This is a genomic window from Dongia rigui (genome assembly GCF_034044635.1).
Classification (GTDB): domain Bacteria; phylum Pseudomonadota; class Alphaproteobacteria; order Dongiales; family Dongiaceae; genus Dongia; species Dongia rigui.
The window spans coordinates 230687-680830 of record NZ_JAXCLX010000002.1; the positions used below are offsets into that span (position 1 = coordinate 230687).

435 protein-coding genes, 4 tRNA genes, 1 pseudogene and 5 riboswitches (1 of these 445 running past the window's edge) are annotated in these 450144 nt (G+C 62.3%); of the genes and pseudogenes, 225 read left to right on the forward strand and 215 right to left on the reverse strand.

The genetic code is table 11. The features are described 5' to 3' along the window. The 3 genes from SMD31_RS12560 to SMD31_RS12570 all read left to right on the forward strand — a co-directional run. On the forward strand, positions 1–674 hold the 3' portion of the coding sequence (locus SMD31_RS12560) for a PspA/IM30 family protein (protein ID WP_320501242.1). Its footprint begins 478 nt before the window's first position; only the last 674 of its 1152 coding nucleotides appear in the window; its start codon lies off the left edge, out of view; it ends in the stop codon at positions 672–674. Between the two features lie 34 nt (positions 675–708). Next, positions 709–1422, forward strand: coding sequence for an OB-fold-containig protein (locus tag SMD31_RS12565; RefSeq protein WP_320501243.1), 714 nt, complete (start codon positions 709–711; stop codon positions 1420–1422). A gap of 74 nt (positions 1423–1496) precedes the next feature. Continuing rightward, positions 1497–3218, forward strand: a complete 1722-nt coding sequence (locus tag SMD31_RS12570; protein ID WP_320501244.1) for a flotillin family protein — start codon at positions 1497–1499, stop codon at positions 3216–3218. Positions 3219–3252: 34 nt separating this feature from the next. On the opposite strand, the gene SMD31_RS12575 is transcribed toward SMD31_RS12570, so the two are convergent. From SMD31_RS12575 to SMD31_RS12590, 4 genes are all read right to left on the reverse strand, one after another. Continuing rightward, a complete protein-coding gene (locus SMD31_RS12575) occupies positions 3253–3879 on the reverse strand; it encodes a DUF2889 domain-containing protein (RefSeq protein ID WP_320501245.1) in 627 nt (208 codons plus the stop codon). Beyond that, positions 3872–5197: an HlyC/CorC family transporter gene (locus tag SMD31_RS12580; protein WP_320501246.1), complete on the reverse strand. Its 1326-nt coding sequence runs from the start codon at positions 5195–5197 to the stop codon at positions 3872–3874. Before SMD31_RS12580 ends, SMD31_RS12575 begins: the two co-directional genes overlap by 8 nt. Positions 5198–5259: 62 nt before the next feature. Continuing rightward, positions 5260–6405: a 3-dehydroquinate synthase gene (aroB, locus tag SMD31_RS12585; protein WP_320501247.1), complete on the reverse strand. Its 1146-nt coding sequence runs from the start codon at positions 6403–6405 to the stop codon at positions 5260–5262. Continuing rightward, positions 6402–7067: a shikimate kinase gene (locus tag SMD31_RS12590; RefSeq protein WP_320501248.1), complete on the reverse strand. Its 666-nt coding sequence runs from the start codon at positions 7065–7067 to the stop codon at positions 6402–6404. Before SMD31_RS12590 ends, aroB begins: the two co-directional genes overlap by 4 nt. A 238-nt stretch (positions 7068–7305) precedes the next feature. On the opposite strand from SMD31_RS12590, the gene SMD31_RS12595 reads away from it, so the two are divergent. The 10 genes from SMD31_RS12595 (at position 7306) to SMD31_RS12640 (ending at position 14846) form a co-directional block, all read left to right on the forward strand. Then, complete coding sequence (locus SMD31_RS12595) at positions 7306–7449, forward strand: hypothetical protein (RefSeq protein ID WP_320501249.1); 144 nt, start codon at positions 7306–7308, stop codon at positions 7447–7449. After that, positions 7427–9262 (forward strand): hypothetical protein, encoded by a 1836-nt coding sequence (locus SMD31_RS12600; protein WP_320501250.1) that lies wholly within the window; start codon positions 7427–7429, stop codon positions 9260–9262. Before SMD31_RS12595 ends, SMD31_RS12600 begins: the two co-directional genes overlap by 23 nt. After that, positions 9259–10188, forward strand: coding sequence for a site-specific tyrosine recombinase XerD (xerD, locus tag SMD31_RS12605; RefSeq protein ID WP_320501251.1), 930 nt, complete (start codon positions 9259–9261; stop codon positions 10186–10188). Before SMD31_RS12600 ends, xerD begins: the two co-directional genes overlap by 4 nt. Before the next feature lie 118 nt (positions 10189–10306). Continuing rightward, the gene (locus tag SMD31_RS12610) at positions 10307–11287 is read left to right on the forward strand and encodes an HpcH/HpaI aldolase/citrate lyase family protein (protein WP_320501252.1); all 981 of its coding nucleotides are present in this window, start codon (positions 10307–10309) and stop codon (positions 11285–11287) included. Positions 11288–11318: 31 nt separating this feature from the next. Then, positions 11319–12278: an acetyl-CoA carboxylase carboxyltransferase subunit alpha gene (locus SMD31_RS12615; protein ID WP_320501253.1), complete on the forward strand. Its 960-nt coding sequence runs from the start codon at positions 11319–11321 to the stop codon at positions 12276–12278. After that, complete coding sequence (locus SMD31_RS12620; protein WP_320501254.1) at positions 12271–12639, forward strand: EF-hand domain-containing protein; 369 nt, start codon at positions 12271–12273, stop codon at positions 12637–12639. Before SMD31_RS12615 ends, SMD31_RS12620 begins: the two co-directional genes overlap by 8 nt. A gap of 115 nt (positions 12640–12754) precedes the next feature. Beyond that, positions 12755–13384, forward strand: a complete 630-nt coding sequence (locus tag SMD31_RS12625) for an EF-hand domain-containing protein (protein ID WP_320501255.1) — start codon at positions 12755–12757, stop codon at positions 13382–13384. Positions 13385–13516: 132 nt separating this feature from the next. Beyond that, positions 13517–14122 carry an RNA polymerase sigma factor gene (locus tag SMD31_RS12630; RefSeq protein ID WP_320501256.1) on the forward strand — a complete coding sequence of 202 codons (606 nt, stop codon included), beginning with the start codon at positions 13517–13519 and terminating at the stop codon, positions 14120–14122. Further along, positions 14119–14403 carry a hypothetical protein gene (locus SMD31_RS12635; protein WP_320501257.1) on the forward strand — a complete coding sequence of 95 codons (285 nt, stop codon included), beginning with the start codon at positions 14119–14121 and terminating at the stop codon, positions 14401–14403. Before SMD31_RS12630 ends, SMD31_RS12635 begins: the two co-directional genes overlap by 4 nt. Further along, on the forward strand, positions 14403–14846 hold the full coding sequence (locus tag SMD31_RS12640) for a periplasmic heavy metal sensor (RefSeq protein ID WP_320501258.1): 444 nt from the start codon (positions 14403–14405) through the stop codon (positions 14844–14846). The genes SMD31_RS12635 and SMD31_RS12640 overlap by 1 nt, the downstream gene beginning before the upstream one ends. Positions 14847–14865: 19 nt before the next feature. Here SMD31_RS12640 and SMD31_RS12645 read toward each other — a convergent pair whose 3' ends face one another. Continuing rightward, positions 14866–18360, reverse strand: coding sequence for an indolepyruvate ferredoxin oxidoreductase family protein (locus SMD31_RS12645; protein ID WP_320501259.1), 3495 nt, complete (start codon positions 18358–18360; stop codon positions 14866–14868). 208 nt (positions 18361–18568) lie between these two features. Between SMD31_RS12645 and SMD31_RS12650 the strand changes: the two genes are divergently transcribed. From SMD31_RS12650 to SMD31_RS12660, 3 genes are read left to right on the forward strand one after another with little or no spacing between them, the layout of a single operon-like run. Beyond that, entirely contained in the window at positions 18569–19243 is a 675-nt protein-coding gene (locus tag SMD31_RS12650) for a DUF1345 domain-containing protein (RefSeq protein ID WP_320501260.1), read from the forward strand. Positions 19244–19252: 9 nt separating this feature from the next. After that, entirely contained in the window at positions 19253–20716 is a 1464-nt protein-coding gene (locus SMD31_RS12655) for a phenylacetate--CoA ligase family protein (RefSeq protein ID WP_320501261.1), read from the forward strand. A gap of 8 nt (positions 20717–20724) precedes the next feature. Beyond that, positions 20725–21444: a hypothetical protein gene (locus SMD31_RS12660; RefSeq protein ID WP_320501262.1), complete on the forward strand. Its 720-nt coding sequence runs from the start codon at positions 20725–20727 to the stop codon at positions 21442–21444. On the opposite strand, the gene SMD31_RS12665 is transcribed toward SMD31_RS12660, so the two are convergent. Beyond that, positions 21441–23231 carry an AMP-dependent synthetase/ligase gene (locus SMD31_RS12665; RefSeq protein WP_320501263.1) on the reverse strand — a complete coding sequence of 597 codons (1791 nt, stop codon included), beginning with the start codon at positions 23229–23231 and terminating at the stop codon, positions 21441–21443. The genes SMD31_RS12660 and SMD31_RS12665 overlap by 4 nt on opposite strands. A 118-nt stretch (positions 23232–23349) precedes the next feature. On the opposite strand from SMD31_RS12665, the gene SMD31_RS12670 reads away from it, so the two are divergent. The 3 genes from SMD31_RS12670 to SMD31_RS12680 all read left to right on the forward strand — a co-directional run bounded on the left by SMD31_RS12670 (position 23350) and on the right by SMD31_RS12680 (position 27565). Next, a complete protein-coding gene (locus SMD31_RS12670) occupies positions 23350–25152 on the forward strand; it encodes a M3 family oligoendopeptidase (RefSeq protein ID WP_320501264.1) in 1803 nt (600 codons plus the stop codon). Beyond that, entirely contained in the window at positions 25149–25910 is a 762-nt protein-coding gene (locus SMD31_RS12675; protein ID WP_320501265.1) for a hypothetical protein, read from the forward strand. Before SMD31_RS12670 ends, SMD31_RS12675 begins: the two co-directional genes overlap by 4 nt. A gap of 62 nt (positions 25911–25972) precedes the next feature. Beyond that, entirely contained in the window at positions 25973–27565 is a 1593-nt protein-coding gene (locus tag SMD31_RS12680) for a zinc-binding metallopeptidase family protein (RefSeq protein ID WP_320501266.1), read from the forward strand. 27 nt (positions 27566–27592) lie between these two features. Here the strand turns inward: SMD31_RS12680 and SMD31_RS12685 are convergent, their stop codons facing one another. From SMD31_RS12685 to SMD31_RS12695, 3 genes are all read right to left on the reverse strand, one after another. Next, on the reverse strand, positions 27593–28492 hold the full coding sequence (locus tag SMD31_RS12685) for a homocysteine S-methyltransferase family protein (RefSeq protein ID WP_320501267.1): 900 nt from the start codon (positions 28490–28492) through the stop codon (positions 27593–27595). A 71-nt stretch (positions 28493–28563) separates the two neighbouring features. Then, complete coding sequence (locus SMD31_RS12690) at positions 28564–30555, reverse strand: amidase (RefSeq protein WP_320501268.1); 1992 nt, start codon at positions 30553–30555, stop codon at positions 28564–28566. Between the two features lie 109 nt (positions 30556–30664). Continuing rightward, a tRNA-Gly gene (locus SMD31_RS12695) sits at positions 30665–30738 on the reverse strand. 187 nt (positions 30739–30925) lie between these two features. On the opposite strand from SMD31_RS12695, the gene SMD31_RS12700 reads away from it, so the two are divergent. From SMD31_RS12700 to SMD31_RS12740, 9 genes are all read left to right on the forward strand, one after another. After that, on the forward strand, positions 30926–32125 hold the full coding sequence (locus tag SMD31_RS12700; RefSeq protein ID WP_320501269.1) for an ABC transporter substrate-binding protein: 1200 nt from the start codon (positions 30926–30928) through the stop codon (positions 32123–32125). A gap of 6 nt (positions 32126–32131) precedes the next feature. Next, positions 32132–33832 carry an ABC transporter permease gene (locus SMD31_RS12705; RefSeq protein ID WP_320501270.1) on the forward strand — a complete coding sequence of 567 codons (1701 nt, stop codon included), beginning with the start codon at positions 32132–32134 and terminating at the stop codon, positions 33830–33832. Between the two features lie 2 nt (positions 33833–33834). Then, positions 33835–34467: an ATP-binding cassette domain-containing protein gene (locus SMD31_RS12710; RefSeq protein WP_320501271.1), complete on the forward strand. Its 633-nt coding sequence runs from the start codon at positions 33835–33837 to the stop codon at positions 34465–34467. Between the two features lie 308 nt (positions 34468–34775). Further along, a complete protein-coding gene (locus SMD31_RS12715) occupies positions 34776–35612 on the forward strand; it encodes an OmpA family protein (protein ID WP_320501272.1) in 837 nt (278 codons plus the stop codon). A gap of 242 nt (positions 35613–35854) precedes the next feature. Continuing rightward, complete coding sequence (gene apaG / locus SMD31_RS12720; RefSeq protein WP_320501273.1) at positions 35855–36247, forward strand: Co2+/Mg2+ efflux protein ApaG; 393 nt, start codon at positions 35855–35857, stop codon at positions 36245–36247. A gap of 88 nt (positions 36248–36335) precedes the next feature. Beyond that, positions 36336–36926: a GTP cyclohydrolase I FolE gene (folE, locus tag SMD31_RS12725; protein ID WP_320501274.1), complete on the forward strand. Its 591-nt coding sequence runs from the start codon at positions 36336–36338 to the stop codon at positions 36924–36926. A gap of 13 nt (positions 36927–36939) precedes the next feature. Beyond that, entirely contained in the window at positions 36940–38097 is a 1158-nt protein-coding gene (argE, locus tag SMD31_RS12730; protein ID WP_320501275.1) for an acetylornithine deacetylase, read from the forward strand. Between the two features lie 7 nt (positions 38098–38104). Further along, positions 38105–38980 (forward strand): DUF4743 domain-containing protein, encoded by an 876-nt coding sequence (locus SMD31_RS12735; protein ID WP_320501276.1) that lies wholly within the window; start codon positions 38105–38107, stop codon positions 38978–38980. Next, on the forward strand, positions 38977–39828 hold the full coding sequence (locus tag SMD31_RS12740) for a DUF4743 domain-containing protein (RefSeq protein ID WP_320501277.1): 852 nt from the start codon (positions 38977–38979) through the stop codon (positions 39826–39828). Before SMD31_RS12735 ends, SMD31_RS12740 begins: the two co-directional genes overlap by 4 nt. A gap of 67 nt (positions 39829–39895) precedes the next feature. On the opposite strand, the gene SMD31_RS12745 is transcribed toward SMD31_RS12740, so the two are convergent. From SMD31_RS12745 to SMD31_RS12755, 3 genes are all read right to left on the reverse strand, one after another. Beyond that, on the reverse strand, positions 39896–40594 hold the full coding sequence (locus SMD31_RS12745; RefSeq protein WP_320501278.1) for a TerC family protein: 699 nt from the start codon (positions 40592–40594) through the stop codon (positions 39896–39898). 40 nt (positions 40595–40634) lie between these two features. Further along, a complete protein-coding gene (gene gluQRS / locus SMD31_RS12750; RefSeq protein ID WP_320501279.1) occupies positions 40635–41483 on the reverse strand; it encodes a tRNA glutamyl-Q(34) synthetase GluQRS in 849 nt (282 codons plus the stop codon). An 82-nt stretch (positions 41484–41565) separates the two neighbouring features. Beyond that, positions 41566–42117, reverse strand: coding sequence for a hypothetical protein (locus tag SMD31_RS12755; RefSeq protein WP_320501280.1), 552 nt, complete (start codon positions 42115–42117; stop codon positions 41566–41568). A 131-nt stretch (positions 42118–42248) separates the two neighbouring features. Between SMD31_RS12755 and SMD31_RS12760 the strand changes: the two genes are divergently transcribed. The 3 genes from SMD31_RS12760 to panC all read left to right on the forward strand — a co-directional run bounded on the left by SMD31_RS12760 (position 42249) and on the right by panC (position 44590). Then, the gene (locus SMD31_RS12760; RefSeq protein ID WP_320501281.1) at positions 42249–42695 is read left to right on the forward strand and encodes an ion channel; all 447 of its coding nucleotides are present in this window, start codon (positions 42249–42251) and stop codon (positions 42693–42695) included. Between the two features lie 170 nt (positions 42696–42865). Beyond that, on the forward strand, positions 42866–43717 hold the full coding sequence (gene panB / locus SMD31_RS12765) for a 3-methyl-2-oxobutanoate hydroxymethyltransferase (protein WP_320501282.1): 852 nt from the start codon (positions 42866–42868) through the stop codon (positions 43715–43717). 24 nt (positions 43718–43741) lie between these two features. Then, the gene (panC, locus tag SMD31_RS12770; protein WP_320501283.1) at positions 43742–44590 is read left to right on the forward strand and encodes a pantoate--beta-alanine ligase; all 849 of its coding nucleotides are present in this window, start codon (positions 43742–43744) and stop codon (positions 44588–44590) included. Here the strand turns inward: panC and gpt are convergent. Then, the gene (gene gpt / locus SMD31_RS12775; protein WP_320501284.1) at positions 44587–45066 is read right to left on the reverse strand and encodes a xanthine phosphoribosyltransferase; all 480 of its coding nucleotides are present in this window, start codon (positions 45064–45066) and stop codon (positions 44587–44589) included. The genes panC and gpt overlap by 4 nt on opposite strands. Positions 45067–45401: 335 nt before the next feature. On the opposite strand from gpt, the gene SMD31_RS12780 reads away from it, so the two are divergent. Further along, positions 45402–47330 (forward strand): potassium transporter Kup, encoded by a 1929-nt coding sequence (locus tag SMD31_RS12780; RefSeq protein WP_320501285.1) that lies wholly within the window; start codon positions 45402–45404, stop codon positions 47328–47330. A gap of 9 nt (positions 47331–47339) precedes the next feature. After that, a complete protein-coding gene (locus SMD31_RS12785) occupies positions 47340–47699 on the forward strand; it encodes an MmcQ/YjbR family DNA-binding protein (protein ID WP_320501286.1) in 360 nt (119 codons plus the stop codon). Here the strand turns inward: SMD31_RS12785 and SMD31_RS12790 are convergent. From SMD31_RS12790 to SMD31_RS12800, 3 genes are all read right to left on the reverse strand, one after another. Beyond that, positions 47696–48457 carry a DUF3750 domain-containing protein gene (locus tag SMD31_RS12790; protein ID WP_320501287.1) on the reverse strand — a complete coding sequence of 254 codons (762 nt, stop codon included), beginning with the start codon at positions 48455–48457 and terminating at the stop codon, positions 47696–47698. The two genes, SMD31_RS12785 and SMD31_RS12790, sit on opposite strands and share 4 nt — an antisense overlap. Next, positions 48458–48874 carry a DUF4864 domain-containing protein gene (locus tag SMD31_RS12795; protein ID WP_320501288.1) on the reverse strand — a complete coding sequence of 139 codons (417 nt, stop codon included), beginning with the start codon at positions 48872–48874 and terminating at the stop codon, positions 48458–48460. Positions 48875–49009: 135 nt separating this feature from the next. Next, positions 49010–50068 carry a hypothetical protein gene (locus SMD31_RS12800; protein ID WP_320501289.1) on the reverse strand — a complete coding sequence of 353 codons (1059 nt, stop codon included), beginning with the start codon at positions 50066–50068 and terminating at the stop codon, positions 49010–49012. A 453-nt stretch (positions 50069–50521) separates the two neighbouring features. On the opposite strand from SMD31_RS12800, the gene SMD31_RS12805 reads away from it, so the two are divergent. From SMD31_RS12805 to SMD31_RS12825, 5 genes are all read left to right on the forward strand, one after another. Continuing rightward, a tRNA-Arg gene (locus tag SMD31_RS12805) sits at positions 50522–50598 on the forward strand. Positions 50599–50737: 139 nt separating this feature from the next. Next, the gene (locus SMD31_RS12810) at positions 50738–51658 is read left to right on the forward strand and encodes a hypothetical protein (protein ID WP_320501290.1); all 921 of its coding nucleotides are present in this window, start codon (positions 50738–50740) and stop codon (positions 51656–51658) included. 448 nt (positions 51659–52106) lie between these two features. Beyond that, positions 52107–52337: a hypothetical protein gene (locus tag SMD31_RS12815; protein ID WP_320501291.1), complete on the forward strand. Its 231-nt coding sequence runs from the start codon at positions 52107–52109 to the stop codon at positions 52335–52337. Positions 52338–52518: 181 nt separating this feature from the next. Beyond that, positions 52519–52806: a hypothetical protein gene (locus tag SMD31_RS12820; protein ID WP_320501292.1), complete on the forward strand. Its 288-nt coding sequence runs from the start codon at positions 52519–52521 to the stop codon at positions 52804–52806. Between the two features lie 283 nt (positions 52807–53089). Then, positions 53090–54124, forward strand: a complete 1035-nt coding sequence (locus tag SMD31_RS12825) for a beta family protein (RefSeq protein WP_320501293.1) — start codon at positions 53090–53092, stop codon at positions 54122–54124. On the opposite strand, the gene SMD31_RS12830 is transcribed toward SMD31_RS12825, so the two are convergent. The 16 genes from SMD31_RS12830 to SMD31_RS12905 form a co-directional block, all read right to left on the reverse strand. Further along, positions 54059–54679, reverse strand: a complete 621-nt coding sequence (locus tag SMD31_RS12830; protein WP_320501294.1) for a sce7726 family protein — start codon at positions 54677–54679, stop codon at positions 54059–54061. The genes SMD31_RS12825 and SMD31_RS12830 overlap by 66 nt on opposite strands. A 749-nt stretch (positions 54680–55428) precedes the next feature. Then, the gene (locus tag SMD31_RS12835) at positions 55429–55653 is read right to left on the reverse strand and encodes a hypothetical protein (protein WP_320501295.1); all 225 of its coding nucleotides are present in this window, start codon (positions 55651–55653) and stop codon (positions 55429–55431) included. A 275-nt stretch (positions 55654–55928) separates the two neighbouring features. Then, positions 55929–56396, reverse strand: coding sequence for a helix-turn-helix domain-containing protein (locus tag SMD31_RS12840; protein WP_407652129.1), 468 nt, complete (start codon positions 56394–56396; stop codon positions 55929–55931). 230 nt (positions 56397–56626) lie between these two features. Further along, positions 56627–58243, reverse strand: coding sequence for a vanadium-dependent haloperoxidase (locus SMD31_RS12845; protein WP_320501296.1), 1617 nt, complete (start codon positions 58241–58243; stop codon positions 56627–56629). Positions 58244–58476: 233 nt separating this feature from the next. Beyond that, the gene (locus SMD31_RS12850; protein ID WP_320501297.1) at positions 58477–58971 is read right to left on the reverse strand and encodes a terminase small subunit; all 495 of its coding nucleotides are present in this window, start codon (positions 58969–58971) and stop codon (positions 58477–58479) included. Between the two features lie 207 nt (positions 58972–59178). Next, entirely contained in the window at positions 59179–59940 is a 762-nt protein-coding gene (locus SMD31_RS12855; protein WP_320501298.1) for a hypothetical protein, read from the reverse strand. A gap of 20 nt (positions 59941–59960) precedes the next feature. After that, positions 59961–60158 (reverse strand): hypothetical protein, encoded by a 198-nt coding sequence (locus tag SMD31_RS12860; protein WP_320501299.1) that lies wholly within the window; start codon positions 60156–60158, stop codon positions 59961–59963. 13 nt (positions 60159–60171) lie between these two features. Next, on the reverse strand, positions 60172–60336 hold the full coding sequence (locus SMD31_RS12865) for a hypothetical protein (protein WP_320501300.1): 165 nt from the start codon (positions 60334–60336) through the stop codon (positions 60172–60174). Then, entirely contained in the window at positions 60329–61093 is a 765-nt protein-coding gene (locus tag SMD31_RS12870; protein ID WP_320501301.1) for a hypothetical protein, read from the reverse strand. The genes SMD31_RS12865 and SMD31_RS12870 overlap by 8 nt, the downstream gene beginning before the upstream one ends. A gap of 214 nt (positions 61094–61307) precedes the next feature. Beyond that, positions 61308–61994, reverse strand: a complete 687-nt coding sequence (locus SMD31_RS12875; protein ID WP_320501302.1) for a hypothetical protein — start codon at positions 61992–61994, stop codon at positions 61308–61310. A 432-nt stretch (positions 61995–62426) separates the two neighbouring features. Next, positions 62427–64409, reverse strand: a complete 1983-nt coding sequence (locus SMD31_RS12880; RefSeq protein WP_320501303.1) for a bifunctional DNA primase/polymerase — start codon at positions 64407–64409, stop codon at positions 62427–62429. Continuing rightward, positions 64409–64855, reverse strand: a complete 447-nt coding sequence (locus tag SMD31_RS12885; protein ID WP_320501304.1) for a hypothetical protein — start codon at positions 64853–64855, stop codon at positions 64409–64411. The genes SMD31_RS12880 and SMD31_RS12885 overlap by 1 nt, the downstream gene beginning before the upstream one ends. Beyond that, entirely contained in the window at positions 64852–65043 is a 192-nt protein-coding gene (locus tag SMD31_RS12890) for a helix-turn-helix transcriptional regulator (RefSeq protein ID WP_320501305.1), read from the reverse strand. The genes SMD31_RS12885 and SMD31_RS12890 overlap by 4 nt, the downstream gene beginning before the upstream one ends. Before the next feature lie 268 nt (positions 65044–65311). After that, on the reverse strand, positions 65312–66667 hold the full coding sequence (locus SMD31_RS12895; protein WP_320501306.1) for a tyrosine-type recombinase/integrase: 1356 nt from the start codon (positions 66665–66667) through the stop codon (positions 65312–65314). 345 nt (positions 66668–67012) lie between these two features. Beyond that, a complete protein-coding gene (locus SMD31_RS12900) occupies positions 67013–69154 on the reverse strand; it encodes a methyl-accepting chemotaxis protein (RefSeq protein ID WP_320501307.1) in 2142 nt (713 codons plus the stop codon). Positions 69155–69338: 184 nt separating this feature from the next. Next, positions 69339–69875: a carboxymuconolactone decarboxylase family protein gene (locus SMD31_RS12905; RefSeq protein WP_320501308.1), complete on the reverse strand. Its 537-nt coding sequence runs from the start codon at positions 69873–69875 to the stop codon at positions 69339–69341. 117 nt (positions 69876–69992) lie between these two features. Between SMD31_RS12905 and SMD31_RS12910 the strand changes: the two genes are divergently transcribed. Continuing rightward, positions 69993–70943: an AraC family transcriptional regulator gene (locus tag SMD31_RS12910; protein ID WP_320501309.1), complete on the forward strand. Its 951-nt coding sequence runs from the start codon at positions 69993–69995 to the stop codon at positions 70941–70943. Between the two features lie 225 nt (positions 70944–71168). Next, the gene (locus SMD31_RS12915) at positions 71169–73193 is read left to right on the forward strand and encodes a YgiQ family radical SAM protein (RefSeq protein WP_320501845.1); all 2025 of its coding nucleotides are present in this window, start codon (positions 71169–71171) and stop codon (positions 73191–73193) included. Here the strand turns inward: SMD31_RS12915 and SMD31_RS12920 are convergent. The 3 genes from SMD31_RS12920 to SMD31_RS12930 all read right to left on the reverse strand — a co-directional run bounded on the left by SMD31_RS12920 (position 73159) and on the right by SMD31_RS12930 (position 74889). After that, positions 73159–73329 carry a hypothetical protein gene (locus tag SMD31_RS12920; protein ID WP_320501310.1) on the reverse strand — a complete coding sequence of 57 codons (171 nt, stop codon included), beginning with the start codon at positions 73327–73329 and terminating at the stop codon, positions 73159–73161. The two genes, SMD31_RS12915 and SMD31_RS12920, sit on opposite strands and share 35 nt — an antisense overlap. Before the next feature lie 194 nt (positions 73330–73523). After that, positions 73524–73907 (reverse strand): PRC-barrel domain-containing protein, encoded by a 384-nt coding sequence (locus SMD31_RS12925; RefSeq protein WP_320501311.1) that lies wholly within the window; start codon positions 73905–73907, stop codon positions 73524–73526. Positions 73908–74001: 94 nt separating this feature from the next. Further along, positions 74002–74889, reverse strand: a complete 888-nt coding sequence (locus SMD31_RS12930; RefSeq protein WP_320501312.1) for a LysR family transcriptional regulator — start codon at positions 74887–74889, stop codon at positions 74002–74004. Between the two features lie 104 nt (positions 74890–74993). On the opposite strand from SMD31_RS12930, the gene SMD31_RS12935 reads away from it, so the two are divergent. The 3 genes from SMD31_RS12935 to SMD31_RS12945 are packed head-to-tail and all read left to right on the forward strand — an operon-like array spanning position 74994 to position 79805. Then, entirely contained in the window at positions 74994–78569 is a 3576-nt protein-coding gene (locus SMD31_RS12935) for an ABC transporter ATP-binding protein (RefSeq protein ID WP_320501313.1), read from the forward strand. Positions 78570–78587: 18 nt separating this feature from the next. Next, positions 78588–79004, forward strand: coding sequence for an META domain-containing protein (locus SMD31_RS12940; RefSeq protein WP_320501314.1), 417 nt, complete (start codon positions 78588–78590; stop codon positions 79002–79004). A gap of 54 nt (positions 79005–79058) precedes the next feature. Continuing rightward, complete coding sequence (locus SMD31_RS12945) at positions 79059–79805, forward strand: cobalt-precorrin-6A reductase (RefSeq protein WP_320501315.1); 747 nt, start codon at positions 79059–79061, stop codon at positions 79803–79805. Here the strand turns inward: SMD31_RS12945 and cobJ are convergent. Genes cobJ through cobG form a run of 4 tightly spaced genes read right to left on the reverse strand, consistent with a single transcriptional unit; the run spans position 79802 to position 84163 of the window. Next, the gene (gene cobJ, locus SMD31_RS12950) at positions 79802–81505 is read right to left on the reverse strand and encodes a precorrin-3B C(17)-methyltransferase (protein ID WP_320501316.1); all 1704 of its coding nucleotides are present in this window, start codon (positions 81503–81505) and stop codon (positions 79802–79804) included. The genes SMD31_RS12945 and cobJ overlap by 4 nt on opposite strands. Then, a complete protein-coding gene (locus SMD31_RS12955; RefSeq protein WP_320501317.1) occupies positions 81493–82224 on the reverse strand; it encodes a precorrin-2 C(20)-methyltransferase in 732 nt (243 codons plus the stop codon). The genes cobJ and SMD31_RS12955 overlap by 13 nt, the downstream gene beginning before the upstream one ends. After that, a complete protein-coding gene (locus SMD31_RS12960; protein WP_320501318.1) occupies positions 82221–82847 on the reverse strand; it encodes a precorrin-8X methylmutase in 627 nt (208 codons plus the stop codon). The genes SMD31_RS12955 and SMD31_RS12960 overlap by 4 nt, the downstream gene beginning before the upstream one ends. Next, positions 82844–84163, reverse strand: coding sequence for a precorrin-3B synthase (gene cobG / locus SMD31_RS12965; protein ID WP_320501319.1), 1320 nt, complete (start codon positions 84161–84163; stop codon positions 82844–82846). The genes SMD31_RS12960 and cobG overlap by 4 nt, the downstream gene beginning before the upstream one ends. A 91-nt stretch (positions 84164–84254) precedes the next feature. Further along, positions 84255–84464, reverse strand: a riboswitch (cobalamin riboswitch). Between the two features lie 129 nt (positions 84465–84593). Here cobG and cbiE point away from each other — a divergent pair. The 3 genes from cbiE to SMD31_RS12980 all read left to right on the forward strand — a co-directional run bounded on the left by cbiE (position 84594) and on the right by SMD31_RS12980 (position 88577). Continuing rightward, positions 84594–85805, forward strand: a complete 1212-nt coding sequence (gene cbiE, locus SMD31_RS12970; protein ID WP_320501320.1) for a precorrin-6y C5,15-methyltransferase (decarboxylating) subunit CbiE — start codon at positions 84594–84596, stop codon at positions 85803–85805. A 128-nt stretch (positions 85806–85933) separates the two neighbouring features. Next, the gene (gene metF / locus SMD31_RS12975) at positions 85934–86866 is read left to right on the forward strand and encodes a methylenetetrahydrofolate reductase [NAD(P)H] (protein ID WP_320501321.1); all 933 of its coding nucleotides are present in this window, start codon (positions 85934–85936) and stop codon (positions 86864–86866) included. Between the two features lie 76 nt (positions 86867–86942). Then, positions 86943–88577 carry an amidohydrolase gene (locus SMD31_RS12980; RefSeq protein WP_320501322.1) on the forward strand — a complete coding sequence of 545 codons (1635 nt, stop codon included), beginning with the start codon at positions 86943–86945 and terminating at the stop codon, positions 88575–88577. A 126-nt stretch (positions 88578–88703) separates the two neighbouring features. Here SMD31_RS12980 and speB read toward each other — a convergent pair whose 3' ends face one another. Further along, the gene (gene speB, locus SMD31_RS12985; RefSeq protein ID WP_320501323.1) at positions 88704–89663 is read right to left on the reverse strand and encodes an agmatinase; all 960 of its coding nucleotides are present in this window, start codon (positions 89661–89663) and stop codon (positions 88704–88706) included. Positions 89664–89914: 251 nt separating this feature from the next. Here speB and SMD31_RS12990 point away from each other — a divergent pair, with 251 nt between their 5' ends. Further along, entirely contained in the window at positions 89915–90265 is a 351-nt protein-coding gene (locus tag SMD31_RS12990; RefSeq protein ID WP_320501324.1) for a PilZ domain-containing protein, read from the forward strand. 81 nt (positions 90266–90346) lie between these two features. Here the strand turns inward: SMD31_RS12990 and SMD31_RS12995 are convergent, their stop codons facing one another. The 3 genes from SMD31_RS12995 to SMD31_RS13005 all read right to left on the reverse strand — a co-directional run bounded on the left by SMD31_RS12995 (position 90347) and on the right by SMD31_RS13005 (position 93378). Further along, positions 90347–90646, reverse strand: a complete 300-nt coding sequence (locus SMD31_RS12995; protein ID WP_320501325.1) for a PilZ domain-containing protein — start codon at positions 90644–90646, stop codon at positions 90347–90349. A gap of 213 nt (positions 90647–90859) precedes the next feature. Beyond that, complete coding sequence (locus SMD31_RS13000; RefSeq protein WP_320501326.1) at positions 90860–91990, reverse strand: NAD(P)/FAD-dependent oxidoreductase; 1131 nt, start codon at positions 91988–91990, stop codon at positions 90860–90862. Then, positions 91987–93378 (reverse strand): MATE family efflux transporter, encoded by a 1392-nt coding sequence (locus SMD31_RS13005; protein WP_320501327.1) that lies wholly within the window; start codon positions 93376–93378, stop codon positions 91987–91989. The genes SMD31_RS13000 and SMD31_RS13005 overlap by 4 nt, the downstream gene beginning before the upstream one ends. Positions 93379–93473: 95 nt before the next feature. Between SMD31_RS13005 and SMD31_RS13010 the strand changes: the two genes are divergently transcribed. From SMD31_RS13010 to glcF, 5 genes are all read left to right on the forward strand, one after another. Next, entirely contained in the window at positions 93474–94427 is a 954-nt protein-coding gene (locus SMD31_RS13010; RefSeq protein ID WP_320501328.1) for a class I SAM-dependent methyltransferase, read from the forward strand. A gap of 122 nt (positions 94428–94549) precedes the next feature. Then, entirely contained in the window at positions 94550–94675 is a 126-nt protein-coding gene (ykgO, locus tag SMD31_RS13015; RefSeq protein WP_133612612.1) for a type B 50S ribosomal protein L36, read from the forward strand. A 143-nt stretch (positions 94676–94818) separates the two neighbouring features. Then, complete coding sequence (locus SMD31_RS13020) at positions 94819–96306, forward strand: FAD-linked oxidase C-terminal domain-containing protein (RefSeq protein ID WP_320501329.1); 1488 nt, start codon at positions 94819–94821, stop codon at positions 96304–96306. After that, on the forward strand, positions 96307–97449 hold the full coding sequence (locus SMD31_RS13025; protein WP_320501330.1) for an FAD-binding protein: 1143 nt from the start codon (positions 96307–96309) through the stop codon (positions 97447–97449). A 5-nt stretch (positions 97450–97454) separates the two neighbouring features. Beyond that, a complete protein-coding gene (gene glcF, locus SMD31_RS13030) occupies positions 97455–98756 on the forward strand; it encodes a glycolate oxidase subunit GlcF (RefSeq protein ID WP_320501331.1) in 1302 nt (433 codons plus the stop codon). Positions 98757–98767: 11 nt separating this feature from the next. Here glcF and SMD31_RS13035 read toward each other — a convergent pair whose 3' ends face one another. Beyond that, on the reverse strand, positions 98768–99931 hold the full coding sequence (locus tag SMD31_RS13035; RefSeq protein ID WP_320501332.1) for a helix-turn-helix transcriptional regulator: 1164 nt from the start codon (positions 99929–99931) through the stop codon (positions 98768–98770). A 270-nt stretch (positions 99932–100201) separates the two neighbouring features. Here SMD31_RS13035 and ahpC point away from each other — a divergent pair, with 270 nt between their 5' ends. The 4 genes from ahpC to SMD31_RS13055 all read left to right on the forward strand — a co-directional run bounded on the left by ahpC (position 100202) and on the right by SMD31_RS13055 (position 103748). Beyond that, entirely contained in the window at positions 100202–100765 is a 564-nt protein-coding gene (ahpC, locus tag SMD31_RS13040) for an alkyl hydroperoxide reductase subunit C (protein WP_320501333.1), read from the forward strand. Positions 100766–100929: 164 nt separating this feature from the next. Next, complete coding sequence (gene ahpF, locus SMD31_RS13045) at positions 100930–102513, forward strand: alkyl hydroperoxide reductase subunit F (RefSeq protein ID WP_320501334.1); 1584 nt, start codon at positions 100930–100932, stop codon at positions 102511–102513. A gap of 129 nt (positions 102514–102642) precedes the next feature. Beyond that, the gene (locus tag SMD31_RS13050; protein ID WP_320501335.1) at positions 102643–103203 is read left to right on the forward strand and encodes a helix-turn-helix domain-containing protein; all 561 of its coding nucleotides are present in this window, start codon (positions 102643–102645) and stop codon (positions 103201–103203) included. Between the two features lie 2 nt (positions 103204–103205). After that, complete coding sequence (locus SMD31_RS13055; protein ID WP_320501336.1) at positions 103206–103748, forward strand: GNAT family N-acetyltransferase; 543 nt, start codon at positions 103206–103208, stop codon at positions 103746–103748. Between the two features lie 12 nt (positions 103749–103760). On the opposite strand, the gene SMD31_RS13060 is transcribed toward SMD31_RS13055, so the two are convergent. Further along, positions 103761–104846 (reverse strand): M14 family metallopeptidase, encoded by a 1086-nt coding sequence (locus SMD31_RS13060; protein ID WP_320501337.1) that lies wholly within the window; start codon positions 104844–104846, stop codon positions 103761–103763. Between the two features lie 59 nt (positions 104847–104905). Here SMD31_RS13060 and SMD31_RS13065 point away from each other — a divergent pair, with 59 nt between their 5' ends. The 4 genes from SMD31_RS13065 (at position 104906) to SMD31_RS13080 (ending at position 109472) form a co-directional block, all read left to right on the forward strand. Then, positions 104906–105622 carry a hypothetical protein gene (locus SMD31_RS13065; RefSeq protein ID WP_320501338.1) on the forward strand — a complete coding sequence of 239 codons (717 nt, stop codon included), beginning with the start codon at positions 104906–104908 and terminating at the stop codon, positions 105620–105622. A 64-nt stretch (positions 105623–105686) separates the two neighbouring features. Further along, positions 105687–106247: a tetratricopeptide repeat protein gene (locus SMD31_RS13070; RefSeq protein ID WP_320501339.1), complete on the forward strand. Its 561-nt coding sequence runs from the start codon at positions 105687–105689 to the stop codon at positions 106245–106247. Continuing rightward, positions 106237–106941, forward strand: a complete 705-nt coding sequence (locus tag SMD31_RS13075) for a hypothetical protein (RefSeq protein ID WP_320501340.1) — start codon at positions 106237–106239, stop codon at positions 106939–106941. The genes SMD31_RS13070 and SMD31_RS13075 overlap by 11 nt, the downstream gene beginning before the upstream one ends. Before the next feature lie 152 nt (positions 106942–107093). Then, positions 107094–109472 carry a DUF1989 domain-containing protein gene (locus SMD31_RS13080; RefSeq protein ID WP_320501341.1) on the forward strand — a complete coding sequence of 793 codons (2379 nt, stop codon included), beginning with the start codon at positions 107094–107096 and terminating at the stop codon, positions 109470–109472. Between the two features lie 158 nt (positions 109473–109630). Here the strand turns inward: SMD31_RS13080 and SMD31_RS13085 are convergent, their stop codons facing one another. The 4 genes from SMD31_RS13085 to SMD31_RS13100 form a co-directional block, all read right to left on the reverse strand. Then, on the reverse strand, positions 109631–110368 hold the full coding sequence (locus tag SMD31_RS13085) for a methyl-accepting chemotaxis protein (protein WP_320501342.1): 738 nt from the start codon (positions 110366–110368) through the stop codon (positions 109631–109633). Positions 110369–110550: 182 nt separating this feature from the next. Then, the gene (locus tag SMD31_RS13090) at positions 110551–111894 is read right to left on the reverse strand and encodes an NAD(P)/FAD-dependent oxidoreductase (protein ID WP_320501343.1); all 1344 of its coding nucleotides are present in this window, start codon (positions 111892–111894) and stop codon (positions 110551–110553) included. 188 nt (positions 111895–112082) lie between these two features. Then, positions 112083–112919, reverse strand: a complete 837-nt coding sequence (locus tag SMD31_RS13095; RefSeq protein WP_320501344.1) for a phytanoyl-CoA dioxygenase family protein — start codon at positions 112917–112919, stop codon at positions 112083–112085. A gap of 61 nt (positions 112920–112980) precedes the next feature. After that, complete coding sequence (locus SMD31_RS13100) at positions 112981–114669, reverse strand: APC family permease (protein WP_320501345.1); 1689 nt, start codon at positions 114667–114669, stop codon at positions 112981–112983. A 508-nt stretch (positions 114670–115177) separates the two neighbouring features. On the opposite strand from SMD31_RS13100, the gene SMD31_RS13105 reads away from it, so the two are divergent. Continuing rightward, the gene (locus tag SMD31_RS13105) at positions 115178–115780 is read left to right on the forward strand and encodes a hypothetical protein (RefSeq protein ID WP_320501346.1); all 603 of its coding nucleotides are present in this window, start codon (positions 115178–115180) and stop codon (positions 115778–115780) included. A 112-nt stretch (positions 115781–115892) separates the two neighbouring features. Here SMD31_RS13105 and SMD31_RS13110 read toward each other — a convergent pair whose 3' ends face one another. The 5 genes from SMD31_RS13110 to SMD31_RS13130 are packed head-to-tail and all read right to left on the reverse strand — an operon-like array spanning position 115893 to position 121061. Then, positions 115893–116297 carry a hypothetical protein gene (locus tag SMD31_RS13110; RefSeq protein WP_320501347.1) on the reverse strand — a complete coding sequence of 135 codons (405 nt, stop codon included), beginning with the start codon at positions 116295–116297 and terminating at the stop codon, positions 115893–115895. A 10-nt stretch (positions 116298–116307) separates the two neighbouring features. Then, positions 116308–117690, reverse strand: coding sequence for an FMN-binding glutamate synthase family protein (locus SMD31_RS13115; protein ID WP_320501348.1), 1383 nt, complete (start codon positions 117688–117690; stop codon positions 116308–116310). A gap of 50 nt (positions 117691–117740) precedes the next feature. Beyond that, positions 117741–118577 carry a GltB/FmdC/FwdC-like GXGXG domain-containing protein gene (locus tag SMD31_RS13120; RefSeq protein WP_320501349.1) on the reverse strand — a complete coding sequence of 279 codons (837 nt, stop codon included), beginning with the start codon at positions 118575–118577 and terminating at the stop codon, positions 117741–117743. Between the two features lie 28 nt (positions 118578–118605). Next, complete coding sequence (locus SMD31_RS13125) at positions 118606–119541, reverse strand: class II glutamine amidotransferase domain-containing protein (RefSeq protein ID WP_320501350.1); 936 nt, start codon at positions 119539–119541, stop codon at positions 118606–118608. A gap of 53 nt (positions 119542–119594) precedes the next feature. Continuing rightward, positions 119595–121061, reverse strand: coding sequence for a glutamine synthetase family protein (locus tag SMD31_RS13130; RefSeq protein WP_320501351.1), 1467 nt, complete (start codon positions 121059–121061; stop codon positions 119595–119597). A 328-nt stretch (positions 121062–121389) separates the two neighbouring features. On the opposite strand from SMD31_RS13130, the gene SMD31_RS13135 reads away from it, so the two are divergent. Beyond that, the gene (locus tag SMD31_RS13135) at positions 121390–122148 is read left to right on the forward strand and encodes a FadR/GntR family transcriptional regulator (RefSeq protein WP_320501352.1); all 759 of its coding nucleotides are present in this window, start codon (positions 121390–121392) and stop codon (positions 122146–122148) included. 102 nt (positions 122149–122250) lie between these two features. On the opposite strand, the gene SMD31_RS13140 is transcribed toward SMD31_RS13135, so the two are convergent. Beyond that, positions 122251–123591, reverse strand: a complete 1341-nt coding sequence (locus SMD31_RS13140) for an NAD(P)/FAD-dependent oxidoreductase (protein ID WP_320501353.1) — start codon at positions 123589–123591, stop codon at positions 122251–122253. Between the two features lie 145 nt (positions 123592–123736). On the opposite strand from SMD31_RS13140, the gene SMD31_RS13145 reads away from it, so the two are divergent. After that, positions 123737–124096: a hypothetical protein gene (locus SMD31_RS13145; RefSeq protein WP_320501354.1), complete on the forward strand. Its 360-nt coding sequence runs from the start codon at positions 123737–123739 to the stop codon at positions 124094–124096. On the opposite strand, the gene SMD31_RS13150 is transcribed toward SMD31_RS13145, so the two are convergent. From SMD31_RS13150 to SMD31_RS13170, 5 genes are all read right to left on the reverse strand, one after another. Then, on the reverse strand, positions 124037–125644 hold the full coding sequence (locus SMD31_RS13150) for an alkaline phosphatase D family protein (protein WP_320501355.1): 1608 nt from the start codon (positions 125642–125644) through the stop codon (positions 124037–124039). The genes SMD31_RS13145 and SMD31_RS13150 overlap by 60 nt on opposite strands. A gap of 94 nt (positions 125645–125738) precedes the next feature. Next, the gene (locus tag SMD31_RS13155; protein WP_320501356.1) at positions 125739–129053 is read right to left on the reverse strand and encodes a bifunctional diguanylate cyclase/phosphodiesterase; all 3315 of its coding nucleotides are present in this window, start codon (positions 129051–129053) and stop codon (positions 125739–125741) included. A gap of 85 nt (positions 129054–129138) precedes the next feature. Beyond that, positions 129139–130104 (reverse strand): GlxA family transcriptional regulator, encoded by a 966-nt coding sequence (locus tag SMD31_RS13160; protein WP_320501357.1) that lies wholly within the window; start codon positions 130102–130104, stop codon positions 129139–129141. Between the two features lie 10 nt (positions 130105–130114). Next, a complete protein-coding gene (locus SMD31_RS13165) occupies positions 130115–130642 on the reverse strand; it encodes a glycine cleavage system protein R (protein ID WP_320501358.1) in 528 nt (175 codons plus the stop codon). A 19-nt stretch (positions 130643–130661) separates the two neighbouring features. Beyond that, the gene (locus SMD31_RS13170) at positions 130662–131852 is read right to left on the reverse strand and encodes an NAD(P)/FAD-dependent oxidoreductase (protein ID WP_320501359.1); all 1191 of its coding nucleotides are present in this window, start codon (positions 131850–131852) and stop codon (positions 130662–130664) included. Between the two features lie 201 nt (positions 131853–132053). Here SMD31_RS13170 and SMD31_RS13175 point away from each other — a divergent pair, with 201 nt between their 5' ends. Further along, a complete protein-coding gene (locus SMD31_RS13175) occupies positions 132054–132551 on the forward strand; it encodes a GreA/GreB family elongation factor (protein WP_320501360.1) in 498 nt (165 codons plus the stop codon). Between the two features lie 114 nt (positions 132552–132665). Beyond that, positions 132666–133805 (forward strand): acyltransferase family protein, encoded by a 1140-nt coding sequence (locus SMD31_RS13180; protein ID WP_320501361.1) that lies wholly within the window; start codon positions 132666–132668, stop codon positions 133803–133805. Positions 133806–133927: 122 nt separating this feature from the next. On the opposite strand, the gene SMD31_RS13185 is transcribed toward SMD31_RS13180, so the two are convergent. Together SMD31_RS13185 and SMD31_RS13190 are read right to left on the reverse strand one after the other, a co-directional pair. After that, positions 133928–134341, reverse strand: a complete 414-nt coding sequence (locus SMD31_RS13185) for a cold-shock protein (protein WP_320501362.1) — start codon at positions 134339–134341, stop codon at positions 133928–133930. A 180-nt stretch (positions 134342–134521) separates the two neighbouring features. Then, a complete protein-coding gene (locus SMD31_RS13190; protein WP_320501363.1) occupies positions 134522–135475 on the reverse strand; it encodes a fatty acid desaturase family protein in 954 nt (317 codons plus the stop codon). Between the two features lie 82 nt (positions 135476–135557). Between SMD31_RS13190 and SMD31_RS13195 the strand changes: the two genes are divergently transcribed. The 4 genes from SMD31_RS13195 to SMD31_RS13210 all read left to right on the forward strand — a co-directional run bounded on the left by SMD31_RS13195 (position 135558) and on the right by SMD31_RS13210 (position 140317). Next, entirely contained in the window at positions 135558–135932 is a 375-nt protein-coding gene (locus SMD31_RS13195) for a hypothetical protein (RefSeq protein ID WP_320501364.1), read from the forward strand. A gap of 109 nt (positions 135933–136041) precedes the next feature. Further along, entirely contained in the window at positions 136042–136857 is an 816-nt protein-coding gene (locus tag SMD31_RS13200) for an alpha/beta hydrolase (protein ID WP_320501365.1), read from the forward strand. A gap of 227 nt (positions 136858–137084) precedes the next feature. Continuing rightward, entirely contained in the window at positions 137085–139463 is a 2379-nt protein-coding gene (locus SMD31_RS13205; RefSeq protein WP_320501366.1) for an adenosylcobalamin-dependent ribonucleoside-diphosphate reductase, read from the forward strand. 5 nt (positions 139464–139468) lie between these two features. Then, entirely contained in the window at positions 139469–140317 is an 849-nt protein-coding gene (locus SMD31_RS13210) for a DUF2927 domain-containing protein (protein ID WP_320501367.1), read from the forward strand. A gap of 548 nt (positions 140318–140865) precedes the next feature. Here the strand turns inward: SMD31_RS13210 and SMD31_RS13215 are convergent. From SMD31_RS13215 to SMD31_RS13235, 5 genes are all read right to left on the reverse strand, one after another. Continuing rightward, entirely contained in the window at positions 140866–141651 is a 786-nt protein-coding gene (locus SMD31_RS13215) for an ABC transporter permease (protein ID WP_320501368.1), read from the reverse strand. After that, the gene (locus tag SMD31_RS13220; protein WP_320501369.1) at positions 141648–142445 is read right to left on the reverse strand and encodes an ABC transporter permease; all 798 of its coding nucleotides are present in this window, start codon (positions 142443–142445) and stop codon (positions 141648–141650) included. Before SMD31_RS13220 ends, SMD31_RS13215 begins: the two co-directional genes overlap by 4 nt. Beyond that, the gene (locus tag SMD31_RS13225) at positions 142442–143431 is read right to left on the reverse strand and encodes an ABC transporter ATP-binding protein (protein WP_320501370.1); all 990 of its coding nucleotides are present in this window, start codon (positions 143429–143431) and stop codon (positions 142442–142444) included. Before SMD31_RS13225 ends, SMD31_RS13220 begins: the two co-directional genes overlap by 4 nt. Before the next feature lie 82 nt (positions 143432–143513). Next, positions 143514–144554: a serine hydrolase domain-containing protein gene (locus SMD31_RS13230; RefSeq protein ID WP_320501371.1), complete on the reverse strand. Its 1041-nt coding sequence runs from the start codon at positions 144552–144554 to the stop codon at positions 143514–143516. Between the two features lie 5 nt (positions 144555–144559). Continuing rightward, on the reverse strand, positions 144560–145396 hold the full coding sequence (locus SMD31_RS13235; protein ID WP_320501372.1) for an AraC family transcriptional regulator: 837 nt from the start codon (positions 145394–145396) through the stop codon (positions 144560–144562). A 147-nt stretch (positions 145397–145543) separates the two neighbouring features. Between SMD31_RS13235 and SMD31_RS13240 the strand changes: the two genes are divergently transcribed. Then, positions 145544–146023 (forward strand): DUF1203 domain-containing protein, encoded by a 480-nt coding sequence (locus SMD31_RS13240; RefSeq protein WP_320501373.1) that lies wholly within the window; start codon positions 145544–145546, stop codon positions 146021–146023. A gap of 4 nt (positions 146024–146027) precedes the next feature. Here SMD31_RS13240 and SMD31_RS13245 read toward each other — a convergent pair whose 3' ends face one another. Both SMD31_RS13245 and pdxR (SMD31_RS13250) read right to left on the reverse strand, forming a co-directional pair. Beyond that, positions 146028–146873 (reverse strand): C13 family peptidase, encoded by an 846-nt coding sequence (locus tag SMD31_RS13245; RefSeq protein ID WP_320501374.1) that lies wholly within the window; start codon positions 146871–146873, stop codon positions 146028–146030. Positions 146874–146894: 21 nt separating this feature from the next. Further along, on the reverse strand, positions 146895–148397 hold the full coding sequence (gene pdxR, locus SMD31_RS13250) for a MocR-like pyridoxine biosynthesis transcription factor PdxR (protein WP_320501375.1): 1503 nt from the start codon (positions 148395–148397) through the stop codon (positions 146895–146897). Between the two features lie 113 nt (positions 148398–148510). On the opposite strand from pdxR (SMD31_RS13250), the gene SMD31_RS13255 reads away from it, so the two are divergent. Both SMD31_RS13255 and SMD31_RS13260 read left to right on the forward strand, forming a co-directional pair. Next, positions 148511–149248 carry a pyridoxamine 5'-phosphate oxidase family protein gene (locus tag SMD31_RS13255; RefSeq protein WP_320501376.1) on the forward strand — a complete coding sequence of 246 codons (738 nt, stop codon included), beginning with the start codon at positions 148511–148513 and terminating at the stop codon, positions 149246–149248. A gap of 18 nt (positions 149249–149266) precedes the next feature. After that, on the forward strand, positions 149267–149716 hold the full coding sequence (locus SMD31_RS13260) for a GNAT family N-acetyltransferase (protein ID WP_320501377.1): 450 nt from the start codon (positions 149267–149269) through the stop codon (positions 149714–149716). Here the strand turns inward: SMD31_RS13260 and SMD31_RS13265 are convergent, their stop codons facing one another. The 3 genes from SMD31_RS13265 to xseA form a co-directional block, all read right to left on the reverse strand. Continuing rightward, the gene (locus SMD31_RS13265) at positions 149717–150916 is read right to left on the reverse strand and encodes an EAL domain-containing protein (RefSeq protein WP_320501378.1); all 1200 of its coding nucleotides are present in this window, start codon (positions 150914–150916) and stop codon (positions 149717–149719) included. Between the two features lie 74 nt (positions 150917–150990). Further along, positions 150991–151797 (reverse strand): M23 family metallopeptidase, encoded by an 807-nt coding sequence (locus tag SMD31_RS13270; protein ID WP_320501379.1) that lies wholly within the window; start codon positions 151795–151797, stop codon positions 150991–150993. Then, positions 151794–153239 carry an exodeoxyribonuclease VII large subunit gene (gene xseA / locus SMD31_RS13275; RefSeq protein WP_320501380.1) on the reverse strand — a complete coding sequence of 482 codons (1446 nt, stop codon included), beginning with the start codon at positions 153237–153239 and terminating at the stop codon, positions 151794–151796. The genes SMD31_RS13270 and xseA overlap by 4 nt, the downstream gene beginning before the upstream one ends. Before the next feature lie 120 nt (positions 153240–153359). Between xseA and purD the strand changes: the two genes are divergently transcribed. Then, on the forward strand, positions 153360–154637 hold the full coding sequence (gene purD, locus SMD31_RS13280) for a phosphoribosylamine--glycine ligase (RefSeq protein ID WP_320501381.1): 1278 nt from the start codon (positions 153360–153362) through the stop codon (positions 154635–154637). Positions 154638–154649: 12 nt separating this feature from the next. Continuing rightward, positions 154650–155255, forward strand: coding sequence for a glutathione S-transferase N-terminal domain-containing protein (locus tag SMD31_RS13285; RefSeq protein WP_320501382.1), 606 nt, complete (start codon positions 154650–154652; stop codon positions 155253–155255). Between the two features lie 3 nt (positions 155256–155258). Here the strand turns inward: SMD31_RS13285 and SMD31_RS13290 are convergent, their stop codons facing one another. The 5 genes from SMD31_RS13290 to SMD31_RS13310 form a co-directional block, all read right to left on the reverse strand. Continuing rightward, entirely contained in the window at positions 155259–156479 is a 1221-nt protein-coding gene (locus SMD31_RS13290; protein WP_320501383.1) for an NAD(P)/FAD-dependent oxidoreductase, read from the reverse strand. A 67-nt stretch (positions 156480–156546) separates the two neighbouring features. Further along, positions 156547–157470, reverse strand: coding sequence for an aromatic amino acid exporter YddG (gene yddG, locus SMD31_RS13295; RefSeq protein ID WP_320501384.1), 924 nt, complete (start codon positions 157468–157470; stop codon positions 156547–156549). Positions 157471–157609: 139 nt separating this feature from the next. Continuing rightward, positions 157610–158101 (reverse strand): hypothetical protein, encoded by a 492-nt coding sequence (locus SMD31_RS13300; protein ID WP_320501385.1) that lies wholly within the window; start codon positions 158099–158101, stop codon positions 157610–157612. Between the two features lie 105 nt (positions 158102–158206). Then, complete coding sequence (gene phbB / locus SMD31_RS13305; RefSeq protein ID WP_320501386.1) at positions 158207–158929, reverse strand: acetoacetyl-CoA reductase; 723 nt, start codon at positions 158927–158929, stop codon at positions 158207–158209. 142 nt (positions 158930–159071) lie between these two features. After that, positions 159072–160259 carry an acetyl-CoA C-acetyltransferase gene (locus SMD31_RS13310; protein ID WP_320501387.1) on the reverse strand — a complete coding sequence of 396 codons (1188 nt, stop codon included), beginning with the start codon at positions 160257–160259 and terminating at the stop codon, positions 159072–159074. 316 nt (positions 160260–160575) lie between these two features. Here SMD31_RS13310 and SMD31_RS13315 point away from each other — a divergent pair, with 316 nt between their 5' ends. Next, positions 160576–161133 (forward strand): hypothetical protein, encoded by a 558-nt coding sequence (locus tag SMD31_RS13315; RefSeq protein ID WP_320501388.1) that lies wholly within the window; start codon positions 160576–160578, stop codon positions 161131–161133. A 99-nt stretch (positions 161134–161232) separates the two neighbouring features. Here the strand turns inward: SMD31_RS13315 and SMD31_RS13320 are convergent, their stop codons facing one another. From SMD31_RS13320 to SMD31_RS13340, 5 genes are all read right to left on the reverse strand, one after another. After that, a complete protein-coding gene (locus tag SMD31_RS13320) occupies positions 161233–161646 on the reverse strand; it encodes a hypothetical protein (RefSeq protein WP_320501389.1) in 414 nt (137 codons plus the stop codon). 144 nt (positions 161647–161790) lie between these two features. Continuing rightward, a complete protein-coding gene (locus SMD31_RS13325) occupies positions 161791–162822 on the reverse strand; it encodes an aldo/keto reductase (RefSeq protein ID WP_320501390.1) in 1032 nt (343 codons plus the stop codon). Between the two features lie 96 nt (positions 162823–162918). Beyond that, entirely contained in the window at positions 162919–164187 is a 1269-nt protein-coding gene (locus SMD31_RS13330) for a pentapeptide repeat-containing protein (RefSeq protein WP_320501391.1), read from the reverse strand. Positions 164188–164195: 8 nt separating this feature from the next. Then, complete coding sequence (locus SMD31_RS13335) at positions 164196–164519, reverse strand: hypothetical protein (RefSeq protein WP_320501392.1); 324 nt, start codon at positions 164517–164519, stop codon at positions 164196–164198. A gap of 162 nt (positions 164520–164681) precedes the next feature. Beyond that, positions 164682–165482, reverse strand: a complete 801-nt coding sequence (locus tag SMD31_RS13340; RefSeq protein ID WP_320501393.1) for an undecaprenyl-diphosphate phosphatase — start codon at positions 165480–165482, stop codon at positions 164682–164684. Positions 165483–165653: 171 nt separating this feature from the next. Between SMD31_RS13340 and SMD31_RS13345 the strand changes: the two genes are divergently transcribed. Next, positions 165654–165947, forward strand: a complete 294-nt coding sequence (locus SMD31_RS13345) for a hypothetical protein (RefSeq protein WP_320501394.1) — start codon at positions 165654–165656, stop codon at positions 165945–165947. A 60-nt stretch (positions 165948–166007) separates the two neighbouring features. Here the strand turns inward: SMD31_RS13345 and SMD31_RS13350 are convergent, their stop codons facing one another. Further along, positions 166008–167042 (reverse strand): alpha/beta fold hydrolase, encoded by a 1035-nt coding sequence (locus SMD31_RS13350; RefSeq protein WP_320501395.1) that lies wholly within the window; start codon positions 167040–167042, stop codon positions 166008–166010. Then, on the reverse strand, positions 167023–167589 hold the full coding sequence (locus tag SMD31_RS13355) for a hypothetical protein (protein ID WP_320501396.1): 567 nt from the start codon (positions 167587–167589) through the stop codon (positions 167023–167025). The genes SMD31_RS13350 and SMD31_RS13355 overlap by 20 nt, the downstream gene beginning before the upstream one ends. Positions 167590–167818: 229 nt before the next feature. On the opposite strand from SMD31_RS13355, the gene phaR reads away from it, so the two are divergent. The 5 genes from phaR to SMD31_RS13380 all read left to right on the forward strand — a co-directional run bounded on the left by phaR (position 167819) and on the right by SMD31_RS13380 (position 172192). After that, complete coding sequence (phaR, locus tag SMD31_RS13360; protein WP_407652132.1) at positions 167819–168466, forward strand: polyhydroxyalkanoate synthesis repressor PhaR; 648 nt, start codon at positions 167819–167821, stop codon at positions 168464–168466. Positions 168467–168596: 130 nt separating this feature from the next. Further along, positions 168597–169400 (forward strand): alpha/beta fold hydrolase, encoded by an 804-nt coding sequence (locus tag SMD31_RS13365; RefSeq protein ID WP_320501397.1) that lies wholly within the window; start codon positions 168597–168599, stop codon positions 169398–169400. A 15-nt stretch (positions 169401–169415) separates the two neighbouring features. Beyond that, on the forward strand, positions 169416–170303 hold the full coding sequence (locus SMD31_RS13370; RefSeq protein WP_320501398.1) for a DMT family transporter: 888 nt from the start codon (positions 169416–169418) through the stop codon (positions 170301–170303). Then, on the forward strand, positions 170300–170881 hold the full coding sequence (locus SMD31_RS13375; protein ID WP_320501399.1) for a gamma-glutamylcyclotransferase: 582 nt from the start codon (positions 170300–170302) through the stop codon (positions 170879–170881). The genes SMD31_RS13370 and SMD31_RS13375 overlap by 4 nt, the downstream gene beginning before the upstream one ends. A gap of 30 nt (positions 170882–170911) precedes the next feature. Beyond that, positions 170912–172192 carry an NAD(P)/FAD-dependent oxidoreductase gene (locus tag SMD31_RS13380; RefSeq protein WP_320501400.1) on the forward strand — a complete coding sequence of 427 codons (1281 nt, stop codon included), beginning with the start codon at positions 170912–170914 and terminating at the stop codon, positions 172190–172192. Positions 172193–172360: 168 nt separating this feature from the next. Here SMD31_RS13380 and SMD31_RS13385 read toward each other — a convergent pair whose 3' ends face one another. Beyond that, positions 172361–172684: a hypothetical protein gene (locus SMD31_RS13385; RefSeq protein WP_320501401.1), complete on the reverse strand. Its 324-nt coding sequence runs from the start codon at positions 172682–172684 to the stop codon at positions 172361–172363. A 67-nt stretch (positions 172685–172751) separates the two neighbouring features. Here SMD31_RS13385 and SMD31_RS13390 point away from each other — a divergent pair, with 67 nt between their 5' ends. From SMD31_RS13390 to SMD31_RS13400, 3 genes are all read left to right on the forward strand, one after another. Next, on the forward strand, positions 172752–174182 hold the full coding sequence (locus SMD31_RS13390) for an aldehyde dehydrogenase family protein (protein ID WP_320501402.1): 1431 nt from the start codon (positions 172752–172754) through the stop codon (positions 174180–174182). A gap of 244 nt (positions 174183–174426) precedes the next feature. Continuing rightward, complete coding sequence (locus SMD31_RS13395; protein ID WP_320501403.1) at positions 174427–175857, forward strand: aldehyde dehydrogenase family protein; 1431 nt, start codon at positions 174427–174429, stop codon at positions 175855–175857. 8 nt (positions 175858–175865) lie between these two features. Further along, positions 175866–176498: an FMN-binding negative transcriptional regulator gene (locus SMD31_RS13400; protein WP_320501404.1), complete on the forward strand. Its 633-nt coding sequence runs from the start codon at positions 175866–175868 to the stop codon at positions 176496–176498. Here SMD31_RS13400 and SMD31_RS13405 read toward each other — a convergent pair. Beyond that, complete coding sequence (locus tag SMD31_RS13405; RefSeq protein ID WP_320501405.1) at positions 176495–177379, reverse strand: DUF2167 domain-containing protein; 885 nt, start codon at positions 177377–177379, stop codon at positions 176495–176497. The genes SMD31_RS13400 and SMD31_RS13405 overlap by 4 nt on opposite strands. Positions 177380–177492: 113 nt before the next feature. On the opposite strand from SMD31_RS13405, the gene SMD31_RS13410 reads away from it, so the two are divergent. Continuing rightward, the gene (locus tag SMD31_RS13410) at positions 177493–178437 is read left to right on the forward strand and encodes a 2-dehydropantoate 2-reductase (protein ID WP_320501406.1); all 945 of its coding nucleotides are present in this window, start codon (positions 177493–177495) and stop codon (positions 178435–178437) included. Positions 178438–178518: 81 nt separating this feature from the next. On the opposite strand, the gene SMD31_RS13415 is transcribed toward SMD31_RS13410, so the two are convergent. Further along, positions 178519–178695 (reverse strand): hypothetical protein, encoded by a 177-nt coding sequence (locus tag SMD31_RS13415; RefSeq protein ID WP_320501407.1) that lies wholly within the window; start codon positions 178693–178695, stop codon positions 178519–178521. Between the two features lie 3 nt (positions 178696–178698). On the opposite strand from SMD31_RS13415, the gene SMD31_RS13420 reads away from it, so the two are divergent. Together SMD31_RS13420 and SMD31_RS13425 are read left to right on the forward strand one after the other, a co-directional pair. Further along, a complete protein-coding gene (locus SMD31_RS13420; protein ID WP_320501408.1) occupies positions 178699–179040 on the forward strand; it encodes a hypothetical protein in 342 nt (113 codons plus the stop codon). A gap of 218 nt (positions 179041–179258) precedes the next feature. Further along, positions 179259–180014 carry a COG4705 family protein gene (locus SMD31_RS13425; protein ID WP_320501409.1) on the forward strand — a complete coding sequence of 252 codons (756 nt, stop codon included), beginning with the start codon at positions 179259–179261 and terminating at the stop codon, positions 180012–180014. 179 nt (positions 180015–180193) lie between these two features. On the opposite strand, the gene SMD31_RS13430 is transcribed toward SMD31_RS13425, so the two are convergent. From SMD31_RS13430 to SMD31_RS13450, 5 genes are all read right to left on the reverse strand, one after another. Then, a complete protein-coding gene (locus SMD31_RS13430; RefSeq protein ID WP_320501410.1) occupies positions 180194–181375 on the reverse strand; it encodes an iron-containing alcohol dehydrogenase in 1182 nt (393 codons plus the stop codon). 261 nt (positions 181376–181636) lie between these two features. Continuing rightward, the gene (locus tag SMD31_RS13435; protein WP_320501411.1) at positions 181637–181855 is read right to left on the reverse strand and encodes a DUF6434 domain-containing protein; all 219 of its coding nucleotides are present in this window, start codon (positions 181853–181855) and stop codon (positions 181637–181639) included. Continuing rightward, positions 181852–182742, reverse strand: a complete 891-nt coding sequence (locus SMD31_RS13440) for a DMT family transporter (RefSeq protein WP_320501412.1) — start codon at positions 182740–182742, stop codon at positions 181852–181854. The genes SMD31_RS13435 and SMD31_RS13440 overlap by 4 nt, the downstream gene beginning before the upstream one ends. Next, entirely contained in the window at positions 182739–184259 is a 1521-nt protein-coding gene (locus SMD31_RS13445) for a hypothetical protein (RefSeq protein ID WP_320501413.1), read from the reverse strand. Before SMD31_RS13445 ends, SMD31_RS13440 begins: the two co-directional genes overlap by 4 nt. A gap of 138 nt (positions 184260–184397) precedes the next feature. After that, positions 184398–185405: a TauD/TfdA family dioxygenase gene (locus SMD31_RS13450; RefSeq protein ID WP_320501414.1), complete on the reverse strand. Its 1008-nt coding sequence runs from the start codon at positions 185403–185405 to the stop codon at positions 184398–184400. A gap of 135 nt (positions 185406–185540) precedes the next feature. Here SMD31_RS13450 and SMD31_RS13455 point away from each other — a divergent pair, with 135 nt between their 5' ends. Next, positions 185541–185930 carry a GFA family protein gene (locus SMD31_RS13455; protein ID WP_320501415.1) on the forward strand — a complete coding sequence of 130 codons (390 nt, stop codon included), beginning with the start codon at positions 185541–185543 and terminating at the stop codon, positions 185928–185930. On the opposite strand, the gene SMD31_RS13460 is transcribed toward SMD31_RS13455, so the two are convergent. Further along, positions 185844–186821: a LysR substrate-binding domain-containing protein gene (locus tag SMD31_RS13460; protein WP_320501416.1), complete on the reverse strand. Its 978-nt coding sequence runs from the start codon at positions 186819–186821 to the stop codon at positions 185844–185846. The genes SMD31_RS13455 and SMD31_RS13460 overlap by 87 nt on opposite strands. Positions 186822–186941: 120 nt before the next feature. Here SMD31_RS13460 and SMD31_RS13465 point away from each other — a divergent pair, with 120 nt between their 5' ends. Then, positions 186942–187580 (forward strand): FMN-dependent NADH-azoreductase, encoded by a 639-nt coding sequence (locus tag SMD31_RS13465; protein ID WP_320501417.1) that lies wholly within the window; start codon positions 186942–186944, stop codon positions 187578–187580. 98 nt (positions 187581–187678) lie between these two features. On the opposite strand, the gene SMD31_RS13470 is transcribed toward SMD31_RS13465, so the two are convergent. Continuing rightward, complete coding sequence (locus tag SMD31_RS13470; protein ID WP_320501418.1) at positions 187679–189721, reverse strand: oxidoreductase; 2043 nt, start codon at positions 189719–189721, stop codon at positions 187679–187681. 98 nt (positions 189722–189819) lie between these two features. Continuing rightward, entirely contained in the window at positions 189820–190302 is a 483-nt protein-coding gene (locus tag SMD31_RS13475; RefSeq protein WP_320501419.1) for an Lrp/AsnC family transcriptional regulator, read from the reverse strand. 125 nt (positions 190303–190427) lie between these two features. On the opposite strand from SMD31_RS13475, the gene SMD31_RS13480 reads away from it, so the two are divergent. Next, a complete protein-coding gene (locus tag SMD31_RS13480) occupies positions 190428–190703 on the forward strand; it encodes a DUF6356 family protein (RefSeq protein ID WP_320501420.1) in 276 nt (91 codons plus the stop codon). A 54-nt stretch (positions 190704–190757) separates the two neighbouring features. On the opposite strand, the gene SMD31_RS13485 is transcribed toward SMD31_RS13480, so the two are convergent. From SMD31_RS13485 to SMD31_RS13500, 4 genes are all read right to left on the reverse strand, one after another. Then, on the reverse strand, positions 190758–192425 hold the full coding sequence (locus SMD31_RS13485) for an acyl-CoA dehydrogenase family protein (RefSeq protein WP_320501421.1): 1668 nt from the start codon (positions 192423–192425) through the stop codon (positions 190758–190760). Then, a complete protein-coding gene (gene ccrA / locus SMD31_RS13490; RefSeq protein ID WP_320501422.1) occupies positions 192425–193747 on the reverse strand; it encodes a crotonyl-CoA carboxylase/reductase in 1323 nt (440 codons plus the stop codon). Before ccrA ends, SMD31_RS13485 begins: the two co-directional genes overlap by 1 nt. 384 nt (positions 193748–194131) lie before the next feature. Beyond that, entirely contained in the window at positions 194132–195211 is a 1080-nt protein-coding gene (locus SMD31_RS13495) for a M48 family metallopeptidase (RefSeq protein ID WP_320501423.1), read from the reverse strand. A gap of 154 nt (positions 195212–195365) precedes the next feature. Further along, positions 195366–196550 carry a YjgN family protein gene (locus SMD31_RS13500; RefSeq protein ID WP_320501424.1) on the reverse strand — a complete coding sequence of 395 codons (1185 nt, stop codon included), beginning with the start codon at positions 196548–196550 and terminating at the stop codon, positions 195366–195368. A 153-nt stretch (positions 196551–196703) separates the two neighbouring features. Beyond that, positions 196704–196778, forward strand: a riboswitch (SAM riboswitch). Between the two features lie 46 nt (positions 196779–196824). Between SMD31_RS13500 and metZ the strand changes: the two genes are divergently transcribed. From metZ to bluB, 4 genes are all read left to right on the forward strand, one after another. Continuing rightward, positions 196825–198045: an O-succinylhomoserine sulfhydrylase gene (metZ, locus tag SMD31_RS13505; protein WP_320501425.1), complete on the forward strand. Its 1221-nt coding sequence runs from the start codon at positions 196825–196827 to the stop codon at positions 198043–198045. A gap of 125 nt (positions 198046–198170) precedes the next feature. Then, positions 198171–198575: a GFA family protein gene (locus SMD31_RS13510; protein ID WP_320501426.1), complete on the forward strand. Its 405-nt coding sequence runs from the start codon at positions 198171–198173 to the stop codon at positions 198573–198575. A 101-nt stretch (positions 198576–198676) separates the two neighbouring features. Beyond that, a complete protein-coding gene (locus SMD31_RS13515; RefSeq protein ID WP_320501427.1) occupies positions 198677–200662 on the forward strand; it encodes a protein meaA in 1986 nt (661 codons plus the stop codon). Beyond that, positions 200659–201297, forward strand: coding sequence for a 5,6-dimethylbenzimidazole synthase (bluB, locus tag SMD31_RS13520; protein ID WP_320501428.1), 639 nt, complete (start codon positions 200659–200661; stop codon positions 201295–201297). The genes SMD31_RS13515 and bluB overlap by 4 nt, the downstream gene beginning before the upstream one ends. Here bluB and SMD31_RS13525 read toward each other — a convergent pair whose 3' ends face one another. From SMD31_RS13525 to SMD31_RS13565, 9 genes are all read right to left on the reverse strand, one after another. Beyond that, a complete protein-coding gene (locus SMD31_RS13525) occupies positions 201298–201990 on the reverse strand; it encodes a retropepsin-like aspartic protease family protein (protein ID WP_320501429.1) in 693 nt (230 codons plus the stop codon). It lies immediately after the preceding gene. A gap of 63 nt (positions 201991–202053) precedes the next feature. Then, the gene (locus SMD31_RS13530) at positions 202054–203778 is read right to left on the reverse strand and encodes a vWA domain-containing protein (RefSeq protein ID WP_320501430.1); all 1725 of its coding nucleotides are present in this window, start codon (positions 203776–203778) and stop codon (positions 202054–202056) included. Positions 203779–203889: 111 nt separating this feature from the next. After that, on the reverse strand, positions 203890–205317 hold the full coding sequence (locus tag SMD31_RS13535; RefSeq protein WP_320501431.1) for an FGGY family carbohydrate kinase: 1428 nt from the start codon (positions 205315–205317) through the stop codon (positions 203890–203892). Between the two features lie 13 nt (positions 205318–205330). Continuing rightward, positions 205331–206548, reverse strand: a complete 1218-nt coding sequence (locus SMD31_RS13540) for an NAD(P)/FAD-dependent oxidoreductase (protein ID WP_320501432.1) — start codon at positions 206546–206548, stop codon at positions 205331–205333. Next, positions 206545–207900: an NAD(P)/FAD-dependent oxidoreductase gene (locus SMD31_RS13545; RefSeq protein ID WP_320501433.1), complete on the reverse strand. Its 1356-nt coding sequence runs from the start codon at positions 207898–207900 to the stop codon at positions 206545–206547. The genes SMD31_RS13540 and SMD31_RS13545 overlap by 4 nt, the downstream gene beginning before the upstream one ends. A gap of 204 nt (positions 207901–208104) precedes the next feature. Beyond that, the gene (locus SMD31_RS13550; protein ID WP_320501434.1) at positions 208105–209496 is read right to left on the reverse strand and encodes an aldehyde dehydrogenase family protein; all 1392 of its coding nucleotides are present in this window, start codon (positions 209494–209496) and stop codon (positions 208105–208107) included. Positions 209497–209572: 76 nt separating this feature from the next. Beyond that, a complete protein-coding gene (locus SMD31_RS13555) occupies positions 209573–210946 on the reverse strand; it encodes a glutamine synthetase family protein (RefSeq protein ID WP_320501435.1) in 1374 nt (457 codons plus the stop codon). Positions 210947–211185: 239 nt separating this feature from the next. After that, positions 211186–211283, reverse strand: a riboswitch (glycine riboswitch). 109 nt (positions 211284–211392) lie between these two features. Next, on the reverse strand, positions 211393–212895 hold the full coding sequence (locus SMD31_RS13560; protein ID WP_320501436.1) for an amino acid permease: 1503 nt from the start codon (positions 212893–212895) through the stop codon (positions 211393–211395). Between the two features lie 370 nt (positions 212896–213265). After that, entirely contained in the window at positions 213266–214171 is a 906-nt protein-coding gene (locus tag SMD31_RS13565; RefSeq protein ID WP_320501437.1) for a LysR family transcriptional regulator, read from the reverse strand. 119 nt (positions 214172–214290) lie between these two features. Here SMD31_RS13565 and SMD31_RS13570 point away from each other — a divergent pair, with 119 nt between their 5' ends. The 7 genes from SMD31_RS13570 to SMD31_RS13600 all read left to right on the forward strand — a co-directional run bounded on the left by SMD31_RS13570 (position 214291) and on the right by SMD31_RS13600 (position 222177). Beyond that, entirely contained in the window at positions 214291–215757 is a 1467-nt protein-coding gene (locus tag SMD31_RS13570; protein ID WP_320501438.1) for a 4-hydroxyphenylacetate 3-hydroxylase family protein, read from the forward strand. Between the two features lie 4 nt (positions 215758–215761). Continuing rightward, positions 215762–216286: a RidA family protein gene (locus tag SMD31_RS13575; protein WP_407652134.1), complete on the forward strand. Its 525-nt coding sequence runs from the start codon at positions 215762–215764 to the stop codon at positions 216284–216286. A 13-nt stretch (positions 216287–216299) separates the two neighbouring features. Beyond that, positions 216300–216989: a DUF1028 domain-containing protein gene (locus tag SMD31_RS13580; RefSeq protein WP_320501439.1), complete on the forward strand. Its 690-nt coding sequence runs from the start codon at positions 216300–216302 to the stop codon at positions 216987–216989. Between the two features lie 163 nt (positions 216990–217152). After that, complete coding sequence (locus SMD31_RS13585) at positions 217153–219216, forward strand: molybdopterin oxidoreductase family protein (protein WP_320501440.1); 2064 nt, start codon at positions 217153–217155, stop codon at positions 219214–219216. A gap of 5 nt (positions 219217–219221) precedes the next feature. Then, the gene (locus SMD31_RS13590) at positions 219222–220052 is read left to right on the forward strand and encodes a division plane positioning ATPase MipZ (protein ID WP_320501441.1); all 831 of its coding nucleotides are present in this window, start codon (positions 219222–219224) and stop codon (positions 220050–220052) included. A gap of 160 nt (positions 220053–220212) precedes the next feature. Then, positions 220213–221097: a UTP--glucose-1-phosphate uridylyltransferase GalU gene (gene galU, locus SMD31_RS13595; protein WP_320501442.1), complete on the forward strand. Its 885-nt coding sequence runs from the start codon at positions 220213–220215 to the stop codon at positions 221095–221097. Between the two features lie 147 nt (positions 221098–221244). Then, entirely contained in the window at positions 221245–222177 is a 933-nt protein-coding gene (locus tag SMD31_RS13600; RefSeq protein WP_320501443.1) for an ArsR/SmtB family transcription factor, read from the forward strand. Here SMD31_RS13600 and SMD31_RS13605 read toward each other — a convergent pair whose 3' ends face one another. Beyond that, the gene (locus SMD31_RS13605; RefSeq protein WP_320501444.1) at positions 222178–224499 is read right to left on the reverse strand and encodes a patatin-like protein; all 2322 of its coding nucleotides are present in this window, start codon (positions 224497–224499) and stop codon (positions 222178–222180) included. A 206-nt stretch (positions 224500–224705) separates the two neighbouring features. On the opposite strand from SMD31_RS13605, the gene SMD31_RS13610 reads away from it, so the two are divergent. The 4 genes from SMD31_RS13610 to SMD31_RS13625 all read left to right on the forward strand — a co-directional run bounded on the left by SMD31_RS13610 (position 224706) and on the right by SMD31_RS13625 (position 228712). Beyond that, positions 224706–225725 carry a luciferase-like monooxygenase gene (locus SMD31_RS13610; RefSeq protein ID WP_320501445.1) on the forward strand — a complete coding sequence of 340 codons (1020 nt, stop codon included), beginning with the start codon at positions 224706–224708 and terminating at the stop codon, positions 225723–225725. Positions 225726–225787: 62 nt separating this feature from the next. Beyond that, on the forward strand, positions 225788–226477 hold the full coding sequence (locus tag SMD31_RS13615) for a fumarylacetoacetate hydrolase family protein (RefSeq protein ID WP_320501847.1): 690 nt from the start codon (positions 225788–225790) through the stop codon (positions 226475–226477). A gap of 11 nt (positions 226478–226488) precedes the next feature. Further along, positions 226489–228003: a threonine ammonia-lyase, biosynthetic gene (gene ilvA, locus SMD31_RS13620; protein ID WP_320501446.1), complete on the forward strand. Its 1515-nt coding sequence runs from the start codon at positions 226489–226491 to the stop codon at positions 228001–228003. A 160-nt stretch (positions 228004–228163) separates the two neighbouring features. Further along, complete coding sequence (locus SMD31_RS13625) at positions 228164–228712, forward strand: hemerythrin domain-containing protein (protein ID WP_320501447.1); 549 nt, start codon at positions 228164–228166, stop codon at positions 228710–228712. 92 nt (positions 228713–228804) lie between these two features. On the opposite strand, the gene SMD31_RS13630 is transcribed toward SMD31_RS13625, so the two are convergent. Continuing rightward, a complete protein-coding gene (locus tag SMD31_RS13630; protein ID WP_320501448.1) occupies positions 228805–230190 on the reverse strand; it encodes a D-alanyl-D-alanine carboxypeptidase in 1386 nt (461 codons plus the stop codon). 145 nt (positions 230191–230335) lie between these two features. Here SMD31_RS13630 and SMD31_RS13635 point away from each other — a divergent pair, with 145 nt between their 5' ends. The 5 genes from SMD31_RS13635 (at position 230336) to SMD31_RS13655 (ending at position 235356) form a co-directional block, all read left to right on the forward strand. Further along, entirely contained in the window at positions 230336–231094 is a 759-nt protein-coding gene (locus SMD31_RS13635) for a hypothetical protein (protein ID WP_320501449.1), read from the forward strand. A 136-nt stretch (positions 231095–231230) separates the two neighbouring features. Next, positions 231231–231620 (forward strand): ATP-dependent Clp protease adapter ClpS, encoded by a 390-nt coding sequence (gene clpS / locus SMD31_RS13640; protein ID WP_407652135.1) that lies wholly within the window; start codon positions 231231–231233, stop codon positions 231618–231620. 109 nt (positions 231621–231729) lie between these two features. Continuing rightward, complete coding sequence (clpA, locus tag SMD31_RS13645) at positions 231730–234036, forward strand: ATP-dependent Clp protease ATP-binding subunit ClpA (protein WP_320501450.1); 2307 nt, start codon at positions 231730–231732, stop codon at positions 234034–234036. Between the two features lie 106 nt (positions 234037–234142). Then, positions 234143–234766 carry a pyridoxamine 5'-phosphate oxidase family protein gene (locus SMD31_RS13650; protein WP_320501451.1) on the forward strand — a complete coding sequence of 208 codons (624 nt, stop codon included), beginning with the start codon at positions 234143–234145 and terminating at the stop codon, positions 234764–234766. A gap of 155 nt (positions 234767–234921) precedes the next feature. Further along, a complete protein-coding gene (locus tag SMD31_RS13655; RefSeq protein ID WP_320501452.1) occupies positions 234922–235356 on the forward strand; it encodes a hypothetical protein in 435 nt (144 codons plus the stop codon). Positions 235357–235407: 51 nt separating this feature from the next. Here SMD31_RS13655 and topA read toward each other — a convergent pair whose 3' ends face one another. The 7 genes from topA to SMD31_RS13690 all read right to left on the reverse strand — a co-directional run bounded on the left by topA (position 235408) and on the right by SMD31_RS13690 (position 244393). Then, a complete protein-coding gene (gene topA, locus SMD31_RS13660; RefSeq protein WP_320501453.1) occupies positions 235408–238170 on the reverse strand; it encodes a type I DNA topoisomerase in 2763 nt (920 codons plus the stop codon). 78 nt (positions 238171–238248) lie between these two features. Further along, positions 238249–239388, reverse strand: coding sequence for a DNA-processing protein DprA (dprA, locus tag SMD31_RS13665; RefSeq protein WP_320501454.1), 1140 nt, complete (start codon positions 239386–239388; stop codon positions 238249–238251). A gap of 65 nt (positions 239389–239453) precedes the next feature. Continuing rightward, entirely contained in the window at positions 239454–240068 is a 615-nt protein-coding gene (gene plsY / locus SMD31_RS13670; RefSeq protein WP_407652147.1) for a glycerol-3-phosphate 1-O-acyltransferase PlsY, read from the reverse strand. Further along, positions 240065–241402: a dihydroorotase gene (locus SMD31_RS13675; RefSeq protein ID WP_320501456.1), complete on the reverse strand. Its 1338-nt coding sequence runs from the start codon at positions 241400–241402 to the stop codon at positions 240065–240067. Before SMD31_RS13675 ends, plsY begins: the two co-directional genes overlap by 4 nt. Beyond that, positions 241399–242364 (reverse strand): aspartate carbamoyltransferase catalytic subunit, encoded by a 966-nt coding sequence (locus SMD31_RS13680; protein WP_320501457.1) that lies wholly within the window; start codon positions 242362–242364, stop codon positions 241399–241401. Before SMD31_RS13680 ends, SMD31_RS13675 begins: the two co-directional genes overlap by 4 nt. A gap of 92 nt (positions 242365–242456) precedes the next feature. Continuing rightward, positions 242457–243674, reverse strand: coding sequence for a CaiB/BaiF CoA transferase family protein (locus SMD31_RS13685; protein WP_320501458.1), 1218 nt, complete (start codon positions 243672–243674; stop codon positions 242457–242459). A gap of 89 nt (positions 243675–243763) precedes the next feature. Beyond that, a complete protein-coding gene (locus tag SMD31_RS13690) occupies positions 243764–244393 on the reverse strand; it encodes a helix-turn-helix transcriptional regulator (RefSeq protein ID WP_320501459.1) in 630 nt (209 codons plus the stop codon). Positions 244394–244467: 74 nt separating this feature from the next. On the opposite strand from SMD31_RS13690, the gene SMD31_RS13695 reads away from it, so the two are divergent. The 5 genes from SMD31_RS13695 to SMD31_RS13715 all read left to right on the forward strand — a co-directional run bounded on the left by SMD31_RS13695 (position 244468) and on the right by SMD31_RS13715 (position 250483). Next, positions 244468–245886, forward strand: coding sequence for an MFS transporter (locus SMD31_RS13695; protein ID WP_320501460.1), 1419 nt, complete (start codon positions 244468–244470; stop codon positions 245884–245886). 106 nt (positions 245887–245992) lie between these two features. Then, positions 245993–246526, forward strand: coding sequence for a flavin reductase family protein (locus tag SMD31_RS13700; RefSeq protein WP_320501461.1), 534 nt, complete (start codon positions 245993–245995; stop codon positions 246524–246526). A 40-nt stretch (positions 246527–246566) separates the two neighbouring features. Further along, complete coding sequence (locus SMD31_RS13705) at positions 246567–248630, forward strand: oxidoreductase (RefSeq protein ID WP_320501462.1); 2064 nt, start codon at positions 246567–246569, stop codon at positions 248628–248630. Continuing rightward, positions 248627–249088, forward strand: coding sequence for a Holliday junction resolvase RuvX (gene ruvX, locus SMD31_RS13710; RefSeq protein WP_320501463.1), 462 nt, complete (start codon positions 248627–248629; stop codon positions 249086–249088). Before SMD31_RS13705 ends, ruvX begins: the two co-directional genes overlap by 4 nt. Before the next feature lie 93 nt (positions 249089–249181). Beyond that, positions 249182–250483 (forward strand): esterase-like activity of phytase family protein, encoded by a 1302-nt coding sequence (locus tag SMD31_RS13715; RefSeq protein WP_320501464.1) that lies wholly within the window; start codon positions 249182–249184, stop codon positions 250481–250483. Positions 250484–250556: 73 nt separating this feature from the next. On the opposite strand, the gene SMD31_RS13720 is transcribed toward SMD31_RS13715, so the two are convergent. The 3 genes from SMD31_RS13720 to SMD31_RS13730 are packed head-to-tail and all read right to left on the reverse strand — an operon-like array spanning position 250557 to position 253455. Next, positions 250557–251927 (reverse strand): aspartate aminotransferase family protein, encoded by a 1371-nt coding sequence (locus SMD31_RS13720; RefSeq protein ID WP_320501465.1) that lies wholly within the window; start codon positions 251925–251927, stop codon positions 250557–250559. A 52-nt stretch (positions 251928–251979) separates the two neighbouring features. Beyond that, complete coding sequence (locus SMD31_RS13725; RefSeq protein ID WP_320501466.1) at positions 251980–252102, reverse strand: hypothetical protein; 123 nt, start codon at positions 252100–252102, stop codon at positions 251980–251982. A 3-nt stretch (positions 252103–252105) separates the two neighbouring features. Then, the gene (locus SMD31_RS13730) at positions 252106–253455 is read right to left on the reverse strand and encodes a glutamine synthetase family protein (protein ID WP_320501467.1); all 1350 of its coding nucleotides are present in this window, start codon (positions 253453–253455) and stop codon (positions 252106–252108) included. Between the two features lie 187 nt (positions 253456–253642). Between SMD31_RS13730 and SMD31_RS13735 the strand changes: the two genes are divergently transcribed. Continuing rightward, on the forward strand, positions 253643–254071 hold the full coding sequence (locus SMD31_RS13735; RefSeq protein ID WP_320501468.1) for a VOC family protein: 429 nt from the start codon (positions 253643–253645) through the stop codon (positions 254069–254071). A 75-nt stretch (positions 254072–254146) separates the two neighbouring features. Here the strand turns inward: SMD31_RS13735 and ald are convergent, their stop codons facing one another. Then, entirely contained in the window at positions 254147–255265 is a 1119-nt protein-coding gene (gene ald, locus SMD31_RS13740) for an alanine dehydrogenase (protein ID WP_320501469.1), read from the reverse strand. A 69-nt stretch (positions 255266–255334) separates the two neighbouring features. Further along, the gene (locus SMD31_RS13745) at positions 255335–256687 is read right to left on the reverse strand and encodes an aspartate aminotransferase family protein (protein ID WP_320501470.1); all 1353 of its coding nucleotides are present in this window, start codon (positions 256685–256687) and stop codon (positions 255335–255337) included. Positions 256688–256910: 223 nt separating this feature from the next. Here SMD31_RS13745 and SMD31_RS13750 point away from each other — a divergent pair, with 223 nt between their 5' ends. From SMD31_RS13750 to SMD31_RS13760, 3 genes are all read left to right on the forward strand, one after another. Next, positions 256911–257471: a cupin domain-containing protein gene (locus tag SMD31_RS13750; RefSeq protein ID WP_320501471.1), complete on the forward strand. Its 561-nt coding sequence runs from the start codon at positions 256911–256913 to the stop codon at positions 257469–257471. Between the two features lie 181 nt (positions 257472–257652). Further along, the gene (locus SMD31_RS13755) at positions 257653–258537 is read left to right on the forward strand and encodes a tetratricopeptide repeat protein (protein WP_320501472.1); all 885 of its coding nucleotides are present in this window, start codon (positions 257653–257655) and stop codon (positions 258535–258537) included. After that, positions 258525–259361: a tetratricopeptide repeat protein gene (locus SMD31_RS13760; RefSeq protein ID WP_320501473.1), complete on the forward strand. Its 837-nt coding sequence runs from the start codon at positions 258525–258527 to the stop codon at positions 259359–259361. The genes SMD31_RS13755 and SMD31_RS13760 overlap by 13 nt, the downstream gene beginning before the upstream one ends. Positions 259362–259371: 10 nt before the next feature. Here the strand turns inward: SMD31_RS13760 and SMD31_RS13765 are convergent, their stop codons facing one another. Then, positions 259372–260472, reverse strand: a complete 1101-nt coding sequence (locus SMD31_RS13765; protein ID WP_320501474.1) for a mandelate racemase/muconate lactonizing enzyme family protein — start codon at positions 260470–260472, stop codon at positions 259372–259374. 620 nt (positions 260473–261092) lie between these two features. On the opposite strand from SMD31_RS13765, the gene SMD31_RS13770 reads away from it, so the two are divergent. The 7 genes from SMD31_RS13770 to xsc all read left to right on the forward strand — a co-directional run bounded on the left by SMD31_RS13770 (position 261093) and on the right by xsc (position 270472). Further along, positions 261093–262259 carry an extracellular solute-binding protein gene (locus SMD31_RS13770; protein ID WP_320501475.1) on the forward strand — a complete coding sequence of 389 codons (1167 nt, stop codon included), beginning with the start codon at positions 261093–261095 and terminating at the stop codon, positions 262257–262259. A gap of 146 nt (positions 262260–262405) precedes the next feature. Further along, a complete protein-coding gene (locus SMD31_RS13775; RefSeq protein WP_320501476.1) occupies positions 262406–263491 on the forward strand; it encodes an ABC transporter ATP-binding protein in 1086 nt (361 codons plus the stop codon). Beyond that, positions 263484–264524, forward strand: a complete 1041-nt coding sequence (locus SMD31_RS13780; RefSeq protein ID WP_320501477.1) for an ABC transporter permease — start codon at positions 263484–263486, stop codon at positions 264522–264524. The genes SMD31_RS13775 and SMD31_RS13780 overlap by 8 nt, the downstream gene beginning before the upstream one ends. After that, positions 264521–265393: an ABC transporter permease gene (locus SMD31_RS13785; RefSeq protein WP_320501478.1), complete on the forward strand. Its 873-nt coding sequence runs from the start codon at positions 264521–264523 to the stop codon at positions 265391–265393. The genes SMD31_RS13780 and SMD31_RS13785 overlap by 4 nt, the downstream gene beginning before the upstream one ends. 3 nt (positions 265394–265396) lie before the next feature. Then, on the forward strand, positions 265397–267007 hold the full coding sequence (locus tag SMD31_RS13790; RefSeq protein WP_320501479.1) for a GMC family oxidoreductase: 1611 nt from the start codon (positions 265397–265399) through the stop codon (positions 267005–267007). A 116-nt stretch (positions 267008–267123) separates the two neighbouring features. Further along, positions 267124–268575 carry a MocR-like pyridoxine biosynthesis transcription factor PdxR gene (gene pdxR, locus SMD31_RS13795; protein ID WP_320501480.1) on the forward strand — a complete coding sequence of 484 codons (1452 nt, stop codon included), beginning with the start codon at positions 267124–267126 and terminating at the stop codon, positions 268573–268575. Positions 268576–268696: 121 nt separating this feature from the next. After that, entirely contained in the window at positions 268697–270472 is a 1776-nt protein-coding gene (gene xsc, locus SMD31_RS13800) for a sulfoacetaldehyde acetyltransferase (protein WP_320501481.1), read from the forward strand. Positions 270473–270526: 54 nt separating this feature from the next. Here xsc and SMD31_RS13805 read toward each other — a convergent pair whose 3' ends face one another. The 7 genes from SMD31_RS13805 to SMD31_RS13835 all read right to left on the reverse strand — a co-directional run bounded on the left by SMD31_RS13805 (position 270527) and on the right by SMD31_RS13835 (position 277189). Further along, on the reverse strand, positions 270527–271849 hold the full coding sequence (locus SMD31_RS13805) for an LLM class flavin-dependent oxidoreductase (protein ID WP_320501482.1): 1323 nt from the start codon (positions 271847–271849) through the stop codon (positions 270527–270529). Positions 271850–271854: 5 nt separating this feature from the next. Further along, positions 271855–272142, reverse strand: a complete 288-nt coding sequence (locus tag SMD31_RS13810; protein WP_320501483.1) for a hypothetical protein — start codon at positions 272140–272142, stop codon at positions 271855–271857. 16 nt (positions 272143–272158) lie between these two features. Next, positions 272159–273634, reverse strand: a complete 1476-nt coding sequence (locus tag SMD31_RS13815) for a sodium:solute symporter family transporter (RefSeq protein ID WP_320501484.1) — start codon at positions 273632–273634, stop codon at positions 272159–272161. A 163-nt stretch (positions 273635–273797) separates the two neighbouring features. Beyond that, positions 273798–274568 (reverse strand): sulfite exporter TauE/SafE family protein, encoded by a 771-nt coding sequence (locus SMD31_RS13820; protein WP_320501485.1) that lies wholly within the window; start codon positions 274566–274568, stop codon positions 273798–273800. 70 nt (positions 274569–274638) lie between these two features. Then, on the reverse strand, positions 274639–275934 hold the full coding sequence (locus tag SMD31_RS13825) for a S8 family serine peptidase (protein WP_320501486.1): 1296 nt from the start codon (positions 275932–275934) through the stop codon (positions 274639–274641). A 2-nt stretch (positions 275935–275936) separates the two neighbouring features. Continuing rightward, the gene (locus SMD31_RS13830; protein ID WP_320501487.1) at positions 275937–276617 is read right to left on the reverse strand and encodes a hypothetical protein; all 681 of its coding nucleotides are present in this window, start codon (positions 276615–276617) and stop codon (positions 275937–275939) included. After that, a complete protein-coding gene (locus tag SMD31_RS13835; protein ID WP_320501488.1) occupies positions 276614–277189 on the reverse strand; it encodes a sigma-70 family RNA polymerase sigma factor in 576 nt (191 codons plus the stop codon). The genes SMD31_RS13830 and SMD31_RS13835 overlap by 4 nt, the downstream gene beginning before the upstream one ends. 223 nt (positions 277190–277412) lie before the next feature. Here SMD31_RS13835 and corA point away from each other — a divergent pair, with 223 nt between their 5' ends. Further along, the gene (gene corA / locus SMD31_RS13840) at positions 277413–278384 is read left to right on the forward strand and encodes a magnesium/cobalt transporter CorA (RefSeq protein WP_320501489.1); all 972 of its coding nucleotides are present in this window, start codon (positions 277413–277415) and stop codon (positions 278382–278384) included. Here corA and SMD31_RS13845 read toward each other — a convergent pair. Then, a complete protein-coding gene (locus SMD31_RS13845; RefSeq protein ID WP_320501490.1) occupies positions 278379–279374 on the reverse strand; it encodes a sigma 54-interacting transcriptional regulator in 996 nt (331 codons plus the stop codon). The genes corA and SMD31_RS13845 overlap by 6 nt on opposite strands. 149 nt (positions 279375–279523) lie before the next feature. Here SMD31_RS13845 and SMD31_RS13850 point away from each other — a divergent pair, with 149 nt between their 5' ends. The 4 genes from SMD31_RS13850 to SMD31_RS13865 are packed head-to-tail and all read left to right on the forward strand — an operon-like array spanning position 279524 to position 281124. After that, positions 279524–279688, forward strand: a complete 165-nt coding sequence (locus tag SMD31_RS13850) for a hypothetical protein (protein ID WP_320501491.1) — start codon at positions 279524–279526, stop codon at positions 279686–279688. 48 nt (positions 279689–279736) lie between these two features. Then, positions 279737–280408 carry a phage shock protein PspA gene (pspA, locus tag SMD31_RS13855; protein ID WP_320501492.1) on the forward strand — a complete coding sequence of 224 codons (672 nt, stop codon included), beginning with the start codon at positions 279737–279739 and terminating at the stop codon, positions 280406–280408. Positions 280409–280465: 57 nt separating this feature from the next. Next, the gene (pspB, locus tag SMD31_RS13860; RefSeq protein WP_320501493.1) at positions 280466–280702 is read left to right on the forward strand and encodes an envelope stress response membrane protein PspB; all 237 of its coding nucleotides are present in this window, start codon (positions 280466–280468) and stop codon (positions 280700–280702) included. Then, the gene (locus SMD31_RS13865; protein ID WP_320501494.1) at positions 280699–281124 is read left to right on the forward strand and encodes a PspC domain-containing protein; all 426 of its coding nucleotides are present in this window, start codon (positions 280699–280701) and stop codon (positions 281122–281124) included. Before pspB ends, SMD31_RS13865 begins: the two co-directional genes overlap by 4 nt. 106 nt (positions 281125–281230) lie before the next feature. On the opposite strand, the gene SMD31_RS13870 is transcribed toward SMD31_RS13865, so the two are convergent. From SMD31_RS13870 to SMD31_RS13915, 10 genes are all read right to left on the reverse strand, one after another. Then, positions 281231–281566 carry a DUF1491 family protein gene (locus SMD31_RS13870; RefSeq protein WP_320501495.1) on the reverse strand — a complete coding sequence of 112 codons (336 nt, stop codon included), beginning with the start codon at positions 281564–281566 and terminating at the stop codon, positions 281231–281233. Beyond that, positions 281563–283251, reverse strand: coding sequence for a thiamine pyrophosphate-binding protein (locus tag SMD31_RS13875; protein WP_320501496.1), 1689 nt, complete (start codon positions 283249–283251; stop codon positions 281563–281565). Before SMD31_RS13875 ends, SMD31_RS13870 begins: the two co-directional genes overlap by 4 nt. Positions 283252–283338: 87 nt before the next feature. After that, on the reverse strand, positions 283339–284751 hold the full coding sequence (locus SMD31_RS13880; protein WP_320501497.1) for an amidase: 1413 nt from the start codon (positions 284749–284751) through the stop codon (positions 283339–283341). A 15-nt stretch (positions 284752–284766) separates the two neighbouring features. Then, on the reverse strand, positions 284767–285567 hold the full coding sequence (locus SMD31_RS13885; protein WP_320501498.1) for an ABC transporter permease subunit: 801 nt from the start codon (positions 285565–285567) through the stop codon (positions 284767–284769). Continuing rightward, entirely contained in the window at positions 285564–286394 is an 831-nt protein-coding gene (locus SMD31_RS13890; protein ID WP_320501499.1) for an ABC transporter permease subunit, read from the reverse strand. Before SMD31_RS13890 ends, SMD31_RS13885 begins: the two co-directional genes overlap by 4 nt. Beyond that, positions 286394–287488, reverse strand: a complete 1095-nt coding sequence (locus SMD31_RS13895) for an ABC transporter ATP-binding protein (RefSeq protein ID WP_320501500.1) — start codon at positions 287486–287488, stop codon at positions 286394–286396. The genes SMD31_RS13890 and SMD31_RS13895 overlap by 1 nt, the downstream gene beginning before the upstream one ends. A gap of 36 nt (positions 287489–287524) precedes the next feature. Further along, positions 287525–287872, reverse strand: a complete 348-nt coding sequence (locus tag SMD31_RS13900; protein ID WP_320501501.1) for a hypothetical protein — start codon at positions 287870–287872, stop codon at positions 287525–287527. A gap of 9 nt (positions 287873–287881) precedes the next feature. Next, the gene (locus SMD31_RS13905; protein WP_320501502.1) at positions 287882–288343 is read right to left on the reverse strand and encodes a GNAT family N-acetyltransferase; all 462 of its coding nucleotides are present in this window, start codon (positions 288341–288343) and stop codon (positions 287882–287884) included. Between the two features lie 10 nt (positions 288344–288353). Beyond that, the gene (locus SMD31_RS13910) at positions 288354–288839 is read right to left on the reverse strand and encodes a YajQ family cyclic di-GMP-binding protein (RefSeq protein ID WP_320501503.1); all 486 of its coding nucleotides are present in this window, start codon (positions 288837–288839) and stop codon (positions 288354–288356) included. A 42-nt stretch (positions 288840–288881) separates the two neighbouring features. Continuing rightward, the gene (locus tag SMD31_RS13915) at positions 288882–290213 is read right to left on the reverse strand and encodes an MATE family efflux transporter (RefSeq protein ID WP_320501504.1); all 1332 of its coding nucleotides are present in this window, start codon (positions 290211–290213) and stop codon (positions 288882–288884) included. 264 nt (positions 290214–290477) lie between these two features. On the opposite strand from SMD31_RS13915, the gene SMD31_RS13920 reads away from it, so the two are divergent. Further along, complete coding sequence (locus SMD31_RS13920) at positions 290478–292547, forward strand: putative bifunctional diguanylate cyclase/phosphodiesterase (protein WP_320501505.1); 2070 nt, start codon at positions 290478–290480, stop codon at positions 292545–292547. Between the two features lie 53 nt (positions 292548–292600). Here SMD31_RS13920 and SMD31_RS13925 read toward each other — a convergent pair whose 3' ends face one another. The 6 genes from SMD31_RS13925 to aguB form a co-directional block, all read right to left on the reverse strand. Next, on the reverse strand, positions 292601–293443 hold the full coding sequence (locus tag SMD31_RS13925) for an ABC transporter permease subunit (RefSeq protein ID WP_320501506.1): 843 nt from the start codon (positions 293441–293443) through the stop codon (positions 292601–292603). Continuing rightward, complete coding sequence (locus SMD31_RS13930) at positions 293440–294387, reverse strand: ABC transporter permease subunit (RefSeq protein WP_407652136.1); 948 nt, start codon at positions 294385–294387, stop codon at positions 293440–293442. Before SMD31_RS13930 ends, SMD31_RS13925 begins: the two co-directional genes overlap by 4 nt. Positions 294388–294396: 9 nt before the next feature. After that, positions 294397–295545 carry an ABC transporter ATP-binding protein gene (locus SMD31_RS13935; RefSeq protein ID WP_320501507.1) on the reverse strand — a complete coding sequence of 383 codons (1149 nt, stop codon included), beginning with the start codon at positions 295543–295545 and terminating at the stop codon, positions 294397–294399. A gap of 100 nt (positions 295546–295645) precedes the next feature. Further along, complete coding sequence (locus SMD31_RS13940) at positions 295646–296899, reverse strand: polyamine ABC transporter substrate-binding protein (RefSeq protein ID WP_320501508.1); 1254 nt, start codon at positions 296897–296899, stop codon at positions 295646–295648. Between the two features lie 282 nt (positions 296900–297181). After that, positions 297182–298414: a polyamine ABC transporter substrate-binding protein gene (locus SMD31_RS13945; RefSeq protein ID WP_320501509.1), complete on the reverse strand. Its 1233-nt coding sequence runs from the start codon at positions 298412–298414 to the stop codon at positions 297182–297184. Positions 298415–298589: 175 nt separating this feature from the next. After that, positions 298590–299468 (reverse strand): N-carbamoylputrescine amidase, encoded by an 879-nt coding sequence (aguB, locus tag SMD31_RS13950; protein WP_320501510.1) that lies wholly within the window; start codon positions 299466–299468, stop codon positions 298590–298592. Positions 299469–299777: 309 nt separating this feature from the next. Between aguB and SMD31_RS13955 the strand changes: the two genes are divergently transcribed. After that, on the forward strand, positions 299778–300878 hold the full coding sequence (locus SMD31_RS13955) for a TRAP transporter substrate-binding protein (protein WP_320501511.1): 1101 nt from the start codon (positions 299778–299780) through the stop codon (positions 300876–300878). A 161-nt stretch (positions 300879–301039) separates the two neighbouring features. Here the strand turns inward: SMD31_RS13955 and SMD31_RS13960 are convergent, their stop codons facing one another. The 10 genes from SMD31_RS13960 to SMD31_RS14005 form a co-directional block, all read right to left on the reverse strand. Then, positions 301040–302467 (reverse strand): TRAP transporter large permease, encoded by a 1428-nt coding sequence (locus SMD31_RS13960; RefSeq protein WP_320501512.1) that lies wholly within the window; start codon positions 302465–302467, stop codon positions 301040–301042. Continuing rightward, entirely contained in the window at positions 302464–303003 is a 540-nt protein-coding gene (locus SMD31_RS13965) for a TRAP transporter small permease subunit (RefSeq protein WP_320501513.1), read from the reverse strand. The genes SMD31_RS13960 and SMD31_RS13965 overlap by 4 nt, the downstream gene beginning before the upstream one ends. Before the next feature lie 181 nt (positions 303004–303184). Further along, a complete protein-coding gene (locus SMD31_RS13970; protein WP_320501514.1) occupies positions 303185–303811 on the reverse strand; it encodes a LysE family translocator in 627 nt (208 codons plus the stop codon). A gap of 100 nt (positions 303812–303911) precedes the next feature. Continuing rightward, positions 303912–305024: a TRAP transporter substrate-binding protein gene (locus SMD31_RS13975; RefSeq protein ID WP_320501515.1), complete on the reverse strand. Its 1113-nt coding sequence runs from the start codon at positions 305022–305024 to the stop codon at positions 303912–303914. A 155-nt stretch (positions 305025–305179) separates the two neighbouring features. Then, on the reverse strand, positions 305180–305908 hold the full coding sequence (locus SMD31_RS13980) for an arginyltransferase (protein ID WP_320501516.1): 729 nt from the start codon (positions 305906–305908) through the stop codon (positions 305180–305182). Positions 305909–305964: 56 nt separating this feature from the next. Continuing rightward, complete coding sequence (locus SMD31_RS13985; RefSeq protein WP_320501517.1) at positions 305965–306498, reverse strand: RDD family protein; 534 nt, start codon at positions 306496–306498, stop codon at positions 305965–305967. 87 nt (positions 306499–306585) lie between these two features. After that, a complete protein-coding gene (gene motB / locus SMD31_RS13990; RefSeq protein WP_320501518.1) occupies positions 306586–307599 on the reverse strand; it encodes a flagellar motor protein MotB in 1014 nt (337 codons plus the stop codon). A 37-nt stretch (positions 307600–307636) separates the two neighbouring features. Continuing rightward, the gene (gene motA / locus SMD31_RS13995; protein WP_320501519.1) at positions 307637–308497 is read right to left on the reverse strand and encodes a flagellar motor stator protein MotA; all 861 of its coding nucleotides are present in this window, start codon (positions 308495–308497) and stop codon (positions 307637–307639) included. A 113-nt stretch (positions 308498–308610) separates the two neighbouring features. Continuing rightward, on the reverse strand, positions 308611–310929 hold the full coding sequence (locus SMD31_RS14000; RefSeq protein ID WP_320501520.1) for a penicillin acylase family protein: 2319 nt from the start codon (positions 310927–310929) through the stop codon (positions 308611–308613). Between the two features lie 45 nt (positions 310930–310974). Continuing rightward, on the reverse strand, positions 310975–312147 hold the full coding sequence (locus SMD31_RS14005) for a CaiB/BaiF CoA transferase family protein (RefSeq protein WP_320501521.1): 1173 nt from the start codon (positions 312145–312147) through the stop codon (positions 310975–310977). A gap of 146 nt (positions 312148–312293) precedes the next feature. Between SMD31_RS14005 and SMD31_RS14010 the strand changes: the two genes are divergently transcribed. Genes SMD31_RS14010 through SMD31_RS14020 form a run of 3 tightly spaced genes read left to right on the forward strand, consistent with a single transcriptional unit; the run spans position 312294 to position 315258 of the window. Beyond that, entirely contained in the window at positions 312294–313445 is a 1152-nt protein-coding gene (locus tag SMD31_RS14010) for a type III PLP-dependent enzyme domain-containing protein (RefSeq protein ID WP_320501522.1), read from the forward strand. A 5-nt stretch (positions 313446–313450) separates the two neighbouring features. Further along, entirely contained in the window at positions 313451–314293 is an 843-nt protein-coding gene (locus tag SMD31_RS14015) for an alpha/beta fold hydrolase (protein ID WP_320501523.1), read from the forward strand. After that, positions 314275–315258, forward strand: a complete 984-nt coding sequence (locus SMD31_RS14020; protein WP_320501524.1) for a YheT family hydrolase — start codon at positions 314275–314277, stop codon at positions 315256–315258. Before SMD31_RS14015 ends, SMD31_RS14020 begins: the two co-directional genes overlap by 19 nt. Before the next feature lie 130 nt (positions 315259–315388). Here SMD31_RS14020 and hemB read toward each other — a convergent pair whose 3' ends face one another. From hemB to SMD31_RS14045, 5 genes are all read right to left on the reverse strand, one after another. Beyond that, a complete protein-coding gene (gene hemB / locus SMD31_RS14025) occupies positions 315389–316423 on the reverse strand; it encodes a porphobilinogen synthase (protein WP_320501525.1) in 1035 nt (344 codons plus the stop codon). Between the two features lie 87 nt (positions 316424–316510). Next, positions 316511–316729, reverse strand: coding sequence for a hypothetical protein (locus SMD31_RS14030; protein ID WP_320501526.1), 219 nt, complete (start codon positions 316727–316729; stop codon positions 316511–316513). Between the two features lie 18 nt (positions 316730–316747). Beyond that, positions 316748–316966 (reverse strand): hypothetical protein, encoded by a 219-nt coding sequence (locus SMD31_RS14035; RefSeq protein WP_320501527.1) that lies wholly within the window; start codon positions 316964–316966, stop codon positions 316748–316750. Positions 316967–317087: 121 nt separating this feature from the next. Continuing rightward, positions 317088–318401 (reverse strand): O-acetylhomoserine aminocarboxypropyltransferase/cysteine synthase family protein, encoded by a 1314-nt coding sequence (locus SMD31_RS14040; RefSeq protein WP_407652140.1) that lies wholly within the window; start codon positions 318399–318401, stop codon positions 317088–317090. A 24-nt stretch (positions 318402–318425) separates the two neighbouring features. Further along, positions 318426–318893: an OsmC family protein gene (locus SMD31_RS14045; protein ID WP_320501528.1), complete on the reverse strand. Its 468-nt coding sequence runs from the start codon at positions 318891–318893 to the stop codon at positions 318426–318428. Between the two features lie 176 nt (positions 318894–319069). Continuing rightward, positions 319070–319145, reverse strand: a riboswitch (SAM riboswitch). Positions 319146–319238: 93 nt separating this feature from the next. On the opposite strand from SMD31_RS14045, the gene SMD31_RS14050 reads away from it, so the two are divergent. Both SMD31_RS14050 and SMD31_RS14055 read left to right on the forward strand, forming a co-directional pair. Next, positions 319239–320264: an enoyl-CoA hydratase/isomerase family protein gene (locus SMD31_RS14050; protein WP_320501529.1), complete on the forward strand. Its 1026-nt coding sequence runs from the start codon at positions 319239–319241 to the stop codon at positions 320262–320264. A gap of 159 nt (positions 320265–320423) precedes the next feature. Next, positions 320424–320879, forward strand: coding sequence for a MarR family winged helix-turn-helix transcriptional regulator (locus tag SMD31_RS14055; RefSeq protein ID WP_320501530.1), 456 nt, complete (start codon positions 320424–320426; stop codon positions 320877–320879). 78 nt (positions 320880–320957) lie between these two features. Here the strand turns inward: SMD31_RS14055 and pseI are convergent, their stop codons facing one another. From pseI to SMD31_RS14075, 4 genes are all read right to left on the reverse strand, one after another. Then, complete coding sequence (gene pseI / locus SMD31_RS14060; protein ID WP_320501531.1) at positions 320958–322013, reverse strand: pseudaminic acid synthase; 1056 nt, start codon at positions 322011–322013, stop codon at positions 320958–320960. Beyond that, on the reverse strand, positions 322013–324268 hold the full coding sequence (gene pseG, locus SMD31_RS14065; protein ID WP_320501532.1) for a UDP-2,4-diacetamido-2,4,6-trideoxy-beta-L-altropyranose hydrolase: 2256 nt from the start codon (positions 324266–324268) through the stop codon (positions 322013–322015). Before pseG ends, pseI begins: the two co-directional genes overlap by 1 nt. Positions 324269–324286: 18 nt before the next feature. After that, positions 324287–325732 (reverse strand): surface carbohydrate biosynthesis protein, encoded by a 1446-nt coding sequence (locus tag SMD31_RS14070; RefSeq protein ID WP_320501533.1) that lies wholly within the window; start codon positions 325730–325732, stop codon positions 324287–324289. A 289-nt stretch (positions 325733–326021) separates the two neighbouring features. Beyond that, positions 326022–327218, reverse strand: a complete 1197-nt coding sequence (locus SMD31_RS14075; protein WP_320501534.1) for an acyl-CoA dehydrogenase — start codon at positions 327216–327218, stop codon at positions 326022–326024. Between the two features lie 176 nt (positions 327219–327394). On the opposite strand from SMD31_RS14075, the gene SMD31_RS14080 reads away from it, so the two are divergent. The 7 genes from SMD31_RS14080 to SMD31_RS14110 all read left to right on the forward strand — a co-directional run bounded on the left by SMD31_RS14080 (position 327395) and on the right by SMD31_RS14110 (position 333546). Next, a complete protein-coding gene (locus SMD31_RS14080) occupies positions 327395–327610 on the forward strand; it encodes a DUF6898 family protein (RefSeq protein ID WP_320501535.1) in 216 nt (71 codons plus the stop codon). A gap of 256 nt (positions 327611–327866) precedes the next feature. Beyond that, entirely contained in the window at positions 327867–328796 is a 930-nt protein-coding gene (locus SMD31_RS14085; protein WP_320501536.1) for an ABC transporter permease subunit, read from the forward strand. A gap of 4 nt (positions 328797–328800) precedes the next feature. Further along, positions 328801–330366, forward strand: a complete 1566-nt coding sequence (livM, locus tag SMD31_RS14090; protein ID WP_320501537.1) for a high-affinity branched-chain amino acid ABC transporter permease LivM — start codon at positions 328801–328803, stop codon at positions 330364–330366. Beyond that, on the forward strand, positions 330363–331187 hold the full coding sequence (locus SMD31_RS14095) for an ABC transporter ATP-binding protein (protein ID WP_320501538.1): 825 nt from the start codon (positions 330363–330365) through the stop codon (positions 331185–331187). Before livM ends, SMD31_RS14095 begins: the two co-directional genes overlap by 4 nt. A gap of 9 nt (positions 331188–331196) precedes the next feature. After that, positions 331197–331907: an ABC transporter ATP-binding protein gene (locus SMD31_RS14100; protein ID WP_320501539.1), complete on the forward strand. Its 711-nt coding sequence runs from the start codon at positions 331197–331199 to the stop codon at positions 331905–331907. Between the two features lies 1 nt (position 331908). After that, on the forward strand, positions 331909–332247 hold the full coding sequence (locus SMD31_RS14105; protein ID WP_320501540.1) for a DUF6867 family protein: 339 nt from the start codon (positions 331909–331911) through the stop codon (positions 332245–332247). Positions 332248–332412: 165 nt separating this feature from the next. Then, complete coding sequence (locus SMD31_RS14110) at positions 332413–333546, forward strand: branched-chain amino acid ABC transporter substrate-binding protein (RefSeq protein ID WP_320501541.1); 1134 nt, start codon at positions 332413–332415, stop codon at positions 333544–333546. 81 nt (positions 333547–333627) lie between these two features. On the opposite strand, the gene SMD31_RS14115 is transcribed toward SMD31_RS14110, so the two are convergent. Then, positions 333628–334701: an NAD(P)-dependent alcohol dehydrogenase gene (locus tag SMD31_RS14115; protein ID WP_320501542.1), complete on the reverse strand. Its 1074-nt coding sequence runs from the start codon at positions 334699–334701 to the stop codon at positions 333628–333630. A gap of 186 nt (positions 334702–334887) precedes the next feature. Here SMD31_RS14115 and SMD31_RS14120 point away from each other — a divergent pair, with 186 nt between their 5' ends. The 9 genes and pseudogenes from SMD31_RS14120 (at position 334888) to thiL (ending at position 342273) form a co-directional block, all read left to right on the forward strand. Beyond that, positions 334888–336087, forward strand: a complete 1200-nt coding sequence (locus SMD31_RS14120) for a branched-chain amino acid ABC transporter substrate-binding protein (RefSeq protein ID WP_320501543.1) — start codon at positions 334888–334890, stop codon at positions 336085–336087. A 140-nt stretch (positions 336088–336227) separates the two neighbouring features. After that, entirely contained in the window at positions 336228–336659 is a 432-nt protein-coding gene (rpiB, locus tag SMD31_RS14125; RefSeq protein ID WP_320501544.1) for a ribose 5-phosphate isomerase B, read from the forward strand. A 106-nt stretch (positions 336660–336765) separates the two neighbouring features. After that, positions 336766–338040: a serine hydroxymethyltransferase gene (gene glyA, locus SMD31_RS14130; protein ID WP_320501851.1), complete on the forward strand. Its 1275-nt coding sequence runs from the start codon at positions 336766–336768 to the stop codon at positions 338038–338040. A gap of 28 nt (positions 338041–338068) precedes the next feature. Next, complete coding sequence (nrdR, locus tag SMD31_RS14135) at positions 338069–338527, forward strand: transcriptional regulator NrdR (protein WP_320501545.1); 459 nt, start codon at positions 338069–338071, stop codon at positions 338525–338527. Then, positions 338511–339623 carry a bifunctional diaminohydroxyphosphoribosylaminopyrimidine deaminase/5-amino-6-(5-phosphoribosylamino)uracil reductase RibD gene (ribD, locus tag SMD31_RS14140; protein ID WP_407652141.1) on the forward strand — a complete coding sequence of 371 codons (1113 nt, stop codon included), beginning with the start codon at positions 338511–338513 and terminating at the stop codon, positions 339621–339623. Before nrdR ends, ribD begins: the two co-directional genes overlap by 17 nt. Positions 339624–339654: 31 nt before the next feature. Further along, entirely contained in the window at positions 339655–340248 is a 594-nt protein-coding gene (locus tag SMD31_RS14145) for a riboflavin synthase (protein ID WP_320501546.1), read from the forward strand. Between the two features lie 60 nt (positions 340249–340308). Beyond that, positions 340309–340755, forward strand: a pseudogene (locus tag SMD31_RS14150) (6,7-dimethyl-8-ribityllumazine synthase); the annotation flags it as partial. Between the two features lies 1 nt (position 340756). After that, positions 340757–341284 carry a transcription antitermination factor NusB gene (gene nusB, locus SMD31_RS14155; protein ID WP_320501547.1) on the forward strand — a complete coding sequence of 176 codons (528 nt, stop codon included), beginning with the start codon at positions 340757–340759 and terminating at the stop codon, positions 341282–341284. Between the two features lie 8 nt (positions 341285–341292). Further along, a complete protein-coding gene (gene thiL, locus SMD31_RS14160; protein ID WP_320501548.1) occupies positions 341293–342273 on the forward strand; it encodes a thiamine-phosphate kinase in 981 nt (326 codons plus the stop codon). 186 nt (positions 342274–342459) lie between these two features. Here thiL and SMD31_RS14165 read toward each other — a convergent pair whose 3' ends face one another. Continuing rightward, a complete protein-coding gene (locus SMD31_RS14165; protein ID WP_320501549.1) occupies positions 342460–343068 on the reverse strand; it encodes an HAD family hydrolase in 609 nt (202 codons plus the stop codon). A 112-nt stretch (positions 343069–343180) separates the two neighbouring features. Here SMD31_RS14165 and SMD31_RS14170 point away from each other — a divergent pair, with 112 nt between their 5' ends. The 6 genes from SMD31_RS14170 (at position 343181) to SMD31_RS14195 (ending at position 349664) form a co-directional block, all read left to right on the forward strand. Then, positions 343181–343624 (forward strand): hypothetical protein, encoded by a 444-nt coding sequence (locus SMD31_RS14170; RefSeq protein ID WP_320501550.1) that lies wholly within the window; start codon positions 343181–343183, stop codon positions 343622–343624. After that, positions 343621–344841, forward strand: a complete 1221-nt coding sequence (locus SMD31_RS14175; RefSeq protein WP_320501551.1) for an MFS transporter — start codon at positions 343621–343623, stop codon at positions 344839–344841. Before SMD31_RS14170 ends, SMD31_RS14175 begins: the two co-directional genes overlap by 4 nt. Positions 344842–345012: 171 nt before the next feature. Continuing rightward, positions 345013–345795: a methyltransferase domain-containing protein gene (locus tag SMD31_RS14180; RefSeq protein ID WP_320501552.1), complete on the forward strand. Its 783-nt coding sequence runs from the start codon at positions 345013–345015 to the stop codon at positions 345793–345795. Then, positions 345792–346268, forward strand: coding sequence for an HIT family protein (locus SMD31_RS14185; RefSeq protein WP_320501553.1), 477 nt, complete (start codon positions 345792–345794; stop codon positions 346266–346268). Before SMD31_RS14180 ends, SMD31_RS14185 begins: the two co-directional genes overlap by 4 nt. 287 nt (positions 346269–346555) lie before the next feature. Further along, positions 346556–348631: a sodium-translocating pyrophosphatase gene (locus SMD31_RS14190; RefSeq protein WP_320501554.1), complete on the forward strand. Its 2076-nt coding sequence runs from the start codon at positions 346556–346558 to the stop codon at positions 348629–348631. 163 nt (positions 348632–348794) lie between these two features. Next, positions 348795–349664 (forward strand): EamA family transporter, encoded by an 870-nt coding sequence (locus tag SMD31_RS14195; protein WP_320501555.1) that lies wholly within the window; start codon positions 348795–348797, stop codon positions 349662–349664. 18 nt (positions 349665–349682) lie between these two features. Here SMD31_RS14195 and SMD31_RS14200 read toward each other — a convergent pair whose 3' ends face one another. Next, positions 349683–350207: an outer membrane protein assembly factor BamE gene (locus SMD31_RS14200; protein ID WP_320501556.1), complete on the reverse strand. Its 525-nt coding sequence runs from the start codon at positions 350205–350207 to the stop codon at positions 349683–349685. A 187-nt stretch (positions 350208–350394) separates the two neighbouring features. On the opposite strand from SMD31_RS14200, the gene SMD31_RS14205 reads away from it, so the two are divergent. From SMD31_RS14205 to SMD31_RS14265, 13 genes are all read left to right on the forward strand, one after another. Then, positions 350395–350982, forward strand: a complete 588-nt coding sequence (locus tag SMD31_RS14205; protein WP_320501557.1) for a ubiquinol-cytochrome C chaperone family protein — start codon at positions 350395–350397, stop codon at positions 350980–350982. Between the two features lie 2 nt (positions 350983–350984). Beyond that, complete coding sequence (locus SMD31_RS14210) at positions 350985–351542, forward strand: YceD family protein (protein ID WP_320501558.1); 558 nt, start codon at positions 350985–350987, stop codon at positions 351540–351542. Between the two features lie 141 nt (positions 351543–351683). Continuing rightward, positions 351684–351878: a 50S ribosomal protein L32 gene (gene rpmF / locus SMD31_RS14215; RefSeq protein WP_320501559.1), complete on the forward strand. Its 195-nt coding sequence runs from the start codon at positions 351684–351686 to the stop codon at positions 351876–351878. 40 nt (positions 351879–351918) lie between these two features. Beyond that, entirely contained in the window at positions 351919–352971 is a 1053-nt protein-coding gene (gene plsX / locus SMD31_RS14220) for a phosphate acyltransferase PlsX (protein ID WP_320501560.1), read from the forward strand. Positions 352972–353057: 86 nt separating this feature from the next. Beyond that, positions 353058–354032: a beta-ketoacyl-ACP synthase III gene (locus SMD31_RS14225; protein WP_320501561.1), complete on the forward strand. Its 975-nt coding sequence runs from the start codon at positions 353058–353060 to the stop codon at positions 354030–354032. 160 nt (positions 354033–354192) lie between these two features. Beyond that, complete coding sequence (locus SMD31_RS14230; RefSeq protein WP_320501562.1) at positions 354193–354501, forward strand: integration host factor subunit alpha; 309 nt, start codon at positions 354193–354195, stop codon at positions 354499–354501. Further along, the gene (locus SMD31_RS14235; protein WP_320501563.1) at positions 354498–355124 is read left to right on the forward strand and encodes a MerR family transcriptional regulator; all 627 of its coding nucleotides are present in this window, start codon (positions 354498–354500) and stop codon (positions 355122–355124) included. The genes SMD31_RS14230 and SMD31_RS14235 overlap by 4 nt, the downstream gene beginning before the upstream one ends. Positions 355125–355521: 397 nt before the next feature. Next, positions 355522–355598: transfer RNA gene (locus SMD31_RS14240), tRNA-Pro, on the forward strand. A 391-nt stretch (positions 355599–355989) separates the two neighbouring features. Beyond that, entirely contained in the window at positions 355990–356754 is a 765-nt protein-coding gene (locus tag SMD31_RS14245; RefSeq protein ID WP_320501564.1) for a DNA-processing protein DprA, read from the forward strand. After that, positions 356738–357424 carry a hypothetical protein gene (locus SMD31_RS14250; RefSeq protein WP_320501565.1) on the forward strand — a complete coding sequence of 229 codons (687 nt, stop codon included), beginning with the start codon at positions 356738–356740 and terminating at the stop codon, positions 357422–357424. The genes SMD31_RS14245 and SMD31_RS14250 overlap by 17 nt, the downstream gene beginning before the upstream one ends. A gap of 23 nt (positions 357425–357447) precedes the next feature. After that, a complete protein-coding gene (locus SMD31_RS14255) occupies positions 357448–358515 on the forward strand; it encodes a hypothetical protein (RefSeq protein ID WP_320501566.1) in 1068 nt (355 codons plus the stop codon). Then, positions 358512–358715, forward strand: a complete 204-nt coding sequence (locus SMD31_RS14260; RefSeq protein ID WP_320501567.1) for a hypothetical protein — start codon at positions 358512–358514, stop codon at positions 358713–358715. Before SMD31_RS14255 ends, SMD31_RS14260 begins: the two co-directional genes overlap by 4 nt. A gap of 21 nt (positions 358716–358736) precedes the next feature. After that, a complete protein-coding gene (locus tag SMD31_RS14265; protein ID WP_320501568.1) occupies positions 358737–359108 on the forward strand; it encodes a hypothetical protein in 372 nt (123 codons plus the stop codon). 16 nt (positions 359109–359124) lie between these two features. On the opposite strand, the gene SMD31_RS14270 is transcribed toward SMD31_RS14265, so the two are convergent. After that, positions 359125–359517, reverse strand: a complete 393-nt coding sequence (locus SMD31_RS14270; RefSeq protein WP_320501569.1) for a hypothetical protein — start codon at positions 359515–359517, stop codon at positions 359125–359127. Between the two features lie 176 nt (positions 359518–359693). Between SMD31_RS14270 and SMD31_RS14275 the strand changes: the two genes are divergently transcribed. The 3 genes from SMD31_RS14275 to SMD31_RS14285 all read left to right on the forward strand — a co-directional run bounded on the left by SMD31_RS14275 (position 359694) and on the right by SMD31_RS14285 (position 360827). Next, complete coding sequence (locus SMD31_RS14275) at positions 359694–359876, forward strand: hypothetical protein (protein ID WP_320501570.1); 183 nt, start codon at positions 359694–359696, stop codon at positions 359874–359876. 59 nt (positions 359877–359935) lie between these two features. Beyond that, positions 359936–360292 (forward strand): hypothetical protein, encoded by a 357-nt coding sequence (locus tag SMD31_RS14280; RefSeq protein WP_320501571.1) that lies wholly within the window; start codon positions 359936–359938, stop codon positions 360290–360292. Between the two features lie 88 nt (positions 360293–360380). After that, the gene (locus tag SMD31_RS14285) at positions 360381–360827 is read left to right on the forward strand and encodes a hypothetical protein (RefSeq protein WP_320501572.1); all 447 of its coding nucleotides are present in this window, start codon (positions 360381–360383) and stop codon (positions 360825–360827) included. 165 nt (positions 360828–360992) lie between these two features. On the opposite strand, the gene SMD31_RS14290 is transcribed toward SMD31_RS14285, so the two are convergent. The 9 genes from SMD31_RS14290 to SMD31_RS14330 form a co-directional block, all read right to left on the reverse strand. After that, on the reverse strand, positions 360993–361238 hold the full coding sequence (locus SMD31_RS14290) for a hypothetical protein (RefSeq protein ID WP_320501573.1): 246 nt from the start codon (positions 361236–361238) through the stop codon (positions 360993–360995). Then, complete coding sequence (locus SMD31_RS14295; protein ID WP_320501574.1) at positions 361235–361408, reverse strand: hypothetical protein; 174 nt, start codon at positions 361406–361408, stop codon at positions 361235–361237. The genes SMD31_RS14290 and SMD31_RS14295 overlap by 4 nt, the downstream gene beginning before the upstream one ends. A gap of 9 nt (positions 361409–361417) precedes the next feature. After that, a complete protein-coding gene (locus tag SMD31_RS14300; protein WP_320501575.1) occupies positions 361418–362527 on the reverse strand; it encodes a hypothetical protein in 1110 nt (369 codons plus the stop codon). Positions 362528–362606: 79 nt separating this feature from the next. Next, the gene (locus SMD31_RS14305; protein WP_320501576.1) at positions 362607–362870 is read right to left on the reverse strand and encodes a hypothetical protein; all 264 of its coding nucleotides are present in this window, start codon (positions 362868–362870) and stop codon (positions 362607–362609) included. Between the two features lie 47 nt (positions 362871–362917). Next, positions 362918–363265 carry a hypothetical protein gene (locus SMD31_RS14310; RefSeq protein ID WP_320501577.1) on the reverse strand — a complete coding sequence of 116 codons (348 nt, stop codon included), beginning with the start codon at positions 363263–363265 and terminating at the stop codon, positions 362918–362920. 562 nt (positions 363266–363827) lie between these two features. Beyond that, positions 363828–364199: a helix-turn-helix domain-containing protein gene (locus tag SMD31_RS14315; RefSeq protein WP_320501578.1), complete on the reverse strand. Its 372-nt coding sequence runs from the start codon at positions 364197–364199 to the stop codon at positions 363828–363830. Continuing rightward, positions 364199–364453, reverse strand: coding sequence for a helix-turn-helix transcriptional regulator (locus SMD31_RS14320; RefSeq protein ID WP_320501579.1), 255 nt, complete (start codon positions 364451–364453; stop codon positions 364199–364201). The genes SMD31_RS14315 and SMD31_RS14320 overlap by 1 nt, the downstream gene beginning before the upstream one ends. A gap of 89 nt (positions 364454–364542) precedes the next feature. Further along, positions 364543–365085, reverse strand: a complete 543-nt coding sequence (locus SMD31_RS14325; protein WP_320501580.1) for a hypothetical protein — start codon at positions 365083–365085, stop codon at positions 364543–364545. Positions 365086–365128: 43 nt separating this feature from the next. Further along, positions 365129–366379 (reverse strand): tyrosine-type recombinase/integrase, encoded by a 1251-nt coding sequence (locus tag SMD31_RS14330; RefSeq protein WP_320501581.1) that lies wholly within the window; start codon positions 366377–366379, stop codon positions 365129–365131. Positions 366380–366962: 583 nt separating this feature from the next. Between SMD31_RS14330 and SMD31_RS14335 the strand changes: the two genes are divergently transcribed. The 3 genes from SMD31_RS14335 to SMD31_RS14345 are packed head-to-tail and all read left to right on the forward strand — an operon-like array spanning position 366963 to position 368432. Beyond that, positions 366963–367391, forward strand: a complete 429-nt coding sequence (locus SMD31_RS14335) for a hypothetical protein (protein WP_320501582.1) — start codon at positions 366963–366965, stop codon at positions 367389–367391. After that, on the forward strand, positions 367378–367896 hold the full coding sequence (locus SMD31_RS14340; protein ID WP_320501583.1) for a helix-turn-helix transcriptional regulator: 519 nt from the start codon (positions 367378–367380) through the stop codon (positions 367894–367896). The genes SMD31_RS14335 and SMD31_RS14340 overlap by 14 nt, the downstream gene beginning before the upstream one ends. A 5-nt stretch (positions 367897–367901) precedes the next feature. Further along, on the forward strand, positions 367902–368432 hold the full coding sequence (locus SMD31_RS14345; RefSeq protein ID WP_320501584.1) for a DUF6941 family protein: 531 nt from the start codon (positions 367902–367904) through the stop codon (positions 368430–368432). A gap of 118 nt (positions 368433–368550) precedes the next feature. Here SMD31_RS14345 and SMD31_RS14350 read toward each other — a convergent pair whose 3' ends face one another. Next, positions 368551–368784 carry a hypothetical protein gene (locus SMD31_RS14350; protein ID WP_320501585.1) on the reverse strand — a complete coding sequence of 78 codons (234 nt, stop codon included), beginning with the start codon at positions 368782–368784 and terminating at the stop codon, positions 368551–368553. A 144-nt stretch (positions 368785–368928) separates the two neighbouring features. On the opposite strand from SMD31_RS14350, the gene SMD31_RS14355 reads away from it, so the two are divergent. Further along, a complete protein-coding gene (locus tag SMD31_RS14355) occupies positions 368929–369582 on the forward strand; it encodes a glutathione S-transferase family protein (RefSeq protein WP_320501586.1) in 654 nt (217 codons plus the stop codon). Between the two features lie 161 nt (positions 369583–369743). Further along, on the forward strand, positions 369744–371006 hold the full coding sequence (locus SMD31_RS14360) for a flavin-containing monooxygenase (RefSeq protein WP_320501587.1): 1263 nt from the start codon (positions 369744–369746) through the stop codon (positions 371004–371006). Between the two features lie 78 nt (positions 371007–371084). Here the strand turns inward: SMD31_RS14360 and SMD31_RS14365 are convergent, their stop codons facing one another. The 3 genes from SMD31_RS14365 to SMD31_RS14375 form a co-directional block, all read right to left on the reverse strand. Then, a complete protein-coding gene (locus SMD31_RS14365; protein ID WP_320501588.1) occupies positions 371085–371240 on the reverse strand; it encodes a hypothetical protein in 156 nt (51 codons plus the stop codon). Positions 371241–371352: 112 nt separating this feature from the next. Continuing rightward, a complete protein-coding gene (locus tag SMD31_RS14370) occupies positions 371353–371607 on the reverse strand; it encodes a hypothetical protein (RefSeq protein WP_320501589.1) in 255 nt (84 codons plus the stop codon). A gap of 378 nt (positions 371608–371985) precedes the next feature. Further along, a complete protein-coding gene (locus tag SMD31_RS14375; RefSeq protein ID WP_320501590.1) occupies positions 371986–372381 on the reverse strand; it encodes a YcgJ family protein in 396 nt (131 codons plus the stop codon). 185 nt (positions 372382–372566) lie between these two features. Here SMD31_RS14375 and SMD31_RS14380 point away from each other — a divergent pair, with 185 nt between their 5' ends. Both SMD31_RS14380 and SMD31_RS14385 read left to right on the forward strand, forming a co-directional pair. Further along, a complete protein-coding gene (locus SMD31_RS14380) occupies positions 372567–372980 on the forward strand; it encodes a cytochrome c (protein WP_320501591.1) in 414 nt (137 codons plus the stop codon). 298 nt (positions 372981–373278) lie between these two features. After that, entirely contained in the window at positions 373279–373623 is a 345-nt protein-coding gene (locus SMD31_RS14385; RefSeq protein ID WP_320501592.1) for a hypothetical protein, read from the forward strand. Positions 373624–373725: 102 nt separating this feature from the next. Here the strand turns inward: SMD31_RS14385 and SMD31_RS14390 are convergent, their stop codons facing one another. The 3 genes from SMD31_RS14390 to SMD31_RS14400 form a co-directional block, all read right to left on the reverse strand. Next, entirely contained in the window at positions 373726–374592 is an 867-nt protein-coding gene (locus tag SMD31_RS14390) for a FecR family protein (protein WP_320501593.1), read from the reverse strand. A gap of 242 nt (positions 374593–374834) precedes the next feature. Further along, complete coding sequence (parE, locus tag SMD31_RS14395; protein WP_320501594.1) at positions 374835–376820, reverse strand: DNA topoisomerase IV subunit B; 1986 nt, start codon at positions 376818–376820, stop codon at positions 374835–374837. Positions 376821–376940: 120 nt separating this feature from the next. Then, the gene (locus SMD31_RS14400; protein WP_320501595.1) at positions 376941–377591 is read right to left on the reverse strand and encodes a pentapeptide repeat-containing protein; all 651 of its coding nucleotides are present in this window, start codon (positions 377589–377591) and stop codon (positions 376941–376943) included. Positions 377592–377781: 190 nt separating this feature from the next. On the opposite strand from SMD31_RS14400, the gene pseC reads away from it, so the two are divergent. Both pseC and mscL read left to right on the forward strand, forming a co-directional pair. Continuing rightward, positions 377782–378990 carry a UDP-4-amino-4,6-dideoxy-N-acetyl-beta-L-altrosamine transaminase gene (pseC, locus tag SMD31_RS14405; RefSeq protein ID WP_320501596.1) on the forward strand — a complete coding sequence of 403 codons (1209 nt, stop codon included), beginning with the start codon at positions 377782–377784 and terminating at the stop codon, positions 378988–378990. 72 nt (positions 378991–379062) lie between these two features. Next, positions 379063–379476, forward strand: coding sequence for a large conductance mechanosensitive channel protein MscL (mscL, locus tag SMD31_RS14410; RefSeq protein ID WP_320501597.1), 414 nt, complete (start codon positions 379063–379065; stop codon positions 379474–379476). On the opposite strand, the gene SMD31_RS14415 is transcribed toward mscL, so the two are convergent. The 3 genes from SMD31_RS14415 to SMD31_RS14425 are packed head-to-tail and all read right to left on the reverse strand — an operon-like array spanning position 379477 to position 383444. After that, positions 379477–380640, reverse strand: coding sequence for an SGNH/GDSL hydrolase family protein (locus SMD31_RS14415; protein ID WP_320501598.1), 1164 nt, complete (start codon positions 380638–380640; stop codon positions 379477–379479). It lies immediately after the preceding gene. 13 nt (positions 380641–380653) lie between these two features. Further along, a complete protein-coding gene (locus SMD31_RS14420; RefSeq protein ID WP_320501599.1) occupies positions 380654–382147 on the reverse strand; it encodes an MBOAT family O-acyltransferase in 1494 nt (497 codons plus the stop codon). A gap of 40 nt (positions 382148–382187) precedes the next feature. Continuing rightward, entirely contained in the window at positions 382188–383444 is a 1257-nt protein-coding gene (locus SMD31_RS14425) for a hypothetical protein (RefSeq protein ID WP_320501600.1), read from the reverse strand. 119 nt (positions 383445–383563) lie between these two features. Between SMD31_RS14425 and SMD31_RS14430 the strand changes: the two genes are divergently transcribed. The 6 genes from SMD31_RS14430 (at position 383564) to SMD31_RS14455 (ending at position 388971) form a co-directional block, all read left to right on the forward strand. After that, entirely contained in the window at positions 383564–384565 is a 1002-nt protein-coding gene (locus tag SMD31_RS14430) for a 4-hydroxyproline epimerase (RefSeq protein WP_320501601.1), read from the forward strand. A 52-nt stretch (positions 384566–384617) separates the two neighbouring features. After that, positions 384618–385271, forward strand: coding sequence for a uracil phosphoribosyltransferase (gene upp, locus SMD31_RS14435; protein WP_320501602.1), 654 nt, complete (start codon positions 384618–384620; stop codon positions 385269–385271). Between the two features lie 11 nt (positions 385272–385282). Beyond that, positions 385283–386764: a glycerol kinase GlpK gene (gene glpK / locus SMD31_RS14440; RefSeq protein ID WP_320501603.1), complete on the forward strand. Its 1482-nt coding sequence runs from the start codon at positions 385283–385285 to the stop codon at positions 386762–386764. 127 nt (positions 386765–386891) lie between these two features. Next, on the forward strand, positions 386892–387443 hold the full coding sequence (locus SMD31_RS14445; RefSeq protein ID WP_320501604.1) for a hypothetical protein: 552 nt from the start codon (positions 386892–386894) through the stop codon (positions 387441–387443). A gap of 54 nt (positions 387444–387497) precedes the next feature. Next, positions 387498–388133, forward strand: a complete 636-nt coding sequence (locus SMD31_RS14450) for a hypothetical protein (RefSeq protein WP_320501605.1) — start codon at positions 387498–387500, stop codon at positions 388131–388133. A gap of 91 nt (positions 388134–388224) precedes the next feature. After that, positions 388225–388971, forward strand: a complete 747-nt coding sequence (locus tag SMD31_RS14455) for a hypothetical protein (protein WP_320501606.1) — start codon at positions 388225–388227, stop codon at positions 388969–388971. On the opposite strand, the gene trmFO is transcribed toward SMD31_RS14455, so the two are convergent. Next, on the reverse strand, positions 388968–390350 hold the full coding sequence (gene trmFO, locus SMD31_RS14460) for a methylenetetrahydrofolate--tRNA-(uracil(54)-C(5))-methyltransferase (FADH(2)-oxidizing) TrmFO (protein ID WP_320501607.1): 1383 nt from the start codon (positions 390348–390350) through the stop codon (positions 388968–388970). The genes SMD31_RS14455 and trmFO overlap by 4 nt on opposite strands. An 85-nt stretch (positions 390351–390435) precedes the next feature. Between trmFO and SMD31_RS14465 the strand changes: the two genes are divergently transcribed. Beyond that, the gene (locus tag SMD31_RS14465) at positions 390436–390825 is read left to right on the forward strand and encodes a RidA family protein (RefSeq protein WP_320501608.1); all 390 of its coding nucleotides are present in this window, start codon (positions 390436–390438) and stop codon (positions 390823–390825) included. Between the two features lie 60 nt (positions 390826–390885). Beyond that, a complete protein-coding gene (locus SMD31_RS14470) occupies positions 390886–391149 on the forward strand; it encodes a PilZ domain-containing protein (RefSeq protein ID WP_320501609.1) in 264 nt (87 codons plus the stop codon). 130 nt (positions 391150–391279) lie between these two features. Here SMD31_RS14470 and SMD31_RS14475 read toward each other — a convergent pair whose 3' ends face one another. Both SMD31_RS14475 and uvrA read right to left on the reverse strand, forming a co-directional pair. Continuing rightward, a complete protein-coding gene (locus tag SMD31_RS14475; protein ID WP_320501610.1) occupies positions 391280–391933 on the reverse strand; it encodes a glutathione S-transferase family protein in 654 nt (217 codons plus the stop codon). A 2-nt stretch (positions 391934–391935) separates the two neighbouring features. Next, entirely contained in the window at positions 391936–394809 is a 2874-nt protein-coding gene (gene uvrA / locus SMD31_RS14480; protein WP_320501611.1) for an excinuclease ABC subunit UvrA, read from the reverse strand. A 184-nt stretch (positions 394810–394993) separates the two neighbouring features. Here uvrA and SMD31_RS14485 point away from each other — a divergent pair, with 184 nt between their 5' ends. Together SMD31_RS14485 and SMD31_RS14490 are read left to right on the forward strand one after the other, a co-directional pair. Beyond that, positions 394994–395509: a single-stranded DNA-binding protein gene (locus tag SMD31_RS14485; protein WP_320501612.1), complete on the forward strand. Its 516-nt coding sequence runs from the start codon at positions 394994–394996 to the stop codon at positions 395507–395509. Positions 395510–395542: 33 nt separating this feature from the next. Next, positions 395543–395941 (forward strand): VOC family protein, encoded by a 399-nt coding sequence (locus SMD31_RS14490; protein WP_320501613.1) that lies wholly within the window; start codon positions 395543–395545, stop codon positions 395939–395941. A gap of 4 nt (positions 395942–395945) precedes the next feature. On the opposite strand, the gene SMD31_RS14495 is transcribed toward SMD31_RS14490, so the two are convergent. Further along, positions 395946–397064, reverse strand: coding sequence for an aromatic ring-hydroxylating oxygenase subunit alpha (locus SMD31_RS14495; protein WP_320501614.1), 1119 nt, complete (start codon positions 397062–397064; stop codon positions 395946–395948). A 120-nt stretch (positions 397065–397184) separates the two neighbouring features. On the opposite strand from SMD31_RS14495, the gene SMD31_RS14500 reads away from it, so the two are divergent. Continuing rightward, positions 397185–398054, forward strand: coding sequence for a LysR substrate-binding domain-containing protein (locus tag SMD31_RS14500; protein WP_320501615.1), 870 nt, complete (start codon positions 397185–397187; stop codon positions 398052–398054). 3 nt (positions 398055–398057) lie between these two features. Here SMD31_RS14500 and SMD31_RS14505 read toward each other — a convergent pair whose 3' ends face one another. The 7 genes from SMD31_RS14505 to SMD31_RS14535 all read right to left on the reverse strand — a co-directional run bounded on the left by SMD31_RS14505 (position 398058) and on the right by SMD31_RS14535 (position 405042). Continuing rightward, complete coding sequence (locus SMD31_RS14505; RefSeq protein ID WP_320501616.1) at positions 398058–398840, reverse strand: class I SAM-dependent methyltransferase; 783 nt, start codon at positions 398838–398840, stop codon at positions 398058–398060. Further along, positions 398837–399634 carry an ABC transporter ATP-binding protein gene (locus SMD31_RS14510; RefSeq protein WP_320501617.1) on the reverse strand — a complete coding sequence of 266 codons (798 nt, stop codon included), beginning with the start codon at positions 399632–399634 and terminating at the stop codon, positions 398837–398839. Before SMD31_RS14510 ends, SMD31_RS14505 begins: the two co-directional genes overlap by 4 nt. After that, positions 399631–400683, reverse strand: coding sequence for a FecCD family ABC transporter permease (locus SMD31_RS14515; protein ID WP_320501618.1), 1053 nt, complete (start codon positions 400681–400683; stop codon positions 399631–399633). The genes SMD31_RS14510 and SMD31_RS14515 overlap by 4 nt, the downstream gene beginning before the upstream one ends. Continuing rightward, positions 400680–401705: an ABC transporter substrate-binding protein gene (locus SMD31_RS14520; protein WP_320501619.1), complete on the reverse strand. Its 1026-nt coding sequence runs from the start codon at positions 401703–401705 to the stop codon at positions 400680–400682. The genes SMD31_RS14515 and SMD31_RS14520 overlap by 4 nt, the downstream gene beginning before the upstream one ends. 232 nt (positions 401706–401937) lie before the next feature. After that, positions 401938–402162: riboswitch (cobalamin riboswitch) on the reverse strand. An 18-nt stretch (positions 402163–402180) separates the two neighbouring features. After that, complete coding sequence (locus SMD31_RS14525; protein ID WP_320501620.1) at positions 402181–403392, reverse strand: TIGR03862 family flavoprotein; 1212 nt, start codon at positions 403390–403392, stop codon at positions 402181–402183. Further along, the gene (locus tag SMD31_RS14530) at positions 403389–404618 is read right to left on the reverse strand and encodes a GNAT family N-acetyltransferase (RefSeq protein ID WP_320501621.1); all 1230 of its coding nucleotides are present in this window, start codon (positions 404616–404618) and stop codon (positions 403389–403391) included. The genes SMD31_RS14525 and SMD31_RS14530 overlap by 4 nt, the downstream gene beginning before the upstream one ends. Beyond that, positions 404578–405042, reverse strand: coding sequence for a RidA family protein (locus SMD31_RS14535; RefSeq protein ID WP_320501622.1), 465 nt, complete (start codon positions 405040–405042; stop codon positions 404578–404580). Before SMD31_RS14535 ends, SMD31_RS14530 begins: the two co-directional genes overlap by 41 nt. Positions 405043–405195: 153 nt before the next feature. On the opposite strand from SMD31_RS14535, the gene SMD31_RS14540 reads away from it, so the two are divergent. From SMD31_RS14540 to SMD31_RS14550, 3 genes are read left to right on the forward strand one after another with little or no spacing between them, the layout of a single operon-like run. Continuing rightward, a complete protein-coding gene (locus SMD31_RS14540; protein ID WP_320501623.1) occupies positions 405196–406278 on the forward strand; it encodes a phosphotransferase in 1083 nt (360 codons plus the stop codon). A 14-nt stretch (positions 406279–406292) separates the two neighbouring features. After that, the gene (locus tag SMD31_RS14545) at positions 406293–407606 is read left to right on the forward strand and encodes an aspartate aminotransferase family protein (RefSeq protein WP_320501624.1); all 1314 of its coding nucleotides are present in this window, start codon (positions 406293–406295) and stop codon (positions 407604–407606) included. A gap of 1 nt (position 407607) precedes the next feature. Then, on the forward strand, positions 407608–408048 hold the full coding sequence (locus tag SMD31_RS14550) for a lipocalin-like domain-containing protein (protein WP_320501625.1): 441 nt from the start codon (positions 407608–407610) through the stop codon (positions 408046–408048). Positions 408049–408225: 177 nt separating this feature from the next. On the opposite strand, the gene SMD31_RS14555 is transcribed toward SMD31_RS14550, so the two are convergent. From SMD31_RS14555 to SMD31_RS14565, 3 genes are all read right to left on the reverse strand, one after another. After that, complete coding sequence (locus tag SMD31_RS14555) at positions 408226–411912, reverse strand: vitamin B12-dependent ribonucleotide reductase (RefSeq protein WP_320501626.1); 3687 nt, start codon at positions 411910–411912, stop codon at positions 408226–408228. A 290-nt stretch (positions 411913–412202) separates the two neighbouring features. Further along, positions 412203–413183: a DMT family transporter gene (locus SMD31_RS14560; RefSeq protein WP_320501627.1), complete on the reverse strand. Its 981-nt coding sequence runs from the start codon at positions 413181–413183 to the stop codon at positions 412203–412205. Between the two features lie 83 nt (positions 413184–413266). Further along, complete coding sequence (locus tag SMD31_RS14565) at positions 413267–414256, reverse strand: hypothetical protein (RefSeq protein WP_320501628.1); 990 nt, start codon at positions 414254–414256, stop codon at positions 413267–413269. 180 nt (positions 414257–414436) lie between these two features. Between SMD31_RS14565 and SMD31_RS14570 the strand changes: the two genes are divergently transcribed. The 5 genes from SMD31_RS14570 to SMD31_RS14590 all read left to right on the forward strand — a co-directional run bounded on the left by SMD31_RS14570 (position 414437) and on the right by SMD31_RS14590 (position 416656). Beyond that, positions 414437–414934 carry a GNAT family N-acetyltransferase gene (locus tag SMD31_RS14570; RefSeq protein ID WP_320501629.1) on the forward strand — a complete coding sequence of 166 codons (498 nt, stop codon included), beginning with the start codon at positions 414437–414439 and terminating at the stop codon, positions 414932–414934. 126 nt (positions 414935–415060) lie between these two features. Beyond that, positions 415061–415414 (forward strand): NADH:ubiquinone oxidoreductase subunit NDUFA12, encoded by a 354-nt coding sequence (locus SMD31_RS14575; protein ID WP_320501630.1) that lies wholly within the window; start codon positions 415061–415063, stop codon positions 415412–415414. Between the two features lie 53 nt (positions 415415–415467). Further along, positions 415468–415941 (forward strand): outer membrane lipid asymmetry maintenance protein MlaD, encoded by a 474-nt coding sequence (gene mlaD, locus SMD31_RS14580; protein ID WP_320501631.1) that lies wholly within the window; start codon positions 415468–415470, stop codon positions 415939–415941. Between the two features lie 17 nt (positions 415942–415958). Continuing rightward, positions 415959–416198 carry a hypothetical protein gene (locus SMD31_RS14585; RefSeq protein WP_320501632.1) on the forward strand — a complete coding sequence of 80 codons (240 nt, stop codon included), beginning with the start codon at positions 415959–415961 and terminating at the stop codon, positions 416196–416198. Further along, positions 416195–416656, forward strand: a complete 462-nt coding sequence (locus SMD31_RS14590) for a DUF2155 domain-containing protein (RefSeq protein WP_320501633.1) — start codon at positions 416195–416197, stop codon at positions 416654–416656. The genes SMD31_RS14585 and SMD31_RS14590 overlap by 4 nt, the downstream gene beginning before the upstream one ends. On the opposite strand, the gene aat is transcribed toward SMD31_RS14590, so the two are convergent. From aat to aroQ, 4 genes are all read right to left on the reverse strand, one after another. After that, positions 416596–417279, reverse strand: coding sequence for a leucyl/phenylalanyl-tRNA--protein transferase (gene aat / locus SMD31_RS14595; RefSeq protein ID WP_320501634.1), 684 nt, complete (start codon positions 417277–417279; stop codon positions 416596–416598). The genes SMD31_RS14590 and aat overlap by 61 nt on opposite strands. A 62-nt stretch (positions 417280–417341) precedes the next feature. Then, positions 417342–418676 carry an acetyl-CoA carboxylase biotin carboxylase subunit gene (gene accC, locus SMD31_RS14600; protein WP_320501635.1) on the reverse strand — a complete coding sequence of 445 codons (1335 nt, stop codon included), beginning with the start codon at positions 418674–418676 and terminating at the stop codon, positions 417342–417344. A gap of 19 nt (positions 418677–418695) precedes the next feature. After that, a complete protein-coding gene (accB, locus tag SMD31_RS14605; protein ID WP_320501636.1) occupies positions 418696–419139 on the reverse strand; it encodes an acetyl-CoA carboxylase biotin carboxyl carrier protein in 444 nt (147 codons plus the stop codon). Next, positions 419136–419597 (reverse strand): type II 3-dehydroquinate dehydratase, encoded by a 462-nt coding sequence (aroQ, locus tag SMD31_RS14610; protein WP_407652142.1) that lies wholly within the window; start codon positions 419595–419597, stop codon positions 419136–419138. Before aroQ ends, accB begins: the two co-directional genes overlap by 4 nt. Before the next feature lie 215 nt (positions 419598–419812). On the opposite strand from aroQ, the gene SMD31_RS14615 reads away from it, so the two are divergent. After that, positions 419813–421495 (forward strand): methyl-accepting chemotaxis protein, encoded by a 1683-nt coding sequence (locus SMD31_RS14615; protein WP_320501637.1) that lies wholly within the window; start codon positions 419813–419815, stop codon positions 421493–421495. Here SMD31_RS14615 and SMD31_RS14620 read toward each other — a convergent pair. From SMD31_RS14620 to SMD31_RS14630, 3 genes are all read right to left on the reverse strand, one after another. Then, positions 421458–423443: an MASE1 domain-containing protein gene (locus tag SMD31_RS14620; RefSeq protein WP_320501638.1), complete on the reverse strand. Its 1986-nt coding sequence runs from the start codon at positions 423441–423443 to the stop codon at positions 421458–421460. The two genes, SMD31_RS14615 and SMD31_RS14620, sit on opposite strands and share 38 nt — an antisense overlap. A 118-nt stretch (positions 423444–423561) precedes the next feature. After that, entirely contained in the window at positions 423562–424353 is a 792-nt protein-coding gene (locus tag SMD31_RS14625) for a DsbA family protein (protein ID WP_320501639.1), read from the reverse strand. 47 nt (positions 424354–424400) lie between these two features. Then, positions 424401–425789, reverse strand: coding sequence for a M48 family metalloprotease (locus SMD31_RS14630; protein WP_320501640.1), 1389 nt, complete (start codon positions 425787–425789; stop codon positions 424401–424403). A gap of 76 nt (positions 425790–425865) precedes the next feature. On the opposite strand from SMD31_RS14630, the gene SMD31_RS14635 reads away from it, so the two are divergent. After that, positions 425866–427482 (forward strand): gamma-glutamyltransferase, encoded by a 1617-nt coding sequence (locus SMD31_RS14635; RefSeq protein ID WP_320501641.1) that lies wholly within the window; start codon positions 425866–425868, stop codon positions 427480–427482. Beyond that, positions 427482–428627, forward strand: coding sequence for a pyridoxal phosphate-dependent aminotransferase (locus SMD31_RS14640; RefSeq protein ID WP_320501642.1), 1146 nt, complete (start codon positions 427482–427484; stop codon positions 428625–428627). The genes SMD31_RS14635 and SMD31_RS14640 overlap by 1 nt, the downstream gene beginning before the upstream one ends. Before the next feature lie 10 nt (positions 428628–428637). Here the strand turns inward: SMD31_RS14640 and tyrS are convergent, their stop codons facing one another. Continuing rightward, entirely contained in the window at positions 428638–429903 is a 1266-nt protein-coding gene (tyrS, locus tag SMD31_RS14645) for a tyrosine--tRNA ligase (protein WP_320501643.1), read from the reverse strand. A 253-nt stretch (positions 429904–430156) separates the two neighbouring features. On the opposite strand from tyrS, the gene SMD31_RS14650 reads away from it, so the two are divergent. Beyond that, on the forward strand, positions 430157–431248 hold the full coding sequence (locus tag SMD31_RS14650) for an anhydro-N-acetylmuramic acid kinase (RefSeq protein ID WP_320501644.1): 1092 nt from the start codon (positions 430157–430159) through the stop codon (positions 431246–431248). A gap of 111 nt (positions 431249–431359) precedes the next feature. Here the strand turns inward: SMD31_RS14650 and SMD31_RS14655 are convergent, their stop codons facing one another. Beyond that, positions 431360–432280: a TauD/TfdA dioxygenase family protein gene (locus SMD31_RS14655; RefSeq protein WP_320501645.1), complete on the reverse strand. Its 921-nt coding sequence runs from the start codon at positions 432278–432280 to the stop codon at positions 431360–431362. Between the two features lie 159 nt (positions 432281–432439). Between SMD31_RS14655 and SMD31_RS14660 the strand changes: the two genes are divergently transcribed. From SMD31_RS14660 to SMD31_RS14670, 3 genes are all read left to right on the forward strand, one after another. Then, complete coding sequence (locus tag SMD31_RS14660) at positions 432440–433192, forward strand: SDR family NAD(P)-dependent oxidoreductase (protein ID WP_320501646.1); 753 nt, start codon at positions 432440–432442, stop codon at positions 433190–433192. Positions 433193–433865: 673 nt separating this feature from the next. Beyond that, the gene (locus SMD31_RS14665) at positions 433866–434963 is read left to right on the forward strand and encodes a hypothetical protein (protein ID WP_320501647.1); all 1098 of its coding nucleotides are present in this window, start codon (positions 433866–433868) and stop codon (positions 434961–434963) included. Positions 434964–435090: 127 nt separating this feature from the next. Further along, positions 435091–435975, forward strand: coding sequence for a DMT family transporter (locus tag SMD31_RS14670; RefSeq protein ID WP_320501648.1), 885 nt, complete (start codon positions 435091–435093; stop codon positions 435973–435975). Between the two features lie 35 nt (positions 435976–436010). On the opposite strand, the gene SMD31_RS14675 is transcribed toward SMD31_RS14670, so the two are convergent. Both SMD31_RS14675 and SMD31_RS14680 read right to left on the reverse strand, forming a co-directional pair. Then, positions 436011–436490, reverse strand: coding sequence for a PAS domain-containing protein (locus SMD31_RS14675; RefSeq protein WP_320501649.1), 480 nt, complete (start codon positions 436488–436490; stop codon positions 436011–436013). Between the two features lie 623 nt (positions 436491–437113). After that, complete coding sequence (locus SMD31_RS14680) at positions 437114–437782, reverse strand: alpha/beta hydrolase (protein ID WP_320501650.1); 669 nt, start codon at positions 437780–437782, stop codon at positions 437114–437116. A 248-nt stretch (positions 437783–438030) separates the two neighbouring features. On the opposite strand from SMD31_RS14680, the gene epsC reads away from it, so the two are divergent. The 14 genes from epsC to SMD31_RS14750 all read left to right on the forward strand — a co-directional run bounded on the left by epsC (position 438031) and on the right by SMD31_RS14750 (position 448946). After that, the gene (epsC, locus tag SMD31_RS14685; RefSeq protein WP_320501651.1) at positions 438031–438798 is read left to right on the forward strand and encodes a serine O-acetyltransferase EpsC; all 768 of its coding nucleotides are present in this window, start codon (positions 438031–438033) and stop codon (positions 438796–438798) included. 21 nt (positions 438799–438819) lie between these two features. Continuing rightward, positions 438820–439326 carry an Rrf2 family transcriptional regulator gene (locus SMD31_RS14690; protein ID WP_320501652.1) on the forward strand — a complete coding sequence of 169 codons (507 nt, stop codon included), beginning with the start codon at positions 438820–438822 and terminating at the stop codon, positions 439324–439326. A gap of 12 nt (positions 439327–439338) precedes the next feature. Further along, on the forward strand, positions 439339–440484 hold the full coding sequence (locus SMD31_RS14695; RefSeq protein ID WP_320501653.1) for a cysteine desulfurase family protein: 1146 nt from the start codon (positions 439339–439341) through the stop codon (positions 440482–440484). 26 nt (positions 440485–440510) lie between these two features. Continuing rightward, positions 440511–441782 carry an IscS subfamily cysteine desulfurase gene (locus SMD31_RS14700; protein ID WP_320501654.1) on the forward strand — a complete coding sequence of 424 codons (1272 nt, stop codon included), beginning with the start codon at positions 440511–440513 and terminating at the stop codon, positions 441780–441782. Between the two features lie 36 nt (positions 441783–441818). After that, positions 441819–442217 (forward strand): Fe-S cluster assembly scaffold IscU, encoded by a 399-nt coding sequence (gene iscU, locus SMD31_RS14705; protein ID WP_456077535.1) that lies wholly within the window; start codon positions 441819–441821, stop codon positions 442215–442217. 104 nt (positions 442218–442321) lie between these two features. Further along, a complete protein-coding gene (locus SMD31_RS14710; RefSeq protein ID WP_320501855.1) occupies positions 442322–442642 on the forward strand; it encodes a HesB/IscA family protein in 321 nt (106 codons plus the stop codon). Between the two features lie 9 nt (positions 442643–442651). Then, a complete protein-coding gene (hscB, locus tag SMD31_RS14715) occupies positions 442652–443293 on the forward strand; it encodes a Fe-S protein assembly co-chaperone HscB (protein ID WP_320501655.1) in 642 nt (213 codons plus the stop codon). After that, complete coding sequence (hscA, locus tag SMD31_RS14720; protein WP_320501656.1) at positions 443293–445185, forward strand: Fe-S protein assembly chaperone HscA; 1893 nt, start codon at positions 443293–443295, stop codon at positions 445183–445185. Before hscB ends, hscA begins: the two co-directional genes overlap by 1 nt. Before the next feature lie 48 nt (positions 445186–445233). Beyond that, positions 445234–445566, forward strand: a complete 333-nt coding sequence (locus SMD31_RS14725; protein WP_320501657.1) for a ferredoxin family 2Fe-2S iron-sulfur cluster binding protein — start codon at positions 445234–445236, stop codon at positions 445564–445566. Between the two features lie 14 nt (positions 445567–445580). After that, positions 445581–445787, forward strand: coding sequence for a Fe-S cluster assembly protein IscX (gene iscX / locus SMD31_RS14730; protein ID WP_320501658.1), 207 nt, complete (start codon positions 445581–445583; stop codon positions 445785–445787). Between the two features lie 147 nt (positions 445788–445934). Continuing rightward, positions 445935–447248 (forward strand): alpha/beta hydrolase, encoded by a 1314-nt coding sequence (locus SMD31_RS14735; protein ID WP_320501659.1) that lies wholly within the window; start codon positions 445935–445937, stop codon positions 447246–447248. Positions 447249–447274: 26 nt separating this feature from the next. Next, positions 447275–448420 (forward strand): tRNA 2-thiouridine(34) synthase MnmA, encoded by a 1146-nt coding sequence (mnmA, locus tag SMD31_RS14740; RefSeq protein WP_320501660.1) that lies wholly within the window; start codon positions 447275–447277, stop codon positions 448418–448420. 35 nt (positions 448421–448455) lie between these two features. Continuing rightward, positions 448456–448761, forward strand: a complete 306-nt coding sequence (locus SMD31_RS14745; RefSeq protein WP_320501661.1) for an SCP2 sterol-binding domain-containing protein — start codon at positions 448456–448458, stop codon at positions 448759–448761. 110 nt (positions 448762–448871) lie between these two features. Next, positions 448872–448946: transfer RNA gene (locus SMD31_RS14750), tRNA-Met, on the forward strand. 288 nt (positions 448947–449234) lie between these two features. Here SMD31_RS14750 and SMD31_RS14755 read toward each other — a convergent pair. Then, positions 449235–449945: a helix-turn-helix domain-containing protein gene (locus tag SMD31_RS14755; RefSeq protein ID WP_320501662.1), complete on the reverse strand. Its 711-nt coding sequence runs from the start codon at positions 449943–449945 to the stop codon at positions 449235–449237. Positions 449946–450144 lie beyond the last annotated feature (199 nt).

Genomic DNA, 450144 nt, shown 5'->3' on the forward strand with positions numbered 1-450144 from the left:
CCTTGAAGGAGAAGACCATGGCAACGGAAAACGCTCTCAGCAGGATCGGCCGCGTGATCTCTGGCATGACGCATGCCGCCATCTCGGCCGCTGAGCAGAGCAACCCGCAGGCAGTGATGGAACAAGCGGTCCGCGAGATCGACTCGGCCGCTGACGAAGTTCGTGTCGAACTCGGCAAGGCTCTCGCCGAACAGCACCGGGTCGATGCCCGGCGCAAAGAACTGCTGCGCGAACGCGACGAACTCGACGAGAAGCTAAAGCTCGCTGTGGCACAAGGCCGGGACGATCTGGCCGAAAGCGGTATTGCGCGCCAACTCGATATCGAAGCGCAGGCGGCGGTGCTTGACCGCTTGCTCGATGATGTCGCCGACCGCATCGCTCAGCTCAATCAGTCCCTGGACGCCGTGAATGCCAGCCGCCGCGAGGCCGAGGAGCGCCTGAAGGAAATGCTGAAATCACAGCAGGCGACGGCGCATGAGACAGCCGCGTCGGCAGGCGGCAAGATCAGTGTTGCGCGCAAAGTCGAGCGGGCCGAGGCCGTCATCTCGCGCGTGAGCGGGGTCCCCGGCGGCCCCGCATATGAGCAGGCCAAGGCTATCGACGAACTCAATCGGCTCGCACGCCAGCAGGCGATCCAGGACCGTCTTGCTCAGTTGAAGTCACGCAAGAATTGACGTTGGGCCTCTCGGCCCGAAGAAAGGTGATGACGTGAACGACGGATCTGTTCTGGAGTTCATCTCCGGCGCTGGTACGCGGCCCTTTGCAATCGCCGGCATGATTCTGCTTGGCTTGCTGGCGATCGAGGTCATCAGCATGTTTATGGGCGTGTCGCTGTCGGCGAAGATCGATGCCATGTTCGATTTCGATGCGCCGGATGTGCCCGACCTCGATCACGGAGGTATCGCTGCCGGCGGCCTCGACGCCCATGGCATCGAAGGCGGCATGTTCGGGACGGCCTGGGACTGGCTCAATGCCGGCCGCGTGCCGCTGTTGGTCTGGATCATGGGCTGGCTCGGCACGTTTGCTGCCTTTGGCTATCTCGCCCAGGCTTTAGCTCATCTTGTCATCGGCTTTCTGCCGGCATGGATCGTAGCCTTTCCCGCCGCGGTTGCTGCGGTGCCGGTGACGCGCAACGTGAGCCGTTTTATCGGCTATGTCGTGCCGCGTGACGAAAGCTATGCCGTGACGGCGGATGATCTGGTCGGTCTGACGGGCGTCGTCGCTTTAGGCCCCGTCACAGCCGAGAATATTGGCCGCGTGACGGTGCGCGATGCGCACGGCAACAAGCATTTTCCCTGGGTGCGTTCGGCCGCGTCCGATGTCGAAATCGCCATCGGCGCGACCGTTTTGCTCACTGAGCGGCGCGGCACCGAATACATCGCCATTCCGGCGGATCCCAAGCTTGTCGCCGGAAAACGCTAGTCCACTTGCACAGTTTGATATGCCGTCGCCCAGTCTGATGGTCAGCTGTCGCGCAGCATAAGGAGGGAGCTGAAATGATTGATCTGGTGATTGCTGTTGCCTTGCCGGCTTTGATCGGCCTGGTCGCCATCCTGGCGATCGGCCTGGTGATTGCAAGGCTCTATGCACGCGCCGAAAAGGACCGATCCTATGTCCGCACGGGGCTTGGCGGGCAGAAGGTCGTGCTGGACGGTGGCTCCATCGTGCTGCCGGTCTTCCAGTCCATCCGCTGGGTCAATCTGCAGACATTGCGCCTCGACGTGCGGCGTGAAAATGCCGACGCCATGATCACCAAGGATCGCATGCGCGTCGACATTGGCGTCGAATTCTATGTCCGCGTAAAGCCGGACCAGCAGTCGATTGCGCTCGCGGCACAGACTTTGGGTGACCGCACCAACGATGCCGACGCCCTGCGTGAACTGGTCGAAGCAAAATTTGTCGACGCCCTTCGTTCAGTGGCGGCGACGATGGCGCTGGCCGACCTTCAGGAAAAGCGCGCCGACTTTGTGCGCCGCGTGCAGGAAACGGTGGCAAGCGATCTCGAGCTCAACGGTCTTGAACTCGAAAGTGCCTCGCTGACCAAGCTCGACCAGACGGACACCAAGTTCTTCAACCCGAACAACGCCTTCGACGCTGAAGGTCTGGCGGCGCTCACCAAGATCACCGAAGCCAAGCGCCAAGAGCGGAACCTTACCGTGCGCGCGGCCGAAGTGGCTATTGCGCAGCAGGATCTAGAGGCGCGCCAGAAGACCCTCGACATTGACCGGCAGAAGAAGGAGGCCGAGCTGTCGCAGGAGCGGGACATCGTCAATAAGACGGCCGAAACCCGTGCGGCGGCCGCGCTGAAAGAAGCCGAAGCGCAGCGGGCCGAAGCCGAAGCCCGCATCACGACCCAGCAGGCGGTGGCGTTGCGTGAAGCGGAAGCAAAGCAGGCGCAGGAGCAGGCGCGCATTTCGGCCGAGCTCGCCATCCAGCAGCGCAAGATCGAAGCCGACCGCACCGCAGAGACACTTGCCATCGGCAAGAAGCGGGATATCGAGCTCGCCGACCAGGAACGCGCGATTGCCGTTGCCGATCGCAGCCGCGCTGAATCCGACGCCCGCGCCGAAGCCGAAAAGGCGCGCGCACTGGCCATCGCGGCAGAAGAATCGGTGACGACGGCGCAGCAGGTGGCGATCGCGGAACGCGAACGCCAGATTGCCGTGCTGGCTGCCCGTCAGGCCGCAGAACAGGAAGCGACCAAGGTCACGGTTCAGGCCCAGGCTGAGCGCAATGCGGCAGATGATCGTGCCGAAGCCGTGCGCACGTCGGCAAAAGCGGACTCGGACGCGGCCCTCATCCGGGCCGAAGCCCAGGCCAAGACTTATGCCGTCGAGGCGGAAGGCCAGCGTGCTATCAACGAAGCGCGCAACGCCCTATCCGCGGCGATGGTCGAACTTGAGGTGATGCGCGAACGCTTGCGTATTATCCCGGTGGCAATTGCCGAGGCCGTGCGACCGCTTGAGAAAATCAGCGACGTGCGTATCGTCGACATGGGCGGCGGTCTGCCGGGCGGGCAGATTGCCGGCGAAAATGGCGGTGGCCGTATCGACAATTTGATGAGCCAACTGCTCGCCTACCGCGCCAATGCGCCGGTGATCGATCAGCTGCTTAAGGACGCCGGCTTCACGGAAGGCACCGACCTGGTAAACCGCCTCATGGTTGGTGCGCAGCCGGTCGCCAAAACGAATGGCAGCCAAGCGCCGGCGGCAGAGTAAGCTGACCACGCGATTTAATTGCCGGGCCGGCTTCTTAGTCGGCCCGGTCTCTTTCGCCATCAGCCGGCGGCTGATAGAACTGTGGCCAGTGGCTTCGCACGACGTCGCCGTCGCTGGCCAAGGCATGACAGGTGTCGATGAAGCCCGGCCTCTTGCCGGCTGTGGTATCCGCCGGCGGGCCGTCGCGCTTGGTAATGCCGGCATCGCGCTTGGCCTTTTCGCGATAGCCGTAGATCGTCTGGAACGCGACCGTTCCCATCGCACGCAGCATTTCAACGTGGTGCGTGCAGCCATGGGTGCCACTGAACTGGTTGCGCAAGGTGCGCGACCAACCCTTTGCCACCGTGGCCCCTTTGAGAGCGTGGAAGGCCGGCGTGATATGGCCGCAGATCTCGAAGGGCGAGGCCGCGGTGACCACGGCGATATCCTGGACCGTGAAATGGTCATCAAGCGTCAGGCGGATGATCATGTCATGCACCGCCTCACCGGGTGCGACCGTGCCGCGCCAGTCATTGGGGAAGGCGTAGTCCTTGGTATCGACCATGCGGCCTTCGATATCGAACAGCCCGTCGGCGCGGCGGAAACCACGAAAGTCATAGCGGCGGGTATGCAGCGGCTCGCGCGCCGAGGGCTGCGGCAGGGATTTCAGCGGTTCAGCCATGTGCCCGCGCTCCACTGCGCTTTCCATTTGCTCCCGGCGCGGCGACAGGGGTGGCATCTGCCGGGGGTGTCACCTTGATGCGCGTCAACTGATTGCGCTGTCGCTCCAGGATCTCGAAGCGGAAACCGTGAAAAGCGAAGACCTGGCCGGCAAAGGGAATCTGCTGCGCTTCGTGGAGCACCAAGCCGGCGACGGTCGATGCTTCCTCATCCGGCAAACGCCAGCCATATTCGCGGTTGAGGTCGCGCAGTGTCACCGTGCCGTCCATTTCCAGGCTGCCATCCGCTTGCGGTGTCACGCCAGCCACCGCCACATCATGCTCGTCGGAAATATCGCCGACGATCTCCTCCAGAATATCTTCCAGTGTCACGATGCCCATGAGGGCGCCGTATTCGTCGACCACCAGCGCGAAATGCTCGCGCCGCTCGCGGAAAGCCTCCAACTGAGCGAGGAGGTTGGTCTGGTCGGGAATGAACCAGGGTGCTGCCGCCAGGCCGACGATATCGAGGCCGTCGAGTTTCCAATGATTGGCCTGCACCGCGCGCAGCAACGCCTTGGCATGCAGCACGCCGATGATGTTGTCGGCCTCGCCGCGATAGAGCGGCAACCGGGTGTGCGGACTTTGCAGTACCTCGGCCACCAATTGCTCGATCGGCTGGTCGGCGTCGATCATGGTCATGTTGCGGCGATGCACCATGATGTCGGATACCGGCACGTCCTCGAGGTCGAGGATTGAATGCAGCATCTGCCCGGCTTCGCGGATCTCTTCATCGGCCCCGGCATGGAGTGCAATGGCGCCGCGCAGTTCTTCAATGCGCTCTTCGTTGCCCAGTTCGTTGACGACCTTGATGCCGAAGAGACGCAGCAGGCCGCTGCAGATCATCTGTGTGAGATTCGTGATCGGGCTGGTCGCCCGGACCAGAAACAGCACCAGCGGCGCCAAGGTCAGGGCTGAGCGATCCGGATGGTTGATGGTGAAGGTCTTGGGCAGTACCTCGCCGATCACGAAGATGACGATGGTGGCAACGATGCCGGCATAGACCGAGCCGGCGGTACCGAAGAAACCGACGAAGATATGGGCTGAAAGAATGGCGATGAAGCTGTTGACGCAGGCATTGCCGAGCAGGATCGTGCCGATGACCTGCTCCATCCGGCCATGCAACTGCTTGACCAGGATCGCGCGCTTGAAGCCTTGCTCCGCCAGATTGAGCATGCGCGCCTTCGATGCCGCGGTGATGGCCGTCTCGGATCCGGAGAAGAAGGCTGACCCCATGATCAGCAGGACCAGGACGCCCAGATTCAGCAGGACCAAATCCATCTTCGTCACCCAATCATCTGAGAATGTCCGGCCCGTCGGCGAAACCTGAAGGGCGTGGGTATCTAGGCGGCGATGGCCGTTTCCAGCACCGCTGTGACTTGCGCAAGATCGACATAGGCGGGATGAAAGGATTTGCCGATGCCGCGCGCCAGCACGAAGCCGATGCGCCCATCCTTCACCTTCTTGTCGCGGCCCATATGTTCGACCAGGCGTTCGGCCGACCAGAAACGCCCCTGGACGGCACCCGGTGCCGTCGGCAGGCCGACGCTGGCAAGGTGGCGCTGGACACGTGCCGCATCTTCGGCCGGGCAAAGGCCCAGTGTCACGGAAAGGTCGAAGGCCATCATCATGCCGATCGCCACACCCTCGCCATGCAGAAGCTCGTCGGAGAATCCGCATTCGGCTTCCAGCGCATGGCCAAAGGTATGACCGAGATTGAGGAGGGCGCGCGCCCCGCTTTCGCGTTCGTCGGCGCCCACAATACGCGCCTTGGCGCGGCAAGAGACGGCAATGGCGTGGCGCCGCGCCGCTTCGTCGCCCTCGACGACATCCATTCCGTTGGCTTCGAGCCAGGTGAAGAGGTCCGGTTCGTCGATGAGGCCGTATTTGGCGACTTCGGCATAGCCGGCCAGCAGTTCGCGCCGGGGCAGAGTGTCGAGGGTCGCCGTATCAGCCAGCACCAGACGCGGCTGATAGAAGGCACCGACAAGGTTCTTGCCATGGGGCGTGTTGATGCCGGTCTTGCCACCGACCGAGGAATCGACCTGGGCCAGCAAGGTCGTCGGCACCTGGATGAAATCGATGCCGCGCAGCGTGATGGCTGCCACGAACCCGGTAAGGTCACCGATGACGCCGCCACCCAGGGCAATCAGCGTCGTGCCACGCTCGATCTTCATGTCGAGCAGCAGGCCCGTCAGCCGTTCGACTTCAGCAAAGCTCTTGGTCGCTTCGCCGGCCGGCATGATGATGCTGTCGACCTTCACGCCGGCATGAGTCAGCGCATGCTCCAATGCCTCGAGATGCAGCTTTGCCACATTGGCATCGGTTATGATGATGACGTGTTTCTTGGCCAGGAGTGGCGGAATATAAGTACCGGCGGCGGCGATGAGGCCGCGTCCGATAAGAATGTCGTAGCTGCGCTCGCCTAGCTCGACACGCACCTTCTCCGGTTGCGACCGGTCGATTGAGCGCGAAACAGCCGCGGTCATGACGCGTTGCCCTTGGCCTTGGCGAAATGATCGTGCAGCGCTTCCATGACGCGGCCGAGCGTCACTTCCGGCGGCCCATCGGCGCTGTCGACGATGATGTCGGCCTGTTCGTAGAACGGGTGACGCAGCTCGATCAGTTCGGCGAGCTTGGCGCGCGGGTCGACATTCTGCAGCAGCGGCCGGTCGTTGCGGCGCGAGACGCGTTTCAGCAGCAGATCGAGATCGGCGCGGATCCAGATGGAGAGGCCGCGCTCCTTGACCAGGGCCCGCGTGCTGGGGTCGACGAAGGCCCCGCCGCCGGTCGCCAGAATATGGACCGGGTTGCCGAGCAGGCGCTGGATCACCCGGCGCTCGCCGTCGCGGAAGGCCTGTTCGCCATGACTGGCGAAGATGTCCGGGATCGAGCAACCGGCCGCCGCTTCGATCTCGCGGTCGGCATCGACGAAGGGCAGGCCGAGATGGCTGGAGAGGCGCTTGCCGATGCAGCTTTTACCGGCGCCCATCAGGCCCACCAGCACAATCGGCCGGTCGATCTGGGCAAGGACACTTTGGCCAAAGGCGCGGTCAAGGGCGTGGTCCGACGCATCGCGCGAACCGGCGCGCGTCGGCGCGGCGGGGGAGCTGGCGCCGTGACCGGCGGTATCTTGGGTTGTTTCGACCATTTCTCGTGGGTATCAGGCACTTAAGGGGGCCGTCAAGGCCGGGGGCAGGCAGACAAGGTTATCTAAGGGGCGGGGGCGTCACGCCGAGTTGATGCCCGTTCGAGCCAAATCATGGTTAGTATTTGAACTAGCATTCGAATCCGGCGCTATGGCATGGTGAGGTCATTCCCGACCGCTACCCGCCGAAACGTTCGGCCGTAATGTGACGGGTCATGGTTAAGCAATTGATTTTCCAGACATGAGCAAGCCACTAATCAGCATCATCGGTGTTGTCGTCGTGATCCTCGTCGGCGGTGTCATCTTCCTTGGCACTTATAAGCTGCCGGCGCCGACCCAGCAGGTCGAACTGCAGATCCCGAATGACCGGCTCTCCCTGCAATAAGCCGGGTCCCGCAGTCGTTTCGCGGCGACCCGCGGCATATATCCTGCTGACCGCTTTGGCGGTCATTCTGCCGCAGATTTCCTTTGTTCCAGAGGTTAGGGCCCTGTCGGGCGACCCGACCCCGCTTGGCGTGCCGACCACCCCGCCGCCCGGCGGTGGCGGGATCGAGGCAGCACCTCTGCCACCCGTGCAACCGGCACCACAGCCGCCCGCCGCGACGCCTTTGCCGGCGCCGGCGCAGCTTCCACCTGCCGAGCCCGGCCTGCCTTTGCCGGCCCCAGCGGCGACATCGGCGCCTGGGGCGGCACCCGCGCCACAGTTGGGTGATCTCGGCGCCGACCTGTGGCAGGGCTCCGAGGTTTCGCGCCTGATGGGCCTGGTGCCGAAATTGCCGGCACCGGTCAGCGTTCCGTCCTTGAGCGATCTGCAGCGCCGCTTGCTGATGACCGATGCGCCCAGTACCGGTGCTGCCGGCGGGGTCGATCCGTTGCTCCCCGTTCGTGCCGACAAGCTGCACCAGATGGGCTTCAACGACGCCGCCTTGGGCCTGGGGCAAGCGACGCCGATGACCGGCCCGATGGATCCGCAGGAAGCGGTCGAGAAAGCGTTGCTTGCCAATGATTCGAACGGCGCCTGCCAGCAGGTCGACGGCATCATGGCGCGTAACGAGGTGCCGAGCCTGTTCTTCCGCCGCGCCGTCATCTTCTGCCAGATCATGCGGGAACAGAACGATCCGGCGTCGCTCGGGCTCGATCTCCTACGCGAGCGCAACGAGAGCGATCAGGCGACCAAGGATTTCATTGCGCTTGCAGCCCTTGCCAATGGCGAGGCCAAGCGCGTGCCGAAGAATGTCGCGGCACCCGACCCGCTCAATGTCGCCCTGATGAAGACCGTGGGCATGCAGGCGCCCGCCGCCATCGGGACCCAGGTCGCGTTACCGATCGGGGCCGGCGGCAATGTGATGATCGCCCGCGACGCGACGCGGCCCTTGCCGGAACGGGTAGCGGCCGCCGAACAGGCCTTCAGAGTCGGGCTCATTCCGGCGCAGGAACTCAGTGATCTTTATTTGCAGATGCCCTCTGGGATCGCCGATCCGGCAACCGCCATCGGCATGACGGACAGTGTCGAATTGCGGGCGCAGCTCTATCAGGCCGCCTATCGGGGCGGCGCCCCGGCGCAGAAGGCGCGCGTCATCGATGCGGCGATGAAAAAGGCCCAGCAGCGCGGCGACTATCTGGCCCAGGCGCAGCTTTACGGGCCGATGGCGCAAGGCATCGCGCCGTCACGTGAATTGTCGTTCTTCGCCCCGCAGGCAGCCCGGCTGCTCTTTGTCACCGGTCAAGCCGACAAAGGTGGTTACTGGCTCAACACCGTGGCCGCCAATCCCGGCGCCTTCAGCCGGCCCGGTGAGAAGGAGGGGCTCGATCTCCTCGGCCGCATTGCTGGCCTGCCCGGCAGTGGCGATCCCGTCGGTGCCTGGGCCAAGGCTAGCGGTACTGCCAATCCCCGGGTCGATCTCCTCTATACGCTGATGGCCGGCCTCAACCAGCCGGTGGCGTCGAATGTGGTGGGCGGGTTCCAGGCGTCGCCGATCATTGCGCCGGGCTCGGCGGCGGCGGAACTGGTGGCGGCAGCTGCCGGCAAGCGCAAGGGCGAGACGATCACGCTGTCGCTGATCGCCATCGGCGGCGACAAGGCGATTGCGGCTGACCCCGCGACCCTGGGCAGCGCATTGCGCAGCCTGACCGATCTGGGATTGGAGGCGGATTCGCGCCGCATTGCCCGCGAAATCGCCGTCCTTGCCGGGCTGTGAGCGCCGATCCGGCCCTGGGTGCCTTCTTCGAGATGCTGGCGGCCGAACGCAATGCCGCCGCCAACACGCTGTCGGCCTATAAACGCGATCTTGACGATCTCAGTGCCTTCTTAAAGCGTGGTTTGGCCGAGGCGAGTTCCGGCGATCTGCGCCGATATCTCGGCTTTCTCGCGGACAATGATCTGAGCCCGCGGACCCAAGCGCGGCGCCTGTCGGCCTGCAAGCAGTTCTATCGCTTCCTGGTCGAGGATGGCCGTCGCAGTGACGATCCGACGGCGGCACTCGATGCGCCCAAGCTCGGCCGGCCGCTTCCCAAGCTGCTCTCCGAAGCGGAGATGACCGCGCTCATCAACGTCTGCACAGCGCTGGACGGCGCTGAAGGCGCACGGCTCCTCGCCATGATCGAGCTGCTCTATGCCACTGGCCTGCGCGTCAGCGAACTGGTGCGTATGCCGGTTTCCGTTGTGATGCGGGACCAGCCGTTCCTGACGGTCAAAGGCAAGGGGGGCAAGGAGCGCTTGGTGCCGCTCAACGGACCGGCGCGCGGCGCCCTTAACGCCTATCTGACGTTGCGCCCCGAGTTCATGAAGGGCATGCCGGGCTCACCCTTCCTGTTCCCGTCACGGGGCAAAGAGGGGCACCTCACGCGGCAGCGCTTCGGGCAGCTGCTGAAGGAAATCGCGCTCAAAGCCAATATCGACCCAGCGCGCGTATCGCCCCACGTCCTGCGGCACGCCTTTGCGACGCATCTCCTCGATCACGGTGCCGATCTGCGGTCGCTGCAGAAGATGCTGGGCCATGCCGACATCTCGACCACGCAGATCTATACCCATGTCCAGCAGGACCGGCTGAAGTCGCTGGTGGAAGCACACCATCCGCTCGCCAAATCTACATCCAGGAAGCGTGATATCGCTGTCAAAAAGTAATTTGGCCAAAGGATGCCGTTTCCGGCACAGGTATTGTGCAGCGCACAGGCGAGGATTGACAGCAGCCCGGACCCCGGGCCAATAACTCTCGCAAACCATCTGGGCAGGACGTGAAATCATGAGCTTCAAGATCGTTGAACAAGCCCCCGCGCGCCTCAACCGCAGCGAACTCGCCGTTCCTGGCTCGCAGCCGCAACTCTTTGAGAAGGCGGCCAAATCGGCAGCCGACGTGATCTTCCTCGATCTCGAGGACGCGGTGGCGCCGGACGACAAGGCCCAGGCCCGCAAGAACATCATCCAGGCGCTGCATGACATCGACTGGGGCACCAAGCAGATGTCGGTGCGCATCAACGGCCTCGATACCCATTACATGTACCGGGACGTCGTCGACGTGATCGAGCAGGGCGGCGAGCGCCTCGACCTCATCATGATCCCGAAGGTCGGCACGCCCGAAGACGTCTATGCTGTCGACATGCTGGTGACGCAATGCGAAGCGGCGGTCGGCCGCAAGAAGCGCATCGGCTTTGAGATGATCATCGAAACGGCGCTGGGCATGCAGAACGTGCACGCCATTTCGGCTGCCTCGAAGCGCAATGAGAGCCTGCATTTCGGCGTTGCCGACTATGCCGCCTCGACCAAGGCGAAGACGACCAATATCGGTGGTGCCAACCCGGCCTATTCGGTCCTCACCGACAAGGATTCGGGGGGCAACCGAGATGTCCACTGGGGCGATATGTGGCATTACGCCATCGCCCGCATGGTGGTGGCAGCCCGTGCCAACGGGTTGCGCCCGGTCGATGGCCCGTTCGGCGATTTTGGGGATGTGGACGGCTACAAGGCGGCCGGCGGTCGCGCCAACGTCTTGGGATGCGAGGGAAAATGGGCGATTCACCCCTCCCAGGTGGCGCTGGCCAACGAGCTTTTCAGCCCAGCCGAGGCCGAGGTGAAGAAGGCCGAACGCATCATGGAAGCCATGGCGCAGGCCCAGAAAGAGGGCAAGGGCGCCGTGTCACTGGACGGCCGATTGATCGATTTGGCTTCAATCCGGCAGGCTGAGGTGCTACTGGCGAAGGCACGACAGATTTCCGGCGCGAAATAACCATCCGCGCCGCTAGGAGAAGATTGCGAGAATGGCGACCTACCTCGAATTCGAGAAGCCGATTGCGGAGCTCGACGGCAAGATTGCCGAGCTGAAGCATGTGGCCACTGGTGGTGACATCAACATCGCCGAGGAGGTCGCCAAACTGCAGGGCAAGACCGAAAAGCTGCTGAAGCAGACCTATGCGAAACTCACCGCCTGGCAGAAGACGCTGGTGGCCCGGCATCCTGAGCGGCCGCATTTTTGCGACTATGTCGCGGCGCTGGTGACCGATTACGTGCCGCTCGCGGGCGACCGTGCCTTTGCCGATGACCGCGCCATCCAGGGCGGCCTCGGTCGCTTCCGCGGCCGCCCGGTCGTGATCATGGGGCATGAGAAGGGCAACGATACGCAGAGCCGTGTCCGCCACAATTTCGGCATGGCGAAGCCGGAAGGCTACCGCAAGGCGATCCGCCTCATGGAACTCGCCGAGCGGTTCGAGCTGCCGGTGGTGACGCTGGTCGACACGCCCGGTGCCTATCCGGGCGTCGAGGCGGAAGCGCGCGGCCAGGCGGAAGCGATCGCACGCTCGATCGAAACCTGCCTCAAGATCAAGGTGCCGCTCATTTCCGCCATCATCGGCGAGGGCGGTTCGGGCGGCGCCATTGCTTTGGCGGCCGCCAACCACATCATCATGCTGGAACATTCGGTTTATTCGGTGATTTCGCCGGAAGGCTGCGCGTCCATCCTGTGGCGCAGCGCCGAACAGGCGAAGGATGCGGCCGAAGCGTTGAAGTTGACGGCGGAAGATCTGAAGCAGCTCGGCGTCATCGACGAAATTGTCCCCGAGCCGCTGGGTGGTGCGCATCGTGCGCGCGGCGAGACGGCATCGCGCCTTGGCGACGCCATCGAGGCCGCGCTGGCGAAGTTCGACAACCAGTCGGGTGGCGATGTGCGCGCGCAGCGACGCCAGAAGTTCCTCGACATGGGCCGGCAGGGCCTGAATGCTTAAGCGCGCGCGGCGGACGGGCCGGATCGCTGTCGCCGGAATCCTTCTGTCAGTCGGCGTTGCGCAGGCGCAGGAAGATCCCTTCATGCCCGGTGTCATCGGTGCCGAGTCCGGTATGTCGGCGATCGATTTCGATTCCGCGCGGATGAGCTTCTTCAACGAGGCCGACACGAACGGCGATCTGCAATTGTCGCCCCAGGAAATGAGCGAGGCGATGGCCCATGGTGGCTCGCCTCTGTTCCAGGGTGTCGATATCGATGGCAACGGCTTGATCAGCCTCGATGAATATATGCAGAGCGGCAACGACCTGTTCGACCGCCTGGATGCCGATGGGGATGGAACCCTGACTTCCGGGGAAATGTAACGCCCCGTCTGTCCCTGGGGCCGTCCCTGGCCGGGCCCGCGCAGGGTCCGCCGCCTGGTGCCGTGTAACGTCATGAAGGGGCTGCAAGGCAGTCCGACATGACGGAGTAGCGGTAATGAAAAATTCCAATCGTCTCATGCTGTTGGGTGGTGTTCTCGGCTTGATGCTGGGTGCTGTGGCGCCGGCTTTGGCCGATTTCGGCCCGTGGCAAAAGGCGGATACCAACAAGGACGGTGCCATCGACCGCGCCGAGTTCGACGCCCAGGGCGCTGAACGGTTCAAGGCGATCGATGCCAATGGCGACGGTTTCGCCACCAGCGACGAAATGAAGGCATACCACGAAGCCCAGCGCGCCAAGTTCGAGGCGGGCAAGGGCGATATGGCGGCCAAGTTCCTGAAGCGCCTCGACAAGGACAATGACGGCAAGATCAGTGCCGCGGAATGGCCCAAGGACGGCCGCTTGAAGTTCGAGAAGGCCGATGCCAATGGCGACGGCTTCGTCACCAGCGAAGAAATGGCGCAGGCGCATAAGCCGCGTGATGGCGGCAAGGGTGACCCGGCCGATCGTCTTGCCAAGCTTGATACGGATAAGGACGGCAAGATCAGCGTCGCCGAATGGAACGTCATGGGCGAGAAGATGTTCGCGCGTCTGGACGACAACAAGGATGGCAAGATCTCGGCCGACGAGATGCCCAAGCATGATCGCATGAAGCACGGAGACGGCGAACCTGAGGCGCAGCCGTGATCTGACGGTCAGACCTGAAGGCAATCGGCTGAAGAGGCTGGCAAGATGCGGGATGGCATGGCCATAATCGCCACCGAACACGGCCCTGGTTCCCGGATAAGCGGAACCAGGGTCGTCACGGCGGGAGTTGCCTTGGTATCACCAACACGCGATCAGCAACCGGCCAGCGGTCGGCCGGCCAATGATGACGGTCCGCAGGCGGGCGATGAAGACGATCGCCTGCTGCAGGGCGTTGCAGAGGGCGACCGATCGGCCTTTGCGAAGCTGCGGGAGCGGCATCTAACCCGCGTCTTTTCGCTGGCGCTGCGCGTGACCGGTTCGCGGGCCGATGCCGAAGATGCGGCGCAGGAAGCCTTCACGCGGGCTTGGCGCAAGGCCAATAGCTGGCAAGCCGGCGAGGCGAAGTTTTCGACCTGGCTTTATCGCGTGACGATGAACCTGTGCATCGATGCGCGTCGCAAGCCGCGGGCAGAGCAGCTCGACCCGGCCCTGCCCTTGGCCGATCCCGGCCCTGGTGCCGAATCGCAGTTGATCGCGGCGCAACAGGAAGCGCGGGTAAGGGCCGCCATGGCCGCGTTGCCGGAGCGGCAACGTGAGGCGATGGTGCTGTGCTACACGCTGGGGCAGAGCAATGCCGAGGCCGCAGCAACGATGGAGATTTCGGTCAAGGCGTATGAATCGCTGCTGGTGCGGGCCAAGAAAGATATCCGCGCCAGACTGGAAGGAACGGAAACATGACGAAACACATGCGGGATGATGAGTTCGAGGCGCTGTTAGGACAGGCCCTTCGGATCGAAGCGGCACCGGCACATCTGGCGCAGCGGATCGACCGGACAACGGCGGGGCACGGTCTTTGGCTGACGGCGCTGCTGTCGCCGGCGCGCATGGCGGCCAGTGCTGCGATCCTGTCTTTGCTGATGGGATTTGCGATGGGCTGGGGCAATGCGGTCCCCAGCGACGACCAGGAACTGGATGTGGCGTCCGTGCTCTACGCCGCCAATGATGTTGGGGAATTCTGATGACCGTTTCGGGCGCAAAGGCAAAGTGGCTGTTGGCCGGATTGGTGGTTTCGGTCTGCCTCAACCTCTTTCTCCTGGCGGGCATGGTTGCAGGCCGCATGCACGGGCCGCTGGGCGGTCCCGAGGGCAAGGGCGGCATGGTGATGGCAACGGTGCCGCCAGAACTGAAGTCGATCATCCGTGACAAGCTGAAAGCGCGCGGCCCTGAGTTCCGTGAGGAAAAGGAAAAGATGCGCGACCTACGCCTGCGTGTGGCAGATGCCTTGGCGGCGGAGCCCTACGATCCCGCCAAGCTCGATGCCGCCTTGACCGAGCTTGAGCAATCGGCCGGCAAACTGCTGCATCATGCCCAGGAGGGTCTCGCCCAGATCGCCGCCGAACTGACGCCGGAACAGCGCAAGCAATGGGCCGAGGGCTGGCGCAGCTTGGGGCCGCGCCCCTAAGGAATCACTCGGCCAAGGATCACTCGGCGGCGCGCGGATGCGTGGCGGAACCCGCTGGCTCAGCCGCCTGAAATTTGGCCAGCAAGGCGGCACGCTGCGAAGCGACGCGGGCGATCGCCGCTTCCTTCACATGGCCAAAGCCGCGAATCTGCTCTGGCAGTGATGCGAGCGCTATCGCGGTTGTGAGATTGGCGGCAGTGAGTTTCGCGAGCAGGGCGTCCATCAGCTCTTCGTAATCCGCGATCATCTGCCGTTCGGCCCGGCGTTCCTCGCTGCGGCCGAAGATATCGAGTGCCGTGCCGCGCAAGCCTTTGAGTTTGGCCAGCAGACGGAAGGCCCAGATCATGCCCGGCCCGAATTCCTGCTTCTTCAGATGGCCGGTCACGGCATCGCGCTTGGCGATGAGCGGCGGCGCCAGATGGAAATGCAGCTTGAACTCACCCTCGAAGCGATCGGCGATGTCCGCGGCGAAGCGGCCATCGGTATAGAGCCGCGCCACTTCATACTCATCCTTATAGGCGAGAAGCTTCGCGTAGTTCCAAGCGACCGCCTTGGCGAGATCATCGCTGCCGAGGCGGATCTGCTGCTCGGCGGCGTGGACCCGCTCGACCAGTGCCTGGTAGCGATCGGCGAGGGCTGCATTCTGGTAGTCCGCAAGATGCCGGCGCCGATGCGCCACGAGACTGCCGAGCGTCTCGGGCAGGATTTCTTCGGCGCGGGCCGGCGCTACCGCCTTCTCGACGCCATCCATGTCGAGTGCTGCCTGGCGGCCCCAGGCGAAGGCCTGGCGATTGGCCTCGATCGCGACATTGTTGAGCTTGATCGCCTGGTCGATGGCCGTGGCGCTCACCGGAATGAGTCCACGCTGATAGGCAAGGCCCAGCATGAACAGATTGGTGGCGATGGAATCGCCCAACAGGGCGGTGGCAATGCGTGTCGCGTCGAGGAATTCAATGGCATCGTTGCCGACGGCTTTGATGAGGATCTGCTTCAAATCGCCGGCCGGGAAATCCCAGTCGGGATTGCGGGCAAAATCGCCGGTCGCGATCTCATGCGTGTTGATGAGCGCTTTGCTGCGGCCGACATCGAGTTTGGCCAGCGAATCGAACGAGGCCGATACGACAATGTCGCAGCCGAGCAGCAGATCGGCATTGCCGGCGGCGATGCGGGCGGAAAAGAGATCGCTAGGCTTCGCTGCCAAGCGCACATGGCTGAAGACCGCGCCGCCTTTTTGGGCAAGCCCCGCCATGTCCATGACCGAGCAACCCTTGCCTTCAAGATGCGCCGCCATGCCGAGGAGCGCGCCGATGGTCACGATGCCCGTGCCGCCGACACCCGTGACGATGATGTTGTAGGGGCGATCCAAATTGGGCAGGACCGGCTCGGGAAAGTTCGCGACATCGCGTTTCTTCGGGTGCGGTTGGCGCAGCCTGCCACCATGCACGGTGACGAAACTGGGGCAGAATCCGTTGGTGCAGGAAAAATCCTTGTTGCAGCCGGACTGGTCGATCTGACGCTTGCGGCCGAATGCGGTCTCGGCGGGAGCAATGGCGACGCAATTCGACACCTTGCCGCAATCGCCGCAGCCTTCGCAGACACGCTCGTTGATGAAGGCGCGCTTGGGCGGATCGACCATCAGCTTGCGCTTGCGCCGGCGACGCTTTTCGGCAGCACAGGTCTGATCGAAGATGAGGACCGTGACGCCTTTCATCTCCCGCAGGTCGCGCTGGATCTCATCCAGGCGGTCGCGGTGATCGATGCTGGTGCCGCTCGGGAAATGGCTGTCACCGCCATATTTTTCCGGCTCATCGCTGAGGATCGCGACATGGCCGACACCTTCGGCAGCGACTTGCTGTGCCACCATGGCGACCGAGAGTGGCCCATCCATCGGCTGGCCGCCGGTCATGGCGACGGCGTCGTTGAACAGGATCTTGAAGGTGATGTTGACCCCGGCGGCAACGGCGGCGCGGATGGCGAGGAGTCCGGAATGGTAATAGGTGCCGTCACCCATGTTCTGGAAGACATGCTCGGTCTTTGAGAACGGCGCGCGGCCGATCCAGGTGCCGCCTTCGCCGCCCATATGGGTGAAGGTCGCGGTGTTGCGGTCCATCCATTGCGACATGAAATGGCAGCCGATCCCGGCGAGCGCCGTACTGCCGTCCGGCACCTTGGTCGAACTGTTATGCGGGCAGCCGGCGCAGAAATAGGCAATGCGCTTGATGGGTGGGTTGAAGTTCTTGAGCGCCGCTTCCTTGGCATCGAGAAACTTCAGACGCTCCTCGATGCGCGGGCTGGTGACGTAGCGCTCGATTCTTTTGGCGATAACGCGGGCAATGCGTGCTGGGGTCAACTCGTCGGCGGAGGGGAGAATCCAGTCGCGGCCCTCGTCGAATTTGCCAATGACGCGCGGGCGCACATTCTCGTTCCAGTTATAGAGCTGTTCCTTGAGCTGGTTTTCGATGAGGGCGCGCTTTTCCTCGACCACCAGGATTTCGTCCAAGCCTTCGGCGAATTGTCGGATGCCGTCGCGCTCCAGCGGCCAGGTCATCCCGACCTTGTAGAGCGAAAGGCCGATCTCGCGCGCATAGTCTTCGTCGATGCCGAGGTCTTCGAGCGCCTGGCGCACGTCGAGATAGGATTTGCCGCAGGTGACAATGCCAAAGCGCCGCTTCGGCCCGTCGATGACGGCGTAATTCAGTTTGTTGGCGCGGGCGTAGGCGAGGGCGGCATAGAGCTTGTACTTGTGGAGGCGCATCTCCTGTTCCAGCGCCTGGGCCGTCGCAAACGGCGAGGCGGGCAGGCGGATGTTGAGACCACCTTCCGGCATGTCGAAATCGGTCGGAATGGTGACCTGGAAGCGCTCCGGATCGAGAGAGACGGAACCGGAGGTTTCGGCCGTGTCCGCCACGACCTTCATGGCGACCCAGCAGCCGGAATAGCGCGACATAGCCCAGCCATGGAGGCCGTAATCGAGAATCTCCTGCACCCCTGATGGATTGAGCACCGGAATGCCCGCATCCATGAAGGCATATTCGCTTTGATGCGCGGTGGTCGACGACTTGCAGGTATGGTCGTCACCGGCCAGCAGCAGCACGCCGCCATGCTTGGCGGAACCGGCGAGGTTGCCATGGCGCAGCACGTCGCCGCTGCGGTCGACGCCGGGGCCCTTCGCGTACCACATGGCGAAAACGCCCTGGTATTTGCTGTCGCCGAACAGATCCGTCTGCTGGCTGCCCCAGATGGCGGTCGCCGCCAGGTCTTCGTTGACGCCCGGCTGGAATTTGATGTTGTGCTTATCAAGGAAAGTCTGCGCCTGGATGAGCGCCAAGTCGATGCCCCCCAGCGGCGAGCCGCGATAGCCGGTGACATAGCAGGCGGTGTTGAGGCCGGCCCGCTCGTCACGCCGGCGCTGCATCATGGGGAGGCGGATCAGCGCCTGGAGACCGGTCAGGTAGACCCGCCCGGTGTCGACCTCATACTTGTCGTCAAGCGAAACGGCGGCGAGCTTGGTCACGGGCGGTGGCTCCGGGGCTGGCGGTTCCTGAATGAGGGCAACGTTCGACCGATTTGCCAAGCTTGTCCAGAGGCTTGGGAGGCGCTGAGACAGTTAGATCGATTTTGTCGCGTGCGTGGCTCGTGCTAGCTTGAAATTGCGCGCGGCGTAGGTCGTGGCGCATCAGAATTGTTGCTGCAGCGCGGCGAAGGGGAGCATGAGTTCGGGTATGAAGACGAAGCGGCGGCGCAGTTGGGGATCGCATGTGAAAGGGCGGCAGCGTTTGCTGGCCGGCGCCATCGCCTTTGCCGTCGCTTATCCGATTTTATCCAGTGCCGGCCTCGGCACCGCGCTGCCGCTCACCTTTGCCTGGGACATCGGCATCCTGGTCTATCTTCTCCTCTCTAGCCTGATGGTCTTTCGCTCGACGCGTGAGCAGATTGCGCACCGGGCGCGGGAACTGGACATCAGCCTGGGCGAGATCGTCCTGCTCTCACTGCTGGCCGGCGGCGCGAGCCTGTTGGCCGCTGTCCGCGTGCTGGTGCTGGCCAAGGATGTCGGCGGGCAGCTGGGGCCGCTCTATTTCACCACCGGCGCCGTGACCATCGTGCTGTCATGGTTTCTCGTGCATATGCTGTTCTCGATCCACTACGCGCATGAGTTCTACAACGAGGGCGAGAACGGGAAGCCCTTCGGCGGCCTCAATTTTCCGGGCGAAAAAGCGCCGGATTATCGCGATTTCATCTATTTCTCCGCCGTCATTGGCATGACTTGCCAGGTCTCCGATGTCACCATCGAGCGGCGCGAGCTGCGCCATCTGGTGACCGCGCATGGCATCATCAGCTTTTTCCTCAACACGGTGATCGTGGCGCTCAGCGTCGGCATCGCCGCCAGTCTCATCTAGGAAAGACGAATGGACTCACGCGATCATTTCTTGAAGACCTCGCTCGACGACCTGCTGCGCCCGGGCGAAAGCGGCGACGGATTTGCTGAAACCAGGCAGCTGCTCGCCCGGGTCGCGGCTGAGGTGCCGGCTTATGCCGAGATCTTGCGCGAACGCGGGATCGATCCGGCGGCGATCCGCCATCCGTCCGACTTTGCCGGCCTGCCGCTCCTCGACAAAGCGAACTATGTTCGCCGCTTCTCGCAGGACCAGGTGGTGTTCGGTGGCGACCGGGCGCGTTGCGACTTCTATGCCGTTTCCTCCGGCTCGACCGGCGAGCCGACCTTCTGGCCGCGCGCGGCTGCGGACGAATACCCAATTGCCGTCCGCTTCGAGCAGGTGTTCGGCGACATGTTCCAGGCGCATGAGAAACGGACGCTCGCCATCGTCTGCTTCGCCATGGGGACCTGGGTCGGTGGCATGTTCACGACCTTCTGCCTGCGTGGCGTGGCCGAGAAGGGTTACAAGCTCATGATCGCCACACCCGGCAATAAGCCGGACGAGATCATCCGCATCGTCGAGCGTCTGGGTGGCGATTTCGAGCAGACGGTGCTGCTGGGCTATCCGCCTTTCTTGAAGGAAGTCATCGATGCCGGCCGTGCCAAGGGGTTGGATTGGGGCCGCTACAAGCCGCGCCTCGTTCTGGCGGGCGAGGTCTTCAGCGAGACCTGGCGCGAGTTGATGGCGGAACGGGCCGGTGTCGAGGATATCCTCCATTTCGCGGCATCGCTTTACGGCACGGCCGATGCCGGCGTGCTGGCGCAGGAGACGCCGCTGTCCGTCGCCATCCGGCGCTTCCTCTCCAAGCACCCAGCACTGGCGCAAGAGATATTCGGCGACACGCGCCTGCCGACACTTTGCCAATACGACCCGACCAATCGCTATTTCGAAGTGGTGGATGGGACGTTGGCCTTCAGCGGCGACAATGGCGTGCCGCTCATCCGCTATCACATCGCCGACCGCGGCGGCATCGCCCGCTATGATGACATGCTGGCAAAGCTGCGCGGGGCGGGGTTTGATCCGGACACCCTGGGCCTCGGCGGCCACCGCCGCCAGCCTTTTGTCTGGGTCTTCGGCCGCGCCAATTTCACCATCTCCTATTTCGGCGCCAACATCTTCCCCGAGACGGTAAGCCTGGCGCTGGAGCAGCCAAGCGTGCGCGGCTTCGTCACCGGCAAGTTCGTGATGGAGGTGAAAGAAGGGCTTGGTGACAAGCCGGCCTTTGCCTTGGCGGTCGAACTGGCGCAGGGCGTAGCGGCAGCGGACACGATTTCCGATTGCGTCACTGAGACGGTGCTCAAGACCTTGCGCAAATTGAACAGCGAGTTTGCAAACTATGTGCCGGCCGATTTGCAGCGGCCGGTCGTCACGCTCTATCCGACCGGGCACCCGGACTACTTCCCGGTCGGCGTCAAGCATCGCTACAGCCGGTAGGGGCATCTATGACCGACACGCCACCGAAGGTGAAACTGCCGATCCGGTTGATACCCAATCGGCTTTCGGCGATCGGCGGCGCATTGGTTGTCCCGATTATCGGCGTCTTTGTGCTCTGGCGTTTCGGCAGTGACATGCTCGATATCTGGCGGGGGACCGATCTGCTGCATGCCTTTACAGCCAAGCCACTGCTCACCCTGTCGCTGGGGATCGGCGTCGGCGTCATGCTCTGGGCCGAGACGGTGACGATCCTGCGTGCGTTGCCGAACGGTCCGTTTTTCTATTTCGAATTGGGCCAGACCGGTGTCACGCTGCGACGGCTGTCGAAAATTCGCTCGGTCACGTGGGACAAGGTCGGCAGGATCGATCTTGTCGAGCGCATGCAGCGCAGCGGAAAGACCAAGCGCATGCACTGGTGGGTGCTGATCGAGCCCAATGGGACAGATGTGGCGACCGACCTCAACCAGCGCATTAAGCAGGCTCTGCTGGCCTATGACACAAATGATCTGGCGCCGGTGTTCAGCACCAGCCAGGTGGCGGCGAATGAAGTCCTGATGCTGCTTAAGCGTGTTCAGAAAGACGTGCAGGCGGGTGAAAGAGAGCTGTCGGCATATATCGCACCGGCCTTGCACGATGTTTCCGTGCCGATACGTCGCGCAACGACAAGGGCCGTCAGCCAGAATGCCGTTGCCAAGGCACGCAGATCGGGTGGCGTGATCGAACGCTAGCTGCGCTCGTATAGCTTCGCGATGTTCTGGCCCCACCGTTCACGGATCTTATGGCGCTTGATCTTGAGGCTTGGGGTCAGCATGCCGTTGTCGATGGTGAAGCCTTCTGGCAGCAGCGCATAGCGGCGGATCTTCTCGATCGGCGACAGGCTGGCGTTGACACGGTCGATGACAGGACCGAGTGCCTTGTGAAAGGCCGGATTGTCGGCGAGGGTCGTGAGGTCTGGCGGGGTGCCGTTCTTGATCGCCCAGTCGCGGGCAAAGTCCTCATCCGGTACGATCAGGGCAACAAGATGCGGGTGCTTGTCGCCATGCACCATGGCCTGGGCGATTTCCGGCTGCAGGACCAGGAAACCCTCGACACGCGCTGGCGAGACGTTGTCGCCGCCGGAGAGCACGATGATGTCCTTCTTACGATCGGTGATCTTCAAATAGCCATCGCCGTCAAACTCACCGATATCGCCGGTATGCAGCCAGCCATCGATCACCGCCTTGGCGGAGGAATCAGGATCCCGCCAATAGCCGTTCATCACGGCTTCGCCCTTGACCAGGATTTCGCCGTCATCGGCGATGCGGGCGGTGAGGCCGTCGAAGATCGGTCCCACCGTGTCGATCTTGATCTTGCTCGGCATGTTGGCGCTGATGACGGGAGAGGCCTCGGTCTGGCCGTATCCCTGCAGCAGCCGAACCCCCAGCGACAGGAAGAAGATGCCGATTTCGTAATTGAGTGCCGCCCCGCCGGACACAAAGGCTTTGAGGTGGCCGCCGAAGCGCTGGCCGACTTTCTTGCGCACGAGCACATCGCAGAGCTTGTTGAGCAGCCGCTCTGTGAGCGTGAGCGAGCCCGGCTGCTCATAGGCCTTGCGGCCGAGGCGATGTGCCAGCCAGAAGAGCTTCTGCCGCAGGGGCGGCGCCTTGTCCAAGCCGCGCAGGATCTTGGCATGCACCGCTTCATAAAGACGCGGCACGGCCGTCATGATGGTGGGGCGCGCCTCCGCCATGTTGTCGACCAGCCGCTCGATGCTCTCCGCATACCAGATCTCGGCGCCGATCGAGATCGGCAGGAACTGACCGGCGGTGTGCTCATAGGAGTGCGATAGCGGCAGGAAGGAAAGAAAGCGGTCATTGCCGAGGCCGACATCCAGCAACAGCCGATAGGCGCCCTTGATGTTGCACAGGATCGACCCGTGGCTGAGCATGACGCCCTTTGGCGTACCACCTGTGCCGGAGGTGTAGATGATGCAGCACGTGTCGCCGCGCTTCTGGTCGTCCAGGCGGCGCTGAAATTCGCCATCGTCCATTTGGTTTACCAGTGCATCCTGCCAGCTGAGCTGGCGAAAGGGCATCTGGGCCATCTTCTCCTGCGGGTCGATTGCGATCAGAAACTTCAGCTCCGGCGCCTGGAACGCCGCCGGCAGCAGGCGCGCCGCGATGGTGCCGCCCGAATAAATGACGCCCTTGGCCCCACTATGGGTCAGGATATGACGGTGGTCCTCGCTGGTGTTGGTCGCGAAAGCCGGCACCGTGATGGCGCCCGCTGCCATGATGGCAAGGTCGGCGATCAGCCATTCCGGACGGTTCTCGGCCACCAATGCGACGCGGTCGCCCGGTTCAACACCCTGGGCGATCAGGCCGGCAGCGAGCCTTTTGACCAGATCGGCGGTTTCGGACCAGCTGGCCGACCGCCACTCCCCGCCTTGCTTCTGATAGGTCAGCGGCTTGCTGCCCAGACTTGCCGCTTGCTCAAAAAACAGGCGCGTCAGGCTCGAAATACGGTCGTAATCCATGCGCTGAGGCGCTCCCCCAAATGACGCTAGGCGGCTGATCCGATAGGTGCTTGGCGCACCCGTTTGAATCCCCATATAAGGTGACCATGGCGCAATCAAGTTCAAGAGCGTGACAATTATGACTGCTGCACCTGCGAAGCCTGCTGAAAAATCGGACCTCGGCACCCTGCCGAACTGGAACCTGGGCGACCTCTATGCCTCGCCCGCCGATCCGACGATCGAGCGTGACCTGCAATCGCTGGCGGCCTTGTCGGGCGAGTTCAAGCGGCAGTTTGAAGGCAAGCTTTCCGCTCTTGGCGGTGCCGATCTGCTGAAGGCCCTGCTGGATTTCGAGAAAATGCAGGATCTGGCGGGTCGCGTCGGCTCCTATGCGCAGTTGGCTTATGCCGGCAACATGACCGACCCGGAGCTGTCGCGCTTTCAGCAGAACATATCCGAGCGGCTGAACAACATATCGGTCGAGACGTTGTTCTTCACGCTGGAGCTCAACAAGATCGACGATGCGGTACTGGCCAAGCAGCTCACCCATGGGCCGTTGCAACGCTATGCGCCCTGGCTCGATTCCGTCCGCGCCTTCCGCCCGCACCAACTGTCCGACGAAGCCGAACGGTTGCTGCATGAAAAGTCGATCTCCGGCCGGCAGGCCTGGAATCGCATGTTCGACGAGACGATGGCCGATCTGCGTTTCGACGTCGACGGCAAGAAACTCACCAGCAATGAAGTGCTGAACCTTCTTACCGACCGTGACGGCGCCAAGCGCAAGGCGGCGGCGATGGGACTTTCCAAGGGCCTCAAGGACAACCAACGCATCTTTGCGCTCGTCACCAATACCTTGGCCAAGGACAAGGAGATCGAGGACAAGTGGCGCCAATTCAAGCGCCCGGTCTCGTCGCGCAATCTCGCCAACCAAGTCGAGGACGAGGTGGTCGACGCGCTGGTGAAAGCGGTGAAGCAGAGCTACCCGAAGCTCAGCCACCGCTATTACAAGCTCAAGGCCAAGTGGATGGGGGTCGAGGCACTCGACTTCTGGGATCGCAATGCGCCGCTGCCACGCGACGACGACCGCCTCATTCCCTGGAACGAGGCGACGCAGAGCGTGCTCGACGCCTATCATGAATTCTCGCCGGAACTGGCGGAAGTGGGTAAACAGTTCTTCGACAAGAACTGGATCGATGCGCCGTCGCGGCCGGGCAAGGATCCGGGAGCATTTGCGCATCCGACGGTGCCGTCGGCGCACCCCTATCTGCTGCTGAACTATCACGGCCGCACACGCGACGTGATGACCTTGGCGCATGAGCTGGGCCACGGCGTGCATCAGGTGCTTGCCGGGCCGCAAGGAGCCCTCCTTGCGGACACGCCGCTCACTTTGGCTGAAACCGCATCGGTCTTTGGCGAGATGCTGACCTTCCAGTCCCTGTTGAAACGGGAAAGCGATCCGGCCAAGCGCCGCATCCTCCTCGCCGGCAAGGTGGAGGACATGCTCAACACGGTCGTGCGGCAGATCGCCATGCATAATTTCGAGACCGTGCTGCATGACGAGCGCCGGGCGGGCGAGGTGATGCCGGAGCGCATCGCCGAGATCTGGCTGGGAACGCAGCGCGAGGCTCTGGGTGCCGGCGTGAAATTGCCCAAGGACAGCGAGTATGGGGTCTATTGGTCCTACATCCCGCACTTCATCCATGTGCCGTTCTATGTCTATGCCTATGCCTTCGGCGACTGCCTGGTGAACTCGCTCTATGCCGTCTATCGCAATGCCAGCGGCGGCTTTGCCGAGAAGTATCTCGACATGCTGAAGGCGGGCGGCACCAAGCGACACAAGGAATTGCTGGCGCCGTTCGGTCTTGATGCTGCCGACCCGGCGTTCTGGTCCAAGGGCCTTGGTGTTGTTTCCGGCTTTATTGATGAGCTGGAGGCCATGTGAGCAAAGGGGCCTCGGTCCCGCGCGAGTTCGAGGATCTGCTGACACCAGCCGGCCGCCGCATCTTGAGCGGCCGGTCTGATGTTTGCGGCGCGCTGGCCGATCCCAGGCGGCGCTTCCTTGCCGTCGACGGGCTCATCTCGAAGGGCAAGGCCGAGGCATTGCGCCGCGTGCTGGAAGCCGAGCTTCTGCCGCTGCTGTCGCCGATGAGCGATCCCATCCCGCCGGAGACGATCTGGGAGATGGAGCATGACTATGAGGAGTGGCTGCCCAAGACCGTGCGCGTTCGCACCGCTTATCTGGAGCGCAAGCGCGATACCGCTTACCTGCGGGCGCAGGAATTGGGTGTGGTCGATCTCCTGAAATCGGAAAGTGCTGCGGCCTTCGCCGAGGCGGTCGTCGGGCGAAAGCTCGATCGCCGCAGCGGGCAACAGGTACTGTGTTATGGCCCGGGCGATTATGCCGGACCCCATAACGATCATCACCCAGAGAACAAACGCGCGGCGCAGGGTTATCTCGATATGCACCTGTCGCTCGCCTCGAAGGCGGTCGACCATCAATACCTGGTCTATGCCAAGGCCGGACATTTCACCGAGATGTTGCCCGTGCATGGCCTAGGATTTCTCACCATCTATCGGTTGCCGTTCTGGCATTACACCACGCCGTTGCAGGCCAAGGCCGGCAAAGAGGCCATTGCGCGCCGCTGGGTGTTGCTCGCGACTTATCTCTACGCGCCGGAAAAGGCCAAGAAATCGGCATAGATCGGCGCACAGCCCTGCGCTAGCATCCCGCCGCCTTTTCAAGAGTCGCGTGGGAGTTCATCATGAATGCCGTCGACAGCCGCAAGCAATTCGTCCTCGATTGGGTGGCGGATCACGCCAAGGAGCTGTCGGACTGGCACCAGATCATCTGGCACTTCGCCGAACCGGCTTTCCGCGAATACAAATCGTCGGCGTGGTATGTCGCGAAACTGCGCGAACTGGGTTTCGAGGTCGAGGCCGGCTCGGGCGGCATGCCGACGGCGTTCATGGCGACGTGGAAGAATGGCGCCGGCCCCACCATCGCCACTTACGTCGAATATGATGCCGTGCCGGGGAATTGCCAGGCCGCAAGCACGAAGCAAGAGCCGCGCAAGGGGCTTTCCAAATACGCGCCGGGCCATACCGACCCGCATTCCGCGTTGGGCATGAGTGCCTTTGCCGGCGCGCTCGCCACCAAGGCGGCGATGGAAAAGTTCGGCATCAAAGGCACACTCAAGGTCTTTGGTGAGCCGGCGGAAAAGGTGCGCGCCTCGAAGCCGATCCATGCGGCGAAGGGCTATTACGACGATCTCGATGCGGCGGTGTCGTTCCATCCCGCCTATATGCTACCCATGTGCAACACCACGATTTGGGATACGCATTGTGGGGTGGGTTACAACTACATCTATACCTTCACCTGCGATAATCCGCAGGACTGGATCGCCTCCGACAAGTATTCACCGATCCCGCAGAACCATCTGGCCGCCCGTGCCCCCGGTGCGAGCGACGCCTTGATCCATTTCTATTCGCTGAACGAGAGCCTGCGCCGTTCCATGCTGCCCTTCACGGGCCTCTGGAGCTTCAACGAGGCGATCCTCTGTGCGGGCCAGGCGACGGCTGACAACCTGACGCCGCAGATCGCGCAGATCGATTACATGCTGCGCACGGATTCGATCGAGCAGGCCGAGATCATCAGCAATGTGATGGACAACAATGCCGAGGCGGCTGCCAAGGCCACCTTCTGCCAATGGAAGAAGACCTGGGTCGCCAAGAGCCGGCCGGGCCTTGCCAATCATGTCATGTCGCAGGCGACCTATGACAATCTGGCAGCGGTGGGTGCGCCGCAATGGGGCAACGACGCCATCGTCGTTGCGCAGGAAATGCAACGCAATCTGGGCTTGGAGCCGATGGCAAAGCCGTTCCTGCCGGCCACCGAAAGCCTGATCGCGCCGCAGGAATGCGAGCGGCTGATGCGCAAGCAGATGCCGGAATGGCAGAAATATCTGACGTCGGACGATTACCCCGACTACACTTGGCATTGCCCAACAGTGCGCCTGATTATTGCGCGGCCGATGCTGTCGGCGCCCAAGGGCTACACCTATCCGGATTGGGTGGCGAACGCGCTGGGCGGCATTCCTGCAACAATCGATCCCATGGTGCAATGTGCCGGCAAGACCATCGGCGCCACGCTGCTCGACCTCTTCACCAAGCCCGATCTGCTGCGGGCGGCAAAGGATGAGTTTAACGAGCGTACGGGCGGTGGCGTGGGCGGCAGCGCCTGGATGGCGCCGCTCTTGCCCAAGGACTTCAAGGTGCCGCACCAATATCGCTGGCCGGAATACATCACCACCGCCCGCGGCGAGGAATGGACCATTCCCTACCGCGACGATGAGTGAGGTACGATGAGTCTCTAGGCCAGTCTGCTACCGCAACGCGGATCTCAGCGCCGCGATATGCTCCGGGCCGATGCCGCAGCAGCCGCCGATAATATCGGCGCCGCGCTTCTGCCAGTCGCGGGCAAAGGCTAGATAGCCCTTGGGGTCGAGATCGGCGCGAATGTCGTGAAGATTGCCGTTGGCTTCGGCATCTTCGGTCTGCGGCGGGAAGGCGTTGGCATAGCAGCCGACCTTGATGTCGGCGCCAAGTCGCTTCAGTTCCGTGCGCGCGACTTCGATGGCATTGCCCATGACTTCCGGCTGGCTGCAATTGAAGAGCAAGGTTGCGGCGCCGATTTCCTTGGCAAGCCGCGCTGCGTCGACGACGCTTTCGCCAGAGCGCAGTTTGGGATTGGCGGGATCGGGATGCTCGTCATGCAGTGTGAAGGAGAGCCAGAGCGGCTTGCTGTTGCCCTGCAACGCGATGGCCACCTCGCGCGCTTCCGCCAGCGCCGATTGGGTTTCGGCGAGCCAAAGATCGACATGGGGCGCGAGGCCGGCAATGAGTGGCTTCAACAGCGCCTGCGCTTGGGCGGGCTTGAAGAGGTCCGGCCGGTAGGAGCCAAAGAGCGGCGGCAGCGATCCGGCGACGCGCACCTTCTTTCCCGACTCGGTCACGGCCTGGCGCGCCAGCCGACCGGCAAGATCGGCCAGTTCCTGGCCGCGCGCGGCAAAGCGCTCTTCCCCGATATGGAAGGGGACGACGGCATAGGAATTGGTGGTGATGATTTCGGCGCCGGCGTCGATGAACGCCGCGTGCGCGCGGCGCACGAAATCCGGACCCTCGAACAAGGCGAGAGCAGACCATTCCGGCTGCTGGAAGGGTGCGCCCATGCGCTTGAGTTCACGGCCCATGCCGCCGTCGAGCAACATCACCTGGTTCGTCATTTCCGTCCTTCGATCCGCAAATGTTCAATCGGCCGGACCCTAATACGAGCGCGGGAGGGACGCAACCGGCCCTATTCGATGCCACCTGCCACGCAATAGCGCGCGGTCGGCAATTGATCTGCACCGCCGGCGATGGCGATGATAATCGAACCATAGGGGGCTCGCCATTCGCTGTGGGTGATGCGGTATTTTTCCGGCGATACCGGCAGACGGCAGGCGAAGGCCGTGCCGGTGCGCGTTGCCGTCACGGCGAGGCCATCGACAAAAAGGCGAAGATCCGCAGCATCCGTCTTGCCTTCGATGACAATTGTCCCATCCGTCAAATCGGCTTTGAGCGACAGAGCCGGAACATTTTGCGGACGCGTCCGCGGCGTGCCGGCAAGGCTGTCGGTCGGCAAGGCCGGTGTCCGCGGCGGTGCCTTGCGACGCTGCCCCGATTGCTCGAACGCATAGGCGTAGCGCAGCAGATTGGAATCGTCATAGGCCTTGCCGGCGAAGGTGAGGCCGACCGGCATGCCGGTGTCGGCCATGACGCCCATCGGCACGGTCACGGTCGGAATGCCGAGATGGCGGATGACGAGATTGCCATTGGCAACCCATGTCCCATTGCGCCAGGCGATGTCGTAGGAGGCCTGGTTTACGTCGGCATCGGCTGGGGCCACATCCGCCACCGCCGGGAAGACGACGCCGTCCAATCGTTCCGTATCCAGCCAGTTTTCGAGGTCGCTCTTGCGGGCGCGCTCCAAGCCGCGCAAGCCATCCCGCAAAGTGGCGATCTGCTCGAGCGGCAACAAACCTTTCTTGGCACGGCGCGGGTACTCGGCCAGGTCGGAAGCGAAATTCCGTTCAGCAAGACGACCGGGCAGGGCACCCTGGGGCAGGGGGAAGATCTTGGGGCCATCGACATCCGCAAGGCGGTGCAGGGCCGGGTCAGCGTTGGCTTCGAGGAAATCGTTCCAGGCGAACATGCTGACATCCCAGAACTCGTCCTGGATATAGGTCTTCGGCACCATGCCGCGCGCGGCCATTGCCTTGCCGTCAATCCCGTCGCGTTCATAGTTTGAGACGGCGGGGAAATCCACCTCGACAATCCCGGCACCCAGCGCTTCAAGATCGCGCCGGGCTTTCTCCCACAAGGCGATCACGCTGGGCCGCGTGGCGACCGGTTCCGGCAGATCGGCCTTGCCGTTGATATACATGCGCGGGATGCCGAAGCGCTTGCCCTTCAGCGCGCCGTGATCCGCGAGCGCGGGGTAGCATGCCGGCCGCACTGCCGAGCTTGCCGGCAGTGAAATCCAGGGCTGCACACGCCAGAAATCACCCCGGGGATCGGGATCGTCGGCGACGATGACGTCGAGCACTTCCAGCATATCGGCGACGGTACGGGTATGCGGCACGACCACATCCATGGTCGGCACCAGCGGCCAGTTGCCGCGCATGGAGATAACGCCGCGCGACGGTGTGTAGGCAACGAGTCCGTTGAGAGATGCCGGCGCGCGACCCGATGACCAGGTCTCTTCTCCCAGGCCGAAGGCTGCAAAGCTTGCTGCCGTTGCGGTGCCGGAGCCGTTGGAGGAGCCGGAGAAGAAGCAGGCCGTCAGATAGTCGCCGTTATAGGGGCTCTCGGCACGGCCGTAGACGCCGCGCTCCATGCCGCCATTGGCCATCGGCGGCATGTTGGTGAGGCCGATGAGCACGGCACCCGCCGCCCTCAGCCGCGCGATGGTGAAGGCATCTTCATTGGCAACCAGCCGCTCGAAGGCGGGCGAACCGGCGGCGACGGTGAGGCCCTTGACCTTGTAGCTGTCCTTGGCCGTATAGGGGATGCCGTCGAGCGGACCGATCGGGCGGCCCTGTGCCCGGCGCTGGTCGGATGCGAGCGCATCCTCAAACATCTGCGGATTGAAGACGGGGATGGCGTTGAGGCGGATCCCTTGCCGGTCGTAATGGGCGATGCGGTTCATATAGGCGGCCACCAGTTCGACGCTGGTGACCGTGCCAGCCTCAAGTGCGGCACGAATTTCGGCGATGCCGGCCTCGACCAGATGGAAGGACGATCCCATGATCCCAATTTCTCCCCAACAGACTTTTGCGGTCCCATATACCGCGTCCGGCATGGAGAAGCAGGCCCAGAATAGGTTGGGATCGACAATTCGAGGTCATAAGGGGAGTTGGAGCGGGTGAGGGGAATCGAACCCCCGTCGTAAGCTTGGGAAGCTTCTGCTCTACCATTGAGCTACACCCGCGCGGGCCATCGGCCGGCTCGGCCCGATTTATAGGGGATCACGCGGCCGGGTTCAAGGCGCCGAAAGCTGCAACATTTCCGCGGTCCCGGCGTATAGACTGACAGGGCAAGCATTGGGCGCCAACAACTGGGCGCCAATAATTGGGCGGGGACAGATGACGCGGCACTGGACACGGCGGGATGTGGTGGTGGCAGGTTTGGCGGCGGGTTTCGGGACGGCCGTCCTCCCCCTGGCAGCCCGCGCCGATGCCCCGCCCCGGGACTATGAATCAGCACTGGCCGCGGCACGTGGGCAGGTCGTCTATTTCAACGCCTGGGGTGGTGACCAGCGGATCAACGACTTCATTTCCTGGGTGGCGGGGGCGGTCTCGACTCGCTTTGGCGTCACGTTGCATCACGTGAAGCTCACCGACACGGCCGAGGCTGTGTCGCGTGTCCTTGCCGGCAAGATCGCCGGCGAGACGGATGGCGGCGGGGTCGATCTCATCTGGATCAACGGCGAGAACTTCGCCGCCATGAAGAAGCAGGGGCTGCTTTTTGGGCCGATGATCCAACTGCTGCCCAATATGAAATTCGTCGACCCCAAGACAAAGCCCACCGTTCTTTCCGACTTTACCGTGCCAACGGATGGGTATGAATCACCCTGGGGCATGGCGCAGCTGGTCTTTTTTTACGACAGCGCGCGGCTGACACAGCCGCCGCGATCGCCGGCGGCCTTGCTCGAATTCGCCACAGCCAATCCTGGCCGATTCACCTTTCCGGCGCCGCCTGATTTTGTCGGTTCGACGGTCTTGAAACAGTTCCTGCTGTCGTTGGCGCCAGATCGCCGGCCCTTCGACAGACTGTTGGACCCAGCGCTGTTCGACACGGCAACTACGCCGCTCTGGGACTATCTTGCTGCCTTGGCGCCGCATCTGTGGCGTGGTGGGAAAAGCTATCCGACCTCGACGACGGCTTTGCGCCAATTGTTGAACGACGGCGAAATCGACATCTCCATGGCCTTCAATCCGGGCGATGCATCCTCCGCCATCGCCCAAGGCCTGCTGCCGGAAACGGTGCGCAGCTTTGTCTTCGACGGCGGCATGATCGGCAACACGCATTTCGTCGCCGTGCCGTTCAACGCCAATGCCAAGGCGGGCGCATTGGTGGTGGCCGATTTCCTGCTGTCGCCCGAAGCGCAGTTGCGAAAGGAGGATCCCAATGTCTGGGGCGATCCGACCGTGCTGGACATGGCTCTGCTGCCGCCCGAGGCGCGCGCCGCTTTTGCCCAGCTGCCGCGGGGCATCGCCACGCTGTCGCCCCGGGAGCTGGGGCCGGTGCTGCCGGAACTCCATCCCAGCTGGATGGTGGCGATCGAGGCGCGCTGGACGCAACTCTATGGTCATTGAGGCCGCGTGAGAGCGCATCACCTCCATCTTCTCGCCGGTCGGTTGCCGCCGGCCATCGCCCTCATCCTGCTGGTGGGGTCGACCCTTATCGGCCTGGTCTTTCTTCTGGCGACCGGCTTCGGATTTCTGCCCGCGCTGGGCGGCCATGCGCTGTCGCTGGAGCCGTTCCGGATTCTCCTTGCCGACGCGCGCCTCGTCTCATCCTGCCTCGTGACGGTGCTTGCCGGCACGCTGGGGACATTGGCAGCCGTTGCCATGGCTTTTGCTTTGGCCGTCGCCGTCTGTCCGGAAGGCACTGCACCCGCCGGCTGGTCGCAGCGACTGGCGCTGGGTGTCCTGGGCGTGCCGCATGTCGCCATCGCCGTGGGGTTGGTCTTTGTGGTGGCGCCTTCCGGTTGGCTGATGCGCGCCTTGCAGACAATGATCGGGGCCTGGCCGCTGCCGCCGGATTGGCAGTTCTTGTCGAGCGAATCCGGCCTGACACTTGCCCTGGCTCTGTTCCTCAAGGAAACGCCCTTTCTCTTTTTCGCAATGTTGACCGGCCTGCGCCAGCTGCGGCCGGAGCGGCAAATCCTCGTCGCGCGGGCGCTCGGCTATGACGACACCATGGCTTGGGTAAAACTCATTCTGCCGCAACTCTATCCCTTGGTGCGCTTTCCCATACTCGCGGTCCTCGCCTACAGCCTCTCCGTCGTCGATATGTCGTTGATCCTGGGGCCGACCACGCCGGCGACCCTGCCGGTCCTCATCCTGACATGGGCCAACGATCCGGATCTCAACCAGCGTTTCGTCGCTGCGGCGGCCGGACTGGTGCAACTGGCGCTGGTCATCGGCGCCGTGCTGGCCTGGTGCCTCGGCGAACGGGTCGTGGCGCTGGGGCTGCGCCCTTGGCTCAGCGCCGGCGATCGACGTCTCTCTTCGCCTTGGGTGCTGCTCGGCCGGTGGCTGCGCAACCTTGCCGCCGGTCTTGGCGTGACGCTGGTCGTCCTTGCCATCGGCGGGTTGATGCTGTGGTCCTTGGCGCATGATTGGCGCTATCCGGCCTTGCTGCCGCCGTCACTTGACCTGGGGGCGTGGCGTCGCGGCCTTGGCGTCCTCTATGTTCCCCTTCTGGACAGCTTGGGCTTGGCGCTGTCGACGACGTTTCTGGCGATCGTTCTGGCGGTCGCCTGCCTGCAGCACGAACGACTTTTGCGCCTCGACATCGTCCGCTCGGCCGAGCGGTGGCTGTTCCTGCCGCTCCTCGTTCCGGAAATCTGCTTCCTGTTCGGCCTTCAGGTTCTGCTCCTGCTGGCCGGTTTCAACGGCACCTGGCTGGCGGTGTTGTGGATGCATGTCCTCTTTGTCTTTCCCTATGTCTTCCTGACCCTGAAGGAGCCTTGGCGGGCTTTCGATCGGCGATACGAAACAGTGGGCCTCGCGCTCGGTCGCTGCGGCTGGTCCGTGTTCTGGCGCATCAAACTGCCGATGCTGCGGGGGGCGATATCCTGGGCTTGCGCCATCGGTGGCACCGTCTCGCTGTCGCTTTATTTGCCGACGCTGCAGGGTGGCGAGGGGCGCATTGCCACCCTGGCGACAGAGGCCGTGGCACAGAGCGCCGGTGGCGACCGGCGGGTCATGGCCGTTTTCGGGCTGGTCCAGACGCTGACGGCTGGCCTCTTCTTTGCGATTGCGTCAGTTTCGGCACGGGGGCGACGTTGGCGGTAGGCATGAAAGGTCCATTGGCCTTGCGCAGCGTTACCCTGTTCAAGGACGGCGTGGCGCTGCTTGGCCCGATCGATTGTACGATCGCGGCCGGCCGGCCCGTCGTCCTGATGGGACCATCGGGCAGCGGCAAGTCGACCCTGCTCAATTTCATGATCGGCGCCTTGGCGCCGGTGTTTGGCGCGACGGGCGAAGTGTGGCTCGGCGACGTCGAGATCACGCAACTGCCGATTCAGCAGCGCCATCTAGGAATATTGTTCCAAGACGACCTCCTGTTTCCGCATCTGTCCGTCGCCGAGAACTTGGCGTTTGGCCTGCCGGCGGGCCTGTCGCGGTTGGAACGGGAGCAGCGGGTCGCCGCCGGGCTGGCCGAGGCGGAACTGACCGGTCTCGGGGCGCGCAATCCGGCCAGCCTGTCTGGCGGCGAACGGGCCCGCGCGGCGCTGATGCGCACGTTGCTGGCGGAACCCTGTGCCCTGTTGCTGGACGAGCCCTTTGCCAAGCTCGACATCGCCCTGCGGGGCCGTTTCCGCGCCTTGGTCTTCGAGCGGGCGGCTCGCCGCAACCTTCCCGTGCTGCTGGTCAGCCATGATCCGGCCGACGCCGAGGCGGCCGCCGGCCAGGTGATCGCCCTCTGAGGGGGACTCGGCGAGGCGGCAAAAGCTGCCCAGCGGGCGGCTCGGAAAAGGGCACAGAATCAAGAAAAATTGAGCGTTTGGGGGAACCAAAACCGATCTTCGGGCTTTTGACATCGCTGGGCCGTTTACCTATAGTGCCCCAGATGTCAGCATTCGGCTGGCTTCGCCGGGGGATATCACCACATTTGACCGGTTTTCGAACTCAGCCGAGTTATAAGGCATAAGCCGAAGTCGGGGATGTTGCGAAGCGTCTGTGGGCGACGCATCGGAACCTGGGGACGGCGCTGAACAAGAGCGAGGAGACAAAAATGAAAGCATTGCGACTTCTGGCGGTTTTGGGGGCAGTTGGATTTCTGGCGGCCTGCTCGACCGATCTCGACCGCATCCGTACGACTGAAGCGAGCGGCGGCACGCCGTTCACCCAGGCACTGACCAAGGAATATCGCGATCTGGCCGTATTCGAAGCCGACGAGATGTTCGACTGGCGTGATGCCGGCTACTACGCCCGCCGCGGCCTTGCTGCTGCCGGTGGCGAAGTTGTTCAGCCGGAAGATCCGGCCAACCGTGACCTGCCCGCTGATTCGCTCGGCGAAATCACCGACGTTCGTGGCCGCCTGCTGGCAGCCCTCGACGGCGGCGCTCGCGACAACAAGGCGGAACTCGCTGCCCGCGCTCAGGCCCGTTTCGATTGCTGGCTCGAGCAGCAGGAAGAGAACTTCCAGTACGACCATATCAGCGCCTGCAAGGATGAACTCCTCGCGGCTCTCGCTGAACTCGAAGCGGCTCCGGCTGCTGCCGAAGCTCCGGCCCCCGCGCCGAATGTCTACCTGGTGCTGTTCGACTTCGACAAGTCGAACATCAATGACGCGGCCCAGGCCGTCGTGAACCAGGTGGTTGCGGACTTCGCGGCCAACAAGTCGACGGCCATCTCGGTCACCGGTCACACCGACCGCTCTGGCTCGGATGCCTACAACGAGAAGCTCTCCGAGCGTCGCTCCGACGCAGTGCGTGAAGCACTGATCGCGGCTGGCGTCCCGGCAGAAGCGATCACGACCGCCTGGAAGGGTGAGTCGGAGAACGCGGTCCCGACCGCTGATGGTGTCAAGGAGCAGGCTAACCGCCGCGCCGAGATCATCGTTCAGTAATCGAGACCTAGACCGCTCGTTTGCGGAACGGCGCCGGGGCAACCCGGCGCCGTTTTCTTTTGCCGACACGCCCGCTCCGTTGATTTCGTCTGGCGGCGACTGTTTCTGTCCTGTCGACGCTTCAACCGGGTTGCCGCCATATAAGCCCAGTCATTCCAGGGTCTTGGCGCTGTTGGATTCGCTGGTGCTTCCGATCTAAACTGCCGGCAAGCCGCCCAAGCGGCAGCAGCAAGGCTTACCTCATGTATCAGCAGACCACCCGCAGCATCTCGGTCAGCGTCGAACCGACCTACCTCGATGATCAATCCTCGCCGGACGAGGCCCATTTCGTCTGGAAATACCATGTGCGCATCGAGAACAAGGGCGAGTTGACAGTTCAGCTGCGCAACCGCTATTGGCGCATTACGGACTCCCTTGGCCGCATTCAGGAAGTGCGCGGTGCCGGTGTCGTCGGCGAGCAGCCCGTGCTGCATCCCGGCGAGGCCTACGAATATACCAGCGGCACGCCGCTGAAGACCCCATCCGGAATCATGGTTGGCACGTATGAGATGGAGAGCGAGACGGGCGAGATGTTTGATATCGACATCCCGGCCTTTTCGCTCGACAGCCCGTATCAGCCAAAGCGCCTGAACTGATCTTCTCGCGCCCCCATGAACGCCATTCCTTGAAAGGACAACGGCCGTGTCCAAGGCCCTGACAAAATCCAAAACACCAGCAACCGGCTTGCCGAGTCAGGCAGAAGCCGAAGAAGCGGTGCGCACGCTGATCCGCTGGGCCGGCGACGACCCGACGCGCGAAGGCCTGATCGATACGCCGCGCCGTGTTGCCAAATCCTATCGCGAATTCTTCCGCGGCTACGAGCAGAACCCGACTGAGATCCTGTCGCGCACTTTTTCCGAAACCGATGGCTATGACGAAATGATCGTCCTCAAGGACATTCGTTTTGAGAGTCATTGCGAGCATCACATGGCGCCGATCATCGGCCGTGCCCATATCGCCTATCTGCCCAGGAAGCGCGTCGTCGGCATTTCCAAGCTGGCGCGTCTTCTCGAATGTTATGCCAAGCGCCTGCAGATCCAGGAAAAGCTGACGGCGCAGGTGGCCAACACGTTGAACGAGGAACTGCAGCCGCGCGGTGTGGCCGTGGTCATCGATGCCAGCCACCAATGCATGACGACGCGTGGCGTGCACAAGGCCGGCACCTCCATGGTGACCAGCCGCATGCTGGGTGCCTTCCGCAACGACCCGTCGACCCGGCGCGAATTCCTGGCCTTCATCGGCCTGCCATCGGCGACGATCGGCTCCAGTTCATGAGCTTGGTGGCAGCATGAACGACGCGTTTGTCGGCATTCTCGATCGGCTGATCGGCTTCGACACGGTTTCGGCGCGCTCGAACCTGTCGCTGATCCATTGGATCGGCGACTACCTGAAGCAGCATGGTGCAACGGTCGAAATCGTGCCGGCGCCGGATGGGCAGCCAAAGGCCAATCTCTGGGCGACCATCGGTCCGAAGAAGGATGGCGGTATCGTCCTTTCCGGACATACCGATGTGGTGCCGGTCGAGGGCCAGCCTTGGACCAGCGACCCGTTCAAGCTGATCGAGACCGACAAGCGTTTCATCGGGCGGGGCACCAGCGACATGAAGGGTTTCATTGCGCTGTGCCTCGCGCTGGTGCCGGACATGGCGGCCAAGCCGTTGCAGACGCCGCTTCACTTTGCCTTCTCATACGACGAAGAGTTGGGTTGTCTTGGCGCCCCCCATCTCCTCAAGGCGATCGGCGAGAAACTGCCGCAGCCGCGCATTGCGATCATCGGCGAGCCAACCGGCATGAAGCTCGGCGTGCGTCACAAGGGTGTCTATTCCTTCGAGACGCATGTCACCGGCAAGGACGGTCATTCCAGCCAACCGGAACGTGGCCTCAATGCCATTCTCCTCGCCGCAGAAGTGATGGGCGAAATGGCGCGCATCTATCGCGGCATCCAGGAGAATGGGCCATTCGATCGCAGCTTCGATCCGCCGCATTGCTCGTTCAACATCGGCAATGTCGATGGCGGCACGGCGGTCAATATCATTGCCCGCGAATGCCGCTTCTTGTGGGACTTCCGTGCCATTCCTGGTGGTCATCCGGACCAGATCCTGGTGCCGCTCAGGGCCTTCATCGAAAAGCGCCTCGGCGAGTTGCGCCAATCGCAGCCGCTGGCCGATATCGTCATCACGCCACGCGTTTCGGCGCCACCCCTGGTGGAAGAGCACGAATCTGCGGCCGAGGCGCTGCTGAAGCATCTGACCGGCGCCAACGACACGGTGAGCCTTCCTTACGCCACCGAAGCCGGGCAGTTCCAGCAGGCCGGCATGTCGGCCATCGTTTGCGGCCCGGGTCACATCGCCCAGGCGCATCAGCCGGACGAGTTCATCGACAAGGAACAGCTGGCGGCGGGCGATGCCTTCCTTCGGCGCCTGATTGATTGGGCGCGAGTGAATTGACCAAGCCATGAGTCTGCTGCGGCAATATCGGCGTTACGCGCCGCCGGATCTCCAGCGCTATTGCCGGTTCGTGGTTGCAGGACGCCATGTCGGTTGGGTGAAGCCTGTTCTGGCAAAAGAACTCGCTGGCCGCGCCGATGTCTTTCAAATGGCCGGTGCCGATCTGAAGATGCAGCCCGCCTTGGCGGACGCCGCGCAGCGCAGTACCGCGATGGCTTCCGTCCTTGAGGACCTGCGTGCTCAAGGGCGGATCCCGGGTTGGCGCAGCGAGCTCTATCCAGTCAACCAGTCATTCGGCGAGACGCCCCTGCTGGTGATGGAGCGTGCCGCGGCACCGCTTTTCGGTGTCGCCGCCTATGGCGTCAATCTCAATGGCTTCGTCGGCCGCGGCTGGGAAATGAAGATCTGGGTTGCGCGTCGCGCGCCGACCAAATCGGTCGATCCCAACATGCTGGATCTCGTGGTCGGTGGTGGCCAGCCCTTGGGCCTGACACCGGCCGAGAACCTGCTGAAGGAATGCCAGGAGGAGGCGGGCATCCCCGCCGCCATTGCCGAGCGGGCGCTGCCCGTCGGCATCGTCACCCTGCTGATCGAAGCTGGCGAGGGCCTGCGTGTCGGCCAGCAGTTCAACTTCGACCTCGAATTGCCGGAGAGCTTCACGCCGCAGAACCAGGATGGCGAAGTCGCCGGCTTCGAACTCGTGCCGGTCTCCGAACTGATCCATCGCCTGCGCTCGGCTGATGATTTCATGTACGATATCGCACTCGTCCTCATAGATTTCCTGATCCGCCACGGTTTCGTCGGGCCGGAGGAACGGGATTACCTGCCCCTCATCGCTGGTCTGCGGCGACCGATTCCTTTCGCCATGGAGCCTGTGGCATGAGCCTGCTCGATCGCATCGAGGCCTGCCACCGCCACGACATCTCCCGCTATCTGCCGTTCGGCGTCGGTGCGGCGCAGATCGGCCATATGCGGCGCGACATGGCGCAGGAATTGCGCCGCTTTCCCAGCGTCTTTCGCGTCGGCGCGTCCGACGTGCGGGTTGCCGAGCATCTCGATACGTTCGACTACCGCTCGGCGGCAATCGATTCAGTTATGCGCGAGTTGCGCCAGGAGGGTTTCATTCGCGGCTGGCGTGACGAGCTTTTCACCGTTGCCGCGCAATATGGCGCCGAGCCGCTGTTCGATCTCGAACGCGCCGGCGTGCCGCTGTTCGGCGTCAAGGCCTATGGCGTGCATCTCAACGGCTATGTGAAGCGCGATGGCGAGATCTGGCTGTGGGTCGGCAGGCGCGCGGCCGATCGGCCGATCGAGCCGGGCAAGCTCGATCATCTGGTGGCCGGTGGATTGCCGTCAGGTGTCAAGCCCTTCGACAACCTCATCAAGGAAGCTGCCGAGGAAGCGTCGATTCCCAAGGAACTGGCGCGCCGCGCCCGGCCTTGCGGTGCCTTGAGCTATCGCATGGAGCTTGACGGCTGCCTGCGCGACGACACGCTCTTCACCTATGATCTGGAATTGCCGGCCGATTTCGTGCCGAAGAACCATGATGGCGAGATCGCCGACTTCCGGCTGCTGCCATTGTCCGAGGTCGAGCGCCTGTTAGCCGAGACGAATGATTTCAAATTCAATGTCGGCCTGGTCATCATCGACTTCCTCATTCGCCACGGCTATCTGACACCTGAACGCCCGGATTACGTCCAACTGGCGATGGGACTGTCGCGCCGGCCCTGACCTCCTCAAAAAGAAAATGCCCGGCCGTGTGGCCGGGCATTGAGCATTTCAGGGATACGGTTCGTGCTTAGCCGCCATTGACCATGGGGGCCACTTCCGCCCAGCCGCGCCAGATCATTTCGGCGGCCACGTAGAAGATCACGGCAAGACCGATATAGGCGATCCAGTGATAGCGCTTCAGCAGCTTGGCGATGACCGAGGCGGCGAGGCCCATCAACGCGACCGACAGAATGAGGCCGAATACCAGGACGTTGGGGTGCTCATGGGCGGCGCCGGCAACGGCCAGGACGTTGTCGAGGGACATCGATACGTCGGCGATGACGATCTGCACGATGGCCTGGCGCATGGTCTTGGCCGGCGCCGAGCCGGGCAGGGCACCTTGACCTTCTTCCAGATCGGCTCTTTCGGCGGCACTCATCTTTTCACCGGCACGGAGCTTTGCCTTGCGGTTCTCGCGGCGCTGATGCTCAAGCTCACGCCAGAACTTCCAGCACACCCACAGCAGCAGGATGCCGCCGGCCAGTGTCAGGCCGATGATGGACAGCAGGTATGTCGTGCCCAGCGCGAAACAGATGCGCATGACCGTCGCAGCGGCGATACCGATCAGGATAACCTTGGTGCGCTGGTGCGAGGGCAGGCCGGCTGCGGCCATGCCGACGACGATCGCGTTGTCGCCGGCAAGCACTAGGTCGATGAGAATGACCTGACCGAAGGCGATCATTTCGGGGCCGGTCAGCAGGCTGATAAGGTATTGCGTGTCGAACATTCACATACTGCTTTGCTTGGGTGAAAATCTGGGGTGAAAACTAAGCACGAAAAATCGGATCGGCGTAACCGATCATGGTCCGCACCTCGGCAGCGCTCGTTCCACTGTCACGCATGGAGCGCAGGCTGGGCGCGCCGGCACGTTTGGCCAGGCGCTGCCCGGCCGCATCGGCGAGCAGGCGATGATGCGCATAGGCCGGAACCGGAAGCGCCAGCAGGGCTTGCAGCAGCCGATGGACATGGGTGGACGGCAGCAGGTCTTCGGCGCGCGTCACCAGCGTCACACCTTGCAGCGCGTCGTCGAGCGTGACGCAAAGATGGTAGGAGCAGGGCGTATCGCGCCGGGCCAGCACAACATCGCCCAGCACTTCCGGCTGTGCGGAAATCCTGCCGGCATGCTCGTCGGTGAAAGCGAGGTTGCCGGAAAGGACGCGCGCCTTGGCAACATCGAGGCGCAGGACAAAGGGCAGGCCGGCCGCCTGTTTCTCGGCGATGAGCGCTGGGTCGAGGTGACGACAAGTGCCGGGATAGACCGGCCCGTCCGGCCCCTGCGGGGCGCTCGTCGCGGCCGCGATATCCTTGCGGCTGCAAAAGCAGGGATAGATGACGCCCAGGGTCTGAAGCTTGTCGAGGGCCGCCTGGTAATCGGCAAAATGGTCGGATTGCCGCCGCACCTCGCCGTCCCAATCAAGGCCGAGCCAGGAGAGATCCTCAAGCAACGCCGCCTCGAATTCCGGTCGGCAGCGCGTCTGGTCGATGTCCTCGATGCGCAACAAAAACCTTCCCCCCACCGCTCGCGCCCTGGTCCAGCCGTCCAGCGCCGAGAAAGCGTGGCCGAGATGAAGATATCCGGTGGGGCTTGGCGCGAAGCGAGTGACTAGCGGCGGCATAAAGGCCATAGGTAAGCAGCAGACCTGCCTCGCGCAACCGCCCTGGCGCTTTTTGACCTTAAAAAATGAGGAAAAACGCCTGTCAGCCGTCGATTCCGGCCTTCAAGCCCTCGAACCAGGCCCGTCTGGCGCCGATTTCCGCGATTTCGAGGTCCAGCCAGGAGGGCAGGTGGCCGCCGTCGGTCGCGACCGGCTCATAGGCGCGCAAATCACGCAGCCGCCCGAGCTCCTTGTCGCAAGCTTCGATCATCAGATCGAGCTGCCCGCGCTGGTCCTCAGCGGAAAGACTGCCCAGAAAATGGACCTTAAAGGCGATGATCAGCTTGTTGACCTCGCCCATGGGGCCGCGGAGGCGGGTCGTCATCAGCCGGCGGAGTTCCGTGCGTCCGTCAGCCGTGAGCCGCATCATCTGCGATTCTGCCGGCGGCGTGGGGTCGATTGCCTCAATGAGGCCTTCGATCTTGAAGAGCTCGAGAGAAGGCCCCAGCAGCTCCAGGGAGGGGCCGGCGATGCGCCCCACAAAGTGCCGGATCTCGCGCGCGAGATCGGCATAGCTGCGCTCGCGCTGCCACAGCAGGCCAAGGGCGGCGAGGCGGATCGCTTCGGAGGGTATGAGGCTGTTGTCTTTGTACATTCAAGCTCGGTGGCAAATGGTCGCAAGTGGAGCCAGATTTGCCGGGGCTAAGCGTTCTCAACGCTTTGCTAAGTTCTGCTCCTTAGATATGAGGGTTTAACGCGTTTACTGGCGAAGCGGAAGCGGCTCGGATGTTCCTGGTAACTATCTTGTTCGGATCCGGATTGGTCCTCCTGGCCATCGGCATCCATTATGAAGTTCTGCGGCTGGTTGCCAGCTACCTGATGCCGCGCATGGAGATCGTGTCGCGTCGCGCGCATGTGATGGTCGGCGTCATCTCCTGCATGGCGGCGCATACGATCGAGATTTGGGGATTCGCCGCGGCCTATTGGCTGGTGCATTACACCGATCTCGAGCTGGGCTTTGCCGACGAACACCGACGTACCTTTGTGGATTATCTGAATTTCTCAGCTGAATCATATACTTCGCTGGGTTTTGGCGATGCCGAGATGCTGACCCCGGGCATGCGCCTGCTGGCCGGAATCGAGGCGCTGGCCGGCCTCGTCCTCATTGCCTGGAGTGCCTCCTTTACCTATTTCCTGATGACCCAGTATTGGGGCGGCCGAACCAGGGGTTAGCAGCTATGCGCCGGCGGAGACCCTATACGCGCCAAGCGTTTGACCCATGCCCCGATAGCGGTTGTGCGGTGCAGCAGTATCGGACAGAATGTCGCGCCTAAAACAGCGTAATGCGAACTGGCGACGGGGCTGACGGGCCACAACGTCGCCCGGCACGAGGGAGGCGAAAAATGAGCGTCCATGCCAGCGGCAGCAATGAAGGTGCGGTCCTGAAGCGCCTGTCGGTGCCGGAATTCGCCGCCCGCAAAGGCAAAGAGCCGCTCGTCTGCCTGACCGCCTACACAATGCCGATGGCGCAGCGCCTCGATTCCCATGTCGATTTGCTCATGGTGGGCGATTCGCTCGGCATGGTTCTCTATGGCTTTGAGACGACCTTGCCGGTGACGCTGGAGATGATGATCCAGCATGGCGCCGCTGTCGTGCGTGGCTCGAAGACATCGATGGTCGTCGTCGACATGCCTTTTGGCAGCTATCAGGAAAGCCCTGAACAGGCTTTTCGCTCGGCCGCCCGCATCATGAAGGAGACGGGCTGCCAGGCGGTGAAGCTCGAAGGCGGTCGTGAGATGGCCGATACGGTGGCGTTCCTCGCCAAGCGCGGCGTGCCGGTGATGGGCCATGTCGGCCTCACGCCGCAATCGGTGAACACGCTGGGCGGTTTCCGCGCCCGCGGCCGCGGTGACCAGGAAGCCGCCACCATCGTTGCCGACGCGGTGGCCGTTGCCGAAGCCGGTGCTTTCTCTGTCGTGCTCGAAGGCGTGATGGAGCAGATCGCGCAGGTCGTCACCGCGCGTGTTACCGTTCCGGTGATCGGCATCGGCGCTTCGGCTGCCTGCGACGGGCAGGTCCTGGTGGCGGAAGATATCCTTGGCCTCTTCAGTGCCTTCAAGCCGCGCTTCGTGAAGCGCTATGCCGAGCTTGGCAACGAGATCGAAGAGGCGGCGGAGCGTTATGCAAAGGACGTGCGCGCGCGTTCCTTCCCCGGCCCCGAGAACATCTTCGGCGCCATCAAGAAGCACGGCTGAACCGGCGGCTCTAAAACATCATCCATGACCATGCTGCCCATCGCCCGCCGCGTCGCCGATCTGCGCGCCCGCATCGCTGATATCCGCCGCACAGGCGGCACGATCGGCCTGGTGCCGACCATGGGCGCCTTGCATGAGGGGCATCTGACGCTGGTGCGTCGCGCCAAGGCAGAGAACAGCCATGCGATCGCAACGCTTTTCGTCAATCCAACCCAGTTCGGGCCGAATGAGGATCTCTCGGCTTATCCGCGCGACGAAGCCAGCGATGCCGCAAAGCTCACGGATGTCGGGTGCGATCTGCTCTTCGCACCCGATGTGACGGAAATGTACCCGGCCGGTTTCACGACATCGGTGACAGTCGGCGGCATCACCGCGCATCTCGACGGCGTGGCGCGGCCCGGCCATTTCGGTGGCGTTGCTACCATCGTCTCGAAACTGCTGCTGCAGAGCCTGCCGGACCGCGCCTATTTCGGCGAGAAGGACTTCCAGCAATTGCAGGTGATCCGGCGTTTGGCGCGCGATCTCGACATGCCTGTGGAAATTGTCGGCGTGCCGACCGTGCGCGAAGCAGACGGCCTCGCCATGTCGTCGCGCAATCGCTATTTGTCGCCAGCCGAGCGCGCACAAGCAGCGTTGCTGCCGCGGATCCTGGCCGAGACTGCCAAGCAGCTGGCCTCGGCTGCCGACGCGGCGCCCATTCTGGCTGAGGCCACGGCCAAGCTGCTTCAGGGCGGCTTCGCGCGCGTGGACTACGTAGCGCTATGTGATGAAACGACTCTTGCGCCGATCGAGCGCGCGCAAAGCGGCAGCCGCCTATTCGCCGCGGCCCATATCGGCCGCACGCGTCTCATCGACAACTGGCCGGTGGCTTAGCCGCGCTTCTGCTTGGCGATCGGCTGCGCGAATTGCAGTTCGATGTCCCAGGGGAAATAGATCCAGGTATCCTGCGACACTTCGGTGACGAAGGTGTCGACCAGGGGTCGGCCCGAGGGCTTGGCGTAGATCGTGGCAAAGTGCGCCTTGGGCAGCATATCGCGCACGACTCGCGCGGTACGGCCGGTATCGACCAGATCGTCGATGATGAGCCAGCCTTCGCCATCGCCGGGCACTTCCTTCAGCACCTTGATCTGGCCTTGCGCGTGATCGTCGGAATAGCTCTGCATGCAGACCGTGTCGATGAGGCGCACGTCGAGCTCGCGGGCAATGATGGCTGCCGGCACCAGGCCGCCGCGCGTCACCGCGACGATGCCGTTGAACGGCCCCTGCTCGATGAGGCGCCAAGCCAGCGCCTTGGCATTCCGGTGCAGTTCCTCCCAGGAAACGGGAAAGGTCTTTTGCGGATCGGACATCTATCTCTCACCCCTGGGTTGGCGCGCCGGAACGCATTGACCGGCTGATCGTTCTCATGCATTAGCCCAAGCCGTCCGGGGCGGCAATTCCCGGATCGACGGGCCGCCTCTAAGGCGGAGTCGTCCCCGAAGTCAAGGGGGAATATTGCAGTGCAAAAACCCTATTGCGCGAGGGGCGGGCCGATGACAGGATGCGCCGCTTTCACGGGCAGGACAGGCCCAGTTCAGCAAGGGATGGATAATCATCTTGTCTCCGCGCCGGCTGCCCGGAAGGGCGCCGCGGGTCAAAGCGGCCAACCAAGCTGGGGCCGGATGCAAGATGCCACCGACCATACGTGACCACATCAGCTCAGACACCAGATAGCCAGGGCGCGGCTGCGGCGCCGGCTAACGAACATGCACCGCATGGTGCGCTCGCCCCCTTGGCGATCGGCGCGCTTGGCGTCGTTTTTGGCGATATCGGCACTTCGCCGCTTTACACCTTCCGCGAAGCCTTTCATGGCGCCGGCGAGTTGATGGCGAATCCCACCCATGTGTTCGGGATCCTGTCGCTGATCTTCTGGACCGTGACGATCATCGTCAGCTTCAAATATGCCCTCTTGATCCTGCGGGCCGACAACCAGGGGCAGGGCGGCCTGCTGGCCCTCATCGGTCTTGCCATCCGGTCTGCCGCGAAGCCGGGCCGACGCGAGAAGTTCCTGGCGCTCGGCATCGTCGGTGCCGCCTTGTTCTATGGCGACGGCATGATCACGCCGGCCATCTCGATTCTCTCGGCGGTGGAAGGCCTCAAGATCGCGCAGCCGAATCTTGACCGGGACTGGATCGTCGCCATCACCATCATCATTGTGATCGGCCTCTTTGCGATTCAGAGCCGTGGTACGGGCGCGGTCGGCGCCTTTTTCGGCCCGATCATGATGATCTGGTTCACGACGCTGGGTGTGCTCGGCTTGCTGCAGATCGTCGGCCACCCCGAGATTCTGCTGGCGTTGTCGCCGCATTACGCTCTCTCGTTCCTGTTCCACAACATCGGCATCGCCTTCCCGGTCATGGGCGCCGTGCTGTTGGCGGTGACCGGTGCCGAGGCGCTCTATGCCGATCTCGGCCATTTCGGGCGCAAGCCCATCCAGGCTTCCTGGTTTGTCTTCGTGCTGCCGTGCCTGACGCTCAACTATTTCGGCCAGGGTGCCCTGGTGCTGGCGCATCCCGAGGCTGTCGCCAATCCCTTCTATCTCCTGGCGCCCGACTGGTTCCTCTATCCGCTGATCGGCCTCGCGACCGCCGCCACCATCATCGCCTCGCAGGCAGTCATCTCTGGTGCCTTCTCGCTGTCCTGGCAGGCGATGCGCATGGGTGTCTGCCCGCGTCTCCTCATCACGCACACCTCGGCCCATCATCAGGGCCAGATCTATGTACCGCAGATCAACTGGCTGCTGATGATCTGCGTGCTGCTGCTGGTGATCGGATTCAAATCGTCGAGTGGCCTTGCCAATGCCTATGGCATCGCCGTCACCGGCACGATGATCATCGACACCATCATCGCCTTCTTCGTCTTCCGCTCACTGTGGAAGTGGAGCGTGCAGCGGACGGTGATCGTGTGCGGCTTCATCCTGCTGGTCGAAGCCTCGCTGCTCGGCGCCAGCCTGCTCAAAGTTCTGGATGGCGGCTGGTTCCCGCTGCTTATCGGCGCCATTATCATCTTCATCCTGTCGACCTGGATGGATGGCCGCGGGCTGCTCGCCAAGCGCCATGGTGCCGGTTCGCTGACCGAGGAGGAATTTCTCGGTGCGTTGTCGGAGCGGCATCTTAGCCGCGTGCCGGGCACCGGCCTGTTCCTCACCGCGCAGATCGACCGCGTGCCCTTTGCGCTCCTCCACAACATGCGCCACAACCGCATCCTGCACGAGCGCGTGGTGATGACGACCCTCATCACCGAGGCGCGGCCTTTCGTGCCCGATGCCGAGCGCGTTCAGGTCAAGGAATTGGGCCGCGGTTTCTGGCGCATCATCGTGCGGTATGGTTTTGCCGACGAGCCGAACCTGCCGGCAGCCATGCGGATCGCCGCCAAATACGGCCTGGAACTGGATCCGGAGAGCGTCTCCTATTTCATCGGTCGCGAGCGCATTGTGCCGCGGGCGAAATCGGCAATGTCGGGCTGGCGCCGCTGGCTGTTCATCCTGCTGTCCGATACGGAAATCTCGGCCTCCGATTATTTCCGCATCCCGGTCGGGCGCATCATCGAGCTTGGCGCACGGACCGAGATCTAGTCAGCTGGCATGACGCGGGCCGAATTCGACAAGTTCTGCCGCGCGCTGCCGATGGCCACGAATGTCGTGCAATGGGGCGGTGCCTCGGTCTGGAAGGTCGGCGGCAAGATCTTCGCCGTCGCCAATAACTGGGGTCCGGGCGAGGGCGCGAAGTTCAGCTTCAAATGCAGCGACATGTCCTACGATCTGCTGCGCCAGCAGAAGGGCATCGTGCCGGCACCTTATCTCGCGCGGGCCAAGTGGGTGCAGGTCGATGCCGTGAAGGCGCTCCGCGACAAGGACCTTAAGGCCTATATCGAAACGGCCTATCGGCTGGTCGCGAAGAAACTCACCAAGGCGGTGAAGAAAGAACTCGGCCTGGATCTCTAATCGACGGCGAGTGCCGGCTGGCGCGCGACTTCCTCCGGAAAGCCGATGCGCCCCAGACCCGGCACACGCAAGGCCGGACGCAGGAAGTCGACACCCAGATTGAGGCCCAACACGTTGACCTCGATCCCTTCCTCAAGGCCCAGCGTCAGGCCGGCGACGCCCAACAACGATGCCTGCACGCCTGTGCCACTGGGCGCCAGGCCGACCGGCGCATCCCAGGCGCGGTAATCCTTGCCGATCGCATTGGCGGGGATGTCGAGCCGCAACTCCGGCACTTCGCGCGCGACATGGGCGAGGAACGTGTTGCTGTTGGGACCCGGCCAGCTGCGATACTGGTCCTTGAAGGGATAGCTGGCGACCGCCGCTTCGATACGGTCGATGAGTTGATCGGTGCCGGCGCCACGATACTCCGCCATGACACGCGGCTCGGCGCCGAACCAGTAACCGTCCGGCAGCGCATAGTTCACTTTCAGCGATTGTCCGCCGCCCCAGCCAACAACTTCATAGCGCGTATAGGCCTTGGCATTCGCACGCTTGACGATGATCCACGGATGCGTTGCCACATAGCCGCGCCAGTTGAAGGCACGCGCCGAATAGATCTGCACGATCGCGTCTGGCGTCTTGGCGGGATCCGGGGCGAGGCCTGAGGCATGGCGCGGTGCGTCGCGCCACGAACCGTCATAGGCCATGCCGCGGCCGATGCTGATGGCAAGGGGAACCAGGATGAGGGCAGCCAGCGACCAGAGGATCACGCGCATTCACACGCTTTCGTCCTGGGCCCGTTCCAGATAGCAGCCGCTGATGCGCCAGGAACCATCGGGCTGCCGCTCCATCATATAGTGGGCGATGTAGCCTCTGCCATCGGGGCCGACCACAAAAACCTGCTGCTCCGGGCCGGTGTCATGCTCGACCACGGCGCGAAACTCGACCGAGCGCGGCCGATAGACCGGGGCGTAGCCGCTCCGGACCATGTCCATGAACACGGCGGCACTGCCGAATTTGGCCTGCAGGTCCGGTGACGCGAAGCCGAAGGCGGTTGTGCCGTCGTCAGCTTTGAAGGCCGAAATCTGCCGGCTGATGATCTTCTGGAACTGTGCCTCGTCGGCAGCGCTCGTTTGCGCTCGGGCGAGCGGGGCCAAGCAGAGAAATACCAGGGCAAGAACGGCAAGGCGCATTGTGACCTCCTGGCGAGAGGGGTCATCGTATTACGCACCCGCTGCCGTTCTGGATCGAGCCACAAATGAAAACCGGCGCCCATTTCGGGGCGCCGGTTTCCGGTTCGTGGTTATGTGCAGAGGACGAAAGGCTTATCAGCGCACGTAAACGTGGACTTCGTTGACCTGCGCATTGGGGTCGGTCACCTGGGCGATGCCGACACGGTCGGGCGGCAGGCCCATATTGAGCAGCGACCGCGACACCTTGTTGGCATTGGTGCGGGCGATATCGCTGTTGAGGGCGACCTGGGCCGGCTGGCCCATGGCCGGGGCGACGCCCACGACATCAAAGGCGGCGTTGGGGCGCAGTTCCAGCGCCTTGGAGGTGGCCTGATAGAGCGCCTGCTCGTAATTCACATTGGCGCGGTCGAAGCGGATGACGACCAGCGGACGGCCCGTGCTCATGCCGGCCATCGGCGGCAAGGCGGGCTGTGCCGGCGGGGCGTAGGAACGCGCGGCAAGCGTGGTGCCATAGACCTGGCCGTTATTCACGCCGGCTGCCAGCGTGGTCAGGTTCGAACGCTCATTGGCGAGGAAGTTGGTCTGGCGCGAAACATCTTCCGACAGCTGGTTGAGCAGGCGGTCGATCGAAACCGTCGTCTGGTTGGTCTGGTCTTCGAGCGCCCGCAGCTGGCGATGGTCTTCATCGACCGCGCCCGAGACGGTGTAGGAGGCGCGGATCGAATCGAGCAGGTAGCTGGAGAAGGCGGCGTTGTTGGCAACGTCGTTCTGCAGCCGGTTCATCTGGTCGAGATCCGAGCCGATCTGGTCGAGCTGGTTCTGCGCCTGCTGCCAGGCCGAAGTCACCATCGGATTGCCCGGCGTGGTGCCCATCTGCAGCTTGCCTTGGATGGCGCCGACCGTCGTCTGGTATCCGGCGGCGTTGCGCTCGGCGCTGCCGCGCAGTTCCTGATGCTTCAGGGTCTGCTGCTGCACCGCCTGCTGCAAGCGGCTGAGGTCGCTGCGGATCTCGATGACCCGGGTACCGACCAGCGTGCCCGTCGGCTGACCCGTCGGCACCGAGGCGGTGTTGTGAACGTCTGCCCCGATCGGCGCGCCGGAAACCGACGGTGCCAGGGCATTGTTGAAGAATTCGCAGCCGCCCAACATAAGCGGTGCGGCGGCCACGGCCGCGAGCCAGACGTGTTTCTTCATGCTTGCCGAACCCCGAAAATCTGAGAGCGAAAACAAAGTCCCAAACCCCCTTTGGCTTCGCTCAACCCATTACCCAAAAACAGTTCTTCGCAGCTTTCAGGACAAGAATCAACAGCCCAAGTCGGGTTCGAGGCCCCCGGGCGTGCCGTCGTCGCCACAGGGTGGCCGGCGGGCCACAGATGATATCAGTGGCGATACCGGTGAGACGGGGCGTCGCACGCGTAAAGATTCGCTGGCCCGCCCTGTGGATAACCCAGGACCGAGCGCGTTCCAGTCGGAGTTTCCTTATTGAAAACAAGTGTATAGGGCGTGTGGCGCAATCCTTAAAATGGCCGCGCCAAATAGCTTGCAATGCTCATCGGCTTTGGCTAGTTTCCGCCACCGTTCGGGGGCCGAGACATCCAACTCGGCTGGTCGCCGCGCCAGCGCCGCGCCCAACCACCGCGAACCGACGCACCCATAGCTCAATTGGATAGAGCATCTGACTACGAATCAGAAGGTTGGAGGTTCGAGTCCTTCTGGGTGCGCCACTTTCCAAATCAATAACTTAGCTGACATTTTGGGCCAGGTTTTGGCCTGTGCGAATCGCGCCTAGGTAGCGGCCTAGGTAACGCACGATCTGGCGTTGTGGTATGCTGCCGCCGGACCGAGAAATTGGGGACGGGCCTTATGCCTTCAGATGTCTGCTACGTCTGCAAGCGCGCTGCACCGAGCGCTGCCCTCTCATTAACTGGCGACATTGAATATCACATTCAATGTGCCTATTGCGGAACCTACCGACTCCGGGACTCAGCCTTAAGCCGGCTGGACGGCGCGACGAACGCTGAACGCGGGCGCGTTGCGGAGTGGATTAGTTCTGCGCAAGGCAGCACCGTGGCGCCAGTGTTAGATGTGGGCACCCTAGACTATGCGCTGTCACGCCCTCGATTTCGATTTTCCGAGCAGCTGGAAAAGATGCTTGTATCTCTTGCCAAGCGAGAACCGCGGCTCGATTGGGTTGCGCTCAGAGGCGACAGACTCGGGGCTTTTCTTCAAACGATTGAGGATAGAGATGTGGACGCTGTGGCGCGCCACCTCGAGCAGCACGGCTGGATGAAGATTGATCCCAGCGGCGGGCGCGGCAAGCTCACTTCAGAAGGGCTGTTGCAGGGCGAGAAGCTGCTTGGTTCCGCTCCCGACAGCTCTCAGGTCTTTGTGGCAATGTGGTTCTCCGAGGAGATGGAACCGGCGTGGCTCAATGGATTGAAGAAAGGAATTGAGTTAGCGGGATATGTGCCGTTCCGCGTGAGCCAGCAGGAACACGTGAACAAGATCTGCGACGAAATCATTGCGCAAATCCGCCGGTCGAAGTTTATCGTAGCGGATTACACAGGGCATCGTGGCGGCGTTTACTATGAAGCTGGCTTTGCAAGTGGTCGCGGCCTGCAGGTCATTCCGACATGTCGCAAAGATGACATTGAAAAACTGCACTTCGACGTTCGGCAATACAATTGCATCGACTGGACCAGCCCTGAGGAGCTGGCGCAGAGATTGTCGGTACGCATATCTGCCGTGATGGGAGACGGTCCGCTTCGGAACCGGCGGACGTAACCCACTTCGCCGTGAAGCGGAACGCAGCCATCTTCTCTCGAGCCTAGTCGCACCCACTCTCAGAGCACCGATCGGTACGAGCATTCTGGCGATCTGGTGACTGGTATGTGCACGCCATCAAGTACCCGTTAGCGTCCTTATCAGTGGCAATGAGTTGCCAGCCCTGAGCATCTTTGGATTCACACAGTACATAGTAGTGCGGTGGAGCGTCGTCACCGCACGCGGTCAGTCCGGCCCAGAAGATGGTGATCGCGGCAGCGCGCAAGCTTCGAACTACGCGTCTCATACGTCGATCTCTCGCTGAATCAAAAAAAACGCAACGCGTTGCTAATGCAGCAACGGCGGCCATAAGTTGCACATAGGACGATAAACAAAATCCGCATTGCAGTCTAGCGCACCGCCCGCGCTCTCCCATAATCGCCGCGCCCAACAACCAAGGGAGCGAGCAATGACCAAGGGACCGAAGACTGTGAAGGTGGCGCTGCCGAGCGGCGGCCCGCTAAATCTGAGCGCCGATGTCGGCCGGCTGTTCATGATGCAGATTGAGATGTATTCGCGCGGCGGCGTGGACTCGGAATCGCTGGGCCAGAAGATCAACGAGCTACTGAACGAGCTGCCCGACAGGCAACTCAGCCTCGCGAACGCGATAGCGTCGTCACTCGTCCGCATAACAAAATGAAGGAAAATCAGAGCCAACTGTCTCGGTTGTCTCAATACGTTGCTAAAAGCGCAACGCATTTTCGCGATAACTAACTGAACTATAAACAAAAATTAGCCTCGCGTCTAGATTTGATGAGACGCCAGGCGCACCTTCATTTCATCGGCGCCCACGGTGGGGGCCATTGATCGGAGGATCACCGATGAAACGCTCTGAGATTGCCATTCCATCCGGCGGTAGCCGCGAATTGAGCCCCGACATTGGGCGGCTGTTCCTGCAGCAAATCGAGCTTTGGACCTTACGAGGTGACGACATTATTCGGAAGGGTCGCGAGGTCGACAGCACGTTCAAGAACATGCCGGCAAAGCAGCGCAGGCTCGCTCACGCGATCGCCCTATCCCTGGTGAACCTGCTGGATGCGGAGGCCCAACGTGTACGAACCGTCAAGACGGCGGCGAGCGCCGGCACAGCTGCGCCGGATCTCGCCTGAGATAGTCGACGTCTTCGCCGCCCACGTGGCTCTCTATACGCGCCGCAGCCCTGACAATGTTGCGGCGCTAGAGCGCGATCGAGATGAGAAGCTTTGCCGGCTTTCCGACAAGCAGCGCCAGATCGCGCGCGTCATCGCGTTGTCGCTGCTGAAGTTGTTGGATAGCTAAATTCCGCATTGCAACCAGCGCGAGGCGCGAAATGTGGCCCACACGTATTGCTATAGACATCTAAAAATCGCTATGGCAGCCTTCTAACAATCATTTGTTGGAGGGGGAAACAGCATGGCTTTCATCCACGATTATGTTCCTGTGTTGCGGTGGAAACGAGGCGAACGTGTTGGCATCAGTCACCTCACTGCGACATCTCGAGGGAGAGTCACACCTCTTTTTCAGCTGGCACCCGAAAGCTATGTTGGCAAGGAGAAAACCGCGAAGCGTGCCGCCGTTCCAGCGCCCGCCGCATTTGCAAATGAACTCAAGGCAGCCTGGGGCACCGCGTCCTTTTATCTCGACACCGCCAAACTCGGGTCCGCTGCTGCCGCGGAACTAACTGCAGTCGCGGCGGCCTGCAGCGCCAATTCAATGGAGATGATTCCGATCTCTTATCTTGATGCTCCGACGGCTTATCAGTCTGCCGTAGCTAAGGTTGCCGCCTCAGATGGGCGCGGCGTCGGCCTTAGGGTCGACTTCGCCCAATTCACAGACGCGAATAGGTGGGCGAAAGGCTGGCCTCACGCGCTGAGCGCGACAGATCTGATCTTGGACCTCGCTAGCAGCGTTCCTTCGGTAGTCAGCCTCGGCAACCTGGCCATAGAGGCTTTCAAGAAACTCCACCAGGGTGAAAAATGGCGGACGGTTACATTGATCGGCAGTAGCCTGCCCGAGAATTTCACTGGGTTCGCGAGCGGGACTCACGAGATCGAAAGAGTCGAGTGGAAGCTCTGGCGCAAATTGAACAAGGCATCACTGCCCTACCAGCTCGATTTCGGAGACTATGCCACTGTTGCAGTGACTCCCCCGCCGTCAGGGATTCGGTGGGGCTTCCCGATCAATGTGAAATACACATTGGGCGATCACTTCCTCGTCTGCCGTGGAGTAAACACCTCAGGCTTGGGTGGCGTTGATATGGACGTTCAGCTCATTGATCACGCACGCACAATCACCAAGTACCCGAACCGCACTCCGCTAGCTGACTGCTGGGCTGATGCCAATATCGATGAGATTGCGGCGAAAAAGAAGCAGCCGGGAAACCTAGAATCTTGGGTGCAGTTTGGCGTCAATCGGCATGTTTCCCTGGTCCGGGATAGTTTGCCCTAGCCAATTTTGGCGGCGCTTCAGCGCCGCCCGCACATAGTCTAAAAGCTGAGACAGTGGAATCGTGTCCGCCAAGTGCTGATGAATTGCCTTGATTCTTTTGCTGCGCCAGCCGCTTGCGGAGCCAATCGTTTCCAAGACCGAAAGAGCCTCGTCTTTCCAGAGCAGCTGAGCGACCAAATACGGATCTTGGCCAGGATTGCGCCGCCCGCGCCGCTTTTGTCGGAGGTGCACGGCGCCGTCTTTCTCGCTGGCTAACAGCACGCCCCACCAGGCTGGCACGGAAGCGACTGCCTTTTCGGCATGCCGCTTCCCGACGACAAGCGACACTCGATCGAACACTCGGCTGTAGAGATCGGCCTGAAGCGGCAGACGGTCCAATGTGTCCCGATCACTCTTGAGCTCATAGCCGGATAGTTCGCCATTTATGACTGCGATGTCTATCCGCACGGAGCCAGACCACACTCCCATTTCTTGGACGATACTTGTGTCGGTGTCGCCGGAATGGAGATCACGGAGCATGGCAATAGTTGCCCGCCGCACGTCCGAGTCCCGCATTGGCTTTTCTCCCCCAGGAACGGGAAAATGATATCACTTACTTGCCGCGTTTCCTACACGACTGACGGTCACGTTGCAACGCGGCGAGCATTCAATTTGCCGATATGGGTGACTGTCCCATCACCCGCTCAGTCCGAAGCTCGGCCGACTGCTTCAGCATGTCCCGGTTAGCTATTAGCATGTAGGTCCGGGCCGATTCCCGCGGCTCGGTGATCGTCTTCCGCAGGCCCCAGCACAGGCGAATTCCGCGACGTCATCTCAGTCCCGGAAGTGCATTAACCGCTGCGGCTATAGCGGATTGAGCGGCGGGTGCAGCCCCGCCCGCCGCCGGCCGGTGTATCGGGCCAACCGCCTCAGAAGCGCTGCCGATTTGGTGAGGTCGGCAGCCACGGCCGAAAGCACTCTTGCCCGACCGCGTTTAGCCAGGGCCTTAGCGACCTCGTGAATGGTCAGGAAGAGCTCGGCCCGACGTGCACGATGTCGGCCCGGGCCTCGGTGGGTTTCAGTTTGTCTCTCATGACTTCTACCCCATTGACGCCGGCAAAGCGCCGGTGGCACCGCCGCATTGGCCGGCGGCGCTACAATCTGGGATTTCCCATTTGTCTCCGGCCGATGTGAACTCCGGGTATACTGACCTATTGAGTTCCCTTAATGTTCTCGTCTAGGGTCTCCCATGGAGCTGGGGAGGCGGTATGCCGGAAGTACGCGACAAGCACGGCGCGCCCAAGCTCTGGGGGACACTGCGCTGCCTAGTCCCTGGGTGTGGCGCTGAGCGCCTGATCGAGCCGGAACAGGCCGAGCGGCTTGCGCAGCGGCTCTCGGCGGGCATCGGGGTCCGCTACTATCTCTCGCGCCTCAAATGCCGAAAGTGCGGCTTCAGGAATGCGTCGATCGCCTTTCATCTGGCCTATGCCGGGAAACGGCCCTGGGACGATCGCCGCCGGCCTGGCGAGCCGCGGAAGCCGTTTGCGCATGAGGGTGGCGATCCTCAAACTGCCACACCCGACGAAGCGGCCCGGCACAAGGCAATCGGGGAACTTCCTGTGATTGTCAGAGGGAGCGGAAACCGACGGAAGACTAAGTGACTTAACGTCGGACCGCCCGACGCACGTGAACGGGAAAGGTTGAATCACTCACGTTCGTTGCCTTTGCCCTCGTCCAGTGTTTTGGCCGCCTCCCGGTTTCGATAGGTATTCCGCACCGCGCGGTCTCTGGCCGCTCGGTCCAACCTTTTAGGCGATCGTAGCGCCTACATAGCCACCGCTTTCACCAGCTCGCGAAGTTGTTTTCGAGTGGCGGCATCAATTTTATAGTAGGCCCTTACGAGTTCGAGCGTCTCGCGCCTAAACATTTCATCGGGCTCCGGTTCGATTTGCTTTAGCTCTGGCGCTTGCATCACCTGGGCGGGCGATTTGGATTTCACGTCGCCGGGAATTTCTTCGAAGAACCAAGAAAGAGGCACGTCAAGAACTCGGGCCAGGTCGAACAGCCGGCTGCTGCTGACGCGATTGGCGCCGCGCTCGTATTTCTGCACCTGCTGGAAAGTGAGCCCGATGGCCTCGCCCAAATCCGTTTGGCTCAACCCGAGCAAGGTTCTTCGTTGGCGGATCCGCTGACCAACGTGGATGTCAATCGGATTGAAGAAACCCTTGCTGGCCATCCGGCCGGAGGATTTGCGCGGTTTCTTGGCGGACTTCCCTTTCGGGGCCTTACCCATATGTGTTTGTCCCTATTTCTGTTTGTCCCTATTGATAACCTAGGGGCAGAACAGAATACATCGTCCTGGGAGAAAATGCCTGGCTCACAAGAGTTTAGCCATGCCGACATCAGATGCGGCGTGTCCCGGTGTCGCCCAGGAACTGAGCGCAGATCGGGCACACGCCGCATGCAAATCTCGTTTCGCCACGAACCAGTAGACGTTGAAACTTATCCCTCCGCCTCGTTAAGCTAATTTGCGACAGGCTGGAATGCGTGAGCAAAAACGTAATCTGCGATTTTATTGCCCTGCTCGATTCCTGCGTCAGCGTCGAACTGCCAATGAATCCCCAGCCAAATCCGACTGCGGCCATTCGCATATTCAGCATGGCTGAACGATACAAATGACTGCGGAAGTTTGGCTCGGGGCTCGGTCCCTCCGACAGGATAGTTCAATCCATTGTATTCGTCGGACACCAGTACGAACGGTGTCGCGTCGTCCCAAAAATGGCGCAGCATGCCAAATACCGTACCTCCGAAGACGGCATGGCCCGACGGGTACGCCGGAAACGGCGGCGTGAAATTAGGTCCGCGGGCGTTTGTCGCCGGAGCAGCAAGCGGTAGCCAATTTGGGTCTTGCTGAGTGTCTGGGTTGCCATCGCGGTCGGCAGCCCGGATCGCGGTAACAGGCCGCCATAGCTGATAATGGTATTTTGCTTCCCAAGCAGATATTGCCGCATCCGCCATTGCAGTGTTGACCAGAGCTAAGTACCTCGAAAAATCTGCGACATCCCCCATCCGTTGTTGCAAAGCAACGGTATCCGCGACTTGGTTGTATAGTCGGGGCGGGGCACAAAGCGCGGGTGTTCCATCGTAAGCCCAGAAATAACCCTCGAACGTCTGATAGTCTCGCCGATCTCCAGCAGCTTCGGCATTCTTTGCGCCAACTTTCGCCACCTCATTGAACGCCCGAGCGTAGTCTGCGCTGTCTAAGGCAGGAGGAGGCAGCGGGCGAAATTGACTCGCTGACTCGATAACAAATGGCCTCACTTTCGACCACTCGGCGCCTAATGCAACTGTGAGCTTGTTTTCCGGATCCGGATCAGGACTCCAAACGCCAGGGCACGGATTTGGAGATACATCGCACTGGTTGGGCACAAATCCTGAACCGTATGCCAGTTCTTTGCGGTCGGCACCGTCATTCAATCGTTTCTGGAGTATAGATTGCGCCGCATCCCTTCCGAGCTCCTCGCCGGCTTGGAGTTCCTTCTCCAACTTCTCCTTTAGCGTTGCATTACCTGCACCTGAGGGAGGCTTAGGCAAACGGGCAATGTAAACTGAGAACTGAGAGTCGAGCCGATCTTTCTGGTAGGGATACATTGCCAGAAGCGCGTCATGCGCCGCCTGGCCAATCGCCATCTCGAGAAAAACAGGAGAGGCTGCCAATGCTGGATCCGACTTTCTAAGTCCAGTGTAGCTCTCATATTTCTGATAAACAGAATTCACCGCCTCAAACATCGCGATGTGCACAATCGCCATTGCATAGCTTGAGCGATGGGGTCCGATCCGTTCGGCGAACCTACGGGGGTCGTCCCCGGATCCGGGCTCGACCGGCGTGTGATCAAGTGCAGTTGCTTCAAGAGCAATGTTACTCCAAAGCAACAGTCTCTCCAGTTTTGTTTCTGCGGCCCGCGGGGGCATGAAGCTCTCCAAGCTCAGCGATCGCTGTGTATTTTGCACTTCTAACAGCTTCGCAAATTCCGCTTGGTTCTCGGGGCTGAGCGCCGTCTGTGCGAATGCATCGCTCTGCATCGAACAGTACAAGCTGACTGCAATCCCCATAATGAGCCACGTCCATCGCCTGGCCATAAGTCGCTCCCCTTGAAAGAAGTGATCTCCACAGCTCAGAGAGTACCAAAATACCATTTCATCAACTAATGGATTCACACGTTAAGACAGATTAATTTATTAACTATTCGCCTAAAAGGGGAATACACAGTATGGGTTTTTCGGACAGAGGTGTTAGCCGGAGTGCGACTCCGTCTAGGCAGTTGCGACCCGTCCGGCGCGCCCAAACCGTATTGCCTGGCTCTTGTTTAGCGTCAGTCCTGAAACGGATTCACCCGCGCGCGCTTAGGCGCAAGCGAAATGGCTCTGGCCGGCTCCGCCGGCACGTCGATAACTGGAAGCGCTGGTCGTTGCACCCGCGCGCGAGCCGCCGCGAGCGCTTCGATAACGCTAACCTGGGTCATCTCGACCTTATCGATCATGAGCCCGCCCATCTTGGCGACGATCTCCTGACCCTTCATGACCGCGTTCATGTTCTTGTGTTGGCGCGCGAGTTCCATGTCCTCGAGAATGCTCTTAACGCGGTTCTCGCGCGTGATGGCCATACTGTCGCGCAGCACCTGCCGCCGCTTGTCGATCGCTGCCCTGATGCGCGTATTGTTGCGAATGAGCTTGTCGGCCGCGCGGCGCGCGTATTCTTTCGAATAACCAGCCTCGCGCGCAGCCTGCGAAGCATTCATGCCGCCAACGACAAGATCCACAAACTTGTCTTGCTGCGGCGTTAGATCACGGTCCTGGGGCGCCTTCATTCCAGCCCCGCCGGAATGAAATTGGCGTCAGCAATGGCGGCAAAGCTCGCCAGCTTCTTCTGTGCGTCGGTGGATTTGGGGGGGATGTGCGTCAAGTTCCAATGCTCATCACAGTAGGGTTTGCCCGCGCGCGTAGGACGCGAGCACCAGGCGACGGGCCGCGCCTGCGGGTCACCATGTATGTAAGCGCAGCCATTCAATCGCTGCCTACGTCGCCGGCTTCAAGTCGGCCGCGTATTCTGCATACTCGCCACCGGGCTTGAACTTGCTGCCGTCCCAACCTTCAGCCGGCGTCACCAGGGGCTTGTCTGGCGCATAGTCGGCAAAAATCGCCTGATCAGCCGGGATCGTCTGCCCCATGCCGGGGAGAAACCCTAGATGATGCAGCACCACGTGGCGCAGCACGCCGAAAGCACGGTCGACCATGCGGTCGAATTCCTTGTCGCTCATTGTGGGGCCGGCTGAAAGCGCGGTATCCCATGCCTTGCGGACCGCGCCGGCCAAGTCGCGAATATGGTTGTCCACACTCGCGAACGCCTGGACCGTCGTTCTGTGAGCGTTGCAGCGCTCGATCGCGGCTTGCTGATCGGCTTGAACTTGGCGCAACGCGCTTTGCCTCACCGCTTCACTGCGCTGCGCTTCGTCCGTCATTGCCGCTTCGAGGTCGCCCACTTCGGCCGCAAGGATCGTGAACTTTGCCAGGTATCGGGCCAAGCGCTCGAGGTGCGAGACTCCTTCCTTGGCCAGCACCGCGGCGGCTGCATCGCGTCCTGCAAGGGCGTCGGCGTTGGCTTTGCGCGCCGCCTCAATCTTCGCCGGCAGTTCGGCCTCTGCCTGCAGCAATGCGTCATAGATCGTGCCTGGCGATGCGTCGGCGGCTAGCCGCAAAAGGTCGACAAGGTGGCTTTGCGTTGCCGCGTCACTCAGGAGCGGAATTGCAGCAGTCTTAAGGTCTTGGAGTTTTGCCATGGTACGTTCCTTTCGTCGTGTCAGGCCGGCGCGTTGCTTGTGACGATCTTCGCCACGATGGCCTCGATCGCATTGATAACTTGCGGCTTACCGCGCCCGGCAACACCGTTCTTGATCCTGAATTCGAAATCAGCTGTCGGTGCGGATGACGCGCCTACGGTGACAGCGGCAGGGCTGAGGCCCTTGCCAAGGTTGATTGAGTAAAAAGTATCGGCCATGGGGTGCCCTTTCTCAGTTGGTTTCGGCGGTGCCGTTGACGAAAGCTTCGTATTCACTCGCCCGCTCGGTGATTTGCTTGGGCGTGTGGTCGAAGCGATTCACCAGCTTGAGACACTCAAGCCGGATTTCTTGCTCGGGGGTGAGCGTCGTGGGTCGTTTGTCGGTTGTTTCAGCCATGGGAAATGCCTTTCTTGGCCAGGAGTTGTTCAGCAGTGAGTGCTAGCGAGCTAATGACATGGGCGTTGCTGCCGGCGCCCGTGACCGAAAGCATGTCGATAACGCCGGGTGATTTGGCGTCGAGTTCACGGATCAACTGCGCCACGAGTTTGAGCTTTGCCGGCTTGGTGTCGCCCCACATGCGGTCCAGCATCGCTTCCTGCCGGTCGCTGTAGGCCTGGCGCTCGGCGTCGCTGGCGTCGCGCCAGGTGGCGAACGTCTTTTCGGCTTGGTGCAAGATGCTGTTGCCGATGCTCACGGGGATCTGCGCAGTTTGCAGCCATCCGCGCACCTGCTCCTGCCGTGCCTCCGCTTCCTGCAGTTCTTCCGGGGTGTCAGTGGGTAGGCCAAACAGGGGCACGCGGTATTCCGCTGGATTGATCGGCTCGTCCGTTTGGCTGTCCGCACCTTCCGGGTGCGCTTGCCGCGACAGGTCTTCCAGTTCCTTGTTGGCGGCCGGATCGCCAGCGAGGTATTTGGCGACCCACGCTGGATCCTGCTTCAATTGGGCGATGCGCTGTTGCGCTGCCTCGGAGCCGGTCGGTGCCTCATAGGACGTGCCGGGGTCGGCATAGGCCGTTTGGTGCAGCCGGTTGGACTCTGCGACCACGGCGGCATCACCGGCCAATAGCTTGGCGCCCCATGCCGGGTCTGATTTGTGAGCTTCAAGCGCGGCCAGGGCGTCAGCCTGGGTATTGGGTGCGATGTTTTCTGTCATGTCGTCATCCAATCTCAAAGGGTGGGGCGAACGTGTGCGCGAGATTTCGGCTCACGGGCGAGCCTCATAAAAAATTCTGGTCTAGCCCGCTCGAGGGGCCTACATCGCGTCGGCGATTGTCGGCCGGCTTGGGTGCCACCCGGGGCACCCCCCGGGGGTCGACGATCGACCCTCGAGGCCGGCCGATTGCCGATCACCGCTGCAGTCACCGGCATCAGCCTTTCGCTTTCCGAAGCTGCACCAGCTGGGCAGTTGCATCGGCCATTCGTTTGCTGAGCGTTGGCAGGTCCTTCATTTCCCATGGCCAGTTTGCAGCCCAACGCAGCCCGGCCTTGGTGAGGGCGTACCGCGCAGCGATTTCAAGCTCGGGCAGAATCAGAGACGTGCCCGTTCTCTCGGCGGTGTCCGGCCGATACGGCATTGCTGCCGCGACCTGCGTCGTTACGTCTTGCAGCTGGCTAAACTTCTCGGCCAGGGCGGCCGCAAGCTGCTCAATCTCAGAGGCGATGCCCTCCCGTTGCTTTGCCAGGGCTCCTGCGGCATCCCAGCGCCTGGCCCGTTCGGCAGCAGCTTGCGCGGCCGCTGTGACGGCCTCGCCGTCCTTGGCGGCGGCAATCGCGCTGGCAAGGGCGTCAACGCGCTCCTGGGCCTGTGCCAGGGCGCTGCGGGCCCGGTCGCGGGCTGATCCTGCCGCGGCCTCGTCAGGCGTAAGCTCGGCAGCCAGGTTTGCCGCTGTGAATTTGGTTTGGGCGGCATCGCGAGCCGTGACGGCTTCGGCGTGGCGCTGGTACAGCCGCTCGACGGGGGTTTGGCCACTCAGAATCTCGGCCGCGGTGCCGGCTGCGGCTTCGGCGATCTTGCCAGCGGTGGTGCCCAACAGGCGGGCGAGGGAATTTTTCATGGGGTGATGCCTTTCTTTTCATGTTCGCTACCTAACCAGCTACCTAGGAAATCGGGAGCAGCACGCGGCGGTGAATTAATCGGCGGAATTCTGCGGAAAAATCCGCGCTGAAATTTCTGATCAATTGTCAGGAGGTGAGCGGGGCGGGGTGTCTCGGCCCGGCGCAGCGATCGGCGGGCGCGGCGGCGCGTCACGCGTGCGAGCGATGCGCCCCCGGATACCTGCTGTATCGGCCAAGGGCTGTTTGATGAGTTTTGAAAAGCAGGGTCGTGGCGTAGCGGACATCCCCTATAGGGATGTGTCCGCTTTGTCCGCCCCGTATGACCGGCGGACATTTGCGGGCATGTCCGCCGTTTGTCCGCTTTGTCCGCTCCTGAATTCCCACGTGTTATCAAAGCGATAGCACTGGCGACGGTTTGTCCGCTGCAGGGCTTAACCGAGAACAAGCGCATGGTCGCCCTCGTCCTTGATCCAGCCCATGCGGACAAGCTCATTTGTCCGCCTTCTGAACTCCCTTTGGCCGCTTGATTCACGGCCCCGATAATTCCGGGAGACGAATTCAGCCCGCCACTCATGGACCGCAATCCGGGCCGGTTCGCCCGGTTCTGCCCTACCTAAAGTCAGGTTTTGGGCCGCTTCCAGTAGCTTCGCGGTACTGGTTCCGGCCTTGGGTGTCTCACGCTCAAATTCCCGGCCGCGGTCCGGGACGGTGACGGCAGACGTGACCGGGCGCCCTTTGGCATCGGTGCCGATTTCGACCGTCTCAATTTGGAAATGGAATTTTGCGCCCGTCTCACCGTCGCGTTGCTTCTCGATCGTGACGGCCGAATTCTTAATTTCCAGGGAGGTGTCGACGGCGCCCATAAGCGAGCTATGGCCGCGCGCGCCTTTGGATGCATCCTTGCCAAGATGATGGATTACCAGGACCGCGGCGCCGGTCTCACGCTTGATGCGACCTAAGCTGGCGATAACGGCGCCCATGTCTTCCGCGCTGTTTTCGGCGCCGCCGGCCATGATCTGGTTCAGGGTGTCGATCACAATCAAGCGCAGGGGGTGGCCGGTGCGCTCCGGCAATTCCAGGGCCGCCGTAATCAAGGCTGACACATCGTCGGCGCTGCTGCGCAGATTGGCGCCGTCCTCGATCGCCGCGAAAGGAATGTCAGTGCCGGCGAGCTCGTCAAATTGGCGCCGGGCCTCGAGGCGGTTGGCGAGCATGCCTTCCGCGCTGAAATAGAGCACCGAGCCCTGAAGGGTGTCCCGGCCATGCCATGGAATTCCGCGGGCGATGGCAAATGCCATTTCTACCGCGTTGAGTGTCTTGGCCTTGCCCGGCTCGGCAATGAAAACGACCAGGCCGCCGGCCGGCAACACCCCATCGATCACCCAAAGCATATCCAGCTTGGGGGCTATGTCGCCAAGTAGCCGCGCCTTGAAGCGCCGCTTGCCCGTGGTCGCATTGCCGGCGGCGGGCGCCTCGCTGGGGGCCGCCTTCTCAGGGGTCTCGATCTTGCTGAAGATGACCTCGGGGGCCGACGATCCCGGATCCTCGAAACCATATATAAAAGCGTGGTTGACCTTATCCTGCAGTTCCGCGGCGTCCCATGGCGGCGAACACCTAAGGTTCCATTCGGCCATAAGCAGATCAACGGTGTCGTCTTTCCCAACACCGAAATCTTTCATCCGCGCCGCCACCTTGAACGTGGTGAGGTCGCCACCTTGTCCTTCGACAGCCAACGGCGCGTGTGACCGTAGATAATCGGTTGCACGAGATAGAGCACGGGCTCGGTCGATGTTGGCAGGGGGCGCCGTTTCGGCGTCCGCGGCCTTGGTCTTGGCTTGGCCGCAGCGGGCAATGAGCCATTCGGGCGCAGGCGCCACGGGATCGGAAGATATGACCTTGTACGCCTTGCCGTCGATCACGGAACCACAGGCTACAACGTACCCACCATAGGACCGATGATCGACCCCGTCGCCCAAGCGTTCCACGCCTTGCCTGACAGGCTGGCCGACGCGGTAGAACAGATGGCGGCCACCTGTTGGCGTTTCTGTTACGAGCGTCCTGGGAAGCTCCAGGCCCTCGGCTTCCCATTGCGCGATCGTAGCGGAGCCGTTCTTACCATCCTTGTTATCTTCATCGACAACTAGGAGCGCATCAAATCCGCCATCCGCCCGCACGTCGCCAAATTTGCCGGTATAGATTCCAATGTTGTAGTCGGGGTTCTCCGCCCACCACGCCTTGATCTGGTCAGGATCACGGGTCGCCAGCTCCTTGAACTTCATTCCTTTAAGCGGCGTCTTCCCTGGCTTGCGGCCAAGGGGCCACGGCAGCAACGGAAAGACGTGAAATTCATTTTGCGCCAGCGTCTGGGCAAATTCGAGCTTGGGCAGCACCGCGCCCCCGGATGAATCCGCCATCAGCGGGCACCCGCCAACCGCTCAAACCAAAACTCGATATCGAGCCAGCTACCTTCAGGCAGCGGGTTCCAGGCGGCCCCTTTTCCGTACCAAAGGATGTTCCTTTCCGTCAGCTGTTGGGCGAGCTGTTTGAATTCGTCGCTTTCAAGCTGGTCCATGCTGAAGGCGCCGAGCTTGCCCGCGGCTTCGTCTTCCGCCATCTCGATAAGAGTCGGCGTTGCCGGCCGCATCGGTGCCCAGCCTTCCGACCAGAATTCGATATGTAAACGCAGGTCGCCGCGATCGATGCTTAGGCGTGCCCGATCGGGATTCTCCGGGCTCACCGTGCAGATGACGCCTGGGACGTTAACGGGATAGCCATGAGGTAGTGGGTCGAAAATGTCGACGACGAATCTCGCAACAGCCACTGTCGAAGCGCACTGATAGACGTCAGAGAGAGTCTTCATGCCGCACCTCGCTCAGCCTTGCGGGCTTCAAGCCAGGCGGCGATTTCGTCGGCATCCCATGCGACAGTGCGTTCGGCAATCCGAACACGTCGGGGAAAGCGGTTCGCCTTCTCAAGCCGCCAAAGTTGGGCGCGGGACAGACGAATGCCCAGAACTTTCAAATCAGCGGCGGCCAGCAACTTCGCCATAGCGGAGTCCTCCTGATGACAGGCGGACCAGCATTGGCGCGCCTGCGATTATCGGTGCGGGTTCATCAGTGCAAATCGGTGCATATCGGTTTCTTTCAGAGCAGCCATGGCCACGCGCGCAATGCCGGGCGGGTTCACTCCTACAGCGATTCAGGTTGAGCTACGTTTGCCCATCACGAACCGTGCGGTCGCATTCTACTAATTGGCGTGTCGCTACGCAATATGTTGCAAGGATTGCAACAGGTTACGAGTCATTTCGCTATGTAAATCAATGCGGCAGGGTCGCCGAATCGAATGTCGACGCTAGCGGAAGGGCGCTTTTAGCAGGCACACTTTCCAGTGTCGTTTTGATAGCCGTCGAAAGTCTCTCAAACGCGTCCCGCATTTCCGTCACGTATGCATGACGATCGTAAATGCCTTCGACGCCTGGGATCACATGACCCAAGCACCTTTCGCTTGTGAAACGGTCGACGCCAACGGCACGCATCATCGTCTTGGCGGTGCGCCGGCAGTCGTGCAGTGTCCAGCCGGGCAGGGGAGCGGCGCTCCTGTCGGCCTTTAGGCGGGCCCCTTGAATCAGATTGTCCAGGGTTGCTTTCTTCTGGCTGAACGCCTGGAAGTGGGTTTCGCCATCGGTCGAGAACACGTAAGGGCACTTGCCAATCCGTTTGTCGCGCTGGGCTTTGATGATGGCAGCCGCGGCCGAAGACAGGGGCATGACCAGCGGCTCACCGGTCTTGGCGCCGGTCTTGTGATCTTCCGCCGGGATCGTCCACAACGGCCCGCCGGCTGATTCTAGATCCAAGTCCTTCCATCGCATGGCGAAGACGTTGTTACGGCGCTGTGCGGTCAAGAGCAGCAGCTTGATGCCGGGCCCAAGCGCGAGAAGTTGGGGTTCATCTAGTTGGGTCCAGATCTGCCGAAGCTCATCCGCTTCCAAGACGCGCTTCCGTTCCGATCGGTGTCCGCTGGCCATGTCGCGCACGATCGGAGAATTGAACTCATCTTCGCGAGCTGCGTACCAGTTGAACAGCTTCCGCACGGCGGCAAGCACCCGGTCCGCCATGATGGCGCCATTGTTCTCGGTCACATCGTCGAGCAGGGCGACAACGTCGCTGCGCTTTATGTCGGCAATCGGTAGCTTGCCCCACTCGGGCGAGCAATAGACCCGGAAGATGCGACCGGTTTCTTTGAGGTGTCGTGGACCGATCTTCGCTTTGAGCGGGTATAGTCGTAGGAAGTCAGCCGACACGGTGTCAAAGGTCGCGGCACGCCGCTTGGCCGTGCGGCGGTTTACAGCGTCTGCCGTTTCTTTTGGATCTTCCCCCCGGTCGATAGCTTTACGGAGTTCCGCTGCGTGCGCCCGAGCGTCGCTCAAGCTCATCCCGCCTTCGTCCTTCGAGAGTGCCGCCCGCCCGATGGTGAAGCGCGCCGCCAACTTCCGGCCGCCGCGGGCAACCCGGGCTAGGTAGAACCAGGACGCCACGCCGTTGGAGGAGTAGCGCAGGCCAAAGCCGGGGTTAGTTTCGTCGAAGTAATCCACCTGGACCACGGCGCCGGTGGGCGAGGGGGCTGGCGCCTTAAGTGCGCGCAACTTGAGCGGAGCAAAGGACACACGGGGCATGTTGAGCCTCCAAGGTAGCGTCTAGGTAGCTTCTGGCTCGCAATCATATGCTACCTTCTGAAACTCCACGCAAGAGGTACTGCAGAGAAGTGCCGATAATAGGCCGTTTAATCGCTGTCGGATGAACTGACCCGCAACGCTATGAAACGATAACCACGCTGACTACGAATCAGAAGGTTGGAGGTTCGAGTCCTTCTGGGTGCGCCATTTTCCCTTTCCTAACAATTCGTTAGACGAGAATCGGCCGTAAATCCGACGGGCCGCCTCGTTCCGCTATTTTACGCAAAGAAAAAGCCCGCACTGGCCTTCGCCAAATGCGGGCTTTTTGCCGGGGTCGGGGGGGCCTTACCCAGCGCGGACTTTGGCGATGAAGCTGTCGACTTCATGGGCCAGGGCATGCGACTGGCGCGACAAGTCGCCGGCGGCACTCAGCACTTGCGAGGAGGCACTGCCTGCATCTTCCGAGGCGCGGCTGACGCCGGTGATGTTCCGGTTCACCTCGTCGGTGCCCCTTGCCGCCTGCTGCGCGTTGTTCGAGATCTCCTGCGTCGCTGCGGATTGCTCTTCGACCGCCGCGGCGATGCCGGACGAGATCTCGTCGATGCGGTTGATCGTGCCGCGGATCTGCGACATGGCGGCCGCGGCGGCTCGGGTCACATCCTGCATGCCGGAAATCTGGCCGGAGATTTCCTCGGTCGCTTTCGATGTCTGTGTCGCCAGGTTCTTCACTTCGGATGCCACGACCGCGAAGCCCTTGCCGGCATCGCCGGCGCGTGCCGCTTCAATGGTCGCGTTCAATGCCAGCAGGTTGGTCTGGCTGGCGATATCGTTGATGAGTTGCACGATGCCGCCGATCTTCTCGGCAGCGACAGCGAGGCTTTCGACCGTCTCACCGGTCTTGGCCACTTCATCGACCGCGACGCGGGTGATGTTGCTGCTCTCGGCCACTTGGCGGCTGATCTCGTTGATCGAGCTGGAGAGTTCTTCGGAAGCCGCGGCAACGGTGGTGACGTTCTGCGACGCCTCGGTTGCGGCGTTGGCCACGACATTGGCCTGGCGCGAGCTCTCCTCGGCCACGGCCGACATCGACTGCGCGTTCGACTCAAGCTGCGTCGCCGCACTCGACACCGTCTGCACGATGCCTTTGACGCTGGCTTCGAAACCGTCGGCCAGTTGCAGCATGGTGCGGCGGCGTTCCTCGGCGGCCTTCTTCTCGATCTCGGCCTGCGCCAGGCGCAGATGCTCGACCTCGATCAGCTTCTGGCGGAAGAACTCGACCGCTTTGGCCATGACACCCATCTCGTCGCCACGATCCGTCATCGGCACGGTCACCTCGGTGTTGCCGTGGGCGAGTTCATCGACCGCCCGCGTCAGCGCCGTCACCGGCCGGGCGGCGACGAAGCGCACCAGCACCATGATGACGATGGCGAGCAGCACCACCACGATCGCCGCGATGATCGAATTGACGAACACGACCTCGCGCACCGGCGCCATGATCTTGTCATCGGGCAGGTTGAGCATGACGGCCCAGGGCTTCTCGACCGCGCCGATCTTCAACGGCACGAAGACGCGGGTGACATCGGTTTGCAGCGAGTTCGACCAATCGGTGATGGAGAAACTCTCACCGGCCTGGGCGCGGGGCAGGGCGTCCTTGAAGCTCGGGCTCAGGGTCACGAATTGCTTGCCGAGGTTCTTGGGATCGATCGACGCCGCCATGATGCCGCCACTCGAAACGACGCCGATCGAACCGGTGCCATAGGGGCGGACCTTGAGGAGGTCCTGGTTCATCTGCTCCAGCGACATGTCGACGCCGATGACGCCGATTACCTTGCCGTCGACCTTCACCGGCGTGGCGAGGCTCACCAGCAACGTGTCCTTGCCGGCCAGCGCATAGATATAGGGTTCGAGGACGGTGTCCTCTCCCGTCTTGAACGGAATCTGGTAAAAATCGCCGCTGGCATCCTGCTTATCCAGCGACTTCATCGGATCGAGTTTGAACGTGCCGCTGTCGGGATAGGCATAGGGCACGTAGCGGCCGGTCTGGTCGGCGCCCTCGCTGCCGATTCCTGCCTGGTCGTTGCCGTCGAAGGCATCGGGCTGGAACCCGGCCCAGACACCGACGAGGTCGGGATTGGCCTTGAGTGCCGCGCGCAAGGCTGCGGTGAAGGACGCGCGGTTGAGCGCATTCTCACCGCGCATGCCAAGATAGGTATCGCGCAGGCTGTAGGCGATCTGATAGTTCGCGTTGAACATCGCCTGCATTTCGGCGGAACGCGCCGCAGCCATCTCCTGGCCTTGCGACATCGCAAGCGCGTTGACGATCGCGCCGCTGCGTTCCGACGACACCCAGGTCGATGCGACATAGCCGAGCGCCACGGCAAAGACGATCGGCAGCAGGATTTTCAGCGACAGCGGCAGGCGCGACGCGAGGCCCGGACGCGCAATTTTGTCATTCGAAAGCGCCGGCCGATTCGGATTCTCGTTCATGGAAGACAGCCCCAAGGTGGAAATAGGAAAGCCGTCTTCTAGAAGCCGCCGATGAACAATGTATTAATCCCTGACTGCTTTCACGAGATCTTCTCCGATGGTGTGTTTGCCCGGCATTTGAGGCGATTTGCGCGTGCTGCGAAATCGCCTCAACCTGCCAGACAGTGTGGTCATTGAGCGGCTGTCACGCGACGGCCGGAAAATCGATGGTCGTGTCGTTGATGCGGTTGAAGACGTTGGTGAACACGATGACCGCAATGGCCAGGCTGATCTCCACCAACTGCGCCTCGGTATAGCCCGCATCCAGGATGGCCTTGAACTCGGCCTCGCTGACCGTGCCGCTGGTGCGTACGAGCTTGCGCACGAAATGCGTCAGCGCATCGCGCTTGGCGTCACCGGTCGGTTCGCCGGCGCGGATCTGCTTCAAGGTTTCCGGCGGCAGGCCAACCATCTTGCCGATCTGGCTATGCGCGGCGACACAGTAATCGCAACCGCCGACCTGGCTGACCACGATCTTGATCGTCTCGCGGTCTCGGCTGCTGAGCGTGCCGGCCGACAATGCGCCATCGGCCTGCAGCATTGCCTTGAGGGCATTGGGTTCCAGGGCGCCGATGGCGGCATAAGCGTTGGGCACGCGGCCGGCCGCCTTTTTGATCTGGGCAAACAGGTCTGCCCTGGCGCCTGTGGCGGTGTCGGCAGAGGGGGTCTGAATACGGGACATGGGGCACTCCTTTGTTTGAGGTTTCGCGCTGTACGCATCCTCAATCTGGGGGTGCCGGGAGAGTTATTTAATGATATAAAATGCCAAAAATATGCTTAATCGTCTCAAGGTGGATAGATGGACTGGCTCAGCCGCCTCTTGGACCTCAATCCCGTGCAGGGGCGGCTGGATGTCCGCTGCGCCTTCGGGGCACCCTGGCGCGTCGACCATGCGCCGGCCGAGATGGGCGAGATCCAATACCATCTGATTGTTGCCGGCACCGCCACCTTGGACGACCCGGTGACGGGGACCAGCCAGTCCCTCGCCGCCGGTGACATTCTCATTCTGCCCGATGGCGGTGCCCATGTTCTGGGTGACGGCAGTGGCGCCGCGCCGCGCGCGATCCGCAGCCGTGTTGCGGGCGACTTGGTCATCAAGGAGAATGACGGCGGTGGTACACGTCTCGACATGTTGTGCGGCCGCTTCATCCTGGTCAACGCCCAAGATCGGCTGCTGCGCCCGTATCTGCCGCCGCGTCTGATCATCCGCAGTGCTGCGGTGGGCGGCAGTGTCACCGGCCGCCAGCTCCAAGCGCTGACTGCCTTGATGCGCGCCGAGGCTGACAGCGATCGGCTCGGCGCCCGCGCCATGCTCGATCTCCTCTCTGCAGCGCTTTTCACGCTGGCATTGCGCCTGGCCGGCGAAGGGACATCGGCCCCAACGGGCCTCCTGGCGCTGGCGGGCAATCCGCGCCTCCGACCGGCGGTGACGGCTCTTTTCAACCAGCCGGCGCGCGACTGGACCTTGCCGGAACTCGCCGCTCTTTGTCACATGTCCCGTGCCACCTTTGCACGCCACTTTCAGGACAGCTTCGGCCGCAGCGCCAGCGACCTGCTGACCGACATCCGCATGGCGCTGGCGGCCAATGCCTTGAAGGTCCCAGGCACCACCACTGCCGTCGCGGCCGAGACGGCGGGCTATCAATCCGAGGCCGCCTTCCAGCGCGTCTTCAAGCAACGCATGGGCCTGACGCCCGCGCAATGGCGCCGCATTGCGCTGTCAAAGGCACCTCCTGCCACTGGCGGCTGAGGCGTTTTCGCGGCCCCCTCCGGGCCGCGCTGCATGGCTTAAGTCGTTGACGCATCAAAGCTTTGGGTGCTATTTCGCGGCCAACTGCACGACATTGCCGGCGCGTGAGCCTTGCGGCTGTTGGATGCGGAGAGATTTTTCTTTATGAATGAAGCGCTTAAATCGCAGGCGCCCGCGGATTTCGTCCGTGGTGCCGCGCTGTTGGATGGCGTGTGTGGATTGATCATGGAAGCCGCGAAGCAACTCTTCTCGCACCGGAAATATTGGGCGCACCGTTTTGGCACGGCGCCCTTCCTGCCGATGTCGCGTGCCGAAATGGACGAGCTCGGCTGGGATTCCTGCGACGTCATCCTGGTGACGGGTGACGCCTATATCGACCACCCCAGCTTCGGCATGGCGGTGATCGGGCGCTTGCTCGAAGCCCAAGGTTTCCGTGTCGGCATCATCGCCCAGCCCGACTGGCAATCGGCCGAGCCGTTCAAGGTGCTGGGCAAGCCCAACATCTATTTCGGCATCACCGGCGGCAACATGGATTCCATGGTCAACCGCTACACCGCCGATCGGCGCCTGCGCCACAATGACAGCTACACGCCCAATGACGAAGGCGGCAAGCGGCCCGACCGCGCCGTGACCGTCTACGCGCATCGTTGCCGCGAGGCCTATAAGGACGTGCCGATCGTCCTGGGCGGCATCGAAAGCTCGCTGCGTCGCATCGCCCATTATGACTACTGGTCGGACAAGGTGCGCCGCTCGGTGCTGGTCGACGCGAAGGGCGATATCCTGCTCTATGGCAATGCCGAACGCGCCGTCGTCGAAGTGACACATCGCCTGGCCAAGGGCGACAAGCCGGGCGACCTCGACGACATCCGCGGCGTCGCCTTGATGAAGGACCGCGTGCCCGACGGCTGGACCGAAGCACCTGCCAACGATGTCGAGGCAGCCGATGAAGGTGCCCGCCAATTGAAGGGCAACACGGTCGTGCGCCTGCCTTCTTTCGAGCAGGTTGAGAAGGATTCGGAAGCCTATGCCCGCGCCTCGCGCGTGTTGCACCGGGAAAGCAATCCCGGCAATGCCCGCGCCCTCGTGCAGCGGCATGGCAATCGCGAATTGTGGGTGACGCCGCCGCCGATTCCGTTGACCACGCCGGAGATGGACGGTGTGTTCGAACTGCCCTATGCCCGCGCGCCGCATCCCGTCTATGGCGATGCGAAGATCGCCGCCTGGGACATGATCCGCTTCTCGGTCACGATCATGCGCGGCTGCTTTGGCGGCTGTTCGTTCTGCTCGATCACCGAGCATGAGGGCCGCATCATCCAGAACCGCTCGGAAGGCTCGATCCTCAAGGAGATCGAGAACATCCGCGACAAGACCAAGGGCTTCACCGGCATCATCTCCGATATCGGCGGGCCGACGGCGAACATGTACCGGATGGCGTGCAAGGACAAGAACACGGAATCGAAATGCCGCCTGCCGTCCTGCGTCTACCCCGAGATCTGCCCCAATCTCAACACCAGCCACGACTCGCTCATTCAGCTTTACAAAAAGTCGCGCGATCTGCCGGGCATCAAGAAGGTGATGGTGGCCTCCGGCGTGCGCTATGATCTCGCCGTCGAGAGCCCGGCCTATATCAAGGAACTGGTCGCTCACCATGTCGGCGGCTATCTGAAGATTGCGCCGGAGCACACCGAAGAAGGCCCGCTTTCCAAGATGATGAAGCCGGGCATCGGCACCTATGACAAGTTCAAGGCGCTGTTCGACAAGGCCGCCAAGGAAGCCAAGAAAGAATACTTCCTCATTCCCTATTTCATCGCCGCCCATCCGGGGACGACGGATGAGGACATGATGAACCTGGCGCTGTGGCTGAAGCGCAACAAGTACCGTGCCGACCAGGTGCAGACCTTCCTGCCGTCACCGATGGCATTGGCCACGGCCATGTACCATTCAGGTCTCAACCCGCTGCGGCCGATCCGGCGCGGTGCCTCGGAAAAGGTCGAGACGATCAAGGGGCTGAAGCAGCGGCGCCTCCATAAGGCGTTCCTGCGTTACCACGATGCCGAGAATTGGCCGCTGCTGCGCGAGGCGCTGAAGAACATGGGCCGCGCCGACCTCATCGGGCCGGGCAAGCATCATTTGGTACCAAATTGGCAGCCCGCGGGTACCGGTCTTGGTGGTGGGGAAGGGAAGCGTCTGGGCCGCAAGCATGGCACGCAGACGTTTACGACGAAGGGCGTCCTCGGTCGTCGCCGCTGAGCTGTTTCAGCAGTGCTTGCCATTCCGCCGGCAGCGGCTCGTTTTCAAGCTTGGCGAATTGGCTTTCAACCTGGCGCGCGAACCAGCGCTCGCCGGCCGGTTTCTCCGGATCGTTGACGTTGATGCGATAAATCATGCGCTGTGCTCTATATCGCCCAATGGGTTCCGAGCAGGAAAAGCGCATAGGCGGATGCTGCTGCACTTGCCACGTAGTAGCCAATCGTCTGCATCATGTCCGCCCCTCCACATCCCGAAAATTGCTTCCTGATCTCTATAGCTATTTTCCTGCTGCCCACACGTTGGCTGACGCAAGACAGCCGACACCCATCGCTACTGCGGATAGCCTGGCGATCTGACGTCACTGTCGGTGCCTCGCCACCACGCCGCGTCGGCTTGAAGATCGGGACCGACCGGCGTCTTGCGGAGCACCTCGGCATCGATATCGACCAAGTAGCCGCCAAGGTCGACGTCATAGCGAAGAGCATTCCAGGGCAGCGCCCGACGCTCCGTGCCGATTCCCAGAAAACCACCGAATGTCACCACAGCAAAGGCGACATTGCCGGAGTGCTTGTCGATCATGAGGCTCTCGACGACGCCAAGGCTATCGCCGCGACCGTTATAGATATCGGTGCCTTGGACCTTGTCGGCGGAGATCAAGCTGCCCGTCTCGCGCTTCTTCAAGGTTTCCTGGCGATTGTCCATCTGGGGCTGCATCTGTAACTCCGCGCGTGACATTGGATACTGCCCCAACAGGCGATAGCCCGCGTTTGTTCCACGCTGGCAATATTCGGAGAAAATGTCTGGCGCATCACCGGCGGCCGGCCAGAGCGCCCTTTTGTTCCTGGAACAGGGTTACCAACTGATCCATGACGGCGCGGATGCGCGGCAGCGTCCGCAGGTCTCGGTGCACCAGCAGCCATTGGTCCGCGCCGACATCCGGCAGCAAGCCCCCCAGGCGTTGCAGCCCCGTTTCGTGATCGGCCAAGTAGCAAGGCAAGACGGCCAACCCGGCGCCGGCGATGACCGCATTGCGCAGGACCAGCCAATCGTTGACCCGAATGCGCGGGCGGCCACCTTCCAGCAACTGTCGCGTCCAGGCCTGGCCAGGCATGTAGGCATGGTCGTCGTCGAAGCCGATCCAGGTCTGCTTGCGGAGATTCTCCGGTTTGAGGTTGGGCATCTTCGTGCCGGCCCGGGCATAGATCGCGTAAGCCGCGTGGCCGAGTTTGCGGGTGACGATGCTGGCAAGATCCGGCACCTGCTCGCGGATCAACAAATCCGCCTCGCGCCGCGACAGGTTGGCCAGCGTGTGGCTCGCCGACAGTTCGAACTCGATGCACTGCAAGTTCTCCCGCAGGCGCGGCAGGTGGGCGGCGATGAAACCGGTCATGGCCTCGCCCGCAGAGATGCGCACGACGCCCTTGGCAAGATCGCTGAGGCCGGCGCTGCGCCGCTCGATCGCCTCTGCTGCTTCCTGCATTCGCCGCGTATCCGCCAGCAGATGCTCGCCCGCCGGCGTCAGCACAAAGCGGTCGGGCAGGCGGTCGAACAGACGTGCCTTCACCGATTCTTCCAGCGCCTTGACCCGCCGGGCAATGGTGGGATGGCTGACATGCAGCTTCTTGGCAGCCGAGGTCAGTTGTCCTTCTTCGGCCAGCGTCAGGAATACCCTGAGGTCGTTCCAGTCTTCGATCATCGCGGCGAACCCTGAACAAAATTGTACGACTGGTGATCCAAATTGTCGAATGGCGAACGACATTGTTCAGCATATTCTTGGCCCCGGCAAGTACGAGGGTGGTCATGCATATCGAGAAAAGACTCTGGGTATTCACGCAAGGCGTGCGCGGGCGCATTGCCTGGGCGACCGTGCTGGGTCTGGTCGCCGTCGGGTTCGGTGTGGCGCGGCTGGCGCTGCTTGGCTGGCTGATCGGTATGCTCTTCGCCGGCGTCGATGTCACGGGCCTCCTTTATCCCATCCTTGGGATTGCCGTTGTCATGGTGCTGCGCGGCGTGTTCGACTACTGGCGCATCATGGTGGCCCATGAGACGGCCGGTGCCGTGCAGAAGCGCCTGCGCCGCACCCTCTATGACCGAATCGCGGCCATGGGTCCTGGCCGTGTCCTGCAACAACGCTCCGGCGCATTGACACTTTCGTTGATCGACGGCGTCGAGCAGTTGGAGACCTATTTCGGCCAGTTCCTGCCGCAATTCCTCATCGCCCTGCTGACGCCGCTTTTGATCTTCGTCATCATCGCCTTCATCGATCTTCCCGTCGCCACGGTGATGCTGGCCTTTGGCCTTATCGCCCTCGTTGCGCCGGGCCTGTGGCACCGCTTCGATGTGCGCCGGTCGGCAGAGCGCCAGGTTTCCTATGAATCCTTTGCGGCGGAGTTCCTCGATTCCATCCAGGGCCTCGCCACGCTGAAGGCGTTCGGCCAAAGCAAGGCCCGCGCCGACAAGCTTGAACGTGAGGCCGACACCCTCTTTCGCCGCACCATGTGGGTACTGGCCACCAACGTGCTTTCGCGCGGTATCACCGACAGCGCCATCGCCTGTGGCGCCGCGGCGGCACTGGCGCTCAGTGCCTACCGCGTTGAAGAAGGCGCCCTGTCGTTGACGGCGCTGCTGGTCATATTGATGTTGGGCGTGGAGATCTATCGCCCGATGCGGGATCTGCGCTCCGTGTTGCATCAGGGCATGGTCGGGATGTCGGCAGCCCAAGGCATCTACAAGATTCTCGATGCCAAGCCCGATGTGATCGATGCGGTGTCGCCCACCAAGGCAACGCTGCGGCCGGAACTGCGCTTCGACAACGTGACCTTCCGCTATCCGGGCACAAAGCGCATCGTGCATGAGGGCCTCAGCTTTACCGTGCGGCCCGGCGAGCGGATCGGCCTGGTCGGCACGTCTGGTGGCGGCAAGTCCTCGATCGTCCGCCTGCTGCTTCGCTTCTACGATCCGGAGCGCGGGACCATCGCGCTGGGTGGCCATGATCTGCGCCACCTCACCTTCGCGCAGATACGGGGCATGATCGCGGTGGTGAACCAGGACACCTTCCTCTTTCACGGCACCGTTGCTGACAATCTGCGTATGGGAAAGGCTGCCGCCAGCCAGGCCGAAATCGAGACCGCCGCCAGGGCAGCGAATATTCACGATTTCATCGCGTCTTTGCCGCAGGGCTACGATACGCTGATTGGCGAGAAGGGCATCAAGCTCTCGGGCGGCCAGCGCCAGCGCGTCGCGATCGCCCGGGCCCTCCTGCGGGACGCGCCGATCCTGGTGCTCGACGAAGCACTTTCCGCCGTCGATGCCGAGAACGAGGCGACAATTCAGGCGGCACTCGACAAGCTGATGCAGGGCCGCACCACGCTCGTCCTCGCGCATCGCCTCTCCAGTGTCATCGGTTGCGACCGTATCCTGGTGCTTGACCAGGGACGAGTGGCGGAGGAGGGGGATCACGCGAGCCTTCTGCATCGCGGCGGCATCTATGCGCGGCTGATGGCCGAACAGGTGCAGGAAGCGACCGAGCCGCTTGATATCGATCTCGCCCCCGCGCAGACGATTGAAGCCACGGCTGCCGGTACGCCGGTCAAGCTCGTGACCGAAGGCATTCTGAAGGCCGAGGGTCTTACCTGGTTTCAGGTCATCGCCAATCTGATGCGCGTCATCATGCCGTGGAAAGGGCGCCTTGCCGTCACCTTTGTCTTTGGGGTACTGCGTGTCCTGGCCTTCATCGGCATCGGCGTGCTCTCCGCACTCGCCGTGGCGGCGCTCAAGAATGGCGGGGATTATGCACCTTATCTTTGGTGCCTTGCCGCACTCGCCCCGCTCTCAGGGGCGTTGCATTGGCTGGAATCCTGGATTGCTCATGACATGGCCTTCCGCCTGCTGGCCAAGATGCGCCTCGACATCTTCCGGAAACTCGATGCATTGGCACCCGCCTACCTGACGCGCCGCCGCACCGGCGATCTGATGGCGCTCGTGACCAATGACATCGAGCTCATCGAATATTTCTTTGCCCACACCGTGGCGCCGGCCTTCGTCGCCGTTCTTGTGCCGGCCGTCGTGCTGATCGCGCTCGGCGATGCCAGTCCTTGGCTTGCCCTGGCGCTCCTGCCGTTTCTCGCTGCCGTCGCCATGGCGCCCTTCTTTGGGCGTCATCGCTCCGACCGGCTGGCTTCGGAGGCGCGCGAGGCGGCTGGTGAGCTCGGCGCCTTCGCCATCGACAGCGTGCAGGGATTGGGCGAAATCGTCGCCTTCCAGCAGGAGGACATCCGTGGCCGACAACTCGACCGACTGTCCGACCGGCACATCCGCCTGCGCCTTCCCTTCTTCAAGGACCTCACCTTCCAGCAATCGCTGCTGGAAGTGCTGACCGGCCTTGGCGGTCTGGCGATCGTGGTGGTGGGTGGCGTCCTGGCACAGCAGGGCCGTGTCGATGCCGCTGCCTTGCCGCTGTTCTCGTTGCTCGCCATGGCGGCCTTCCTGCCGGTCTCCGAAATCGCGCAGATCGGCCGGCAACTGGCCGATACGCTGGGGGCGACGCGACGCATCTATGCGTTGATGAACGAACCGGTGCCGGTGACCGACGGTTCTGGCGTTCCCCGCAATACCCACACGCCCAAGGCAGGGCTGGTGCTGGAGAATGTCGTTTTCACCTATCCCGGCCAGGCACGTCCTGCCCTCGACGACGTCAGCATCGCCATTCCGGCCGGCAAGACCGTGGCGCTGGTCGGCACGTCGGGTGCCGGCAAGACGACGACGGCGCAGTTGCTGATGCGCTTCTGGGATCCCGATCAAGGCATCATCCGCCTCAATGGGGCGGACCTTCGCGCCTACAAGCTCGATGACCTGCGGGCCGAGATGGCACTGGTGGCGCAGGACACCTATCTCTTCAACGAATCGCTGCGCAACAATGTACTCATCGCGCGTCCTGAGGCGAGCGAGACGGAACTCGTTGCTGCCATCGAACATGCCTCGCTCACAGATCTGGTGGCGGCTCTCCCCGAGGGCCTCGATGCGCCGGTCGGCGAACGGGGCACCAGCCTGTCGGGCGGCCAGCGCCAACGCGTCGCCATCGCCCGGGCGTTTCTCAAGGACGCGCCGATCCTCATCCTCGACGAGGCAACCTCGCATCTCGATGCCGCCAACGAACAGGCCGTCCGGCGCGCGCTCGATCTGCTGCAATCCTCGCGCACCACCATCGTCATCGCCCATCGGCTCTCGACTGTGCGCAATGCCGATCTTATCATGGTGCTCGATGCGGGCCGCGTCGCCGAAATCGGTTCGCCGGCGGAACTGTTGGCGCGCGGCGGCCTCTATGCCAGGCTGGTCTCGCGCCAATTGACTGCCGGCAGGGCGCCGGCCGCGCAGTGATGTGAAACGGAGGCCGCCATGACGATCCGCGCAATTCTCGCTTCGGCCTTGATGGCGCCAAGCCTGATGCTGGCTGCTTGTGCCGGCGGCGCGTCGTCCGAAACGCAGATCATGGGGGTCACCTGGGTCGCCGACGAAATTGGCGGCACGCCGGTTCTGCCTGACAGCGAGGTAACGCTGACATTCAACCCGGACGGCCGCTCCGGTGGCAAGGGTGGCTGCAACACCTATGGCGCCGGATATCAGCGCAACGGCAACGCCTTGACCTTCGAGCAGGCGATGTCGACGCAGATGTTCTGCGCACCGGATGCGCTGATGGCCCAGGAGCATGCCTATCTCAATCTATTGCCGCAGGTCACAGGGTTCGAGCGCAGCGGCGACAAGCTGACGTTGAACACGCCCGCCAAATCCATCCTGTTTCACGCCAAACCGTAACGGCCGCCTTGCCAGCGGCCCGAACTCCCGGCATGGTCCGGCCGGGAGAGCGAGATGAGCGGTGCGGACAGGATTCTGATTTTGGGCGGCACGGGGGAGGGCATCGCTCTCGCTTCGGCTCTCACATCGCTGCCCGGCCGCCGCGTTATATCTTCGCTCGCCGGCCGCGTCGCCAACCCCAAATTGCCGCCGGGTGAGGTGCGTATCGGCGGCTTCGGCGGTGTCGAAGGTCTCGCCGCTTATCTGCGCGAGAACAAGATCCGCGCCGTGATCGATGCAACCCATCCCTTTGCGCGCCGCATGGGTTGGAATGCGGCGGCCGCGTCGCAGACCACAAACACGCCGTTGCTTCGCTTTGAACGGCCCGCCTGGATGCCCCAGCCAGGCGATCATTGGATCGACGTGGCTGATTGGGACGAGGCGGTCAATGTTTTGCGCGGCAAGGCGCGCCGGGTGTTCCTCGCCTTGGGCCGGCAGGAGTTGGCGCCCTTCACCGCTCTCAAGGATATCGCCTTCGTCATTCGCGCGGTCGACGCGCCGGATGCCGATCTCGCCTTTGCCGATGCCGAGATCGTGCTGGCACGCGGCCCCTTCAAGCTGGCGGACGAGCGGGTGCTGCTGCAGTCGCGCGGCATCGATCATTTGGTGTGCAAGAACAGCGGCGGCGATGCGACCGATGCCAAGCTGCAGGCCGCCCGCGAACTTGGCGTCACCGTCATCATGCAACGCCGCCCGCCACGGCCCGATGTGCCCAAGGTCAGCGACGTCCAGGCCGCTGTCGATTGGGTGAGATCCCTTTAAGCCGGCTTCGTCCCGTACCAGCGCGGGGTATAGACCCAGGCGCTGCCATCGGGCTTTGCGATGGCCCGCGTCATGGATGAGCCCACAATGACGACCGTGCGGCTGTCTACCATCTCCGTGGTGAGTTCGCCCAGCGTGGTATGACCGATCTTTTCGTCCGGCCGGCCGACATCGCGCCCCAGCACGACCAGCGTCTCAGGCGCCCGGTACTGGCGCAACAGATCCAATGCCTCGCCCAATTGCCAGGGCCGCGCCTTGGAAATGGGATTGTAGAGGGCCATGGCAAAGTCACCCTCCGCGGCATGGCGGAGGCGATCGAGAATTGTCGCCCAGGGTTTCAGATTGTCAGAAAGCGAGATGACGCAGAAATCATGGCCGAGCGGTGCGCCGATCTTTGCCGCCGCCGCCATCGCCGCCGAGACACCGGGCAGGATAGCAAGGTCGACGCCGTGCCATTCCGGCTTGTCCGTATCGTCCAGGGCTTCCAGCACGGCGGCAGCCATCGCAAAGACGCCAGGATCGCCTGAGGAGACGATCACGACCGAGCGCCCGCTCGCTGCCAGTTCGAAGCCATGGCGCGCGCGGGCCAGTTCCTCGCGGTTGTCGCTCCCGTGCACGATCTGGTCGGGGCGCAAGGGGCCGGCCATCTTCACATAGGTCTCGTAGCCCAGGATGTCCTGGGCCTGGTCAATCTCGCGCCGCACGGCCGGCACCATCATTGCCGCCGCGCCCGGGCCGAGGCCGACAACGGCCAAGCGCCCGCGCTTGCGCCCGATGGGTGTCACTTCTGCCGGTGTCTCGGCGACGCCAATCGCCAGTTGCTCAATGGTCACGGACAAGGCGGGTGAGGGAACGGCGGCCAGCACCAGTTCCTCGGCCGAGCGCGCCGCGACGAAGCGCACGGGCAGGCCCAGCGCAGCTGCCGCAGTGGCGACATGCGGATCGGCAAAATCATCCTCGCGCGCCAGCAGCAGCGCCAGGGAATGAATCGATAACTGCGTCTGTGCCAAAGCCCGGCGGATCACATCCGCGAGGTCCGGTTGCGGCCGACCGATGCCGATAACGATGCTGCGCGGATGAAACAGCAACTCATTCTCGCCCGGCGCCACGTCCTGATGCGTGATCCGTGCGGTGAGCGTGCCGTCATCGGCGATGGGCAGGTTAGCATCGGCGAACCAGGGCGCCTCGCCTTCCACCCGCATCTTGGCCCCCGCCAGCAGATCGGCAATGAAGGTCTTGCCCGCCGCAGGGTTGCGCAGCACATAACCGTCGGGTGGGTTGATGAGACAGGTGCCGAAGCGGATCTCGCCGGTCGTGGTGATCGCCGGCACGGTACCCAGGGCCGCGCCGATTTCACGCGCCAGCACATTGACGCCGCTCAGGCCCCCCAGCAGCGGTACGACAGCACTGCCGTCTTCAGCCACAGCGAGAACCGGCGGTTCCGCGCGCTTGTTCTGCAACAAGGGACTGAGCGAGCGGATGACGATGCCGGCAGCGCACAGGGCGATGATCGGCCGTCCCGCCTCGTATAGTCCGCGCAAGGTCTCGCCGAATTCTTCGAACGGAATGTCGGCGCCCTCGACGCGGGATTTAAGGCCATAAACTTCCGCGCCGGGCAACGCCGCCTGGATGCGCCGCGCGGTGGGCAGCGAGCGCGCACCCAGGATCAAAATAGCCGGCGCATCGTTCACGACTGCCATTTCTTGCCCGGCACCAGCACGATGGAGAAATAAGGGGCGCTTTTGGGATCGACCTCGGCCAACGGCACGATCTTCTGGTTGCCCATGGTGGCGCGTTCGACATAAAGCGCGCGGTCGCCGAGCCCCAGATCCATCACGACCTTGCGCACCTTTTCGAAATTGGTGCCGAGCTTCATGATGGCCGCCGCTTCGAGATCAGAGAGGCGCCGCTTCAGCTCTTCCTCCGGCAGCACGCCGGACAGGATGCCGAGGTTCTGGTTGCGATAGACCAGGGGGGCACCCAGCACAGATGCGGCAGCCAGCACCGAGCACACACCGGGCACGACTTCCGTCTCGTAGCGGGTCGCCAACCGGTCGTGGATATACATGAACGAGCCGTAGAAGAACGGATCGCCTTCGCAGATGACAGCCACGTCGCGCCCGGCATCGAGATGCGCTGCGACCTGCTCCGCCGACTGGTCATAGAAATCGCTGACCAGCGTCTCGTAGCTGAGATGCGCCGGCAGCTTTTCCGTCGTCACCGGATAGATCAGCGCCATGGTCTGCTGTTCCGGCTTCAGGAAGGTCTCGACGATGGTAAGAGCGTTGCCTTTCTTCCCCTTGGCAGCGAGATAGGCGACGACGGGTGCCTGCTGCAACAGACGCAGAGCCTTGATCGTCATCAATTCCGGATCGCCCGGGCCGACGCCCAGACCATACAAACGTCCCTTGGCCATCATTCGCGCTCCGTTGCCAAGGCGTTGACCGCAGCTGCCGCCATGGCGCTGCCGCCACGCCGCCCGCGAATGATGACGAAGGGCACGCCGCGGCTGTTTTCGGCCAGCATCTCTTTCGATTCCGCGGCGCCCACGAAGCCGACGGGAAACCCTAAGATCAGCGCTGGTTTCGGTGCGCCTTCGTCCAGCATTTCGAGAAGGCGGAACAGCACGGTCGGTGCATTGCCGATGGCAACGACGGCGCCGCCCATCCTGTCGCGCCAGAATTCAAGTGCAGCGGCCGAGCGCGTGTTGCCGAGGTCTTGCGCCATCTGCGGCACGCGCGGATCGTTCAAGGTGCAGATCACCTCGTTATCGGCGGGGAGGCGCGATCGCGTGACACCATCCGCCACCATGCGGCAATCGGCGAGGATCGGCGCGCCGTCGGCGAGGGCCTTGCGCCCGGCATCACCAGCACCGGTGGAGAAGCGCAAATCCGGCACGACATCGACCATGCCGGAGGCATGTGCCACGCGCACGGCGAGTTTTTCGAGATCGGCCGGAATGCCGGCAAGATCGGCTTCCCGGCGAATGATGGAAAAGGATTGGCGATAGATTTCCTGCCCATCGCGCTCGTAATTGATCATGCCTTCTCTCTTTGCATCAGCAGCCTGGCTGCCTGTTCGATAGTGACGTCATGGCCCAGAAGCTCGCCCAAACCCGTCTTTGCCGTGTCGCCCACCGGCGCGTCGGATTGGGCAAAGACATCGTAATGGCCAGGCCGCAACCCCAACAGGGTGTAGGGGGCGGGGCGGGGTGCGGCGCAGGATTTGGCACAGCCGGTGAGGTGGATGCCAAAGACAGGCTGTCCCCAACCATCGATCTCGTTGGCGAGGTGCCGCGCATCGGCCTTGGTGTCAGCGAGGCCGGACTTGCAGCCGGCACTGCCGGCACAGGTCAACGTCGCCGCCAGCGTGCGGTCGGGCCGCGTGATGAAGTCCAGCTCTTCCAGGGCAGCGACGGCCTCTTCCAGCGCGTCTTCTGTCATGGAGGGCAGCATCACGCTCTGCCAGGGGGTGAGGCGGATCTCGCTGCCGGAAAATCGGTGAGCGAGGTCGGCAAGGCCCAGCATCATCTCCTGGCCGAGGCGACCCAGAAGTGGCACGGCGCCCAGGATGAACCGCCCATCCGCTTGGCGCCTGGCGCCGATGTGGCCTTGCGGCATCGCTGCCGCGCGCTGCCAAGCGTCTGCGGGCGTCACCCGGCAAGTTAGGCGCGCGGCGAGGTCTGCCGGTGTTTCATCCACCAGCAAATGCCGCATGCGGGTGATCTTGTCACCCTTGGCGTTGAGCTGGCCGATCTTCGCCGTGAAGTGATCGAGCAACGTGAACAACGCAGCCTCGGCATCGCCGCTCGCAACCGCTCCGGCGGTGCGCTCGCCCGGCACCCCGGCAAAGCCGAAGGCAAAGCGCCCGTCCGCCATCGCCGACAGCCAGATATCGTTGGGGTGCTGCAGCATGGCGATTTCTTCGCCGCCATCGATCTGGATCGAAAATTTGGGTGACAGCACGTGATAGTGCGTCTCGTTCTCCAAACGCGCGAGCACCCGGCGCGCGAGATCGCTGACATCGAAAATGGCATTGGGGTCGAGACCAATGAAAGGGCTCACCATCACATTGCGCACATCGTCGGCGCCGCTGCTCTTGGGCGCCAATCCGGCATCGACCAAGCCGGCGATCAGCGCGTCATCGGCGCCGTCATGGACGCCACGGATCTGCACATTGGCACGGTTGGTGACTTCGATTTCCGGCAATCCATGAGCCGCGGCAAGCTTCGCCAGCGCCCGCATCTGCGCAGCGTTCAGCCGGCCGAACGGCAGCTTGATGCGACAGATGCCGCCATCTTGCGAGGGCACGATGCGGTAAAGGCCCGGACAGGCGAAACGGCGATCACTCTGGATCAAATCGGCACCGGCAAAAACCGTTGCGGCGAATGGGTACGGACCAAGTCTGATCCCACCACAGCATCGATACGCCCCGACCGATGCATCCAACCACAACCCCGTGTTACCGGCAGGTTTCCTGGCTTCGCGGGTCAGGGCCGTCGTCGCAGCCTTCCCGGACCCCTTGGGGCCAGTGGCTCGTTGCAACAGGCTCGCCGCGTACAGTTGCGGGGGCAGCCACGGCTGGTTCCGGTCCATTTGGGCCATCGCCTCCCGTGTTCCCTTTTATGCCCCGAAGGGCACCGGTAACGGCCCCGTTCTATAGGAGCGTGGGACCCCGCGAAAGCGGATTCTCCCGTGGTTTGGCGTCGCGGGCACGCTTGCTCATCCCTTGCCGATGTCCTATTGGAAGCCGGGAAGCAGCCTTTTTTCCAACGAGATAGACGCGAAGATGGCAACCTGGCTCACCGTCATCGGTATCGGCGAAGACGGCCTCGATGGCCTCGGCGCGGCCGCGCGCGCGGCCTTGAGTGACGCTGCCATCGTGTTTGGTGGCAACCGGCATCTCGGCATGCTGCCGGACAGCTTCAAGGCCGAACGCCGTCCCTGGCCGAGCCCGTTTTCGGACGCTTTCGACGCGGTTCTGGCACTGCGCGGGCAGAAGGTCGCCATTCTCGCCAGCGGCGATCCGATGTTTTACGGCATGGGGGCGAGCCTCAGCCGACAACTCTCGGCTGATGAGATGCGGGTGATCTCAGCCCCGTCCTCCGTCTCGCTCGCGGCGGCGCGCATGGGCTGGGCCCTGCAAGATGTGTGTGTCGTCACCATTCATGGCCGGCCGATCCATCACGTCAATCGGGCCCTCCATGATGGCGCGCGTCTGATCGTGCTGAGCGAGGACGGCTTTTCCGCACAGGCGGTTGCGGCATTGCTGACCGCGCGCGGCTTCGGGCCCAGCCGCATCACGGTCTTCGAACACCTTGGCGGACCGAAGGAAAAGCGTATCGACGGCATCGCCGAGAGCTGGCGGGCAGGGGAGAACGCGGCGCTCAATCTGCTGGCGATCGACTGCAGGGCGGGGCCCCAGGCGCAAGCCTTTCCGGCCCTCGCCGGCCTGCCTGACGAGGCGTTCCAGAATGACGGCCAACTCACCAAGCGCGACGTGCGCGCCGTAACCTTGGCGCGTCTTGCGCCGCTGCCTGGTGAACTGCTGTGGGATGTCGGTGCCGGCTGTGGCTCGATCTCGATCGAATGGATGCGCAGCCACCCCAGCTGCCGTGCCATCGCGATCGAAGAAAACGATGGCCGCCAGCAATTCATCCGCGCCAATGCCGATCATCTCGGCGTACCCAACCTCGACCTCGTCGCTGGGGCGGCGCCGGCAGCACTCGCGGGACTTGCCCAACCAGACGCCATTTTCATCGGCGGCGGCGTGACCGAGCCAGGTGTCATCGAGGCCTGCTGGGCGGCCCTCAAACCCGGGGGGCGCCTCGTCGCCAATGCCGTGACGGTGCAAAGCGAGGTTCTGCTGATCTCCTGGCAGGAGAAGATCGGCGGCGAGCTCACCCGGATCGCCGTCTCCCAGGCCAAGCCGCTCGGCGGCTTCGATGCCTGGCGCGCGGCTTTGCCGGTCACCATTTTCTGCGCGTTTAAGCCTAACTAGCTGACAAATAACGGATTGTCGGCCAGAACAATACGTTCGTACAAATAACATAAAGATATACTTATATCTCGTTTCTGTTATCCTGTGCGGCATTGCGCCTCACCCAACCCGCGAGGGCCCGGATGAACATGATCGAGGAACCGCTGCCCCAGCCGTCGCCCATCGGCGGCACCCGGACGGAACGCTCCGGCCGCGCGCTCAATCTTGCCGTCAGCTTCGAATTCTTCCCGCCGCGCCAGGCCGAGGCTGTGCCCGCCTTCTGGGCAGCGGCTGATGATCTGGCGGCGCTCGCCCCGCGCTTCGTCTCAGTCACTTATGGTGCCGGCGGGTCGACCCGCGACCAGACCCGTGATCTGGTGCGCAGCATCCAGGCTCGCTGCGGCGTGGCGGCGGCCGCCCACCTCACCTGCGTCGGCGGCAGCCGTGCCGAGATCGACGCCATTGCCGACGCCTATTGGCAGGCAGGCATCCACCGTCTCGTGGCCTTGCGCGGTGATCCGGCGGGTGGCATCGGGGCGTGTTACCAGCCGACAGCCGATGGTTACGCTTACGCCGACAGCCTGGTCGCGGGCCTTGCGCGCCTGCATCCCTTCGACATCAGCGTCGCCGCCTACCCCGAGACGCATCCGCAGGCCAAGGACGCCCAGGCCGATCTCGACCATTTGAAGCGGAAGATCGATGCCGGTGCCACGCGCGCCATCACCCAGTTCTTTTTCGACAATGATTGCTTCAAGCGCTTCCAGGATCGCGCGGCGCGCGCCGGTATCAATGTGCCGATCGTGCCGGGCATCCTGCCCATCCGCAATTTCCAGAAAGTGGCGGCGATGGCCGAAGGCTGCGGGACCCACGTGCCAGCCGATCTTCGCGCGCGCTTCGATGCTGTGGCCGAGGACGCAAGCGGGTGCCGGCAATTGGCTTTTGAGACAGCGCTGAAGCAATGCGAGGGCCTGCGTCGCGCCGGCGTCGACCATTTCCACTTCTACACGCTGAACCAGGCCGATCTTGCGCGCGATATCTGCGCCGAACTCGGGCTCGTCTCACCGCTCGAAGGATACCGCTGAAGCGGGATGGACTTGGCCCTCCCAACCTGATTTCATCCAGCCTTCCAATACAAATGAAAAAGAAGGCAGGCAGGCGATGGCTGGCTCACCCGATCTCGTAATCCTCAACGGCAAGATCCGCACCATGGATCCCTTGCAGCCCCAGGTCGAAGCCTTGGCGGCCAAGGACGGGCGCATCGTCGCCATCGGCCGCAATGACGAGATCAAGGCGCTGGCCAATGGCGCACGAAGGGTCGATGCCGGTGGGCGCCTCGTTCTGCCTGGTTTCCAGGACACGCACATTCATCTGCAGGACAGCGGCACCGGGTTTTCCAGCAGCGTCAATCTCGAGGGCGCCAAGACGGTCGAGGAATTGCAGCAGCGCCTGCGTGAGTTCTCGCAAAAGACCAATGACCTCTGGGTCAAGGGCACCGGCTGGTATACCGGGATCTTCGGCGCGCAGAATCTCAATCGCCAGGTGCTCGATGCTGCCGTGCCGGACCGCCCGGTCTTCATCTTCGCGGCCGACGGCCACAACGCAGCTGTCAACACCAAGGCCTGCGAGATCATGGGCCTCGACAAGAGTGTTGCCGATCCCTCTGGTGGTGCCTTCGTGCGCGAGGACGACGGCACCCCGACCGGCCTCATCTATGAAGACGCGATCGATTGGATCCGCGCCCGCATGCCCAAGACCAATCTCGACGTCTATGCGAAGGGCGTGCAATACGGACAGAAGCTCTGCAACACCCACGGCATCACCGGCGTGCTCGATGCCATGGTGTGGGAGCGGCATATGAAGGTCTATAAGGCGCTGGACGAAGCGGGTGAGCTCAGCGTGCGCTTGACCGCCACGGCAAAGGTGTTCCCCACGGAAACCGTGAAGGATGCGCTGGGCCGGGTCGAGGCGCTGCGCCGCGACTATCGCACCGCAAATACGGCCGTGCATTCGGCCAAGTTCTTCCTCGACGGCGTGGTCGAGAACCGCACCGCGGCGATGATCGAAGATTACTCCGACGCCACCGGCGGCAATGCGCCAATCATGTTCGACGAGACGTTGCTCGAGCAGCTTTTCATCGCCTTCGATGCGGCGCGGTTCCAGCTCCATGTCCATGTCATCGGCGACCGGGCGACCCGTGTGGCCCTTGACTGCATCGAAGCGGCACGGAAAGCGAATGGGGCCTGGCCGAGCCTGCATCAACTGGCCCATGTCCAGCTCATCCACCCCAACGATATCCCGCGCCTGCGTGACTTGAAGGTTGTCACCAACATGCAGCCGCTCTGGGCGCGCTGCGAGCCGTCGGTGACCGAGATGGCGCTTCCCTTCGTCGGCAAGGAGCGCGGCCGCTGGATGTATCCCTGGCGCACTATCGTCGACAGCGGCGCCCCTTACGCCGTCAGCAGCGATTGGGGCGTGTCGACATTGAACCCGTTTCCGATCATGCAGACGGCAGTGACGCGCCAGCCGGCGCATGTCGCCAAGGACTTCCCGATCTTCGAGGCGCAAGAGCGCATGACGGTGGAGCAGGTGGTGCGCGGCTACACCACGCTTGCGGCGGCCGCTGCCTGGCGCGCCGACGAGACCGGCTCACTGACGCCCGGCAAATATGCCGACGCCATCATCCTCGATCGGGATATTTTCGAGATCGATCCTTACGAAATCGGCGACACGCAGGTCGACCTCACCTTGCTCGGCGGCAGGGAAGTGCATCGCTCGGAAGGGTTTGCTGGGTAGCGGAACCGCCATTGTTGTCATGGCCCGCTTTAGGCGGGCCATCCACGAGTTAGTTGGCGGCACGAAGAAAGAAACTCGTGGATCCCCCGCCTTCGCGGGGGATGACAATGAGAGCGTTGACGAACCCTACCTCCGGCTATCGATCCGCTCCGCCAGCAGGCACAGGATCTCATACATCAGGGTCGCGGCGACCAATGCGGTGTTGCCGGTGGGGTCGAAGGGCGGGGCCACTTCGACGACATCGGCGCCGACATAATCGAGATTGCGCAAACCGCGCAGCAGCTTTTGTGCCTCGAGTGTCGTGATGCCGCCGATTTCCGGCGTGCCCGTGCCGGGCGTATAGATCGGGTCCAAGCCGTCCACATCGAAGCTTAAATAGACCGGGCCATCGCCCACGACGCGGCGCGCTTCCTGGATCACGGCATCGACGCCGATCTCGGCGAACTCCTCCATGAACACGACGCGCATGCCGCTCTTTTGCGAGAAGTCCCAGCCATCGGCCGTCGTCTGCGCACCGCGGATGCCGATCTGGATGACGCGCTTGGGGTCCAGCAAGCCTTCCTCGGTGGCATTCCGGAAGGGCGAGCCATGGGAGAATTTCGAGCCCTGGAACATCTGCCAGGTGTCGGTATGGGCGTCGATATGGATCATGCCGACCGGGCGGTCCTTGGCCAGCGCGCGCAGAATGGGCAGCGAGATGGTGTGATCGCCGCCGGCCGTGAGCGGCGTGATGCCATGTCCCTTGATCTTGGCGAACACCGTTTCGATCTCGTCCAGCGCGCCGGGATGCTGCAGCAATTTGGTGAAGAGCACGTCACCCAGATCGGCGACACTGACCAGGTCGTAGGGGTTCACGCGCGTCACATGATGAATGGTGCGCATGAAGGAGGATTGATTGCGGATCTCGCGCGGGCCATGGCGGGCACCGGCCCGGTTGGTGACGCCGCCGTCATAGGGCACGCCGATGAGGCCGATATCGATCCCGCTCCAATCCTCGCCGGCCAGCGGCACGCGCATGAAGGTTGGAATTCCCGTGTAACGCGGCTGCGTCATGGCTTTGGTATCGGTCTTGCGGCGCTCGGCCATGTGGCTGTTCCCCAAACTGGAATGGCGATCTGAATGATGGATAAAACCCCAAATTGATGGGGCAGCGGAGCTTAGCGAGGCCGGCGCGGTCGTGCCAGGGTTAACCTCTCATTAAGCATGGGTGCAGAAGCTGCGGCGTTTCGGGTCCTCTGCGTGATTGGGTGTGTCCAATTGGGCCATTATCGTTTGCCCCGACGCGAAGGGCTCGCTTATCTTCATTCCGGCCCGTCCAGAAACGGAGGATGGCCGTCATGGCTGATGACGATCAGGACCCGGATCACCGACGACAACCGCGCTTTCAGTTTGGGGGCACGGCGATGCTGGTCTTCGATGACGATAATGCGCGGCGCACGCTGGCCATCACCAATTATCGCAACATCTCGCAAGGCGGCGCCTGCATCCTGACGCCGGACGTCAAGGGCTTTGCGACCGGCGACCGCATGTATCTGATGCCCGAGCGTTATCGCCGCAAACGCGAGGCCGTGGTCGTCGATCTCGGGACCGGCCGCCTCCATCTCGAAATTCCACGCAGCCAGGAACTCAGCGAATTCGAAGTCGCCGAGATTCTCGAAAAGCTCAATCTGCTGGACGGCAAGGACTGAGTGGCGCGTTGCGTTTACAAAGCGCCGTCATCCCAGGGTATGACGGGACGGCTCAGTCCAGATCGGAGATAGCCGTGTGCGCTAGCGGACGATGCTGGAAATGATGATCGCGCCGGGGAAGGCCATCGCGATATGCGAGGGGCTGACGCGGACGACGGTGGCGATGGTGGGGCCAACCTTCGGCAGATCGAGCGAAACCTTGTCGCCGACAGCGACCGGGCCGCTGGTTTCAACCAAGGCGCCACCTTCGGAAATATCGACCAGGCGACACGTCACGCGGGCGCCCTTGATCAGGACGTCGGTCGGCAGATTGACCACGTAGCGTTGTGCGCGGCGGCGATCGCCATGCTCGTCGGTGTCTTGCTGCAAGTTGCTCATCATTTCATCCAATCCCCTTCGCTCCGGCCGGCAATATCCGGGGATCGGAGCAGCCCCGCTTGACCATCCATCAGGATCCCCCCGGATCATCGACAGACGGCGTTCTCAAGCGGGCAATGTGCCACGATCAGCCTAGGGCGCCAAGCCTCAATGCCCCCATAGAAGCCGGCATATGGTGAAGATTTCGTTATCAAGAATGCGGCGACGACCGAATTCTCATCCGCGGCAGCGCGCCGGGGCCAATTCCGCCAGTTTGAGCCCACGCGCCAGCAGATCCGCCGGCACCTCGTTGCGCACTATAAGGCTGCGGGTGAGGCGCCCCAGGGCCGCTGCCAGCATGATGCCATAGCCGCCCTGGCCAGCCAGCCAGAAGAAGCCCTCTGCATCGTCATCGAAGCCGACCACGGGGCAGTGATCGGCAACGAAGCTGCGCAAGCCCGCCCAGCTGTGCTCGATCCGCTTCACCGTGAGATGCGTGTTCCGCTCCAGCCAGTCGACGATCATCGCCATGTCGAGATCCTCCGGCTGCGCGTCACAAGGCGGGCTTGGCGTCGCGTCGCCCAGCGATGCCATCAGCCGTCCGGCGTCGATCTTCACATAGGCCTCGGTGGCGCCGTCATCGACCGCCGGCATGGTGGCGGGTGCCAGGGCGGGATCGCCGGCGATGATGATGGCGGTCCGGCGCATCGGCACCAGGCCGATGGGCTTGAGGCCCGCCATCTGCCCGATCTCATCGGCCCAGGCACCGCCGGCATTGACGGCGATGGGGGCAGCAAACGTCGCGCCGGATGTCGTGGTGGCACGCCACAAGCCGGCCTCCCGCTCGATCCTGGTGATGCGATGGTCGGTGAAGACCTTGCCGCCGCGATGCTTCAGCAGTTTCAGGAAGCCCTGGTGAATGGCGCCTGCATCCATGTCCATCACATGGGGATCGAGCGAGGCGCGGGCCACGGCTTCACGGCGCAGCAGCGGCGCCAGCTTGCAGGCCTGGTCGGGCGAGATCTCCTGCAGGGGCGTCTCAGGCGTCGCCATCGCCATGTATTCGTCGATCTTGGCTTCCGATCCGGCGGGCACGAAGGTCATCGCCTGGCGCGGCGTCAGCAAGGGGTGATCGGTGAAGCCCGGCATTGGCGCACGGTAGAATTCGGCGCTGGCGGCGATGATGGTGCGCACAACGGCCGGCCCGTAATTGGGCGTGTAGAGTGCCGCCGACCGGCCGGAACTGTGATAGCCGGCGCGTTCTTCCATTTCGACCAGCGTCACACTGCCGGCTTGCGCCAGTTCAGCCGCTGCGGCAGCACCCGACACCCCGGCGCCGATCACCAGGTAATCGCTGGCAGCACTCATCGCCACAACCCTTCCGGCCGCGAACTCAAATAGTGGAAGCGCCAGCCAAGGCCCATCGCCGCGACGATCAGCGCCGCGATCAGCGACCAGATCAGCGCTGGAACGCCGGCCCCTTGCAGAAATCCAATCATGTAACCCATGGGCAGGCCCACCACGACGAAACTGACGATATAGACGATGGTGGGAATCAAGGTGTCCGCCGTACCCCGCAGGGCGCCCATCAACACGCCTTGTAGGCCATCGACGATGAACAGCAAAGTGGTAAGCGTGAGGGCCGCCGTCAGCAGCGGCAGCACCAGTGGGTCCTGGCTGTAGGCGCCGGCGATCTTTGGCGCGAGAACCGCGGTGACGCTGGCGACCAACCCCATCACCGCCACTTCCAGGCCGACGGCGGTCCAGCCGGCGCGGGCGACATCACCCGCGTTGCGCCGGCCGATCGCATTGCCGACGCGCACAGAGGCGGCCGTCGACAACCCCAATGTCAGCATGTAGACGAAGCTGGTGAAATTGATCGTGGCATACATCGTGGCAAGCTCGGTGCTGCCAAGCCAGCCGGCCATGTAGATCATCATGTTGAAGCAGGCGGTTTCGGTGCCGATGGCAAAGGCCAGCGGCAATCCCAGCCGCAGCATGTGCTTGAGCGTCGCGGCATGCAGGCTGAACCAGGGCAGGGCGCCGTACTTGGTACGGTCCTTCATGGAGAGGATGTAGGTGGCGATTGCTGCCAGCATGCACCAGCGCGTGATGGTGGTGGCAAGCGCCGACCCCGCGGCCCCCATTTCCGGAGCCCCCAGATGCCCCAACACGAAGACCCAGTTCAGCGCGAAGTTGATGAGATTGCCGGAGAGCGCGATGACCATGCCGGGCATTGGCCGGTTGATCCCCTCCAGGAAGAATGAGCAGGCGCTGAACATCAGGATGCCGGGCAGCGAATAACCCAGGATGGCAAGCGCCCTGCCGCCACCGTCGAAAGTCTCCGGCGGCTGCTGAAAGAGTCTCAACAGGCTTTCGGCCGGCGAGAGCACCAGCATGAAGACGATTCCGATGCCGCAGGCGATGGTGAGGCCCGCGCGCAAGGCGCGTCCGCATTCCAGATATCGTTCGGACCCGGCAGCCTGGGCGGTGAGAATGATCGTCCCGATGAGCAGGCCGACGCCGACCACCATCAGCGTCACCTGGGGGATGGCGGCAGCGCCGAGATCCGCCAGCGCGGCCGTTCCCTGCCAGCCGCAGAAGATGGCGTTGACCGTGAACATGATGACAAGGCCGGCGCGGGCTGCCATCACCGGCAGGGCCAATGCAACCGTCCGTTTCAAGTGATAGGAGAGCGGCGCGGGCGACGCCGGCTGGGTCCCTTCACCCGGGCCGGGCACGCGAAGCGGCGACATGATGGCCGGACGACCTCAACTTGCGATTCAGGAATGCAGAAGGTAGAGTTAAGTAGTTGATTTGCCGTGAATCGGCAATGGCCCATTGGGGGAAGATGAAAACCGAAGACGGTGCCAAAGTAGCCTGGAACGTGCGCCTGCGCGCATGGTGGGAAGGCGAGGAAATCCGCGTCGCCGCGCCAAGCGCACAGGGCCCGGGCACCCGGTCTGAGCCGGTCCTGACCGCGCCGGCCGTCGTCATTCCGCCATTGATGCCCTGGGAAAACGAAGCGATTCGCATCCAGCAGCAGGTGTGGGGCGAGGGCTACTATAAGCCCGGCGGCGAGGAGCATGTGCTTGGATTGGCCAAGCCCTTTGGCCTCAACCCCTCCCTGACGGTGATGGAGTTCGGCGCTGGCCTCGGCGGCGGAACCCGCGCTCTGGTCAACGAATTCGGCGTATGGGTGAGCGGCCTGGAGCCGACGGCGGACCTTGCCAAGGCTGGCAAGGAAATGTCGATCAAGGCCGGTCTCGAGAAGAAGGCCGATATCGTCCGCTACGCGCCCGAAGGCTTCGAGCCCAAGGCGGGCTCGGTCGATTGCATCTTGTCCTCTGAGTCGCTCTATCTGGTCGAAGACAAGGAAAAATTGCTGAAGATCTTCGAACGGACCCTGAAACCCCGCGGCCAGGTCTCGATCACGGATTTCGTCCGCAGCGACGAGCTGCAGGCCAATGACCAGAAGCTCCAGGGGCTGGGCCTCGCCCCAGCCGATCCCACCCATTTCGCCTCCAGCGCCGAATATGTGAAGTGGTTCCGCGAACTCAATTTCGACCTCCGGGTCAATGAGGACATCACCGAGCGCTACCGCAAGCTGATCATGGATGGCTGGGTCGATTTCACCCAGGCGGGCGGCCAGAAGGCTGCTCATGCAAAAGCTCTTCCAGAACAAGTGGTTAAGGAAGTTGAGCTGTGGTCCCGCCGGGTTGCGGCCATGGATGCCGGCCATCTCAAGGTCATGCGCTATTACGCCATCAAGCTGGGCGGCACCAAGCTGATGTCGAACTGGTAACCGGCTGTTAATTCATATATTTCAGCAACTTGAGGACACCAGACGATGGTTGACAGGTCCCGCCCTGGTCACTATGTTGCGCCACCATTTCAAGACTCGTTGTTTTCTCAAGGAACCGGACCATGAAGGTTGTTAATTCGCTGAAGTCGGCCAAGGCGCGGCACAAGGATTGCCGTATCGTGCGCCGCAAGGGCCGGGTCTACGTGATCAACAAGACCAATCCGCGCTTCAAGGCGCGCCAGGGTTGAGCATCCTCACCCTGGGATTGGGCTGCGCAGGCTGAAGAATTTCGGTCCAGCGCGTTGATCGAGCTGGATCCGACTGACTGAATGAAGAAACCGCGCGTGGGACTTTCCCCGCGCGGTTTCTTTTTGCGCTATAGAATCGTCCCATGCTGATGCCGCCGCCCGATACAGCAGCCCTGGCCGCTGCCCCGGATTTCGTTGCCGCTTTGCGCGCGGCCCTCGGCGCCGAGAATGTCATTTCTGACACCCGCGCCATGCGGCCATATGAGAGCGATGGCCTGACCGCCTATCGCCAGGTTCCCTTGGCGGTTGCCCTGCCACGATCGACGGCGGAGGTGTCGGCCGCCCTCAAGATCGCGCATCGCTTCAATATCAAGGTAGTGCCGCGCGGCGCGGGGACCTCGCTCTCGGGTGGTGCGCTGCCATTGGCTGATGGGTTATTGCTCGGCCTCGGCAAGCTCAACAAAATTCTCGACATCGATCTCGCCAACCGCTGCGCCGTGGTGCAGCCAGGTGTCGCCAATCTGGCGATCTCTCACGCGGTGGCGGGCGACGGCTTCTATTACGCGCCTGATCCCTCCAGCCAGATCGCCTGTTCGATCGGCGGCAATGTCGCCGAAAATTCGGGCGGTGTGCATTGCCTGAAATACGGTCTCACCACCAACAACCTCCTCGGCCTTGAGGTGGTGCTGATGGATGGCGAGATCATCAGACTCGGCGGCAAGCATCTCGATGCCGGCCTTTACGATCTCATGGGGCTCTTCACCGGCTCAGAAGGTCTTCTGGGCGTCGTCACGGAAGTCACCGTGAAGCTGTTGAAGAAACCAGAAGAGGCGCGTGCGCTCCTTGCCGGTTTCGCCTCGACCGAAAGTGCCGGCGCGGCGGTCGCTGCCATCATCGGTGCCGGCGTCATTCCCGCTGGCATGGAGATGATGGACAAGCCCGCCATTCATGCCGCCGAAGATTTCGTCCATGCCGGCTACCCGCTCGATGCCGACGCCTTGCTCATCGTCGAACTCGATGGGCCGGAGGTCGAAGTCGACGATCTCATCGCGCGCGTGAGCAGCATCGCGACGGCGCATGGCGCCACCGGTTTACGCGTCAGTCAAAGCGAAGCGGAACGCCTGCTCATCTGGGCCGGGCGCAAGGCGGCGTTCCCAGCGGTCGGGCGCATCTCGCCCGATTACTATTGCATGGATGGCACCATCCCGCGCAGCCGCCTGCCTCAGGTTCTCCAGCGCATGAATGAACTCTCCGTGGAACATGGCCTGCGCGTCGCCAATGTCTTTCACGCCGGTGACGGCAATCTGCATCCGCTCATCCTCTACGACGCCAACAAGCCCGGCGAGCTTGAAGCCGCCGAGGCGTTCGGCGCCGATATCCTGAAGCTCTGCGTCGATGTCGGCGGCGTGCTGACCGGCGAGCACGGCGTCGGTGTCGAAAAGCGCGACCTGATGCCCACCATGTTCAATGAAGCCGATCTGGACCAGCAGCTGCGCGTCAAATGCGCGTTCGACGCCGGTAATCTGCTCAATCCCGGCAAGGTCTTTCCGACGCTGCACCGCTGCGCCGAACTGGGCGCCATGCATGTGAAGGGCGGCAAGCTGCCCCACCCCGACTTGCCGCGGTTCTAGATGCTGCTCCCGCAAACCGACGCAGACCTCATTGATATTGTGAGATCGGGCGAGCCGCTCGCACTCTGCGGCCACGGCACCAAGGCCGGCTGGGGTCGTGTGTTCGACGGAAAGCCGGTCTCGTTGCGCAAGTTCAGCGGCATCACCGATTACACCCCGGCCGAACTGGTCATGACCGCCGGGGCAGGGACGCCGCTGGCGGTCGTTGAACAGGCATTGGCCGATGCCGGCCAGTACCTGGCCTTCGAGCCGATCGACCTCGGCCCGCTCTATGGCGGGCCGCGCGGCGAGCAGACAATCGGCGGCGTCATCGCCACCAATCTATCCGGTCCACGTCGGCCCTTCGTCGGCGCGGCGCGGGATTTCTTTCTCGGTTTCAAGGGCGTGAATGGCAGCGGCGAGGCGATCAAGGCCGGTGCCAAGGTGGTCAAGAACGTCACCGGATATGATCTGCCCAAACTGATCGCTGGCTCGTTCGGCACATTGGTCGCCATGACCGAAGTGACACTGAAGGTGATGCCGGCGCCGGAAGCCACTGCGACACTCGTTCTCGACGGGGTCGAGGCCGCAAAGGCACAGCATCTGTTTGTCTCCGTGCTGGGAAGTACCATCGAACCGACGGGTGCCGTGTTTCTGCCGGATCGGCAACGCCTCTATTTCCGGCTGGAAGGGTCCGGTCCCTCCGTTGGCTACCGGTTGGGCGAACTGACGAAGATGGCGGGCGAGGGTGAGGTGTTGACGGGGATTCACGCGGCGGACATCTGGCAGGGCCTCCGCCATATCGACCACGTCTTGGTGCCGGAACCCGCCCTTTTATGGTCGCTGTCGGTGCCGGCGGCGGGCTTTGCCGATGGCCTTGCGTCATTGCTGGGTCAGCTCGATGGGGCGAAAGCCCAGGTTGATTGGGGCGGCGGCAGGATCTGGCTGGCTCATTCCCTCATGGATATCGGTGCTGTCAGGCAGATCATTCGTGGCTATCTCAAGGGGCGCGGCCACGCCACCCTGCTGCGCGCCCCGGATGAGCTGCGGCGCGGGGACGCCGTCTTCTCCCCTGAAGTGCCCGTGCCGCTCCTCAAAAAAATCCGCGCGGCTTTCGATCCCGGTCTCATGTTCAACCGCGGCCGCCTGCATCCGGATCTCTAGCCAGCATGCAGACTCATTTTTCCCTCGCTCAACTTGCCGATCCGGATCTTGCCGCCGCCGACAAGATCCTGCGCACCTGTGTCCATTGCGGCTTCTGCACGGCGACCTGTCCCACCTATGTCATCGCCGGCGATGAAAACGATTCCCCGCGCGGGCGCATCTATCTCATCAAGAACATGCTGGAGCGGGATGAGCAGGCGGATGCGATCGTCGCCCGCCATGTCGATCGCTGCCTCACCTGCCTTTCCTGCATGACGACCTGCCCGTCGGGGGTTGACTACATGCATCTGGTCGATCAGGCGCGGGTGCGGATCGAGGAACAATACAAGCGGCCATTCTTCGATCGCCTCTTGCGCGATGTGTTGAGCGTCGTCCTGCCCAGCCAGACGCTTTTCCGCCTGGCATTGATGATGGGGAAGTTGGCCAAGATCACCGGGGTGCCGTCGCTCTTCGTTGGCCGCCTCAAGGCGATGTTCGACATGCTGCCGGCCAAAATCGCCGCGCCGGCCGTGACCGATCAACCGGGTGTCTTTCCGGCACAAGGGCCGCGCAAGGGCCGCGTCGCGATCCTCGCCGGCTGCGCGCAGCCGGTGCTGAAGCCCGGCATCAACGCAGCCGCTATCCGTCTGCTCAATCGCTTAGGGATCGAGGTGGTGGTGGCCGAAGGTGCCGGCTGCTGCGGCGCCCTCACGCAACATTTGGGCCGCGAGCGTGCGGCCAAGGAAACGGCACGCGCGACATTGCATGCCTGGGCGCGGGAGATGAACGGACCGGGTCTCGATGCCATCGTCATCACGACATCTGGCTGCGGCACCGCAATCAAGGATTGGGGGCACCTGTTCCGCGGCGATGCAGACGAGGCTGTGGCGCGGACGATCGCCGCGAAGGCGCTCGATATCAGCGAGTATCTGGTACAGATCGGCGGTGTTTCGCCGGCCGTGTCGCTGCCGCACATGAGGATCGCCTACCACGCCGCCTGTTCTTTGCAGCATGGCCAACGGGTGCTGGCGGCACCGAAGGATTTGCTGCGCGGCGCCGGCTTCGAGGTCGTCGATGTGCCGGAAGCGCATCTCTGCTGCGGTTCGGCCGGTACCTACAACCTGCTGCAGCCGGAATTCGCCAATCAACTTCGTGCGCGCAAGCTCGCCAACATCGAAAAGACCGGCGCCGATCTCGTCTCGGCCGGCAATATCGGCTGCTTGCAGCAACTCGAAAGCGGTCTCACCCAGCCCATCCTGCATACGGTCGAACTGCTCGACTGGGCCAGCGGCGGGCCGGTCCCGGCGGCTTTGCGGCGCCTCGATTGATGTTGGCCGGGTTACTGTGCGGCGACGAGGCGCTGGGGCTCTTGGTGGCCGTTGCGACCGCCGAGCGGTGAAGTGTGGGTGGCGACCAGCCGCACCAGATCCGCCTGCCTTCCCGCACCGGTCTTGGCGAAAATACGCCGCAGATGCGTCTTCACTGTGCCTTCGCCGATGCCAAGCGATTCAGCCGTTTCCGGCACGCCGCCGATCTCGACGATGGCCAGCAGGACGCGCAGTTCCGTCGGCGTCAGGCCAAAGCTCTGGGCGATGACGCGCGGCGCGGCATCAAGCTCAAGGGCCGCGCGCTGTAGGCAGATGACGGCGGCGGCACCATGCGTGCCATTGCGATTGGCGCGGAAAGACAGCGGCAAGACATGAGCGAGGTAGCTCTCGCCATCGTCATGGGTGAGGGTGAGCCGCAGATCGCGCGGTGCATTGCTGCTGGCCGGGGTCGTCAGCAGGCAGCGCAGCGCGTCATTTGCGGTGCGTTCGCGGAAGGAAAGCTTGCCGGAGAGCGCACGACACAGATCCTGCTCCTCCATCACCAGATAGGCAGCGGCATTGGCATGGAGGATACGCCCCTCGCGGTCGACAAGAATGAGTGCGCTGCCGATGGCATCGAGCGTATCGGCCAAGGCAGCCGCTTCCTCGGATTTCTGTTCCACTGCCCGGCCGATGAAGACCGCGCGGCGCACATGCGGGGCGATGAGCCCCATGCGGCGAAGGACGGTTTCATCCGCCACACCTTGGCTGGCATGTCGGAACACGCCGAGCATGGCCGAGGAGGCGCGCGACTTTTCGAGCGCCACGGTGACGAAATCGACCAGGCCCTGCGGTGCCGCCCATTCCTGGAAGAAGCGCGATTCCATCATCTCGTCCGGGGGGACGAGGCTGGAAACGCTGACCGGCTTTTCCAACTCGGCGAAGTATTGCAGCGTATTGGCCGGGTCCAGCTTGATGTATTGCGTGAAATAGGAATGGCGGAAGGTCGCCTCGATGCGTCCATCATGATGATGGATGGTGCTGTCGATAAGCGCGGGCGTCTTGGTAAAGATCGCGGCGCTGTAGCCCTCGACATAGCTGGCGATCCTGGCCAGCGCCTCGGGCCAAAGGGCAGGGGTTAGCGCCGCGTCATAGACGCGCTCGACCGTTGTCGACAATGCCAATGCTTCGTTCATGCATCACCTCGAATGAGAGGGTTGCCATCCCTGCAAGCCCGTTCGGTATTACCGAAGTAGTGGTGGGTGCATAAGGCAGAAACGTGGAATCTCCAACATTAAAAATCCATAAAATGACCGATATCACAAATAGACGTACGGATTCTGGATCACTAATCGATTGGGTCGATTAAAAGTTCAAAAATAATCTATTTCATAAATCAGGACGACTGCCCTATTTATTGCGGTGCGAGTTAACCGCATCCACCACGCAATTGGAGAACGTTCGATATGTCGTTGATCAACAGCACCATTAAGCCGTTCAAGGCCGAAGCCTTCAAAGACGGCAAATTCATTTCCGTCACCGAAGCCGATTTGAAGGGCAAGTGGGCCGTCTTCTTCTTCTACCCGGCCGATTTCACCTTCGTCTGCCCGACCGAGCTCGAAGACCTCGCCGACAATTACGCCGAGTTCCAGAAGCTCGGCGTCGAGATCTACTCGGTTTCGACCGACACCCATTTCGCCCACAAGGCTTGGGCCGACACCTCGGCCGCCATCAAGAAGATCAAGTACACGATGCTCGGCGACCCGACCCTGCGTCTGTCGCGCAACTTCGACGTGCTCATTGAAGACGCCGGTCTTGCCGACCGCGGCACCTTCGTCGTCGATCCCAATGGCGTCATCCAGATCGTCGAAGTCACCGCCGGTGGCATCGGCCGCGACGCCAAGGAACTCCTGCGCAAGATCAAGGCGGCACAGTATGTCGCGGCACATCCGGGTGAAGTCTGCCCGGCCGCCTGGAAGGAAGGCGCCAAGACCCTGGCTCCGTCCCTCGACCTGGTCGGCAAGATCTAACACACGACCGACTGCTCTTTACCGTCATGCCCGGGCCCAGCTTTGATTTTGGCTGGGGCCGCGCATCCACCCTCTCCGTTACAACAGTGGATCCCCGGGTCTTAGCCCGGGGATGACGGGGGAGAGCTATACCGACCGCACACCAATTCTCGGAGAGTCTCATCATGTTGGACGCCAATCTCAAAGAACAGCTGAAGGCCTATCTGGAGCGCATCACGCAGCCGATCGAGCTTGTCGCCTCGCTCGACGCCAGCGACACCGCGCGCGAGATGGAAGAGCTGTTGAGCGAGATCGCGACGCTCTCCGCCCTCATCACCTATGAGCGCCGCGACGACGATGCCAGGAAGCCCTCCTTCGCGATCCATCGCACCGGCACAGCCGTTGGCGTGCGCTTTGCCGGCCTGCCCATGGGCCATGAATTCAATTCGCTCGTCCTCGCCTTGCTCCAGGTCGGTGGTTATCCGTCGAAGACCGCCCAGGACGTGATCGAGCAGGTCCAGGCATTGGACGGCGACTTCCATTTCGAGACCTATTTCTCGCAAAGCTGCCAGAACTGCCCGGATGTGGTGCAGGCGCTCAATCTGATGAGCGTCCTCAATCCGAAGATCCGCCACGTCGCCATCGACGGCGCCAGCTTCCAGTCGGAAGTCGATGGCCGCCAGGTCATGGCCGTGCCATCGATCTATCTGAACGGCCAGCCATTCGGCCAAGGCCGCATGGATCTCGAACAGATCCTCGCCAAGATCGATACCGGTGCCGAGGCGCGCGCGGCTGAGAAGTTGAAGCACAAGGCCCCCTTCGACGTGTTGGTCGTGGGCGGTGGTCCGGCCGGTGCCGCGGCGGCGATCTATGCCGCGCGCAAAGGCATTCGCACCGGTGTGGTGGCCGAGCGTTTCGGCGGCCAGGTGCTGGACACGATGGCGATCGAGAACTTCATCTCGGTCTCGCATACCGAAGGGCCGAAGCTCGCCGTGGCGCTCGAGGAACATGTGAAGGCCTATGAGGTCGACATCATGAACGTCCAGCGCGCCGAGAAACTGGTGCCGGCCAAGGTGCCTGGCGGCCTGGCGGAAGTGCATCTCAAGAACGGCGCGGTCCTGAAGGCGCGCAGCGTCATTCTGGCGACCGGCGCCCGCTGGCGGCAGATGAACGTGCCCGGCGAGGCCGAGTATCGCAACAAGGGTGTCGCCTATTGCCCGCATTGTGATGGTCCGCTGTTCAAGGGCAAGCGCGTGGCGGTGATCGGCGGCGGCAATTCCGGCGTCGAGGCGGCGATCGATCTCGCCGGCATCGTCGCCCATGTGACGCTGATCGAGTTCGACGGCAAGCTGCGGGCCGACGCGGTGCTGCAGCGGAAGTTGAACTCGCTCCCCAATGTGAAGGTCGTCACCTCGGCGCTCACGACCGAAGTGCATGGCGACGGGTCGAAGGTCACGGGTCTTTCCTACAAGAACCGCGATACCGATGAACTGCACCGCGTCGAACTTGAAGGCATCTTCGTCCAGATCGGCCTGGTGCCGAACACGGAGTTCCTCAAAGAGACCGTGGCGCTCACCAATCGCGGCGAGATCGAGATCGATCATCGTGGGGCCACCTCGCAGCCCGGCGTGTTCGCGGCCGGCGATGCGACGACGACGCCCTTCAAGCAGATCGTCATCGCCATGGGCGAGGGTGCCAAGGCCTCGCTGTCGGCCTTCGACTATCTCATTCGCCTGGCCCCGGTCGAGGGCGAGGTGAAGGCGGCATAACGCTCGACTTCAGTACCATCCATAGGTCTCAACACCGCCGGAGCAGCAATGCCGGCGGTGTTTTGCTTTGTGCAACGGCCAGGAAAGCAGCTGTTGACTCTCGTCAAAATATGAGAAATATTCTCATATATGAGAAAAACCGATGACACCATCGACCACCGCATCGCCCTGCGGCTGAAGGCTCTGCGCGGCGAGCGCGGCTGGTCGCTCGACGATCTCGCGGCCCGCAGCGGCGTCAGCCGGGCCACCCTGTCGCGGCTCGAAAATGCCGAGGTGAGCGCCACGGCGAGCGTGCTGGGGAAGCTCGGCGCCGCCTATGGCCTCACCGTCTCGCGCCTCATGCATCTGGTGGAGGAGGGATTTCTACCATTGTTGAAGCGCGCGGATCAGCCGGTCTGGCAGGACCAGGCGAGCGGCTTTCATCGGCGCGCCGTCTCGCCGCCGGCGCAAGGGCTGGCTGGAGAGATCATCGAAGGCACGCTGCGGCCCGGGGCCGAGATCCTCTATGAAACACCGCCGCGACCCGGCCTCGAGCATCATCTGGTGCTGCTGGAAGGGGCGCTCACGCTGACCATCGCAGGGCATGTCCACCCACTCGAACCGGGCGATTGCCTGCGTTACCAGCTCTTTGGCGGCAATGCCTTCAAGGCGGGCAAGAAGGGTGCCCGCTATCTCCTCTTCATGGTGTAACGATGGCTCCAAACGCGATGGCCGGGATTGCGATCCGGCCGGTGCTCGCCGACGAGATGATGCGGCGGCTCGATGAGTTCGGTGCCGTGCTGCTGGCCTGTGTCGCCGACGGGGCCAGTGTCGGCTTCGTCGAGCCGTTCGGCGCCACTGATGCCACCGATTATTGGCGGCGCAAGGTGCTGCCTGCCGTGCGGGGGGGCGAGGTCGTGATCCTGGTGGCGGAAATGGAAGGCCGCATCCTTGGCACGGTGCAGCTCGATCACGACACGATGCCGAACCAGCGCCACCGCGCCGAGGTCAGGAAGCTCCTGGTGCATCCCGATTTTCGCCGCCGCGGCATTGCCCGCGCGCTGATGGCCGAGATCGAAACCCATGCCCGCAGGCTGGCGCGCAGCTTGTTGACCCTCGACACGCGGAGCGGCGATGCGGCCGAACCGCTCTATCGCGATCTCGGCTTCGACGTCGCTGGCATGATCCCCGGCTATTGCCGCGATACACGCTCCGCCCGGCTCGATGCGACGACGCTGATGTACAAAAGGCTGTGACCGCAGCCCAATTCAGCTCTGCGTCAGCCCCTTCATCGTCCGGCCCAGCACATCGACGGCGCGCTCGATGACCATTTCCTTCCAAAGCTTCTCGTCCGGATAGAAGGTGTAGCGGATCTCGCTCTTGATCTTGCGGCCCTGGGCGCTGTCGAGATTGCCATGGACATGCAGCCAGTTGTCGGCCCTGACGGCATCGATCATCGCATCGACCGGCACAGTGCCGTATTCCAGCGTGATGCCGGTCAGCGTCACGTCGGGAAGGGCCGCGACGACGCCGAGTTGCGTGTCGCCGGTCACCGCCGTCGAGGTCGAGGAGCCGTCATCGAGCAGGGTCGATTCCGCACCGAACCACTCGCGCACGCGCGCCGCTCCTGGTGTGCCGCCAAAATCGTTCGACATGATCTCGCCCACGCCATAGGGGCCAAGGCCGGTATGGAGATCGATGAAGGCCACATCGCGCGCCGTGGCGGCATAGGGCGAGAGCGCCTCGATCAATGTGCGGCGCGACCAGGTGGGGCCGGTGCCACCATAAAACACGCCCTGCTTGTCCCAATACTGGCCGTTCATGATCGCGGCCTGCAGGTCGATCTTGCTGTGGCGGGCAGCGTAATCGTCGAAGATCTTCTTCACCGCCGCTTCCGATTCATCCGACCACGCATCGGGGCAGATGGCGCTGCGCAATTCCTTATAGCCGTCATTCTGCGGCAACGCCTTGGCGTGGTCGAGGAAGTTGCGGTTGAGGTCGACATTGTCCTCGTTCACGCGCCGCACCCAGGCAAAGCCATAGGGGTTGATGGCATGGACCAGCAGCACGGCGGTGCCGGCGGGCAGATTTTTGAACGCCCCCTGCCGAAGCCAGCCCGTCTGGATGCCGGAGCCGCAGAAACCTTCCGCGCCATGGGTCGAGGACATGGCAATGAGCAGGCGCGCCGCATTCTTCGGCCCGATGCGGGCGACATCGGTCGAGAGATCGCCGCCATCGGGCCCGCGCTGCGGGTTCTGATAGGTGACGGTCTCGGCGCCAGCGGCTTTCGCGGCATCGCGAAAACGGGCACGCGCCTGGGCATAGGTCGAGGAGAAATGGGTTTCTGCGGTCATGATTTTCAGTATATTGCGAATGAATGGGGTGTTGAACGGGCATATTATAGGGATGGCAGTTGGCGACGGAACCCCCTATCGGCAATGTCCTCATCGGCCTTGTTCTGCTGTGCCTGGCTTTGCTGCTGCCGGAGTCCGCCTGGGCGAAAAGCTGCACGCCGCCGACCGACGGGCCCGAAATCAAGATCAAGCTGGTCGAAGGCAAGCTCGCGCAGAATTCGGCCCTGGGGCTGCAGGCGCTCACCCGCAAGATGCGGCCCCATGAGGACCCGGCCCTTAAGTCGATCTACAGCTTCGGCCTCACCAGCGTTGAATGGCGCAGCAAGGCCGATCTGCAATTGACCGGTATGCCGTCCGGCGCCACCGCCCATTGCTGGTACGTGGCCGGTATCAGCATGACCATCACATTGCGCTCGACCGTTTTCGTTGCCAAGGAAATCGCGCGCGACAGCTGCCCCTGGCGCGAGGTGCTGAACCACGAGCAGAAGCATGTGACGCTGAACGCCAAGATGTTCGCGCGCCTGCCCAAAGAGCTCAAGCCCAGGATCGCCGCCGTCGCCGGGGGCGGAATTCTCTCTGCCAAAGGCCAGTTGGCCATGGCAACCTTTCGTCCCCGGATCGAAAAGGCGATCGGCGCCGCACTCGACGATTTCTCTGCGGCCCGCGAAAAGCAGCATCGCGACGAGATCGATACCAAGGCGGAATACGACCGCGTCGATGCGGCATGCCCCGAGGCGGAATGGGATGCGGTCTTCCATCGGGCCGGACTTAAATAGGCAGGCGGATCGGCCGCCGCGATGATATGATCGTTGGGTCGACGGCTGGCTCGCGAGGTGTTGCTTGAAGCGCCTGGATCTTGTTGCATTGTTGGCAAGCGTTGGCCTGCTGCTGGCCGGTGGCGCGGCTCAGGCGGACCAGACCGATCCGCGCCTGCCGGCGCTGTTCCAGCGCCTGCACGACACAGCCAATGCCAACATCGCGCGCGTTACCGAATTCATGATCTGGCAGATCTGGGGCGAGAGCGGCCGGCCGGAACTCGACCGCCTGATGGCGGAAGGCGAGGCGGCGATGGGCGACGACGATTATCCGACCGCGCTCAAGAAGTTCAACGACGTCATCGCCGCGCGCCCGGATTTTGCCGAAGGCTGGAACCGGCGGGCGACGCTCCATTACCTCACCGGCGATTACGCGGCTTCGCTCGCCGATATCGATCACGTCCTGGAACTGGAGCCGCGCCATTTCGGGGCGATCTCTGGCCTCGGCGTTGTCAACATGGCACTCTCCCACGACGCGGCGGCGCGCGATGCGTTCGAACGTGTGCTGGCACTCTATCCGCTCAATGTTCCGGCGCGCGAGAATCTGAAACTGGTCAAGAAACGGCTGGACGACAGTGCGATCTGAAAAGCCGGTTCTGCGCGCCGCCTTGCTGCTGTTCATCTGCCTTGCCGGCGCCCAAACGGCATGGGCGGACTGTGGCGAGGCCATCGCGCCGCCGGTGGTTTCAGTCCGCACGCTGGCACAGCCCCCGACCCAGGATGTCAGCCACGGCATCGCACAATTGTCGGCCGATCGTAGCCTGGCCGTGCCGCGCGGTCTCGAGAATTTCCGCTTCGCCGTCGGTGCCACCGCGGCCCAGGCGCAAGGCCGCACCAACTGGCAGATGCGCGGCGAACCGCTGGCGGGTGGCGGCTATTGCTGGGAGATCGCGCAGCTGGAAATCGTCGTGACCGTCGCCACCAAGGTCTATATCGCGCGCGAAGTGCCGCGCGGCAGCTGCCTCTGGAACGAAGTCGTCCGTCACGAGGCCAAGCATGTGCGCGCCGATCAGAAGCTGTTCCCCGAGCTGTCCGGCCTCATCCGGCCCAAGGTGCTGCGGGCGATTTCACGCACCGTACCGGCTGCCAATGAGAACGATGCGCGCGCGGCGCTGGGCGCATTGATCAATCGCGCGGTTCAGGAGGCCGTCGCGGCGTTTCAGGTCACGCGCAATCAACAGCAGCTCACCATCGATACCGCCGCCGAATACAGTCGCGCCAACCGCGTGTGCGGCAATGCGGAAGTGGCGGCGGCCATCCAGCGCGCCGGGCTCAAATAACTCCGCGGCTGCCCAAATCGGTCTGGCTTTGGTTGCGGAAATCCGCCGTTGCCGGTCGATTGCCGGCTTGAGAGGTGGTTCGTCAGCGGTCTATCATTGGGCTCAGAATGGTGTCGTCTCGTGCGGCGATAAGCTGAGGTCAGATGGGCGTCATGTCGAGCGATGGAACGGCGCGACCACGGGTCATTGAACCTGGCCTGCCACGCTGGGATCCTGGAACCGAGCGTTACCGGCTGGCCGGACTCGGCGCGCTGATCCTTCGGCTCGAGGCCGGCGACCGCCTCGACATCGTCGACCGCGAAGGGCGGCAGCCCTGTGAACTGGCAGCCTTTCACCCCGATAGCCTCAAGCCGGACCTGGCTGCGTTGAACCTGCAACCCGGGCCCGTATCGGCGGGGATCGATGCCGTCCTTGCCGGCACCCCGCTTGGCTTCGGCCTCCCGCCGGACGAGATCCATCAGCTGCGCCACCAATTGGCCCATTGGCGGATGCCCAAAGGGAGCGACGGCGTCGCACGCATCCTGGAAGGCGACACACGCCCCGGTGACAAGGTAACCTTGAACGCAGCGCGGGCAGTGATCGTCATTTTGCATGCCCCGCGCGGTCACGGCCCCGCCATGCTGCCGGACGAGCAAACGCCGGCGACGGATCTTTCGGTCATCATCCGCCGCGCGACCGTAAACCCCTTGGCCAGCCCAACGCTGCCGGCGCCTTTGGGTGATCTTGTCGCCGAATACCGCGTCGATCGATGCACGGCGCTGTCCTATGAGGTGAAAGAAGGGCAGTTCATCCAGGTCATTGATGTGGACGGGCGGCAATGCTCCGATTTCGTGGCCTTTGACGCGCGCCAGTTGGCCGAGGGGCGCGAGCGCGGCATCGACATGACGACGACACGCACCATGCTGGGGGCGATCTATCCGGGTCCCGGCCTGGCGTCGAAATTCTTCGACATGGACATGCAGGCGCTGACTGAAGTCGTGCGCGATACCTGCGGACGTCATGACACATTCGGCCTGGCCTGCACCGCGCGCTTTTACGAAGACGCCGGCTATCCCGGACATCCCAGCTGCTCGGAAAACTTCAACAACGTGCTGGACCGTTTCGGCCTGGCGCGGCGGCGCGGCTGGCAGGCGGTCAATCTTTTCTACAATACCGGCGTCAATGCCTCGAATGCGATCTTCCTCGACGATCCCTGGTCGCGGCCGGGGGATTACGTGCTGATGCGGGCGCTCAAGGATCTGGTTTGCGGATCGTCGGCATGTCCCGACGATATCGATGCCACCAATGCCTGGAACCCCACCGACATTCATGTGCGCATCTATGATGCCAAGAGCGACTTCACCCGAGCCATGGCCTATCGCATGACACCAGATGCCGAACCGAGATTGACGCGCGAGACCGGCTTTCATGCGCGCACCAGTACGCTAACGCGGAACTTTACCGAGTATAAGGGCTTCTGGCTGCCCAGCCGCTTCAACAATGCGGGGCCGACGGCCGAGTACTGGGCTTGCCGCGAAGGGGCGGCGGTGATGGATCTGTCGCCCTTGCGGAAGTTCGAAGTGCTGGGGGCCGATGCCGAGGACCTGTTGCAGGCGGCCTGCACGCGCAACATCCGCAAGCTCAGCGATGGCCAGGTGGTCTATACCGCCATGTGCTATGACCACGGTGGCATGGTGGATGATGGCACGGTGTTTCGTCTGGGGCCCGACCGCTATCGCTGGATCGGTGGCGACGAGTTCGGTGGCAAATGGCTGCGCGATCTGGCCGAGAAGAAAGGCCTGCGCCAAGTCTGGGTGAAGTCTGCCACCGATCAGCTGCACAACATCGCGCTGCAGGGGCCAAAGAGCCGCGAAATCCTGAAGGAGATCATCTGGACGCCGCCGGCCCGGCCGCGCGTCGATGAAATCCAATGGTTCCACTTCACGGTCGGCCGCATCGGCGACTACAACGGCACCGCTGTGCTGGTCTCTCGCACCGGCTATTCCGGGGAACTCGGCTACGAGATCTTCTGCCACCCCAAGGATGCGCCCAAGGTCTGGGACGCCGTGTGGGAAGCGGGCCAGAAGCATGGCCTGTTGCCGCTGGGTTTGGAGGCGCTCGACATCCTGCGCATCGAAGCCGGCCTCGTCTTTGCCAATTACGAATTCAACGATCAGACCGACCCGTTCGAAGCCGGCATCGGCTTCACGGTGGCGCTGAAGGGCAATGAGGAATTCGTCGGGCGCGAGGCGATCATCCGCCGCAAGGAGCATCCGCAACGCGTTCTTGTCGGCCTCGAGATTGAGGCCAAGCAGGCGGTGGGGCATGGCGACTGCGTGCATGTGGGCCGCGCCCAGGTCGGCGTCGTCACCTCCGGCTGCATTTCACCAAGCCTGGGCAAGAACATCGCGCTTTGCCGCGTGGATGTCACTTATGCAGCGATCGGCACGGAAGTGGAGATCGGCAAGATCGATGGCCAGCAGAAACGCCTGCCGGCCCGCGTGGTGCGCTTCCCATTCTACGATCCGGATAAGCTGAAGCCGCGGAGTTGAGCGCGGCGCGGCTCGTCACGTGGCCCCCCTCTCTAACCCTCCCCCTGAAGGGAGAGGGGATAAGAGCGAGGTGCTCGTTCGATCTCAGACTGAAAGCCCTCTCCCTTCAGGGGGAGGGTGGGGTGGGGGGCGAACCGCGGTGACGTCTCAGACCACCCTTAATGCCCGCCTTGCGTCGGCGTGGCGAGGACGGTCTGCAACTCGTTCATCAGCTTGGTGATGCGCTCGGCCGAGGCGCCGGATGTCGTGGCCAGCGTCTTGATCTCCTGCGCCACCACGGCAAATCCTAATCCCATGTCGCCGGCGCGGGCCGCTTCGATGCGGGCGTTGAGCGCCAGCATCTTCAAGGCGCGCAGCACTTCAAGGATATTGCCGGTATCCTTGACGATATGTTCCGAGATCACCGCAATCCGGTCGATGAGATCGCGGTTGGCTTGCTCCAGCCGCTTGCGCTCCGAAATGTCGATGATGAAGCCTTCGAGGAATTCGAGATTGCCGGCTGCATCGAAAACGCCGCCGCCGATTTCATGCACCCAGATCGCCTCACCCTGCCGCGGCATGATGCGATAGTCGATGTTCCAGTTGGTCTGCGTCTCCAACGCCTTGCCGACGGCGGCATCGACGGCCGCCAGATCATCCGGATGCGTGATCGAGGCGTAGCCGCGAACCTTGTTGCCGATGAAGTCGCTGGGCGGATAGCCGCTCACCGTCAAGATGCCCTCGCTGATATAGAGCATCGTGTAATTGGGGTCGTTGCGGCAGCGATAGAGGAAGCCGTCCATGCGGCCGGTGATGCTGAGCAATGCCGCCAGCCGTTCGTCGGCAACGCCGCCCATGCCTGCAGCGCTCTGCGTATCGAAGCTGCCGACATTTCCCATCTGGCTTTCGTCGATCATTGCCATTCCTGAATCAGTCAGTGTCATTGGTCTAACGCTTGGCGCACCGCTTGGGAAAATGGACCGTGACGGGAAAATGAGCCTCGCCTGGTAAACAAATGGTAATCCCGCAGTGCAACCGGTCCTATCGCCAGGAAGCGCGTTGACCCACGCTGCCCGGTTTTAACCAGTCGTTTACGAAGTCACTTAGACTTGAGATAGCTCTCGAGTGAATCGTCCATCGCCTGCAGCCACGGTGTGTGATGCTTGGGCGACATGTTGCCGGTCATGATCGAGCGGTACGAATTATTGCGGAAGCCCATGATGTCTTCCTGCTTGTGGTGCTCCCACTCCATGAAGGTCTTGTTGACCGTCTCAATATCGAAGCTCGGATAGTCGGTAAGATCGATCAGTTCCTTCACGTAATCGCCCTGGAACCAGATCATCTGCTCGGCATCTTCCAGCGTTTCTTCGCGCGCGCGCCAGGCAGCACTGTTCTTCTCCATCTCCGCGCGGCTGGGCAGTGGCTGGCGCCCCAGAATGACGTCGCGTGCGTACCATGCCTGCGCGTCGAACATGTTGAAGGTATAGAACTGGTCCTGCATGCCGATGAAGTGGAGCTTCGGGTTGTCCTCCCACACCACGCCGCGATAGAGGCCGGTCGGCCACATGCGATTGGCGGTCTTCAGGCGCAGCTTGTCCTCAAGGAAGGGGAAGTGGTGCAGGTAGCCGGTGCACAGGATGATGGCATCGACATCCTTCGTGCTGCCGTCCTTGAAATAGGCGGTCTTGTTCTCGACCCGCTGCAACAGCGGCTTCTCCTCCCAATTGGCCGGCCATTTGAAGCCCATGGGCTTTGAGCGGTAGGAGGTGGTGATGGATTTGGCGCCGTATTTGTAGCACTGCGAGCCAACATCTTCGGCCGAATAGGAGCGCCCGATGATGAGGATGTCCTTGCCCTTGAATTCGACCGCATCGCGGAAGTCGTGGCTGTGGAGGACGCGGCCGTTGAAGGTGCGGAAGCCCGGAAACTCCGGCACGTTCGGCACCGAAAAATGGCCGGAGGCGACGATGACGTGGTCGAATTCCTCGCGGCTGACCTTGTCGTTGACGAGGTCGTGGGCCTCGACCGTGAACTTGGCTGTCTTCTCGTCATAGGTAACATGGCGAACGGGGGTGCGGAAACGCACCCACTTCTTCACGCCGGCTTTTTCGACGCGGCCCTTGATGTAATCCCACAGCACCGCGCGCGGCGGGTAGGAGGCGATGGGCCGGCCGAAATGTTCCTCGAAGGTGTAATCGGCGAATTCCAGGCATTCCTTGGGCCCATTGGACCACAGATAGCGATACATGCTGCCATGGACCGGCTCACCATATTCATCGAGCCCCGTGCGCCAGGTGTAGTTCCACAGGCCGCCCCAATCTTCCTGTTTCTCGAAGCAGACCACCTCGGGGATCTCGGCGCCCTTGGCGGCGGCGGATTGAAAAGCCCGGAGAACGGCGGTTCCCGACGGACCGGCACCGATGACGGCAACTCGCTTTTTCATATCGGCTCCCTGCACCTGATTTTTTTAAGATGATCTAAGCGTGTTCAAGCCCCGTTCAGCGGCCGGACAGCGAATTGGTTGCGCCCGGCCGGCATGCCACAAATGCCACTCTCATGCGGAAAAGAATAACCTATGGCAGAGAGGGCTTTCAATGATCGCGTTACCAAAGTCAGACATATTTCAACCAATTAAAGGCCATTTAGCCAGGCCGAGCGATAGCCGTCGGCGCGCCACAGGATCGGGAAGAAGCTCTCATCCATCGCAAGGTCGCCCTGCCGGCGATAGCGGCTGTAGATGTAGCTGACCTCGGTTTCGTGGAAGTGGCATTCGGCGGCGATGCAATGCGCGACGAGCGACCGGCGCGGGACCGTAGCCGTGTTGGTGCCCGATCCGTGCCAGACATGGCCGTGATGAATGACCGCATCGCCGGCCTTCACCTCGATCGGCACGATGTCGATGCTGCCGCCGGCCTCCGCCGCCGCCTCGCGCAAGGTCGCACGGTAATCGTCGGGGGCGTGGAACTTGCCCTTCGGTTTGGAGAGCGGCCACAGATGCGAGCCCCGCGCATATTCGATCGTGCCGCCGGCGGCCGAAGTATCGTCCAGCGTCATCCAGCAGGTGACATACCCGGCCGGCACGACCCAATGGCAATAGCTGTCATCCTGGTGAAAGCCCAGCGATTTGGCACCGGGCGGCTTCCACAGCACATTGTCCTGGCCGATGCGCGCACCCTGCCAGCCCGCAAGGCGCGCGCAGAATGCGCCGACCTTTTCTGAGAGGACGATGCGTGCCACCGTCTTGTCCGCGCGCCAGCCATTGCAGATCTGCCGCGTCCGGTCGGGCGGATCGCGCCCCTCGATCCAGTTCCATTCGTCTGGGTAAAGCCCAGTCTCGAATTTGCCCTGAAACAGCGGCTCGAACCGCGACCGCGCAGCGGCGATCGTCTCCGGCCCTAGGAAGTCGCGGATGATGACGAAGCCGTCGCGGCGGAAGGTGTCGATGAGATGCGGGTCGATGGCGGTCATGTGCACTGCCAAAAGAAAGGGGCGGGGTCCGAAAACCCCGCCCCGTTTCTCCTTCAGGTCGTCAGAGTGTAAAGATCCAGTTCGACACCAGGACCACCGCCACGCCGGCGATGAGGGTGATGTAAGGCAGCATGCCGGCCTTGCGTTCACCCAGATGCCCCGCATCCTTGAGGCCCAGATCTTCCAGCATGCGCGCCGGGAACTGGCCCTTATCCGTCACATAATGGCGATACCAGAAGACCGGGATGATCAAGGCGGCGACGACGATGCCGCTCCACAGCGCGGTCGGGTTCCACACTTTGGCGCCAGCACCCATGAACATGGCGTTGACGAAGGCGAGGATCGTGCCGGCGGCGAGGATGATGGTCGGCGCCTTGAAGGGGCGCCGCACATGCCCGGCATCAATGCGATGGATCCAGCCCGCATTGAGGTTGAGGAAGTTGAAGATGATATAGCCGCAGTTGGAAACCGCGAGGATCCAGTAATAGGCGGTGGCGTCGGTGGCAGCGATCGAGAGCAGCACGAGGTTGACGCCGAGATCCGTCCACATCGCCCCCGTGGGCGCGCCGTTATGGTTGACGTGGCTGAGGAACTTCGGCAGCCAGCCATCGACCGAACCCTGGTAAAGGGTGCGCGACGAACCCGCCATCGCCGTGATGATGATCAGGATCAGCGAAGCGATCATCAGGAACACGAAGATGACGTTCATGAAGTGACCGCCACCCACCATGCGGGCCATGGCATCCGCCACACCCGTGCCGGCAACGATGCCGCCATCCAGCATGCCATTGAGGCCGAGATAGCCCTGGAAGGTGATCGGCACCAGGATGAACAGCACCAGGCACAAGAGCCCTGAATAGAAGATCGCCTTGAAGGTATCCGTCTCGGGGTTCTTGAACTCGCTGGTGTAGCAGATCGCCGTTTCGAAACCGTAGGTCGACCAGGCGGCGATGAACATGCCCCCTAAGATCAATGTCCAGCCGGCGATGTTCCATGAGCCGGGCTCAGGCGCATAGGGTGCCGCCAGCGGCACGAAGGGCGAGAAGTTCGAGGCGTAGAAATTGCCGTTGAAGAACGGCACCACGCCGACGATGAGCAGGGTCAGGACGATGATGAGGCCCACCACCGTCTGCACCTTGGCGGTGCCGAGAATGCCGCGGTGCTGAATGGCAAAGGCGATCAGCATCAGGACGGCGCCGATGACGAAGGTCCAGTTGAAGGAAAGGATGAAAAAGTGAAGATCGAAGGTGAAGCCCCAATTGTGGAGCGGCATCAGCGCTGCCGTCGCCCCCGCATCGTCGAGGACCGTGCCGGTGGCTGCCGCTTCGGCGATCTTGGCGGCGATAGCTTCGGCGGCTGGCGCCGGCTCCATGATGCCGAGGATGTAGCCGGCGGCGATCGCCGAACCCAGCGACAGCACCGGCGTCCAGGCAAACCAGTTGCACCACACCGAGAGCGGGGCGATGAACTTGCCGTATTTCAGCCAGGCGGCAGCACCATAGACCGAGGCGCCGCCCGATTTGTTCGGGAAAAGGCCGGCGATTTCGGCATAGGTGAAGGATTGAATGAAGCCCATCACCATCGAGACAGCCCAGATGGCGAAGGCCGGAATGCCGACCGTGCCGGCAATGCCGCCGATCGAGAAGAGGACGAGGGCGGGCACGCCGCTCGCCACCCAGAAGGCACCGCGCCAGTCGATCGCGCGTACCAGTTCGCCCTTGGCAGGGCCGGACATCGTTTCCGCAGACATCTCTCCAGTTCCCCTCACTAGTGTTTTCGAGTTGACGATCCCGGGGTCCTTCTGTCCTTGCCGCTTGCCTGAATGAGCGACCGTGCAGCCCCCGTTGCCGCCGGCCGTCTGATCCCATCAGACGCTACAGTTCGAGCCGAAACGCGTGTAAGCAAACACATGCGGCCGCAGAGCGATCGGGCTCAGCGGCTTTGGTCGTGATTGGTCTGTTTTCTGATGTCGGCGCAATGCTGGGCGGCCCGCGTCACCGACGCCACCGCATCATCCCGGAGCGCCGACTGCATTCCGGGTGAGTCTCTGAATTCACGTCTCAAACGCTGCAATCCCAAGCGAATTTCCCCCTCGCCGGTCACGCGTCGATGCTGAATCATCTCCTATTGATGATGCGACAAACTGCCCGCCCAATCCAGCACATTCTTGGCAAAGATGGCCCAGGATTGGTTGAGCCGAGCGTTGCGGCGCGCGGGCGCGCGCGATATCGTCGAGGCCAATCGAAAGGCGAGGCGAGATGGCGAAGAATTCCGACAAGGTGGTCCTCATCGGCGAAGCGGCGGCGGCCTTGCGTGAAGATTTCCTGCACTGGCAATGCCGGCTGCGGCAGATGGCGATGCGCGAAGGCGGCGGCCGGCCCAGTGCCGGCATGCGCCCCGTTATCTTCGCGCGCGATGACAGCCAACTGGCCGGCTCGACCGTCGTTCTGCTGCACAAGGCTGATACCGAAGATTCCACCGCCTTCTTCCGCCACCAGGTCTTGAAGACCCAGGACCCGGTCGAACGCTGGGAGAAGGCGACCGAGCACATGGCCGCCGGCTATTTCCAGCGCTTCCGTGATTTCGACGACACGCTGACGGCCTTGTTCGGCCCCGGCACGACGCTGGTCGACCAGCTGCTGGGCCAGGGCAAGGTCTATCTCGATTTTGCCGAGCTCAGCCAGCGCTTCCGCCTGCTTGTGAAGGTGACCGAGCTATCGGAACACGACCCGCTCTATCAGGCGACCTACTGGCATAACCGCATGTTCAACCCCAACATTCCGGCCGGCGTCCGCATCGTCTCGTTCAGTCCCGATTGGGGCCGGAGCGAAGGCGAAAGCGGATTTGAAGATCGGGAGTAGCGCAGAGTTCGTCATGGTCGCCGAAGGTGGACCATGACGACGGGTGAAGACAAAAAAAGCCCCGCCGTTGCGACACGGCGGGGCAGGACCTTGAGCGGGTTAATGGGGCTGGTTAGAACTTCCGATAGGCCTTATTGAGGTCGACCATCGGGTGCTTGCGCGACATCTGGAACTTGATCAGCAATTCGCGCGCGATCATGTCGCGGTCCTGCTGATTGTCCGGCAGCTTGAGGTCCTGAGGCACCGTGACCCAGCCGTTGATGTTGCGGTCGAACACGGCGGCCCGGCCTTCCTCATAGCCCATATGCACGTCCTCGAGCCAATTGAGGTCGTCCCAGCCCATCGTCTCCAGATACTTCTTCAGGAACGGCGTCAACCGGTTGTAGTCAGGGACAAGGTTCACATCGTAGCGATAGCCGATGTGTTGACCGATCTCCTTCTCGCGGCTGGAATCGAGACCATCGCCCTTCAAATACTTGTCGACGTCTTCCTTACCCGCGGGCTTCTTCTCTGCCATCGGTTCCTCCTTAGTAACGGGTCATGTCGGGGCGGCCGACCGTGTGCTGCGAACCAGCCAGCGGCACCTGCGCCAGGGCCGAGGCTTCCATGGTGAGTGCTGCGAGGTCTTCCGGTTCCAGCGAGTGCACATTGGTCTTGCCGCACGCACGCGCCATCATCTGCGCTTCGATGGTCAGGCAGTGGAGGAAGTTGTAGACCCGCTCCGCCGCCTCATCGGGATCGAGCCGCTTGCGCAAGGCGGGATCCTGCGTCGCGACACCCACCGGGCAACGGCCGGTATGGCAATGATAGCAATAGCCGGCCTCGCAACCGATCTCCTTGGGGAAGTCGGCCTCGGGGATATCCTTGTTGCAGTTGAGCGCCATCAGCGCCGAATGACCGATGGCCACCGCATCGGCGCCGAGCGCCAATGCTTTGGCGACATCGCCGCCATTGCGGATGCCGCCGGCATAGACCAGGCTGATTTCGCCGGTCTTGCCCACATCGTCGAGCGCCTTCCTTGCCTGGCGGATGGCGGCGATGCCGGGCACACCGGTTTCCTCGGTGGCGATGTGCGGACCGGCGCCCGTGCCGCCTTCCATGCCGTCGATATAGATGCTGTCCGGACCGGTCTTTGCCGCCATGCGCACGTCGTCATAGACGCGCGCCGCACCGAGCTTCAGCTGGATGGGAATCTCCCAGTTGGTCGCTTCGCGGATTTCCTGGATCTTCAACGCCAGATCGTCCGGCCCCAGCCAGTCCGGGTGGCGCGCTGGTGAGCGCTGGTCGATGCCGGCGGGCAGCGAGCGCATTTCGGCAACCTGGTCGGTCACCTTCTGGCCCATCAGATGGCCGCCGAGACCCACCTTGCACCCTTGCCCGATGAAGAATTCGCAGGCATCGGCCAATTGCAGATGGTGTGGGTTGAAGCCATAGCGCGACTGGATGCATTGATAGAACCATTTCGAGCTGAAGCGGCGCTCATCGGGGATCATGCCGCCCTCACCGGAACAGGTCGCCGTCCCCGCCATGGTGGCGCCACGCGCCAGCGCGATCTTGGCTTCGAAGGAGAGAGCGCCAAAGCTCATGCCGGTGATATAGACCGGCACGTCGAGCACCAGCGGGCGTTTGCATTTCGGCCCGATGACCGTCTTGGTCTCGCACTTCTCGCGGTAACCCTCGATCACAAAGCGGGTGAGGGTGCCGGGCAGGAAGGTCAGGTCATCCCAGCTCGGGATCTTCTTGAACAGCGAGAAGCCGCGCATGCGATAGCGGCCAAGTTCGGATTTGATGTGGATGTCGTCGATGACGGTCGGCGGGAACATGAAGCTGTTGCCAAGGCGCGAGGTGTCGCGCGACAGCGGCTTCTTATCCTTGGGTTGAGCGGCCGGAGCCTTCTTCTCTTTTGCCATCTGGCTGTTCCTTGTCTCTGATGGGAGGAAGTAGCAAAGGTCCTGTTGCGTTACAGGATCAGCTTCTTCTCCGAAGGCTCGAGATTGTCGTAATTCCACAGCTGCTTGCCGGCGACGATCTTGGTCATGTTCTTGACCCCGTTCGGCGCCTTGAGGCCATAGAGCTTCAACTTCCGCTCCATCCACTGGCAGTCGAGCTCGTTCATCTCGCCCGGCACCGCGTCGACGCCCAGGCCTTCGATCTTGCCGCCGACATAGATGGTGCCGTCATACATCGAATCGCCGAGGTTCTTGCCGGCGTCGCCCAGGATGACCATGCGTCCGCGTTGCATCATGAAGCCGCAAAAGGCACCGCAGCGACCACCGACGATGATGGTGCCACCCTTCTGGTCGATGCCCATGCGGGCACCGACATCACCCTTGCACACCAAATCGCCACCGCGAATGGCCGCACCGAAAGTGGAGCCCGCATTCTTCTCAATGACCACGGTGCCGGCCAGCATGTTCTCGGCACAGGACCAACCCACGCGTCCTTTGATGTGGATGTTCGGCCCATCGATCAGGCCGCAGCCGAAATAGCCGAGGCTGCCTTCGATCTGCAGGTTGAGCTTGTTGAGGATGCCGACGGCGATTGCATGCTTGGCACCGGGATTGCGCATCACGATGGTGCCATAGCCTTGTTTCATCAGGTCGCGGAGTTTCAGGTTGATCTCCGAGGTCGAGAGTTTCTCGGCGTCGAACTCGGCGCGCTTGTTGAAATCGACGTCATAAGCGCCGGGATAGGTGAAATTCTCTTCTTCCGACGGCGAGAAGAATCGCTGCTGGGTGCGGCCCGAGAGCTTCTCGGTATGCATCCCCATTTCGTGTGACTGTGTGCGAAGCGCCATAGTCGGCTCCTGGCTAAAGTGATCCTGATTACCGCTTCCAGACCCGCACTTCGCCCTCATAGGGGTCGAAGGTGTCGATCTCGTGCGGAAACACGCTGCGGATGGCGACTTCTTCCGACGCCAGGCCGATGAAGTCGTCGCTCTCGTAAAGAACCATCGGCTTCGCGGCCATCACATCCTTGGCCATGCCGAGGCTGTCGGCGGTGGCGACCAGATAGGTGAAGACGCCGTCCAGTTCGTCGATGGAATCGGTCATCGCGTCTTTGAGCTCGGCGCCCTGCTGCATCTTGTCGGCAAGGTAGACGGCGATGAGTTCGCTGTCGCAGTTCGACATGAAGCGATGGCCGCGGCGTTCCAGGTTGCGCCGCCCGGTCCAGTAATTGGTGAGCTGCCCGTTATGCACGACGGAAACGTCGGCGAAGGGATAGGCCCAATAGGGGTGGGCCGAGCGGATGTCGACGTCCGATTCCGTCGCCATGCGCGTATGGCCCAAGGCGTGGCTGCCCTTGAAGCCTTTGAGGTGATAGGCACCGGAGACGTCAGCGGCGTCACCCAGATCCTTGATCAGTTCCAGGCCATAACCCAGCGACAGGATCTCGGCGCCGTCGATATCCTCGATATAGTTGGCGAGCTTCTTCTTGTCGCCGCCGAAATCGAGCGTGTAGCGGAAGGCATATTCGGTGGCATTCTCCGCCTGCACGATCGTGGCGCCCAGTTCCTTGAGGCGCTTATCGACCTCGGCCTTCCGGTCCTTCACCTGGTCATGGATCTTGAAGCCATGCTTCATATCCTCCTGCTCGGCGACCTTGAAGCGCATGATCAAGGTATTGCCCTTGGGGCTGCCATAGAGCGCAAAGCCGGTTGAGTCCGGCCCGCGATGCTTCAAGCTTTGCAGCATCGCGGTCATCTCGGTGCCGATGTCGCCGGTCTTGCCGCGGTGGATCAATCCTGCGATTCCACACATGGATAACTCTCCTTGAAGTTAAACGGCAGAGAAGTCCAAGGACGTCCTGCCCGTCAGGGCAGGATGTCCCAATACTGCTCCAGATCCCAATTGGTGACGGTGGCCATGAACTTTTCATGCTCGTCACGTTTGTAGTGCATGAAGACACGCATCATGTCGCCCGGCAGGGCGCTGTTGATGACCTTGTCGTTCTCGAGGTGATCGAGCGCTTCGCCAAGGCTCATCGGCAGCTTTTTGACCTTCTTGCCGGCGGCAATGGCCTCGTACATGTTGCGCTCTTCCGGTTCGCCGGGATCGATCTTGTTGCTGATGCCGTCGTCGAAGGCCTTCAGCAATGCGCCAGCCATCAGATACGGATTCACCGCGGCATCGACCGAGCGGTATTCGAAGCGGCCGGGTGCCGAGATGCGCAAGGCGCAGGTGCGGTTCTGGTAGCCCCAATCGGCAAAGACCGGTGCCCAGAAGCCGGTGTCCCACAGGCGGCGATATGAATTGACCGTCGAGGAACCAATGGCGGTGAGCGCATTCAAATGCTTGATCACGCCGCCGATGGCATAGAGTCCGATCTGGCCCGGCTTGCCGCCGCCCTTGCCCGGCATGAAGGTGTTGACGCCGCCCTTCCTATACGAGAACACGTCTTTCTGTCCGGGCAGCTTTTCCTGATGCAGGTTGTTGACCTGGTCGTCGCCACCAGTCCACAGCGACAGATTGTGATGGCAGCCCGATGCGGAGACACCCATGAAGGGCTTCGGCATGAAGCAAGCGATGAGGTTGTTCTCCCGCGCGACCTGCGCGCAGATCTGGCGATAGGTGGTGAGACGGTCTGCGGTACGCATGCAGTCGTCGTACATCCAGTTCAGCTCAAGCTGGCCCGGGGCATCCTCATGGTCGCCCTGGATCATGTCGAGGCCCATCGCCTGGGCATATTCGATGACCTTCATGAAGACCGGGCGCAGGCTTTCAAACTGGTCGATGTGATAGCAGTTGGGCTTCGAGAAGCCACCATCGGGCAAGCCATTGTCGCCCTTCTTCAGCCACATCATTTCCGGTTCGCAGCCGTGGCGCAGATGCAGGCCCTTGTGCTTCTTCTTGAACTCGTCATGGATGATGCGCAGGTTGCCGCGGCAGTCAGAACTCAAATGGCCGCCGGGATTCTCGCGCTCCTCGCGATTGCGGAAGCAGGTGCAAAAGACGCGTGCGACACGCTTGTCCCACGGCAGCTGCACGAAGGTCTCAGGGTCGGGTATGCCCACCAGTTCGGAGGCTTCCGGGCCGTAACCGATATAGTTCTTGCGGCGATCGACGAAGAGATTGGCGGTCGATCCGTAGACCAGCTGGAAGCCTTTTTCGGCGACCGTTTCCCAATGATCAGCGGGAACGCCCTTGCCGACGATGCGGCCGGTCACGGAAACGAATTGGTAGTAGATATACTTTATACCGAGTGCATTGATCTGGGCGCGGACTTGTTTGACAAGCTCCTTCCGCCCTTTTTGTGCGACGTGTGCCTCAAGGTCAGTCATCTCACCCTCCCCAAAGCAGCGACTCGTTGGCCGCTGTTGAGCGATGCCGGGACGCTCCCGGCATTCCGCGTCAGTTGCTCATGAACAACTCTTCTTCGTTTCGCTTGGCCGGTCTTTGGTGCCGACTAAAGCGATCCTTCGCGGGCGGTGGAGAATTGGGCCTTACTGGTCTTTCGCGTTTCCCTCCGATACGGCAGTCGCGCTCGCAAGATTTGCTTGTGGGCGGGCGTGACTGACGGCGATTGACCGTATGGCTACCCCACTCGCATAATCCGATCCTTGCATGGCGGTCCTAAGGCTGCCAACCAATTTTTTCAAAGGATCAGAATTGGGTCGAATTGGTACACCAGCGAAGGATGCCGCCGGTTCCGGGGCGGGCCGCAGCGCAACAGATGGCAGCCTGCTGCCGGTCGATGGCAATCGGGGTTCCGTTTGGATCGCCGGCCAATTGCGCCAGGCCATCGTGGCTGGGACCTACAAGCACGGCGAGAAGCTGCCGGCCGAACGCCATCTCGCAGATGCATTCGAGGCCAGCCGCACCACGGTGCGCTTGGCGCTCGATCAATTGGAACAGGAACGGTTGGTCACCCGGCGCGTGGGTAGCGGCACCTTCGTCAATCACCGCCCGGTTTCAGACCTCGACAACATCGCCGATTCGACCTCGCCCCTTGAACTGATCGAAGCGCGGCTGGGGCTCGAACCGCATATGACGCGTCTCGCGGTCCTCAATGCCACCAACCGCGATCTCGAGAAGATGACCGAGGCGATCGAGAAGGCCGAGGCGGCCGGCGACGATCCGGAGATCTGGACCGAATGGGACACCCAGTTCCATCTGCTGCTCGCGGAAGCCGCGCATAATCGCTTGGTGCTGTGGCTCTATCAGCACATCAACGAGATCCGCTCCCACGACCAATGGGCCTCGATGCGCGACAAGGTGCTCACACCCGCCCGCATCGCCGAATACAACCGCCAGCACCGGGCACTCCTCGGCGCCATCGCCAGCCGCGATGTCGAAGGTGCCGCGGCCATGGTCACCAGCCACCTCCACTTTGCCCGGCGGCAATTGATGGGGATCGAGGGGGCTTAGACAACTCATACAGTCGTCATGCCCGGGCTTGACCCGGGCATCCACTCTCTCAGGCAAACAGTGGATCCCCGGGTCAAGCCCGGGGATGACGAATGATTGGTATCAGCTCCACGGGAACGGCGAGTTCGACGTCGGGTGCAGCTTGCCTTCGGCAAAGCGCGAGAAGCGGAACGGGCGCAGCAATTCGTCGCCCATGCCGCAGATGTCGTCGGCCACCAGCTTGCCGACGCCGATCATCTTATAGCCGTGGTTGGAATCGGCGATGACGTAGACGTTCTCGGCGAACTTGTCGAAGACCGGGAAGCTGTCGGCGGTGAAGCAGCCGATGCCGCCCGAGGGCTCCTTCTTGTATTTGGGCATCGTGCCCATGAAGCGCTTCTGGCAGAACGCCAAGGCCGAAACCCACATATGCGCGAAATCGTCACCGACAATGAATTCCGGGCTTTCCGGGCCGTAAGGGTCGACACGCACCTTGTTGAGCTCGGTCTGCACCTTGAACGGCATGGCGCCGCCCTGGACGCCACCGAAATGGAAGTCGGGCTTGTAATAGATGCCCCACAGCTTGTCGGTGATGAGCGAGCCGTCCTCGTCGGAATAGAGCGGCGCGTCGGTGTCGACATGGATCACCGGCGGCAGCTTGCCGTCATTGGTCTTCTGCAGATCCGGATCGACGCCAAGGGTCCCTTCCTGCAGCGACCAATAGACCCACATCGGCACGTTCTCGTGCATCTTGCCGTCCTTGCCCTTGATCGAAATGGCATCGGGCAGGTCCAGCATTTTCCAGACCGAGCGCACCCAGGGTCCCATGCCGGCGATGACATAGTCGCACTTGATATCGCCCTGGTTGGTCTCGACCGCGGTGACGGCGCCCTTGCCGTCGCGTTTCAGGCCCTTCACCTCGACGCCGGTCACGATGCGCACACCCTCGGCCTCGGCTTTTTTGGCGAGGCCGTACATAGCCGCGGTGTTGTTGGCATAGCCGCCCTTCTTCTCGTGGAGGACCGAGGTGATGCCCTTGGCCTGCCAATCGTCGAAGATGCCCTTCATATAGGTCATGCAATCCTTCTCGCCCTCGATGAAGGTCGAGGTGTAGCCGATCTCCTTCTGCTGCGCGTAGATCGAGGCCACGTCCTGGTGCATCACTTCCGGGCTGATCTGCATATAGCCGACGGGATGATAGGAGAAGGCTTCCGGGTCGCTTTCCCAGACACTGACCGAATGCGCCATCAAGCGGCGCATCGCCGGCTGGAAATAGTTGTTGCGCACGACCCCGCAGGCAATGCCCGAAGCGCCGGCCGCAATCGCCGTCTTGTCGATGATGAGCACATCCGCCCCCGACCCCTTGCCGCTCTTGCGCAGGTTCTCAGCCAGATGCCAAGCCGAGGAGAGGCCGTGGATGCCGGCGCCGATGACGACGTATTTGACGTGTGCTGGAAGGGCCATGGGATCGAATCTCCGATAGGGCTATGTTGTTAAAAAAAATTTTGGGGTGGGTTGGGGGTGGTTGCATATCGGGTTTTCGACTTGCTATGCAGTGAAATCGACAAAGTTCGATTGGCTGGCAGGTATTGGAAGAGGTGGAAAAGAGATGAACTGGATGCGCTGGGTCGGACGGCGGAATTTGGGCTATGTGGGGTTCGTGGCCCTGCTGATCCCGGCCGCTTTGGCGCTGGAGGCGGCGGGGCCGAGCGGGCCGGATGCGGGCGGCGGGATGATGTTCGGGTTCATCCTATGGGGCCTGGTCTCGGCCGTTTTCTTTCTCTTGAATCTGGTGCTGTTGATCCGCGACCTGATGCGCGGGACCCCGGCGGCCAAGGCCTTTATCGCCTGCGCACTGCCGGTCGTTCTCGTGGTCGGCACGCTGATGGTCGAGGATATTGCGATGGGCCTACGCGGCCGCGGCACCGACCCGGCCGTCCTCGATGACGAAGCTGCGCAGCGTGGCTAGACTGGCCTGGGGATCGCCGACATGGCTGACGGTGCGGAAATGGCTGGTGAGCGTGCCGCCCGTCATTTCGACCAGGGAATAGCCGCGCTTCCTGCTTTCGGCGAAATGGACATGGGGATGCGCATCCAGCATGGCTTGGAGATGCGCCTGGGGTGGCCCGTCCGAGGTGATCGACGAGGTCACGAATTCGCTGGCGACGGTGCGGCCATCCAGCATCAGATCGTTGTTCCAGAAGGAATGGATGTCGCCGCTGAAGACCACGGGATTGCGCGCCCGGGTCAATTGTTCCAACAGGCGCCGCCGCGCCAATGGGTAGCCGTCCCAGGCATCCGTCCAGGCCGTGACCGTGCCAGCGGCGTCACGCGCGTCAAGCTCGGCCATGATCACGTTTTGCGCCACGATGTTCCACCGTGCCGGCGAGGTGGCAAGATTGCCGCCCAGCCATTGTTCCTGCCGGAGGCCCAGCATCGAGCGTGAGGGATCCATGAGTTCGGGACAGGTGCGGCTGTCGACCTGATGCCCGCCGCCCTGACCCGGTGCCGCATAGCAGGCGCCGCGGCTGCGGTATTGCCGGCCATCCAACAGCGAGACGCGCGCAAGATCGCCGACCGTCACGCTGTCATAGATATCGAGACCGGCTGCGTGCGGCCGGTTGCGCACCGGCATGTGTTCGTAAAAGGCGCGATAGGCCGCCTGGCGGCGCCGCGCGAATGCCGCGGGCGGCGCAAAATTTTCCGACCAATCGCCGGCATAGTCGTTTTCGACCTCGTGATCGTCCCAGGTGACGAGCGTCGGTGCCGTCGCATGCAGGTTCTGCAGATCCGGATCCAGCCGGTATTGCGCATAACGCCGTCGATAGCCATCGAGCGTCGTCGGCACCGCGTTGTCGCTGTGACGGCGCAGCACCGGGCGATTCTGTTCGACCTGTTCGTAGATGTAATCGCCCAGCATCAGGACGAGGTCGGGCTGCTCGGCAGCCAGGTGACGGTAGCCGGAGAAATAGCCGCGTTCGAAATTGGCGCAGGACGTGAACCCGAGCGTCAGCCGATCCGCCGGTCGACCCGCGCGCGGCAAGGTCCGTGCGCTGCCGACAGCACTCGTATAGGGGCCGAGATGGAAGCGGTACCAATAGGGCCGGTCTGATGTGAGACCATCGACCGGCAGATGAACGGAAAAACCGTGCGCGGCTTCGGCAAGTGCCGTCCCTTGGCGCAGCACATGGCGCATGGCGGGATCGGCAGCGATCTCGACGTCGAGCGCGATGCCCAACGGGTGGTCCTTCAGTGCGATGCCACCGGGTGCCGCGGAATCGGGCGAAAGCGGATCAGGCGCCAGGCGCGTCCACAGGATGAAGCCATTGGCGGTCGGACTGCCGCTTGCCACACCGAGCGTGAAGGGATCGGTCTTGCCAGTGAGCGGATTGCCGCTGCGATGATAGGCGTAATAGGGGGCAAAATTGGCAAAGCCGCTGCTGGAAACGGCAATACCGGCGAGTGTCGCCCCGGAAGCGATCAGAAACTGGCGACGGCTCGGCGTCGAAACTGCCACGCGACCCACTCATGCGGTTGCAGGAGTGGGCAAGGTAAGGACAATGCGTGACGCGCCGATGCCAATCGCGAGACGCTGTCGCGACCGATGCGCGTCAGAATGATGAACGGGCCATCGGCGCGTGCATCTCGATACCGTGCCCCAGAAGACTTTCCGCATCCGCTGCCGGCACGGGCTTCGAGAATAGATAGCCCTGGGCGAAGTCGCAGTCCTGTTGGCGCAGGAAGTCGAGCTGCGCCTCCGTTTCGACGCCTTCAGCGATGCAATCGAGGCGCAGGTTGCGCGCCAGGCCGATGATGGCCGAGGTGATCTCCATGTCGGCTGGGTCGCTGGGGATGTCGCGAACGAAGCTCTGATCCACCTTCAGCTTGTTGATGGGGAAGCGCTTCAGATAAGAGAGCGACGAGTAGCCCGTCCCGAAATCGTCGATCGCAACCCGCACCCCGAGCTTGCGCAAGGCGGCGAGCCGCATTTCCGCGCCGATGCCCTGTTCGATCAGCGCGCTTTCGGTCAATTCCAGTTCCAGATACTGCGCTGGCAGCCCGGTTTCAGTCAAAATTCCGCTGACGATCTCGTCAATATCGGGCAAGTGAAACTGGCGCGGTGACAGGTTGACCGCCATGGTGGCGATGTCGTGGCCGGCGTCGAGCCAGCTTTTCATCTGTCGGCAGGCCATCCGCAGCACCCGTTCGCCCAAGGGCAGGATGATGCCGGTTTCTTCGGCCAAGGGGATGAAGCTGCCGGGCGGGATGAGGCCGTTGCCAGGTTCCTGCCACCGCGCCAAGGCTTCGAACCCGACAATGCGCCGATCGGCAATGCGGATGAGCGGCTGGTAGTGAAGAAGGAACTCGTCGCGCTCGAGCGCCCGCCGCAGGCGGCGTTCCATGCTGAGGCGTTCATTGGCTTTGTCGGTTAGTGCGGCAGTATAGAAGCGGTAGATCCCGCGTCCTTCCTCCTTGGCGCGATAGAGCGCCGCGTCGGCATTCTTGACGATTTCGTCCGCCTGGTCGCCGTCTTCGGGGAACAGGCTGATGCCGATGCTGGTCCCGATATAGACTTCGTGCCCGCCGGTAAGGGTGAAGGGCTCTTCGAACTGAAGCAGTATCGCGTCGGCCAGTGAAGCGACGGCACTGGGGTTCTTGACGTCCTGCAGCAGGATTAGAAATTCGTCGCCCCCGAGCCTTGCCAAGGTATCGCTGGCCCGGAGCCGGGCGCCCAATCGTTTGGTGACGGCCAGCAGCAATTCGTCCCCGGCGGGATGGCCGAGACTGTCATTGACGTTCTTGAAGCGATCAAGATCCAGGAACATGACGGCGCCAGAGGTCTTCTTGCGCTTGGAGACCTGGATCGCGAATTCCAACCGCGACATAACCAGGAGACGATTGGGCAGGCCGGTCAGCGCATCATGATGGGCAAGGTGAACCAGGCGCGATTCCGTTTCCTTGATGCCGGTTATGTCGATGAAGGTGCCGACATATCCCATCGGCTGCCCGGTTTCGTCCTTGATGGTGGATATGGTCAGGAACTCGGGGTAGGGCGCCCCGCCCTTGCGTCGGTTCCAGATCTCGCCCTGCCAGGAGCCTTCGGTGGCAATGCGCTGCCACATGTCGCGATAGAAGTCGCGGTCGTGCTGGCCAGACTGCAGGACGCGCATGTTCTTGCCGATCAGCTCGGCTTCGCTGTAGCCGGTGATCGCTTGGAAGGCGGGATTGACGGAAAGAATGTCACCGCCGGCATCCGTGACCACGATCCCTTCCTGCGTATTCTGAAAGACCGTACTGGCCCGTTTGAGGGATTTTTCAGATCTTTTGCGCTCGGTGATATCCGTGATGACGTCGATGAGGTAGTCGGGTTGTCCGGCTTTGTCGCGTACCAGCGAAATGGAAACGGTGAACCAGACCTCGGTGCCGTCGTCCCGGTAGCCGCGGTGCTCACCTTGATAGGTCGCGATCTCGCCTTTCCTGAAACTTGTGAGCAATTCAAGGTCGCGCGCCCGGTCTTCGGGCGCACTCAACTCGATCACGCCGACTTCCTGAAGGGCCGGCAATGGCTGCCCTTTGATGCGGCAGTACTCGGCGTTCGCCCGCAGAATGCGTCCATCGAAAGCCAGATGCGCGATGCCGACCGGTGCCTGTTCGAAAGTTGCGCGAAATCTTTCCTCGGCGATTTCGGTGGCCTGCCGGGCCGAGGCGACGAGCAGAGCCGCCTGCAAGCGCCGGCTCTGCCAAAGATAGGCAATGGTGGCGATAAGGGCGATGAGTCCAGCCAATGTCGAGATGCTGACGACGATGGTCCGCCGCTCTACGCCGGCGAGGGCGGCATCGACGTCGATCTTGGCGGCCAGAATCCATTCGGTGCGCGGAACCGACAGCATCGCCGCCAGGACCGGTATCCCGCGATAATCGACGCCCTCGGTCTGGTGTTCGCCCCGCGTGAGATACTGGACGACCGGCGCGTCACGATGGGCCATTGGGATAATCAAGCGCAGCGCACTGTCCGGCCTGTCCTGCAGCGAGTTCAGCACCAGCACATTGTCATTCTCGCGTCGTGCCAAGACGAGCTGGCCCCGCTTGCCCGGCAGAGGCCAGCCGCTGAGAAATGGATCGATGAAATCAGCGGCATGGAGATCGAAAAGAATGACATCGCGTCCCCGGGCATCCGCGCCATCCAGCGTCGCAATGGGCACGGCAAATCCGAAATGCACGGCCCCATCGGCCTTGTCGCGGTAGAGGTCGACAAAGATCGTCTGGTGCCTGGCATTGGCAGCGCGCGCGATCTCGGGCAGATCGAGTGGCAGCTGTTCGTTGGGGTTGGTATTCAGAAGCAGGTCGCCGTTGCCGGTCATCAGGTTGACCCGGGCAAAGCCATGCGACAGCTTGACGTCACGCAGCGCCTGAAGGGTTACGGCGCGATCGGCTTCGGTGCCGGAACGTCGCCATTGGTGGATGGCCTCCTGCAACAGGCGATCGTGCCCGGTCGATTCAGCATCGGAGCGCCGATCGGCGAGCCATTGCGACAGCCCGGTGACCTTGAGGCGCGCGACAGCTTGCAGGTTCTGCAGGGTATCGCGCTTGTTGCTGTCGATCTGCAGGCGGTAGGTGGTAAAGGCCACCAGACCCACCGCCACCGCGAGGGCGGCAATGGCGACGAGCGATGGCCATAAGGAACGCGGTGCCAGGGGGGCTGCGTCTTTCTCCGAATTGCCAGGCATGAAGCGCAGGGCGATGGCCAGCAAGGCCGTCGTCACGCCGACGAAGGCGAGACCCTTAAGCGTCCCGAACGAACTGCCGAATGAATCGTTTTGGAGATTGGCGAGCAGGCGGTCGGATGCGACGATCCACAGGCTGCCGCCCAGTGCATAGGCGGCAGCAATGAGGGCAATGAGACGGATGCGTTTCCTATGACTCATCTGCGGACAAGACCAAATTCCGATCACCGACCATGCTATCGTCGGGATGTAAATTTGGACTTAATGCCCGCGGCTGTAGGGGTTCTTACGTACGGTCCTTGGTCGGCAGCTTGCCGAAGCGCTGGCGATAGAGTTGCGCGAAATGCGAGGGCGAGCCGAAGCCGCAGACGATGGCGATGATGGTCACCGACAAGGTCGACTGCGTCAGCATGCGCCGCGCCTGGTCGAGGCGCAGGTCGCGGTGATAGGCGACCGGTGTGCGGCCGAACTGTGCCTGGAACTGGCGTTCGAGCTGGCGCTGCGAGATGCCAAGGTCGCGCGCGATGACGGCGGGCGAGACGGGACGATTGAGCGATTCCTCCATGCGCCTGACGGCTTCGACGATGATCGGCTTTGCCGTGCCCAGGCGGTAGGCGAGGTCGCTGCGCTGGTGTTCGGCGGCAGCGCGCAAGCCGCTGTGGACGAATTGCTCGCTGACGGCCTTGGCAAGTGCCGCGCCCTGCTGGTCGGCAATGAGGCGCAGCATCAGATCGAGTGCTGCGATCGAGCCTGCCGATGTGAAGATGCCGCGGTCGATGACGTAGAGTTCATCGACCAGATCGAGATCGGGATAGGCTTCGGCCAGGGCCGAGCGGAAATCCCAATGCACGGTACAGCGCCGGCCATCCAGCAACCCGGCGCGGGCCAGCACGAAGGTGCCGGTCGAGACGGCACCGACATTGTGCCCTAAGCGACGGTGCCGCCGCAGCCAGTTGAGGACGCTTGCCGCGCGATAACGCTGGGCATTGAAGCCGGCGCAGACCAGCGACAGATCGAAGGTGCGGTCGCGCATCTCGGCAATGGGGTGGGTCTGCAGCTCGATGCCGGCGCTGGAGCCGATGGCGCCGCCGGTATCCGAGAGCAGCGTCCAGTCGTAAAGCTTGTGCCCGGACAGCCGGTTGGCGATACGCAGCGGCTCGATGATCATGGAAAAGGAGGCAAGGGCGAAATCCGGCACCAACACGATGCCGACCACAATCGTGTCAACCTGGCGCGCCGGACCGTCGTTCATGCGCGAGGCGTCAACCGACCTGCTGCCAATGGCATTTGAGATTGAGCTGCGAGGCAGTGTTGGCGATGGTCGCCATGCAGGTCGCGGCCTTGGCGGCCGGCACCGCCAGCGCCATGCGCAGCAGGAAGCGGGCGCCGGATTCCGAGGGGACCGATTCCGAATTGAGGCGCACGATGTTGGCACCGAATTTGGGCAAGGCTTCCGAGAGGCGGGCGATCAGCCCGGGGCTGTCGTCGCCGGTAATCTCGATCCGGTGCGTGATATGGGCCTGTTCGCTGTGACTCTCGCGGTACTGGAAATTGCTGACCGTGAGCTTGGCGTCCTTCAAGAGCGATAGGGTTCGCAATTCCTTTTCAACATCGGAGAGCGACGTCCCCTTGGGCAGCTTCGCCACCAAGGTGAATTCGGCGCCGCCGCCCAGGACGGCAAAGGTGGTATCGCCCAGATTGAGGCCCAGATCGAACAGCCGCCCCGTGACCTCGGCAATGAGGCCGGGATTGTCCTCGCAGATGATGGAGATGAGCGCGGTGCCGTGCATGCGGTGGGCCTCCCTGGTCTTAAACGACGTTCTGCTCGCGCAAGGCGGCACCGGTCAACAGGCGGTCGTAGCCGAAGCGCCTGAGATCGAGGCTTCGATACTGCCCGAAGGTCACCAGTTCGCTCAAGGCCCGGCCGATCGCCGGCGATTGCTGCAGGCCATGGCCCGAGAAACCGTTGGCGAGGAGGAAATTGTCATAGCCAGGCGCCCTGCCCACGATCACGTTCTGGTCGAAGACGTTGTAGTCGTAATGACCAGCCCAGGCGCGCACCAGCTTGATCGCCTCGAAGGAGGGGACGCGGTGGGCCAGCGTCGGCCAGATCAGCTCTTCGAACAGGCGATAGTCGAGTTCGAAATCGAAGCTTTCAGGATCGTCATGTTCTTCCGGCGAGACACCGCAGATGAACTGTGCGCCCTCGGGACGGAACCAGACGCCGCTGGGATCGATGACCAGCGGCACCTTTTCCAGCTCGTCTCGGCAATCGAAGACGTAGATGAACCGCTTCCTGGAATGCACCGGCAGGTCGATCCCGGCAAGGGCCGCGATATTGCGCCCCTGGCAACCGGCGGTGTTGATGGCACAGCCGCAGGCGATGGTCTCGCCGCTGGCCAGCGTGACGGCCGTGATGCGGCTGCCCTCGCGGGTGAGATTCGTCACCGTGTTGTTGAGATAGGTCACGCCCTGCGAACGGGCCTTGCGCTTGAAGGCCTGGAGCAGGCTGTAGGGGTCGGTCCAGCCTTCGTTGACCGGGCCGAAGCTGCCGCCGGCGAGATCCGTCGTGTTGAGCCAGGGAAAGCTGTCTTGGAGTTCGCGCGGATTGAGGAGTTCGGTGGCGGCGCCTAATTCGTGCTGCAGGCGCTGGTTGTTGAGGAGGGTCTTGAGGCCGGCCCCGGTCGCCAGGAACAGATAGCCGTTCTCGCGGAACTCGACGCCGGAGGTTTCGTTGCCGACCTTGAGATGCTCGTCGGCCGATTTGATGAAGCTGGCCCCGAAGGCGCCCATCAGCACGTTTTCAGCGGTCGAGAACTGGAGGCGGACGCCGCCGGCCGAACGGGGCGTTGCCGCCTCGGCATAGGTCGGGTCCTTTTCGATGACGGCGATGGTGCCGTTGAAATCGGGCTGCGTGCTGAGGAAGTAGGCCGCCGAGGAACCGACCACCCCACCACCGATGATGACGACGTCGAAGCTTTGCATTGTAAGCGCAGTCACTTGTGTTGCTGGTGCAAATGATGCCGCCCGTTATAAGGGGGTCCTTGGCCGCGGTCCATATCTGGCGGGCGGATTCCCCGAGAAGCCGGCCGTTGATGGGTCGGCAACGGCCGGCCGGCCAATGGGTTAGTCATTTGACCTTGACGATGCGCGTCAGCGGCCTAGCTTTATATGAATGTGCATTTATCAGATGAGTGGGCCATGAGTCGGGCGTTCGTGAAAGAAAATGATGATCAGGCAACGGAACTGCCGGAGCGGCCGCAAAGCCCGCACCCCAATCTGGTGACGCCCCATGGCCTGGAACTGCTGCGGGAGCAGGAGGCGGCGTTGGAAGAGCAGCGCGGCAAGCTGCTGGCCGACGCGCATCTCCTGGACAAGGAGCAGCTGCTGGTCGTCGAACGCGATCTGCGTTACGTCCAGGAACGTCTGGTGCGTGCGGTCGTGGTCGATTTCGAGGCCCAGCCGCAGGACGCCGTCGATTTCGGCGCGGTGGTGGAGACCGTCGACGAGAATGACGTGAAGCGGCATTTCCAGATCGTCGGCGAGGACGAGGCTGACCCCAATGCCGACAAGCTTTCCTGGGTCTCGCCCATTGCCCAGGCGCTGAAGGATGCTAAGGTCGGCGACACGGTCGTCTGGAAACGCCCGGTGGGTAATCTGGAGCTCGAAGTGACGGGCATTTCCTACCCCAAGGGGTAAGGGCCGTCATCGCTCGGGGGGAATTACCACTGAAATGTAAGCGAAAGGAGACGGGATTGTCGCTGTCGCCGACGCTGCTGCACTGGCCTGATCATCGACAAAAAGGGGTAGCCGATGGTCAAGCATGTTCCGCACTTTGAAGTCCTGCGCGGTATCGCGGCAATGTGGGTGCTGTGTGGCCACGCGCTGCGCATCACCGACATCCACGCATCTTATCTGTCGCGCGGCGACCAGGCCGTCGAAGTCTTCGTCATCCTCTCGGGCTTCGTCATCGCGCTGATGCGCGTCAATGAAGCGGAGCCTTACGGCCGCTATATCTTCCGGCGCTTCATGCGGCTTTACCCGCTGTTCCTGGTGGCGCTCGTCCTCGGCGCATTGACCATGCATCTCTATGCGCCGGTCTTTGGATCGTCGCCCTGGCTGGCGCAGGAACAGGTGGCGTTCCTGGCGCGCATGGAGAATGCCGAGAACGGCCTGTTCGCGCATATCGCGCTCCATCTCACCATGCTGCACGGCGTGGTGCCCGACACGGTGCTGCCGCAGGCGGCGCTGATGTTCTCCGGCCCGCTCTGGAGCATTTCGCTGGAATGGCAGTTCTATTTGATCGCGCCGTTTCTGATAGCGCTCATTTCGTTCAATACGCCGCGCGGGGTGGTGATTGCTGGTCTCATCCTGCTGGCGACGATCGGGCTGCAATGGGTGACGGCGCAATATTGGGTGGCCGGCGTGCCGTCCTTCCTGCCGCTGCGCCTGCCGCTCTTTGTGGTGGGCATCGCCTCGGCGCTGTTGTGGCACCGGGCGCGCGCGGCCAAGCCATGGGTGCTGGCGGTTGTTCTGGGGCTGGCGACGGTGGCCGGCTGGTCGTTCGCGCCCAACAAGCTGCCGATCCTGATCTGGTTCACGACCTATTTCCTGGCGGCCACCCATGACCGGATCGGGTTGTCGCGGGTCGCCGGCCGGGTGGTGGCCTGGCCCGCCGCGCGCTTCCTCGGGCGCGTCTCCTACGGCGTCTATGTCCTGCACGTACCGGTGATGATGGCGGTGACCTATTATCTGGTCATTCCGCTGGTGGGGGACCAGCCGGCCATCGTTGCTGCGCTGATGATCTTGGGGCTCACGCTGCCGATCGTGCTGGTGCTGGCCACGCTCAGCTTCACCTATATCGAACGGCCGGCGATCGCTTGGGCGCGGGGCCGCGCGTCGCATCGCGCGAACGCGTCGGCACCACAATCGGTGCCGGAGCCATCGCCATGAGGAGCCAGGTGTGGACAAACAAAAATGCCCACCTTCCGCATCCGCGCGGCGTGGGCATGGCTTTGACGGCGACCCCAGCTTGAGGTCGCCGCGCTCAAGCGCTGGGTCCGGAAACGGCTAGCTCAGTCGTCGTGATGACGGCCACGGCCATAACCGCCGCCGCGGTCACCCCGATCGCCGCCATAACCGCCACGGTCGCCGCCAAAATCGCGACGGCCACCGCCGCCGCCACCGCCACCACCGAACGGACGGCGCGCGCCGCCGCTATTGGCTGGGCGCGAGGGCGCCGCGGTCGACGTATCCAGATTGATGACGCGGAGGACCTGGATCCCCTTGCGGCCCTGGCCTACCTCGCAGGTGATTGTCGAACCTTCGGGCGCATCCTGCAGGCCGGCATCTTTCAGCGCGGAGATATGCAGGAACACATCAGAAGAGCCATCAGACGGCGTCACGAAGCCGAAGCCCTTCTCCGGGTTGAACCACTTAATCTTCCCCCTAAGCTCGCTACCGCCGGAGGACTGGTATTGGTCAGTCATGAGTGCGCTCTTAAAATCAGGACTAGAGATAGGCACTCCACCATGACCGCCAATCGAGGATGAGCGGGGTCATGCCGAATAGCCGCAGTCAGAATGGGCTGCGGTAAATGGAAATGCAAGACTGGTAATACGCTTTCCGCCATTTCTTGTTGCGGCGGGTTAAGAACTTCCGCGTCGCAATCAGCGCTGTGGCGGTGTCGCCACAGGGGCCGGTCCCGTCAGCTGTCGCAGGGCGCCGCGCATGAGCGATGCATCGAAATGCTCACGTTCCAGCGTGAATTGCCGCGGCAGCTGCCACCAGGGCAGATGCATCCTGCGGTGGTGGACGCGGTGCATGTTCATGTTGAGGAACAGCGCCTGCAGCGGGCGCGGGAGGGAAAGGTTATAGGCGTAATCGACCTCATCGAGGGGCGTGTGGAAGTGGTAGACATTGTCGAGGAATGAGACGAGGAAACCGCGCCCCAGCAGGAAGGCCGCGAAGGCCGGCCAATAGGGACCCCAGGCCAGAAGGGCGAGGGCGATGAGCGCTGCCGACAGCAACGCGTCCTGCCGGATTTCGGCGATCCCCTTGGGGCCGGCCAAGGCTTGTTCGGCCAGCGACCGGAGGCGCGGCATGGGCGTCTCGTCCCCGCTGTAAAGACTGCGGACGATGCGCCCGACCACGGACCGCGGCAGCAGATAGAGGAGCGGTGTCAGCACCTCGATGATATAGAGCCCGCAGAAGATCTCCGCGAAGAAGCGCAGCCGTGCGATGCCGGCGCCGGTGCGCTTCGGATCATAACTGTCCGGACGGTCAAGTTTGTGGCGGTTGAAGCGGTGATGCATCAGATGCCCGAAGCGGAGCAGCCGGAACGACGATCCCCACAGGATGGCAAGCACCCGACCGCCGCGCCGATTGACCTCGGCGCCTGCGAAGAGTTGACCATGGATCGCCTCGTGCAAGGTCGCCCAATAGCCATTGGCAATGAGGGCAAGCGGCAGCAAGGCCCAGGCCCAGACCGGGCCGCCCAGGTGGACGGCCAGCGGCAGAAGGAAGAAGGCCGCCAGGCTCGACGCCGCGTAGAAGCCGAAGAGCCGCCGGTTGATGCGCCCGAAACGGGCCGTTTCCAGGGCGGTGATGGGTCGATCGATCATGACCCTTTGATGACGCAAGACAATCGGGCTGGCAATGTTCAATCTGCCGCAAGGGGGGCTGCCGCAAGGGGAGGGCGACGCTGTGACGATGACCAAGGCCATACCGATTGCGCTGGCCGCCGCCCTGCTGCTGCCCGGGGACGGTGCTGCCGATGAACTGCCCGCCAGCCGGTATCCGGATTTGATGCGCACCTATTATGATTACGGTGTCGCCGAGTATTGCGGCCTGGTCGACATGCCGGTCCATAACGGCTTTGCCCTGCTACGGGGCGACCAGTTGGCGCGGCTGCGGGTCGGGCGGGAAGACGACCGCCGCACCCGGATCGAGGCGGCCAAGGCAGTTGAGTATGAGTATCAGGACCACGGCCTGTCGGGGAACAAGACCTGGTGCCGGACCGATGGCTTGGGCGCCGTCGACCGCTTCACGACCTATTTCCGCCTGCGCCGGTTGCCGTGAGGCACCGCCAGGATGTGTTTCCGTAACTTTGCTTGAATTCCAGTTTGTTGCCGCGTAACGCTGCGAAAGATGATTCACTGTGCCGATCTGGCTCGCGGGGGTTTTGAGAATGCTTTTGGGTGTCGTGATCGCCGCGGCTGTGGCTTACCTTGCCGCCCTGTTCATGCTGTACACGAAGCAGCGCAAGATCGTCTTCAAACCCAACCCGACCCTCGCGGTGCTGGCCGATTATCCGGCCCCGAGCGGACTCAATCCGGTCACCAACCGGAACGCCGATGGTCTCGACATCGTCTCCTGGTATCTGCCCGCCCGCCGCGATGACGGTCGCGCCATCGCCTATTTTCACGGCAATGCCGGACATCACGGCGACCGGGTGGCACGCATCATTCCCTATGCGGCCGAAGGCTATGGCATTCTCCTGGTCGGTTATCGCGGCTATGGCGGCAACCCGGGCCAACCGACCGAGGCAGGTCTATATACCGATGCCCGGGCGGCGCTGGATTTTTTGCAAGACCAAGGCGTTAAGCCGGATCAGCTCATCCTCTTTGGAGAGTCGCTGGGTTCGGCCGTGGCGACACAGATGGCGACCGAGCGGGCGGCGCGGGCGCTGATTCTGGAGGCGCCTTTCGCCTCCATCCTGCGCTCGGCCCGGCAGCGTTACCGCTACCTCGCCTTCGACTTCCTGGTCCGGGACAAGTTCGACACGCTCGCCAAGATCGGGCGGGTCGGCAAGCCGCTGCTGGTCATCCATGGCGATCTCGACCGCACGACCCCGGCCTACTTCGGCCATATGGTTTTCGAGGCGGCGAAGGAGCCCAAGCAAGGCTTTTTCCCAAAAGACGCAGGCCATACCGACCTCATGCAGCACGGCATGCCGGCAGCGGTTCTGGGGTTCCTGGACGCGCTGGGCCAAGGCCCCAAATGAGGGGATAGCGGGGGGAACGTGGATAAGGTTGTCCACAGGCCCTGCGAAATGTGGATGACTTCAAGTTGTGCATAAATATCAGCGATCTATATATTTGATTATATGTAATAAAATCCGCATTCTTAAAGTGAAAGATGTGGTGGAATAAAGCCGGAACATCATTGACGTTCGGCCGCCGAAAGTGGTTAACTGAAGCCCTGATTTTTGACCACGAAGGAATGACCGAAATGGCGCAGGTAGCCGCGATTTCCCAACAGATATGGGACATGAAATATCGGCTGAAGGCGCTGGACGGCGTGCCCGTGGATAAGACCATCGAGGATAGCTGGCGCCGTGTCGCCGATGCCCTGGCCGAGGCCGAGGCGCCGGAGAGCCGCGCCAAATGGGCGGGCGAATTCGCCGAAGCCTTGGCCGATTTCAAGTTCCTGCCCGCTGGCCGGATCCTGGCCGGGGCGGGGGCCAAGCGCACCGTCACCCTCTTCAACTGCTTCGTCATGGGAACGATTCCGGACGATATGGGCGGGATCTTCGCCCATCTCCGGGAAGCCGCGCTCACCATGCAGCAGGGCGGCGGCATCGGTTACGACTTCTCGACCCTGCGGCCCAAGGGCGCGCCGGTCAAAGGCGTGGGGGCGGACGCCTCCGGCCCGCTCACCTTCATGGATGTCTGGGACGCGATGTGCCGGACCATCATGTCGGCCGGTCACCGGCGCGGTGCCATGATGGCAACTTTGCGCTGCGATCACCCTGATATTGAAGCATTTATCGACGCCAAGCAGACCGCGGGGCGCCTGCGCATGTTCAACCTCTCGGTCCTCGTTTCCGATGCCTTCATGGCGGCGGTGAAGGCCGATGAGCCGTGGGAGTTGAAGTTCGGCGGCACCACCTACCGCGTCGTTCAGGCGCGCGAGCTTTGGGACCGGATCATGCGGGCGACCTACGCCTATGCCGAGCCGGGCGTCATCTTCATCGACCGCATCAATCAGAAGAACAACCTGCACTATTGTGAAACGATCAGTGCCACCAACCCCTGCGGCGAGCAGCCCCTGCCGCCCTATGGCGCCTGCCTGCTGGGTTCGGTCAATCTGACGACGTTGGTCGCCAAGCCTTTCACGGCGGAGGCGACGCTCGATCTTGCAGCACTTGACCGATTGGTCAGGATGTCGGTGCGGATGATGGACAACACCATCGACGTCTCGAACTTCCCGCTGGAGGCACAAAAGGCCGAAGCCAAGGCCAAGCGCCGCATCGGCCTCGGCGTCACCGGCCTCGCCGACGCGCTCATCATGTGCGAGGCGCGCTATGGCGGACCCAAGGCGATCAAGCTCACCGACGAATGGCTCCGCGCCATCTCCCGCTCGGCCTATCTCGCCTCGACCGAACTCGCGGCCGAGAAGGGGGCCTTCCCGCTCTTCGACAAGCACCAGTTCCTCGCCTCCGAAACGGTGAAGACCCTGGATGCGGATGTGCAGGCGGCCATCGCCAAGCATGGCATCCGCAACGCGCTCCTCACCTCCATCGCCCCCACCGGCACGATCTCGCTCTTTGCCGATAACGTCTCCTCCGGGTTGGAACCGGTCTTCAGTTTCAAATACACCCGCCATGTCCTGATGCCGGACGGCACCCGCCAGGCAGAAGAAGTGACGGATTATGCGTATCGGCTGTTCCGCCGCCTGAAAGGCGAGGATGCGCCGCTGCCGGATTACTTCGTCGACGCCCAGTCCCTCTCGCCCCACGACCATGTCGTGATGCAGGCGACGGTGCAGAAGCATATCGACAGCTCGATCTCCAAGACCATCAACTGCCCGGTCGATCTGTCGTTCGAGGAATTCAAGAGCGTCTATACCGAAGCCTATGACATGGGCTGCAAGGGCTGCACCACCTACCGGCCCAATGACGTGACGGGTTCCGTCCTCGAGGTGAAGAAGGAAACGCCCAAGCCCCAGGCCGAACTGCCGCTGATGACCCAGAAGGTGACGCCGCAATCCGAGGCCGTGCGCCTCGATGCGCCGAAGCCCCAGGATGTCTATGAGGCGGGCGGCGTCGTCTACATGACCCAGCCGCTCGACCGGCCGGAGGCGCTACCCGGTGCCACCTATAAGGTGCGCTGGCCGGAAAGCGACCACGCCATCTACATCACCATCAACGACGTCATCCAGGACGGGCGCCGCCGCCCCTTCGAGGTCTTCATCAATTCGAAGAACATGGAGCATTACGCCTGGACGGTGGGCTTGACCCGCATGATTTCGGCCGTCTTCCGCCGTGGCGGCGATATCTCCTTCGTGGTGGAGGAACTGAAGGCCGTGTTCGACCCGCGCGGCGGCTCCTGGGTCAGCGGCCGCTATGTGCCCTCACTGCTGGCGGCCATCGGCGAAGTGATCGAGCGCCACCTCATCGCCATCGGCTTCATGCCCGACCCGCGCCAGGACCGCGAGGATCTCGAGCACATGGTGGCGCGCAAGGTCGCCAACCTCGCCGACGGCCAGGGCAACGGCGATGCGGGTGGCCGCAAGCTCGCCCATTGCCCCAAATGCAACTCCCCCTCGCTCATCCGCCAGGAAGGCTGCGACATGTGCACCTCCTGCGGCTACAGCAAGTGCGGGTGAGGGGAATGGCCCTGCGCGTTCTGAAGTTCTGGTGCGCCTCGATCAGAATGATCGTGCGGGTTGCTCTTCTGCCTGTTGCCGCATTCGCCCTTTCCACTCAGGCATTCGCCGACAAAGGCGTTACGGAGCTTTCCAATACGTTGGTCCAGCACTTTGTTCAAAGCTACTTTCGCGTGGATCCGCGAACTGCGGCGACATCTGACTATCCGATCGTAAAATGGCCGCATGAGATATCGATCAGTCTGCTGCATCCAGAACTTCTGCCGAAGGGCGCCGACATATACGCCAAAGCGGTCGTAGCCGCACTTCGAAGCTCCGGCTTCAATATCGAATTGAATGCCGCCGAGTCCGATCAAGCCAACGTTAGCATTATCGTGTTCGATGCGACCGATGGCTTCTCCCAATCGGATCTGGCGATTCTGACGCGCCGTATGTCGGGCAATACCGCCGGCTTGAAGTACTTTGTAAGTCAGTTCGACTCGCGATCGACATGCTTGATGGGCGGCGACTTTAGTAAGCCCTGGCAACTGAAATCATCGTTCATCGGAATCAATGCCAATATGCCTGGAGCGGTCATCAAGCATTGCTTGGTTAGCATGATCGCCGGGATCGTTGGCTTCCAGGGAAAAGTTGATAAAGGTGTGGTACGCCACTCTCTGTTTTCCAGTGACACCTCCTCCATTGACGTATCGGCTTGGGACCGGCTGGCTTTTCAAATGCTGGCTGATCCGCGTCTGCAGGCAGGTATGCGCTACAATGGGTCGACGTTGTCGATCCTGCACGAGATAGCGGAGACTTTGATTGCAACGTGGCCTGATCCTGAAGGGTTGGAAGAACAGATGCAGGCTCATTGAAGGTCTCGAGCTGGGTCAGGCCATTGGCCCCGGTAGCAACTGCTTGAGCACGATGACGGCTGGGGTTTTCCTCTTGTGCGCTGGGATTTGGCCCGCGTGTCGGCGGGCGCAAGCTCGCCCATTGCCCCAAATGCAATTCCCCCTCGCTCATCCGCCAGGAAGGCTGCGACATGTGCACCTCCTGCGGCTACAGCAAGTGCGAGTGAGGGGAATGGCCCCCGACCGTCATGCCCGGACTTGATCCGGGCATCCACTCTATCGACTGCCCCCGTGGATCCCCGGGTCTTCGCCCGGGGATGACGCGTTCGGTTTAAGGAGCAAACTCGGCATCGGCTAGGGCTGCGGAATATCGGCGCGTGCCGATGGCCACTATGACGATCTACGTTCCTCGTCATCCCCGCGCAGGCGGGGATCCACGAGTTGCTTTCTTCAGGTCGCCCGCAAACTCGTGGATGGTCGGCCTGTGCCGAGCATGACGGGTTAAATTGCCCCCAGCTTCTCCCCCGACCTTGTGGGGTGAGGGCGTTCTTACAGGCCAGCCGAAATACCTAGCTGCTGGCACTGGTGTAATGCCGCACGGCGCGGCGCCAGATCGTCATCGACAGCAGCAGGCTCGCAGCGGCAACCAGCCAGCTGAGGCCGATCGTCGTCCAGCCGACCTTGGCGACGGCGGCGGCGGCCGGGACATTGGTGATGAAGGCGACCGGCAGCACGAAGGTGAAGAAGAGGCGCAATCCCCTCGGATAGACCGTTGCCGGATAGCGCGCGACGCCCATCAGCGCATAGAGAATCATCTGCGCGTTATTGATGCGCACGAACCAGAACGCCATCACGGTCACCGTCGCCCAAAGCGCATAGAGGATGGTGATGCCGGCGGTAAGGCCGAGGAGCGCCATCGCCACATGCGTTGGCGTAAGGGTGCCGGCGCCAGACATGCCGCCCAGAATCAGCGCGAGGCCGATGCCGAAATTGGGGAGCTGCCAGAAGTTCCAGGCGCGGAACGACATGTTGACCTGCAGGTTGACCGGCTTCAGCAGCATGTAGTCCATGTTGCCGAGTTCGATAAATTCCGCGACCTTGCGCAGGCTGGGGCGGATGACCAGGCCCACCATGGCGTCGGCACAGGTGAAGACGCCGAGGAGGACGATGATCGCATGGGTGTCCCAGCCGCCGATCGTGCCGCCGTGCCGCAGCAAAGCGAGCAGCACGGCTGCGCCGGCACCGAGGCTCAGCAGGGTATTGATCATATTGATCAGGAACCCCGTGCGGTATTCGAGATCCAACTGAATGGAGTTGGCGAGGAACCGGGCGAGGAGTCGGCGGGTCCGCGTCATGCGCCGGCCCCGGTGAAACGGCGCAGGCCCCGCCGCCACAGCGCCCAGGCGCAAGCGCCCGAGAGGCTTGCCCAGGCGACTTGCCCGCCCAGCAGCCAATAGAGGTCGGTGCCCCGATGCAAGCCGACCAGGATTTCGGCCGGCGCGCCGAACATGTAGCGCCAGGGAACCCAGGCGATGACGGCCTGGGCCGATGGGGGAAACAGGGCCAGCGGCACCGTGAAGCCGGTGAGGAGATAGAGGGCGGCGGTGTAGAAATCCTCGAACGCCCAGGATTGGTCGGTCCAGAAGGCGGTGAGGCCGATTGCCATCTCGGTATGGAAGTGAACCAGCACGCCGAGCAGCAGCGACAGCATGAAGAGCGGCAGCCGGTTCGCCTCGATGACGGGCCAGGCATCGAAGAGCCACAGGCCCAGCGGCACCACCCCGAGGATGATGGGGAGGCGGATCGCATTGTCGGCAAGATGATGACCGACCAGATGCCAATAAAGCGGCGCCGGGCGCAGCAGATGCTGCGAGAGCTGGCCCAGCCGTACCTGGCGGTCCATCTCGCGGATGAGCCAAATCGGGCTCAGCTGGCGCGTGGCAAAGATGACGAAGAAATAGGCGGCGAACCAGGTGCCGCTGACATCGCCGATCTGCCCGGCATCGGCCAGGGACCGCCAGGCGAACATGACGATGATCGGCACGGCGCCCGCCAGCATGTAAAGCAGGAATTCGGCGCGGTACTGGACATGGCTGGCATAGGAGGTGGCCAACGATCGGCCGATGATATGGAGTGGCCGGCTTCTCATCGTGCCGCCCCGGCCGGCGGGTTGCCGGCAAAGAGGGAACTGACGACATCCTCGATGGGGATGTCTTCGATGGCGATGTCCTCGACCGGGAATTCGGCAAGGATCGCGCCGGCGATCTGCGGCACCGAACCGCGTTCGACGCGCAGGGTCGCCGCGTGGCCGTCGAGCCGCTCGACGATGCCGAAGCGTTCGAGGGCGGTGCGGCCGACAAGGGTCCCGAAATGCAGCTTCAGGATCTTGCGGTCGGCAACGCGCTGGGTGAGCTCGCGCAAGGTGCCGTCGAAGGCGAGCTCGCCGTTGTCAATGACGATGACGCGCGAGACGAGTGCCGCGATGTCGCCCATGTAATGCGAGGTGAGGACCACGGTCGCGTTATGGAGGCGGTTATAATCGCGGATGAAGTCGCGCACATTCTGCTGCATGGTGATGTCGAGGCCGATGGTCGGCTCGTCGAGGAACAATATCTTGGGCTGGTGCAGCAATGCCGCTGCCAGTTCGCATTTCATCCGCTCGCCCAGCGACAGGGTGCGCATGGGCTTGTCGATGACCCGCTGCAACGCCAGCAACTCGACCAATTCACCGAGGCGCTTCCGATAGTTGGCGTCGGGAATGTCGTAATAGGCCTGGTTGACGAGGAAGGAATCGCTGGCCGGCAAATCCCACAGCAATTGCTGCTTCTGCCCCATGACCAGCGTGATGCTGTGCAGGAACGCGGCGTCGCGCCGATGCGGCGTGTGGCCGTCCACCGTGACCGTCCCCGATGTCGGGTGCAGCAGGCCGGACATCATCTTCAGCGTCGTGGTCTTGCCGGCGCCGTTCGGTCCCAGGAAGCCGACGATCTCGCCGGTTGGAATGTCGAAGCTGATGTCGTCGACGGCGACGACGCGACGGTATTGGCGACGAAACAGCGAATGCAGGCTGCCGACGAATCCAGCCTCTTTCACATGAACCTTGAAATGCATGGAAAGCTGGCGAAGCGAGATCAAAAGTCACCCCTGCATCCGGCGCGTCGCACCACTATCGCATGATGGGCGATTCGCCAACAGGGCAGAGGCAGGAAAGGGTGGATCAGCCCCTGGTCAGGCCCGGCAGGACATGTTCCAGCATGATCGCCGCCGGCGTCTTCCATTGGTCGGGGTGATTGTACTGCCCGCAGAGGATGGCGATGGCAAGCTTGCGCTCCGGAATGAGGATCAGGCGCTGGCCGCCATTCCCCATGGCGAAGCGGCGCGGGCCGTTGCCGTCGGTGGAGGCGCGCAAGTACCATTGATAGCCGTAGCCGATATCGTCGAAGCAGATGATGCGCTGGGTGAAGGCTTCCGCGAGCCAATCTGCAGGAATGACTTCGCCGCCGTCCCACATGCCGCCTTTAATGACGCAGTGGCCGATCTTGGCGAGATCGCGCGGCCGCAAGCGCAGGCCGGAGGCGGCGGAATAGGTGCCGTCCGCACCGGCGATCCACTCCACCGCATCGATGCCGAGCGGGACGAAGAGATGCTGTCGAGCAAAGTCGACGAGCGAGAGGCCGCTGCCTTTCTCGATGAACCGGCCGAGCAGCGCCGAGGCGCCGCCGCTATAGGTCCAGCCGGTGCCGGGTTCGGCGAGGACCGGGCGCTCCAGAATGAAGCGGTAGCGGTCGGGCGCCATCTCCATCGCGATCTCGCTGTTCCTGGGATCGGTATAGGGAAGGTCTTCGTTCCATTCCTGGCCCAGGGTCATGGTGAGGACGTGGAAGATCTTGCGCTTGGCGAGCTGCGGATCTTGTGCGAGATCGGGATAGTCGGGAAACTGAGCGATCAGCGATGCGTCGGCGGCCGGCACCTGGCCCAGTTTCAACGCGATGCCATAGAGCAGGGCGACGATGGATTTGCTGACCGAGCGCAGGTCGTGGATCGTGTCGGCGGTGAAGTCGACCTTGCCCAGCGGCCGGCCCCAGCTTTCATCGACACCAGCAACATAACGCTCGAGCACCAGCTTGCCATCCGCCAGGATGACGAGGCCATGGAGGTTGGGAAGGGTGCCGTCGGCAATCGCCTTGTCGAGCTTGGCGACGAAGCTGCCGCTGAAACCATGCGCCGCCGGGTCTGCGGGACTGAAGTCGAACGCCATCTCTCTCACCCCTTGATCGGCAACCAGATTTCAAAGCCGCCATGACCCGTCTGTGGATCGAAGCGCGCATGATAGCGTTCCTGTGCCGGGGTGTCGGCGACCTGGAAGCCGGAGTCGGGCAGCCACTTGTTCCAGATGGTATGGCAGACGCTGCGGATGTCGGAGACATGGCCATCGTGACTGAACACGGCATAACGCTGTGCCGGCACGCGCAGGCGAAAGAGCTCGGCCGGGAGATCGGAGAACTCGGTCACCTCGACACCGGCGATGTAGTCGAAATTGCCGGTGTCGTCATAGGTATGGCAGATGCCATAGGCCGCCCCCGGCACCATATGCGGGATCGCCTCCCAATAGGTGTTGAAGCGCTGCCACAAGGCCGGGATGCCGGCCGGGTTCTTGCTGCTGAATTTGTCGTTGAGGCCGGCGAAGAGGCGGGCCGGCTTCGCCTCGAAACGCGGTGCGTTGAGGGTGATGGTCCTGATCTCGTCCATGCGGATGGGCTCCACGCTTAAGAGGGCATCGAGGGAACCGCGCGCCCGCACCTGTTCCGGCGTCACACCGAAGAGGTCGCGAAACGCGCGCGTGAAGGCCTCATGCGAGTTGTAGCCGGCTTCCAAGGCGACATCGAGGATATCGGGCGCCCCTTGCGCCAGGCGTCGCCCCGCTTCCGTCAGCCGCCTGCCGCGCACATAGCCGATCACCGAATGATCCGTTGCCGCTGCGAAGGCGCGCGACAGGTGGAAGCGCGAGACGCCGCCATGCCGCGCGATATCCTCGAGCGAGATGTCGTCGCGGAAATGGCTTTCGATATACCAGAGGGCCCTGTCGACCGGCTTCATCATCAACTCTCATTTTGGCCTGTAGCCCTTATGCCAAGGCGCCGGCCTTTCCGTTTGATCGATCTTGCTGTCGGCACCGCAAGCGCCGGATAGCGGGGGCATCCCACCCCCGAGGATAATCCAGGAAACCTTGCCATCGGGAGTTCCATTATGAAGACCGCCAGCATCAAATTCGTGTCACTGCCGACCGCAATCGTGCGTGCCCTGCAATCGGGGGCGCCCGATGCCAATGGCCAGGCCCCCGAACGCCATATCTCGGACGGCGACGGCATTCCCTGCCGGCACTGCCAGCAGGATGTGGCGGCGGGCGACGCCTATCTCATCCTCAACTACCGACCGTTCCCGGCGCCGCAGCCTTATGCCGAAACCGGCCCCATCTTTCTCCACGCCGATGCCTGTCCGCGTTATCCGGAAGTGGCCGATTTGCCGCCGGTCTTTGCCGTGCGCAAGTTGTTCCTGCTGAAGGGCTATAACGCCCACGACCGCATCGTCTATGGCACCGGCACGCTGGTGCCGCCGGCCGAGCTCAACGAGGCGGCGGTGAAGATTCTGGCGCGTGACGACATCGCCTATGTCCACGCCCGCTCCGCCTACAACAACTGCTTCCAGTGCCGCATCGAGCGGGCGTGAGCTTTCACGGCATTTCGAGACCCGCGACCTCGGCGCCGAAATAGGCCTGCGGTTCAGAGGGCTGCGCGCCAAGCGCCGCTTCCTTCTCGGCGACGCAGGCCTTGGTGCGGTCGTAGAGCTCGGCCCAGGTATAGACCCAGGTCCAGGAATCGAGCAGGCATTTGTCGTAATAGGTATAGACCTCGCCCGCACCGCAGCCGAAGGAGGGGCGGTCGGCGCGCGCGGCGGTGAGGATGATGCGGTTGGGCCGTTCCATCCCGTCTTGGAGGAAGATGCCGCTGTAGCAGGCCGAGACGATGACGACGGTCGGCCGCGCCCCGCAATGATTGCCCAGCCACTGATCGAGCACGCGCGGGGGCAACAGGCCGCCGGTGCCATTGGCCTGGGCGAGGTAGAAGCCGTCCTTGGTGCCGTGCGAGGTCATGAAGACCAGGCATTTTTCACGTTCGTTCTTGGTGACATAGCTGAGGGCGGAATCGATCGTATCGACATCGGCGACATCCTCATGCGACGGCGCGATGGCAAGATCCGAGGTGAGGCGGCGCAGCGTGATGCCGGGCTTCCTTTCGATGATCGCATAGAAGCGGCGCGTGGCGTTGTCGAACGCCTTGATCGAATGGTCGCCGGCGATGAAGAGCGCCCCCCAATCGGCGGGCTTCGCGGGCGTCATCGCAATGGTCTTCTGGGCGGGTGCCGGGGCGGGCGGCGCCGGCTCGGCGACGGGTTCTGGCGCGGGTGCCGCTGCCGGCACGGCGGCTTCTACCGGTTGTGGTGCTGCCGTCGGTTCACCGGAACCGAAACAGCCCGCCAGGGGAAGCAGGAGCGCCAAGCAGAGAGCCAGTCTTTTCACGCACATTCCATCGTCACCCTTCTAGAGCTTCAAGGCCGCAGCGATGGCGCGGGCCCCTGGCTGAAATTTTGCCTCCGGCACAGCGGCATAGCCGAACATCAAGCCCTGCCGCACCCGCCGCCCGCCATCTTCACCCGCATCATAGGCGGAGAGGGGCGATACCGTCACGCCCGCCGCGGCGATTTTTTCGGCGACCCGGGTGTCACCGAGGCGGGCGAGCGCGGGATCGGCCAATTGACCGACAAGGTGCAGGCCGGCATCGTCGGGCTGCAATGCGATCTTGTCTCCGAAATGCCGGTCTGCCGCCGCCAACAGCAATTGCTGGCGCCGCGCGTAAAGCTTGCGCATGCGCCGGACATGGGCCGCGAGATGGCCGCTGGTGAAAAACGCCGCCAAAGCCGGCTGCGTCGCCATCGCCGGCTGGTCATCGACCACCGCCCGCGCACTCCGGAAGGCGGCGGCGAGAGAAGGCGGCGCCACCAAATAGCCGACACGCAAGGACGGAAAGAGCAGCTTGGAGAGCGTGCCCACATAGATGACGCGGCCGTCCTCGTCGAGGCTGCGCAAGGCAGCCAGCGGCCGGCCGGCATAGCGGAACTCGCTGTCGTAATCGTCCTCCAATACCCAGGCCTTGGCTGCGCGTGCCCAGGCGAGCAGGCTAAGGCGGCGTTGCAGCGACATCACCACGCCCAGCGGATATTGATGCGAGGGAGCGACGCAAGCGAGCCGCGCCTTGGGTGCCTGGCGCAGGCCTTCGGCGACATCTAGGCCCTCGTTATCGACGGTGACATGAACCAGCTTACCACCCGAGGCGGCAATGGCGGCGCCGATACCCGGAAAGCCCGGCCGCTCCACCCAGACCTTGTCCCCCGGATCGAGCAGCAGGCGGCAGGTGAGATCGACCGCCTGGCGGATGCCGCTGACGATCAGCACATCGTCACCTGAGCATTCGATGCCGCGCGCCTGCCGGAGGTAATCGGCGATGGCGGCGCGCAAGGGCGGATAGCCGCCGGGATCGCCGCCATCGACGATCTGGCGGGGTGGCTGGCGCCAGCTCTTGGCAAGAAGGCGCGACCAGAGCGGAAAGGGAAAGGATGAGCTGTCGATGAAGCCCGGCGCGAAGCAGGGGGCGAGCGCATGTGAGGCCGCCATTCCCCGCCTGCGCGGTGCAAACAGGATCGCGCTGCGTGCGGCAAGCTCCGGCGCGGCGGCGGCGCTCCCCCGGGGTGCCGCCCGTTCCGGCGTCAGGTCGGGGAGATTGCCCGCCACATAGGTGCCGGAACCGCCGCGCATCTCGAGATAACCCTCGCTCAGCAACTGCTCGAAGGCGCCGAGCACGGTGTTCCTTGAAATGCCGAGTTCCTGGGCCAGCGACCGGCTGGCGGGCAGGCGGTCGCCCGGGTGCAGCCGGCCAGTCAGGATGGCCTGGCGCAACTCGTTGTAAAGCTGGCGGAAAAGCGGTTCCGGCAGGGTGTCGTCGAGGGCGACATCAAGCAACGAACCGAGGCCAGCTGGGCGTGGCATGGGCATTCTCCAAAAGTGGACCCAAAGATTATGCCATTTCGGATCTTTTGATAGAACCGCTTATCCGAGCATAATCCGGCAACCGACAAACTGTGAGAGCCGAGCCATCCGCCATGCCCAATTCAACCGACACCCCATCCAACGACACCCCATCCAACGACACCGGTAGCTTCAACCCCACCGCCCGCAGCCGTGTCAAACGCCTGCATGAGCGTGGGAAGTATGACGAGGCCAGCGTCTTTGCCATCTTGGACGCCGCCTTCATCGCTCATATCGGTTATGTCATCGACGGCCAGCCCTTCGTCACGCCAACCGCCTATTGGCGCCAGGGGCAGACGCTTTATTGGCATGGCTCGGCCGCATCACGCATGCTGCGATTCCAGGAGGCGGGTGTGCCGGCCTGTGTCACGGTCACCCATCTCGACGGGCTGGTGATGGCGCGGTCCGGCTTTCACCATTCGATCAACTACCGCTCGGTCATGGCGTTCGGCATGGCAAAGCTCGTCGCCGATCCGCAGGAAGAAGCGGCGCAGCTTGATCTCTTCGTCGACCGGCTCTATCCAGGCCGCCGCGCCACCTTGCGCCCCAATGAGCCCCAAGAACTGAAAGGCACCACGGTCATCGCCATGGAGATCGAGGAGGCATCGGCCAAGACCCGCTCCGGTCACCCCAAGGATGACGAAGCAGATTATGCGCTGGATTGCTGGGCCGGCGTCATTCCCATTCATCAGGTCGTGGGTAGGCCGATCGCTGATCCCTTGCTGAAGGCCGGTGTCGCCTTTCCAAAAGGACTTGCCGGTTATCGGGACGGCGCGCGGTTCGATGAATTGCTGACAACAAATATGGTTTGAGAATTTATGAATGCGACAATGACGGTGCGACCGCTCGCACGGGCGGATCACGACCAATGGCTGCCGCTCTGGGCGGGCTATAATGAATTCTACGGGCGCGTTGGGCCGACAGCTTTGGCGCCGGAGATCACCGCCGCGACCTGGGGCCGTTTCTTTGATGCCTATGAGCCGCTGCACGCGCTGGTGGCCGAGCATCAGGGGCGCCTGGTCGGCCTCACGCACTATCTGTTTCATCGCAGCACCACGATGATCGGGCCGGTCTGCTATCTGCAGGATCTCTTCACCGACGCGACCCTGCGTGGCAAAGGCATCGGCCGGGCGCTTATCGAGGCCGTCTATGCCGATGCGCGCCGACTGGGCGTCACGCGTGTCTACTGGCAGACTCATGAAACCAATGCGACGGCGATGCGCCTCTATAATGAGGTCGCCCAGCGATCCGGCTTCCTCGTCTATCGCAAAGAGGTCTGACTAGCGCCCGACGCCACGATATTCCGAGAGCGGCACGGGTGTTGGCGTGCTCAGCATCTTGTCGATGTGATAACCCTGGAACATGCCAAAGCCGAGGTCGCGGCCGGTGAGGTAGCCGTCCTCGTCATCGACCCGGGCCAGCGCCAGGACCACGCCGGATTGGCGCAGCTTGTCGAAATAGGCGCGCCGGCGCAGCAGTTCCGGGCCGATGCCGGGCTGCCAGAAGACCTTCACCATATTGGGGTTGAGCTGCGCCAGATCGATCACGTTGATCAGCGACGGAATGATGCCGTCGATGGCAACCGTGCCGCCGCGCCCCTGGATGAGGTCGCGGGCGGCCATGAACTCGTTGAAGTTCTGCATGATGTCGCCCATGCGGAACTCGAAATTGAAGCGCCGCAGCGAGTTCAGCGAGCGCTTCTCGAACACCTCGAAATCGTTCGAGAACACGCTTTCGATATTGATGTTGAGCGAGGCGCGCTGTTCGGGCCGCTTGATGCCTTCGATGGCTTTGAGGATGATGCGGTCGAGCGTCACCGTCATCTGGTTGAAGACGTTCTTGTTGTGACGCATGTCGACGCCGACCAGCAGATGCTGGCGCAGGGCTGCCATGCTGGCAAAGAACTCGCTCATGACCGGATGGAGCGGTTTGCCTTCCTCATAGATCGCGATCTGCTGGCTGCGCAGGAACAGATCGGCAAAGCGCGCATCGCCCAATTGCCGATAGGCACTCTCGATCTTGGCGATATGCTCCAGGAGGAGCATATCCATCATGTTCGAAACCTGGTCGACATTGGCGGCCTGGGCAGCGAGGCGCCGCACGGTCTCGAGCGCCCGCGGCCGGTCGCGCCGCAGATCGATGATCTGGGTGATGCGGTTGACGTCGACGGCGCCGAAATAATCGGGCAGCTGCCGGCCGATCATGCGCAGCAGCTGCAATTTGGTGTCGGAGAGGATGCCGGAAACCAGGACCTCCTGGTCGGCCACCGTCATCACCAGGCTGGCAAGGCTCAGGCGATAGAGCCGGCAGCCGCGCCCGGAGAAATACTCATCCAGCCGGTCGGCGAAGGCCTTCAGGAACTCGATGCCTTCCTTGGTCCGGGTGAATTCCTCGAGGTTGAGAACCAGGACATAGGGCACCATGCCGCGATTGATCGGCGGATTGCTGATCCAGTCCACCAGTTCATCTATTTCGCTCATGGCACCAGTATCCGTGTGTTGGAGGCGGCCAGTATGCGGCCGAACCTCGAATCGTCAAGCAGGCAACGTGCCAGTCAAGGCATCGGGGGCACCAGCAGGGCAGGGTCCAGCCGCGTTTCGTTCCAGTTGAGACCCCAATGGAGATGCGGCCCCGTCGCCCGGCCGGTCTTGCCGACCGCACCAATTGTCTCTCCCTGGAGGACCATTTGACCCGGTTTCACATCGACGCGGCTCATATGCAGATAGCTCGAATAGATGCCAAAGCCATGGTCGATGATGACCGTGCCACCGGTCAGATATAGGTCCGTCTCGGCAAATCGCACCTGGCCCGCCGCCGGTGCCACGATCGGGCTGCCCTCGGGGGCGGCGATGTCGGTCCCGAAATGGGGGGCCTTGGGCGTACCGTTCAAGATGCGCTGGCTGCCATAGACCCCGCTGATTGGTCCCTTGGCCGGCCAGATGAACTGGCTCAGGAAATCGCGCCGGTCGGAGGGCGTGGCGCGCGCGGCCTTGACCTTCGCCTGGTCGGATTTGATACGCGCCTCGGTCGCCGGGTCCGGCGTCACCATGTTCTGATCGAGCTTGTCGATGCGCTGGATCTCATAAGCGCGAGGGGCAATGGCGATGACCTGTTGTTCCGGCTTCCCATCGGCGTGAATGACGGTGAGTTGCACGTCGCTGCCCTGATCGCGGCCGAAGCCGATGACGAAGGTGCCATCGGCGCCGACCATCACCGGATCGTCGCCCAGCAGCACGGTGGCCCCGGGTTCGACCTGGCCCACCGCAAAGCCGCCCGGTTCGAGATGGCCCTTGAGATCGAGGGCTAGAGCCGGGGTCGTGCAGACAGCCAAAACCAGCGCCAGGAGAGCGCGCCAATTCACAGCAACGACCCCTGAGGTCCGGTCCCTGATGCTGCCTTGGCCCGCTTTGGCTTATCACTCGGCTTGCCGCCGGCGACGGCCTCGACCGTGCCATCGCGGAATTGCAGCGTCAGCGTGTCGCCGCCGCCGACCGAAGCGGCGGTGAGGACCGGCTTGCCCTCGCCATCGCGCACCAGGGCAAAGCCGCGCTCCAGCACCTTCTCATAGGAATAGCTGTCGAGCATTTGGCCGAGGTGATCGAGGGCAGTGCGCTTCCTTGTCACCATCTCGGCCAAAAGGCGCGGGTTGAGGCCGTTGCCGACCCGCTCGAGGCCCCGATGCTGGCGTTCCAATGCCAGATTGAACGCGGCACCCAGACGGTTGGCCGCAAGGTCGATGGCGTTGCGCGCCTCTGCCAGTTGCTGGTGCGGCGTTTTCAGTTCGGCCCGCAGCTGCGCCAGCCGATCGGTGCGGCGGCGGAAATAGGGCAGGCGTGCATTGGCCCAGCGCTCCAGCCAGCCATCGAGCGATTGCGCCTTTTCCTGGATGAGCCGCATCGGCTCCGGCAACCCCCGCGCCAGGCCTTCAACGGAAAGCCGCGCTTCGCCCAGGCGCCGGTTCATCGTGCTCATCAAGCGATGGCCGATCTCGCCCAGCATGCTCACCAGTTCGGCCCGGACCGGCACGGCCATTTCGGCAGCAGCCGTCGGTGTCGGCGCGCGGCGGTCTGAGGCGAAATCGATGAGGGTGGTGTCGGTCTCGTGGCCCACGGCGGAGATGAGCGGGATGGCGCTTTCCGCCGCCGCGCGCACGACGATTTCCTCATTGAAGGCCATCAAGTCTTCGATGCTGCCGCCACCGCGGGCGACGATGAGCAGGTCCGGCCGCGGCACGGCGCCCCCCACTTCCAGGGCATTGAAGCCGCGAATGGCGGCGGCGACTTGGGCTGCGGCCCCTTCGCCCTGCACGAGGACCGGCCACAGCAGCACGTGGCGCGGGAAGCGGTCGGTGAGGCGATGGAGGATATCGCGGATGACGGCACCGGTGGGCGAGGTGACGATGCCGATGATGTTGGGCAGGGTGGGCAGGCGGCGCTTGCGTTCCGGGTCGAACAGGCCCTCAGCCGCCAGCTTCTTCTTGCGCTCCTCGATCATCTTGAGGAGGGCGCCGACACCCGCGAGTTCCAGCCGCTCGATGACCAACTGGTATTCCGAGCGGTCGCCATAGGTGGTGATACGACCGGTGGCGATAACCTCCATGCCGTCTTCCGGAATGATGCCGAGGCGCGCCGCATTCCCTTTCCAGCAGACCGATTTCAGGGCCGCGTTCTCGTCTTTGAGCATCAAATAGAGATGGCCGGAGGCGGCGCGCTTGAAACCGGAAATCTCGCCCTTCACCCGGACGCGGTCGAAGCGGCCTTCCAGGGTCCGCTTGATGGCCTGTGAAAGCTCGGAAACCGTCAATTCCCCAGCATTATGGCCGGGTTGCGGGGGGTTGGGCGGGAGAGAATCGAAATCTGTCATGGCGCGTCATTCTATGGTATCGCAGGCACTCCTGTGAAAGTGATTTTGGGTCGAAAACGCATGCGGATTCTGGTGGTTGGTTCGGGTGGGCGCGAACACGCCTTGTGCTGGAAAATCGCGGCCTCGCCGCTCTGCGACAAGCTTTTCTGCGCGCCGGGAAATGCCGGCATCGCCGCTGTTGCCGAATGTGTCCCTGTGGGGGCTGAGGATATTCCGGGCCTCGTCGCGCTCGCCAAGGAACAGGGCGTGGATTTCGTCGTCGTCGGGCCGGAGGCGCCGCTGGTGGCGGGGCTCGCCGATGCGCTGGAAGCGGCCGGAATCGCCACCTTCGGCCCCAGCCGGGCGGCAGCCGAGTTAGAAGGCTCGAAGGGCTTCATGAAGGACATCGCCGCCAAATATAACGTGCCGACCGCACGCTACCAGCGCTTCACGGCACCGGAACCGGCCAAGGCCTTTGCGCGGTCGCTGCCGCTCCCCGTCGTGGTGAAGGCGGACGGCCTCGCGGCGGGGAAGGGCGTCATCATCGCCGAAAGCCATGCCGAGGCAGAGGCCGCCATCGATGCCATGATGCGCGACAAGCAGTTCGGTGCCGCCGGCCTTGAACTCGTGGTCGAGGAATTCCTGCATGGCGAGGAGCTGTCCTTCTTCGCGCTCTGTGACGGGGCGCACGCCTTGCCGCTGGCCTCCGCCCAGGATCACAAACGCGTCGGCGATGGCGATACCGGGCTCAACACCGGCGGCATGGGCGCCTATTCGCCGGCACCCGTGGCGACGGCGCAAGTCGAGCGGCGCATCATGGACGAGATCATCCGCCCGACGGTCGACGGGATGGCCGCGGAAGGGAAGCCGTTCAAAGGCGTGCTCTTTGCCGGCATCATGGTGACCAAGGACGGGCCGAAGCTCATCGAGTTCAACGTGCGCTTCGGCGATCCGGAATGCGAGGTGCTGATGCTGCGCCTCAAATCCGATCTGCTGCCGGCACTGATGGCCGCGCGCGACGGCGGCCTCAAGAATTTCGACCTGCGCTGGCACGACAAGGCCGCCGTCACGGTCATCATGGCCGCCAAGGGCTATCCCGGAAAACCGGAAGCCGGCACCGTGATCAAGGGCCTCGAGGCTGCCGCCAAGGTGACGGACGCGGCGGTGTTCCATGCCGGCACCAAGCGCAACGCGGCGGATGAGGTCGTGGCGGCCGGGGGCCGCGTGCTCGCCGTGTCCGCCGTGGCAGCAGATGTGAAGACGGCGCGGGCCCGCGCCTATGAGGCGGTCGACAAAATCGATTGGCCGGGCGGGTTCTGCCGCCGTGACATTGCCCATCGCGCCATCGCGCGCCTCTAAGGAGCTCTCCGCATGTTCAAGCTGCGCTATTCCTCGACCAGCCCCTTCGTGCGCAAGGTCCGCGTCGTCTCCATCGAGACGGGCCAGGAAAAAGATATCGAGCTCATCAAGACGGTGACCGCCGATCCCACTTGCGATATCGGCAAGGACAATCCCTTGAACAAGGTGCCGGCGCTGGTGCTGGAAGATGGCTCAGCACTCTATGACTCGCATGTCATCTGCGAGTTCCTGGATGCGCGACCGGGCGGCGGCAAGTTCTTCCCAGCCAATGGCCCTGCGCGCTGGACGGCCTTGCGGCAGGAAGCGCTGGCCAACGGCATGGCGGATGCCGGCGTCCTGCGCATGATGGAGACGCGCCGCCCGGCTGGCGAACAATCGCCGGCCTGGATTGCGCGCCAGAAGCTGAAGATGGAGCAGGGCCTCGATCAACTGGAGAAAGAAGCGCCGCATTTCGCCGCGGGCTTCGACATCGGCCTCATGACGATTGCCATCGTGCTCGACTATTTCGACTTCCGCTTCAAGGCGGAAGGGTGGCGCAATGGCCGGCCCAACTTGACGAAATGGCATGAAGCCATCTCGGCCCGACCCGCGCTCAAGAGCACGCTGCCTTTCGAATAGGCTTTAACGCCGAAAGGCGAAGAGCTTGGCATCCGGGTCTTGGTGGCCAGCGAGTTCGCGCTGGATGATCTGGGCGGCGATGGCACTGAAGGTGATGCCGTTGCCGCCATAACCCAGCACGGCGTAGCAATGCGGCCGGCCAGGCAGGGCGCCGATGAGCGGCAGACCGGTATCCGACTGGCCGAAGCAGCCGGTCCAGGCGTAATCGGCGGTCACATCTACATGCGGGAACAGGCGCTTTAGTTTGCGGCCGATTGCTTCCACTTTCTGCGGCAGCAACGCGTCACGCTTCGCCTCATCGCTGAAATCTTCGTCCTCGCCGCCGACGATGATGCGACCGTCGGCGCTGGCGCGGAGATAGAGATAAGGATCGGATGCTTCCCAGATCAGCCGCCGCTCGGGCCACAGGGCGCGGGTCTGCGGCTTCGTCGCATAGGCCCAGCTGGAAACGATCTTGAGATCGCTGCGCTTGAGAAATTTCGGTGTCTCGTAACCGGTGGCGATGACGAGGTTGCGCGCGGCGATTTCATGGCCGGCGCTGGTCAGGATATCGACGCCGCCCCGCCGGCTGGCGATGTCGGTCACTTCGACGGGTGATAGAATGCGGGCACCGCGCAGGGACGCCGATCGCCACAGCGCCGTCACCAGCTTCACGGGGTCGAGTTCGCCCGACCCGCGTGAGAGGCTGGCGCCGCTGCGCTCGATGCCGCTGATCCGGCGCAGCTCGCCGCGGTCGAGATAGATCGAGCGCAGGCCCGCCTTCTGCCGCGCGGCGACTTCGCGTTTCAGCGCCGTGGCATTCAACTGATCGCCGCTGAGATAGAGGGTCTCGCGTTCGGCGAAATCACAGGCGATGCCCAGTTCCATGATGCGGTGGCGCAGATAGTCGACGCCCGTCGTCGAGCGCCAATACGCGCGGATGGCATTGTCCTTGCCGATCTTGCGGCCAAGTTGGATGAGCGGCGTGTCGATTTCGAACTGCAGCAGCGCGGTGCTGGCGGCGGTCGAACCGCGCACGGGACCCCGCCGGTCAAGCACGGTGACATCATGGCCGGCAAGCAGAAGCGCATCGGTGACCAAGGCGCCGCTGACGCCAGCGCCGATGACGACGATCTCAGCCTTTATCGAGCGGGTGAGGGGCCGGTGTGGCGTTGCTGGCTGGCGGGTGGCAAGCCACAGCGGCCGGCCGCTGCGGAGATCGCGTTTCCTGGTAAGGCCGGACATGTGGGAGGTTCCGTTGGGTGGGGGTGCGCGGGGAGAAACACGGCGCAGGCCCCAACGGTTCCGGCGGCTATTTCTTCAGATAGAGGTCGCGCGCCGCCAGCACGGCGCCGCCGACGATGGCAAGGCAGCCGAGAAGGACGGCCATGCTGGCCTCCGCCTTGCCGGTGGCGATGAGGAGCAGGGTCGAGATCAGCGGCGAGGCGTAGGAGATGGCGCCCAGCGCCTTGATGTCGCCTTTCTTGACGCCGTAATCCCAAACAAAGAACGCGGCCCCCACGGGGCCGATGCCCAGGGCGACGATGGCAAGCCATTGCCAAGCATCCGCCGGCCAGACCGTTTCTTCGACCAAGCCATGGCTGATGAAGCCGAGCAAGGCGGTCACACCGCAGAAGGCGCCGACCAGATCGGTGGGGGCGGAACCGAAGCGGCGCGAGAGCACGGAATAGATCGACCAGGTGAAGGCGCAGGCAAAGGCCGCACCATAGCCGAGGAGATCGCCAACCGGTTGATCGGCAGCGGGCGCCCCACGCGCCAGCAGCAGGATGACGGCCCCGCCCATGCCGATGGCGGCACCCGCCACATGCTGCCAATAGAGCTTCTCACCGGGGAGGAGGGCCGAGAACAGCACGATGAGGAGCGGCCACAGATAGGCGATGAGGCTCGCTTCCACCGCCGGGGCATGGTCGAGCGCCACGAAATAGAAGAGGTGATAGAGGAACAGCCCGCCGATGCCGATGGCATAGACCGGCCAGGGCTGGCGGAAGAAGGCGAAGGCACCGCGCCCAACGGCTACTGCATCCTTGGCCCATTTCAGGCAGCAGAACAGGAAGGCGATGCCGAAGGTCATGGCCATCAGCTGAAAGGGCGGCACCGCGCCGGTCGATGACGTAAAGAGGGCCAACGTCGCCCACAGCAGGACGGCGATGGCGCCGATCATGGTAGCGCGGCGGGTGGCGGAGTGGCGGTCGGCGGGGAGGGCTGTGTCGGTCATGGCCCGCCTGCTATGGCAAGCCGCGGGCGACCCGTCAAGTTGAAGGACCCCTCTCCCCGCAAGCGGGGCGAGGGAGTGGAGACCGAATTTGCCTTGGAGCCCCTCGCCCTTCTGGGGAGAGGGGTTGGGGTGAGGGGGATTACGTCCGTGGTGCCAGGAAGACGATGAGCAGCCAGTTGGCCAGCACGATCGAGGTGATCATGAAAAAGAGCAGGACATAGCGGTGGAAGTTGCGCTCGCGCTCGGTCACCAGGCCGCGGATCATGCGGGTGAGGTTCGAGAAACGCTCGGCGATGAGGTTCATCTTCTCGCGCTCGGCATTCTGCCAGAACTGGTAGATCACCAGCGAATAGATGGCACCCACCGACAGCACCAGGCTGATGATCATGCACAGCTTGAAGAGGAAACCGGCCTTGGAGGCGTAATCGCCGGTCAAGCCCAGCAGCACGAAGAGGCCGAGCGACCCCAGCAGCGTGCCCCATTGCTGGTGCTTGGCAAAGCGGATGGTGTCGGCGGAGGCGCGATAGAGCTCCAGCATTTCGGCATGGGTCAATTCGTCGAGATCCGACGGTTCGACCGTCAGCGGCTCGGCGACTTCTTCCGCTGCTTCGTTCTTGGGGGCCTTGGCCATGTTCCACCGCTTCCATTACCTGCCCGGATTATGGACAGGTAATGGTTAAGAAGCTGTGGATAACTTATTTTTGATTTTAGATCAGCAGTTTACGGAGAAAATCCGTCAATACATATGCTGGCCGCCATTGATGGAGAGGGTTGAGCCGGTGATGAAGCCGGCCTCGTCGGCGACCAGGAAGAGGACGCCGCGGGCGATTTCCGAGGCCTGGCCAAGGCGCCCCACGGGGATCTTGGCGACGATCTTCTCCAGCACCTGCGGCGGCACCGCGCGCACCATGTCGGTGTCGATATAGCCGGGGGCGATGGCATTGACCGTGATGTTCTTGGCCGCCCCTTCCTGGGCCAGCGCTTTCGTGAAGCCGTGGATGCCGGATTTGGCGGCCGCGTAATTGACCTGGCCGTATTGGCCGGCCTGGCCGTTGATCGAACCGATATTGACGATGCGGCCGAAGTTGCGCTCGCGCATGCTGTCGATGACCGCGCGGCAGGTGTTGAAGCAGGAGGAGAGGTTGGTGTGGATCACCGCCTCCCATTGTTCCGGCGTCATCTTGTGCATGGTGCCGTCGCGGGTGATGCCGGCATTGTTGACGACGATGTCGACCGGCCCCAGTTCGGCGGTGATCTTGGCGATGCCGTCCTTCACCTGTTTGAAATCCGAGACGTCGATCTTGTAGGCCGGAATGCCCGTCTGATGGGTGAAGGCCTTGGCCTTCGCCTCGTCGCCGCCATAGACCGCGGCCACCTTATAGCCCGCATCCTTCAGCGCCAGGCTGATCGCCTCGCCGATCCCGCGGGTTCCCCCGGTCACCACCGCCACTCGTTGCATGCGTCTCTCCCTGGTCTGTTTTTTGTTTATGCGTCTTCAGTTTCGTGCAGTGGATCCCCGGGTCAAGCCCGGGGATGACGGGCCTTAGCGAAATGAGTCGTCATGCCCGGGCGAAGACCCGGGCATCCACTGGCGGCCGTTGTTATCTCTCCACGCACATGGCGATGCCCATGCCGCCGCCGATGCAGAGCGTCGCAAGGCCCTTCTTGGCATCGCGCTTCTGCATTTCATGGAGCAGCGTCACCAGCACGCGCGCACCCGAGGCGCCGATGGGGTGGCCCAGCGCAATGGCGCCGCCATTGACGTTGACCTTCGACGTGTCCCAGCCGAGCTCCTTGTTGACCGCACAGGCCTGCGCCGCAAAGGCCTCATTGGCCTCGATGAGGTCGAGGTCGGAGGCCTTCCAGCCGGCCTTGGCAAGCGCTGCCTGGCTCGCTGGAATGGGACCCGACCCCATGATCGCCGGATCGACGCCGACGGTTGCCCAGGAAACGATGCGTGCGAGCGGTGTCAGGCCGCGCTTGGCGGCTTCGGCGGCACTCATCAGCACCGTGCCGGCAGCGCCGTCATTGATGCCCGACGCGTTGCCAGCCGTCACCGTGCCATTGTCGCCGCGCACGAAGGCCGGGCGGAGCTTGGCCAGCGTCTCAACGGTCGTGCCGTGCTTGGGGTACTCGTCTTCGGTCACAATGGTGTCGCCCTTGCGCCCGGCGATGGTGACGGGCGTGATCTCGTCCTTGAACTTGCCGGCCTTCATCGCGGCTTCGGCCTTCTGCTGGCTGGCGGCTGCAAAGGCGTCCTGCTGGTCGCGGGTGATCTGCCATTTCTGCGCCACGTTCTCGGCCGTGTTGCCCATGTGATAGCCGTTGAAGGCATCCCACAGCCCGTCCTTGATCATGGTGTCGATCATCTCGGCATTGCCCATCTTGGTGCCGTTGCGCAAATGCATCGTGTGCGGCGCCTGGCTCATGCTCTCCTGGCCGCCGGCGATGACGATGTTGGAATCGCCGTTGCGGATAGCCTGAAAGCCCAGCGCCACGGCGCGCAGACCCGAGCCGCACAGCTGGTTGATGTTATAGGCCGTCTTTTCCTTGGGGATGCCGGCATGGATGGCGGCTTGGCGCGCCGGGTTCTGCCCGGCGGCGGCGGCCAGCACCTGGCCTAGGATCACCTCGTCGATCTCGCCGGCCTCCACCTTCGAGCGGGCGAGCAGGTCCTTGATCACCGCCTGGCCCAGCACATGGGCGGGAACGGATGAGAGCGCGCCGTTGAAGGCGCCGATCGCGGTACGCGCGGCGGCGGTGATGACGACGTCGGTGGCATTGGCCATGGGATTATCCTCCAGCGGCAGAATTTTTACGTTTGTTGCATTGCAGCGAGAACCCTAAGGGATGGGACGGTTGTCCCGCAAGCCTCCTTTGGTCCTGCGACAGATCTGCCAAGCATCGGACGCGGTTCCCGACCATCCGGTCAAGCGACAAGTTGGGGACGCCCAAAGTCGCCATGGTACGCGAAGGCGTATCATCCACGAGTTCCTTGTCGGCACCGTTCGGTTATCCAGCTAAACTCGTGGATGGTCGGCCTACGCCGACCATGACGGTGAAGATAGATCGAACTTTTATAGTGCCCCGGACGACCAACGGATCATGACCCGCCGCCAACTCCTCAAGCACCTCCTCAGCCTCGCCCTGCTGCCGCTCGGTGCGCGGAGGGCTGCGGCCGACGACACGCCGCCCATCCCCTTCGTCGCCTGGGTCGAGCGCTTCTACCGCACCCAGATCGCCGCCCGGGCGCTCCGCGAAGGATGGGCGACGCCAGAGAACCAGCAGGGCGCCGAACCGACGGCGAGCTTTCCCTTGCCCAACTATCTGACACCGGAGCTGCGCGCCCTCTTCGAGGCGGCGCAAGGGAAACCCCTCCCCGCCGACACGCCTGAAGGCCCGATCCTCGATTATGTCTTCGGCTGGGGCGCCCTGCCGAACCGCGAGATCAAGCTGCTCAGCGTCACCGAGGCGCCCTGGTGGCAAAGCCTCATCACCAAGCATCTCGCGCTGGTCACCATCACCATCAACGGCAACGAACGCGACCTCACCCTCAAAGGCCAATACGACGCCGACACCTTCAACTGGCGCATCGCCGACATCGATTACGGCGATGGAGCGGGGGAGAGTTTGAGGGAGAGGTTGGAGCGACTGGCCCATTAGGCTCGCCTGTGGATCCCCACACGTCATGGTCGGCGCAGGCCGACCATCCACGAGTCCCTTAAATGAGGGATCACCGACACGTTACGACTTAGCGTCGCCTCACTTCATCAAATTCGCAAACTGCGGGCAGATGGCCTTCGCGCGGGTGGCGACCTGGTCGTGCCTTGCCGGGTTCTCGGTCTTTTCGAGCTGGAACCACTTGGCGAGCTTCGGGTCCGATGGGGCGCGGCCTTCGATCATGTCGACGAGGCGTTGCACCTCCGTCTCCGGGATATCGGCCAGCACTGATTTCATGCCGCATTCGAACACGGCCTGGCGGTTGGCGGCCGGCACACGCGAGGTGTTGAACATCGCGTCGGGGTCCTTGTTGAACTTCTCCTGCGCCAGCACCATGAAGCGGGCCTTGGCGGGGTTCTTCACCGGGTCGATGACGGAGGCGTCCTGGGCGAAGGCGGCGCCAGTGCCGAGGCTGGCTGCGACGATGAAAGTGGCGAGCCAGAATTTGAGCGTCATCTGCCGTTCCGATCTGAAATGCTGCGCTGATTGCGCGGTGATATTATAAGCAAACGATAGTTGCATTCAACGCGACATAAAAAGCGCGCGCGCCCTGTCACGGGCCGCGCGCGCTCTTTGGCGTTGTCGTCGCACGTCTCGACGTTACTTCCCCACGGGGCGCGGGTTGCGTTCCTGGAAGTCGCGCTGGTGCCAATAGGGGTAAGCCGGCACCTTGTCGCTCACCTTGTCGAGGCGCGCGATCTGGTCCGCTGTGAGGCTCCAGCCGATGGCGCCCAGATTCTGCTCCAGCTGTTCCTCGTTCCGGGCACCCAGCACCAGATTGCAGACAGTGGGGCGCGAGAGCAGCCAGTTGAGCGCCACCTGCGCCACGGTTTTGCCGGTTTCCTTGGCGACGGCATCCAAGGCATCGACCACGTCATAGAGGAAATTGTCATCGACCGGCGGGCCGCCTTCGGCGCCGCCGCTGGCGATGCGGCCGGATTTGTCGGCCGATCCGCGCCGGATCTTGCCGGTGAGTCGACCCCAGCCCAGGGGGCTCCACACCATGGTGCCGACCCCCTGGTCGATGCAGAGCGGCATGATCTCTTCCTCGTAATCGCGCCCGATCAGCGAGTAATAGCCCTGATAAACGACATAGCGCGCGAGGCCGTATTTCTCGGAGGTGGCCAGCGCCTTCATCACATGCCAGCCGCTGAAATTCGAGCAGCCGATATAGCGTACCTTGCCGCTGGCAACGAGGTTGTCGAGGGCGGAGAGCGTCTCCTCGACGGGTGTGAGCGCATCGAAGCCGTGCATGAAATAGACGTCGATGTAATCGGTGCCGAGGCGCTTCAGGCTCGCTTCCGCCGCCTGGATGAGGTGGAAGCGGGACGAGCCCTTTTCATTGGGGCCGTCGCCCATGGCAAAGGTCGCCTTGGTCGAAATGAGCGCCTTGTCGCGCTTGCCGTGCAAGGCGGTCCCCAGGATCGTTTCGGCAAGCCCTCCCGAATAGACATCCGCCGTGTCGAAGAAATTGAGCCCGTGGTCCAGGCACATGTCGACCTGGCGGTTGCCGACTTTCTGGTCGACGCCGCCCCATTTGTCGAAGAACTCATTGCCGCCGCCGAAGGTGCCCGTGCCGAAGCTCAAGACCGGGACTTTGAGGCCGGAACGGCCAAGCTGACGAAATTCCATGGGTGGGCATCCTTCTCTGTCACGCGGTTGCTGCGGCAAGCTTAGACCGGCTTCGTGACACTCTTCCACCACAAGCTGAAGAGGGGTTTGCCGCGCTCAGCCCTTGCCGGCGCTGTTCTTGGCCGGGGTGTCCTTGTCGATGGCGGCCTGGATCGCGTCCATGAAATCCATGTCGGCGATGATGCCGGTCATCTTGAAGTTCTGCACCACGATGCCGTCGGCCTTGGCATTGGTGAAATCGGTTTTCGAAAAGCGGCAATCGGCGATGATGGTCGGATAGACCGCGTCCTTGTGGCCCTTGATCTTGATGATCTCGGGGCCAAGATCGGCCTCGCGGAAGAAGGTCCCTTCCAGCACGCTTTCGGTAAACTTGGCACCACGCAGCTCGGCGCCGGTGAGGTCCGCGCGGCTCATATCGGTATTGGTGAAATTGGCGAGGTTGGCGTTGGCGCCTTTGAGGATGGTGCCGCGCAGCTTGGCATTGGTGAAATTGGCGCCGGTGAGCTTGCTGCCGGAAAGATCGAGGCCGGAAAAATCGGCGCCGGTGAAATCCGCGCGCTCGCCTTTCTCGCCGCCCGTTGCCACCCATTCGCCATGGGCGGCGATGAGCGCTTTGAGGCGCACGATCGCGTCCGGGGAATCGTCGACCTGCAGGGCGTGCGAGGTGTCGATATAACCCGCCATGGCGGTCGACATGTCGACGCCGAACAAATTGGTGTCTTTGAGCGTCACATGGTCGAGCTTGGCGCCCGCCACCTTGGCGCGGTCGAGCCTGGCGCCGGTCAAGTCGGCATTGGAGAGATTGGCGCCGGAGAGGTCGCAACCCTTCAACTGCGTGCCGGTGAGGTCCGCCCCCACCAATTCCGCATGGCGCAGATTGGCGCCCGAAAGATTGGCGTTGCGGATGACGGCGCCATTGATCTTGGCGCGTTCCAGATTGGCGCCGGAAAGGGTCAACTGGTTCATCTCCGACTTGTCGCGCAGGGCGGTGGCGCCGCCATCGACCAGCAGGTTGCCGCTCCTGAGATCGGCACCCGAAAGCTGCGCCTTGGTGAAATTGGCACCCTTCAACTGCGCGCCGCGCAGATTGGCATCCTCGCAATCGGCACCGGTGAGATCCGTGCCGGAAAGGTCGGCGCCGAAGAGGTCGGCACCGTTGAGATTGGCGCCGGCCAGATCGCAATTGACGAGCTTGGCGCCGACCATCTTGGCCTTGGCGAGGTTGACACCGCGCAACGATGCGCCCTCGAGTGCGAATTTGCTGAGATCGACGCGCCGGCCGCCCTTTTCCTTGTTGAGCCAAAGGCGGTGCGCGGCGAGGGCGCCCCACAATTCATCGACATCCATCAGGGCTTGCTCGGACATCGGATGCGTCAGTCGATGGAGAGGATGAGGGCCAGCTTGTCCTCATGCTTCATGATGGATTTCTTGGCCCGCTTGGCGACCGGAATCTTCGAGCGGATGCAATGGGTGAGGAGCAGGGCGCCCAGCGTCTCGCTCTTCAATTCGATGATCCGCCCCTCGGGCTTGTCGCCGCCCTTGACTGTGGCGTTCACCTGCAGGCTGTCATCGCCGACAATGAGGATCTTCCCGAGGCTTTCCTTCTCGGTGATCTTATTTGTCTGCAACAGGTATTGAAGGATCGCGGTCGCCAGTTCATCCATGGTGAAGGTCAGGCGACGCCATTCGGAAATCATCGTTTAACGCATCCCCGCAAACGATTGGTCAATCTGGTGCTCGGTGCCGCCCCCCGGCAGCCACGCGTGGGGCGCAAGGTACCCTGTGCCGGGGCCAAAGTGAAGCACCCGTTGCAATGATACCCGCGCCGGCAACGTCCCGTTACGACGTTAACACCTGGTTTAGTAGAGCAGCAGTCCCAGCATGACGATGCCCAGAACGATGCGGTAGACGGCAAAGGGCGCAAAGCCGTGCCTGCTGACGAAGCCGATCGCCGTCCGCACCACGATCAGGGCGGTTAAGAAGGCGCACAGGAAACCGATGCCGATAACGGCGGCGCCGTCGGCACTGAGATCGTGCCAATTCTTATAAAGATCATAGGCCGTGGCGGCGACCATGGTCGGGATGGCGAGGAAGAAGGAGAACTCGGTCGCGGTCTTGCGGTCGATCCCCATCAGCATGCCGCCCATGATGGTGGCCCCGGCGCGGCTCACCCCCGGGATCATGGCGATGCATTGGAAAAGGCCCACCGCCAGGGCCCGTTTCACGGTGACGTCATCGGTGGAATGGAATTGCGGCTTGGGGCGGAAGCGTTCGATCAACAACATGGCGATGCCGCCGACGATCAGCATCACCGAGACGACGAGGGGCGAGAACAGCACCGTCTTGATCGTCTTATAGGCCAGCACGCCGATGACCATGGAGGGGAGGAAGGCCGCCAGGATGACGGCGGTGAAATGCCGCGCCGGCACGCTGTCGTGGAGATGCATCGCCGTCCCCAGCAGCTTCTCCCGATAGACCCAGCACACCGCCAGGATGGCGCCAAGCTGGATGACGATCTCGAACAGCTTGCCGCTGGGGCCGGCAAAGCCGAGGAGGTCGATGACCAGAATAAGATGGCCGGTCGACGAGACGGGCAGGAATTCGGTGAGGCCTTCGACGATACCCAGAAGGGCGGCCTGAAGCGCTGTGATGAGATCCATGGGAAGGGCTTTGCTGCAGCTGCGAAATGGACCCCAGGATTAGCCGCCCCAGGGCGGATTGTCACGGGTTTCCCGGCCCTTATCGGAGAAACATTTCTGTGGCGGCGGCGTTTATTTGGGGCAGCCGGTGACCCGCCGGCCGTCAAGTTCCCGCAAGGAAAGGATGACGTCATGGCCAATCAACAGAACCCCGAAAATCCGCGTCAGGCTCAGCAGAACCAGCAGAACCCGAGCGACAAAACCGGTGAGCAGAACCGGCAGAACCAGCAGCAGCAGGGCAACCCGCAGCGCCAGCCTGGTCAGAACCCCGACGCCGACCGCCAGCGCCAGCAGTCCCAGCAGGGCGCCGACAAGGACCGCGACATGGTCGGCAAGGACACCGATGGCGACGGCAAGGTCGTGCAGCCGGGTCAGAAGCCGGGTCAGTCTCACGGCACCGGCATCAAATCGGACCAGAAGCGCTAACGCGCGCTGATTCTGCGATAAGAGGGATGGCCCGTGCCCGTTTGGCGCGGGCCGTTTCCTTTATCGCTGCCGCATCCAGGCGGCGATGGGCGCCCAGACGTCGGGAGCGGCGGACCGCCCCACCATCATGCCGATATGCCCGGCCGTGGGGACCATTTCATCGATCTGGCGAAAGCGCCGGGTGAGGGCGCGGGCGCTCTCCGGCGGCACGATGCGGTCGGTGCCGGGAATGACATTGAGCGCCGGGCGGTCGAAGCCCGCCGGATTGACGACCTTGTCGGCTACTTTCCAGCTCAGTTTCTGCGGCGTGTTCTCGCCATACCAGCCAGTAAGGCATTCGCGCGCCACGGGGGCAGCAAGGCTGATGCCGTCATTGAGCCAGTCTTCCAGCGCCACGAAGCGCCTGGCGCCATTGCTCGCGGGGTCGAGTGTCCCGAAATGCTGGAATTTCCGAAGCACCTGGAAAGGATCGAGGCCAGAGAAGAACGCCTGCAGCATGTCGACCGGCAGCTCGCCCAGGATCTGCAGGAGGGGTTCGAGCTGGCGCCCGATCTGGCCCATCATCTGCGCGTGGCCGGGGTTTTCAGCGTGGAAATCCCAGGGTGTGGCGAGGAGAACCAGGCCCGCGATATCCGCCTGCCGCCGCAGGGCCAGCGCCAGCGCCAGATTGCCCCCCATGCAATAGCCGATGATGTGGATCGGCCCGCCCGGTTCGCGCTTTACCGCATCGAGGGCCCCTTCCAAACGCCCGGCGATGTAATCGGTGAGGTCGAAGCTGCGCTCGATATAGCCGGGCGCATCCCAATCGACGACGAAGGGGTCGAAGCCGTTGGCGCCGAGCCAGCGCAGGAACGAGGCCTCGCGCTCCAGATCCAGGACGTAATAGCGGTTGACCAGCGACGGGATGACCAGCACGCGGGGCCGCGGCGTCTTGGCGTCCCGCGTGCCGCGGTAATCGCGCAGCTTGGTGGTCCCTTGATCCCAGAGGACCGGCGCCGGCGCCAAATCGCGCTGGTGGGGATGTTTCCGATAAGCCTCGATCCCGGTGAGCAGCTGGCCGAAGCGCCGCCGCCCTTCAGCCTGCAGCGCCGCCATCAGGGCCGCCGGATCCGCTTTTTGCAGCTGCGGCGCGAGATCGGCGAGGCTTTGCTGCAGCTGTGCGAGGTTTGGCGGCAGGGCTGCGTTTGGGCTTGCCGTCCGCCAGTTCTGCAAGGCGTTGTTCAATGCCGGCAAGGCGGCGGCCGAGTTCGTCCAGGTCGCTGCCGCGAGGCTGAGATGCTGCGGCAGCGGGCGCGGCCCCAGCCGGTGAACTTGGCGCTGTGTCTCCATTTGCGCTGCCATGGGCGGTCCCCTTCCACCAATCCTGTGCCATCCAGTCCTTGGTCATCCGGGTCCAGGCCTTGGTGAGATCGTCGCCCGAACCGCCGGCCTGGCCCATCTGCCCCAGCTGGCTCAGCCACATGCCGGGGAGCGGCATCGCCGCCATCAGCCGCGCCGCTTGCGCTGCAAGATCGGGGTTGGCGGCGACCGCCGACAGCTGGTCCTGCCACAGATCCAGCAGGCGCCGCGCCAGTTCATCAAGTTCCGGCACGCTGTCGGGTTTTTCCCCGGCCGTGCCCTGCTTTCCCGCCGAGTCAGTCATTTAGCGACTATAGCGGCTCCGGCCAGGGCTGGAAACCCGGCCATGCTGCTGATGCTAACACCTGCGTGGGCAGCTGTTTCGCGTTGCAGCGACCGCATTGCCATATGCCCCTCAACTAATGCTATGCTGCACCTGCCATGCTGCAGCACGCTGCGGAATCAATTCCGCAATAATGCTGCTGCAGCGCGCCAAAAAGCCAGGTCCATAAGGTTTTACCGCAGGGGAGTAGATGATGGCTGTGCCAGGTGACCAGAACAAGGGCGACCAAGCCAAAGCCGGCGACAAGCAGGCGCCGGTCCGCATCAAGAAATACGCCAACCGCCGTCTCTACAACACGGCCACCAGTTCCTACGTGACGCTCGATTACCTGGCGCAGATGGTGCGCGAGGGGCTCGACTTCACGGTCGAGGATGCCAAGTCGGGCGAGGACATCACCCGCTCGGTGCTGACCCAGATCATCGTCGAAGAGGAATCGAAGGGGCAGAACATGCTGCCCATCAATTTCCTGCGCCAGCTGATCAGCCTTTACGGCGACAATCTCCAGTTCCTGGTTCCCGGTTATCTGGAAAAGAGCATGGAGAGCTTCGGCGCCAATCAGGAGCAGATTCGCCAGTACATGAAGGAGAACTTCGCCAACGTCCTGCCGCTCGACCGTCTCGAGGAGATGTCGAAGCAGAACATGGCCTTCTTCCAGCAGGCGATGAGCATGTGGAACCCCTTCAAGGTCGGCTCGACCGGTCCCGCTTCACCTAGCGGCGACGCGCGGCCGGAAAGTGCCCCGCGCGGCGGCGAGGAACTCTCCGATCTGAAGACCCAGATGCAGGCCCTGCAGCGGCAGCTGGAACAGCTGACCAAGGCGGGACAGAAGGCGGATTGAGCCGCTGGCATGTCCTTACCGTCATGGTCGGCGCAGGCCGACCATCCACGAGTTTGCTGGTGAGTGAAGAAGGTAAGTCGTGGATGGTCGGCCTGCGCCGACCATGACGAGCTAGGAACAAGGCGAAAGAATGCGCGCGCAGATCAACGGCACCGAGCTGTTCATCACGGTGTCGGGACAGGAAGATAGACCGGCCCTCATTCTCGGCCACTCGCTGGCCACCAGCCATGAAATGTGGGGCCTGCAGGCGACGCTCTTCGCGCGCCATTTCCGTGTCGTCAACTTCGATATGCGCGGCCACGGCGCCAGTGCGGTGCCGGGTGGTGCCTACACCATCGACCAGTTGGCCGACGACGTGATCGGGGTTGCCGATCATCTGCGGCTGAAGCGCTTCCACTTTGCCGGGCTTTCCATCGGCGGCCTGATCGGCCAGTCGCTGGGCTACCGGCATGGCGACCGGCTGGAGAAACTCATCCTCTCCAGCACCTTCACCGGCATCAACGGGCCGGACGCGGTCAAGCTGTGGACCGATCGTGCGGCTGCCGTGCGCGCCAGCGGGCCGGAAGGCCAGGCCGACGGCACGATGTCGCGCTGGCTGTCGGCCGAGTTCCAGAAAGCCAACCCGCAGACCGCGCAATGGATTCGCGACCTCATTACCTCGACGCCGGCCAATGGCTATGCCGGCTGCGCCGATGCGATCCGGGATATGAATCTCTCTGCTGAGAAGCTTGCCGCGATCAAGGTGCCGACCTTGGTGATCGCCGGCGAAAAGGATCCCGGTGCCACACCGGCCGAGGCAGCCAAGATCGCCGCCGCCATTCCGAACGCCAAAGCCTTCGTCATGCCGGGCGGCTATCACCTGTGCAACGTCGAAACGCCGCACCTCTTCAACGAGACGGTGCTGGCCTTCCTCCTCGGCGGAAAGAATGGCTGACGGGGTCGGTACCCCATGATCGGCACCGACGCGGCATCACCCAACACCATCCTGATGCGCGGCGTGCCGGTGCTCTTCGTCCTCCTGTGGGCGACGGGCTTTCTCGTCGCGCGTTACGCCATTCCCTACGCGCCGCCCTTTACTTTGCTGGTGATCCGCTTTGCCTGCGCCTCGGCGATGATGGCGGGGATCGGCTTCGTCTTCGGCGCGCGCTGGCCACGGACCTGGCGCGAATGCACGCATATCGTCGTCACCGGGATCCTGTTGCAGGCTGTCTATCTTGGCGGCTGTTATGGCGCGATCTACGCGGGATTGCCGGCCGGCATGGTAGCCCTCATCGCCGGCCTGCAGCCGATTGTCACGGCCGCATTGGCAGGTCCATTGCTGGGCGAAAGGCTGAAGCCATTGCAATGGCTGGGCGCCGCGTTGGGCTTCATCGGCCTCACCATGGTGATCTGGCACAAGCTGGCCTTCGACAGCGGCCATCTCTGGGCACTGTTCTTTGCCTTCGTGCAGCTCTTTGGCATCACCGCGGCAACGCTCTATCAAAAGCGCTTCAGCCCCAACGCCGATCTCAAGGCCGGTGCTGCGATCCAATACGCGGCGGCGACACTTGTGCTGTTGCCGGTCATGTTCTGGGTCGGCGTGGGTCACGTCGACTGGCAGCCGCAATTCATCGCCGCCATGGCCTGGATCATCATCGTGCTGTCCGGCATCTCGATCGCGCTCCTCACCTGGATGATCCAGCGCGGTGCCGCATCGAAAGTGGCGAGCCTCTTTTACCTGACGCCGCCGGGCGCGGCCCTTGGCGCGTTCTTGTGGTTCGACGAGCGCCTGGACGCCCTGGCTCTCTCCGGCATGGGTGTCGTGGCACTCGGCGTCTTCCTGGTGAACAGGAAATGACCGAAGAGGAGATGATCGAGAAACGCCGCTATCGCCCCAATCCGGGCGAAGAGCTGCGCGTCTTCGCCTATGGCTCGCTGATGTGGCGGCCGGATTTCCCGTTTATCGATATCCAGCCCGCAACACTTTACGGCTATCACCGCGCCTTCTGCATCACCTCGACGCATTATCGCGGTTCGGAGGCGCATCCGGGTCTCGTTCTGGGCCTTGATCGTGGCGGACAATGTCTGGGGCGCCTCTACCGCGTTTCCTCGCTCGATGCCGAAAAGGCTGCCGATTATCTGCACCGGCGCGAGATGGTGACTGGCGTCTATATCCCGCGGCTGGTGAATGTCCGCATTGCCGACGGGCAGGATTTGACAGCGCTAACTTTCATCGCCGACCGCACGCATCCGCAATATGCCGGCAAGCTGTCGGTGGAAGAGGCGGTCGAGAAAATCCGCGATGCCGTGGGCATTGCCGGACCGAACATCGATTACCTGCGCAACACCGTGCAGCATCTCGATGAGATGGGCATCAGCGATTGTGCATTGCATCGCATTTTACGCATGATCGACGGCGATAAAGCGGCTAAATAGACCCCCATCCGTCACAAGGCTGGGCACATCATGGGGCCGTTCGAACATCCGAAGAATTCCTATTACGCCGCCACCGCCAATGCGTTCCAGCGTCTGGAACCGCTTTCCGGCAGTGTCGCGGCGGATGTCTGCGTGATCGGCGGCGGCTTCACCGGGCTATCCGCGGCCCTGCATCTCGCCGAGCGCGGCTACAAGGTCGTGTTGCTGGAACAGGCGCGCATCGGCTGGGGTGCTTCGGGCCGCAATGGCGGGCAGATCAACATGGGCCTGCGCAAAGGTCCGGAAGATCTCGTTGCCGCTTTCGGTGAGGCGCGCGCCAAGCTGCTCTTCGACATGAGCGAAGAAGCGCGGCAGTTGATTGCGGACCGCGTCGCCAAGCACAACATCGCCTGCGATTTGAAACCCGGCACGCTGCATGTCGCCAGCAAGGCGCGCGACCAGGCCTGGATGGAAGACGAGGTCGCCTGCCTCGAGCGTGTCTATGGCTACAAAGGCATCAAGTTCCTCGACAAGCAGCAGACCCGCGCCGAGCTCGGCTCCGACATCTTCCATGCCGGTGTCAAGGATTCGGGCGGTGGCCATCTGCATCCGCTGAACTATGCGCTGGGTCTTGCCAAGGCCGCGATCGACGCCGGCGCCGTGCTGCATGAGCAAAGCCATGTGGTGCGGATCGAGAAGGGCGAGATCAACCGTGTCGTGACCACGCAGGGCGAGGTCCAGGCGAAATACGTTGTCCTTGCCTGCAACGCCTATCTTGGCGATCTCGAACCACGCATTGCCGGCAAGATCATGCCGATCGCCAATTTCATCGTCGGCACCGAGCCGTTGAACGAGAATGAAGCCCGGGACGCCATCACCCACGACGTCTGCGTCTGCGACACCAAATTCGTGGTGAGCTATTGGCGCCTCTCCGCCGACCGGCGCATCCTGTTCGGCGGCGGCGAGCGCTACAACACGCAACCGCCCGCCGATATCGGCGCCTTCGTGCAGCCCTATCTTGCCCGGGTCTATCCGCAATATGCCCATAAGCGCATCGATTTCGGCTGGGGCGGGATGCTCGCCATCACCGCCTCGCGCCTGCCGCAATTCGGGCGCATGGGAAATGTCTTCTTCGCCCATGGCTATTCCGGGCAAGGGGTGGCGCTCACCGGGCTTGCCGGCAAGCTCATCGCCGAGGCGATCGCCGGGACGGCGGAGCGGTTTGACGTGTTCTCGTCGATCCGCCACCAGACTTTCCCCGGCGGCACGCTGCTGCGCCACCCACTGCTGGTCGCCGCCATGCTGTGGTACGCGCTGCGCGATCGGATCTGATCTAACACCCCCTTACCCCGCGATAGCGGGGAGAGGGTCGGGGTGAGGGGCGTGTGCACCGTCTTCCTCAATAATTCCAAATCCTTGCCCCACCTTGTCATCGGCCTTTGACCTACGTTATATTCCAAAAGATATAACGAACCCAACAGAGGCCATGACCTTGCAGATCTACGGCGATCCGCTTCGCGACCAGTTGTCGGAACCAACATGAACCGCCTTGATTACCTTGCCACCGGCTCGCCCTTCCACAGCAGCCGAGGGGCAGAACTGTTGCATCACGATGCTGGGCTGGATGTGCGAGCCGGCCTTGTGCTTTTCTCTGTTGATTGCATCAGCCATGATGCTATGCATGCCTTGAAGCGCCTCTGTCGCCAGGCCGGCAAACGATATCTGCCACTCCGCAGCGCTGGCCTTACAACCCTCCTCGCTGCCTTGCGCACTGCGCGTCCAGTCGAAGTCGGTGCCGCTTTCTGACGATTTCGCGGCGGCCATCCTCCCTAAGCTCCCATCACTTCCTGCAAAGACGCCAATCCCTTTCATTGAGAACAAGAGAGTCGCCATGTCTAACGAACTCAAATTCTATATCAACGGTCAGTGGGTCGATCCGGTGAAGCCGGCGACGCTCGACGTCATCAATCCGGCGACGGAAGAAGCCTATGTGAAGATCTCGGTCGGCAGCGCCGCCGATGTCGACAAGGCCGTGGCCGCCGCCAAGGCCGCCTTCCCGAAATTCACCAAGACAACCAAAGCCGAGCGCCTGGCGCTGCTCAGAAAGATCCTCGAGGTCTACAACAAACGTGGCGAAGACATTGCCAAGGCCGTTTCAGACGAAATGGGTGCGCCCATGTCCTGGGCGCGCGATGCGCAGGTATGGGCCGGCCGTGTCCACCTCGAAGCCACCATCAAGGCGCTTGAAGCGTTCGAATTCGAACATCAGCGCGGCACCAGCCGCATCGTGAAGGAGGGGATCGGTGTGGCCGCGCTCATCACGCCGTGGAATTGGCCCTTGAACCAGATCGTCTGCAAGGTGGCGCCGGCCATCGCCGCCGGCTGCACCATGGTGCTGAAGCCCTCCGAGATCGCGCCGATCAGCGGCGTCATCTTTTCGGAAGTGATGCATGAGGCCGGGACGCCGGCCGGCGTCTACAACATGGTCAATGGCGACGGGCCGAATGTCGGCCAGGTCATGGCCGGCCATAAGGATGTCGACATGGTCTCCTTCACCGGTTCGACCCGCGCCGGCATCATCGTCGCGAAGACCGCGGCCGATACCGTGAAGCGCGTCGCGCAGGAACTGGGCGGCAAGTCACCGAACATCCTCCTCGACGACGCTGACTTCGCCGTTGCGGTGAAGAAGGGTGTCGAAGGTTGCTTCGGCAATACCGGCCAGTCCTGCGACGCACCGACCCGCATGCTGGTCCCGCGCGATCGCCATGAAGAAGTGTTGAAGATCGCCAAGGCGGCGGCCGAAGCGCACAAGGTCGGCGACCCCAAGGCCGAGGACACCGTGCTGGGACCGGTGGTGAGCGAGCTGCAGTTCAACAAGGTGCAGCGCCTCATCGAGACCGGCATCAAGGAAGGGGCAACGCTGGTGACTGGTGGCACGGGGCGTCCCGAAGGTCTTAACCGCGGCTACTATGTGCGCCCGACCATCTTCGGCAACGTGACCCGCGATATGACGATCGCGCGCGAGGAAATCTTTGGCCCGGTCCTCGCCATCATGCCCTATGACAGCGAAGACCAGGCGATCGAGATCGCCAACGATACGGTCTATGGCCTGGCCGCCTATATCGCGTCCAAGGACATCGACCACGCCCGCGCCGTCGCGCGCGAGCTGCGTGCCGGCACGGTCAATATCAACTATCCGGACTGGGACACCTCCGCCCCCTTCGGCGGCTACAAGCAGTCCGGCAACGGGCGGGAATATGCCGATTGGGCCATTCACGACTTCCTCGAAACCAAGGGTGTCGTCGGCTACGGAAAGCCCTGAGCGATCTCTATCCGGTTCTGTCGTCATCCCCGGGCTTGACCCGGGGATCCACTGCCTGCAGGTGAGCGTGGATGCCGGGGTCAAGCCCGGGCATGACGATGATAAATGGAGCAGGTAGGCACCCAACGTCCCGTCACATAGCCGTCATGATATTTCGGGACTTTGGCCATGGCGGCGAATGCTGTATGCCACTGCCATCTCCCACCCTCATTGGGTCAGGGCCTTTTTCAAGGAAAGCGCTATCATGTCGAACAATCTCAAATTCTATATCGGCGGTCAGTGGGTCGATCCGGTGAAGCCGGCGACCATCGACGTCATCAATCCGGCAACCGAGGAAGCCTTTACCCAGATTTCCATGGGCTCCGCTGCCGATGTGAACAAGGCCGTCGCTGCCGCCAAGGCCGCTTTCCCGAAATTCAGCCAGACCAGCAAGGCCGAACGCGTCGCCCTGCTGAAGCGCATTCTCGCGGAATACAACAAGCGCTTCGACGACATCGCCAAGGCGGTCTCGGATGAAATGGGTGCGCCGATGTCGCTGGCGACCGATTCCCAGGCCTGGATCGGCCGCGCACATCTTGAAGCCACCATCAAATCGCTCGAGGAATTCACCTTCGAGGAACAGCGCGGCGAAACCCGCATCGTCCGGGAAGGGATCGGCGTCGTCGGCCTCATCACGCCGTGGAACTGGCCGCTCAATCAGATCGTCTGCAAGGTGGCGCCGGCCATCGCCGCCGGCTGCACAATGGTGTTGAAGCCCTCCGAAGTGGCGCCGATCAACGCCATCATCTTTGCCGAAGTGATGCATGAAGCGGGCGTGCCGGCCGGCGTCTTCAATCTGGTGAATGGCGATGGGCCGAATGTCGGCCAGGTCATCGCCGGCCATCCGGATGTCGACATGGTCTCCTTCACGGGTTCGACCCGCGCCGGCATCATCGTCGCCAAGACCGCGGCTGATACCGTGAAGCGTGTCAGTCAGGAGTTGGGCGGCAAGTCGCCCAACATCATCCTGCCCGACGCCGATCTCGAAACCGCGGTCGCCAAGGGCATCCAGAACTGCTTCAGCAATAGCGGCCAGTCCTGCAACGCGCCCACGCGCATGCTGGTGCCGGCCGGCCGTCACGACGAGGCGCTGAAGATCGCCAAGAAGACCGCCGAAGCCCATAAGGTCGGCGATCCGAAATCGGCCGACACGGTGCTGGGCCCGGTGGTGAGCGAGATCCAGTTCAACAAGATCCAGGACCTCATTGAAAAGGGCATCGCCGAAGGGGCGACGCTGGTCACCGGCGGCACGGGCCGTCCGGACGGCCTCAACCGCGGCTACTATGTGCGCCCGACGGTCTTTGGCAATGTGAAGAACGACATGACCATCGCCCGGGAGGAAATCTTCGGGCCGGTCATCGCCATCATGCCGTATGAGACCGAAGAGCAGGCCATCGCCATCGCCAACGACACGGTCTATGGCCTCGCCGCCTACGTGCAGGCCAAGGACGTCAACAAGGCGCGCGACGTGGCGCGGCGTCTCCGTGCCGGCCAGGTCAAGATCAACTACCCCGCCTGGAACGCCTTCACGCCCTTTGGCGGCTACAAGCAGTCGGGCAATGGCCGTGAATATGCCGATTTCGGCATCCACGACTTCCTGGAAACCAAGGGCATCGGCGGCTACGGCGAGGTGTAATCGCCACCATGTACAACCCGTCGCATTTCCGCGAAGAGCGCTTGGACGTCCTTCATCAGACGATCATCCAGGCGCGGCTTTGCTCGCTCGTGACACTGGGCAGCGACGGGTTGGATGCCAGTCACATTCCGGTTCTGCTGGAAGCGGGGGAGGGGCCGAACGGCACGCTTTATGGCCACCTCGCCCGCGGCAATTCGCAATGGAAACAGACCGACAAGGACGTCGAAGCGCTGGCCATTTTCCTCGGCGCCGACGCCTATGTCTCGCCCTCCTGGTATCCGGCCAAGGCCGAACACGGCAAGGTCGTCCCGACCTGGAACTTCGTCACCGTGCATGCCCGCGGCTCGATCGAGTTCTTCGACGACCGAGATCGTTTGCTGCCGCTGGTGACCAAGCTCACCAATAAGCACGAAGGCAAGCGCACCGCCCCCTGGGCGGTGAGCGATGCCCCGGCCGATTTCATCGACGGCCATCTCAAGGCCCTCATCGGCTTCCGCCTGCCGATCGCCAGGATCGAAGGGAAGTGGAAGCTCAGCCAGAACCGCTCCGAGGCCGACCAGCGCGGTGTCGTCGCCGGCCTACGCGCAAGCACGGACCCGGCCGACCGCACCATCGCCGATCTGATGGATAAGCGCAGCTAAGAGCGACGGAAGAACCGCTTTACCCCGGCCCACACTCCCGCCGCCAGCGGTATGACCAGAATGGCGAGCTTCTTGCCGGCGATGGCGAGAAAGGCAAAGGCTCCCGCCAGCAATCCCTTGCCGAGCTTGACGCCGGCAACAGCTGCGACCAGCCCCGCAATGCCATAGGCCGCGACCTTGTCGCCTTCCTTGACGTCGATATAGCGATAGCCGGCGTCGTAGCTGTGGCCATCGAGGACCGAGGCCAGCACCTGCGGGCCGTCCATCTTGTATTGCTCCATATCCCCGACCCAGATGAATTTGTGATAGCCCTCGCGCCCCAGCTTCACTGCCACGGCATTGGGCCAGTGCTGCTGAGCGTCACCAAGTTCCAGCACGTAATGAGCCACATGCGTTGCCTTGTCATAAGTGGGTTTCTCAATCCAGCCGATGACGTCAAACGGCTCCTGGCCATTTGCGGCGCGCTCTTTGTTGGCCTCCTTCTGCCCCTCGATGAGTTGTCTGAGAAAATCGTCGGGGTCGATGTCCGACCAGTCGTCATCTTTGACGAAGCCTTCGGGGCGAAACTCGATGGCGACCTCGACCTGACGGTCAGGGTCATAGACAACGAATTCAGTCTGAGGGAATTCGATGCCGTTGATCAGATACTCGTAGCGCTGCGCGTCTTTGCCCAACAGGGTCGAAAAACCCGCGGGCGGCTTGACCGTGCTGTGCGAGGCCTCTACCTGAAAGCCGTCCGGGCCAATCAGCCAGTTCATCTCCCTCAGTTCCTGGCGCAGCGCCGCCTCGTCCTTGGGATAGGGCGCTTGGTCGGGGAAAGCCGGGAAGGCCGCAAGGCATAGGAAAACGGCCAGCGCCGCACGCAAAGCTGCGCGTTTCATGTCTATCCTCATAAGTGGAAAGTCTGGCTAATCAATACAACAAATCGGGAACATTGCCAAGCCTTGGCGTGGGCGCGCCGCAACAGGTAAGATTCCTAAAAAGGGGAGAGCAAATGAAGGTTCTGATTCTCGGTGCCGGCGGTGTGGGCGGCTATTTCGGTGGGCGGCTGATCGAGGCGGGGGCCGACATCACCTTCCAGGTGCGCCCCAATCGCGCGCGGCAGTTGGCCGAAACGGGCCTTGTCATCAAAAGCAGCCAGGGCGACGCGCATCTACAGGTGAAAACCATCGAGACGGCGCATGGCACGGGTCCGTTCGACCTCGTCATTCTCGGCTGCAAGGCCTATGACCTCGACCTCGCCATCGAGGCGGTGGCGCCACATGTGGCGAACGGCGCCATCGTGCTGCCGCTCCTCAACGGCATGCGGCACCACGACGACCTCCGGGCGCGCTTCGGCCCTGATCAGCTCATCGCCGGCATCGCCCAGATCGAGACCACGCTCTCTCCCACCGGCGAGATTCTGCACAAGAGCGATTTTGCCCGCATCGTCTTCGGTTCGCTCGGTGACTATCCAGCGACGACGCGCGCGCAAGCGGTGATCAGCGACTTTGCAGCGATCTGCGCCAGCGCCAATTTCTCCTCCAAGCTGCTCGATCCCGTCGATCAGGCCCTCTGGGACAAATGGGTCATGATCGGCACCTTGGCCGGCATCACCTGCCTGATGCGCGGGGCGACCGGCGACGTGATGGCAGCGCGCGAGGGCCGCGAACTCATCGAGGAACTGCTGCAGGAAGCGATCTCGGTCGCAACCGAAGCCGGCTATCCGCCGAGCCCCGATTACCTCGTCAATGCGCGTAAGCTGCTGATGGCGCCGGGGTCAACCTTCATGGCCTCCATGCTGCGCGATATCGAAAAGGGGAATGCGATCGAGGCCGACCACATCGTCGGCGACATGTATCGCCGTGCCCATGAGGCTGGCCACGACGCCAATGTGCTGCGCATGGTCTATTGCCATCTCCAGGCCTATCAGGCCCGCCGCGCCCGGAACGGGCTTTGACGGCCGCCTTGCGCTTGGCCGGCACCCATCCCATATCGCTGGCATAGGGACGGCCGGAGACAGCACGTGGGCCTCTTCAGGTCAGCACAGCGTCAACGAATTGCCGCCGCGGCACAGGCATTGTGTGCGGCGCCAGCGGATGTTCTGACGCGCGATGCGGTGGAAATTGCGGCCGTCGCCAAGCAGCACGGTCTTGACCCTACCTCGCCGGCTCTCCTCTGGCACCTTCTCGAACATGCCATCGAATGTGACGTCCATCGCTTGATCGAGATTTTCCAGGCGAGCCGTTGGACGTCCGTTCCGCCCGCGCGTCTGTTGGGTGACTGGGCGACCGGCCTCGGCCTCGCGGCACAAGACGTGGCGCGGGTCGCGGCTAGCAGTCCGGCACCCGTGGCGCTGGCGCGGGCATATCTTCAAATCGGCCGCATCGATGAGCCACAGCGCCAGGTGCTGGTGGATATCGCCGCTGCCTATGGCGCACCGCCCGCCGCTGCGCTGCGCTGGATCGAAACCGCGGTCAGTGACGAGATCGACCGCCAAGTCGAGACGGCCCGCCAGCAGAGTTCCTGGTGGCGTCGCCGCGCCGGATCACAGCCTCGCTGACAGTTCGCTAACGAAAACGGCGGCTCGGGGAACTATTTGCAACCCCAGCAGATTTAGCCTTGCCGCCGCGCCAACGTCAGTTCGGCGAAAGCTTGCCCGGGTTATTTCAACTCCCGCACGTTCTGAAAATTCAACATCGACCGCAATGCGACGTCTCGCCCGGAGAGGGCGACGGGCGTGACCGATGACTTGTGTCAAAACGCAAAAGAGGGGTCTTCATGACTGAGCTCGACAAACACACCTTGAGCAAGGTTCCGGCGGTGACGCTGGGATTCTGGTTCATCAAGATTCTCGCCACGACCTTGGGCGAGACCGGCGGCGACACGCTGAGCATGACCTACGACCTGGGTTATCTTGCCAGCACAGCCGTCTTCGCCACCATCCTGGTGGTGCTGGTCTGGTTGCAGATCCGCGCCAAGGGCTTCCGCCCGCTGCTCTATTGGGCGACCATCATCGCCTCCACCACGGCCGGCACGACCATGGCTGATTTTGCCGACCGATCGCTCGGCATCGGCTATACCGGCGGTTCCACGCTGCTGCTGGCCTGCGTGCTCATTTCACTTTTCATCTGGCACCGCACGCTCGGCACCATCAATGTCGACACCGTGCGCACGCCGGCGGCCGAGACGTTCTACTGGATCACCATCACCTTCTCACAGACGCTGGGCACGGCGCTGGGCGATTGGGCGGCGGATACCGGCGATCTCGGTTATATGGGCGCAGCGGTCATTTTCGCTGGCCTCCTCATCGGCGTCGTGGCGCTCTATTACGGCACGAAGATCAGCCGTGTGGGCCTGTTCTGGGCGGCCTTCATCCTGACGCGGCCGCTGGGTGCTGCCGTCGGCGACTTCCTCGACAAGCCGCTCGACCATGGCGGACTCGATTTCAGCCGGCCGATTGCTTCCGCCGTACTTGGTGCCGTCATCCTCGGCAGCATCTTCTTCCTGCCGCAGCGTGCGGGCAAGCATCCATAGTATTCCCCTCACCCCGACCCTCTCCCCGCTATCGCGGGGCGAGGGAGTTTCGACCGAGTTCCGCTTAGAGCCCCTCGCCCCGCTTGCGGGGAGAGGGGTTGGGGTGAGGGGGCGTCGGCCAGAACAAAAAAGGCCGGGCAGTGTGCCCGGCCTTTCTGCATTCCAGCAGTTGGTCGATATTACGCCGCCAGCGTGCCGTTGAGGCCCGCGACGAAGATGGCACCCAATTCCTTGGCGCCGACCTTGATCGGGTTGCCGCCGGCCGACGGATCCGCCTCGGCCATTTTCGCCACTTCGTCGATGCGCTTGTCGTCGACGCCGATCTCTTTCAGCGTGTGCGGAATCTTGATCTCGGTGCGGAGATCGAGAATCCACTTCTGCACGGCCGCGAAGCCCGGGTTCGGCAGACCGAGGAAGCGGGCGAGGCGCGTCATGCGCTCGTCGATGGCCTTGCGGTTGAAGTCCAGCACATAGGGCATGATCACGGCGTTGGTGAGGCCATGATGCGTGTTGTAAAGGGCACCCAGCGGATGCGCGATCGCATGCATGCCGCCCAGGCCCTTCTGGAACGCCGTGGCGCCCATCGTGGCGGCGATCATCATATTGGCGCGTGCCACCAGATCCTTGCCGTCCTTCACGGCCTTGGGCAGGTTCTCCTGCACCAGGCGCATGCCTTCCAGCGCGATGCCATCCGCCATCGGGTGGAAGCCCGGCGCGCAATAGGCTTCCAAGCAATGCGACAGCGCGTCCATGCCCGTCGCCGCCGTCACATGGGCGGGGAGGCCGACGGTCAGTTCCGGATCGTCGATGACGATGCTGGGCAGCATCTTCGGGTGGAAGATGATCTTCTTGGTATGCGTGCTCTCATCGGTGATGACCGAGGCGCGGCCCACTTCCGAACCGGTGCCAGACGTCGTCGGCACGGCGATGATCGGGGCGATGCCCTTGGGGTCGACGCGGGTCCACCAATCGCCGATATCCTCGAAATCCCAGATCGGCCGGGTCTGCCCGGTCATCAGCGCAATGGCCTTCGCGGCATCGAGCGCCGAGCCGCCGCCGAAGGCGATGACGCCGTCATGGCCGCCGTCGCGATAGACCTTCAGCCCGTCCTCGACATTCTTGCCGACCGGGTTGCCCTGCACTTCCGAGAAGAGGCCGGTCGGGATTCCGGCCGCGGCATTGGCGGCGATGGCGTCCTTGATCATCGGCAGGCCGGCCAGGCCCGGATCGGTCACCAGCAACGGCCGCTTCAGCCCCAGCGCCTTGCAATGGTCCGGCAATTCCTTGATGCGGCCGCAGCCGAATTTGACCGAAGTGGGATAGTTCCAATTGCCCTTCAGGGCGGCAGCATCCTGGCTCATGGCCTGCGTGATCCTTGGCTGAGTTGGGTGACGAAATCGGCGGCATTCTAGCCGCGTTTCACGGCGGGGAAAGGGGGAATTGGGGGCGGGGAAGGGTGTTGATAAGTCTGATGAATCGCGCCTGCCGCCCCCTCTCCCTAACCCTCCCCCACGTTGGGGGGAGGGAACTTGACCCAGTTTGAACGCGATCGTCATCGCGAACTTGGTGGAACTCCCTCCCCCCAACGTGGGGGAGGGGCGGGGAGAGGGGGAGGCGAAGCCTCATTTCGGATTGCGCCGCCGCTTCCACTCATCGGCCACGTCGCCCATGGTCTTTGGCCGGCCGTCCTTGATCCAGGCCATGAACGGGCGGTCGAATTTGAAATCAGCGCCGCATTGCGCGACCAGAAAGCGGCGCACATTCTGCGTGTTGCGATAGCTGGGCGTGACCGGCGTCGCCCGCGTGATCTTGGCGCTATGCCAGTCGAAATCACCCGTCATCCCGCCCCCTTCTTCCGCTCGCCCAACATGACGATGAGGCTCGATGCCACGATCATCGCCGCACCGATGATGCCGGTATGCGTGGGCAAGTCCTGCCAGACCAGATAGCCAAGGATCACCGACCAGACGAGCGCGGTATATTCGGTGGGGGCGATGACCGAGGCCGGGGCGTGGCGAAAGCTCTCATAGAGCAGATACTGCCCGGTCCCGGAGATAAGCCCCAGGCCAATCATCAGGCTGAACTCCAGCAGACCCGGCTGATGCCACCACCACGGCATGGTGACGCCGCACAGCAGCACGAAACCGCCATTGGTGAAGATCATCTGGTTGATGGTGGGCTCGGCATGCATGATCTTCCGGACCAGCATGGTGGCGAAGGCCCAGAGTGTCGCGGCCACCAGCACCAGCAGCGCCCATTGCAGTTCCGCGCGGCCCCCCGGATTGGCTGCGACGACGACGCCGATGAAGCCGACGATGACGGATGCCCAGCGCCACGCGTTCACCTTCTCGCGCAGCACGACGATGGAAAGGATCGTCACGATCACCGGTGCGGCATAATAAAGCGTCACCAGATCAGGCAGGGTCAGGTGCTTGGCCGCATTGAAATAGCACAGCCACGCACTCAGCAGCAGCCCGGCCCGCAAGGCCAGCCCGCCCTTGTTCCGGCTGCGCATCACATTCATCACACCCGTCTTGCCACCGATGAACAGCGTGATGATCGAGATGGTGAGACTGCGCACGAACAGGATCTGAAAGATCGCGTAATCATGCATCACCAGCCATTTGACGATGGCATCCTGGCCCGAAAAGACGGCATACCCGGCAATCGCCAGAATAACGCCCCATTGCGTGTTGTCAGTCAGCTTGGTGTTGGTGGCGAGGCTCAATTTGCGCTGCCTTCGATTGCATAGCCCGGCGGCGGAACGAGTGCCATCGTTCTTTCGCAAACAGCCGTCAGTCCGTTGTCATGGATGCGGTAATAGGTGGTCGTCACCGGCCGGCCATCTTCTTCGCCCGCCGGTATCCAACTTGTGCTGGAAATGTATGGGCCGCTGTCGGTCAAGATCAGGCTGACGGCGTCGCCACCGTCATGGGTAAGGTCGCTGATGGGTTCCCATGCATTCTCTTCGGGTGGGTGCGTCGCGTCGACGGCGCTGATGTCGAGCCACTGATAGGTATACCTCCCGGGTGCGCTCGATCGTTCGGCAACCCACCGTCGGCCACCCCATTCCGGGACGTCGATTGCCGCACGGCGATTCCCATAAACGTCCCGTTCCCAGGCGATCGGATGCTGTGCCAGGCCGAACGCACAGGCAAAGCGGTCGTTGAGAATGCCGGTCGTCGGTTTCTCGGCGCTGGGTATTGCGTCATGAAAGCAAGCCGGTTTGAGCAGTCCGCCTTCGGCCGGACGGAAGAGTGTCACGGATGGTTCTCGGTTGTTGACTGAAGAGGCGAGAAGAAAGGCGTGGCCTTCAAACATGGCGACCCGGCTGTCCGTATACCAACCCTTGTAGATCTCCGTATTGGACGCGTCATAGAGGCTCGATTTCAGGACCGCTTCCGTCTTGCCCTTCCGCTCGTAAACCAGCCGGTTCCAAGCGGAACCTTGCTGCGACCCGGCCGGGTATTGCAGGCTAGCCACGAGGTCGCGCAGGGCTTCGTCATCGATGCGACGTGCGGCGCGCAGCTGCTGTTCGATCGATGCCGCTTCGTCGGGAACGGCGGCAATGTACCAAGCATAGATGAAGCCAGGAACCTTGGCGCGCACCTCGAAGACGTCTTCCGGTGCCTCGTCATTGACGAAATTGAACCGCGCCTTTCGCAAAGTGTAGATGTCGGTGGCCGAGATTGTTGTCCAGGCCGGTTCCTGCGGAAAAGCGTCCGCGATGACCGTGTAATTGTCTTGATCCCGCGATTGCCGTTGCCAGGCGATCCGGTCTCGCCGCAATGCGGCCGCACAGACCTTGTCGTTCAGCGGCGACGGGGCGACGATCACCGTCTTTCCGCGTGCCAGCCATTTCTCGATCTCTTGAAGGCGGGATGTGGTGAAGCCGGCGATGCATTGGCTGCGGGTCTGCGTCTGCCCCAGCAACGGTCCTTCGCATATGGCGGCCATCCGTCGCTCCCAGCTTTCCTGCTGCAGTTCGAATATCTCACGACCTCGCGGTTCGATCCGGTCAAGCGTCCGGGCAAGTGCAGCATCGACTGTGACGAACGCTTTCCCGGCATCGACATCCGTGCAAACCCAAGGATATTCAGCCGCGACCGGGCGTGCGCAGGCAGGCGTTTCCGCTCTGGCGTCGCCCATCACGGATGATAATCCAAAGGCAACACAAAAGAGCATCAGCAGAATAACGCCCCTTTGCGTGTTGTCGGTCAGCTTGGTGTTGGTGGCGAGGGACAAGGTGATGCTCTGATGTCTTCTCCTCCCACCTTTAGGGGGAGGTTGGGAGGGGGGCGGTTCAGTCCAACTCTTGAAAAGCTATCACTTGCGCCCCCACCTAACCTCCCCCTGAAGGGGGAGGGATCAAGGCGTCAATCGTCACGCCACCTGCTCCGCATGCATGCCGTCGACGCCGTAATAGCGGCGCAGATTGGCGTGGATCGGGCGGGGCTCATGGGCCTGCAGCCACAGGCGCAGCAGCAGGCGGCGGCGGTTCTCGTCGGGCCAGTCCTCGAAGGACGTGCGCGAGTGGAGGGTGGTGTAGTTGTTGATGAAGGAGCATTCGCCCGGTTCCAGCTGGAACTCATAGACGAGGTCGTCGCGGCTCGCAGTCTCGTCGAGATAAGCGAGCGCCTCCTTCTCCAGCGCGTTCGGCTCAAGGCCCAGGGCCGCAAAGGCATCCTCGATATACTTGTAACCGAAGCAGATGCTCAACAGCCCCTGCGTCTCGCTGAAGACCGGCACGCGATAAGCGGTGACCGGCGGCTCGCCCGGCGCTTCCTCGCCGTTCCAGTGAATGCGGAAGCCCTCGAATAGCGGATCGAGGAGGTGCGGCTTGGTGGCCAGGATCTCGTTATAGACGGTGATGGCGCTGACGATGCGGCTCAGGCCCCCTGTTTGCGCCTTGCGCATGCACAGCAGGCCGACGATGTCGTCGGAATCGGTATGCATCCTGAGTTCGGCATTGGAGCGGTAGCCGCGATTGATCTTGCCGGGTTGTGGCACGTCGGCGACATAGCCGAGGCGGTCGCCCTTGCCGCTCTGGATCACCGGCTTGCCGAAATGGCTCCCCAGCCAGCCATAGAGCAGGCCGATTTCATCAAGGCTGTATTTCTCGACCGGCCAGCCGCGCAGGATGACCATGCCGCGGCCTTGCATCAACTCACGCTTCAGCGCTGCGATGTCGTCGGCGATGGTCGGAAAGTCGTGGTGCGACTTGCCGATGGCCGGAATGCCCAGGCCTTGGCGCCGTGCTTCCACGATCGCCGCATCGAAGGCCGCGAGATGACGCGGGCCCAGATCGAAGGCGACGTCGTCCTTGCTTCTGAAATCGCTGCCCTTCCACCCCGCCGTACCAGCAATCGGCCGGCGTATCGCGGCACCCATTGTATGCTCCCGTTTTGTCCCGTTTTGCGGCTAGGATGGACCGCCGGCCCGGCGCTTGTCGAGGCCGCGCACAGGAGACCGCACGCATTCCAGACCTGCGGCAGCGGCATGCGATAGCGCGACGGAGAATTGGACATGCCAGATAGTCATGAGGGCGGGTGCGATTGCGGCGCCTTGCGCTACCGTGTGACGGGCGAGCCTTACGATACCGGCTATTGCCATTGCCGCATCTGCCAGCGCACCAGCGGCGCGCCGTTGCAGGCGTTTGCCCGCATCAAGGCCGATCAGTTTGCCTATATTAAAGGCACGCCGGTGGTCTATTTCTCCAGCGAACATGGCCAGCGCGAGTTCTGCGCCGCCTGTGGCAGCCAGTTGCTCTATCGCGGGCGGCAGGCACCCTTCGACGTTGCCTTCAACACGCCGACGCTCGACGACGCTTCAGCCTTTCCGCCGCGCCAGCATGTCTGGTGCCGCAGCCGGCTGGACTGGTTCCAGACCGCCGACACATTGCCGCGCCAGGACTAGGATCTCCGCGTCGAGGAAATCGAGGAAGGCCCGCACGGCTGGCAATTGGCCCCGCCGCGAGGAGAAGACGGCGTGGAAATCCCCGATCGGCGGGGCGTGATCCGGGAGGACGATCTCCAGCAGGCCGGAATTGATCTCCGCCCGGCAGAAATATTCCGGAATGAGGGAGATGCCGATGCCGGCGAGTGCTGCCGATTTCAGCGCATCGAAATCATCGATCATCAGCCGGGGATGCACCTCGATCTGTTCGGGGCGGCCGTCGGGCGTCACCAATTCCCAATACTGGCGTCCTTCCTCCGGCGCATGGGTCAATGTGTCGAAACGCGCGAGGTCCTCGACCGATGTCGGGCGTCCCAGCCGGTCGAGCAAAGCGGGTGCTGCCACCATCACCGCCGATTTCGCGCCGAAGCGGTGCACGACAAGGTTGGAATCCTCCAGCGGCGGCCGGCGCACGCGCAAGGCAATGTCGACGCCTTCGCGAATGACGTCGACCCGGCGGTTGGTCGACATGATCGAGAGGCGCACCTTTGGATAGCGCGCCAGGAAAGCGGGCATCACAGGCGTGAGCACGGCCTTGGTCATCGCCGTGGGGCAGCTGATCCGCACGACGCCCTGCGGCTCGGCATGCGCCCGCTCGATCGCCTCCTGGGCCGCCTTGGCCTCCTCGATCATCGCCTGGCAGTGGCGCAGATAGACCTCGCCCATCTGGGTGAGGGCGAGTTTGCGCGTCGAACGCTGCAGCAGGCGTGTATCGAGGGATTTTTCCAGCTCGGCAATCCGGCGCGAGAGCTTGGATTTCGGCATGCCCAGCGCCCGTCCGGCGGCGGCAAATCCGCCCTGTTCAACGACTTGGGCGAAATAGAACAGGTCATTGAGGTTCTGCATGGCCATCGACTGTCCTAAGATTGGAACGATGAAATCCGAAAATGGCACCTAATCGGATGAACGTTCCTATTTTACATGCAATGGGACAGATCGCAACGCGCGGTCCCTTAGCTTGGAGGCATTGCCATGAAAGTCCTGCAGATCGATTCCAGCCCGTTGGGCGAGGCCTCGGCCTCTCGCCAGCTCACCGCCGCGGCTGCCGCCGGGCTGCTGCGGGCCAATCCCGCGGCATCATTGACCCATCGCGACCTCAGCGTCACCACGCCGGCCCATCTCTCCGGTGAGATCCTCGCGGCCCTCGGCGGCGCCGATACCTCGGGCAATCCCGAGCTGCAAAAGCAAGTGGCGCTCGGCGAAGAACTGATCACCGAATTTCTCGCGGCCGACGTCATCATCATCGGCGCGCCGATGTACAATTTCTCGATCCCCAGCCAGTTGAAGGCCTGGATCGACCGTATCGCCCGCGCTGGCCGCACTTTCCGCTATACTGAAACGGGTCCGGTCGGTCTCGTCACGGGCAAGCGTGTCATCATCGCCTCGTCACGTGGCAGCGTCTTTGCCGGCGATGCGGCGCATGAGGATGGCTGGCGCCATGCGATGGACTTCCAAGAAGACTATCTGAAGCGTGTGCTGGGCTTCCTCGGCGTCACCGATGTCGAGATCGTCCGCGCTGAAGGCCTCGGCATTTCCCCGGCCTCGCGCGAACAATCGATCGCCAAGGCCCGCCAGCAGATCGCGGAACGTTTCGACGCGGTGGCGGCATAATCTTATCCGTCATGCCCGGGCTTGACCCGGGCATCCACTCTCTCAACGGCACCAGTGGATCCTCTGCCTTCGCGGAGGATGACGATGATGGATTGATTTCACTCCGCCGCCAGCGGCAATGTCCCGGCACCGCGATCCCGCAAGGGCGCGGTGCTTTTTGCCGTCACGCCGAGCAGCCGCCCGGCGCGATGACCGGCATAGACGGCATGGGCGATGAGGCCCGGCGCCTCGGCGTCACCGATGCGCGTGAGGCTCTTGAGGCCGTGGTCGCGTGCCACGAGTGTTTCATAGAGATCGTCGTCCGGCTGGCGCGACGTGACCGGCACCAGTGTCGCCACATCGAGCGTCAGGCCGGCGCCGCCATAGACGCAGCCGAGTTCCAACTTGCCCGGCACGAAGGCGGAGAGTGATTTGTTGAAGTGGCAGTGAATGCCGAGTGCCACGATATGCGCATGGGTCTCCGCCTGGTCGCCGGTGAATTCCGCCCAGGGTGCCACCACGCCGGCACTGCTGATGAAATGCACCTCGCAGCCGGCCTGCCGCAATTTATCGGCCAAGGCCGGTGCCAGATAGAATCCGTCATCGTCATAGACCGCGACCGGCCCCTTGGGCACGACACCCCGCATGACATCTTCGGGCGAGAGAATATCGGCGTGCGGTGCGAGCACGGGCAGATGTGACGTTCGCCCACGGCCATCCAGCCGCCAATGGCTGCCCGTGGCGCAGATCACGTGCTGTGCGCCGAAATCCAACACATCATCGACACCCATCTCGCTTTCCAGGAACAGCTCGATATTGGGCATCTTGTTGATCTGGGTAAGGCGCCAATCGCGCACGCGGGCCCATTCGGTAAGGCCCGGCAGCTTGCTCTCCCAATTGACGCGCCCGCCGGCCGCGCGGGACTTTTCCGCCACGGCCACGTCATAGCCGCGGGCGCCCAGCACGCGGGCTGCTTCCAATCCGGCAGGACCGGCGCCGATCACCAGCACGCGCTGCTTTAGCGCATCGCGCGTGATGATCTCGGGGTGCCAGCCGGCACGCCATTCCTCGCCCATCGTCGCATTCTGCGTGCAACGGATCGGCGCCCCGCGCGAGTTATGCGCATAACAAATGTTGCAGCCGATGCATTCGCGGATGTCGTCGAGGCGGTTCTCCCGGATCTTGTTGGGCAGGAACGGATCGGCGATCGAGGGCCTTGCCGCGCCGATGAAATCCGCAACACCTGATTTGACCAGCCGCAACATCGATTCCGGTGAGGTGTAGCGGCCCACCGTGACGACACCGCCGGTCACGATCTTGCGAATGGCACCGACCTGTTCCTCGAGCGCTCCTTCCTTGACGAAGCGCGATGGGCCCATCTCCAGGCTGTAATCATTGACAGTCAGATCCCAGAGATCCGGCAGGCCGCTGAGGCTCTGCGTCATTTCCAGCCAGTCATCCTGCTCCTGCGGATGCGCGGCATTCGACGCCCAGCGCAAGGCGACGGCGCATTTGTGGCCAACCGCCTCCTTCACCGCCTCCAGCAGTTCGCGCACGATACGCACCCGGTTGAGCGGCGAGCCGCCATATGCATCACGCCGCGCATTCTCATGCCCGCTCAGGAACGAGTGCAGCAGGTAATGATGGCAGGCATAGATATAGACCAGGTCGAAACCCGCCGTGACCGCGCGCTTGGCAGCGTCGACATGCCATTTGCGAATGTCGGCGATATCCTGTTTATCCAGCGCCTTGGTCTGCAGCGGATCGCCCCCGAGGACCGGCATGCTCTCGATGCTCATCGGTGCCAGGCGCGAGTTCAAATTCGCCATGCGCTGGCCGCCCAGGAACAGTTCGACCCCTGCCAGCGACCCATGCTTGTGCACGGCCTCGGTCATCATCGCGTGCTGGCGGATGTCGGCATCGTCCCACAGCGTCTGGATGGGGAAGGGCGTGTCATCCGAGCTTGGATGGATCGTGCAGTATTCCGTGTTGACGATGCCCCAGCCGCCCTCGGCCTTCATACCCCGCATCGCCGCCAGGACATGCGGCCGCTCATGTCCCATGCCTGAGCAATGCGGCACCTGGTAGAAGCGATTGGGGGCGGTGACGGGGCCGAGCTTGAAGGGGGTGAAGAGGAGATCGAAGCGGGCGTCGCTGGACATGGCATCTGGCTCGCTGGGCTGAACATCTATTCAAGAATTGAATGATCGTTCAGTTTGAGCCGCCCTGTCAATGAGGGCCCCCGGGACCCGGTGGGGGATCAGCTCGCGTGCACCGGCAGCGCGGTCGTGTATTTCATCTGCTCCATGGCGAAGGTCGAACTGACATCGGTGAGCTTCACCAGTTTGATGAGCCGCTTATAGACCTGGTCGTAATGGGCGATGCTGGCGACCACGACCTTCATCAGATAGTCGACATCGCCGCTCATGCGATAGAGCTCGACGATCTCCGGGATCTTTTCGACGGCGTCGTTGAATTTCTGCAGCCAGGCATCGTTATGCTCATTGGTGCGGATGGCGACGAAGACGGTGACGCCGAGATCGATCTTGGCCGGATCCAGCAAGGCGACCCGCGCGCGGATGATGCCCAACTCCTCCAGCCGCTTGATCCGCCGCCAGCAGGCATTGGCCGAGAGGCCGACGGCTTCCGCGAGATCAGCGATGGCCTGATTCGCATCCGCCTGCAGGGCGGTGAGGATGCGGGCGTCGATGCGATCCAGCTCGATGGCGGTGCTATTTTCCATATTTTGGTCTTTGTGTGGGATAATTTTGCGAGATACTAGCATATTGGCGCAAAGTTTGGGAAAAATATCTAGGCATCCGCGCTTATCATGACTCCATTGCAAACCGCGCCCTCGGAGCCCGCGCCATGATCGACAAGATGTTTCTGGACCACCCGAAATCGGTCGGCGAGAGCTACCTTGAGCATCTCTATATGGCGAGCTGCTTCAGCGGCCGGATGCTGGTGGGGGCCGTCGCTTGCTTCATCCATGCGCTGATCCCCGGCCTTTGCGTGAAGACCGGCAGCAAGACGATCACCGAGTTGCATGACCGCATGGTCGTGAACCGCATGCGCCATGGCCGGGCGCCTGAGACCGTCGGCGCTGAGATGCCGGCGGATAAACGCCTCGATTTCGCCATTTGAAACGCGTGGATGGTCAGTCTGCGCCGACCATGACGATATAAGCGTTGGGCTGGTTCAGTTCCGTCCGCTGAGCAATCCGCGCGCGACGACCTGGGCCTGAATCTCTGCGGCACCTTCGAAGATGTTCAAGATGCGCGCATCGCATAGCACGCGGCTGATCTTGTATTCCTGGGCATAGCCGTTGCCGCCATGGATCTGCAACGCGTTATCGGCATTCGACCAGGCGACGCGGGCGCCCAGCAGTTTTGCCATGCCGGCGGGAATGTCGCAGCGGCGGTCGCTGTCCTTTTCGCGCGCGGCAAAGTAAGTGAGCTGGCGGGCGATCATGGTTTCGACCGCCATCCAGGCGAGCTTGCCGTGAATGCGCGGGAAGCTGTAGATCGGCGCCCCGAACTGCACGCGTTCCTTCGCATATTTGAGGCCGAGCTCCATGGCGCATTGCGCGACACCGACGGCACGCGCCGCGGTCTGGATGCGGGCGGATTCGAAGGTCGCCATCAATTGCTTGAAGCCCTGGCCCTCGACACCGCCCAGCAGATTCTCGGCCTTCACCTCGAAGCCGTCGAAGCCCAGTTCATATTCCTTCATGCCGCGATAGCCGAGCACGCCGATCTCGCCGCCGCTCATGCCCTTGGCTGGGAAGGGATCTCTGGCGGTGCCGCGCGGCTTTTCCGCGAGGAACATCGAGAGGCCGCGATAGTCATTCGTGCTGGCATCGGTGCGGGCCAGCAGGGTCATCACATCGGTGCGGCTGGCATGGGTGATCCAGGTCTTGTTGCCGGTGACGCGGTAGACATCCCCGTCCTTGACCGCGCGCGTGCGCAGGCTGCCGAGATCTGAGCCGGTATTCGGTTCGGTGAAGACGGCGGTCGGCAAGATTTCGCCGCTGGCGATCTTGGGCAGCCATTTCTGCTTCTGCGCCTCTGTGCCACCCAGACGAATGAGTTCGGCTGCGATTTCCGAGCGCGTGCCGAGCGAGCCTAAGCCGATATAACCGCGCGAGAGTTCTTCGGTGACCACGCACATGGCGAGCTTGCCCATGCCGGAACCACCGAATTCCTCCGGCACCGTCAAGCCGAAGACACCCATCTCAGCCAGCTGCTGGATGATCTCGAGCGGGATGAGCTCGTCTTTGAGATGCCACTGATGCGCGTCTTCCACATGGTCGCTGGCAAAGGCATGGAACTGGTCGCGGACGATGGTGAGCGATTCATCATCAAGCGCCGCTTCGCCGAATTCGCCGTCGGCAATGAGATCGGCGAGGCGCGAGCGCGCGGCGGGGGAGTTGCCGCCAGCAAGTAGGGCGTCGTCGAACTTCGCGGCCGCGGCGTCGAGGCCGAAATCGGCGAGACGCACGATCTCGCCTTGGCTCATCGGCCAGCCGCCCTTGATCTGCGAGAGATACTCGCCATAGGCGATCTGCAGGATGAGTTGTTCCCGTTCGCCGAAGCGACCGGAGCTCTCGAGGCGTTCGGCCCAATGCAGCATCTGCTCGAGGCCCGTCACATAGGTGGCGAGCCAGGAATAGCCGTGCGCAATGAATTGCTGGGTATCGAGTGCCTTCGCATCGACCTTGCCGCCGGCGGTGACGCGCCCGATCAGGCGGCCGCGCACTTCCTCGAGGATGACCTGGGCGCCGGTGAGGCTTTTCCGGGCGCGCGCAAGCAGATCCGACAGGAGCGGCGAGGCCGCCGCTCCCTCTTCACGCAACATGGCGGACATCACTCCTCCATGCAGTCTTCGAGCGTGCGGCGACCCGGCCGCTTAGCTTGCACGAGGACGGCCATGTTGCCGGGCTTGTGCTGGTTCTTCCACATCTTGGTATGGGCGGCGGGGATGTCGTCCCAGCCGAACACTTCGGACATGCAAGGGTCGATGCGGCGCTCGACCACGAGGTTGTTGGCCTGGCTCGCCTGCAGCAGGTTGGCGAAATGGCTGCCCTGGATGCGCTTCTGGCGCATCCAGACAAAGCGCGCGTCGAAGGTGAGGTTGTAGCCGGTCGTGCCGGCGCAGAAGACCACCATGCCGCCGCGCTTCACCACGAAGCAGGAGACCGGGAAGGTCTGCTCGCCCGGATGTTCAAAGACGAAATCGACATCATTGCCCTTGCCGGTGATGTCCCAGATCGCCTTGCCGAAGGCGCGGCATTTCTTCATGTACTCGTTATAGCCGGCGGTGTCGTCGACATCGGGGAGTTGGCCCCAGCAATCGAAATCATTGCGGTTGATGACGCCCTTGGCGCCCAGCGACATGACGAATTCGCGCTTCGATTCATCGGAGATGATGCCGATCGGGTTGGCACCGGCGGTGGCACAAAGCTGCACGGCCATGGAGCCGAGGCCGCCCGAGGCACCCCAGATGAGGACGTTATGGCCAGGCCGCAGGATGTGCGGGCGATGGCCGAACAGCATGCGATAGGCGGTGGCGAGGGTCAGCGTGTAGCAGGCGCTTTCTTCCCAGGTGAGATGCTTGGGGCGCTGCATCAACTGGCGGCCCTGGACCTTGCAGAACTGGGCGAAGGATCCGTCCGGCGTCTCATAGCCCCAGATGCGCTGGCTGGGCGAGAACATCGGATCGCCGCCATTGCATTCCTCGTCGTCGCCGTCGTCCTGGTTGCAATGAACCACGACTTCGTCGCCAACTTTCCAGCGCTTCACCTTGGAGCCGACGGCCCAGACGATGCCAGCGGCATCGGAGCCGGCGATGTGATATTCGGCCTTGTGGACGTCGAAGGGGGAGATCGGCTTGCCTAGGCCCGCCCAGACGCCGTTGTAATTGACACCCGCCGCCATCACCATGACGACGACTTCGTCCTGATCGGGCTGCGGTGTTTCGACGGCTTCGACCTGCATCGCGGTTTCCGGCGGACCATGACGGTCGCGGCGGATCGCCCAGGCATACATCTGCGGCGGCAGGTAGCCGAGCGGCGGGATCTCGCCGATTTCGTAGAGGGTCTTGCCGGTCACGGGGGCCGTTTTCGGCACGTCGGCCTTGCCGTCGCCCGCTTTCGGTTCAATCGCCACGATCTTCGCCGTCTCACTCATGATTCGTCTTCCCATCCTTTGCTGGCGCCGCCTGGTTCGCCTCTTATGGGCGATTTAGCCAATGCAGCATTAACACCAGTCTGCCTTCGCGGTTGCAGCACAGTCAAGAGTCGGATGATAGAAAAAGTCGTTAATGGCACAAAATCGGCACGAATATGCTCAGTTCACCGAAATATCATGGAATTATATTACAAATTGCGAAGGTGCGTTGCGGGAGGGAAGGGATTGGAAAGGCTGGGTTTTTGGCGGCATTGAGCCGACGCAGACAAACTCGTGGATGGTCGGCCTACGCCGAACATGACGCCTAGGGAATGGGCCGGAGGTTCAGGCTGAGTGCCGCACTTAAATTCCCGTCATGGTCGGCGTAGGCCGACCATCCACGAGTTACTTCACCTTGCAGACATCCTTTAGCGCCTGCCAGTCGGTGTCGGTCATGGCGGTGGCGCCGGCCGCGTCGGCTTTGGTGTAGTCGGCGCGTTCTGAGAGGCCCGGATGGCTGGCGAGCCAGTCGGGGATGAGGCTGTCGCCGTCCTTCTCGAACTTGTCCTTCATCACCTTGAAGAACTCCGCCATGCCATCGGCGCGGAGGCCCGCATTCTTGAGGAGTTCGAGGCCGCGGATATCGGCTTCATGTTCCATCTTCCTGGAATAGGACATGACGGTGAGGAGGGTCGCGATATCGCCCACCGACGAGCCGCCGAGGATGATGCTGACCGTGGCACTGATGCCGAGATTGCTGATGGCGCTTTGCGTCGGGTGGCGGAGATCGAGATGGCCAATTTCATGCGCTACCACGCCGGAGACCATGTCGGGTGAGGTGGCGAGGTCGATGAGGCCGCTGGTCACCATGACATGATCGCCGGGAAGGGCGAAGGCATTGGGCAGCTTGATGTCGACCACGTCGATGGTGATGCCGTCCTGCTGCTTTCCTGCATCCCGCTGCAATTGGGGTGGTGCGAGGCGATCGACCAGCTTGCGCAAGGCGGCATTGCCGGCCGGCGCCTTGCAGATGGTGAGGTTCTTGTTAAGCGCCGTGTAGATATGGGCGCCGAGTTTCTTCTCCCAGGCTTTCGGCACATAGCGCGCGAGATAGGCACTGCCGTCGCGCCAGGCGAAATAGCAGCCGGTGGCGATGACGAGGCCGGCCAGCGTCCAGGCCAAGCCAACGGTCCAACCGCGCTTGATGGCCTGGGCGCGCCATTGCTTGAGATGCGGATTCTCATCGAGGAGTTGCTGACGTGCGGGTGAGTCATGGAGCATCAGGCGCGGTGCAGGATCGCTCAGCCGTCCGAAATTGATGGCGCCCGTGACCTTGTTGCTGTCAATCACGCGCATATCAGCCACGGGCCAGCGCGCGAGATCAGGCCGTTCCGACGTCGCGATGACGAGCATGTCGCCCATGGAGCTGACGGTCACGCGATGGGCCGCGGCGGTGAGGCCGTCGTAATAGCGGTCTTCGGGCAAGGTGGTCCTCGTGTTTTGCCTAACCCTATCCTCGCCCCCGTCGGGGGAGAGGGTCGGGTGAGGGGATGGTCGGTCAGGCCCGGTCTAGCGCCCCCCACCCCAACCCTCTCCCCGCTATCGCGGGGCGAGGGGGTGCTGCGCCATTCCGGTTCAACTACAGAATGCCCGGGTCGAATGCCTCCAGCAGGCCTTCGCCGAATTTGGGCCGCGGCAGTTCAGCGCGGGTTATTTCCGAGCCGTCGATTTCGCCGATAATCTCGACATTCCGGCAGATGAACAACATGGTGCGGTGAATGGCAATCGGCAAGCCCAGGCCCAAGGTGAGGACGATGATGAGCAGATTGACCAGATAGCGCCCGATGAAGCGACCAATGGTGATGGAGGTCGAGAATTGCAGCCCGCCGAGTGTCAATTTGTTGGCGACTTCCCGCAGCAGCGCGACGTAATAAGCAGCGTAGGCAATGATCGCGATGACGATAACCGCCAAATAACCTCCTAAGACAATGGCATAGAGCGCCCCCATTGCCGCCGCGTATTCGCCGGTGTGTACGCGGTCTTGCGGATTCTCGATTGGCGTGAAGATTTCTTGTAGCGCGTCACCGTAGTGATCCATCAGAAAACGGTACCCCAAATAGCCAATCAACCCCATAACGGCATAGCTGACGACGGCACCCAGCAGGTACGGGACATAAAGTGCGCGCGACGAACTCTGAATGCTGGCCTTGGCGTCGCCGAAGTAGGAGTTGTTGAGGCGATCATCCAGCAGGCGCATCTGCGCCCAGGGCCAGGCCAAGGTCAGGGACAAAAGCGAGAGGATCGAAAACCACATTGCCTTGAATCCCCAGGCCCAGGCCGACCCAGTCATGCCGCCGCTAATACCCCGCCACAAGGTCCGCGTCAGGCGATAGCGCTGCGCCGCATATTGCGCGACGAAGGTGAGGTAAACGATGAAGACGCCAAAGATCCATTGCGCGGCAAAATGAAACATCGATCCCGGCTCAAGGACGATGTGCAAGGCGGTGATGCCTATATTGGCGATGACAAATGCCACCATGACGATAATGAAGCCGACGAAGAGCTCGCCGCCGGTGCCGGTATATTCAAACCGGTCGCCGGCAAGGCTGGTATGGGACCAGAGATAGCGGCGGATGCGCGTCTTGCCCCAGAAGCGCCAGATGCTGAGGGTCAGGATCGTGAGCAGGATGTTCTTGATGAAGATCCAATAGAGTTCGCCGAGGCGTCCGTCATAGACGAAATGGGTGCGTTGCTGCTCCGCCGGGCGGCGGCCAAAGCCGGTTTCCGGTGCCGGTTGGCCGGCACCCGCTGCGATGTCGCTCATCAATTTCCCCCATCAATCAAAGCCATTCAGTACGCTTATTGATAGTGGAGCCGCCATGCCCGGACAAGGGTTTGCGCCGTCAGGAACGCGTGACGCGCCGCTTGACAGGCCGGGGCTTCCATGGCTTAAAAGGCGCCGACGCGCTGGCGATTGCTGGTGCTCCGTGGTGATTTGTGCCGGATTGCGGCCACGTTAAATCAAACGCTAAAAGGTCCAGGAAAGCGATCATTCGCCCAACCTCGGCCTTCTTCGGTCGAGGTTTTTTTGTGCCTAAATGGTAGGCATCTGCGAGGCGATGATGACGGTGAAGCGGGAAATCAAGAAGAGCTGGCGGCCGGCGACGACGCTGGTCCATGCCGGCCAGCTCCGGAGCCAGTTCAAGGAAACGGCCGAGACGATCTACATGTCGTCCGGCTATGTCTATGAAAGTGCGGAAGAGGCCGAGGCGGCGTTCGACAACAGCCAGCCGCGCTTCGTCTATTCGCGCTTCGGCAACCCCACCGTCTCGATGTTTGAAGGCCGCATGGCAGCCCTTGAGGGCGCCGAAGCTGCGCGCGCCACGTCGTCCGGCATGGCCGCCGTGTTTGCGGCGCTTGCCAGCCTGGTGAAGGCCGGCGACCGCATCGTTGCCTCCGACGCGCTCTTTGGTTCGTGCCAGTTCATCCTGGCCGAGATCCTGCCGAAATGGGGCGTCGAGACCGTCTTTGTCGATGGGCGCGAGATTGCGCAGTGGCAACAGGCGCTCTCCAAGCCGACCAAGGCCGTGTTCCTGGAAAGCCCCAGCAATCCCGGCCTGCGCCTAGTCGACCTCAAGGCGGTGGCCGACCTTGCCCATAAGGCAGGTGCTACTGTGGTGGTCGACAATGTGTTTGCAACCCCACTGCTGCAGCAGCCGCTGACGCTGGGCGCCGACGTCGTCGTCTATTCGGCGACCAAGCATATCGACGGGCAGGGGCGGTGCCTGGGTGGTGTGATCCTAGGCAGCGAGAAATACATCAACGAGACGCTGCAGCCCTTCATCCGGCATACCGGCCCCAGCCTCAGCCCGATGAATGCGTGGATCCTGCTGAAAGGTCTGGAGACGCTGGATCTGCGCGTCACCAAGCAATGCGATAGCGCGCTTAAAATCGCGCAGGCTTTGAAGGGGCACAACAAGCTTGCCGATGTCAGCTATCCGACGCTGGAGGGCTTTGCCCAGGCCGAGCTCGCGCGGCGGCAGATGAGCGCCGGCGGCACCATGCTGTCGCTGACCCTTGCCGGCGGCAAGAAGGAGGCGTTCAAGTTCCTCAATGCCTTGGAGCTGGTGCTGATCTCCAACAATCTCGGCGATTCAAAATCGCTCGCCACCCATCCGGCGACGACCACGCATCAACGGCTGACGCCGGAGCTGAAGGAGATCCAGGGTATCACGCCAGGCCTCATCCGCCTCTCGGTCGGGCTGGAGCACCCGGACGATCTCATCGACGACGTGCTCTCGGCGTTGAAGGCGATTTGAGCGCTCTCTGATAGAGTGGATGCCCGGCCAGGCGGGCCAACGCTGGGCCCGGGCATGGCGCGTCTATATAATGCCGTCATCCCCGGGCTTGACCCGGGGATCCACCATTGCCGATGGTTCGCACGATGCGTCATTTGACCGGTCAATGCCTCTGCGGCACGTTGCGCTATCGCTTCGACCCCACGGGCGCCGTCACCGATTACTGTCATTGCAAGATGTGCCAGCGCTGGAGCGGGGCGCCGGTCACGGCCTGGGCCCAGGTGCCGGCCGACCAGTTCGAGATCACGCTGGGCCAATCCAAGGCCTTCCGCTCATCGCCGCGCGGCGTTCGCCATTTCTGCCCGGATTGCGGCGCGGCGGTGTTCATGAGCGATCCGGAAGGCAACAGCATCGGCATCATGCTGGGGACGGTCGATGACCCCTCAAGCCTTGCGCCCACAGGTCACGGCTGGACCACGGATCAGATATCCTGGCTCAAGATCGACGACCACCTGCCGCGCTGGGAGCGGGACGCGCCCTACGACCGCTAATAATATTACAAATCTGTGGCCTCTTTGGGCCTGATCTTGCGTGACGTGGCAGAACCCTTCTATATTGCAACGCACAAAAACAAGTTCGGGTGGGAGTGACCATGAGTGCGGCGCCGAAGAAAGAGCAGCCCTGGCTTTTCAGGACCTATTCCGGGCATAGCTCGGCCAAGGCCTCGAACGAGCTTTACCGCACCAATCTGACGCGCGGGCAGACGGGGCTCAGCGTCGCATTCGATCTGCCGACACAGACCGGCTACGATTCCGACCATCCGCTGGCCAAGGGCGAGGTGGGGAAGGTCGGCGTGCCGATCAGCCATCTCGGTGACATGACGGCGCTGTTCGACGGCCTGCCTTTGGCCGAGATGAACACCTCGATGACGATCAATGCGACGGCGCCCTGGCTGCTGGCGCTCTATATCGCCGCGGCCGAACGCCAAGGCGCGCCGCGGGCAGCCCTCCAGGGCACGGTGCAGAACGACATCATCAAGGAATACCTGTCGCGCGGGACCTATATCTTTCCGCCCGAGCCGTCCTTGCGGCTGATTACCGATGTCATCAGCTTCACCTATCGCGAGGTTCCGAAATGGAACCCGACCAATGTCTGCTCCTATCACCTGCAGGAAGCGGGGGCGACGCCGGTGCAGGAACTGGCCTATGCGCTGGCCACGGCCATCGCCGTGCTCGATCATGTGAAGGCATCGGGCCAAGTGCCGGCGGCGGATTTCCCGCAGGTCGTGGGGCGCATCAGCTTCTTCGTGAATGCGGGCCTGCGCTTCATTACCGAAATCTGCAAGATGCGCGCCTTCACCGAGTTGTGGGACGAGATCGCGCGCGATCGTTACGGCGTCGAAGACGCGAAGCTCCGGCGCTTTCGCTATGGCGTGCAGGTGAATTCCCTGGGCCTCACCGAGCAGCAACCGGAGAACAATGTCTATCGCATCCTCCTCGAGATGCTGGCGGTGACCCTCTCCAAGAACGCCCGCGCCCGCGCCGTGCAATTGCCGGCCTGGAACGAGGCCTTGGGCCTGCCGCGCCCCTGGGATCAGCAATGGTCGCTGCGCTTGCAGCAGATTGTGGCGTTCGAGACGGATTTGCTGGAGTTCGGCGACATCTTCGACGGCTCGACCGAGATCACGAAGAAGGTCGAGGCGTTGAAAGCGGAAGCGCGCGAGGAACTGGCGCGCATCGAGCAGATGGGCGGTGCGGTGGCGGCCGTTGAATCGAGCTATATGAAACAGCGCCTAGTGGAATCCAACGCACGCCGCCTCAGCGCCATCGAAAGCGGCGATCAGGTGGTGGTCGGCGTCAACAAATATACCGAGAGCGCTCCGTCGCCGCTGCTCTCCGGCAGCGACGGCGGGTTCATGTCGGTCGATGACAAGGCGGAGGCCGAACAGGTGGCGGCCCTGAAAGCCTGGCGTGCGGCGCGCGATAACGCGGCCACTGCCAAGGCTCTGGCAGCGTTGGAGGCCGATGCGCGGTCGGGCAAGAACATCATGGAGGCCTCGATCGCCTGCGCCCATGCCGGCGTCACCACCGGCGAATGGGGCGAGGTGCTGCGCAAGGTCTTCGGCGAGTTCCGGGCACCGACCGGTGTCGCCCGCGCCGCCATCGACCAGGGCAGTGTTGCCATCGAGGAGGTGCGCCGGCAGGTCGCCGCCGCGAGCCAGCGCCTCGGCCGGCGGATCAAGATCCTGGTCGGCAAACCCGGCCTCGACGGCCATTCCAACGGCGCCGAGCAGATCGCCGTGCGGGCCCGGGATGCCGGGATGGAAGTGGTCTATGAGGGCATTCGCCTCACCCCCGCCCAGATCGTCAATGCCGCGGTCGAGGAAAGCGTGCATGTGGTGGGGCTTTCCATCCTCTCCGGCTCGCATATCGCCCTGGTGGGGGATGTCATGGCCCGGATGCGGGCGGCGGGCCTCTCGGACGTGCCGGTCGTGGTGGGTGGCATCATTCCGGCCGAGGATGAAAAAAGGTTATTGGAATTCGGCGTGGCGCGGGTCTATACGCCCAAGGATTACGACCTCAACGCCATCATGGCGGGGATCGTGACCCTGGTGGACCAACGCTCGCAGGCGGCATGACGCAACGCAACTTCGGCCCGGATTTCTGCCAAGAATTCGAGGAATTGCTGGCCTGGCGCCGTGACGTGCGCCATTTCCGGACCGATCCGATTCCAGCGGAGGTGATCGAGCATCTGCTCGATCTGACCTCGCTGTCGCCATCGGTCGGCAATGCCCAGCCCTGGCGTTTCGTCAGTGTCGACGATCCGGCGCGGCGGTCGGCGATCATCCTCAACTTCCAGGGCGCCAATGAGGCGGCACTCTCCTGCTATGAGGGTGAGAAGGCCGAGCTTTACGCCAAGCTGAAACTCGCGGGCCTCAGAGAGGCGCCGCGGCATCTCGCGGTCTTTTGCGACGAGACGACGCCGCAAGGGGCGGGCCTTGGCCGCCAGACCATGCCGGAGACCTTGCGCTATTCGACGGTGCTCGCCATCCACACGCTGTGGCTCGCCGCGCGCGCGCAGGGGCTGGGTCTCGGCTGGGTCTCGATCATCGATCCCGACGCTGCGACGGTGGCCCTCGATGTGCCGCAGGGCTGGCGCTTCGTCGCCTATCTGTGCCTGGGTTTCCCGGCCGAAGACCATGTCGAGCCGGAACTGCAGCGCAAGGGCTGGCAGGCGCGCGAGAAGGCCTGCCGGCAGGTCCTGCCGCGCTGATCACTGTTCAAGCGTGATGCGCTCGCCTTCGACGCGCCAGGATTTCAGGCGCTTCAGGAAATCCATCCCCAGCAATGAACTGGACATGTCGACGGAGTTCACTGTGGCTGGCAGATCGTGCATGACGATATTGCCGACCTTGAACTCGCCGATCATGATCGTTGCCCCGCGCACATAGCCGTTCGCCGTTTGCGCCATTTTGTCGAACTGCAACGCGTCGAGGTCGTAGCCAAGGCGCCTCGCTGCCGCGGGGGTGAGAACAACATTCGTGGCGCCGGAATCGATCATGAAGTCGAGTGGTGTTCCGTCGGCTTCGGCATGCACCTGGAAATGCCCGTTCTCGGCCAATGGGTAGCTCATCATCTGATCGCCCTCAGCACGGCCATCGCGGGGCATGAGTTCGCCGCTGAGGCGCGTGCCCAACGCGCCGAAATCGTTGCGGAAGGAATAGAGCAGGATCAAGCCGCAGAAGATCGCGACCCAGATGCCGAACTGTGCGACCGTGCGGCTGGTATCGACGCGCAGCCGCAGCCACAGTCCGCCGCCACCCGCCGCGAGCAGACAGGCGAGGTAGATGACGCGCAGCCTGTTATCCGCGTCGGCAAGGGCGTCCGGGCTGGTGCGGTAAAGCAGGAAGGCACCGATGGCCAAGGCGACAACGCCGAACAGACCAATATATCGCCCACCGCGCATGCCGTACCTTTTGCCAGCCCTGTCTTGCCCTTGCCTAGATGAGCGTATCGCGGGTTCGTCTGTCTACCTGTTTTGTGTCGGTGCCAAGGCCTCGGTCAGTTCCACCAGATTGATGAACTCGGCGCGTTCGCCGCTGGCGTCTTCACCGCGTCCCGAACGGGCGAGGCTGGCGATCTGGCCGAGATCAAATTGCCCGAGCCGGTCGCCGCCTTTGAGGTATTGCCCGAAGGCGGCGACAGCTGCGGCGAAATTGTCATCGGGCGTCGTTTCCTTGTCCCGGCTCAGCCAGGCGGTCGGGAGCGGTGTTTCGATGAGCTTGGAGGCGTCGCCACCCGGTGCCTTGTAGCGGATGCGCAGGAAGGCGAATTCCTCGGCCTTCCCGGCAACGCCCTTGGCGGTGCCCTCATCCTGGTAGCGCAGCGGATCGACGCTGAGGCCCTTCGAGCCGATCAGGGCGATCTCGTAGAGTGCTGTCACGCTGTGACCGGCGCCGATCTCGCCGGCATCCTTCTGGTCGTTGTTGAAATCCTCGCGCTTCAGCGCGCGGTTCTCATAGCCAATCAGGCGATACTCGGCGACGATTGCGGGGTTGAACTCGATCTGGACCTTTACGTCCTTGGCGATGGTTTCGATATTGGCCTGCAAGCCGTCGACCAGTTGCCGCTTGGCTTCGTTGAGGGAGTCGATATGGCCGTAGCTGCCATTGCCGACATCGGCGATCTGCTCCATCAGCGCATCGTTGTAATTGCCCTCACCGAAGCCGAGCGTCGAAAGGGCGATGCCGGATTTGCGGTTTTCTTCGATCATGTCTTTGAGCGCATCGATATCGGTGACGCCGACATTGAAGTCGCCATCGGTGGCGAGGAGAATGCGGTTGATGCCGCCATCGACTTTGGCCTCGCGCGCCTTGGCATAGGCCAGCGCAATACCTTCGCCACCCGCCGTGCTGCCGCCGGCTTCGAGCCCGTCGATCGCGGCGCGGATCGTTTCCTTTTCATTGCCGGAAGTGGGTGCCAGCGCGAGGCCGGCCGAACCGGCATAGGTGACGATGGTCACCTTGTCATCAGCCCCCAATTGGTCGACCAGCATCTTCATGCCGGCTTTCAGCAGCGGCAGCTTGTCCTGGTCCTGCATCGAGCCGGAAACATCGATCAGGAAGACCAGATTGGCAGCCGGGCGATGGTCGAGCGGCGGCTGATAGCCCTTGATGGCGAGGCGCAGTAACTTGGTATTAGGGTTCCAGGGCGTCGTCATGACATCGGCGTCGGCACGGAAGGGGATGCTGGCGTCACGCGGCCCTTTGTAGGCGTAGCTGAAGTAATTGAGCATCTCCTCGACACGCACGGCATCGGCCGGCGGCTTCTGCCCGTTCATCAGGAAGCGGCGGAGATTGGCGTAGGAGCCGGTATCGACGTCGATCGAGAAGGTCGAAACCGCGTCTTCCGCCGTGCGCTTGATCGGGTTGTCGTCGTTATGCGCGTAGTTCTCGGTGTTCGCAGGCTGCGTTGGATAGATGTTCGACGTGAAGTTCTCTGACTGGCCTGGAACGGCCTCGGCGGCTATGCCAAGGGTCGTGGCGGGTTCTACCTTGCGCGTTTCCGCCGGTGCGCTCGGCACGGTCACTCCTGTCGCGGCTATTGTTGCCGCATCGCTGGAGCTCGATTCCGTGGTGACTTTCACCTTGGGTGCCGCCTGCAAATCGGCTGTCTGACTGTTCTCTGCACCACAGGCATTCAAGATCAATGCCGATGACAGCAGAATATGCGTGATGAGAATTTGCCTGCGCATGACGACGCCCCTGTGGCTGATTGTCCCCTGGGCCAAGAGGATCAATGCCCAGATGGGCGAAAGCGGGACCGGATTGTGGCGAAGTTGGGGTCGTGCCGGGGCAGATTGCGGTCAGCGCCAGTTGCGACTGCGGCTGACGGCGGTATGGAACTTCATCCGATGCTCGTCAGCGAGTTTTCCGGCGGCAAGCCGTGCCTTGGCGGCGGGCGGGGGTGGGAGGGTGTCGATGGTGGCAAGTCCGGCGCCGATAAGCGCCAATTGGGCGGTGCCGAGGCCGGTGAGTTCGGTGCTGGCCGGGATGATGGTTTCGCGGCCCAGAACGTCGGCGACGAAGCGGCCGAAATAGGCGTTTTTGGCAAGGCCACCATCAATGGAGATGCGCGCGCCGATCGGCGCCAGGCGCGACATGGCGGCGATGACTTCGCCGGCGCGCAACGCGATGCCTTCGAGCAAGGCCTGCATCATGTCGGCCTTGCTGGTGTCGAGGCCGAGGCCCAGCCACATGCCGGCAGCTGAGCGGTCCCAATAGGGGCAGCCCAAGCCACTCAAGGCAGGAACAAAGGCCAAGCCGCGGGAGATCGCGCTGGCCGAAGCGAAACTGTCGATCTCGGCATAATCGGCAAAGAGGCCAAGGTTCCTCGCCCAGTTCACGGCAGAGGCCGCATTGTAGACACCGCCTTCGAGGGCGTAGGCGGGGGCCGCGTCACGCAGGCGCCAGGCGATGGTGGGGAGGAGGCCGCTCGCCACGTCGCGCAAGGGTTTGTCACCAGCGATGCAGAGGGCAAAGGCGCCCGTGCCAAAAGTGATCTTGGCATCGCCGGTCTTGCGGCAACCATGACCGAAGAGGGCCGCCTGCTGGTCGACGACGCTGGCTGTCACGGGCATCTTCCCGATCGTACCGAAATCATCCGCCGTCGCGCGAATCTGCGGCAGGCATTCCATGGGCACGCCGAAGAGATCGCACAGGACGGGATCCCAGGCGAGGGTTTCCAAATTCATCAGGCTGGTGCGCGATGCGGTGGTGACGTCCGTTGCGAAGATACCCGCCAGGCGATCGAGAAAGAAGGCGTCGCTGGTGCCGAGCCGCAGGCGACCCTGCCGCCGCAATGACGTTGCTTCGTCGACATTGTCGAGTAGCCAGCGCAGCTTGCTGGCGGAAAAATAGGGATCGAGCGGGAGGCCTGCCCGTGCCAGCGTCGTCTCTTCGTGCCCCGCTTCTTTCAGTGCCCCGATCGCGTCATTGGTGCGGGCATCCTGCCAGACGATGGCATGGTAGATCGCGCGCTTGGTCTGCGCGTCCCAGGCGACCACCGTCTCGCCCTGGTTGGCGATGCCGATGGCCCGCGCCGGACCCGCCTTCGCCAGGCAGCCTTCGAGGTGAGTGATCAGTTCTTCCGGATCGTGTTCGACCCAGCCGGGCTGCGGCAGGATCTGCTTGTGTTCGAAGCCGGGCAGCGTTTCGAAACGGCCGTCGATGTGGAGAAGATGCGGCTTGGTGCCGGTGGTGCCTTGATCGATCGCAAGAACGAAATCGGACATAGTGGCTCGGGGATCAGCTGCGCGGGGTGAGATCGATGGTGAGGTGATGCGTGTTGCTGAGATCGACCGCCGGCACACGCCAGGCGATGCGCCGTTCCGGCAGCACGTTGATGGGACGCGACCAGATCTCGCGTCCGTCGGCAAGGACCCGCAATGTGCCCTTGACGGCCTCGCCGGCGCGGGCCTTGAAGAGCAGCGGATCATAGGGGCCGCGGCCGGTGAGGCGTTGCGGATAGACGTAGCTGAGGGCCCCTGTTGCCTCGATGCGGATCGGGGCGGTCGAGACGGGTGCGGCGCCAGTGAGTGCCGCATGGATGGCATGGGCTGCCGATTTGCCCTCGCGGTAGCATTGGCCGGCGGTTTCGATGCCGCGCAGCAGATTGCCGGCAGCGAAATAGCTGGCATCGGTGCAGCGATAGAGCTGGTCGATCACAGGGCCGCGCGTGCCGGGATCGAGTTCCAGATGACTTTGTGTCAGCAGGCCGGTTTCGGGCCGGAACTGGCCGGTGAAGATGATGCCGTCGCCTTCCAGCACGCGCTCCCGGCCGTGGCGCTTGAACGACACACCTTCGACGCGCGATTGGCCGAGGATGGTGAGGTCGCTGCAGCCGGTGAGGACGGGGACGCCAAAGGCGATGCGCGCCACCCAGTCACCCGGGCGCCAGGCCGTGATGCGGTCGCGAGGCTCCAGCATCGCCACTGCTTTGACGCCGACATGGCCGAGGGTGAGCAGGCTGGAGAACGCGACCAGTTCGGTGCCGATAATGATGGGGCGCTGGAAAGGTGCCTTGCCATGGAGATAGGCGAATTGCTGCAAGGCGCCCGTGTTCATGACGCCCCAGGGGCGCGTGCCGGAAATGAGACGCGCGCTGCGCGGCGTTTCGCGGGCACCGAAGGCCAGCAGAATTTTCTGTGCCTGGAAGGTTTCGGGGCCGTTCGGTCCCGTCGTCTGAATGCGACCGTTGGGTTCCAACTTCAAGACCGTGTGCCCCAAGCGCAGGTCGAGGTCAGATACCTGATCGACCAGGCGCCTGGCAAAATCGGGGCCGGTCATCAGGCGGCCGAATTGCAGCAGGCCATAGCCGGTATGGCCGCAATGGCGCGGGATGCCGCCGCCCTGGCTCTCGCGATCGAGGATGACGATGTCGCGATGGCCGAGCCGCTTCAGTTCCGCAGCGGCGGAGAGGCCGGCGGGGCCGGCGCCCAGGATGATGACGTCATGGGTCTTCATGACGCGAGCTTCCCATCCGCCAGTGCCATGACATGGGCGCTGCAATAGAAGCCCTGGCAACGGCCCATCATCGCGCGGGTGCGGCGCTTCAAGCCGCCGACATCACCTGCCGGGAAATCGCCCGATAGCGCGTTCTCGATCTCGCCGCGCGTCACCCATTCGCAATGGCAGACGATATCGGCGCCGAGCGGACTCTGATAGGGGCGCGGCAATTCCTCGCAGAGATTGGGGACCGGCGTCCAGATCGGCTCGGTCTCCGTGAGGAGGCCGAAGCTCGCGGCATAAAGGCCCGCCACATGCTGGGCAATGCCGAGGGCGCCGGTGAGGCCGGTCGAGCGGATGCCAGCGACGGTGATCCAGCGACGATCCGGCTGCGCGGTAATCTGGTAGTCCTTGAATTCGGTCGCCGGGCGCAGGCCCGCATAGACGGCGCTAACATCGACAGTGGCGAGGCCGGGCAGCATCTCGATGCCGCGCGCGACCAGTTGGCGCAGGGCTTCCTGGTCGACCGAGGCGTGAACGCGGTCCTCCTGGTCCTCAGCCGTGGGGCCGACCAGCACGTTGCCAAAGGCCGTGCGGCAGATGACGACGCCCTTGGTGCGCTCGGTTGGGACGGGCAGGATGATGGCCTTCACCAAGCGCGCGGCCGGCTTGTCGAAGACCACGAACTGGCCCTTGCGCGGCGTGATCTTGAACGGTGCCGGGCGGTTGATCGCCTCGATGATGTCGCCTTGATTGCCGGCGGCATTGATGACGAGGTCGGCTGTGACCTCGCCCTCAGATGTTTCCAGATGCCATGTGCCGTTGAAGCTTCCGCCGGTGACGCGGCAGTTGCGCAAGACGATGCCGCCATGGGCCAGGCCCTGATGGACATAAGCGAGCGGTGCCGACCAGGGATCGATGATGTGCTCGCCCGGCACATGGACACCGGCCAGCGCCTTGGGCGAGAGCAGCGGCTCCATGCGGCGCAACTGGTCGCGATCAATCCGCGTCACGTCAGTGACGTTGTTGTCATGTGCCTTGGCGACAATGTCGTCCAGTTTCTGTAGCTGCTCCTCGTTCCAGGCGACGACGATGGCGCCGGATTTCACCAGCGGCAGATTGAGGCGCTCGTGAATGTTCAAATATTCCCGGTAGCCCTGCTGCATGCAGGCGAGTTCCAGCGAGCCGTGCGGTGCATCGAAGCCGGTGTGGAGGAGGGCGCTGTTGGCCTTCGAGGCACCAGAAAGGATATCGGCGCCGGCCTCCAGCAGCACGGGCCGCAAGCCGGCCATGGCGAAACGCCGGAAGATGGCGCAACCCACCACCCCGCCGCCAATGACTACCACTTGGGCATGATTGGTATCGGTCAAATGTCGTCGTCCCCTGATCCGGGCGCGAGTGTGCCATGGACGGAGAATAAAATCACGCGCGCGCCTGCATCTCCCCACAAAAAGTCATCCCCGGGCCCTGTCGGCGCATGCCGACATGCGTCGGCGGGGACCCGGGGATCCACTGGTGCAGTTGAGAGAGTGGATGCCCGGGTCAAGCCCGGGCATGACGAGATGGGGGACGGCTTAGAGCTGCGTGCGGAAGTGGAATGACTTCGGCCGGGTCAGCATCTCGTAGCCGACGCGCGATAATGTGGCGCCGCGGCCGGAATCCTTGACGCCGACCCAGGCCAGCGCCGGGTCGAGATAGTCGCAGCGGTTCATGTAGACCGTGCCGGTCTCGATCTCGTTGCCGATCTGGCGTGCGGCCTTCTCATCCATGGTCCACAGCGCCGCCGTGAGGCCGTATTTGCTGTCGTTCATCAGCTTCACGGCTTCGTCGTCATTCTTCACCTTCATGATGCCGATGACCGGGCCGAAGCTTTCTTCGGACATCACCGACATCGAATGATCGACATTCACCAGCACCTGGGGGGCGACATAGGGCGTGCCTGGCTTGTCGGCGGCGAAGGACTTGGTGTCAATCAGCGCCTTGGCGCCATGCTTCACCGCATCGGCGATCTGGCCGCGCACGAACTCGGCAGCCGAGGTGCGCACCATCGGCCCGAGATTGGTGGCGGTGTCGAGCGGGTTGCCGAGCTTGTAGCCCTTGGTGAGATCGACGAAGCCCTCGACGAATTTGTCGTAGAGGCTTTCATGCACATAGATGCGCTCGATGGCGCAGCAGCACTGGCCGGAATTGAACATGGCGCCGTCGACGAGATTCTCGACGGCATGCTGAAGATTGGCATCGGCGCGGACATAGGCCGGGTCCTTGCCGCCGAGTTCGAGGCCGAGGCCCATGAACTTGCCGACCGCTGCCTGCTGCACGGCATGGCCGCCACTGACCGAGCCGGTGAAGTTGCAATAGGCGACCTCGGGTGCGGCGATGACTTTTGCCGTGTCGTCATGGGTAAGGACGAGAGTCTGGAAGACACCCTTGGGGAGGCCTGCGGCATCGAGCGCCTGCTGGAAATCCTCGGCACAGATCGGCGTTTGGGCCGAGTGCTTCAGGATCACCGCGTTGCCCGCCATCAGCGCCGGGACGACGCCGTTCACGGAGGTGAGATAGGGATAGTTCCAGGGCGCCACGATGAAGACGACGCCGAGCGGCTCGCGATGGAGGACGCGGGTAAAACCCGGCTTGTCGGTGAAGGAGACGTCGGCCAGGGCTTCAGGTGCCAGGTTGATCATGAAACGCGCGCGCTCTTCGAAGCCGCGCATTTCACCAGGGCTCTGCGAGATCGGGCGGCCCATCTGGCGGGTGATGTCGGTCGCGTGCTTGTCCTTGTCCTTCAGGAACTCGTCGACGAAGCGGTTCATGATCTTGGCGCGCTCAGCCAGAGACGTGCGGCGCCATTCCTTCTGCGCCTTGGCGGCAGTGGCCAGGGCCGCTGCGATCTCAGCCGGCGTGTTGTAGGGGCGCTCGACATAGACGGAATTGTCGATCGGCGAGATGGTCTTCTGGGTAGCGGCCATGGATAACCTCCAGGTGTTTTAGAAAAGAAACAGCGCCCGCATCTTCCCCTGAAGACGCGGGCGCTTTGATGACGGATCAGATGATTTCGAAATAGCGGGACAGTTCCCAATCGGTGATGTGCTTCCTGAACTCGCGCTCCTCATGCTCGCGGGTGCCGGCATGATGCTCGACGAAGGCGTCGCCGAAGAGGTCGCGGGCGGCCTTCGACTTGCGGAGGCGCTGCGCTGCTTCCCACAGGGTTTGCGGCAGGTCGAGCTTGGCCGGGTGCTTCATCTCATAGGAATTGCCGACGATGGCGGCCTGCGGCTCGATCTTGTGCTCGATGCCATAGAGGCCGGAACCGATCGCCGCGGCGAGCGCCAGATAGGGGTTACAATCGGCGGCGGCGATGCGGTACTCGACGCGCTGCGATTTTTCCGAACCCGGGATGACGCGGAGCGCACAGGTGCGGTTTTCGATACCCCAGGTGGCGTTGGTCGGCGCCCAGAAGCCGGGGATGAGGCGCGAGTAGGAGTTGACGGTCGGCGAGACCATGCCGAGCACTTCCGGCATCAGGGTCTGCTGACCGCCGATGAACCAGCGCATCTTGTCCGAGATGTTGTGCGGCTTCTTCGGGTCGTGGAAGACCGCCTTGCCATCCTTGCCTTTGAGCGAGATGTGGATGTGGCCCGACTGGCCGGGATAGGAGTTGGACCATTTCGCCATGAAGGTCGCCATCAGGCCGCGGCGCTGGGCCAGCACCTTCATGAAGGTCTTGAAGAGGGCAGCGCGGTCGGCGGCTTCGAGGGCCGAGCAAACGCCGAGCGCTGCCTCGAGGACGCCCGGGCCGGTCTCGGTATGAAGGCCCTCGATCGGCATGCGCATCTTTTCGCACATGTCGAGAATGTCCTGGTAGAGCTCGGACCAGACCGAATTGCGGATGACCGAATAGCCGAACCAGCCCGGCGTCATCGGCGTCAGATTCTTGTAGTTCTTCTCGCGCACGCTTTCGGGCGTTTCGTCGAACATGAAGAATTCGAATTCGAGTGCCGAATAGACGTCGAAGCCCATCTTCGCGGCGCGGTCGAGCACGCGGCGGAGTGTCCCGCGGGCGCAGATCTCTTCCGCCTTGTTGACGAATTCGCAGATGAAGAACAGGCCGTTGTCTTCCATCGGCAGGTCGCGGCAGGTCTCAGGGAGAATGCGCGCCCAGGCGTCGGGATAGGCGGTGTGCCAGCCGGTATAGTTGAGGCCGTCGATCAACTGGTCCTGGTTGTCCCAGCCCAGCACCACGTCGCAGAAACCGAAGCCGCCTTCGAGGGCGGAGAAGAACTTCGCCTTCGACATGTACTTGCCGCGCAGGATGGCATCACCATCGAACACGCCGACCTTGATATGCGTCAGGCCACGCTCTTCGACGATCTTCTTGGCCTGCGCGACGGTTTTAACCTGTTCCGGTTTCAACGGCATTTTTGTGAACCCCCTGTTCGAGATGATTTATAGAATTTAGGCCGCGCGGAAAGCGGCGGCAATGCGTGCGAAAGGTGTTTTAAAGCGGCTCCCCGACGTCGGGTTGGCTAGCGGCCGGCGGATGGTCCCTGCCGGTCAGCCCCCCTCTGTCCTTGAGACCTGAGAGATTCACTGGTCGAGCACCAGTTTACTCCGTCGGTGAGGCGACGACGTCCGGCGCCTGCTTTCCAGAGATGACGGGTCCGACCCTGGTCCTTTTGCCTGAGAGTTTCCGGGGGCGGTTGCTCCTTCGGCGCCGGCATTCTTGACGAATACCAGTCTCTCCCGAGGTCGGGAATTATGCGCGCGGAGTGTGTGATTGCCCCGTTGAAACGTCAAGCTGAAAAACGAAAAAGGGAGGCAGTTTGCACTGCCTCCCCAGATCGCTTGTTGAAGTGCTGTGGAGATTAGCTAGCGCCACCGATCGCCGCTTCTTCCTTGGCGATTTCCGCCTGACGCGCTTTGACGTCGGCTTCCGTGAGCGGCGGACCGGGGAACCGGCTCTTTTCGAAGGCGAACCAGACCACAATCAACAACACGATGACTGCGGCGAGGAACTGGCCAACCAGCTGATACGGTTCCTGGAAGCCGACAAAGGCGAGTACGGCGGCGCCGATGATGGCGACGACAGCAATCGGCTTCGACCAGATGCCGAGGTTGAACGGACCCTTCTTGGTCCAGCTCTTGCCTTCAGCCAGGAGGCCAGCGGCAATCGGCATCATGTAGGAGACATAGAGGAACACTGCGCAACCCGACGCCAGAATGATGTAGGCGTTGGCATCGGCGCCGGCAACGTAACCCAGAATGATGCAGAGGATTGCACCAACCCAGATGGCCGGACCAGGTGTGCGGTGGGTCGGGCTGACCTGACGCAGGAACTTCGACGCGCCCGGAATGCCGCCGTCACGCGCGAACGCGTAGATCATGCGCGAGAGCGAGGTCATGCCTGCCAGGGCGCAAAGATAGTTCGACAGCACGATGCCGACACCCAGAGCGCTCTTGAGGCCCGCGGGAACCGTGGTCGATTCCAGGGTCCAGTAGAACACCGACCAGCCCTGCTTGGCGCCTTCGGTGACATCCGGCATGGCGAGCAGGATGGCAACCACCAGCACCCAGCCGAACACAGCAGACCAGAACACGGAGGTCAGCATACCGCGCGGAACGGCACGCTGCGCATCACGGGTTTCTTCGGCAGTATGAGCCGACGCGTCGAAACCAGTGATGGTGTAGCAGACATGCAGCAGGCCCAGCACAAAGGCAAAGAACAGGCTGCCCGTGGCCGGCCATGTACCAGCGCCGGGATCACCGGTGTTGTTGGTAAAGGTCACGATGCGCGAGAAATCGAGCGGCACGGATGAGCCGAAGAGGAAGCTCCCGATCAGGATCACCGTAACGCCGAGGATGAGATAGCCCGAAAAATCGGTCAGGATCGTGGTGACCTTGATGCCGAAATAATTGAGCACGGCCTGGCTGAGCGTAATCAGCACGACCGCGATCAGCAGATGTGTCCCCGTGAAGCTCGCGCCATCGGCACCGAAGATGCCGACGAAGATGAGATCGCGGGCCAGAAGATAGACGCCGTAATTGACGGAAGAGACAACGAAGAGGAGACCAATCAGATTGATCCAGGCTGTCGCCCAGCCCCAGCCGCGGCCGCCAAGGATCGAACCCCAGTGGTAGAGGCCGCCCGCCGTCGGATAAGCCGAGGCGATCTGGCCCATCGCCGCAGCGACGACCAACGCAAAGAAAGAACCGACCAGCCAGCCGATGCCGATCGAGCCGCCGCCGGCCGCGCCGAAAGCGACCGTGTAGGCGCCGATACCGCCGGCGAGGATGCAGATGATGGAGAACGAGATCGCGAAGTTCTGGAACCCGCCCATGCGGCGGGACAGCTCCTGGGAATATCCCATGGAGTGGAGGACTTTTACGTCCTCGTCATGATGACTAGGCACAGACATTGATAACCCCCTCAGTTTGCGGTCCGACGCAGCGGCATTTCCCCTGCCGTTGGCTCTGCATGGACCAGACCCCCTCCGGATGGGTGGGGCCGTGTTTTCCGACTCAATGGTCGATTTCCCGCCAATCGGATGGTGCGAAGTATGCGCCGCATGATGAAAATGTAAAGATGGCGTTAACTTTTGCTGCCGATTCAATACGATGGGATACGCGTTTTGCATCCGCGAATTGACCGGCTGCGCAAGTTGCTGGGGTGTCGGCCTTTTGTCCTACTAATGCTGCGATTGGCGCGTAAGACGGTCTTGGCGCGAATGAAAACCTTCCTTAACCACGTTCGCGGGCGAAATGCTGGCGGCACAATTCGGCAAAGGCAGCTGCGCGCTTGGTCGGCCGCAGCTTCTTCAGGCGCACAAGGCCCAGCCGGGTCGGGCGCAGCTTCTCTTTGATGGGCAGGAAGACGAGACGTCTTCCATCCAGCGACCATTCGCTGCTGGGCCGCGAATGCATGATGGCGAAGGCATCGGAATTGGCGACCAGCCCGCGCACCATCTCGAAATTCGGCGTCTCATAGGCGACGCGCGGCTGCAGGCCTAAGCCATAGATGATGGAGAGGAAATAATCGCGGCTGTGGGGGAGGCCCAGGAGCACCATCGGGTAGGCGATGAGATCGGCGATGGCCACCGCCTTCTGTTTGGCGAGCGGATGGCCCTTGGCAAGGATGCAATGCAACGGCACTTCGGTCAGCGTCTCGAACTCGAGGTCATCATCGAGGCCGAGGTCATAGGTGAGGGCGAATTCGAATTCGCCGGCGCGCAACCCGTCGAGCACCCCTTGCACATGATGTTCATGCGGCTTCACGCTGATCTCGGGATGATGTGTCGATAGGGTGCCGATGAGGCGCGGCAGCACCAGTGGCGCCACCGTTTGAAAGCAGCCGATGTGGAGCTCGCCCGCCACATCTTGGCCCAACCCCATGGCGCCCTGGCGCACATCGTCGGCATGTTCGAGGAGGCTCTTGGCGTCGGTCAGAAGCTCGCGGCCCGCCGCGGTGAGGCTCAACCCCTGGGCATGGTGGCGCACGAACAGATCGACGCCAAAGCGGCTCTCCAACTCGGCAATCGCCGCTGAAACCGAGGGCTGGGAGATGTTGACCCGCTGTGCCGCCAGGGTGACGGACCCGGTTTCGGCGGTCGCCACGAAATAGCGCAGCTGCTTCAAGGTGAACGGCATTGGTAAATCCGATCCAAATCGAATGATAATAATATTTTCTCACTGCCGGCGTCGCCGGGCAAGATGGTTGCGAATTGGATGCATGCCAATGATCGGCGCCGGACAGGGGGAGACCATCAATGCTGCGCACCGGGGCCCAATACCGCGACAGTCTGAAGGACGGCCGGCAGATCTGGATCAATGGCGAGAAGGTAAAGGATGTGACGACGCATCCGGCCTTCAAGCCGATCGTCGACGTGCGCGCCCGTATCTATGACATGGCGCATGAGGAGAAGACCAAAGCGGTCATGTCCTATCGCGACGAGACGACGGGCCAGGAAAACTGCATCGGCTACAAGCTGCCGCATACCCAGGAAGATTGGCATGCCAAGCGCCGTGCCATCGACGCCGTCATGCGCGACATCAGGGGCTATGCCGTGCGCGTCGGTGACGAGACGGTGGGCGAGATGTGGTCGCTTTATGACGGCCGCGACATCCTCAACGAGGTCGATCCGCAATTCTCGAAGAATATCGAGCACCATATCCAGCACGTCCTCAATTCCGACACCTTCCATGTCTCGGCCAATACCGATCCCAAGGGCGACCGTTCCAAGCGGCCGCAGGACCAGGACCCGGACATGCTGCTGCATCTGGTGAAGGAGACCGACAAGGGCATCATCGTGCGCGGCGCCAAGTATGAAACCGCCGCGGCTTACGCCAACCAGGCCTTCGTCAAGCCCACCATTGCCAATTGGGGCGATGACAAGCTCAGCGATTACGCCCTGGGGTTCATCTGCGACATGGGTGCGCCGGGCTTGAAGCATATCTGCCGCTCCGGTTTCACCGGGCGCGCCTCGGCCGACGATTATCCGCTTTCCAACCGCGTGGACGAGGTCGACACGCTGCTGGTGTTCGACGACGTGCTGATCCCGTGGGAAAACGTGCTGTTCTATCGCCATACCAAGGCAGCGGCTTTTATCCGTGGCACGCTGCACCGCTACAGCGCCTATCCCTTCACGCTGCGGCTGCTCTACATCGCCGATCTGATGCTGGGGGCGGCGGCGTTCAACGCCCGGCAGACCGGCCTCGACGCGCAGCAGGCGGTGCGTGAAAAGTTGGCCCTTCTCATGCAGTACCGTGAGGCGATCAACGCCCATCTCATCGCGTCGATCACCATGGCGCAGCAGAGCCCTGGCGGATTGCTGATGCCCAATGCGTCGCTGCTGTTCACCGGGCGCTATGCCGCCATCAACCAGTTGCCGGCGATGATGCATCTGGCGCGCGAATTGTGTGGTGGGCAGATCTGTGTCACACCGGACAAGGCCACCTTCGACAATCCGGAAATCAAGGATTGGATGCAGAAATACTATTCGGTCAATGAATTCTGGCAGGCGGAGGATCGCCGCAAGCTGCTGGCCTTCGCGCGTGACCTGCTCAATTCCGACCGCGCCGGGCATATGGTGACGTTCGAGCTGTTCGCCCAGTCACCGCCCTTTGCACATCTCAATCACATCTATATGAATTTCGATATGTCGAACGCCCTATCCTATGTGAAGGATTGTGCCGGACTGTCGGACCGCGTCATGGACCAATGGAAGAAGAGCTGAGATAATGAGCTATAGCCACGTAAGACTGCGCAAGTTCAACACCAAGAAGACCTATCCCGAGCAGACCCTCGACAATGATCTGTCGATGTCGGTCCGTGCCGGCAACACGATCTTCCTGCGCGGCCAGGTCGGCCAGGCGCTCGATGGTTCGATGGTCGGCGTCGGCAGCGCCGCCCAGCAATCCGAACAGGCGATGCGCAATGTGAAGCAGCTTCTGGAAGAGCAGGGCGGGAAGCTTGCCGATATCTGCAAGATCGTCATTTACATCACCGACCCGCGTTACCGCGAGGATGTCTACCGCGTGGTGGGCAAGCATCTCAAAGGTGTCTATCCGGTCTCGACCGGCCTCGTCGTGCAAGGCCTCGCGCGGCCCGAATGGGTGATGGAAATCGACGCCTATGCGGTGATCCCGGAAAGTCGTATGAAGAATATCCAGGAGCCGCCCGCCGCGTTGCAATGGAAGGACACCGCCGACAAGGCGGACCGCGCCAAGAAAACAGCGAAGAAAAGGGCGGCCCGCAAGAAGTAAGGATAGGGCCCGGATGACCTTCTCGCTCGTTGGCCGTTGCGCCGATACCGGCATGTTCGGGGTGGCAATCACCACCTCCTCCATCGCTGTCGCCTCACGCTGTCCCTGGGCCAGGGCCGGCGTGGGGGCGGTTGCCACACAGAACGTCACCGATCCACGCCTTGGCAATCAGGGACTCGATCTGCTGGCGCAAGGGATGAGTGCGCCGGATGCGTTGAAGGCCTTGATGGCCAAGGCGCCATCGTCACAGCACCGTCAGGTGACGATCATCGACAAACAAGGGCGCACGGCGCACTGGACGGGCGCCAAGACGCTGGGCACCAACAATGTGGCCGAGGCTGAGGATTGCGTCGCCGCCGGCAATCTGCTGCAGAACCCGGATGTGCCGGCAGCCATGGTTAAGGCATTCGTGCAGTCGAAGGGCCGGCATCTCGCCGATCGGCTGCTGGCGGGATTGCAGACCGGCATTGTCGCGGGCGGTGAGATGGGGCCGGTGCATTCCGCCGGCCTTCTTGTTGTCCATGAACAGAGTTGGCCGCTGGCCGATCTCCGCGTCGATTGGAGCGACGACAATCCGGTCGTGCGTCTCAGGCGCCTCTGGGAAGATTACCAACCACAGATGGACGCCTATATCACCCGCGCGCTCAATCCCGACGCGGCACCATCCTATGGCGTGCCGGGCGATATGGGCGCCGACAAGTAGCCCGCGGCAATGCCGATTGCCCCGGCTGATCGGCGGCGCCGCAGAGATGGGCGCCGTTAAGAATCGGGGCGCCTGCGTCGATCACGTTGCCGGACCCCACGCCAACGGGTAGAGTGCCGCGAATGATGGCTACCCGGCCGAAAATTGGCTATGGCATTGAATTATGGCGCCTTTTGATATCGTCCACTCCGCTTGTCCGCATGATTGCCCCTCGACCTGCGCACTTGAGGTCGAGCGACTCTCGCCGACCGAGATCGGCCGCATCCATGGCGCGAAGGCGAACAGCTATACCGCCGGCGTCGTCTGCGCGAAGGTTGCGCGCTATGCCGAGCGTCAGCACCATCCGGATCGCCTGAGCCAGCCGCTGCGCCGGGTGGGTGAGAAGGGCGTCGGTCGCTCCGCCTATCAGCCCCTGAGATGGAGCGATGCCCTCGACGAAATCGCGGCGAAGTTCCAGGAGGCGGAGAAGCGCTTCGGCGCCGAGGCGGTGTTTCCCTATTACTATGCCGGCACGATGGGCCTGGTGCAGCGTGACGGTATCTTCCGCCTGACGCATGAGAAGAAATATTCGCGCCAGAAGAGCACGATCTGCGTAGCACTCTCGGATGCCGGCTGGGCGGCGGGCGTCGGCGTGATGCGCGGTGTCGACAGCCGCGAGATGGCGGAAAGCGATCTCATCGTGGTCTGGGGCGGCAACCCTGTCGCCACCCAGGTCAATGTGATGACCCACATCGCCCGCGCCCGCAAGGCGCGCGGGGCGAAATTGGTCGTCATCGATCCCTATCGCACCGGCACGGCGGAGGCGGCCGACCAGCATCTGATGCTGCGCCCCGGCACCGATGGTGCGCTGGCGGTGGCGGTGATGCATGTGTTGTTTGCCGAAGGGTTCGCCGATCGTGATTATCTGGCCCGCTATGCGGATGCGCCCGATGAGCTGGAGCGCCATGTGGCGAGCCGCTCGCCGGAATGGGCCGAGGCGATCACGGGGATTCCGGCGGCCACGATCCGCGATTTCGCCAGACTGTACGGTCGCCATAAAAAGAGCTTCATCCGGGTCGGTTACGGCTTTTCCCGGACGCGGAACGGCGCCGTCAATCTGCATGCCGTGAGCTGCCTGCCGACCATCACGGGTGCGTGGAAAGAGAAAGGTGGCGGAGCACATTATTCCAACCGCACCATCTACCATCTCAACAACACGCTCATCCAGGGCCTGGACATGGTCGATCCCTCGGTGCGCCAGCTCGACCAATCTCGCCTCGGTGCCATCCTTACCGGCGACAAGCGGGACCTCGGTGATGGCCCGCCGGTGACGGCGATGATCGTCCAGAACACCAACCCGATGAATGTCTGCCCCAATTCGAACCTGGTCCGGCAGGGCTTCATGCGGGACGACCTCTTCGTCGCGGTGCATGAGCAATTCATGACCGAGACGGCGGCGATGGCGGATATCGTGCTGCCGGCCACGACCTTTTTGGAGCATGACGATATCTATCGCGCCAGCGGCCACACGCATCTGCAGGTCACGCGCAAGGTGATTGAGCCGTTGGGTGAAGCAAAGCCCAATCACTACGTTATCGCGGAACTCGCCAAGCGGCTGGGAGCAAGCCATCGCGGGTTTGCCATGTCGGAATGGGAGATCATCGACGAGACGCTGAAGATTTCCGGCCACAAATCGGCCCAGGAACTCTATGACTCGCATTGGGAAGATTGCGCGCTGGATTTCGAGACGGCGCATTTCCTCAACGGTTTCGGCCATGCCGATAAGAAATTCCGCTTCAAGCCGGATTGGCCGGCGATCGGGCCGGATGTCGAAGGGCTGCCACCCTTGCCGGATTATGCAGCGCTCAATGACGCGACGAGCGAGAATTGCCCGCTGCGCCTGGTGACGGCGCCAGCGCGGCAGTTTCTCAATTCGACCTTCACGCCGACGCCCACCTCGCGCGCCAGGGAAGGGCGGCCGACATTGCTGGTGCATCCGCAAGACGGGGCGCGGTATCGCGTCGGCGATGGCGATGCGATTGAAGTCGGCAACGCCCGCGGCAAGATCCAGCTGCATGCCAAATTCTTCGATGGTTTGCTGCCCGGTGTCGTGGTGATCGAAAGCCTGTGGGGCAATGCCGATTTCCCGGGCGGGCTTGGCGTCAACGTGCTGGTCTCCGACGAGCCGGGCAAACCGGATGGCGGCGCGGTTTTCCATGACACGGCTGTCTGGATCAAGGCAGCCTGAACCGCATGGCAAAGTTGGGACCACACATCATCGTCCTGGGTAATGAAAAGGGCGGTTCCGGCAAGTCGACCACGGCGATGCACCTCATTGTGGCATTGCTGGCGGCTGGCAAGCGTGTCGGATCGATCGATCTCGACGCACGCCAGGGATCGCTCTCGCGCTATGTCGAGAACCGGCGCAAGACGGCGGAAGGCATGCTGACGCCGCTGCCGATGCCGACGCATATCCCGATCAATCAAAGCCAGACCGACAGCCGCGACATGGCGATGCGCGAGGACGAGGCAAATCTCGTCGCCGCCCTCGATCAGCTCAAAGACAACGACTTCATCCTCATCGACACGCCCGGCAGCGACAGTGCACTTTCCCGCGCCGCGCATATCCGGGCCGATACTTTGATCTCGCCCTTGAATGACAGCTTCCTCGACCTCGACCTCTTTGGCCGCATCGAGGATGAGGGGGCCACCATCCGACGTCCCAGCGTCTATGCCGAGACGGTGTGGGAGCAGCGGAAGCGGCGGGCGATGGCGGGCGGCAGGCCCATCGATTGGGTGGTGATGCGCAACCGCCTCTCCAGCCTCGATGCGCGCAACAAACGCGATATCGGCAAGCTACTGGAACACCTCGCCAAAAGAATCGGCTTTCGCATCGCGCCGGGTTTCACCGAGCGTGTCATCTTTCGCGAATTGTTTCCGCGCGGGCTGACACTGCTCGATCTTTCCAGGAAGGACGCCGGCGTCCAGTGGCGCATGTCCCATGTCGCCGCGCGGCAGGAGGTCCGCGACCTCCTTGACGCGCTCAATCTGTTGCCGCCGGCCGAAGCGGATATTCCTGCCTAGATTTTCACCAAAGTCACATTTTGGTGGGCAAAGCGGGCGGCGTCGCGTGTTGGTGCCGTGACGTTTGGGTAATATTGGCGACTTTTCACGCGCCGCCGCTTGTGCTGGCCTTTGGCCGCATGGCAGAAATGCTGCACTGCACTGTTTGAAGGACAATGGAATGATCAAACCGCTCAAGAAGGCCATCTTTCCGGTCGCCGGTCTCGGCACCCGTTTCCTGCCGGCCACGAAGTCCATGCCGAAGGAGATGCTGACCGTCGTCGACAAGCCCTTGATCCAATACGCGGTCGAGGAGGCCAAGGCGGCCGGGATCGAGGAGATGATCTTCGTCACGGGCCGCGGCAAAACGGCCCTCGAAGACCATTTCGATCATTCCTACGAACTTGAGGATACGCTGACTCGCCGCGGCAAGAAGGCTGAGTTGGAACTCCTCCACAAGATGCTGCCGCTGGCCGGCAACATCGCCTATGTCCGCCAGCAGAAACCCAATGGCCTGGGCCATGCGGTCTGGTGCGCGCGCCATTTCATCAAGGACGAAGCGGTTGCCGTCCTGCTGCCGGACGATCTGGTCCATGGCGACGTGTCGTGCATGAAGCAGATGGCCGACGTCTATCGCAAGGTTGGCGGCAACATCATCGCCGTCATGGAAGTGGCGCAGGAACACACCAGCCGCTACGGCATCCTGTCGCCGGGTAGCGACAAAGACGGCTTGGTCGAGGTGAAGGGCCTGGTCGAAAAGCCGTCGCCGGACAAGGCGCCGTCGCGCCTCGCGGTCATCGGCCGCTACATCCTGCAGCCGGAAATCTTCAACCACCTCGCCGCACAGGAACCGGGTGCGGGTGGCGAAATCCAGCTGACCGATTCCATGGCGCGCATGATCGGTGAGGTGCCGTTCCACGGCTATCGCTTCGAGGGGACGCGCTATGACTGCGGCGACAAGGCTGGCTTCGTTGAGGCCAATATTGCCCTTGGCATCGCCCACCCGATCGTCGGCAAGGCGGTCAAGGACGTGGTGGCCAGCATCGCCAAGACATTGCAGCTCTAAGCCCGGAATTTCCAGGCGCGAGGGTGACGGGCGGGAGTCAAATCCCGCCCGTTTTTGTTGATGCCGGCCATGGGTGGGCAGGCCAAGATCGGCCTTGCTATCGATAACGACATAAAAATATCATTATCCCCGTATTGATGCGGGGAGATGATGGAAGAGATCTTGAAAGGCCTGCGCGCCTCCGCCGAGGCGACGCGCTTGCGAATCCTAGGCCTTTGCGCCCACGCCGAGCTGACGGTCAGCGATCTGGTCGAGATCCTGGGGCAGTCGCAGCCGCGCATCTCGCGTCATCTCAAATTGCTGGTCGAAGCCGGTGTCCTCGTGCGCAACCAGGAAGGACCCTGGGCTTGGTATCGCCTGCCCGAAGAAGGGACGGGCGGGGAGTTGGCGCGCCTCATCGTCGATCTGCTGCCCTCCGACGACCGGCAGCATGCGCAGGATTTGAAGCGCCTGCAGTCGATCTCGGAAGGCTGGACCAGCCGGGTTGCCGATTTCTTCCGCCAGCACGCCGGCGATTGGGAGCAGATTCGCTCGCTGCATGCCGATCAGGCCGCCGTCGATGCGGCATTGCTGGCGGCATTGCCGGATGGGCCGATCGAGAGCCTGCTCGACATCGGCACCGGGGCCGGGCATGTGCTGTCGCTGGTGGGCAAGCGCGCGCAATCGGCGATCGGCGTCGATCGGTCGCGCGAGATGCTGAATGTGGCGCGCTCGAACCTGTTTCGCGCTGGGCTGCGCCATTGCCAGGTGCGCCAGGCCGACATGTTTGCCCTGCCGTTCGAGGATGCAAGTTTCGGCGCCATTACCATGAACATGGTGTTGCATTTCGCAGACCGGCCGGATGCGGCGCTGGCCGAGGCAGGCCGCGTGCTGGCCATCGGCGGGCGCCTTGTCATCGTCGATTTCGTGACGCATCACCGGGAGCAGTTGCGCGAAGAACAGGCGCATCGCTGGCTGGGCTTCGATGACGCACAAATCCAAAGCTGGTGCCGGGCCGCCGGGCTCTATCCCTTGCCGCCACAGCATCTGGCGGGCGGCGAGCTCACCGTGGCACTTTGGTCGGCGGAGCGGCGGGCCTGATCACTCGAACCCGTAGCGGGCCATGACCTCGGTGCGCAGGCGGCTGACGAGGGTGGGATCGGCGTTGAGATGCGCTTCCTCGGAATCCAAGATGGCGAGGAAGAGGCGCCCGCGCAGGCGTTCGGTATCCAGCTTGGCCGCAGCACGCGGGCCGATCGCCGAAGCAATGACATCGAGGCAGCGCTCAGCGGCATTGAGGCGACCCCACAAAAAGTCATGCTCGCGCCAGGCACGGTTGAAGAAGGCGCCAAAGCTCATCAGCGAGGTGCCGCGCAGGGTGATTCCCGCCCCCAAGCCATCGGCATCGTCGGGGCTGATACGATCGACCAATACCTCGTTGATCTCGTCCATGTCCGTCCACTGCAGGATCGGAAAGGTGATGAGGTCGAAGAAGGCAAAGCCGACATAGGCCTTGGCCACCGCGCGACGTGCGACCGGCGGCAGAAAGGCAAAGCCCATGACCGAGATGATCTCGTCAAGGGTGTGATCGATCGGGATGAGGCCCATCGCTTCCTCGATCACGGCGAGGTCGGCGTCATCTATCTCGCGCCCAGCGGCGGCGGCGCTGGCGAGGCGACCGGCGGCCTCGACCGGCGCACCGCGATAGAGCTTGGGATCCCAGCGCGGCGCCGCCCGTTCGATCGCCTCGTAGAGCGCGCCTTTGAGATCGTCGATCGCCGCGGAACCGACATCGACACCGCTTTCGGTGCCGGAACGATAGAGTTCATTCAAGCGCCGGATGACGAAGCGGACCCGGCGCAGGCGGAACTCGACATCGAAGCCGCGCAGGAAGCGGATGGTACGGGCCGGCGGCGCCGGGTCTTCGGCCAGCCAGCGGTCGAAAGCGCTGGCCAGGGCATCGACATTGGCTTGGGTCCGGGGCGTCGAGGTGAGCGCTGCCACCAGTTTCGACAACTGGTCGCACACGCCGCGCAACTTCAGCTTCTGATAGCTGAGATAGGCATAGCCGGCACCGCGATGGGCCGCTTCATTCGCGGCGGAGCGAAAGCGGCCGACCTCGGCGATCGTGGGTGGGTTTTCGGGATCGGCACGCACGATGTCATCGACCAGGCGCTCGACTTCCGGGTCCGCGGCATTGATGATCTCGGCCATGCGCTTGGCGCGGCGGTTCCACGCCTCGATCCCCAGGAGGTCATCGGCAATCGGTTCATTGCGCGGGATGACGGCAAGCGATGCCAGGATCGTGCGGAAGAAGCCTGGCGGGCCGTCACCGCTGCGCTGCCGGCTTTCGGCGCGGGGATTGGGGTCGACATAGATGATGCGGCGCACGACCTCGCGGCTTGCCGGCCGGTCGCCCAGGGCGTGGATGACGGGCGAGAAGGGCTTGTTCATCACGACACTGCCGTCGATGAAATAACGGTTGGCGGCAGCCTGGTCGAGATCGCCCTCGACCCCGAGCTTGTCTGTCAGCAATGCCGTGCGGGCGGGCCAGGCGCGACCGCGTTCGGCGAGGATCGAATCCATCTCCGCGACCGTCGCCGGCATGAAGGCGCCCGGGAAGCAAGCCGTGGCCCGCGAGGCAAAGACCAGGGACGGCACATGCCCAGGCCCGAACTCGCTCTGCATTTCGCCAGAGAGGGCGCGGCGGCAGGTGAAGGCCAGGATGCGGCGGTGTTCGGTTTCCTCGACGACCGGCGGATCATGGAGCGCAATGCTGTGGCGATGACCGCGATAGTCGGTGACGGTGACGAACAGGTCGAGCCGGTGTCCGGGTGGCAGCAGGCTGGTGCTGGCACTGCCCGCCGCATCCATGCCGTCGCAGGCGTCGAGCATCCAGCCGGCAAAGCGCCGCCCTGAAAACGGCGGCGTGAACCAGCGTGCCTGCACGAAACGGCGCACCTTGGAGAGCGTCTCGGGATCGGCGATCTGCGGTCCGAAGCGGCGGATGAGGACGCGGTCGATCAGGGGTGCCAGTGAAGCCTTCAAGGTGCGGCTGACGAGGCTTGCCGGCTCGGAAAGCTGGCTCACATCGGCATTGGCCAGCCACAGTTCGCGGTGGGAATCGAGCGGCAGGTCATGCGCCAGGGCGCGGGCCAGCATGACGCCGTTGATGCCGCCGGCGGATGCGCCAGAGATGAGGTCGATGACGATCCTGAGATCGATGTCTGGTTCCAGCGACTTCAGGAGATCGAGATAGACGGCGGTGCTGTCCGGCGCCTCGCTTGCGGCACCGGCTTCGGCGTGCAGCAGCTTGGAGGCGCGAATGAGATTGAGAATTTCCCGCGTCACACCGTGGATGTAGACGGCCAGCGAAACGCCGCCATAGAGCACCACGGCCAGCCTTACCTCGATCTGCTTCATAATCCCCCGGTGACCTCGCGGGCATTGCTTCGAGTCGGATGCAGTTTAGCATTGGATGGAAGCCATGGCGCTAGGGGAAGTCCCTGCTGGCCCAGCGGCTTTGCAGATGCGGCATGCGGGGGCACCCAATTCGACGGGGCCGGGACGGGGCCAGGCTTGGTATGGTGACGGCCAATCCGATGTCCAGCCGTGGAGCCAAAGCGCCGATGATCCCGTTTTCGGTTCTCGATCTCTCGCCCATCAACCGCGGCGCCACCGCCAGCGATGCCTTCCGCAACAGCGCCGACCTTGCGCGCCATGCGGAAGGCTGGGGCTATCGTCGCTATTGGCTGGCCGAGCATCACAACATGCCAGGGATTGCCAGTGCTGCCACGGCGGTGGTGATCGGCCATGTCGCGGCCGCCACCAAGACCATTCGCGTGGGATCAGGCGGCATTATGTTGCCCAATCATGCGCCGCTGGTGATCGCCGAGCAGTTCGGGACGCTGGAATCGCTTTTTCCGGGACGCATCGACCTGGGACTCGGCCGCGCGCCGGGGACGGACCAACGCACGGCGCGGGCGCTGAGGCGCAATATTACCGGCAGCGATGACACGTTTCCGCAGGATGTGATGGAGCTGCAGGCCTGGTTTGCACCTGTCCAGGACGGCCAGCCGATACGTGCCGTGCCGGGGGCCGGGCTCAATATCCCGATCTGGCTGCTGGGATCGAGCCTCTTCAGTGCGCAGCTCGCGGCACAGATGGGGCTGCCTTTTGCCTTCGCCTCGCATTTCGCGCCGGATTACCTGATGCGGGCACTCGACCTCTACCGGGCGTCGTTCAGGCCGTCCGAGCAGCTTGCCAAGCCCTATGTCATGGCGGGCTTGAATGTGTTTGCCGCCGATACCGAGGTTGAGGCGCGACGGATGTTTACCTCCCTGCAGCAGCAGTTCATCAACCTGCGACGCGGTACGCCCGGACCATTGCCGCCACCGGTCGACAGCATGGATGGCTTCTGGTCGCCGATGGAGCAGCAGATGGTCGAACATTCCCTGCGCTATGCGATCGTGGGCACACCCACCCAGGTAGAGGAGCGGCTTGCCACTTTCCTGGCTGAGACCGAACTGGACGAGGTCATGGTGGCTGGCCAGATCTTCGATCACCAGGCGCGCCTTCATTCCTTCGAACTCGTGGCCGCGGCGCGGGACCGGCTGGCATCGCGCAAGAAGATTGCGGCGGGGCGCTAGCGGGGCGGCTTTGCGCGGCTTATCCTGGCGGCTTCTGACCCGCCTTCCAGGATGTCCGAATGATGAGTGATTTCGTCTTTGCCCCAGCACCGGTGCCGAGCCTTCCCGTCGCCGGCAGCAGCGCCTTGTTCCCGATACATCGCATCTATTGCGTGGGGCGCAACTATGCTGACCATGCGATCGAGATGGGGCACGACCCCAGCCGCGAGGCGCCGTTCTTTTTCCAGAAGAACGCCGATTCCGTGCTGCCGCCAGGCGCCGATTTCCCATACCCGCCGGCCACCAAGGATGTGCATCACGAAATCGAACTTGTCGTCGCGCTGAAATCCGGCGGCAGCGACATTCCGGCAGGCGAAGCGCTGGGGCATGTCTTCGGCTATGGCGTGGGGCTCGACATGACGCGGCGTGATCTGCAGGCGGAGGCAAAGAAAGCCGGTCGCCCCTGGGAAGTCGGCAAGGCATTTGAGCATGCGGCGCCCTGTTCGGCGCTGCAGCCGGCCGAGCAGACCGGGCATCCGCGGCAGGGCGCCATCTGGCTCAAGGTGAATGGTGCCGCACGTCAGCAGGGCGATCTCAACCAGATGATCTGGAAGGTGCCGGAGATGATCTCCTATCTCTCGGGTCTCTTCACGTTGCGGGCTGGTGATCTCATTTTCTCCGGCACGCCGGCCGGCGTCGGACCGGTCGTGCGGGGCGATCGCCTGTTCGGTGGGGTCGATGGTGTGGGCTCGCTCGATCTTGCTGTGCGCTGAAGGGGGGCCAAGTGAGCGATTACGTCCGCCGTATTCTCGATGCCCGCGTCTATGATGTCGCCTTGCAGACGCCGCTCGACGCGATGCCGCGCCTGTCGGGCCGCCTCAAGGCCCAGGTCCTGCTGAAACGCGAAGACCTGCAACCGATCTTCTCGTTCAAGATCCGCGGCGCCTATAACCGCATGGCGCGCCTCTCGGTGGAAACACGGTCGCGCGGCGTCATTTGCGCCTCGGCCGGCAATCACGCGCAAGGTGTGGCTTTGTCGGCTCATAAGCTCGGCATTCCGGCCGTCATCGTCATGCCGGTGACCACGCCACAGATCAAGATCGACGCCGTGCGCCATTTGGGCGGCAAGGTCGTGTTGGAAGGCGATGCCTTTGACGAGGCCTATGCCCATGCCAAATCGCTGGAGGCGGCGCAGGGTCTCACCTTCATTCACCCCTTCGACGATCCGGACGTCATTGCCGGGCAGGGGACGATCGGCGTTGAAATGCTGCAGCAACATGCCGATCCGATCGAGGCGATCTTCATTCCCATCGGCGGCGGCGGCCTTGCCGCGGGCATCGCATCCTATGTGAAGTTCCTGCGCCCGGAAACCAAGGTGATCGGTGTCGAGCCGGTCGATGCGGCCTCGATGAAGGCCGCCATCGATGCCGGTCGGCGTGTCATCCTGGACCGCGTCGGCCTCTTTGCCGATGGTGTGGCCGTGCGGCAGGCGGGTGCCGAGACCTATCGCCTGTGCGCCGAATTGCTGGACGATGTGATTCTTGCCGATACGGACGAGATGTGTGCGGCCGTGAAGGACATCTTCGAGGACATGCGCGTGATCGCCGAGCCGGCAGGCGCCTTGTCGTTGGCCGGTTTGAAAAGTTATGTCGCGGCGAACCCGACGCGGACCGGTGCGCTCATCGCCATCAACAGCGGCGCCAACATGAACTTCGACCGACTGCGGCATGTGGCTGAGCGCGCCGAGATTGGCGAGGCGCGTGAGATCCTGTTGGCGGTCACCATCCCCGAGCAGCAGGGCAGCTATCGGCGCTTTGTCGAAGTGCTGGGCAATCGCAATATCACGGAGTTCAACTATCGCTATGCCGCCGACAGTGAGGCACATGTCTTTGTCGGCCTGAAATTGCGGGGTGCCGAGGCGGAGAAGGGCAAGCTGCTGGAGCAGCTGCAAGCCCTTGGTTATCAAGTGCTCGACATCAGCGCCAATGAAACGGCAAAACTCCATGTGCGCTATATGGTGGGTGGCCGGGCCCCCGGGCTCAGAGACGAGGTGATCCTGCGTTTCGAGTTTCCCGAACGGCCTGGTGCGCTGATGAAGTTCCTCAACGGCGTCGGCACCGAGTGGAACATCACGCTGTTCCATTACCGCAATCACGGGGCCGATTATGGGCGGGTGCTGGCAGGCCTACAGGTACCACCAGGCGATCGGGCGCGCTTTACCGCGCAGCTTGCCAGCCTTGGCTATCCATATGAAGACGAGTCGGACAATCCGGCCTATCGGCTGTTCCTGGGTGATTGAGTGGCAGGCGGCCAGGAAGGTTTTCCCCGCCTTTGCAATCTCGAAGCTGTTTCTCTCCGCTGCTGCGGAACGGACGGGCGGTAGGTGAATTCACCCCGCACAACCCGCACCCAAGTTACCCAGCCGGCGTGATATCACGCGCAGCCAAGAGGAGAGACCCGTGGCCACTGCAAAGAAAGACGCGATTACCTTGTTGAAGGAAGATCATCGCAAGGTTGAAGGCCTGTTCGAGCAATTCGAGAAGGCGCGGAAGGCGGATCGGAAATCGGCCTTGGCGAAGGAGATCTGCACCGAACTGACGGTGCATGCGATGATCGAGGAGGAAATCTTCTATCCGGCCTGCCAGGAAGCCGTGAAAGAGGACACGCTCAACGAAGCCTATGTCGAGCATGACGGCGCCAAGGTCCTGATCGGCGAGATCGAAGCCGGCACGCCGGAAGACGAATTCTACGATGCCAAGGTCAAGGTCCTTTCCGAGCAGATCAAACATCATGTTCGCGAAGAGGAAATGCGGGCGGAAGGCCTGTTTGCGCAGGCGCGCTCGGCGGGTCTCGATGTCGTTGCGCTGGGCGAGCGACTGGAGCGCCGCAAAACGCAGTTGATGGCGGAGATCAAGGCCAATGGCCTGCCGATGCCGGAAACACGGAGCTTCACCGGTGCGAAGCTGAAGCGGGGCACGCCGGTTTCCGAAAAGCAGGCCGCAGAATAACCAAGCCACCCCAGCGTTTACGCTGAAGCGAAAAGGCCGCGGGGCTGAAGCCGCCGCGGCCTTTTTTTGCTTGGAGCGATTCCGCTGTCCGGTTACTGCAGCGTTTGAGCGACGCTGCTGTCGGCTTTGACGACCAAGCAATCGGTCTGCTTGGCCTTGAGCTTCTTGCAGGCGGCATCGGCGTCGGTCTTGCTGAGGCCGAACACACGGGCGCGGTAGATGTCGCTGTTGCCGCGGTCGATCACGATGCGAGCGTCGGCGAGGAGGGCGGGGACGGCCTTGGTGGCGCGCTCGGCGGCCTTCTGGGCCGGCTTGAACTTCGAATAGGCGCCGACCTGGATGCCGAACTGGTTCTTGTCGCTGCTCCAGACATTGGCGACCGATTGCGAATCCGGCGATGCGGCGACGGCCGGCGCCAGCGAGACGCTGGCCATGGTGGCGATCGCGGTGCCGATTGAATCGTCCTGGCGCGTGGGCTTGGGCGTCGGTACCAGTGCGCTGGCAACGACTGCATCCATATCGGTCTCGTCGGCGCCGTCATCGGCCACGTTGCTGTTGGCGGCAACGGTCGGGGTCAGCTGGGCCGGACCGGCGCTGCCGGGGGCCTTGGCAATGAGCACATCGCCGATGCCCTGGCGCGTTTTGAACCCGTCGGTGAGGAGCGCCACCATCTGCTTGTCGCGGATCGGGGCACTGGCGCCACCGAGGACCACGCCGACAAGGCGGCGGCCGTTGCGCTCGGCCGAGGAAACGAGGTTGAAGCCGGCGGCGCGGATATAACCGGTCTTGATGCCATCGGCGCCGGCAAACTTCTTCATCACGCGGTTATGGCCACCATAGGTGTTGCCGCGATAGACGAACGAGTTGCGGCCGAAATAGCCATAATATTTCGGATGATCACGCAGCAGGGCGACGCCGAGCGTGGCCTGATCGCGCGCTGTCGTCACCTGGCCGGGATTAGGCAGGCCGTTGGCGTTGCGATAGGTGGTGTTGTTCATGCCGAGCTGCCGCGCCTTGGCTGTCATCATGCGGGCAAAGGCCGTCTCGGTGCCGCCGAGACGTTCACCGACGGCGGTCGAGACGTCGTTGGCGGAACGCACCACCATGGCGAGGATGGCGGTTTCGACATTGATCGTGTCGCCGGCCTGCACGTTCATGTTGGTGGCCGCTTCGCTGGCCGCGTTCTTCGAGAAGGTGATGCGGTCGGTGAGCTTGATCGTGCCCTTGTCCAGAGCATCGAAAAGCAGATAGAGCGTCATCATCTTGGTCAGCGAGGCCGGATAGGTCTGCGCGTCGGCATTGGAACGCGACAGCACTTCGCCTGTTTCGGCATCGACGACAATGCTGGCGGCGACGGGTTTCGCCTGCGCGGCAGTGAGGCCGAGGACGCTGGTCAGCGCCAGGATCGCAAGGGCTGCGCCAAAAAGACGCAAAACGGACAGAATCGACCCCCGCGCGGGCTGGTGCGGCAGCAGCATCGTGCTTTTCCCCCTAAGCCGGTGAAAAGATTTAGGCAATTTCGTGTCCGATCCTACGTTAACCGTAGAATCCTGTCTATAGCCTACCAGTGCCTAAAAAGTGGTAAACTGCGACAAGACGCCAACGGAATCAGGTTTCTAACGGATGATCCTCACAATTTCGGGCCGCCTGCGACAACTGCTTCGGCTCCCTGGCAAAGTCAGCGGCGCCCTGTCGCTGGCAGCCGTTCTCCTCTCGGGCTGCGCCTATCAGTCGAGCGCGCAGCTTGGCGCTGGTACCAGCATCGACAACCCGGTCGAACGCAAATTCACCTGGTTCAGCTATCTCGATGCCGCGGATATTCGCAATTCCTGTGCCGCCGGCGGGCCGGACCAGTACCGCATCGTCTACAACGGTCAGTATTACGACCACGTGCGCACCTATGAGGTGACTGCCGCGCATCTCACCGCCCGGGCGCGCGGGCAGACTGGTGACTTGATGCAAATGGGTTTTGGCAGTTTCGAGGCGTTGCTGGGGCCATGGCAATTTCGGCGCTCCGACACTGATCTCGCACCGGCGGATTGGTCAAACTTGCGTGATTCGTTGCACCGCGCCGGGTTCGCCAGCGGCTCCCAGGCTGGGTTGCGCCTGCATTCGCAGGACTTCTATTGGCTGGTGGCCGGCTGCGAAGGCGGCAAGTTTTTCCTCAATGCCTGGGCCGACAAGCCCCGCGCGCTGCCGCTTACCCATACCGGCTTTCTGGATTTTCTGCTCAAGCACGACCAGACCGGGATTGCCTATCTGAAGCCCCGCGCGGTCACCTATATGGACAAAAACGACCAGGGCAAGGGACGTGATCGGGATTACAGCGGCGCGTTCGTGATTACTGTGCGGGCGGACGGGATCGGGCGCGCGGGCCTATGACCGATGGCCAAAGGCGGGTGTCCGGGAATTCAGTCCCGGCATTATTGCAGCCCCTCCATATCGCACGCGCCCCTTTTAACTCGGCCTTAGCATCCAATATGATACAGCCATGACAGCCATTTTCGGATCCGATGACTTGACGAGATTTGAGGATATGGAGCGCAAGACGACCCACCCGCGGCTGACGGCGGGCGAGGACGGCGACGATAACGGCGGCGGCGGTGCCGGGCGGCCGGGTGTCGGCACTGTGGTCAAGGCGAAGCCAAAGACCAAGAAACCGTCCATGTACCGGGTCCTGCTCCTCAACGACGATTACACGCCGATGGAATTCGTGGTCCATGTGCTGGAGCGCTTCTTCAACAAGAGCCGTGAGGCCGCGACCGAGATCATGTTGCACGTGCATCACCGCGGGGTCGGCGTGTGCGGGATCTACACCTATGAAATTGCCGAAACCAAGGTTTCGCAGGTGATCGATTTCGCGCGTCGCCACCAGCACCCACTGCAATGCACGATGGAGAAGGAATAGAGCGTTTACCTGAGCGAAGTGGGGAACAGTCGTTCATTTGAATCGGATGTCAGGCGGGCGGAGACCCGCATGATGGTAGATAGTTAGTCAAGGAAGGATATCCCGGCCCATGCTGTCGCCCAATCTTGAACAGACCCTGCACCGTGCCTTGGCCCTGGCCAGCGAGCGACGGCACGATTACGCGACACTGGAGCATCTGCTCCTCGCCTTGACCGACGACCAGGACGCGGTCGCCGTGATGCGGGCCTGCAATGTCGATGTCGATCGCCTGAAGCGCGATCTGGTCGACTATGTCGACAACCAGCTGGCCAACATCATCAGCAAGCAGCAGGCCGAAGCCAAGCCCACCGCTGGGTTCCAGCGTGTCGTGCAACGTGCCGCGATCCATGTGCAGTCCTCTGGCCGCGAGGAAGTGACCGGCGCCAATATCCTGGTGGCGCTGTTCTCGGAGCGCGAGAGCCATGCCGTTTATTTCCTGCAGGAGCAGGAAATGACGCGCCTCGACGCCGTCAACTATATCAGCCACGGCATCGCCAAGGTGGCCGGCCGCGCCGAACCCAAGCGTGTGCGTGGCGCGGCAGAGAAAACCGAAGAGGGCGAAGCGCAGACCAAGACCGGCACCGAGGCGCTTGAGGCCTATTGCGTCAACCTCAACCAGAAGGCCCAGAACGGCAAGATCGATCCGCTCATCGGCCGTGATGGCGAAGTGTCGCGCACCATCCAGGTGCTGTGCCGCCGTACCAAGAATAACCCGCTCTATGTCGGTGATCCGGGTGTGGGCAAGACCGCGATCGCGGAAGGCCTAGCCCGTCGTATCGTCAAGGGCGACGTACCGGATGTGCTGAAGAACGCCACCATCTTCTCGCTCGACATGGGTTCGCTGCTGGCGGGTACCCGCTATCGCGGTGACTTCGAAGAACGTTTGAAGGCCGTGGTGAAGGAGCTCGAGAATCTCGAGGGCGCCATCCTGTTCATCGACGAGATTCATACGGTGATCGGCGCGGGTGCCACCTCCGGCGGTTCGATGGATGCCTCCAACCTCCTGAAGCCCGCGCTTCAGTCCGGCTCGCTGCGCTGCATCGGGTCGACGACCTACAAGGAATATCGCCAGCATTTCGAAAAAGATCGCGCGCTGGTTCGCCGCTTCCAAAAGATCGACGTCAACGAGCCGTCGCAGGAAGATGCGGTGAAGATCCTGCGGGGCCTGAAGCCCTATTACGAAAAGCACCACAACGTCCGCTACACCGCGGAAGCGATCCGTGCGGCAGTCGAGCTGTCGTCGCGCTATATCGGCGATCGAAAGCTGCCCGACAAGGCGATCGACATCATCGACGAAGTGGGTGCGGCGCAAATGCTGCTGCCCGAGTCGAAGCGCAAGAAGACCATCACGGTGAAGGATGTCGAAGCGGTGGTCGCCATCATCGCGCGTATCCCGGCGAAGTCGGTTTCGAAGGACGACAAGATTGCGTTGAAGTCGCTGGAGCGGGATCTGAAGACCATGGTGTTCGGCCAGGACCCCGCAATCGACGCCCTGTGCGCCGCCATCAAGCTTGCCCGAGCGGGCTTGCGCGAGCCGGACAAGCCGATCGGCTCCTATCTCTTCTCTGGTCCGACCGGCGTCGGCAAGACCGAGGTGGCCAAGCAGCTGGCCCGCATCATGGGCATCGAGCTCATCCGCTTCGACATGTCGGAATATATGGAGCGGCACACGGTCTCGCGGCTCCTCGGCGCCCCTCCGGGCTATGTCGGCTTCGACCAGGGCGGCCTGCTGACCGACGCGATCGACCAGCATCCGCATGCGGTGTTGCTGCTCGACGAAATCGAAAAGGCGCATCCGGACCTCTTCAACATCCTGTTGCAGGTGATGGATCACGGCAAGCTCACGGACCACAACGGCAAGGCGGTCGATTTCCGCAACGTCATTCTCATCATGACCACCAATGCCGGTGCCGCGATGATGGCGAAATCGGCGATCGGCTTCATGCGCGACAAGCGTGAGGGTGAGGACCAGGCGGAGATCGAGCGGATGTTCGCCCCCGAGTTCCGCAACCGCCTCGATGCCATCATCCCGTTTGCCAATCTGTCGCCGGAGATCGTGGCGCAGGTGGTCGACAAGTTCGTCATGCAGCTGGAAGCGCAGCTTGCCGACCGCCACGTCAATATCGAGCTGACCGACGCGGCCAGGAAGCACCTCGCCGATATCGGGTTCGATCCGCTCTATGGCGCGCGGCCTTTGAGCCGGACGATCCAGGAGCACATCAAGAAGCCGCTGGCCGAGGAATTGCTGTTCGGCAAGCTCGAGAAGGGCGGCACGGTCCGCGTCGATTTCGACCAGGAGAAGCAGAAGCTCACCTTCGAGATCGTCGAATCCAAATCCTCACCGCGCGAGGAGACGGTCGAACCCGTCGACGCCTGAGGGAAAACAACCGGCAGGCTAGCCAGCATTTTCTAGCCACTCCTGCCTTCCACATCGGCGCCCGGTCCCTTACGATCGGGCGCCGTTTTGCCATGAGGGGAAGGCCATGAACGACCAAAGCAAGATCGCTGAATCGGATGCGTTGCGAGACCTCTATGGCGAGCCGGTGCCGGCCTCGCTGGTGAAGGAGATGACCTTCCTCACCGAGCCCTATGCGGCGTTCATCAAGGCTTCGCCCTTTGTCGTGCTCTCCACCTGCGGCGAGGAGGGGCTTGATGCCTCCCCGCGCGGCGGTCCGCCGGGCTTTGTGCGCATCGTCGACAAAAAGACATTGATGCTGCCGGACCGCAGCGGCAACAACCGCGTCGACAGCCTCAGCAATGTCGTCACGGACTCGCGGGTCGCCCTGTTGTTCCTGGTGCCGGGTGTCGGTGAGACGATGCGAGTCAATGGCCGCGCCAAGATCTCAGTCGATCCGCAACTGGTGGCAAGCTTTGCCGACGTCAACGGCAAGATCCCACGCTCGGTGCTGATCATCGAGATCGATCGGGCCTATGTGCACTGCTCGCAATCCCTTTCACGCTCGAAGCTGTGGGACCCGGCAGCGCAAGTCGACCGCAAGGCGCTGCCCAGCATCGGACAGATGCTGCAGGCCTGTCGCGCCGAGTTTGACGGCGCCGCCTATGACAAGCGCAATGAAGAAGAAGGCGGTCTCATTCCCGAGGATTGAGGTCCCAGCTTCCTTTCTGCAAGCTGACATGGTGTTGGCGCAATACCTGTTCAACAGAAAGCTGTCTGTCAGTCGTACTTGATAGCGTTCCTTTCGCGGCCGTTGCAGGCGGACGTGGCTGACAAGAGCCGAACTTTCATTTGGAGCTTTCTTACATGTCGACTTATTCCATGCGCGGCCTGTGGCTCGGCGCGGCGATCCTCGTTGCCTCGAGCCTGCCGGCCTTTGCCGATTCAACCGTCAATGTCGATCTGACCGGCGATGCCGGGGACAAGATGGGCATGAAGCTCGACCATGATTCCGTTCCGGCCGGCAAGGTCACCTTCGTCGTCAAGAACGATGCCATGGCCACCAACCACGAAATGGTCGTGATCAAGCTGAAGCACAAGAACGACAAGATCCCGATGCTCAAAGGCAAGCATCGCGTCGACGAGGATAAGCTGAAGTCGATGGGTGAGGTCGAAGACCTGGAGCCGGGCAAGACCGGCGAGATGAGCGCCGATCTGAAGGCCGGCGACTATCTCCTGCTGTGCAACCTCAAGGGCCATTACGAGGCCGGCATGATGTCGTATTTCACGGTGACGAAGTAACGCGACCGCGTCGCTCCGCCCTTGCCGTTTACGGCGAGGGCGGAATGCGCGTTAGGATGCCTTCTTCGCCGCTTTCTTGACGGCTTTCTTGGCCGTCTTTTTTGCGGCGGTTTTGGTGGCGACTTTCTTGGCCGGCTTTGCTTCGCCGTCATCAGCATCAGCCGCGGCCGGTTTCTTGGCCGTCTTCTTGGCAGCGGTCTTCTTGGCTGCCGCTTTCGGGGCCGCTTTCTTCTTTCCCTTGCCGCCACCGGCGGCTTCGCGGGCGGCGATCAACTGCAGGGCTTCGTCGAGGGTGACGGCACCGGGCTCGATCGATTTGGGCAGGGTCGCATTGATGGCGCCCATTTTCACATAGGGGCCATAGCGCCCTTCATGCAGGGTGACGACATCGCCCGACGTCGGGTGTTTTCCGATCTCCTTGCCGGGCGCCGCCTGACGGCCACCGCGCCCCTTGCTCTCCTGGGACAGCAACTCGACGGCACGGTTCATGCCGATCGACAGGACGTCGTCGTCCTTGGGGATCGATTTGAATTTGCCGTCGTGATTGAGATAGGGCCCGAAACGGCCGATGCCGGCCATGATCGGTTTCTGCGTTTCAGGGTGATGACCGACAACGCGCGGCAGGCTCAAAAGCTTTTCGGCAATCTCGAGGCTGACCGCATTGGGATCGAGGTCGCGGGTCAGCGAGACGCGCTTGGGCTTCTCGCCTTCCTCGGCCTCGCCGAGTTGTACGTAGAAGCCATAGGGGCCTTTGCGCAGCGTGATGCTCTTGCCGGCCGGGTCCTTGCCGAGTTCGACGGGACCGGCGGAACCAGCCGCGATTTCCTCCTCGGTCTGCACGGCGAGCGGCTTGGTGTATTTGCATTCCGGATAGTTGTTGCAGCCGATGAAGGCGCCGTTCTTGGCCAGCTTGATGCCAAGCTCGCCGGAGCCGCAGGCGGGGCAGGCGCGCGGGCTCTTGCCGTTGCCAAGATCCGGGAAGAAATGCGGGGCGAGCGAGTCGTTGAGAACGTCGATGACGACCGATCGCGTGCCGATCCCCTTGTCGAGGAAGGCTACCGCCTCCTGCATCGAGGGCAGCTTGCCGTCGCTTTCGGATTCATCTTGATGGAGATGCGCAAAATCGTTCCAGAACTCGGCCAGGACATCCTTCCAGCGGGCGCGGCCGCCGGAAATGTCGTCGAGCTTGGTCTCGAGATCGGCGGTAAAGCCGTATTGGACATAGCGGTCGAAAAAATTGGTGAGGAAGGTCGTCACCAGCCGACCGCGATCCTCGGGGATCAGGCGCTTCTTCTCGATCTTCACATAGGCGCGGTCCTCGAGCGTCTGCAGGATCGAGGTATAGGTCGACGGCCGGCCGATGCCCAGTTCTTCCAGGCGCTTGATGAGAGACGCTTCGGAATAGCGGGGCGGGGGCTGGGTGAAATGCTGCTCCGGCTTGACGTCCTGAGACGTCACGGCATCGCCCTGCTTCAGATTGGGCAGGCGCTTGGCGCTGTCGTCATCCTCGGTCGGGTCGTCATGATCTTCCTGGTAGAGGGTCAGGAAGCCGTCGAAGGTGATGATCGAGCCGGTCGTGCGCAGGGTCTGGCGGCCATCGGCCGACACGATATCGATCGCGACCTGGTCGAGCTCGGCGCTCTCCATCTGGCTGGCCAGTGTCCGCTTCCAGATAAGGTCGTAGAGTTTCGCTTCTTCATCGCGCAGATACTTGCGCACCTGCTCGGGACGGCGGAAGAGATCGGTCGGCCGGATCGCCTCGTGGGCCTCCTGGGCGTTCTTGGCCGCACTCTTATATATACGGGGGCTGGCCGGCAGGTATTTCTGGCCGTATTGCTCGCCGATCAGCTTGCGCCCGGCGACCACGGCTTCCTGGCTGAGGTTCACGCCGTCGGTACGCATATAGGTGATGAGGCCGACCGTTTCGCCATCAAGCTCGATGCCCTCATAGAGGCGCTGGGCGATCTTCATCGTGTGGGCAGCGCCAAAGCCGAGCTTGCGCGAGGCTTCCTGCTGCAGGGTCGAGGTGATGAAGGGCGGCGACGGGTTGCGGCGGACCGATTTGCGCTCGACGGCCGCCACCTTGAAGGGGGCGCCGGCCTGGACCGCAGCGACGGCCGCCTTGGCGGCGGCTTCGTCGGCGATGTCGAATTTGTCGAGTTTCTTGCCATTGAGATGCGTCAGGCGCGCGGCAAAGCTTTGGCCATCCGGACCGGTGAAAACGGCCTCGATGGTCCAATATTCGCGGGCCTTGAACGCCTCGATCTCGGCCTCGCGCTCACAGACGATGCGCAATGCCACCGACTGGACGCGGCCGGCGGAGCGGCTGCCCGGCATCTTGCGCCACAGGATCGGGGAGAGGGTGAAGCCCACGAGGTAATCGAGTGCCCGGCGGGCGAGATAGGCGTCGACCAGTTCCTGGTCGATCTCGCGCGGGTTGGCGATGGCGTCGAGGACGGCCTTCTTGGTGATCTCATTGAAGGCCACCCGGGCCATGGGCAGCTTGGCGAGGCTCTTCTTGCCGCGCAGCTCCTCACGCAGATGCCAGGAGATGGCCTCGCCCTCGCGATCCGGATCGGTTGCGAGCAGCAGCATGTCGGCGCCGGCAGCCGCGCTGGCGATTTCCTTGATCTGCTTGGCGCCGCGACCCTCGGCGTCCCAGGTCATGGCAAAGTCCTCGTCCGGCCGGACCGAACCATCCTTGGGCGGCAGATCACGGACATGGCCGAAGCTGGCCAGGACCTTGTAATCGCTACCCAGATATTTGTTGATGGTCTTGGCCTTGGCGGGGGATTCGACGACGACGACCTTCATGGACCCGCTTTCGGGATGATATAGAAGTGGACACCAAACCGGCCGTTCAGGGTGCCGGTCCGCCGGATATATGGGTGGTCAGGCGACCTTTGCGAGCAGCGAAACCCGGTTGCCGGGATGCCGCTCCAGGCGGCCTGCCAAGTCCAATTCCAGCAGAACCATTCCCATGACGGGAGCGGAGCAATGACACTGCCGGAGCAGTTCGTCAACCTCCACAGGGCTGGGGCCCAGCAGGTTCAGGACCACAGTGCGCAAGTCTTCCGCATCATTTTCTAATTCAGATTCAATATTTTGTGCGTTTTCATTCAAGTTTTTGAAGAACGTTAAGTTTGGGCTTTTGATCCCATCTATGGCCTCCAACACCTGGGCTGCGTCCTCGACCAGCAGTGCCCCCTCGCGGATCAGGCGGTTTGTGCCACGGCAGCGGGGGTCGAGCGGGGACCCTGGAACGGCCATCACCTCGCGTCCCTGCTCGTTGGCAAAACGGGCGGTGATGAGGGAGCCGGATTTGAGCGCCGCCTCAACCACCACAGTCCCGAGGCTCAGCCCGGAGATGATCCGATTGCGCCGCGGAAAGAGCCTGGCGCCAGGTTCCGTGCCGGGCGGCATCTCGGCGACGATAAGGCCGTCGCGGGTCATGCGGTCGTAGAGATCGGCGTGCTCTGGCGGGTAGAGGACGTCCACCCCGCCGGCAAGCACCGCGATAGTGCCGCCGCTGGCCGCCAGGGCCCCGGCATGGGCTGCGCCGTCGATGCCCCGGGCAAGGCCCGAGACGACGACCACGCCGGCCGATGCCAGTTCCCGGGCCAGATCATGGGCGAAGCGGCGGCCATTGGCCGAGGCATTGCGGGCGCCCACCAGTGCCACCTGGCGCGGGCGGGTGAGGAGATCGACGCGACCGCGCAGGGTCAGGATGGCCGGCGCATCGTCGACGGCCCGCAATGGGGCAGGGTAGTCCGGCTCGATCCAGGCAAGGGCGCGCCCGCCCATTTTGGTGAGGCGCGCCAGTTCTTCTTCGGCAAGATCGAGGGGGCAGGGGCGATAGGTCCGCCGCCCACCCTTCCTGGCGAGATCCGGCAGGCGCTCGAGCGCGCGCCTGGCCGAGCCGAAGCGGTCGATCAGGCGGCGAAAGGTGACCGGCCCGACATTTTCACTGCGCGCCAGGCGCAGCCAGTCGAGGCGCTCGGAATCAGAAAGGGGGCGCAAGGTCGGTTCCATGGCGCGGAAGCCTAGGCAAGACTTACGCGGGAATCAACCATGAACAAACAACCGGAAGTACTGTTTCAGGCCTTCTTCTTACCGATGCGCGGCTCGGTGCCCTTTAGCAGGCGGCCAATGTTCTCGTGGTGCCGGATCCAGACCAGGACAGCGGCGAACGCAGCGAGGACGACCTGCGGGCCGGTCCCAAGGATATAGGCATAGAGCGGCGAGAGGGCCACGGCCACCAGGGCCGCCAGCGATGAGATGCGCAAGCCGAAGGCGACGGCCAGCCAGGTAAGGCAGGCGGCAATCCCCACCATCCAGTTCACCGCGAGCAGGGTGCCAAGCGTGGTTGCCACACCCTTGCCGCCCTTGAAGCCCAGCCAGACCGGGAACAGGTGGCCCAGCAAGGCGGCGCCGCCGGCGATGACAGCGAGCAACGGGTCGAAATGGGCCGCGATCAATGCCGCCGCGGCGCCCTTGCCGCCGTCGAGCAGCAGCGTGCCGAGGGCGAGCTTTTTGTTGCCCGTGCGCAGCACGTTGGTGGCGCCGATATTGCCGGAGCCGATATTGCGGATATCACCGAGCCCAGCCGCCTTCGTGAGCAGCAGGCCGAAGGGGATCGAGCCCAGCAGATAGCCAAGGATGATCGCGGCGGCATAAGTCCAGAGCGGCAGCTCGCTTGCGGGTTCCATCAGACCTGACCTTCTGCGGCGAAGACGAGGCGACCGTCGACGAAGGTCTTGAGGACCATGCCTTGAACGGGGCGGCCATCGTAAGGCGCGTTCTTGGACTTGCTCTTGAAGCCGGCAACGTCGATGCGGTGCGGCTTATCTAGGTTGATAAGCACCATGTCGGCCGGTGCACCCTTGGCGAGGCGCCCTTGCGGCAGCCCCAGGATCTCGGCCGGCCGGCTGGTCAGGCATTTCAGCAGATCGATCAGCGACAGCGAGCCCTTGTGATAGAGTTCCAGGCTCACCGGCAGCAAAGTCTCAAGGCCGATGATGCCGGCCGCCGCCTGCACGAAGGGCACGCGCTTGCTCTCGACATCATGCGGTGAGTGATCGCTGGCGATGCAATCGATGACACCCTCGGCCACGGCCGCAGCGATGGCGCGCCGGTCGCTCTCGGCGCGCAAGGGCGGCGAGAGCTTGGCAAAGGTGCGATAGTCGCCGATTTCGTTCTCGTTCAGCGAGAAATAGGGCGGTGCGGTGTCGCAGGTAACCCGGAGGCCCTCCAGCTTCGCCTTGCGGATGGCTTCGACGGCCGCTGCCGTCGAGACATGCGCCACGTGATAGCGGGCACCCGACATGCGCACGAGATGGAGATCGCGCTCGATCATCATCACTTCGGCACAAGGCGGAATGCCAGGCAGGCCGATGCGGGTCGCCAGTTCACCGTTGTTCATGGCACCCCCAGCCGCAAGCGCTGGTTCTTCCGGGTGTTGGACGATCAGCAGATCGAAGGTGCGCGCGTAATAGAGGGCGCGGCGCATTACCTGGGCATCGGCCACGGCATGCAGGGCATCGGTGAAACCAAGGGCGCCGAATTCCGACAGCATGCCCATTTCCACGAGGTCCTTGCCATGCAGGCCCCGCGTCAGGGCGCCATAGCAATAGATCTTGGCCCGCTTGGTCTCGCGGGCGCGGCGGGCGATGTACTCCACCCCGGAAATGTCGTCGATCACCGGATCGGTATTGGGCAGGCACACCATGCTGGTGACGCCGCCGGCGGCGGCGGCGAGGCTGCCTGTTGCGATGGTTTCCTGGTGCTCGCCGCCCGGTTCGCGCAGCTGGACGCGCATGTCGACCAGACCGGGGATCAGCACATGGCCGCCGCAATCGATCACATCGGCTTCAGCCGGCGCGTTTTGCTTCGTCACCTGCGGCCCGATGTCGACGATCACTTCATTGTCGACCAGGATACCGCCGCGTTCGTCGCGATTGGCAGCCGGGTCGACGAGGCGGGCGTTCGTCAGCAGCAGCGGCCGCGCGGTCTTTTTCTTCTCTGAATTGGTGGTGCTGGGGCTCATCGGTTCTGCCCCACGATATCGCGGGTGAGGGCGTCAAGGCAGGCCATGCGCACGGCCACACCCATTTCGACCTGCTCGCGGATGACCGAGCGGTTGATGTCGTCCGCCACCTCGGAATCGATCTCGACGCCGCGGTTCATGGGACCGGGATGCATGATGAGGGCGTTGGGTTTGGCCACCGAAAGCTTCTCGTAATCGAGGCCGAAGAAATGGAAATACTCGCGTACCGACGGCACATAGGCCCCCTGCATGCGTTCCAGCTGCAGGCGCAGCATCATGACGATATCGACATCCTTGAGGCCCTTGCGCATGTCGGTGAAGACCTCGACCCCCATGCGGTCGATATTGGAGGGCAGCAAGGTGATCGGCGCAATGACGCGGACGCGGGCGCCCATCTTGGTCAGCAGGTGAATGTTCGAGCGTGCGACACGGCTGTGCAGGATATCGCCGCAAATGGCGACCAGCAGCCCCTGCAGCTTGCCGAGGCGCCGGCGAATGGTGAGGGCGTCGAGCAGTGCCTGGGTCGGGTGCTCATGCCGGCCATCGCCGGCATTGATGACCGCACCGTCGACTTTTTGTGACAGCAGGTTGATGGCCCCGGAATCGGCGTGCCGCACGACCATGACATCGGGCCGCATGGCGTTGAGCGTCATGGCGGTGTCGAGCAGGGTCTCGCCCTTCTTGATGGACGACGTGCCGACCGACATGTTGATGACATCGGCGCCTAAGCGCTTGGCGGCCAGCTCGAAACTGGTCTGGGTTCGCGTCGAGTTCTCGAAGAAGACGTTCATGACCGTCCGGCCGCGCAAAAGCGCGCGGGCGGTCGAGTCGTCCTTCGACATGTCGGCATATCGGTTGGAAAGGTCGAGGAGCCGTTCGATTTCGGCGGCGGAAAGCCCCTCGATGCCCAGCAAATGCCTGTGGGGGAAGAAGGGGTTAGGCGTGCGTGTTTCGGCGCTCATATCGAGCGCGCATCATAGTGCCAACGACCGCCCCGTCAACGATTCTGGCAACGATTTTGCGGCGGATCCCGGACGCGGCTCTGTCCGGTCGGTCAAATGATCTTTTTCGCCCGCAACTGCCCGATCTCGTCATCGCCCATGGACAGCAGCTCGCGGAGGACCGCGTCAGTATCCTGACCGCAAGTGGGTGGCGCTAGGCGGTAGTCGACGGGGGTTTCGGAGAGCTTGATCGGGCTGCCGATCAGATCGACCTTGCCCGAGCCGGCGGCCGCGTGGGGCATTGTGATTTTCATCTCACGCGCCAGGACCTGCGGATCCTTGAAGACCTGGTCGATATTGTTGACCGGTCCCACGGGAACGCCGAGTTCGTTGAGCCCGTCGATCCAATATTGTTGTGGTTTCTTTTCGGTAAGCTCGTTGATCATCTGATAGATCAGCGTGCGGTTGCGCACGCGCGCCGGGTTGGTCGCGAAGCGCTCATCCTTGGCCCAGTCGGCCACACCGGCGAACTGGCAGAATTTCTCGAACTGGCTGTCATTGCCGACGGCCAGGATGAAGAAGCCATCCGAGCAGCGCACCACCGAATAGGGGACGATGTTGGGGTGCTCGTTCCCCAGGCGCTTTGGCACTTCGCCCGAAGTGAGATAGTGGAGGCCAATATTGGCGAGATAGCCGACCTGGGCATCGAGGAGGCTCATGTCACAGAACTGCCCGCGCCCAGAGAGCGAGCGGTGATGGAGGGCGGCGAGGATCGCCACGGTCGAATAGATGCCGCAGACGATGTCGGTGATCGCCACGCCGACCTTCGTCGGCTGGCCGCCGGGGTCGCCGGTGACACTCATGATGCCGCCCATGCCCTGGGCGAGGAAATCGTAGCCGGCGAGCGGCGCATAGGGCCCGGTCTGGCCGAAGCCCGTGATCGAACAATAGATGAGGCGCGGGAAGTCGTACTTGATCTGCTCATAGGAAAGGCCATAGCGCGCCATGTCGCCGACCTTGAAATTCTCGACGAAGATGTCGGAACGCGCGATCAATCGCTTGGCGATTTCCTGGCCCTCGGGCTTTGCGACATCGAGTGTCACCGAGCGCTTGTTGCGATTGATGGAGAGATAATAGCCGCTTTCGTGGGTGTCCTTGCCGTCCGGCCCCTTGACGAAAGGCGGTCCCCATTTGCGCGTGTCGTCGCCGGCGCCGGGGCGTTCGATCTTGATCACGTCAGCGCCGAGATCGCCCAGAATCTGCGTCGCCGTCGGTCCGGCGAGAATGCGGCTCAAATCGAATACGCGAATACCGGCGAGCGGTCCTGACATGAATATCCCCGACAGTGATTTTTGGGTCAGTGATCTTTGTGGTCAATGTCGGGGGCAGCGCCCGCAAAAGCAAGCCGGAAGTGGATCCGTCAGCGGCGCGAGACGACGCGATAGGCGCAACAACGATCGCCGCCCAGCATGTGCTGGATGCGGGTCACCTGCGCGTCCTTGCCCATCACGTCCTGGAAAAGTTTGAGTTCGGCACCGCAGAGGCCGGAACAGGCCTTGGCGGCCTGCGCGATGGGGCAATGGTTTTCCGTCATGAGCCAAGCGCCATCGGTGTCCTGGCGGCATTCGGCCATGTAACCATCGATCCGCCTCAGATCGGTCAGGCGCTGAACACGCTCAGCGATCGACCCACCCTTGCCCAAAGCGGCGCGATAGCGCTGCAATTGCTGTTCTTCACGCGCGGCCAGGATCGATGCCAGGCCAGCATCGCCATGGGCGACGACGATGGCCGCCAGAAGTTCGCTGGCAAGGTCGCGGTGACGGTCGTCGAAATGGGCGTGTCCCTGGTCGCTCAGAGACCACAGGCGCTTTGGGCGCCCCACGGCCTGGCGTCGATCTTCGAATGTGACGAGGCCGGCCGCGCACAGGCGATTGAGGTGTTGGCGCGCGCCGACCGCCGTCATGTCGAGATGACGACCGACAACCGATGCGGTGAGGGCGCCTTCCGCCTTCAGCACCTCGAGCACGCGCGTGGGACCGAAATCTGCCATGGCTTCAAAATATCGCGCCGCTTTCATTTTAGAAAGCATTTACTTTTCATATTGCCGCGCCTAGGGTCCGCGCCATGACCGCCCTCGACACCATTCCAGCAGACAATCCGCCGCGACTTCTGCAGCGCGCCAACATCGCGCCGCTGGCCCTGGTCAATCTGGGCGTCGGTCTGCATGCGGTGATCTGGTATCTCGCCTCGACGGCGATGCCCACCGCCATCAAGGAGGTGGGCGGCGCCGAATATCTGAGTTGGGTCGGCAGCCTGTTCCTGATGACCACCATTGTCGGCGGCTCCGTCACGGCGATGCTGAAAGGGCATTTCGGTGCGCGCAACGCGATGCTGGGTGCCGGCACCGTCGTCATGATCGGCGGCCTGGTCTCGGCGGCGGCGCCGGGCGTCGAACTCATTCTTGCCGGCCGCGCCATCCAGGGGTTGGGCGAGGGCGTGCTGATCGCCCTTTCTTATGTCATCACGCGCGAGTTGTTCGACAACCGCCTGGTGCCAAGGGTCTTCGGTACCCTGGCGGCGACCTGGGGCGGTGCCGTATTCCTCGGCCCGCTGATCGGCGGCGTGTTGACCGAGGCCTTCTCCTGGCGCGTGGCCTTTCTGGGGGCGGCGCTGTTGCCTCTGCCAATGCAGGCGCTGGCCTTCATGATCCTGCGCGATCCTCACGCGCGCATCTTTGTCGGCAAGCCGCCGCTGTTGCGGGTGACGCTGCTGGCAGCCGGCGTCATCGGCATCGCCGTCGCGGATCGACTGGGCAATGCGCTTCTGGGCGGTGCAGCGATTGCCGCGGGAATTGCAGCTGTGGCGCTGGCGTTGAAGATTGACCGGCGGGCGGCCAGCCATCTTATCACCACGGTGTTCCCGAGCCTGCGCCACCGCGTGTCGCTGGGCCTCTGGGTTCTCATCCTCATGCCGATGGGCGAGGCGGGTGTCGTCGTCTACGCGCCCTACCTATTGCAGCTCGATCGCGGGTTGGCACCGACCTGGGCGGGCTATATCGGTGCCATTCATGCACTGACATGGTCCCTGTCGGCGCTCTGCGTCGCTTCGCTGCCACCCCGTTGGCATGGGCTTGCCATCATCAGCGGTCCAGTAACTTTGGCGGTTGGCATGGCATTGCTGGGGATCGGGCTTGCCGGCAGCCCATTGACCCTGGTCGCTGCGGCGCTTGCTTTGGTCGGGATCGGGTTTGGCATATCCCATTCCTTCATCAATCAGCGCATCATGGCGGCGGCCCCCGAGGGGCAGGAGGATGCGACGGCGACGGCCATTCCGACATTGGAATGCCTTGGCGGCGCCATCGGCGCGGCGGCTTCAGGGCTGGTGGGGAATGCGGCGGGATTTGGCGGGTCGTTGACCCCGGAGGTCGTACAAATGGGCTCGATCGGCGTCTTCGGCGGCGGAGCTCTCATCGTCCTCATTGGAGTCGTGGCCGCTGGGCTGTTCCTGCGCTCGGCATCCCCCGTGGTTGATAGAAAAAATTGATCCAAACCTTCAACGAATTCGATTTCCTAAATACCTTCCCCTACGGCAGACTGTCGCACATGATCGATTTCACCGTTAAGGAATCGCCATGGGAAGGATTGCGTTAATGGCCACGGTCAAGGTCGAAAGCAGCAATGAGCCGCTCGAAAGCGTCGACACCGACGCTTTCGTAGGTGCCATGCGCGTGCAGGCGGCCGCGGTCAATCTGGTGACCTCGAACGGGCCCGGCGGCCGCACCGGCGTCACCGTCAGTGCCATGACATCCGTGTCGGCCGAGCCGCCTTTGCTTCTGGCCTGCGTCAACCGCCGCAGTCCATCGGTCGCCATCATCCGGCAAAACGGTGTCTTCTGCATTAACGCCTTGTCGGCGGAACAGAGCGAGCTTGCCAATACCTTTGCCGGCCGGCCGAGCAGCGGCGAGCCTTTCGATTTTGCCGCGGCGGATTGGATCAACATCACCACCGCGGCACCGGCCCTGGTCGATGCCGTCGCCAATCTCGATTGTGTGATCCACGATATCGTCGAGGCCGGATCGCATACCATTTTCATCGGCCGTGTCGTCGGTGCGTCACATCGCAATGTGAAGCCGTTGGTTTATTGCGACCGCACCTATCTCGCTCCCGGCCCGCTCGAAGACTGATCGCGGCGCTTCGCGATCCCCAACCCAAGGCAACGCACCAATGGCGCGCGACCCGCGTTACGATATCCTGTTCGAGCCGGTGAAGATCGGTCCCGTCACAACGAAGAACCGCTTCTACCAAGTGCCGCATTGCAATGGCCAAGGCTATCGCGACCCATCGGCGGTCGCGAAGATGCGCGGCAACAAGGCGGCAGGCGGCTGGGGTGTGCTCTGCACCGAACAGGCGGAAATCCACCACACGTCGGAGATCACGCCGTTCATCGAATTGCGGCTCTGGGACGACCGCGATATCCCGCAGCTCCAGAAGATGAGCGACGCGATCCATGCCGAAAATGCCTTGGCCGGGATCGAACTGGCGTATAACGGGCCGAACGGCTCCAACCTCTATACTCGCGAAGTCCCGTTGGGGCCGTCGCATCTCCCGATCGCGACCTTTTATTACGATCCCGTGCAGGCACGGGCGATGGATCTTTCCGACATCAAGAATCTGCGTCGCTGGCACAAGAATGCGGCGATCCGGGCCAAACGCGCCGGTTTCGACATCATCTATGTCTATGCCGCGCACGGTTTCTCGATCATCCAGCATTTCCTGTCGCGGCGCTTCAACACGCGCAGCGATGAGTATGGCGGCAGCCTTGAGAACCGGATGCGCCTGCTGCGCGAGATCACCGAGGATACGAAGGATGCCGTCGGTGATACCGCAGCGGTCGCTGTCCGCATCGCCGTCGACGAGCTGATGGGCGAGAGCGGTTTGCACAAAGCCGAGATCGAGGATGTGATCGGCCGCATGGCTGAAACGCCGGACCTCTGGGACGTGACCCTCTCCGACTGGGGCAATGATTCCCGTACCTCGCGCTTTACCGAGGAAGCGGCCGAAGAAGAGTTCGTGCGCGGCATCAAGAAACTGACGACCCGGCCGGTCGTTGGCGTCGGCCGCTTCACCTCGCCCGACCTGATGGTGCGCCAAGTCAAGAGCGGCATTCTCGATCTCATCGGCGCGGCGCGGCCCTCGATTGCCGACCCGTTCCTGCCCAACAAGATCGATGAGGGCCGCATCGACGACATTCGCGAATGCATCGGCTGCAACATCTGCGTTTCGGGCGATATGACCATGTCGCCCAGCCGCTGCACGCAAAACCCGGCAATGGGCGAAGAATGGCGGAAAGGTTGGCATCCGGAGTTCATTCGGTCGCGCGAAAGCGAAGCCCGCGTGCTGGTGGTGGGCGGCGGCCCGGCCGGGCTGGAGGCGGCACGCGCGCTGGGGCAACGTGGATATGAGGTGGCTCTGGCTGAGGCAGGCACGGAACTTGGCGGCCGCGTCGCGCGTGAATGCCGCTTGCCGACCCTGAGTGCGTGGGGGCGCGTGCGCGACTGGCGCGTCGGACAGATCAACAAGATGCCGAATGTCAGCGTCTATCTCGACAGCAAGCTTGATGCCGATCAGGTGCTGGAATTCGGCTTTGACCATATCGTGGTGGCGACAGGCAGTTCCTGGCGGAGAGATGGCGTCGCGCACTACCATCTGGCAGCGCTGCCCAATGCCGGCATGCCAACGCTGACGCCGGATGACCTGATGGCCGGCACCAGGCCGAAGGGCAAGCATGTCGTGCTCTTTGACGACGACCATTATTACATGGGCGGAATCTGCGCGGAGCTGCTGGTCAAGGCCGGGCATCACGTGACGTTCGTGACGCCTGCCGCCGAGGTTTCAACCTGGACACGCAATACGCTGGAGCAGGATAAGATCCAGGCCAAGCTCATCAATATGGGCGTCGATGTCATCGTCAGCCATGCGGTGGCCACTGCCCAGGCCGGTGGCGTTGAACTGGCCTGCACCTTTACCGGCAGGAAGAAGGCGTTGACCTGCGACGATCTTGTGCTCGTGGCCTCGCGCCTGCCGCAGGACCAGCTCTATCTCGATCTCAAGGCGCGAGAAACGGATTGGGGCGACATCAAGACCGTTCGCGGCATCGGCGATTGCTGGGCGCCATCGACCATAGCGGCCGCCGTCTATGCCGGGCGTCGCTATGCCGAAGAATTCGATGCGCCGGATATCGGCGACGCCGTGCCGTTCAAGCGTGAACTTGCGGAACTGCTGCCGTGATCATCCCCGCGCTGCAGGATCTTGCCCGGGAATTGCCGCGTGGGCAGCGGTTGATGGGGATCGATCTTGGCGACAAGACCATCGGCATCGCGGTTGGCGACCCCGGGCACATGATCGCGACGCCGGTGACCACGATCCGGCGCAAGAAGTTCACCGAGGATGCGCAGGTTCTGCTGAAGCTGATTGACGATCGGCAGGTTGGCGGGCTGGTCATCGGATGGCCGCTCAACATGGATGGATCGGAAGGACCGCGCTGCCAATCGGTGAAGCAGTTCGCCAACAACATGGCCAAGCTGCGCGATCTGCCGATGACATTCTGGGATGAGCGGCTTTCCACGGTCGCTGTGACACGCGACATGATCGCGGCCGATCTCAGCCGGGGCAAGCGTGCCAAGGTTGTGGACCAATCGGCGGCCGCCTTCATCCTACAAGGGGCACTCGACAGCTTGAAACGGTGAGCTGTCTTCACAGATTAACGTGACAGTCGCCGTTTTGTCATATCTCGTTGTTACGCGGGTCCTTGTTTGACAATTCTGACAGGGAGCTTGCTCATGACAAGGTTTGCGCGCCGATTTGGCATGGTATCGTTGTTCACCCTGATGCTGACCGGCATCGCCCAGGCGGAGGGACCCGAAATATTTACCAGCGACGATCCGGCCCTGCCCTTGGGTACCGTCAAGACGGGGGCCAAGGAACTGAAGCTCAGCCGCGGCATCGGCAGTGCGCTTTTTCACATGAAGGGCGATCCCGACAATGTCTTCTATTCGGTGACCGATCGCGGTCCCAACATCGATTGCGCGGAAGCCGAGGAACTGACAGGCGCTGACGTCAACAAGATGTGCGCCGGCGACGAAAAGGCGAAGATCTTCCCGCAACCGGATTTCGTGCCCTCGATCCAGCGGGTCGAGCTTGGCACGGACGGCAAGTTCACCATCAAGGAACTGATCAACATCTCTGACGCGAGCGGCAAGCCGATCTCGGGCCTGCCCAATCCGCTGAAGGGCGCCAAGACCGAACATGCCTTCGACAAGGACGGCAAGGCGGTCGATTTCGATCCCAATGGCCTCGATACCGAGGGCCTGGTGCGGATGAGCGATGGCAGCTTCTGGCTGTCCGACGAATATGCGCCGAGCCTCGTGCATGTCGCGGCCGACGGCAAGATCATCGAGCGTCTGGTACCGCAGGGCCTGGAAGGCGATTTCTCTGCTGCCACCTACAAGGTCAGGGGCACGCTGCCGGCAATCCTCGCCAAGCGTCAGCTCAACCGCGGCATGGAAGGTGTGGCCATCTCGCCGGATGAGAAGTTCATCTACGGCCTGATGCAGAACCCGCTCGCCAATCCGGATGCCGACGCTTTCAAGAAGGCGAACGCGACACGCATCCTCAAGGTCGATACCGCGACGGGCAAGCCGGTCGGCGAGTTCGTCTACCAGCTTGATGCGCATACCACCTTCAAGAACGACAAGAAGGCGGAGAAGCAATCCGACGTGCGTCTCTCCGAAATCACGGCGGTGGGCCAGGACAAGCTGGTCATTCTGGAGCGCATCGCCAAGACCACCAAGCTGCATCTGGTCGATCTTGCCACCGGCACCGACATCCTCGGCACGTCGTGGGACGATCCCAAGACCAGCCCCAGCCTGGAACAGGCTGATCTCGCCGCCGCCGGTGTCACACCACTCACCAAGACCTTGTGGTTCGACAGCAGCGATCACGAAGGAATTCCGGCGAAGGTCGAGGGCGTCGCCATCATTGCCCCGGACACGCTCGTCATCATCAATGACGATGATTTCGGCATCGACGGCAAGAGCAAGACGCAGATCGTGCGCCTGAAGCTCGCCTTGCCGTCGATGTAAAACCGACACCGAGATCGCGGACAAAGAAAAACCCGCCCGACTGGAATGTCGGGCGGGTTTCGTTTTGGAAGAATTAGAGACCGACGTCCTTGGCGGTGGCGTCGAGGGCGATCTTGGCGAGTTTCATGAACTCGTCGATATGGCCCTTGGTCCACATCAAGGGCGGCGAAAGCAGCATGGTATCGCGTGTCGCCCGCATGATGAGGTTGTTCTTCACGCAGTGATCGCGGCAGATCGTACCGACCTTGCCGACTGGCTCGAAGGTCTTGTGGGTCTTCTTGTCCTTCACCAATTCGATGGCGCCGACGAGGCCCATCGAGCGCACTTCACCGACCAGCGGATGATCCTTGAACTCCTCCAGACGCTTGGCGAGATAGGGGCCGGTCTCGTCATGGGCGGTCTCGACCATCTTCTCTTCGCGGATGATGCGGATGTTCTCGATTGCCACCGCACAGGAAACCGGGTGGCCGGAATAGGTGAAGCCGTGGTTGAAGTCGCCGAACGAGTTCAGCACCTCGGCAACCCGGTCAGCGACCATGATGGCCGAGAGCGGCATGTAGCCGGAGGTGAGGCCCTTGGCGAGGGTCATGAAGTCGGCTTCGATCTGGAAGGGTTCGGAAGCGAACATGTAGCCGGTACGGCCGAACCCGCAGATGACCTCATCGGCAATCAGCAGCAGATCGTACTTCTTGCAGATCTTCTGGACTTCCGGCCAATAGGTCGACGGCGGAATGATGACGCCGCCGGCACCCTGGATCGGTTCGCCGATGAAGGCAGCGACGTTCTCGGCGCCAAGCTCGAGGATCTTGTCTTCGAGCAGCTTGGCGGCAGCCAGGCCGAATTCCTCCGGCGTCTGCGATCCGCCATCGCCATACCAGTATGGCTGCTTGATGTGCGCATGGCCGGGCAGCGGCAGATCGGCCAGTTCGTGCATGTAGTTCATGCCGCCAAGGCTCGCTGCCACCATGGTCGAGCCGTGATAGCCATTCCAGCGGCTGATGATGGTCTTCTTCTTCGGTTGCTTCTTGAGGTTCCAGTAGGTGCGGACCATGCGCACGATGGTGTCGTTCGCGTCCGAGCCCGAGAGGCCGTAGAACACATGATTGAACTGCTTCGGCGTCATCTCGACGAGGAGCTTGGAAAGCTCGGCGACCGGCGGATGTGTCGTCTTGAAGAAGGTGTTGTAATAGGGCAGTTCGAGAAGCTGGGCATGCGCCACATCGGCAATCGACTTGCGGCCATAGCCGATGTTGACGCACCAGAGACCGGCGAAGGCATCGAGAATCTTGTTACCATCCGAATCGAACAGATAGGTGCCTTCGGCCTTGGTGATGACCTTGGCGCCGATGCGGCCGAGCTCGGCATGATCGGTGAAGGGGTGGAGATGCTTGCGGTCCTGCGCTTGCCACTCGGCAGTGCTGTTGCGCTTAGCTGATGCTGTCATGATGAATTCCTCGATGTGATTGGTTGATGTCGAAGGGTAAGGACATCACCGGTCACGGATTGAAATTCACCCGCGCTGTCAGGATGAGGATCTCCTTGCGCCGGGAAAACCGGCTCACTGCCGCCTCGACCGAGGCGGCAGTGCTGATCATAACTTTGCCAGTCTTGTTGTTCATTCTTTAGACATTGAGCAGAAGATGCTCGCGTTCCCACGAGCTGATGACGTTTTGATAGGCCTCAAGCTCGGCCATCTTGACGATCCACAGCGCCTTGATGAACTTTTCACCCAGGAGCGGGCGGATCGGCTTACAGGCCATGAATCGCTGCAAGGCCTCCTGCGCCGTCTTCGGTAACGTATGCGCCATGCGATAGGCGCTGCCCGTGATCTGGTTGGTGGGCTTCAGTCGCTCGGTCATGCCCAGATAACCAGCAACGAGCGAGGCCGCCATGGCGAGGTAGGGGTTGGCATCGGCGCCGGCAAGGCGGTTTTCGATACGACGGCCCGGACCACTGGATACCGGCACGCGCAGGCCGCAGGAGCGGTTGTCGACACCCCACTGCACGTTGATGGGCGCGTCGAACTGCGGGCGCAGGCGGCGATAGGAGTTGACGTTGGGCGCCAGCATCGGGATGAGCAGTGGCAGGTATTTCTGCAGGCCGGCGACATGTGCCCGGAACAGGGCGGAATCGCGGCCCTTCGAATCAGCAAACAGTGTCTTGCCTGTGCGCTTCTCGACCACCGATTGGTGGATATGCATCGAACTGCCGGGCTGATTGGCCAGGGGCTTCGACATGAAGGTGGCATAGATGCCGTGCTTCATCGCCGCCTGACGCACCGTGCGTTTGAAGAGGAACGCCTGGTCGGCGAGTTCCAGCGGGTTGCCGTGGTTGAAGTTGATCTCCATCTGCGCCGAGCCGGATTCGTGGACCAGCGTGTCGACGTCGATCTCGGAGCGTTCGCAGTAATCGTAAACGTCCTCGAAGATGTGGTCGAAGTCATTGACCGCATCGATGCCGTAAGCCTGGCTGCCGGTCTCTGCACGGCCGGACTTGCCGATTGGCGGCAACAACGGCAGATCGGGGTCGGTGTTGACCTGCACCAGATAGAATTCAAGCTCAGGTGCCACGATCGGCTTCCAGCCCTTGTCGTCGTAGAGCTCCAGCACACGCTTCAGCACGTAGCGCGACGCATGTTCGACCGGCTTGTCGTTGACGTCGAAACAGTCGTGAATGACCTGCGCGGTCGGGTCGTTGTACCAGGGCACGACACGGATGGTGTTGGGGTCCGGGCGCAGATAGACGTCCGGATCCTGGAAGGAGCCGATATCGTCTTCGTCGATATCCGGGTAATCGCCGGTGACGGTCTGAAGGAAGACGGAGCTGGGCAGGCGCAGGCCGTCATCGCGCACGCCTTTCATGAACTTGGTCGCAGGCAGGATCTTGCCGCGCGGGATGCCGTTCATGTCGGGGACGAGGCATTCAACCTCATCCACTTTCCGTTCACTAATCCAATCGTCTAAATACTTCATGATAAAGAACCATATATGGCAAATGTGATGGTCGGATATGACCTTTGGCGCCAGTCAGAAAAACCAGCAATGCGAGGCAGAAACTAGCCCAAACCGGGCATTTTGTCCAAGCCGGGCCGCCATGCGTGCCGCGCAACGCCGGAACTGTATGATAACTGTCCATTTGTGAAGGAAGACAGCGATGTCAATGAAGCCGCGAGTTAGTCTCGTGACACTGGGTGTTGGGGATCTCGCACGCGCGAGACGCTTTTATGAAACGGGGTTGGGATGGAAGGTCTCAGGCGCCAGCAATGAGCATGTCGTCTTCATCCAGCTGGGAGGCGGCGTCGCCCTCGGCCTCTTCGGCCGCAGCGCACTGGCCGAGGACGCGCATCTTGCGGATGCCGGCACCGGGTTCAGCGGCATCACCTTGGCGCAGAATCTCGAGTCGAAGGAAGCCGTGGACAGAGCCATGGACCTGGCCGTCGCGGCCGGCGCCACAGTGCTGAAAAAGCCGCAGGATGTCTTCTGGGGCGGCTATTCCGGCTATTTCGCCGATCCGGAGGGGCATGTCTGGGAACTGGCGTGGAACCCGTTCTTTCCCTTGAGCGATGACGGCGGCATCACGCTGAGCTGAAAATGAAAACGGCGGGGCCATGCGGTCCCGCCGTTTTCGATCCTTGCGGCCCAGTTCTTGAAGGTTGGGGCCGTCTTAGAGGCCGAGGGCTTCCGCCGCCGGCACGTACTTTTTCTTCAGATCGTCGGCGACTGCCTTGTAGGTCACCTTGCCTTCATGGACGTTGAGGCCGTTCATGAGATGCGGATCATCGCCCAGCGCCTTCTTGGCGCCCTTGTCGGCCAATGCCAAAGCGAAGGGCAGGGTGGCGTTGTTGAGCGCAAAGGTCGAGGTGCGGCTGAGGCCACCCGGCATGTTGGCGACGCAGTAATGGATGACGCCGTCGACATTGTAGACCGGATCGGCGTGCGTGGTGGCCTTCGAGGTTTCGAAGCAGCCGCCCTGATCGATGGCGATGTCGACCACGACCGAACCCGGACGCATCTGCTTGATCATCTTGCGGCTGACCAGCTTGGGTGCGGCAGCGCCCGGCACCAGGACGGCGCCGATGACGAGGTCGGCACTGGTCACATGCTCTTCGATCGCATCGAGGGTCGAATAGCAGGTCTGGACCTTGCTGCCGAAAATCTCGTCGAGCTGACGCAGACGGTCGACCGAGCGGTCGATGACCGTGACATTGGCTTCCATGCCCATCGCCATGCGGATCGCGTTGGTGCCCGAGACGCCGCCGCCGATGACGACGACTTTGCCCGGCAGCACGCCCGGCACGCCGCCCAGCAGGATGCCGGCGCCACCCTGGGCCTTTTCCAGATAATGTGCACCGACCTGGACCGACATGCGGCCAGCGACTTCCGACATCGGCGCCAGCAGCGGCAGGCCGCCGCGTGGGCTGGTGATGGTTTCATAGGCGATGGCGGTGCAGCCCGACTTGATCAGGCCTTCGGTCTGAACCGGGTCCGGCGCCAGATGCAGATAGGTGTAAAGGATCTGGCCCTTGCGGAGCATCTTCGTCTCCTTGGGCTGCGGCTCCTTCACCTTCACAATCATCTCGGCCTTGGCGAAGACGTCTTCGGCCGATTTGGCGATCGTGGCGCCCGCCGCCTTATAGGCGCGGTCATCCAGGCCGATTCCGTCGCCGGCACCGGTCTCGATCAGCACCTTGTGGCCGTGATGGACGAGTTCGCGCACGCTGGCAGGCACCAGGCCGACGCGGTACTCGTGGTTTTTGATTTCCTTAGGAACGCCGATAAGCATGGGTCTTCTCCAATAAGAAACGCACCGGCCGGCCCGTTTCGGGGTCCCGCCGGTGCGTCAGATGCTTTGTTAGTCGAGGGATTTCAGGACGTCAGCCATGATCGAGACGGCCTGGTCGATATGGCTCTTCTCGACGATGAAGGGCGGCGACATGGCGATGATGTCGCCGGTGACGCGGATCAGCATGCCCTTCTCATAAGCCTTCAAGAAGGCGTCGAAGGCACGGGCACCTGGCTTGCCAGGGCGCGATTCCAACTCGATCGCGCCGATGAGGCCGACATTCCGAAGGTCGGTGACGTGCTTGGTGCCTTTGAGGCTGTGGATCGCATTCTCCCAATAGGGGGCGAGATCCTTCACGCGGTCGAACAGGCCCTCGTTCTTGTAGATGTCGAGGACGGCAAGACCCGCGGCGCAGGCCACTGGATGGGCCGAGTAGGTATAGCCGTGGAAGAGTTCGATCGCGTTCTCGGCGGCCGAGTTGCAGAAGGTGTCGTAGACGTCCTTCGACACAATGACGCCGCCCATCGGGATCGCGCCGTTGGTCAGGCCCTTGGCGCAGGTGATCATGTCCGGTGTCACGCCGAAATAGTCGGCGCCGAAATTGGTGCCGAGGCGGCCAAAGCCGGTGATGACTTCGTCGAAAATCAGCAGGATGCCGTGCTTGGTGCAGATCTCGCGCAGCTTCTCGAGATAGCCCTTCGGCGGAATGAGCACGCCTGTCGAGCCGGCGACCGGTTCGACGATGACGGCGGCGATGGAACTGGCGTCATGAAGGGCCACCAGGCGCTCCAGGTCGTCGGCCAAATGCGCGCCCCAGCCCGGCTGGTTCTTCGAATAGGCCATTTCCTTGGGATTGTAGGTATGCGGCAGGTGATCGACGCCACCGAGCGCAGTGCCAAACCACTTGCGGTTATTGACCATGCCGCCCACAGAGATGCCGCCGAAGCCGACACCATGATAACCGCGCTCGCGGCCGATGAGGCGCGTGCGGGTGCCCTGGCCCTTGGCGCGCTGATAGGCCAAGGCCATCTTCAGCGCGGTATCGACCGATTCCGAGCCAGAATTGGTGAAGAAGACGTGGTCGAGGCCGGTTGGGGCGAGGGCGGCGACACGCGACGCCAGCTCGAAGGCGGCCGGATGGCCCATCTGGAAGGGCGGGGAGTAGTCCATCTCGACGATCTGGCGCGAAACCGCTTCGGAGATTTCCTTGCGGCCGTGGCCGGCATTGACGCACCACAGGCCGGCCGTGGCGTCGAGGACCTTCTTGCCTTCGATGTTGGTGAAGTGCATTCCCTCGGCCTTCACGAACAGGCGCGGGTTGGCCTTGAAGTGCCGGTTCGAGGTGAACGGCATGAAGAAGGCTTCGAGATTGTTCGGTGACGCCTTGAACTGGGTCGCTTCGAACGACTTGCGGTCGGACATGGCTGGTATTCCTTCAGCTTTGCCGGCGCCCTCCCCGGGGCCGGACCGGATGGATGGGCGGACATTATCACGCTAAAGAAAATAAACAAGCGGCAGGCAAGGCGATTCAATTGGCACAAAGTTTTGGGCTAAAAACGTTGATTCTGTGAATCGTGTGATTAATATACTTATCAGTGGAGCTTTTCTGTTAAGCTTGCTGTGTTAAATCCCGCCGGAGGCATGGATGGACGAGAACCACGGATTCGACCTTGGCGCGCGGCTGAAGGCGCTGCGGGAATCACATGACCTGTCGCAGCGGGAACTCGCAAAGCGGGCCGGCGTCTCCAACGCGATCATTTCGATGATCGAGCAGAATCGGTCGTCGCCCTCGGTCGGCATGCTGAAGAAGCTGCTCGACGGCTTTCCCATGAGTCTCGCCGAGTTCTTTGCCGACGATCTCAAGCCCCGGCCGCAGATATTTTTCGCCGCCACCGAACTGGTCGAGCTGGCGGGCGGGCCGGTGTCCTATCGCCAGATCGGGCGGGATATGACCGGCAAGGCGATCCAGCTGATGCACGAGCACTATCAGGTCGGCGCCGACACCGGCGCCCAGATGCTGAGCCATGAGGCTGAGGAAGGCGGCGTCGTCATCCGGGGGAAGCTCGAGGTGACGGTCGGCGATCAGGTGCGCGTGCTGGGGCCCGGCGATGCCTATTATTTCGACAGCCGCACCCCGCATCGATTTCGCAATGTCGGCAGTGACGAATGCGAGGTTGTGACAGCGAACTCCCCGCCAAGTTTTTAGCCACCCCGGCGGGACCGGGGATAGATCGAAGCAAATCCGAACGCAATGAAAGATAGCGTTTCCTCCACTTCGCGCTATCAGATATTGCGCCCGTCGCGATCCTCGCATAGGCTGCACCAGCTTCCAAATGCGTCTTAGACGGATCGTGCAACTAATTGCTTCGCAGAGAAATCTCTCCGAGATGTCCATCGGCAGCAAGTTCTGCGCGGTTGCTTTGATCGCCACCGATCTACATGCGCAGAGCAACATGAAAAAATACGCCAGAATCTTCGTCAGCGGACTGTTTCTCTTGTCGACCGCGGAACTCGCTCTGACGATCAGCGCCGTTCCAGCGTTCGCCGACGCGATGGCGGATGCAAGACAAGCTTACAACAACAAAGATTACGCGGCAGCTATGGCGCTGCTGATGCCACTTGCAGAGGAGGGTAATGCGGCCGCGCAGTTCAGAGTTGGCCTCCTCTACAAAAATGGATTGGGCGTAGCGCAGGATTATCGGGTCGCGGCGGATTGGTTCAAGAAGGCAACAGACCTTGGCAACGAGGACGCTCAGTACACCTTAGGCAATCTCTACATTGACGGTCTCGGTGTAGAGAAGGACTACGCGACGGCGTACAAACTTCTGCGGCCCATTGCCGATCGGGGCGCCGCAGATGCACAGACATCCATCGGTCTATTGTATTTCGATGGGAGAGGTGTGCCTCGCGACAAAGCGGAAGCGGCAAAATGGTATCGGTTGGCGGCGGATCAGGGATATGCCCGGGCACAACACAGCCTTGGCATACTTTATGACGAAGGCGATGGTTTCACCCAAGACTATGCCGAGGCAATGAAATGGTACATGGCCGCGGCAAAGCAGAACTTCGGCCTTTCTCAATCGAACATCGCATTTCTCTATCAAAATGGTCGCGGCGTTAAGCAAGACTATATCGAGGCCAAGAAGTGGTTTCTGTTGGCCATCAAAAATGACGACAGAAGAGCTGCGCAGTGGGATAAGGATCTGTCCGCCAAAATGACTCTGGAGCAAATCGCTGAAGCGGAAAAGCGAGCTGAAGAATGGCGCCCTTGATCCGGCGGAGCGAACCCTTTCACATTCTGTCGCGCCTGATGTGGGGCATACTTTGCGTGGCGATTTGGCTATGGCCGTTAGTCGCTTTGGCAGATCAGCTTGAAGATGGGCGCCAAGCACTCTCTGACAAGGATTATCAAAAGGCGTGGGAACTGTTGCTGCCGCTGGCCGAACAAGGGAATGCAGGTGCGCAGAATACGATTGGCCGGATGTACCAGCATGGTGATGGTGTCGCGCAAGACTACGAAGAGGCGGCAGATTGGTATGCCAAGTCAGCCGCGCAAGGATATGAAGGCGGACAGTACAATCTCGGCACGCTTTATCTCGATGGGCTCGGCGTTCCGCGCGATTATGTCAAGGCGCGCGAACTGCTATTGCCGCTGGCCGAGAAAGGCGATTCAGATGCACAGACGAGTATCGGCTGGCTCTACGGCGACGGTTTGGGCGTTCCTCTCGACATGGAGCAGGCTCTTTATTGGTATCGGAAGGCTGCAGCACAGAACAACGCTATCGCCGAACAGGGGCTGGGCTACTTTTACGCCTATGGCAAGGGTGTTCTGAAAGACGACTCCATAGCCATGGACTGGTATCTGAAATCGGCTAACAAGCTTTACGCGCCAGCCATGGCAGCGCTTGGCAATCATTATCGCGACGGGCGCGGTGTTGCGATTGATCCGATCGAGGCGAAGAAGTGGTATCTTCTTGCGGTTGCCAATGGCAGCCATTCGGCCCGCGACGACGACGAGGCAATGACCAAGGTTCTTAGCGAGGCGCAATTGCGCGAAGCAAAGGCTAGGGCCGACAGCTGGAAGCCGCAGCCCTAGCCGAGACGGGTCAGAGTTCGCTCTTCTGGTACTGCGCCTTTTCCAGCCAGTCCTTGCGGATCTCGACGCCCCAGCCCGGCCCTTCGGGGATCTGGACCTTGCCGTCTTTGGCCACGAGCACGGGATCGAACAGTCCGGGTTCCCACGGATAGTAATCTGTGCCCTCGATCGAATATTCGACATAGGGCCCGGCGTTTTCGATAGCGCCCATCAGGTGCAGGGTGAAGACGGTGACCAGCGACTGGTTGGCCGAATGCGGTGTAACGGGGAGGCCGGCCTTCTTGGCCATTTCGACAACCTTGAGCGTGCGGTTGATGCCGCCGATATAGCAGACGTCCGGCTGCACGACGTCGACCGCACGCATGTCGATGGCAAAGCGCCACAGTGCCAAATCGCAATCCTGCTCGCCGCCGGTGACGTCGAGGTCGAGCGCCTCTTTCACTTCCTTGGTCCAGTGGTATTCCCAATAGGGGCAGGGCTCTTCGAAATGGATGATGCCGTTGTCCTGCAGCATCCTGCCCACTTCGATTGCCTTCTTCGGGGTATAGCCGCTGTTGCCATCGACCAGGAGGCGGACGTCGTCGCCCAAAGTCTTGCGGATGAGGGGCACGATCTCGTCCGTGCGGCCTGGCCACTCGTCCTGGTCATGACCGCATTCCTTGCCGACCCTGAATTTGAAGGCGTTATAACCGTGCTTCTCGCGCAGCTTGATGAAGCGCGCCGCTTCGTCCTTGGGCGTGATCTCGCCACGCTTCATGCTGGAGGCGTAGACGGGGAAGGGGCGCGGCTTGCCGCCCAGCAATTCGCAGACGGATTTTTCCTCGATTTTGCCCCGGAGATCCCAAAGCGCGGTGTCGAGCCCGGTCAGGGCCCGCATCAGATAAGAACCGGGAAACTTATGTTCACGTTCCGGGATGGTGGTGACCAGCGTCTCGATATCGAACGCATCCGCGCCCAGGGCATAGCGCGCCACCTGGCGATGGAAGACCTGGCAGGTAATGTCGGCGTTGTAATTCGATACCTGTCCCCAGCCCTGGTGTCCGTCGTCGGTTGTGACGCGAACAAAGCCGACGGCTTGGTTGGTGAAGGTTTCCAGGCTTTTGATTTTCATAGCAGTGCGATCCCCCCTCAGCGGCGCGAAATGCGGCGGCAAATCTAGTTGCTGACTCAGGTATCGGCAATCGGGCAGGGGACCCATCAAGCCATGACAGTTTCGTGACGGAATGGACGAGCTCGATCGTGCTAGACTGGCCCAAAGGATGAGAATTCGTTGGGCCTAGAACGGTCCAATGGCCCAGCCTATGAGTGCTATAGGTCCGGCACTGCTTGCGGGTACTTCGCGCCTGCGGTAAAACCGTGCCCCAGATCAGTTATCCCTCTTCGCGGAGAGACCGATGTCGTGTGATTTCACGTTCCCGGTGGCTTGCGGCAAGAGGATGGCGCGCGCCTGTTTGGTAAAGCCAAATCAGCTCCATCGGGGCGCAAGAAAATCTCGCGAACATCGGTCACTTGGGCAGGATAGGGTGCGCGCCGCAGGCGGCTGGCCGGGGCGCCAAAGGCATTCACTTTTGCCCGCGCCGATGTAACAGTGAGTGGGTCGCTCATAACGATGGTAAGGCCCAGGCCGGGAGGAGTGGCCGACAGGAACGGGTCAAAAAGAAAGAGTGAAGCGTAACAGGGATTGATTGCTGTGGCCGGGCATTCCGCTCGGCTGCCAACAGGGAGGTTTGAATGACAAAGAAAATTTTGACACCGGCCCAGGAAACGATGCGCGCAGCGCTCGTATCCCGCCGTACGTTGATGCGCTCGGCCGCTGCCGTTGGCGCCGTGGGTTTGAGCTCACCCATGCTCGTCAAGAATGCGTTCTCGTCCTCGGGCGAGCTTAACCTGCTGATGTGGTCCGACGAGTTTCCCGATCCGGTGATCCCGGGCTTCGAGAAGGCCACTGGCATTAAGGTCAACCAAACCCCGTTCTCGCAGAACGAGGAGCAGATCAACAAGTTGCAGGCGACCGGTGGCGAAGGTTTCGACCTCTGCCAGCCCACTTGCAACCGGGCACCGCAGTACAAGGACCTCGCTGTCCTGGCGCCGTTCGACACGAACAAGATCAAGAACATGTCGGCCTTCGTGCCGTCCATGCTCGAGAGCTCGCAGAAGCTGTGGACCTGGGAAGACGGCCTCTATCATCTGCCGCATTGCTGGGGCTCGGAAGCTCTCTCCTATCGCACCGACCTCTACAAGGGCGATTTGGCCAACCTTTCCTATGGCTCGCTCTGGGCCGACGATGTGAAGGGCCACACGCAGGGTCGCGGCCACTCCTTCTTGCTCGGCATCGGCCTGTGGTGGGACGCCAGCGGCAAGCAGCCGTCGAACCGCATGCTCGACGGCTACAAGGACGAGGCCAGCTTCAAGAAGGTTTGGGATCCCATCCTCGCTTTCGCCATCGAACACAAATCCTGGGTGAAGCAGTTCTGGGATTCGGCCGATAACACCAAGTCCGGCCTGATGGAGAACGATGTCTGGATCGGCCAGACCTGGGACGGCCCGCCGCTGTCGCTGAAGAAGGAAGGCAAGCCGGTCAACTACACCTCGCCGAAGGAAGGTGCGATCGTGTGGCTCGACGGCCTGTCGCAGATGAAGGCCGCCAAGAACACCGACCAGATCTACGAGTTCATCAACTATCTGACGACGCCGGAAGTGTCGGCACAGGTCGCCGAAGGTTCGGGCTACAACCCGGTCATCACCGGCGGCGATGCGCTGACCTCGGACGTCTTCAAGAAGAACTTCCAGGAAGCCTATCCTGGCGACGCTTTGAAGAACGTCTGGCCGTGGCCGGCGGAACCCGCCTGGTATGCGGAAATCCGCAGCCAGTACGTCGACCAGTTCAAAGCCGCGTAACAGCGACTGCCTAAATTATGGTCAGCCCCGGTTCGCCGGGGCTGACTCTTTTTGGCTGGGTGCCATTCCTGCTTGATCTCGATCCGGCAAGCGCGGAAACTCGGCCCAACGACAAAAACTACAAAATATATAAACAGGGATAAAATATGAGTGCGGGCGTCGAGCTTGACCACATAACGGTCCGCTTCGGTGAGTTCACGGCTGTCGATAACGCGACACTCGACATCAAGGGCGGCGAGTTCTTTTCCTTTCTGGGGCCATCCGGCTGCGGCAAGACCACAATCCTGCGCACGGTCTCAGGCTTTCTCGAACCCTCGGACGGTGCCGTGCGGATCGGCGGCCAGGACATGCGCGGGATCGGGCCAAACAAGCGGCCGACAGCGCTGATCTTTCAGAATTTGGCGCTCTTTCCGCTGATGAGCGTTGCCGAGAACATCACTTATGGCCTGCGGGTGCGTGGCGTTGGCAAGGCCGACCGACGCAAGAAGGCGGATGAACTCCTGGACCTCATCGCGCTGCGGGGGCAGGGCGACAAGTTGGTAAGTGAGCTTTCAGGCGGCCAGAAGCAGCGTGTGGCGATCGCGCGTGCGCTGGCGGTGCAGCCGAAGGTGCTGTTGCTCGATGAGCCGCTCTCGGCGCTCGATCTGAAGCTACGCCAACACATGCGCAATGAACTGCGCGCCATTCAGCAATTGGTCGGCATTACTTTCATCTACATCACGCATGACCAGGGCGAAGCGCTCACCATGTCCGATCGCATCGCCGTCATGAGCGATGGGGTGATCCAGCAGGTCGCCGACGGCAAGGCCGTCTATGACAGCCCCACGACTTCCTTTGTGGCGTCGTTCGTGGGTGAGAATAACGCGTTCGCCGGCACCGTCATTCGTGCCGATGGCGACTATGCCGTGGTCGATACCGCCTTTGGTCCCTTGCGTGGCCGCAATTCGCAAGGTTTGAAGCCCGGTGCCAGGGGCATTCTTTTCGTACGGCCCGAATCCGCGCGGCTTCAGCAGGGTGCCGCCGACGCCACCTTCAAGTCGAAGGTTAAGAACGTGGCGTTCGAGGGCAACATGTCCCATGTCTTCCTGGAAGGGATTGGCAAGAAGGACGTGACCGTTACCGTCGGTCGGCGTGACGGCAGCGAGATCCCTGGCCAGGATGACATAGCGAATATTTCCTACGATCCTGATCTGGGCTTGGTTCTGCCGGAAGGGAAGATGGCCCGTGAGTAGTCGCGCCCTCGTCTTCATCCTTCCCATCATCGTCATCGCCGTTTTCTGGGCGATGGCGCGGCAGGAAGCCAAGCGCGGCATCGATCCGTCGCATAAGGGTTTCTTCGAGCGCAATGGGACAACGCTCGGCGTGGTGTTCATCTCGCTGGTCGCGTTCTGGACGCTTTTTCTGGTCGCGTTGCCCTATTTGTACATGGTGGTCGAGAGCTTTCACCCGCAGCTGCCGCCGACCCGGCGTGGCGGTCCCGACGATGTCTTGACTCTGGCGCAGTACAAATCCTTCTTCATTGCCCCGCATGGCGAGACAACCTTCTCTTTCCTTGGCGCCAGTTTCACGGCACCGATCAATCTGGTGCATATCAAGGCGTTTGCACTGTCGATCATCATTTCGATGGTGGTGACGGCGATCAATCTGGCGATCTGCTATCCGCTGGCCTTCTACATGGCTCAGTCCGGCACACCGCAGAAGGTCCGCCTGCTGATGTTGGGGCTGATCGTGCCCTATTGGGTCAATGAGATCTTGCGCGCATTCTCGATGCGGCTGTTGCTTGCTTCAAAAGGGCTGATCAACCAGATCCTGATGGCAGCGGGCTTCACCGACACGCCGATCGATTTCCTTGGCAACAATACCGGGCTCTATGTCGGCCTTTCCTACGCTTACCTGCTGGTCATGATCTTCCCGCTCTATAACGCGATCGAAAGTCTGGATAAGAACCAGATCGAGGCGGCGCGCGACCTTGGTGCGCCTTGGTGGCGTATTCACAAGGATGTGGTCGTCCCTTATGCCAAGCCCGGCATCGCCTCTGGCTGCACCATGGTGTTCATGCTCTCAGCCGGTTCGCTCGCGGCGCCCCAGTTCCTCGGTGGGCCAAGCACGCTGTGGTTCACCTCGATCATCTATGACTTCTTCTTCCAGAACTTCAATTGGGCGCGTGGCGCCGCCTATTCGTTCCTGCTGCTGTTTGCCTGCATCGGCGTGGTCATGGGAATGTTGCGTCTCTTCAAGGTGTCACTTGGGGAGACCATAAAATGAATTCCCGTATGGTCATGAAGGCGATGGTTGGTTTCTACATCTGCCTTTTCTTTCTCTATCTCTTCGGGCCGCTCATCGTCATGAGCATCACGGCGTTCAACACGCCGAGCTATCCGCAGGCATTTCCGTTCGAGGGCTTCACGCTCGACTGGTTCGTGAAGCTTTGGAATCATCGGGCAATGATGGAGGGATTGCGTAATTCCATCATCATCGGCCTCGGGGTGGTGGCAATCTCAGTGCCGGTGGGGCTCGCGGCATCGATCATCATGAGCCAGATCTATCACCGCGCGCGCAGCCTCTATTACCTCATCACGATCTCGCCCTTGCTCACGCCGGGTGTGATCATTGGCATTTCGACCGTGATCTTCTGGAAAGACGTGCTAGGCGTTACGGAGTTCACCAAGGCGGTCTTCTATAAGGGCATGATCCTCGCGATCCTCGGTCAGGCCAGTTTCGTCTCGGCCTATTGCCTGCTCATCTTCATGGCGCGCCTGACGCGCTTTGACCGGGCGCAGGAGGAGGCGGCGCTCGATCTTGGCGCCTCCTATCCGCAGGTGTTCTGGCATATCCTGCTGCCGTTTCTGAAACCCGCCGTGGTTTCGGCGGTGGTGATCGGGTTCCTCTCTTCCTTCGAGAACTACAACACCACGACCTTTGCCATTCTTGCTGACAAGACGCTGGTGACAGTTCTGGCGGGCGAGGTCCGGCAGGGCACCAACCCAGCACTTTCGGCGCTGGCGGTGATCATCATCAGTATCTCGCTGGCCGGCGCCATCATCTTCGAGGTATTGAAGCGTCGTGAGCAGCAGAAGGCCGAGCGGGCACACCGTGAGGCGGTGTTGGCGGAACGGCAGGAAGCCGTCGTCTGACGCATGGAGCCGGCGTTCGACTACATCATTGTCGGCGGCGGTTCCGCCGGCTGTGCCGTCGCTGGCCGCCTTGCCGAGAGCGGGAAATACCGCGTCGCGCTGCTTGAAGCAGGCCCAAGCGGCCATGGCCTGTGGACGCGCATGCCGATCGGCTATGGCAAGACCTTCTACGAACCGCGCGTCAACTGGATGTACCAGACGGCGCCGGTGCCGGGATTGGGTGGCCGCACCAGCTATTGGCCGCGTGGCAAGGTGCTGGGTGGTTCCTCCACCATCAATGCCATGGTCTATTCGCGCGGGCAGGCCGCCGATTTCGAGGAATGGGCGGCGCTCGGCAATGTCGGCTGGGGCTGGTCGGATGTCCTTGCCGCCTATCGCCGGATGGAGGACCACGATCTGGGGGCCGGGCCGTGGCATGGTGCCGGCGGGCCGCTCCATGTCAGCACGATCGACCAGGACGCACATCCGCTGACGGCCATTTTTCTGCAGGCTGCGGCGGAGATGGGTCTTCCCTTCAGCCCAGATCTCAATGGCGAGACGATCGAGGGCGCCGGCCATTACCAGATCACGACCCGCAAGGGTCTGCGCGAATCGGCTGCCACCGCCTATCTGAAGCCCCGCCCGAATTTGTACATTTCCACCGAGACCCAGGCGACGCGCCTGTTGCTCGACGGACGTCGCGTGAGTGGCGTTGCCACAATGGAGAAGGGGCGTCAGCGCGACTTCTTTGCGGCCAAGGAGGTCATCGTCGCTGCCGGCAGCATCGGTTCGCCGCATCTTCTGCAGCTTTCCGGTATCGGCCCGGCGGGCTTGCTCAAGAGGGTCGGCATAGAGGTTGCGCTGGATGTGCCCGCGGTCGGGCAGAATCTCCAGGACCACCTCTGTTACGATCACGTCTACAAATCGCGGCGTCCCAGCCTCAATGACGCGCTGGGGCCCTGGATGGGGAAGCTGAGGGTTGGGCTGCAATATCTGTTGTTCCGCAAGGGCCCGCTGGCGCTGAGCCTCAATCAGGGCGGGGGATATTATCGCTCAAGGCCCGGTCTTGCGGCACCCGACATCCAGCTCTATTTCTCACCGCTCTCATACGAACGGGCGCAAACACCGCGCGTCCGTGCGTTGATGAGCCCCGATCCTTTTCCGGGATTCAGTACTAGCGTCTCGCCGTGCAAGCCGAAGAGTGCCGGGCACCTCGCCATCACGTCGCCGGATTGGCGGGTGGCGCCGGAAATCCATCCCAACTATCTCAGCGATCCCTTCGACGTTGCGCAATTGCTCGATGGTGCCCGCTATCTCCGTCGCCTTGCGGCAACGCCGAGCTTTGCTGCCGTGATCGAGGCCGAAATGAAGCCGGGCGGGGCGGCACAATCGGACGCGGACCTCATCGCCGATATCCAGGCGCGCTGCTATTCGGTCTTCCATCCCGTCGGCACCTGCCGCATGGGGCCGGATCCGGCCAATTCGGTGGTTGACCCGCAACTTCGCCTGCATGGTCTCGCCGGATTGCGGGTGGCGGACGCCTCGATTTTCCCGGTGATTACCTCCGGCAACACCAATGCGCCGGCGATCATGGTGGGTGAGCGTGCGGCCGAATTCGTCCTCGGCGCCCCATAAGCCGTTGCCAGAGCCCCTGGCTTATGGTGACGTGGTGCCAGAACAAGCCAGATCCGGCGGATGGGACCAGCGGGGGCAAGCCAGTGGGCCACGACAGTCGAGCAATTTTGTTTCACTTGGAGCATGACCGGACGACGACGCTGCAGGCGCAGCTCCGGCGCATGCTGGTTTCCGCCATCCTCGACGGGCAGATTCCGGCTGGCAGCCCCTTGCCCTCCTGCAGGGCATTGGCCCAGTCGCTGAAGATTGCCCGCAACACAGTGGTGCTCGCCTACCAGGATCTCACCGAGGAAGGCTTCCTCATCGCCAAGGAGCGCAGCGGCTTCTTCGTCAACCCGGACGTGCTGTCGGCGCGCCCCAAGGAAGCCGTCAAGGGCGGCGAGGGGCCGGCCAGTGCCGATGAGCCCGACTGGGTCACCCGCTTCAAATGCCGGCCGACGGCACAGCGCAATATCGTGAAGCCGGCCAACTGGCAGGACTATCCCTATCCGTTCATTTACGGCCAGATCGACCAGACGCTCTTTCCGCTGGCCGCCTGGCGTGAGTGTTCGCGCCAAGCGCTGAGCGTCAATTCGGTCAAGGAATGGGCCAATGACCGCTTTGCCGAGGACGATCCGCTTTTGATCGAGCAGATCCGCACGCGATTGCTGCCACGGCGCGGCGTGCGGGTCAGCGCCGACGAAATCCTGGTGACGGTGGGGGCGCAGCAGGCCCTCTATCTGTTGTCCACCTTGCTATTCGATCACAAGACCACCTTCGGCCTGGAGGATCCCGGCTATACCGACGCCCGCAACATTGCGGGACTGCGTAACTGCCGGCTGGTTTCGCTGCCCGTCGACGAACACGGGCTGATTCTGGGGCCGCATCTCGATGGTTGCGACTACGTCTATGTGACACCCAGTCACCAGTTTCCCACCACGGTCACCATGTCGCTTGAGCGGCGCCACGCCTTGCTGGAACGTGCGGCGGAGAAAGACTTCCTGCTGATCGAGGACGATTACGAGAGCGAGCTGACCCATGCCGGATCGCCGCAGCCGGCGCTGAAATCGCTTGACCGGCACGGCCGCGTTATCTTCATTTCCAGCCTTTCAAAGACTTTGGCGCCGGGCCTGCGCATGGGTTTCCTGGTGGCGCCCAAGGCGTTGGTTGCCGAGCTGCGCGCCCTGCGCCGGCTGATGATCCGCCATCCGGCCGCCAACAACCAGCGCACGGTGGCGCTGTTCCTGGCCGATGGCCACCACGACACGCTGCTGCGGCGTCTCTGCAATGTCTATCGCGAACGCTTGGCCGCCGCGGTGACCGCCATTGCCAGACATCTGCCCGAGTTCACGGTGAACCTCACGGCGGGCGGCACGGCGCTGTGGATCAAGGGGCCGAAGGATTGCGACATGGCGGCGATTGCTGCTGCGGCGGAAAAGCGCGGTGTCGTCATCGAGCCTGGCGCTGTCCACTTCCTGAACCAGCCGGGCCCAGCCAATTTCTGCCGTCTCGGCGTCTCGTCGATCCAGACCGAGCGCATCGAACCCGGCATCCGGCTGCTGGCCGAGGCGGTTCGGGAGGTGGCGTAAAGCCGCCGGTCCGCTCGCTGGCCCAAATCTGTGCCCATGGCTGGGCCTATGACGGGGCCAGAGGCCTGCTATCGTGGCAGCAATTCGACTTCCACCCATTGAATAGAACGGACGCACGACCATGAAAATGACCACGGAAGAGGCCTTCGTAAAGGTCATGCAGATGCACGGCATCGAGCATGTCTTCGGCATCATCGGTTCGGCCTTCATGCCGATCTCGGATCTCTTCCCCAAGGCTGGCATCAAGTTTTGGGACGTGGCCCATGAATGCAATGGCGGCTACATCGCCGACGGCTACACCCGTTCGACAGGCAAGATCGCGATGTGCATCGCCCAGAACGGCCCGGGCATCACGAACTTCGTCACCTGCATCAAGACCGCCTATTGGAACCATACGCCGATGCTGCTGGTGACGCCGCAGGCCGCCAACAAGACCATCGGGCAGGGCGGTTTCCAGGAAGTCGAGCAGATGGCCCTCTTCAAGGACATGGTCTGCTACCAGGAAGAAGTGCGCGATGCCAGCCGCATGGCCGAGGTCCTCAACCGCGTCATCCTGAAGGCGCTGCGCAATTCCGCCCCGGCGCAGATCAACGTGCCGCGTGACCTCTTCACCCAGGTCATCGATATCGACCTGCCGCAGATCTATCCGATCGAAAAGCCGGCCGGCGGTGCCGAAGCGATCTCGAACGCCGCGAAGCTCCTTTCCAGCGCCAAGTTCCCGGTGATCCTGTCGGGCGCCGGTGTCGTCCTCGGCGGCGCCATCCCGGAATGCCAAGCCTTGGCCGAGCGTCTCGATGCGCCGGTCTGCTCCTCCTATCAACACAATGACAGCTTCCCGGGCTCACATCCGCTGGCCGCCGGCCCCTTGGGCTATAACGGCTCGAAGGCGGCGATGGAGCTGATCTCCAAGGCCGATGTTGTGTTGGCGCTTGGAACGCGCCTCAATCCGTTCTCGACCTTGCCGGGTTACGGCATCGATTATTGGCCCAAGAACGCCAGCATCATCCAGGTCGACATCAACCCCGACCGTATTGGCCTTACCAAGAAGGTGAGCGTCGCCATTGCCGGTGACGCCAAGCAGGTTGCGGTCGCCATCCTCAAGCAGCTTTCCGCCGATGCCGGCAATGCCGGCCGCACCGAGCGAAAGGCGCTCATTCACCAGACGAAATCTGCCTGGCTGCAGACGCTTTCCAGCATGGACCATGAGGATGACGATGTCGGCACCTCCTGGAACCACGACGCCCGCACACGCCAGCCGGAGCGCCTCAGCCCCCGCATGGCCTGGCGCGCCATCCAGGCGGGCCTGCCGAAGGACGCCATCATCTCCAGCGATATCGGCAACAATTGCGCCATCGGCAATGCCTATCCGACCTTCGAGAAGGGCCGTAAATATCTGGCGCCGGGCCTGTTCGGCCCCTGCGGCTACGGCTTCCCGTCGATCATCGGTGCCAAGATCGGCTGCCCCGATACCCCGGTCGTGGGCTTTGCCGGCGACGGCGCCTTCGGTATCAGCATGAACGAGATGACCTCGGTCGGCCGCAAGGAATGGCCGGGCATCACCATGGTCGTATTCCGCAACTACCAATGGGGTGCGGAGAAGCGCAACACGACGCTTTGGTACGACAACAACTTCGTCGGTACCGAACTCGATCCGGAACTTTCATACGCCAAGCTTGCCGAGGCCTGCGGCTTGAAGGGTGTGCAAGCGCGCACCCAGGCCGAACTCACGGCCGCGTTGAAGGAATCCTGCGAGGCGCAGAAGAAGGGCGTCACCACCTTCATCGAGGTGATTCTCAATCAGGAACTCGGCGAACCATTCCGCCGCGATGCCATGAAGAAGCCGGTCGTCATTGCCGGCATCGACCCCAAGGACATGCGCCCGCAAAAAGGTGCTTGATCCGGACCCTAACAAAAAGGCGCGGAGAGCGATCTCCGCGCCTTTTTTCGTTTTTCAATGCTGAAGCAGGTTCTCCCGTAAGGTCGGTCCTGCATATTCAGTGCGGAACCGGCCACGTCGCTGCAACTCCGGGACGACCAGATCGGCGAATTCCTCGAAGCAGCCTGGCGTGTAGGTTGCAGCCAGCATGAAGCCGTCCGCACCTCCCTCGTCGAGGAAATGCTCGAGCTGGTCGGCGATATCCTTTGGGGTACCGATGAGGCGCGGCATGCCCATTCCTTCGGCATAGATCAGCGCCGCTTCCTTGACTGTCACCGGCGCGCCGCCCTTGGCGTAGATGATGGAATCAAAGAGGCCCTGAATGCCCGGAATCTCGATGTTCTGCACGATGTCATCGAGCTTGTATTTCGAGAAGTCCGGCCCGAAATGGCCTGAGATCCAGGCAAGCGCCCCCTCCAGCGGGATGCATTCGCGGATGCGCTCGTATTTTTCCTGTGCCTCCGACCGCGTCAAGCCGACGACGGTCTGTACGCCATAGATCTTTTTGACGCTGCCGGGCTTGCGGTTGAAGCGGGTCTCCAAGCGGTTGGTGAGATCGTCGGAATACTCCCGCATGCGGTCGACATTGGGATGCACGGCAAAGATCGCCTCGGCATGCTTGGCCGCAAAATCGCGCCCGCGATCGGATGATCCGGCCTGCCACAGCACCGGCCGGCCCTGCGGCGAGGGTGCCACGAAGGACCGCCCATGGCTGCGGAAGAACTCGCCGTCGAAATGCACCTCTTTCACCTTGGAGATGTCGGCGTAGATGCCGCTCTCTCGGTCGGCAATGATGGCATCCGGCGACCAGGAATCCCACAGCTGGTAGCAAAGCTCCATATACTCTTCCATCCGCTCATAACGGCCGGACCGCGCCGTCATGTCGGCGCCGTAAGCATCCCACTCGCTTTTGGAATAGGAACTGACGACGTTCCAGGCGACGCGGCCGCTGGAGAGGTGGTCGAGACTGGAAAGACGACGCACCATGGAATAGGGGTGCTCGAATGCGGTCGACAAGGTGACGCCGACGCCAAGATGCTTCGTGGCCGTGGTGATGATCGGCACGATGGTCGATGGTTCATGCACCGGGCATTGCACGGCGTACTTTACCGTGGCGTCGGAACTGCCTTCCCAATTGTTATAGGGTGCCAGTTCGTCGGCGATGAACATGGCGTCGAACAGGCCGCGTTCCATGGTGCGTGCCATGTGCTGCCAATAGGCCGGCTTGGTCCAATCCCAGTTGATCTTGTCCTTGGGGTGGCGCCACATGCCGGTTGCATGGCTGTTGACGCCATGTTGCACGAAACCCAGCAGATGGGCCTTCTTCTTGGCTGTCATCTGGGTCAGCGCTCGACGAAGAAGGCGACACCGACGGCCGCTGCCGTGAAGATGGCGAGGAACGGGCCGATATAGATCGCACTCGGCACGACACCGACCAGGGCGATGACGACGGCCGAGGCAATGACGGCAAAGATCGCGGTGCCGAGATGCCCGGCTTCATCCGGTGCCTCGGTGCTGCTGGGGTCGTTCCGGGCGGCAATGGCGCGGTTTACACCGCGCGAGAAGCCAGCCAGGAACAACAGTGTCGCGGCAAGGCCGCTCACAAGAATGACGAGACTGATGGTCGACATGATTGTTCCCTTCCTGTTAGGCGATGTCTTGAGCGGCTTTGAGCGACGTGATGTCGAAACGCGTCGGTCGAATGTAAGCGCCGAGCACGACGACAGCTCCACTGATGGCCAAGATCGACAACGTGCCGACCAGTTCCCCGTAATAGGAGCGCAAGGTCATGCCGATCAGGATCGACAGCACGATACCCCCCACGAAACCCAGCGTGTTGGTGCGCGGCCACAGAATAGCCAGCACCAGCGGCAGCAGTATCGAGGTCTTGAGCGCATAGGTCGTCAGCACCAGAGTGGTGAAATCGATACCGCTCAGCACGATCAGCAAGGCAACCGCACCGCCCACCAGGACCGAGATCTTGGTGACGATGAACAGCGCCCGTTCCGAGGTGTTGGGGAAGTACCGCTTGACGATGTCGACGGCGACGACCGAAGAGAGCGCAGCGCTGGCCCCGTCGATGGTCGAATAGCAGGCGGCTAGGATCACCAACACATAGATGAGGACGACCGACACCGGCAGGCCCAGATGCGAGACGATATAGGGGCCGACCGCGGCGATGTCGCCACCGATATCCGTGGTGGTCAGGCCATAGGCGATGCCGACCAGGCCCAGCATGCCAAGCGCGATCGGGATCGGATAGAACAGGCCACCGGCCCAGAGGAAGGTGCGGCTCACATCCTTGGACTTCAGCGACCAGACTTTCTGCCAGAACGTTTGGTCGGCGACCGTGGCGGCAAGAAGACCGAAGGCCAGCGTGATGCCGAAGCCAGCAGCCGCATCGGGACGCAAGACCGACAGATTCCGAGCATCGGCGGCGCCTACCGCCGCAAACACACCTTCAACGCCCCCCGGCACCTTGTCGTAGACCAGGGCAATGACGATGGCCGCCGGCACGGTGATCATCAGTGTGTTGAGTGTCGCCGTCATGACGCTGGTCCACAGCCCGCCGAAGTAAGAGTAGGCGAGGACCGCCAGGATGCCGACGATGGCCGCGATCTGCCAATCGATCCCGAAGATCGAGGAGATGACGATCGAGGTGCCTTTGAGGTTGATGAGGATTTCCAGCACGATGCCGAAAATCATCGTCGCCGTGACGATCCCGGTCGCGACATGGGACTTGTTGAAGCGGTAGCTGGTGAATTCCGATATGGTGTAGCCATTGGGCATGTTCCGGCGCAGCACGCGCGCGAAGGGGATCATGGCGATGACGGCAAGGCCGTTTGGCACCACGAACCAGAACAGCCCCGATAGCCCCCATTGATAGGTCATCGCGGCACTCATCATCACGGCCATGGCCCAGGTCCAGACGGCAATCACCGAACCGACACCGAAGCCAAATCCGACCTTGCGGTCGGAGATGATGAAGTCATGCGTGTTCCGCACCAGGTATGAGCGGATGATGACTGCCAGAATGAGCGAAAAGACGCCGAGGCCGATCAATACAGTGTAGCCCAGGGCTGGTGTCAGTCCGGGCGTGAGTACCAGTGTTGTCTTGTCCATGAATCCCCACTTTGGCCGCACGCAAGCGCGCGGCCGATTGCGCGATAAAATCCGGGGCAATTTGATGTGAGGTGGGGCCCAAGTCGCAAACGAGCTTTGCTGTCGGCGGCCGCGAGCTATGCTTGCGCGCTGTTTGGTGGCAATGGCATCGTGATTTGCCCGCCTAGATCAGATCGTGGATCGCCTTGGCAAAGGTCAAAATCGCGAGCGCGACCAGGATCCAAAGTACAATCCGGCGGAACAAGGCCTGGTCGATGCGACGGAATCCATGGGCCCCGACCCATACCCCGATCAGGAGCGTCGGCAGCCAGGCGAGGAACTGTGCAAAACTCTGCGCCGTGATGAGGCCAAGATGCGCCTGCCAGCCAAGGCCCAGGATGTCTGTCGACAGGAAGAAGGTGATAACCGAGGCCCGCCCGACGGCGGCCGCAGCGGGTGTCGAGAAGAAGAACAGCACCACGGGCGGACCGCCGATGCCGAAAGCGCCATTGAAGATGCCGGAGGCGGCACCCGTTGCCGTCGTCGCGACCGGTGCGGGCGGCTTCTGCAGGCGGAACCCGCGCAGCATCATGATCGTCGTCGCCAGCACAAAGACCGACATGGCCAGCTGCATCGGCGGTTCCGGCAGCAGCGCCAAGGCATAGACGCCAAAGGGCAGAGCAACGACATAGCCGAGCAGCAGCCAGCGCAGGGAGCGCCAGTCGATTTCGCGCCAGATGCTGGGGATGAGGTTGATGGACGCGGCTACTTCCAGCAGGAAGATCGATGGCACGATTTCACGCGGCGGCAGGATGAGCGATATGGCCGTGATGCTCAGCAACGAGAAACCGAAACCGGAAAAGCCGCGAACCACCGCCGCCAGGAAAATGGCGGCGCTGCTGATGGCAAGTGACTGCCAATTGTCGATGGCGTAACCAAGCAGTGCGTCGATCATGTCAAACGCAGCTTAACCGTCCGGGAACCGGCCCGAAAGTCCAGTGTCGCAGTTTAGATGGGGGCAATGCCTAGGGCAGCTGATTGAGGGCCGAGGCGGCGTCGATGCGACCGGCGCCGAATTCCGGGTCGCGCGCGGGTGGTCCGAGATCGACGGCCGATACTTCGACAGCCTTTCGCAATTGCGTCACACTGAGATTCTTGTCGCGCGATATGAGCAGGGCGGCGACGCCGGTCACATAGCCGGTCGCCATCGAGGTTCCGCTGAAGAAGTCGTAAGACCCGCCAGGCTTGGCACCCAGAATGTCGACACCTGGCGCCGCCACGGAGATGTAGTCGCCATGATTGGCCTGCTTATAGAGGCGGTCATTGACATCGGTTGCCGTCACCGCGATGACGCCGTCTTGCGCCCCTGGATAAGCCGGCCGCGCCTTGGGCCCATCATTCCCGGCCGCAGCGATGATACCCACTTTGTGAAGCAACGCTTCGTTGATCATCTGCGAGACCAGCTTGTCCTGCGGTCCGGTGAGGCTGAGATTGATGACCTGGGCGCCATTGCGAACCGCCGTGTCGATGCCGAGCGAGAGCAGAAAGGACGAGCTTTCGGCGGCGCCCAGCTTCGGATCGACCTCGCGGAAAGCGCGGACAGCCACCAGATTGGCCGCGGGCGCCACGCCATGCAGTGGACCTTGCCCGACCAGGATGCTGGCGATTACCGTGCCATGGGTCTCGCCCAGCACGGGCTGATTGTCGACGACGTCGATGCCTTTGATATGCGCGCCGCGCAGGGATTCATGGTTGAGATCGACGCCGCTGTCCACCAATCCGATGGTGACGCCGGCGCCACCAGAGGCTGCCGCGGAGGCCGCATCGGCGTGGATCTGCTGCAGGGCGTATTGCTGTCCCGCATCGCCGACGCTGCTGCGGAAAACCCCGTTCTTCTGAACCCAGAGCGGTCGGTCGTCAGCCGAGGCCCGCTCGAACACCTTGTCGATATCGGCACCGTCGGCGATCCGCATCAGGTGGACGCGCAGCCCCAATCCGCTCATGATGAAATTGCGCGTCGGCTCCAGGTCGAAGTCGCCGGCAAAGCGTTGTGGCACGCCCTCATCCGTCGATGGCGCGAAGATCACGCAAATCTCGTTCGGGATACTTTCGCCGCCGTCGGGCTTCTTGCGCTTGTCGCTTTCTTCGTCCGGCGGACCGTTGAGGATATCCGGAACGGCGGCATCCGGACCCTGACTGGGCAGATTGATCGTCGGTGGGGTGTTGTTGCGCGGTCCCGGTGCCATTTGGGCAACGGCGGACGCCGCGCCGATGAACAGGGTCAGACACAGAACGGCAAGATGAAGCGCCGCGCGCATCATGCTCAGCGGCGCTGGGCCGAGGCGACCAAATCCGGCCGCGATTGCAGCTTGGCAATGGCCGCGTCGGCAGCAGCGGCATCGGCAAGCCCCAGAACGAAGGTCTGGCCAGGCTTCGGTCCATCGATGACCGTGGCGTCGATTTCGCCCAGCATCTGGGTCAGCTGCGCCGCCGTCACCTCGGGGCGGAATGACACGATCAGGCTGGCAGCCGCAATCGCCGGCTGTGTGCCGTCGCTGGCCGTTGCATAGCTGGCGCCATCCGCTTTGGGCGAAAAGGCACCAAGCTGATAGAGGAAGGCGCCCTGCGCAATGATGAGGGCGCAAGCGGCGGCAAGGGCGAATTGCAGCGCAGGCCGGGGCGCCGCCCAAGACCCCAGCAATCGCTCGAAGAAGCCGGGTTCACCGGCGACCACATAGCGCCGCTGCTTGGTGGTCTCGATCTGCTGCAGCAGCTTGGTCAGATTGGCCGCCGACGGACCGCCGATGTTATCGTTGCTCTCCAGCACGGCGGCCTGTTGAGACTGCGCCGTCTGTAGCTGGTCGCGGAGATCCGCCGAGCCCTTCAGCATGTCGTCGATGGCATCGTTTTCAGCGCGGCCGAGCTTGCCCGTCAAATACCAGGGCAGCAGCTCCTGGGCATCTTCCAGGCTGAGCGGGCGAGTGTCGTCTTTGCGGGCTGTCATGCCACCGCTCCTTTCACTCCGGCTTGCTCCAGCAGCGCCTTGAGGCGCTGCCTTGCGTAGAACATGCGCGTCTTGACCGTGTTCTCCGGCAGGTCCAGCACTTCGGCGATCTCCTGGACCGAAAACTCCTGGTAATAAGCCAATTGCAGGATCTCGCGATGATCCAGCGACAGGCATTCGATGAGCCGCGCCAGCAGGCGCGACATGTCCTTGTCCGAGGCCTGCATGTCCGGCGTGGGACCGCTATCCTCGATATTGGCGGCCACCTCTTCATCCAGCGCCACTTCGCGCATGCGGCGCAGGCGACTGACGGCCTTGTGATGGCCGATCGAGAAAAGCCAGGTCGTCACCGACGATTTGCCCTCGAATCGTCCAGCCTGGCGCCAGACGTCGAGCATGGTTTCGCTGAGGACTTCTTCCGCCAGCTCGCGGTCGCGCACCATTTTGACCAGAAAGGCGAACAGGGACCGATTGTGCCGCTGATAGAATTCGGTGAAAGCGACCCGATCACCCTTGGCGATGCCGTCAAGAAGCTTTCCGTCGGGAATGGCACTGCCCGCGTCCAGTTTCATGAAGCGTCTGCCATGGTCATCAGTCCGTCGTCCGATCAGGTCAAAAGGTTCACATAAAAGGTGGCGCCCAAATGTGGCAGTTGGGGCCGTCAGCTCGCGTGGGAAGGTAATCTGCCCGACCGACCTTGTATAGGCCGCTTGCCACGAGCGGATGGGTGGGATAATCGGGTCGAAAGGGGCGTGACATGCACCCCGTTCTGGCCTCTTTCCGGAGCAATCAAAGATGGGTCGTGTTGTCGATTGCGCAATTTACGAGGGTGGCCAACGGCTTAGGAGCCTGGACATCAATGATGCAGACCAGATGCGGGTCCAGCCAGGACGGGTGATCTGGATCGGCCTTTATGAGCCGAGCCAGGAGGAACTGGCCAAGCTCCAGGCCTATTTCGGCCTTCACGAGTTGGCTGTCGAAGACGCCTACCGCGCCCATCAGCGGCCCAAACTCGAACTCTATGGCGAGACCATGTTCGTGGTCATGAAGACCGCGCAGATGGACGGCACGCATGTCGCCATGGGCGAGACCAGCTTCTTCATCGGCCGCGGCTATGTGATCACAGTGCGGCACGGTCCGTCGGTGAGTTATGCCGATGTGCGTTCGCGCTGTGAGAATTCGCCCGAGAACTTCAAGAAGGGCGAAGACTTCATCCTTTACGCGCTGATGGATTTCATCGTCGACCGCTATTTCCCGATTGTCGAGAGCATCGAAGACGATATTGAACGGCTTGAGGAAGCCGTGCTCGATGGCCGCAGTACACTGGATGTACTGGAAGAGATCGTGATCCTGCGCCGCGACCTGCTGCACATGCGCCATGCCGTAGCGCCGCTGCCGGAAATCTGCCAGCGGCTGATGCGATATGACATGGCCCTCATTGACCGTAACACGCATCCCTATTTCCGCGACGTGTTCGATCACAGCACGATCCTGCTCGACCGCATCGAAAACCTTCGCGAACTCATCAAGACGGTGGTCGACACCAAGATGCTGATGAGCGCCATGAAGCAGAACGAAGTCATGCGGCAACTCGCGGCCTGGGCCGCCATGCTTGCGGTGCCGACGGCCGTCGCCGGCATCTACGGCATGAACTTCGACAACATGCCGGAATTGAAGTGGGAATACGGCTATTTCGGCGTTATCGCCTTCATCGTCGTCATCTGCGGCCTGTTGTTCTGGCGCTTCAAGCGTTCCGGCTGGCTATAGGCCGTATTTCTTCAGCAGGCGGCGTAACTGGTGATAGCTCAGTTTGAGCTGCTGCGCCGCGTTGGTCTGGCTGCCGTTGTTCGCCGCGAGCGCGCGCTTCAGCAAGTCTTTTTCAAAGCGAGCAACGCTGGCAGAGAAGTCGTCGCTGGGGGGCATGCTGGGTGCATCGATCTTTGCCGGATTGCCCGGGCGCCAGGGACTTTCGAACGGATCGATCTGGATCATATCGATGGGCGTCTCGCTGGGGCCGGCGCGATAGACCGCACGCTCGATGACATTGCGCAACTCCCGGACATTGCCAGGCCAGCCATGACCCAGCAGCATTTGCCGGCAAGCGCTGGTGAAGCCGGGAAAGAGCGGGTGGCCCAAGGTCTTGGCCATGCGGATGCCGAAGGCGTCGCTGAGTTCCAGGATGTCGGTCGGCCGCGCACGGAGCGGCGGCAGGGTGACGACATCGAAGGATAGCCGGTCGAGAAGATCGGCGCGGAACCTGCCTGCGGCGACGCATTCCGGCAGATCGACATTGGTGGCGCCGACGACGCGGACATTCACTTTCAAAGTCTGCTCACCGCCCACACGCTCGAACTCGCCATACTCGATGACGCGCAAGATCTGCTCCTGCAGGCGCGATGAGGCGGTGGCAATCTCGTCGAGGAAGAGGGTGCCGCCGTCGGCGCGTTCGAACCGCCCGCGCCGCCTTTGCCTTGCGCCGGTAAACGCACCGGCTTCATGCCCGAAAAGCTCGCTCTCCAGCAGCGTCTCGGTAAGTGCCGCGCAATTCACCTTGGCGAAGGGTCCGTCCCAACGCGGCGACAGGTAATGCAGGCGCTCGGCCATCAATTCCTTTCCCGTCCCCCGTTCGCCGATGACCAGTGCCGGGCGATCGAGCTGGGCGAGGCGCGAGACATGCTCCAACGCCTCCAGGAAAGTCGGATCGGAGCCGAGAAGCGGTGTCGTGCCGGCGGCATCGGGATTGGTGATGATCTCCATATAGCGATAATAGCCATATATGGTGAAAATGACTAGCGATTATCGCTAAATCGAATGGGCGCCTTTATCTAACTAATTGAAATACAATGATATCTATCTTGGCACGGCACATGCTGTTAGAGGGCATCTTCATCTAGAGGAGTTGCCAAATGACCGACGACATCCATTCCAATCCTGGCCCGAGTTTTCGCCGTGGTATCGCCGCGGATCTTGATCGGGCGATGGATTGGATCCGCAGCTACCTCCGGAGCCGCACGGCGTCCGACTGGGTGTTCTTTGGCTGCGGCGTCGCCCTCGGCCATTTCCTCTTCTGATCCAGCTTCTCTCCCACATTCGCAGAATTCGATAAAAGGACTAGCACCATGGGTATTTTCTCGCGCCTCAGCGATATCGTGAACGCCAACCTCAATGCGCTTCTGGACCGGGCCGAAGATCCGGAAAAGATGGCGAAGCTGATGATCCAGGAGATGGAGGACACGCTGGTCGAGGTGCGTTCGGCGGCGGTGAAGAACATCTCGGAAAAGAAGGAAATCCAGCGCCGGTTGGAGCAACTGGCGACAGCCGAGGCCGATTGGGCGCAGAAGGCGGAATTCGCCATCTCCAAGGGCCGCGACGACCTCGCCAAGGGGGCCTTGCTGGCCAAGCGGAAACTCGGCGAAAGCGCCACGGCTTTGCAGGGTGAATTGAAGGCCGTGGAAGAAGCGCTGGCGCGCCATGACGAAGACCTCGCGCGCCTGCAATCTAAGCTGCAGGAAGCCAAGGCCAAGCAGAAGGCGCTCCTCATCCGCCTCAACGCTGCCCAGAAGCGGGTCCAGGTCCGCCGGACGCTGGCGGATGGTCGGGTCGACGATGCACTGGCGCGGTATGAAACCCTGCACCAGAAGATCGATGAGCTTGAAGGCCGGGCCGAGGTTTACGATATGGGGCAGGGTAAGACCCTGGAGCAGGAGTTCGCCAATCTTGAAGCCGAGACCGGCCTTGATGCAGAGTTGGCGGCGCTCAAGGAAAAGCTCCGCGCCGAGCACAAGGGCTGAGGCCCATGTTTTGCTTGAGTGTTCTGACCACCGCCCATCGGCCCAAAGGGATCGTTTATGAGTTTCCTCGAGTTCATGTCCGTGCCAGCCATCCTTTTCATGGTGATCGTGGCACCACTGTGGCTGATCTTCCACTACAAGACCCGGTGGAAGGACCAGAACACCGGCGGCAGCGGCGACGAGAAGACGAAGAAGGAATTGTGGGCGGCGGCACAGCGGCTTGAGAGCCGGGTCGCCAATCTGGAAAAATTGCTCGACGCCGAGGCGCCGGGCTGGCGGGAGACGCAACGATGAATTGGGATGAGCATACAGGGAGCGGGCGCGCCTTCTGGGCCTTTCAAGGCCTGCGCCGAATTCCCGACAAAGGAAAAGTGAGCGGTATCTGTGCCGGTATCGCTCAGCATTGGGGCGTGCGCCTGAAATTGGTACGCGTGGCGGCAGTGCTTGGCCTGATCTTCGCGCCGATGTTCACACTGATCGCTTATGGCCTCGGCACTTTCTTTCTGAAACCGGCCGACCAGGCGCGGGCTGAGCCAACGAAGGCGGCTCAGTCGCAAGATGATTGGGCGACGGGTGGTCTGCCGCCAGACCTTTCCTTTCCCAATCTGCGCGCAAAGTTCAAGGATCTGGAAGAGCGGGCAGGGGCGATGGAGAACCAGGTGACCTCCCGTGAATTCCAACTGCGCCGCGATTTTCGCCAGATGGGCAGTGCCTAAGGCGTTTCCCCGCGTCATGCCCGGGTGAAGAGCGGGCATCCACTTCCCTCCCCCGATTGCGGTGGATCCCCGGGGTTAGCACCCCGGGGATGATGCGTTTGGGGTCTTAGAGGATTTTTCCGGGAAACGGATTGGTGCCGCTGCGGTCTTCGATCTCGACGACCCAGAGGTCCGGATCTCGGTTCACGGCCTTGGCAATGTAGTCGTCGGCCTCGTGTTCGGAAAGAAGCGTGCCCGCCTGCACCGGCAGCCAGGCGATTTCGCCATCGGCATCGCGGGTCTGGTTGAGCAGGCGACAGCCAGGCCCCAGCAGATTGAGTTTCACCAGAATGGCGCCACCCCAGTCGTCGCCCTTATGGGCGACGATGGCAGTGAGACCCTTGGCAAAACACTGCCGTATATGCGCCTTGACGTAGAGCTCGGTGGCGAGCCGTTCCGTCACGCCTTTTGAGCCTTCAGCGCAGCATTGCGGAGATCGCTGAGCGAGGCCTTGGGCGTGATTGCTTCCGGATCAAGGCGCAACTCAAGCAGTGCCGGTTTGCCAGCGGCAAGGGCGCGCTCAAAAGCCGGCGCGAATTCCGCTGTCTTCTCGACAAGCTCGGCATGCGCGCCATAGGCCTTGCCCAGTGCCACGAAATCGGGATTGTGCAGTTCGGTTCCGCTGACGCGGCCTGGATAGGTCTTTTCCTGGTGCATGCGGATCGTGCCGTACATGCCGTTGTTGATAACCAGGAACACGACATTGGCGCCATACTGCACGGCCGTTGCCAATTCCTGGCCATTCATCATGAAGCAGCCGTCACCATTGAAGGAGACGACAACGCGGTCAGGGGCAGCGAGCTTGGCGGCAACTGCTGCCGGCACGCCATATCCCATCGAGCCATTGGTGGGGCCGAGCTGGGTGCGGAACTTGCGATACTGATAGAAGCGGTGGCTCCATGTCGCGTAATTACCGGCACCATTGGTGAGGATTGCGTCTTCGGGCAGGCGGTGGCGCAGCCAGGCCATGATGTCGCCCATCTGCAAATCGCCAGGGACCGGGCTGTGCTTGATGTTCTCGATATAATCGGCGTGGGCGCCCGACGTCCAGGAAGCCCAGGCTTTGTGATCGACCGGCGCCATCTTGCGCAGCGCCCGCGCGAAAGCACCCATGCCGCTGTTGATCGGCAGAGTGGCCTGATAGACGCGACCCAATTCCTCGACACTGGCATGCACATGAACGAGCTTCTGTGCCGGGACCGGAATGTCGATGAGGGTGTAGCCGGATGTGGTCATTTCGCCGAGGCGCGGTCCGATGGCGATGAGGAGATCGCTCTCCTTGATGCGCTGCGCGAGCTTCGGGTTGATGCCGATGCCCACGTCGCCGACATAATTCGGCAGCGTGTTGTCGAACAGATCCTGGCAGCGGAAGGAGCAGCCGACGGGTAGGTTGTTGGCTTCGGCAAAGGCGCGGATGTCGGCCACGGCCTCGGCATCCCAGCCACCACCACCCAGGATGACGAGCGGGCGCTGTGCCTTGGTGAGCAGGGCTCGGAAGTCTGCCACCTGTTCCTCACCCGGATGCGCGCGGCTGACCTTGTAATGCATGGCATCGCCCACCTCGGCAATGTCGGTCAGCATGTCCTCGGGGAGCGCCAGCACGACCGGGCCGGGGCGGCCGTTGACGGCCCGGTGGAAGGCCTGGCTCACCAATTCGGGAATGCGCGCCGCATCCTCGATCTCGGCCACCCATTTCACCATTGGGCCATACATGCGGCGGAAGTCGATTTCCTGGAATGCCTCACGCTCGACCTGGTCGCGGGCGACCTGGCCGATGAAGAGGATCATCGGCGTCGAATCCTGGAAGGCGGTGTGGACGCCGACCGAGGCGTTGGTGGCGCCGGGACCGCGCGTGACGAAACAGATGCCGGGCCTGCCGGTCAGCTTGCCATAGGCTTCGGCCATATAGGCGGCACCGCCTTCCTGGCGGCAGACGACCAGCTTGATCTTGTCCTGCGAATCGTGGAGCGCATCGAGCGCTGCCAGATAGCTTTCGCCCGGCACGCAGAAGGCCATGTCGACGCCATGCCCGATCAGCGCATCGATCAGGATCCGGCCACCGTTGCGCGGCTTCACATTCTTGCTCATGGACGGGCACCCAGGAATAAAAGGTCAGGACGAAAATGCGGGGCTAGGGCTAGCGCTTTTTGCCCTGTTTTGGCAAGGGGCGGGGCCTCAGAGCGGTGGGCGCTGGTGCCACCACGGCTGCAGCTTTTCCAGGGCGCTGCCAAGGCCGAGGACGCCAAGATCATCATGGCGTCGGCCGATGATCTGCAGGCCGATCGGCAATTTGTCTGACGTAAGGCCCGCCGGGACCGACAAGGCCGGGCAGGGGCTGACGAAATTCCAGACCGATGTGAAATCGAGGGCGCGGTAACCCCCGTCAGCGTCGAGTTGCCAGTACTCGGCATCGTTGCGACCAACCTTGGCCGCTGGTTGGCACATGGTGCCAGTCAGCATGGCCTCGTTGCGGGCGAGGATTGGCTGGATCTCGCCCCACATGCGGGTGCGGACGATCTCGATCTTCTTGAACTCGACAGCGTTCATCGCCAGGCCGTTCTCGATCAGGCGCACGACATTGGGGTCCATCTTGGCCCGGTAGTCTTTCAGCACATGGCCGAAAAAGGTGGCGAGATAGACGCCCCAATGCGCCGACCACAATTCGTCCTCGTCCTTGCCCCAGGGCAGCGAGACTTCCTCGATGATGGCACCGGCCCTGGCCAAGGTGTCGGCGGCCCGGCGGACGGCAGCTTCGACTTCCGGATGCCAGACGTGGTTACCCACCTTCAGAAGCAAGGCGAGACGCCTGCCCTTGAGGTCGTCGGGCAATGGCCCGGTAAAGTCGAGCGGCGTGGTTAGCGATTGAATGTCGCGGTCATCGGGCCCTTGCGTGATCTCTAGGAACAGGCAGGCGTCGCCGATGGTGCGGGCCAGCGGACCAAAATGCGACAGCTGGTCGAATTGGCTGGGGAGGATCGTGAAGGGGATGCGACCGAAACTCGGCTTCAGCCCGACGATACCGCAGAAGCTGGCCGGAATGCGCACCGACCCGCCCATATCCGAGCCCTCGGCAAAGGGCACACAACCGCTTGCGACAGCAGCGCCGGAACCACCGGACGAACCGCCGGCAGTGCGTTCGGTGTTCCATGGATTGCGCGTGATGCCCCAGAGCGGGCTCTCGGTGAAGCTCGAATAGGCAAATTCAGGTGTCGTCGTCTTACCGATGAGAATGCCGCCGGCACCGGCGAGCGCCTCGGCAATCGGCGCGTCGTGATCGGGCACCCAATGTTCATAGGCGTAGGAGCCGAGCGTTGTGCGCTTGCCCTTGGTCGGTGTCAGATCCTTCAAGGCGTAGGGCACACCATGCAAGGGACCACGGAAATGGCCGGCCTTGGCCTCTGCCTCCATTTGCTTGGCTTGATCGCGCGCTTCTTCTGCGTAGACAAAGCAGAAGCAATTGAGCGCCGGGTTGACCTCGGCGATGCGCTTCAGCGCATTCTCTATGATGGTGACCGGCGACAGGCTGCCGGCACGGATGCGGGCGGCGAGTTCGGTGGCGGGCGTGAAGCAAAGATCGAGATCGGTCACGTTGGAAGTCCAATCTTAAGCTGGGGTCAGTCGCTTGAGGCTGCGGGTGACGAAGATGAAGAGCGCGAAATCGACCAGGATCATCAAGGCCACCAGCGCATGATAAAGCGGCGAGGCGTTCTGGGCGACCCCTGAGAGGATCGCGCCGGGCAGCAGCACGGCGTCGCCGGAAAGACTGTTGCCGAGATAGAAATCGCCCAGTGACAGGATGAAGGCGATGAGGGCGCCGAAGGTCATGTAGGGCCGCAGGACTGGCCAGGTGAGGCGATGGAAAATCGTGATTTCATCGGCGCCGGCTTCAAGCGCCGTGGCGCGCCAGGCCGGATCGACGCGCTGCCAGCCCAGGCAAAGGATCGCTGCCACCAAGGGGGCCGCGACCGCGGCCTGGCTCAGCGCCACCAGGCCAAGGCCCAACGCATTGCCGCCCCATTGCGCAAGCTTGAGGCAGGCCAGCAGGAACAGCGCGCCAAGGCCGAAGCGCGGCAACAGGAAGGGGAGGGCGGAGCCGAGCAAAGGCAGCCAATGGCGCTCCCTGATCCAGCGACGCCAAAGAAGTGACAGGGCCAAGCCCCAGATGCCCGCCAGGATCGTGACGGCAATGGCGATGAGGGGTGTTTCGCCAAGCGCCGGAGCGATGCCGGCTTCCTTGGCAAGGGCCGCCATCATCTGGCCGGTATCGGCAACCAGGAATATCCCCAGCGCGTAATAGAGCCCTAGGCCAAAAATGGCGCCGACCGGCAGCAGCAGGAACAAGACCAACAGCCAGGCGGCAAGATGCAGCAACAATCCGGGCAGACGGCTGACACGGCGGATCATGTGGGCACCTTGCGCTGATTGAGCACCGCCAGGAGGACGAGAGGTGCAGCGGCAAATGCCAGCAACAGGATCAGCATCGCCGCGGCATAGGGCCAACCGGTCTCGCTTTCCAACGCGCGTTGCAGCCACTCGCTGGCCTGTTCAAATTCGCCGGTGCCGAGCAGCCGCGGCTCCAGGAAGCTGCCGATGGCGCCGCTGAAAGTTATGGCTGCGGAAAGTGCCGCAGCAGATCGGCAGAGCGGCCACAGGATGCGGGTGAGGAGTGTTGCGCTGTCGGCACCGCATTCCCGTGCCGCGCGCAGCAGATGCGGATCGACGCGGCGAAAAGCCAGTGCAAGAACCAGAATGCTAAGCGGCAGCCAGGCGTGAATACCGGCGATCAGTTCTGCCGAGAAGCCGCTGAGCATCGACAATGGCAGGATGTCCAGGAGTGCGAGGTCCTTGAAGGCCTGCATCCAGCCCAGGATGCGCATGCCGGGATCGAAAAACCACAGCAGGATGACGAAGCCGAGCAGGACGCGCCCAAGGCGCCGACCGCGAATGGCGATCAAGTAGGCGATCGGCCAGCTGAGGCAGGTCGCACCGAGCGCGGTCAGTGCTGCGAGCAGAATGCTGCTGAAGAGCGCTTCGCGGGCCTCTGGTGAAGCGAGCAGACTGGTCCAGCCCGTGAGCGACAGGTCGCCGGATTGATTGGCCGTGGCCAGCAGGCTGAGCCAGAGGACGAGTGCAAGGGGGGCGGCAAAGATCGCGATTTGCAATCCCAGCGACGTCCAGGCGAGGCCGGCGAGGGGGCCGCGCAACGCCAAGGAGCTGCCGCCGGCCGCCATCAGGTCACCGGCAGCAGATAGGAATCGGCCCGGTTCCAGCCCAGCGTGACGCGCCTGCCGCTTTCCAGCGGAAAGGGGGCGGGTGCCGGAATCTCGGCGATCACGCCGGGCGCGAAGCCTTCGATGGCGACACGGATGCGCGTGTTGGTGCCGCGTGGCATGACATCGGCGATGATACCATCGGTCAGCAGGTCGAAGCGGCGGATGCCGAGAAAGGGCCGCACGACTTCGGGGCGCACCAGCAGCAGGGCCGGACCGCTCGCCAGCCGAGGGTGGCAGCGCTCGCGCCCCAAATCGCCGCCGCCAGATTGTAGCAAGGCCGAGCGCAAGACGACCTTGGCGTCGAGCATTTCGACGTCGACGGGCAGCAGATTGCAGGGGCCGGCCAATTGGGCGACCGTGGCGCTCGCCGGGCGGCCGAACAATTCCTCGGCCTTGCCCAATTGCACTTCTCGGCCACCGACGACGACCGAGATGATGTCCGCCAGCGCCATCGCTTCAGCGAGGTCGTCGGTGGCAAACAGCGTGGTGAGGTTGAACTGCCGGTGCAGCCGCTTCAGTTCCGGCAGGAAAGCATGGCGTGCCGCACCTGGCAGTACCTGCAGCGGCCGCTCGAGGAGCAGAATCTCAGGCTCCCCGGCCATGGCGCGGGCGAGGGCCGTGCGCAATTGTTGCTCCGCCGTGAGGGACGCGGGCAGCCGGTCCAATAGATCGGCGGCGATGCCGCATTCCTCGACCACACGTTCCAGGCGGGTTGCGATTTCGGCTCTGTCATGACCGCGCTGTTGCAGTGGAAAGGCGATGTTGGCGCGCAAGGTTAGGTGCGGGAAGAGGGCGAGATGCGCGCGCACCGTCATGACACCACGCTCGCCCGGCACCCGCAGGCCGAGATCCTTGTTGTCGATCAGGATGCGGCCATGCCGCGGCCGCGCGAATCCGGCGATGAGGTCGATGGCGGTGGTCAGCAGTTCGGGTGCCGGGGCCACCAGCGCGAAGAAGGCGCCACGCGGCAGCTGCGCGGAAAAGCCGTCAAGTGCCGCGGCACCTTCCCCGGCCGTCAGATCGCGCAGCTCGAGATGGCCCGGCCCGGACATGCTCACCGCCCAGCCATGCTGATCACCGGGACACGCTCAATGGTGATGTGCTTCGTGCAGCATCGCCTGGCGCATGCCCGTATCATAGGCGTGCCCTTCGGGCGTCAGGATGCAAGCGCGGGGGAACGCGGATTTGATGAGGCCCTTGCGCTCCAGCGCCTTCCACGCCGCCTCGTTGCCGAGGCCCGTGGCATCTGCCGCCGAGAGCACCCACGGCCCCAGGTGAAAATGGTCGCCATGGGCGTGTGGCAGGCGCTGGATGAGCGTGTGGCCCGCCTCTTCGGCCGGCACCGCATAGCCTTCGAGCCCCGAGAGCGCCTGAAACAGGGTCAGGGTCTTCAATTGCAGCGTGTTGAGGTTGAGCGGGTTCTTCTTCGGCGGCATGTCGCTATCCTATGCGTCCAGGGTCTTTTCCATGTAGAGCGAATGTGGGTCGAGCTGATAGGCCCCGAAGGGGGCGATCTCGCGATATCCAGACTTAACATATAGCGCGATCGCCTCCGGCTGCCGGACGCCGGTCTCGAGCCGCAGGCAGGTGATGCCCACGGCACGGGCATCGGCCTCGAGTGCCGCCAGCAGGCGGCTGCCGAGCTTCAGGCCGCGCGCCTTGGGGTCGACATACATGCGCTTGATCTCGCCATAGCTCTGCTGGCGCAAGATGGCGCCGATCCCGCGCAACCGGCCGTCGACGCGCGCCACGTAGAAGCTGGTCTGCGGCCCCTGCAAGGTCGATATGTCGACCAGGTGGTTGCTCTCGGCCGGGTACAGTGTCGCGTAATAGGCATCGCCTTCGGCCAGCATGTCGCGCACATCCGGCTGGTCGGGGGTTTCGATGCGAATGATGGGCGTCTGCAAGATCAATCCCTCAATCGCGGAAATTAGTGAACTGCAGCGGCTGTTCGATCTTCAACCCCTTTACGAAGGCGATCGCTTCCTGGAGTTCGTCACGCTTCTTGCCAGTGACGCGCAGTTCGTCACCCTGGATCGAAACCTGGACCTTCAGCTTTGCGTCCTTGATGTCCTTGACGATCTTCTTGCCCAGCGTCTGCTCGATGCCCTGCTTCACCACGACTTCCTGGCGGCGCGAATTGCCGGTGGCCTTCTGCTCGTCCTTGAATTCGAGGCAGCCGGGATCCAGTTTCCGCCGCGTGATATGCACCTTGAGCAGTTCCTGCATCTGCTTCAGCTTCAGATCGTCATCGGCATTGATGGTGATGACGGCTTCCTTGCGCTCGATCGTGCAATGCGACCCCTTGAAATCGAAGCGCGTGCCGACCTCTCGGACGACGCCCTGGATGGCATTCTCGACCTCGGCCAGTTCAGTCTTAGAAATGATGTCAAATGACGGCATCGGAACCTCCTCAAACGTCTGCGGAATCTGCCACAGGCGGCATCAATGTGCCAGCGCCCGGGGAATCCGCGGGTACCACAGATAAAGCGTTGCCGCTCGCAAGACAAAGAACAGCATCAGCGCGCCCCACAGGCCATGATTGCCGAAGGCCGGAATGGCGAAATATTGCGCGACGATCGCCCCGAGCGCCGCAATCACCATGCCGTTGCGCATCTCGCGGCCGCGGGTGGCGCCGATGAAGACGCCGTCGAGGACATAGCACCAAACGGCCACCAATGGGGTGGCGGTCAGCCAGGGCAGATAAGGCGCTGCCTCGGCGAGGACCGCGGGGTCGTCGCTGAACAAGCCAATGATGGCACCGCCACCGCATTCGAGCAGGACGGCAATGCCCAGGGCAAGGACCAACGCCCAGAGGAGCGAGCCACCGACGGCACGGCGCAACTGACCGCGATCGCGCTGGCCGACTGCCTGGCCGGTCAGTGTCTCGGCCGATTGTGCAAATCCGTCGAGGCTCTGGGCGATGGTGGCGACCAGCGCGAACAGGACTTGGTTCGCGGCCAGCGTGGCGTCGCCCATGCGGGCGCCGAGGCCGACGAAATAGACCATCACAAACATCACCGCGAGGGTGCGCAGGAAAATATCGAAATTGACCGACACCAGCACAAAGAGCTTGTCGAGGTCGATGAGAGAACCCGATTCTTCGCTCAACGGAACGATGCGCAGCAGACGCCGGGCCACCACGAAGCCGACAATGGCGGTCACCGTCTGCGCGACGGCGGTGGCGATGGCGGCGCCATCAACGCCGAGATGGAGTTGATAGACGAACAGCCAGCAAAGAGCGACGTTGAGGCCATTGAGCAGCACCTGCAAGGCCAGGGCACGCCCCATGCGCTGCAGCCCGACCAGCCAGCCGAAGATGACATAATTGGTGAAGTCAAACGGCGCACTGAACAGGCGATAATGGAAATAGCGGGCGGCCAGATCGGCCACCGCCTCGCTGGATCCGAACATCGGCACGGCGACGAAGGCCAGCGGAACCATGACCAGGAGCAGGATGAAACCAAAGATCCAGGCCAGCGACAGCGCCCGGTTGAGTGTTGCCTTGATTTCGTCGCCATCCTCGGCGCCGTAGGCCTGGGCGGTGAAGCCCGCCGTGCCGAGCCGCAGGAAGGCGAAAGCCCACAGCACGAAGGTCGACAGCGAGGCCCCGACGGAGATGCCGCCCAGCGCCACGGCGTCGCCGGTCCGGCCGATCAGGGCGGTGTCGACCAGATTGGGCAGGACCGCCGCGAAATTGGCGAGAATAGCCGGCACGGCCACGGCAAGGATGCGGCGATGGGTAACCCGGGGCGCGGAAATTGGGGTGTCGGTCATGTGCTGCAGACTGATGGGCGGCGCAATATAGGCAGGGCGGGTGCGAACTGGCAAGCAACGGCAGCTGGCGAAACTCGCACATTCCTGCCAATTTTTCCCACTATTTCATACCTCTAGGCCAATGGTAAGATATCCTTAATCAATTCACTCTAGTTAACGAGGACTATTTTCGCGATTGAATATGGTCGCCTGGGGCAGTGACTATGTTCATGGCACTTGTCTCGCGGGTACCCATGATCCCCGCGGCCGAGATTGGTTGGCACGATGCTGGATGGTCACATCCTTTGTCTCCTCGATGATGACGTCGAACGTGCTTGCGTTCGGCAGGCCTTTGGCGTCGGCGGATATCTGGTCGAGTATGTTGCCGACCGTGCCGAAATCCCACTCGTCAAGGGCGCGGACGCGCCAGCGGATCTGCTGCTTCTGCGCGTGCGCAAATCGGACGATGGCGACTTCATTCGCAGCATTCGCACCCTGTTCGGCACCGAACAATTGCCGATCGTGTTCCTGGTCGATCCCGGTGCGGAAACGCTGGTGGAGCATTGCATCGATTGCGGTGCCGACGATTTCCTGACCGTTCCGATCCACGAAGCCGAGTTGCTCGCGCGCGTGCGCAGCCAACTAGCGCGTGCGCGCGCCATTGCAGCCAGCCGGCTGGAGCGCGAGCGCTTTGCCCTGGCAGTCGCCGGGTCCAGCGACGGAATCTGGGACCTCACGCTCGACAACGATGCGCTCTTCATGTCCGCCCGCTGTTTCGATCTGCTGGGCCGCACGGGTGAGGACGGCTTCAAGCTGCTCGAAGACTGGATCGCGATCATTCATCCGGACGACGTCGATCAGTTCCAGGTCGAATTGCGCAATCATCTGGAAGGCATCACGCTGTCGTTGCAGATGGAATGCCGCATGCTGCACAAGAACCAGACCTATCGCTGGTTCCTGGTGCGTGGCACCGGTCAGCGCAACGGCGCGGGAAAGGCCATTCGGATCGCCGGATCGCTGACCGACATCAGCGAGCGCAAGCTCACCGATGCCATGACCGGTCTGCCGAACCGCATCGTGCTCTATGACCGTCTCAATCAGACCATCGTCAAGAACCGGCGCAAGCAGAACGCCAATTTCGGCATCATTCTGCTGCAGATAGACCGCTATGAGACCATGCGCGAAGCCTATGGCCAGGTGTTCTGCGACGCGGTGCAGAAGGTGGTGGCGCAGCGCCTGGTCGGCACCTTGCGCACGACCGACACGCTCACCATCATGGGCGAGAACACGATGTGCATCCTGCTCGATGTCATGCGCGACGATACCGATCTGGTGCGCGTCTCCCACCGCGTGCGCGCGGCGGCCGAGGAACCGATCACCCTGGGTGACGAGAGCGTGCTCCTCAGCCTCTCGATCGGCATGGCGCAGGCACAGGCACATCACCAGAGCGCCGAGGATCTCATTCGTGATGCGACGGCGGCGCTCAACAAAGCCCGCGCCGAGGGTGGCGGGCAGGAAGTCGTGTTCGATCCCGACATGCAGCGCCGCGCCCGCGATCGCCTGCGGATCGAGGCCGAATTGCATCTGGCCCTGAAGCGCGACGAATTGCGCCTCCTTTACCAGCCGATCATCGATATGCGCACGGGCCAGCTTGCCGGCTTCGAAGCCCTGGTGCGCTGGCAGCATGCCCAGCGCGGCATGATCCCGCCCATGGAATTCATCCCGATCGCCGAAGAGACCGGCTTGATCATTCCGATCGGCACTTGGGTCGTCCAGGAAGCCTGTCGCCAGGCGCAGGCCTGGACCGAGCAGAACCTGGTTCCGGACCTTTTCATCAGCGTCAACGTGTCGTCTCGCCAGCTTGATGGGCCGGCTCTACCGGAGATCGTGCGTCAGGCTTTGCGCCAGACGGGTCTGTCGCCGGCGCATCTCAAGCTGGAGATCACCGAAAGTGCTGTGATGCGTGATTTCGAGCTGACCATGAAGTTGCTGAAGCGGTTGAAGGAAATCGGCGTCGGGCTGTCGCTCGATGATTTCGGCACAGGCTATTCCAGTCTCAGCCTGCTCAGGCGCCTGCCGGTTGATACGCTGAAGGTCGATCGCTCCTTTGTGACCGCGATGACCGCCGACATCAGCGGTGTGAAGATGGTCGAAGCCATTCTGCAACTGGCGCGCCTGTTCGATCTCAAGGTCGTAGCCGAGGGCATCGAGCACGAGGAAGAGGAGCGCCTGCTCAAGGAACGCGGTTGCGAGTTCGGGCAGGGATGGCGCTATGGCAAGCCGCTCGCCGTCGATGCCTGCCTTCAATTGATGCAGGCACAAGGCACCGGCGCCAATAAGCGCGTCGCGCGATAAGCAATTTTGCTGAAGAGACAGACGGCGCCGCCAGCCCGGGCGGCGCCGCTATGTCAGTTGTTGGCCTGCAAGGCCGCCTGGATGTCCCGCTGTCGGCGCTTCTCCTGCCGTGTCATCAGGACATGCGAGGCGATGACGCCGGTTGCGACCACCGTGATGATGATCGTCGCCAAGGCATTGATCGTGGGGTCCACGCCGCGGCGGACCTTGGAGAAGATCAGCTGCGGCAAGGTGCCTGAACCCGGGCCGTTATTGTAGATCGTGATCACCAGATCATCGAGCGAGATGGTGAAGGCAAGCAGCCAGCCGGAAACGACGGCCGGTGCCACGATCGGCAAGGTGATCAACATGAAGGTCTTCAGCGGCTTGGCGCCGAGATCCAGTGCCGCCTCTTCAAGCGACATGTCGAAGACCGAGAAGCGCGACTGCATCACCACCGTCACATAGGACATGGAGAAGGTGATGTGGGCGAGGATAACGGTCGAGAAGCCCATCGCCTTCGGCCAGCCGAACCAATAGCCCATCTCCTTGAACAGCAGCAGCATGGACAGGCCGGTGATAACCTCCGGCATGACCAGCGGTGCCGTCACCATGCCGCTGAAGGCGGTGCGCCCATGGAACTTCCGGTAGCGGGCCAACACATAGCCCGCCATCGTGCCGAGGACCGTTGCAAAGGTGGCGCTGACCGCCGCCACGATCAGGCTGTTCTTTGCAGCCGTCAGGACGGCCGCATCATTCAGCAGAACCGGGTACCATTTCGTGGAAAAACCGCCCCACAGCGTCATCAGCTTGTTGGCATTGAAGGAATAGGTGACGAGCACAACCATCGGCCCATAGAGGAAGATGAAGCCGAAAACGAGCGCTGCGATAACAAACCAGGAGAGCCGGTTGGTCATTTCGGGGCCTCCTGCGCTTTGCTTTGGAAGTACTGGAACGCCATGATGGGAATGACCAGCGCCAGCAGGATGGCAACGGCGACTGCAGATGACATCGGCCAGTCACGGTTTTGCGCGAACTCGTTATAGACGACACGGCCGATCATCAAGGCATCGGGGCCCCCCAGAAGTTCCGGGATAACATATTCGCCGACTGCTGGAATGAAGACCAGCAGCGAGCCGGCGATGATGCCCGGCAGCGACAACGGGATGGTGATGACGCAGAAGGCCTTGAACGGCCGGCAACCCAGATCCGCCGCTGCCTCCAGCAACGACATGTCCATCTTCTCGAGATTGGAGTAGAGGGGCAGGATCATGAACGGCAGATAGGCATAGACGATGCCGATATACATCGCCGTGGGTGTATAGAGAATCTGCAGCGGCTCGTTGATGACGCCGATCGCCAACAGGAAGTCGTTGAGAACGCCTTCCTTGCCGAGGATGCTCATCCACGCATAGACGCGGATGAGGAACGAGGTCCAGAACGGCAGGATGATGGCGAGCAGCAACAATGACCGCGTCGACGGCGCGCAGCGGGCGATGCCGTAAGCCATTGGGTAGCCGATGAGGAGGCACAGCGCGGTCGAAATCGCCGCCAGCTTCAGAGAATTGCCATAAGCGATGATGTAGAGAAGGTCCTGGCCCAGTCGCTTGAAATTGTCGAACAGCTGCTCATGCGGAATGCTTTCCGGACCGAGCATCGGCGTATAGGGCGGCTGCGCGATCAGGGTTTGCGCCAGGCTGATCTTCAGGATGATGAAGCAAGGCACGACGAAGAAGATCGTCAGCCATAGATAGGGAACCAGGATGACGGCCGATCGCGGCCGCAAGCCCAGGGCCGAGAGCAGCCTGTGCAACTGCGTGCCCATCGGCAGCGAGGTTTGATATGGGGTCTCAGATGCCATGATACCGCCTCAGCTCAACAAGGCGACGGGGCTGTTGGCATGCCAGGTCACATAGACCCGGTCATCCCAATCGATGGCGTGTTCGGCGGCGCGCCGCTGATTGGACATCGTCACTTTGACTTCCTTGCCGCTGTCCAGCTTGATCAGGTAGACAGAAAGGTTGCCCATATACGCGATGCCCTTGACGATGCCAGGCGTCGAATTGCGGCCGTTGTCGTCGGGACGCGCCTTGGACAGTTCCATCTTCTCCGGTCGAATGGCCACCCAGACCTTGGCGCCCGGTGCCGACGAGATGCCGTGATCGATGTAGATCTCCGTACCTGCTTCTGGTGACCCGATCAGCACATGGCCCGGCTCGTCCTCGACGATATTCCCTTCAAACAGGTTCACCGAGCCGATGAAGTCGGCGACGAACTTGGTGTTGGGATATTCGTAGATCTCCTTGGGTGTGCCCACCTGGACGATCTGGCCGCTGTTCATGACGCCGATGCGTGTCGACAGCGTCATCGCTTCTTCCTGATCGTGCGTCACGACGATGAAGGTGATGCCGAGCCGGTCCTGGATGTTCATGATCTCGAACTGCGTCGCCTCGCGCAGCTTTTTGTCGAGGGCGCCAAGCGGTTCGTCGAGCAGCAGCAGCTTCGGTTCCTTCACCAGAGAGCGGGCGAGGGCCACGCGCTGGCGCTGACCGCCGGAAAGTTGGTGCGGCTTGCGGTGGGCGAACTGGCGCATCTGCACCATGTCGAGGATCGAGCCGACGCGCGTCTTGATCTGGTCCGGCGGCGTCTTGTCCTGCTTCAGGCCAAAGGCAATGTTCTGCTCGACCGACATATGCGGGAAGAGGGCGTAGGACTGGAACATCATATTGGTCGGGCGCTCGTAGGGCGGAATATCCGCCATATCGACGTCGTCGATATAGATCTTGCCCGAAGTTGGCTGCTCGAAGCCAGCAAGCATGCGCAGCAATGTGGTCTTGCCGCAACCCGATCCGCCGAGCAGTGCAAAGAGCTCGCCGCGATAGATGTTCAGCGAGACATCGTTGACGGCAACGAAATCGCCAAATTTCTTGGTGACGTTCTCGATGCGGATATAGGGCTTGGCGTTGGGATCGTTCCAGATCTGGGTGGTCGTCTCTGCTCTTGCTCGTTCAGCCGCCATGATGCGTCCTGTTATGAATGCCCCGAAGCCAGTGCTCGGGAGCGAGGCCAAATTCCTAAAGAGAAGGGGCAGCACATGGTGGCTGTGCTGCCCCGTTTTTTTACTGTCCAGTCTTTACCCGCGTCCATTCGCGGGTGATGACGCGACTGAGTTTGTCGTCGCGCACCACCGACGGGAAGCTGCGCTTCATCACCTCCGGCGTGGGATAGACGGCTGGATCCTCCAGGATCTCCTTGTTGACGAACTCCTTCGCCGGCACATTGGCGTTGGCATAATTGGTGTAGTTCGTGGCGTCGGCGATCACCTTGGGGCGCATCATGTAGTCCAGGAACAGATGCGCGTTCTTGAGATGCGGCGCATCGGCGGGGATCAGCATGCCATCGAACCAGACATTGGTTCCTTCCTTGGCGATCGTATAGGCGAGGTTGATCTTGATGCCTGCTTCGGCGGCACGCGCGGCAGCTGTTGCGTAGTCACCCGACCAGCTCATCGATATGCAGTATTCGCCGTTCGGCAAGGCGGTCAGATATTGCTGCGAGTCGAAGTTCTTGATGAATGGCCGCACCTTCATGACCATGTCGGCGGCGGCGACAATATCTTCTTCCTTCTGTGATGTCGGATCCTTGCCCATATAGGCCAGGGCCAGCGGGAAGACGTCTTCAGGAGAGTCGAGGAAGGTGACGCCGCATTCCTTGAACTTGGAAACGACGTTGGGATCGAAAAGCATGGCCAGACTGTCGAGCGGGGCGTCCGGCATCAGCTTCTTGATCAAGTCGACGTTGTAGGCGAAGCCGTTGGTGCCCCACATGTAGGGGATCGCATACTCGTTGCCGGGATCAGCATCCTTGGAAAGGATCGCCATGATCTCGGGATCCATGTTCTTCAAGTTCGGCAGCAGGGTCTTGTCGAGCTTGTGGAACAGGCCGATCTTGATCTGGCGGGCGAAGAAGGAGGAGGAAGGGAAGACGACGTCGTAGCCGGTACCGCCGGTCATCAGTTTGGCTTCGAGTGTTTCGTTGCCGTCGAAGGTGTCGTATTGGACCTTGATGCCGGTTTCTTTCTCAAAGTCGGCGATGGTGGTTTCGCCGATATAGTCCGACCAGTTGTAGACGTTGAGTTGTTTTGCGTCGTCACCCGTCGTCGGAGCGACTGCTTCCTGTGTTGCCGGTGCAGCGCTGCTGGTCGCTGCTTGGCTCGTGGCTTGCGACGTTGCCTCGCTGGTGCTCTCCGTCGTTGGCGCTGCGTTGCCGGCCTGCTCGTCCGTCTTCTTGTCGCCGCAGGCGGTCAGCAGCATGCCAGCCACCAACATCGCCGCACCCATTTGGGTGAAGCTGGTGTATCCGGATTTCAGCACGGTCATTACTCCCTAGTCGTCATGCCCATCTTGCGCCAATGCCAGCGTGTCGCCGGTCTTGTTGTGCGCAATTCATCCCTGCTTATGCGTAGTTAACATTTTTTCATATCTGACCCCGCCGATGCCTGGGCTGTCAACCCTCGGCGGACGGGGCGACGCGACCTAATGCGTCACATGCATGATTCAAAGCGCCATGGCGAAATAAAAGAACCCCGCGACAGAGGTCGCGGGGTTCGAGGTCAAGAATTGATACCGTCTGCTTTATTCAAGACAGCGCCATTATCACTGGCCTGTCTTGATCTTGGTCCAAGTGCGAGTCCGAAGGCGCTCGACCTCCGGTGTTGCCACCTTGTCCGGGAACAGATGGGCCTGAACTTCTTCCGAAGGATAGATGTTCGGATTGTCCATCAATTCCTTGTCGATCATCGGCAGGGCCGCCGCGACCGGGCTGCCGTAGGCGACATAATTGGCGTTCGCCGCCGCGACCTTGGGATCGAGGTTGTAGTTGATCCACTTATAGGCCTGGTCGATGTTGACTGCGTCGGTCGGCATGGCAATCGTATCCATCCAGATGATGGTGCCTTCCTTTGGGATGGAATAGGACACTTCGATATTGTTCTTGGCTTCCTCAGCGCGCGCAGCGGCGATGCTGAAGTCACCCGACCAGCCGAGCGAGAGGCAGATGCTGCCGCTGGCGATATCGTTGATGTAGCTGGAACTGTGGAAGTACTTCACATAGGGACGCACACCCAGCAACAGCTTCTCAGCGGCGGCATAATCGTCGGCACTGGCGGTGTAGGGGTCCTTGCCGAGATAGTTGAGCGCGATCTGCAGCACTTCGCTGGGCGCATCGAGCATCGAGATGCCGCAGTCGGCGAACTTCTGCGCCAATTCCGGCTTGAAGACGATGTCGAGGCTGTTCACCGGCGCATCCGGCATGCGCTTCTTGATCTCGGCGACGTTATAGCCGATGCCGGTCGTGCCCCAGAACCATGGCACCGCGTACTTATTGCCGGGGTCGAAGGCGGCGAGCAGCTTCATGATTTTGGGATCGAGATTCTTGTAATTGGGGATCTTCGCCGGATCGATCGGCTGATAGATGCCAGCCACGATCTGGCGGCCGAGGAAGGCGCCCGACGGATGCACGAGATCATACCCCGTGCCACCCGCCATCAGCTTGGCTTCCAGCATTTCATTCGAATCATAGACGTCGTACTGGACCTTGATGCCGGTTTCTTTTTCGAAATTCGGCACCGTGTCTTCGGCGATGTAGTCCGACCAGTTGTAGATGTTGAGCTTGCCGCCATCTCCGGCCGGGGCGGCCTCGGACGTGGCGGTGCTGGCTGCTTCCGAGGTTGCCGTGCTCGCTTCAGAGGTTGCGGTGCTGGCCGCTTCCGACGTGGCGGTGGTGGCGGCGGAAGATTGTTGCTCGGCTTCCTTCTTTTCCTCGCCGCAGCCCGCGAGCAGCAGCGCTGAAATAAAGGCAACTCCAATCAATCTCGATTTTTGCACCATGGCCTCCTGAGGGCTGTTGATATTTTGATGGCGCGCAGGGCGCGCACCTGGGTGAAATTTGTTAACTGGATTCGCTGACCTAAGAATAACTTAATGTCACACCTTGCCGGGTAGTTTTGTCAACAAATGCCCGTGATCGGCTCATGGAATCGGGCGCTGCCATCGCTCATCCGGTTCATTCGCTCCAATTCTGGCCGTCAAGGGTCATCAGGACGGTATAGAGGTCTGGGCGGCGGTCGCGGAACAGGCCCCACCCAGCACGCTGGCGGCGCAGGGACTCGAAGTCGAAATCGGCCGTCAGGATCGCCTCTTCTTTGCCGGCCGACGCGATGATTTCGCCGCGGGCACCGGCGATGAAGGATCGGCCATAGAAATCGACGGCGCAGGTCTCCCCGTCCTCCCTGCCAATGCGATTCGAGGCGACGACTGGAACCATGTTGGCCGCCGCATGACCCTGCATGGTGCGTTGCCAATGATCTGCGCTGCTGTAATCGGGGTCATTGGGTTCGTTGCCGATGGCGGTGGGATAGAGCAGCATCTCGGCCCCCATCAGGGCCATGGCGCGGGCGCATTCGGGAAACCACTGATCCCAGCAAATCCCGCAGCCGATGCGGGCGTAGGCCGTGTCCCAGACTTTGAACCCCGTATCACCGGGGTTGAAGTAGAACTTCTCCTGATACCCCACACCGTCCGGGATGTGAGATTTCCGGTAAATTCCCAAGATCTCTCCGTCGGCATCGATGAGGGCGAGGGAGTTGTAATAGGCGTTGTTGGCGGCCTCGAAGAAGGAGACGGGCAGCACCACCTCCAACTCGCGCGCCAGTTCCTGCATGCGGGCGATCGTCGGATGATCGTCGACGGGCTGGGCGAGGTCGAACAACTCGGCCAATTGGTCCTTGCAGAAATAGGGCGTCTCGAACAGGGCCTGCAGTTGGATGATCTGCGCCCCGCGCTTGGCCGCCTGGCGAACCAGAGCCTCGGCCCGCGCAACATTCTGCACTGGATCCGGTCGGCAGGCGAACTGAGTGGCCGCGACGGTCACTGTCCTGGTCATCCCATTATCCCCGCCAAAACGTCCTGGCAATGTCGCCTTAACATCCGATTCATAGCCGTTGCCGGCCGACGATCAAGCCCCTCTTCACCGCGCAGCCCCTCCTTTTGGACTACTTGCGCGCTGTTCTGGAATCGTCACATTGTGTCCTGGGCGGCGCGCCAAGCGGCTGCAATGACTTGGTTTGTCTGTGATGCAAGGCGGCAAGCGCCCAAGCGAAAATCGACTTGATGACCCGGATCCCGCCCGGCACTTGGAAACCAGGGCAGCGGGAAATCCGGCAATGATCGTCAACATTGGGAGGACCCCCTTATGCTTCGTCGCAAATTCCTCAAAAGCGCCGGTATCGGCGGTGTCGGCCTGGCCGCCAGCGCTGTTGCGGCACCGGCCATCGCGCAGAGCGCGCCTGAGGTTAAATGGCGCCTGACATCCAGTTTTCCGAAGAGCCTCGACACCATTTTTGGCGCCGCCGAGATCATCTCGAAATCGGTGGCCGAAGCAACCGATGGGAAGTTCCAGATCCAGGTTCACGCGGCCGGTGAAATCGTTCCGGGTCTGCAGGCGCTTGATGCCGTGCAGGCAGGCACCGTCGAAATGGCGCATACCTGCAGCTACTACTATGTCGGCAAGGATCCGACCTTCGCATTTGATACGGCCGTCCCCTTCGGCCTCAATGCGCGCCAGCAGAATGCCTGGTGGTACTATGGCGGTGGCCGCGAGGCGATGGCCGAGTTCTTCAATGGCTATAACGTGATTTCTCTGCCGGCCGGCAATACCGGTGTGCAGATGGGCGGCTGGTTCCGCAAGGAAATCGGCTCGCTCGCCGACCTCCAGGGCGTCAAGATGCGCATTGCTGGTATCGCCGGCAAGGTCATGGCGGCCCTGGGTGCCGTGCCGCAGCAGATCGCCGGCGGCGACATCTACCCGGCCCTTGAGAAGGGCACGATCGATGCCGCGGAATGGGTCGGCCCCTATGACGACGAGAAGCTTGGCTTCTACAAAGTCGCACCGTTCTACTACTACCCCGGCTGGTGGGAAGGCGGCCCGCAGCTCAGTGCCTATATCAACCAGCAGAAATGGGCTGAACTGCCCAAGAGCTATCAATCGATCCTGACGACCGCGGCGGCCCGCGCCAATGTCGAAACGATGGCAAAATATGATTCGCTCAATCCCAAGGCCTTGAAGCGTATCGTTGCCAATGGCACGAAGCTGAAGCCCTATCCGAAGGAAGTGATGGAGGCGGGCTACACCGCAGCCTTCAAGCTCTATGACGAGACGGCGGCCGGCAACGCGGCCTTCAAGAAGGTCTACGAGAACTGGAAGCCGTTCCGCGAGGAGCAGTATCTGTGGTTCCGCGTCGCCGAGAACAACTTCGACAACTTCGTCTACCGCATGTCGGCGAAGAAGTCTTAAGGCTGTATTGATACCGTCATCCCCGGGCCTGACCCGGGGATCCACGGATTGCCTGAAGGGCGTGGATGCCCGGGTCAGGCCCGGGCATGACGAGAACTGGATATCGAGACCGCCGGCCTCGCGAGGGGCCGGCGGTTTTTCTTTACCGGCGCATTGAGCGCTTATTCGGGTGCCGGAATCTCGATCGGCTGGTCGGTGTAGTCTCCTGGCTCCTCGACGCTCGGCACGTCGATCTGGATCTTGTCGAGATCGACATTGAGCGGCGCATCCAGCCAATACGTAACCGATTGCGGCCAGACAATGACGATGATGACGAGCAGCAGCTGCAAGCCCAGCCAGGGCAGGGCACCCCAATAGATCTCGCTCGTCTTGATATCCTTCGGTGCGATGCTGCGCAGATAGAAAAGGGCGAAGCCGAAGGGCGGGTGCATGAATGAGGTCTGCATGTTGACGCACAGCAACACGCCGAACCAGATGAGGTCGATCCCCAGCGACGTGGCAACCGGCGCCAACAGCGGAACGATGATGAAGGCGATCTCGAAGAAATCGAGGAAGAACGCCAGGAAGAAGACGAAGATATTGACGACGATGAGAAAGCCGATGGGGCCGCCGGGCAGGCCGGTCAGCATGTGTTCGATCCAGATGCCGCCGTCGACGCCTTGGAAGACCAGGCTGAAGACATTGCTGCCGATCAGGATGAAGACCACCATCGCGGTAATGCGCATGGTTGTGTCCATGCCTTCGCGCACCAGCGGCCAGGTGAGGCGGCGATGCATCGCCGCCAGAATGATAGCACCGACGGCGCCCATGGCGCCGGCTTCCGTCGGCGTCGCCAGGCCCAAAAAGATCGTACCCAGCACCAGGAAGATGAGTGCAATCGACGGTACCATGCCCCAAAGGACGCGCCGGATCAGCGGCCAGCCGGAAAGGGTGCGTGCCTCTTTCGGAAGCGGCGGCATCTTGTGCGGCTTGACGATCGAGACAACGAAGATGAAGAGCAGAAACAGCAAGGTCTGCAGGATCGATGGGCCGATGGCGCCCTTGTACATGTCGCCGACCGAACGCCCCAACTGATCGGCCAGGATCACCAGCACCAGGGATGGCGGAATGAGCTGCGTGATGGTGCCGGAGGCAGCGATGACACCCGTCGCCAGGCGCTTGTCGTAGCCATAGCGCATCATGATCGGCAGCGAGATCATGCCCATGGCAATGACCGAGGCGGCAACGGTGCCGGTGATAGCGCCAAGGATTGCGCCGACGATGATCACGGCATAAGCGAGGCCGCCCGGGACCGGGCCGAAGAGCTGGCCAGTCCCTTCCAGCAGATCCTCGGCAAGTCCGCATCGTTCTAATATCGCGCCCATGAAGGTAAAGAAGGGGATGGCAAGCAACAAGTCGTTCGACATGATGCCGAACAGGCGGAGCGGCAGGTTTTCCATGAAAACAGGGGCAAAGTACCCGTGCTCGATCGCGATGAAGCCGAAGAAGAGCCCAACGGCAGCAAGCGAGAAGGCAACCGGGAAGCCGAAAAGCATAAAGACGATGAGGCCGCCGAACATCAGCGGCGCCATGATATCGAGTGGGATCATTGCAGCGGCCGCTCGTAATGTGTGTCGATATGGATGACCCCGACCAGCGTGGCGATCCGCTTGATGAGTTCTGAAATGCCCTGCAGGCTGAGCATGCCAAATCCGAACGGCATCAGCAGCTTTACCGGCCAGCGTACAAGGCCGCCGGCATTGGCCGAAGTTTCATTCTGACCCCAGGACTGCAGGAAGAAATCCCAGCTCATGTAAGTGAGGATGATCGTGGCTGGCAGCATGAAGACCGTGAAGCCGATGATATCGATCCATAGCCGACCGCGCTCGCCTACCGACATATAGACGATATCCACGCGGACGTGCTCATTGAGCTTCAGTGTCAGGGCAGCCCCCAGCAGGAAGGATGCCGAGAATAGGTACCATTGGATTTCCAGCAGCGCGTTCGAGCTGTTGCTGAAGAGATAGCGAAAGGTCGCATTGCCGGCGCTGATCAGACAGGCCAACAGCACCGCCCAGGCCGCGACCTTGCCGAGCCCTGTGTTCAATCGATCGATGACGCGGCTGAAGATCAGCAATGCGTGCATTGCGACGCCCCCTCCCTGGAATTACTGCTGCCCTTTGGGCAGGCCGCCGATTTTGGCGGATTTTCGTTAGCCTCCAGGTCAGGCTACCTAAAGCCTTGATGGGGCGCAATCATTGCTGATCTGGCGCCATGCCCGACTTTAGTCTGGGGTCAGGTCTGTGGCCATTTTGCCACCCGGCAGCCTATCCCTGACTGGCGCGTGCCGTGGCGGTCAGGATGCCGGCGCCGATCAGCAGCGAACCGCCGACCTTGTTGGCCGTGCCGACAAGGCGCTCGTTCCGGATCGCTTGCCGGGCACGGGAGGCGACCGTCGCGTAGCCGAGCGCGTTGGCAAAGGCCAGTACCAGGAACGTACTCTCGAAGATGAGCATCTGGGTCAGGAAGTCGCCGTGCGGATCCAGGAACTGCGGCAGGAAGGCCACGAAGAAGATGATGCTCTTGGGGTTGAGCGCTGTAACCAGCCAGGCGTGCCCCAGCATCCGGATCATCGAGGCCCCATCACTCCGCGGGCTGGCATTGAGCGATCCGCCGGCGCGCCACAGCTTGATGCCGAGCCAGACCATGTATGCGGCGCCCATCCATTTGAGGATGGTGAAGATGGTGGCAGAGGCGGCGAGGAGCGCACCGAGGCCAAGCATGGACAATGTCATGGCCGTGAAGTCGCCGAGCGCCACGCCGGTCGCCATCGGTAAGGCTGCCCGCCAGCCCTGGCCCAGCGCATAGGAGATGACGAGCAGCGTTGTCGGCCCAGGGATGATCATCAGCAAGGCCGAAGCTGCGCTGAAGGCCAGCCACGTTTCCAAAGCCATCTGCCGTCTCCTCAAACTGTGTCCTGCAGTCAGCAAGCCACAGCCGGCAGGCTGCTGTCCAGCCTGCCGCCGATGGTTTTATCTTATTGATTTAATTAAACTAACCGGTCGGATAGTCAAATCCGAGGTCACGGGCGGCGAGATATCCGCCTTCGCTGACACGCGTCCAATTGAGGGTCGTCTTGCGATATTTGAGATAGGAGGCGACGATCCGCTTGGTCACGTCATCGCCATTGTCGAGGACGGACTTCACCACTTCGCTCGACGCATTGCCAAAGGCGATGAGGATTTCGCGCGAGAATTTCTTCAGCTGCACGTCGTGCTCGTTGACCAGTGTCGCCAATGCGGCGGGGCTGCGGCCGCTATATTCGGCGGCTGTCAGGCCGTTTTCGGCCATGCAGGCCGCCGCCACGATCTGCTTTAGATCGTCTGGCAAGCCAGCGAACTTACCCTTGTTGACGATGCATTCCAGGCCCGTGCCGGGTTCCTGGAAGCCGGGCCAGTAATATAACTTCGTGATCTTGTAGAGGCCGAGCGACAGGTCGTTATAGGGGCCGACCCACTCGGCGCCATCAATGGCGCCGTCCTGCAATTTGGCAAAAAGCTCGCCGCTTGCCATCGGCTGCACGTCGACGCCCAGTTTCTTCAAGGCTTCGCCGCCATAGCCGGGAATGCTGAATTTTCGGCCCTTGAGATCGGCAACCGAGTTCACTTCTTTGAGGAACCAGCCGCCCATTTGCACGCCGGTATTGCCGGCAAGGAATGGCTTCACGCCGGCTGCATCGTAGAGTTCGTCCCACAATTCCTGCCCACCGGCGAAATTGATCCAACCATTGAACTCGGTGGGGATAAGGCCGAACGGCACGGCGCTGAAGAAGCCAGCCGCCGGCATCTGGCCGATGTGATAGAGCGAGAAGTCATGCGCCATCTCGGCCGTGCCTTGTGAGACGGCGGCAAAACCCTGCAACGGGGAAACCAACTCGCCGCCAGCGAAGACCTTCACGGTCAGTCGGCCACCCGACAGCTGATTGATGCGCTCCGCCAGTCGCTCGGCGCTCGATCCCAGACCGGGCAGGCCCTTGGGCCACGCCGTCACCATCTTCCATTCGATGCGATCCTGCGCCAAGGCAGGCTTCGGGAAGGTGCTGGCCAAGGTGGCGGCACCCGCGGCTCCGGCCGTCAGGGCACCGGTCAGAAAGCGACGACGTCGCATAAGGCAATCCTCAATCTGGTCATTTTGGGTGCAGCGCCGGCTCTTTTCGGGGAAATCAGCGCGCGCCCGTCGATCTGTCTCGGGGCGGAAACTATCAGGTCACAATCGGCAAGAAAAGCCGCCTCGACCCAATGAATGGCGCGAATAAGGCCGGGTCAGGGCTCCAGGCGGAGGGGCTGCCAGCCGTCCGGACCATACCGCTCCAGCGGCTGGAAGCGTCGCTTGTAATCCATCTTCTGGCTGCCTCTGACCCAATAGCCCAGATAGAGGTAGGGGAGACCCGTCTGCCGCGCGAGCTCAATCAGGCGCAGGACAACCAGGCTGCCCAGGCTGTTGCTGGCGCGATCGGCGGCAAAGAAGCTGTAAACGGCCGAAATGCCGTCCGAACTCCAATCGGTGAGGCAGGCTGCAATCAGATTGCGCGCCCCGTCCCGGAACTCGATCATCCGGGTGTCGATCGGGCTGTCGGCGATCATGCTGGCGTAATCCTGCGGCCCCATGCCGACCATTTCCCCGTCATTATGCCGCAGGTCGAGATAGCGGCTGAACAGCTGGTACTGTTCCTGCGTGGGGTGTGCCGGGCGAATCTCGGTCACGAGATCGGCATTCCGGGCCAGCACTTTTCGCAACGAACGGGATGGATGGAAATTGGCGATGTCGATGCGTACCGGCACGCAGGCCTGGCAGCCGGCACAGGCCGGGCGGTAGGCAATCGAGTGGCTGCGACGGAAACCGGCCCGTGAAAGCAGTTCAAAGAGATCGCTCGCCTGGCTGCCGGACAGCTCGGTGATGATCTTGCGTTCCATGCGCTCAGGCAGATAGGGGCAGGGGACCTCGGTGGTCACCATGAAGCTGATCGGGAAGCTGCGACTTTGAACGCTCATAGCGGCATTTTAGGCCAATTCCGGCCAGGTTGCCAGCATCGCCCGCCTGCGGCCGGTCAGCCGGGATTCGAGCGCAGGACGACCGTCCCGACCACGATGTCGTGGAGCAGGCGAGAGCGTTGGGTAAAGAAGCCGACCGCAAGCGCCGGCAGGAAAATAGGCACGGTCGCGAAGAACATGGCGGTGGTGAGGAACGCCTGCACATGGTCCATCGGCCGGCCCTCGACGTTAACCACGCGGATACCAAAGGCGCGCATGCCAAAGGTGGCCCCTTGCATGCCCGCCAGAAGGTAGGTGCACATGGCAAGGTGAATGACCACCGGTGCGAGGACAAACGCCGGCAGGGACACCAATCCCAAGGTGCCCACCGTCGCAACGCAATTGGCCAGCCACAAGACCGTCGAGATCACGGCGACGATCATGAAATCGAACAATGCGGCACAGGACCGGCGCAGGAGGATGCCCTCGAAACGCCGGCTGTCGCTGAGATCGATCGCAGGGCGCGGGGCGAAGTCCGCGTCCGCATGATGCGGGTCACGGGCGCTTTCGAGGCGCGCCAGTTCAATCGAAGGCAGTTTGCGGTCGGTCACAGGCCATCTTTCCCGGAACAAGTCAGATGGCGATATGTGCTATCGCGTGACCAAGCGCAAGGGCAGGGCACCCGCTTCACGGGATTGTCAGTGGCTGGCTTCACCCTCGGCGCCGGACGGCGGGATGATCTCGGCTGGCGGTGCCGCGGGTTCGGCGGGCGCTGCGGAGGCCGGTGTCGGCGCCGCATTGCCCTGCTCGCTCGACGCTGGGTGAACCTCGCTCAACAGCACGATGGAAATGCGCCTGTTCTGCGGATCGCTGGGGTTTTCCTTGATAAAGGGATCGGTATCGGCGCGACCGACGACATTGCGCACATGCGCCGGGTCCACACCGTTCTGGACCAGCACGCGCCGCGCAGCATTGGCGCGATCGGATGACAGTTCCCAGTTGCTGCGGCCATCGGTCCCGACATAAGGCGTTGCGTCCGTATGACCTGAAATGGCGAGCTTGTTCGGCAAGCCTTTGACGGCCTGGGCGACAAGGCTCAGCAGCTTGCGGCTTTTCTCGGCCATGTCGGCGCTGCCGGACGAGAACATCGACTCTTTTTCCTTGTCGAGGAGCTGAATGCGCAGACCTTCCGGCGTCTGGTCGATTTGCAGATTGTCCTTGAGGCCAGAGAGGTCCGGTGACTGGTCGATGACCTGCTTGATCTGCTGCTTCACTTCCTCGAAGCGTTTTGTTTCGGCGGCCTGCAGGGCCTTTTCGGCCTGCTGCTCGTCGATTGGCTTTTCGCCCTGCGAGGTCGCGCTCGCCGCTTGCTCTTGATCTGAATTGCCGGTGCCGTCGCCGGTCTGGCCGGTTCCGTCCTCTTCGACGTCCACTTCGGCAGCCGCACCGCCGGCCGTCGTCTCCATCACCTGCGGCTGACCGTCCATGACGGCAACGGTGGTGGATGACGAGGACATGGCAAGGGTCGGGCTGAAATAGTTGCCGATCGCCTTTTTCTGCTCGTCGGTCGTGTTGCCAAGCAGCCACAGCAGCAGGAAGAAAGCCATCATCGCGGTCACGAAATCGGCATAGGCCACTTTCCAGGCGCCGCCATGATGGCCGCCGCCCGACTTCTTGATGCGCTTGATGATGATTGGTCTTTCATCCGCCATCTGGCAGACCTTTCAGCGCGTTTGGGTCGACAACAGGTTAGGGCGCCGGCAGGGCGCTGACGGCCTGTTCGACTTCGTAGAAGCTCGGCCGTTCCGTCGACCACAGGACCTTGCGGGCGAATTCCACCGACACCGCTGGGGGATAACCCTGCATATGCGCCAGCAAACCGGCCTTGATGCATTGGAAATACTTGGCATCGGCGGTGTCCGTCGCGTTCACGGAACTCGCAATCGGCGCAAAGACGCCGTAGGACATCAGAATACCGAAGAACGTACCCACGAGCGCCGCGCCGATCAGGTGGCCCAGCACTTCCGGCGGCTCGGTGATCGAACCCATGGTGTGAATGACGCCCAGCACGGCAGCGACGATACCGAGCGCCGGCATGGCATCCGCAGTATTCTGAATCGCGTGCGAGCCAACATGCAGTTCGGCATGATGGGTTTCGAGTTCTGCGTCGATCAGGGTTTCGACTTCGTTCGGGTTCTCGGTTCCCAGTGTCATCATGCGCAGATAGTCGCACAGAAATTCGACGGCATGATGATCATGCTGGAATTTCGGAAACTGGGCGAAGAGGGGGCTCTCGTCCGGCTTTTCCACATGCTGTTCCAGGGCCAGCATGCCCTTGGTCTTGGCAAGACGGAAGATCTGGTAGAGAACCGAGAGCAACTCCAGATAGTCCGGCTTCTTGTAATGCGGCCCTTTAAGGGCGCGTTTGAAACCCGCACCGACGGCCTTGAGGCCGGTCTTGGTACTGGAAATGATCAGGGCGCCGACCGCGGCGCCCAGGATGATGACGAATTCCGACGGCTGCCAAAGGACGCCGAGATGGCCGCCATGCACCGCATAGGCGCCAAAGACGCAGCCGAAGACGACGACGATACCTACGATGACCAGCATGGAATGCCGAAACCCGCCCCTCTTGATTCTGGCTCAAGATCGCCGGTTTTAGTTAACACTTGGTTTAAGAGTCGGGGCAAGGGCTTGAATTGCAGTTCAATTCGGCTGCCCGTTCATGGGGCGGTTGCGGGCTCCAGGACAAGCTGATTGACCCCGCCATCCTTCAGCCCGCGATAGGTGCCGTCGCGCCAATCGGCCAAGCCGTCGGCGAAATGGGGCGACAATGGATTGCCCGATTGGCCGCCGGCCAGCACGAACAGCGCGCCGTCGGGGTCGGCGAGGTCCATCAGGAACCGCAGGCTGGGGCCATGGACATGGGGCAGGGCGACGCCGCTGCGGGGCGGCAGCGTGGTGCCGCGATTGACCGAGAAGAAGTCGCCATCGGTCGAGAGATCGGCGGCGAGCCAGTCATTCAGAACCGGAATCTGGCTGTAGACGGGGTGCTTGAAGGGTGCGCGATGACTATCGCCCCAATGCCAACGCGCCGGATCGCGGCCATAGGCCGTCGTCAAATCGCGTCGGGTGTCGTTGAAGGCTGCGCTGAGGACATCCGTGCAGCTTTCCTTGGCCGGGCTATCCACGTTGTCGCAGGCGCGGCCATCGGCCAGCAGAAGCTCCAACCGGTCGATCTGCCAGAACCACCAATCGGCAAAATGCCCGCGCATCTCGTCGGCAAGGAGCTGCTTGGCGACACGGTCGACCCAGATCGTGGCAATCAGTGGCGCGGCGGCGTCGCGATCCATCGATCCGTCCCAATCGGCAAGGATGGCGGCCATTTCCGGATCAGCGCTCTTGGCCGCGTCCTGCCAGTGTCGCGTGAAAGCGAGCAGGGGGGCGGAGTAGTTGTCGAGCTGGATGGCCTTCAGGCGATCCAGGTTCTGTTGCGGCTCGGCGCCCAGCAACGCGCGAATGCGCTTGGCACGCGCATCGTCGGGCCAATCGGCGGTGATGAAGGGGCGATAGCCCAGGGGCCTTATATCGTTGTTGGCGGTGACGAGGAAATCGCCGCTGTCGCCGCGGAGTTGCGGCAACGATGACATGGGCAAGGTGCCCAACCAGTCATAGGCGCCGTTCCAGCCTGGTGCCGGCAAGCGGCTGTCCTCGAAAATGGCGCTGCGCTCCGGCACGCGGCCGGCGGCGATGAAGCCCGTCACCCCTTCGGCGTCGGCATAGACGATATTCTGCTGAGGGGCATGGAAATCGACCAGTGCCACTTCCAGCGCTGCCGCATCCTGCGCCTTGTTGATGCCCAGGATCGCCTCGGGCGTGCGGTCACCCGGCAGAAGCGCCGTCCAGCTCAGCGCCAGCACCGTGTCCGGCGTGCCTGGGTCGCCGCCGAGATCGGAGACAACCGGGCCGTGCCGCGTGCTGCGCACGGTGATCTCGACATCCTCGGCGCCTTTGACGCGGATCGTCTCTTGGCGGGCGGTGAAGGCCTGCGGCCCATCGGGCGTTTCATATTGATCTGCGCGGCCGGCGACCAGCTTCTCTTCGAACAGGTCCTGTGTGTCGCCATGCGTCGTCGTAAAGGTCCAGGCGACACGGCCATTGGTGCCGATCATGACGAAGGGGAGACCCGGTGCCGTGGCACCGGTCCAGGTCATATCCGGCGTCTCGATCCGTGCCAGATACCAGGTCGACGGAAGGGCCAGGCCAAGATGCGGGTCGTTGGCGATGAGCGGCTTGCCACTGGCGCTACGCTGGGCACCCACCACCCAGCTGTTCGATGCCTCGCTCAGCGGCTGGCGCCATGCTGGAACGCTGCCATCGTCATTGCTGGCGGCCCGGGGCGAGGGTGCGGTTACGAGAAGATCATAGAGATAAGCCGGCACCCCGCGCTTCAGCGAGCGGTTGCTGACCTCCGCCTGCCAGTTGTTGGAAAGATCGAGGGCCATCAACCGTCCCCAGACCAGGGAATCCGCCGGCTGCCAGGGCTCGGGGCGATAGTTCAACAGATAGAATTCCGGCGACCAGGCGCCGCTGTGATCGGTGATGAAGGCATTCACACCTGCGGCATAAGCGGTGAGCGCCGCCTTGAGTGCGGGGCTTGCCGCATTGACCTGATCCTCGGCCGAACGGTAGAGGCCAAGCGTACGCATCATCCGGTCGGTTTCCAGCGTGGTATCGCCAAGGATCTCGGACAGGCGGCCGGCGCCCAGGCGCCGCATGCCATCCATCTGGAACAGGCGATCCTGGGCATGCACGAAGCCCAGGGCGAAATAGGCGTCGTTGCTGGATTGCGCGCTGATCGTGGGAATGCCGCGGTCGTCGCGGGTGATCGACACGGCGGCCTTGATGCCCTTCAGCGTGATCTCGCCATCGATCTGCGGCAATCCGCTGCGGAGATAAAGATATCCACCCACCGGCATGACGACGAGCAGGCACAAGATGCCGCCGATGATGCGCAAGGCCCAGCGCAACGTTTTTGACATACTTTCTTTATCCCCATGCGCGATGACGGGGCGACCTTAGCGTCTTCAGGGGAAATCGGCCAGGATGCGTGCGCGGTCCTGATCGAGTTCCGGTGCTGCCGGCCGCGTTGCCGGTGTCGCAAAGCCGGAGAACTTGATCGGCGAGCCAGCCACCGCCAGGGGGGCGACACTTTCATCCGCCACGGGCAGAACGATCTGCCGGTGCTGAACCTGTGGGTCATGGATCGCCTGCGCCACGTCATTGATCGGCGCCGACGGGATGCCGGTGCGGTTGAACAGCTCCAGCCAATGCGCCGAGGGCTTTTCGGTCAGGAAGGCCTCGAGTGCCGCCTTCAGCGCCACGACATTCTCCGATCGCTTCGCATTGGTGGCAAAGCGCGGATCGTCGGCCAGATGCGGATGCTCGATGACCCCGCAAAAGGTGCGGAACAGGGAATCGTTGCCGCAGGCGATGACGACATGGCTGTCCTGCGTACGGTAGGCTTCGAAGGGGGCAATCGACGGATGGCGGGCGCCCAGGGGTTTGGGCGCCTTGCCGGTCGAGTAATAGCGGGCGATCGCGTTCTCGAGCAGCGCCAACTGGCTGTCCAGCATCGCCACATCGACAGTGATGCCTTCGCCCGAACGATTGCGGTGATGGAGCGCCGACACGATGCCAAGGGCCGTGAAGAGACCCGCCCCGAGATCACCGATCGAGGCGCCGACGCGCGTGGGTTCGCTGCCCTCATGGCCGGTGATGCTCATGATGCCGCCCATGGCCTGGGCGATGATGTCATAGGCTGGGCGGTCGGCGTAGGGTCCGGTCTGCCCGAAACCGGAGGTGGAGGCGAAGATGAGTTGCGGATAGCGCTTCTTCATTTCCTCCGGCCCGAAGCCGAGGCGCGCCATGGTGCCTGGGCGGAAATTCTCGATCAGGACGTCGGCGCGCTTCAACAGGCGATGCAGAATGGCCTGGTCGCCTTCGTTTTTGAGGTCGAGCGCAATCGATTCCTTGCCACGATTCTGGGCGATGAAATACCCCGACTTGCCGTTGATGAAGGGGCCATAGGCACGGGAATCATCCCCGCCCTTGGGATTTTCCACCTTGATGACACGGGCGCCGAGATCGGCCAGCAGCATGGTGCAAAAAGGGCCGGCCAGCACGCGAGTGAGGTCGACCACAATAATTCCGGCCAGCGGTCCCTCGACGGGTGCAGCACTTGCGCCACTTTGCGCCATGTTCTCTTTCCCCCTGATATTCCCAGCTGTCATTAATATGACTTGTTCATTAGGCATTTAGATAGCTGATCCCAGGGGCGGGTGACAACACCGGGGCTATGGGTTAGAAGCCAGAAAAGTGCGGAATTCAGCCTCGGGAGTGCGTTATGGCCAAGGAATTCGACAGCGTGCGCAGCATGATCGAGGCGCTCAAACCCAGCTATCCCGTCTATTGCCTGCGGCCGGATATCATCAACCAGGCCGCCGGGCGCTTCCTGGAGCAGTTCCCGGGGCGCGTGCTCTATGCCGTGAAATGCAACCCGCATCCCGACGTGCTGCGCGCGTTGCACAAGGGCGGCATCCGCCATTTCGATACGGCGTCCTTGCCAGAGATCGCGCAGGTGCGCGAGAGCTTCCCTGATGCTGCCTGCTATTTCATGCATCCGGTGAAGGGGCGTGCCGTCATCGGCACAGCCGCCAAGGTCTATGAGATCGACACCTACATCGTCGACCATCCCAGCGAACTGAATAAGATCTTGCAGGAGCTTGGCGGTGCCGAGGGCCTCACCATCTATGTGCGCCTGAAGACGCCGCCGGTCGATGGTGCCTTCTATCACCTGGCCTCCAAGTTCGGTGCCGATGTCGATGACGCCGCGGCGATGCTGCGCGACGCGGCGTCGCGCGGCTGCCGCGTCGGTCTTGCCTTCCATGTCGGCTCGCAATGCCTGGTGCCCGGCGCCTATGGCGAGGCGTTGAAGATCGTTGGCGATGTCTTGGAGAAAGCCAAGGTCGATATCGTCGGGCTTGATGTCGGCGGTGGCTTCCCCGCGGAGTATCTCGGCACGAACATGCCGCCTTTCGAAGATTTCATCCGCGAGATCGAAGAGGGTGTTAAAAAATTGAAGCTGCGCCGCGATTGCGTGCTGATGTGCGAACCCGGCCGTGCGCTGGTCGCCCACGCCATTTCGGTGGTGACGCAGGTGCAGCTCCGGAAGGATGACCAGCTCTATATCAATGACGGTGTCTATGGTTCGCTGTCCGAAACCGTCGATGCCGGTGTCAAGCTGCCGGCACGCGCGCATCGCCTGAATGGCGCGCTGACGGGGGCGCCCAAGGATTTCATCCTCAACGGCCCGACCTGCGACTCACTTGATGTGCTGCCCTCGACCTTCTCGCTGCCGTCGGATATCGACGAAGGCGATTGGATCGAGATCGACCGTGTCGGCGCTTATTCGAGTGCGCTCGCCACACGCTTCAACGGCTTCACGCCGGAGACATTGGTGGTCGTCCATGATCAGGCGATCGGGTCCGTGCGCTGATGGTGATGCGGCAGAAATCGTTCCTGGGGCTGAGCCCCGCGGGTTTCCACAACATCGCCTACACCGAATGGGGCGACCCGACGGCCTCCCGCACGATCGTCTGCTGCCATGGCCTCACGCGGAACGGGCGCGATTTCGATGCGCTGGCGACGCGCCTGGCCAAGCATGCGCGCGTGATCTGTCCGGATATCGTCGGTCGCGGCCGCAGCGACTGGCTGCGCGACGCGGCGCATTACGCCTATCCGCAATACTGCGCCGACATGAATGCGCTGATCGCACGCCTCGACATTTCTGAACTCGACTGGGTCGGCACCTCCATGGGCGGTCTCATCGGCATGACCTTGGCGGCGCAAGTGGGAACACCGATCCGGCGCCTGGTGGTCAATGATGTCGGACCTTTCGTGCCCAAGACCGCACTGCTGCGCATCTCAGACTATGTCGGCCTCGATAATCGGTTCTCATCGCTCAAGGCAGTCGAGACTCATCTGCGCAAAGTGCTGGCGCCGTTCGGACCTTTGACCGATGCGCAATGGCAGCATCTGGTCGCACACGGCCATCGGCAGCGGTCCGACGGCACCTTTGGCCTGGCATATGATCCGGCGATCGCCATCAACGTAAAGATGGCTGTCCAGGACTGGGACCTGTGGCCCGTCTGGGACCGTATCAACGTGCCGACCTTGGTATTGCGTGGGGCGGAGTCCGATCTGCTGCTGCCGCAGACGGCCGAAGAAATGACGCAGCGCGGCCCGCGCGCAAAGCTCGTGACCTGGCCCGGCATGGGGCACGCGCCGGCGCTGATGGCGCCCGACCAGATAGGCCTGATCGAGGAATGGCTGACGGCGAACTGAGGATATTGCAGAAAATCGAGCTGCCGCCTTTCCGGCCCTTGCGGCTGTGGCGGGGCGGCGACCTGCAGACATTGCGCAACTGGCTGCGCCCGCCCAAGGACACGCTCGATCAATGGCCGGGCGAGGGACATATCTTCAACTGCCATGACGGCAGTGGTGATCGTCTCATCGCCAAACTCCACCGACCCGGCCATCCTGGCCGGCGACCCTTGGTGCTGTTGATCCACGGCTTGTCGGGCAGCGAGGACAGCTATTACTGCCGCGTCACCGCAGGGCATTTGCTGGCGGCCGGCTATCCGGTGATGCGCCTCAATCTGCGTGGTGCCGGGCCGGGCCGCGACTTTGCCAAGACGACCTATCACGCCGGGCGCAGCGAAGACATCGCATCGGTCATCCTCGATCTTGACGTGAAGCTGAAGCGCCACGGCGTTGTCGCCATCGGTTATTCGCTGGGTGGCAATGTCCTGTTGAAATATCTGAGCGAGATTGGCGCCAATGCCGACCTGCTGGGTGCCGTCACGATCTCGGCGCCGATCGACCTGCGGGCGACGGCGCACTGCATCACGTCCAAGCGCAACCGGCTCTATCACGCCCATCTCATCGATGGCATGCGCCAGGAGCGCGGCCACGATGCCAAGGATATCCGCACCATCACCGAATTCGACAACCGCATCGTGGCGCCGGAGGCCGGCTATCGCGACGCGCAGGAATACTATGCCGATTGCTCAGCGGCACCGCGTCTCGGCAGCATCCGCGTGCCGACGCTGGTCATTCACGCGTCGGACGATCCGTGGATACCCGTCACCTGCTACGGCCAGGTGCGCTGGGACGACAACCCCTATCTGCAACTGAAGCTGCCCGTTTCGGGTGGCCATGTGGGCTTCCACGGCATCGGCCTCGATCGCCCCTGGTACGACATGGCGATCCTGCGCTTCCTCGATGTCCTGCGTCACAAGGCGCATTGACATCGCGCGCTTCTCCGAAGGAGGCACTCAAGTGGCACTCGAAGCCAAAAGGGAGATGCCCGGCGTCCTGCCTTCGTCATCCCCGGGTCAAGCCCGGGCATGACGGATATAATATTTGCGCCAGGCGTCACTACGCCTTCGCCAGCTTCTCCGCCACTTCGATGGCGCTGTAAGTGAGGATGCCGTCCGCCCCAGCACGCTTGAAGCAGAGCAGGCTTTCCATCACGACGCGGTCATTGTCGAGCCAGCCGTTCTGCGCCGCGGCCTTGATCATCGCGTATTCGCCAGAGACCTGATAGGCGAAGGTCGGTAGCTTGAAGGCTTCCTTCACGCGCCAGACGATGTCGAGATATGGGAGGCCGGGTTTCACCATCAGCATGTCGGCGCCTTCCGCGACATCAAGCGCGCATTCGCGCACGGCCTCGTCGCCATTGCCGCTGTCCATCTGGTAGGTGCGCTTGTCACCCTTGCCGAGCGAGGATTTGGAGCCGACCGCATCGCGGAACGGACCATAGAAGCCGCTCGCATATTTTGCGGCATACGACATGATCTTCACGCGTTCGAAGCCGGCGGCGTCGAGGGCGTCGCGGATGCGGCCGATGCGGCCATCCATCATGTCGGAAGGGGCTGCGATATCGACGCCGGCCTCGGCCTGCGCCAAGGTCTGGCGAATGAGAACCGCGATCGTTTCGTCATTGAGGATGACGTCGTTCTGCATCAGCCCGTCATGGCCGTGATCGGTATAGGGATCGAGCGCCACATCGCAGATGACGCCGATTTCCGGCACGGCTTTTTTAAGCGCCTTCACCGCACGGTTGCACAGATTGTCGGCGCGGAAGGCCTCCTCCGCGCCGGCCGATTTCTTCTCTCGCGGGACGACCGGAAAGAGGGCGAGGGCGGGGATGCCGAGCTTGGCCGCCTTTTCGGCGGCCTTGAGGAGCGCTGGGATGGTGAGGCGATCGACGCCCGGCATGGAGGGGACAGCCTCACGGGCCGGACCGCCTTCCTTGACGAAAACCGGCCAGATCAGGTCGTTGACCGTCAGCGCATTCTCGGCCACCAATCGGCGCGACCAATCCTCCTGGCGCGTGCGCCGCAGGCGAATACGCGGAAACTGGCCGAAAGGCTGACGCTTGGCGTGACGGTCATGGCTGTGCTCGGTCATGGCTGGCTCGATCGGTAGGGGATACCGTCCGATACAACGCCCCAGCCTCAAGCGCAATGGACGACACGCCGCAGAGCCGACGGCAGGCTAGGCGCGCTGCAATCGGTCGCGGATGAGTGAGAAGCCGGTCTTGGCGATATCCGCCTCTATCTGCGCCATGGGCTTGCCCAGCGCCACGATCAGGCGCTCAGGGGCGGCTTCCTTCTGGATCTTCCACTTGTCCCGCCGGGCATCGAAGCTAGTAGGCGGGGTCGATGCGGGAAAGACCATGTATTCGGCGCTCCGCCGGTAGATGTCGTAAAGCATATTCACTCCTGCGCCCGATCAGGTCTGGCGGGCGACGTGTTTGACCGGCACCGTCGTCATGCCGTTTTGCGAGATTTCCCGGTCGATTTGGCTGATGGGCTTCGTCCCATTGGCCAGAACATCTCCGTTGACCCCGATATGCAGCCTTTTCCAGCTGGTAAGGTTCATTTCGGTCGGTTGTTTGCCGGTTTCGAACACCAGCATCAGGTTGTCGCGGCGATAGATGTCGTAGCGCATGATCGCACCCCATGGGTTGATCGCGCATATAGGGCCTAAAGCCCGCAAGTAGCGAGTCTATTCGGTTGGCCTGCAAATGCCTGGACCGGCCAGGAGGCCGGTCCAGGTGCCGACTTTGGGCTTATTCGGCCGCCTTCGCTGTGCCGTTTGCCACGTCGAGGGCCTGGGCGATATCGGCGAGGATGTCGTCGATATGCTCAATGCCGATCGAGAGGCGGACATAGGAATCGGACACACCACTCGAAAGCTGCTCTTCGGGCGAGAGCTGCGAGTGTGTGGTCGAGGCCGGATGGATCGCCAGGCTCCGCGCATCGCCGATATTGGCGACGTGGTAGAGCAGCTTCAGTGAGTCGATGAAGCGGCGGCCGGCATCGAGGCCGCCCTTGATCTCGAAGCCGACGAGGGCACCGTAGCCGCCCTTGAGATAGGTGTCGGCGCGGCGCTTGTCCTCGCCGGTGGCAAGGCTCGGATGGATGACTTTGGTCACCGCCGGATGGCTGTTGAGATAATCCGTCACCGCCTGCGCGTTCTTCACATGCTCGCGCATGCGCAAGGGCAGGGTCTCCAGCCCTTGAATGAACATGAAGGCATTGAACGGGCTCATCGCCGAGCCAAGATCACGCAGCAAGGTGACGCGCGCCTTGATGATATAGGCGATGGGGCCCAAGGGCTTCACGGCCTGGGTCCAGACGGCGCCGTGATAGGAGGGGTCCGGCTGGTTGAGGCCGGGGAAGCGCGCGGCATTGGCTTCCCAGTCGAAATTGCCGCCATCAATGATGGCGCCGCCGATCGAGGTGCCGTGACCGCCAATATATTTCGTGGTCGAATAGACGACGATGGCCGCACCATGATCGAAGGGGCGGCTGAGGATCGGGGCTGCCGTGTTGTCCATAATGAGCGGCACGCCCAGCTTGCGGCCGATATCGGCGACTTCCTTGATGGGGAAGACGCGCAGCTTCGGGTTGGGCAGCGTCTCGGCATAATAGGCGCGGGTCTTGGCATCCGTCGCCTTGGCGAAGGCCTCCGGGTCCTTCGGATCGACGAAGCGCACCTCAATGCCCTGGTCTTTGAGCGTGTTGGCGAAAAGGTTCCAGGTGCCGCCATAGAGATCGGTCGAGGAGACGATGTTGTCGCCGGCTTTGGCGATGTTCTGGATCGCGAAGGCCGAGGCGGCCTGGCCGGATGAGACTGCGAGTGCTGCGACGCCGCCCTCGAGTGCGGCAAGGCGCTCTTCGAGCACCGCCGTGGTCGGGTTCATGATGCGGGTATAGATATTGCCGAAGCGCTTGAGGCCGAAGAGGTCGGCTGCATGGGCGCTGTCGTCGAACTGGTAGGATGTCGTCTGATAGATCGGCACGGCAACCGAGTTGGTCGCCGCGTCGCGGCGATGGCCGGCGTGGAGCACGATCGTTTCAGGGTGTTTGCTGGCGGTCATTATACTTCTCCCAAGTGTATTTTTTCAGGCGGCGAGTGGATTACTGTCCCGCAGGTTTATGGAAATCTCAAGTCGCGTGGGTGTTGCGTGGCGTAGCAGATCCAGGATCGGATCGTGTCTCTCGATCGTGATACGCAGGCGCTCCAGGTCGTAGATGTCTGCGCTGCTGGTCAGGCGTGCTTCCGCACGTACATGACTTGGACCGGCCCGCACACCATCGTCTGCCGCAGCAATACCGTTAAGATCGAGGCCCGCTTCGACCCGGATCTCGACATCGGTGAGGGGGATGTCGAGCGCCGCGGCAAAACGCCGATAGGTGGCGGCAAGGCTGCCGGCCAGTGCTTCCAGCACCCGCTGCACGTGGTCGACCTCCGGCCGGGCGGTTTGGGTGGCGGTCCCGGCACGCGCCTTCAGGGTGATCTGCGCGCGCGCGGGTTCGCGGCGGATCTCGTCCTGCAGGCGGTGACGGGTGGTGTCAGTTTCGGTCGTCATCGCAATGGTCCCTCCAAGGGTTACTGTTCCGCCTGGGGCCATGGCATCGAAGCGCTTTAGCTTTTGGTGACGCGGTGCAAGCTGCCCCTCAAATGCCGCGGGTCCGTTTGCGGTGGACCAAGCCAAAAAAACAAAACCCGCCGCGTCATCGACGGGCGGGCAGCTAAAACGAGATTTCCTTTACGGAACCGCGCTTTAGCTGCATTTTTAACGCGCCCGCAAGCTGAGCTTCAAATCGGCGCGGGCGGAGAATGGTCCTGATCGGGCGTTGATGTCAAGGCGGCTTGACGCCGTCCGCCGCATGTCCGATGAAACCCGCCCGATCAAATTCCAGGCTTCCCCGCAATGAGCACATTTCAAGACGTCCTCTTTTCCATCGAGAATGGCCATGGCCGCATCGTGCTGAACCGGCCGCAGGCATTGAATGCCCTGACGCTGGAGATGATCGATGCCATGACGGCCCAGCTTGCTGCCTGGGAAATGCGGGCCGACATCAAGGCCATCATCATCACCGGCGCCGGCGACAAGGCGTTCTGTGCCGGCGGCGACGTGAAGGCCGTGCGCGAAGCCAAGCTGCGTGGCGATATGGGCTTGCTCGAGGATTTCTATCGGCGCGAATACACGCTCAACTATCGACTGGCGACCTATAAGAAACCGATCATCGCGGTGATGGATGGGATCGTCATGGGGGGTGGCGCCGGGATCGCCCTCAACTGCTCGCACCCAGTCGTGACGCATAAGACCGTCTTTGCCATGCCGGAATGCCGCATCGGCCTTTTTCCCGATGTCGGCGCGGCGCATTTCCTCAACCGCGCTTCACCGGCGGTGGCTCAGATCCTCGCGCTGATCGGCCTTGCTTTGCGTGGGCCTGGCGTGGTGCGGGTCGGCCTGACCAAGTACTTTATCGGTAGCGGTCGGGTGGGGGAGATTGCGATCGACAAGCTCGATGACCTACGTCTACCGGTCGAAACCGCCGGTATCGAGCAGATGCTGCCCAATATCGAGGCCGTCTTCGGTTTGAAGACCCTGGACGAGATCATGACGGTGCTCGGCGCCCGGCGCGATGTCTGGGCGGTCGAAACCCTGAAGGCCCTCAAAAGCCATTCGCCGACCAGCCTGCGGGTCACTTTCGCCCACATCGCCAATTCGCGCGGCAAGGATTTGGCCGAGGTCTTGAAGACAGACTTCCGCCTGGTGCAGCATTTCATGGTGGCGCCAGACTTTTTTGAAGGCGTCCGGGCCCAGTTGGTCGACAAGGACGGGGCGCCGAAATGGCAGCCGGCGGACCTTGGCAGTGTTTCCGCGGCGACCGTAGAGGCCTATTTCGACCCCATGCCGGGCGTTAAAGATTGGGTGGCCCCCGGCCGGTGAAGGCGGGCAGGGCCTACCTAAGCGCCCGGCAGGATGCGAAAATGTATGTATAGGGTGTGACCGGACTGGCGTCTGATTAACCATTGCTTTACGATGGGTAGCTAGCTTGAAACCGACTCGCGACCATTGTTGGGCGCGCTGCGCTACTGGGGATTAGCGGTGAAAAAAGCTTATTTGGAAACGATCGCGCTGGTTGAGCGCCTGCATCGCGAATGTCTTGAAGTGATCAAGGCGGATCTTGATCGACAGGGCATCCGGGATCTCAACAACGTCCAGGCCATGATCCTGTTCAATATCGGCAGCGATGTGCTGTCCGTTGGCGAACTGACCAACCGGGGCTATTACCTGGGTTCAAACGTCTCCTACAACGTGAAGAAGATGGTCGAGAACGGCTATCTTATTCAGGAGCGTTCGCCCCATGACCGCCGCGCGGTTCATGTGAAATTGTCGGAAAAGGCCCTGGCCGTCGTGCAGAAGATGCACGAGATGTACGACAAGCACTTGAACGCCCTTAACAGCGAGACTTTCAAGGACGGCGAGTTGGACGGGGTCAATCTGACCCTGCGCCGCCTCGAGCGTTTCTGGGCCGCCTCGATGGATTACGCGCCGCGCTAAGCGGCGTTTTACCGGTTCAGGAAGACGGCGCGGCCACCCAGGTGGTCCGCGCCGCTTCTGTTTTTGCCAGCGATCGACTCAATTGGCGGCGGCCAGCATCGTCCAGTCGACGGCTGTGCCACGCGTCAGATCGCGTGCCGCCCGGCGGCCCACCACGTCTGGCAGGTATTTCGGTGCCAAGCCCTTGCCCGGCCGGATCGAGCGGACATGCTCCGGCCCGATCACATCGCCGGCCTTCACATCCTTCACGATATAGAGCGAGCGGCGCAGGGGCCGGATGCCGGCTTCAGAGGCGGTAGGCCCGTAATGCACCGATCCCATCGCCGCCCAGGCCGTGTTGATGTCGCTGATCATCTGCGTCAGCTCGGCCGGTTCCAGGCTGAAGGCGGAATCGACGCCGCCATCGGCGCGGGCGAGGGTGAAATGCTTCTCGACCAGGGCCGAACCCAAGGCGGTCGCGGCGACCGGAACGGCGGTCCCCATCGTATGATCGGACAGGCCGACGACGCAGTCGAACATGTCGGTGAGGTGCGGAATGGTCTTCAAATAGCTTTCGGCCGGTGGGGTCGGATAGCCGCTGGTGCATTTGAGGAGGATCAGTTCCTTGCAGCCGGCGCCACGCGCCGCCGCGACCGCATCCGCGATTTCGCCCAGCTCCGATGCGCCCGTCGACATGATCATCGGCTTGCCGGTCCTCGCCACATACTGGATGAGCGGAATATCGCATAGTTCGAGCGACGCAATCTTGTAGGCGGGCGCGCCCAACTGCTCCAGCATGTCGACCGCCGTATGATCGAAGGGCGAACTGAAGACGGCGATGCCAAGCTCGCGTCCCAGCGCAAAGAGCGGCTCGTGCCAGTCCCACGGCATCGCCGCTTCCTTATAGAGGTCGAACAGGCGGGCGCCGTCCCACAGGCCCCCCTTTACGCGGAAATCAGGGCCGTCATGATCGATGGTGATGGTGTCGGCGCGGTAGCTCTGCAGCTTCAAGGCATCGGCACCGGCCTTCTTGGCGGCACGCAGGATCTCCTTGGCGCGCTCCAGGCTGCCATTATGGTTGGCCGACAGTTCGGCGATGACATAAGGGGGCCGGTCACGAGCGATTTCCCGACCGGCGATGGTAACGCGTTGCATCAAGCCTCCTTGCGCCTTGCGGGATCGGAATGGAAATACCCGTCCGCCGCCAGGACGTAATCTGCGCTGGTGAACAATGCCATTGAGGCGACGTTCTCTGCCAGCACCTTTGCGTAAAAATGCCCACCGGGCGCCAGGTTGCGTGCTGCCTTCAACAGCGCACTGCCGATACCCTTGCCATAATGCCCGGGCGCGGTCGCGATCGAGATCAGATATTGCGGTCGCCCCTTGTCCTCGCCCATCCAATCGAGGCGCACGAAGCCCACGGGCGCGCCAGCGACCTCGCCGATCAAGAACCAGTCGCGGTCCGAGGCAAGCTTCTTCTGGAGCCAGTCGTGGTGCTCCGCTGGCGTCGGGATCTTGGGAGTGAGGGCGTAGCGGCGCGTCTCCGGTGCTGATTGCCAGTCAAGCAGAGATTGTTCGTCCGTTGCCTCGGCGAGGCGCAGCTCAAGTGAAAGCCCGTTCTTCAGTTCCTGACGTTGGACGAGGGCGGCGATGACGCGCTGAACGCCGCGACCATCGCACAAGGTGGCCGCCGCTTCGCCTAGACCGCTCAGCAACGCTGGTTCGGCCATCAAGCGATCGATCTGCCGACCCAGTTCCTCGGCGACAATGGGGCGTGCCGTGTCGGTCAGGAAACCGGCAATCAATCCCGCCCCCCGCTCTTTCACGATGGCGGCATTGGCGCGCTGGTTGTCCGCGATGCCGATCAGGATGGAGGGCAAGCCGAGGCTACAGCGCTCCCAGGTCGAGGTGCCAGGCGCGCCGATGACCAGATCTGCCGCGGCAAGGCAACCAGCCATGTCGGCCAGATCCGTCAGAACCCGCACGCGGCCCGGATGGGCGGCGGCCAGGTGGGTCACATGGCCGAGATAAGGTGCACCGCTGCCAAGAACCACGGTGGCCGTCAAAGATGGCCGCGCCATGACGGCTTCCAGCGCAAGGCTGCTGCCATCCAATGGATCGACGCCGCCAAAGGCGATCAGGACCTTGCTGATCGCCCCGGTCGATGGCTGCGGGCGCTTGGCGCGCGTTGCCAGGAATTGCTGTCGCAGCAAGGCGAAATCCGGGCCCAGCAGGCAACGCGCCATGCCCCGGGTCAACGGCGCGTATTGCCGGGGCGTGAAGTTCGGCGTGGAATTGATGACGACATCGGCGTCTATCTGCCGGTCGGCGAGATCGTCGATATAGACGATGCGATTGGCATAAGGCCGCATCGCTGCGGCAAACGCCACATCGATCCCATAATGATCGATAACCAGCAGGTCGCAGCTGCCCGCCGCAGCCGCAATTTCCCCGGCGGTCTCCGCGGGACCGACACTATGCAACTCAATCAAGGCGCCTGGTGGCACGCTGGCGGCCAGGAATTGGGCGCTGGCGGAATCGATGGCCCAATAGCAGCGCCAGCCCAGCGCTTCCAGCCGTGCCTGCAGCGTATTGCAGCGCATGGCATGGCCGCTGCCGATCCTGGCATTGGCTTCAAAACGGAAGACGGCGACCGGCGCATCGGCATCGCTGGCCATCGGCGAACCGGCACGATGCCGGGCATTGGCCTGCACCAGCTGCGGGTGCTGGCCGAGATAGGACAGCACCGCCTGCCAATCCGGCACCGGATCGAGCGGCATCTCGGCAAACAGGTCGGCGAAGAAGGTGAGGTCCTCGGGGAAATCGAGCGTCCAGCGCTGCTGGTTGGCCGGCCAGCCGGGGCCGGTCAGATTGGCGCGCGTCAGCCCGGGCATGCGGCGCAACCAAGGCGTCACATGCTCGCGGTCGTAAGCGTCGGTTGCCTCGTTGGCGGCGCGCTCCAAGGCAGCGCGCGTGAAGGCTTCGCAATCGAGGCCGTGCGGGAAGAGCCGCGGCATGTTGTTGGCGGCGTAATCGGCACCGGTCGCGGCACGCAGCGCCAGAACCGCGTCGCAGATGGCGCTGTCGATCAGCGGACAATCGCTGGTGACCCGCATGACGACGTCGGCATCGACCATGCGCGCCGCGCCGAGGTAACGGGCCAAGACATCCGTCTCATCGCCGCGAAAGACGAGGGCGCCGGCCGCCGTGGCGGCGTCGGCGACGACGGTGTCGCTGTCCTTGTCGGTCGTGGCAATGACGACCAGATCGGCGCCACGAACGGATTTCAGGCGGGCAATGTCGTGTTCAAGAACCGTGCGGCCGCCGATTTTCTGCAGGATCTTGCCAGGGAGGCGCGAAGAGCCGAGCCTGGCCTGGACGATGATTGCCGTGACGGGTTTCCTGGGCATGAAGGCGGCGGCGACCACTCAGGCAGTGCGCGTCATGCCGAAGAAGCGGCGCAGCTTGACATCGATCGGCAGGTCGTGGGCGCTGAGCAGCATCACCTTGCTGCCGCATTCATGGACCTGCGGGCTGATCGACACGCCGATCACCTTGGCAATGGCTGCTATTCGGCTGGCGACATGATCCTGTTCCAGGCTTGGGAACAAGGCGCCGCGCACATTCTTGTCTTCAAGGTTCCAGGCAAATCCCATCTGCGGCCGGAAGCGGCTGCTGCCGGCGCGCTGCTGCGGCATGCCGCGCTCATGGGCCATTTCTTCCAGTTCGTTGAGGACATGCTCGGCACCCAGATGATTGTCCTCATAGGACATCGCCTTGCGGAAGGCATCGCGCATGTCGCGGGAATAGAAATTCGCGTTGGCATGCATGGTCCCGGCGGCATCGATCAGGTCCAGCGTCTCCTCGACCGTGCGCGCCACCGGATTGACCCGGTTGGAGAGGTAGCGGTCGTTGGTTGCCGTCTCGGTCGGCAGGACGCATACGGCTGGCGTATCGAGCGCCGCGGCTTCGACGCCCGTGGTGCAATTGGTGTGAACCAGCACGTCGGCCGCTAGAATCCACGGGATCGCCGGGCCCTCGCGGATGACGTCGACGACGGCATGCCCGTCGACCTGCGAGCGCCACGTATCCAGGCGTTCGCTGGGGTGAGGGCGCAAGACAATGCGTCGGTCCGGGAAACGCTTTGGCAATTCGTCGATCAACCGCACGATCGTTTCGCGGTTGGCGGATTCCATCGCCAGGATCCCATTCACATAGGCGACATGCTTTGGGTTCGCCATCGACAGCTTGCCGAGGCGCTCCTGCTCGCTGATGATCTCTTCGGCCGATCCTTTTTCCGAATTCGTGAATCCGAGATTGGTGTTGATGAGGATAAAGGAACCGAACCGGGCACGTAGCGCCGCCGCTTCCTGCTCATAAAAGTCGCGCAAGCCCGGCCGCAGCAGGTCCCAGCGCGGGTTGAGCGCGCTTATCACGCGCCCTGCGGCTTTCGGGAAGCGTTGGCGGACCGAGGCGGAATTATGTTCGCCGCTGATGAAGATCCTGTCGGTGACGTCGACCGCGTCATCGGCGATCCAGCGCAGTTCATCGGGCGAGGTGACCAAGCCCGGCATTTCCTCATCGATCGCAGCGACCACGTAGCCGCGCTCCTTGGCCTGAACCAGCGATTTGGCGTCGCGCTGGGTCAGCGTCTTCGACAGGTAGATCCCCGGCGGCATGACGTCGACATTGCGCTCGATCAGCCATTTCTGGCCCAGCACCACTTCGAAACCGCGCTTGAGCGCCAGGGCCGCGAGCAGCAGGCGCGAATCCAGCTCGCGCGAGGCGATCTCCATCGGCAGATAGAGCAGGCGCTGCAGCGGGGCGCGTTTGCCCCTCAACGGCGCGGCGTCTGCGGATGGTGATGTCGACACGGGCAATTCCTTGGCGAATATCGGGTGAAGTGGGATCGGCGGTCCGTTAGCGGCCTATACCCGATCTCACGCGATGTCGCATGCAGCGATGAGTCGGGTGGCGCCATTTAAGGTAAGATTGCTGACAACTGCAATGCGGTGATTTGTCGGCCCCACCGACGATCTTCCAATTAAGCCATTGATAAAGTTATAAAAATAGACGATGGCGAGCGGCCGGGCGCAGTTGCGCTGGTAAAGAAAACGGGGCGCGACAAAATCGCGCCCCGTTTCGGTCCGATATCTCGGGCGTTTAGGCGCCGGTAAAGGCCTGCAGACCCGTCTGCGCACGGCCCAGGATCAGGGCATGGATGTCGTGCGTCCCTTCATAGGTGTTCACGGCCTCGAGATTCATGACATGGCGAATGACGTGGAATTCGTCCGACACGCCGTTGCCGCCGTGCATGTCGCGCGCAACGCGGGCGATATCGAGCGATTTGCCGCAGGAATTGCGCTTGATCAGCGAAATCGCTTCCGGCGGGCAATTTCCGGCATCCTTCATGCGACCCACCTGCAGACAGGCCTGCAGGCCCAGGGCGATCTCGGTCTGCATGTCGGCAAGCTTCTTCTGGATCAGCTGGTTCGCGGCCAAGGGACGGCCGAACTGCTTACGGTCCAGCGTGTACTGGCGCGCGGCGTGCCAGCAGAACTCGGCAGCCCCCAGGGCACCCCAGGCGATGCCATAGCGGGCGTTGTTGAGGCATCCGAACGGACCGCCCAGACCCTTGGCATTGGGCAGCAGATTCTCATCCGGCACGAAGACGTTATCCATGACGATCTCGCCGGTGACCGAGGCGCGAAGGGAGAACTTCCCCTCGATCTTGGGGGTCGAGAAGCCCTTCATGCCGCGTTCCAGCACGAAGCCGCGGATGACGTCGTCCTCGGTCTTGCCCCAGACCACCGCGATATCCGCGATCGGCGAATTGGTGATCCACATCTTGGCGCCGGTCACGCTATAGCCGCCATCGACCTTTTTGGCGCGGGTCTTCATGCTTCCCGGATCGGAACCGTGATCGGGCTCGGTCAAGCCGAAGCAGCCGACCAGTTCGCCGGTCGCCAGCTTGGGCAGCCATTTCTGCTTCTGCGCTTCGCTGCCATAGGCGTAGATGGGGTGCATGACCAGGCTAGACTGCACCGACATCGCCGAGCGATAGCCGGAATCGACGCGCTCGACTTCGCGGGCGACGAGGCCATAGGAGACATAATTGGTGCCGGCGCAGCCATAACCATCGATGGTGGAGCCGAGCAGGCCGAGTTCACCCAGCTCGTTCATGATCTCGCGGTCGAATTTCTCATGCCGGTTGGCGGCAAGGACACGCGGCATCAACTTGTCTTGGGCGTAGCCACGCGCCGTGTCGCGCACCAACCGCTCTTCTTCGCTGAGTTGCGAGTCCAGGAGGAGGGGGTCTTCCCATTTGAACTCGGGTTTGGGCGTCCGGGCGGAACTCATGGCAGTACTCCGATGGTTTTCTGTCGTTGCTTAACCTTTAGCCGGCGGATGCTATATCATGGTGACCGAGCGTGCGACAGGGCGGGCTGGCGCAGGGCATGCATGTGCGGCAATGAGTGCTTTGCCGCGCTTGCATGCGAGCTATGCGTCCGCCCCCGCAGGAGAAGAGGCATTCCTTGTCCGAAGACCAATACATCATCGAGTTTCACCAGCTGGGTGCCTACGTCAAGGTTTCGGCCCTCGATCCGGTGACCCTCACCGAGGTGTCTGTTCCCGTGCCCGCGAATCTCTCGCAGCGGCAGGCGGCGGAGATGGCGGTCCGCAGGCTGAAATATGTGCTCGCCCGGCGAAATGGCATGGCTGCTGACGGAACGGCTGGCGAACGCAAATAACACCTTGTCCCTCCTGAATTGTCGCGATAGGGTCCGCGTCAATGACGAGCTGCACACCGACGGGTCCATCAAAAGACCTGCGAGTTGTGGCCGGAATGGGGGCCTTTCGTTTGACGTGACGTCGGTGCTACCGGATCGATTCCTATTGGGTTCGATCGCGCGCGCTGGTTTGGGCATTGCCAATCCGACCGCTGACGTAAGGTGTGCTGCTCAAGGCGGGCCCAAAAGGCCCAGAGCAGAGGAGACTGCGCGCGAGATGGATTGGTTTCCATATTTCCTGCAGCAGCTGATCAACGGGCTCACGCTCGGATCCATCTACGGTCTCATCGCCATCGGCTACACGATGGTCTACGGCATCATCGGCATGGTCAACTTCGCCCATGGCGACGTCTACATGATCGGCGCCTTCCAGGCGATGATCGTGTTCCTGCTCTGCGGCACGCTCGGCATTTCATGGGTGCCGCTGCAATTGCTGCTGATGCTCGTGGTCTCCATGATCCTGACCGCGGCCTACGGTTGGACAGTCGAACGCATCGCCTATCGACCCTTGCGTGGCGCACCGCGTCTTGCCCCCCTCATCACCGCTATCGGCATGTCGATCTTCCTGCAGAACTACGTGCAGCTGGTGCAGGGCCCGCGCCCCAAACCGATTGAATCGATCATCAGCGGCGGCGTGCCCTTGATGACCCGCAGCGACGGCAGCTTTACCGTTCAGCTAGGCTGGATGCAGATCATCATCATCCTGGCCACCGTCGTGCTGATGGCGGGCTTCACGCTCCTCATTACACGCACCTCGCTGGGCCGTGCGCAGCGTGCTTGCGAGCAGGACATGAAGATGGCCTCGCTCTTGGGCGTCAATGTCGACCGTACCATCTCCATGACCTTTGTCATGGGAGCCGGCCTTGCCGCCATCGCCGGTACAATGGTGACCCTCTATTACGGCAACAATGATTTCTACATGGGCTTCCTCGCCGGCATCAAAGCCTTCACCGCGGCGGTGCTTGGCGGCATCGGCTCGCTTCCCGGCGCCATGCTCGGCGGTGTGCTGCTCGGCCTCATCGAGGCGATGTGGTCGGCCTATTTCTTTGCCGAATATAAAGACGTCGCGGCCTTTGGCGTGCTGGTCCTGGTGCTGATCTTCCGCCCGACCGGCCTCCTTGGGCGACCTGAAGTGGAAAAGGTCTGACGCCATGACTGACACGACCCTTTCCGCTGGTCCCAAGGCGCCGTCTCCGCTTGTCGAAGCGGCAAAGGATGCGGTCTTCGCCGCCATCCTGGTTTTCCTGCTGAGCTGGCTGATGATCGGCTATCAGACCCAGGTCCTTCAGGGCCAGCCAATGAGCTATGTCACGCGCTACAGCGATGTGCTGTGGGCCGTGATTCTGATTCCGGCCGGCCGTTTCCTGATGACGCTGACCCGGTTCGACCGGACTTTGCCGGCCATCGTTGGCGGTGCCCTCGGCTTCATCTACCTCTTCATTCCCGGCGTACTGGGCGTGCTCGAGTTGCCGGTCTATGGCGAATTCTTCGTCACCGCCGATCCGTTGCAGCCGGATATCCTGCCCTTCGAGCAGCCGATGGTGAACGTGATCTTCGGCATCGGCGCGTTCTTCGTGCTGGTGGCAGGCGCCCGCGCACGTCGCAAGAAGGCGGTTGGCCTCCACACGCTGGAAGTCCGTGAAGCAGCCGAGGCGCGACAGGCGCATATCGCCAAAAATCTCTCCAGTGTCCTGGGACCGCTGCTGATCGTCATTGCGCTCATCATTCCGTGGACGCCCTGGGGCGATCGCAAGCTGGTCGACACCCTCATTCTGGTAATGACCTATGTCATGCTCGGCTGGGGTCTCAACATCGTGGTCGGCCTCGCTGGCCTCCTCGATCTCGGTTACGTCGCCTTCTACGCGGTCGGTGCCTATACCTATGCCAAGCTCTCTATCGATCTCGGCTTCAATTTCTGGGAAAGCCTCCCGATTGCGGGCGCCATGGCGGCGACCTTCGGCGTGGTGCTCGGTTTTCCTGTTCTGCGCCTGAGGGGCGATTATCTTGCCATCGTGACCCTCGGCTTCGGTGAGATCATCCGCATCGTGCTCATCAACTGGCAATGGTTCACCGGCGGCCCCAACGGCCTCGGCAACATCGCCAAGATCGACTTCTTCGGCATCCCGTTCGAACGTAATCCGAAGGAGGGGGAACTGGCCTTCCACACCTTGTTCGGGCTCGACTTCAGCACCGTGCACCGCATCTACTTCCTCTATTACGTCATCATCGTACTGGCGCTCATCACCAACTTCGTGACGATCCGCTTGCGCAAGATGCCGATCGGCCGTGCCTGGGAAGCCCTGCGCGAGGATGAGACTGCCTGCCGGGCGCTCGGCATCAATCCCACCAACACCAAGCTGACCGCCTTTGCGCTGGGGGCAATGTTCGCTGGCTTTGCCGGTTCATTCTTCGCCACCCGTCAGGGCTTCGTCAGCCCGGAAAGCTTCACCTTCATCGAATCAGCCGTGATCCTTGCCATCGTCGTGCTCGGCGGCATGGGTAGCCAGGTGGGTGTCGCCTTGGCGGCGATCCTGCTCATCGGTCTGCCGGAGGTGCTGCGCGAACTGTCGCTCTATCGCATGCTGGTCTTCGGCGCCGTCATGGTGCTGATCATGCTGCTGCGCCCCAAAGGCCTGCTGTCGTTCCGCGTGCCGACCATCCAACTGCACGGGAAGAAGAAGGCGTTGCCACCGACCACGGCGGGGGCGACGAAATGAACGCGCCCATGATTTCCGCCCCTGATACCTTGCTCGAGGTCGAGCGCCTGACCATGCGCTTCGGCGGCCTCGTGGCCATCAACGATGTCAGCTTCCAGGCCAAGAAACGCCAGATCACCGGCGTTATCGGTCCGAACGGCGCTGGCAAGACCACGCTCTTCAACTGCATCACCGGTTTCTATAAGCCGACGGTGGGGCGCATTGCGCTGCAGGCTGAAGATCGCGAACCCTATCTCCTTGAGCGCATGGATGGGTTCCGCATCGGCCAGAAGGCGAGGGTTGCGCGCACCTTCCAGAATATCCGGCTCTTCTCGGGCATGTCGGTGCTGGAGAACCTGATGGTGGCGCAGCACAACAAGCTGATGCATGCCTCGGGCTGGACGGTGCTGGGCCTCCTTGGCCTGCCGTCCTTCCGCCAGGCGGAAGCAGCGGCCAAGGAACTGGCGGTGGAGTGGCTGGAGCGCGTGAAGCTGACACGTGTTGCCGACGAGCCGGCCGGCAGCTTGCCCTATGGCGATCAGCGCCGACTTGAGATCGCGCGTGCCATGTGCACCCAGCCCGTTCTGCTTTGCCTTGATGAGCCGGCAGCCGGTCTTAACCCGAAGGAATCGGGCGAGCTCAATGCGCTCTTGCTCTCGATCCGCGATGAGTTCGGCATTGGCCTGCTGCTGATCGAACACGACATGAGCGTGGTGATGGGCATTTCCGACCACATCGTCGTGCTGGATTACGGCGTCAAGATTGCCGATGGCACACCGGCGGAGATCCGCAACGATCCCGCGGTCATTCGTGCCTATCTCGGCGAAGAAGATACGGAATAGGTGGGCGCGATGCTGACGATCTCCCGCGTTCACACCTTCTACGGCCATATCGAGGCGCTCAAAGGCATCGATATGGAAATCAACCAGGGCGAAATCGTGACGCTGATCGGTGCCAACGGTGCCGGCAAGTCGACCTTGCTGATGACGATCTGCGGCACGCCGCGGGCGCGGTCGGGCCGCATCGTCTTCGAGGGCAAGGACATCGCCCAGTTGCCGACCTACGAGATCATGCGTCTCGGCATTGCGCAGTCGCCGGAAGGGCGCCGCATCTTCCCGCGCATGAGCGTGCAGGAAAACTTACGCATGGGGGCGATCACCGCCGACCCGCAATATTTCGAGGGCGATCTCGAACGCGTCTTCACGATCTTCCCCCGCCTCAAGGAACGCGCCACCCAGCGCGGTGGCACGCTCTCCGGCGGCGAGCAGCAGATGCTGGCCATCGCCCGCGCGCTGATGAGCCGGCCGCGCCTGCTGCTGCTGGATGAACCGTCGCTGGGTCTTGCCCCGATCATCGTGCGGCAGATCTTCTCGACCATCAAAGAGATCAACCAGCAGCAGGGCATGACTGTCTTCCTGGTCGAGCAGAACGCCAATCACGCGCTGAAGCTCGCCCATCGCGGCTATGTCATGGTGAACGGTGTCATCACGCTGTCCGGCACTGGCCAGGAACTCCTGAGCAATGCCGAAGTTCGGGCGGCCTATCTGGAAGGGGGGCATTGAGATGAAAGAAGTGCTCGTTTTCCTCTTCCTCACCGTCATCATCTTCGGCGGCGCCTCGTTCCTGATGGGGCAGGCGATCGCTGAGACCTGGCGCCCGGTCTGGCAGAACGTCGTCTATGGCGCCTTGCTCGTGGCGGTGGAGCGGTTCTTCGCCGCGACGCTGTTCCAGGCACCGCCTTTCAACATCGGTGGGATCCTGCTTAATGCAGTGGTCATCATCGGCTTCGCTCTGTTGGCCTATCGCCTGACCCAGGTCCGCAAAATGGTCACCCAGTATCCCTGGCTTTACGAACGCAACGGGCTGTTCTCCTGGCGCGATAAGGCTGCAACCGGGGGTTAAGTCCGACAAAACGCCGGGTTAATCGGCGGAACGGTGGATCACGGAGTTTTGCAGCCGGATTGCATTGACCCGGCTGAATTAAGGCGGGAAGATGCTGCCCAGCTTAACCGGGCGGCGGAAGACCGCAGGGGTAAGTGAAACATTCAGGCTTTATGTGAGGGATCAATGTTCAAGACTCTGATTGGCTCGACGGCGCTTGCCGCCGTGATGGCTATCGGCGCGTTTGGTGGCGTGTCGTCGGCCCAGGCTGACATCACCATCGCCGTTGCTGGTCCGATGACCGGCGAACTCGCGGCTTTCGGCGAACAGCTGAAGCGCGGCGCGGAAAAGGCAGTTGCCGACATCAACGCCAAGGGCGGCGTGAACGGCGAACAGCTGAAGCTCGAAATCGGTGACGACCAGTGCGACCCGAAGCAGGCCGTGCAGGTTGCCAACGACCTCGTGAAGAAGGGCGTCGCATTCGTCGCCGGCCACTTCTGCTCGGGTTCGTCGATCCCGGCTTCGGCAGTCTACGCTGAAGAAGGCATCGTGCAGATCACCCCGGCCTCGACCAACCCGGCTTTCACCGAAGACATGGCCGCCAAGGGCGTCACCACCGTGTTCCGCACCTGCGGTCGTGACGATGCCCAGGGCATCTTCGCTGGTCCGTGGCTCGCCAAGACCTACACCGGCAAGAACGTCGCCATTCTGGACGACAAGTCGGCTTACGGTCAGGGCCTCGCCAACGAGACGGCGAAGAACTTCGAATCCTCGGGTGGCAAGATCGCGGTCCGCGATACCTACACCGCGAAGGAGAAAGACTTCTCGGCGCTCATCAGCAAGCTGAAGGACGCCAAGATCGACGCCGTCTACATCGGTGGCTACCACAACGACGTGGGTCTGATGGTTCGTCAGGCGCGTGAGCAGGGCCTCGAAGCCGCGTTCATCTCGGCCGACGCTCTCAACACGGCCGAGTTCTGGTCGATCTCCGGTCCGGCCGGCGAAGGCCTGCGTTACAGCGACGGCGCCTCGGCGGTCAATCTCGACTCCGCCAAGGACGTGGTTGCGGCATTCCGTGCCGACAATTACGAGCCGGAAGGCTACACGTTGAACTCCTATGCCGCGATCCAGGCCTGGGCCGCTGCGGCGACCAAAGCCGGCTCGACTGACGGCGCCAAGGTTGCGGAAGCCCTGCGTTCGGGGCCGATCCCGACCGCGATCGGCGACCTGACCTGGGATGCCAAGGGCGACCTGACCAAAGTGAACTACGCCTGGTACGTCTATCATGACGGCAAGGCCGTTCAGGAACCCCTGAACTAAACATCTGCTCAACCGAGCCGATGAAGAAAGCCCGGGCGTCATGCCCGGGCTTTTGTTTTTGTGGTTTGGTGCGCTTCGCGCTTAGGGCGCAATCGCCACTTTCAGCACGCCGTCGCGTTGATGCGCGAACAGGTCGTAGGCGGCTTCGATGTCATCGAGCTTGAAGCGGTGCGTCACCAGCGGCTTCAAATCCAGTCGCTCCGACTTGATGACTTCCATCAGCCGGCGCATGCGCTCCTTCCCGCCTGGGCACAACGTGGTGATGATCTTATGATCGCCCAGGCCCGCGGCAAAGGCGCCCAAGGGAATGGTGAGATCGCTGGAATAGACGCCAAGGCTTGAGAGTGTGCCCCCCGGACGCAAGACGCTGAGGCATGCCTGGAACGTCGCCTGGGTTCCCAGCGCTTCGATGGCGACATCGACGCCCCGGCCATTGGTGATCTGCATGATCGCCTCGACCGGATCCGTCTCGCGGAAATTGACGACATGGTCGGCACCCATATGCCGCGCGATCTCCAAACGCTTGGCGATGCTGTCGACGGCGATGATTGTGGTAGCGCCGGACAGCTTGGCGCCCGCCGTGGCGCAGAGGCCGATCGGTCCTTGGGCGAAAACGGCGACGACATCGCCAATGCGCACCTTGCCGCTCTCGGCGCCGCTGAAGCCGGTCGACATGATGTCCGGGCACATCAAGACCTGCTCGTCGCTGAGGCCATCCGGCACCGGCGCCAGATTGGCCATGGCATCCGGCACCAGAACATATTCGGCTTGCGCGCCGTCGATGGTGTTGCCGAACTTCCAGCCGCCGATCGGTTTCCAGCCATGGGCCGTGCCGGCACCGTCCTGGGAATGGCAGCCGCACAACGACGCGTTGCTGTGGCCGCTGGGTGTGATGGCGCCGGCGATGACGCGCTGGCCTTCCTGATAGCCTTGCACGGCCGACCCCAGTTTCTCGATGATGCCGACCGGTTCATGGCCGACGGTCAGGCCTTTGCGGACCGGGTACTCGCCCTTGAGGATATGGACATCCGTGCCGCAAATCGTCGTCGTGGTGATCCGAATCAGCGCGTCGAGCGGGCCCACATCGGGTATGGGCTTCTCATCGAGCACAATCCGGCCCGGTTCCACGAAAATGGCGGCTTTCATCTTGGCCATGGTCTTCTCCGTTCAATTTGCATTGGTCCGGTGCCATGTTCGGCGGCGGCGGTGATTCCAACCCTGACCTAGATCAAAATGGGCCGTGACCGATTCATGACGGCAAGGGCACGTAAGAGGCCTTGCGTCCGACCCGATCGCTCATTAATCGTAACACCCGGTGAGAAGCCCTGAGGTTCCAAGATCGTGACTGTCGGCCGTCTGTTCGTCGCGTCGTTGATGTCGAGCCTGCTGCTGGCCGCTTGTGCTGGCCCCAGCGGCCCGACCCAAGCCGAAATCGAGGCCGCTGCGGCCAAGGTCAACGCCAACGCGGTGGCGGCGCGCGCGGCTGCTGCCGATGACAACCGTGTGGTCATCGGCGTCGCTGGCCCCATGACCGGTGATCTACAGCAATACGGGTTGGAGATGCGCCGCGGTGCCGAACTTGCCGTCGCCGATCTCAATGCGGCGGGGGGCATTCTGGGGCGCAAGGTGGTCCTTGAGGTTGCGGACGACCATTGCGGCAAACAGGATGCCGAGGACGCGGCCAAGGAACTGGTCCAGAAAGGCGTCGTCTTCGTCGATGGCCATTTCTGTTCCGGCTCATCGATCGAAGGGTCGGACATCTATGGCCCGGCCGAGGTTCTGCAGATCACGCCGTCCGTCACCAACGGTCTCGTGACCGACATTGCGTTCCAGCGCCACATCACCACCCTGCTGCGCGTCGTCGGGCGCGACGAGATGCAGGGCGACTTTGCGGCCGATTGGCTGGCAAAGGCTCATGCCGGCGGGCCGATTGTCGTGCTCAGCGACAACAGCGCCTATGGTCAGGGCATCGCGCGGCATGTGCGCAATCGGCTGGAGGCGCTCGGCGTGCGCTCGATGGTGGGGGAGTTCGTGCAGGGCCAGACCAGCTACGCCAATCTCATCGCCAAACTGAAGGATCTGAAGCCCAGCGCCATCTATGTGGCCGCCTATCACGACGATATCGGGCGCCTGACCTGGTCGTTGCGCGTCGCCAAGATCGATGTCGAGATCATCGGGCCGGATGTGCTCAGCAATCCCGAGTTCTGGTCCTTCTCCCAAATGCGCGGCAGCGGCGTCCGATTTACCAATCCGGCGCCGGCGGCCGAGCGGCCGGAGGCGGCGGATCTGGTAGCCAGGTTCCGCGCCGATGGCCGTGGCGAGCCCACCAACGAAACGCTCAATGCCTACGCCGCGGTTCAGGTCTTTGCGGCGGCGGCCGAAGCCACCAAGGGTGTCGACGCCAAGGCGATCGGTGCCTATCTGCGCCAGAACAGCGTCAAAACGGTTTTGGGTGAGCTCAGCTGGGACGACAAGGGCGACCTCACCCATGCTGACTACATCTGGTATGTCTGGCAGGACGGCCTAGCGCTCCGGCAATAAGCCGATTTTTGCCAATTAGCGGCATAGTTTGTGGTTGTTGGCGACCCCAGCCCGGCTATATGGTAGCGCCCGGCCTGAACCCGCCCAAACCGGCGGGTTTGGGCGTCTTGTATATTGGGCCGGGGCGGATAGCAGCATAAATGGCTGAAAAGATTGCAATTGCCAGCGACCACGCGGGCTATGACCTCAAAGTTCAGCTGAAGCCGGAACTGGAAAGGCTGGGCTTCGAGGTGGTGGATCTCGGCACCGACGGTCCCGCCTCGGTCGACTATCCCGATTTTGCGCTGAAGATGGCCGAAACGCTCCGGGCCGGCACAGTTGCGCGCGGTGTGCTGGTGTGCGGTTCCGGGATCGGCATTTCCATGGCCGCCAACCGTCACAAGCATGTGCGGGCGGCGCTCTGCCATGACCATCTCACCGCCAAGCTGTCGCGCCAGCACAATAACGCCAATGTCTTGTGCTTGGGCGGCCGGACGACCGGCCCCGATGTCGCTAAAGACTGTTTGCGCGTGTTTCTTGAGACAGAATTCGAAGGGGGCCGTCACCAAAATCGCGTCGCCAAATTCTGCTAAAACCAGCGGATAGGGTCAGGTTTTGCAAGACCGGCAGCCCAGGGCGCCGGAAGATGGCCTCAGAAAGGTTAAGGGAATGACCAAGGACACCAAGAACTACAAGCCGATGCCGGGTTTCTTCGACAAGTCGCTGGCCGACCAGGATGCCGCGATCTTCGAGGCGATCGGCAAGGAATTCACCCGTCAGGCCGATCAGATCGAGCTGATCGCTTCCGAGAACATCGTCTCGCGCGCCGTCATGGAAGCGCAGGGTTCGGTGCTGACCAACAAATATGCCGAAGGCTATCCCTCGCGCCGCTACTACGGCGGCTGCGAATATGTCGACATCGCCGAAGAATTGGCGATCGAGCGCGCCAAGAAGCTGTTCAATTGCAAATTCGCCAATGTGCAGCCGCATTCGGGTGCACAGGCCAACCAGGCCGTCTTCATGGCACTGCTGCAGCCGGGCGATACCTTCATGGGCCTCAACCTCGCGGCCGGTGGTCACCTCACCCACGGTTCGCCCGCCAACCAGTCAGGCAAGTGGTTCAAGGTTGTTTCCTACACCGTCGATCCCGCGACCCTCACCATCAATATGGACGAGGTCGAGAAACTGGCGTTGGAGAACAAGCCCAAGCTGATCCTTGCCGGCGGTTCGGCCTATCCGCGCTTCTGGGATTTCGCGCGCTTCCGCAAGATCGCCGATGCGATCGGCGCCGTCTTCATGGTCGACATGGCCCATTTCGCCGGTCTGGTCGCTGCCGGCGTGCATGCCAGCCCGTTCCCGCATGCCCATGTCGTCACCACCACGACGCATAAGACCCTGCGCGGTCCGCGCGGCGGCATGATCCTGGCCGACGATGAAGAGATCGGCAAGAAGATCAATTCGGCCGTGTTCCCGGGCCTGCAGGGCGGTCCGCTCATGCATGTCATCGCGGCGAAGGCCGTGGCCTTCGGCGAAGCGCTCAAGCCCGATTTCAAGGTCTATGCGCAGCAAGTCATCGACAACGCCAAGGTGCTGGCCGAGACCATCATCGAAGGCGGCTATGCCATCACGACGGGCGGTACGGACAACCACCTGATGCTGGTCGATCTGCGGCCGAAGAAACTGACCGGCAAGGCTGCCGAGCATGCGCTCGACCGCGCCGGCATCACCTGCAACAAGAACGGCATTCCCTACGACACCGAAAAGCCGATGATCACCTCGGGTATCCGTCTGGGTACGCCGGCGGGGACGACGCGCGGCTTCGGTACGGCGGAATTCCGTCAGATTGGCAAACTGATCTGCCGCGTGCTGGATGGGCTCGCGGCCAATCCCGACACCAACGCGGCGACGGAAGCTGAAGTGCGCAAGGAAGTTCAAGCCTTGTGCCGTCAGTTCCCGATCTATCCGAAGCGGTAATCGGGCCTAGAGGGGGAAGAGGGGACAAATGCGCTGCCCATTTTGCGGCAATGAAGATACCCAGGTGAAGGATTCGCGGCCGACCGACGACAACGCCGCGATCCGCCGCCGGCGCCAATGTGGCAATTGCGGCGCCCGTTTCACGACCTTCGAGCGCGTGCAGCTGCGCGAGCTTGTGGTGGTGAAAAGCAATGGGCAGCGCGAACCCTTCGAACGCGACAAGCTGATGCGCTCCATGCAGACCTCGCTCAGAAAGCGCCCGGTCGATGCCGAGCGCTTGGAGCGCGTCGTCAACGGCATCGTCCGGCGCCTTGAAAGCTCTGGCGAAACCGAAGTGCCCACGTCGATGATCGGCGAGGCCGTCATGGACGCTTTGGCGAGCCTCGACAAGGTGGCCTATGTCCGCTTTGCCTCGGTCTATCGCAACTTCCGCGAAGCCAAGGATTTCGAGACCTTCATCGGCAAGCTCGGTGGCGAGAACGACTAAGGCGGATACAGACCTCGACCGCGCTCATATGAGCGCGGCGCTGGGGCTTGGGCGGCGCAATCTTGGCCGCACCTGGCCAAACCCGTCCGTCGGCTGCGTCATCGTGAAAGACGGGCGCGTGGTGGGGCGCGGGTACACGCAACCCGGCGGCCGGCCGCATGCTGAGACGCAAGCGCTCGTCCAGGCCGGCAGCGAGGCACGCGGCGCCACCGCCTATGTGACCCTGGAACCCTGTGCCCATCATGGCAAGACCCCGCCCTGTGCCGAAGCGCTTGTGGCAGCCGGGATCCAACGCTGCGTCATCGCCACCGGCGATCCGGACCCGCGCGTCGCCGGCGGTGGCATCGCCATCCTCAAGGCGGCTGGGATTGAGATCACGGAAGGCGTGCTCGAGGCCGAGGCACGCGAGAGCAATGCCGGCTTTTTCACCCGGATCAAACTCGGCCGCCCACTCGTCACCCTGAAGCTCGCCACCACCCTCGATGGCCGCATCGCGACACTGTCGGGCGAGAGCAAATGGATCACCGGCCCGGGAGCCCGCGCTGCAGGACATCAATTGCGGGCGACCCATGATGCGATCATGGTCGGGTCCGGCACGGTGCTGGCCGACGACCCGGAACTGACCTGTCGGCTGCCGGGTCTTGAAGATCGCTCGCCGATCCGGATCGTCCTCGACACCAGGCTGCGGATTCCACCGACCGCAAAACTGCTTGCGGACCAGGATCGGTTTCCGACTTGGGTGGTCACCAAGCCGGGTCATCCGGCACGCCCGGAGATGTCGAATTTGCTGCATGTCGAGGGGTCTGATTCTGCGCGATTGCGAAGCGTTCTCATGGAATTGGGGGCACGGGGACTGACCCGGGTCTTGGTCGAAGGCGGCGCCACGCTGGCCACCAATTTGCTGAAGGAAGACCTCGTCGACCGCATCGCCTGGTTCCAGGCGCCCTTCGTGATCGGCAATGACGGCATGGCTGGTATTGGCGAATTGGGACGGGGCGAGCTTGACCGGATCAGCCGATTCAAGCTCTTGTCCGAGCAACGGGTCGGCCCGGACAGCGTCGCGCTGTATTCTCGCCCAGACTGCGGTATTGGCTGAAGACCAGATTCTAACCTACGGATTATCAAGCATGTTTACTGGCATAGTGGCCGATCTCGGCACCTTGCGCGCGCTCAAAGCTGGCGCCGTCACGCGCCTTGAGATCGCCACCAGCTTCGATACCGACGACATCGCCCTCGGTGCCTCGGTCGCCTGCAATGGCTGCTGCCTCAGTGTGGTGGAAAAGGGCAAGGGCTGGTTCGCCTTTGAAGCAGCACAGGAGACATTGGCTGTAACCACATTGAAAGACTGGAAAGTCGGCGACCGTATCAACCTGGAACGTCCGACCAAGGTGGGCGATGAGTTGGGCGGCCACATCGTCGCTGGCCATGTCGATGGCATCGGCACCATCGCCCAGGCGGTGAATGACAAGGGAAGTCTCTTCCTCACCGTCGAAGTCCCTGAAAATCTAGCAAAATACATCGCATCCAAGGGCTCGGTGACGATCAACGGCGTGTCGCTGACGGTCAACGAGGTGCGCGGTCGCCAATTCGGCGTCTGCCTGATCCCGATCACCCAAGAGGCGACCAACCTCGGCAAGGCGAAGGCTGGCGACCGCATCAATCTCGAGATCGACCTCATTGCCAGGTATGTGGCGAGGCTCCTCGGGCAGGACGGCAATTAAGCACCCTCGACCTACGGCAGCGAAGCCGCTAAAAGGCGCGCAACCCAAGTTCAGAGTTTAGGAATTATGACCGACAAACCGCATATCATGGTCGTCGAAGCGCGCTTCTACGAAGACCTTTCGGACGCGCTCTGGGAGGGTGCGAGAGCGGCCCTCGAGACCGCCGGCGCCACCTTTGAACGCGTCGCCGTGCCGGGCGCCCTGGAGATCCCGATTGCGATACGCCTCGCGCATCTGGCTGACCCGAAGCGGTTCGACGGCTATGTGGCCCTGGGCTGCGTCATCCGTGGCGAGACCACGCATTATGATACGGTCTGCAATGAGAGCGCCCGCGGCCTCATGAACCTCGGCACCGAATATGGCTTGTGCATCGGCAACGGCATCCTGACCTGCGAGAATGACGAGCAGGCCTGGGTCCGTGCCAAGGCCAACGAGCTGGACAAGGGCGGCGGGGCGGCGTTGGCGGCTTTGAGCCTGATTGACCTTCGCAAGAAGCTGGGCGCCTGACGTGAGCGACGACAAGCAACCGAGCGCCAAAGAACGCAGCCAGCAACTGGCCTTGGAGCGCCGCGCCGCAAGGCTCGCGGCCGTCCAGGCGCTCTATCAATGGGAACAGACCGGGGCTCGGCCCGAAGCGGTCATCGCGGAATTCGGCACCCATCGTCTGGGCAAGGCCGCCGAGAACGCGGAAATGCCGAAGGCCGACCGCAAGCTCTTTGCCGAGCTGGTGCGCGGTGTGTCGGCCGGCGTTGAAGAACTCGACGACATGCTGTCGGCCGTTCTCACCGAGGATTGGAGCGTCGAGCGCCTGGAATCGATCCTGCGCGCCGTCATGCGCTGTGGCGCCTTCGAACTGGCCCACCGCCAGGACGTGCCGCCCAAGGTCGTGATCAGCGAATACCTCGCCGTGGCCGATGCCTTCTTTGGCGAGAAGGAAACGGGGATGACCAATGGCGTCCTCGACAAGCTGGCCCAGACCCTGCGTCCCGGCGAACTTACGGCCAAGGGCACGGGTCGCGGCAAGACGGCGTCGTAACGCCCCGCATGCTGGGGGAATTCGACCTCATCGCCCGCTATTTCAAGCCGCTCGCCGCACGGATGGCGGGGGCGGTGGGCCTTGAGGACGATACCTGCACCTGGCGTCCGGGGGCCGGCGAGGAACTGGTCCTCACCGCCGATGCGCTGGTCGCCGGCATCCATTTCCTGCCCGACGATCCGGCCGACCTCATCGCCCGCAAGATGCTGCGGGTGAACCTCTCCGATCTCGCCGCCAAGGGTGCAAAGCCCGTCGGCTATCTGATGACGACAGCCTTCTCACCTGACATCGATGAGGCTTGGGTGGCGCAGTTCTGCCAGGGCCTCGCCGCCGACCAGGACGAGTTCGGCATCGGCTTGATGGGTGGCGATACGGTGGCTACACCCGGGCCGCTCAGCCTGTCGCTGACGGCCATCGGTACCGTTCCGGTGGGCCGCGCCCCGCGCCGCAACGGTGCCAAGCCCGGCGATATCGTTCTGGTATCCGGCTCCATCGGCGATGGCGCCCTCGGCCTCAAAGTCCTGCGCCACGATTTCTTAGGGCTCGAGGAAAGTCATCGCCGCTTCCTTTCCAACCGCTATCACTTGCCGCAACCGCGCGTCGATCTCGGCCGTGCGCTGATGGAAAGCGGCAAGGTCCACGCGATGATGGATGTCTCGGATGGCCTCGTCGCCGATCTTACGCATATCACCGATGCGTCGAAGGTCGCTGCGACCTTGCGGGCCAGCGCGGTGCCTGTTTCCGAAGCGGCCGCGGCCATCCTCGCCGATGACATGGGTTGGCTGCCGCTGATCCTGACCGGCGGCGACGATTACGAATTGCTGCTCACCGCTTCCGCCGCCGATGTGCCGGACCTGCTCGGCATCGCCGCCGAACTCGACATGCCGCTGACGGCGATCGGCGAGATCGCGGCTGGCAAAGGCGTCACCGTCGTGGACCGCGACGGCGCTGCGCTCGAATTGGCACAAAAGGGCTTTCGCCACTTCTAGTCGGGTGACAACGAACCCAGCCGTGCCACCCCCTCACGGTCATCCCCGCGCAAGCGGGGATCCATGGCATTGTCGGCGAGATCGAGCGGGCGGAGGAATGGATCCCCGCTTTCGCGGGGATGCCAAATAGGCTGAGGATGAGTTCGTCATGCGCGGGCCAAGTGCGGGGATGACGGACTTAATTGGTCAGATCCCCACGCCCAGCTTCCGCAACTGCGCCAGTGCCGTGCCGTCATTCTTGAAATGCACGGTCTTGATGCCGATGCGGTCGGCGGCTTCGATGTTGTGGGCGTTGTCGTCGATGAAGACGCATTGCTGGGGTGGCAGCGCGATCTTTTCCAGGAGGTGGTGGTAGATCTCGGGATCCGGCTTCACCATCTTGAGGTGGCCCGACACGGCCACGTATTTGAGGCGCTTGGTGAAGGGCAGGTGATGGGCGCCGGTCTCATAGGTCTCGGCTGACCAGTTGGTGAGGCCATAGGCTGGAATGCCGGCTTCGAGGACACGCTCGAGGATGTCATGGCCTTCCGCGACGGGACCGGAGACCATCTCGTCCCATTGTTCGTGAAAGGCGCGGATATACTCTTCGTGCTGGGGGTGCTGGTCGACCAGCAGGGCGATGGCGTCTGCCCAAGAACGGCCGCGATCCTGTTCCAGGTTCCAGGCGGGCGTGCAGATCTCGGTCAGGAAGGCCTTGCGCGCTTTCGCATCGGGAATGAGTCGGCGATAGAGATTCTCCGGATCCCAGCCGACGAGAACATTGCCGAAGTCGAAGATGACGGCCCCTATGGTCATGAAAATCCTCTGCTTTTGGGGAATCAGTGGGTTCGTGTAGAGTGGCGCTTAACCTGTCCCCGGTAACCTGCTGGGCGAATATGGCATTTTTTGGCGCAAAATCGATTAGGGCATGAAGAAGCTCATCATCCTTTTGGTCATTCTGCTTCTGCTCGGTGGCGGCGCTGCGGCTGTCTGGTGGTATTTCCTGAAGCCCAAGGATGAAAATGCGCAGGCCGAGGAACCGCCGCCCCCGCCGCCGGTCCTGACCCAGATCGACCTGCCCTTGACCTCGATCGCCATCATCAACGGCAACAAATCGACACAGCGCATCGACTTCCTGATCACCGTGGTATTCGACGACGCGGAGAAGCAGAAGAAGGTCGAGGAGCGCATGCCGCGCCTCTTCGATGCCGTGAACACGGAACTGCATGGCATCCTGCCGCGCAAGATGGTGGAGCAGGGCGGTTTCCAACGCCCCTATCTTGAGGAGCGCTTGACCAAGGCGGTCGAAGCCCGGTTCGGCAAGGGCATGATCAACAAGATCTATATCAAGGACATGCAGATCTACAAATGAGCACCGACGGCGCTGCGGCACCCACCACGGCCGGGGCGCATCGCGCCGTCTTCGTTCTGGCGCTGGCTCAGGCGACGGCCATGATCTGCAACTCGATCATGATCGTGACGTCCGGCCTCACCGGTCAGATGCTGGCCGAGCATAAGGGCTGGGCGACGGTCCCGCTGGCCTTCCAATTCGTCGCCACCATGCTGACGACCTTTCCGGCGTCGTTCCTGATGAAGCGCGTGGGCCGGAAGCGCGGATTCATGGTCGGCGCGCTGATTGGCATCATCGGCGGGCTGATCATGGCAGGCGCCACATATGTGGCGAGCTTCTGGCTGTTTGCCTTCGGTAACACCATCTTTGGCGTGTCGGCCGCCTTCACCTTGTTCTATCGCTTTGCCGCAGCGGAAGCGTCGGATGAAGCCTTCCGGCCCAAGGCGATCTCGCTGGTCATGGCCGGCGGCGTGATCTCGGCCGTGATGGGGCCCTATCTCGCGCGGGTCGGCCAGGAACTTTTCAGCCCACACATCTTCACCGGCGGTTTCGTCTTCATCATCGGCCTCTCCGTCCTGGTGGTGATCCTGCTGCTGCCCTTGCATCTGCCACAAATCGCCCACGGGCCGGCGCTCCACAAAACGCAGCCTGTCCGGCCGCTCAAGGAGATCGTGCTGCAGCCGCGGGCGCTGTCCGCCATCATTGCCGCGATGCTGGGTTACGGTGTCATGTCCTTCGTCATGACGGCGACGCCGCTCGCCATGACGTTTTGCGGGTTCGAACTGAAGACCGGCATCGCCTTCGTCATCCAGGGCCATGTACTGGCGATGTTCGCGCCAAGCTTCGTCACCGGTCATATCATCAAGAAATTCGGCGAGTACCGCGTCATGGGGGCGGGTGTGCTGTGCTATGTCGGCTGCCTCGGCATCGGCATGGCGGGTATCGACATCCATCATTTCTGGCTGGCGCTGGTGTTGCTGGGCCTGGGGTGGAACTTCCTTTATGTCGCCGGCACCTCGCAGTTGACCAAATGCTACCGCCCGTCGGAACGCGCCAAGATCCAGGCCTTCAACGATTGCATGGTCTTTTCCTGCGTCGCACTCTGTTCCTTCATCGCGGGGACAGTCGAGCAGGCCTTCGGTTGGGATTGGGTGCTGCGCGGGGCCATCGTGCCGGTGGCGCTGATTGCCGCGGCCCTGCTGGTCGGTTGGCGGCGGGAGCGGGTGGTTGCCATTTAATGCCGCGTCATCCCCGGGCCCTGTTAGCGCATGCCGACATGCGTCGGCGGGGACCCGGGGATCCACTAGTGCCGCCTGCGAGAGTGGATGCCCAGGTCAAGCCCGGGCATGACGGCGTCGTTAAGTCTGGCACGGGCTTGACGGGTAGAGACCAGAGGAGGGACCGCCAGCATGACCGACGCGCATGAGGAATATGACGACCGGATGCTGACCCTGCTGCAGATGATCTGGGGCGAGGGGTATTTGTCGCCGGGCGGGCCGCAGGCCGTGCGCGAGATCGCGGGCGGGCTCGACCTCACCGGCAAGCGCGTGCTCGATATCGGCTGCGGGCTTGGCGGGCTCGACCAAGTGTTGCTGACGCTGGGAGCGGCGCATGTGACCGGGATCGATGTGGCACCGCTGATCGCCAAGCTGGGGCAGGACCGCATTCGCCGCTCGGGTCTTGCCAATCGCATCGATATTCAATTGGTCGAACCCGGCCCGCTGCCCTTTGCGGATGCTTCCTTCGACGTCGTCTTCGGCAAGGATGCCTGGCTGCACATTCCGGACAAGGATGCGCATTTTGCCGAAGTCTACCGCGTGTTGAAGCCCGGCGGGCGCCTGGCGGCCGGGGATTGGATGAAGGCGCCCGGCCCCTATGGCCCCGACATGGCGTACTTTTTCAAGATGGAAGGCCTCACCTATCATCTGGTGACGCTTGCCGCTTACGGGCAGCATATCCATGGCGCCGGCTTCACCGACATACGCCTGACCGATATCACCGAGCGTTACCGCGCCGATGCGCATGAGGAGTTGGCGCGCATGAAGGGCGAACTGGCCGAGATGATGTTGGCGGAGATGGGAGAAGAGGGCAGCGCGCATTTCCTCGAGGATTGGCGTTCGCTCACCGTCGTTCTCGACAAGGGCGAATTGCGCCCCGCCCAGGTTTGGGCACGAAAGCCCTTAGCCGGATGACAGCCGATAGCTGCCTTTTGTGCCGTGGTGCCGCAGCCGATGACGAATTGGAGCGCATCGAGGTCTGGCAGGACGCGCATTGGCGCCTGACCGTCAGCCTGTCATCGGAGGTCGCTGGCTTTGCCTATCTCGAACCCAAGCGACATATCCGGTATCTCCATGAACTCGATGGCGCCGAGGCGGCGACCTTTGGTCCGGCGATTGCCCGCTGCATGGCGGCACTGAAGGACGCTACCGGGGCCGAACTCGTCTATGTCTACGTCTTCGGCGATGGGATCCCGCATCTCCACGTTCATCTGGCGCCGCACAGGGCCGGCGACGCCCTCAACGATCAGATGATCCGAGGCGAGATCGTGGAGGAGAAACTGCCCAATGGCATGACCCGTTTCTTCAGTACCGATTTCCCCGCATTGCCGCGCCGGGACCTTGAAGATGCCGCCGATCGCGTCCGGTCCTTGTTGATCGGGGGGTGATTTTGCGCGGTGCTGTTCCGGGGCAGGGAAGAACCGGCCTGCGCATGGGACGACTCGGATGATTGGCCCCCTTCGTCATCCCTGGGGATGACGCCCATAATTATGGGTATATTCCAGCCAAAACCAGCCGTTTAGACCCCCTTCGGTTGCAAGGCCATGCCACTTCCTTTATCGTCCGCCCGCTAAAAATGATCGCCACAGGTGACTTCGATCGCCTCGTTCCAGGCCTTCGATCGACCCCCAAGCGGCGGCGTGCTCGTTCAAATTCTTAATTAGGGGATACAAGAATGGACTCTTCCTGGCTTTGGGGCGTGATTGCCTGCGGCGTGTTGGCGCTGCTCTACGGCGCCTGGGCGACCAAATCGGTGCTCGCTGAGAGCGCCGGTACGGCGCGGATGCAAGAGATTGCCGCCGCCATTCAAGAAGGCGCCGGCGCTTACCTCAACAAGCAATACACCGCCATCGGTCTGGTCGGCATCGTCGTCGCCATCATTCTTGGCTTCTTCCTTTCGGGCCTGTCGGCCCTGGGCTTCGTCATCGGCGCCGTGCTGTCGGGTGTCACGGGCTATGTCGGCATGAATGTGTCGGTTCGCGCCAACGTCCGTACCGCGGAAGCGGCGCGCAAGGGCCTCGCGCCCGCGCTCGCGGTCGCGGCGAAATCGGGCGGCATCACCGGCATGCTGGTGGTCGGCCTCGGCCTCCTCGGCGTCGCCGGCTACTATGCCTTCCTGAAGAATTCCGGCGTCGAAATGCGCGCGATGCTGGAAGCGCTGGTCGGCCTCTCCTTCGGTGCGTCGCTGATCTCGATCTTCGCGCGTCTGGGTGGCGGCATCTTCACCAAGGGCGCCGATGTCGGCGCCGACCTCGTCGGCAAGATCGAAGCCGGTATCCCGGAAGATGATCCCCGCAACCCCGCCGTCATCGCCGACAATGTGGGCGACAATGTGGGCGATTGTGCCGGCATGGCCGCCGATCTGTTCGAAACCTTCGCGGTCACGGTGGTTGCCACCATGCTGCTGGCCTCGATCTTCTTCACGGGGCCTGCCCAGGAACAGCTGATGCTGCTGCCGCTCCTCATCTGCGGTGCCAGTGTCATCGGCTCGGTCATCGGCATGTTCTTCATCAAGCTGGGGTCCAGCAACAACATCATGGGGGCCCTCTATAAGGGCCTCATCGCCGCCAGCGTCATCTCGCTCGTGCTGATTGCGGTCCTGGTCAACAAGGTGGTTGGCTTCGACCTCATTGAAGGCACGCTGACCGGCATGAACATCGTGTGGTGTGCCGTGATCGGTCTTGCCGTCACCGGCCTCCTGGTCTGGATCACCGAATACTACACCTCGACGGCCTATCGTCCGGTGCGGTCGGTGGCGCAGGCGTCGACCACGGGCCATGCCACCAACATCATCCAGGGCCTGGCGGTGTCGATGGAAGCCTGCGCCCTGCCGGTGCTGGTCATCTCGGCCGCCATCGTCGGTGCCTACAGCCTCGGCGGTCTCTATGGCATCTCGATCGCCGCCACGACCATGCTGTCGCTGGCGGGCATCGTCGTCGCCCTCGATGCTTACGGCCCGGTCACCGACAATGCCGGCGGCATCGCCGAAATGTCGGAACTGCCGCCCGAGGTGCGCAAGGTGACGGATGCCCTCGACGCGGTCGGCAACACCACGAAGGCCGTGACCAAGGGCTATGCCATCGGTTCGGCGGCGCTCGCGGCCCTGGTGCTGTTTGCTGCCTATACCGAGGATCTGAAGCACTACTTCCCGCAGCTCACCGACGTGATCAAGTTCGAACTCAACAACCCCTATGTGGTCATCGGCCTGTTCATCGGCGGCGCTCTGCCGTTCCTGTTCGGCGCCATGGGCATGATGGCGGTGGGTCGTGCGGCGGGTTCGGTCGTCATCGAAGTGCGTCGTCAGTTCAAGGAGATCCCCGGCATCATGGAAGGCCGCGCCAAGCCGGAATACGGCAAGGCCGTCGCCCTCCTGACCACCGCGGCGATCAAGGAAATGATCATTCCGTCCTTGCTGCCGGTGGCGGCGCCGATCGTGCTCTACTTCGTCGTCTCGATCGTGGCGGGGCAGGCCGAAGGCTTCATCGCGTTGGGTGCGATGCTGCTCGGCACCATCGTCACCGGTCTCTTCGTCGCCATCCAGATGACCTCGGGTGGTGGCGCCTGGGATAACGCGAAGAAGTACATCGAAGACGGCCATCACGGCGGCAAGGGCTCCGACGCCCATAAGGCCGCGGTGACGGGCGACACGGTCGGCGATCCCTACAAGGACACTGCCGGTCCCGCCGTCAACCCGATGATCAAGATCACCAACATCGTGGCGCTGTTGCTCTTGGCAGCACTCGCCCACTGATCTTGCTACAGTAAGTGAAGCAAGCCCTGGCCGAGCGATCGGCCGGGGCTTTTTCTTTGGGCGTCAGGTGGTTCTGCCGGTCATGCGAAACTGGCACTTGCGGGGCGCGGTTGCGGGCGGCACTTAAGGCGCTCCCGGCAATCGGATCGGACCACCGCCTATCATGAAGCTCGCCAGCATTCTCCTTCCCATCGGCGCCTTGCTGGTCGCCATGGTGTCGATCCAGGCCGGCGCCTCCTTTGCCAAGGCGCTGTTCCCAGCCGTGGGCGCAGAAGGGACGACGGCTTTGCGCTTAGGGTTTGGCGCGCTGATGCTCACCTTGGTGCTGCGGCCATGGCGGGCCAGGATTTCCAGGGCCAATTGGCGGATCCTGGCACTCTATGGCGTCGTGCTGGGGCTGATGAATCTCTGCTACTACATGTCGCTCACGCGCATTCCGCTCGGCATCGCTGCGGCGATCGAATTCACCGGGCCGCTGGCGGTGGCAGTCTGCACCTCGCGGCGCCGGATCGATCTCATTTGGGTGGCGCTGGCGGCTTGCGGCTTGCTGCTGCTCCTGCCGCTCGATACGTCGAGCGACGCGCTCGACCCGATCGGCGTCCTCTACGCATTGCTCGCCGGGGCGGGGTGGGGGACTTATGTCATCATCGGCAAGCGTGCGGGCAATGCCCTGGGCAGTGCTACGCCGGCACTCGGCATGATTATCGGTGCGCTGGTGGTATTGCCTTTCGGTGTCGCCCAGGCGGGGATCGCGCTGCTCTCACCCGCCTTGCTACCGACGGCATTGCTGGTGGCGGCCCTGTCGAGCGCCATTCCGTTTGCCCTTGAAATGGTGGCGTTGCGGCGCCTGCCGCCACAGACCTACGGCACCCTCACCAGCATGGAACCCGCGATCGGCGCGCTGGCCGGGCTCGTCATCCTCCATGAGGCACTGCCTGTGATGCAGTGGCTGGCGATCGGTCTCATTATCTCGGCCTCGATCGGCACGACGCTGGCGATCAGGCCGGAGCCTGTCGTTCCGCTGCCCGATTGAACCGGAACGAGAACCGCTTCAGACGCCGCCGGGCGCGCCGGTGGTGCCGGTCGGACCCGTGTTCGGGCCGCTCTTGTCCGGGCTGAAGCGGCCGAAATTGCCAAGCAGCTGCTGGATGATCGTCAGCTCATTGCCGTGGGTCGGCGTGGTGCGGTCGACCATGGCGACCAAGCGGCCGTCGGTCTGGTCATAGATCTTCATGTCCTCGACGATGCCCTGGGCGTCGAAGCTGATGGCAAGCACCCCCTGGTCGATGGTATCCGGATCGAAGAAGGCGGTCTGGGCCGTGCGCTTGGAGATGTAATACCAGGTGTCGTCGCCGAAGGTCCCTGTGGTGGAGGGGGAACCCAGCAGCTGCTCGACCCGGTTCTTGTCATCCTGGCCCGGCAAGATCTGCACGACCTGATCCTCATCCGGGACATTGCCGTGCTGCAGGATCTTCTGCTGGCAGCCGCCGAGCAGGATGCCCACACCCAAGGCACCGGCCAGAACAAGGCGTCGCGCCGGGCGCCAAGTGGAAAAGAGGGGCTGATGTTGCGCCATAAGCATGATCCCAGGGACTGCCAAACCTGTTGCACCGTCCCGGCCCCGAAAGTACGGTCCCCTCGAAAGTTGGGACCGGCTGCGGCCGGTAGCTGCTCGGGCGGCAAATTCGCACCGCCCACCGATGCCGTCAAGGCGCGGGTACGGCGATGGACCCGGGCGGGATCGAGTTGGAAAGGGTAACGGCGTGGCGCAATCGGCGTTGGGCAATCTCATTGCCAAGGTCCTCAAAGGGCCGGGTTCGGACAAGCTGACCGCGGCCAAGCTGTTCGAGCGGCTGGTCGCCCAGTCCCGCATCCGCGTGTTTTATGAGCAGTTCGGCGTGCCGGATTCGGTCGATGGTCGCTTCGACATGGTGGTGCTGCATACCTTTCTGATCTTCCAGCGGCTGCGCGGCCAAGGCGACGGGGCGGCGCAACTTGCCCAGGCGCTCTATGACACCCTGATCCTCGATCTCGAAGCCTCGCTGAGGCAGCTGGGGGCGGGGGATGTCGGCGTGGGCAAGCGCATCCGGGTCATGACCGAGGCGCTGCAGGGGCGGATCCGGGCCTATGAAACGGCGCTGGCTGGCAGCCCGCTCGACCTTGAAGCGGCCTTGCGGCGCAACATCTATGGCACAACGGAGCCCAGCACCGAGGCGGCGCGGGCCATGGCGGATTACCTGCGGCGCGGCAAGGAACTGGCCGACCGCCAGCCCTTGGATCGAATCCAGCGCGGGATTTTCGAGTTTCCGTCACCCCCCGCTTTGGACGCCAAAAATTACCAATTGGATTGAAAATGAGCGAGCATAGCGCTGATATTTCAGTATTTTCGCGGCAGATCGAGGCGGCTTCAGTGAGCCCCCGGGCGACCGAGCGCCAGCTTGAGGCCGGTCCTGCCGAGCGCACCGCCCTGGCGGAGGTTTTGGAGTTGCAGGCGATCGACCGGCTGGTGGCGACGCTCCACCTGCGGCGCCTGGCTTCCGGCTTGGTCGAGGTCACGGGCGATCTGGAAAGCGAGGTCGTGCAGACCTGCGTCATCACCCTGGAACCGGTCCCGGCGCAAATCCGCGAGCATTTCCGCCTGACTTTCGGAGATGCCGAACCCGAGCCCGCCTTGAGCGAAATCGACATCCATTTTGACGATTCGGACCCGCCGGAGCCGATTGTGGACGGCAAGATCGACCTCGGCGCCCTGGTTGCCGAGCAGCTCTCATTGGCGCTCGACCCTTATCCCCGCAAGGAAGGGGCGGTTGTGCCTGAGGAATTTGCGCCTAGTCCGGCGGAAATCCACCAGTTGGAGGCCCCGGCTGCTACCCGCAAGCCCTTTGCCGGGCTTGATAAACTGAAGAAATAGGTCCGGCCCCGTCGGTTCGGGCACTGCCCGAATACGCATTGTTTCGGGCCAGCGCCCCCTTGCGTTCCTGGGGGATTTTCGATATCTACCCGCCCATTGGCGGCTTTTGCCGCCGCTATTTTTTTGTGAAGAGAGTGGATCATGGCAGTCCCCAAGAAGAAAACCAGCAAGTCGCGCCGTGATATGCGTCGCAGCCACCACGCGCTGACGGTCAGTTCGTCGGCCGAGTGCTCGAACTGTGGCGAGCTGAAGCGCCCGCATCACGTCTGTGGCTCCTGCGGCCATTACGATGGCCGTGAGGTCGTCGCGCAGGGTACTGAGGCGGACGCAGCGTAACTCCGAACCCGCTGCTATGATGGCCGGGAAGGAGTGACGGGTGGGCAGCACCAGCCTGGCTATATCTTTAGACGCAATGGGTGGCGACAACGCGCCTGACATGGTGGTCAGGGGCGCAGATATCGCGCGCCAGCGTTTCCCCAACGTGCATTTCCTGATGTTCGGTGACGAGGCACGCCTCAAGCCCATGCTTGATGCGCTGCCGGAACTCGCCAAGGTCAGCACCATCCGCCATACCGATTCCATCGTCTCGATGGACGACAAGCCGAGCCAGGCGCTGCGCGCCGGCCGGCAATCCTCGATGCGCCTGGCCATCGACGCCGTCCATGCAGGCGAAGCCGGCGCCTGCGTCTCCGCCGGCAATACCGGTGCCTTAATGGCGATGGCGAAGTTCGTCCTCAAGACCATGCCTGGGATCGATCGGCCGGCGATCGCCTCGTTCTTTCCGACCATGCGCTCGGAGAGCGTCATGCTCGATCTCGGCGCCAATGTGCAATGCGATGCCAACAATCTGGTGCAGTTTGCCGTGATGGGGAACGTGTTCGCGCGCCTGGTGCTGGGCGTGCAGCAGCCCAGCATGGGCATCCTCAATGTCGGTGCCGAGGAACTCAAAGGCCATGATGCGGTGAAGGTTGCGGCGGCGATCCTGCGCGACGTGCCGCTGCCCGGCAAATTCGTCGGCTTCGTCGAAGGCGACGATATCGCCAAGGGCACGGTCGATGTCGTGGTCACCGACGGCTTCACCGGCAACATCGCGCTAAAGACCATCGAAGGTACCGTGAAGCTCTATGGCCATTGGCTGAAGCAGACCTTCTCTGCCTCGCTGTGGTCCAAGATCGCCTATCTCTTCGCCAGGCCCGCCCTCAATGGCCTCCGGGCCCAGGTCGACCCACGGCGCTATAACGGGGCGATTTTGATGGGTCTCAACGGCATTTGCGTCAAAAGCCATGGCGGCACCGATTCCTACGGCTTTGCCAATGCCATCGGTGTTGCAGTAAACATGGTGCAGAATGACGCCATGGAGCGTATGCGGCAGGACATTGCCCAACTCATGGCAATCCCGGGTGCCGAGGCTGTCGCTGCGGCCCTTTAACGGCATTCCATCTGTAATAACAATCTGTTAAATAAGCTTTTTCCGGCGCGAGACTATCCCCGGTTCACATATCGCGAAGATCGACCATGGCCCGCAGATCCCTCCTTCTCTCCGCCGGCAGCTACCTTCCCAAAGAAATCCTCACCAATGCGGAACTCGCCCGACGAGTCGAGACCTCCGACGACTGGATTTCCCAGCGCACCGGCATCCGCCAACGCCATATCGCGGCGCCCGGCGAACTGACCTCCGACCTCGCGGTCCATGCCGCCGAGCAGGCGCTCCATCATGCGGGCCTGCGCGGTGCCGATATCGACATGCTGGTGGTGGCCACGACGACCCCGGACCATACCTTTCCGGCGACCGCCACCAAGGTGCAGCAGCGCCTCGGCATGAAGGGCGGCTTTGCGATGGACGTGCAGGCCGTGTGCTCGGGCTTCGTCTACGCTTTGGCGACGGCCGACAATTTCATTCGCGTGGGGCAGGCGCATCGCGCCCTGGTCATCGGCGCGGAGACCTTCTCGCGCATCCTCGACTGGAAGGACCGGAACACCTGCGTCCTTTTCGGCGACGGTGCTGGCGCTGTCGTGCTCGAGGCAGGCGAGGGCAACGGCACTTCGAAGGATCGGGGGATCCTTTGCACGCATCTTTTTTCGGACGGGTCATATTACGACAAGCTCTATGTCGATGGCGGTCCGTCGGCGACACAGACGACCGGCGTCGTCCACATGGAAGGGAAAGAAGTCTTCCGCCATGCGGTCGTCAATCTGGCAGCGGCGGTCGATGCCGCCATCGCCTCGGCCGGCATCACGCCCGATGATGTGGATTGGCTGGTGCCGCATCAGGCGAATCGGCGCATCATCGACAGCATGGGCAGCAAGCTCAAACTGCCGCCCGAGAAAGTGGTCGTCACCATCGACCGCCACGCCAACACATCTGCAGCCTCGATCCCCCTGGCATTGGCAGAAGCCGTCAATGACGGCCGCATCCAGCGCGGCCAGCTGGTCCTCATGGAAGCTATGGGTGGTGGCTTCACCTGGGGTTCGGCCTTGATTCGCTACTGAATCTTCCGTGACATTGTTGCCGCTTGGCGCACACATATGATTGCGGATCAATGTCGCTCTCTAATTGACTGATTTCAGAGTAAACGATACGCTCCTTCCACTAAACGCGATCGACGTGGGGGCCGGTCGGGTTGGGCACAATAGAAGAAGGGCGGGGGAGATGAAGGGTAACACCATCACGCGCGCACATCTGGCCGAAGCCGTCTATCAAGAGGTCGGCCTGTCGCGTAACGAATCCGCCGAGCTGGTTGACACCGTGCTCGATGAAGTTTCGCATGCACTCGTTCGTGGCGAGAGCGTCAAGATCTCGTCCTTCGGCAGCTTCCTCGTGCGTCTCAAGGGCGAGCGTGTTGGCCGCAACCCGAAGACCGGCGAAGAGGTTCCAATCAAGCCGCGGCGCGTGCTCGTGTTCCGCGCCTCGCATGTCTTGAAGGACCGGGTCAACAAGGGCGCTGAGCAGAAAGCATGAGCTCGTCGGCAGAACGGCTTCCCGCCGCCGACAGAGGTGCGGGCGACCCCTTGAGCGGCAAGCACGACGCCGCGGCCCAGCGCCGCGCGAATGCGCGCCGGGTCGAAAAGGCCGCCGGCGCTTTCCGGACCATTTCGGAAGTCGCCGACGACCTCGAAGTCCCGCAGCACGTGCTGCGCTTCTGGGAAACCAAATTCCCGCAGATCAAGCCGATGAAGCGGGGCGGTGGCCGCCGCTATTACCGGCCGGAGGACGTGGACTTGCTCCGCGCCATCCGCGGCCTGCTCTATGACCAGGGCTATACGATCAAGGGCGTCCAGAAGCTGATCCGCGAGGGCGCTTTGCGCCTGGGTGCTGATCTCGCCGAGGTCGAAGCCTTGGGCCTGGGTCCGGACTCCCATGGCAATGGCCATGCCGACGGCCACACGGTCGCCGAGGCGGGATTGACCGGCGACGGCGCGACCGACCCGGCCATGGCCGCCAAGATCGGCCAGGCAGCCGCCATGCTGGATTTGCCGCTCTTCAAGGCCGCCACCCTCGACGAGCGCCAAATGCGCGAGGTGAAGGCCATCACCACCGAACTCGAAGAACTGCGCGACCGCCTGAGGAAGGTCCTCGGCTGAGCCGGTTCTGATTGTTCTGAATTTTTAGGGAAAGCCGGGCCTTCGTGCCGGGCTTTTTCATTTAGGAGATGGGGGCGCTGCCCCCATGCCCCCGCCTCAATAAACCCGGTCATACCAAAATGACTTCGTCATCCCCGGGCTTGGCCCGGGGATCCACGAGTTTGCGCGCGACTGAAGGAACTCGTGGATGCCCGGGCCAAGCCCGGGCATGACGATGAGGGGGAGCGAAGGCCCTCCCTCCCCATTAACTATTTGCCCCCGCCCGGCTTCTTTACATTGCGCAGGGAGGATGGGGCCGCTATATAGGGCGCGCATTCGGCACCCCCTTGGGTTCCGGGATTTATCCCGCCCACAGCCAATGCCCGGACCCCCTCAGCGGGCACCCCGGATCGAGCGTCGGAGCGTGGCGCAGCCTGGTAGCGCACTAGACTGGGGGTCTAGGGGTCGCAGGTTCAAATCCTGTCGCTCCGACCATTATTTCAATGCCTTACACTGCGCCTCGACCGACCTGGACGGTTAAATCCGCGTCGAGGGTAACAGTGTGGGTAACGGTGAGAAAAAAGACGACGTAAGCCCTTGAGGCTTGGCAGTGCGAACCGCGTTTGCATCAGTGCCTGTTCGAGTCGACAGAGGCGTTGATCATTGTCATCACACTTGCGGTCGGAACAGACAATGGTGGCTCGCATTCAGGTTGTGTTAGTTGCTCCTTTCAAGGTGCTGAAAATACGTTTTTTTCTAGAATCCTAGATCTGCGGTGGGCGCTAACACATTGATAAATTTAAGTCTCTGATTGGCACGTGTTGCATTTTGCAATACACTTAGCAGTATGTAGCGTGCCAAGTTTTGGGGGGGCAGGATGCTCAACATGGCAGTTAAAAGAAGGGCACAACGCCCTCCCCAATCTGATCGATATCTCGGACCGCAGGATACTGAAACACGGTCCTTGGCGGAGTTACTTACTTACGCGGGCCGTTCTGCGAGTTCTGCAAAGTCGGAAGATTTGTTTAAAACGCCGTCGGACCCCGACGGGGCGAAGAACCTTGCCATTCATTACGCGGGCGATCTGAGCCTGCTTAAGCGGCCATGTGTTGCCATCGTAGGCACGAGAAAGGTTTCGCCGGCAGGCGCCGCTCGCGCTCGCCGTTTGGCCAGAGAGTTGGTTGAAAGGGGCGTGGTTGTCGTGTCCGGCCTCGCCACCGGCGTGGATGCTAACGCCCATTCCAGCGCTTTGGAGGCGGGCGGCCGTACTATCGCCGTTATTGGCACTCCGCTCGATAAGGCCTATCCGGCTGAGAATGCCTGGCTGCAACAGGAAATCTATAACCATCATCTTCTGGTCAGCCAGTTCGATGTTGGGAGCCGCGTATTTCCGGCTAACTTCCCCAGGCGCAATAAGGTGATGGCAGCGCTGAGCGATGCCACCGTCATTATTGAAGCTTCGGATTCGTCCGGCACCCTTCACCAAGCCGCTGAGTGCGTGCGGCTTGGTAGATGGCTCTTCATCGCTCGCTCCGCCGTGGAGGATCCCGGTTTGAAATGGCCCAAGTCGTTCTTGGACCAACCGAGGACCGCCGTTCTGGATCGTGTAGATGATATCGTGAGAGCCATCGGCCATGAGCAGACCAATTAAAGTCTGGTCGCTTCTATATTATCTCGCGGAAGTCGAAGGACTGACTTGGCGCGGCGTTGACTACACCACCAACAAGATGATCAAGGCGATGAAGGGGAAGCCTATCAAAGGCTACCTAAATCTAAAAGTTGGCGGTCAAAATAAAACCTTCAATCAGCAGAACGTGACCGAACTCGTCGCCGTGATGAGACAGGAAGTAGCGCGGAAGCTGAAAAGCTCGGTAGCAGATAAGTTCTGCATTGTGCCCATTCCGAATTCTTCCGCCGTCTCATCGTCCGACGACGAATTTCGTACCTACGCTGACGCCAAGGCTATTGCCGCGGGCCTTGGAGAAAGCGCGTGCGCCGTCTCTTCGCTCAGATGGAAGACGGCATTGAAGCCAGCACACGAAGGTGGCTCAAGGGATCCCAGCTTTCTCTTCGACAATCTAGTGGTGATGGAGAAACCGAAGGGCCCCGTTGTTCTCTATGATGACGTACAGACCACCGGGAGCCACATGGTCGCGTGCTACCGGAAACTCGAAGAAATAGGATTCCCTCCTATTTTGGGCATCGTGGTGGGCCGTGCGATCAAAGAACAAAGAGACCCAGCAATTGGCTGGCATGACGAAGATGTCGAGACGGAAGAGGTCGCCTTCGACTGGGACGCTTTTTTCAAAACTGAGATCTGATCTCTATTGGGGCCGGGATCAACTTGAGCGAAATTGTTTTCATCCTCGGGGCTGGAGCTTCGGTGCCGGCCGGTGCCCCAATAATGAGCGACTTCCTTGATCGAGCTCGTGATATCTGGGCCGATCCACATAGGGTAGTTGCCGAAGATGTGCCGCATTATCAGCGGGTCTTTAATGCCCTTCAGGTCCTGCAAGCTGTGCACTCAAAGTCCAACCTCGATTTGGTGAACATCGAGAGTGTGTTCACCCTTCTGGAGATGGCTGAATTACTTCAAAGAATGCCGGGGAATTTCGAGAACCCAGGCGACGCTCTTAGCAGCTTGAAGAAGGTCATTGCGGCGACGTTGTCGGCATCTGTGAGATTTCCTGTCGCGAATCGCGGAATTGGGCAAGCCGCGGGGTATGCCGGCTTCGTGGATATGTTGCAGCGGATTGGTGAGATCGACCGGGGCAGACACAGCATTTCTGTCGTCACTTTCAACTACGATCTGGGCCTGGACTTCTCGTTGCTTGGAAGAGGCATACAGTACGGGTTGGGAGAGGAGCAACGACAAGGGGTGCCAGTCTTCAAGCTCCATGGCTCACTTAACTGGGTCTCTAAAGAAGAAACGGGCGAGGTCATCCCTCTGATGCCGGACGCCCTCATGCGAACGATCGACCCTCTTCGATGGGTCGGTGAAGAGACAGTTCCGCTTAACTTTTATGCCAATCTTAAGACATCGGCTGCCGAAATTGGGATTGCTGGCGTTTCCTCTGATCCGGTCATCGTGCCGCCAACATGGAAGAAAGGTGAGCATCAACGCTCACTCGCCCGCGTCTGGCAAGGCGCTGCAATGCACTTGAATGAAGCGCAGTACATATTCGTTTGTGGGTACTCTTTGCCGGAGACTGACGGGTTCTTTAAAATGCTCTATGCCTTGGGCACTGCAGGGGGGCAGCCACTGCGCACTTTCCACGTACTGGATCCAGATCCGAACGTGGATCAACGCTTTCGAGCGCTGCTAGGACCTGGTGCACAAGGTCGTTACCGGTATCAGCAGGGCTTCTTCGAAGATCTGCCTGGAACGGTCCTTAGATATTTCGGTCAGTGACCTCGCCGATCGACATCATGCGCTGCGCGAAGCTGCTCTGCGACCAGTACGGCGCCGAGGCGGATCTGATCGCGGCCGTGCGCGCCGATCGGCTGCTGGAGCAGGGCGAACTCGACGGCTACGCAACTTGGAAGGCGATCTTGCGGGCGATTGTCGACATTCGATCTCAAACTCCGCGCGACGGCCAATCGGTCCACTAGCATCGCACTAGGGATGACAAAATGAACAAACGAGAGTTTGCATTTGCGTGTGCCGATGTTGTCTTGGTCGTCATAGTGCTCGTCTGGATGCTGCGCGATGGACCAACCAAAGATGCGGTCATCGGGGTGATGACGGTACTCGGAGCCGTACTCGCGTTTGTGTCTGCGGCCATATGGGAAAAGTCGGCCCGGGTTCCAGTGGAGACAGGGCTGCCAACAGATTCTGACGGCAATGTGTTCATGGGGCATCTAAATCTCAACGCCAAGATAATGGAACTGGACGCGTTGATGCGGGCCGCCAAAGCCGCCAATCGCTTGAATAGCATTGCCGCACGTTTCGCCGGAGCGTCCGCCGCCGTGTTTTTTTTGATTGCGGTCCTTTCCGCCCTCTAGGCGAAATCTCTCCCCATCACTTTGTCTTTCGCCGACTGCCACGCCCGCGGACGATCACAGGCAACGCACCGATCGCCTTGTGCCTGGCAGCCTCCTCAGGCGTCGCGATGTGGGGATCTCCACCCTCATGCGCAAACTGCTTGCGCGGTTCCCCAGGCTGGCGCCGATCGTCCCAGGGCCGCTTACCGGCATAGGCTAGATGGAAGGCAATGGAGGCGTTTCTGAAGCCGCACTTCCGGCATTTCAGGCGGGCAAGGTAGTAGCGGATCCCGATGCCGGCAGAGAGCCGCTGCGCCAGCCGCTCGGCTTGGTCAGGCTCGATCAGGCGCTCGCCGCCACACCCGGGCACGAGGCAGCGTAGTGTCCCCCATAGCTTCGGCGCGCCGTGCTTGTCGTGTAGTTCCGGCATGGCGCCTCCCCGATCTGGGGCAGAGCCTAAACGAGAACATCATGAGAACTCAATAGGTCGGTATACCCGAAAGTCGACATCGGTTTGAGACAACCGGGCAATCGAAGATTGTGGCGCCGCGGAGCAAATGCACGCGGGGCCGCCGGCGCTTTGCCGGCATCTATGGGGTAGAAATCATGGCAGCCAACCTGACAACCGCTGAAGTCAAGGCCGACATCGAGCACGTCCGGGCCGAGCTTGTTCAGACCATCCACGAGGTCGCAAAGGCGCTTGCCAAGCGCGGCGGCGGCGAAGTGCTATCGGCCGTAGCTGCGGATCTGACCAAAGAGGCCGCAGCGCTGCGGCGCTTGGCCAGCTAGCAGTCGGCCGGCGGCGGGCGGCGCTGCGTCCGCCGTCACCTTGACCAAAGATCCGCGCCATGATGCGATTGCTGTTAGCAATGGAGTGGGGCGCTATGATCGACGCGGACGATGTGAAGAAGGATGTTGTTGGCCGGTCGATTTTGACCCGCATTGAACATCTAGAAGGTCAAGGCCGTGAGCCGACGGACTGGGAACGGTATCAGCTTGCTGGTGCGATCCAGTCTCTTGCGATCGGCTGGTACGCCCACGCTCAGACTTGCGTCGCTCTCTCAAAGGTACCGGAAGGAGAGGTCTCGCCGACGTTCACTGGCGTTCGGCATCCGGAGTTGGCGCACCTCGACACCGCACGTCTGCGACAAGCGCTGGCGCATGCAGGCGGCATGCCACCATTTAATTTTTGGCAGCAATTCTGAAGCGTCCAAGATGGCAAGGTACGCTAGGCCCAGCATTTTCGGCTTAGACGATCCGGGATCCTGGCTAGACAAAGCAGAGCGGGAGCTTATGCGGTATGAAGAGGCGAGCCGGCGCGAAGACAAGATCGACCACATTGTCAATTTTGCGCTAGCGATTTCCCATGTTGCCGAATGGCAATGGTATACGACGCTACAGCATCACCCGCGCTGGAAACATCTGTCGCTGTCCGCCTTTCGTCGGTATGCTTTTGCAATGGAGCCAGCCCTTGGCTACATGGAAACTATTTGCATATCAGCGAAGCATCCGGAGCTCGACAGCCATAGGCCCGAGTTCGGGGACGCAGCCGCGACGGCGACTCTGGATCTGATTGAACTGCGCCCTGCCCCAGAGACGGGAGAACCCAAGCCTGTCTATCTCCTGAATGAGGACTACACGTTCTCTGGGGGTGAGCACTTTGTGCAGGACTTCCTCGGGCTAGCCTTAGACTCAATGTCTTTCTGGCGCCAGTTCGATCCAGATCATTCGCCAGTGTAGATTTGGCTGTCCTGACAATAGAAGCCCCGCGCGGTCCGCTGCCCGCGCGGGGCCATCCCTACCATCAACCCAACCGCCATCTGCCCATCGCGGCGGGCGGCTGTGCCGGCGTGCGATCCCGCCGGCTATCGCGGTCGGTCATGAAGAAACCCGGCCGCGAACTCTTCAGTGAAATGTGGCGTTCCACTCCTGCGGCCGCAGGAGTGCAATCAGCTGCATCATGTCTATACGCGGTAACTGCACTTCGATTGGCGTAACATCACCGGGGCATCCGAGCACGAGAACGCACTTGGCCACCGAGCCGTCGGCCGCCGCCTCTAACGCAACGTGTTCGACGTCGCCAAATGTTGGCCGAAGCGCCGCCATGGCTTCACGCAAGGCGCGGGCCGCAGGATGCTCCGGTACCGTCATTCGCCGCCTGGCTTGGCAGCCTTCGAAGCGACTTCGAGCTCGGCAATACGATGCTCGGCAACCGCCAACCTTTCGCGCAGTGCAGCCGTAGTTTCTGCCATGGTAGCTTTCAGATGCTCGCCGACCTTACGGCCGAACTCTTCTGGGTCGAATGTCGTTTTCTTAACCATGACGACTCCTTAGCTCGCCGGTATGAACGGCAGATCCGGGAAGATGCCGTCAACAAGGACGACCGCCGCCGGTGTAATCGGTTTCCACGCGATGCGTCGAATCATCCGCAAGGCAATTAAATTGCTCTGCCACAAACTCACCATCGTACGGCCGGCGGCGGCGGCCGCATTCTGGCCAGGATCATCTCTCATTTCGACAGCACCTTGCTCGGAGGCCTTGAAATCACCGCCATCGGTGGTAACGGCGATTAGGCCGGGGTCTATAACGACGATTTTGAATTCGGTCGGTAGTTCGCTTGAGCCAAGATCCGGAACTCGCAGTGGAGATGCATTCGAAGTCACAACGGAAACGCCACCGATGTCGCCACCGTTGACGCCAACGTTTTCGTACTTCGATCCACCGCGGTTGTGCAGAAAGAAGGCCAGGATTGGATTTAGCAGGATGCAGAGCCGCTTCGCATCGCCACCCTGTATGACAGCTGTGGCAATGGAGGTAACGATGGCCCGGTCGATGTCTTCGATATCGCCACTACCTACTGTTATTGGTGTGATGCCGTTCGTAATCGCTGCTGGGATCACGCCAGGGGTGCCTGAATTGGCGGCGTCGAGAAAAGCGATGTCGATCGCGTCTGACGTTGTGCGAATCAGATCACTTTGAAACTGTTCTTCGCCTTCGACTGTTTCAGCTCTTACCGCTTCAATTGTTTCCACGGTCAGGCTCGCGACCTTTAAAGGCACAATCGTACTAGGCTGAAAGTCACCTCGAATCAGAGGAATGCCACCGCCTTCGCCAACGAACGCGCCGACTGAGGCCGACGCATTTAGGACAGTACGAACGCGCGGCGCTACGCGGCGAAGACCTGGCATTTGTCCCAGAACCGACCGTCGATCGCCGAGTTCAAAAAACTCCTCTTGCTGACCTCGGACGTCTGCTGATAGGCCGGACTCGCTTGTCGCGGCGCCGACCATCGCCTTGACGATCCCGAAAGCACGGCTGCTCTGTCCGTAATTGTTTGCCGCATCGTGCAACGCCTCATTCAGATCGCCCTTCGCGCGCATCATGGCGAGCATGGCCCGAACAACGGCCCGGCCTTTCCCTTCGACCCTAAAGACCGTCATCTCTTGCCTCTTCCAAGCTCTCTGGTTGCAGCGAATGATGCAATCGACTCATGCAACATGAAAGGAACGATCGGGAACATCATTCTTGTTCGGTGTTGCGGCCAATGAACTCGACAATGCTAGAGATCCGCACGTACCGATATCGCCCGCGACGAAAGGTCCGAAGAAGCTCATCAAGTTGCGTGCGCCGGTTTTGAAGTGTTTTGATACTTAGCCTACACAATGTCGCGGCATCTTTTTCAGACACGGCGTCACGACCTTCCGGCGCGATCACCGTCGCCATCTCCTGCTCCAGGATCTCGGCCCTAAGTTTCGCTTCGATCAACGCCCGGCTATCAGGCACCGGCAAACCCTCCGCTAAGGCGGCAAATGGGCATCCTTGGCACATCCTCATTTCCGCCCCCTTCCGTCGCTGGCTAAACCAAGTGCGCGAGCAAGCTTCCCGACCAAGGCGGTCGTGCGATCGACCGCTGATGCTGTCGCGATGAACGACTTGGCTGTTGATCCGCAGCAGTGAGATCGGGCGGCCTCCGCGGCAGCACGGTCAAACAATGCCTGCAGTTGGCTCAAGCGCTTGCGCGCAAGGATCAGCGACACCACATCGTCAATTTCGGCGGGCATAACGGGCCGATTCAATGCAGTTCGCTGCCTGCAAATGCGCCGAAACTGCATTTTTCCGTCCACATCGAGCGCAGCCGGCGGCGAGATGCGCGCGGATCTATTGGGTTTCTGGGCCATCAATCGAATCTCCACAAAAAAGCAGCGGCCGGCCGGAAAAAATTTCCGCAAGAAATTGGTGGGTGTCGCCGGATTCGCGCAGTGTGTCTTCCGAGGTCCCCCCGGTCTCAGCACTCAGCCGTCGTCATCGTCATCGTCATTCCTGTCGGTACTTAGGCATCACCTTCTTCATCGGACGACGCGTCTGTCGCGTCGTAATGTGGGCTGTTGAAGATGGGCTGTTCTTTAGGCTGTTTAGATTGGCTGTTATCTACGGCGACACGCAGATGTCGCTTTGGAATGTCCCGCATGTCGTTTTCAGGTCGCCGCCTTGTCGCTTTGTCCAGGACACCAGACGTCGTTATTGAAGGCACAAATCGAGAGAGGGAAACGACGTCTCGTGGCGTGTTTGGATTCGAAGGTGCGACGATGTTAACGACGGGTCGTGCCGCTTCTGTAAATCGCGGTGCGACTATGTGTACGACAGTCCGTGTCGTTTCTAAGGGCCGGGGCGCGACTATGTGTATGACAGTCCGTGTCGTTTTCGATGAGGATAGGACCTCAGGAGATTTGGTATCGTCTTTCATGTTTCCGTGTCTTCGTGTCCTTGTGAACTTCCAAGCTGGTCGGCGGACGCGTCAGCATCTGAATGGGGGCGGACTTCGGCATCATCCACCTCTGGATAGAGGACGGATAAGAACCGCCTTCGATAACCTAGAGAGGTATCGAACCCCTGTTCTTTGCGAAGATAACCGAGATCGATAAGCCGCTTGACGTGACGCTGAATTGATCGCCGATGCAAACCAAGATCTTGAGCAAGGCGCTCGGTGGATACCCAGCAAGTTCCCTTGCGATTGACGTAGATCGCTATGGCACACAGGGCACGCAGGTCATCACCACTCAATCGACGATCGGATACGGCGGCTGCAGGAAGACGGGCGAAACGGCCCGTCATCACAGAGCCCCCTTGACCTTGTCGTTCGGGTGGATGCCTTCGGCCTTGTCGACAGTACTTTGTAACGACTGTGCGTTGTTCAGGCGTGACCTAACCCAAATATCAACTTCGTCCGCATTGAATGCGACGCTGTTCGGGCCAAGTCGGATGCTGGCGGGAAAGCCATTGGCACGCTGCCAACGAGCAAGCGTGACGCGATTTGTAACAATCTTTCTTGCGACCAAATCTGGATATCGGTAAAGGCGCATCGCCATCCTCCATGTTTAAAGATGGCTAACCATGCAGCTTCGAATGTGGGGGAAATATCCCCTCCCAGGAGTGCTTAATGCGCCTCTATTTCGCCTCACACCTTCCTGCGGCGAAAGAAGCGTCTTTCGGTAAAGTAGTCGACATAAAGATCCACATCCCACTGCCACCGATCCCGTACTTCGGCCGGTGCCGTGGACAGATAGGCGGCTCCTTCCGCGTGATACCGCCTGGCTGTTGCGGGTGAGGTCAGGTAAAGCGTTCCGTCGGGATCTTGCCCCCCAGAAATCTTCCACCCACGGCCCGACCTTCTTGGAAGGCTTTTGAACTTGTTATCGATGCTTCCTTTGATGGTTATCGTCGGGTCTTTGCGTTTGTCCAATTGCCACTGAACTTCTACAGCCCGCCAAGCCAAGAGTTTGCCGGGACCTCCCCATTTAGAAGGACGGCCTGCCGGCTTGGTTTCAACTACGCGGAGCTTCCAGATTTTGGCCTGAAGTGCTGCGACCAGAGAGACGACGCGATGCTCCCGGTCGTCAGAAATCAATTGTGCCAGCGATCTGGTTAGTTCGTCAGGAGCCTTCAGTGCTTCGGAAAGCGCAACTTGGTCCAGAATGAGAATGCGTCGTCTTTTCGTCATCGGGTGCGCACCAGTTTCTGCCAAGTTGTCGCGGCGATCGGAATTATGAGGCCTTCCGCGTCAACGACGTGACGTTGGATATTGGCGAAATGAGATTTGAGACGTGATTTGCCCACGCGTCAAAAGCATGGCGCTTTTCGTCTTCATACTCGAAAACGTCGTAGACGCGCTGGATGCCTCCTGGCACATGAGCTATACACCGCTCGGCAATGTGAGGCTCGATCCTAAGGCGCGAGAGGCCGCTGCGGAAGGTCCGGCGCAGGTCGTGCAAGCGCCAGTCCAGCATTGGTTTGGCTTCGGGGTTGGTCTCCTGGCGAGCCGCTAGGATCGCGACATCTAGCTGGATCTTCAATTTATTGAATCCACTAATCGGCGCATCGCCGCGGCGGCCGGTGCTGAACACATAGGTTGGCGTACTTTCGAGCGCAGCCACATCGTCGAGCACACCCAGCGCAAACCGAGATAGCGGGACTACATGGGCCTGCCTAGCCTTCATGCGCTGGGGCGGAAGGACCCAAAGATTGCGGTCTCGATCGATCTCGACATGCCTCATGTCCGAGACTTCCCGTCGGCGCTGGCCGGTGAGGAGCAAAAGGCGCACAAAACCCTGGAAGGCGTTGGCCAGCTTTTCGGTCGCCTGCCATACCTCCCTCAGCTCGGCATCGGTCAGGATCCTCTGACGATCGGCTTCCGGGAGCATCTTGATCCGGGCGGCGACGTTGGCGTCCAGCAGCTCGCGGTCCAGAGCGAAATTCAGCATATGCCGGATCAGTGCAAGCCGGCGGTTCCGAGCATAGACACCCTTCTCGGCCTCGATCTGGTCGAGAAGGGCCATGACCTTGCCTCGGGATAAGTCCCGAATGGGCGTGTTTTTCCAGGCCGGATTAAGATCGGCCTCAATGCCGTGATCCCAGAGGCCCTGGCCGGAGCTGATCTTGTCCAGGTGAGAGGTCTTGTAGGTCTCAGCAAACACCGCGAATGTGTCCGCTCGGCGCTTGGCCTCTTGGGCGATCTGTCGGGCGGCTACATGCCGGGGGTCCTGGCCCGTCTCGACCAGCTGCAATCGGTCCCTGGCATCCGCCCGGGCTTCAGCCAGGCTTTTCGCCGGGTACCTGCCGATCACATCCCGCACCAGCTTGCCGTCTATCCGGTAAAATACAAACCAGCTGGCGGCTCCGGTCGACGAGAGCCGGATGCCGAAGGCGGGGAGCGTGAGGTCGAAATAGTCGATTCGGCCGTCGGCCGGTGCCTTGAGGCTCTTTAGGGTGAGCTCAGTCAGCTTTTTACGCGGCATCTCGTGGTCTCCGGCCTAGCTTCTGGGTAACGCCAGGACAACACGGAGGGGTGTTTTCTGGCGTTCCATCCTGTTAGCTAAAGATATGGCTGACCTTGAGGAAAGCAAGGCGTAATGGGCATAACTCGTGGTTTCGCGTTATCTCCTGTTACTTGCTGTAACAGGTATTTTCGAGACTGGGGGTCTAGGGGTCGCAGGTTCAAATCCTGTCGCTCCGACCATTTATTTTCCGAGAAAATCAAACTGTTAAAGAATCTCTGTAGGGGGGTCGCTAGCCGAGTTCGATGCGACTGTGCGTGAACTATGAGCGGGCCAAGGATTTCTATACGGCGACTGGGGCCTGGGGTCGCGAAAGAGATGGCGTTCATTTCCCAGCCCAGAGACGGGTCCTGATTTTAATTCTAATAGCCGGTACGCGCGGAGATTGCGTTGGCCGGAGGGCGCGTTAGGCTTTGTAGAGTTGGAGAATCATCGCCAACGGATACCGATGGGACGACGGCGAAATTGGATAAATTGCCCGTTCAATTAATGTTCACATCGAAGTGTGTTGCCGGTAGTTGCAATATAATGCAAGGTTGCCTACATGTCGGTTAAGCGAAAAAGCCTTGCTACGGTCTTTTCCTCAGCAAACGACGGTACCAACCGAAACGTCTTGATGACGGAGAAATGTAAAGCCGAATTCGATGGTATCGGTGATGTAAGAACGCGTGCTTTCCTCCGTGCAACGATGGGAAAGTTTGCGCGCGCCATCACCAGTCAGGATGAGCCCAGAGAGAAAAAGTTCAAGCGCTTGGGTAGGCATCCCACGGGCGGCAAGTGCGGTGAACGAGTGATTTGCGAGTTCAAGAAGGATGTGTATCGAATTTATGGCGTTGAGGAGGTGGTTGATGGGGTGGCTTCGATTATCTTGACGCTTGCCTCGAGTAGTGGGAAGGGCGGGGCCGGGGGCCGTCAGCACATCGATATCAGGACAGCGGCTGAGAGATTTGGGAGTTGGTATGATGGGAAATGAGGTCGGGGTGACTGGGGTGACGTTTGGCAACGAACGCGTCACCGTGGAGTCGGCAAGTCATGAGGAAAAGGTCGATATCCTTTTTGCCGAATATGTCAGCGACATGATCCATGCAATCGAGCGTGTCATGGCGGAGAGTGGCATCACACGCGCGAAGATGGCAAAGCTTCTTAAGAAGAGCGCTTCGACAATCTCGCGCCAGCTTGATGGCGAAGCCAATCTGAGTGCACGAACTATTTGCGAATACATGGCCGCATTGGGTGATCGTCCCCTAGCGAGCACAGCGAAGTACGAGAAACTGGTCGCGAACAGGACTGCTCAGGATGTGATTTACGCGGCTAAGGATGGCCACAATTACGCAATCCTAATTGGATCTGGCGCGTCAAAGGCAAAGGCCCTTTCCGCTGGGAGCGCTGGTTCAAATGCAACCAATTGGAACTTGTGGTCGACGTATGTGGTCCCTAGTCGAGACATGACGGCTTCTCTACCTACACTACGAAAGTGATACGCATGAAGTACCGCTTGGGTACGCTAACAATCTGTGACGATGTGCGTCTTGAGATTAATGGCAAGGAGACCATTGTTGGGCTCTACAACAATGTCCTTGTAGTTCCCTCCGTCCCTCACCGTATGCTGAAACTGTGCTTCCGATTACCGTTGTTTCTAGCCGAACCGGTTTCGAGCAAAGCTAAATTCGAAGTTTTCTCACCGTCCGGCAAGGTTATGCTATCAGCTGAGGGCGATATTGAAGTCAAGACTATCGAAGAAGAGTCACCGGCACCATTTACCATCGCCGTGGGCAACGCACTGCTCCCTGAGTTCGGAACGTACCACGTGAAATTCATAATTGGGCCGGGCAAACCTAAACGTGTCGCCAGTTTTCTGGTGCGACAACCGAGGCCTGGGGATCCGATTGTCGAACTTGGCCCTGTTTTCTTAGGGGCGCCAAATGCTGCTGTCCCAGAACCGTCCAAACCGGCCCAGTCTGTTAAGAAAACTAAGACTGCAAAATCATCAAATCCGACCCGACGGAAGTCCTGATTTTGTCCTACCATCTGTGCTCATGACGACCGCAACCAACATCACGCGCCGTGCGAAGTAGTCGGGTGATCAGCGCGGCGATGAGGTTGACCTCACGTTAGGGGCGCAGATCCCAATCTCAGCCAACGGGCTCGAACCGGTGGATCATCGAGTTGCTGATGTCGCCAATGCGGTCAACGAGTTTTGTGCCCGCGACTCCCAGTAGGGCTTCCACGTGCTCGCCCGCAACGTCGATCGTGGCTTCATGCCGATCTTCACTAGAGAGTTCATGATCTACCCGACGCTCCGCCAGCAATGAGGCGACAATGGCCTCCAATGCCACGATGCGGCTCTTTAAGTCATTGCTATCCATTTTCGGAGTCTCCGTTTGAGAATTGAAGCTATGCTGAAATTACCATCAAAATCCGAATCAGATCGCGATTCCTGGGGGCCAAGGCTTACGCACGATGGCGATAGCTGCATCATCGTGAACCTTCACTTTGAAGGTGAATAGGTCTTGAGTGCCATCTACACCGTCTACGGAGCCATTGGCTCCGGGTCTGTGCCGATTGAGGCGGCCCTCAGCCTGATCGGGTTGCCTTATCGCGTTGAGGATCACGCGCCTTGGGAAGGTGCTGCGCGGGCAAGCGACCTGACGCGCATCAATCCGCTGCTTCAGGTGCCGGCCTTGGCGCTGCCGTCGGGCGAGATCATGACGGAGAGTGCGGCGATCCTGATCTGGCTCGCCGATGCTTTCCCTCAAGCGCGGTTGGCGCCGGCGGTGACTGACTTGGCGCGGCCGGCATTCTTGCGTTGGATGAATTTCGTCTCCTCGGCGATCTATGCGCTCTATTGGATCTCGGATAATCCGGCGCGGGTCGTTGATCGTGCGGAGGATCATGAATCCGCCAAGGCGCACATCTATGACCGCATCGCGCATTGCTGGGGTGTGATGGGGGCGCAAGTGAAGCCCGGCCGGTATCTTCTTGGTGACGATCTCTCCGTGCTCGATCTTTACGTGGCCACGGCCTCGCGCTGGTCGCCTGGGCGGCGGCGTTTTGATGAGGTGGCACCCGGGCTGGCGGAAGCCGTGCGGCGCACGGATTCCGATCCGCGCTTGGCGACGTTCTGGGCCGAGCGCTTTCCGTTTGTGGATGGCTGGCAGAGCTGACGCGCCACGCCCCCACAGGGGCATGCCGTGAACCCGTAGATTACCTTTACCTATCTCGAACCCAGGGAAATAGTATTTTCTGATCGGTACGGGCGCTGCTAGATCTTTCCTCCAGTCGGTTGCACGGTCCGGCATGTCGGACGAAGGAAGAGGCTGGTTCTATGCAGGTTGAGAAGGTGGACACGCTGGTCGTTGGCGGTGGTCAGGCGGGCCTCGCCATGAGCGAGCATTTGAGCAAGAGCGGTCTTTCGCATGTGGTGCTCGAGCGGCATCGCATTGCCGAGCGCTGGCGCTCCGAGCGCTGGGATTCGCTGGTGGCCAATGGTCCGGCCTGGCACGACCGTTTTCCGGGCATGGAATTCCCCGTCACCGGGCCGGATGGTTTTCCATCCAAGGAAGAAGTCGCGGATTACTTCGCGGCCTATGCCAAGATGATCGCCGCCCCCATTCGCTGTGGTGTCGACGTGAAGCGCGTGGAGAAGAACGCGGGCCGGCCGGGTTTTCGCATCGAGACGAGCCAGGGTGTGTTCGAGGCCAACAACGTCGTGGCCGCGACCGGCCCGTTCCAGGTGCCGATCATTCCTGCCATGGTCCCGGCTGAGACAGGGATCGTGCAGATCCACTCCAGCGCCTATCGCAACCCGGCGCAGATGCCGACGGGTGCCATTCTGGTGGTCGGTGCGGGCTCGTCCGGCGTGCAGATCGCCGATGAACTGGCGCGCGCCGGCCGGCAGGTGTTTCTCTCCGTCGGCCCGCATGACCGGCCGCCGCGCGCCTATCGGGGGCGGGATTTCTGCTGGTGGCTGGGCGTTCTCGGCAAATGGGATCTCGAGACTCGCGGCCCCGGCATGGAGCATGTCACCATTGCGGTGAGCGGTGCCCATGGCGGCTACACGATCGATTTTCGCCGCCTTGCAGCACTCGGCGTGACGCTGGTCGGGAGGACGCAGAGTTGCGAAGCGGGCGTGATGCGTTTCGCCGGCGATCTGGTGGCGAATGTCGCCAAGGGCGATGCCAATTATCTGTCGGTGCTGGACGAGGCCGACGCCTTCATCGCGGCCAACGGCCTTGACCTGCCACCCGAGCCAGAGGCGCGCAAGATCGATCCGGATCCGGCTTGCATGACGCATCCGATCCGTGAACTTAATCTTGCCGAGGCAGGTGTCACGTCGATCATCTGGGCGACGGGCTTCTCCGCCGATTACAGCTGGATGAAGGTCGATACCTTCGACGAGAAGGGGAAGCCGAAGCATCAGCGCGGTGTGTCGGAAGTGCCGGGCATCTACTTCCTTGGCCTGCCATGGCAGTCAAGGCGTGGATCGAGCTTCATCTGGGGCGTTTGGCACGATGCAAAGTATCTGGCCGACCGCATCGCGACCCGCCACAAATACATGGAATATCACCGCACCTCGGCAGCTTTGTGACCGCGGGCCTATCAAGCAAGGCCCGCCGACGCAGCCGATACGCCGCTGCGAAATCGTCCCTCTGGCTCAGTCCCAGCGTCAGGTCACCTGACGCAGGAAAACCAGCGCCGCGACGACCAGGAAAATCAGGATCGGCAGCACGATCGGTGAGGTGAAGTACTTCATGCCATTTTCTCTCCGGACAAGGGGGGCCTGACGCTGCCGGCAGGCGGAATGCATGAGGGGTGCCGGCACAAGCAGTCTCGTGGGCCAAAGAGCCGTCGCTTGTCCGGCGCCCACATCGCCTCGCCATCGCTTCCGATAGCATCAGTCCCGGCCGGCGGATGATGCCGGCGCGTCGATGTCGCTATTTGGTCCTGGTAGCCTTTTTGGCGGGGGCTGCCAGCTTGGCGGCCAGTGCTTGCTGCGCCACCTCGCGGTCGCCGGCTTCCTTTGCCAAGCGGGTCGCGCGGAGCTGCGCGGTCCTTTCAGCAAAGACGGCGCTTTCCTTTGCCTTCTCGTTCAGCATTTCCTGCTCACGGTGCCGCTCGCGATTGCGTGTCTCGCGCGCAATGCGCTGCGATTCCTCAACCTGTCGGGACAATGGTTGGCGGGTGATCACGTTTGTTCTCCATCATTATTGAGTAAATGCAGGCGTAACGGAACAATCAGCAGCGATGGAGTGCTAAGGCCAGCGTGGCAGATCATTTGGCCTTGCGGAGACGGATCTCCGCCTGTGCCTCTCTCGGGCGACCCAGCGTGCGGGCGGCGAGGTTGTTATTCTGCCGATATCGACGTGAGAGTCGGTGTCGCGTTCATTGGCTGACGCCGTTCAGGCACTACGAGCTGCCTCGAAGGGCCCGTACTGAACATGTATCGCAAGCTTCGGCAGTGACCGGATCACTATAGGGCCCACCCGCGGCTTTGGATATCGATTATTTCCACAGGCTTTTCGGCAGCTGAGGATGCATCCGTGCGGCACTGAACGTCGGCGCGCGCTTCACGGCATCATGAAATAGGTCTGTGGCGTGCCGTAGGCTTTGTCGCGTTTCCATTTCCCGCGCGGGCCCAGATAGCGTTCAGTCTCGGCCGCATCGATGCCGTTGCTGGTGTAGCAGACATGCCTGCCGCGCTCGCAGACCAGCCCCGGACGTGGCGCGAAACGATCGGCGGACAAATACCCGACCGTCTCGGCATTCGGCTGTCCCCAGGGCAGGTGATAGCCATAAGGCGCGGGATTGCTATAGGCATAAGGCGTGCTGCGCAGGTCTTCGCCGGAACTGATGTAATGCTGCTGGATCGCCTCGCCCTGGTGATCGGCGGCGCAGGCGGCGAGCAGGCCGGCCAAGCTGGACACCATCCAACGTGACATGCGCAAGGCAGTTTTCCGGCCCAAGGCATTACTCCCAGCTGGGGGTTTCTTCGGCGCGCTCCAGAAACGGTATGGCGCTTGCAAAGTTCCTGGGGCGGTCCTTTCATGATGGGCCGATCCGCCCGTTCGGCCGCCGGAATTTCAGCTTGCTGTCAGCTTTCGCCGTCTACGGTTTCGGTGTCATCCGAAGACTCGAGGGAGGTACCCAGATGAAAGTCACAAAATTGCGCCTGGCATTGCTTGGCTTGATCCTGGCCGGCTGCGCCACCGGCCTTGGCCATGACCGGGAAGAGGCCATGGAAACGATCGGCGGCGCTTTCAAGCCGATCGGCGCCATGGCGAAGGCCGGGACATTCGACCAGGCCGAAGTTTCCGAGAAGGCAAAGGTGATCGCCATGGAACTGGAGCATTTCGGTACGCTGTTTCCCGATGCCTCAGATAAGTCGGGCACCACGGAAAAGGTCTGGAGCGATCGCGCCGGTTTCGATGCCGCGCGGAACGATGCCCGTGCCGCCGCGCTGGAACTCGCTGCCGTGACCGATGCAGCAGCTTTTCCGGGTGCGGTGAAGAAGCTTGGCGATGCCTGCGGGGCTTGCCATTCGACCTACCGCGCGGATTTCTAAACGCCCTTGCTGGGCGGGAGTGAGGGGGGCGGGGCTTGTTCCCGCCCCGTTGCTTTGCCGGAATGGTTAATGACCGCCGGACAGACGCATCCAAATATAGCCCCTCACACGCCTCTCACGTGGCACCCACGGCGTTCGATCAGGGGTATTTCGATCAAATGTGCGGGAAAAACTCACTTCACACATTTTGGTGTATCCACCGACAAGATTCGCCGGTTCATTTCCTGAATGGGAAGTGCCATATTTTGACTCGGAACTGACCGGTTTAGGCGAATGCGGCCTTTAGGGGCTGGGCGGCTTGGCCTTCGCTGAAGCGAGAATTGATATGATTGATGCTCCTGAGTATTTGCAACCAATTGTACCTCATACTGATGGCGACGCCGGTAACGGCGACGCCATCAGCCTTTCTCTTGCTGATTTGCTGCCTGACAGCAGCGGCGCCATTGTCATTGAAGGCGATGGTGGTGATCTCAGCATTCTAATTTTGACCGACGAGCCCGTGGTGGACGCCGGTGTCGTTGAAACCTTGGTGACGGCGGCGGGCGAGGATGTTTCCGGCCACGCGTTTTTTGCCTTCAGCAATGGCACCACGCTTTATGCGCCGCGCGAAGTCGATCTGCTGATCATCAACGCCGACGTTTGACTGGACGCTGTCCGGTCGCGCAATCGACTGCGCTATCATTGAAATGGAAAACGCCGGGACGCGATGTCGCTCCCGGCGTTTTCTTTTGCGCCACCAGCTTCTTTAGCTGTTGTTGCTGTCGTGGTCATGGTCATGGTCGCTGTCGTGATCATGACTATTGTCATGGTCACGATCGTTGTCACGGCCGCCATTGCCGTCCTTGTCGCAAAGGCTGGTATCGGGATCGAAGCAACGGCTGGTCCGCTTCCGGGGTGGCTGACTGGGATTCTGCTGCGGCGTCTGGGGCGCCTGCGGCAGGAGGTCGAGCGCCGGTGCCGCGCCAAGATCGAAGGGCACGTCCGCGCCAGGCACATCGGTCGCCGCCTGCCAAGCTTCGACCTGGGCCTTTGGCCAGCGGGTGATCGCCCCAAGACCGGTATCTGTCACAGTGACACCCAACGTGCGGGTCAGTGAAATCGCGCTGCGACCTGAAATCTCGTTCTTGCGCACGCCGACGCGGCCGCTCATGACCAGGACATCGCTCTGCGCCGGCATCGCGATGACGCCCCATTCGGTCCCGCGCACGGCCGTGATGGCCCGCGGCGTGCGAATTTCAAAACGTGAGGACGGCGTGGCCGGGGCCGCGAATGCGCGCAAGGCGCCGGTCAGCAGTTCCAGGCCAACTTGACGCTCGGTCCCGGGGCCACCGCTTTCGACTTCGGCAATCTCGAAATTGGCGAGCGAGCCCAGATTGATGACAGAGCCATCGATCAATTGCAGCCGCACCCGGCCGGTGGCGTCGGTTGCCAAACGGTCGCCGGTCTCAAGCGCCGCGCCCAGTTTCAACTGTGCCGTTGCATTGTCGCGGGTCACTGTTGCCGTACCGCTCAGCCTGACGACCTGGGCAACGGGATCGGCCCAGGCCATGGCGGTCGAAGCAAGAAGGGCGACCGCACCCCAAGCGAGATCGCGCAGAAACATCATTGTCATCTTCCGATAAGAGCCTTCATCAACGTAGTGGACAGGATACGGCACGTCCAGGTGCGTGGATGTGGCGTCCATCACCATTTGTCACCAGCGCCGCTTTGGCACCGGTGCAGGTTTGCCACAGTCGCACCTGTTCAGCGACCGCCTGAAGGCTTTGTCGGAACGAGGATGGCTTGGGTTCGCAGGTCCCCTCACACCGGGAGGCAAGAGAAAGCTGCGGCGGAAGGTGCGGGCGCCCTAGGACGTCAGATATCCAGATTCTGAGCGAAGCGGGCGTTTTCCTGGATGAACTGGAAACGCATCTCCGCCTTGCGGCCCATCAACCGTTCGACCAGATCGGCAGTCTCGCGCGCTTCTTCGCGCTCTTCCTCGTTATATTTGTGCGGGATGCGCACCTTGAGGAGCGAGCGATTGCGCGGATCCATCGTCGTCTCTTTCAGCTGATTGGCCGGCATTTCGCCAAGGCCTTTGAAACGGCTGATCTCGACCTTGCCGCGACCGGAAAACTCACCCTTGAGGAGCGCTTCCTTATGCGCGTCGTCGCGGGCATAGGCGACCTTGCCGCCCTGCGCCAGACGATAAAGCGGTGGCTGGGCGAGGTAGAGATGGCCGTTCTCGATGAGCTGCGGCATCTCGCGGTAGAAGAAGGTCATCAGCAACGAAGCAATATGCGCACCGTCGACATCGGCGTCGGTCATGATGACGACCTTGTCGTAGCGCAAGCGTTCTTCGCTGTACTTGTCGCGGCTGCCGCAGCCAAGGGCCTGGATAAGGTCGACCAGTTCCTGGTTGGCGGCGAGCTTGTCATTGGTGGCGGATGCGACGTTGAGGATCTTGCCGCGCAAGGGCAGCACGGCCTGGGTCTCGCGGTTACGCGCCTGCTTGGCCGAGCCGCCGGCGCTGTCGCCTTCCACCAGGAAGATCTCGGTCCCCGCCATCGCGTCCTTGGTGCAATCGGTGAGCTTGCCAGGCAGGCGCAGCTTCCGCGTCGCGGTCTTCCTTGAGAGTTCCTTGTCCTGCTTTTTGCGCAGGCGGTCCTCGGCCTTCTCGATCACGCGGTCGAGCAGGTCCTTGGCGCGGTTCGGATCGTTCGACAGCCAGTGGTCGAAATGATCCTTGATCATGTTGTCGACCAGGCGCGTCGCTTCCGGCGAGGCCAGCTTTTCCTTCGTCTGGCCCTGGAATTGCGGATCGCGGATGAAGACCGAGAGCAGCATCGCGGCGTTGCCGCAGATGTCGTCGGACGTGACCAGGCCGATCTTGCGATTGCCGATCAGCTCGCCATAGGCCTTCAAGGAGCGGGTGAGACCGGTGCGTAGGCCGCTTTCATGCGTGCCGCCTTCGGGTGTCGGCACCGTGTTGCAATAGGAGTTGATGAAGCCGTCCTCATCGACCGGCCAGGCGATCGCCCATTCGAGGCGGCCCTGTTCATCAGTGAAGTCTGCCTGGCCAGCATAGGGGGCCGCGGTGATGGTCTTGCGAGTCCCCAGCGTCATGTTGAGGTAGTCCATCAGGCCGCCGGGGAAATGCAGCACAGCCTCGGCCGGCGTGTCATCGCCGTCATGGACCAGTGTCGGGTCGCATTTCCAACGGATCTCGACACCGCGATAGAGATAAGCCTTGGAGCGGCACATGCGATAGAGCCGGCTCGGCTTGAAATGTGCCAGCTTGCCAAAAATCTCGGGGTCAGGATGGAAGCGCACCGACGTGCCGCGGCGGTTGACGTTGCCCTGGTTGGTGAGCTTGGTGACCGGCTTGCCGCGCTTGTAGCTCTGCACCCAGAGTTGCTTATCCTTGGCGACCTCGACGATGAGGTCGTCGGAGAGGGCATTCACCACCGAACTGCCGACACCATGGAGACCACCGGAGGTCTGGTAGACCTTGCCGGAGAATTTGCCGCCGGAGTGCAGGGTGGTGAGAATGACTTCGAGCGCCGACTTGTCCTTGAACTTCGGGTGCGGGTCGATCGGAATGCCGCGGCCGTTATCGCGCACGGTGACATAGCCGTCCTTGTCGAGCTCGACCTCGATCCGGCTGGCATGGCCGGCGACGGCCTCGTCCATCGAGTTGTCGAGCACTTCGGCGACCAGATGATGAAGGGCGCGTTCGTCGGTGCCGCCGATATACATGCCAGGACGCCGCCGGACGGGCTCAAGCCCTTCCAGAACCTCGATATCCTTGGCCGAATAATCGCCGCCCTTCTTGGACGTGCCTTCGAAAAGATCGCTCATGAGACTCCAGACCGTACTCGACTCGTTCGCGCCCAGGGCGCGGCGTGGGCGCAGTGATACCCATCCCGGGGCTGATCCCGCAAGGATTTGGTCAACATACTGATATAGAACGATATTAAATCAGTCGTTCGGCTGGTTTGAGCCTGGGTGGCGGCAGGAAAGGGCGCGGTGCAGCACGTCCGGGGCCACCTCGACCCCCATCAGGTTAGCCCGCCATAGATCCGCACCGTCGAGATTGGCACCGGAGAGATTGGAGCCTTTCAGGTTGGCGTCGGAGAGATCGGCACCGGAAAGATCGGCGTCCTTGAGATTGGCGCCGGCAAGGTTGCTGCCGGCGAGATTGGCACCCTGCAGCTTGCTTTCGGAGAGATCTGTCCCGGAGAAATCGCAGCCGGACAGATTGGCCATGGAGAGGTCGAGGCGGGGCAATTTCAGGCCCGACATATTGCGGCCGGTAAAGTCGGCCCGCTCACCGCCGTCGCCCCGCAGCCAATCATGATGCGCCCGCAGAATATCAAGCAACAGACGGACATTGCGCGACTTTGCCGCCCGTTCGCGCGCGTCGATTTCTTCCTTGGCTTCGAAATCGACATGGGGCGGCAGGGACGGAGAGAGGAGCTTCAGGCGCAACTGACGCTCGGCGTCGGCCTCATCCTCGGCCAGAATCTCGCCGCGTAGGGTCGGCAGACCTTTGCGTTGCTGAATGCGATAGACGAAAACCTTGGGACTGGAATCGCCGTCTGGAGGCTGGTTCTCGTCCGACGCTGTCATGATGCTGGGAGGCTCCCTGCCGGTCTCAACATGGCCGACTCACGCGGCCACCAAAACTATACCAAGCGATCCTTGGTCAGACTCTAAAGAAGAATGGTTAACAGAAATTGTTGGCAGACGTTCTGGCGCTGGCACAGGGGATGTTCAGCCGGTATAGATTTTCCTCCATTTCCAATGTCCTCCTGGAATCATGAGCACGAATTCCTTTCTTCCCTATGGTCGACAGAGCATCGATGCGGACGATCTGGCCGCGGTGGCCCAGGCCCTGCAGGCGGATTATCTGACCACCGGGCCTGGCGTTGGTCGGTTCGAGCAGGCCTTTGCGGCGGCTGTAGGTTCGCGCTACGCGGTTGCCAGCAACAGCGGGACGGCAGCATTGCACCTGGCCTGCATTGCGCTGGGGCTGCAGCAGGGCGACGTGGTGATCGTGCCTACGCTCACCTTTCTGGCCACCGCCAATGCGGCGCGCTTCTGCGGTGCGGATGTGATTTTTGCCGATGTCGATCCCGATAGCGGCCGCCTGACGCCAGCCGCGCTGGAAGCGGCTTTGGCGCGCGCCGGTTCGGCCAAGGTCAAAGCGGTGCTGCCCGTCCATCTCAACGGCCATTGCGCCGACATGGCGACGATCCGGGCGATGACCGAAGCCAAGGGCATCAAGATTATCGAGGATGCCTGCCATGCATTGGGCACCGTGCATCAATCGGGCAACAACAGCACCGCCAAGGTCGGCGCCTGTGCGCTTTCCGAGATGGCCTGTTTCTCGTTGCATCCAGTGAAGACGATGACGACGGGCGAAGGCGGCGTCACGACGACGAATGATCCCAAACAATACAAGACCATGATGCTCTATCGCAGCCATGGCATGGTACGGGAACCATCGGAGTTCAAGCACCGCGATCTCGGCTTTGCGCCCGATGGCCAAGCCAATCCCTGGTATTACGAAATGCAGGCGCTGGGCTGGAACTACCGCATCACCGACTTTGCCTGTGCGCTGGGTGAAAGTCAGTTGCGGAAGTTGCCGCGCTTTGTCGAACGCCGCCGCCAGTTGACCGCGCTCTATGACGCGCAACTGGCGGCACTGGCGCCACGCCTCAAGGTCGTCGCCAAGCAGGCGGGAGATGATGCCGCCCTTCATCTTTACGCCGTGCTGATCGATTTCGCAGCGATTGGTAAGTCGCGGGCGCAGGTGGTGGCGGAATTGAAGGCCAAGGGTGTCGGCACGCAGGTGCACTACCTGCCTGTGCACCAGCAGCCTTACTATCGCGACCTCTATGGCAAGCTGGATCTGCCGGGTGCCGATTCCTATTACGAGCGCCAGTTGTCGATCCCGCTCTATCCCGATATGACGGACCATGATGTGACACGGGTGGTCGATGCCTTGCGGGGCGTGCTTGGCTGACCTAACCTGATGCCAGCCAGAATGACGTCGGGCAGAATGACGTCGGGCAAAATGCTGAGGGAGGGGAGAACCGTGTTCAAGGAATTCCGCGATTTCGCCATGCGCGGCAATGTCGTCGACCTTGCCGTCGGTATCATCATCGGCGCGGCCTTCACCGGGATCGTCAATTCGCTGGTCAAAGATGTCCTGATGCCGCCGATCGGCTTCATCATGGGCGGCATCGACTTCAGCAATTTCTTCCTTACGCTCAGCGGGCCGCATTACGACACGCTGAAGGCCGCTCAGGAAGCCGGTGCCGTCACCATCAATTACGGCGTCTTTCTCAATGCCGTGATCAATTTTCTGATCGTGGCGTTTGCCATCTTCCTGCTGGTGAAGCAGATCAACCGCTTCAAGAAAGCGGAAGAGGCGGCACCGCCGCCTGGGCCGAGCGAAAGCGAGAAGCTGCTGGCCGAAATTCGCGACCTGCTCAAAAGCGGCCGCTGATTACTTCCTGCAGCCGAGGCTGTTGAAATCTGCCTCCGGCATCCGGTCGGGATCATCGTGCTTCAGGCTGGCATGACCCGCATTGTCGGCGATGAGCCGCTGGATCAGCGGCCGGTCGACCGCACTTTCCAGATCGGCGCTGGGATCGGCTGCAATCGCGTCGAGCACGCGCAGGTAAGTGACCTCGCCACCGTGAATGCCATCGACGAACTCGCAAGTATCAGTTCCGAGCGTCTTGGGATCATGGAAATCGAAAGTGAGGGCCGGCAGCGTCGGCAGGCGACGCTGCACTTCCTTCACCAGATTGGGTTCGGGCTGGGCGGCGATCCAGTCATAGACGGGGCCGGCGACGGGCGGCAGAATGAGGATCACTTCGGCGCCGGAATCCTGGAAGCGCTTTACCAGAGCCTCCAGGCGCTGCCAGGACTCCTCTGAAAAAGCATTGCTCGGCGCGCGATCGTTGCGCTTGGAATGGCGCTGAATATCCTTCAGCGTTTCCTGAAAGCCGATGTCGTTGCCACCGGCCTGCTCGGTCAGAATGTCACCGTAGTCGTAATGGCCGAACGGATCCCATCCGGCGTGCATGAACTGCGCCGGCAGGCCGATCGCCGGTTTCAACGCGCCGGGCTCGAGCAGCAATGCCTGCAGCCTTTGCCGCGTCAGTGTCCCGTCCCAAAGCCAGACGGCAGGCTGCACCAGTTCATGCAATGTCAGTGGCGTATCTGGTGATGCGTCGCTTGGCGCATCGGGTCGACGCGACTGGCTGAACCACCACCAATCGAGCGAGATGATGATGCGTTTGGGATGGTGAAGCTCGAGCAGACTGTCGGTGAAGATCTCACCTGATTCCAGATCACGCATCGCGCCGCCCGCATTGTAGGTCGGCACTTTCCAGGGTGCGCCGACGAATTGCATCGCGCGCGACGAACCCAGCAGGACAATGTCCGCCTTGGTCAGCCTTGCCCGCTCGATCTTATAGGGGCGCGGTCGATAGAAGAGCGCTGAACTGTAGACGACATCGGCGCCTTGCTGCAGCCTTGCTGCGGCCAGCGGATCGATCGTCTCGCCAGCGCGGTCCAGCACCAGGTAGGAGAGCCCGAGCGCGGACGCGGCGATCGCCACCGGCAGGGCAAAGAGGATCGCGTAACGCAGAAGTCGCGGCATACTGACAGTCTCACTAGAACTGGAAGTAAAGGAATTCCGATTGCCAGCCTAGAATGGCGACGGCACCCGCCGTCGTCACGATGCCGGCAATAAGCGCCCAGGCAGTCACGGGGCGCCATTCCAGATACCGCTCGAACCGACCCAGGCGCCGTTGCGCCAGTGTGACCAATTTCAGGGTTGGCGCATAACGGCGGAATATCTCGGTGCTGTTTGGGGCGAGGACGGCGACCAGACCGGCAAGCAGGATGACCGGCCACCCATCCAGCGGCATGTCGGGCAAGTTCGGCGTCTTGAGGCTGAAGCCATGGCCACCGACCAGCGAAGCCAGAACGCTGTGGGCGGTGGCGACATCGGGCGCGCGGAAATAGACCCAGGCAGCCATGACGCAGAGCGTCGTGATCAGCCAGCCGAGCCAGCGCGGCAGGACGAAGCCGCGCCCTTTGGCAAAGCTTGACCACAAGCGCTGGATTGCCAGGAAGATGCCGTGCATGGCGCCCCAGATCACGAAGGTCCAGCCGGCACCATGCCAAAGCCCCCCCAGCAACATGGTGAGGAACAGATTGATCACCTGACGGGCCGTACCCTGGCGATTGCCGCCCAGCGGGATATAGAGATAGTCCCGCAGGAAGCGCGACAGGGTCATGTGCCAGCGCCGCCAGAAATCGGCGATGTTCACGGCCTTGTAGGGCGAATGGAAGTTGGCCGGAAAGCGCACGTTGAACATGCGTGCCAGGCCGATGGCCATGTCCGAATAGCCCGAGAAATCGAAATAGAGTTGCAGGGAGTACGCCAGAGCACCCATCCACGCTTCGACGAGGGTGAGATGGGCGCCGCCGGCAGCGGCGTTGAACGCCGGATTGGCTACCTGCGCCAGTGTGTCGGCGATGATCGTCTTCTTGAAGAGGCCCAGGCCGAAAAGGGACAGGCCCACCAGCAGGTTGATGCCGCGCGGCGTCAGAAAGCCTGGGCGGCGGATTTGCGGGATGGCCTCGTTGTGGTGGACGATCGGGCCGGCAATGAGCTGCGGGAAAAAGGTGACGAACAGGCAGAAGTCGATCAGGCGATAATGCTTGGCGGAACGCCGATAGGCATCAACCAGATAGGCAATCTGCTGGAAGGTATGGAAGGAAATGCCGAGCGGCAGGATGATGTGCCAGGGGCCGAGTTGCGTGCCGCCGACCTCGTTGATCATGCCAAGGAAGAAATTGGTGTATTTGAAATAGCCGAGCACAAGCAAGATTAGGGCGATGGCCGCGGCCAGAATGAGATGGCGCTTACGCTGATCGAGATCGGTCCGTTCCAATTGCCGGCCGACCAGGAAGCTGAAGACGACCTCAGCCAGGATGAGGATGATGTAGACCCAATTCCACCAGGCATAAAAGAACACCGAAGCCAAAGCGAGAAAACCGATCGCGAAGTCCCGCGACGCAAACCGCCCCAGCAGGAAGAACAGGGCCAGCGTTGCAGGAAGGAAGGCGAACAGGAACTGGTAGGAATTAAAGAGCATGTCGGTTTCTCGTTCAGCGCGCCGGAGAACGGCAACGGAGTCAAAGGGCTTTTGGGCAACCTAGATCGAGGAAGTCGATTTCCGGCGGCGCGTCGCCGGGCAGCAGTTCGTTGACGCGGGCGTGCCCGGCATTGGTGGCGATGAGGCCTGCGACCATATCGCGATCGATGGCGCGCGACAGGATCGTGTCGCCATAGTCGGCGATCGCATCCAGGATACGCATATATGTGACTGCACCGCCGTGAAACCCATCCACAAACTCGCAATCATTGGAGCCGAGGGCCTGCGGATCGGTAAAATCGAAAACGCGCGCACCGAGGTTTGCCATGGCGTCGCGCCACAGCGGAATCAACCGGCTCTCGGGGTCCTGCTCAATCGCCTGCAATACCGAACCGGCCAAAGGCGGTAAGAACAGCACGACCTCGATCGATTGCCCGTCCAGTTCAGCCAAGAGTTGCCGCAGTTCATCGATTTTCTCGGCCGATGGCGAGACACGGACGTTGAGCTTGCTCGATATCTTGGCGCTTTGCAGGCGCTTCAGCGTGCGCTTAAAATGTCGATCGTCACTTTGCATACCGCCGTCGAGGAGGGTGCCGTAGTCATATCGCCCATAGACATCCCACCCGCGACCGCCGAACTTGGCGAAAGCGCCAATGCCGGGAGCCAAATCCTTCACCGGCAGGAGGGCTTCGAAAAATGAGCCTGCACGAAGGCTGCCTTCGGATACCCATTGCAGCGGTGCGAAGAGCTGGCTCAGCGACAGATCAACATCGTCGCTCATATCGCCGGTCGCATCGATATCGTCGTCGCGACTTGGATTGAACCACCAGAAATCGAGCCCGATCAAGATCGCCTTGGGCTTGTGAACAGCCAGAGCAGCGCGGATGAAGCCGACGGTCTGGTCGAGTGTGTTGGAGGCGCCACCGGAATTGAGAACCGGCACGTTGAAGACCTCGCCCGCGAACTGCATCACACGGGAAGAACCGACCAAAAGAATATCTGGCGACGTAAGTCGGTAACGCTCAAGCTTGTAGGCAAAGGGTCGATAGAAGAGCGCGGCACCGTAGAGATCACCTGTCTTGTCTTGCAGTCGCGCGGCGGTCACCGGGCCGATCGTCTCCAGCGTCCGCCAAAGGAAAGCATAAAGAGCGCCGACGATGACGACCACAACCAGCATCGGCGAGAAGAACATGGCTGCATAGCGAATATGGAAGGAGCGGCGGTTCACCGATTCTGCCTCGGTTGTGCTTGGCGGAGAGTCTGTTGTGCGGTCTGCATTCAGGATGTCCTGGGTCATAGGCGCGCAGAATCAGTCGGTTCAAGATTGCCAAGGCCGGGGCCGGGTTATATCAATTGGCAGGCTCACTGTCATGCGCCGCAATTCGCGCAAGTCCCTTGTCCATCAAAAGGTTAACTATGGCCCGATTCACCTTTTCCTGTATCGACGCGCATACCTGCGGCAATCCCGTGCGGGTCGTTTCCGGGGGTGGCCCGCAATTGCGCGGCGCCACGATGAGTGATCGGCGCCAGCATTTCCTCAGTGAATATGACTGGATCCGCAAAGGGCTGATGTTCGAGCCGCGTGGCCACGACATGATGTCCGGCAGCATCCTCTATCCGCCGACCCGCGACGATTGCGATGTTGCCATCTTGTTCATTGAGACCTCCGGCTGCCTGCCGATGTGCGGTCACGGCACCATCGGCACGGTGACGGTGGCGATCGAGAACGGCTTGGTCCGGCCGAAGAAGCCGGGCGAGCTGCGGCTGGATACGCCGGCCGGCCTCGTCGTCGCGCAGTATGAGCAGGTCGGCGAGTATGTCGAGAGTGTGCGCCTGACCAACGTGCCAGGTTTCTTGCATTCGGAAGGTCTCGAGATCGACTGCCCCGAACTCGGCCCGATCAAGGTCGATGTCGCTTATGGCGGCAATTTCTATTGCATCGTCGAGCCGCAGGAGAACTATCGCGACATGGCGGATTTTACCGCCGGCGAGCTCATCGCCATGAGCCGCGAACTGCGCCGGCGCATGAACGAGCGGTACACCTTCGAGCATCCAGACAACCCGACCATCCGCGGGCTGTCGCATATCCTCTGGACGGGCAAGCCAACGGTTGATGGTGCCGACGCCCGCAACGCCGTCTTCTATGGCGACAAGGCGATCGACCGTTCGCCCTGCGGCACCGGCACCTCGGCGCGCATGGCGCAGCTGGCAGGCAAGGGCAAGCTGACGGTCGGCGACAATTTCGTTCATGAAAGCATCATCGGCTCGCTGTTCAAGGGGCGGGTCGAGAAAGCGGCGGCGGTCGGCAACAAGCCGGCCATCGTGCCGTCGATCGAAGGCTGGGCGCGCGTGACCGGCTACAACACCATCTTCATCGACGATCGCGATCCCTATAAGCACGGCTTTCAGGTCATCTAAAAAGAACAACAACCGGCCCGGACTGTTGCGGGCGGGAGCAGGGAGCAAGCCCATGGTCAAGACCTTCAAGGAATTTCCGACGCTCAGCGTGCTCGATCATCCGCTGATCCAGCACAAGCTCTCGATGATGCGCGACAAGGCAACGCCGACCACCTTGTTCCGGCAGCTGCTGAAGGAAATCGCGCTGCTCATGGGCTACGAGCTGACGCGCGACCTGCCGATGACGACGCAGGAGATCGAAACGCCACTCACCAAAATGGCGGCACCGGTCATCATGGGGAAGAAAGTCGCGGTGGTGCCGATCTTGCGCGCCGGCCTCGGCATGGCGGACGGATTGATGGAACTGGTGCCGGCGGCGCGGATGGGGCATATCGGTCTCTATCGCGACCATGAGACCAAGCGGCCGGTTGAATATTTCGTGAAGCTACCGGAACCGGAAGGCCGCATATTCATCCTGGTTGATCCCATGCTGGCGACTGGGCATTCAGCCTCGGCTGCGATCGATACGCTCAACAAACGCGGCATCGCCGACGACAATATCCGCCTGATGTCACTGGTGGCGGCGCCGGAGGGTGTGCGGGTTGTCCAAGCCGCCCATCCAACCGTGCCGATCTTCATGGCGGCATTGGATTCCCATCTCAACGAGAACGCCTATATCGTGCCGGGGCTCGGCGATGCCGGCGATCGCTTGTTCGGTACGAAGTGAGGATCGCGCGCATGGCCAAAGCGGATCTCATCCTCGCCATCGACCAGGGCACCACCAGCACGCGCGCCATCGCTTTTTCGTTGAAGGGCGAACCGCAGGCGACGGCACAAAAGGAGCTCACGCAGGTTTATCCGGCCGATGGCTGGGTCGAACATGATCCGGAGGAAATATGGCGCGCCACGGTCGAGGTGACCAAGGGCGTCATCGCCAAGGTCGGCGCTGAGCGAATTGCCGCCATTGGCATCACCAATCAGCGCGAAACGACGGTGGTCTGGGACCGCAAGACCGGGAAGCCCGTTCATAACGCTATCGTCTGGCAGGATCGGCGTGGCGCGCCGTTGTGCAAGAAGCTCATCGCCGATGGCTGGGAGCCAAAGATCCAGGCAAAGACTGGCTTGCTGATCGACAGCTATTTCTCGGCCACCAAGATCGCCTGGATTCTAGAGAATGTGGCCGGTGCGCGCGCTGCGGCCGATAAGGGCGACCTGGCCTTCGGGACCATCGACACCTTCCTGCTGTGGCGCCTCACCGGCGGCAAAAGCCACGCGACCGACGTCACCAACGCCTCGCGCACCATGCTGTGCGATATCCACAAGCTCGACTGGGATGACGAACTGCTGAAGCTTTTCGGCGTGCCGCGCTCGATGCTGCCGGAGATCCGCGAGAATGCCAGTGCGTTCGGTATGACGGATCCGCGTGAGCTGGGCGCCAGCCTGCCGGTTGCCGGGATGGCCGGCGACCAGCAGGCAGCGCTCATCGGCCAGGCTTGCTTCAAGCCCGGCATGATCAAGAGCACCTATGGCACCGGCTGCTTTGCCTTGATGAATACGGGCGGCAGGGCCGTTCTCTCCAAGAACCGGCTGCTCACCACCGTTGGCTACAAGCTCAAAGGCGAAACGGCCTATGCCAGCGAAGGCAGCATCTTCATCGCCGGCGCTGCCGTGCAATGGCTGCGCGACGGCTTGAAGCTCATCCAACAGGCCGGCGAAACGGAACGCCTGGCACGCTCCGTGCGCGGGACCGGTGGTGTCTATCTGGTCCCGGCCTTCACGGGGCTTGGCGCGCCTTATTGGGACCCGATGGCACGCGGTGCGCTTCTGGGTCTCACCCGCGACACCGGCATTGCCGAGATCGTGCGTGCGGCGCTGGAAGCCGTCTGCTACCAGACCCGTGACCTGATGAGCGCCATGATCAGCGATACCGGCACCGAGGTGCAGTCTCTGCGCGTCGATGGCGGCATGGCGCGCAACGACTGGGTGATGCAGTTCCTGGCGGACCTCTTGAATGTGCCGATCGGGCGCCCCGTCGTCGTGGAAACGACGGCCCTGGGTGCGGCCATAGCCGCGGGTCTTGGCGTCGGCATCATTCCCGATCTCAAGGCGGCCTCCGCCAACTGGCAGCAGGAGCGCGAGTTCCGTCCGGACATGGCAGAAGCCGACCGCGAAAGGCTCTATGCGGGTTGGAAGACGGCCATCGGGCGCATTCGCTCCTGACCTGGCCATGCGTCGTCACGTCGAAGGGGGAAGGATGTTGGGTCGTCTCTGCCGTAACACCCTGAGTGTTGTTCTTCTGGTCATCGCCGCTGCGTGTGCGTCGTCTGAACCGGCATCGAAAGCGCCGATGGCGACCAGCGAGGATCTGTGGCGCCTGAGCGGGACAAAGGATGCCTTGGTCGAATTGCACCGGGCGCTTTCCGACGCGTGCCAGGCCAAGCTCGAAACGCCCGACGACTTGCTGACATTGCCGGCGGGGCAAGCCATCTGCGTGCGCTCTCGCCTCGTCGAGGCCTTCGATGCCGCCGATGGCGCCGGACCCTGTGGGCAAGGGCGCGATTTGAAGCAATTCGTCAGTTGCATCCTGGAAGGCCAATTCGTCGGCAACGTCATCAAGAACAGCGGCTCGGCGCCACTCCCGGCCGAGGTGCAATGGGGCAGCCGCGATGCGCGCGGCCAGCAGGCCAGCAAGCTCATCAGTGAAAGAATAAAGGCGTCCTGCCTCACGCCCAGCAAATCGGCGATGAACGAATGCGTCGAGACGTCGATGTTCCGTTATTTCGAGGTCAAGCCCCAGTCGATCGACTTCTGCCCGACTAAGGAACAGCGCGATATGTGCATTTACTGGGCGGGATTCGCCCATTCGATCCGGCTCAAGCTGGATCGCGTGGCGTCATAGCACGATGTAGTTGCGATGCGCACGGGCAAGGAACGGTCAACCAGAGTCTGCTTTATGAAGCCCTTCCTCATATCATTTCTGCTGTTGCTGACGGCATGTGCAAGCCAAGCTATGCCGAAGAATGACGCTGATCTGGTCGGCCAACCTTCGACGATGACCTCGGCAGAAGCTCGGGCAGTCTCCGGTCTCGATGCAGAATATGTCGTCCTATATGAACGTCTGAACCAAGTCTGCAAATTGCCGCCAGAGCGTCCGTTTGGCCTGACCCCCGATCAAATGGACTGTGTCGTCTCTCGAACGGTATCTGCGTTTGGTGCGGAGGCAGGGGAGAGCGGTTGTCGCGCGCAGCTTGAACAGGGCACTTTCATCGGCTGCATCGTCGACGGAACGTTGCTGACATTGGTTGCAAAGAACGCCGGTTCAGCCGATATCCCTTGGGAGCTGTTTTGGAGTGACCAGTTAGGGGCATGGGAGCGCCTCAACGCAGTCTTGAACGAGAACGCCACAAAGCACTGCAAATCTGCGAGTCAGTCCGACGCGGCGGCCTGCCAGGACGACTATGTGTTGCGGCTCTTTGAGATCGATCGAACCGCTGTCGCGGGCTGTCCGACCGGTTGGGCGCGCGAGGACTGTGTGTCCGGCGTCGCAACAGTGAAGCTTATCAGAAGCAAACTTCCCTATCTCTTCTAGGAGTGCGCGGGGAAATGGCCGACCATTTAGAGTTGCGGTGTGATCGTGACTGCGCAACACTCCGGTGGATAGGTTGGAAATAGGGCGGGGCATGAAGACGCAGGGATTTATATCTTCAGCAATACTGATTCTCTTGGCGATACTGGCGGCAGGCTGTCAATCGGCGCCTGCGGCCAAGCCTCCAGCGAAAGCCGCCGCGGCGACTGAAGCGCTGAGATCTCTGGAGGGTTCGGCGGGTGAGCTGGAAGCGCTATTGACACTTCTTCAAGAATTGAAGGCCGAAGAAGGAAACGATGCGCCGCCGAGTTTCCCCGAACTCGACGCGCGCAAGGAACGGGCAACCAGCAAATTGGGTATCCTGCTGCTGGCTTCCTGCTTGGGTGAAGGGGAAGACATTTCTAAATTGGCGGACACGGCCAATCCGCCTTGTGTATCTCATGGAATTTCAAAGCTGCTTGACCCCAGTGGCGGGGTGGACGCGCATTGCGCGGCGCACAAGGCTATCGAGCCGTTCGTCAGCTGTGCGGCGGGCGGTATCATGATATCGCGGATGAAATCCTACATGCATCAGGACGTCACATCCGAGGACTGGACGGATTCCACAAGTCAGGCGCAAGACGTTGCACATGACCTTGCCGGATACGTCGTGAATGGCTGCCTCAAAGCAAGCAAGGGCATTGCCGATTGCATTGTCGTGGAGTTCGCCGATGCACTTGACGTGAGGGAGACCGACACCGCGTATTGCCGCAAACAATCCAACTTGTCGGACAAGTTGTATTGCCTCGGTGCCGCCGCAGCGGTCGGCCTGCTGGAGAATGGTGCCGCAACCGGCAGCTAGCAGGCCTGTGCGCTTCGATTGAGCCAGCTTTGCAACTCGGTCAGTGCCCTTGCGCTGAGGCGCGGCTTGCGCCCAGCCTTCCACTCCCGCAGCTGCGCTTTGTTGAGGCCTTCCGGCGCATCGATTTCAGGGAACAGGCCGAAATTGACATTCATCGGCTGGAAGGTCTTGGCATCTGCCTGACCCGTGATGTGGCCGATGAGTGCGCCGAGCGCGGTGGTGAGTGGCGGCGGCGTGAGTGTCTGTCCCAGGCGTTGCGCGGCGGCGAAACGGCCGGCGAGGAGGCCGATGGCGGCACTCTCGACATAGCCTTCGACACCGGTCACCTGGCCGGCAAAACGCAGGCGCGGATCGGCTTTGAGGCGCAGGCTGTGATCCAGCAGCTTTGGGCTGTTGATGAAGGTGTTGCGGTGCAGGCCGCCAAGGCGTGCGAACTCGGCATTCTCGAGGCCGGGGATCATGCGGAACACGCGCACCTGTTCGGCATATTTCAGCTTCGTCTGGAAGCCGACCATGTTGTAGAGCGTGCCCAGAGCGTTGTCCTGGCGCAGCTGCACCACCGCATAGGGTCGGCGCTGCGCATGCGGATCAAAGAGGCCAATGGGCTTCATCGGGCCGAAGCGCAACGTGTTGGGGCCGCGTCCCGCCATGATCTCGATGGGCAGGCAGCCTTCGAAATAGGGTGTGCCTTCCCATTCCTTGAACTCGGTCTTCTCGCCGGCCAGCACTGCGTCGATGAAGGCCAAGTAGTCCGGCTTGTCCATCGGGCAGTTGATGTAATCGGCGCCGTCCCCTTCGGGGCCGACTTTGTCATAGCGCGACTGGAACCAGGCGCGCTCCAGGTTGATGCTATCCTTGTGGATGATGGGCGCGATGGCGTCGAAGAAACTCAAAGACGCTTCACCGGTAAGCGTCAGGATCGCCTCCGCCAAGGCCGGCGAGGTGAGGGGGCCGCTGGCGATGATGACATTGTCCCACTCGGCCGGCGGCAGGCCGGCGATTTCACCGCGTTCGAATGTCACCAGCGGATGGCTCGTGAGCGTGGCGGTCACGGCCTCGGCAAAGCCGTCGCGATCGACGGCCAACGCGCCGCCCGCCGGCAGCTTGTGCTTGTCGGCGGATTTGAGGATCAGCGAGCCGGCGCGGCGCATCTCTTCGTGCAGCAAGCCGACGGCATTGTTCTCCGCATCGTCGGAGCGGAAGGAATTCGAGCAGACGAGTTCTGCGCATTTGTCGGTCTGGTGCGCGTCGGTGCCGCGCATGGGCCGCATCTCGTGGAGGATGACGGGGACGCCGGCCGAGACGAGTTGCCAGGCGGCTTCGGATCCGGCCAGGCCAGCGCCGATGATGTGAACGGGCTTTGGGGGGGTGGTTGTCATGGCGGGGTCATAACCTTCCCGAAGCACATTGACAACAAAGCCGATGCACGAAACGATTAAATCCATCTAATCAAGGAGATAAGATATGCTGAGCTTCCTCAATCCACCCTCCGCGCCGCCGCCTTTCAGCCGCTATTCGCAGATGGTGTCGGCACCGGCCAATTATCGCTGGCTGCATATCAGCGGCCAGGTCGGTGCCGACCGCCAGCACAAGACCGCCCAAGGCTTCGAGGCGCAGGCGGATCTCGCTTGGAGCAATCTGGTCGCCTGCCTGGAGGCGGATGGCATGACGGTCCAAGACCTGGTGAAGGTCAATGTCATGCTGACGCGGGCCAGTGATGTGCCGGCATCGCGTGTTGCCCGTGATAAGGCGTTGAACGGTGCACAGCCTGCCTCCACCCTCATCATCGTGGCCGGTTTGGCCAATCCGGAATGGTTGATCGAAATCGAAGGTATTGCAGCCAAGGCAGCGTAGCTCACATGCGTAAAACGGCGCACGATACTCTCCTATCCCGCTTGGGGCAGGGAGAATGGCATGCAGGAATCCGGGGCCGACAAGCGTCGGCATCCGCGCCGCAAGATGCTGAAAGGAGCGAAGGCGATCTTCAATGGAGGCGCCAGCCTCTATGACTGCCAGGTGCGCGACTGGTCAGAATCCGGAGCCAGGTTGGTCTTCCCCGAACTGACACCGCTGCCAAAGCTCTTCACCTTGCGTCTCAGCGACGGCAGCGAACATGCCTGCGAAGTCGTACGTGCCGACGGGGTGATCGTCGGCGTGCGCTTTTCCGGGTCGGTTTAGAGCGTCGGCATAGTACCCCTCACCCCAACCCCTCTCCCCGCAAGCGGGGCGAGGGGCCCGAGGCAAAACTCGGTCGAGACTCCCTCGCCCCACGAAGTGGGGAGAGGGGCGGGGTGAGGGGCGTTAGACGTCAGACCGGCTGGATGATGCCCTGGTCTTTTAGCATCTTGGCATAGGCCGGCCGTGCCATGACGGTCTTCACCAGCCCGTTGAGACGCGGATAGGTATGGCCGGGCCTGGGCATGCTGCGCGTCCAACGGATCAGCATCACCAGGAAATAGTCGCAAGCGTAAAAGTTAGCGCCGCAAAGATACGGCCCCTTGGTGGCGATGACACCATCGAGGAACGTCCACATCTTCGCCAGACGCTCTTCGGCCTTCGCTTTCATCTTGGCCTGCTCAGCCTTACCGTCGATGTAGTTCTCAGCATGCCACCAATGCATCGACGCTTCCTGCGGCGTGTTGGTGAGATAGGCCATCCATTGCAGATAGAGCCCACGATCGGCATGGCCGACGGCGGGTGCGAGCCTCGCCTCCGGATGCCGCTCGGTCAGGAACTGGCAGATGGCGGCACTCTCATACATGACCTTGCCATCGTCATAGATGAGCGTCGGCACCCGGCCATGCGGGTTGAGCTTCATATATTCCGGGCTCTTCTGCTCGTTCTTCTCGTCGTCGACCAGAATGAACTCAGCCAACGTCGATCCCAAATGGGCGCCGATCTCATTAATCATCGCCTGCGCCGCCATCGCGGCACTGCCCGGGCTGTAATAGAGCTTGTACATCGTTACCCTCGCGCAGCCTTCTTCTTCGCCCGCTTGCTCAAGTAAGGTGCCAGATAGTGTCCGGTGTAGCTCCCCGGCGTGTCCGCGACATCTTCCGGCGTGCCTTGGGCGACGATCTTGCCGCCCTTGTCGCCGCCTTCCGGGCCGAGGTCGATGATCCAATCGGCGACCTTGATGACTTCGAGGTTGTGTTCGATGACGACGATGGTATTGCCCTGGTCGACGAGGTGTTGCAGCACTTCGAGAAGCTTGCGCACGTCCTCGAAATGCAAGCCCGTGGTCGGCTCGTCGAGAATGTAGAGCGTCCGGCCCGTGGCGCGGCGGGAGAGTTCCTTGGCGAGCTTCACGCGCTGCGCTTCGCCGCCCGACAGCGTCGTGGCCGCCTGGCCGATATGGACATAGCCGAGGCCCACCTGGTTGAGCATGGCGAGCTTGTCGCGGATGGCGGGGACGGCCTTGAAGAACTCGACGCCTTCCTCGACCGTCATGTCGAGCACGTCGGCGATCGACTTGTTCTTGAAATGCACTTCGAGCGTTTCGCGGTTGTAGCGCTTGCCCTTGCACTGGTCGCATTGCACATAGACATCGGGCAGGAAGTGCATCTCGATCTTGATGACGCCGTCGCCTTCGCAGGATTCGCAGCGGCCGCCCTTGACGTTGAAGGAGAAACGGCCGGCCTTGTAGCCGCGCGCCTGGGCATCGGGCAGGCCCGCAAACCATTCGCGGATCGGCGTGAAGGCGCCGGTATAGGTGGCTGGGTTCGAGCGCGGCGTACGGCCGATCGGTGACTGGTCGATATCGATCACCTTGTCGAGGAATTCGATGCCCTCGATGCGGTCGTGCTCACCGGGATGCGTGCGCGCGTCATGAAGGCGCTTGGCCAGCGCATTATAAAGCGTCTCGATGATGAGGGTCGATTTGCCGCCGCCGGACACGCCGGTGACGCAGGTCATGGTGCCCAGCGGAATGTCGACGGTGATGTTCTTCAGATTGTTGTGCTTGGCGCCGACGATGCGCAGCTTTGCCTGTTTGCCGGCACCCTTGCGCCGTTCCGACGGCACCTCGATGCGGCGGCTGCCATTGAGGTATTGCGCCGTGAGGCTGTTGGACTTCATTACCTCGGCGGGCGTCCCTTGCGCCACCACCGTGCCGCCATGGATGCCGGCGGCCGGCCCCATGTCGATGAGGTAATCGGCATGACGGATCGCGTCCTCGTCATGCTCGACCACCAGCACGGTGTTGCCGAGATCGCGCAGGCGCTTCAGGGTCGCGAGCAGGCGGTCATTGTCGCGCTGATGCAGGCCGATCGACGGCTCGTCGAGCACGTAAAGAACGCCGGTGAGGCCCGAGCCGATTTGCGAGGCCAAGCGGATGCGCTGGCTCTCGCCGCCCGACAAGGTCGCCGAGGCGCGGGCAAGAGTTAGATATTCGAGGCCCACGGAGTTGAGGAAGCCCAGGCGCTCGTTGATCTCCTTCAGGATGCGATAGGCGATGTCGTTCTGCTTCTTGGTGAGCTTCTTAGAGAGGCCGCCGAACCAATCTGCGGCACCCAGAATCGAGAAGTCGGCCACATCGGCGATGTTCTTCTTGTCGATCTTGACCGCGAGCGCCTCGGGCTTCAGGCGTTTGCCTTCGCAGGCCTCGCACGGGCTGGTCGATTGGAAACGGCCGAGCTCGTCGCGCACCCAGTTGCTGTCCGTTTCGCGGAAGCGGCGGTCCATATTGGTGATGACGCCCTCGAACGGCCGCGTTGTCTTGTAGGAGCGGGTGCCGTCATCGAACGACATGGTGACGACCTCCTCGCCCGAGCCGAACAGGATGACGTCGCGGATCTTCTTAGGCAGATCTTTCCAGGCGGTGCCGAGGGCGAATTTGTAATGCTTGGCGAGGCTTTCCAGCGCCTGGTTGTAGTATTGCGACGTCGAATTGGCCCAGGGCGCGATAGCGCCGTCGCGCAGGCTCTTCGATGTATCCGGCACGACCATCTCGGGGTCGAAATAGAGCTTTTCCCCTAAGCCATCGCAAACCGGGCAGGCGCCGAACGGGTTGTTGAAGGAGAAGAGGCGCGGTTCGATTTCGTCGATGGTGAAGCCGGAAACGGGGCAGGCGAAGCGCGAGGAGAAGAGAATGCGCTCATCCGGCTTGTCGGCGTAATCGGCAAAGAGCAGGCCGTCGGCAAGACCCAGCGCCGTTTCGACGCTGCCGGCCAGGCGCGTCTCGAGACCCGGCTTCACGGCGATGCGGTCGACCACCACCTCGATATCATGCTTCAGCTTCTTGTTGAGGTTCGGCACTTCGCCGATCTCATAGATCTTGCCGTCGACGCGCACGCGCTGGAACCCGCGCTTCTGCAGGTCCTGGAATTCCTTCTTGTATTCACCCTTGCGACCGCGGGCGATGGGGGCGAGGAGCAACAGGCGCGTTCCCTCGGGCAGGGCCATAATGCGGTCGACCATCTGGCTGATGGTCTGGCTCTCGATGGGCAAGCCCGTCGCCGGCGAATAGGGGATGCCGACGCGCGCGAACAGCAGGCGCATATAATCATAGATCTCGGTCACCGTGCCGACGGTCGAGCGCGGGTTCTTCGACGTCGTCTTCTGCTCGATCGAGATCGCCGGCGATAGGCCGTCGATGGAATCGACGTCCGGCTTTTGCATCAGTTCCAGGAACTGGCGGGCATAGGCCGAGAGGCTTTCGACATAGCGGCGCTGGCCCTCGGCATAGATCGTGTCGAAGGCCAGGGACGACTTCCCCGACCCAGAAAGGCCGGTGATCACCACCAGGGAATCCCGAGGCATGTCGACATCGACGTTTTTAAGGTTGTGTTCGCGCGCGCCTCGAACGGAAATCTTGTGATCTGTCAAACGGTTAGCCATATCGGCGGATCTTCTCGGGGCTGGAATTCGGGGGCGGCGGAGGGCCGTCTTTGGGCGGCATCATAGCGACGATCAAGGGCAGCGAATACCCCTTTTGTTCTACTCATCTGAATGCTAGGAAAAGGACCAACAAGGCGCTATACGGGCGCACCAATTTCAATCGGATTCCAGCAGGGGGCAGTTCATGGCGGGCAGCGTCAACAAGGTCATTCTCATCGGCAATCTCGGGCGCGACCCCGAGATCCGCTCGACCCAGGACGGCACCAAGGTCGCCAATCTGTCGATTGCAACGTCGGAAAACTGGCGCGACAAGAGCTCTGGCGAGCGCCGGGAAAAGACCGAATGGCACCGCGTGGTGATCTTCAACGAACGCCTGGTCGATGTGGCTGAGCGGTTCCTGAAGAAGGGCTCCAAGGTTTATCTCGAAGGCCAGTTGCAGACCCGCAAATGGACCGACCAGTCGGGCGCAGAAAAGTATACGACCGAAGTCGTCCTGCAGCGCTTCCGCGGCGAACTCACCATGCTCGACGGCAAGGGTGAGGGCGGCGGCATGTCCGACAACGGTGACGCCGGTTACGGTGGCGGCAGCGGCGGTGGTTATGGCGGCGGCTCAGGTGGTGGTGGTGGCGGCTTTGGCGGTGGTTCGTCCGGTGGCGGCGGTGGCCGCGGTGGCGATCTCGACGACGACATTCCGTTCTGACGGCCGGCACTCTAAGGTCGGCCCGCAGCACCGATGCTGCATCACATATCCTTCGGCGTTTCTGATATCGCCCGTTCGGCAGCGTTCTATGACGCCGTGCTGGCACCCTTGGGCTTTCGCCGGGTGTGGGACGATATACGACCGGGCGAAGACGATCAGGCGGTGGGCTATGGTCTGACCGATGGCGACGACAAGTTTGCCATCAAGCAGCGCTCATTGGGACATTTGGCGGCGGGGCAAGGGTTTCACCTGGCCTTCGCCGCACCTACCCGCGCTGCAATCGATGCATTCCATGCCGCAGCCCTCAAGGCCGGCGGCAGCGATAATGGTGCCCCCGGGCTGCGGCCGGATTATGGTCCCCATTATTACGCCGCTTTCATCATCGATCCTGACGGCTTCCGCATCGAAGCCGTGATCAACAAGGCGCCATAACCGGCTATTCCGCTATGCCCCGGGCCTTCAAGGCCGCCCGCACTTCGTCGTGATAATATTTCACGCCCATCTCGTGCTTCGGGCTCAAGGGGCCGCGCTGGTAGACGCCTGATTCCAGATTGTCCTGTGCATCCTCGCAGATGCCGAAATCCTCGCGCACGATCTGGACGTTGATGTCGATGGTCTTCTGCTGCGCTTCAGCCGTCGCCGGCGAGATGTCCTGGAAATAGAAATTGTAATGCAGTGACGTGAGGCGCGGGGCGTGCGGCACGATGCGCGAGATGTTCATGCCGTCTGGATAGACCGACAGGGTCATGTTCGGCCAGATCCACAGCCACAACCCGCCATAGATCGAACTCGCCTTCTGGGGTGCCCGCATGATGACGACATGCTTGCCATAGGTCGTTTCGAAACCGCCGAAATCGATCGCCTGGCTGAGGAACGGATGGATGCCGGGGATGTGGTAGCCTTCCACAAAATTGTCGGTATAGGTCTTCCAATTGCACTTGATGGCAAGGTCTTCGCCACCGCGCCTGTGGAAGGTCTCGATCGGGTAAGGCTCGACCAGCTTGGCGACATCGCTGAGGAAATCGGCAAGGCTCTCGGCCTTACCGTCGATGTTCACGAAGACCAGGCCGCGCCAGGTATCGAGCCGCACGGCTTTCAGCCCATGATCGTCCTTCTTGAACCAGTCGCATTCGCCAAAATGTGGTGCCGCCTTCAGCTTGCCGTCATGGTCGAAGGTCCAGCCGTGATAACGGCAGCGCAGCACGTCGCAATGGCCGGTGCCCTCGGCAAAGAGCGGTGCCGCGCGGTGCGAACATAGATTGTGGAACGCCTTCAGCGCGCCGTTGCGATCACGCAGCACGAAGATATCGAAGCCGGCAATCTTCGCCGCGGTATAATCGCCGGGCTGCGGCAGGTCCGCCTCGCGGCAGATGAACTGCCAGGTCCCGGCAAAAACGCTCCAGCGCTCGGCTTCATAGACGTCATCGGCATGGTACCAGCGCGCGGGCAGGGTATAGAGCGGCGTGGTCTTGCCGTCGATCATGCGGGCGGCGATCTCGGCGAAATCCTTCTGCGCTTGGGTGCCGGATGCCTGCGGACCTGAATCGGGTGCCATGTCGGGTGCCTGCCAATGCTGGGTGAAACAGAACCCATATCCTACGTCCGACAATCAGATTGACAGAAATGAATATTTCTCGCCGAATATGGGAATTAAATTGCCACAATTGAGGGCGAGATGTGGGAAAGCCTGGGGCGCCTGACGGCATTGCGCACGTTCTATGCGGTGGCGCGGGGCGGTGGGATCGCCGAAGGGGCGGCGCAACTCAACGTCACCACCGGCGCCGTGCGCTATCAGATCCGTCAGCTAGAGGCCGATCTTGGCGTTGAATTGATGGTCCGCAGTCAGCGTGCGCTGACCCTGACCGTGCCGGGGACCGAGCTCTATCAGAAGCTCGGCAGTGCCTTTGACGAAATCCATCTGGCCTGCCGCACCACCCAGCGCGGGCGGGTGGAGGGCGAGCTGCGCCTGGCCTGCGCCCCGGCCTTCGCCGCCTTGCGCCTGATGCGCCTCCTCGATCTTTTCTTGCAGCGTTTCCCTTCCGTCACCGTGAAGCATTTCCCGATCGAGCGCGCCGACGAGACGATGGATGTCATCATGTCCTTCGGCGAGCGCGACGTCCCTGGCAGGCGCACGGCGATCCTGCGCAATGAGACCTATTTCCCGCTGTGCAGCGCCGAGCTCTTCTACAAATCGCCGGTGAAATCGGTGCGTGATTTGCAGGACCACGTGCTCATCCATGGGGACAGCGAGGAAGACTGGCCGCGCTTGCTGCGGGCCAGCGGCCGCGGCCAGATCACGCCCCGCCAGCATGTCTATATGCCGAACTCGCATCTGGCCCTTGAAGCGGCCAAGGAAGGCTGTGGCATCGCCGTGGGCAGTACCATCCTTTGCGCCGATGATCTGCGCCGCGGCACACTGGTCAAGGTGCTCGATCTCGAGATTCCGGCACCGCATCCTTACTTCGTCATCCGCCCGGGCGACTCCGTCAGCCCGCTCGCCGACGCCTTTGCCGATCTGCTGATCGAGCAGTTGGAAAGGGCGTGACGGTCAGGCGCGCTTCGCTGAGAGGATGAACCGGCGGTAGACAAAGGTGCGCAGTTTGTTGCGCAAGTTGGCGGCACGGCGCTGGGCACGGGCGATCGGCGCATGGGACGTGACCTGCAGCTCGGAGAAACCGGAACTGACCAGCAAAGGCATGAGGCGCTCGGCGGTAAGGCCATCGCCAAACGGCAAAGCCGACATGATGCCGGCATGCCGTTCGCTCATCGCGCCGTCATAGTTGAGGTCCGGCCCCTGCCATCGATCCAGCAAGCCGATGAGGCTTGCAGCCAACCGGCCACTCGGCCTTGGTCTGGACCAGTCGCCGTCGAAGATCAACAATTGCCCCGCCGGTTTCAGCAGGCGGCGCCATTCCTGCAGTGCCGTTGCGGGGGCGGTCAGTGTCCAGACCAGATGACGACAGACAATCGCATCGAAGCTCTTGCTGGGCAGGAAGGTGTTTTCGGCATCACCCAGAATGAAGCGCAGGTTTCTCTCTTTGCCGGCGTGCTTTTTGCGCGCGACAGCCAGCATCGATTCCGAGAAATCCAGCGCCGTCACCTGATGCCCCAGCGACAGCAGCACCTGGGTCACTTCGCCCGTACCGCAGGCCAGCTCCAGGACATGCAGCGGCCGATGCCCCAGATGGGCTGCAATGGCATCACGCCAGGCATCGAATTCGGCACCGGCTGGGATGCGGTGCCCGAACGCCAGGTCGAAGGTCTGCGCGCGGTCGGACCAGTATTGGCGGATATCTTCCTTCAGCGAGTGGTTGGCGAGGCGGATTGTCATGCTGCCTCCGACGCGATCGCCACCTGCATGCCCTCGGGCAGAAATTGAATCTGCAGCTTGCCGTGGTGAGGCGAGCGTTGAATATGGGCCTCGACGCCGAAACCCTCCCGCAGCAATGGCCTGGTCAACACGTCATCCGGGTGGCCATGGGCGATCACGCGCCCATCCTTCAAAACGACCAGCGCGTCACAGAACATGGCGGCCAGATTAAGGTCATGCAGGGCAATGACCGTCGTCACAGGCAGGCGGGAGACCAGTGACAGAAGCTCCAGCTGGTGCTGAATGTCGAGATGGTTGGTCGGTTCGTCGAGCAACAGCTCGGATGGCGATTGCGCCAAAGCGCGGGCGATCTGCACGCGTTGCCTTTCGCCGCCGGAAAGGGTCCGCCACAATCGATCGCGCATGCCGGCAAGGCCCGTCTGCTCCAGCGCGTTGTCGACCGCCGCTTCATCAACCTGTGTCCACGCGGCGAGCGTACCACGATGCGGCGTTCGGCCGAGCTGCACAATGTCGGCGATGGTAACCTCGATCTCGGTGTGAACCTGCTGCTCGACGAAGGCAGTCCGCCGCGCGATCTGGCGCTGCGTCAGCTCAGCAATATCGGTGCCACCCAGCGTCACGACGCCGCTCTCCAACTGGCGCAATTTGCCCAGCAGGCGCAGGAAGCTTGATTTCCCAGAACCGTTGGCACCCAGCAGACCCAGCGTCTTGCCTTGGGGCACGTCAATCGACACGCCGTCGACGATCATGCGTCCGGCCGTGGACCAGCGGACATTGCGCGCCGTAATGCTCATAGCGATCGTCTCCGCGAACGATAGAGGATGAAGGCGAAGGCCGGCGCGCCGAATAGCGCCGTCACCACGCCGATGGGTAGGATTTGCTGCGGGATGATGACCCGCGAGACGATGTCGGCCAGTACCATGAACAGTGCCCCACCCAGCAATGAAAATGGTAGCAGGCGCGCGTGCAGGGGGCCCACCAGGAAGCGCACGGCATGCGGGATGACGAGGCCGACGAAGCCGATCGACCCCACCATGCCGACCATGGTCGCCGTCATCAGGGCCGTCACCCCGAACAGGACCAGGCGCACGCGGCGCACGTCGATGCCAAGCGACGCGGCGGCATCGTTGCCGAAAGTGAAGGCATCGAGCGCCCGGGCGTTGAGCAGGCAGACGACAAAGCCCAACGTCGCGACCGGCGCCGCCAGATAGACGTCCGGCCAGCGCACGCCGCTGAGGCTTCCCAGCAGCCAGAACATCACGCCGCGTGCCTGTTCGGCGCTGGCGGAGGTGGCGACGATGTAGGAGGTGGCGGCATTGAAAAGCTGCGAACCGGCAACGCCCGCCAGGATGATGCGATCGGAACTGCCCCCGGCCCCAGCGGCCAACAGGCTGACCACGAAGAAGGCGACCACGGCACCGATGAAAGCGCCGCCGGCGACCGAGAGCAGGCCGGCACCAAGGCCCAGGATCATCACCCCGACGGCACCCGTCGATGCGCCGGCTGATATCCCCAGCACATAAGGTTCGGCCAAGGGATTGCGCAGCATCGCCTGCAAAATGACACCGCAGACTGAGAGCGCCCCGCCACAACAGGCAGCGACCAGGGCCCGGCTCAAGCGGTAGTCCCACAGGATCCCCAGTTCGATCGGCGAAAGTGCCGTCTCGGTACCCAGCAGTTTATGGGCGATGGCCTGATAGGTGGCCGAGATCGGCGTCGGCACTTCGCCGATCGACATGGCCATGCCCACCGCCAGGCAGAGCGCCAGCACGCCCGTCAGGGCGAGTGCGGCCCGAAAGCCCCACCCGCCCCGAACGACGACATCGAGGGTATCGGCCCTCAATTGGTCAGGCCGAAGGATTTGACGCCATCGGCCACCGCCTCGATGCCGTCGACGGTGCGCAGCGAGGGGTTCATCGCCTGGGAATCGATGATGACGATATGTCCTTGCTTCACGGCATCGAGCTGGCTCGCCACCGGATCCGTCTTCAGGAACTGGAGCTTCAAGTCGATGTCGTCGGCCGGGAAGCGGCGGCGGTCCATACGCGCCAGCACGATCACCTGCGGGTTGGCGCCGGCAATGGTCTCCCAGCCGACCAGCGGCCATTCCTCTTGCGTTGTTACGACGTTGCGCGCGCCCAGCTTGTCCATGATGTAGGCGGGCGTGCCGTTCTTGCCGGCGATATAGGCGTCGCCCTTGATCTCAGGACTGGAGAACCAGAAGACCATGGAAAGACCTTCAGCTTTCTTGTCGGCCACCTCGGCGATGGCCTTGTTCTCGCGCGCCTTCAGGTCGGCGATGAGTGCCTCGCCGCGGGCCTCGACATTGAAGATTTTCGCCATGTCGCCGATCTCCTGATAGACGAGCGACATGCTGAACATTTCCTTGCGCACGCCATCGCCCCCGCCGGAATTATCCTTGGCGACGCAATCGGCCGGCGAGACATAGGTCGGGATTTTGAGATCGTGGAATTGCTGGCGCGTACCGACCGATCCTTGCGGACCGACATGCCATTCATATTCCGCCGTCACCAGGTCGGGCTTCTCTGCCACCACGCTTTCGAAGCTTGGGTCGTTATCCGCCAGCCGCTTGATCTTGGCATTGGCGGCTTCAAAGGCCGGCATCACCGGCCCAAACCACACCGCCGTGCCGACCACTTTGTCGGCGAGGCCCAAGGAATACAGAATCTCCGTGCTGCTCTGGCCGATCGAGACGATGCGCGTGGGCGCCTGCTCGAAGGTCAGCGTCTCGCCGCAATTTTGAATCGTCAGCGGATACTGGGTCTCGGCATGTGCCGCGTGCACGCCCCACAGCAGACAGGCTCCGGCCGCCAAGGCCGCATGTTGTAACGTTTTACCCTTCATCTTTCCCTCCGAGAGATCGAGATATGTAATGTTATAACATTACATATCTCTGGCAATAACTACAATGGATTGACCGTCATGACAATCCAGCGGGGGCAGACGAGGGGGAGCGGTCACGGCTGAGCGCCGACCGCCACGAAATCGAATTGATGATCGAGAAGCGCCCGGCTAGCCGGCGCGCCGAAAACGGCACCATATCGACGTCTCCATCTCGGGCACCCCGCCCGGGTTGAATCTGAACGCGTCGATGGCAGGTCTCCTGACTCGCGGGTCGCAGCATGATGTGCCGGCCTTCCCGATCTCTTTGCAGAGGTCAGTGGCTTGGGTTGGCACCCAGCTATCCGCTTACAGTTGCGGGGGCAGTCACGGTTTTGGCCCCTTTTGGGTCGTCCGCACCGTGTTCCCTATTAATCCCCTGGAATCCATCCATGGGGGAACCATCGGGGTTTCTCTTAAGGCGCCGACGGGCGGGTCGTCAAGACGCCTGTTGCAGCCAGGCGGCGGCACCTTTGCCGGCGATGAGGCCGCTGGCGAAGCTGGCGGTCAACAGATAGCCGCCGGTCGGCGCTTCCCAGTCCAGCATCTCGCCGGCACAAAAGAGGCCGGGCAGCGATTTGACCATCAGCTGCGCATCGAGTGCGCCGAACCTGACGCCGCCGGCGGAACTGATCGCCTCGGCCATCGGGCGCGGCCGGATCAGATTGAGCGGCAACGCCTTCAGTCTTTCCGCGATGACGCTCGCATCGCCGCGTTCATCATCGCCCAAACATTCATGCAGCAGGGCGATCTTGACGCCGTCCAGGCCCAGGCTGGATTTGAGATGCGACGACAGCGATCGCGATCCGCGCTTGGCGAGCGCCGCCGTGATATCGGCCGTCTTGCGATGGGGCAGCAGATCGAGCTGCAGCGTGGCCGATCCGGCGCCTTTGATCGCCTCGCGCAAGGGGGCCGAGAACGCATAGATGAGTCCACCTTCAATGCCATTCTCGGTGACGATCGCTTCGCCATGGCGCCGCTCCCCGGCAAACACCGCGGCGATGTTTTTCAGCGCGGCCCCGGCGAACCGTTCGCGCAGATGGCCGCTCCAGTCGATGTCGAAGCCGCAATTGGCGGGTTCAAGCGGCGCAAGATCGATCCCCTGTTCCTGCAACAACGCCTGCCAGGCGCCGTCCGAGCCCAGTTGCGGCCAGGACCCGCCGCCCAGGGCCAGAATGATGGCATCCGCCGCGATATCGACCCGGCCACTGGGTGTGGCGAATGATGCGCCGCGCGCGCCGTGCCAGCCAATCCAGCGATGCCGGACATGAATGCGCAAACCCTGTTGGCGCAGCCGATGCAGCCAGGCGCGCAGCAGCGGTGCCGCCTTCATCTCGGCCGGAAAGACGCGGCCGGACGTGCCGATGAAGGTGTCGACGCCAAGCGCCTGCACCCAATCGCGCAAGGCCTGCGGCCCGAACGCCTCAAGCCAGGCCGTCGCCTGGCGCTGCGCTTTGCCGTAACGGGGCAGGAATCGCTCGAGCGGCTCGGAATGTGTGATGTTGAGGCCGCCGCGACCAGCCATCAGGAACTTTCGCCCCACCGACGGCATCGCGTCAAAGAGATCGACGCCGACGCCCGCCTGCAACAAGGCTTCCGCCGCCATGAGGCCCGCCGGCCCGCCACCGATGACGATCGCGCGCCCAGTCATCGTCCTGGGTCATTGTCCTGGCGGAAGGGCGACAACGTCATCAGCCCCGTGATCTCGTTCTGCATCACGCGGCGCTCGCGCTCAAGATAGTCCGCCACCGCTTCACTGAAGCGCGGATCGGCAATCCAATGTGCCGAATGCGTCTCGACCGGCAAATAGCCACGCTGGATCTTGTGCTCGCCCTGTGCGCCGGCTTCAACGCGGGCGAGCTTGTGTTCGATCGCATAATCGATCGCCTGGTAATAGCAGCATTCGAAATGCAGGAAGGGCACGTCTTCGATGGCGCCCCAATTGCGGCCGAACAAGGCATCGCGGCCGCGCAGGTTGAGGGCGCCGGCAATGGGCTGCCCGTCGCGGAACGCCATGACCAGCACGACGCGGTCGCGCAAGGCATCGTGCAAGGCTTCGAAGAAGGCGCGGGTCAGATAGGGCCGGCCCCATTTGCGCCCGCCGGTATCCATGTAGAAGGCAAAGAACGCATCCCAATGTGCCGAGGTGAGCTCATCGCCGGAAAGTGCGCTGATATCGAGACCCTGTGCCGCAACCGAAGCGCGTTCCTTGCGGATCGCCTTGCGCTTGCGCGACGCCAGGTCGCCGAGGAAATCGTCGAAACTGGCATAGCCCTTGTTGTGCCAGTGGTACTGCGTGCCCAGGCGATGGAGATAGCCATGGTCGACCATGTCCATGGCTTCCTGCTGTTCGCAAAACGTGACATGGAGCGAGGAGAGGCCGCTTTTCTCCGCCGTCTGCGTGAGCGCGCTGATAAGGGCGCTGCGCATCACGCTGTCATCGGCGCTGGGTTTCACCAACAGCCGTGGTCCCGGCACGGGCGAGAACGGGACCGCCACCTGAAGCTTGGGATAATACTTGCCGCCGGCCCGCTCATAGGCCTCAGCCCAGCCATGGTCGAACACATATTCGCCCTGGCTGTGGCCCTTGACGTAGAGCGGGGTGGCGGCGTGAATGACGCCCGCCGCATCCTCCAGCACGATATGCTGCGGCAGCCAGCCGGTGCCGCGCCCGACGGAACCGGAGACTTCAAGGGCGTTGAGGAAGGCGTGGCTGACGAAGGGATTGCCGTCGCCGGCACAAGCATCCCAGGCCGCCGCCGGCATGCTGGCGATCCGGTCGACGACCCGGGCGGTGAGGGTGAGGTCTGTCAGCTTGGGGTCCGGCAAGCGCGTATTAGGCAAGCTCGATGATGGCGTCGACTTCGACGGCGACATTGAGCGGCAGCACATTGACGCCCACGGCCGAGCGCGCATGCTTGCCGGCATCGCCGAACACCTCGACCATCAGGTCGGAGACACCATTGGCAACCTTGGGCTGCTCGGTGAAGCCATCGACGCAGTTGACGAAGACACCCAGTTTGCAGACGCGCTTCACCCGGTCGAGATCACCCAGCGCGTTCTTCAACTGGGCAATGACGTTAAGGCCGCAGATGCGGGCCGCTTGCGCCGCCTGCTCGGTCGAGAATTCCTGGCCGACCTTGCCGATGAACTTGAATTCACCATTCCAGACCGTGACCTGGCCCGATACATAGGCCGTGTTGCCGGCGATGACGACCGGGACATAATTGGCAACCGGCACGGCGGCCTGGGGCAATTCGATCTTCAGTTCAGCCAAGCGGGCGTCGATTTTGCCGGCCATGATGTATTCTCCTTGGAAATCGTGCGTGGAAAGGTTCGGCGGCGATCCTAGCGGGTAGGGGACGCGCAATCCAGCATGTAAGCTTCCGTTGGCGGCGGCACCTTTTCCCGGCTATAAGTGCAGCCAGATGAGGGTTTTTACTCGGCGCAGATCTTGAACAACGACATCCCTTCCGCCCGAACAGCGGCACCCCTGTCCGAAAGTGCCGGTGATGGTCAGCTCGCGGCGCCCCCGCCGGTCCTTTCGATTGCCGAGGCCGAGGCGCTGGCCCGGGATTACTTCGACCTGCGCGGCGCGGCCAGCCCGCTTACCAGCGAGCGCGACGCGAATTTCCGCATCCGCAACGACCGCGGCAGCTATGTGCTGAAGATCGCCAACCCAGCCGAGGCAGCGCTCGTCACCAATCTCCAGACCATGGCGCTGCTGCATATCGAACGGATCGATCCAACCCTGCCGGTGCAGCGCGTGCTCCGCAGTATCCATGGCCGGCATGAGGAAATTCTGCGCGACGCGGAGGGCCGCCCCATGGTGCTGCGCCTGTTCAGCTATCTCGAAGGCGAGCCATTGGCCACCGTCGCGCGAACGGCCGCACAGCGGCGGGCGATCGGCACTGCCTTGGCCCGGCTGGGCCTCGCCCTGCGCGATCTCAAGCATCCGGCCGCGGATCATGAGCTGGTCTGGGACATCAAGCATGCCAGCCGCTTGCGGCAGTATCTCCCCTATATCGAGGGCGACGACCGCCGCGCTCTGGTGGAGCGTGTCATCACTGCCTTCGACAACCATGTGCGGCCTGTCATGCCGTCTTTGCGCTGGCAGTTCGTGCACAGCGATCTCAACCCCTCCAATGTGCTGGTGAAGAAGGACCAGACGGACGAGGTCGCCGGCATACTCGATTTCGGCGATATGGTGCATACGCCGCTCGTCAACGACCTCGCGGTGGCGGCGTCCTACCAATTGGGGCAGGAGGGCAACCCGCTCGCCGATGCCGGGGATTTCATCCAGGCCTATCACGAGACCAACCCGCTCACCGCGACCGAGCTCGATCTGCTCTACGACCTCATTGCCGCGCGCATGGCGACGACCGCCTGCATCACCAGCTGGCGCGCGGCGCGCTATCCGGAAAACCGCGACTATATCCTGCGCAACGCGCCGCGCGCCTGGGCTGGCCTCAAGGCTTTTGCCGACATGCCGCGTGAGCAGGCGCAAGATTGTCTGCACCGCCTCTGCGGTGCCTGAAGGAGACAACGATCATGGCGATGGTGAACCAATACGTCCCCGGCCGCGAAGGCGATATCAGTGCCGCCGACGCGGCCCTCATCAAGCGCCGCGGCGAAGTGTTGGGCCCGGCCTATCGCCTGTTCTACGAAAAGCCGCTCCATATCGTGCGCGGAGAAGGCGTCTGGCTCTATGACCCGGAGGGCAACGCCTATCTCGACGTCTATAACAACGTCGCCTCGGTCGGCCATTGCCACCCGCATGTGGTCGAGGCGCTGAGCAAACAGGCCGGCATCCTCAACACCCATACGCGTTACTTGCACGAAACGATCGTCGATTACGCCGCCAAATTGCTCACCAAATTCCCAGCGGCCTTGAAGCATGTGATGTTCACCTGCACGGGCAGCGAGGCCAATGACCTCGCCTTGCGCATCGCCAAATCCTATACCAAGGGCACCGGCGTCATCATCACCCAGCTCGCTTATCACGGCCTCACCGTGGCGATCTCGGAGCTGTCGCCATCGCTCGGCGACTATGTCGAACGGGGCCCACAGGTGAAGCTGGTCCCGGCGCCGGATACCTATCGCATCGACGGCGATGTGGGCGCGGCGTTTGCGGCCGGCGTCAAACAGGCCTTGGCCGACATGAAGGCGCAGGGGATCAAGCCATGTGCCCTCCTTGTTGACGGCATCTTCTCCAGCGATGGTGTTTTCCCCGGTGAACCCGGCTTCTTGAAGGAAGCGGTCGAGGCGGTGCGGGCGGCGGGCGGCATCTACATCGCCGATGAAGTGCAGCCGGGCTTCGGCCGCGTCGGTCCGGAATTCTGGGGCTTCGCGCGCCATGGCCTGGTGCCGGACATTGTCACGGTGGGGAAGCCCATGGGCAACGGGCATCCGATTGCCGGTGCCATCATGCAGCCGCATGTGGTCGAGGAATTCGGTCGTCGCTCGCGCTATTTCAACACCTTTGGCGGCAATCCCGTCTCCTGCGCCGTCGGCCGCGCGGTGCTGGAGGTGATCGAGAATGAGGGCCTGGCCGCCAATGCCGGCAAGGTCGGCGAATACATGAAGGCGGGATTGCAGAGACTCAGGCAACGTTACGACGTGATCGGTGACGTGCGCGGGGCGGGGCTCTTCCTCGGCCTCGAATTCGTCAAAGACCGCAGGACCAAGGAACCGCAGGCCGAAGCCGCGACCCATGTCGTCAACGACCTGCGCCGCCGCAAGGTCCTCATCAGCGCCACCGGTCCCGGCGCCAACATCCTCAAAATCCGTCCGCCCCTGGTCTTTACCCAGGAACACGCCGACATCTTCCTCGACGCCACCGAAAAAGCCCTGGCGAGTTTCTAAGATGGCCCGCCTCTCCGACACGTTGCCCGGGACCTGGCGCTTGCTGTCGCGGATCGACGTGACGGCAACAGGTGAGAGACGGCCGGAACCGATGCTGGGCGACGATCCGGAAGCGCTGCTGATATACGACCGCAGCGGACATTTCGCCGCCCAGTTCATGCGCCGCGACCGCAGCGTCGAATTGCCAGACGTGGCAGCCGCCGGGCCCAATAACAGCCGCGCGGTGGGCGGCTACGACGCCTATTTCGGCAGCTATGTCATCGACGACGCGACCAGCAGCGTCACCCAAACCCTGATCGGCGCCCTGTCGCGCGAAAGCGTCGGCATGGTCCTGACGCGACAGATGGAAGTGATGGGCGACAGTCTCACCATTCGCCTTGAAACAAAGAGCGCTGACGGCACGCCCGTTACACGCACGCTGACTTGGGAGCGCGTTGGATAAGCTGGGCCCGGTCGGTGCAGCCGCCAATGCTGCGGGCTGCGTGTCACACTGCCAAAAGAAAACCGGGTCCGTGACTGGCACGGACCCGGTGGTCTTTTCAACTTAAGGCCAGTTCCAGGAGGTCGGAGGTTGGGGCAGTCTGGCTGGCTGCCCTTGGATGACCTCGTCAGAACTCTCTCAAGAGCAGCCGCTGGTCGAGCCGCAGGTGGTGCACTTCATGCAGGTGCCGTTGCGCACCAGGGTGAAGTTGCCGCACTCGCCGCAGGCATCGCCCTCATAGCCCTTCATCTTGGCCTCGCGGATCTTGTCGAGCCGCTTGTCGACCGACTGCACGACTGCGGCACCCACGGACATGGTGTTGGTCACGCTGGCGGTCACGGCCGCGAGCGTCGGGCCGTCGCCGCCGCCCGTCTGCATGGCGGTTGTCGCATGCAGGTCCTGGGCGAGGGCGGTGTTGCCGACCACCATGCTGGCATTCTTCAGCACGATGAGGTTCGAGCGCACGAAGCCGCTGGAGGCGATCTTCTTCACGGCATCGACGCCGTGCTGCATCTTCTCGGGGATCGCCTGCTCGTCGGCACCCGAGCCCATCGCATCCGGATAGAGATCCGACGGCTGCACATGGGCGAGGTCGTTGCGGCCGAGATAGGACACGGCGAGTTCGCGGAAGGTGTAGTCGAGGATCGACGTCGCCATCTTGATGGCATCGTTGCCTTCGACCATGCCGTTGGGCTCGAAGCGGGTGAAGGTGAAGGCCTCGACGAATTCCTCGAGCGGCACGCCATATTGCAGGCCGATCGAGATGGCGATGGCAAAGTTGTTCATAAGTGAGCGGAAGGCGGCACCTTCCTTGTGCATGTCGATGAAGATCTCGCCGAGCTTGCCATCCTCGTATTCGCCGGTGCGCAGATAGACCTTGTGGCCACCGACGATCGCCTTCTGGGTGTAGCCCTTGCGGCGCTCGGGGAGGCGCGAACGGCCCTTTTCGATCATGCGCTCGACGATCCGTTCGACGATGCGCTCGGCGACGATCGGCGCGCGGGCGGCTGCCGGCGCTTCGATGATGTCGTCGACCATGTCGTCGTCACCCAGCACCGAGGCCGAGAGCGGCTGCGACAGCTTGGAGCCGTCGCGATAGAGCGCGTTCGCCTTGATGCCGAGCTGCCAGGAGAGCAGATAGGCCGATTTGCAATCCTCGACCGAGGAGCTGTTCGGCATGTTGATGGTCTTTGAGATCGCGCCGGAGATGAAGCTCTGCGCTGCCGCCATCATGCGGATATGGCTTTCGACCGACAGGTACCGCTTGCCGATGCGGCCGCAGGGGTTGGCGCAATCGAACACCGAGAGATGCTCGTCCTTGAGGAACGGTGCCCCTTCCAGGGTCATCGCGCCGCAGACGAAGGTGTTGGCAGCTTCGTATTCCGCCTTGCTGAAGCCCAGGGCGGTCAGCATGTCGAAGGCCGGGTTGTTGAGTTCTTCGGGCGTGAAGCCCAGGGCCGCCTGGCAGAAGGCGTCGCCCAGATTCCACTTGTTGAACACGAAGCGGATGTCGAAGGCGGCTTCCAGCGAGGATTCAAGCTTTGCCAGCGTCTCGTCGTCGAAACCGCGGGCCTTCAAGCTCTGATGGTTGATGTAGGGCGCGTCCTTCAAGGTCGCGTGGCCCACGGCATAGCGCACCATCTCGTCGATCTGCACGGGGCTGTAGCCCAGCGTCGTCAACGCATCGGGCACCATGCGGTTGATGATCTTGAAATAGCCGCCGCCGGCGAGCTTCTTGAACTTCACCAGGGCGAAGTCGGGCTCGATGCCGGTGGTGTCGCAATCCATCACCAGGCCGATCGTGCCGGTGGGGGCGATGACGGTCGACTGCGCGTTGCGATAGCCGTGCTTTTCACCCAGGGCCAGGGCTTCGTCCCAGGCGCGGCGGGCCGCCTCGACCAGACGCGTGTCCTTGCAGTTCTTGGCATCGAGCACGACGGGGGGGACCGAGAGGCCTTCATAGCCCGTGGTCTCGCTATAGGCGGCGCGGCGATGGTTGCGGATGACGCGCAGCATGTGGTCGGCGTTCTTGGCATAGCCCGGGAAGGCGCCAAGCTCGCCCGCCATCTCGGCCGAGGTCGCATAGGCAACACCGGTCATGATCGCGGTGAGGGCCGCCGTGATGGCGCGGCCTTCTTCGCTGTCATAGGAGAGGCCGACCGACATCAGCAAGCCGCCGATATTGGCGTAGCCGAGGCCAAGCGTGCGGAACTCGTAGGAGAGCTGCGCGATTTCCTTCGAGGGGAACTGCGCCATCAGCACCGAGATTTCCAAAACGACAGTCCACAGGCGGACGGCGTGTTCGTAAGACTCGATATCGATCTGGCCGTCTTCGCCCTTGAACGTCATCAGGTTCAGCGAGGCGAGGTTGCAGGCCGTGTCGTCGAGGAACATGTATTCCGAGCACGGATTGGACGCATTGATGCGGCCGGATTCCGGGCAGGTGTGCCACTCATTGATGGTGGTGTCGTATTGCACGCCGGGATCGGCGCTGGCCCAGGCCGCCTGGCCGATCTTTTCCCAGAGGTCACGGGCCTTGATCGTCTTGTGCAGCTTGCCGTCGGTGCGGCGGATGAGATCCCAATCGCCGTCCTTCTCGACGCGGTCGATGAAGTCGTTCGAGATGCGCACCGAGTTGTTCGAGTTCTGGCCCGAAACGGTGAGATAGGCTTCCGAATCCCAGTCGGTATCATAGGTCCGGAAATCGACCTTGGCATAGCCTTGGGCGGCGAAGTGCAGCACACGCTGGACATAATTGTCCGGCACGCCGGCCTTGCGCGCGGCGCGGATGGCGGCCTTCAGAGCCGGATTCGCTTTGGGGTCGAGCTTGTCGGCGCCGGTGCCTTCATTGGCCGCCTTGATCACCTTGTTGAGGTGTTCGTTGCAGGCCTTGGAGCCAGCGACGAGGGCCGCAACCTTCTGCTCCTCGATCACCTTCCAGTCGATATAGGCTTCGATATCGGGGTGGTCGAGATCGACCGTCACCATCTTCGCCGCGCGGCGCGTGGTGCCGCCCGATTTGATGGCGCCCGCAGCGCGGTCACCGATCTTGAGGAAGCTCATGAGGCCCGATGAACGACCGCCGCCAGAGAGCTTCTCGCCATCGCCGCGCAGCTTCGAGAAATTGGAACCCGTGCCGGAACCGTATTTGAAGAGGCGCGCCTCGCGCACCCACAGGTCCATGATGCCGCCCTCGGAGACGAGGTCGTCGGCGACCGACTGGATGAAGCAGGCATGCGGCTGCGGATGCTCATAGGCCGAGGCCGAGACGGTGAGCTCGCCGGTCTTGAAGTCGACATAGTGGTGGCCCTGCGCCGGACCATCGATGCCATAGGCCCAATGCAGGCCGGTGTTGAACCATTGCGGGCTGTTCGGCGCACCCATCTGGCGCGCCAGCATGAAGCGCATTTCGTCATAGAAGGCGAGGGCATCTTCTTCCGTGTCGAAATAGCCGCCTTTCCAGCCCCAATAGGTCCAGGTGCCGACCATGCGGTCGAAGACCTGCTTGGCACTGGTCTCGCCGCCAAAGCGCTTCTCGGCCGAGAGCTTCACCAGGGCTTCGCGGTCAGCCTCGCGGCGCCACAGGAAGTCCGGCACGTCGCCTTCGACCACGGGGCGCATCGCCGCGGGCACGCCGGCCTTGCGGAAATACTTCTGCGCCAACACGTCGCTCGCCACTTGCGACCAATCGGCCGGCACTTCGATGTCCTTCAGCTGAAAGACGATCGAGCCATCCGGATTCTTGATCTCGCTCGTGGTGCGGCGGAAGAGGATTTCCGAATATGGTGACTGGCCGGCCTTGGTGAAACGACGAGCAATGCGCATCTGGTGCCCCCGAAAATGATCTTTATCTGCCCTTCACGAACCGAATCCTCGCCCCTTCGCAGAATCTGGTTCAGCAAAAAGGGGTAAAGGATTGGTTCGGCGCGCCTATATCTAGTCGGCTAGACCGGCGCCGTGACCAGATATTGATCCCGGGGAAGCCTCGGCAGCAACAGGAAAATATCTATATTTGGTGATTAATAATCTTGACGCCCATAGATGTTGAGGAACCCCCCGGTTTATGGGCGTTTCTCACGCATGTCGCACCGCAAAATGCCGAAATTAATCGATTCTCATTTTTTGTGACGTCCGGTGAGGCTCGAAAAGATGATCGATATCAAAAGGATAACCGTGCCGATCCACTGCTGGGTCGAGGTCGCTTCGCTTAGGATGACTGTCGCAGCCACCAGGCTGATCGCCGGTTCCAAGTTCAAAGTCATCGCCGTTTCGGTGGGCGACAGCGTCTTCATGGACGCAAACCAGCAGATCATGGCCGTCACATAGCAGGCCGTGGCGCCCAGATAGCCGACCCAACCCGCTGGCGTGCCGGGCAGGGCGACCCCGCCGACAACGGCCACATAAAGGCTGGCAAGGCCGATCATCCACAGATTGGCCCAGAAATTCATGACCCGGGAATCGACCCCGTCGAGATAGGCACCGCCCCAGGTGACGAATCCGGCAACGCCGAGCGAGGCGATCAGCGCCAGGGCGGCCCCCCGCCAGTCGAGCGAGATCTGCGAGGGGTCGAAGGCAAGGCCGCCGATGTCGACGGTGAGGCCGATATCACGCCCCAGCGCCACCACCAGCCCGGCAAAGGCGGTCACCAGCAGCAGGCCGCGTAAGGGGCTGATGCGCTCGCGCCCCGAGAGCGCTGCGAAAATCGCCACCAGCAGGGGGTAGGTATAAAGAAGGATGACGGCGAGGCTCACCTTGATGAAGGCGACCGAGCTCAAATAGCCGACCGACATCATCATCAGGCAGATGGCAATCCAGAAGGTGGCGCGGAAGTTCCGCTGTGGCAGCCGGAAGGTAACGCCACCCGCCTTCAACACCACGAACAGGGTGAGCGTCAGCGCCGTGAAGCGCGACCACACCAGCAGCATCGGCGTGGCGCCGCCGCCATAGGCGAGGCTCGCGAAGGTCGTGATAAGGCTGACGAAGACGGTGCCGACCAGCAGCAGGCCCAGCGCCGCCCAATGGCCGCGCGGCCTTTGGTGTTGTTGCGTGTTCAGGATCGTCCCCCGGCAATGCCCTTGTGCGGCGGGGCTTTGCACCACGCCAGCCTTTTGAGCCAAGCATGGTGCAAAGCCGGGATTTGGTCAAACCACCCTCAAAGGCGGTGGCCCGCCCCCGCGGATCAGACCGGCAGCTTGTCGGTGGTCACGCTGACCAGCGGAATGCGAACCCGCGCATCGAGCAGGACGCGCGACGTCTCATCGATCTGGGTCGGCGCGCTGCACAACGCCGACTGACCCAGGCCAACCTCGATCAGATAGGTGGCACCGGCCTCGGCCGGGAAGGTATGGGTCACCGGCTCGATCCGGATCTGCTCGAAGCGATCCTGATAGCCGACGCTCGGGATCAGCTGCTCGCTTTTGAATACCGCGCGCTTTTTGGCGAAACCGTTGATCGGGAAGCGCGGCGGCGGGGCGAAATTGGGGGCGGCCGGCTGCGGCAGGCTCGCCACCGTGAAAACGTTGATGAAGATGAAGGATTCAAGATCGATGCGCTTCTGCACCAGTGCGGCGATGCTGTGATCGTCCTTGACCGACAGGCGCCAGTCCAGCGACAGCGCCGGCAGCTTCACCGTGGCCAGCGACAGACGGCCGTCCAGTTCCACCTCGGGCTTGAACGCGAACAGGAAGGCGCCGGCGTTGTCGAGCGGCGTCTTGCGCAGATCGTTGGCACCGACATGCACCAGGGACATGATGTCGCCCGTAGCGCGCGGTAGGAAACCCTGCAGGGGCACCACTTCGGCACCGTCGCGATAATACTGCTGATAGAGATATGCCTGGCGGGGCCCGCCGACGACGAAGCCGCGGTTCGCGTCGTTGGGCACATAGATCCGCGGGAGACGACGGAAGGCGCGTGGTGTGCCACCCAGGAACGGGCTGGTGAAGCGGGAGACATCGAAGGCGAGGCCGCCGGCGCCGCCCATGATATGCGAGAGCGGCGCGGCGCCACCCACATAGGACACGCTGTCGTCGTGATCGAGCAGCCCGGCGCGGGCGAGTTCAACAAGACCCAGCACCTCGGCCGGGGTGTAATGTGCCTTCATCTCGTCCGCCACGTTATGGACGGCCCCAGTCTTATCGATTGCCTCGGTCGATTTGCGTTCCAGCATCATCTATTCCCCAGTTTTGCCGCGCCGGACCGTTCCCCCATGGGCGGCCTTCGGTGGCGGTGCTGATGAAGCTAGGCGGCCTTGCCCGTTCGGCCAAATGATGATCCTGTGGAACGTGGCGGCGGTCACAGAATTTCCGTCACTACAACCCTGGAATGTATCGAAGTCGATGAACTTATCGCCATGCCCGCCCACCCGAGTGACCATCCGCTAGACGTTCGCCCATCTGTGGCGGCTGATCTCCCAGCCATTCTCGCGCTCGTTATTGAGGCGTTCGCAGCCCTTGCCAGCCTCACGCCACCCTCCGGTGCAGCCGGAGAAACGGTCGAGAATCTTGGCCGCATTCAGGCGCAAGGGGCGATCCTGGTGGCGGAATCGGTCGGCCGCCTCGTCGGCTGCGTCGCCTTGGAACCCAAGATGGGCGGTTTCTATCTGGGGCGTTTGGCCGTTCACCCAGATTGGCGCCGCCAGGGTATCGCCCAGCTCCTGCTCGCAGCGGCGGAAAGCTACGCCCGGGCGAGGCAGGCATCTGCACTCACCCTCAACGTCCGGCTGGTCCTGGCGGGGAATATCCGCCTGTTCGAAGGGGCGGGATACCGGATCGTGGGGCAGGGTAGCCATTCGGGCTTTTCAGTGCCCACCTACCATATCATGCGGAAAGACCTCGGCTTTCCGGGCTGACACCCCCTTTTCTTGCTTGCCGGGCGTCGGCCTAGTATATTCCGGCCCGAGTTCTTAACCTGTTGCTCCCATTGGCTTCCCCAATCGTCTGGCGGCCATAGGCAACCTAGTACGGCGAATCACGCGATGAGCATCGGCACACGCCTCTTCACTTGGCTGAACGGCGAACTGGTCGGGACGGACGAGTTCGGCAACAAGTACTACGTTCACCGTCGCATGAAGGGCCAGAAGCGCGAGAAGCGCTGGGTCCTTTATAAGGGCGAGGCCGAGGCGAGCCGCGTGCCGCCGGAATGGCATGCCTGGTTGCATGCGACCACGTCCGTGGTGCCGACCAACCGGGCCAAGCCCATGGCCTGGCAAAAGCCGCATGAGCCCAACCGTACCGGTACGGGCCTCGCCTATCGCCCGCCGGGCCATACCCTGATGGGTGGCCAGCGCGCCAAAGCCTCGGCCGATTACGAACCCTGGTCGCCGGCCTGATCTAATTCAGCGCGCATCCTACCCGTCCGTCCCACACGCCCAAGGCCCGATCCATGCAGCGCAACGTCCTCGAAACCATCATGGGTGCCGTCGTCCTCATCGCGGCCGCCGCCTTCCTCTATGTCATCTACAGCGGCAGTGGCATCAAGGAAGACAGGGGCGGCTATTCGCTGACGGTGCGTTTCGATCGGGGTGGGTCTGTCCTGCCGGGTACCGATGTGCGCATCAGCGGCGTCAAGGTCGGCGCAGTGACCTCCCAGGATTTCGACCCGAAGATGTTCCAGGCCGTCGTTAAGCTCAACATCCGCAGCGATGTCGAATTGCCGAAGGACAGCTCTGCAATCATCACCAGTGACGGATTGCTCGGCAATTACTACATCAAACTGGAGCCGGGTGCGGAAGACGACCTGCTCAAGGATGGCGATCAGGTCGCCCATGCGCAGGGCGCCCTTGATCTGGTGGAACTGATCAACAAGTTCGTGGTCGGCGGCTCCGATACCAAGAAGGAAGAGTCCGCGACGCCTTGATGGGCGGAGAGGCGCGTATGAGCAAGGATAAGGCAGGCGCCGGTTTCGACGTGCCGGTCTGGAAGCAGCCCGACGGTCAACCTGTGTCGTGCCTCGAAAAAGTCAAAGTCCTCAATCAGAATCTGATCGAGATCAGGCAACTGGCGCAGGATGCGCTGGAGGATGCGGTGCTGATGGGCTGCGATGAAGCGCAGATTAGGGCCGTGTTCAACGATCTCGTGGCGAAACTCGAGAATCCCTACGGAAAGAAGTCATGAAGTTGCGTTTGGCCGGATCAGCGTCGGCGGGCATCGGTTTTGGTCTCGCCGGGCTACTCGGCATGTCGGCGGCATTGGCGGTCCCAGGCGACTTCGTCGTGCTGCGGGCGATGGACAAGATCACGGCACGTGTATCCACCATCACCGTGCCGGTGGGCGGCAGCGTCAAGTTCGGCTCGTTGCAGATCACGGCGAAGGCCTGCGACAAGCATCCGCCGGAAGAGACGCCCGAGGCTTCGGCTTTCCTGGATGTGGTCGAGGAAAAGCCAGGTGAGGCGCCGCAATCGCGTTTCGATGGCTGGATGTTTGCCTCCAGCCCCGCGCTCTCGGCGCTGGAGCATCCGGTCTATGATTTGTGGGTGCTCGACTGCACCAACGAAGCGCCGCAGGATGCGGCTCAGCCTTCGGACGCGGCGCCCAGCAATTCCAGCACGACCGAATCCGGCACCACGCCGTAAAAGGTTGCGGGCTTGGCGAGCGCTGCATTGAGTTTCTGGCGGTACTCGTCGCGCGGAATTTCGATGGCGCCGAAGCGGCTCAGGTGCCGCGTCACGAATTGTGTGTCGAGCAAGCTATAGCCGCCGTGCCGCAGGCGCGCAATGAGATGCACCAAGGCCACCTTGCTGGCATCGGTTGCCCGGCTGAACATGCTCTCGCCGAAGAAGGCGCCGCCCAGGCTGATGCCATAGAGCCCACCCACCAATGCCTCGCCATCCCAGACTTCGACGCTATGGGCATGGCCCATCAGGAACAACTGGCGACAGAGGTCGAAGATGGTGTCGTTGATCCAGGTCTGTCCGCGCCCCGGCGCTGGTGCCGCACAGCCATGGATGACTGCCTCAAACGCGCGGTCGCAGGTGACGGTGAACTGGCCAGCCTCTCCCGAGAGACCCTGGCGCACAGTCTTCTTGAGGCTGCGCGGGATATGGAAGTTCTCAAGCGGCAGGATGCCGCGCTGCTCCGGATCGATCCAATAGAGTTCCGGGTCGTTGCGCGCTTCCGCCATCGGGAAGATGCCGATCGCATAGGCACGCAGCAGCATGTCCGGCGTGATCTTCGGCGGCTTGACCCTGTTGGACATCGGCAACCTCTGCTGTCCCGGACAACCCTTCGGCTAAAGACTGCCGCAGCGCCGGGTCAGCGTCAAATGCCGACGAACTTCTCCAGCCAGCGGATGTCGTAATCGCCGTTGATGAAGTCGGGGGCCGTGACCAGGCGCTGATGCAGCGGAATGTTGGTTTTGACGCCCAGAATGACCATTTCCTCAAGCGCGCGGCGGGCCCGCATCAAGGCCTCGTTGCGGGTCTTGCCATGGACGACCAGCTTGGCGATGAGGCTGTCATAATTCGAGGGCACCTTGTAGCCGGCATAGAGCGCCGAATCGACTCGGACACCCAAACCACCCGCGGCATGGAAATCCGTGATCAGACCCGGAGATGGCATGAAGGTCACCGGGTCTTCGGCATTGATGCGGCATTCGAAGGCATGGCCGGTGAAGGTGATGTCCTGCTGGCCAAAACCCAGCGGTGCCCCGGAGGCGACGCGGATCTGCTCGCGCACCAGATCGATGCCGGTGATCATTTCCGAAATCGGGTGTTCGATCTGCAGGCGGGTGTTCATTTCGATGAAATAGAACTTGCCGTCCTGGAACAGGAACTCGATCGTGCCGACCGAGCGGTAGCCCATGGCTTTGACCGCTTTCACCGCGATCTCGCCGATCTCGGCGCGCTGGTCGGCATTGAGAGCGGGCGAGGGCGCTTCTTCCAGCACCTTCTGGTGGCGGCGCTGCAACGAGCAGTCGCGCTCACCGAGATGCACGGCGTTGCCATGGTTGTCGGCCAGGATCTGGATCTCGATATGGCGCGGATGACCCAGATATTTTTCCATATACATCTGGTCATTGCCGAAGGCGGCCTTCGCCTCGGCCTTCGCCATGGCAAGCGCTTCCTTCAACTCGCCGGGATTGTTGGCGACCTTCATGCCCTTGCCACCACCGCCGGCGGCGGCTTTCAGCAGCACCGGATAGCCCGTCTCCTCGGCGATGCGCGGCGCGTCGGCATCCGAAATGGCGCCGTCAGAACCGGGCACGCAGGGAATGCCGAACTTCCGCGCCGTGGCCTTCGCTTCGACCTTGTCACCCATCTGCGACAGATGTTCCGGCGACGGGCCGATGAAGGTGAAGCCATGCTCTTCGACCATGGACGCGAACTTGGCATTCTCGGACAGGAAGCCGATGCCGGGATGGATGGCGTCGGCGCCGGTGATCGTGGCGGCCGAAATGATCGCTGCCATGTTGAGATATGAATCGCGCGAGGGCGCGGGCCCGATGCACACACTCTCGTCGGCCAGGCGCACATGCATCGCATCCGCGTCGGCAGTCGAATGCACCGCCACCGTGCGGATGCCCATCTCGCGGCAGGCGCGGTGGATGCGGAGCGCGATCTCGCCGCGATTGGCGATGAGGACTTTTTCAAACATCGTCGCGGCTGGCCCCTGCTTACTCAATGACCAGAAGCGGCTCGCCGAACTCGACAGGCTGCGCGTCGTGGACCAGAACTTCCTTCACCACGCCATTGGCGGGCGCCGAGATGGGGTTCATGACCTTCATCGCCTCGATGATGAGGACGGTCTGGCCCTTGGTGACCCGGTCGCCGACCTTCACGAAGGGTGTACCACCTGGCTCGGACGACAGATACGCCGTGCCGACCATGGGAGACGTTAGGGCGTTCTTCGCCGTCTCTGCCTTGGCGGGGGCAGCCGGCGCCGCTGGTGCCGACACATTGGCAACCGGCGAGGCATGGACCACCGTGGCTGGTGCCGCCTGCGAGGTGACGCGAATCCGCTGTCCGTCTTTTTCCAGTTCAAGCTCCGTGAGCCCTGTTTCCTTCAGCAGGCTCCCGAGCTTGCGGATCAGGGCTTCATCGATATCGAACTTGCTCATGCGCGTGCCTTCTTCGTCTTGATCAGATTGGCCATCGCTTCCAGGGCCATCAGATAGCCCGTTGCACCCAGCCCGCAGATGACGCCAGTGGCGGCCTGCGAGGTATAGGTGTGATGGCGGAACGGCTCTCGCCGGTGGATATTGGATAGATGCACTTCGATGACCGGAAGTTCCGTCACCAGCAAGGCATCGAGGAGGGCGATGGAGGTATGCCCATAGCCCGCCGGGTTGATGACGATCCCGGCTTTCGTGCCACGTGCTTCCTGCGCCCAGGTGATCAATTCACCCTCAAGATTGCTCTGGCGGAAATCGAGCGCCAAGCCCAAGGCCTTGGCCTTTTCGGCGCAGGCCTTCTCGATATCCTTCAGGGATTCGCGCCCATAGATCTCCGGCTGGCGCAGTCCCAGCATGTTCAGATTCGGTCCATTGAGGACCAAAACGGTCGGATTCTTGGCCAAGTCGATGTTTCCCAACGAAGATCGCGCGGGGAAGCCCGCGATTTCAGGCCCTTATAGCGGTGCCGGCCAGCCGGGGCAACCAGCGCCGGCTTGGGGTTTTCCAGAACTTATTCGGAACTCGTTTAATGGAGTGCACATTTTTTTAATATCGTGCACAATTATGCGACTTTAATCCGGCCGCGAGAGCCGGGAATGGTGTCTGTCAGGGGGCAATTTTGGCGAATTCCGATGGGGCGCTGACCCCACCTCATCTTGATTCTCGGCTGATCGAACTGGGCCTCGAGGGGCTTGAAAGCCTGCAGCATGGCATCGGCCGGGTCCTGGATGCCCAAGCCCTGTCCCTGGGCGAAATCGCCGCGCGCAGCCAGCGCATGAATACCGCCCTTGATCAGTCCAGCGCCGAAGTCACGGCCAGCGGCCGCATCGCCGGCGATTTGCAGCAGTCGCTGGCGGCCGAAATGGCGGCGGTGCTTGCCAACATCAAGGCCGAACTTGACGCGGTGGTGATCGCCATCGAAAGCAAGGCCAGCGACGCCCTCACGGTCCTGCGCGAGATCGAAAGCATCGCCAAATCGGTCAACCTCCTGGCGCTCAATGCCACGATCGAGGCCGTGCATGCGGGCGAGCAGGGCAAGGGGTTCGCCGTCGTGGCGAGCGAGGTACGGCAACTGGCACAGCGCACGATGCAAAGCGCCAAGCAGGCCGGTCGCAGCATCGATCTCAGCGACGTGCAGAAGCGTGTCGCCGGCACGGCCGCCAAATCCGACCAGATGCTCGGCGAAATCGCCGGCCATCTGGCGCGCGAACTTGATCGCCTCAGTGCCAATTTCCAATCCATCAACCAGTGCATCGACGATCTCCGGGACAACAACCGCGTCATCTCGGTGGCGGTACCCCAGGCAACGGCCCGCAATGACGGCGTCGTCGGCAAGTCGCGCTGGTCCATGCAATTGGCCGAAGAACTGGCGGCCGCCCTCGACACCGGCAGCGATGCGGTGCGCAATGTCCTCAAACGCCATCATCTGCCGAGCAGCGCCGATTATGATCGTCTGGCCGATATCCAGAGGCGCGGGACGATCCGCATTGCGGTGGAGCCCGCTTTCGTCGGTCTGTCCTTCCGCCTGCGCCCGGGCGGCCCGCTCATGGGCCTCGACATCGATTACGCCACTGCCTTTGCCAAATGGCTGGGCGTGAAGGCGGAGTTTGTCGAATATCCCTGGGACCAGTGCACCGAGTTGCTGCATCTCGGGCCAAGGCCCGGCGAGGCGCCGGCGGATCTGGTGTGGAGCGCGCTGCCGCCCAACGCCGCTTATCGCGGCACCGCCTTCTCGGAAAGCTATACCTATCTCAATTACTGTCTGGGGCGGCGCGCTGGCGACCAGCAGATCCGCGGCGTGGACGATCTCGCCGGCAAGGTCTTGGGCTGCATCAATGATCCCGGCGCCTTTGCCACACTGGAAGCGGCCGGCATTCGCTGGGCCGCCAATGCGGCAAAAGCAGGTGGCAAGGTGCGCCTTGCCAACCTTATCGCCTATTCGGACCAGAGCCAGATTCACGACTGCCTGGTCGAGCGTGTCGTCGATGCCTTCGCCGTCGACCAGCCGATTTATTTCTGGGCGGCGACGGGGGCGGAGAGCCGCTGGAAGGGCAAGATCGAATTGCTGCCGGGCAATCTGGCGGCGGCCCCCTGGTATTATGCCGTCGGCGTCGCCGCGACCGGCGCCGGCTACCAGCTTCTTGCCAAAGTGAACGAATTCATCCGCTGGTTTCGCGACCAGCCGGAACGCGCGGCGCTCGAAAAGAAGTGGCAGGGACAATCGATCGCCGGCACCAGCACCTATCGCGACGAGCCCGGCAACCTCATGGGCGAGGAAGAACTGGCGCGGCTGCGCTCGTAGCCGCCATCTCCCGCAGCGTGGCGCTGGGGCAGGTGAACTGCCATATCAGGCCCGTCGCCTGAAAATCCAGAATCACCTGGGCACCGAAGCTGGTACGGATCATGCGCTCGATCACCGTCGAGCCGAAGCCGCGATGCTTGGGCGCTTTCACCCGCGGCCCGCCGCTTTCAATCCAGCGCATCAGGAAACGGTCATCGGCAGCGCTGATCTGCCAGGTGATGCCGATGCGCCCGGTATCGCTCGACAATGCGCCATATTTGGCGGCATTGGTCGCCAGTTCATGGAGCGCCATCCCGACCAGCTGGGCCGCATTGCCGGAGAGGGTCAGGGCCGGGCCGCCAATGCGAATGCGGTCGTCGAACAGATCCTTGAAATGCGCCAGCTGGGTCCGTACCAGGTCGTCAAGGGCAACGCCGTCCCAGACGTTCTGTGTCAGCAGATTCTGGTGTTCGGCCAGCGCCTGCAGACGTTCCTCGAAGCGCCCCAGAAAATCGGCGCCGCCGGTAGCGCCCAGTTGTCGCGCCACCGCCTGAACCAGGCTCAGGGTATTCTTGGCGCGATGGCTGACCTCGCGCGTCAGAAAGCGTTCCCGGGCCTCGGCATGGCGCCGTTCGGTCACGTCGACGATGGAGCCGATCAGCTGCACGGCCTTGCCGTTCGTGTCGCGGATGATCTGGCCGTGATCTTCGACATCACGCCAGGATCCATCGCCGTGGCGGATACGGTAGTTCGAGCTGTAGCGCTGGCAAGCGGAATCGCTAAGGCATGCATCGTGATAGGTGACATGCGCTGGCGCGTCGTCGGGATGGATGCGTCCACGCCACCAATCGCTGTTGCCAAGATCGACCTCGTTCTCGCCGACGAACCGCTCCAGGCCGTAGGCGAAGACCGCAGTGCCATCGTCGGGTCGCGTCTCATAGATCAGCGCGTTGGTGGCGTCCGCCGCATGGCGGAAGCGCTTGTCGCTGGCTTGGAGCGAGGCGGTTTGCGCCTGGACGCGGGATTGCAGGTTCCGATTGGCGACCTTGAGGGCCTGCATCGATTGCCGGCGCTGTCGCGCCAGCGTGCCAAGCACCAGCGCCAACAATGACGCCACGACCAGGAACAGCTGCACCATGAATTGCTGCATCCCGGTCGAGACGCCGAGGCGCGTCACGGTACCTTCGCCGGCCAAGGTATAATGGCTGGCCGTCAGCGCAATCAGCAGCGACGTCAGTGCCGCACCCAGCGTTTCAAAGCGAAGCGCTGCCCACAGCACCGGCAGCAACAGCAGGAAGTCGAACGGATAACGTCCGGTGAAAACCAGATGCGCCGTCACCACGGATAGCGCCACCAGGCAGGCAACCTCGATCCAGCGGGCGGTTTCGACGCGGCGCCATTTGCGCCAGTTCTGCAGGACCGTGAGGACGGCCGGCGTAAAGACCAGCACGCCGGACGCATCGCCCACCCACCACAGCGGCCAGGCGTCGGGGAAGGACTGGCGTGCGGTGAGGGACACCGTGGCGGCCCCGACCGTCGCACCGACGACGGGCGCGAGCAGGCCGGCCAGGGTGAAGGCCAGGATGTCGCGCAGATCGCTGAAACGGAACGAGGCGATCTTCCCCCAGCGGAGGAAAGTGGCGCCGGCCACGGCTTCCAAGGCATTGCCGGTGAAGATCATCAGGCCGGGGACGGGGCTGAGGTGGAAGAAGACGGCGCCAGCCGCAAGTTCGGCCATCAACCCGGTGCCGATCCACCAAGGCCAGCTGCGCCGATCGGCAATGAGGAGAAGTCCCAGCAACAATCCACCCGGCGGCCAGATCGTGATACCGGCCACATCGGCAGAACCCAGCTGGTCCGCCAGCCAGCAGAAGGCAAAGTAGGTGAGCGCGAACAGCCCAAGGGAGAGAAGCGACGGCCGCCTTACGCTGCCGCCGGGCCGCGTCCCAGCCTGCCGCCGACCGACCATGCCCAGTTCCCCCAAAACCGGCCCCGTCTACGCGAGAGGGCATGGGAAGTTAATCCCCGAGCCGGGCGATAAGCCAGCGAAACTTCGCCGATAAACCCGAAAACGGGCGGATATTCCGTCAGGAACCCTTGCGCGCGTCCGCGATAAGACCCTTGAGTTCCTCGATCGAAAGCGCGCCCGGCATGACATGATCGCCGACGATGAAGGTGGGGGTCGAGCGGATGCCGAGTGCCAGCGCCAGTTCGTGATTGGCGGTCAGCTGCTTTTCAATGGCCTCCGACTTCATATCGGCCACCAGTTGCTCGCCATTGAGGCCTACCGCCGCGGCGACGCCGGCGATGGAATCGAGATCGAGCTGCCCGCGATGGGCCATCAGCGCCTGATGGAAGGCCAAGTATTTGCCCTGCTTCTGGGCCGCGAGCGCTGCGCGCGACGCCAGCACGGATGGGTCGCCGAGGATCGGGAATTCCTTGAACACGATCCGGAGCTTCGGATCGTCTTTGAGCAGCCCTTCCAGGGCCGGCGATACCTGTTTGCAATAGGGGCATTTGTAATCGAAGAATTCGACCAGCGTCACATCGCCCAGCGGATTGCCGGCGACCGGCGCATCGGCATCGGCAAAGAGCTGGTCCTTGTACTTGGTGACGGCCTCCGACTGGCGGTCCGCCTTGGCTGCTTCCTCCTTGGCCTGCAAGGCCTGGATGGCGTCGCGTATGGTTTCAGGATTCTGCAGCAGGTAGTCGCGCGACAGCTTGCCGATCTCCTCGGCCTGCGCGGTCGTGAAGACGGCGCTGGACAGGGCCGCCTGCGGTGCCGTCTTTGGCTGAAGGATGCCAAGGCTGATGGCAAGGGCCGCTGCACTGAGGGCGAGGGCTGCCAGACCGGGAAGGTGACGCAGGAAACCAGACATGGGTCGAAATCCTTGGAACTGATGTGAATCGGTTGCGCCGCGTGGGGCTATTTGTTGGCCTTGATCATCTGCGCTTCGCTGATAATGTCATTGGCCTTGAGCCAGCCCGGCGATCCGGCAGGCAAGCCTTCGAGTGCGCGCTTGGCCTGCGCCCAGGCCTCGTCGGAGTTCCCCTGCGCCATCGCCTGTTCCGCCTGCGCCAGGGACGACATCGGCAGATTGCCGTCGCGCCCATAGGCCACGGACAGGAAATACCAGGCGCGCGAATTCCGTGGCTCGATCGTGGTCACGGCCTCGAGGTGCCGGATGGCGCTCTTGGTCAGTTCCGGCTCTTCCAGTTCGATCTCGACCTGCGCCACTTCCAGCCCCAGCAACGGTTCGGTCGGGAGCTGGTTGAAGGCGGCGGTATAGAGCGGCAGCGCTTCCCGCAGCTTGCCGTTCTCGAACAGGATCTGTGCTTTCTGCTCCAGGAAGTAGGGATCGTTGGGAATGTCGGCGAGCAGGCTGTCCATCAGTTGCAGCGCCTCCGGCATGCGGCTCACCCGAAACAGCGCGATGGCACGGGCATAGCGCGCGCCAATGGATGTATCGGTCTTGGGGAACTCCTGCTCCACGCGCTGCAGCGGCCAGATATAGCCCTTCAGCTTCGCCACCATCCGCTCGTGTCGCGCGATATCCTCGGGCGGGTCCTTGGCATCGCTATAGGCCGATTCACTGACATGCTGCTCGACCGCCGAAACGCGGTCGGTGGTGAGCGGGTGGGTCAGCAGATAGGGGTCCTGGTTCTGCGGCAGCAGGAATTCCTGCTCCTCCAGCTTTTCGAAAAACTCGGCCATGCCGCGCGAGGACTGGTGGGTCGCATCGAGAAAGCCCATGCCGGCCTGGTCGGCGGCGGCCTCCTGGGTGCGCGAATATTGGAGCAATGATCGCTTGGCAATCTCATTGCCCAGCGTCGTACCGGCGATGACTGCGCCACCATTGCCACTCGCGACGGCAGCACCGGCGCCCAGCAGCATACCGATGATCTGCTCGATGGTGGCGTTCTTGAGCTCGTCCTGGATGCGCGACAGATGCGCCCCGGCGATATGGCCGGTTTCGTGGGCGATGACCCCCTTCACCTGGTTGGGCGTGTCGGCCCGCAACAGGAGGCCGGTATTGATGAACAAGCGCTGGCCGCCAGCGACAAATGCGTTGATTGAATCTTCGTTGACCAGCAGCACCCGGATCGCCAGCGGATCCAGCCCGGCGGCCCGGAAAAGGGGGTCGGCATAGGCGCGGATGGTGGATTCGATCTCGGCATCGCGGATCAGGCTTAAGGCCCGCTGCTGGGCCAGGGCAGGCCCGGCCGGCAGCGCGAGGCTCAAAGCCAGCAGCAAAGTGCCGATTTGTGCCCCGATTCGCCGGCAAACCTGCGTCGCATTGGCTCGGTTGATCAATCCGGGCTTCCTTCTCTATGCTCCCCGGCAATCGGGGTTTCGACCCAACAACTGGAATCAGGGCGGAGTTCACTAAATGTCTGTTCCCTATCATAACGGCCAAGCCGTGACCGGCAAGCACGGCCCGGAGACACATTCCGGTGACCGGCGATTCGCCGCCGCCCAGTCATTTGTCCAGCCGTCATTTGTCCAGCCGTCAAATGGCCGGCGGATGGGGGCCCTGGGCCTTGCTGGCGTCGCCCTGCTGCCGACCCTGCTCCTCGCCAGCTGCGGCGGCAACACGCGCTCCGTCGCCTCCGATGCGACCCAGATCGACGGCTTTCGCGCTGGTGTCGTCGCGGACGAGCCGCGCGCCGCGCTGATCGGCCGCACGGCCATCGCGGCTGGCGGTAACGCGGCGGATGGCGTCGTGGCGGCCTATTTCGCCTTGTCGGTTACCTTGCCGAGTGCCGCCGGCCTTGGTGGTGGTGGCATCTGCATTGCCCATGATGCGGACAAGAAGACCACCGACGTCATCGACTTCCTGCCGCGGGCGGCAGCCGGTGGCGCCGTCGCGGTGCCAGGGAATGTCCGTGGCATGGCGGCCCTCAATGCGCGTTACGGCAAGCTGCCCTTGGCGCAGCTGGTGGGACCGGCCGAAGGCCTGGCGACGCAGGGTGTCCCCATCAGCAAGGCGCTGGCCCGGGACCTCACACAATACGGACAGACACTCGCCGAGGATCCCAGCCTGCAGGCAAGCTTCTACAAGCTCGATGGCACAGCGCTTGCCGAGGGCGACAACATGCGCCCGGTCGACCTGGCAGCGACCCTCGGCCAGATCCGCGCCCAGGGCGTGAACGCCTTCTACAGCGGCCTTCTGGGCCAAAAGCTGGTCGAAGGGGCGCAGGCCATCGGTGCGCCGCTCACCATCGACGATCTGCGGAACTACAAGGTGCAGATCTACCCACCGGTCGACGTGCCCTTCACCGATCTCAGCCTCTATGTGGCGCCGCCGCCTGCCTCGGGTGGGGTCATGACCGCCCAGGCCGTCTCCTTGCTCGTCGGTGGCGACAACGCGCCGGCCGGCCAGCAGGCGATCTCGCGCGAGATCATGGCGGCGCGCGGCGCCTGGATGCAGCCCGACGGGCTCTCGCAACAGCAGCCGCTCGACCTCATCGCAGCCGACAAGGTGAAGGCGCTGGCGAGCCAAAGCAGCATCACCCTGCCGCAGGAAAACACCAGTGCTGCCAGCATTGTTGCGGTCGATTCCGATGGTGTCGCCGTCGCCTGCACCTTCACCATGAACGCACCTTTCGGTGCCGCGCGCGTCGCGCAAGGGACGGGCATCGTGCTGGCACCGGCGCCCAATGACCAGGGCGTCGGCTTTTCAACTTTGTCGCCGGTCATGGTCGCCTCGAAGTTCAACGGCCAGGTCTATTTCATGGCCGGCGCCGCGGGCGGCGCCCCGGGTGCCCTGGCCGAAGGTCTGATCCTTGATGCCGTCATGCGTCGCGCCATGCCGCTCGACCAGGCCATGCAGCTGCCGCGCGCCTATGCCGATGGCAGCCAGCAGGTCGATGAGGGGCAGGGGCTCCGCATCGGGCGCGTCAACGCCATCTTCTGCAGCGAGGCGACGCCGTCAGATCCGGATTCCTGCCAGCTCCGGAACGATTATCGCGGCTACGGCCTCGCCTCGATCCTCGGCCAAGAATAGTGGCGCTGAAGACCTCGCGGCGCGCGGCCATCGATCCATTCATCGTGATGGAGGTGATGCGCGCCGCCAATGAGCGGGCGGCGGAGGGCGGCGATATCCTCCATATGGAGGTGGGCCAGCCTTCGACCCCGGCGCCGCGCAAGGTGCTGGAGGCAGCAAAGCAGGCCCTCGACAGCCATCTCATCGGCTATACCGATGCGCTGGGTCTCCCGGCCTTGCGCCAGCGCATTGCGCAGCACTATCGCGATTTCTATGGCGCGGACGTGCCGGCTTCGCGCATCGCCGTCACCACCGGTTCCTCCGGCGGCTTTCTGCTCTCATTCCTCGCCGCCTTCGATCCCGGCGACCGGGTGGCGCTCGCGATGCCCGGTTATCCCTGCTATCGCCATATCCTCACGGCGCTGGGCCTCGAGCCGGTGCTGATCGAGACGCATGCCGCGACCAAGTTCCAGCCGACCATCGCCGATCTCGACCGCATCGAAGGCCGGCTCGACGGCCTCATCATCGCCTCACCGTCAAACCCGGTGGGCGCGGTTTTGCCGGCGGCCGAGCTCACCGCCATCGCAGAGTGGTGCGCGACAAAGGGCGTGCGCCTCGTCTCGGACGAGATCTATCACGGCATCACCTTCGGTGCGCCGGCCAGCACGGCGGCGCGGCTCGAGGGCGCCATCGTCATCAACAGCTTCTCGAAATATTTCAGCATGACCGGTTGGCGCCTGGGCTGGATGGTCTTGCCCGAGGATCTCGTGAAACCGGTCGAGCGCCTGGCGCAGAACTTCTTCATCTCCGCCCCGGCCCTCTCGCAACTGGCCGGTATTGCCGCCTTCGACGCACATGACGAATTGCAGGGAAATGTCGCGCGCTATGGGAAGAACCGCGAGATCCTGCTCAATGATCTCCCCGCGGCCGGCTTCGACAATCTCATCACGACGGACGGCGCCTTCTACATCTACGCCAATGTAGCGCGGCTCACCAATGACAGCCTCGATTTCTGCCGCCGCATGTTGAGCGAGACAGGTGTCGCAGCCACCCCCGGCATCGATTTCGACCCGGCGCGCGGGCGCCACTTCATGCGCTTCTGCTTCAGCGGCGCGACGGCGGACATGGTCGAGGCGGCGCGTCGCCTCAAGGAATGGCGGAAGTAGAAGGCAGCCTTCAGGCGACCTTCACCACCACATGCTTCTTCTTCCCCGCGGAAAGCTTGATGACACCATCGGCATTGATGTCGCCGGCGCCGACCTTCAGCGTGTCGTCGCTGATCGCCTGGTCGTTCATCTTGGCGCCATTCCCCTTGATGAGGCGGCGCGCGTCACTCTTTGACGTCGCAAGCCCCGCCTGCACCAGCAGATCGAGCACCGGCAGCCCGGCGTCGAGGACACCGCGTGCAACGTCGATGGTCGGCAGCTCGCCACCCAATCCACCTTCGATGAACACCTTGCGCGCCGTTTCCTTGGCGTCGGCCGCGGCGTCGGCACCGCGGCACATCGTGGTCGCGGCATCGGCCAGGATGATCTTCGCGTCGTTGATCTCGGCGCCCTGCAGCTTCTCGAGGCGCGCGATCTCATCCAGCGGCAGATCGGTGAAGAGGCGCAGGAAGCGCCCGACATCGGCATCTTCCGTGTTGCGCCAGAACTGCCAATAGTCATAGGAGGAGAGGCGCTCTTCGTTGAGCCACACGGCCCCGCTCGCGGTCTTGCCCATCTTGGCGCCAGAGGCGAGGGTGATGAGTGGCGAGGTCAGGCCATAGAGCGCCTTGTCGTCACAGCGGCGGCCGAGTTCCACGCCGTTGACGATATTGCCCCACTGGTCCGAGCCGCCCAGCTGCAACACGCAGTTCTGCCGCCGCGCCAGTTCCAGGAAATCATAGGCCTGCAGGATCATGTAGTTGAACTCGAGGAAGGTCAGTGCCTGCTCACGCTCCAGGCGCAGCTTCACCGAGTCAAAGGCCAGCATGCGGTTGACCGAGAAATGCCGGCCATAGTCGCGCAGGAATTCGAGGTAGTTGAGCTGGTCCAGCCAGTCGGCGTTGTTGACCATCACCGCATCGGTCGGACCATCGCCGAAGGTCAGGAATTTCGAGAAGACGCGTTTGATGCCGGCGATGTTGTTGGCGATGTCGGCATCGGTCAGGACCTTGCGCATGTCGTCGCGGCCCGTGGGGTCGCCGACCTTCGTCGTGCCGCCGCCCATGAGCACGATCGGCTTGCCGCCCGATTTCTGCAGCAGGCGCAGCATCATGATCTGCACCATGGAGCCGACATGGAGCGAATCCGCCGTGGCGTCGAAGCCGATATAGGCGACGAGCGGCTTGGGGCCCTGGGCCGCCTGGTCCAGCTCCTCCATATTGGTGCACTGGTGCAGATACCCGCGCGCCACGAAATCGCGCAGGAAGGGGGATTTGGGCTGGAAGGTGGCGCTCATGATCGGTTTCCGATGGTCAGTCAGGTCTTGGGGGCTTCTTGTCTTGCGGCCGGTCATGTAACACATTCGCCGGATGGCGGCCAAGCCGCGACCGTTGACGTCGCTTTTCATCGCTAGGACAGCGTGTTACCCCTCACCCCAACCCCTCTCCCCAGAGGGGCGAGGGGCTTCAACTCATGATCCTCAGAACCTCCCTCGCCCGCGCCAGCGGGGAGAGGGTCGGGGTGAGGGGCACTTTGGACAAGGAATCACGATGCCGGGAAAATGGGCGATCGGGCTGATGAGCGGAACCAGCGCCGACGGGGTCGACGCGGCGCTCATCGAGGCGGATGCCGAGGCCATCTACCGCTTCGGACCGGCTCTCTCCGAACCCTATGATCCGGCCTTCCGCCAGCGCCTCGTTGCCACCTATGGCGGCAAGGGTGCCCTGGACGAGATCGCCGCCGTCGAAAGGGATCTGACCCAGCGCCACGCCGTGGCGGTCCAACACCTTCTCGAGCGCGCCAAGCTCACCCCGGCTGACATCAAGGTCGTGGGCTTCCACGGCCAGACCATCTTCCACGCGCCGAAGGAACGCCGCACCTGGCAGATCGGCGATGGCGCGCTGCTCGCCCAGCTCACCGGTATCGATGTGGTGAACGATTTCCGCAGTAATGATGTGGCGGCGGGCGGGCAGGGGGCGCCCCTGGTGCCGATCTTCCACAAGGCGCTGGTCGACGCCTTGCCCGCGGGTTCTCCCCGGCCCATCGCCGTCCTCAATATCGGCGGCGTTGCCAATGTCACCTGGATCGGCCGCGACGGATCCTTGCTCGCCTTCGACACCGGTCCCGGAAATGCGCTCATCGACGATTGGGCGCAGCGGCATGAAGGCCGCCCGGTCGATCTCGGCGGGGCGCTGGCGAAGAAGGGCCGCATCGACGAGGACGTGCTGGCCCGGCTCCTCAGCCATCCCTTCTTCGATGCCAAGGCGCCAAAATCGCTCGACCGCAACGCCTTCCACTCAAAGCTCGCCGATCATCTCTCGGTCGAAGACGGGGCGGCGACACTCACCGCCTTTACTGCGGCCAGCATCGCCCGCGCTGTCTATCTCTTCCCGGAACCCGCGCAAGCCTGGCTCGTCTGCGGCGGCGGGCGGCACAATCCGGTGCTGATGGATGCGCTGGAGGAACGCCTCGATGCACCGGTCAAAGGTGTGAACGACGTCGGCTGGGATGGCGACGCGCTCGAGGCCCAGGCCTTCGCCTATCTCGCGCTAAGGAGCCTCGCTGGTTTGCCCTTGAGCTACCCCACCACCACCGCCGTGCCCCAGCCGATGACCGGCGGCGCCTTGCACAAGGCCGGGTAGCGCGCCTCATTCGTCATGGTCGGCGAAGGCCGACCATCCACGAGTTTGCTGGCGAGCGACGAAAATAAGTCATGGGTGGTGCGCCGCCGCGTACCGTGACGATAGGAGCGTTCAGGCCCGCGCCGGTTCCTTCAGCGTCTTCGAGTGGCGGCCGTCGACGGAGACTGGTACTTCGCCGGCGATGGTGACGCGGCGCATGGTGCGGTTGGCCTTGCCGTAATCGTTGAGCGCGTAATGCTGTGTGGCCTGGTTGTCCCAGATCGCCACATCGCCCGCCCGCCAGTTCCAGCGCACGATGTTCTCCATGCGGATCACATGGTTCTGCAGCAGCGTGAACAGCAGATTGCTGTCGACGTGATTGTGCCCGACGAAGCGCTGGATGAAATAGCCGAGCACCAGCGACTTCTCGCCGGTTTCCGGGTGGATGCGCACCACCGGATGCTCGGCCTCATAGACTTGGCTCGCGAACACCTTCTCGTAATGCGCCGCTTCCTCCGGGGTCGCTGCCGCATGCTGGGCGGCGTAATCATATTTGTTGGAATGCACCGCCCACAGGCTCTCGGCGAGCTGCTTCAATTGCGGCGACAGGTCGTCATAGGCCGCGACCGTGTTGGCCCACAGCGTATCGCCGCCCACCTCCGGAATGCGCATGGCGCGCAGCACCGAATAGCGCGGATAGGCGTCGACGAAGGTCACATCGGTGTGCCACACATCGGCCTTGCCGTTGCCGGCGGCGGCATCCAGTTCCAGGATGCCCATCGACCCCGTCAGCGCCGTCTCGGTCGGATGCGGCACCAGCCCGCCCAGCATGTTGGCAAAGCGCTCCTGGTCGGTGTCGCTGAACTGTTCCTGGTCGCGGAAGAAAATGACGCGGTGGGCGAGGAGGGCGCGGCGGATTTCCTCGACCTGCTCCCTGGTGATCGTACCGTCGAGCTTGATATTGGAAAGCTCGGCGCCGATGCGGCCCGCAAGACGCCGGATCCGGATGCCCGCCTTATCCGCATGTACCGCCGCGCTTGCCGCCGCACTCATCGTTCCGTCTCCACATTGTCGATTTTTACCTCCGGCCATGGGATCATCGAACCGAACCTGGATTTTGATGCATCGGGTCGCGCGCCGTCCCGTTTCATCAAGCGATTGGAAATGGGCTGGCGGCAAGGTCGGGCCGACAGAATGGGGCAGGGGAAGACGATGCGTTTTGCGGGCAAAAGGGTTCTGGTCACGGGCGGTGCCCGTGGCATCGGCGCGGCGGCGGTGGAAGGCTTCCTCAAAGAAGGTGCCCATGTCGCCATCGGCGCGCGCTCCCAAGCCTCCTATGACGCCTTCGCGCGTGCCCATCCCGATGCCCGCATCGTGCCCGCGCTGGGCGAGATCGGCTCCCGCGTCGCGTGCGCCAAGGTCGTGGCGGCGGCCGAGATTGCCCTGGGCGGTCTCGATATCCTGGTGAACTCGGCCGGCTATTTCGCCGAAGTGCCGGTCGAGGAAATCGACCAGGAACATTGGGACCGCATCATGGAAACCAATGTCGCCGGCACCTTCTTCTGTTCGCAGGCGGCGCTCCCTGAACTCAGGAAGAACAAGGGCAACATCGTCAACGTGGCGTCGGACGCCGGCCTCATCGGCTATCCCTTGGGGGCTGCCTATTCGGCATCAAAAGCTGCCGTCATCAACCTCTCGCGCGCCATGGTGCTGGAACTCGCCCGCGACATCCGCATCAACTGCGTGGCCCCCGGCAATGTCGATACCGACATGATCGCCAAAGCGGCCGAGGCGAGCGGCAACGCCACCACCTACCTCACCCGCGCCCACGCCCGCTCACCCATGCAACGCATGGCGACACCGCAAGAGGTGGCCGACACCATCCTCTACCTCGCCTCGGAGCAAGCCAGCTTCGTCAACGGCGCCATCCTCTCGGTCGACGGCGGCGGGGTGTGCGGGTTTTAGATGCGTCGGGCTGGATGAAAACCCGCTCCATTCAGGAGGTGGCCTTTCATTATTTCCCTCCCCCTTCAGGGGGAGGGCAGGGAGGGGGGTAAGCGAAGACTCCCGCCGCAAATAATCTCCCTCCCTCTCCCCTCGCGGGAGAGGGTCGGGGTGAGGGGGTAAGTGAAGACCGCCAGCCCACGTCCCACCGTCATGCTCTGGCTTGGCCCGGGCATCCGCGAATTGCTTCCTTCCATCACACCCAACGCGCGGATGGCCGGCCGTCCCCCACCATGACGACAGAGGGCCGATGCACCCACCTCCACCATCGTCATCCTCTGCGAAGGCGGGGGATCCACGAGTTTCTTTCTTCGACAGTCTGGCAACGTGCAGTTGGTATGTCGGTAGTTGACATCGGCGAGTGACGCCCCCGGCATCCGAAGCATTGGCGCCAACACCCTTGATGACCACATCTGTGCCAAATCCACGGGCGCGCCCTTCCGCCACCACTACCTCTACCTCGACCGAGTCTAGGCGGCCGTACCGGAGGAGAGGGACGGTATGAGACAAATTCTAGGGAGTAGATGCAAGTTGCTCTCAAAAATAGTTATAGAGCATACTTTATGATGAAGGTACAACTCGCGGCATCATCCTGATTGTCGTTTTCAATTTTCTAGAAACCCGCGTCCGGCCAATGACTCTTGTTGTCGCGACAAAGCTGTTCGAAGTGCCCGTCTTGGCAGGTGACTTTATTGTCAGCAGCAAGGGTACAACAGTGCCGCACATGATGGTGCCAACTCAACCCAGGCTGCCGAGTTTGATGCCCGCAGGCGCCGCGTGGAAAATATCTGGCTTGCGAAAAAAGATCTCAATTGTTCGGCCAGAACTCGCTTTGGGCTGGTCGGGATCCACTATTGGCGCTCGCACACTTATTCGCGAACTGAGGGAGTATCAGCCAATTACTCCTTTCACCTTCGCATCACTATCAAAGTTTCTTTCGACTCTTCATGACTTTGGCTCCAACGTGGTGGAAGTTGTCGGATGGGTTGGCTCAGACGCCCCTACTGCATTTCGATGGTGCAGCGATTGCCATAGGCAAATCGAAGCCATCGGCGATGTCGCCATCGGTTCTGGTGCGAGCACATGGATCTCCGCGCAGCCGAGAGCAATGTCACATTTCAGCGCCACATTGGTTGATCCTGCCGAGCGGGCAATTTCGGCGATGCTGGCTAAGGCAGCAATTCTATTAGGAAGTGAGGTTCATACAGGAAGCACGCTTAAGCATTTTTCTGGGTACGGGCTCGAATTGATATATTGGGCGCAAGGCAGCTTCCGGTATGTCGATGAAGTAACCTATCTAATGTTTGATATAGAGGCGGTATCTCCCGAAAATTTCCAAGGAAACATCATACCAATAATCTACAAATATAAATCATTTGGGCAGCACTGCATTGTACAAGTCACCCAACTCAATAGCGCGGGTCGTCGCGGAGCAAAATCCGGCGACACTTTCGTAAGCGTCATAACGCCCGTCGACAATTCTATGCCCGATCTTGATCTCAAGAAAATTGAACCTTTGTCGCTTCGGTCAGACTACTATTGCGTCTTCATCCGCTGGAGGCTTCTGGGGCGCGGAGAGTTCTCCGGACCAATAGTGCTTGCGGCAGACGGGAACGATGACGCATTTTCATTCAATAGTGCGCACGGGATCGAGTATATCAGCCTGAAGAATGCCTTCGTGTCGTCGCTTATACGCAATATGTCAAGCTACAAGCCGCCATTCCTCAGGTGAGCTCATGCGTGTCGTTTCCGGGCTATAGCGGTAAGCGATAGTGTCCCAAGCCTTTGCACGAAACCTGATGGTCCTCGCATTGCATATCGGATAAACAAGCCGTCGTTATAGCAAGCATTCGGCCCCCATGACCCTCCAAACCCGCGGCATCTTCCTCTACCTCGCCGGCGTCGCACTGTTCGCGGCGAATGATGCGTTGGGGAAGTGGCTGGTCACCGATTACTCGGTCGCCGAGCTGATGCTCATTCGCTCGCTGGGGTCGATTGTGCTCATCCTTGGGTTGATGCGCTCGACCGGGGCGACGCTCAAATTGCCGCCGGGGCAGGGGTGGCTGCATGTGGTGCGCATCCTGCTTCTGGCGGGTGACAGCTTCTCCTTCTATTTCGCCACCAAGGCGCTGCCATTGGCCGACGTCATGACCTTCTACATGTCGGCGCCGCTCATCATCACGGCGGCGTCGGCCTTGCTGCTCCATGAAAAGGTCGGGCTGAAGCGCTGGGGCGCCATCATCGTCGGCTTCGGCGGTGTCGTCATCGCCCTGCAGCCGACCAGTGCCGCGTTCTCGCCCTCGGCCCTCGTCGCCCTCTCGGGTGCGGCGTGTTTTGCCCTGGCGATGGTGATCACGCGGCGCTTGCGCGATTGCCATTGGGTGACGCTGGTCGCCTGGCAGTTCATCGGCTGCGGCATCCTCGGCGTGGTGGCGACACCCTTCGACTGGATCATGCCGACGCCGCTCGATTTCACCCTCATGGCGTTGGTGGGGCTGGTCGCCTGCGGCTGCTTCATGCTGGTGACCAAGGCGCTCGCCCTGGCGCCGGCCTCGCTGCTGGCGCCCTTTCAATACACCGCCATCGTCTGGGCGACGATCCTGGGCTGGATCTTCTTCGGCGATGCGCCGACACCGCCCATCATCCTTGGCAGCCTCATCATCATCGCCAGCGGCCTCTTCGTCCTCTACCGCGAGCGCACGCTCAAGGTCGTCGTCAACGAGCGGGTCGAGCCGATCCCCTGACGGCGCCCCCCGTCGTTCCATGCCCTGCGGCGGGGTCACGTGTCGGGGAAATCGAAGCCCATCATGATCATGTCGACGGTGCTGCCATCCGTCGCCAATGGCAGCAACAGCATGCCATAGCGAAAGTACTCGCCCTCGATGATGACCGACCGGCGCACCATCAAGGGCTGGCGCCCCGTGGCCACCTTGGTCATGACGTCCCTGATGAAGGCACGCGATTGCACGCGCGGGAAATCGTCGACGAAGGTGTTGGTGGGGTCCAGCCCGAACCGCGCCACCCAATCGGTTCCCACCAGCCGAAAGCGAAAGCGCAGCGGCGCCTCGAGGACGTCGAGGAGCACGATACGGCCCAGCAATTTGCGCATGTCGAAGGGGTCGAAGGCGGCGCGTGCCGGCAGCCGGCCGGCCTCGCACCGCTCGCGCCAGAGCCGCAGCAGCTGCGCGAGATCGCCGAGTGCCGCCGTGTCATCGGTCGTCGGGTCGCTGAGGTTGGTGTAATCGTCGAACTCGCTCATCGCACCTTTCCGCAGCGTCCCCCGTCTCGCGCGTCGGCGAGGCGCCGCCCTGTCACCAGGGGTGCCGGCGACGCGAACCTAAGTCTGTCATTCTTCTGCGCCGCGGCAATGGGTTTGCGGGGGGGGGGGGGCCTTGTCGGCCGTCCCGTTTTCCGGCCAGGCCGAACTGGCGTGTTTCCTTTATGTTCTTGACGAGGCGATGGGAATTTGATACTATGATCCTTGCGCGCTCCTGAATGTTGACCACCCTGGAACAGTTCGGCTGTCACCGGTGCAGGCTCCCTCTTTGTCTGGAGCGCAGGCCGGACCCACCCCGTGCCGCCTGAGCGGCGCGCTTTTTTTGAGCCTGTTTGCGAACCGGCTCCCCCGAGGTACGGCGGGGTTACGGCCGGATCCCTCTTGGATCGCGACGGGTCAAGCGATGCCCCATCGGGCTGCATGGATACGCAGTCTCCCCGGTCGCGCGGGAGAGCCGATCCCCCCGGATCCAAGGGAAAGCGGATCCCCTCAGGGTCGCGAGGAAAAGCGATCTCCTTTTGGCGTCGGCAGGAAAGCCGGCGCTAGGGGGCGCGTCGCTGCCCGTGCCTGTTCCAGGGATTACCCGCCGAGATCGGCATCGAAGATCACTTGCCGGCGCGGGCTTTCGCGGTCGCTTCCGGGATCGCAGTATCGAGGTAGTTGTTGCAAAGCCCGGTCATCTGGTCCAGATGCTCGGTGAAGAAGTGCGAGGCGCCGGGCACGATCTGGTAGTCGATCTTGATGCCGCGCTGGTGGCTGAGCTTGGTCACCAGCTTTTGCACCGATTCCTGCGGCACCACCGAATCCTGATCGCCCTGGATCACCAGGCCCGAAGACGGGCAGGGGGCCAGGAACGAGAAGTCATAGATGTTGGCAGGCGGTGCCACCGAGATGAAACCGGAGATTTCCGGGCGCCGCATCAGCAACTGCATGCCGATCCAGGCGCCGAACGAGAAACCGGCGATCCAGCATTGCGGGGCATTCGGGTTCCAGGTCTGCAGCCAATCGAGCGCCGCCGCGGCGTCCGAAAGCTCGCCTTCGCCGCGGTCGAACTTGCCCTGGGAGCGGCCGACGCCGCGGAAATTGAAGCGCAGGACCGAGAATCCCCGCTGCTGGAAGGTCTGGTACAGGCTGTAGACGACCTTGTTGTTCATCGTCCCGCCATGCTGCGGGTGCGGATGTAGCATCAGCGCTATAGGGGAATTCGGGGTGCTCGCCTGCTGATAGCGGCCCTCAAGCCGGCCTTCCGGCCCGTTCATAATGATCTCAGGCATCTTTTGTCCAATAAGCGCTATATATCAGCATGTTACGGGGTGACTGGCGAGGGTCGGATAAAGCCTTAGTTGACAGCCATGCGTGGAGAACAACCGGCCAGAACCCTTTTGTCAGACGATCAATACTTGATCGGCATAGTCAGGCATATTATATCACCTGCGAGCGGTGACCTCCGTCGTCTCCCGGGCCCATAGTTGAGTTTGCTGATCAGCTATTGGCCGAAACCGGCGGCGCGCTAATAAACACGATGGCGATGATGTTTTTCAAGAACATTGCGGCTGAGCTCGACGCAATCAAGTCCCGGGACCCCGCTGCGCGGTCGCGGCTGATGGTGGCGCTCACCTATCCGTGTTTCCATGCCATCCTGCTGCATCGTCTGGCCCGACCGGTCTATTTGGCCGGTTTTCCGACCCTTGCCAGAATAATTTCCCAATTTTCCCGTTTCATCACGGGTATCGAGATTCACCCCGGCGCCCAGATCGGCAAGCGCTTCTTCATCGACCACGGCATGGGCGTCGTGATCGGCGAGACGGCGGTCGTTGGCGATGACGTGACGCTCTATCACGACGTGACGCTCGGCGGCATTTCCCCGGCCATCAATTCGGCGGCCCAGGTCAATGTGAAGCGCCACCCGACCCTTGAAGACGGCGTCATCATCGGTGCCGGCGCGCAGGTCTTGGGCGACATCACCGTGGGCAAGGGCGCCCGTGTCGGCGGCAATGCCGTCGTCATCAAATCGGTGCCGGCCAATTCGGTCGCCGTCGGCGTGCCGGCCCGCATCGTTGTCCCGAAGGAATGCGGCAGCGAGTTTGCGGCCTATGGCCTGCCGACGCAGGATCTGCCCGATCCCGTGGCGCGCGCGATCGAAGGCCTGCTCGACCAGATCTCGCGCCTGCAATCGCGCATCGATGCGCTGGAAAGTGATCACCAGGGATTTGCTGCCGGCACCGCCGGTCAGCCGACGGACGGTAACGGCCACGAAACCGGTGACGTGCGCCGCTTCGGCCGTAACTGATAAAGCTTTAGGAGACGTGTCATGAGATTGAGCACCAAGGGCCGCTACGCCGTCATGGCGCTTGTCGACCTTGCGACCAACAGCCAGGGTCGGCCCGTATCATTGGCCGATATTTCGGGCCGGCAGGAGATTTCGCTCTCCTATCTCGAGCAGCTGTTCGCCAAGCTGCGGCGTGCCGGTCTGGTGAAATCGGTTCGTGGGCCGGGCGGCGGCTATCTGCTGGCGCGGCCTGCCGATGATACGCGCATTGCCGATGCGATTCTTGCCGTCGACGAGCCCATCCGCGCCACGCGCTGCAAGCCCAACACGGCAACCGGCTGCCATTCCGACAAGTCGCGCTGCCTCACCCATGATCTTTGGGAAGAGCTGTCGCGCCAGATCCATCTGTTCCTCAGCTCGGTCTCGCTTGCCGATGTGGTCGAGCGTCGCGTGCTGGGGACCGCTCACAAGGTCGACGGCGCGACGGCAGCCCCCGCCACGAACGGCGCTGCACAGCCGGCCGAATCCTCGGCTGCGGCGGCGGAGTAAGCAGGCAAGATCATGACACGCGGCGTCTACATGGACTGGAATGCGACCGCCCCGCTGCGCGCATCTGCGCTGGCGGCGATGTCGGCCGCGTTGCAGGAGGTCGGCAATCCGTCCTCCGTCCATGCCTTTGGCCGCCGTGCCCGCGCCTGGGTCGATCATGCGCGTGACGCGGTCGCCAGCCTGGTGAACGCGCGCGCCGCACTGGTGACCTTTACCTCCGGCGGGACCGAGGCCAACAATCTGGCGCTCCATGCGCGTCAGGGTCGCCCGCTCATCGTCAGTGCCATCGAACACGAATCCGTGCTGCGTCCCGCGCGCCTTGCCGGCGCGCAGATTGCCCGCGTCGGCCGCAATGGCGAGATCGACATGGCGCACCTTGCTTACCTGATCGACAAGGCCGAACGACCGGCCTTCGTCTCGGTGATGCTCGCCAATAACGAGACCGGCGTCATCCAGCCCGTGGCCGAGATTGCCCGCGTCGCCAAGTCGAAGGGCGCGCTGGTGCATTGCGATGCCATCCAGGCGGCGGGTCGCATACCGGTCGACATCAACGAACTCGGCGTCGATTTCCTGACGCTTTCCGCCCACAAGATCGGCGGACCGCAAGGTGTCGGTGCGCTGATCCTCGGCGGCGATCTGCCGGTCGAGCCCTTCGTGCAGGGCGGTGGGCAGGAACGCAACCGTCGGGGCGGCACCGAAAATGTCGCGGCCATCGCCGGCTTCGGTGCCGCGGCGCATGAAGCGGCAACGCTCAACGACATGGACCGGATCGCGGCCTTGCGCGATCATCTGGAAGAGCAACTTGCGGGTTTCGGGCAGCCGGTGACGATCTTCGGCCGCGCTGCCCAGCGCCTGCCCAACACCAGCTGCTTTGCCAGCGGCACCAAGACTGCCGAAACGCTGGTGATGGCGATGGATCTGGCCGGCATCGCCATTTCGGCCGGTTCTGCCTGCTCGTCCGGCAAGGTGCGGCCCAGCCATGTCATCTCGGCCATGGGCTTTGACGCTGCGACCTCGGGGTCAGCCATTCGCGTGAGCCTGGGCTGGCAGAACTCGGCGGAAGACATAAATCAGTTTGTAACGGCCTGGGGGCGCGTGCAGCGCACAGGGCCGGCGCGCAGTAGCGACGCGGCGGATGCTCGCATCTCGGCCGCTTGAGTGAATGGAAGGGTGAACAGGTCATCATGAATATCGCGAACCAGAATATTAAGTCGGCGAACCAGGAGCATGCGGGTGTGAATCTGCCCAAGCTGCCGATCTATCTGGATTACCAGGCGACGACGCCCTGCGATCCACGCGTGGTTGAGGCGATGCTGCCGTTTTTCACCGAGCATTTCGGCAATCCGCATTCCCGGAACCACAAATACGGCTGGGATGCCGAGGCGGCGGTCGAAAAGGCGCGCGCCCAGATCGCCAGCATCATCAAGGCCGACGAGAAGGAAATCATCTTCACCTCGGGCGCCACGGAATCGAACAACCTGGCGATCAAGGGCGTGGCACGGTTTTTCAAGGACAAGAAGAACCACATCATCACCACCAATACCGAGCATAAATGCGTGCTCGATTCCTGCCGCCATCTCGAGCAGGAAGGCTTCAAGATCACCTATTTGCCGGTGCAGCAGAACGGCCTGATCAATCTCGACGATTTGCGCAACGCGATCACGCCGCAGACGGTGCTGGTCTCGATCATGGCGGTCAACAACGAGATCGGTGTCGTCCAGCCGCTGGCCGAGATCGGCAAGCTGTGCCGCGAGAAGGGCGTGTTCTTCCACACCGATGCAGCACAAGCCGTGGGCAAGATTCCGCTCGATGTCGACGCGATGAACATCGACCTGCTCTCGATCTCCGGCCACAAGATCTACGGGCCCAAGGGCATCGGCGCGCTCTATGTTCGCCGCAAGCCGCGCGTGCGCTTGGAAGCCCTCATTCATGGTGGCGGCCAGGAGCGCGGCTTCCGTTCCGGCACGCTGCCGACCCCGCTTTGCGTCGGATTGGGTGAGGCTTGCGCGATCGCCGAAAAGGAAATGGGCGCCGAGAGCGAGCGTCTGAAGAAGTTGCAGCAGCGTTTCCTCGACGGTATCCGCGCCAAGCTCGACGAGGTCTATCTCAACGGCGATGCAGAACACCGCATCCCGGGCAACCTCAATCTTTCCTTCGCCCATGTCGAAGGCGAGGGCCTGATGATGGGGATCAAGGATCTTTGCGTCTCGTCGGGTTCGGCGTGCACCTCGGCGTCGCTGGAGCCTTCTTACGTGCTGCGCGCGCTGGGCGTCGAAATCGAGATGGCGCACACATCGCTCCGGATCGGCATCGGCCGCTTCACCACCGAGCAGGAAGTGGATTACGCCGTCGAGCATCTCGTCCAGGCGGTGCAGCGCCTGCGTGAAATGAGCCCGCTCTGGGAAATGGCGCAAGCGGGTATTGATATCAAGTCGATCCAATGGGCCGAGCACTAATCAGCCAGGCATTGGAAGAGTTCAAAGGAGCACATCATGTATAGCGAAAAAGTCGTCGACCACTACGAGAACCCCCGCAATGTCGGTGGTTTCGGCAAAGAAGAAGCAGGCATCGGCACGGGCCTCGTTGGCGCGCCGGCTTGCGGCGACGTCATGAAGCTGCAGATCAAAGTCGGCGCCGACGGCCGCATCGAGGACGCCAAGTTCAAGACCTTTGGCTGTGGCTCGGCCATTGCCTCGTCGTCGCTTGCGACCGAATGGGTGAAGGGCAAGACGCTCGACGAAGCGGCGAGCATCAAGAACACCGAGATCGCGCAGCACCTGGCCTTGCCGCCGGTCAAGATCCATTGCTCGGTCCTCGCCGAAGACGCGATCAAGGCGGCAATCAAGGATTACCGCGAGAAGACCGGCACGGCGGAGAAGGCTGCAGAATGAGCGACGCGACCACCGCAAACGGAACGGCAGACACGCCGGCTCAGGCCGCGCCGGTCCCAGCGGCACCAGCCGCTCGGCCGGCGCGTCGCCCGAAGCCGGCCGCGATGACCGTGACACCGGCGGCGGCTGCGCGCGTGCAGGAACTGCTCGCCAAGCGCGGCAAGCCGTCGGTCGGCATCCGCATCGGCGTGCGCTCGAAGGGCTGCTCGGGTCTCTCCTATACGATCGAGTATGCCGACGAGCGCGGTCCCGCCGATGAGTCGGTCGAGCAGGAAGGTGTCACCATCCTGATCGATCCCAAGGCGTCGCTGTTCATCTTCGGCACCGAGATGGATTTCGTGGAAGAGAAGCTGCAATCCGGCTTCGTCTTCCGCAATCCGAACGAGAAGGGACGCTGCGGCTGCGGCGAATCCTTCCACGTCTGAGCGAGTATCATGTCTGTGGTCCAGAACATCGGCGGGGCAGGGAGCGCCGGGTCGGAGTTTGTGGCCTGCTGGTCCTGCAAGGGACCGGTAGCGAGCCGCGCCCTCTTTTGCCATACCTGCGGCGCCGTGCAGGCGCCAGGCTCGACCGATCACTTCACGCGTCTCGGGCTTACCCCCAGCTTCGATATCGACGACGACAAGCTCGAGAAGCAATATCTCGGCTTCCAGCGCGTGCTGCATCCAGACCGCTTCGCGGGCAAACCGGCCAAGGAACGCGCCATCGCCGAATCCCAGGCAGTGGCGCTCAACGAGGCCTATGAAACACTCGACGACCCGCTGAAGCGCGCCACTTATCTGCTCCGCCTCAAAGGCGTCGTCTCGGAGGCCGCCGCCGACAAGACCGTCAATGATCCAGCGCTCCTGATGGAGGCGATGGAAAAGCGCGAGGCACTGTCCGAGGCCGAGAGCGCCGAGGCGATCGAGAAACTCACCGTCGCCGCGGCAGGGGATGCCATTGAGATGCTGAGCGAGATCTCGAAGGCCTTCGCCGCCGACGATCTGGACGCCGCCAACCGAGCGGTGCTGCGTCTGCGGTATCTGCGGAAATTCCTGGAAGAAGCGCGCCTGCGTCGCGCGGCGTTGGAAGACTGATGTTACTGCAGATTCACGAACCCGGCGAGACGCCGGAACCGCATGCCTTGGAGCGCAGCCAAGCGATCGGCATCGATCTTGGCACGACCAATTCCGTGGTTGCGATGGTGACCGGGGATCATCCCGAGGTGTTGCGGGACGCAACCGGCGATGGCCTTGTTCCGTCGGTCGTCTCATATGCCTATGAGGAACCGGCAGTCGGACGCCAGGCGTTGAACGATCTGGCCGAGTTTCCTGACTTTGTCGTCTCGTCCATCAAGCGCTTGATGGGCCGCGGTCCCGAAGACGTGAAGCGCCTTGCGGGTGCGCTCCCTTATGACGTCGTGCCCAATGAAGATGGCAAGGGCGGCATGGTGCGCCTCAAGGTCGGTGACCAGATCCTGACCCCTGTGGAAATTTCAGCGGAGATCCTGAAGGCGCTGAAGGCGCGCGCCGAGATCAGCCTGGGCCACAGAATCGAGAAGGCCGTCATCACGGTGCCGGCCTATTTCGACGATGCGGCGCGGACGGCGACGAAGGATGCGGCGCGCCTCGCCGGCCTCGAAGTCTTGCGCCTTGTCAACGAGCCGACGGCTGCTGCCTTGGCCTATGGCCTCGACACCGCTGCCGAGGGCATCTATGCCGTCTACGATCTGGGTGGCGGCACCTTCGACATCTCGCTGCTGAAGCTGCAGAAGGGCGTGTTCCAGGTGCTGGCGACTGGCGGCGATGCGCAATTGGGTGGCGATGATTTCGATCATGCCCTGGCCGCCTGGGCAATGCGCCGTACCGGCATCGAGGGCCTCACCTCCGGCGAGGCGAAGATCCTGCTGCAGGCGGCGCGTGCCGCGAAAGAGCGCCTCACCACGGCCTCGGGCGCCGAGCTCAAGGCGAAGGTCGCTGGCCATGATGTGCGTCAGTCGATCGATCGCGGGACTTTCGAAGTCCTGATCGAGCCGTTATTGGGCCGCACCTTGCGCGCCTGCCGCCAGGTGCTCGAAGACGCCAAGCTGACGGCTGCCGATGTGAAGGGCGTGGTGCTGGTGGGCGGTTCGACCCGCGTGCCGCTGGTGCGTGCCTTCGTTGCCGATTTCTTCAAGCAGGAGCCGCTCGCCAATATCGATCCCGACGAAGTGGTCGCGGTCGGCGCGGCGTTGCAGGCCAAGGCATTGACGCAAGGGTCGGATACCTTGCTGCTCGATGTCATACCCCTCTCGCTCGGTATCGAGACGATGGGCGGCATCGTCGAAAAGGTGGTTGATCGCAACACCGCGATCCCGGTCACCAAGGCGCAGGATTTCACCACTTATCAGGATGGCCAGACCGGCATGCTGATTCATGTGGTGCAGGGTGAACGCGAGACGGTCGACGCCTGCCGCTCACTGGGCCGGTTCGAACTCAAAGGCATTCCGCCGATGGTGGCGGGTGCTGCACGCATTCGCGTCACCTATGCGGTCGATGCTGATGGACTGCTGACGGTCAGTGCCGAGGAAAAGACGACCGGCGTCAAATCCGAGATCGCGGTTAAGCCATCTTATGGCCTCACCGATGACGAGATGGCTGACATGCTGCGGGACAGCCTGACCTATGCCCGCGATGACATGGAAAAGCGCCTGCTTCTCGAATCCCGGGTGGAGGCGGAGCGGGTGCTCCTCGCCCTCAATGCGGCCTTGAAGGCTGATGGCACCTTGCTGGCGCCAGAGGAACGGAATGAGATCGACCGGGTGGCGCAGAAGGTTCGGGACGCCATTGCCGGGGAGGAGCGGGACCGGGTGCACAATTCCATGGAGGAATTGGACCGGGCGACCCACAACTTTGCCCAGAAACGCATGGACCGGGCCATTCAGGCGGCCCTCAAAGGCCAACGGCTTGACGAAGTCGAAGCGGGTATGGCACCTGACGCCTCAAATTGACGGATTTCGGGCCCGGACGTTCGGGTTCCAGTTGGAGATGAAGACAAAATGGCCAAGATGACGTTCGTGAAGCCGGATGGGACCCGGGTCGAGTGCGAGGCCCCGCTGGGCCTCAGCGTGCTGGAGATCGCCCATCGCAACAGCATTGATCTGGAAGGCGCCTGCGAAGGGTCGCTCGCCTGTTCGACCTGCCACGTGATCATCGATCCGGAATGGTACGACGTCCTCAAGGAAGCCAGCGAAGACGAGGAAGACATGCTCGATCTCGCCTTCGGCCTCACCCACACCTCGCGCCTTGGCTGCCAGATCAAGATGACGGAAGAGCTCGACGGCCTCGTTGTCAGCCTGCCGTCCGCCACCCGCAACATGCAGGTCGGCTGAAGGATCCATTCGTCATGGCGAAGAAGCTGCGCTGGACCGACGTGCACGACATCGCCATCGAGCTGGAGGACCTGCATCCCGACGTCGATGTGGTGAACCTGCGCTTCACGGATCTGTGGAAGTGGGTGCAGGAGATCCCCGATTTCGAGGATGATCCGCAAAAGAGCAACGAGAAGATCCTCGAAGCCATCCAAATGGCCTGGATCGAGGAACGTGAGTAAGCCGCGTTATGCTTGCGGCATCTTGCATCAACCCCTCACCCCGACCCTCTCCCCGCTATCGCGGGGCGAGGGAGTTTACACCGAGTGCTGGTCTAAAGCCCCTCGCCCCGCTGGCGGGGAGAGGGGTTGGGGTGAGGGGCGTTCCGCATGAGCCCTAATGGCGGCCTAGCGCGGCTTCTTGCAAAACCCTGGATCGATCCCTTGTGCCTCTGGGGCATGGGGTGGCTGCTGCCGGCGGCGCGCTGCTGGGCGGCGGCGGGGGCCGGCGATGTCGACGCCTTTGCCAAGACGCTGAAGCTCCATGCCGTGCCCGGCGGCATTGCCGCGCGGGTGCAGCAGACGGCGGAACTCGGCCGCATCTCCGCCGCAGCACAAGCGCGCTGGATCGATGCCGCATTCGATCATGGAAACGATCTCCTCAGCGCGGAACGCGCCCGGCGCGAGGCGGCGCATAATTACCTCGGCCATCGGTTCAATTACATCTGGTTTGCGCGGCGTTCTGGCGTGCCGGCGGTGCAGGTCGATGTGCCGCTGCCGGGCGATCTCGAGCAGGTGACGGCGGGTGCGGCGCCGGATGCATTCTTTGCGCTGCCTAACGACCTGCCCAAGGTCGAAATGAGCCATGTCATCGCGCATGACGATGTGCGCGAATACTGGCTGCGCTTCCCGTCGCCCGACGATGCCGCCGATACCTGCTGGGTGCACGTTTACGAGGGGAAGCAGAAAGACTTGCCGAGCCTGATCTTCGGCCATGGCTTTGCCATGGAGATGGAGATGATGCGCGGCGACCTCAGAGGTTATCGCAGCCTCGCGGCCCTGGGATGCCGCATCCTGCTGCCCGATGCGCCGGGGCATAACCGGCGCGTTGCAGCCGGGCTTTATGGCGGCGAGAGCTTCATGCGCCGGCCGCCGCTTTCCGGCCTCACGCATTTCCGCCAGACGGCGCGCGAACTTGGGACCATTATCGACTGGTGCCGTGCGCATGGCAGCCAGCGCGTCGCCTTGGGCGGCACCAGCCTGGGTGCCCTGACGGCACAGGTGCTGGCCGAGCGCATGGGGACATGGCGTGAGAGTGCCAAGCCAGACACGCTGATGCTGCTGACCACGACCGACAAGGTGAGCGCGCTCACCTTCAACTCATCGCTTGCCACCATCACGCGGCTTGATGAGGCGGCGAAGCTTGCCGGCTGGGGCGAGGCGGAAATAGCCGCCATGGGCAGGTTCACGGATTGCACGGCGACCCCGCCCATCGACCCCGACCGGATCGTGTTGCTGATCGGCACCCGGGACGACGTCACCCCTTATGACGGCGGCCGGCGCATGGCCGAAAACTGGCGGATTCCGCCGGAAAACCTGTTCGTGCGCGAGCAGGGCCATTTCTCCGCCGCGATAGGATTGGAGGCCGATCCCGCCCCCTTCCGGCGCACGATAGCCTTGCTGAAGGGTCATTTGGGCGCTTGAGGCAGAGGGTGATATAAGCTCGACCCATGAACTCACTCGGCATTCATAAGGCACCCGCCGATACCCGCGTCGTCGTCGCCATGTCCGGCGGTGTCGACAGCTCCGTCGTGGCAGCGCTCTTGAAGGAGCAGGGCTATGACGTGGTCGGCGTGACGCTGCAGCTCTACGACCATGGCGTCGCCTTGGCGCGGAAAGGTGCCTGCTGTGCGGGCCAAGACATCTATGACGCGCGGATGGTCGCTGAACGGCTAGACTTTCCGCATTACGTCCTCGATTACGAGAGCAAGTTCTCCGACGCGGTGATGCAGGAGTTTGCAGACTCGTATCTCAAGGGCGAGACGCCGATCCCCTGTGTCCGCTGCAATCAGCGGGTCAAGTTCCGCGACCTCCTCGAACAGGCGCGCGACCTCGGCGGTGATTGCCTCGCCACCGGGCATTACGTGCGCCGCGTCGAAACGCCCAAGGGCGCCGAACTCCATCGCGGCAGCGATCCCTCGCGCGACCAGAGCTATTTCCTGTTTGCCACCACCCAAGCCCAGCTCGACTACCTCCGCTTTCCCTTGGGCGACTTGCCGAAGACCGAGACGCGGGCGCTTGCCGCGCGCTTCGGGCTCGAGGTTGCCAACAAGCCGGACAGCCAGGACATCTGCTTCGTTCCCAACGGCAATTATGTGAGCGTCGTCGAGCGCCTGCGCCCCGGTGCCGCCGAACCCGGCGAGATCGTGCATGTCGATGGCCGCGTCATGGGGCAGCATCAGGGCATCGTCCATTACACGATCGGCCAACGCCGCGGCATCGGCGTCAATGAGAAGAGCACCAACAACGAGCCGCTCTACGTCGTGCGCATCGATGCCGCGACGAAGCGCGTGATTGTGGGACCGAAAGCGAGCCTTGCGCGCGACCTCATCACCTTGCGCGAGATGAACTGGCTGGGTCGCGCGGGCGAAGCGATGGAGGACGTCGCGGTCGATGTGAAGCTGCGCTCGATGAGTGCGGCCGCTCCCGGTCGCCTCAGCATCGGTGCTGATGGAACGGCCGAGATCGTCCTCAACGATCCGCAATTCGGCATCGCACCGGGGCAGGCGGCGGTCGCCTATATGGGGGACCGGGTTCTGGGCGGCGGGTGGATTGCGGCGACGGCCAAGCTCGGGCAGGATATCGCTGCCGAATAAGCGGGCAGGCTGAATAAGCGGGGAGGGGGTTCCGGATGAGCGTCGATGAGCTGGTCGAAGAAATGCGCCGCCGCGCCGGGCAGAATTTGAAGCTCGGCTACAAGGTGAAGTTCGTGCTGGGCGATGAGGGCATCATCTCCTGGGACGGGACCGAGCATCCCCCGGTGATCGAGGAAGGGGATAAGGGCGACGCCAACACCACCATCACCATCACCCCGGAAAACCTCGAAAAGCTGATGGCCGGCAAGCTCGACCCGACGCTCGGCTACATGACCGGCAAGCTCAAGGTCGAGGGCAGCATGGGGGTGGCTCTGAAGCTCACCTCGATGTTCTCGGATTGAGGCGAATCCCGCTTTAATCCCAAGGGTTTGCGTAATCCTTGACAGTGCCCCCAGGGCCCCTATATACGCTTCCCCGACCGGCCGGGCGCAATACCCCGGCGCAGGCGTGTGGCACCGTAGCTCAGCGGTAGAGCAGGGGAATCATAATCCCTTGGTCGGCGGTTCAAATCCGTCCGGTGCTACCATTTTCATCCCACTGAAATTAGACATAAACTCGGTGAGAAGCGCCTGATATATCGGCACGTCTCGACATCGAATCCAGTGTCGGATGTGGCACGAAATTTTAGTGTCGCTTCCCGGAAATGAGATGCTCTGTCTTCGGGTTACGAAGCCCGCGCCAGTTAAAGCAGACTTGCGCGAATGAGCAGCTGCCCGCTTCCTTGTGCTTAAGCCGCGGAAGTCAGGCTGCGGCAAAGCATAGAACTCACCGCTTACTGGTCACGTCCAAGTTCTATCGCACCAGGCAACGGCCATCACCGCAGATCATCCTCGGCACTGAAGGCGCGCAGCGTTGCAACATCCGCCACCTGGGCATGGCGGCCGCTGACTTCGACGCCCAAGGGCTTCAATTGCGTCAGGGAGCGGGAAAGATTTTCCGCAGTCATCCCCAGCCAGCTGGCCAGAGAGCGCCGATCGATCGGCAAGTCAAATGTCGCCGGGCCGGTATGGATACCCTGGGTCAGCGACAGGAGATAGCGGGCAAGGCGTTGCCCGCCGGAGCGCAGCTTCTGATCCTTGAGCTGCCGGGACAATAATCGCCAATGCCGCGCCAGCATGAGGCTTGTCGCCTTGGCAAAGGCCGCTTCCTGGTCGAGCAGTTCGCGGACCAACGTCGCCGGCACAAACGCGATGCGCGACACTGCCATCACGTGGGCCGACATCATGTACGGCATGTTGAGCAGGACGGCGGCCAGGATGAGCGCCTCGCCCGGCCCGAACATCTCGATGATCGCCCCATCATCCGGCGCGCTCCGGCCGTCGGTCGCCGGCGCTTCGCCAACAAGCGCCACACGACCCTGCAGGATCACGTGGAGGAATTGCGCCATCTGCCCTTGTTCAAAGAGCACGGCATCGGCCGGCTCGGTCTGGACGAAGCAGTGCGCCTGCAATTTGGTGCGCGCGTCAGCAGACAGGCCGTCAAAGAGGGACAGATCGAGAAGTGGGCTAACGGAGGAGTGTGGCATCGCACCGAACCGTCGTTGTCAGACGCATTTGACTACAGACTTAACAGGCGCCGATGGGGTTTCACATACATCGATCGCACACACTTGATGTTTATCAAGCCTCTGCTTGATGAACAATAAGTATTTAGAATTTAAAGAAAAAATCTGTGCGTCAATGGTCTCGGCTTGATTCACATCAAGCATGAATGTCTGGGCCTGG

Excerpts from the sequence above, each read along its gene's own strand:
- SMD31_RS12570 (WP_320501244.1), top strand. The coding sequence starts at position 1,497 with ATGATTGATCTGGTGATTGCTGTTGCCTTGCCGGCTTTGATCGGCCTG.
- SMD31_RS12575 (WP_320501245.1), bottom strand. The coding sequence starts at position 3,879 with ATGGCTGAACCGCTGAAATCCCTGCCGCAGCCCTCGGCGCGCGAGCCG.
- SMD31_RS12580 (WP_320501246.1), bottom strand. The coding sequence starts at position 5,197 with ATGGATTTGGTCCTGCTGAATCTGGGCGTCCTGGTCCTGCTGATCATG.
- aroB (WP_320501247.1), bottom strand. The coding sequence starts at position 6,405 with ATGACCGCGGCTGTTTCGCGCTCAATCGACCGGTCGCAACCGGAGAAG.
- SMD31_RS12590 (WP_320501248.1), bottom strand. The coding sequence starts at position 7,067 with ATGGTCGAAACAACCCAAGATACCGCCGGTCACGGCGCCAGCTCCCCC.
- SMD31_RS12595 (WP_320501249.1), top strand. The coding sequence starts at position 7,306 with ATGAGCAAGCCACTAATCAGCATCATCGGTGTTGTCGTCGTGATCCTC.
- SMD31_RS12600 (WP_320501250.1), top strand. The coding sequence starts at position 7,427 with ATGACCGGCTCTCCCTGCAATAAGCCGGGTCCCGCAGTCGTTTCGCGG.
- SMD31_RS12610 (WP_320501252.1), top strand. The coding sequence starts at position 10,307 with ATGAGCTTCAAGATCGTTGAACAAGCCCCCGCGCGCCTCAACCGCAGC.
- SMD31_RS12615 (WP_320501253.1), top strand. The coding sequence starts at position 11,319 with ATGGCGACCTACCTCGAATTCGAGAAGCCGATTGCGGAGCTCGACGGC.
- SMD31_RS12620 (WP_320501254.1), top strand. The coding sequence starts at position 12,271 with ATGCTTAAGCGCGCGCGGCGGACGGGCCGGATCGCTGTCGCCGGAATC.
- SMD31_RS12625 (WP_320501255.1), top strand. The coding sequence starts at position 12,755 with ATGAAAAATTCCAATCGTCTCATGCTGTTGGGTGGTGTTCTCGGCTTG.
- SMD31_RS12635 (WP_320501257.1), top strand. The coding sequence starts at position 14,119 with ATGACGAAACACATGCGGGATGATGAGTTCGAGGCGCTGTTAGGACAG.
- SMD31_RS12640 (WP_320501258.1), top strand. The coding sequence starts at position 14,403 with ATGACCGTTTCGGGCGCAAAGGCAAAGTGGCTGTTGGCCGGATTGGTG.
- SMD31_RS12650 (WP_320501260.1), top strand. The coding sequence starts at position 18,569 with ATGAAGACGAAGCGGCGGCGCAGTTGGGGATCGCATGTGAAAGGGCGG.
- SMD31_RS12655 (WP_320501261.1), top strand. The coding sequence starts at position 19,253 with ATGGACTCACGCGATCATTTCTTGAAGACCTCGCTCGACGACCTGCTG.
- SMD31_RS12660 (WP_320501262.1), top strand. The coding sequence starts at position 20,725 with ATGACCGACACGCCACCGAAGGTGAAACTGCCGATCCGGTTGATACCC.
- SMD31_RS12665 (WP_320501263.1), bottom strand. The coding sequence starts at position 23,231 with ATGGATTACGACCGTATTTCGAGCCTGACGCGCCTGTTTTTTGAGCAA.
- SMD31_RS12670 (WP_320501264.1), top strand. The coding sequence starts at position 23,350 with ATGACTGCTGCACCTGCGAAGCCTGCTGAAAAATCGGACCTCGGCACC.
- SMD31_RS12680 (WP_320501266.1), top strand. The coding sequence starts at position 25,973 with ATGAATGCCGTCGACAGCCGCAAGCAATTCGTCCTCGATTGGGTGGCG.
- SMD31_RS12685 (WP_320501267.1), bottom strand. The coding sequence starts at position 28,492 with ATGACGAACCAGGTGATGTTGCTCGACGGCGGCATGGGCCGTGAACTC.
- SMD31_RS12690 (WP_320501268.1), bottom strand. The coding sequence starts at position 30,555 with ATGGGATCGTCCTTCCATCTGGTCGAGGCCGGCATCGCCGAAATTCGT.
- SMD31_RS12710 (WP_320501271.1), top strand. The coding sequence starts at position 33,835 with ATGAAAGGTCCATTGGCCTTGCGCAGCGTTACCCTGTTCAAGGACGGC.
- SMD31_RS12715 (WP_320501272.1), top strand. The coding sequence starts at position 34,776 with ATGAAAGCATTGCGACTTCTGGCGGTTTTGGGGGCAGTTGGATTTCTG.
- apaG (WP_320501273.1), top strand. The coding sequence starts at position 35,855 with ATGTATCAGCAGACCACCCGCAGCATCTCGGTCAGCGTCGAACCGACC.
- argE (WP_320501275.1), top strand. The coding sequence starts at position 36,940 with ATGAACGACGCGTTTGTCGGCATTCTCGATCGGCTGATCGGCTTCGAC.
- SMD31_RS12735 (WP_320501276.1), top strand. The coding sequence starts at position 38,105 with ATGAGTCTGCTGCGGCAATATCGGCGTTACGCGCCGCCGGATCTCCAG.
- SMD31_RS12740 (WP_320501277.1), top strand. The coding sequence starts at position 38,977 with ATGAGCCTGCTCGATCGCATCGAGGCCTGCCACCGCCACGACATCTCC.
- SMD31_RS12745 (WP_320501278.1), bottom strand. The coding sequence starts at position 40,594 with ATGTTCGACACGCAATACCTTATCAGCCTGCTGACCGGCCCCGAAATG.
- gluQRS (WP_320501279.1), bottom strand. The coding sequence starts at position 41,483 with ATGCCGCCGCTAGTCACTCGCTTCGCGCCAAGCCCCACCGGATATCTT.
- SMD31_RS12755 (WP_320501280.1), bottom strand. The coding sequence starts at position 42,117 with ATGTACAAAGACAACAGCCTCATACCCTCCGAAGCGATCCGCCTCGCC.
- SMD31_RS12760 (WP_320501281.1), top strand. The coding sequence starts at position 42,249 with ATGTTCCTGGTAACTATCTTGTTCGGATCCGGATTGGTCCTCCTGGCC.
- panB (WP_320501282.1), top strand. The coding sequence starts at position 42,866 with ATGAGCGTCCATGCCAGCGGCAGCAATGAAGGTGCGGTCCTGAAGCGC.
- panC (WP_320501283.1), top strand. The coding sequence starts at position 43,742 with ATGACCATGCTGCCCATCGCCCGCCGCGTCGCCGATCTGCGCGCCCGC.
- gpt (WP_320501284.1), bottom strand. The coding sequence starts at position 45,066 with ATGTCCGATCCGCAAAAGACCTTTCCCGTTTCCTGGGAGGAACTGCAC.
- SMD31_RS12785 (WP_320501286.1), top strand. The coding sequence starts at position 47,340 with ATGACGCGGGCCGAATTCGACAAGTTCTGCCGCGCGCTGCCGATGGCC.
- SMD31_RS12790 (WP_320501287.1), bottom strand. The coding sequence starts at position 48,457 with ATGCGCGTGATCCTCTGGTCGCTGGCTGCCCTCATCCTGGTTCCCCTT.
- SMD31_RS12795 (WP_320501288.1), bottom strand. The coding sequence starts at position 48,874 with ATGCGCCTTGCCGTTCTTGCCCTGGTATTTCTCTGCTTGGCCCCGCTC.
- SMD31_RS12800 (WP_320501289.1), bottom strand. The coding sequence starts at position 50,068 with ATGAAGAAACACGTCTGGCTCGCGGCCGTGGCCGCCGCACCGCTTATG.
- SMD31_RS12810 (WP_320501290.1), top strand. The coding sequence starts at position 50,738 with ATGCCTTCAGATGTCTGCTACGTCTGCAAGCGCGCTGCACCGAGCGCT.
- SMD31_RS12815 (WP_320501291.1), top strand. The coding sequence starts at position 52,107 with ATGACCAAGGGACCGAAGACTGTGAAGGTGGCGCTGCCGAGCGGCGGC.
- SMD31_RS12820 (WP_320501292.1), top strand. The coding sequence starts at position 52,519 with ATGAAACGCTCTGAGATTGCCATTCCATCCGGCGGTAGCCGCGAATTG.
- SMD31_RS12825 (WP_320501293.1), top strand. The coding sequence starts at position 53,090 with ATGGCTTTCATCCACGATTATGTTCCTGTGTTGCGGTGGAAACGAGGC.
- SMD31_RS12830 (WP_320501294.1), bottom strand. The coding sequence starts at position 54,679 with ATGCGGGACTCGGACGTGCGGCGGGCAACTATTGCCATGCTCCGTGAT.
- SMD31_RS12835 (WP_320501295.1), bottom strand. The coding sequence starts at position 55,653 with ATGCGCAAACGGCTTCCGCGGCTCGCCAGGCCGGCGGCGATCGTCCCA.
- SMD31_RS12840 (WP_407652129.1), bottom strand. The coding sequence starts at position 56,396 with ATGGGTAAGGCCCCGAAAGGGAAGTCCGCCAAGAAACCGCGCAAATCC.
- SMD31_RS12845 (WP_320501296.1), bottom strand. The coding sequence starts at position 58,243 with ATGGCCAGGCGATGGACGTGGCTCATTATGGGGATTGCAGTCAGCTTG.
- SMD31_RS12850 (WP_320501297.1), bottom strand. The coding sequence starts at position 58,971 with ATGAAGGCGCCCCAGGACCGTGATCTAACGCCGCAGCAAGACAAGTTT.
- SMD31_RS12855 (WP_320501298.1), bottom strand. The coding sequence starts at position 59,940 with ATGGCAAAACTCCAAGACCTTAAGACTGCTGCAATTCCGCTCCTGAGT.
- SMD31_RS12860 (WP_320501299.1), bottom strand. The coding sequence starts at position 60,158 with ATGGCCGATACTTTTTACTCAATCAACCTTGGCAAGGGCCTCAGCCCT.
- SMD31_RS12865 (WP_320501300.1), bottom strand. The coding sequence starts at position 60,336 with ATGGCTGAAACAACCGACAAACGACCCACGACGCTCACCCCCGAGCAA.
- SMD31_RS12870 (WP_320501301.1), bottom strand. The coding sequence starts at position 61,093 with ATGACAGAAAACATCGCACCCAATACCCAGGCTGACGCCCTGGCCGCG.
- SMD31_RS12875 (WP_320501302.1), bottom strand. The coding sequence starts at position 61,994 with ATGAAAAATTCCCTCGCCCGCCTGTTGGGCACCACCGCTGGCAAGATC.
- SMD31_RS12880 (WP_320501303.1), bottom strand. The coding sequence starts at position 64,409 with ATGGCGGATTCATCCGGGGGCGCGGTGCTGCCCAAGCTCGAATTTGCC.
- SMD31_RS12885 (WP_320501304.1), bottom strand. The coding sequence starts at position 64,855 with ATGAAGACTCTCTCTGACGTCTATCAGTGCGCTTCGACAGTGGCTGTT.
- SMD31_RS12890 (WP_320501305.1), bottom strand. The coding sequence starts at position 65,043 with ATGGCGAAGTTGCTGGCCGCCGCTGATTTGAAAGTTCTGGGCATTCGT.
- SMD31_RS12895 (WP_320501306.1), bottom strand. The coding sequence starts at position 66,667 with ATGCCCCGTGTGTCCTTTGCTCCGCTCAAGTTGCGCGCACTTAAGGCG.
- SMD31_RS12900 (WP_320501307.1), bottom strand. The coding sequence starts at position 69,154 with ATGAACGAGAATCCGAATCGGCCGGCGCTTTCGAATGACAAAATTGCG.
- SMD31_RS12905 (WP_320501308.1), bottom strand. The coding sequence starts at position 69,875 with ATGTCCCGTATTCAGACCCCCTCTGCCGACACCGCCACAGGCGCCAGG.
- SMD31_RS12910 (WP_320501309.1), top strand. The coding sequence starts at position 69,993 with ATGGACTGGCTCAGCCGCCTCTTGGACCTCAATCCCGTGCAGGGGCGG.
- SMD31_RS12915 (WP_320501845.1), top strand. The coding sequence starts at position 71,169 with ATGGAAGCCGCGAAGCAACTCTTCTCGCACCGGAAATATTGGGCGCAC.
- SMD31_RS12920 (WP_320501310.1), bottom strand. The coding sequence starts at position 73,329 with ATGATTTATCGCATCAACGTCAACGATCCGGAGAAACCGGCCGGCGAG.
- SMD31_RS12925 (WP_320501311.1), bottom strand. The coding sequence starts at position 73,907 with ATGCAGCCCCAGATGGACAATCGCCAGGAAACCTTGAAGAAGCGCGAG.
- SMD31_RS12930 (WP_320501312.1), bottom strand. The coding sequence starts at position 74,889 with ATGATCGAAGACTGGAACGACCTCAGGGTATTCCTGACGCTGGCCGAA.
- SMD31_RS12935 (WP_320501313.1), top strand. The coding sequence starts at position 74,994 with ATGCATATCGAGAAAAGACTCTGGGTATTCACGCAAGGCGTGCGCGGG.
- SMD31_RS12940 (WP_320501314.1), top strand. The coding sequence starts at position 78,588 with ATGACGATCCGCGCAATTCTCGCTTCGGCCTTGATGGCGCCAAGCCTG.
- SMD31_RS12945 (WP_320501315.1), top strand. The coding sequence starts at position 79,059 with ATGAGCGGTGCGGACAGGATTCTGATTTTGGGCGGCACGGGGGAGGGC.
- cobJ (WP_320501316.1), bottom strand. The coding sequence starts at position 81,505 with ATGGCAGTCGTGAACGATGCGCCGGCTATTTTGATCCTGGGTGCGCGC.
- SMD31_RS12955 (WP_320501317.1), bottom strand. The coding sequence starts at position 82,224 with ATGATGGCCAAGGGACGTTTGTATGGTCTGGGCGTCGGCCCGGGCGAT.
- SMD31_RS12960 (WP_320501318.1), bottom strand. The coding sequence starts at position 82,847 with ATGATCAATTACGAGCGCGATGGGCAGGAAATCTATCGCCAATCCTTT.
- cbiE (WP_320501320.1), top strand. The coding sequence starts at position 84,594 with ATGGCAACCTGGCTCACCGTCATCGGTATCGGCGAAGACGGCCTCGAT.
- metF (WP_320501321.1), top strand. The coding sequence starts at position 85,934 with ATGATCGAGGAACCGCTGCCCCAGCCGTCGCCCATCGGCGGCACCCGG.
- SMD31_RS12980 (WP_320501322.1), top strand. The coding sequence starts at position 86,943 with ATGGCTGGCTCACCCGATCTCGTAATCCTCAACGGCAAGATCCGCACC.
- speB (WP_320501323.1), bottom strand. The coding sequence starts at position 89,663 with ATGGCCGAGCGCCGCAAGACCGATACCAAAGCCATGACGCAGCCGCGT.
- SMD31_RS12990 (WP_320501324.1), top strand. The coding sequence starts at position 89,915 with ATGGCTGATGACGATCAGGACCCGGATCACCGACGACAACCGCGCTTT.
- SMD31_RS12995 (WP_320501325.1), bottom strand. The coding sequence starts at position 90,646 with ATGATGAGCAACTTGCAGCAAGACACCGACGAGCATGGCGATCGCCGC.
- SMD31_RS13000 (WP_320501326.1), bottom strand. The coding sequence starts at position 91,990 with ATGAGTGCTGCCAGCGATTACCTGGTGATCGGCGCCGGGGTGTCGGGT.
- SMD31_RS13005 (WP_320501327.1), bottom strand. The coding sequence starts at position 93,378 with ATGTCGCCGCTTCGCGTGCCCGGCCCGGGTGAAGGGACCCAGCCGGCG.
- SMD31_RS13010 (WP_320501328.1), top strand. The coding sequence starts at position 93,474 with ATGAAAACCGAAGACGGTGCCAAAGTAGCCTGGAACGTGCGCCTGCGC.
- ykgO (WP_133612612.1), top strand. The coding sequence starts at position 94,550 with ATGAAGGTTGTTAATTCGCTGAAGTCGGCCAAGGCGCGGCACAAGGAT.
- SMD31_RS13020 (WP_320501329.1), top strand. The coding sequence starts at position 94,819 with ATGCTGATGCCGCCGCCCGATACAGCAGCCCTGGCCGCTGCCCCGGAT.
- SMD31_RS13025 (WP_320501330.1), top strand. The coding sequence starts at position 96,307 with ATGCTGCTCCCGCAAACCGACGCAGACCTCATTGATATTGTGAGATCG.
- glcF (WP_320501331.1), top strand. The coding sequence starts at position 97,455 with ATGCAGACTCATTTTTCCCTCGCTCAACTTGCCGATCCGGATCTTGCC.
- SMD31_RS13035 (WP_320501332.1), bottom strand. The coding sequence starts at position 99,931 with ATGAACGAAGCATTGGCATTGTCGACAACGGTCGAGCGCGTCTATGAC.
- ahpC (WP_320501333.1), top strand. The coding sequence starts at position 100,202 with ATGTCGTTGATCAACAGCACCATTAAGCCGTTCAAGGCCGAAGCCTTC.
- ahpF (WP_320501334.1), top strand. The coding sequence starts at position 100,930 with ATGTTGGACGCCAATCTCAAAGAACAGCTGAAGGCCTATCTGGAGCGC.
- SMD31_RS13050 (WP_320501335.1), top strand. The coding sequence starts at position 102,643 with ATGAGAAAAACCGATGACACCATCGACCACCGCATCGCCCTGCGGCTG.
- SMD31_RS13055 (WP_320501336.1), top strand. The coding sequence starts at position 103,206 with ATGGCTCCAAACGCGATGGCCGGGATTGCGATCCGGCCGGTGCTCGCC.
- SMD31_RS13060 (WP_320501337.1), bottom strand. The coding sequence starts at position 104,846 with ATGACCGCAGAAACCCATTTCTCCTCGACCTATGCCCAGGCGCGTGCC.
- SMD31_RS13080 (WP_320501341.1), top strand. The coding sequence starts at position 107,094 with ATGTCGAGCGATGGAACGGCGCGACCACGGGTCATTGAACCTGGCCTG.
- SMD31_RS13085 (WP_320501342.1), bottom strand. The coding sequence starts at position 110,368 with ATGATCGACGAAAGCCAGATGGGAAATGTCGGCAGCTTCGATACGCAG.
- SMD31_RS13090 (WP_320501343.1), bottom strand. The coding sequence starts at position 111,894 with ATGAAAAAGCGAGTTGCCGTCATCGGTGCCGGTCCGTCGGGAACCGCC.
- SMD31_RS13095 (WP_320501344.1), bottom strand. The coding sequence starts at position 112,919 with ATGACCGCCATCGACCCGCATCTCATCGACACCTTCCGCCGCGACGGC.
- SMD31_RS13100 (WP_320501345.1), bottom strand. The coding sequence starts at position 114,669 with ATGTCTGCGGAAACGATGTCCGGCCCTGCCAAGGGCGAACTGGTACGC.
- SMD31_RS13105 (WP_320501346.1), top strand. The coding sequence starts at position 115,178 with ATGGCGAAGAATTCCGACAAGGTGGTCCTCATCGGCGAAGCGGCGGCG.
- SMD31_RS13110 (WP_320501347.1), bottom strand. The coding sequence starts at position 116,297 with ATGGCAGAGAAGAAGCCCGCGGGTAAGGAAGACGTCGACAAGTATTTG.
- SMD31_RS13115 (WP_320501348.1), bottom strand. The coding sequence starts at position 117,690 with ATGGCAAAAGAGAAGAAGGCTCCGGCCGCTCAACCCAAGGATAAGAAG.
- SMD31_RS13120 (WP_320501349.1), bottom strand. The coding sequence starts at position 118,577 with ATGGCGCTTCGCACACAGTCACACGAAATGGGGATGCATACCGAGAAG.
- SMD31_RS13125 (WP_320501350.1), bottom strand. The coding sequence starts at position 119,541 with ATGTGTGGAATCGCAGGATTGATCCACCGCGGCAAGACCGGCGACATC.
- SMD31_RS13130 (WP_320501351.1), bottom strand. The coding sequence starts at position 121,061 with ATGACTGACCTTGAGGCACACGTCGCACAAAAAGGGCGGAAGGAGCTT.
- SMD31_RS13140 (WP_320501353.1), bottom strand. The coding sequence starts at position 123,591 with ATGGCCCTTCCAGCACACGTCAAATACGTCGTCATCGGCGCCGGCATC.
- SMD31_RS13145 (WP_320501354.1), top strand. The coding sequence starts at position 123,737 with ATGAACTGGATGCGCTGGGTCGGACGGCGGAATTTGGGCTATGTGGGG.
- SMD31_RS13155 (WP_320501356.1), bottom strand. The coding sequence starts at position 129,053 with ATGAGTCATAGGAAACGCATCCGTCTCATTGCCCTCATTGCTGCCGCC.
- SMD31_RS13160 (WP_320501357.1), bottom strand. The coding sequence starts at position 130,104 with ATGAACGACGGTCCGGCGCGCCAGGTTGACACGATTGTGGTCGGCATC.
- SMD31_RS13165 (WP_320501358.1), bottom strand. The coding sequence starts at position 130,642 with ATGCACGGCACCGCGCTCATCTCCATCATCTGCGAGGACAATCCCGGC.
- SMD31_RS13175 (WP_320501360.1), top strand. The coding sequence starts at position 132,054 with ATGAGTCGGGCGTTCGTGAAAGAAAATGATGATCAGGCAACGGAACTG.
- SMD31_RS13180 (WP_320501361.1), top strand. The coding sequence starts at position 132,666 with ATGGTCAAGCATGTTCCGCACTTTGAAGTCCTGCGCGGTATCGCGGCA.
- SMD31_RS13185 (WP_320501362.1), bottom strand. The coding sequence starts at position 134,341 with ATGACTGACCAATACCAGTCCTCCGGCGGTAGCGAGCTTAGGGGGAAG.
- SMD31_RS13190 (WP_320501363.1), bottom strand. The coding sequence starts at position 135,475 with ATGATCGATCGACCCATCACCGCCCTGGAAACGGCCCGTTTCGGGCGC.
- SMD31_RS13200 (WP_320501365.1), top strand. The coding sequence starts at position 136,042 with ATGCTTTTGGGTGTCGTGATCGCCGCGGCTGTGGCTTACCTTGCCGCC.
- SMD31_RS13205 (WP_320501366.1), top strand. The coding sequence starts at position 137,085 with ATGGCGCAGGTAGCCGCGATTTCCCAACAGATATGGGACATGAAATAT.
- SMD31_RS13210 (WP_320501367.1), top strand. The coding sequence starts at position 139,469 with ATGGCCCTGCGCGTTCTGAAGTTCTGGTGCGCCTCGATCAGAATGATC.
- SMD31_RS13215 (WP_320501368.1), bottom strand. The coding sequence starts at position 141,651 with ATGACGCGGACCCGCCGACTCCTCGCCCGGTTCCTCGCCAACTCCATT.
- SMD31_RS13220 (WP_320501369.1), bottom strand. The coding sequence starts at position 142,445 with ATGAGAAGCCGGCCACTCCATATCATCGGCCGATCGTTGGCCACCTCC.
- SMD31_RS13230 (WP_320501371.1), bottom strand. The coding sequence starts at position 144,554 with ATGGCGTTCGACTTCAGTCCCGCAGACCCGGCGGCGCATGGTTTCAGC.
- SMD31_RS13235 (WP_320501372.1), bottom strand. The coding sequence starts at position 145,396 with ATGATGAAGCCGGTCGACAGGGCCCTCTGGTATATCGAAAGCCATTTC.
- SMD31_RS13240 (WP_320501373.1), top strand. The coding sequence starts at position 145,544 with ATGAAGACCGCCAGCATCAAATTCGTGTCACTGCCGACCGCAATCGTG.
- pdxR (WP_320501375.1), bottom strand. The coding sequence starts at position 148,397 with ATGCCACGCCCAGCTGGCCTCGGTTCGTTGCTTGATGTCGCCCTCGAC.
- SMD31_RS13255 (WP_320501376.1), top strand. The coding sequence starts at position 148,511 with ATGCCCAATTCAACCGACACCCCATCCAACGACACCCCATCCAACGAC.
- SMD31_RS13260 (WP_320501377.1), top strand. The coding sequence starts at position 149,267 with ATGACGGTGCGACCGCTCGCACGGGCGGATCACGACCAATGGCTGCCG.
- SMD31_RS13265 (WP_320501378.1), bottom strand. The coding sequence starts at position 150,916 with ATGAGCGAAATAGATGAACTGGTGGACTGGATCAGCAATCCGCCGATC.
- purD (WP_320501381.1), top strand. The coding sequence starts at position 153,360 with ATGCGGATTCTGGTGGTTGGTTCGGGTGGGCGCGAACACGCCTTGTGC.
- SMD31_RS13285 (WP_320501382.1), top strand. The coding sequence starts at position 154,650 with ATGTTCAAGCTGCGCTATTCCTCGACCAGCCCCTTCGTGCGCAAGGTC.
- SMD31_RS13290 (WP_320501383.1), bottom strand. The coding sequence starts at position 156,479 with ATGTCCGGCCTTACCAGGAAACGCGATCTCCGCAGCGGCCGGCCGCTG.
- yddG (WP_320501384.1), bottom strand. The coding sequence starts at position 157,470 with ATGACCGACACAGCCCTCCCCGCCGACCGCCACTCCGCCACCCGCCGC.
- SMD31_RS13300 (WP_320501385.1), bottom strand. The coding sequence starts at position 158,101 with ATGGCCAAGGCCCCCAAGAACGAAGCAGCGGAAGAAGTCGCCGAGCCG.
- phbB (WP_320501386.1), bottom strand. The coding sequence starts at position 158,929 with ATGCAACGAGTGGCGGTGGTGACCGGGGGAACCCGCGGGATCGGCGAG.
- SMD31_RS13310 (WP_320501387.1), bottom strand. The coding sequence starts at position 160,259 with ATGGCCAATGCCACCGACGTCGTCATCACCGCCGCCGCGCGTACCGCG.
- SMD31_RS13315 (WP_320501388.1), top strand. The coding sequence starts at position 160,576 with ATGACCCGCCGCCAACTCCTCAAGCACCTCCTCAGCCTCGCCCTGCTG.
- SMD31_RS13320 (WP_320501389.1), bottom strand. The coding sequence starts at position 161,646 with ATGACGCTCAAATTCTGGCTCGCCACTTTCATCGTCGCAGCCAGCCTC.
- SMD31_RS13325 (WP_320501390.1), bottom strand. The coding sequence starts at position 162,822 with ATGGAATTTCGTCAGCTTGGCCGTTCCGGCCTCAAAGTCCCGGTCTTG.
- SMD31_RS13330 (WP_320501391.1), bottom strand. The coding sequence starts at position 164,187 with ATGTCCGAGCAAGCCCTGATGGATGTCGATGAATTGTGGGGCGCCCTC.
- SMD31_RS13335 (WP_320501392.1), bottom strand. The coding sequence starts at position 164,519 with ATGATTTCCGAATGGCGTCGCCTGACCTTCACCATGGATGAACTGGCG.
- SMD31_RS13340 (WP_320501393.1), bottom strand. The coding sequence starts at position 165,482 with ATGGATCTCATCACAGCGCTTCAGGCCGCCCTTCTGGGTATCGTCGAA.
- SMD31_RS13345 (WP_320501394.1), top strand. The coding sequence starts at position 165,654 with ATGGCCAATCAACAGAACCCCGAAAATCCGCGTCAGGCTCAGCAGAAC.
- SMD31_RS13350 (WP_320501395.1), bottom strand. The coding sequence starts at position 167,042 with ATGGCGGCGCTGCAGGCTGAAGGGCGGCGGCGCTTCGGCCAGCTGCTC.
- SMD31_RS13355 (WP_320501396.1), bottom strand. The coding sequence starts at position 167,589 with ATGACTGACTCGGCGGGAAAGCAGGGCACGGCCGGGGAAAAACCCGAC.
- phaR (WP_407652132.1), top strand. The coding sequence starts at position 167,819 with ATGATGGCTGTGCCAGGTGACCAGAACAAGGGCGACCAAGCCAAAGCC.
- SMD31_RS13365 (WP_320501397.1), top strand. The coding sequence starts at position 168,597 with ATGCGCGCGCAGATCAACGGCACCGAGCTGTTCATCACGGTGTCGGGA.
- SMD31_RS13370 (WP_320501398.1), top strand. The coding sequence starts at position 169,416 with ATGATCGGCACCGACGCGGCATCACCCAACACCATCCTGATGCGCGGC.
- SMD31_RS13375 (WP_320501399.1), top strand. The coding sequence starts at position 170,300 with ATGACCGAAGAGGAGATGATCGAGAAACGCCGCTATCGCCCCAATCCG.
- SMD31_RS13380 (WP_320501400.1), top strand. The coding sequence starts at position 170,912 with ATGGGGCCGTTCGAACATCCGAAGAATTCCTATTACGCCGCCACCGCC.
- SMD31_RS13385 (WP_320501401.1), bottom strand. The coding sequence starts at position 172,684 with ATGGCCGCCGCGAAATCGTCAGAAAGCGGCACCGACTTCGACTGGACG.
- SMD31_RS13390 (WP_320501402.1), top strand. The coding sequence starts at position 172,752 with ATGTCTAACGAACTCAAATTCTATATCAACGGTCAGTGGGTCGATCCG.
- SMD31_RS13395 (WP_320501403.1), top strand. The coding sequence starts at position 174,427 with ATGTCGAACAATCTCAAATTCTATATCGGCGGTCAGTGGGTCGATCCG.
- SMD31_RS13400 (WP_320501404.1), top strand. The coding sequence starts at position 175,866 with ATGTACAACCCGTCGCATTTCCGCGAAGAGCGCTTGGACGTCCTTCAT.
- SMD31_RS13405 (WP_320501405.1), bottom strand. The coding sequence starts at position 177,379 with ATGAAACGCGCAGCTTTGCGTGCGGCGCTGGCCGTTTTCCTATGCCTT.
- SMD31_RS13410 (WP_320501406.1), top strand. The coding sequence starts at position 177,493 with ATGAAGGTTCTGATTCTCGGTGCCGGCGGTGTGGGCGGCTATTTCGGT.
- SMD31_RS13415 (WP_320501407.1), bottom strand. The coding sequence starts at position 178,695 with ATGGACGTCACATTCGATGGCATGTTCGAGAAGGTGCCAGAGGAGAGC.
- SMD31_RS13425 (WP_320501409.1), top strand. The coding sequence starts at position 179,259 with ATGACTGAGCTCGACAAACACACCTTGAGCAAGGTTCCGGCGGTGACG.
- SMD31_RS13430 (WP_320501410.1), bottom strand. The coding sequence starts at position 181,375 with ATGAGCCAGGATGCTGCCGCCCTGAAGGGCAATTGGAACTATCCCACT.
- SMD31_RS13435 (WP_320501411.1), bottom strand. The coding sequence starts at position 181,855 with ATGACGGGTGATTTCGACTGGCATAGCGCCAAGATCACGCGGGCGACG.
- SMD31_RS13450 (WP_320501414.1), bottom strand. The coding sequence starts at position 185,405 with ATGGGTGCCGCGATACGCCGGCCGATTGCTGGTACGGCGGGGTGGAAG.
- SMD31_RS13455 (WP_320501415.1), top strand. The coding sequence starts at position 185,541 with ATGCCAGATAGTCATGAGGGCGGGTGCGATTGCGGCGCCTTGCGCTAC.
- SMD31_RS13460 (WP_320501416.1), bottom strand. The coding sequence starts at position 186,821 with ATGGCCATGCAGAACCTCAATGACCTGTTCTATTTCGCCCAAGTCGTT.
- SMD31_RS13465 (WP_320501417.1), top strand. The coding sequence starts at position 186,942 with ATGAAAGTCCTGCAGATCGATTCCAGCCCGTTGGGCGAGGCCTCGGCC.
- SMD31_RS13470 (WP_320501418.1), bottom strand. The coding sequence starts at position 189,721 with ATGTCCAGCGACGCCCGCTTCGATCTCCTCTTCACCCCCTTCAAGCTC.
- SMD31_RS13475 (WP_320501419.1), bottom strand. The coding sequence starts at position 190,302 with ATGGAAAATAGCACCGCCATCGAGCTGGATCGCATCGACGCCCGCATC.
- SMD31_RS13480 (WP_320501420.1), top strand. The coding sequence starts at position 190,428 with ATGATCGACAAGATGTTTCTGGACCACCCGAAATCGGTCGGCGAGAGC.
- SMD31_RS13485 (WP_320501421.1), bottom strand. The coding sequence starts at position 192,425 with ATGTCCGCCATGTTGCGTGAAGAGGGAGCGGCGGCCTCGCCGCTCCTG.
- ccrA (WP_320501422.1), bottom strand. The coding sequence starts at position 193,747 with ATGAGTGAGACGGCGAAGATCGTGGCGATTGAACCGAAAGCGGGCGAC.
- SMD31_RS13500 (WP_320501424.1), bottom strand. The coding sequence starts at position 196,550 with ATGAGCGACATCGCAGCGGGTGCCGGCCAACCGGCACCGGAAACCGGC.
- metZ (WP_320501425.1), top strand. The coding sequence starts at position 196,825 with ATGGTAGGCATCTGCGAGGCGATGATGACGGTGAAGCGGGAAATCAAG.
- SMD31_RS13510 (WP_320501426.1), top strand. The coding sequence starts at position 198,171 with ATGCGTCATTTGACCGGTCAATGCCTCTGCGGCACGTTGCGCTATCGC.
- SMD31_RS13515 (WP_320501427.1), top strand. The coding sequence starts at position 198,677 with ATGAGTGCGGCGCCGAAGAAAGAGCAGCCCTGGCTTTTCAGGACCTAT.
- bluB (WP_320501428.1), top strand. The coding sequence starts at position 200,659 with ATGACGCAACGCAACTTCGGCCCGGATTTCTGCCAAGAATTCGAGGAA.
- SMD31_RS13525 (WP_320501429.1), bottom strand. The coding sequence starts at position 201,990 with ATGCGCGGTGGGCGATATATTGGTCTGTTCGGCGTTGTCGCCTTGGCC.
- SMD31_RS13530 (WP_320501430.1), bottom strand. The coding sequence starts at position 203,778 with ATGCGCAGGCAAATTCTCATCACGCATATTCTGCTGTCATCGGCATTG.
- SMD31_RS13535 (WP_320501431.1), bottom strand. The coding sequence starts at position 205,317 with ATGTCCGATTTCGTTCTTGCGATCGATCAAGGCACCACCGGCACCAAG.
- SMD31_RS13540 (WP_320501432.1), bottom strand. The coding sequence starts at position 206,548 with ATGAAGACCCATGACGTCATCATCCTGGGCGCCGGCCCCGCCGGCCTC.
- SMD31_RS13550 (WP_320501434.1), bottom strand. The coding sequence starts at position 209,496 with ATGGCCGCTACCCAGAAGACCATCTCGCCGATCGACAATTCCGTCTAT.
- SMD31_RS13555 (WP_320501435.1), bottom strand. The coding sequence starts at position 210,946 with ATGCCGTTGAAACCGGAACAGGTTAAAACCGTCGCGCAGGCCAAGAAG.
- SMD31_RS13560 (WP_320501436.1), bottom strand. The coding sequence starts at position 212,895 with ATGGGATATTCCCAGGAGCTGTCCCGCCGCATGGGCGGGTTCCAGAAC.
- SMD31_RS13565 (WP_320501437.1), bottom strand. The coding sequence starts at position 214,171 with ATGCCGTTCACCTTGAAGCAGCTGCGCTATTTCGTGGCGACCGCCGAA.
- SMD31_RS13570 (WP_320501438.1), top strand. The coding sequence starts at position 214,291 with ATGCTGCGCACCGGGGCCCAATACCGCGACAGTCTGAAGGACGGCCGG.
- SMD31_RS13575 (WP_407652134.1), top strand. The coding sequence starts at position 215,762 with ATGAGCTATAGCCACGTAAGACTGCGCAAGTTCAACACCAAGAAGACC.
- SMD31_RS13580 (WP_320501439.1), top strand. The coding sequence starts at position 216,300 with ATGACCTTCTCGCTCGTTGGCCGTTGCGCCGATACCGGCATGTTCGGG.
- SMD31_RS13585 (WP_320501440.1), top strand. The coding sequence starts at position 217,153 with ATGGCGCCTTTTGATATCGTCCACTCCGCTTGTCCGCATGATTGCCCC.
- SMD31_RS13590 (WP_320501441.1), top strand. The coding sequence starts at position 219,222 with ATGGCAAAGTTGGGACCACACATCATCGTCCTGGGTAATGAAAAGGGC.
- galU (WP_320501442.1), top strand. The coding sequence starts at position 220,213 with ATGATCAAACCGCTCAAGAAGGCCATCTTTCCGGTCGCCGGTCTCGGC.
- SMD31_RS13600 (WP_320501443.1), top strand. The coding sequence starts at position 221,245 with ATGATGGAAGAGATCTTGAAAGGCCTGCGCGCCTCCGCCGAGGCGACG.
- SMD31_RS13605 (WP_320501444.1), bottom strand. The coding sequence starts at position 224,499 with ATGAAGCAGATCGAGGTAAGGCTGGCCGTGGTGCTCTATGGCGGCGTT.
- SMD31_RS13610 (WP_320501445.1), top strand. The coding sequence starts at position 224,706 with ATGATCCCGTTTTCGGTTCTCGATCTCTCGCCCATCAACCGCGGCGCC.
- SMD31_RS13615 (WP_320501847.1), top strand. The coding sequence starts at position 225,788 with ATGAGTGATTTCGTCTTTGCCCCAGCACCGGTGCCGAGCCTTCCCGTC.
- SMD31_RS13630 (WP_320501448.1), bottom strand. The coding sequence starts at position 230,190 with ATGCTGCTGCCGCACCAGCCCGCGCGGGGGTCGATTCTGTCCGTTTTG.
- SMD31_RS13635 (WP_320501449.1), top strand. The coding sequence starts at position 230,336 with ATGATCCTCACAATTTCGGGCCGCCTGCGACAACTGCTTCGGCTCCCT.
- clpA (WP_320501450.1), top strand. The coding sequence starts at position 231,730 with ATGCTGTCGCCCAATCTTGAACAGACCCTGCACCGTGCCTTGGCCCTG.
- SMD31_RS13650 (WP_320501451.1), top strand. The coding sequence starts at position 234,143 with ATGAACGACCAAAGCAAGATCGCTGAATCGGATGCGTTGCGAGACCTC.
- SMD31_RS13655 (WP_320501452.1), top strand. The coding sequence starts at position 234,922 with ATGTCGACTTATTCCATGCGCGGCCTGTGGCTCGGCGCGGCGATCCTC.
- topA (WP_320501453.1), bottom strand. The coding sequence starts at position 238,170 with ATGAAGGTCGTCGTCGTCGAATCCCCCGCCAAGGCCAAGACCATCAAC.
- dprA (WP_320501454.1), bottom strand. The coding sequence starts at position 239,388 with ATGGAACCGACCTTGCGCCCCCTTTCTGATTCCGAGCGCCTCGACTGG.
- SMD31_RS13675 (WP_320501456.1), bottom strand. The coding sequence starts at position 241,402 with ATGAGCCCCAGCACCACCAATTCAGAGAAGAAAAAGACCGCGCGGCCG.
- SMD31_RS13680 (WP_320501457.1), bottom strand. The coding sequence starts at position 242,364 with ATGAGCGCCGAAACACGCACGCCTAACCCCTTCTTCCCCCACAGGCAT.
- SMD31_RS13685 (WP_320501458.1), bottom strand. The coding sequence starts at position 243,674 with ATGTCAGGACCGCTCGCCGGTATTCGCGTATTCGATTTGAGCCGCATT.
- SMD31_RS13690 (WP_320501459.1), bottom strand. The coding sequence starts at position 244,393 with ATGGCAGATTTCGGTCCCACGCGCGTGCTCGAGGTGCTGAAGGCGGAA.
- SMD31_RS13695 (WP_320501460.1), top strand. The coding sequence starts at position 244,468 with ATGACCGCCCTCGACACCATTCCAGCAGACAATCCGCCGCGACTTCTG.
- SMD31_RS13700 (WP_320501461.1), top strand. The coding sequence starts at position 245,993 with ATGGCCACGGTCAAGGTCGAAAGCAGCAATGAGCCGCTCGAAAGCGTC.
- SMD31_RS13705 (WP_320501462.1), top strand. The coding sequence starts at position 246,567 with ATGGCGCGCGACCCGCGTTACGATATCCTGTTCGAGCCGGTGAAGATC.
- SMD31_RS13715 (WP_320501464.1), top strand. The coding sequence starts at position 249,182 with ATGACAAGGTTTGCGCGCCGATTTGGCATGGTATCGTTGTTCACCCTG.
- SMD31_RS13720 (WP_320501465.1), bottom strand. The coding sequence starts at position 251,927 with ATGACAGCATCAGCTAAGCGCAACAGCACTGCCGAGTGGCAAGCGCAG.
- SMD31_RS13725 (WP_320501466.1), bottom strand. The coding sequence starts at position 252,102 with ATGAACAACAAGACTGGCAAAGTTATGATCAGCACTGCCGCCTCGGTC.
- SMD31_RS13730 (WP_320501467.1), bottom strand. The coding sequence starts at position 253,455 with ATGAAGTATTTAGACGATTGGATTAGTGAACGGAAAGTGGATGAGGTT.
- SMD31_RS13735 (WP_320501468.1), top strand. The coding sequence starts at position 253,643 with ATGAAGCCGCGAGTTAGTCTCGTGACACTGGGTGTTGGGGATCTCGCA.
- ald (WP_320501469.1), bottom strand. The coding sequence starts at position 255,265 with ATGCTTATCGGCGTTCCTAAGGAAATCAAAAACCACGAGTACCGCGTC.
- SMD31_RS13745 (WP_320501470.1), bottom strand. The coding sequence starts at position 256,687 with ATGTCCGACCGCAAGTCGTTCGAAGCGACCCAGTTCAAGGCGTCACCG.
- SMD31_RS13750 (WP_320501471.1), top strand. The coding sequence starts at position 256,911 with ATGGACGAGAACCACGGATTCGACCTTGGCGCGCGGCTGAAGGCGCTG.
- SMD31_RS13755 (WP_320501472.1), top strand. The coding sequence starts at position 257,653 with ATGTCCATCGGCAGCAAGTTCTGCGCGGTTGCTTTGATCGCCACCGAT.
- SMD31_RS13760 (WP_320501473.1), top strand. The coding sequence starts at position 258,525 with ATGGCGCCCTTGATCCGGCGGAGCGAACCCTTTCACATTCTGTCGCGC.
- SMD31_RS13765 (WP_320501474.1), bottom strand. The coding sequence starts at position 260,472 with ATGAAAATCAAAAGCCTGGAAACCTTCACCAACCAAGCCGTCGGCTTT.
- SMD31_RS13770 (WP_320501475.1), top strand. The coding sequence starts at position 261,093 with ATGACAAAGAAAATTTTGACACCGGCCCAGGAAACGATGCGCGCAGCG.
- SMD31_RS13775 (WP_320501476.1), top strand. The coding sequence starts at position 262,406 with ATGAGTGCGGGCGTCGAGCTTGACCACATAACGGTCCGCTTCGGTGAG.
- SMD31_RS13785 (WP_320501478.1), top strand. The coding sequence starts at position 264,521 with ATGAATTCCCGTATGGTCATGAAGGCGATGGTTGGTTTCTACATCTGC.
- SMD31_RS13790 (WP_320501479.1), top strand. The coding sequence starts at position 265,397 with ATGGAGCCGGCGTTCGACTACATCATTGTCGGCGGCGGTTCCGCCGGC.
- xsc (WP_320501481.1), top strand. The coding sequence starts at position 268,697 with ATGAAAATGACCACGGAAGAGGCCTTCGTAAAGGTCATGCAGATGCAC.
- SMD31_RS13805 (WP_320501482.1), bottom strand. The coding sequence starts at position 271,849 with ATGACAGCCAAGAAGAAGGCCCATCTGCTGGGTTTCGTGCAACATGGC.
- SMD31_RS13810 (WP_320501483.1), bottom strand. The coding sequence starts at position 272,142 with ATGTCGACCATCAGTCTCGTCATTCTTGTGAGCGGCCTTGCCGCGACA.
- SMD31_RS13815 (WP_320501484.1), bottom strand. The coding sequence starts at position 273,634 with ATGGACAAGACAACACTGGTACTCACGCCCGGACTGACACCAGCCCTG.
- SMD31_RS13820 (WP_320501485.1), bottom strand. The coding sequence starts at position 274,568 with ATGATCGACGCACTGCTTGGTTACGCCATCGACAATTGGCAGTCACTT.
- SMD31_RS13825 (WP_320501486.1), bottom strand. The coding sequence starts at position 275,934 with ATGATGCGCGCGGCGCTTCATCTTGCCGTTCTGTGTCTGACCCTGTTC.
- SMD31_RS13830 (WP_320501487.1), bottom strand. The coding sequence starts at position 276,617 with ATGACAGCCCGCAAAGACGACACTCGCCCGCTCAGCCTGGAAGATGCC.
- SMD31_RS13835 (WP_320501488.1), bottom strand. The coding sequence starts at position 277,189 with ATGAAACTGGACGCGGGCAGTGCCATTCCCGACGGAAAGCTTCTTGAC.
- corA (WP_320501489.1), top strand. The coding sequence starts at position 277,413 with ATGGGTCGTGTTGTCGATTGCGCAATTTACGAGGGTGGCCAACGGCTT.
- SMD31_RS13845 (WP_320501490.1), bottom strand. The coding sequence starts at position 279,374 with ATGGAGATCATCACCAATCCCGATGCCGCCGGCACGACACCGCTTCTC.
- SMD31_RS13850 (WP_320501491.1), top strand. The coding sequence starts at position 279,524 with ATGACCGACGACATCCATTCCAATCCTGGCCCGAGTTTTCGCCGTGGT.
- pspA (WP_320501492.1), top strand. The coding sequence starts at position 279,737 with ATGGGTATTTTCTCGCGCCTCAGCGATATCGTGAACGCCAACCTCAAT.
- pspB (WP_320501493.1), top strand. The coding sequence starts at position 280,466 with ATGAGTTTCCTCGAGTTCATGTCCGTGCCAGCCATCCTTTTCATGGTG.
- SMD31_RS13865 (WP_320501494.1), top strand. The coding sequence starts at position 280,699 with ATGAATTGGGATGAGCATACAGGGAGCGGGCGCGCCTTCTGGGCCTTT.
- SMD31_RS13875 (WP_320501496.1), bottom strand. The coding sequence starts at position 283,251 with ATGAGCAAGAATGTGAAGCCGCGCAACGGTGGCCGGATCCTGATCGAT.
- SMD31_RS13885 (WP_320501498.1), bottom strand. The coding sequence starts at position 285,567 with ATGATCCGCCGTGTCAGCCGTCTGCCCGGATTGTTGCTGCATCTTGCC.
- SMD31_RS13890 (WP_320501499.1), bottom strand. The coding sequence starts at position 286,394 with ATGGCGGCCGGCGGCAGCTCCTTGGCGTTGCGCGGCCCCCTCGCCGGC.
- SMD31_RS13895 (WP_320501500.1), bottom strand. The coding sequence starts at position 287,488 with ATGTCCGGGCCGGGCCATCTCGAGCTGCGCGATCTGACGGCCGGGGAA.
- SMD31_RS13900 (WP_320501501.1), bottom strand. The coding sequence starts at position 287,872 with ATGCCGCCGAAGAAGAACCCGCTCAACCTCAACACGCTGCAATTGAAG.
- SMD31_RS13910 (WP_320501503.1), bottom strand. The coding sequence starts at position 288,839 with ATGCCGTCATTTGACATCATTTCTAAGACTGAACTGGCCGAGGTCGAG.
- SMD31_RS13915 (WP_320501504.1), bottom strand. The coding sequence starts at position 290,213 with ATGACCGACACCCCAATTTCCGCGCCCCGGGTTACCCATCGCCGCATC.
- SMD31_RS13920 (WP_320501505.1), top strand. The coding sequence starts at position 290,478 with ATGCTGGATGGTCACATCCTTTGTCTCCTCGATGATGACGTCGAACGT.
- SMD31_RS13925 (WP_320501506.1), bottom strand. The coding sequence starts at position 293,443 with ATGACCAACCGGCTCTCCTGGTTTGTTATCGCAGCGCTCGTTTTCGGC.
- SMD31_RS13930 (WP_407652136.1), bottom strand. The coding sequence starts at position 294,387 with ATGGCATCTGAGACCCCATATCAAACCTCGCTGCCGATGGGCACGCAG.
- SMD31_RS13935 (WP_320501507.1), bottom strand. The coding sequence starts at position 295,545 with ATGGCGGCTGAACGAGCAAGAGCAGAGACGACCACCCAGATCTGGAAC.
- SMD31_RS13945 (WP_320501509.1), bottom strand. The coding sequence starts at position 298,414 with ATGGTGCAAAAATCGAGATTGATTGGAGTTGCCTTTATTTCAGCGCTG.
- aguB (WP_320501510.1), bottom strand. The coding sequence starts at position 299,468 with ATGACCAGGACAGTGACCGTCGCGGCCACTCAGTTCGCCTGCCGACCG.
- SMD31_RS13955 (WP_320501511.1), top strand. The coding sequence starts at position 299,778 with ATGCTTCGTCGCAAATTCCTCAAAAGCGCCGGTATCGGCGGTGTCGGC.
- SMD31_RS13960 (WP_320501512.1), bottom strand. The coding sequence starts at position 302,467 with ATGATCCCACTCGATATCATGGCGCCGCTGATGTTCGGCGGCCTCATC.
- SMD31_RS13965 (WP_320501513.1), bottom strand. The coding sequence starts at position 303,003 with ATGCACGCATTGCTGATCTTCAGCCGCGTCATCGATCGATTGAACACA.
- SMD31_RS13970 (WP_320501514.1), bottom strand. The coding sequence starts at position 303,811 with ATGGCTTTGGAAACGTGGCTGGCCTTCAGCGCAGCTTCGGCCTTGCTG.
- SMD31_RS13975 (WP_320501515.1), bottom strand. The coding sequence starts at position 305,024 with ATGCGACGTCGTCGCTTTCTGACCGGTGCCCTGACGGCCGGAGCCGCG.
- SMD31_RS13980 (WP_320501516.1), bottom strand. The coding sequence starts at position 305,908 with ATGAGCGTTCAAAGTCGCAGCTTCCCGATCAGCTTCATGGTGACCACC.
- motB (WP_320501518.1), bottom strand. The coding sequence starts at position 307,599 with ATGGCGGATGAAAGACCAATCATCATCAAGCGCATCAAGAAGTCGGGC.
- motA (WP_320501519.1), bottom strand. The coding sequence starts at position 308,497 with ATGCTGGTCATCGTAGGTATCGTCGTCGTCTTCGGCTGCGTCTTTGGC.
- SMD31_RS14000 (WP_320501520.1), bottom strand. The coding sequence starts at position 310,929 with ATGTCAAAAACGTTGCGCTGGGCCTTGCGCATCATCGGCGGCATCTTG.
- SMD31_RS14005 (WP_320501521.1), bottom strand. The coding sequence starts at position 312,147 with ATGGCGCAAAGTGGCGCAAGTGCTGCACCCGTCGAGGGACCGCTGGCC.
- SMD31_RS14010 (WP_320501522.1), top strand. The coding sequence starts at position 312,294 with ATGGCCAAGGAATTCGACAGCGTGCGCAGCATGATCGAGGCGCTCAAA.
- SMD31_RS14015 (WP_320501523.1), top strand. The coding sequence starts at position 313,451 with ATGCGGCAGAAATCGTTCCTGGGGCTGAGCCCCGCGGGTTTCCACAAC.
- SMD31_RS14020 (WP_320501524.1), top strand. The coding sequence starts at position 314,275 with ATGGCTGACGGCGAACTGAGGATATTGCAGAAAATCGAGCTGCCGCCT.
- hemB (WP_320501525.1), bottom strand. The coding sequence starts at position 316,423 with ATGACCGAGCACAGCCATGACCGTCACGCCAAGCGTCAGCCTTTCGGC.
- SMD31_RS14030 (WP_320501526.1), bottom strand. The coding sequence starts at position 316,729 with ATGCTTTACGACATCTACCGGCGGAGCGCCGAATACATGGTCTTTCCC.
- SMD31_RS14035 (WP_320501527.1), bottom strand. The coding sequence starts at position 316,966 with ATGCGCTACGACATCTATCGCCGCGACAACCTGATGCTGGTGTTCGAA.
- SMD31_RS14040 (WP_407652140.1), bottom strand. The coding sequence starts at position 318,401 with ATGACCGCCAGCAAACACCCTGAAACGATCGTGCTCCACGCCGGCCAT.
- SMD31_RS14045 (WP_320501528.1), bottom strand. The coding sequence starts at position 318,893 with ATGACGACCGAAACTGACACCACCCGTCACCGCCTGCAGGACGAGATC.
- SMD31_RS14050 (WP_320501529.1), top strand. The coding sequence starts at position 319,239 with ATGAGCACATTTCAAGACGTCCTCTTTTCCATCGAGAATGGCCATGGC.
- pseI (WP_320501531.1), bottom strand. The coding sequence starts at position 322,013 with ATGCAACGCGTTACCATCGCCGGTCGGGAAATCGCTCGTGACCGGCCC.
- pseG (WP_320501532.1), bottom strand. The coding sequence starts at position 324,268 with ATGCCCAGGAAACCCGTCACGGCAATCATCGTCCAGGCCAGGCTCGGC.
- SMD31_RS14075 (WP_320501534.1), bottom strand. The coding sequence starts at position 327,218 with ATGAGTTCCGCCCGGACGCCCAAACCCGAGTTCAAATGGGAAGACCCC.
- SMD31_RS14085 (WP_320501536.1), top strand. The coding sequence starts at position 327,867 with ATGGATTGGTTTCCATATTTCCTGCAGCAGCTGATCAACGGGCTCACG.
- livM (WP_320501537.1), top strand. The coding sequence starts at position 328,801 with ATGACTGACACGACCCTTTCCGCTGGTCCCAAGGCGCCGTCTCCGCTT.
- SMD31_RS14095 (WP_320501538.1), top strand. The coding sequence starts at position 330,363 with ATGAACGCGCCCATGATTTCCGCCCCTGATACCTTGCTCGAGGTCGAG.
- SMD31_RS14100 (WP_320501539.1), top strand. The coding sequence starts at position 331,197 with ATGCTGACGATCTCCCGCGTTCACACCTTCTACGGCCATATCGAGGCG.
- SMD31_RS14105 (WP_320501540.1), top strand. The coding sequence starts at position 331,909 with ATGAAAGAAGTGCTCGTTTTCCTCTTCCTCACCGTCATCATCTTCGGC.
- SMD31_RS14110 (WP_320501541.1), top strand. The coding sequence starts at position 332,413 with ATGTTCAAGACTCTGATTGGCTCGACGGCGCTTGCCGCCGTGATGGCT.
- SMD31_RS14115 (WP_320501542.1), bottom strand. The coding sequence starts at position 334,701 with ATGGCCAAGATGAAAGCCGCCATTTTCGTGGAACCGGGCCGGATTGTG.
- rpiB (WP_320501544.1), top strand. The coding sequence starts at position 336,228 with ATGGCTGAAAAGATTGCAATTGCCAGCGACCACGCGGGCTATGACCTC.
- glyA (WP_320501851.1), top strand. The coding sequence starts at position 336,766 with ATGCCGGGTTTCTTCGACAAGTCGCTGGCCGACCAGGATGCCGCGATC.
- nrdR (WP_320501545.1), top strand. The coding sequence starts at position 338,069 with ATGCGCTGCCCATTTTGCGGCAATGAAGATACCCAGGTGAAGGATTCG.
- SMD31_RS14145 (WP_320501546.1), top strand. The coding sequence starts at position 339,655 with ATGTTTACTGGCATAGTGGCCGATCTCGGCACCTTGCGCGCGCTCAAA.
- thiL (WP_320501548.1), top strand. The coding sequence starts at position 341,293 with ATGCTGGGGGAATTCGACCTCATCGCCCGCTATTTCAAGCCGCTCGCC.
- SMD31_RS14165 (WP_320501549.1), bottom strand. The coding sequence starts at position 343,068 with ATGACCATAGGGGCCGTCATCTTCGACTTCGGCAATGTTCTCGTCGGC.
- SMD31_RS14170 (WP_320501550.1), top strand. The coding sequence starts at position 343,181 with ATGAAGAAGCTCATCATCCTTTTGGTCATTCTGCTTCTGCTCGGTGGC.
- SMD31_RS14175 (WP_320501551.1), top strand. The coding sequence starts at position 343,621 with ATGAGCACCGACGGCGCTGCGGCACCCACCACGGCCGGGGCGCATCGC.
- SMD31_RS14180 (WP_320501552.1), top strand. The coding sequence starts at position 345,013 with ATGACCGACGCGCATGAGGAATATGACGACCGGATGCTGACCCTGCTG.
- SMD31_RS14185 (WP_320501553.1), top strand. The coding sequence starts at position 345,792 with ATGACAGCCGATAGCTGCCTTTTGTGCCGTGGTGCCGCAGCCGATGAC.
- SMD31_RS14190 (WP_320501554.1), top strand. The coding sequence starts at position 346,556 with ATGGACTCTTCCTGGCTTTGGGGCGTGATTGCCTGCGGCGTGTTGGCG.
- SMD31_RS14195 (WP_320501555.1), top strand. The coding sequence starts at position 348,795 with ATGAAGCTCGCCAGCATTCTCCTTCCCATCGGCGCCTTGCTGGTCGCC.
- SMD31_RS14200 (WP_320501556.1), bottom strand. The coding sequence starts at position 350,207 with ATGGCGCAACATCAGCCCCTCTTTTCCACTTGGCGCCCGGCGCGACGC.
- SMD31_RS14210 (WP_320501558.1), top strand. The coding sequence starts at position 350,985 with ATGAGCGAGCATAGCGCTGATATTTCAGTATTTTCGCGGCAGATCGAG.
- rpmF (WP_320501559.1), top strand. The coding sequence starts at position 351,684 with ATGGCAGTCCCCAAGAAGAAAACCAGCAAGTCGCGCCGTGATATGCGT.
- SMD31_RS14225 (WP_320501561.1), top strand. The coding sequence starts at position 353,058 with ATGGCCCGCAGATCCCTCCTTCTCTCCGCCGGCAGCTACCTTCCCAAA.
- SMD31_RS14230 (WP_320501562.1), top strand. The coding sequence starts at position 354,193 with ATGAAGGGTAACACCATCACGCGCGCACATCTGGCCGAAGCCGTCTAT.
- SMD31_RS14235 (WP_320501563.1), top strand. The coding sequence starts at position 354,498 with ATGAGCTCGTCGGCAGAACGGCTTCCCGCCGCCGACAGAGGTGCGGGC.
- SMD31_RS14245 (WP_320501564.1), top strand. The coding sequence starts at position 355,990 with ATGGCAGTTAAAAGAAGGGCACAACGCCCTCCCCAATCTGATCGATAT.
- SMD31_RS14250 (WP_320501565.1), top strand. The coding sequence starts at position 356,738 with ATGAGCAGACCAATTAAAGTCTGGTCGCTTCTATATTATCTCGCGGAA.
- SMD31_RS14265 (WP_320501568.1), top strand. The coding sequence starts at position 358,737 with ATGAACAAACGAGAGTTTGCATTTGCGTGTGCCGATGTTGTCTTGGTC.
- SMD31_RS14270 (WP_320501569.1), bottom strand. The coding sequence starts at position 359,517 with ATGCCGGAACTACACGACAAGCACGGCGCGCCGAAGCTATGGGGGACA.
- SMD31_RS14275 (WP_320501570.1), top strand. The coding sequence starts at position 359,694 with ATGGCAGCCAACCTGACAACCGCTGAAGTCAAGGCCGACATCGAGCAC.
- SMD31_RS14280 (WP_320501571.1), top strand. The coding sequence starts at position 359,936 with ATGATGCGATTGCTGTTAGCAATGGAGTGGGGCGCTATGATCGACGCG.
- SMD31_RS14285 (WP_320501572.1), top strand. The coding sequence starts at position 360,381 with ATGCGGTATGAAGAGGCGAGCCGGCGCGAAGACAAGATCGACCACATT.
- SMD31_RS14290 (WP_320501573.1), bottom strand. The coding sequence starts at position 361,238 with ATGACGGTACCGGAGCATCCTGCGGCCCGCGCCTTGCGTGAAGCCATG.
- SMD31_RS14295 (WP_320501574.1), bottom strand. The coding sequence starts at position 361,408 with ATGGTTAAGAAAACGACATTCGACCCAGAAGAGTTCGGCCGTAAGGTC.
- SMD31_RS14300 (WP_320501575.1), bottom strand. The coding sequence starts at position 362,527 with ATGACGGTCTTTAGGGTCGAAGGGAAAGGCCGGGCCGTTGTTCGGGCC.
- SMD31_RS14310 (WP_320501577.1), bottom strand. The coding sequence starts at position 363,265 with ATGGCCCAGAAACCCAATAGATCCGCGCGCATCTCGCCGCCGGCTGCG.
- SMD31_RS14315 (WP_320501578.1), bottom strand. The coding sequence starts at position 364,199 with ATGACGGGCCGTTTCGCCCGTCTTCCTGCAGCCGCCGTATCCGATCGT.
- SMD31_RS14320 (WP_320501579.1), bottom strand. The coding sequence starts at position 364,453 with ATGGCGATGCGCCTTTACCGATATCCAGATTTGGTCGCAAGAAAGATT.
- SMD31_RS14325 (WP_320501580.1), bottom strand. The coding sequence starts at position 365,085 with ATGACGAAAAGACGACGCATTCTCATTCTGGACCAAGTTGCGCTTTCC.
- SMD31_RS14330 (WP_320501581.1), bottom strand. The coding sequence starts at position 366,379 with ATGCCGCGTAAAAAGCTGACTGAGCTCACCCTAAAGAGCCTCAAGGCA.
- SMD31_RS14335 (WP_320501582.1), top strand. The coding sequence starts at position 366,963 with ATGTCGGTTAAGCGAAAAAGCCTTGCTACGGTCTTTTCCTCAGCAAAC.
- SMD31_RS14340 (WP_320501583.1), top strand. The coding sequence starts at position 367,378 with ATGATGGGAAATGAGGTCGGGGTGACTGGGGTGACGTTTGGCAACGAA.
- SMD31_RS14345 (WP_320501584.1), top strand. The coding sequence starts at position 367,902 with ATGAAGTACCGCTTGGGTACGCTAACAATCTGTGACGATGTGCGTCTT.
- SMD31_RS14350 (WP_320501585.1), bottom strand. The coding sequence starts at position 368,784 with ATGGATAGCAATGACTTAAAGAGCCGCATCGTGGCATTGGAGGCCATT.
- SMD31_RS14360 (WP_320501587.1), top strand. The coding sequence starts at position 369,744 with ATGCAGGTTGAGAAGGTGGACACGCTGGTCGTTGGCGGTGGTCAGGCG.
- SMD31_RS14380 (WP_320501591.1), top strand. The coding sequence starts at position 372,567 with ATGAAAGTCACAAAATTGCGCCTGGCATTGCTTGGCTTGATCCTGGCC.
- SMD31_RS14390 (WP_320501593.1), bottom strand. The coding sequence starts at position 374,592 with ATGACAATGATGTTTCTGCGCGATCTCGCTTGGGGTGCGGTCGCCCTT.
- parE (WP_320501594.1), bottom strand. The coding sequence starts at position 376,820 with ATGAGCGATCTTTTCGAAGGCACGTCCAAGAAGGGCGGCGATTATTCG.
- SMD31_RS14400 (WP_320501595.1), bottom strand. The coding sequence starts at position 377,591 with ATGACAGCGTCGGACGAGAACCAGCCTCCAGACGGCGATTCCAGTCCC.
- pseC (WP_320501596.1), top strand. The coding sequence starts at position 377,782 with ATGAGCACGAATTCCTTTCTTCCCTATGGTCGACAGAGCATCGATGCG.
- SMD31_RS14415 (WP_320501598.1), bottom strand. The coding sequence starts at position 380,640 with ATGCCGCGACTTCTGCGTTACGCGATCCTCTTTGCCCTGCCGGTGGCG.
- SMD31_RS14420 (WP_320501599.1), bottom strand. The coding sequence starts at position 382,147 with ATGCTCTTTAATTCCTACCAGTTCCTGTTCGCCTTCCTTCCTGCAACG.
- SMD31_RS14425 (WP_320501600.1), bottom strand. The coding sequence starts at position 383,444 with ATGACCCAGGACATCCTGAATGCAGACCGCACAACAGACTCTCCGCCA.
- SMD31_RS14430 (WP_320501601.1), top strand. The coding sequence starts at position 383,564 with ATGGCCCGATTCACCTTTTCCTGTATCGACGCGCATACCTGCGGCAAT.
- upp (WP_320501602.1), top strand. The coding sequence starts at position 384,618 with ATGGTCAAGACCTTCAAGGAATTTCCGACGCTCAGCGTGCTCGATCAT.
- glpK (WP_320501603.1), top strand. The coding sequence starts at position 385,283 with ATGGCCAAAGCGGATCTCATCCTCGCCATCGACCAGGGCACCACCAGC.
- SMD31_RS14445 (WP_320501604.1), top strand. The coding sequence starts at position 386,892 with ATGGCGACCAGCGAGGATCTGTGGCGCCTGAGCGGGACAAAGGATGCC.
- SMD31_RS14450 (WP_320501605.1), top strand. The coding sequence starts at position 387,498 with ATGAAGCCCTTCCTCATATCATTTCTGCTGTTGCTGACGGCATGTGCA.
- SMD31_RS14455 (WP_320501606.1), top strand. The coding sequence starts at position 388,225 with ATGAAGACGCAGGGATTTATATCTTCAGCAATACTGATTCTCTTGGCG.
- trmFO (WP_320501607.1), bottom strand. The coding sequence starts at position 390,350 with ATGACAACCACCCCCCCAAAGCCCGTTCACATCATCGGCGCTGGCCTG.
- SMD31_RS14465 (WP_320501608.1), top strand. The coding sequence starts at position 390,436 with ATGCTGAGCTTCCTCAATCCACCCTCCGCGCCGCCGCCTTTCAGCCGC.
- SMD31_RS14470 (WP_320501609.1), top strand. The coding sequence starts at position 390,886 with ATGCAGGAATCCGGGGCCGACAAGCGTCGGCATCCGCGCCGCAAGATG.
- SMD31_RS14475 (WP_320501610.1), bottom strand. The coding sequence starts at position 391,933 with ATGTACAAGCTCTATTACAGCCCGGGCAGTGCCGCGATGGCGGCGCAG.
- uvrA (WP_320501611.1), bottom strand. The coding sequence starts at position 394,809 with ATGGCTAACCGTTTGACAGATCACAAGATTTCCGTTCGAGGCGCGCGC.
- SMD31_RS14485 (WP_320501612.1), top strand. The coding sequence starts at position 394,994 with ATGGCGGGCAGCGTCAACAAGGTCATTCTCATCGGCAATCTCGGGCGC.
- SMD31_RS14490 (WP_320501613.1), top strand. The coding sequence starts at position 395,543 with ATGCTGCATCACATATCCTTCGGCGTTTCTGATATCGCCCGTTCGGCA.
- SMD31_RS14495 (WP_320501614.1), bottom strand. The coding sequence starts at position 397,064 with ATGGCACCCGATTCAGGTCCGCAGGCATCCGGCACCCAAGCGCAGAAG.
- SMD31_RS14500 (WP_320501615.1), top strand. The coding sequence starts at position 397,185 with ATGTGGGAAAGCCTGGGGCGCCTGACGGCATTGCGCACGTTCTATGCG.
- SMD31_RS14505 (WP_320501616.1), bottom strand. The coding sequence starts at position 398,840 with ATGACAATCCGCCTCGCCAACCACTCGCTGAAGGAAGATATCCGCCAA.
- SMD31_RS14510 (WP_320501617.1), bottom strand. The coding sequence starts at position 399,634 with ATGAGCATTACGGCGCGCAATGTCCGCTGGTCCACGGCCGGACGCATG.
- SMD31_RS14520 (WP_320501619.1), bottom strand. The coding sequence starts at position 401,705 with ATGAAGGGTAAAACGTTACAACATGCGGCCTTGGCGGCCGGAGCCTGT.
- SMD31_RS14525 (WP_320501620.1), bottom strand. The coding sequence starts at position 403,392 with ATGACTGGGCGCGCGATCGTCATCGGTGGCGGGCCGGCGGGCCTCATG.
- SMD31_RS14530 (WP_320501621.1), bottom strand. The coding sequence starts at position 404,618 with ATGTCGCCGTCGAAGTCGACGCCATCATCGAGCTTGCCTAATACGCGC.
- SMD31_RS14535 (WP_320501622.1), bottom strand. The coding sequence starts at position 405,042 with ATGGCCGGCAAAATCGACGCCCGCTTGGCTGAACTGAAGATCGAATTG.
- SMD31_RS14545 (WP_320501624.1), top strand. The coding sequence starts at position 406,293 with ATGGCGATGGTGAACCAATACGTCCCCGGCCGCGAAGGCGATATCAGT.
- SMD31_RS14550 (WP_320501625.1), top strand. The coding sequence starts at position 407,608 with ATGGCCCGCCTCTCCGACACGTTGCCCGGGACCTGGCGCTTGCTGTCG.
- SMD31_RS14555 (WP_320501626.1), bottom strand. The coding sequence starts at position 411,912 with ATGCGCATTGCTCGTCGTTTCACCAAGGCCGGCCAGTCACCATATTCG.
- SMD31_RS14565 (WP_320501628.1), bottom strand. The coding sequence starts at position 414,256 with ATGATGCTGGAACGCAAATCGACCGAGGCAATCGATAAGACTGGGGCC.
- SMD31_RS14570 (WP_320501629.1), top strand. The coding sequence starts at position 414,437 with ATGCCCGCCCACCCGAGTGACCATCCGCTAGACGTTCGCCCATCTGTG.
- SMD31_RS14575 (WP_320501630.1), top strand. The coding sequence starts at position 415,061 with ATGAGCATCGGCACACGCCTCTTCACTTGGCTGAACGGCGAACTGGTC.
- mlaD (WP_320501631.1), top strand. The coding sequence starts at position 415,468 with ATGCAGCGCAACGTCCTCGAAACCATCATGGGTGCCGTCGTCCTCATC.
- SMD31_RS14585 (WP_320501632.1), top strand. The coding sequence starts at position 415,959 with ATGAGCAAGGATAAGGCAGGCGCCGGTTTCGACGTGCCGGTCTGGAAG.
- SMD31_RS14590 (WP_320501633.1), top strand. The coding sequence starts at position 416,195 with ATGAAGTTGCGTTTGGCCGGATCAGCGTCGGCGGGCATCGGTTTTGGT.
- aat (WP_320501634.1), bottom strand. The coding sequence starts at position 417,279 with ATGTCCAACAGGGTCAAGCCGCCGAAGATCACGCCGGACATGCTGCTG.
- accC (WP_320501635.1), bottom strand. The coding sequence starts at position 418,676 with ATGTTTGAAAAAGTCCTCATCGCCAATCGCGGCGAGATCGCGCTCCGC.
- accB (WP_320501636.1), bottom strand. The coding sequence starts at position 419,139 with ATGAGCAAGTTCGATATCGATGAAGCCCTGATCCGCAAGCTCGGGAGC.
- SMD31_RS14620 (WP_320501638.1), bottom strand. The coding sequence starts at position 423,443 with ATGGTCGGTCGGCGGCAGGCTGGGACGCGGCCCGGCGGCAGCGTAAGG.
- SMD31_RS14625 (WP_320501639.1), bottom strand. The coding sequence starts at position 424,353 with ATGTCTGGTTTCCTGCGTCACCTTCCCGGTCTGGCAGCCCTCGCCCTC.
- SMD31_RS14635 (WP_320501641.1), top strand. The coding sequence starts at position 425,866 with ATGTCTGTTCCCTATCATAACGGCCAAGCCGTGACCGGCAAGCACGGC.
- tyrS (WP_320501643.1), bottom strand. The coding sequence starts at position 429,903 with ATGAGCGCCACCTTCCAGCCCAAATCCCCCTTCCTGCGCGATTTCGTG.
- SMD31_RS14650 (WP_320501644.1), top strand. The coding sequence starts at position 430,157 with ATGCCGGGAAAATGGGCGATCGGGCTGATGAGCGGAACCAGCGCCGAC.
- SMD31_RS14655 (WP_320501645.1), bottom strand. The coding sequence starts at position 432,280 with ATGAGTGCGGCGGCAAGCGCGGCGGTACATGCGGATAAGGCGGGCATC.
- SMD31_RS14660 (WP_320501646.1), top strand. The coding sequence starts at position 432,440 with ATGCGTTTTGCGGGCAAAAGGGTTCTGGTCACGGGCGGTGCCCGTGGC.
- SMD31_RS14665 (WP_320501647.1), top strand. The coding sequence starts at position 433,866 with ATGACTCTTGTTGTCGCGACAAAGCTGTTCGAAGTGCCCGTCTTGGCA.
- SMD31_RS14670 (WP_320501648.1), top strand. The coding sequence starts at position 435,091 with ATGACCCTCCAAACCCGCGGCATCTTCCTCTACCTCGCCGGCGTCGCA.
- SMD31_RS14675 (WP_320501649.1), bottom strand. The coding sequence starts at position 436,490 with ATGAGCGAGTTCGACGATTACACCAACCTCAGCGACCCGACGACCGAT.
- SMD31_RS14680 (WP_320501650.1), bottom strand. The coding sequence starts at position 437,782 with ATGCCTGAGATCATTATGAACGGGCCGGAAGGCCGGCTTGAGGGCCGC.
- epsC (WP_320501651.1), top strand. The coding sequence starts at position 438,031 with ATGGCGATGATGTTTTTCAAGAACATTGCGGCTGAGCTCGACGCAATC.
- SMD31_RS14690 (WP_320501652.1), top strand. The coding sequence starts at position 438,820 with ATGAGATTGAGCACCAAGGGCCGCTACGCCGTCATGGCGCTTGTCGAC.
- SMD31_RS14695 (WP_320501653.1), top strand. The coding sequence starts at position 439,339 with ATGACACGCGGCGTCTACATGGACTGGAATGCGACCGCCCCGCTGCGC.
- SMD31_RS14700 (WP_320501654.1), top strand. The coding sequence starts at position 440,511 with ATGAATATCGCGAACCAGAATATTAAGTCGGCGAACCAGGAGCATGCG.
- iscU (WP_456077535.1), top strand. The coding sequence starts at position 441,819 with ATGTATAGCGAAAAAGTCGTCGACCACTACGAGAACCCCCGCAATGTC.
- SMD31_RS14710 (WP_320501855.1), top strand. The coding sequence starts at position 442,322 with ATGACCGTGACACCGGCGGCGGCTGCGCGCGTGCAGGAACTGCTCGCC.
- hscB (WP_320501655.1), top strand. The coding sequence starts at position 442,652 with ATGTCTGTGGTCCAGAACATCGGCGGGGCAGGGAGCGCCGGGTCGGAG.
- hscA (WP_320501656.1), top strand. The coding sequence starts at position 443,293 with ATGTTACTGCAGATTCACGAACCCGGCGAGACGCCGGAACCGCATGCC.
- SMD31_RS14725 (WP_320501657.1), top strand. The coding sequence starts at position 445,234 with ATGGCCAAGATGACGTTCGTGAAGCCGGATGGGACCCGGGTCGAGTGC.
- iscX (WP_320501658.1), top strand. The coding sequence starts at position 445,581 with ATGGCGAAGAAGCTGCGCTGGACCGACGTGCACGACATCGCCATCGAG.
- SMD31_RS14735 (WP_320501659.1), top strand. The coding sequence starts at position 445,935 with ATGAGCCCTAATGGCGGCCTAGCGCGGCTTCTTGCAAAACCCTGGATC.
- mnmA (WP_320501660.1), top strand. The coding sequence starts at position 447,275 with ATGAACTCACTCGGCATTCATAAGGCACCCGCCGATACCCGCGTCGTC.
- SMD31_RS14745 (WP_320501661.1), top strand. The coding sequence starts at position 448,456 with ATGAGCGTCGATGAGCTGGTCGAAGAAATGCGCCGCCGCGCCGGGCAG.
- SMD31_RS14755 (WP_320501662.1), bottom strand. The coding sequence starts at position 449,945 with ATGCCACACTCCTCCGTTAGCCCACTTCTCGATCTGTCCCTCTTTGAC.